Annotated in this window: 383 protein-coding genes, 3 tRNA genes and 2 pseudogenes (2 of these 388 running past the window's edge); 208 read left to right on the top strand and 180 right to left on the bottom strand. The window is 71.5% G+C overall.

Features of this window, described 5'->3' with window-relative positions:
- The 3 genes from GKS42_RS02500 to GKS42_RS02510 form a co-directional block, all read left to right on the top strand.
- Positions 1-67, top strand: the final stretch of a protein-coding gene (locus GKS42_RS02500) for an NAD(P)-dependent oxidoreductase (protein ID WP_154792409.1). The gene continues 983 nt to the left of window position 1, outside the view; 67 of the gene's 1,050 nt are visible here — the last part of the coding sequence; its start codon lies beyond the left edge, outside the window; its stop codon occupies positions 65-67.
- Positions 68-181: 114 nt separating this feature from the next.
- A complete protein-coding gene (locus tag GKS42_RS02505) occupies positions 182-952 on the top strand; it encodes an SDR family oxidoreductase (RefSeq protein ID WP_154792410.1) in 771 nt (256 codons plus the stop codon).
- Positions 953-1,019: 67 nt separating this feature from the next.
- Complete coding sequence (locus tag GKS42_RS02510) at positions 1,020-2,024, top strand: L-idonate 5-dehydrogenase (protein WP_154792411.1); 1,005 nt, start codon at positions 1,020-1,022, stop codon at positions 2,022-2,024.
- A 50-nt stretch (positions 2,025-2,074) separates the two neighbouring features.
- Here the strand turns inward: GKS42_RS02510 and GKS42_RS02515 are convergent, their stop codons facing one another.
- Entirely contained in the window at positions 2,075-2,764 is a 690-nt protein-coding gene (locus GKS42_RS02515) for a FadR/GntR family transcriptional regulator (RefSeq protein WP_154792412.1), read from the bottom strand.
- Positions 2,765-2,957: 193 nt separating this feature from the next.
- On the opposite strand from GKS42_RS02515, the gene GKS42_RS02520 reads away from it, so the two are divergent.
- The 5 genes from GKS42_RS02520 to GKS42_RS02540 all read left to right on the top strand — a co-directional run bounded on the left by GKS42_RS02520 (position 2,958) and on the right by GKS42_RS02540 (position 6,687).
- The gene (locus tag GKS42_RS02520) at positions 2,958-4,289 is read left to right on the top strand and encodes an L-fuconate dehydratase (protein ID WP_154792413.1); all 1,332 of its coding nucleotides are present in this window, start codon (positions 2,958-2,960) and stop codon (positions 4,287-4,289) included.
- Positions 4,286-5,053: a FadR/GntR family transcriptional regulator gene (locus GKS42_RS02525; RefSeq protein ID WP_154792414.1), complete on the top strand. Its 768-nt coding sequence runs from the start codon at positions 4,286-4,288 to the stop codon at positions 5,051-5,053. The genes GKS42_RS02520 and GKS42_RS02525 overlap by 4 nt, the downstream gene beginning before the upstream one ends.
- Before the next feature lie 91 nt (positions 5,054-5,144).
- Positions 5,145-5,387: a type II toxin-antitoxin system VapB family antitoxin gene (locus tag GKS42_RS02530; protein WP_154792415.1), complete on the top strand. Its 243-nt coding sequence runs from the start codon at positions 5,145-5,147 to the stop codon at positions 5,385-5,387.
- Positions 5,384-5,770 carry a type II toxin-antitoxin system VapC family toxin gene (locus GKS42_RS02535; RefSeq protein ID WP_154792416.1) on the top strand — a complete coding sequence of 129 codons (387 nt, stop codon included), beginning with the start codon at positions 5,384-5,386 and terminating at the stop codon, positions 5,768-5,770. The genes GKS42_RS02530 and GKS42_RS02535 overlap by 4 nt, the downstream gene beginning before the upstream one ends.
- Positions 5,771-5,973: 203 nt before the next feature.
- Positions 5,974-6,687 (top strand): MgtC/SapB family protein, encoded by a 714-nt coding sequence (locus GKS42_RS02540; RefSeq protein WP_154792417.1) that lies wholly within the window; start codon positions 5,974-5,976, stop codon positions 6,685-6,687.
- Between the two features lie 6 nt (positions 6,688-6,693).
- On the opposite strand, the gene GKS42_RS02545 is transcribed toward GKS42_RS02540, so the two are convergent.
- The gene (locus tag GKS42_RS02545; RefSeq protein WP_154792418.1) at positions 6,694-7,314 is read right to left on the bottom strand and encodes an NAD(P)-dependent oxidoreductase; all 621 of its coding nucleotides are present in this window, start codon (positions 7,312-7,314) and stop codon (positions 6,694-6,696) included.
- A gap of 63 nt (positions 7,315-7,377) precedes the next feature.
- On the opposite strand from GKS42_RS02545, the gene GKS42_RS02550 reads away from it, so the two are divergent.
- The 3 genes from GKS42_RS02550 to GKS42_RS02560 are packed head-to-tail and all read left to right on the top strand — an operon-like array spanning position 7,378 to position 10,126.
- Positions 7,378-7,998, top strand: a complete 621-nt coding sequence (locus GKS42_RS02550) for a TetR/AcrR family transcriptional regulator (protein ID WP_210769295.1) — start codon at positions 7,378-7,380, stop codon at positions 7,996-7,998.
- Between the two features lie 36 nt (positions 7,999-8,034).
- Complete coding sequence (locus tag GKS42_RS02555) at positions 8,035-9,438, top strand: TrkH family potassium uptake protein (protein WP_154796501.1); 1,404 nt, start codon at positions 8,035-8,037, stop codon at positions 9,436-9,438.
- Positions 9,431-10,126: a potassium channel family protein gene (locus GKS42_RS02560; RefSeq protein WP_232847890.1), complete on the top strand. Its 696-nt coding sequence runs from the start codon at positions 9,431-9,433 to the stop codon at positions 10,124-10,126. Before GKS42_RS02555 ends, GKS42_RS02560 begins: the two co-directional genes overlap by 8 nt.
- Before the next feature lie 183 nt (positions 10,127-10,309).
- Here the strand turns inward: GKS42_RS02560 and GKS42_RS02565 are convergent, their stop codons facing one another.
- The 17 genes from GKS42_RS02565 to GKS42_RS02645 form a co-directional block, all read right to left on the bottom strand.
- On the bottom strand, positions 10,310-14,413 hold the full coding sequence (locus GKS42_RS02565; protein WP_154792420.1) for a helix-hairpin-helix domain-containing protein: 4,104 nt from the start codon (positions 14,411-14,413) through the stop codon (positions 10,310-10,312).
- A gap of 30 nt (positions 14,414-14,443) precedes the next feature.
- Positions 14,444-15,454, bottom strand: a complete 1,011-nt coding sequence (locus GKS42_RS02570; protein ID WP_154792421.1) for a hypothetical protein — start codon at positions 15,452-15,454, stop codon at positions 14,444-14,446.
- Positions 15,455-15,456: 2 nt separating this feature from the next.
- Complete coding sequence (locus tag GKS42_RS02575; protein ID WP_154792422.1) at positions 15,457-19,830, bottom strand: hypothetical protein; 4,374 nt, start codon at positions 19,828-19,830, stop codon at positions 15,457-15,459.
- The gene (locus tag GKS42_RS02580) at positions 19,823-21,427 is read right to left on the bottom strand and encodes a baseplate J/gp47 family protein (protein WP_154792423.1); all 1,605 of its coding nucleotides are present in this window, start codon (positions 21,425-21,427) and stop codon (positions 19,823-19,825) included. Before GKS42_RS02580 ends, GKS42_RS02575 begins: the two co-directional genes overlap by 8 nt.
- Complete coding sequence (locus tag GKS42_RS02585) at positions 21,424-21,924, bottom strand: GPW/gp25 family protein (RefSeq protein ID WP_154792424.1); 501 nt, start codon at positions 21,922-21,924, stop codon at positions 21,424-21,426. Before GKS42_RS02585 ends, GKS42_RS02580 begins: the two co-directional genes overlap by 4 nt.
- 100 nt (positions 21,925-22,024) lie before the next feature.
- Positions 22,025-22,360: a hypothetical protein gene (locus GKS42_RS02590; protein ID WP_154792425.1), complete on the bottom strand. Its 336-nt coding sequence runs from the start codon at positions 22,358-22,360 to the stop codon at positions 22,025-22,027.
- A 22-nt stretch (positions 22,361-22,382) separates the two neighbouring features.
- Positions 22,383-23,189 (bottom strand): type VI secretion system Vgr family protein, encoded by an 807-nt coding sequence (locus GKS42_RS02595; RefSeq protein ID WP_154792426.1) that lies wholly within the window; start codon positions 23,187-23,189, stop codon positions 22,383-22,385.
- The gene (locus GKS42_RS02600) at positions 23,186-24,238 is read right to left on the bottom strand and encodes a hypothetical protein (RefSeq protein WP_154792427.1); all 1,053 of its coding nucleotides are present in this window, start codon (positions 24,236-24,238) and stop codon (positions 23,186-23,188) included. The genes GKS42_RS02595 and GKS42_RS02600 overlap by 4 nt, the downstream gene beginning before the upstream one ends.
- A 3-nt stretch (positions 24,239-24,241) precedes the next feature.
- The gene (locus GKS42_RS02605; RefSeq protein ID WP_154792428.1) at positions 24,242-25,252 is read right to left on the bottom strand and encodes a hypothetical protein; all 1,011 of its coding nucleotides are present in this window, start codon (positions 25,250-25,252) and stop codon (positions 24,242-24,244) included.
- A complete protein-coding gene (locus tag GKS42_RS02610) occupies positions 25,249-29,280 on the bottom strand; it encodes a peptidoglycan-binding protein (protein WP_168217723.1) in 4,032 nt (1,343 codons plus the stop codon). The genes GKS42_RS02605 and GKS42_RS02610 overlap by 4 nt, the downstream gene beginning before the upstream one ends.
- 39 nt (positions 29,281-29,319) lie before the next feature.
- Complete coding sequence (locus tag GKS42_RS02615; protein ID WP_154792429.1) at positions 29,320-29,736, bottom strand: hypothetical protein; 417 nt, start codon at positions 29,734-29,736, stop codon at positions 29,320-29,322.
- Positions 29,737-29,786: 50 nt separating this feature from the next.
- Positions 29,787-30,329 (bottom strand): hypothetical protein, encoded by a 543-nt coding sequence (locus GKS42_RS02620; protein WP_154792430.1) that lies wholly within the window; start codon positions 30,327-30,329, stop codon positions 29,787-29,789.
- Between the two features lies 1 nt (position 30,330).
- On the bottom strand, positions 30,331-31,800 hold the full coding sequence (locus GKS42_RS02625) for a hypothetical protein (protein ID WP_154792431.1): 1,470 nt from the start codon (positions 31,798-31,800) through the stop codon (positions 30,331-30,333).
- The gene (locus GKS42_RS02630) at positions 31,797-32,252 is read right to left on the bottom strand and encodes a hypothetical protein (RefSeq protein WP_154792432.1); all 456 of its coding nucleotides are present in this window, start codon (positions 32,250-32,252) and stop codon (positions 31,797-31,799) included. The genes GKS42_RS02625 and GKS42_RS02630 overlap by 4 nt, the downstream gene beginning before the upstream one ends.
- Positions 32,253-32,265: 13 nt before the next feature.
- On the bottom strand, positions 32,266-32,820 hold the full coding sequence (locus GKS42_RS02635) for a hypothetical protein (protein ID WP_154792433.1): 555 nt from the start codon (positions 32,818-32,820) through the stop codon (positions 32,266-32,268).
- 10 nt (positions 32,821-32,830) lie between these two features.
- Positions 32,831-34,501, bottom strand: a complete 1,671-nt coding sequence (locus GKS42_RS02640; RefSeq protein WP_154792434.1) for a phage tail sheath C-terminal domain-containing protein — start codon at positions 34,499-34,501, stop codon at positions 32,831-32,833.
- A gap of 65 nt (positions 34,502-34,566) precedes the next feature.
- The gene (locus tag GKS42_RS02645; RefSeq protein WP_154792435.1) at positions 34,567-35,790 is read right to left on the bottom strand and encodes a hypothetical protein; all 1,224 of its coding nucleotides are present in this window, start codon (positions 35,788-35,790) and stop codon (positions 34,567-34,569) included.
- A 353-nt stretch (positions 35,791-36,143) separates the two neighbouring features.
- Here GKS42_RS02645 and GKS42_RS02650 point away from each other — a divergent pair, with 353 nt between their 5' ends.
- The gene (locus GKS42_RS02650) at positions 36,144-37,106 is read left to right on the top strand and encodes an AfsR/SARP family transcriptional regulator (RefSeq protein ID WP_154792436.1); all 963 of its coding nucleotides are present in this window, start codon (positions 36,144-36,146) and stop codon (positions 37,104-37,106) included.
- 47 nt (positions 37,107-37,153) lie between these two features.
- Here the strand turns inward: GKS42_RS02650 and GKS42_RS02655 are convergent, their stop codons facing one another.
- Both GKS42_RS02655 and GKS42_RS02660 read right to left on the bottom strand, forming a co-directional pair.
- Complete coding sequence (locus GKS42_RS02655) at positions 37,154-37,957, bottom strand: M23 family metallopeptidase (protein WP_154792437.1); 804 nt, start codon at positions 37,955-37,957, stop codon at positions 37,154-37,156.
- Positions 37,958-38,094: 137 nt separating this feature from the next.
- Positions 38,095-38,955 carry an LLM class flavin-dependent oxidoreductase gene (locus GKS42_RS02660; RefSeq protein WP_154792438.1) on the bottom strand — a complete coding sequence of 287 codons (861 nt, stop codon included), beginning with the start codon at positions 38,953-38,955 and terminating at the stop codon, positions 38,095-38,097.
- Between the two features lie 332 nt (positions 38,956-39,287).
- On the opposite strand from GKS42_RS02660, the gene GKS42_RS02665 reads away from it, so the two are divergent.
- The 4 genes from GKS42_RS02665 to GKS42_RS02680 all read left to right on the top strand — a co-directional run bounded on the left by GKS42_RS02665 (position 39,288) and on the right by GKS42_RS02680 (position 45,035).
- A complete protein-coding gene (locus tag GKS42_RS02665) occupies positions 39,288-40,799 on the top strand; it encodes a xanthine dehydrogenase small subunit (protein ID WP_154792439.1) in 1,512 nt (503 codons plus the stop codon).
- Positions 40,796-43,255: a xanthine dehydrogenase molybdopterin binding subunit gene (gene xdhB / locus GKS42_RS02670; protein WP_154792440.1), complete on the top strand. Its 2,460-nt coding sequence runs from the start codon at positions 40,796-40,798 to the stop codon at positions 43,253-43,255. Before GKS42_RS02665 ends, xdhB begins: the two co-directional genes overlap by 4 nt.
- 3 nt (positions 43,256-43,258) lie before the next feature.
- Positions 43,259-44,110, top strand: coding sequence for a xanthine dehydrogenase accessory protein XdhC (gene xdhC, locus GKS42_RS02675; RefSeq protein ID WP_154792441.1), 852 nt, complete (start codon positions 43,259-43,261; stop codon positions 44,108-44,110).
- 178 nt (positions 44,111-44,288) lie between these two features.
- Positions 44,289-45,035 carry an alpha/beta hydrolase family protein gene (locus tag GKS42_RS02680; RefSeq protein ID WP_154792442.1) on the top strand — a complete coding sequence of 249 codons (747 nt, stop codon included), beginning with the start codon at positions 44,289-44,291 and terminating at the stop codon, positions 45,033-45,035.
- A gap of 27 nt (positions 45,036-45,062) precedes the next feature.
- Here GKS42_RS02680 and GKS42_RS02685 read toward each other — a convergent pair whose 3' ends face one another.
- The 3 genes from GKS42_RS02685 to GKS42_RS02695 form a co-directional block, all read right to left on the bottom strand.
- A complete protein-coding gene (locus GKS42_RS02685) occupies positions 45,063-45,731 on the bottom strand; it encodes a DNA alkylation repair protein (RefSeq protein WP_154792443.1) in 669 nt (222 codons plus the stop codon).
- 388 nt (positions 45,732-46,119) lie between these two features.
- The gene (locus GKS42_RS02690; protein ID WP_154792444.1) at positions 46,120-47,106 is read right to left on the bottom strand and encodes a diaminopimelate dehydrogenase; all 987 of its coding nucleotides are present in this window, start codon (positions 47,104-47,106) and stop codon (positions 46,120-46,122) included.
- Positions 47,107-47,166: 60 nt separating this feature from the next.
- Positions 47,167-48,144 carry a helix-turn-helix transcriptional regulator gene (locus GKS42_RS02695; protein WP_154792445.1) on the bottom strand — a complete coding sequence of 326 codons (978 nt, stop codon included), beginning with the start codon at positions 48,142-48,144 and terminating at the stop codon, positions 47,167-47,169.
- A 110-nt stretch (positions 48,145-48,254) separates the two neighbouring features.
- Here GKS42_RS02695 and GKS42_RS02700 point away from each other — a divergent pair, with 110 nt between their 5' ends.
- Positions 48,255-48,677, top strand: a complete 423-nt coding sequence (locus tag GKS42_RS02700; RefSeq protein ID WP_154792446.1) for a VOC family protein — start codon at positions 48,255-48,257, stop codon at positions 48,675-48,677.
- A 15-nt stretch (positions 48,678-48,692) separates the two neighbouring features.
- Here the strand turns inward: GKS42_RS02700 and GKS42_RS02705 are convergent, their stop codons facing one another.
- The 3 genes from GKS42_RS02705 to hutU all read right to left on the bottom strand — a co-directional run bounded on the left by GKS42_RS02705 (position 48,693) and on the right by hutU (position 52,781).
- On the bottom strand, positions 48,693-49,319 hold the full coding sequence (locus GKS42_RS02705; RefSeq protein WP_154792447.1) for a TetR/AcrR family transcriptional regulator: 627 nt from the start codon (positions 49,317-49,319) through the stop codon (positions 48,693-48,695).
- A gap of 400 nt (positions 49,320-49,719) precedes the next feature.
- Entirely contained in the window at positions 49,720-51,105 is a 1,386-nt protein-coding gene (gene hutI, locus GKS42_RS02710) for an imidazolonepropionase (protein ID WP_232847891.1), read from the bottom strand.
- Positions 51,105-52,781 (bottom strand): urocanate hydratase, encoded by a 1,677-nt coding sequence (gene hutU / locus GKS42_RS02715; protein WP_154792448.1) that lies wholly within the window; start codon positions 52,779-52,781, stop codon positions 51,105-51,107. Before hutU ends, hutI begins: the two co-directional genes overlap by 1 nt.
- Positions 52,782-53,091: 310 nt before the next feature.
- On the opposite strand from hutU, the gene GKS42_RS02720 reads away from it, so the two are divergent.
- A complete protein-coding gene (locus tag GKS42_RS02720) occupies positions 53,092-54,804 on the top strand; it encodes a SulP family inorganic anion transporter (protein WP_232847892.1) in 1,713 nt (570 codons plus the stop codon).
- Between the two features lie 91 nt (positions 54,805-54,895).
- On the opposite strand, the gene hutH is transcribed toward GKS42_RS02720, so the two are convergent.
- Positions 54,896-56,446, bottom strand: coding sequence for a histidine ammonia-lyase (hutH, locus tag GKS42_RS02725; RefSeq protein ID WP_154792449.1), 1,551 nt, complete (start codon positions 56,444-56,446; stop codon positions 54,896-54,898).
- 136 nt (positions 56,447-56,582) lie between these two features.
- Here hutH and GKS42_RS02730 point away from each other — a divergent pair, with 136 nt between their 5' ends.
- From GKS42_RS02730 to GKS42_RS02750, 5 genes are all read left to right on the top strand, one after another.
- Positions 56,583-57,179 (top strand): dihydrofolate reductase family protein, encoded by a 597-nt coding sequence (locus tag GKS42_RS02730; protein WP_154792450.1) that lies wholly within the window; start codon positions 56,583-56,585, stop codon positions 57,177-57,179.
- Between the two features lie 93 nt (positions 57,180-57,272).
- Positions 57,273-58,085 (top strand): IclR family transcriptional regulator, encoded by an 813-nt coding sequence (locus GKS42_RS02735; protein WP_154792451.1) that lies wholly within the window; start codon positions 57,273-57,275, stop codon positions 58,083-58,085.
- Positions 58,086-58,136: 51 nt separating this feature from the next.
- A complete protein-coding gene (locus GKS42_RS02740; RefSeq protein WP_154792452.1) occupies positions 58,137-58,742 on the top strand; it encodes a dihydrofolate reductase family protein in 606 nt (201 codons plus the stop codon).
- A 26-nt stretch (positions 58,743-58,768) separates the two neighbouring features.
- Positions 58,769-59,104, top strand: a complete 336-nt coding sequence (locus GKS42_RS02745; RefSeq protein ID WP_154792453.1) for a YciI family protein — start codon at positions 58,769-58,771, stop codon at positions 59,102-59,104.
- Positions 59,101-60,327 (top strand): RNA polymerase sigma factor, encoded by a 1,227-nt coding sequence (locus tag GKS42_RS02750; protein WP_154792454.1) that lies wholly within the window; start codon positions 59,101-59,103, stop codon positions 60,325-60,327. Before GKS42_RS02745 ends, GKS42_RS02750 begins: the two co-directional genes overlap by 4 nt.
- Positions 60,328-60,348: 21 nt before the next feature.
- On the opposite strand, the gene GKS42_RS02755 is transcribed toward GKS42_RS02750, so the two are convergent.
- Positions 60,349-61,164: a class I SAM-dependent methyltransferase gene (locus tag GKS42_RS02755; protein WP_154792455.1), complete on the bottom strand. Its 816-nt coding sequence runs from the start codon at positions 61,162-61,164 to the stop codon at positions 60,349-60,351.
- Positions 61,165-61,458: 294 nt separating this feature from the next.
- Here GKS42_RS02755 and GKS42_RS02760 point away from each other — a divergent pair, with 294 nt between their 5' ends.
- The 3 genes from GKS42_RS02760 to GKS42_RS02770 are packed head-to-tail and all read left to right on the top strand — an operon-like array spanning position 61,459 to position 63,493.
- On the top strand, positions 61,459-62,184 hold the full coding sequence (locus GKS42_RS02760) for a hypothetical protein (protein ID WP_154792456.1): 726 nt from the start codon (positions 61,459-61,461) through the stop codon (positions 62,182-62,184).
- 44 nt (positions 62,185-62,228) lie between these two features.
- Positions 62,229-63,032, top strand: a complete 804-nt coding sequence (locus tag GKS42_RS02765; protein ID WP_154792457.1) for a polymorphic toxin type 35 domain-containing protein — start codon at positions 62,229-62,231, stop codon at positions 63,030-63,032.
- A gap of 2 nt (positions 63,033-63,034) precedes the next feature.
- The gene (locus GKS42_RS02770) at positions 63,035-63,493 is read left to right on the top strand and encodes a hypothetical protein (protein ID WP_154792458.1); all 459 of its coding nucleotides are present in this window, start codon (positions 63,035-63,037) and stop codon (positions 63,491-63,493) included.
- Positions 63,494-63,513: 20 nt separating this feature from the next.
- Here GKS42_RS02770 and GKS42_RS02775 read toward each other — a convergent pair whose 3' ends face one another.
- Positions 63,514-64,437: an arginase family protein gene (locus GKS42_RS02775; RefSeq protein ID WP_154792459.1), complete on the bottom strand. Its 924-nt coding sequence runs from the start codon at positions 64,435-64,437 to the stop codon at positions 63,514-63,516.
- 159 nt (positions 64,438-64,596) lie between these two features.
- On the opposite strand from GKS42_RS02775, the gene GKS42_RS02780 reads away from it, so the two are divergent.
- Both GKS42_RS02780 and GKS42_RS02785 read left to right on the top strand, forming a co-directional pair.
- Positions 64,597-64,968 carry a VOC family protein gene (locus GKS42_RS02780; protein ID WP_154792460.1) on the top strand — a complete coding sequence of 124 codons (372 nt, stop codon included), beginning with the start codon at positions 64,597-64,599 and terminating at the stop codon, positions 64,966-64,968.
- A gap of 361 nt (positions 64,969-65,329) precedes the next feature.
- A complete protein-coding gene (locus GKS42_RS02785; RefSeq protein WP_154792461.1) occupies positions 65,330-65,698 on the top strand; it encodes a type II toxin-antitoxin system VapC family toxin in 369 nt (122 codons plus the stop codon).
- A 130-nt stretch (positions 65,699-65,828) separates the two neighbouring features.
- Here the strand turns inward: GKS42_RS02785 and GKS42_RS02790 are convergent, their stop codons facing one another.
- Together GKS42_RS02790 and GKS42_RS02795 are read right to left on the bottom strand one after the other, a co-directional pair.
- Positions 65,829-66,308, bottom strand: a complete 480-nt coding sequence (locus tag GKS42_RS02790; RefSeq protein WP_154792462.1) for a P-loop nucleotide/nucleoside kinase family protein — start codon at positions 66,306-66,308, stop codon at positions 65,829-65,831.
- 57 nt (positions 66,309-66,365) lie between these two features.
- Complete coding sequence (locus GKS42_RS02795; RefSeq protein ID WP_154792463.1) at positions 66,366-66,944, bottom strand: dihydrofolate reductase family protein; 579 nt, start codon at positions 66,942-66,944, stop codon at positions 66,366-66,368.
- Positions 66,945-67,070: 126 nt separating this feature from the next.
- Between GKS42_RS02795 and GKS42_RS02800 the strand changes: the two genes are divergently transcribed.
- Positions 67,071-67,475: a VOC family protein gene (locus GKS42_RS02800; RefSeq protein ID WP_154792464.1), complete on the top strand. Its 405-nt coding sequence runs from the start codon at positions 67,071-67,073 to the stop codon at positions 67,473-67,475.
- Positions 67,468-67,944 carry a hypothetical protein gene (locus tag GKS42_RS02805; protein WP_154792465.1) on the top strand — a complete coding sequence of 159 codons (477 nt, stop codon included), beginning with the start codon at positions 67,468-67,470 and terminating at the stop codon, positions 67,942-67,944. Before GKS42_RS02800 ends, GKS42_RS02805 begins: the two co-directional genes overlap by 8 nt.
- 36 nt (positions 67,945-67,980) lie before the next feature.
- On the opposite strand, the gene GKS42_RS02810 is transcribed toward GKS42_RS02805, so the two are convergent.
- Genes GKS42_RS02810 through GKS42_RS02820 form a run of 3 tightly spaced genes read right to left on the bottom strand, consistent with a single transcriptional unit; the run spans position 67,981 to position 69,547 of the window.
- Positions 67,981-68,697 (bottom strand): dihydrofolate reductase family protein, encoded by a 717-nt coding sequence (locus GKS42_RS02810; protein ID WP_154792466.1) that lies wholly within the window; start codon positions 68,695-68,697, stop codon positions 67,981-67,983.
- A 48-nt stretch (positions 68,698-68,745) separates the two neighbouring features.
- Positions 68,746-69,207: an SRPBCC family protein gene (locus GKS42_RS02815; protein ID WP_154792467.1), complete on the bottom strand. Its 462-nt coding sequence runs from the start codon at positions 69,205-69,207 to the stop codon at positions 68,746-68,748.
- Between the two features lies 1 nt (position 69,208).
- Entirely contained in the window at positions 69,209-69,547 is a 339-nt protein-coding gene (locus GKS42_RS02820; protein WP_154792468.1) for an ArsR/SmtB family transcription factor, read from the bottom strand.
- A gap of 187 nt (positions 69,548-69,734) precedes the next feature.
- Here GKS42_RS02820 and GKS42_RS02825 point away from each other — a divergent pair, with 187 nt between their 5' ends.
- The gene (locus GKS42_RS02825; RefSeq protein ID WP_154792469.1) at positions 69,735-71,021 is read left to right on the top strand and encodes an MFS transporter; all 1,287 of its coding nucleotides are present in this window, start codon (positions 69,735-69,737) and stop codon (positions 71,019-71,021) included.
- A gap of 124 nt (positions 71,022-71,145) precedes the next feature.
- Positions 71,146-73,488 (top strand): hypothetical protein, encoded by a 2,343-nt coding sequence (locus tag GKS42_RS02830; RefSeq protein WP_154792470.1) that lies wholly within the window; start codon positions 71,146-71,148, stop codon positions 73,486-73,488.
- Between the two features lie 51 nt (positions 73,489-73,539).
- Here the strand turns inward: GKS42_RS02830 and GKS42_RS02835 are convergent, their stop codons facing one another.
- On the bottom strand, positions 73,540-74,838 hold the full coding sequence (locus tag GKS42_RS02835; protein WP_168217724.1) for a substrate-binding domain-containing protein: 1,299 nt from the start codon (positions 74,836-74,838) through the stop codon (positions 73,540-73,542).
- A gap of 142 nt (positions 74,839-74,980) precedes the next feature.
- Here GKS42_RS02835 and GKS42_RS02840 point away from each other — a divergent pair, with 142 nt between their 5' ends.
- From GKS42_RS02840 to GKS42_RS02855, 4 genes are read left to right on the top strand one after another with little or no spacing between them, the layout of a single operon-like run.
- Positions 74,981-76,270, top strand: a complete 1,290-nt coding sequence (locus GKS42_RS02840) for an ABC transporter substrate-binding protein (RefSeq protein WP_168217725.1) — start codon at positions 74,981-74,983, stop codon at positions 76,268-76,270.
- Complete coding sequence (locus GKS42_RS02845) at positions 76,257-77,258, top strand: carbohydrate ABC transporter permease (protein WP_154792473.1); 1,002 nt, start codon at positions 76,257-76,259, stop codon at positions 77,256-77,258. The genes GKS42_RS02840 and GKS42_RS02845 overlap by 14 nt, the downstream gene beginning before the upstream one ends.
- Positions 77,255-78,157 carry a carbohydrate ABC transporter permease gene (locus GKS42_RS02850; RefSeq protein ID WP_154792474.1) on the top strand — a complete coding sequence of 301 codons (903 nt, stop codon included), beginning with the start codon at positions 77,255-77,257 and terminating at the stop codon, positions 78,155-78,157. Before GKS42_RS02845 ends, GKS42_RS02850 begins: the two co-directional genes overlap by 4 nt.
- 43 nt (positions 78,158-78,200) lie before the next feature.
- Positions 78,201-80,528 (top strand): FAD-dependent oxidoreductase, encoded by a 2,328-nt coding sequence (locus GKS42_RS02855; protein ID WP_154792475.1) that lies wholly within the window; start codon positions 78,201-78,203, stop codon positions 80,526-80,528.
- 28 nt (positions 80,529-80,556) lie between these two features.
- On the opposite strand, the gene GKS42_RS02860 is transcribed toward GKS42_RS02855, so the two are convergent.
- Positions 80,557-81,759, bottom strand: a complete 1,203-nt coding sequence (locus GKS42_RS02860) for an ABC transporter permease (protein WP_154792476.1) — start codon at positions 81,757-81,759, stop codon at positions 80,557-80,559.
- A 74-nt stretch (positions 81,760-81,833) separates the two neighbouring features.
- Here GKS42_RS02860 and GKS42_RS02865 point away from each other — a divergent pair, with 74 nt between their 5' ends.
- From GKS42_RS02865 to GKS42_RS02875, 3 genes are all read left to right on the top strand, one after another.
- A complete protein-coding gene (locus tag GKS42_RS02865; protein ID WP_154792477.1) occupies positions 81,834-82,403 on the top strand; it encodes a TetR-like C-terminal domain-containing protein in 570 nt (189 codons plus the stop codon).
- A 113-nt stretch (positions 82,404-82,516) separates the two neighbouring features.
- Positions 82,517-83,041, top strand: a complete 525-nt coding sequence (locus tag GKS42_RS02870; protein WP_154792478.1) for a hypothetical protein — start codon at positions 82,517-82,519, stop codon at positions 83,039-83,041.
- A 129-nt stretch (positions 83,042-83,170) separates the two neighbouring features.
- A complete protein-coding gene (locus GKS42_RS02875) occupies positions 83,171-84,925 on the top strand; it encodes a bifunctional lysylphosphatidylglycerol flippase/synthetase MprF (RefSeq protein WP_154792479.1) in 1,755 nt (584 codons plus the stop codon).
- Here GKS42_RS02875 and GKS42_RS02880 read toward each other — a convergent pair.
- The gene (locus tag GKS42_RS02880) at positions 84,920-86,152 is read right to left on the bottom strand and encodes an alpha/beta hydrolase (RefSeq protein WP_154792480.1); all 1,233 of its coding nucleotides are present in this window, start codon (positions 86,150-86,152) and stop codon (positions 84,920-84,922) included. The two genes, GKS42_RS02875 and GKS42_RS02880, sit on opposite strands and share 6 nt — an antisense overlap.
- 214 nt (positions 86,153-86,366) lie before the next feature.
- On the opposite strand from GKS42_RS02880, the gene GKS42_RS02885 reads away from it, so the two are divergent.
- Positions 86,367-87,290: a hypothetical protein gene (locus GKS42_RS02885; protein WP_154792481.1), complete on the top strand. Its 924-nt coding sequence runs from the start codon at positions 86,367-86,369 to the stop codon at positions 87,288-87,290.
- On the opposite strand, the gene GKS42_RS02890 is transcribed toward GKS42_RS02885, so the two are convergent.
- Positions 87,287-87,916, bottom strand: a complete 630-nt coding sequence (locus GKS42_RS02890) for a DUF4352 domain-containing protein (RefSeq protein ID WP_232847893.1) — start codon at positions 87,914-87,916, stop codon at positions 87,287-87,289. The two genes, GKS42_RS02885 and GKS42_RS02890, sit on opposite strands and share 4 nt — an antisense overlap.
- 428 nt (positions 87,917-88,344) lie before the next feature.
- Here GKS42_RS02890 and GKS42_RS02895 point away from each other — a divergent pair, with 428 nt between their 5' ends.
- On the top strand, positions 88,345-89,619 hold the full coding sequence (locus tag GKS42_RS02895; RefSeq protein WP_154792483.1) for a sensor histidine kinase: 1,275 nt from the start codon (positions 88,345-88,347) through the stop codon (positions 89,617-89,619).
- 48 nt (positions 89,620-89,667) lie between these two features.
- On the opposite strand, the gene GKS42_RS02900 is transcribed toward GKS42_RS02895, so the two are convergent.
- The 3 genes and pseudogenes from GKS42_RS02900 to GKS42_RS02910 form a co-directional block, all read right to left on the bottom strand.
- Positions 89,668-90,267 carry a hypothetical protein gene (locus GKS42_RS02900; RefSeq protein ID WP_154792484.1) on the bottom strand — a complete coding sequence of 200 codons (600 nt, stop codon included), beginning with the start codon at positions 90,265-90,267 and terminating at the stop codon, positions 89,668-89,670.
- Between the two features lie 147 nt (positions 90,268-90,414).
- Positions 90,415-91,188 carry a DUF3800 domain-containing protein gene (locus GKS42_RS02905; protein ID WP_154792485.1) on the bottom strand — a complete coding sequence of 258 codons (774 nt, stop codon included), beginning with the start codon at positions 91,186-91,188 and terminating at the stop codon, positions 90,415-90,417.
- Positions 91,189-91,516: 328 nt separating this feature from the next.
- A pseudogene (locus tag GKS42_RS02910) lies at positions 91,517-92,478 on the bottom strand (IS481 family transposase).
- A gap of 271 nt (positions 92,479-92,749) precedes the next feature.
- On the opposite strand from GKS42_RS02910, the gene GKS42_RS02915 reads away from it, so the two are divergent.
- The 7 genes from GKS42_RS02915 to GKS42_RS02945 all read left to right on the top strand — a co-directional run bounded on the left by GKS42_RS02915 (position 92,750) and on the right by GKS42_RS02945 (position 101,481).
- Positions 92,750-93,826: a LacI family DNA-binding transcriptional regulator gene (locus GKS42_RS02915; protein WP_154792486.1), complete on the top strand. Its 1,077-nt coding sequence runs from the start codon at positions 92,750-92,752 to the stop codon at positions 93,824-93,826.
- Between the two features lie 383 nt (positions 93,827-94,209).
- Complete coding sequence (locus tag GKS42_RS02920) at positions 94,210-95,496, top strand: ABC transporter substrate-binding protein (RefSeq protein ID WP_154792487.1); 1,287 nt, start codon at positions 94,210-94,212, stop codon at positions 95,494-95,496.
- Positions 95,497-95,570: 74 nt separating this feature from the next.
- A complete protein-coding gene (locus tag GKS42_RS02925; RefSeq protein WP_154792488.1) occupies positions 95,571-96,539 on the top strand; it encodes a carbohydrate ABC transporter permease in 969 nt (322 codons plus the stop codon).
- A gap of 95 nt (positions 96,540-96,634) precedes the next feature.
- Complete coding sequence (locus GKS42_RS02930) at positions 96,635-97,453, top strand: carbohydrate ABC transporter permease (RefSeq protein ID WP_232847896.1); 819 nt, start codon at positions 96,635-96,637, stop codon at positions 97,451-97,453.
- Between the two features lie 79 nt (positions 97,454-97,532).
- Positions 97,533-98,786 carry a family 1 glycosylhydrolase gene (locus tag GKS42_RS02935; protein ID WP_154792490.1) on the top strand — a complete coding sequence of 418 codons (1,254 nt, stop codon included), beginning with the start codon at positions 97,533-97,535 and terminating at the stop codon, positions 98,784-98,786.
- A 62-nt stretch (positions 98,787-98,848) separates the two neighbouring features.
- Positions 98,849-100,303 carry an aldehyde dehydrogenase (NADP(+)) gene (locus GKS42_RS02940; RefSeq protein WP_154792491.1) on the top strand — a complete coding sequence of 485 codons (1,455 nt, stop codon included), beginning with the start codon at positions 98,849-98,851 and terminating at the stop codon, positions 100,301-100,303.
- A complete protein-coding gene (locus GKS42_RS02945) occupies positions 100,300-101,481 on the top strand; it encodes a fumarylacetoacetate hydrolase family protein (protein ID WP_154792492.1) in 1,182 nt (393 codons plus the stop codon). Before GKS42_RS02940 ends, GKS42_RS02945 begins: the two co-directional genes overlap by 4 nt.
- A gap of 305 nt (positions 101,482-101,786) precedes the next feature.
- Here GKS42_RS02945 and GKS42_RS02950 read toward each other — a convergent pair whose 3' ends face one another.
- The 5 genes from GKS42_RS02950 to GKS42_RS02970 all read right to left on the bottom strand — a co-directional run bounded on the left by GKS42_RS02950 (position 101,787) and on the right by GKS42_RS02970 (position 110,268).
- Positions 101,787-102,800: a PD-(D/E)XK motif protein gene (locus GKS42_RS02950; RefSeq protein WP_168217726.1), complete on the bottom strand. Its 1,014-nt coding sequence runs from the start codon at positions 102,798-102,800 to the stop codon at positions 101,787-101,789.
- A gap of 68 nt (positions 102,801-102,868) precedes the next feature.
- Positions 102,869-105,670, bottom strand: coding sequence for a Z1 domain-containing protein (locus GKS42_RS02955; protein ID WP_168217727.1), 2,802 nt, complete (start codon positions 105,668-105,670; stop codon positions 102,869-102,871).
- Positions 105,671-105,672: 2 nt separating this feature from the next.
- Positions 105,673-107,859: a DUF262 domain-containing protein gene (locus GKS42_RS02960; RefSeq protein ID WP_168217728.1), complete on the bottom strand. Its 2,187-nt coding sequence runs from the start codon at positions 107,857-107,859 to the stop codon at positions 105,673-105,675.
- A gap of 91 nt (positions 107,860-107,950) precedes the next feature.
- Entirely contained in the window at positions 107,951-109,294 is a 1,344-nt protein-coding gene (dcm, locus tag GKS42_RS02965; protein ID WP_154792496.1) for a DNA (cytosine-5-)-methyltransferase, read from the bottom strand.
- Between the two features lie 194 nt (positions 109,295-109,488).
- On the bottom strand, positions 109,489-110,268 hold the full coding sequence (locus GKS42_RS02970) for an SDR family NAD(P)-dependent oxidoreductase (RefSeq protein WP_154792497.1): 780 nt from the start codon (positions 110,266-110,268) through the stop codon (positions 109,489-109,491).
- A gap of 53 nt (positions 110,269-110,321) precedes the next feature.
- Between GKS42_RS02970 and GKS42_RS02975 the strand changes: the two genes are divergently transcribed.
- The 6 genes from GKS42_RS02975 to GKS42_RS03000 all read left to right on the top strand — a co-directional run bounded on the left by GKS42_RS02975 (position 110,322) and on the right by GKS42_RS03000 (position 115,976).
- On the top strand, positions 110,322-110,999 hold the full coding sequence (locus GKS42_RS02975; RefSeq protein WP_154792498.1) for a FadR/GntR family transcriptional regulator: 678 nt from the start codon (positions 110,322-110,324) through the stop codon (positions 110,997-110,999).
- A 69-nt stretch (positions 111,000-111,068) separates the two neighbouring features.
- On the top strand, positions 111,069-111,977 hold the full coding sequence (locus tag GKS42_RS02980) for a dihydrodipicolinate synthase family protein (protein ID WP_154792499.1): 909 nt from the start codon (positions 111,069-111,071) through the stop codon (positions 111,975-111,977).
- Between the two features lie 43 nt (positions 111,978-112,020).
- Positions 112,021-113,286 carry an ABC transporter substrate-binding protein gene (locus GKS42_RS02985; protein WP_168217729.1) on the top strand — a complete coding sequence of 422 codons (1,266 nt, stop codon included), beginning with the start codon at positions 112,021-112,023 and terminating at the stop codon, positions 113,284-113,286.
- A gap of 4 nt (positions 113,287-113,290) precedes the next feature.
- Complete coding sequence (locus GKS42_RS02990; RefSeq protein WP_154792501.1) at positions 113,291-114,226, top strand: carbohydrate ABC transporter permease; 936 nt, start codon at positions 113,291-113,293, stop codon at positions 114,224-114,226.
- The gene (locus GKS42_RS02995) at positions 114,223-115,047 is read left to right on the top strand and encodes a carbohydrate ABC transporter permease (protein WP_210769297.1); all 825 of its coding nucleotides are present in this window, start codon (positions 114,223-114,225) and stop codon (positions 115,045-115,047) included. The genes GKS42_RS02990 and GKS42_RS02995 overlap by 4 nt, the downstream gene beginning before the upstream one ends.
- Positions 115,047-115,976, top strand: a complete 930-nt coding sequence (locus GKS42_RS03000) for a dihydrodipicolinate synthase family protein (protein ID WP_210769298.1) — start codon at positions 115,047-115,049, stop codon at positions 115,974-115,976. The genes GKS42_RS02995 and GKS42_RS03000 overlap by 1 nt, the downstream gene beginning before the upstream one ends.
- 6 nt (positions 115,977-115,982) lie before the next feature.
- Here the strand turns inward: GKS42_RS03000 and GKS42_RS03005 are convergent, their stop codons facing one another.
- Entirely contained in the window at positions 115,983-118,307 is a 2,325-nt protein-coding gene (locus GKS42_RS03005; protein WP_168217730.1) for an arylsulfatase, read from the bottom strand.
- A 333-nt stretch (positions 118,308-118,640) separates the two neighbouring features.
- On the opposite strand from GKS42_RS03005, the gene dgoD reads away from it, so the two are divergent.
- The 3 genes from dgoD to GKS42_RS03020 all read left to right on the top strand — a co-directional run bounded on the left by dgoD (position 118,641) and on the right by GKS42_RS03020 (position 124,023).
- Positions 118,641-119,789 carry a galactonate dehydratase gene (dgoD, locus tag GKS42_RS03010; RefSeq protein ID WP_154792503.1) on the top strand — a complete coding sequence of 383 codons (1,149 nt, stop codon included), beginning with the start codon at positions 118,641-118,643 and terminating at the stop codon, positions 119,787-119,789.
- Positions 119,790-119,797: 8 nt separating this feature from the next.
- Entirely contained in the window at positions 119,798-122,956 is a 3,159-nt protein-coding gene (locus tag GKS42_RS03015; protein WP_154792504.1) for a GH92 family glycosyl hydrolase, read from the top strand.
- An 80-nt stretch (positions 122,957-123,036) separates the two neighbouring features.
- Positions 123,037-124,023 carry a LacI family DNA-binding transcriptional regulator gene (locus GKS42_RS03020; RefSeq protein WP_168217731.1) on the top strand — a complete coding sequence of 329 codons (987 nt, stop codon included), beginning with the start codon at positions 123,037-123,039 and terminating at the stop codon, positions 124,021-124,023.
- 101 nt (positions 124,024-124,124) lie between these two features.
- Here the strand turns inward: GKS42_RS03020 and GKS42_RS03025 are convergent, their stop codons facing one another.
- Genes GKS42_RS03025 through GKS42_RS03045 form a run of 5 tightly spaced genes read right to left on the bottom strand, consistent with a single transcriptional unit; the run spans position 124,125 to position 128,712 of the window.
- Positions 124,125-124,805 (bottom strand): response regulator, encoded by a 681-nt coding sequence (locus GKS42_RS03025; protein WP_154792506.1) that lies wholly within the window; start codon positions 124,803-124,805, stop codon positions 124,125-124,127.
- Entirely contained in the window at positions 124,802-126,208 is a 1,407-nt protein-coding gene (locus GKS42_RS03030) for a sensor histidine kinase (RefSeq protein WP_232847897.1), read from the bottom strand. The genes GKS42_RS03025 and GKS42_RS03030 overlap by 4 nt, the downstream gene beginning before the upstream one ends.
- A gap of 58 nt (positions 126,209-126,266) precedes the next feature.
- Positions 126,267-127,064: a hypothetical protein gene (locus tag GKS42_RS03035; protein WP_232847898.1), complete on the bottom strand. Its 798-nt coding sequence runs from the start codon at positions 127,062-127,064 to the stop codon at positions 126,267-126,269.
- Between the two features lie 2 nt (positions 127,065-127,066).
- Entirely contained in the window at positions 127,067-127,945 is an 879-nt protein-coding gene (locus GKS42_RS03040) for an ABC-2 transporter permease (RefSeq protein ID WP_154792508.1), read from the bottom strand.
- Entirely contained in the window at positions 127,942-128,712 is a 771-nt protein-coding gene (locus GKS42_RS03045) for an ABC transporter ATP-binding protein (protein ID WP_154792509.1), read from the bottom strand. Before GKS42_RS03045 ends, GKS42_RS03040 begins: the two co-directional genes overlap by 4 nt.
- 359 nt (positions 128,713-129,071) lie before the next feature.
- On the opposite strand from GKS42_RS03045, the gene GKS42_RS03050 reads away from it, so the two are divergent.
- Positions 129,072-129,881 (top strand): alpha/beta fold hydrolase, encoded by an 810-nt coding sequence (locus GKS42_RS03050; RefSeq protein ID WP_232847899.1) that lies wholly within the window; start codon positions 129,072-129,074, stop codon positions 129,879-129,881.
- Between the two features lie 4 nt (positions 129,882-129,885).
- Complete coding sequence (locus tag GKS42_RS03055; RefSeq protein WP_154792510.1) at positions 129,886-130,659, top strand: MerR family transcriptional regulator; 774 nt, start codon at positions 129,886-129,888, stop codon at positions 130,657-130,659.
- 10 nt (positions 130,660-130,669) lie between these two features.
- Here GKS42_RS03055 and GKS42_RS03060 read toward each other — a convergent pair whose 3' ends face one another.
- A complete protein-coding gene (locus GKS42_RS03060) occupies positions 130,670-131,884 on the bottom strand; it encodes a C40 family peptidase (RefSeq protein WP_154792511.1) in 1,215 nt (404 codons plus the stop codon).
- A 186-nt stretch (positions 131,885-132,070) separates the two neighbouring features.
- On the opposite strand from GKS42_RS03060, the gene GKS42_RS03065 reads away from it, so the two are divergent.
- On the top strand, positions 132,071-133,315 hold the full coding sequence (locus tag GKS42_RS03065; protein WP_154792512.1) for an amidohydrolase: 1,245 nt from the start codon (positions 132,071-132,073) through the stop codon (positions 133,313-133,315).
- Positions 133,316-133,409: 94 nt separating this feature from the next.
- Here GKS42_RS03065 and GKS42_RS03070 read toward each other — a convergent pair whose 3' ends face one another.
- Genes GKS42_RS03070 through GKS42_RS03085 form a run of 4 tightly spaced genes read right to left on the bottom strand, consistent with a single transcriptional unit; the run spans position 133,410 to position 137,484 of the window.
- Entirely contained in the window at positions 133,410-134,198 is a 789-nt protein-coding gene (locus tag GKS42_RS03070; protein WP_232847900.1) for a glycerophosphodiester phosphodiesterase, read from the bottom strand.
- Positions 134,195-135,574, bottom strand: coding sequence for an ABC transporter substrate-binding protein (locus GKS42_RS03075; protein ID WP_154792513.1), 1,380 nt, complete (start codon positions 135,572-135,574; stop codon positions 134,195-134,197). The genes GKS42_RS03070 and GKS42_RS03075 overlap by 4 nt, the downstream gene beginning before the upstream one ends.
- Before the next feature lie 60 nt (positions 135,575-135,634).
- Positions 135,635-136,534: a carbohydrate ABC transporter permease gene (locus tag GKS42_RS03080; RefSeq protein ID WP_154792514.1), complete on the bottom strand. Its 900-nt coding sequence runs from the start codon at positions 136,532-136,534 to the stop codon at positions 135,635-135,637.
- Complete coding sequence (locus GKS42_RS03085) at positions 136,531-137,484, bottom strand: carbohydrate ABC transporter permease (RefSeq protein WP_154792515.1); 954 nt, start codon at positions 137,482-137,484, stop codon at positions 136,531-136,533. Before GKS42_RS03085 ends, GKS42_RS03080 begins: the two co-directional genes overlap by 4 nt.
- A 280-nt stretch (positions 137,485-137,764) precedes the next feature.
- Here GKS42_RS03085 and GKS42_RS03090 point away from each other — a divergent pair, with 280 nt between their 5' ends.
- Both GKS42_RS03090 and GKS42_RS03095 read left to right on the top strand, forming a co-directional pair.
- Complete coding sequence (locus tag GKS42_RS03090) at positions 137,765-138,565, top strand: DeoR/GlpR family DNA-binding transcription regulator (RefSeq protein ID WP_154792516.1); 801 nt, start codon at positions 137,765-137,767, stop codon at positions 138,563-138,565.
- 266 nt (positions 138,566-138,831) lie between these two features.
- A complete protein-coding gene (locus tag GKS42_RS03095) occupies positions 138,832-140,028 on the top strand; it encodes an amidohydrolase family protein (RefSeq protein ID WP_154792517.1) in 1,197 nt (398 codons plus the stop codon).
- 14 nt (positions 140,029-140,042) lie between these two features.
- Here GKS42_RS03095 and GKS42_RS03100 read toward each other — a convergent pair whose 3' ends face one another.
- The 3 genes from GKS42_RS03100 to GKS42_RS03110 all read right to left on the bottom strand — a co-directional run bounded on the left by GKS42_RS03100 (position 140,043) and on the right by GKS42_RS03110 (position 142,403).
- Positions 140,043-140,735: a GDSL-type esterase/lipase family protein gene (locus GKS42_RS03100; protein ID WP_210769299.1), complete on the bottom strand. Its 693-nt coding sequence runs from the start codon at positions 140,733-140,735 to the stop codon at positions 140,043-140,045.
- A gap of 212 nt (positions 140,736-140,947) precedes the next feature.
- Positions 140,948-141,535, bottom strand: coding sequence for a TetR/AcrR family transcriptional regulator (locus GKS42_RS03105; protein WP_154792518.1), 588 nt, complete (start codon positions 141,533-141,535; stop codon positions 140,948-140,950).
- Positions 141,528-142,403 (bottom strand): alpha/beta fold hydrolase, encoded by an 876-nt coding sequence (locus GKS42_RS03110; protein WP_154792519.1) that lies wholly within the window; start codon positions 142,401-142,403, stop codon positions 141,528-141,530. The genes GKS42_RS03105 and GKS42_RS03110 overlap by 8 nt, the downstream gene beginning before the upstream one ends.
- A gap of 176 nt (positions 142,404-142,579) precedes the next feature.
- On the opposite strand from GKS42_RS03110, the gene GKS42_RS03115 reads away from it, so the two are divergent.
- The 3 genes from GKS42_RS03115 to GKS42_RS03125 are packed head-to-tail and all read left to right on the top strand — an operon-like array spanning position 142,580 to position 145,316.
- A complete protein-coding gene (locus tag GKS42_RS03115) occupies positions 142,580-143,491 on the top strand; it encodes a nucleoside hydrolase (protein ID WP_154792520.1) in 912 nt (303 codons plus the stop codon).
- Positions 143,488-144,366, top strand: coding sequence for a transketolase (locus GKS42_RS03120; protein ID WP_210769300.1), 879 nt, complete (start codon positions 143,488-143,490; stop codon positions 144,364-144,366). Before GKS42_RS03115 ends, GKS42_RS03120 begins: the two co-directional genes overlap by 4 nt.
- Positions 144,363-145,316 (top strand): transketolase family protein, encoded by a 954-nt coding sequence (locus GKS42_RS03125; protein ID WP_154792521.1) that lies wholly within the window; start codon positions 144,363-144,365, stop codon positions 145,314-145,316. The genes GKS42_RS03120 and GKS42_RS03125 overlap by 4 nt, the downstream gene beginning before the upstream one ends.
- Positions 145,317-145,358: 42 nt before the next feature.
- Here GKS42_RS03125 and GKS42_RS03130 read toward each other — a convergent pair whose 3' ends face one another.
- The 9 genes and pseudogenes from GKS42_RS03130 to GKS42_RS03170 all read right to left on the bottom strand — a co-directional run bounded on the left by GKS42_RS03130 (position 145,359) and on the right by GKS42_RS03170 (position 156,776).
- Positions 145,359-146,372, bottom strand: a complete 1,014-nt coding sequence (locus GKS42_RS03130) for a hydroxyacid dehydrogenase (RefSeq protein ID WP_154792522.1) — start codon at positions 146,370-146,372, stop codon at positions 145,359-145,361.
- Entirely contained in the window at positions 146,369-147,319 is a 951-nt protein-coding gene (locus GKS42_RS03135; RefSeq protein WP_154792523.1) for a dihydrodipicolinate synthase family protein, read from the bottom strand. Before GKS42_RS03135 ends, GKS42_RS03130 begins: the two co-directional genes overlap by 4 nt.
- Entirely contained in the window at positions 147,316-148,125 is an 810-nt protein-coding gene (locus tag GKS42_RS03140; RefSeq protein ID WP_154792524.1) for an SDR family NAD(P)-dependent oxidoreductase, read from the bottom strand. The genes GKS42_RS03135 and GKS42_RS03140 overlap by 4 nt, the downstream gene beginning before the upstream one ends.
- Complete coding sequence (locus tag GKS42_RS03145; protein WP_154792525.1) at positions 148,122-149,282, bottom strand: mandelate racemase/muconate lactonizing enzyme family protein; 1,161 nt, start codon at positions 149,280-149,282, stop codon at positions 148,122-148,124. The genes GKS42_RS03140 and GKS42_RS03145 overlap by 4 nt, the downstream gene beginning before the upstream one ends.
- A 1,133-nt stretch (positions 149,283-150,415) precedes the next feature.
- Positions 150,416-150,571 (bottom strand): annotated as a pseudogene (locus GKS42_RS27010) (DapH/DapD/GlmU-related protein); the annotation flags it as partial.
- 392 nt (positions 150,572-150,963) lie between these two features.
- A complete protein-coding gene (locus GKS42_RS03155) occupies positions 150,964-153,714 on the bottom strand; it encodes a beta-N-acetylhexosaminidase family protein (protein WP_154792527.1) in 2,751 nt (916 codons plus the stop codon).
- A gap of 17 nt (positions 153,715-153,731) precedes the next feature.
- Complete coding sequence (locus GKS42_RS03160) at positions 153,732-154,598, bottom strand: carbohydrate ABC transporter permease (RefSeq protein ID WP_154792528.1); 867 nt, start codon at positions 154,596-154,598, stop codon at positions 153,732-153,734.
- Positions 154,588-155,532: a carbohydrate ABC transporter permease gene (locus GKS42_RS03165; RefSeq protein WP_232847901.1), complete on the bottom strand. Its 945-nt coding sequence runs from the start codon at positions 155,530-155,532 to the stop codon at positions 154,588-154,590. The genes GKS42_RS03160 and GKS42_RS03165 overlap by 11 nt, the downstream gene beginning before the upstream one ends.
- Positions 155,529-156,776 carry an ABC transporter substrate-binding protein gene (locus GKS42_RS03170; RefSeq protein ID WP_168217732.1) on the bottom strand — a complete coding sequence of 416 codons (1,248 nt, stop codon included), beginning with the start codon at positions 156,774-156,776 and terminating at the stop codon, positions 155,529-155,531. Before GKS42_RS03170 ends, GKS42_RS03165 begins: the two co-directional genes overlap by 4 nt.
- A 188-nt stretch (positions 156,777-156,964) precedes the next feature.
- Here GKS42_RS03170 and GKS42_RS03175 point away from each other — a divergent pair, with 188 nt between their 5' ends.
- The 6 genes from GKS42_RS03175 (at position 156,965) to GKS42_RS03200 (ending at position 165,413) form a co-directional block, all read left to right on the top strand.
- Positions 156,965-158,059 carry a substrate-binding domain-containing protein gene (locus tag GKS42_RS03175; RefSeq protein WP_168217733.1) on the top strand — a complete coding sequence of 365 codons (1,095 nt, stop codon included), beginning with the start codon at positions 156,965-156,967 and terminating at the stop codon, positions 158,057-158,059.
- 132 nt (positions 158,060-158,191) lie between these two features.
- Complete coding sequence (locus GKS42_RS03180) at positions 158,192-159,742, top strand: FGGY family carbohydrate kinase (protein ID WP_210769301.1); 1,551 nt, start codon at positions 158,192-158,194, stop codon at positions 159,740-159,742.
- A gap of 8 nt (positions 159,743-159,750) precedes the next feature.
- Positions 159,751-160,731, top strand: coding sequence for a sugar phosphate isomerase/epimerase family protein (locus GKS42_RS03185; RefSeq protein ID WP_154792531.1), 981 nt, complete (start codon positions 159,751-159,753; stop codon positions 160,729-160,731).
- A 33-nt stretch (positions 160,732-160,764) separates the two neighbouring features.
- Positions 160,765-161,742 (top strand): sugar-binding transcriptional regulator, encoded by a 978-nt coding sequence (locus GKS42_RS03190; protein WP_210769302.1) that lies wholly within the window; start codon positions 160,765-160,767, stop codon positions 161,740-161,742.
- A gap of 167 nt (positions 161,743-161,909) precedes the next feature.
- Entirely contained in the window at positions 161,910-163,256 is a 1,347-nt protein-coding gene (locus GKS42_RS03195) for a glycoside hydrolase family 140 protein (protein WP_154792532.1), read from the top strand.
- A gap of 90 nt (positions 163,257-163,346) precedes the next feature.
- Positions 163,347-165,413, top strand: a complete 2,067-nt coding sequence (locus tag GKS42_RS03200) for a beta-galactosidase (protein WP_154792533.1) — start codon at positions 163,347-163,349, stop codon at positions 165,411-165,413.
- 38 nt (positions 165,414-165,451) lie between these two features.
- On the opposite strand, the gene GKS42_RS03205 is transcribed toward GKS42_RS03200, so the two are convergent.
- Complete coding sequence (locus tag GKS42_RS03205; RefSeq protein WP_154792534.1) at positions 165,452-166,444, bottom strand: glycoside hydrolase family 32 protein; 993 nt, start codon at positions 166,442-166,444, stop codon at positions 165,452-165,454.
- 23 nt (positions 166,445-166,467) lie between these two features.
- Positions 166,468-168,543: a hypothetical protein gene (locus tag GKS42_RS03210; protein ID WP_232847902.1), complete on the bottom strand. Its 2,076-nt coding sequence runs from the start codon at positions 168,541-168,543 to the stop codon at positions 166,468-166,470.
- 79 nt (positions 168,544-168,622) lie between these two features.
- Between GKS42_RS03210 and GKS42_RS03215 the strand changes: the two genes are divergently transcribed.
- The gene (locus GKS42_RS03215; RefSeq protein ID WP_154792535.1) at positions 168,623-169,762 is read left to right on the top strand and encodes a LacI family DNA-binding transcriptional regulator; all 1,140 of its coding nucleotides are present in this window, start codon (positions 168,623-168,625) and stop codon (positions 169,760-169,762) included.
- A 287-nt stretch (positions 169,763-170,049) separates the two neighbouring features.
- Here GKS42_RS03215 and GKS42_RS03220 read toward each other — a convergent pair whose 3' ends face one another.
- From GKS42_RS03220 to GKS42_RS03245, 6 genes are read right to left on the bottom strand one after another with little or no spacing between them, the layout of a single operon-like run.
- Positions 170,050-171,117, bottom strand: a complete 1,068-nt coding sequence (locus GKS42_RS03220) for a Gfo/Idh/MocA family protein (protein ID WP_154792536.1) — start codon at positions 171,115-171,117, stop codon at positions 170,050-170,052.
- Positions 171,111-171,956 carry an amidohydrolase family protein gene (locus GKS42_RS03225; RefSeq protein ID WP_154792537.1) on the bottom strand — a complete coding sequence of 282 codons (846 nt, stop codon included), beginning with the start codon at positions 171,954-171,956 and terminating at the stop codon, positions 171,111-171,113. Before GKS42_RS03225 ends, GKS42_RS03220 begins: the two co-directional genes overlap by 7 nt.
- Positions 171,953-172,411 carry a MaoC family dehydratase gene (locus GKS42_RS03230; protein WP_154792538.1) on the bottom strand — a complete coding sequence of 153 codons (459 nt, stop codon included), beginning with the start codon at positions 172,409-172,411 and terminating at the stop codon, positions 171,953-171,955. Before GKS42_RS03230 ends, GKS42_RS03225 begins: the two co-directional genes overlap by 4 nt.
- Positions 172,398-173,516, bottom strand: a complete 1,119-nt coding sequence (locus GKS42_RS03235) for an extracellular solute-binding protein (protein ID WP_154792539.1) — start codon at positions 173,514-173,516, stop codon at positions 172,398-172,400. The genes GKS42_RS03230 and GKS42_RS03235 overlap by 14 nt, the downstream gene beginning before the upstream one ends.
- A complete protein-coding gene (locus tag GKS42_RS03240) occupies positions 173,513-174,718 on the bottom strand; it encodes a CaiB/BaiF CoA transferase family protein (RefSeq protein WP_154792540.1) in 1,206 nt (401 codons plus the stop codon). Before GKS42_RS03240 ends, GKS42_RS03235 begins: the two co-directional genes overlap by 4 nt.
- Positions 174,715-177,210 carry a glycosyl hydrolase family 95 catalytic domain-containing protein gene (locus GKS42_RS03245; protein ID WP_168217734.1) on the bottom strand — a complete coding sequence of 832 codons (2,496 nt, stop codon included), beginning with the start codon at positions 177,208-177,210 and terminating at the stop codon, positions 174,715-174,717. Before GKS42_RS03245 ends, GKS42_RS03240 begins: the two co-directional genes overlap by 4 nt.
- Positions 177,211-177,565: 355 nt before the next feature.
- On the opposite strand from GKS42_RS03245, the gene GKS42_RS03250 reads away from it, so the two are divergent.
- From GKS42_RS03250 to GKS42_RS03290, 9 genes are all read left to right on the top strand, one after another.
- Positions 177,566-178,462 carry an ABC transporter permease gene (locus GKS42_RS03250; protein ID WP_232847903.1) on the top strand — a complete coding sequence of 299 codons (897 nt, stop codon included), beginning with the start codon at positions 177,566-177,568 and terminating at the stop codon, positions 178,460-178,462.
- On the top strand, positions 178,459-179,376 hold the full coding sequence (locus GKS42_RS03255) for a carbohydrate ABC transporter permease (RefSeq protein ID WP_174791026.1): 918 nt from the start codon (positions 178,459-178,461) through the stop codon (positions 179,374-179,376). Before GKS42_RS03250 ends, GKS42_RS03255 begins: the two co-directional genes overlap by 4 nt.
- A gap of 68 nt (positions 179,377-179,444) precedes the next feature.
- On the top strand, positions 179,445-181,097 hold the full coding sequence (locus tag GKS42_RS03260) for a type 2 periplasmic-binding domain-containing protein (protein WP_154792543.1): 1,653 nt from the start codon (positions 179,445-179,447) through the stop codon (positions 181,095-181,097).
- A 215-nt stretch (positions 181,098-181,312) separates the two neighbouring features.
- Entirely contained in the window at positions 181,313-182,659 is a 1,347-nt protein-coding gene (locus tag GKS42_RS03265; RefSeq protein ID WP_154792544.1) for an extracellular solute-binding protein, read from the top strand.
- A gap of 114 nt (positions 182,660-182,773) precedes the next feature.
- The gene (locus GKS42_RS03270) at positions 182,774-183,670 is read left to right on the top strand and encodes a carbohydrate ABC transporter permease (RefSeq protein ID WP_154792545.1); all 897 of its coding nucleotides are present in this window, start codon (positions 182,774-182,776) and stop codon (positions 183,668-183,670) included.
- The gene (locus tag GKS42_RS03275; protein WP_154792546.1) at positions 183,667-184,572 is read left to right on the top strand and encodes a carbohydrate ABC transporter permease; all 906 of its coding nucleotides are present in this window, start codon (positions 183,667-183,669) and stop codon (positions 184,570-184,572) included. The genes GKS42_RS03270 and GKS42_RS03275 overlap by 4 nt, the downstream gene beginning before the upstream one ends.
- A complete protein-coding gene (locus GKS42_RS03280; protein ID WP_154792547.1) occupies positions 184,556-185,476 on the top strand; it encodes an aldo/keto reductase in 921 nt (306 codons plus the stop codon). The genes GKS42_RS03275 and GKS42_RS03280 overlap by 17 nt, the downstream gene beginning before the upstream one ends.
- Before the next feature lie 3 nt (positions 185,477-185,479).
- Entirely contained in the window at positions 185,480-188,572 is a 3,093-nt protein-coding gene (locus tag GKS42_RS03285; protein WP_154792548.1) for a glycoside hydrolase family 2 TIM barrel-domain containing protein, read from the top strand.
- A gap of 2 nt (positions 188,573-188,574) precedes the next feature.
- Positions 188,575-191,319 carry an alpha-L-rhamnosidase gene (locus GKS42_RS03290; protein ID WP_154792549.1) on the top strand — a complete coding sequence of 915 codons (2,745 nt, stop codon included), beginning with the start codon at positions 188,575-188,577 and terminating at the stop codon, positions 191,317-191,319.
- Between the two features lie 76 nt (positions 191,320-191,395).
- Here the strand turns inward: GKS42_RS03290 and GKS42_RS03295 are convergent, their stop codons facing one another.
- From GKS42_RS03295 to GKS42_RS03315, 5 genes are all read right to left on the bottom strand, one after another.
- A complete protein-coding gene (locus GKS42_RS03295) occupies positions 191,396-192,061 on the bottom strand; it encodes an aspartate/glutamate racemase family protein (protein ID WP_154792550.1) in 666 nt (221 codons plus the stop codon).
- A 44-nt stretch (positions 192,062-192,105) separates the two neighbouring features.
- The gene (locus GKS42_RS03300) at positions 192,106-194,088 is read right to left on the bottom strand and encodes a glycoside hydrolase family 127 protein (protein ID WP_154792551.1); all 1,983 of its coding nucleotides are present in this window, start codon (positions 194,086-194,088) and stop codon (positions 192,106-192,108) included.
- Positions 194,082-195,500 carry a four-carbon acid sugar kinase family protein gene (locus tag GKS42_RS03305; RefSeq protein ID WP_154792552.1) on the bottom strand — a complete coding sequence of 473 codons (1,419 nt, stop codon included), beginning with the start codon at positions 195,498-195,500 and terminating at the stop codon, positions 194,082-194,084. The genes GKS42_RS03300 and GKS42_RS03305 overlap by 7 nt, the downstream gene beginning before the upstream one ends.
- Positions 195,497-196,744, bottom strand: coding sequence for a RuBisCO large subunit C-terminal-like domain-containing protein (locus GKS42_RS03310; protein ID WP_154792553.1), 1,248 nt, complete (start codon positions 196,742-196,744; stop codon positions 195,497-195,499). The genes GKS42_RS03305 and GKS42_RS03310 overlap by 4 nt, the downstream gene beginning before the upstream one ends.
- 84 nt (positions 196,745-196,828) lie before the next feature.
- Positions 196,829-198,172 (bottom strand): pectinesterase family protein, encoded by a 1,344-nt coding sequence (locus tag GKS42_RS03315; protein WP_168217735.1) that lies wholly within the window; start codon positions 198,170-198,172, stop codon positions 196,829-196,831.
- Between the two features lie 221 nt (positions 198,173-198,393).
- Between GKS42_RS03315 and GKS42_RS03320 the strand changes: the two genes are divergently transcribed.
- The gene (locus GKS42_RS03320; protein ID WP_154792555.1) at positions 198,394-199,719 is read left to right on the top strand and encodes a glycoside hydrolase family 28 protein; all 1,326 of its coding nucleotides are present in this window, start codon (positions 198,394-198,396) and stop codon (positions 199,717-199,719) included.
- Here the strand turns inward: GKS42_RS03320 and GKS42_RS03325 are convergent.
- The 9 genes from GKS42_RS03325 to GKS42_RS03365 form a co-directional block, all read right to left on the bottom strand.
- Entirely contained in the window at positions 199,603-201,699 is a 2,097-nt protein-coding gene (locus GKS42_RS03325; protein WP_154792556.1) for a hypothetical protein, read from the bottom strand. The two genes, GKS42_RS03320 and GKS42_RS03325, sit on opposite strands and share 117 nt — an antisense overlap.
- Positions 201,696-202,802, bottom strand: coding sequence for a sialidase family protein (locus GKS42_RS03330; RefSeq protein WP_154792557.1), 1,107 nt, complete (start codon positions 202,800-202,802; stop codon positions 201,696-201,698). The genes GKS42_RS03325 and GKS42_RS03330 overlap by 4 nt, the downstream gene beginning before the upstream one ends.
- 55 nt (positions 202,803-202,857) lie before the next feature.
- Entirely contained in the window at positions 202,858-203,931 is a 1,074-nt protein-coding gene (locus GKS42_RS03335) for an ABC transporter ATP-binding protein (protein ID WP_154792558.1), read from the bottom strand.
- Positions 203,928-205,070: an ABC transporter ATP-binding protein gene (locus GKS42_RS03340; RefSeq protein ID WP_154792559.1), complete on the bottom strand. Its 1,143-nt coding sequence runs from the start codon at positions 205,068-205,070 to the stop codon at positions 203,928-203,930. Before GKS42_RS03340 ends, GKS42_RS03335 begins: the two co-directional genes overlap by 4 nt.
- On the bottom strand, positions 205,048-206,310 hold the full coding sequence (locus GKS42_RS03345; RefSeq protein WP_210769303.1) for an ABC transporter permease: 1,263 nt from the start codon (positions 206,308-206,310) through the stop codon (positions 205,048-205,050). The genes GKS42_RS03340 and GKS42_RS03345 overlap by 23 nt, the downstream gene beginning before the upstream one ends.
- A gap of 3 nt (positions 206,311-206,313) precedes the next feature.
- A complete protein-coding gene (locus GKS42_RS03350) occupies positions 206,314-207,312 on the bottom strand; it encodes an ABC transporter permease (protein ID WP_154792560.1) in 999 nt (332 codons plus the stop codon).
- Between the two features lie 481 nt (positions 207,313-207,793).
- A complete protein-coding gene (locus GKS42_RS03355; protein ID WP_154792561.1) occupies positions 207,794-209,719 on the bottom strand; it encodes a glycoside hydrolase family 127 protein in 1,926 nt (641 codons plus the stop codon).
- 9 nt (positions 209,720-209,728) lie between these two features.
- Positions 209,729-210,820, bottom strand: coding sequence for a hypothetical protein (locus tag GKS42_RS03360; protein WP_154792562.1), 1,092 nt, complete (start codon positions 210,818-210,820; stop codon positions 209,729-209,731).
- Complete coding sequence (locus tag GKS42_RS03365; protein ID WP_168217737.1) at positions 210,817-211,548, bottom strand: GntR family transcriptional regulator; 732 nt, start codon at positions 211,546-211,548, stop codon at positions 210,817-210,819. The genes GKS42_RS03360 and GKS42_RS03365 overlap by 4 nt, the downstream gene beginning before the upstream one ends.
- 189 nt (positions 211,549-211,737) lie before the next feature.
- On the opposite strand from GKS42_RS03365, the gene GKS42_RS03370 reads away from it, so the two are divergent.
- Together GKS42_RS03370 and GKS42_RS03375 are read left to right on the top strand one after the other, a co-directional pair.
- Positions 211,738-212,712: a dihydrodipicolinate synthase family protein gene (locus tag GKS42_RS03370; RefSeq protein WP_168217738.1), complete on the top strand. Its 975-nt coding sequence runs from the start codon at positions 211,738-211,740 to the stop codon at positions 212,710-212,712.
- Positions 212,713-212,761: 49 nt separating this feature from the next.
- Positions 212,762-214,780, top strand: a complete 2,019-nt coding sequence (locus tag GKS42_RS03375; RefSeq protein WP_154792565.1) for an ABC transporter substrate-binding protein — start codon at positions 212,762-212,764, stop codon at positions 214,778-214,780.
- A gap of 127 nt (positions 214,781-214,907) precedes the next feature.
- Here GKS42_RS03375 and pdxA read toward each other — a convergent pair whose 3' ends face one another.
- The 3 genes from pdxA to GKS42_RS03390 are packed head-to-tail and all read right to left on the bottom strand — an operon-like array spanning position 214,908 to position 218,001.
- A complete protein-coding gene (pdxA, locus tag GKS42_RS03380) occupies positions 214,908-215,936 on the bottom strand; it encodes a 4-hydroxythreonine-4-phosphate dehydrogenase PdxA (protein ID WP_154792566.1) in 1,029 nt (342 codons plus the stop codon).
- Positions 215,937-215,971: 35 nt separating this feature from the next.
- Complete coding sequence (locus GKS42_RS03385; protein ID WP_154792567.1) at positions 215,972-217,216, bottom strand: four-carbon acid sugar kinase family protein; 1,245 nt, start codon at positions 217,214-217,216, stop codon at positions 215,972-215,974.
- Positions 217,213-218,001 (bottom strand): DeoR/GlpR family DNA-binding transcription regulator, encoded by a 789-nt coding sequence (locus tag GKS42_RS03390; protein ID WP_154792568.1) that lies wholly within the window; start codon positions 217,999-218,001, stop codon positions 217,213-217,215. Before GKS42_RS03390 ends, GKS42_RS03385 begins: the two co-directional genes overlap by 4 nt.
- Before the next feature lie 222 nt (positions 218,002-218,223).
- On the opposite strand from GKS42_RS03390, the gene GKS42_RS03395 reads away from it, so the two are divergent.
- A complete protein-coding gene (locus tag GKS42_RS03395; protein ID WP_168217739.1) occupies positions 218,224-219,171 on the top strand; it encodes an aldo/keto reductase in 948 nt (315 codons plus the stop codon).
- Positions 219,172-219,277: 106 nt separating this feature from the next.
- Positions 219,278-220,306: a LacI family DNA-binding transcriptional regulator gene (locus GKS42_RS03400; RefSeq protein ID WP_232847904.1), complete on the top strand. Its 1,029-nt coding sequence runs from the start codon at positions 219,278-219,280 to the stop codon at positions 220,304-220,306.
- Between the two features lie 7 nt (positions 220,307-220,313).
- On the opposite strand, the gene GKS42_RS26740 is transcribed toward GKS42_RS03400, so the two are convergent.
- A complete protein-coding gene (locus GKS42_RS26740; RefSeq protein WP_154792570.1) occupies positions 220,314-222,677 on the bottom strand; it encodes a LamG-like jellyroll fold domain-containing protein in 2,364 nt (787 codons plus the stop codon).
- Between the two features lie 288 nt (positions 222,678-222,965).
- On the opposite strand from GKS42_RS26740, the gene GKS42_RS03410 reads away from it, so the two are divergent.
- A complete protein-coding gene (locus tag GKS42_RS03410; RefSeq protein WP_154792571.1) occupies positions 222,966-223,157 on the top strand; it encodes a hypothetical protein in 192 nt (63 codons plus the stop codon).
- Here the strand turns inward: GKS42_RS03410 and GKS42_RS03415 are convergent, their stop codons facing one another.
- The 6 genes from GKS42_RS03415 to GKS42_RS03440 form a co-directional block, all read right to left on the bottom strand.
- Positions 223,158-223,973 carry an ABC transporter ATP-binding protein gene (locus GKS42_RS03415; protein WP_154792572.1) on the bottom strand — a complete coding sequence of 272 codons (816 nt, stop codon included), beginning with the start codon at positions 223,971-223,973 and terminating at the stop codon, positions 223,158-223,160. It lies immediately after the preceding gene.
- Positions 223,970-225,037 (bottom strand): FecCD family ABC transporter permease, encoded by a 1,068-nt coding sequence (locus GKS42_RS03420; protein WP_154792573.1) that lies wholly within the window; start codon positions 225,035-225,037, stop codon positions 223,970-223,972. Before GKS42_RS03420 ends, GKS42_RS03415 begins: the two co-directional genes overlap by 4 nt.
- Positions 225,034-226,083, bottom strand: coding sequence for a FecCD family ABC transporter permease (locus GKS42_RS03425; protein ID WP_232847905.1), 1,050 nt, complete (start codon positions 226,081-226,083; stop codon positions 225,034-225,036). The genes GKS42_RS03420 and GKS42_RS03425 overlap by 4 nt, the downstream gene beginning before the upstream one ends.
- On the bottom strand, positions 226,080-227,123 hold the full coding sequence (locus tag GKS42_RS03430; protein ID WP_154792574.1) for an ABC transporter substrate-binding protein: 1,044 nt from the start codon (positions 227,121-227,123) through the stop codon (positions 226,080-226,082). Before GKS42_RS03430 ends, GKS42_RS03425 begins: the two co-directional genes overlap by 4 nt.
- A 201-nt stretch (positions 227,124-227,324) precedes the next feature.
- On the bottom strand, positions 227,325-228,161 hold the full coding sequence (locus GKS42_RS03435; protein WP_232847906.1) for a siderophore-interacting protein: 837 nt from the start codon (positions 228,159-228,161) through the stop codon (positions 227,325-227,327).
- Positions 228,162-228,201: 40 nt separating this feature from the next.
- The gene (locus GKS42_RS03440; protein WP_154792575.1) at positions 228,202-228,873 is read right to left on the bottom strand and encodes an IMPACT family protein; all 672 of its coding nucleotides are present in this window, start codon (positions 228,871-228,873) and stop codon (positions 228,202-228,204) included.
- A 185-nt stretch (positions 228,874-229,058) separates the two neighbouring features.
- Between GKS42_RS03440 and GKS42_RS03445 the strand changes: the two genes are divergently transcribed.
- From GKS42_RS03445 to GKS42_RS03470, 6 genes are all read left to right on the top strand, one after another.
- Positions 229,059-229,796, top strand: a complete 738-nt coding sequence (locus GKS42_RS03445) for a sulfite exporter TauE/SafE family protein (RefSeq protein ID WP_154792576.1) — start codon at positions 229,059-229,061, stop codon at positions 229,794-229,796.
- A 488-nt stretch (positions 229,797-230,284) separates the two neighbouring features.
- Positions 230,285-231,247: a carbohydrate ABC transporter permease gene (locus GKS42_RS03450; RefSeq protein WP_231955148.1), complete on the top strand. Its 963-nt coding sequence runs from the start codon at positions 230,285-230,287 to the stop codon at positions 231,245-231,247.
- Positions 231,244-232,179, top strand: coding sequence for a carbohydrate ABC transporter permease (locus GKS42_RS03455; protein WP_154792577.1), 936 nt, complete (start codon positions 231,244-231,246; stop codon positions 232,177-232,179). Before GKS42_RS03450 ends, GKS42_RS03455 begins: the two co-directional genes overlap by 4 nt.
- A 56-nt stretch (positions 232,180-232,235) precedes the next feature.
- A complete protein-coding gene (locus GKS42_RS03460; protein ID WP_154792578.1) occupies positions 232,236-233,642 on the top strand; it encodes an extracellular solute-binding protein in 1,407 nt (468 codons plus the stop codon).
- Positions 233,639-234,367 (top strand): glycerophosphodiester phosphodiesterase, encoded by a 729-nt coding sequence (locus GKS42_RS03465; RefSeq protein WP_154792579.1) that lies wholly within the window; start codon positions 233,639-233,641, stop codon positions 234,365-234,367. The genes GKS42_RS03460 and GKS42_RS03465 overlap by 4 nt, the downstream gene beginning before the upstream one ends.
- Positions 234,368-234,586: 219 nt before the next feature.
- The gene (locus GKS42_RS03470; protein ID WP_154792580.1) at positions 234,587-235,894 is read left to right on the top strand and encodes an alkaline phosphatase family protein; all 1,308 of its coding nucleotides are present in this window, start codon (positions 234,587-234,589) and stop codon (positions 235,892-235,894) included.
- Between the two features lie 57 nt (positions 235,895-235,951).
- Here the strand turns inward: GKS42_RS03470 and GKS42_RS03475 are convergent, their stop codons facing one another.
- Entirely contained in the window at positions 235,952-236,437 is a 486-nt protein-coding gene (locus GKS42_RS03475) for a GNAT family N-acetyltransferase (protein WP_154792581.1), read from the bottom strand.
- 226 nt (positions 236,438-236,663) lie between these two features.
- Here GKS42_RS03475 and GKS42_RS03480 point away from each other — a divergent pair, with 226 nt between their 5' ends.
- The 4 genes from GKS42_RS03480 (at position 236,664) to GKS42_RS03495 (ending at position 240,575) form a co-directional block, all read left to right on the top strand.
- On the top strand, positions 236,664-237,911 hold the full coding sequence (locus GKS42_RS03480; protein ID WP_168217740.1) for a sensor histidine kinase: 1,248 nt from the start codon (positions 236,664-236,666) through the stop codon (positions 237,909-237,911).
- Entirely contained in the window at positions 237,908-238,579 is a 672-nt protein-coding gene (locus GKS42_RS03485) for a response regulator transcription factor (protein WP_154792583.1), read from the top strand. The genes GKS42_RS03480 and GKS42_RS03485 overlap by 4 nt, the downstream gene beginning before the upstream one ends.
- A gap of 74 nt (positions 238,580-238,653) precedes the next feature.
- A complete protein-coding gene (locus GKS42_RS03490; protein ID WP_154792584.1) occupies positions 238,654-239,391 on the top strand; it encodes a DUF2306 domain-containing protein in 738 nt (245 codons plus the stop codon).
- A gap of 269 nt (positions 239,392-239,660) precedes the next feature.
- Positions 239,661-240,575, top strand: a complete 915-nt coding sequence (locus GKS42_RS03495) for an endonuclease domain-containing protein (protein ID WP_435529659.1) — start codon at positions 239,661-239,663, stop codon at positions 240,573-240,575.
- A gap of 353 nt (positions 240,576-240,928) precedes the next feature.
- Here GKS42_RS03495 and GKS42_RS03500 read toward each other — a convergent pair whose 3' ends face one another.
- Entirely contained in the window at positions 240,929-242,323 is a 1,395-nt protein-coding gene (locus GKS42_RS03500) for an MFS transporter (protein ID WP_232847907.1), read from the bottom strand.
- Between the two features lie 169 nt (positions 242,324-242,492).
- Here GKS42_RS03500 and GKS42_RS03505 point away from each other — a divergent pair, with 169 nt between their 5' ends.
- Both GKS42_RS03505 and GKS42_RS26100 read left to right on the top strand, forming a co-directional pair.
- Positions 242,493-244,568 (top strand): helicase-associated domain-containing protein, encoded by a 2,076-nt coding sequence (locus GKS42_RS03505; RefSeq protein ID WP_168217741.1) that lies wholly within the window; start codon positions 242,493-242,495, stop codon positions 244,566-244,568.
- Positions 244,569-244,740: 172 nt separating this feature from the next.
- The gene (locus GKS42_RS26100) at positions 244,741-245,361 is read left to right on the top strand and encodes a hypothetical protein (RefSeq protein ID WP_174791028.1); all 621 of its coding nucleotides are present in this window, start codon (positions 244,741-244,743) and stop codon (positions 245,359-245,361) included.
- 79 nt (positions 245,362-245,440) lie between these two features.
- Here the strand turns inward: GKS42_RS26100 and GKS42_RS03515 are convergent, their stop codons facing one another.
- A complete protein-coding gene (locus tag GKS42_RS03515) occupies positions 245,441-246,532 on the bottom strand; it encodes a DNA glycosylase AlkZ-like family protein (protein WP_154792588.1) in 1,092 nt (363 codons plus the stop codon).
- Between the two features lie 143 nt (positions 246,533-246,675).
- On the opposite strand from GKS42_RS03515, the gene GKS42_RS03520 reads away from it, so the two are divergent.
- Complete coding sequence (locus tag GKS42_RS03520) at positions 246,676-248,163, top strand: suppressor of fused domain protein (protein ID WP_154792589.1); 1,488 nt, start codon at positions 246,676-246,678, stop codon at positions 248,161-248,163.
- A gap of 5 nt (positions 248,164-248,168) precedes the next feature.
- Here GKS42_RS03520 and GKS42_RS03525 read toward each other — a convergent pair whose 3' ends face one another.
- Together GKS42_RS03525 and GKS42_RS03530 are read right to left on the bottom strand one after the other, a co-directional pair.
- The gene (locus GKS42_RS03525; RefSeq protein ID WP_154792590.1) at positions 248,169-248,816 is read right to left on the bottom strand and encodes a VOC family protein; all 648 of its coding nucleotides are present in this window, start codon (positions 248,814-248,816) and stop codon (positions 248,169-248,171) included.
- Positions 248,817-248,821: 5 nt separating this feature from the next.
- Positions 248,822-249,397: a dienelactone hydrolase family protein gene (locus GKS42_RS03530; protein ID WP_154792591.1), complete on the bottom strand. Its 576-nt coding sequence runs from the start codon at positions 249,395-249,397 to the stop codon at positions 248,822-248,824.
- A gap of 104 nt (positions 249,398-249,501) precedes the next feature.
- On the opposite strand from GKS42_RS03530, the gene GKS42_RS03535 reads away from it, so the two are divergent.
- The 3 genes from GKS42_RS03535 to GKS42_RS03545 all read left to right on the top strand — a co-directional run bounded on the left by GKS42_RS03535 (position 249,502) and on the right by GKS42_RS03545 (position 251,624).
- A complete protein-coding gene (locus GKS42_RS03535) occupies positions 249,502-250,107 on the top strand; it encodes an ArsR/SmtB family transcription factor (protein ID WP_232847908.1) in 606 nt (201 codons plus the stop codon).
- A 159-nt stretch (positions 250,108-250,266) separates the two neighbouring features.
- Positions 250,267-251,217, top strand: coding sequence for a hypothetical protein (locus GKS42_RS03540; protein ID WP_154792592.1), 951 nt, complete (start codon positions 250,267-250,269; stop codon positions 251,215-251,217).
- The gene (locus GKS42_RS03545) at positions 251,211-251,624 is read left to right on the top strand and encodes a hypothetical protein (protein ID WP_154792593.1); all 414 of its coding nucleotides are present in this window, start codon (positions 251,211-251,213) and stop codon (positions 251,622-251,624) included. The genes GKS42_RS03540 and GKS42_RS03545 overlap by 7 nt, the downstream gene beginning before the upstream one ends.
- Positions 251,625-251,646: 22 nt before the next feature.
- Here the strand turns inward: GKS42_RS03545 and GKS42_RS03550 are convergent, their stop codons facing one another.
- The 4 genes from GKS42_RS03550 to GKS42_RS03565 all read right to left on the bottom strand — a co-directional run bounded on the left by GKS42_RS03550 (position 251,647) and on the right by GKS42_RS03565 (position 256,521).
- Positions 251,647-252,693, bottom strand: a complete 1,047-nt coding sequence (locus GKS42_RS03550) for an NAD(P)-dependent alcohol dehydrogenase (protein ID WP_154792594.1) — start codon at positions 252,691-252,693, stop codon at positions 251,647-251,649.
- Positions 252,694-252,697: 4 nt separating this feature from the next.
- Entirely contained in the window at positions 252,698-255,133 is a 2,436-nt protein-coding gene (locus tag GKS42_RS03555) for a glycoside hydrolase family 65 protein (RefSeq protein ID WP_154792595.1), read from the bottom strand.
- Positions 255,130-255,888 carry an HAD family hydrolase gene (locus GKS42_RS03560; protein ID WP_154792596.1) on the bottom strand — a complete coding sequence of 253 codons (759 nt, stop codon included), beginning with the start codon at positions 255,886-255,888 and terminating at the stop codon, positions 255,130-255,132. The genes GKS42_RS03555 and GKS42_RS03560 overlap by 4 nt, the downstream gene beginning before the upstream one ends.
- A gap of 153 nt (positions 255,889-256,041) precedes the next feature.
- The gene (locus tag GKS42_RS03565; protein WP_435529660.1) at positions 256,042-256,521 is read right to left on the bottom strand and encodes an ATP-dependent zinc protease family protein; all 480 of its coding nucleotides are present in this window, start codon (positions 256,519-256,521) and stop codon (positions 256,042-256,044) included.
- Between the two features lie 25 nt (positions 256,522-256,546).
- Between GKS42_RS03565 and GKS42_RS03570 the strand changes: the two genes are divergently transcribed.
- The 11 genes from GKS42_RS03570 to GKS42_RS03620 all read left to right on the top strand — a co-directional run bounded on the left by GKS42_RS03570 (position 256,547) and on the right by GKS42_RS03620 (position 269,643).
- On the top strand, positions 256,547-257,737 hold the full coding sequence (locus GKS42_RS03570) for a RimK family alpha-L-glutamate ligase (RefSeq protein WP_154792598.1): 1,191 nt from the start codon (positions 256,547-256,549) through the stop codon (positions 257,735-257,737).
- A 172-nt stretch (positions 257,738-257,909) separates the two neighbouring features.
- Positions 257,910-259,568, top strand: a complete 1,659-nt coding sequence (locus GKS42_RS03575; protein WP_154792599.1) for a TIGR04028 family ABC transporter substrate-binding protein — start codon at positions 257,910-257,912, stop codon at positions 259,566-259,568.
- A complete protein-coding gene (locus GKS42_RS03580; protein WP_435529661.1) occupies positions 259,558-260,634 on the top strand; it encodes an ABC transporter permease in 1,077 nt (358 codons plus the stop codon). The genes GKS42_RS03575 and GKS42_RS03580 overlap by 11 nt, the downstream gene beginning before the upstream one ends.
- Positions 260,631-261,551 carry an ABC transporter permease gene (locus GKS42_RS03585; protein WP_154792600.1) on the top strand — a complete coding sequence of 307 codons (921 nt, stop codon included), beginning with the start codon at positions 260,631-260,633 and terminating at the stop codon, positions 261,549-261,551. The genes GKS42_RS03580 and GKS42_RS03585 overlap by 4 nt, the downstream gene beginning before the upstream one ends.
- Complete coding sequence (locus tag GKS42_RS03590) at positions 261,548-263,272, top strand: dipeptide ABC transporter ATP-binding protein (RefSeq protein WP_154792601.1); 1,725 nt, start codon at positions 261,548-261,550, stop codon at positions 263,270-263,272. The genes GKS42_RS03585 and GKS42_RS03590 overlap by 4 nt, the downstream gene beginning before the upstream one ends.
- A 23-nt stretch (positions 263,273-263,295) precedes the next feature.
- Positions 263,296-264,321 (top strand): putative FMN-dependent luciferase-like monooxygenase, encoded by a 1,026-nt coding sequence (locus GKS42_RS03595; RefSeq protein WP_154792602.1) that lies wholly within the window; start codon positions 263,296-263,298, stop codon positions 264,319-264,321.
- A 39-nt stretch (positions 264,322-264,360) separates the two neighbouring features.
- Complete coding sequence (locus GKS42_RS03600) at positions 264,361-264,948, top strand: CMD domain protein (RefSeq protein ID WP_154792603.1); 588 nt, start codon at positions 264,361-264,363, stop codon at positions 264,946-264,948.
- A gap of 3 nt (positions 264,949-264,951) precedes the next feature.
- Positions 264,952-265,608: an alkylhydroperoxidase domain protein gene (locus tag GKS42_RS03605; protein ID WP_154792604.1), complete on the top strand. Its 657-nt coding sequence runs from the start codon at positions 264,952-264,954 to the stop codon at positions 265,606-265,608.
- Positions 265,605-266,249, top strand: coding sequence for a VOC family protein (locus tag GKS42_RS03610; RefSeq protein WP_154792605.1), 645 nt, complete (start codon positions 265,605-265,607; stop codon positions 266,247-266,249). Before GKS42_RS03605 ends, GKS42_RS03610 begins: the two co-directional genes overlap by 4 nt.
- Positions 266,250-266,321: 72 nt before the next feature.
- The gene (locus GKS42_RS03615; RefSeq protein WP_154792606.1) at positions 266,322-267,506 is read left to right on the top strand and encodes a Gfo/Idh/MocA family protein; all 1,185 of its coding nucleotides are present in this window, start codon (positions 266,322-266,324) and stop codon (positions 267,504-267,506) included.
- 91 nt (positions 267,507-267,597) lie between these two features.
- Positions 267,598-269,643, top strand: coding sequence for a sigma-70 family RNA polymerase sigma factor (locus tag GKS42_RS03620; protein WP_168217742.1), 2,046 nt, complete (start codon positions 267,598-267,600; stop codon positions 269,641-269,643).
- A 422-nt stretch (positions 269,644-270,065) separates the two neighbouring features.
- On the opposite strand, the gene proA is transcribed toward GKS42_RS03620, so the two are convergent.
- Positions 270,066-276,089, bottom strand: coding sequence for an anti-phage protein ProA (gene proA, locus GKS42_RS03625; protein ID WP_154792608.1), 6,024 nt, complete (start codon positions 276,087-276,089; stop codon positions 270,066-270,068).
- Positions 276,090-276,343: 254 nt separating this feature from the next.
- Between proA and GKS42_RS03630 the strand changes: the two genes are divergently transcribed.
- Positions 276,344-277,135, top strand: a complete 792-nt coding sequence (locus GKS42_RS03630) for a helix-turn-helix domain-containing protein (protein ID WP_168217743.1) — start codon at positions 276,344-276,346, stop codon at positions 277,133-277,135.
- On the opposite strand, the gene GKS42_RS03635 is transcribed toward GKS42_RS03630, so the two are convergent.
- The 3 genes from GKS42_RS03635 to ald form a co-directional block, all read right to left on the bottom strand.
- Positions 277,111-278,406: a glycosyltransferase gene (locus GKS42_RS03635; RefSeq protein WP_154792610.1), complete on the bottom strand. Its 1,296-nt coding sequence runs from the start codon at positions 278,404-278,406 to the stop codon at positions 277,111-277,113. The genes GKS42_RS03630 and GKS42_RS03635 overlap by 25 nt on opposite strands.
- Positions 278,403-280,706, bottom strand: a complete 2,304-nt coding sequence (locus tag GKS42_RS03640; protein ID WP_154792611.1) for a glycoside hydrolase domain-containing protein — start codon at positions 280,704-280,706, stop codon at positions 278,403-278,405. The genes GKS42_RS03635 and GKS42_RS03640 overlap by 4 nt, the downstream gene beginning before the upstream one ends.
- 100 nt (positions 280,707-280,806) lie before the next feature.
- Positions 280,807-281,919, bottom strand: coding sequence for an alanine dehydrogenase (gene ald / locus GKS42_RS03645; protein ID WP_154792612.1), 1,113 nt, complete (start codon positions 281,917-281,919; stop codon positions 280,807-280,809).
- 148 nt (positions 281,920-282,067) lie between these two features.
- Here ald and GKS42_RS03650 point away from each other — a divergent pair, with 148 nt between their 5' ends.
- Positions 282,068-283,021 (top strand): hypothetical protein, encoded by a 954-nt coding sequence (locus tag GKS42_RS03650; RefSeq protein ID WP_154792613.1) that lies wholly within the window; start codon positions 282,068-282,070, stop codon positions 283,019-283,021.
- Entirely contained in the window at positions 283,018-285,288 is a 2,271-nt protein-coding gene (locus GKS42_RS03655; protein ID WP_154792614.1) for a heavy metal translocating P-type ATPase, read from the top strand. Before GKS42_RS03650 ends, GKS42_RS03655 begins: the two co-directional genes overlap by 4 nt.
- A 6-nt stretch (positions 285,289-285,294) precedes the next feature.
- Here the strand turns inward: GKS42_RS03655 and GKS42_RS03660 are convergent, their stop codons facing one another.
- The 3 genes from GKS42_RS03660 to GKS42_RS03670 are packed head-to-tail and all read right to left on the bottom strand — an operon-like array spanning position 285,295 to position 287,698.
- A complete protein-coding gene (locus GKS42_RS03660; RefSeq protein WP_154792615.1) occupies positions 285,295-286,362 on the bottom strand; it encodes a LacI family DNA-binding transcriptional regulator in 1,068 nt (355 codons plus the stop codon).
- 50 nt (positions 286,363-286,412) lie between these two features.
- A complete protein-coding gene (locus tag GKS42_RS03665; RefSeq protein ID WP_154792616.1) occupies positions 286,413-286,733 on the bottom strand; it encodes a hypothetical protein in 321 nt (106 codons plus the stop codon).
- A gap of 5 nt (positions 286,734-286,738) precedes the next feature.
- On the bottom strand, positions 286,739-287,698 hold the full coding sequence (locus GKS42_RS03670) for a DUF6772 family protein (RefSeq protein WP_210769304.1): 960 nt from the start codon (positions 287,696-287,698) through the stop codon (positions 286,739-286,741).
- A 383-nt stretch (positions 287,699-288,081) separates the two neighbouring features.
- On the opposite strand from GKS42_RS03670, the gene GKS42_RS03675 reads away from it, so the two are divergent.
- Genes GKS42_RS03675 through GKS42_RS03695 form a run of 5 tightly spaced genes read left to right on the top strand, consistent with a single transcriptional unit; the run spans position 288,082 to position 292,741 of the window.
- Positions 288,082-288,864: an IclR family transcriptional regulator gene (locus tag GKS42_RS03675; protein ID WP_168217744.1), complete on the top strand. Its 783-nt coding sequence runs from the start codon at positions 288,082-288,084 to the stop codon at positions 288,862-288,864.
- A complete protein-coding gene (locus GKS42_RS03680; RefSeq protein WP_154792618.1) occupies positions 288,864-289,787 on the top strand; it encodes an ABC transporter permease in 924 nt (307 codons plus the stop codon). The genes GKS42_RS03675 and GKS42_RS03680 overlap by 1 nt, the downstream gene beginning before the upstream one ends.
- Positions 289,788-289,792: 5 nt before the next feature.
- The gene (locus tag GKS42_RS03685) at positions 289,793-290,701 is read left to right on the top strand and encodes an ABC transporter permease (RefSeq protein ID WP_210769305.1); all 909 of its coding nucleotides are present in this window, start codon (positions 289,793-289,795) and stop codon (positions 290,699-290,701) included.
- Between the two features lie 2 nt (positions 290,702-290,703).
- Positions 290,704-291,744, top strand: coding sequence for an ABC transporter ATP-binding protein (locus GKS42_RS03690; RefSeq protein WP_154792619.1), 1,041 nt, complete (start codon positions 290,704-290,706; stop codon positions 291,742-291,744).
- Positions 291,731-292,741 carry an ABC transporter ATP-binding protein gene (locus GKS42_RS03695; RefSeq protein ID WP_154792620.1) on the top strand — a complete coding sequence of 337 codons (1,011 nt, stop codon included), beginning with the start codon at positions 291,731-291,733 and terminating at the stop codon, positions 292,739-292,741. Before GKS42_RS03690 ends, GKS42_RS03695 begins: the two co-directional genes overlap by 14 nt.
- A 61-nt stretch (positions 292,742-292,802) precedes the next feature.
- On the opposite strand, the gene GKS42_RS03700 is transcribed toward GKS42_RS03695, so the two are convergent.
- A complete protein-coding gene (locus GKS42_RS03700) occupies positions 292,803-296,201 on the bottom strand; it encodes a lamin tail domain-containing protein (protein WP_154792621.1) in 3,399 nt (1,132 codons plus the stop codon).
- Between the two features lie 165 nt (positions 296,202-296,366).
- Here GKS42_RS03700 and GKS42_RS03705 point away from each other — a divergent pair, with 165 nt between their 5' ends.
- The 5 genes from GKS42_RS03705 (at position 296,367) to GKS42_RS03725 (ending at position 302,644) form a co-directional block, all read left to right on the top strand.
- Positions 296,367-297,098, top strand: coding sequence for a histidine phosphatase family protein (locus GKS42_RS03705; protein ID WP_168217745.1), 732 nt, complete (start codon positions 296,367-296,369; stop codon positions 297,096-297,098).
- Positions 297,099-297,126: 28 nt separating this feature from the next.
- Positions 297,127-297,882, top strand: a complete 756-nt coding sequence (locus GKS42_RS03710; RefSeq protein WP_154792623.1) for an endonuclease/exonuclease/phosphatase family protein — start codon at positions 297,127-297,129, stop codon at positions 297,880-297,882.
- A 96-nt stretch (positions 297,883-297,978) separates the two neighbouring features.
- Positions 297,979-299,526, top strand: coding sequence for an ABC transporter substrate-binding protein (locus tag GKS42_RS03715; protein WP_154792624.1), 1,548 nt, complete (start codon positions 297,979-297,981; stop codon positions 299,524-299,526).
- 41 nt (positions 299,527-299,567) lie between these two features.
- Complete coding sequence (locus tag GKS42_RS03720) at positions 299,568-300,980, top strand: sn-glycerol-1-phosphate dehydrogenase (RefSeq protein ID WP_232847909.1); 1,413 nt, start codon at positions 299,568-299,570, stop codon at positions 300,978-300,980.
- A 5-nt stretch (positions 300,981-300,985) separates the two neighbouring features.
- On the top strand, positions 300,986-302,644 hold the full coding sequence (locus tag GKS42_RS03725) for a ribulokinase (protein WP_210769306.1): 1,659 nt from the start codon (positions 300,986-300,988) through the stop codon (positions 302,642-302,644).
- Positions 302,645-302,655: 11 nt separating this feature from the next.
- On the opposite strand, the gene GKS42_RS03730 is transcribed toward GKS42_RS03725, so the two are convergent.
- Together GKS42_RS03730 and GKS42_RS03735 are read right to left on the bottom strand one after the other, a co-directional pair.
- Positions 302,656-303,588: an ADP-ribosylglycohydrolase family protein gene (locus GKS42_RS03730; RefSeq protein WP_154792625.1), complete on the bottom strand. Its 933-nt coding sequence runs from the start codon at positions 303,586-303,588 to the stop codon at positions 302,656-302,658.
- A gap of 183 nt (positions 303,589-303,771) precedes the next feature.
- The gene (locus GKS42_RS03735; protein WP_154792626.1) at positions 303,772-304,767 is read right to left on the bottom strand and encodes a diacylglycerol/lipid kinase family protein; all 996 of its coding nucleotides are present in this window, start codon (positions 304,765-304,767) and stop codon (positions 303,772-303,774) included.
- A gap of 59 nt (positions 304,768-304,826) precedes the next feature.
- Between GKS42_RS03735 and arfB the strand changes: the two genes are divergently transcribed.
- The 3 genes from arfB (at position 304,827) to GKS42_RS03750 (ending at position 307,872) form a co-directional block, all read left to right on the top strand.
- Positions 304,827-305,258, top strand: a complete 432-nt coding sequence (gene arfB, locus GKS42_RS03740; protein WP_154792627.1) for an alternative ribosome rescue aminoacyl-tRNA hydrolase ArfB — start codon at positions 304,827-304,829, stop codon at positions 305,256-305,258.
- A gap of 80 nt (positions 305,259-305,338) precedes the next feature.
- A complete protein-coding gene (locus GKS42_RS03745; protein ID WP_154792628.1) occupies positions 305,339-307,012 on the top strand; it encodes an MFS transporter in 1,674 nt (557 codons plus the stop codon).
- Entirely contained in the window at positions 307,009-307,872 is an 864-nt protein-coding gene (locus GKS42_RS03750) for an HAD family hydrolase (RefSeq protein WP_154792629.1), read from the top strand. The genes GKS42_RS03745 and GKS42_RS03750 overlap by 4 nt, the downstream gene beginning before the upstream one ends.
- On the opposite strand, the gene GKS42_RS03755 is transcribed toward GKS42_RS03750, so the two are convergent.
- Positions 307,755-310,775, bottom strand: coding sequence for an AfsR/SARP family transcriptional regulator (locus tag GKS42_RS03755; RefSeq protein WP_168217746.1), 3,021 nt, complete (start codon positions 310,773-310,775; stop codon positions 307,755-307,757). The two genes, GKS42_RS03750 and GKS42_RS03755, sit on opposite strands and share 118 nt — an antisense overlap.
- A 162-nt stretch (positions 310,776-310,937) precedes the next feature.
- Here GKS42_RS03755 and GKS42_RS03760 point away from each other — a divergent pair, with 162 nt between their 5' ends.
- A complete protein-coding gene (locus GKS42_RS03760; RefSeq protein ID WP_154792631.1) occupies positions 310,938-312,638 on the top strand; it encodes an alpha-amylase family protein in 1,701 nt (566 codons plus the stop codon).
- Positions 312,639-312,656: 18 nt separating this feature from the next.
- On the opposite strand, the gene GKS42_RS03765 is transcribed toward GKS42_RS03760, so the two are convergent.
- Entirely contained in the window at positions 312,657-313,682 is a 1,026-nt protein-coding gene (locus GKS42_RS03765) for an intradiol ring-cleavage dioxygenase (RefSeq protein WP_232847910.1), read from the bottom strand.
- Between the two features lie 330 nt (positions 313,683-314,012).
- Here GKS42_RS03765 and GKS42_RS03770 point away from each other — a divergent pair, with 330 nt between their 5' ends.
- Positions 314,013-315,065 (top strand): semialdehyde dehydrogenase, encoded by a 1,053-nt coding sequence (locus tag GKS42_RS03770; RefSeq protein WP_154792632.1) that lies wholly within the window; start codon positions 314,013-314,015, stop codon positions 315,063-315,065.
- A complete protein-coding gene (locus tag GKS42_RS03775; protein ID WP_154792633.1) occupies positions 315,062-316,444 on the top strand; it encodes an NAD(P)/FAD-dependent oxidoreductase in 1,383 nt (460 codons plus the stop codon). The genes GKS42_RS03770 and GKS42_RS03775 overlap by 4 nt, the downstream gene beginning before the upstream one ends.
- On the opposite strand, the gene GKS42_RS03780 is transcribed toward GKS42_RS03775, so the two are convergent.
- A complete protein-coding gene (locus GKS42_RS03780) occupies positions 316,383-317,717 on the bottom strand; it encodes an MFS transporter (RefSeq protein ID WP_154792634.1) in 1,335 nt (444 codons plus the stop codon). The genes GKS42_RS03775 and GKS42_RS03780 overlap by 62 nt on opposite strands.
- A gap of 37 nt (positions 317,718-317,754) precedes the next feature.
- Between GKS42_RS03780 and GKS42_RS03785 the strand changes: the two genes are divergently transcribed.
- A complete protein-coding gene (locus GKS42_RS03785) occupies positions 317,755-318,339 on the top strand; it encodes a sugar O-acetyltransferase (protein ID WP_154792635.1) in 585 nt (194 codons plus the stop codon).
- A gap of 5 nt (positions 318,340-318,344) precedes the next feature.
- Positions 318,345-318,932 carry a TetR/AcrR family transcriptional regulator gene (locus GKS42_RS03790; RefSeq protein ID WP_154792636.1) on the top strand — a complete coding sequence of 196 codons (588 nt, stop codon included), beginning with the start codon at positions 318,345-318,347 and terminating at the stop codon, positions 318,930-318,932.
- A gap of 40 nt (positions 318,933-318,972) precedes the next feature.
- Here GKS42_RS03790 and GKS42_RS03795 read toward each other — a convergent pair whose 3' ends face one another.
- From GKS42_RS03795 to GKS42_RS03805, 3 genes are all read right to left on the bottom strand, one after another.
- A complete protein-coding gene (locus GKS42_RS03795; RefSeq protein WP_154792637.1) occupies positions 318,973-319,944 on the bottom strand; it encodes a calcium/sodium antiporter in 972 nt (323 codons plus the stop codon).
- A gap of 54 nt (positions 319,945-319,998) precedes the next feature.
- On the bottom strand, positions 319,999-321,738 hold the full coding sequence (locus GKS42_RS03800; protein WP_154792638.1) for a pyruvate dehydrogenase: 1,740 nt from the start codon (positions 321,736-321,738) through the stop codon (positions 319,999-320,001).
- A 113-nt stretch (positions 321,739-321,851) separates the two neighbouring features.
- The gene (locus tag GKS42_RS03805; RefSeq protein ID WP_154792639.1) at positions 321,852-322,322 is read right to left on the bottom strand and encodes an AAA family ATPase; all 471 of its coding nucleotides are present in this window, start codon (positions 322,320-322,322) and stop codon (positions 321,852-321,854) included.
- A 130-nt stretch (positions 322,323-322,452) separates the two neighbouring features.
- On the opposite strand from GKS42_RS03805, the gene GKS42_RS03810 reads away from it, so the two are divergent.
- Entirely contained in the window at positions 322,453-323,316 is an 864-nt protein-coding gene (locus GKS42_RS03810) for an amidohydrolase family protein (RefSeq protein WP_154792640.1), read from the top strand.
- Positions 323,317-323,393: 77 nt separating this feature from the next.
- Positions 323,394-324,101, top strand: a complete 708-nt coding sequence (locus tag GKS42_RS03815) for a hypothetical protein (protein WP_154792641.1) — start codon at positions 323,394-323,396, stop codon at positions 324,099-324,101.
- Between the two features lie 25 nt (positions 324,102-324,126).
- On the opposite strand, the gene GKS42_RS03820 is transcribed toward GKS42_RS03815, so the two are convergent.
- Both GKS42_RS03820 and GKS42_RS03825 read right to left on the bottom strand, forming a co-directional pair.
- Positions 324,127-325,722 carry a patatin-like phospholipase family protein gene (locus GKS42_RS03820; protein WP_154792642.1) on the bottom strand — a complete coding sequence of 532 codons (1,596 nt, stop codon included), beginning with the start codon at positions 325,720-325,722 and terminating at the stop codon, positions 324,127-324,129.
- Complete coding sequence (locus GKS42_RS03825; protein ID WP_154792643.1) at positions 325,719-327,539, bottom strand: patatin-like phospholipase family protein; 1,821 nt, start codon at positions 327,537-327,539, stop codon at positions 325,719-325,721. Before GKS42_RS03825 ends, GKS42_RS03820 begins: the two co-directional genes overlap by 4 nt.
- Positions 327,540-327,676: 137 nt before the next feature.
- Between GKS42_RS03825 and GKS42_RS03830 the strand changes: the two genes are divergently transcribed.
- Positions 327,677-328,315 (top strand): HAD-IA family hydrolase, encoded by a 639-nt coding sequence (locus GKS42_RS03830; RefSeq protein WP_154792644.1) that lies wholly within the window; start codon positions 327,677-327,679, stop codon positions 328,313-328,315.
- A gap of 280 nt (positions 328,316-328,595) precedes the next feature.
- Positions 328,596-329,501, top strand: coding sequence for a hypothetical protein (locus tag GKS42_RS03835; protein ID WP_154792645.1), 906 nt, complete (start codon positions 328,596-328,598; stop codon positions 329,499-329,501).
- Between the two features lie 90 nt (positions 329,502-329,591).
- On the opposite strand, the gene GKS42_RS03840 is transcribed toward GKS42_RS03835, so the two are convergent.
- Positions 329,592-331,628, bottom strand: a complete 2,037-nt coding sequence (locus GKS42_RS03840) for an HNH endonuclease signature motif containing protein (protein WP_154792646.1) — start codon at positions 331,626-331,628, stop codon at positions 329,592-329,594.
- A gap of 105 nt (positions 331,629-331,733) precedes the next feature.
- Entirely contained in the window at positions 331,734-332,108 is a 375-nt protein-coding gene (locus GKS42_RS03845; protein ID WP_154792647.1) for an ArsR/SmtB family transcription factor, read from the bottom strand.
- An 82-nt stretch (positions 332,109-332,190) separates the two neighbouring features.
- Between GKS42_RS03845 and GKS42_RS03850 the strand changes: the two genes are divergently transcribed.
- From GKS42_RS03850 to GKS42_RS03870, 5 genes are all read left to right on the top strand, one after another.
- Entirely contained in the window at positions 332,191-333,615 is a 1,425-nt protein-coding gene (locus GKS42_RS03850) for an FAD-dependent oxidoreductase (RefSeq protein WP_154792648.1), read from the top strand.
- Positions 333,616-333,723: 108 nt separating this feature from the next.
- Positions 333,724-334,578, top strand: coding sequence for a hypothetical protein (locus GKS42_RS03855; RefSeq protein WP_154792649.1), 855 nt, complete (start codon positions 333,724-333,726; stop codon positions 334,576-334,578).
- A gap of 103 nt (positions 334,579-334,681) precedes the next feature.
- Positions 334,682-334,960, top strand: a complete 279-nt coding sequence (locus GKS42_RS03860; RefSeq protein ID WP_154792650.1) for a hypothetical protein — start codon at positions 334,682-334,684, stop codon at positions 334,958-334,960.
- 175 nt (positions 334,961-335,135) lie between these two features.
- Positions 335,136-336,323 (top strand): hypothetical protein, encoded by a 1,188-nt coding sequence (locus GKS42_RS03865; protein WP_154792651.1) that lies wholly within the window; start codon positions 335,136-335,138, stop codon positions 336,321-336,323.
- 95 nt (positions 336,324-336,418) lie between these two features.
- Positions 336,419-336,688 carry a hypothetical protein gene (locus tag GKS42_RS03870; protein ID WP_154792652.1) on the top strand — a complete coding sequence of 90 codons (270 nt, stop codon included), beginning with the start codon at positions 336,419-336,421 and terminating at the stop codon, positions 336,686-336,688.
- A gap of 130 nt (positions 336,689-336,818) precedes the next feature.
- Here GKS42_RS03870 and GKS42_RS03875 read toward each other — a convergent pair whose 3' ends face one another.
- Positions 336,819-337,298, bottom strand: coding sequence for an iron chaperone (locus GKS42_RS03875; RefSeq protein ID WP_154792653.1), 480 nt, complete (start codon positions 337,296-337,298; stop codon positions 336,819-336,821).
- A 186-nt stretch (positions 337,299-337,484) separates the two neighbouring features.
- Positions 337,485-337,832 (bottom strand): hypothetical protein, encoded by a 348-nt coding sequence (locus GKS42_RS03880; protein WP_168217747.1) that lies wholly within the window; start codon positions 337,830-337,832, stop codon positions 337,485-337,487.
- Positions 337,833-338,911: 1,079 nt separating this feature from the next.
- Between GKS42_RS03880 and GKS42_RS03890 the strand changes: the two genes are divergently transcribed.
- The 6 genes from GKS42_RS03890 to GKS42_RS03915 are packed head-to-tail and all read left to right on the top strand — an operon-like array spanning position 338,912 to position 352,594.
- Positions 338,912-343,366: a type VII secretion EssC family protein gene (locus GKS42_RS03890; RefSeq protein ID WP_154792656.1), complete on the top strand. Its 4,455-nt coding sequence runs from the start codon at positions 338,912-338,914 to the stop codon at positions 343,364-343,366.
- A complete protein-coding gene (locus tag GKS42_RS03895) occupies positions 343,363-346,704 on the top strand; it encodes a fibronectin type III domain-containing protein (protein ID WP_154792657.1) in 3,342 nt (1,113 codons plus the stop codon). Before GKS42_RS03890 ends, GKS42_RS03895 begins: the two co-directional genes overlap by 4 nt.
- A complete protein-coding gene (locus GKS42_RS03900) occupies positions 346,701-347,684 on the top strand; it encodes an AAA family ATPase (RefSeq protein ID WP_154792658.1) in 984 nt (327 codons plus the stop codon). The genes GKS42_RS03895 and GKS42_RS03900 overlap by 4 nt, the downstream gene beginning before the upstream one ends.
- Positions 347,681-348,838, top strand: coding sequence for a DUF58 domain-containing protein (locus tag GKS42_RS03905; protein ID WP_154792659.1), 1,158 nt, complete (start codon positions 347,681-347,683; stop codon positions 348,836-348,838). Before GKS42_RS03900 ends, GKS42_RS03905 begins: the two co-directional genes overlap by 4 nt.
- Positions 348,835-351,171 carry a transglutaminase-like domain-containing protein gene (locus tag GKS42_RS03910; protein ID WP_154792660.1) on the top strand — a complete coding sequence of 779 codons (2,337 nt, stop codon included), beginning with the start codon at positions 348,835-348,837 and terminating at the stop codon, positions 351,169-351,171. Before GKS42_RS03905 ends, GKS42_RS03910 begins: the two co-directional genes overlap by 4 nt.
- A gap of 55 nt (positions 351,172-351,226) precedes the next feature.
- Positions 351,227-352,594, top strand: coding sequence for a GNAT family N-acetyltransferase (locus GKS42_RS03915; RefSeq protein WP_154792661.1), 1,368 nt, complete (start codon positions 351,227-351,229; stop codon positions 352,592-352,594).
- 118 nt (positions 352,595-352,712) lie between these two features.
- Here GKS42_RS03915 and GKS42_RS03920 read toward each other — a convergent pair whose 3' ends face one another.
- Positions 352,713-354,575 carry a serine/threonine-protein kinase gene (locus GKS42_RS03920; RefSeq protein ID WP_168217748.1) on the bottom strand — a complete coding sequence of 621 codons (1,863 nt, stop codon included), beginning with the start codon at positions 354,573-354,575 and terminating at the stop codon, positions 352,713-352,715.
- A gap of 231 nt (positions 354,576-354,806) precedes the next feature.
- On the opposite strand from GKS42_RS03920, the gene GKS42_RS03925 reads away from it, so the two are divergent.
- Positions 354,807-355,706, top strand: coding sequence for a phosphotransferase family protein (locus GKS42_RS03925; RefSeq protein WP_154792663.1), 900 nt, complete (start codon positions 354,807-354,809; stop codon positions 355,704-355,706).
- 133 nt (positions 355,707-355,839) lie between these two features.
- Positions 355,840-357,849 carry an MDR family MFS transporter gene (locus GKS42_RS03930; RefSeq protein WP_154792664.1) on the top strand — a complete coding sequence of 670 codons (2,010 nt, stop codon included), beginning with the start codon at positions 355,840-355,842 and terminating at the stop codon, positions 357,847-357,849.
- Between the two features lie 16 nt (positions 357,850-357,865).
- On the opposite strand, the gene GKS42_RS03935 is transcribed toward GKS42_RS03930, so the two are convergent.
- From GKS42_RS03935 to GKS42_RS03965, 7 genes are all read right to left on the bottom strand, one after another.
- On the bottom strand, positions 357,866-358,207 hold the full coding sequence (locus GKS42_RS03935; protein WP_154792665.1) for a hypothetical protein: 342 nt from the start codon (positions 358,205-358,207) through the stop codon (positions 357,866-357,868).
- A 262-nt stretch (positions 358,208-358,469) separates the two neighbouring features.
- Positions 358,470-359,372: a carbohydrate ABC transporter permease gene (locus tag GKS42_RS03940; RefSeq protein ID WP_154796529.1), complete on the bottom strand. Its 903-nt coding sequence runs from the start codon at positions 359,370-359,372 to the stop codon at positions 358,470-358,472.
- A 2-nt stretch (positions 359,373-359,374) separates the two neighbouring features.
- A complete protein-coding gene (locus GKS42_RS03945; protein ID WP_154792666.1) occupies positions 359,375-360,286 on the bottom strand; it encodes a carbohydrate ABC transporter permease in 912 nt (303 codons plus the stop codon).
- Between the two features lie 31 nt (positions 360,287-360,317).
- A complete protein-coding gene (locus tag GKS42_RS03950) occupies positions 360,318-361,628 on the bottom strand; it encodes an ABC transporter substrate-binding protein (RefSeq protein ID WP_210769307.1) in 1,311 nt (436 codons plus the stop codon).
- Positions 361,629-361,777: 149 nt separating this feature from the next.
- The gene (locus GKS42_RS03955) at positions 361,778-363,859 is read right to left on the bottom strand and encodes an alpha-amylase family protein (protein WP_154792668.1); all 2,082 of its coding nucleotides are present in this window, start codon (positions 363,857-363,859) and stop codon (positions 361,778-361,780) included.
- Complete coding sequence (locus GKS42_RS03960) at positions 363,856-364,734, bottom strand: 2-hydroxy-3-oxopropionate reductase (RefSeq protein WP_154792669.1); 879 nt, start codon at positions 364,732-364,734, stop codon at positions 363,856-363,858. Before GKS42_RS03960 ends, GKS42_RS03955 begins: the two co-directional genes overlap by 4 nt.
- 61 nt (positions 364,735-364,795) lie before the next feature.
- The gene (locus GKS42_RS03965) at positions 364,796-366,964 is read right to left on the bottom strand and encodes an alpha-amylase family protein (protein WP_154792670.1); all 2,169 of its coding nucleotides are present in this window, start codon (positions 366,962-366,964) and stop codon (positions 364,796-364,798) included.
- A 90-nt stretch (positions 366,965-367,054) separates the two neighbouring features.
- Between GKS42_RS03965 and GKS42_RS03970 the strand changes: the two genes are divergently transcribed.
- From GKS42_RS03970 to GKS42_RS03985, 4 genes are all read left to right on the top strand, one after another.
- Entirely contained in the window at positions 367,055-367,861 is an 807-nt protein-coding gene (locus GKS42_RS03970; RefSeq protein WP_154792671.1) for a TIM barrel protein, read from the top strand.
- A 92-nt stretch (positions 367,862-367,953) separates the two neighbouring features.
- Positions 367,954-368,634, top strand: a complete 681-nt coding sequence (locus GKS42_RS03975; protein ID WP_154792672.1) for a GntR family transcriptional regulator — start codon at positions 367,954-367,956, stop codon at positions 368,632-368,634.
- A 142-nt stretch (positions 368,635-368,776) separates the two neighbouring features.
- Positions 368,777-369,055, top strand: coding sequence for a HesB/IscA family protein (locus GKS42_RS03980; RefSeq protein WP_154792673.1), 279 nt, complete (start codon positions 368,777-368,779; stop codon positions 369,053-369,055).
- A 97-nt stretch (positions 369,056-369,152) separates the two neighbouring features.
- The gene (locus GKS42_RS03985; RefSeq protein ID WP_154792674.1) at positions 369,153-370,817 is read left to right on the top strand and encodes a SulP family inorganic anion transporter; all 1,665 of its coding nucleotides are present in this window, start codon (positions 369,153-369,155) and stop codon (positions 370,815-370,817) included.
- A gap of 9 nt (positions 370,818-370,826) precedes the next feature.
- Here the strand turns inward: GKS42_RS03985 and GKS42_RS03990 are convergent, their stop codons facing one another.
- Entirely contained in the window at positions 370,827-372,326 is a 1,500-nt protein-coding gene (locus GKS42_RS03990) for an arylsulfatase (RefSeq protein ID WP_174791031.1), read from the bottom strand.
- Positions 372,327-372,489: 163 nt separating this feature from the next.
- Between GKS42_RS03990 and GKS42_RS03995 the strand changes: the two genes are divergently transcribed.
- Complete coding sequence (locus tag GKS42_RS03995; protein ID WP_154792676.1) at positions 372,490-373,434, top strand: haloacid dehalogenase-like hydrolase; 945 nt, start codon at positions 372,490-372,492, stop codon at positions 373,432-373,434.
- 56 nt (positions 373,435-373,490) lie between these two features.
- On the opposite strand, the gene GKS42_RS04000 is transcribed toward GKS42_RS03995, so the two are convergent.
- Together GKS42_RS04000 and GKS42_RS04005 are read right to left on the bottom strand one after the other, a co-directional pair.
- Positions 373,491-374,381, bottom strand: coding sequence for a formylglycine-generating enzyme family protein (locus GKS42_RS04000; protein ID WP_154796530.1), 891 nt, complete (start codon positions 374,379-374,381; stop codon positions 373,491-373,493).
- Positions 374,382-374,464: 83 nt separating this feature from the next.
- On the bottom strand, positions 374,465-376,507 hold the full coding sequence (locus GKS42_RS04005; RefSeq protein WP_154792677.1) for a thioredoxin domain-containing protein: 2,043 nt from the start codon (positions 376,505-376,507) through the stop codon (positions 374,465-374,467).
- Between the two features lie 266 nt (positions 376,508-376,773).
- Here GKS42_RS04005 and GKS42_RS04010 point away from each other — a divergent pair, with 266 nt between their 5' ends.
- The 4 genes from GKS42_RS04010 to GKS42_RS04025 are packed head-to-tail and all read left to right on the top strand — an operon-like array spanning position 376,774 to position 381,229.
- Positions 376,774-377,946: an ABC transporter substrate-binding protein gene (locus GKS42_RS04010; RefSeq protein ID WP_154792678.1), complete on the top strand. Its 1,173-nt coding sequence runs from the start codon at positions 376,774-376,776 to the stop codon at positions 377,944-377,946.
- A 15-nt stretch (positions 377,947-377,961) separates the two neighbouring features.
- On the top strand, positions 377,962-378,843 hold the full coding sequence (locus tag GKS42_RS04015; protein ID WP_154792679.1) for a branched-chain amino acid ABC transporter permease: 882 nt from the start codon (positions 377,962-377,964) through the stop codon (positions 378,841-378,843).
- Positions 378,843-380,531 (top strand): branched-chain amino acid ABC transporter ATP-binding protein/permease, encoded by a 1,689-nt coding sequence (locus GKS42_RS04020; protein WP_154792680.1) that lies wholly within the window; start codon positions 378,843-378,845, stop codon positions 380,529-380,531. Before GKS42_RS04015 ends, GKS42_RS04020 begins: the two co-directional genes overlap by 1 nt.
- Positions 380,528-381,229, top strand: a complete 702-nt coding sequence (locus GKS42_RS04025) for an ABC transporter ATP-binding protein (RefSeq protein ID WP_154792681.1) — start codon at positions 380,528-380,530, stop codon at positions 381,227-381,229. The genes GKS42_RS04020 and GKS42_RS04025 overlap by 4 nt, the downstream gene beginning before the upstream one ends.
- A gap of 86 nt (positions 381,230-381,315) precedes the next feature.
- Here GKS42_RS04025 and GKS42_RS04030 read toward each other — a convergent pair whose 3' ends face one another.
- The gene (locus GKS42_RS04030) at positions 381,316-382,542 is read right to left on the bottom strand and encodes an MFS transporter (RefSeq protein WP_154792682.1); all 1,227 of its coding nucleotides are present in this window, start codon (positions 382,540-382,542) and stop codon (positions 381,316-381,318) included.
- A gap of 55 nt (positions 382,543-382,597) precedes the next feature.
- Here GKS42_RS04030 and GKS42_RS04035 point away from each other — a divergent pair, with 55 nt between their 5' ends.
- The gene (locus GKS42_RS04035) at positions 382,598-383,239 is read left to right on the top strand and encodes an MBL fold metallo-hydrolase (RefSeq protein ID WP_154792683.1); all 642 of its coding nucleotides are present in this window, start codon (positions 382,598-382,600) and stop codon (positions 383,237-383,239) included.
- A 120-nt stretch (positions 383,240-383,359) separates the two neighbouring features.
- Here GKS42_RS04035 and pgm read toward each other — a convergent pair whose 3' ends face one another.
- Positions 383,360-385,039 (bottom strand): phosphoglucomutase (alpha-D-glucose-1,6-bisphosphate-dependent), encoded by a 1,680-nt coding sequence (gene pgm / locus GKS42_RS04040; RefSeq protein WP_154792684.1) that lies wholly within the window; start codon positions 385,037-385,039, stop codon positions 383,360-383,362.
- A gap of 116 nt (positions 385,040-385,155) precedes the next feature.
- Here pgm and GKS42_RS04045 point away from each other — a divergent pair, with 116 nt between their 5' ends.
- Together GKS42_RS04045 and GKS42_RS04050 are read left to right on the top strand one after the other, a co-directional pair.
- A complete protein-coding gene (locus GKS42_RS04045) occupies positions 385,156-386,076 on the top strand; it encodes a DUF5926 family protein (protein WP_232847912.1) in 921 nt (306 codons plus the stop codon).
- 87 nt (positions 386,077-386,163) lie between these two features.
- Positions 386,164-387,000, top strand: a complete 837-nt coding sequence (locus GKS42_RS04050) for a glycosyltransferase family 2 protein (protein WP_232848061.1) — start codon at positions 386,164-386,166, stop codon at positions 386,998-387,000.
- Here GKS42_RS04050 and GKS42_RS04055 read toward each other — a convergent pair.
- Positions 386,927-389,410, bottom strand: a complete 2,484-nt coding sequence (locus GKS42_RS04055; RefSeq protein ID WP_154792685.1) for a hypothetical protein — start codon at positions 389,408-389,410, stop codon at positions 386,927-386,929. The genes GKS42_RS04050 and GKS42_RS04055 overlap by 74 nt on opposite strands.
- 307 nt (positions 389,411-389,717) lie before the next feature.
- Between GKS42_RS04055 and GKS42_RS04060 the strand changes: the two genes are divergently transcribed.
- Positions 389,718-389,921, top strand: a complete 204-nt coding sequence (locus GKS42_RS04060; protein WP_154792686.1) for a cold-shock protein — start codon at positions 389,718-389,720, stop codon at positions 389,919-389,921.
- A gap of 208 nt (positions 389,922-390,129) precedes the next feature.
- Here the strand turns inward: GKS42_RS04060 and GKS42_RS04065 are convergent, their stop codons facing one another.
- On the bottom strand, positions 390,130-391,335 hold the full coding sequence (locus GKS42_RS04065; protein ID WP_154792687.1) for a diacylglycerol/lipid kinase family protein: 1,206 nt from the start codon (positions 391,333-391,335) through the stop codon (positions 390,130-390,132).
- Between the two features lie 82 nt (positions 391,336-391,417).
- On the opposite strand from GKS42_RS04065, the gene serS reads away from it, so the two are divergent.
- The 6 genes from serS (at position 391,418) to GKS42_RS04095 (ending at position 398,095) form a co-directional block, all read left to right on the top strand.
- Positions 391,418-392,707, top strand: coding sequence for a serine--tRNA ligase (serS, locus tag GKS42_RS04070; RefSeq protein WP_154792688.1), 1,290 nt, complete (start codon positions 391,418-391,420; stop codon positions 392,705-392,707).
- Entirely contained in the window at positions 392,704-393,555 is an 852-nt protein-coding gene (locus GKS42_RS04075) for an HAD family hydrolase (protein WP_154792689.1), read from the top strand. Before serS ends, GKS42_RS04075 begins: the two co-directional genes overlap by 4 nt.
- 15 nt (positions 393,556-393,570) lie before the next feature.
- Positions 393,571-394,578: a LacI family DNA-binding transcriptional regulator gene (locus GKS42_RS04080; protein WP_154792690.1), complete on the top strand. Its 1,008-nt coding sequence runs from the start codon at positions 393,571-393,573 to the stop codon at positions 394,576-394,578.
- Between the two features lie 135 nt (positions 394,579-394,713).
- Positions 394,714-396,087, top strand: coding sequence for an ABC transporter substrate-binding protein (locus GKS42_RS04085; RefSeq protein WP_210769379.1), 1,374 nt, complete (start codon positions 394,714-394,716; stop codon positions 396,085-396,087).
- A 95-nt stretch (positions 396,088-396,182) separates the two neighbouring features.
- On the top strand, positions 396,183-397,166 hold the full coding sequence (locus GKS42_RS04090) for a carbohydrate ABC transporter permease (protein WP_232847913.1): 984 nt from the start codon (positions 396,183-396,185) through the stop codon (positions 397,164-397,166).
- A complete protein-coding gene (locus GKS42_RS04095; RefSeq protein ID WP_154792692.1) occupies positions 397,163-398,095 on the top strand; it encodes a carbohydrate ABC transporter permease in 933 nt (310 codons plus the stop codon). Before GKS42_RS04090 ends, GKS42_RS04095 begins: the two co-directional genes overlap by 4 nt.
- A gap of 126 nt (positions 398,096-398,221) precedes the next feature.
- Here GKS42_RS04095 and GKS42_RS04100 read toward each other — a convergent pair whose 3' ends face one another.
- A complete protein-coding gene (locus GKS42_RS04100) occupies positions 398,222-398,905 on the bottom strand; it encodes a bacterial proteasome activator family protein (RefSeq protein WP_232847914.1) in 684 nt (227 codons plus the stop codon).
- A gap of 58 nt (positions 398,906-398,963) precedes the next feature.
- Here GKS42_RS04100 and GKS42_RS04105 point away from each other — a divergent pair, with 58 nt between their 5' ends.
- Positions 398,964-400,199, top strand: a complete 1,236-nt coding sequence (locus GKS42_RS04105) for an AGE family epimerase/isomerase (protein ID WP_154792693.1) — start codon at positions 398,964-398,966, stop codon at positions 400,197-400,199.
- 27 nt (positions 400,200-400,226) lie between these two features.
- Here the strand turns inward: GKS42_RS04105 and GKS42_RS04110 are convergent, their stop codons facing one another.
- From GKS42_RS04110 to GKS42_RS04125, 4 genes are all read right to left on the bottom strand, one after another.
- Positions 400,227-401,231, bottom strand: coding sequence for an NAD(P)H-quinone oxidoreductase (locus GKS42_RS04110; RefSeq protein WP_154792694.1), 1,005 nt, complete (start codon positions 401,229-401,231; stop codon positions 400,227-400,229).
- Positions 401,232-401,319: 88 nt separating this feature from the next.
- On the bottom strand, positions 401,320-402,234 hold the full coding sequence (locus tag GKS42_RS04115; RefSeq protein ID WP_154792695.1) for a carbohydrate ABC transporter permease: 915 nt from the start codon (positions 402,232-402,234) through the stop codon (positions 401,320-401,322).
- 1 nt (position 402,235) lies between these two features.
- The gene (locus tag GKS42_RS04120; RefSeq protein WP_154792696.1) at positions 402,236-403,204 is read right to left on the bottom strand and encodes a carbohydrate ABC transporter permease; all 969 of its coding nucleotides are present in this window, start codon (positions 403,202-403,204) and stop codon (positions 402,236-402,238) included.
- Positions 403,205-403,220: 16 nt separating this feature from the next.
- The gene (locus GKS42_RS04125) at positions 403,221-404,513 is read right to left on the bottom strand and encodes an extracellular solute-binding protein (protein ID WP_232847915.1); all 1,293 of its coding nucleotides are present in this window, start codon (positions 404,511-404,513) and stop codon (positions 403,221-403,223) included.
- A 187-nt stretch (positions 404,514-404,700) separates the two neighbouring features.
- On the opposite strand from GKS42_RS04125, the gene GKS42_RS04130 reads away from it, so the two are divergent.
- The 3 genes from GKS42_RS04130 to GKS42_RS04140 all read left to right on the top strand — a co-directional run bounded on the left by GKS42_RS04130 (position 404,701) and on the right by GKS42_RS04140 (position 407,908).
- Positions 404,701-405,783: a LacI family DNA-binding transcriptional regulator gene (locus GKS42_RS04130; protein WP_210769308.1), complete on the top strand. Its 1,083-nt coding sequence runs from the start codon at positions 404,701-404,703 to the stop codon at positions 405,781-405,783.
- Between the two features lie 80 nt (positions 405,784-405,863).
- A complete protein-coding gene (locus tag GKS42_RS04135; protein ID WP_154792699.1) occupies positions 405,864-407,696 on the top strand; it encodes a glycoside hydrolase family 2 protein in 1,833 nt (610 codons plus the stop codon).
- A 123-nt stretch (positions 407,697-407,819) separates the two neighbouring features.
- Positions 407,820-407,908 (top strand) — tRNA-Ser (locus tag GKS42_RS04140).
- 28 nt (positions 407,909-407,936) lie between these two features.
- Here the strand turns inward: GKS42_RS04140 and GKS42_RS04145 are convergent.
- Entirely contained in the window at positions 407,937-408,557 is a 621-nt protein-coding gene (locus GKS42_RS04145) for a DUF4166 domain-containing protein (RefSeq protein WP_154792700.1), read from the bottom strand.
- 83 nt (positions 408,558-408,640) lie between these two features.
- Here GKS42_RS04145 and GKS42_RS04150 point away from each other — a divergent pair.
- A tRNA-Ser gene (locus GKS42_RS04150) sits at positions 408,641-408,729 on the top strand.
- 69 nt (positions 408,730-408,798) lie between these two features.
- Here the strand turns inward: GKS42_RS04150 and GKS42_RS04155 are convergent.
- The 3 genes from GKS42_RS04155 to GKS42_RS04165 are packed head-to-tail and all read right to left on the bottom strand — an operon-like array spanning position 408,799 to position 411,231.
- Complete coding sequence (locus tag GKS42_RS04155) at positions 408,799-409,527, bottom strand: SDR family NAD(P)-dependent oxidoreductase (protein WP_154792701.1); 729 nt, start codon at positions 409,525-409,527, stop codon at positions 408,799-408,801.
- A complete protein-coding gene (locus GKS42_RS04160; protein ID WP_174791033.1) occupies positions 409,524-410,561 on the bottom strand; it encodes a zinc-binding dehydrogenase in 1,038 nt (345 codons plus the stop codon). The genes GKS42_RS04155 and GKS42_RS04160 overlap by 4 nt, the downstream gene beginning before the upstream one ends.
- Positions 410,562-410,598: 37 nt before the next feature.
- Positions 410,599-411,231 (bottom strand): TetR/AcrR family transcriptional regulator, encoded by a 633-nt coding sequence (locus tag GKS42_RS04165; RefSeq protein ID WP_154792702.1) that lies wholly within the window; start codon positions 411,229-411,231, stop codon positions 410,599-410,601.
- Positions 411,232-411,347: 116 nt separating this feature from the next.
- On the opposite strand from GKS42_RS04165, the gene GKS42_RS04170 reads away from it, so the two are divergent.
- Entirely contained in the window at positions 411,348-412,319 is a 972-nt protein-coding gene (locus tag GKS42_RS04170; protein ID WP_154792703.1) for an aldo/keto reductase, read from the top strand.
- Positions 412,320-412,421: 102 nt separating this feature from the next.
- On the opposite strand, the gene GKS42_RS04175 is transcribed toward GKS42_RS04170, so the two are convergent.
- Both GKS42_RS04175 and GKS42_RS04180 read right to left on the bottom strand, forming a co-directional pair.
- Positions 412,422-412,742 carry a J domain-containing protein gene (locus GKS42_RS04175; protein WP_154792704.1) on the bottom strand — a complete coding sequence of 107 codons (321 nt, stop codon included), beginning with the start codon at positions 412,740-412,742 and terminating at the stop codon, positions 412,422-412,424.
- Positions 412,743-413,183: 441 nt separating this feature from the next.
- Positions 413,184-413,612: an Hsp20/alpha crystallin family protein gene (locus GKS42_RS04180; protein WP_154796536.1), complete on the bottom strand. Its 429-nt coding sequence runs from the start codon at positions 413,610-413,612 to the stop codon at positions 413,184-413,186.
- A gap of 316 nt (positions 413,613-413,928) precedes the next feature.
- On the opposite strand from GKS42_RS04180, the gene GKS42_RS04185 reads away from it, so the two are divergent.
- From GKS42_RS04185 to GKS42_RS04195, 3 genes are all read left to right on the top strand, one after another.
- Positions 413,929-414,255 carry a MerR family transcriptional regulator gene (locus tag GKS42_RS04185; RefSeq protein WP_154792705.1) on the top strand — a complete coding sequence of 109 codons (327 nt, stop codon included), beginning with the start codon at positions 413,929-413,931 and terminating at the stop codon, positions 414,253-414,255.
- A complete protein-coding gene (locus GKS42_RS04190) occupies positions 414,252-414,632 on the top strand; it encodes a hypothetical protein (protein ID WP_154792706.1) in 381 nt (126 codons plus the stop codon). Before GKS42_RS04185 ends, GKS42_RS04190 begins: the two co-directional genes overlap by 4 nt.
- Positions 414,633-415,217: 585 nt before the next feature.
- Positions 415,218-415,517 carry a TetR/AcrR family transcriptional regulator C-terminal domain-containing protein gene (locus GKS42_RS04195; protein WP_154792707.1) on the top strand — a complete coding sequence of 100 codons (300 nt, stop codon included), beginning with the start codon at positions 415,218-415,220 and terminating at the stop codon, positions 415,515-415,517.
- Positions 415,518-415,547: 30 nt separating this feature from the next.
- Here the strand turns inward: GKS42_RS04195 and GKS42_RS04200 are convergent, their stop codons facing one another.
- From GKS42_RS04200 to GKS42_RS04210, 3 genes are all read right to left on the bottom strand, one after another.
- Positions 415,548-416,009: a VOC family protein gene (locus GKS42_RS04200; protein WP_154792708.1), complete on the bottom strand. Its 462-nt coding sequence runs from the start codon at positions 416,007-416,009 to the stop codon at positions 415,548-415,550.
- Between the two features lie 68 nt (positions 416,010-416,077).
- Positions 416,078-417,040 (bottom strand): hypothetical protein, encoded by a 963-nt coding sequence (locus tag GKS42_RS04205; protein ID WP_154792709.1) that lies wholly within the window; start codon positions 417,038-417,040, stop codon positions 416,078-416,080.
- A complete protein-coding gene (locus GKS42_RS04210) occupies positions 417,037-417,696 on the bottom strand; it encodes a hypothetical protein (RefSeq protein ID WP_154792710.1) in 660 nt (219 codons plus the stop codon). Before GKS42_RS04210 ends, GKS42_RS04205 begins: the two co-directional genes overlap by 4 nt.
- A 180-nt stretch (positions 417,697-417,876) precedes the next feature.
- Here GKS42_RS04210 and GKS42_RS04215 point away from each other — a divergent pair, with 180 nt between their 5' ends.
- The 3 genes from GKS42_RS04215 to GKS42_RS04225 all read left to right on the top strand — a co-directional run bounded on the left by GKS42_RS04215 (position 417,877) and on the right by GKS42_RS04225 (position 421,153).
- Positions 417,877-419,031, top strand: coding sequence for an FAD-dependent oxidoreductase (locus GKS42_RS04215; protein ID WP_154792711.1), 1,155 nt, complete (start codon positions 417,877-417,879; stop codon positions 419,029-419,031).
- A 43-nt stretch (positions 419,032-419,074) separates the two neighbouring features.
- On the top strand, positions 419,075-420,037 hold the full coding sequence (gene ligD, locus GKS42_RS04220) for a non-homologous end-joining DNA ligase (RefSeq protein ID WP_154792712.1): 963 nt from the start codon (positions 419,075-419,077) through the stop codon (positions 420,035-420,037).
- 129 nt (positions 420,038-420,166) lie between these two features.
- Positions 420,167-421,153, top strand: a complete 987-nt coding sequence (locus tag GKS42_RS04225) for a bile acid:sodium symporter family protein (RefSeq protein WP_154792713.1) — start codon at positions 420,167-420,169, stop codon at positions 421,151-421,153.
- A gap of 3 nt (positions 421,154-421,156) precedes the next feature.
- Here the strand turns inward: GKS42_RS04225 and GKS42_RS04230 are convergent, their stop codons facing one another.
- The 3 genes from GKS42_RS04230 to GKS42_RS04240 all read right to left on the bottom strand — a co-directional run bounded on the left by GKS42_RS04230 (position 421,157) and on the right by GKS42_RS04240 (position 423,914).
- Complete coding sequence (locus GKS42_RS04230; RefSeq protein WP_154792714.1) at positions 421,157-421,519, bottom strand: hypothetical protein; 363 nt, start codon at positions 421,517-421,519, stop codon at positions 421,157-421,159.
- Positions 421,520-421,659: 140 nt separating this feature from the next.
- Positions 421,660-422,985 carry an FtsX-like permease family protein gene (locus GKS42_RS04235; protein ID WP_154792715.1) on the bottom strand — a complete coding sequence of 442 codons (1,326 nt, stop codon included), beginning with the start codon at positions 422,983-422,985 and terminating at the stop codon, positions 421,660-421,662.
- Positions 422,982-423,914: an ABC transporter ATP-binding protein gene (locus tag GKS42_RS04240; protein ID WP_168217750.1), complete on the bottom strand. Its 933-nt coding sequence runs from the start codon at positions 423,912-423,914 to the stop codon at positions 422,982-422,984. Before GKS42_RS04240 ends, GKS42_RS04235 begins: the two co-directional genes overlap by 4 nt.
- Positions 423,915-424,085: 171 nt before the next feature.
- Between GKS42_RS04240 and GKS42_RS04245 the strand changes: the two genes are divergently transcribed.
- From GKS42_RS04245 to GKS42_RS04255, 3 genes are all read left to right on the top strand, one after another.
- Positions 424,086-424,158 (top strand) — tRNA-Arg (locus GKS42_RS04245).
- Between the two features lie 112 nt (positions 424,159-424,270).
- Positions 424,271-425,167, top strand: a complete 897-nt coding sequence (locus GKS42_RS04250) for a GNAT family N-acetyltransferase (protein ID WP_154792717.1) — start codon at positions 424,271-424,273, stop codon at positions 425,165-425,167.
- A 194-nt stretch (positions 425,168-425,361) separates the two neighbouring features.
- Entirely contained in the window at positions 425,362-427,293 is a 1,932-nt protein-coding gene (locus GKS42_RS04255) for a DUF7507 domain-containing protein (RefSeq protein ID WP_154792718.1), read from the top strand.
- Positions 427,294-427,351: 58 nt separating this feature from the next.
- Here GKS42_RS04255 and GKS42_RS04260 read toward each other — a convergent pair whose 3' ends face one another.
- Positions 427,352-427,618: a GlsB/YeaQ/YmgE family stress response membrane protein gene (locus tag GKS42_RS04260; RefSeq protein WP_154792719.1), complete on the bottom strand. Its 267-nt coding sequence runs from the start codon at positions 427,616-427,618 to the stop codon at positions 427,352-427,354.
- Positions 427,619-428,086: 468 nt separating this feature from the next.
- Between GKS42_RS04260 and GKS42_RS04265 the strand changes: the two genes are divergently transcribed.
- Positions 428,087-428,821 carry a sugar phosphate isomerase/epimerase family protein gene (locus GKS42_RS04265; RefSeq protein ID WP_154792720.1) on the top strand — a complete coding sequence of 245 codons (735 nt, stop codon included), beginning with the start codon at positions 428,087-428,089 and terminating at the stop codon, positions 428,819-428,821.
- Positions 428,818-429,933, top strand: coding sequence for a Gfo/Idh/MocA family protein (locus GKS42_RS04270; protein ID WP_154792721.1), 1,116 nt, complete (start codon positions 428,818-428,820; stop codon positions 429,931-429,933). The genes GKS42_RS04265 and GKS42_RS04270 overlap by 4 nt, the downstream gene beginning before the upstream one ends.
- A 118-nt stretch (positions 429,934-430,051) precedes the next feature.
- Here GKS42_RS04270 and GKS42_RS04275 read toward each other — a convergent pair whose 3' ends face one another.
- Complete coding sequence (locus GKS42_RS04275; protein ID WP_168217751.1) at positions 430,052-431,149, bottom strand: MFS transporter; 1,098 nt, start codon at positions 431,147-431,149, stop codon at positions 430,052-430,054.
- A gap of 285 nt (positions 431,150-431,434) precedes the next feature.
- Here GKS42_RS04275 and GKS42_RS04280 point away from each other — a divergent pair, with 285 nt between their 5' ends.
- Positions 431,435-431,980: a hypothetical protein gene (locus tag GKS42_RS04280; RefSeq protein WP_154792723.1), complete on the top strand. Its 546-nt coding sequence runs from the start codon at positions 431,435-431,437 to the stop codon at positions 431,978-431,980.
- 14 nt (positions 431,981-431,994) lie between these two features.
- Here GKS42_RS04280 and GKS42_RS04285 read toward each other — a convergent pair whose 3' ends face one another.
- Complete coding sequence (locus GKS42_RS04285) at positions 431,995-432,738, bottom strand: glycerophosphodiester phosphodiesterase (RefSeq protein WP_232847917.1); 744 nt, start codon at positions 432,736-432,738, stop codon at positions 431,995-431,997.
- Between the two features lie 191 nt (positions 432,739-432,929).
- Here GKS42_RS04285 and GKS42_RS04290 point away from each other — a divergent pair, with 191 nt between their 5' ends.
- From GKS42_RS04290 to GKS42_RS04310, 5 genes are all read left to right on the top strand, one after another.
- Positions 432,930-433,958 carry a hypothetical protein gene (locus tag GKS42_RS04290; RefSeq protein WP_154792725.1) on the top strand — a complete coding sequence of 343 codons (1,029 nt, stop codon included), beginning with the start codon at positions 432,930-432,932 and terminating at the stop codon, positions 433,956-433,958.
- A gap of 87 nt (positions 433,959-434,045) precedes the next feature.
- On the top strand, positions 434,046-435,599 hold the full coding sequence (locus GKS42_RS04295) for a hypothetical protein (protein ID WP_154792726.1): 1,554 nt from the start codon (positions 434,046-434,048) through the stop codon (positions 435,597-435,599).
- Positions 435,600-435,751: 152 nt separating this feature from the next.
- On the top strand, positions 435,752-436,063 hold the full coding sequence (locus tag GKS42_RS04300; RefSeq protein WP_154792727.1) for a hypothetical protein: 312 nt from the start codon (positions 435,752-435,754) through the stop codon (positions 436,061-436,063).
- A gap of 11 nt (positions 436,064-436,074) precedes the next feature.
- Entirely contained in the window at positions 436,075-437,721 is a 1,647-nt protein-coding gene (locus GKS42_RS04305) for an alpha/beta hydrolase (protein ID WP_154792728.1), read from the top strand.
- Between the two features lie 11 nt (positions 437,722-437,732).
- Entirely contained in the window at positions 437,733-438,197 is a 465-nt protein-coding gene (locus GKS42_RS04310) for an LppA family lipoprotein (protein WP_174791036.1), read from the top strand.
- A 44-nt stretch (positions 438,198-438,241) separates the two neighbouring features.
- Here GKS42_RS04310 and GKS42_RS04315 read toward each other — a convergent pair whose 3' ends face one another.
- Together GKS42_RS04315 and GKS42_RS04320 are read right to left on the bottom strand one after the other, a co-directional pair.
- The gene (locus GKS42_RS04315) at positions 438,242-439,423 is read right to left on the bottom strand and encodes an RNA polymerase sigma factor (RefSeq protein ID WP_154792729.1); all 1,182 of its coding nucleotides are present in this window, start codon (positions 439,421-439,423) and stop codon (positions 438,242-438,244) included.
- Positions 439,420-439,833: a YciI family protein gene (locus GKS42_RS04320; protein ID WP_154792730.1), complete on the bottom strand. Its 414-nt coding sequence runs from the start codon at positions 439,831-439,833 to the stop codon at positions 439,420-439,422. Before GKS42_RS04320 ends, GKS42_RS04315 begins: the two co-directional genes overlap by 4 nt.
- Positions 439,834-439,991: 158 nt before the next feature.
- On the opposite strand from GKS42_RS04320, the gene GKS42_RS04325 reads away from it, so the two are divergent.
- The 4 genes from GKS42_RS04325 to GKS42_RS04340 all read left to right on the top strand — a co-directional run bounded on the left by GKS42_RS04325 (position 439,992) and on the right by GKS42_RS04340 (position 443,213).
- The gene (locus GKS42_RS04325; protein WP_168217752.1) at positions 439,992-440,906 is read left to right on the top strand and encodes a phosphotransferase enzyme family protein; all 915 of its coding nucleotides are present in this window, start codon (positions 439,992-439,994) and stop codon (positions 440,904-440,906) included.
- Between the two features lie 164 nt (positions 440,907-441,070).
- Entirely contained in the window at positions 441,071-441,628 is a 558-nt protein-coding gene (locus GKS42_RS04330; RefSeq protein WP_154792732.1) for a DUF6529 family protein, read from the top strand.
- Positions 441,629-441,641: 13 nt separating this feature from the next.
- Positions 441,642-442,097: a Rieske (2Fe-2S) protein gene (locus GKS42_RS04335; protein ID WP_154792733.1), complete on the top strand. Its 456-nt coding sequence runs from the start codon at positions 441,642-441,644 to the stop codon at positions 442,095-442,097.
- Between the two features lie 306 nt (positions 442,098-442,403).
- Entirely contained in the window at positions 442,404-443,213 is an 810-nt protein-coding gene (locus GKS42_RS04340; protein ID WP_154792734.1) for an MBL fold metallo-hydrolase, read from the top strand.
- A 58-nt stretch (positions 443,214-443,271) separates the two neighbouring features.
- Here the strand turns inward: GKS42_RS04340 and GKS42_RS04345 are convergent, their stop codons facing one another.
- Positions 443,272-443,649 carry a VOC family protein gene (locus GKS42_RS04345; protein ID WP_154792735.1) on the bottom strand — a complete coding sequence of 126 codons (378 nt, stop codon included), beginning with the start codon at positions 443,647-443,649 and terminating at the stop codon, positions 443,272-443,274.
- Positions 443,650-443,726: 77 nt separating this feature from the next.
- Positions 443,727-444,482, bottom strand: a complete 756-nt coding sequence (locus GKS42_RS04350) for a hypothetical protein (RefSeq protein WP_154792736.1) — start codon at positions 444,480-444,482, stop codon at positions 443,727-443,729.
- 102 nt (positions 444,483-444,584) lie between these two features.
- Between GKS42_RS04350 and GKS42_RS04355 the strand changes: the two genes are divergently transcribed.
- The 7 genes from GKS42_RS04355 to GKS42_RS04385 all read left to right on the top strand — a co-directional run bounded on the left by GKS42_RS04355 (position 444,585) and on the right by GKS42_RS04385 (position 451,829).
- Entirely contained in the window at positions 444,585-445,178 is a 594-nt protein-coding gene (locus tag GKS42_RS04355; RefSeq protein ID WP_154792737.1) for a PadR family transcriptional regulator, read from the top strand.
- The gene (locus GKS42_RS04360) at positions 445,175-445,918 is read left to right on the top strand and encodes an ABC transporter ATP-binding protein (RefSeq protein ID WP_154792738.1); all 744 of its coding nucleotides are present in this window, start codon (positions 445,175-445,177) and stop codon (positions 445,916-445,918) included. Before GKS42_RS04355 ends, GKS42_RS04360 begins: the two co-directional genes overlap by 4 nt.
- On the top strand, positions 445,918-448,608 hold the full coding sequence (locus tag GKS42_RS04365) for an ABC transporter permease (protein WP_154792739.1): 2,691 nt from the start codon (positions 445,918-445,920) through the stop codon (positions 448,606-448,608). The genes GKS42_RS04360 and GKS42_RS04365 overlap by 1 nt, the downstream gene beginning before the upstream one ends.
- A gap of 55 nt (positions 448,609-448,663) precedes the next feature.
- Positions 448,664-448,846 (top strand): hypothetical protein, encoded by a 183-nt coding sequence (locus GKS42_RS04370; RefSeq protein WP_154792740.1) that lies wholly within the window; start codon positions 448,664-448,666, stop codon positions 448,844-448,846.
- Between the two features lie 116 nt (positions 448,847-448,962).
- Positions 448,963-449,616 carry a vitamin K epoxide reductase family protein gene (locus tag GKS42_RS04375; protein WP_232847918.1) on the top strand — a complete coding sequence of 218 codons (654 nt, stop codon included), beginning with the start codon at positions 448,963-448,965 and terminating at the stop codon, positions 449,614-449,616.
- A gap of 287 nt (positions 449,617-449,903) precedes the next feature.
- A complete protein-coding gene (locus GKS42_RS04380) occupies positions 449,904-451,058 on the top strand; it encodes an MFS transporter (protein ID WP_232847919.1) in 1,155 nt (384 codons plus the stop codon).
- Positions 451,059-451,103: 45 nt separating this feature from the next.
- On the top strand, positions 451,104-451,829 hold the full coding sequence (locus GKS42_RS04385) for a helix-turn-helix domain-containing protein (RefSeq protein WP_210769309.1): 726 nt from the start codon (positions 451,104-451,106) through the stop codon (positions 451,827-451,829).
- Here the strand turns inward: GKS42_RS04385 and GKS42_RS04390 are convergent.
- The 8 genes from GKS42_RS04390 to GKS42_RS04425 form a co-directional block, all read right to left on the bottom strand.
- Positions 451,811-452,386 carry a dihydrofolate reductase family protein gene (locus tag GKS42_RS04390; protein WP_154792742.1) on the bottom strand — a complete coding sequence of 192 codons (576 nt, stop codon included), beginning with the start codon at positions 452,384-452,386 and terminating at the stop codon, positions 451,811-451,813. The two genes, GKS42_RS04385 and GKS42_RS04390, sit on opposite strands and share 19 nt — an antisense overlap.
- A gap of 229 nt (positions 452,387-452,615) precedes the next feature.
- Positions 452,616-453,314 (bottom strand): 4'-phosphopantetheinyl transferase family protein, encoded by a 699-nt coding sequence (locus tag GKS42_RS04395; RefSeq protein ID WP_154792743.1) that lies wholly within the window; start codon positions 453,312-453,314, stop codon positions 452,616-452,618.
- 33 nt (positions 453,315-453,347) lie between these two features.
- Positions 453,348-454,214 carry a hypothetical protein gene (locus GKS42_RS04400; RefSeq protein ID WP_154792744.1) on the bottom strand — a complete coding sequence of 289 codons (867 nt, stop codon included), beginning with the start codon at positions 454,212-454,214 and terminating at the stop codon, positions 453,348-453,350.
- 145 nt (positions 454,215-454,359) lie between these two features.
- On the bottom strand, positions 454,360-455,016 hold the full coding sequence (locus GKS42_RS04405) for a cyclodeaminase/cyclohydrolase family protein (protein ID WP_168217753.1): 657 nt from the start codon (positions 455,014-455,016) through the stop codon (positions 454,360-454,362).
- Positions 455,013-455,816 carry a cysteine hydrolase family protein gene (locus GKS42_RS04410; protein ID WP_154792746.1) on the bottom strand — a complete coding sequence of 268 codons (804 nt, stop codon included), beginning with the start codon at positions 455,814-455,816 and terminating at the stop codon, positions 455,013-455,015. The genes GKS42_RS04405 and GKS42_RS04410 overlap by 4 nt, the downstream gene beginning before the upstream one ends.
- Positions 455,813-457,471, bottom strand: a complete 1,659-nt coding sequence (locus tag GKS42_RS04415; RefSeq protein ID WP_210769310.1) for an AtzH-like domain-containing protein — start codon at positions 457,469-457,471, stop codon at positions 455,813-455,815. Before GKS42_RS04415 ends, GKS42_RS04410 begins: the two co-directional genes overlap by 4 nt.
- 117 nt (positions 457,472-457,588) lie before the next feature.
- Positions 457,589-458,200: a pyridoxine/pyridoxamine 5'-phosphate oxidase gene (locus GKS42_RS04420; protein ID WP_154792747.1), complete on the bottom strand. Its 612-nt coding sequence runs from the start codon at positions 458,198-458,200 to the stop codon at positions 457,589-457,591.
- A complete protein-coding gene (locus GKS42_RS04425; protein ID WP_154792748.1) occupies positions 458,197-458,838 on the bottom strand; it encodes a helix-turn-helix domain-containing protein in 642 nt (213 codons plus the stop codon). The genes GKS42_RS04420 and GKS42_RS04425 overlap by 4 nt, the downstream gene beginning before the upstream one ends.
- Positions 458,839-458,942: 104 nt before the next feature.
- On the opposite strand from GKS42_RS04425, the gene GKS42_RS04430 reads away from it, so the two are divergent.
- The 3 genes in view from GKS42_RS04430 to GKS42_RS04440 are tightly spaced (at most 35 nt apart) and all read left to right on the top strand, a layout consistent with a single transcriptional unit that may run on beyond the window.
- Positions 458,943-459,878, top strand: a complete 936-nt coding sequence (locus GKS42_RS04430; protein WP_154792749.1) for an MBL fold metallo-hydrolase — start codon at positions 458,943-458,945, stop codon at positions 459,876-459,878.
- The gene (locus GKS42_RS04435; protein ID WP_154792750.1) at positions 459,875-461,188 is read left to right on the top strand and encodes an amidohydrolase family protein; all 1,314 of its coding nucleotides are present in this window, start codon (positions 459,875-459,877) and stop codon (positions 461,186-461,188) included. Before GKS42_RS04430 ends, GKS42_RS04435 begins: the two co-directional genes overlap by 4 nt.
- A gap of 35 nt (positions 461,189-461,223) precedes the next feature.
- Positions 461,224-461,373, top strand: the beginning of a protein-coding gene (locus GKS42_RS04440) for an ABC transporter ATP-binding protein (RefSeq protein WP_154792751.1). The gene runs 621 nt beyond the window's last position; only the first 150 of its 771 coding nucleotides appear in the window; it begins with the start codon at positions 461,224-461,226; its stop codon lies beyond the right edge, outside the window.

Genomic DNA, 461,373 nt, shown 5'->3' on the forward strand with positions numbered 1-461,373 from the left:
CCTCGGGGACAACGACACCGCCGTCGTCCAGGCCTGGATCGAGCAGCAGGGCGGGCAGGCCTCCTGACGGGCATTGCCTCCCGGGCGGGTGATTGGTAGTATCTATTCCTGCTCGGGCCCAGCCCGCAACGACGCGCACCGCGATACCTGCGGTACTCGCCCCGTCCTACGAAGGTGACCAATGACGACTTCCCTCTTCGACCTCACCGGTCGACTCGCGTTCGTGACCGGTTCCGCCAGGGGTCTCGGCAATGCCCTGGCGCTCGGTCTGGCACAGGCCGGCGCGGACGTCGTCGTGCACGGTCGTGACCAGACGGTCACCGCCGAGGCGGCGGCCAGTATCGCCGAGGAGACCGGGGTGAAGACCCACACGGTCTGCTTCGACGTCACCGACGCGGACGTGGTCCGCGAGCAGGTCACCGCGCTGATCGAGGAGGTCGGCGTGCCGGACATCCTCGTCAACAACGCGGGCATGCAGCACCGCGCGCCGTTCAACTCCTTCCCCGCCGACAAGTGGGACCAGGTCCTCACCACGAACCTCTCCTCGGTCTTCTACGTCTCCCAGCCGGTCACCACCGCGATGGCCGAGCGTGGCTCCGGGAAGGTCATCAACATCGGCTCGGCGATGTCGGCACTGGCCCGTCAGACGATCGCGCCGTACACCGCCTCCAAGGGCGGCGTCGTGATGCTCACCAAGGGCATGGCCGCGGACCTGGCCCGCTTCGACATCCAGGTGAACGCGATCTCGCCGGGGTACTTCGCCTCCGAGATGAACCGCGACCTGTGGAGCGACCCGGAGTTCGACGGCTGGCTCAAGAACCGCACCCCGGCCCACCGCTGGGGCAAGTTCGAAGAGCTCGTCGGTGCCGCGGTGTTCCTCGCCTCGGCCGCGTCCAGCTTCGTGTCCGGCCAGAACATCCACGTCGACGGCGGCCTGACCTCCGTCGTCTGACCACGACTCCGGACGGGCCGCGCCGCCGCGGCCCGTCCTCCCACCCTCGATCAGCAAAGGAACCAGCGTGCGCGCACTCAGCATCCACGGCAAGGAAGACCTTCGGCCCGTTGAGGTCGACGTGCCCGAGCCGGGCCCGGACCAGGTCCGGATCAAGGTCGCCTACGTGGGGATCTGTGGCTCGGACCTGCACTACTACTTCCACGGTGCGAACGGTGCGTTCGTGGTCCGCGAGCCGCTGGTGCCCGGCCACGAGCTCTCCGGCACGGTCGACGCGGACCCGAGCGGCCGGCTCGCCCCGGGCACCCCAGTGACCGTGCACCCGGCCACGTTCGGCCCGGTCGTTGCCGGCCTGGAGGACGCGCGGCACCTGTGGCCCGGCGGTTCCTACCTCGGTTCGGCCTCCACCTGGCCACACACCCAGGGCGGGATGGCGCAGTACCTGGTGGTCGGCGCGGACATGATCCGGGAGCTGCCCGCGGAACTGCCGCTGACCCGGGCCGCGCTCGCCGAGCCGCTCGCAGTGGCGCTGCACGGCGTCTCCCAGGCCGGTGGCGTCGAGGGCGCGCGCGTCCTGGTCAGCGGTGCCGGCCCGATCGGACTGCTCACCGCGTTCGCCGCGAAGGCGCTCGGCGCCGCCCACGTGACCGTGGCCGACGTGGTGCCCGAACCGCTCGAGCGAGCCACCGCCGTCGGCGCGGACGCCACGATCCTGCTCGGCAGCGCCGAGGTGCCCGTCAATGCCTACGACGTGGTGCTCGAGTGCGCGGGCGTGCCCGCGTCCATCACCACGGCGATCGGCGCGGTGCGCCCCCGCGGTGTCGTCGCCCAGGTGGGCATGCTCCCGAACGCCGAGGTGTCGGTGCTGCTCGCGCCGCTGATCTCCAAGGAGGCGCGCCTGGTGGGCTGCTTCCGGTTCGACGACGAGATCGGTGAGGCCGTGCGGCTGCTGAACGCCCACCCCGAGGCAGAGGCCGTGGTGACGCACGTGATCAGCTCCGCCGACGCCGTCGAGGCGTTCGCGACCGCCAAGGACAGCCGCGCCTCGGGCAAGGTCCTCGTCGCACTCTGAGGCTCGAGCGGTCCAGGGTCCGAAGGAGGGCAGCCGGTGGGGAGTGAGGTTCAGCCGACCTCGTCCCGGACCAGCGAGAGCATGGTGCGGGAGGCCTCCTCGGCAGCCTGCGCGCTGCCCTCGGACACCGCGCGGGCCGCGCTGACGTGGCAGGCCAGGGCGAGCGGGTTCGGGTGCGCCGGGGTCAGGCCGAGGTGGGACCGACCGATCAGGACCTCGGTCACGGCCGGCTCGAGCGCCAGCAGCATCGGGTTGCCGCTGGCCCGCAGCAGCGTCACGTGGAACTCGACGTCCACCCGCAGATACTCGTCGGAGTCGCCGCGGCCGGCGTCCCCGATCGCACTGAGCTGGTTGACCAGGTCGAGCAGGAGGGCACGCTGGGCGGCCGTCGCGTGCTGGGCCGCGAGCCGGGTGGCCGTGGGCTCGATGGCGATGCGCAGGTCCATGAGTGCGAGGAGCTGGGCGTCGCGGCCCTCGCCGAGCAGGTTCCAGCGGATCACCTGTGGGTCCAGCACGTTCCAGTCCGCGGCGGGGGAGACGATCAGGCCCACGCGCCGGCGCGCGGTGATCATCCCGAGCGACTGCAGCGCGCGCATGGCCTCCCTGGCCACGGTCCGCGAGACGCCGAACTCCTGCTCCAGGCCCGCCAGCGACATCACCTCGAGTGGTGCGAGCTCACCGCTGACGATGCGACTGCCGAGCACGTCGACCATGTGCTCGTACATGGAGGCCTTAGCCATCGTTGCCAATCTCCGAACCGGGGGGTCTCGACCGCGCCAGTGACTCGCGACATCTGATCTTTACGGCCGAATCTAGCCGGTTTCTACGCTGATTCCTAGTCAGAGTGGAAATTCATCGGATGACTGCATAGGGTTGTTGGGGTGCGCTTCGGCGTGCCCTTGGCTGCCCGGATCCGACCCAGGAGAACCCCACATGACTCGCATCGTCGGCGTCGACATCGAGGACGTCCGCTTCCCCACCTCCCTCACGGCCGATGGCTCGGACGCGATGAACAAGGACGGTGACTACTCCGCCGCGTACGTCGTGCTGCGCACCGACGGGCAGGGGCCCGACGGCGGCCCGTTGGCCGGTCATGGCCTCACCTTCACGATCGGTCGGGGCAACGACATCGTCGCCGTCGCCGCGCGGGAGCAGGCGGCGCAGCTCGTCGGACGGGAGGTCGCCGAGGTCGTCGCCGACCTCGGCGGGGTCTACCGCGACCTCACTGCGGACTCCCAGATCCGCTGGCTCGGCCCGGAGAAGGGCGTGGTGCACCTGTCCCTGTCCGCGGTGATGAACGCGGTCTGGGATCTCGCGGCACGCGCCGCCGGCAAGCCGCTCTGGCGCCTGCTCGCTGACCTGAGCCCCGAGGAGCTGGTCGACGTCGCGGACCTGCGCTACCTGTCCGACGCCCTCACCCGGGACGAGGCGATTGCGATCCTGCGCGCCCAGGAGGCAGGCAAGGCCGAGCGCATCGCCGAGCTCGAGCGCACCGGCTACCCCTGCTACACCACCTCGGCCGGCTGGCTCGGCTACAGCGACGAGAAGCTGCGGCGGCTGTGCCAGGAGGCCATCGACGACGGCTACAACCACATCAAGCTCAAGGTCGGCGCGAACCTCGAGGACGACATCCGCCGCTGCTCGATCGCCCGCGAGGTGATCGGCCCGGACCGGACCCTGATGATCGACGCGAACCAGGTCTGGGACGTGCCTCAGGCGATCGAGTGGACGAACGCCCTCGCGCAGTTCGACCTGCTCTGGATCGAGGAGCCCACCTCGCCCGACGACATCCTCGGGCACGCCGCCATCAAGAAGGGCGTGGCACCCATCGGGGTCGCGACCGGCGAGCACGGCCACAACCGCGTGATGTTCAAGCAGTTCATGCAGGCGGGGGCGATGGACTTCTGCCAGCTCGACACCGGCCGCCTGGGCAGCCTCAACGAGATCATCGCCGTGCTCCTGCTGGCGGCGAAGTTCGGGGTGCCGGTGTGCCCGCACGCCGGCGGCGTCGGCCTGTGCGAGATGGTCCAGCACGTCTCGATGCTGGACTTCGTGGCCGTCTCCGGCACTCGCGAGGGCCGGGTCACCGAGTTCGTCGACCACCTGCACGAGCACTTCACCGACCCGTGCATCGTCGCCGGTGCCGCCTACCGGGTGCCGACCAAGCCGGGGTACTCGACGCAGATGCACGAGTCCTCCATCGCCGAGTTCCGGTTCCCGGACGGTTCGTACTGGGCCGGACAGCTCGCCGAAGCCTCGGCATGAGCCCCGGTCCGGGGTCCGCACCGGCGCCGGATCCAGGTGGGGATGCGGGCGACGGCCGGCGTGGCTCCCGGACCGATCATGTGGTCACCGGGATCGCCCGGCTGATCATCGACGGCGACCTCGCCGCGGGGGACCGGCTGCCGGTCGAGAAGGACCTGGCGGCCCGGTTCGACGTCTCCCGCGGCTCCCTGCGCGAGGCCGTCCGGGCCCTGGCCGCCCTCGGTGTGGTCGAGTCCCGGCAGGGTGACGGCACCTACGTGACGAGCCTCGACCCGGCCCTGCTCGTCGGGCCGCTCGGCCTCGCCGTCGACCTCCAGGCGGCCGGGCACGGCGCGCACATCCATTCGGTGCGCCGGCTGCTCGAGGTGGAGGCGGCCGGCCTCGCCGCCACCCAGGGGCTCGCGTCGACGCCGGAGCGCAGCGACGCCGTCGACGCCATCGAGGCCGCCGCCGCGATGCTGGCGGAGGTGCCACCGGGCGGTCTCGACCGCGCCGCGTTCCTGGAGCTCGACCTGGCCTTCCACCGCGCCATCGGGGCGGCCTCCGGCAATCCCGTGCTCGCCGCCCTCATCGAGGCGCTCGCCGGCCGGACCGCGAGGCACCGGCTCCTGCGCAGCGCCACCGAGGCCGGGGTGGAGCACCGGACGCAGGCCGAGCACGAGGCGATCCTGAGCGCCGTCACCGCCGGCGACCCGGAGCGGGCGCGGGTCCGGATGGCCGCGCACCTGCTCGCCGTCGAGGATTTCCTGCGCGGGAGCGAGTGACGTCCACGTCCGCGATGCGAGCCCGATGCCACCGAACGGCGGTATCTGGGCATCGAAGGTAGAAGGCACCGTGTGATGGTAGAATCTACCGATGAGCCTCAACATCAAGAATGAGCGCGTCCATGCGTTGGCTCGCGAAGCGGCCGAGCGCACGGGCCGAACACAGACAGGTGCGATCGAGTTCGCGCTCGAGCGGCTCCTGGCGACGTTGCCGGAGCGCGACGAACGCGGCGGAGCGCGCATCGACCGTCTGCTCGACGACCTTCGTGGGCGGCTCGGTGATGACACCCTCACGACGGACGACCTCTACGACGAGACCGGCCTCTACAGGTGATCGTCGACACCTCGGCCGTCGTAGCCCTGATCCTTGACGAACCCGAGGCGGCTGCGATCCGCGCCGCGCTCGTGGCGGGTGCGGTGATGTCGGCGGCCACCTACGTGGAGCTCGGCGTCGTCGTCCACCGCAAGGGGGGTGAGGCCGCGACCAGAAGGCTCGACGCACTGTTGGAGGAGCTCGGGATCGAGATCGTGCCACTCACGCCGCGACAGGGCAGGCTCGCCCGAGCGGCCTACGCGGAGTACGGCCGAGGCAGTGGCCATCCGGCGGCACTGAATCTCGGTGACTGTTTCAGCTATGCACTCGCAGCCGACCGACGTGAGCAACTGCTGTTCGTCGGTCGTGACTTCGTCCATACCGACGCGGTGAGTGTGCTCTGACCCCGGGAGTCAAGGGTCGGGACAGCGGCCCCGGTCCGGCAGGCCGTGCGGGGCAGTCGGTGGTTGCACGGTTGCCGACGGGGTGGCTCGGTCGGTGGGCCCTCCACTAGGGTCGGCTGGCCTACGCCGACGTCGCGCTCAGAGACGTCGCGAAGGTGCGTGACCATCCCCCCACGATCCCCGACGACGGGAGTTGACCGACGGTGCCATTCGCCACTGACACGGTGCTGACCGAGCTGTACCTCCTCTGTATCGCGTTCGTCCTCTGCGCGGCCATCGGCACCGAGCGCCAGGTCCGTCAGAAGGCCGCGGGGTTCCGCACCCACGTCCTGGTCGGCACGGGATCGGCCGGCTTCACGCTCGTGTCCGCGTTCGGTTTCGAGAACGTCCTGGGCGCGGACGTGAACCTGGACCCGTCCCGGATCGCCGCTCAGATCGTGAGCGGGATCGGGTTCCTCGGCGCCGGGGTCATCTTCACCCGCAAGGACGTGGTGCGCGGCCTGACCACGGCGGCCACGATCTGGGTCGCCGCCGCCGTGGGCATGGCCGCCGGGGCGGGGATGGTCGCGCTCGCGGTGCTGCTGACCGTGCTGCACCTGCTCTGCCTGGTGGTGCTCGCGCCGCTGGTCAGGCGGATCCCGACCAAGGACCGCCGCCGGGTCCTGCGGCTGACCTACCTGGACGGCAACGGCGTCCTGCGCCGCATCCTGGCGGCCGCCAACGGAGCCGGCTTCGCAGCCTCGCTGCTGTCCACCCGGCACACCAGGATCGACGGCGAGGACTGCGTCCTCATGGACGTCCGGTTCTCCGGCCGGTACCCGCTGGCCGACCTCATCCCGACCCTGTCCGAGATCGACGGCATCCGCGGCGTCGCGGTGCGTGACATCGATGACGACATCGACGACGAACTCGCCTGAGGTGACCTATCGAGCGACCGCGACGGACCGGCCGATGGTCGTCGGATCCTCCAGCAGATCGACCATGGCGCGGGCGAGGTCGGCGCGAGCGATCAGGATCCCGCCGCGCACGTTGCTGTCGCGGCGCTCCCGGTAGCCGGAGCGCCCCCGGCCCTGGGTGAGCATGGGCGGGCGCACGATCGTCCAGTCGAGGCCGGAGTCGTGGATCACCGCCTCCGTGGCCACCATGTCCGCGAACTGGTCCCGCAGTACCCGCTGCACGATCGGCTTCGCGACGTAGCGGGTGAGCGGTCCGTCGCCGTCGGTGAACGGACCGCTCGCCGTGATCAGCGCCAACCGGTCCACGCCCGCGATCCGCATCGCCCGGACCGTCGCGATCGCACTCCTCTCCATCACGCCGACGTCGGTCCTGTGGACCGGTCCGATGCAGAACGCGACGGCCTCGGCGCCCGTCATCGCCTCGGCGAGGGCGGTGGAGTCGGTTCCCTCGGCGATGGCGGCGTTCCAGTCGGATCGGGCTTTGGCGGGGTTGCGCACGACGGCGATCACGTCGTGGCCTCGGGACGAGGCGTGGTCGACGAGCTCGCGGCCGGTGCGGCCGGAGGCTCCGAGAACGACGAGTCGCATGAGTTGGTCTCCTTCATTCGATGGTGAGTGAGTGTTCACTCACCTGCGCTCAGGATAGGGTGAGTGAACACTCACTTGTCAAGGGAGGGGCAGTTCACCATGACGGCACGGGAGCGGATCCTGGACGCGGCGGCGTCCGTCATGCGCGAACGCGGCATCGCCCGGGCGACCACCAAGGAGATCGCTCGCGTGGCCGGGTGCTCGGAGGCTCTGCTCTACAAGTACTTCGCCGACAAGCAGGAGATCTTCCTTGGCGTGCTCTCCGAGCGGATGCCGCCCATCGCCGGCGCGGCCGAGCTGACCGGCACGGTCCGCGAGAACCTCGAGACGCTCACCCGAGACGTGCTCGTGTTCTACGTCCAGACGTTTCCGATCGCGGCCGCAGTGTTCAGCGAGGCTGACCTCCTCACCGCCTGGCGGGACGGCTTGCGCGCCCGCGACGCCGGCCCGCACGTCGTCCATGCCATCGTCGAGGACTACGTGGCGAGCGAACGGCGGGCCGGCAGGCTGCCGATCTCCATCGATCCCTGGGCCACTGCGGTGCTGCTCTGCGGGGCAGCGCTCCAGCAGGCCTTCCTGGCGACGTTCGCCGGCGAGACCGAGATCCCGGACGCCGGGGAGGTCGCCGCCAGACTCGTCGCGGGCGTCCTAGGCCCCGCCGAACGACACGCCCCGCCTAGGTGAGGACGCGCGGACAGGTCTAGGTTTCGTCGGGTGTCCATGCAAACACGGCCGATCCGGCTCCGCGGCACCCGCGCACCGGTGCTCGGCCGACCGGGACAGGTCCTGGTCGCCAGCTTCGCGGGGGCGGTCGTCGTCGGGACCCTGCTCCTCATGCTCCCGATCGCGGTGGTGTCGGAGCCACCACCTGGACCGTTGCCGTCGGATACCGGTCCATGGGGCGGCGCACCCGTCCTGGCCGCGCTGTTCACGGCGACGTCGGCCGTCTGCGTCACCGGGCTGATCGTGGTGGACACCGCCACCTACTGGAGCCCGTTCGGACAAGTGGTGGTCCTCGCCCTGATCCAGCTCGGCGGGCTCGGCATCATGACCTTCGCCTCGCTCCTGACGATCCTGCTCGCCCGACGTCTGGGACTGCGGTCCCGCCTGATCGCGAGCGCGAGCGTCCGCAGCGTCAGTCTCGGGGACGTCCGCGCCATCGTGATCGGCGTCGCGAAGGTCGGCTTCGGCACGGAGGCCGTCGTCGCCGTCGTCCTCGCGGTGCGCCTGGCGACGGGGTACGGCGCCGGGTTCGGGGAGTCCGTCTGGTTCGGCCTCTTCCACTCGGTCTCGGCGTTCAACAACGCCGGCTTCGCGCTCTACTCCGACAACCTGATGGGGTTCGTGACCGATCCCTGGGTCGGCCTGCCGATCGCCGCAGCCGTGGTCCTCGGCGGCCTGGGCTTCCCGGTGATCTTCGAGCTACGGCGCCATTTCCGGATGCCCCGGAAGTGGTCGATGCACACCAAGCTGGTGCTGTCCGGGACCGTCGTGCTGCTGCTCGGCGGGGTCATCACGATCACCGCGCTGGAGTGGTCCAACCCGCAGACCCTCGGCCCACTGGACCCGGCCGGCAAGGTCCTCGCCGGGGTCTTCGCGTCGGTGGTGGCCCGGACGGCCGGCTTCAACAGCATCGACATCTCGGCGATGCACACCCAGACGTGGTTCGCGCAGGACGTGCTCATGTTCATCGGCGGGGGTCCGGCGGGCACGGCGGGCGGCCTGAAGATCACGACGTTCGCGGTGCTGTTCTTCATCATCGTCACCGAGATCCGTGGCGGCACGGCCGTGAACATCTTCGGCCGCCGCCTCGCCCGATCCGTGCACCGGGAGGCCACGACGGTCGCCCTCCTCGCGGTGGCCGTCGTCATGATCGGGACCTGGTCCCTGCTCATCATGACCACCTTCAGCCTGGACCAGATCGTGTTCGAGGTGGTGTCCGCCTTCGCGACCGTTGGGCTGTCCACCGGGATCACCCACCTGCTTCCGACCGGCGGGCAACTGATCCTCGTCGCACTGATGTTCATCGGACGCCTCGGACCGCTGACCCTGGCGTCCGCGTTAGCGTTGCGTTCTCGCAGCTCCTACGTCGAGCTGCCGAAAGAAAGGCCGATCATTGGCTAGCATCCCGCGGGCCGCGCCCGGCTCGATCGCCCTGAACGACTCCGATTCCGTGGTGGTCGCCGGCCTCGGGCGGTTCGGCAGCGCGTTGGCGATCGAACTGGCGGAGGCCGGTGTCGAGGTTCTCGGCATCGACACCGATGAGGAGATCGTCCAGGGGCTCAGCGACACCCTGACGCACGTGGTCCGGGCGGACACCACCAAGATGGAGGCCCTGGAGCAACTTGGCGTTCCGAACTTCTCGCACGTGGTGGTCGCGATCGGTTCCAACGTCGAAGCCTCCATCCTGACCACCTCCTGGATGCTCCGCTTCGAGATCGAGCACCTCTGGGCCAAGGCGATCAGCGAGCCGCACGGCCAGATCCTCACGCAGCTCGGCGTCCAGCACGTCGTCTCCCCCGAGTCGGACATGGGCCGGCGGGTAGCCCACCTGCTGCGCGGGTCGATCGCCGACTATCAGGACGTCGGCGGCGGGTTCGCGACGGTCACCGCGAAGGCACCGCCCTCGATGGTCGGGAAGTCCCTCGATCAGGTCGGCCTGCGCAAGAAGCACAACCTGAACGTGGTCGCCGTCATGCAGCAGGACGGCACCTGGGCGCACGCGACCGGCGAGACGATCCTCAACTGGGACGACACGGTCATCGTCATGGGACCCTCCGCACTCGCCGAACGGTTCATCGACATGTCGTGAGCGCCGCCACTACCGCCGGTGCGTCACCGCCCGCTCGGCGAGGCCGAGCGGGCGATCCGGGCACGTACGGTCCCGGACGTCGCCGCGCAAGCGATCCCGCCGAGTTAGTACCTGCCAGTCCGACCTCGTACATCACGACGTGCGAGGTCGAGGCGGCCAGTACTAGGTCGCCGTGACGCCGGGTCAGAGGCCGAGCAGGACCCTGCTGCCGCGGGCGCGCACGAGGGCAGCGGCGGCGGCGATGATCCGCGGGGCGAGCGTCGTGGAGACCCCGGGCAGGGTGGCGACCAGGGTGGGGTCGGCGCCGGCGAGCGCGACGACGTCCGGCACCCCGGCGGCCACCAGCGCCGCGGCCCGGGCCGGCCCGATGAACTCGACCTCCTCGAGGGAGGCCTCGACCATGACCTCCGCGACCAGGGCCGGGCCGGTGGCCGGGGTCCGGGCCGGCAGTCGGAACATCGGGAGCGCGACCGCGGTCGGCTGCCCGCCGGCCCGGCCGACGACCCGCCCACCGGTGCGCACCACGCCCGTGCCGCACGAGGTGCAGGTGCCCACCGAGACCGGCCGCCCCGCCGTCGAGATGGCCTGGGGCGCGCGGGGGACCGGCGCCGTCCGCCCGCAACCGCGGCAGTAGCAGGCCGTGCCGTCCTCGCTCGAGCCGGGCGGGGTCGGCGGGCAGAGCCCTTCCGGCGGGACCGGCGCGGGTGCGGTCGGTCCCTCCTCGAGGACCACGCCGACCCCGGTCAGGCTCACCTCGCCCGGGGCTTCGGATGCCAGGTACACCTCGACCTCGGTCGGCGACCCGAGCCGCAGGTGCAGGTCGGTGAGCGTGAGCGCGGCGCCGGGTGGCACCACGATCGCCAGGATCGCCTCCACGGCGCCGGCGGGGACGGTGCCGGTCGCGCCGTGGGCGTCCAGGTCGAGCTCGTCCACCTCGAGCACCACGGACTGCCCGACGGCGGTCGTCGCCTCGTCGGCGAACCGCACCTCGAGCCGTGCTCCCGGGGCGCCGGTCGTGACCGCCCGGAACGTCAGTTCGTAGGTGTCCCCGGCGCTCACGCCGACCACCTGCGCGAGCTCCGACGGCGCCGCGCCGCCGTTCGTGAACGTCGCCCCGCCGTCGGTCGGCGTGCTCGTCAGTGCCCCCGCCGCCACCGATTCCACCGGGCTCCAGGTGGTCCCGGCGACGTCGGCGGAGCCGGCCAGGCTGACGTCGTCGACGAGCAGGTAGGACTCGGCGGCATGGAAGCGCACCTCGGCGCTACGGGCGCCGGCCGGCGCGGTGAGGACGGCCTCGTGGTGGGGGACCCGCTCCAGGACGGACCGGTCGGCGGTGTCGAACACGCTCACCGGCACCCGGTCCACCCGCTCGACGCCGCAGGCGTCCCCGATCCAGCGCACCTGCGCGCTGGCCCCCTCGACCAGCGCGACGCCGTCGAACGCGAACCGGTACCGGGCGCCGCCGACGACCGGGACCACCTGCGCGAGCGCCGACTGGGCCACGGCGCCGGGCTTGGCGGTCTGCCTCAGCCCGGGAGCAGGAGCCGGCGCGGGAACCGGGGCCTGCCGCAGGGCCACCGGCCGGTCCCCGATCAGGGCCATCAGCCGCCCCGTCGGCAGCGCGATCGGGCGCACCTGGCCGGCGGTCAGCTCCCACTCCACCGGGACCGGGTCGCCGATCGTGATCAGCACGGCGGCGTCAGCGAACGGTCGGGTGAGCACGGCGTGGGTGCCGGGCGGGCTGACGGCGACGCCCGGGTCACCGTCGCCGGCCAGGGTGTAGCGGCCGGCGCTGGTGCGCCGGGCCGCGACGTCGAGCACCGTGACCGCGTCGGCGCCCACCACGACGGCGAGGCCACCCGTGGCGTCCAGGGCGAGCGCGCTCGCCGGCGAGTTCGGCCCGCCCACGCCGACCCGGGCGCCGACCTCGAGGTTCCCGGGGTCGAGGTAGCGCACCTGGGCCGCGGTCAGCACCAGGACCTGGCCCGGTGCGCACGCGACGCCGCGGGCGCCCTCGACGACGTCCGGCGTGGCCTCGCGGCGGTCGCCGACTCCGACGGCGGCGCGGTCGTCGTAGACGAACAGGTGGGTGACCTCGTCGGCGCCCGACGACGGCGACGGCGTCCGGGTGAGCACGGCGACGAGCCCGTCGATGCCGGTGGCCAGCGCGACCGGCACGCCGGGCACGTCGTCGGCCGGGATGTCCGCGGGCAACGGGCCCCCGGTGGCGGCCGCCTCGAGCAGGGCCCAGTCCAGGTGCCGGACCACGGTGCGCCGCCCGGACTCGGTGCTCGTCACGCCGGCCAGGTAGACGCCGAGGCCGTCGGCGGCCGGGGCCAGGTGCGTCACCGGGTCCGGCACCACGATCGGCTCACCGAGGGGCCGCCCGGTCGCGGCATCGACGACCACCAGTGCGCCGCGCGTGACGCTGGAGGAGGACAGGCCAACCCCCCGCCGCGCATCGATCGAGACGATCAGGCGCCGCCCGCCCGGGTCGATCGCGACGGCGAGCGGCTCGCCGGCGCCGAGGTCCGTGCGCAGCAGCCGACGGCGGGAGTACGTCTCGTAGGCGGTCAGGACGGCGACCGGCGCGTCGTCGACGAACCGGTGGCCGACGACGAACACCTCCGCGCCGTCCGGGGCGACCACGGCCAGGTCCTGGGCCACCTCGGGTGCCCCGGACAGGCGCCCGGTCTCCACCGGCTGCTGCCCCACCCGGTACCACTGCCCGAAGTCACCGTTCGCGATCTCCTCGCCGGCGTCCGGACCGCCGCCCGCGGACGACAGCGCGGTGTTCAGCGCGTCGGCGACCTCCGGGAAGTCCAGCGAGAAGTCCACGGCGCCGGACGGGGCGAACCGCTGCAGCGAGACCGCCACCTCCTGCCCACCACCGCCCGCGCGCAACTCCAGGGGCATCCGGAACCCGGTGGTCGCGTGCCGCAGCCGGAGCGCGGCGGCCGCACCGATCCCGGCCGCACCGACGGCACCGGCCGCACCGGCCGCACCGGCACCGTCGACCGCCCGCCAGGACAGTCCGCCGTCGCGGGTCTGCTGCAGCGCCGGGCCGGGGAGCCCACCCTCGTCGGCGGGCCCCGGTGCGGCGCTCCACGCGGCGCGTCCGGCGGTCGCCTGCACCACCAGCCAGACGCGGCGGGCCGGCAGTTCCAGCTCCCCGGGCAGCGCCACGTTCAGCCAGGTCGGTGCGCCCGCCGTGTCCCGGTTGATCACCAGTTCCGCGGGTCGCGGGAGCAGGGCGGTGCGGCCGGGTTTGCCGTCGTCGTCGGCGAAGAGCCCGACGGCGAGGCTCGCCTGCGCGGAGACGGAGGTCACCAGCAGGTCGACGGACGTCGCGACGAGCGGCGCGGCCGGCGCCAGCGGCTGCGCCAGCGACCCGCCGGCTTCGAGGGCCACCAGGTCAACCGCCGCGGCCGCGGTCACCGGCCCGTGCACCACCTGGGTCGCGGCGAACGCCCCGAGCACCTGCCCGGTCGTGCCGGCGACCACGGCGCCCGCCGGCACCGCGACGACCAGGCGACCTCCGTCGTCGGACGGGACGCCGTCGAACGCGTACTGCGCGCGCACGGTGCGCACCTGCGCGGGCGCCACGGCGAGTGTGAACTCGACGTCGAGGGTGACGTCCAGGCGGGCGATCGAGTCCGAGTGCAGCACGAGTTCGAGCACGTGAGCGCCGTTGGCCACGGGCAGGCCGGGCAGCAGGGCCGTCACCACCTCGCTGAAGTCCGGGGTGGTGACGGAGGCGGTCAGGTCCCCGAAGTGGGACCAGAACACCGGACCGCCGGCGACGGCGAGGGTGAGGTTGCTCGGTGGGGAAGCGACCCGGAGCACGGACACGTCCACCCCACCGGCGGGCACCCGCAGCCCGGTGACGCTCACCCCCGGCAGCTCGGTCGAGTTCGAGAGCTCGAACGCCGGGCCGTCGGTGAAGCCGCCGTTGGAGTCGAGGCCGAGGAACCCGCCGCCGAGGTCCACCAGCAGCGGCGCGCCGGCGAACCCGCTGCCGGTCAGCGACGCGAGCCGGCGCCGGGCGTGCAGGTCCACCTCGAGGGCGCCGGTGCCGACCACCTTCGACGCCCCCCACGAGCCCGGACCGGTCCCGGCGCCGAACGTCAACGACTCCAGGAACCGGCCATCGGCGTCGGCGCTGACCGGCGTGAGGGTGAGGGTGGCCCGGCCGAGCACGGCGCCAACGGGCAGCCGGCGCAGCACGAGGCGCCGGTCCCGCTCGAACGGCAGCAGCGCACCGGTGTGCCGTGCCTGCACGTGCATGGTGACCTCCACTCGTGAGCCGGCCGGGACTCAGACCTTCAGCAGGACCATCAGCTTCAGCTCGTTCTCGAACCGGCCGATGTTGTCGTTGCCGGGCAGGTCCTGGTCCGGGTCCAGCACCGGCTGGCTCGGGTCGTTGATGTAGGCCCGTGCGCGGGACTCGGGCCCGTCGTCCGCACGGTGCGGGGGCACGAACCAGAGCGCGGTCCGGTTGTTGTCCAGGTGCTGCACCCCCACGTTCGCCGGCCGCGCGAGCAGCCGCACGCCGTCGTTGCCGAACACGTTCAGCCCCGGGAAGTTGACCGTCTTGCGCGGGTGGCTGATGAACAGGATGTCGTCCCAGTCCCCGTTGTCCTTGAGCCGCTTCACGGACTGCTGCTCCTTGCAGCAGCGTTCGAACCAGGGCGAGCGGGCGTACTGGTCGTCGCTGAACCGGTCGTTCGGAGCCGCGAAGAACGCCTGCCAGAACTCGGTCTCGAGGTCGTCGAGGCTCGAGGTGTCGGTGTAGGACACCTGGTACCGGGTGAGCATGTCCTTGAACGGGATGCCGACGTCCGGGCCGTCGGGTGGCTGGATGTCGATGGCGCGCCGGCCACCGGAGTTGTTCGGGACCCGGACCCGGCGCTCCTCCGCCTGGCACAGGTAGAACGTGGCGAACGCGGCGCGGGTCTCGTCGTCCTCGCGGGCCGCCACCTCGAAGTATTCGAGCTGGTAGAGGTCCACGAGCGGCGGGGTGCCGAGCTCGTGCTCGATGACGGTGATGTCCCCGCCCTTGAGCACCTTGAACAGCTGCTGGTACCCGGTGCGCTCACGGACCTCGTCGAGGACCCGGCGGGCCACCTCCTCGGTGAGGGCGGCGATGTCCAGGCCGCCCACGTGGTGGGCGTCGTCGGCCGTCGCGACGTGGGTGATCGCCTCGGCGGCCGCGGCGGCCTGCGTTCGGATGTCCTCGTGGATCCTCACCTGCATGGTGTTCCATGCGTCAGCGGTGACGAGATCGCCGGGCTCCTGGGTCACGTACGGGGGTGCTGTCTCGGTCATGATCATCCTTCCTCTGCGGGTCGGTCCGGCACTGCCGGCACTGTGGGGCCACCGAAGCGAGCCCGGTCCCTGGTGACGACGGCGCGGATCCCGGCCGCCTTGGCGGTGCCGACCCCGATCGGGGTCGGGTCGAGCAGACGTTCGGCGAGGGTGGGTGGCTCGGGTCCGGCGACCACGGCGCGGGCGTTCTCGAAGCGGGCACCGGGCAGGTGCACGGTGACGTCGTAGATCTCCGGGCCGACCACGCGCATCGACACGCTGATGTCGTTGCCGTAGGCGCCCGGATCGGCCGCACGGACCTCGAGGAACCCGGGCGCCAGCCCCGGCCCGGAGACGTACATCCGGGCCGGCTGGGTCGGGGAGCCGAGACTCAGGTGAACCGGCTCCCGGAACGGGAGCGCCACGGGGCGCCAGCCGATCGGGACGGTCGGCGCCGGCGAGCACTCGATCAGGGCGGACTCGGCGTTCACCCGGGTGATGACGTTGTCGTCGTCGCCCAGCGGCTCGGTCACCACCCCGGCGATCAGTTCCGGCTCGGCCGCGCCGAACCTCGCCTCGCCGAAGGCTCGCCCGAACCTGGGGTCGAGGTCCGCGGGCAGGTTCACCTCGAACGACCCGGCGGTGTGCGAGTCCCATGTCACGCTCACGTGCGCGCTCGCGGGGCGGTCCGCCGTCGCCGTGAACCGGGCCGGTACGGCGGTCGGGGAGAACCGGCTCACGTCGAACACCGCGTCCTCCACGCAGGGGCCACCGGCGAAGGAGTCCTCGTCGAAGATCGCCTCGTCGAACCGGGCCGCGTCGCACTCGGTCCAGCTCCACCGGTTCCGGCCTCGGCGCACGGTGAGCGGACCGAGCGGGCCGTGCCCGCCGCCGGTGCTCACGTGGATCAGGGCCGGGTCCACGGGGTGCCACCCGGACGGTCCGCGCACCCGTGCGCCGATTCCGCCCGGCGCCCATTCCAGGACGAGTTCGCCGCGGGCCGGCACGGTGGTGTCCACGTGCACCGACCACCCGGCGGCCGGGTCGGTCAGCCGAGGTCCGTGCACGCCGCCGGGGGAGTCCACCCGCACCCGGCCGGGCACGTCCGCCGAACCGGACGAGGAGAAGACCAGCACCCCGCCGTGCGCGACGGCCGCGGTCACCGTGTCCGTGCTGGGCGGGTACTCGACCACCTCGAGGTGACGGGTCGGCACCACCTCGACGGCGCCGCCCGGCCCGGTCGTCGGGGACGTCAGCACGAGCCGGTCGGTGGGGCCGAGCGCGGCCACCCCGGGGGCCACCGACTCGATCGCGGCGACGATCTCGGCGCCGAGCGTGGCCGACGGCGTCACTCCGGCCAGGTCCGCGTCGACCGGTTCGCCGTGGTCGAGGCGCAGCCGAAGCACCGAGCGTTCGGTCAGGTCGACCGGTGCGAGCAGGTCCACCTCGCCATCGATCGTGGCCGGGGTGGGGTCGGTGCCGGTCACCGATGGGCCCACGGCGCCGAACAGCAGCGGCGCGGCGTCGCCGACCTCCGCGCGGGTCACCTCGAGCCGGCTCGCCGGGCCCGTGGTCGGGGAGGTCAGGGCGAGCGCGAGGCCGCCGGGGATCGGCACGCTCGCCGCGTCGGCGGTGGTGGCCGCACGGATCGCCGCGGTGATCGCCGCGAGGTCGACGATGCCGGCGCCGCCGGGACCGGCGCCGCCGCCCGGAGCACCCGAGGCGGAGGTGAGGTCGATGTCCACCGGTGCTCCGCCGTCGACCCGGAGCCGGAGCAGGCGACGCGTACCCAGGTCCGCGCCACCGGTGAGGTCGACCGTGCCGACCACCCGGGCGGCGGTCGCAGCCAGGCCGGTGTAGGTCCGCGGCGCGGGGATGCCCAGGACCACCGGGGTGGCGTCGGTGCCGGCGGCGGGCGCCTCGATCACCAGCGCGCTGCCGCCGCCGACGGTCGGGGAGGTGAGCAGCACGTGGGCGCCGTCGTGGGCGGCGACCGGGGCGCCGAGGGCGACGTTGATCTGGGCGCAGATCCGGGCCAGGCCGAGGGTGGCCGGGGTGGTGCCGTCGCCGAGCGGGACGTCCACGGGTGCGGCGCCGTCGACTCCGAGCCGCAGCGCCGCGTCGGCGGGCAACGGCGCGCCGTCGCCGAGGTCCACGGTGCCCGTGAACCGGACGCCGGCGGGGCCGGTGCCGGTGACGGACCCGACGGCGGCGGCCCCGAGGACCTGATCGGCGGCGTCCAGCGGATGCGGCGGTTCGAGCGCCACCCGGGACGCCGCGCCCTGGGTCGGGTCGAGGAGCACCACCGTGCGCCCGTCGGTGCTCACCTCCAACCCGGGGACGCCGTCGGCCAGGTGCTGGGCGATCTCGGCGGCGGTGGTGGCGCGCGGGCGAGGCCCGGCGCAGTCCACCTCGACGGCGCCGGAGTCGCCGACCACGACCCGTAGGAACGATCCGCCGGTCAGGTCGATCCCGCCGGACAGGTCGGTGCTCGTGGCCAGCCGCGCGGACGTGCCGGGCAGCCCGTGGGCGGTGCGGGCGGTGAAGCCGAGCACCGTGGTCGCCGCCTCGTCGAGGACCCGGGCCCGGGTCACGAACCGGCGCCGCACGGTGGTGACGATCGGGTCCACCTCGAGCGATCCCGCGGCACCCGCGGTCGGCGAGGTCAGGATCAGGTGGGTGCCGTCGTCCCCGGCGACCGGGTCCTCCTCGGCGCCGAGGGCGGCGTTGACCGCGTCCGCGAGTTCGCCGACGTCGGCGGCGGTCACGTCCGCCACCCCGGCGCGCAGGTCGATCTCGACCGGCTCACCACCGTCCACGGCGAGCCGGAGCAGGTTCCGGGAGGAGAGGTTCAGCCCACCGGCGAGGTCCGCGGTGCCGGTGAGGTTCGCGGTCACCTGCGCGGCGCCGCGACCGGACCGGGGCCGCAGCCCGAGCACGTCGAGCGCGGCGTCGCCCTCGACCTCCTCGATGCGCAGCACCGCGGTCGGGCCCTCGGAGGAGGACGCCAGGCTGAGGCGGGCGCCGTCGTGGGAGGCGCACTCGGTGCCGAGGCCCTCGTTGATCGCGGTGACCAGTTCGTTCGGGGTGGTCGCGGCGGGGTCGAGCCCGGCCACGTCCAGGGTGACGGCGGGGGCGGCGTCCAGGCCGAGCCGCAGCTGCGAGTGCCCGCGCAGGTCCACGCCGGACCCGATGGCGCGGCCCGAGATCACCCGGGCCGGGGTGGCGTCGGTGCCGACCGCGAGCCGCGGCGCCGAACCGAACAGGGTGGTGGTGGCGGATTGGGCGGCCGGCTCGGTCAGCGCGATCGAGCCGGCGTCCCCGAGGGTGGGGGAGGTGAGGGTCAGGAAGGCGCCGTCGTCGGTCGCGACCGGGATGCCGGCGCCGGCGTTGATCGCCGCCGTGATCTCGGCGACGTCCACCGCGGCCGGGTCCGCTGCACCTGCGGCGCAGTCCACCTCGGCGACGTGGTCGGCGTCGGTGACGATGCGCAGGTACCGGGTCGCGCGCAGGTCCACCGGGGCGGACAGGTCCGCCCGGCCGGTGATCGTGGCCCGGCGCGAGCCGGCGCCGGTGTACCGGCGCGGCGCCAGCCCGAGCACGAGTTGGGCGGCGTCATCCAGGCCGTCCTCGATGGCGACGGCGGAGCCCGGCCCGGTCGTGGGGGAGGTGAGGACGAGGTGGCCGGCCTCGACCGTCGCGACGGCGGCGCCGAGTTCCGCGTCGAGGGCGGCGGCGAGCTCGGCGGCCGTCGTGCTCGACGGGTCGGCGACGCCGGTGGTCAGGTCCGCGGGGATCGCGCCGCCGTCGTCGAGGGCCACCCAGAGGGTGCGCGCGCCGGTGAGGTCGATCCCGCCGGCGAGGTCGACGGTGCCGACGAGCCGGCCGGGCGCGGCGTCGCGCCCGCCGACCCGGGCGGCGCCGATGCCGAGCACCGCCGACGCCGCGTCGGCGCCCCGGGGGGCGCTCGTGGTGAGCACGTCCGTGTCACCCGCGGCTCCGTCCTCCTTGCCCCGGTCCCACCAGGCGTCGAGCGAGGCGTCCTCGATGTGCAGGCCGAGGGCTTCCGCGGTGATCCGTAGGATTCCCCGCACCGTGACGGTCCCCTCGAGGTGGGTGCGCACGAACGCGAGCAGGTGCTCACGGAACTCCTCCACGCTCTCGTCCGGTCGCGGCGCCAGCCCGTACAGGGCCGCGAACAGGGCGAGGTCCGTGATCGCGGTCTCGCCGGCGTCGGCGAAGGTCACCCAGTGCGCGCGCATCACCGCGATCAGCGAGTTCTCGGCGGACTGGAGTTCCCCGCCGTGGGCGTCGCTGAAGGCCCGGAGCGCGCTCGGGTCGCCCCGCACCGCGAAGGTGGGTGGCAGGTTCGCCAGGATGCGATCGGCCTTAGGCATCGGCGTCCTCCGTGGCGACGTCGGCAGGCGTCATGTCGAGCGCGATCCACCACTGCTCACCGGAGACCTCGGCGCGGACGGCGAACGTGCCGGCTTCGATCTCGGCGTCCGTCGCCGGTTCGCCGGCGCGGTCGGGTGCCGTGGAGAGGAGCAGGGACCGGTCCGGGATCCGGCCGGTGGTGGGTGCGTTCACCCCGGCCGTGGCCACCGAGGCGGCGAGTGCGGCGCGCAGGGCCGCGTCGTCGGAGCCGTCCGGCAGCAGCTGGACCGCCTGCACCAGGGCGTCGACGAGCCCGGCGTCACCCTCCGGCCCGGCCAGGTCCGCGCGTGCGACCACGACGTCCACGATGGTCGCCTCCTGCACGTCGGGGACGGCGCGGATCGCGGCGAGCAGGGTGGCGCCGTCGGCCGCCTCGCCCCGGGTGAGCCCGTCCACGTACGCCGCGGCGGCGGCGACGATGTCCGCGCGCACCTGCTCCTGCCCGGGGCCGGACAGCCCCGCCGTGATGCTCGCGCGCACCCGGGGGCTGATGAACACGTACCGGGCCACCAGGGTGGCAACCACCCCGGCCGCGCGGGTGGCGTGCACGGCGTCGGTGAGAGAGGGCAGCCGCTCGGGCTCGGCGTCGACCACCACGGTGACCGTGCCCGGCTCGGAGCGGGACCCGAGCGGTGAGTTCGGGTCGAAGAACTCCACCGGCGTGCCGCGGCCCTCCCGGATCACCCGGTCGAGCGCGGCCAGGGTCGCCTTGCCGAGCGAGCGCAGCGCAGCCTTCGCGCGGGTGCGCAGCTCGTCGTCGGTCTCGTCCGCGGCGGCCCGGATGGTCGGGTCGAGGTTGCTGACGTTCTCGATGCCGGCGATCGGCTGGGTCATCTCGGAGATCGCGCCGGCGGCCACGAGGCCGTCGTCCCCCGCGAACGCCACATCCGCGCGGATCGGGGCGTCGATGCGGACCTGCCCGGTCTGCAGGGTGCGCGGCTGGGTGGTGGTGAACACCTTCGCGTCGGCGGTGGCCAGACGGGTGCCGGCCGGGATGTTGATGTTGCCGTCCACGCCCGCGGCGCGGAAGAACGTGGCGAGCCCCTCGGCGAACTCGGCCGTCTTGCGGGTCACCCCGAGGATCGCGACCACGTAGTCCAGCGAGGTCCCGGTCGCGGTGTCCACGAAGGCGGAGAGGTAGGCGAGGTTGATCTGCTGGTAGACGACGGCGATCTCGCGGCCGATGGCCTCCGTGAGGGTGCGGGTCACCGATCCGACGTTGATGTCGGAGAGCGGGGATCGGGTATCCAGGCGGAAGTAGTCGACGTAGAACGTGGACTCGTCGTCCGGGTGGGTGCCGTCCTCGAGCCAGATCACATTGTTCGTGGCGGTCCCGCTGAACGTGAAGTCGATCGCGAGCAGGAACGTGCGCGGCGCCCCGCCGGAGGTGCCGGTGATGCCTCGGATGCCACCGGCCGGCTCGGCGAGCGGGTACGTGCCGATCTTGAGGTCGAAGACGATCGGCTCGTTCACGACCCCGCCGACCACGGAGGTGAGGATGTCCCCGACCAGGTCCCCGTACGGCCGGTTGACGAGGTTGACCACGTCCTCGTTCATGCTGCACCTCCCACGAGTGGCACGCCGACCACGAGGTTCAGCTCGGTCTGGGTGCCGATGATGACGACGGCGGCGCGTACCTCCAGGCGGGTGGCGTCGCGTGGGTCAGTGGTCACCGTGATCGACGCGACCCGCTCCACCCGGGGCTCCTCGGCGAGCGCCTGCAACGCGTAGAGCTTGGCCCGGTTGCGGGTGGTGGGCGTGTTCGGTTCGCCGATGAGCTCGTGGAGCCGGCTGCCGTAGGTCGGGTGGCCGAGGTGGGCGAGCTCGCCGACCTCGGTGAGGAAGCGGAGCAGCAGCGCCTGTTCGAGGTTCTCCCAACCGGTCACCGGGAGCAGGTCGTGGCCCGGGTCCGGCTGACCGGGCTCGAGCAGCTGCGGGCGGGGCCCGGTGCGCAGGTCCTCGCCCCGCTCGCGCTGGGCGGCGGTCAACAGGTCGCCGACCAGGCGCAGGTCGGTCCCGGCGAGCGCCTCGCGTTCGGCGGTGGGGATGCTCATCGCGTCCTCCTCTCTGCTGGGTCGGTGCGGTCCGGGTCTGTGCGGTCCGGGTCCGGGGCGGCTGCGCCGGGGTGGCCGGCGCGGGCCGGCACGCGCGCGATCACGGCGGCCACCCGTCGGTCACGGACGTCGTGGCGGGCGGCCCGATCACGAGCAGGATCCCGGGCGGGGAGGGGATCCGGTCGCCGGTGCGGACCAGCCCGCGCCCGCCCACCCGGACGCCCGTGCTGGTGCCGACCGGGCCGATGACCAGCGGATACGGCACGCCGGTGACGGAGTTGACCATGACGCAGATCGACCCGCTGGTGGCCAGCGGCAGCCCGCTCGCCGAGATGAGCGGGGGCAGCACGGCGATGATCGTGCCGGTGTCGGGTGCGCCGGCCGCGCCGGGCGTCACCATGACGCTCGCGCCGATGCTCACGGGTGCTCCGGGCATGTCCGTACCTCCCCCTGCTCGCTCATGGACCGAAACTGGTCAGGCCGTTGATGGACACGGACACGCCCTGCACGGTCACCCCGGTGCCCCCGCGGACCGTGGCGGACAGGCCGCCGGCCAGCTCCGCCGTCGTGCCGGCCCGGGCGGTCAGGGAGGTGCCGGCGTCCAGGGCGATCGAGCCGCCGGCCTGCAGGGTCAGGTCGCCCGAGGCCTGCAACGTCACCGACGCCGCCGAGGTCAGGGTGGCGTCCCCGTCCTGGTCGAGGGTGACCGTGGTGGCGCCGGACTTCACCTGCACGGTGCCGCCGCTCGCGCCGGACTGGTCGAGCCGCAGTTCGGTCTGCCCGGCGGTCGCCGTCACCGTGCCGTCCACGATCCGCACCGTGATCTTCGGCGGCATCTCGATGATCAGCTCCCGCGCCGGGTCGTCGCTGGGGTGGTTGCGCAGCGCCGCGAGCACGCTCGCGTCGTCGCCGGCGTCCAGGGGCAGCCGGAGCACGATCTCGTCGGTCGTCGAAAGCGGCGGCCGGTCGGCGTCGTCGTAGAACCGGGCGATCACGAGTGGGGCGTTCACATCCCCGTGGTCGAACGCGACGAGCACCAGGTCGCCGACGTTCGGGATGCCGACGGTGCCGACGTGCCCGGTGCCGACCGGGACCCGCTTCAGCAGCAGGCCGGAGTTCTTCAGGGCGACGTCGACGCCGTAGTTGTCGTCGTCGTCGGCACTCGTGTGCGGGTACACGGCCTCGACCACGCCGAGCTCGGTGCTGCGCACCGCCGCCAGCTCGTGCCGCACGATCGCGGCGATGGTGTCGACGATCGTGGTCACGGCGCACCCCCTGTGGCAGTCGTGGCAGCGGCGGCAGCACCGACGAGGCTGCGCAGCCACACGTCGGTGGTGAAGCCGTGCGTCTTCTCCAGGCGGTGCTCGACCGCGCTCACCTGATGGTTGCCGTCCGGAACCCCCGAGTCGGGCCGGTCCGGGAAGTCCTCAAGGCGCACCAGCGCGCCGAGGGCCAGCTGTGGCCGGCCCTGGATCCGGACCCGCCCGGTGACGGCGGTCGCGGCCAGGTGCTCGGCGAGCGCCTGCGCGGCGGTGGCCGCCCCGGCCGCGGTGCGCAGCGACCCGCGTTCGAGCAGCAGGGTGGGCGCGTCGGTGCCGGACGTGCCCGCGAAGGACGTGAAGTCCTTCGTGAGCCATGCCCATGACTCGTCGCCGCGGGAGCCGCCGGGGCTCTCGCCGAATGCCGTCACGGTCGCGGCGACCGGCCGGATCCGGGTCAGGTCCGCCTCGAGGACGTGCTCGCCGTAGCGCAGCACGTGCACGGATCTGGTGCCGCCGAACGCCTCGAAGACGAGTTCGCCGTCGGGCGTGAAGTAGGTGTCCAGCCCCGCCAGGGCGGCGAGGTCGCGCACGTGCCGGCACGCGTCCCGGCGTCCGTCCACCACGTAGGCGTGCAGGCTCGGCCCGGCGTCCGCCCGCGCCACCGTGACGCCGGCGGCGTCCGCGAGGGCCCGGACCACGTCCCCGGCGGTCGTGTCCTCGAACGTGCGGTCCATCCTGGTGCGCAGCAGCGCGTCGGCCCTGGAGTGGGCGATGATCCGGGTGGTGCGCAGGTCCGGCTCGACGGCGACCACGGTGCCGGTGAACACGACGACCAGTGCGGGGTCGGCGTCGGAGTAGCCGAGCTCGACGCGGGCGTCCGCCCCGGGGACGGCGGTCAGGGCGCCGACCTGGCCGGCGACGATGGTCACCTCGTCGGCCGGGGTGCCCAGATCCGAGCGCACCACGATCTCGACGACGGTGGACGCCTTCGGCTCGACGGTGGTGTCGATCACCTGGTCGCCGATGGTGAGCCGGTAGGCCGGTCGCAGCATGGCTCAGCCCTCCCCGCCGGTCAGCCAGTCCCGCAGCGCCGGGCTGGTGGTGGCCGGATCGGCGTCGTCGAGGGCGGCGAGCACGGCGGTGCGAAGGCCGGCGCCATGGAGGGCGGTCACGTCCACGGCGGTCACGTCGCCGTCGGTCGCATCTGCCGCGGTCGTGCCGGGGCCAGCGGCGGTCACGTCGCCGTCGCCTCGTGCGGAATCCTCGGGGACGGCGTCACCGAACACGTCCGCCGGGGAGAGGGGTTCGGGCACCGGTGCCCGAACCAGATTCGGCACGAACACCTGGAGCAGGTGCGAGCGCAGCGCGCCGAGGTGGGGGTCGAGGGCGGCCCGCAGCATCGCCCGGGCCAGGCGGGCCCGGTGGGCGGTGTCGAAGTCGGCGGACTGCGTCATGTCCAGGTAGGCGTTGACCAGGTAGGCCCGCTGCGCGCGGACGTCGGTCCCGGGGTGCTCGGCCACCCGCATGAGCCGGTCGAACCGGTCGATGCTCGTGCGCAACGCCTCCCGGGCGAGCGTCCAGACGTACCGGGCGAACAGTGCGCCGGCGTCACGGCGGTGCCGCTCCGCCTGCTCGAGCAGCGCGTCCGCGGTCGGGTGCTCGCGCTGCAGCGACAGCGCCAGACGCAGGTCGGCGAGCACCGGCCCTGAGGCCTCGAGCCGGAGCAGGTGCTCCTCGGCGAGCACGTCGGCCAGGTCCCCGCCGACCCGGCTGAACCCGAGGAGGCGGGCACCGACGTCGACCGGCACGCGCGACCACAGGCCCACCGAACCCACCGGCCGGCCGGACGCGAGCCGCTCCTGGTGCACCTCGAGCGTGACCACGGATCCAGGCCCTTGCGTCACGGAGCCGCGCAGCACGTCCGCGAGCCGCACGGCCAGGGTGACGCGGCGGACCTGCCGGCCGGGCGCGCCGTCCCGCCAGGGGCCGAGGTCGGCGTCGTCGATGACCACCTGGACGATGGTGCCCGCGTCCAGGATCTCCGAGGTCACGGCGTGCTCGTTCATGCGCGTGCATCCCTCGCCAGATTGTCCAGCACGGCCGGGAACCGCACTTCGATGGTGGTGTCCCCGATCGCCACGGCCGGGGACGTGAGAGTGGTGCCGGTGATGGTGGTGGTCGGCGGCACCGCGACCGCGATCGCGCCGGTGGCCGGGTCGATGGTCCACTCCCCGCGCTGGGTCCACCGCTTCTGGACGAGCGCGGTGTACACCCGGTCGGCCGGGTCCCCGGTGGCGGCGACCACGCCGGTGATGTTCGTCCAGATCCCGAGGGTCGCGACGAAGTCCAGGCCCCAGACGAACCGGCGCAACGTGGCCGCGGCCACGGCCGGGTGCGCGCCGGGCTCGCTGTCCCCGGGGGAGTCGATGTCCTCGACGATCCACCGCTCGCCCACGGCGAGCGCGGTCCGCCTACGGATCCCGCCGACGCCGAACGTGGCCGTCTCGCCGCCGATGCCCACGGCGCCGACGCCGAAACCCGAGTCGAGCGTCGGTGGGGCGATGAGCACGGGCGCGGGATCGCCGGGCAGGAACACCGGCGCTCCGGCGGTCCCACCGGTGGCCGCCGCCCGGTTCGAGGCGACCACGCTGAGGTCGGTGTGGGCCGCGGGCGGGGCCACCGAGTCGTCCTGGAACCGCCCGAGGATCCCCTCCGGCGCGGTCTCGTTGTTGATCCAGCCGGCGAGATAGGCGTTCACCGAGCGCCGCCCGGTCGCGCCACCGGTGACGGCGTCCGCCTGCACCAGGAAGTGGATCGCCGCGGTCGCCGGGATGGCGATGTTGAACGCCGGGTCCCCGGTGGCCACGCTGATGCCGCCACCCGCGACCGGGGTGACGTTGAAGCTGCCGCTCTGGTCGATGCAGCTGTCCAGGAACATCGTGACCCGGCCGAGCAGCACCGTCTTGACGATGCTCGGCTCGCGGTCGATGCCCACGTCGTAGTCGTCGTTGCCGTTGCCGTCCACGAACGCGCGCACCCCGAACGTGCCCACGTTGTCCGCGAGCATCGTGGCCCGCAGCGCGTTGCCCGGGTCCCGGGTCACGGTCGGCCCGTCGGCCGCGGACAGGGCGACGATCGCCGCGGCGTCGTCGCCGCCGTCGGCGGCCGGGATGCCCCGCAGCCGGTGCGCGTCCCAGACCACCGGCACGCCCGCGGGCCGGACCACCACGGTGAACTCGATCGGACGATCGGGGCGCACGCAGTTCTCCAGCAGCGGGATCGGCGGGTTCGTGGTCGGGTTGTCGTCGAAGTCCACCGGGGCCGGCACCGCGCGGCCGGGCACCACGTGCGCCGGCACCGGCGAGTTCCCGAGCCGCGCCGTGTTCGCCTCGGTGGCGGGGATCGTCATGGTGAGGTTGCTGAGCTCGACGACCGTGAGCACGGCCCGGTCGCCGTCGGCCTCCACGCCGTCCACCCCGAGCTGCAGCACGGCGTCGCGCAGGGCACCGCTGACCGCGGCGCCCTCGACCCAGAACGCGGAGCCGGCCGCCGGGATGCCCGCCGCCGGCAGCAGCACCGGTGCGACGACCTCGGCCTGCCCGGCGGCGGCCACCTCGTCGGCGGCCGCGAAGAACCGCGTCCGGGCGTCCAGGCGGCCCAGGCTGAGCGTGCCCGTGAAGTCCGCGGGCAGGGCCTGGCGCACGGTGATCAGCGCCCGGCCGGCGTGGAAGCCGGCGTCCTGCACCTGGACGAACCGTCCCGGGGTGATCTTGTCCGCCTCGGAGAGCGTCACCGGCGCGGCACCGGCCGCGGACCGGGTCCGGTGCAGGTCGAGGAACACCTCGACGGCGGTCATCGGGTGGGTCTGGCTCAGGCCGGGGGTGCCGGAGACCGTCACGGCGAGCGTCAGCACCACGTCCCCCATCGTGGCGCTCGCGGTGCGGCCCTCCGCGAACAGGGTGACGCCGGCGGCAAGTGCCGCGGAGTCGAAGACGTTGTCGACGCCGTCGAACGTGATCTCGGTGCCGCCCGCGGCGGCGTCGAAGAACCGGACCGCGTCGCTGGACGCCTCGAGGCGCCCGGACCCGGTGAACGCGGGGGTGCGCAGCACCACCGGGCGCCGGGCCGGGCTCGTGTGGACCTTGCGCACGAGCACCACGTCCGGGCCGGTGATGGCCGGGACCACGTCCGCGACGGCCCGGTCCACCACGATGATCTCGGCCGGGGTGCCGGAGTACCGGAAGCAGGTGGCGTTGCCGCGCACGTCGGCCAGGGACTGGGTTGCGGTGCGGAGCAGGAACGGCCCGTCAACGGAGATCACGTAGATGCCGGGACCCTTCTCCGGGACGACGCCCCCGGGGAAGGTGAAGTTCCCGTCGGCGTCGGTCCTGCTGCGGATCGGAGTGCCGGCGTGCGCCGCGGCCGAAGTGACGGCGACCTCGCCACCGAGGTATTCGCCGTCGGCGGCCATCAGCACGTACGGGCGGTCCGCGAACGCAGTGCCGTCGGTGAACGTGATCCGGCCGACCACGGGGGAGGTGCCGGGTTCGGCCGGGGTGCGGCACCATTTCGGCTGCGGCGGGCTGGGGCACGGTTGGCCCCACGGGACCACGAAGTCGGCGACGCCGGTGGCGGTGCCGTCGTCAAGGCACCAGCCGCCGCCGCCCGCGCCGTCGGGCACCTGGTCGAGGGTGATCGGTTCCGGCACCTGCGCCGGCATCGCGGATTCCTTGACGAACATCAGCTCGGTGCGCCGGTTCGGGCGCCACGCGGACTGGGTGCTCAGCACCGGGTCCTGCTCGCCGCAGCCGATCCAGCGCAGCGGCCCGGAGTCGCACCCCTCGCTCGCGTTCGGCATCAGCCGGGCGGTCGGCAGGTTCAGCGGGCCGTTGCCGAGGTACTCCCGGATCAGCACCGGCCAGGTCGCGTCGCCGACGATGCCGTCCGGGGTGAGGCCGTGATCGGACTGGAAGGTGCGGACGGCGGTGTCGGTCAGTTCCGGGTCCGCGCCCACGTTGCCGAAGAACCGGCCGAGGTCGGCCAGCATGAACTGGTACTCGCGGGTGCCCCAGGTGTCCTTGACGGTCGTGATGGTCCCGAACGGCCGGGTGCGGCGTAGCTCGTCCCATTCCGCGACGGCGGCCGCTGGGTTCGAACCGAACGTCATCATCGCGTAGGTGGCCCGGGCCCGGCGCTCGGAGAGGGACTGGTTGTAGTCGTCGCCGCCGGTCAGGTCGGTGTGCCCGACGATCAACAGCCGCTCGTCCGGGTGCGCGTCGGAGTACGCGATCACCTGGGCGAGCACGTGCCGCTCGCACGGCTCCACGAAGGACTTGTCGAAGTGGAAGGTGATCACGAAGACGGTGCCGATCTTCGCGCCGCGGCGCAGCACGATGGTGACCGACGCCGTCGCCCCCTCGATCACCCGCACCGTCGCGGACCCGGTGAGCACCTCGTGCTGCCCGGTGGGGTTGCGGGTGTCGTCGACGAGCGCGCTCGCGGTGTACTGGCCGGCCGGGAACGGGTCGGCGAACCAGGTGTCCGGGCGGATCCGGTTCGTGAGCACCCGGTCAAGGGCGGTGCCGTCGTCGGTGGTGCCGGCCACGCTGACCCGGACCCGATCCATGTCGAAGGCCGGGTCGCCCTCGACCACCACGGTGACGGCGAGCTTGCCGTCGGTGACCGTCGGCGGCGGGGGCGGCGGGATGATCACCTCCTCGACGTCGATCGGTTCGGCGTCGGTGAGCTCGCGCAGCGCCAGCGTGTACTCGAACGCGCTCGGCCGGCCGGCGACCTCGCGCACGTCCATCCGCTCGACGATGACCCGGTCCACGGACGTCGCGGCGGAGATGTCCGAGACGAACGGGACCGGGTCGCCGGCGTGGAACCGTTCGCGGACCGCCGCCAGGTGCTCCTTCGTGTCCGGTGCGGTGAGCACCCCGGTGAGCATCAGCCGGGCACCGCGACGGCCGAGGGCCTGCAGGAAGTCCCCCTCGAGGGCAGGCACGCGGTGGCGCACGAGTGCGTGGTCCTCGTCGGAGGAGACCACCTGCACCTGTTCCAGCTCGAGCTCACCGAGCATGGGCCGCACCATCGCTCACCCTCCTTGTCCGCGGTCGCCTGGTGTTCTCGCTCAGGGCTTGAGCGAGTTCAGGTGGGTGGTGATCGCCGTGATCAGGTCCAGCAGCTCGGTCTTGACCTGGTCCACCGACGGCAGCCCGGTGACCACCGACGCGACGTCCGCGATCGACTCGATGGCACCGGTCTCACCGGGCAGGATCTTCTTCGCGGCATCCAGGAACGCCGGGATCTTCCCGGTGAACTCGGCCACCTCGCCCAGGCCCGGGATGGCGCCGACGTCGAGGTTCTGGATCTCGGTCTTGAGCTTGTTCATCAGCTCGACGAGCAGGTCGATGAGCTCGGTGACCTGCGGCACCAGGGACGCGATCGCCTGGATCGCGGGCTTGATGGTGGCCACGTTGTCGTCGAGGAACGACTTGAAGTCGGCGAGCACCGCCTTGAGTTCCTCGAAGAGGTTCGGTTCGGCCATGATCGGCTCCCGTCTGGGTGGGTCCTGCGTCGGTGTCTTCGGAGGTGGGGTCAGCCGCCGGTGGCTTCCCGGAACGCGCGCAGCCGCTCGAGGAGACCGGTCAGCGGCGTCACGAACGCCTCGAGGCCGGTGGCGAACGGCGGCGTGATGTCGAGCCCGTCGAGGAGGTCGCCGAGCAGGTCGTCGGCCTCGCCGAGGATGTCCGCCTCGAGGGCGGCGGTGGACGCCGGCGCGACGGGCTCGGTGAACTCGCGCAGGGTGAGCACGTAGGCGAACGCGCCCGGCCGCCCGGCCAGCTCACGGACCTGCAGGTCGTCCACGAGGACCTCCTCGACGGAGGTGTCCGCAGTGATGTCCGCGACGAACGCGACCGGTTCCCCGGTGCGGACCTGCGCCTTCAGCTCCTCGATGAGGGTGGCGGCGGCGGTGTCCGTGGCGACCCCGCGCACCCGCACCCCGGTAGGGGCCCGGCCGAGGTTCTGCAGCATCGACCCGTCCTTGCCCACGGCCTGGTGCTCGGCGACGGCACGCAGGTCGCTGGTGGTCAGGTCCTGCACCTGCGGCAGTTCGAGGGTGCCGAGCATCGGTCGCATGTCACGCCTCGATCCCGTGCCGGCGGGCCGCATCGGTGAGCATCCGGGCCACCAGCCGTTCGAGCTCGGGCACCGAGGTGGCCGGGACCGACCCGCCGACGCCGGGGGCCGCCGAGCTCTCGGTGGCCGTCGCCGGACCGGCCGGCCAGGTGGCCGGCCACCCGTGCTCGCCACCCTCGGTCTCCTCCGCGTCCCCGGCGAGCCGGACCAGCCGGGCCGGGCGCGTGGGTGCGATCGCGAACTCCGCCTGCGGGTCGAGTCCGTGGGCGGCGGTCCGCGCCTGCGGGGCGGCGTCGGGTCCCTCCTGCGCGGGCCGGCCGCCGAGCGGCGCACCGGGGCTCGTGGCCTGCGTCGGTCCGACGGCGGAGGTGCTCGGGTGGTCGTCGTCGCCGCTCGTGCGGCGTGGGTCGCTGCGCTCACGCGCCGGCCCGACGGCGGGTCCCGGCTCGGCGGATCCGTTGCCGTTGCGGGCGTTGCGCCACTGACCCGCCCCCCGGGTCAGTGACGCAGCCAGCGCGAGGGCATCCGCCGCGGAGGCCCGGTGCAGCGGCCGGCGGGAGGTCGCCACGGGGTCGGCGAGGGCGGCGAGCCCGGCCGCGGCGAGGCCGGCCCGGACCCGCTCGAGCACGTGGTCCAGACCCGCGACGGGCGGCAGGTGGCTCGCGGCGGTCCCGGACCGTGCGGGGTGTTCCCGGGTCGGGTGGGGGCGGCGTGGGTGGGCCGGGCGAGGGCGCAGTCCTGCGGGCCCGGGCGGCTGGGATCGCCGGTCCGCGGCGTCGGGCCCGGCGAGTTCGCGCAGCCGGGTGGCCGGCGGGCACGCGTCCGGCGGCGGCAGCGGGCCGAGGTCACCGGGCGTGCGACCTGCCTCGGCACCGGGGCGACGCGGCCCGGGTGCTCCGGCGCCGGGAGACCGGTCGGTGCTCGGCGCGGCCGGGTCCGGGGCGGCGTGGTTCCCGGCGGCAGGCCCGCGTCCGGGGTCGGCCACCGCGCCGCCCGGGGTCCACCGGTCCGGTCCGTGCGGCCGGCCCGTGGCGCCGCCGCGACCGGGCCCGAACGGGTCCTCGGACGACCCACCCACCACACCCGGCGAGCCCCGCCCCGGGCGAGCTCCGCCGTCGTCAGCAACGCCCGAAGGGCGCCAGCGCTCCCGCCGGCCGCCGGCCCCGGGGTCGCCTCCGCCGTCGTCCGGCCCTGCGACGCACTGCGCGAGGGTGCGGCCCAGCATGGGGCCCTCCGCGAGGCGGGGCGGCGCCGGGGCGGCCGCGCACGCGGCGCCGACCCGCGCGTCGAGGACGTCGACGGACCGGGTCAGCCGGGCGGTGTCCCGGCACCATGCGGCCGGACCGGCGCCACCGGCCAGGTGCCCGAGCGTGCCGCCCACCCGGGGCAGCACGCCGCTCATCCGGGGCAGCCCGCCACCACCGCCGGCAGCGGGTCTCCCGGCGGTGGACGGTGCCCGGCCGGTGCTCATGCGACCTCCGCCGCCCGCCCGGTCATCTCCAGATACATCAGGATCTGCCCGATCGTCATCCCGGCGACGTCCTCCGCCGTCCAGCCGAACTCCTCGGCGAGCACGAAGCACGCCTTCGCCAGCGGGGCCTGGACGAGCTCGGCGAGCCGGTCCCGGGGGGTCTCGATGCCGCTCAACTCGTTGATCGCGTCCACCAGCACCCGGGCCAGCCCGGCCGGCAGCCGGCCGGCCTGCTCGGCCGTGAGGGCGGGCTCCACCAGGGCACGGGCGATCATCAGCCCGGCCGCCAGTTCGCGGTCCCCGGCGGCGGCATGCGCCACCAGCTGGACGTCGCGCACGGTCAGCGGGCGGATCGTCACGGTTCCGGCGGGGCCACCGGGCGGCAGCGTCACCTCGTGGGTGAGCGCGCTGCCGGCCAGCAACTCCTCGGCGGTCAGGGCCGTGCGTGCCATCGCGGTGCTCCGTTCACTCGGTGGCGAACGCGACCTCGGTGGGCGGAGCCTCGCCGCCACCGCCGCCGGCGCCCTCGCGGTCGAGGACGCGGATGGTGAGTGCCCGGAACCGCAGGTTCTCCACCACGAAGTCGTCCTCGGGCAGGGTGTAGCGCCAGTTCTCGAACTTCACCCCGGCGATCTCCAGGGTGAGCGAGTTGCCCGGGTGCGCCGGGTCCGCCAACACCAGGTTGATCGTGAAGGCGGGCTGCACGTACGGCTCGGCCACCGCCGTCGGGGCTGATCCGCGGCCCATCAGCAGCAGGAGCAGCGCCCCGTTGACGTACGCGCGGCCGACCGTGCCCGCGATGTGGATGTCGCCCGGGCTCAGGGACACGGGGTGGCGCCGGCCGACCTCGTAGAACTCCTTGAGCGCGGTGTCCACGCACACCCGCACGTCGGTGAGCCGGCCGACGGTCTGGATCGCGAACGTGTCAACCACGGCGGACGCGTCGGCGCCCTCCGGGGTGTCCTCGGCGGCCAGCGTGAGCGTGCCGTGGTTTCCGGTGAATACCTCTGTCAGTGCCATGTCGGGGTCCTTACTCGAGGAACATCGTGACCTTGATGAAGTCGATGCTGAACGTGGGCCGCAGGAAGATGTCGACCCGGGCGATGCCCCGGATCTCGTCGTCACGGGTGGCGTGCACGTCCAGCCGGTAGCCGTTCTCGGAGGCGAGGAGCTCGTCCAGCACCATCGAGTTCAGGAAGTTGTTGATGGTGGCCCGCAGCGCGCCGCGGACCCGTTCGTTGTTCAGCAGGCCGATGTAGGGGGTGGCGGCGCTGCGGACGCCGAACTTCGCGTAGTCCACGATCCGGCGGGTGGTGATCTGCTGCCACGCCGTGTTCGTGGACGTGGTGATGCCCCGCACCAGCCGCAGGCCCTGCCGCTTCTCGACGGCGAGCACCCGGCTCAGCACCAACTGCTTCAGCTCGGCGCTGGACAGGTCGTGCTCGAGCGCCTCCACTCCGAGGACCTTGTTCGTCAGGGAGATGTGCGGCGCCTGCGCGGACAGCAGGCCCGCGACGGCGGCTGCCGTGTACGCGCCGGGCAGCGTCACCTTCGCCGGTGGGCTGACCGACCGGTCGTCGGCGACGAAGCCGGGGCCGACCAGGACCACCCGGTCGCTGTTCAGGGCGTGCCCGGACGCGTTCTGCACGAACGCGGCCCGGTCGTCTTCGAGTGCGGTGCCGACGATGCCGATGCGTTCCCGCTTGTTGTCGTCGTTCGAGGCGAGCGCGCAGTGCAGGGCGAGGTCGTCGCCGAACGTCGCGTCGGTCTGGCCGGCGCCGACGATGATGTGCGCGTCGACCGCGAGCAGGGCGTCGAGGCCACCGGCGTGCAGGGCGCCGGTGGGATCCCCGGCGCCGTTCGCGCCGCCGCCCATCGGGGTCGCCGCGAGGGTGCTCGGCACCTCCGCGGGGTTCGCCAGTGCCGTGGCCGTGACGAGCGCGGAGTCGGCCAGGTCGGCGACCAGGTCGTCGCCGGAGACCACGTTGTACTCCTCCTTCGCGCTCACCCCGAGCGTGACCGTGACCTTCACGGCGGACGCCTTGTCGACCATGTAGGTGGCCAGCACGGTGTCACCGGCGGCGGGATCGGTGCCGAACGTGAGGGTGCCGTCCGCCGTCGTGACGCCCACCTGGGTGGGGCTCGGAGCGGCGTCGTAGACGATCGGGACCACGGTGTCCGAACCGCCGCCGCCCGGTCGCACCACGATGCGGTTCACCGCGCTGTGCAGCACCTCGGCGTGGGCCAGCACGAACGGGGGACCGGCCACGGTCTCCTCGCGGACCAGGGCGCTCGCGTCGGCCGTGGAGACCGCCACGGTGAGCCCGTTCGCCCAGGTGCCCGGCCAACGCGCGTCGACGCGCACGCACGGACCGGTCGCAGAGTCGAGGTCGAGGCCGGCCGTGGCGACGGCGCCCGGATCGGCCACCCGCACGGCCCACACGCTGGTGGCACCGAACCGGTAGGCCTGCTCGAGGGCGCGGGTCAGGGTGAGTTCGTCGTTGGTGCCGCCGTGCCACGGGTCGTAGGCGCCGAAGGTGGCGAGGGCGTCGCTGTAGCTGCCGAGCAGGCGGGGCGTGCCCACCGGCCCCTTGGCTGCGGTGCCGACCACGCCGAGGTTCCCGACGGTGATCGCCCCCGGGACGATGAGGCCCTCGGGGCGCACTTCGATGAAGACGCCGGGTAGGACTAGTTCGGTCATGACTTCCGCTCCTTTTCGCTCCCTCGCTCCCACCGGAGCGCGTTTGGGGTCCTTCGTTCGTGTTCTCAGCGGGACAGCCGCAGATAGACGACGGCGGTCTGGTCCAGTCCCGGGCTCGCGCCGGGCGGGGTGTAGGTGATCTCGAAGCGCTCGCCGGCGGCGAGCAGGATCGGTGCGGTGAGCCGGCGGGCCGCGCCGGAGTAGGCGTCGACGGTGCCGTCGGTGTCCCAGTCGCCCAGGTCCGGGCCGGGGACGGCGGGCCCGAGGGCGGCGAGCGCGGCCGCGGGCGTGAGCGTCACCGTCGCGTCGCGGTGCGTCGGGACGGCACCCCCGACGGCGGTGAGGAAGCCGTCGAGGTCGGCGAACGCCGTCGGGACGGCTCCCGACCTGCGCGCGAACGTGACCGTGCCGCCGAGGACGGGCCCCGGGACGTATGCGATCGCTGCGATGGTGCCGACCGCCGTCGGGCCGGTGACGTTGAGCGCGGGGGCGGCCTCGTCGTCCCAGCGGCGCAGCTCGTCGACGATCGTCTGGGCCTCGCTGGTGGGCGCGGCCTCGTCGCCGTGGCCGGTCGTCACCGGGATCCGGGCGATCAGGGAGTCCGCGTCGTCGTCGGCGGTGTAGCGGTACTCGTAGAGGACGTCGTAGCTGGAGGCCTTGCGCCACGCGGGCAGGACCGGGATGTGCTCGGCGATCGTGGTCTCGCTGGCGGCGAACCTCAGGAACCCCTTTGCGCGCAGCGCGTCCTGGTCGTCGAGGAGCGTGGACTGCAGGCCGAGGACGGCGGCGTCCACCTCGGGGGAGGAGGTGGCCCACAGCTGAAACCGCACCCGTGCGTCCAGCCGGCCGCCGCGCAGCGTCCGGGTGCCGAGCGCGGGCGCACCCTCGGTGCCGATGTGGTCGCCGAGGCCGACCGGCTTGGCGGTCACCTGCTCGATGGTCACGTTGCCGTCGGGCACGCCGGGCAGGGGCGCCGGCAGCCGGGCCCCGAGGGCGCCCAGCATCGCGGTGACCACGTCGGTGAGGGTCGGGGCGCTCACGTCGGACCCCAGGGTGGGCAGGTCGAGACCATCGGCGCCGGGCCCGACGTCGCTCGTGAGGGCCAGGTCCACGGCGCGCGCGATCTCACCGGAGTGGTGCCAGCCGGTGCGGGTGCCGGTCTGCACGTCGGTGACGATCCCGTGCCAGCGCGGGCCCGCCCCGGGAGCGTCCTCGAGCAGCGCGCGGACCAGGAACGACCGCGCGACGAGATTCGTCTGCGCCCCGCCGACCTGCTCGTGTCCGGACATGCCACGCCAGACTCCCCGCTCGATGTCTTCCGTGCGGGCATCGTGGACGGCGCCGGTCTCGCGCGTGTCTCCGGCGCGTCTCGCTGGTGTCTTTCACCGTGCTCGCCCCGGACTTTCACCCGACTTCGTCCTCCAATCACCCCACCCTGCCCCGGGTCCGGGGCGGACAATGGGGGCGAGGAACACGGCGGGGAGAGGCCAATGTCCGCGAGGAACCGCGGCCTGCCCGCCGGGCTGAGGAATCGGCAGGGGCAGCCCGACGGTGGGTCGCTACGAACGAGTGAGGATCCCGGCGCAGGCGGTTCGGCTGCGCCGGACCCGGCGCGCGCCGGGCGGCCGGGAGGACGTCGGCGATGACCGCGCTGACGGTCCGGCTGCTCGGCCCGTTCCGCGCGCTGCGCGGCGACCGTCCGCTGCCGAGCCCGATGCTGCACAAGGCGCAGGACCTGCTCACGATGCTGTTCCTCGCGCCCGGGCATGCGCTGCTGCGCGAGGCCGCCGCGGAGTCGCTCTGGCCGGACACGGACGCGGAGACCTCCCGCAAGGCGATGCGCCAGACGCTGTGGCAGATCCACCACGCCACCGACGAGCCGATGGCGCAGGACCGGCTGGTGATCTGCGACGGCGACGGGCTGATGATCAACCCGGAGCGGCCGGTGTCGGTGGACCTGCCGGTGTTCGTCGGCGCCGTCCGGGAGGCGCAGGACACCGGGGGCCGGGTCCTCACCGATGACCGCCTGATCCGTCTGTGCACCGCGGCCGACCTCTACCGCGGCCCGCTGCACGCCGGCTGTTACGACGACTGGTGCCTGATCCCACGGGCCCGGCTCGAGGACCGGTGCCTGACCCTGCTCGACCGGATCAGCCGGGAGCGGGAGCGTCGCGGCGACCTCGACGGAGCCATTGCGTGGACCCAGCGGCTCCTGGAGATCGAGCCCGCGCATGAGCGCAGCCACCGCCGGCTGATGCGCCTGTTCAGCCGGGTCGGTGACCGCACCGGTGCCCTCCGTCAGCTGGCCGAGTGCCGGGCCGCGCTCGCCAGGGACCTCGGCGTGCACCCGGAGGCCAGCACCGAGGACCTCGGCGCCGCGATCCTCGCCGACCGGGTGGACCACGGTTCCGGCCGGTCTCCGCTCGCGGGGGCCGAGATCCCGGATGCCGATACCGAGCTCACCCTGCTGCGCCTGGAGGTCGCCGCGCTGCGGCAGAGCATCGAGTGCATCGGTGAGCAGCTGCGGGACGCCCCGGTGCCGGCGTCCCGTGCGGACCTCGGGGTGGCCCCGCCGCTGACCTCGCACCAGCCCGGGCCGAACTGATGATCACCCCGCTCAGCTGCGGCGGCGCCTCGCCGAGCGGGGTGGACTCACGTCACCCGGACCCGTCCGTTGTTGAGCGCCTGCTGGAGTGCCTCGATGGTGACCCGACCACGATCGCCGTCGATCGTGCCCCGGTAGAGCCCCAGCCGCGTGAGCCACGTCTGCTCGGCCTTGACCGAGCGCACGCCGAAGAACTTCTCGTTCCGGTCGGGTGCAGTGTTGTTCGCGACGAGGAACCGCTGGTACCCGCCGATGAACTTCGGGCCGAGCACGGCGTGCTTTCGCTGATCGGCTTCGACGGCTCCGTCGTAGAAGTCGGCACGGGCGAGCGCACGCTGGAGCTCGGTCGCCGTGCGGTGCGCGAAGCTGCCGTCCACCCGCAGTGGCAGGAACGGCCCGGATGCCGCCGCGGGTGCCCCGTTGCCCGGGGTCACGCCGTGCTTACGGAACGCCGCCTCGGGATCCTGCGGTCGGCTGGCCCGGTCCCAGGTCTCGAAGTGCAGGTGCGGGCCGGTCTGGATCCCGGTCGCGTCCGAGAACCCGACCAGCTCACCCTCCTTGACCCGGTCGCCCTTGCGCACGCTCGGCAGCACATGATCGTAGAGCTGCGCCTCGCCGTCGGGATTGCGGATGACGGCACCGTTGCCTGTCCGCAGCGGCGCCCGACCCGACGATGTGTCCCCGGGTACCTGCATCGACACGGACTTCTCCACCGTGCCGGCGAACGCGGCGAAGACCGGGTTGCCGAGCGTGCCGCCACTCCTTGGCCTGATGTCCACGCCCGCATGGACGAGCTGGCCGCCGCTCCTCTTGAACTTCTGGGAGATCGATCCTTCGAACGGGTTCTGCATGACTGCGCCCTTCCTCTCGGGGGGGACGCCTGCTACCCCCGGACGCAGGTGGCGTCTTGTGTCGACGCCGGTGCAATCCCCGCCTGGATCGTGATCACACACCTGACGGACCCGGGTGTCAAGGGAGATTCGGCGGGTCAGCCGCCCAACTGCGGCAACGCCTCGGCGAGCAGGTCCACCTGGGCCGGGTCGGCCGCCGTCGGGAACAGGATCAGCTCGTCCGCGCCGGCAGCGGTGAAGCCCTCCACGTAGGCCCGGACGGTGTCCGCGTCCTTGGCGGCGCCGTTGATGATCATCTCGGCGTAGTCCCCGAGGAAGCCGTAGTAGTGGCCGAGGTCGTTGCGGGCCTGCTGCTGCGCGTTCGGTCCGAGCGCGTAGTAGGACAGGGCCACCACGCGTGGCTTGCCCTCGCGTCCGGCGTCCTGCCAGGCGGTGGTCAGCGCGGGCAGGGCCTGGGCGACGGCGTCCGGCGGGGCGCCACCGATGGTCAGTCCGTCGCCGTACCGGACCGCCCGCTGGATGGCCCGGGCGCCGCCACCGCCGACGAGGACCTGCGGGCGGCTGCCCGAGAGCGGTGCTGGGCCGACGCCGGTCTCGCCCGCCCAGTGCCTGGTGAGCTCCTCCAGCTGGGTGTCGAAGACCCTCCCGCGCTCGCGGAAGTCCAGGCCCGACGCGGTGTAGTCGTCCTCGCGGCCGCCGACCGCCATGCCGAGGACGAGCCGCCCGCCGGAGAGGTGGTCGAGGGTCAGGGTCTGCTTGGCGAGCAGCGCGGTGTTCGCGTGCAGCGGCGCCAGGAGGATGTCGGTGGTGAGCCGGATCCGCTCGGTGACGGCGGCTGCCGCGGCGAGGGAGACGAGCTCCTCGTAGTTGGAGTAGGTCAGTCGCCCGATCGTCCCGAGGGAGGAGAAGCCGGCGTCCTCGGCGCGGCGGGCCCAGTCCACGATCCCCGCACGGCTGACCCCCGGCACCGTATTCGGCAGTCCGATTCCGATTTCCATCAGCCACTCCTCACGTCGTTGTTCCCCGTGCCAGATCCGGCGTGAGGGCCAACCGGCGCACCGACCGAGCGATTCCGGCGGTCGGCGCGCGTTCGCCCTGGGCGAAACGGCCCTCGGGCCCAGCATGGCGCCATCGCTCCGGGGTCGCACGCGCCGGGGTGGGAGGCAGATGGCAGTCCGTACGTGGTATCCGAGACCCGATGGTTATGATGGGAACGGCCCAGCACGTCGTTGGCATGGATAACCGGCGTCTCGGCTGTTGCCCCAACCATGCGCATAATCGGCTGATCCTCCCGTCCGGCGGGTGGCAGGCTCAACGAGGAGCGTGGGAGATGGATCCCATTCAGGTGACCGTCAACGGTGAGGTGCGGGCCGGAGGTGCGGCAGGCCCGCACACGAGTCTGCTGGACTGGCTGCGTGGTGAGGGCTTCACCGGCGCCAAGGAGGGCTGCGCCGAGGGGGAGTGCGGCGCGTGCGCCGTGATCGTGGCCCGGCCGGAGCCCGACGGCACGACCCGATGGGTCTCGGTGAACTCGTGCCTGCCGCCTGCCCTGGCGTTCGACGGCCAGGAGGTCGTCACCTCGGAGGGCCTCGGCCGTGCCCCCGGCGCGTGCGCGATCGCGGACCTGCACCCCGTGCAGAAGGAGATGGCCGAGCGCGGCGGGTCCCAGTGCGGGTACTGCACCCCCGGATTCGTCTGCTCGATGGCGGCCGAGTACTACCGGCCCGACCGCACCCCCGCCCAGGGTGACGGTCCCGAGCAGACCGGACCGGCCGCCGTCGGGCCGGAGCATGCGGCCGACCACGAGCACGGCCCGAACGGCTTCGACCTGCACGCGATGAGCGGCAACCTGTGCCGCTGCACCGGCTACCGGCCGATCAAGGACGCCGCCTACGCGCTCGGCCGGCCCGAGGCGACCGACACGCTCGCGCGCCGTCGCGAGGAGCCGGCCCCCGCGGCCCGACCCACCCGGGTGGTCACCGACGCCGGGGAGTTCGTTCGCCCGGCCAGTCTCGCCGAACTCTTCGACCGGCTCGCCGGCGCGCCGGACGCGGTCCTCGTCGCCGGCGCCACCGACGCCGGCGTGGAGCGCAACATCCGCCACCTGCGCCCGCCGCTGACGCTCGCGATCGACCGCCTCGAGGAACTGCGCGGGCTGCACGTCAGCCCCGACCACATCGAGCTGGGCGCCGCCCTGACCCTCACCGAGATCGAGACCCGGCTCGCCGGGAGCGTCCCGCTGCTCGCGGACCTGTTTCCGCAGTTCGCGTCCCGGCTGATCCGCAACGGCGCCACCCTCGGCGGCAACCTCGGCACCGGCTCCCCGATCGGGGACGCCCCACCGGTGCTGCTCGCCCTCGACGCGACCGTGCTGCTTGCCTCCGCAGCCGGTGCGCGCGAGGTGCCGCTCGCGGACTACTTCACCGGCTACCGGGAGAGCGTGCGCGGCCCGGGCGAGATCATCCGGGCCGTGCGGATCCCGTTGCCGCTGGCGCCGCGGACCGCGTTCTACAAGATCGCCAAGCGGCGCTTCGACGACATCTCGTCCGTCGCCGTCGCGGTCGCCGCCACGCTCGACGGCGGATCCGTCGCCCGGGTGCGCATCGGCCTGGGTGGCGTGGCCGCCACCCCGATCCGTGCCCGCGCCACCGAGGACGCGCTCACCGGACGGCCCTGGACCGCCGACGTCGCCCGCGAGGCGGCCGCCGTCATGGCCGCGGAGGGCACGCCGCTCGACGACCACCGCGCCAGCGCCCGCTACCGCGCTGCCATGCTGGAGCAGACGCTGCTGAAGTTCTACGAGGAGAACCACGACGCTCCCGCCCTGGAGGTGACCCGATGACCACCCTCTCGCAGCGCCCGGCGAACCCCGTCGTCGGCCTCACGGTCTCGCACGAGAGCGCCGAGCTGCACGTCACCGGCGCGGCCCTGTACACCGACGATCTCGTCTCGAGGATGGCCGGGACGCTGCACGCCTGGCCGGTGCAGGCCCCGCACGCGCACGCCCTCGTCACCGGGCTGCGCGCCGACCCCGCGCTCGGTGTGCCCGGGGTGGTCCGGGTGCTCACCGCCGCGGACGTGCCCGGTGTCAACGATGCCGGCGTCAAGCACGACGAGCCGCTGTTCCCCGACGAGGTCCGCTACTACGGCCACGCCGTCTGCTGGGTCCTCGGGGAGAGCCTCGAGGCCGCGCGGCTGGGCGCCGAGGCCGTCGAGGTCGACTACGAGCCGCTGCCCTCGATCCTCACCCTCACCGAGGCGATCGAGGCCGGGTCGTTCCAGGGCGCCCAGCCAACGGTCAGCCGCGGCGACGCCGAAGCCGGCCTGGCCCGCGCCACGCACCGGTTCTCCGGCGAGTTCGAGTTCGGCGGCCAGGAGCACTTCTACCTGGAGACCCACGCCGCGCTCGCGCACGTGGACGAGGGTGGCCAGGTGTTCGCGCAGTCCAGCACCCAGCACCCCTCCGAGACGCAGGAGATCATCGCCCACGTCCTCGGCCTGCACAACCACGAGGTGACGGTGCAGTGCCTGCGGATGGGCGGCGGCTTCGGCGGCAAGGAGATGCAGCCGCACGGCCTCGCCGCGATCGCGTCGCTCGGCGCCGTGCTCACCGGCCGCCCGGTGCGGCTGCGGCTGAACCGCACCCAGGACCTGACCATGACCGGCAAGCGGCACCCGTTCCACGCCGTCTGGGAGGTCGGCTTCGACGACGACGGCATGATCCAGGGCCTGCGCGCCACCCTCACCGCCGACGGCGGCTGGAGCCTCGACCTGTCCGAGCCGGTGCTGGCCCGGGCGCTGTGCCACATCGACAACGCCTACTACGTGCCGGACATCGAGGCGCACGGCCGCATCGCGAAGACGAACAAGACGTCGCAGACGGCGTTCCGCGGCTTCGGCGGCCCGCAGGGCATGCTCGTCCTCGAGGACATCCTCGGCCGGGTCGCGCCCGCGCTCGGCATCGACCCCACCGAACTGCGCCGGCGCAACCTCTACCAGCCCGGCCAGGCCACCCCCTACGGCATGCCGGTCCGCCACGCGGAGCGCCTGACCCAGATCACCGACGAACTGAGCGAGCGCGGCGAACTGCAGCGCCGCCGTCGGGCGGTCGAGGCGTTCAACGCCGAGCACGCCCACACCAAACGCGGCATCGCGATGACGCCGGTGAAGTTCGGCATCTCGTTCAACCTCACCGCGTTCAACCAGGCCGGCGCCCTCGTGCACGTGTACAAGGACGGGTCGGTCCTGATCAACCACGGCGGCACCGAGATGGGGCAGGGCCTGCACACCAAGATGCGCCAGGTCGCCGCGACCGCCCTCGGCGTCCCGCTGAGCCACATCCGGCTGGCGCCGACCCGCACGGACAAGGTCCCGAACACCTCCGCCACCGCCGCCAGCTCCGGCGCGGACCTGAACGGCGGCGCCGTGAAGAACGCCTGCGAGCAGATCCGGGAGCGGCTGGAGCAGGTGGCGGCCCGCACGCTGAACCTGCACCCGAGCGACGTGCGGATCTCCGGCGGCGTGGTCACGGGCCTGGGCACCCAGGACACGATCGCCTGGGCGGACCTGGTCCGCGCCGCCTACTTCCAGCGCATCCAGCTCTTCGCTGCCGGGTACTACCGCACCGAGGGCCTGCACTGGGACGCGAGCCGGATGCAGGGCGAGCCGTTCAAGTACTTCGCCTACGGCGCGGCCATCTCCGAGGTCGAGGTGGACGGGTTCACCGGCGCCTACCGGTTCCTGCGCACGGACATCGTCCACGACGTCGGTGACAGCCTCTCCCCGCTCGTGGACATCGGACAGATCGAGGGTGGCTTCGTGCAGGGCGCCGGGTGGCTGACCCTGGAGGAACTTCGCTGGGACACCTCGGACAAGCCGAGCCGAGGCCGCCTGGCCACCCAGGCCGCGAGCACCTACAAGCTGCCGTCGTTCTCGGAGATGCCCGAGGTGCTGAACGTGCACCTGTTCGAGCGTGCCACCGAGGACGGCGCGGTGTACGGCTCCAAGGCCGTCGGCGAGCCGCCGCTGATGCTCGCGTTCAGCGTCCGGGAGGCGCTGCGCGCCGCGGTCGGCGCGTTCGGGCCGGCCGCTCACATGGTCGAGCTGGGCTGCCCGTCCACCCCGGAGGCGGTCTACTGGGCGGTCGACGCCGCCCGTCTGGCCGGGCGAGAGGCGGGCGACGGCGGAGCACCGGCCCGTAGCGTGGCTCCCGTCGGGAGCGGCAACGGTACGGCCGGAAACGGGTCCCTCGAGCGCGAGCTCGCCGAGCACCTGGCGCCTCGTGGCGTCACGGAGTGAGTGATGGACTGGCTGGGCGCCGTCCAACGGTTGCGGAGCGAGGGGCGACCAGCGGTCCTGGTGACCGTCACGTCCGTGCGCGGCCACGCCCCGCGTGAGGCGGGCGCGAAGATGGTGGTCTCCGCCGACGGCAGCTGGGGCAGCATCGGCGGCGGGAACCTGGAGGAGACCGCCATCGAGCAGGCCCGGGTCCTGATCGCGGCCGGCACTCTCGCACCGTTGACCCTGGCGGCGGCCCTCAATGAGCACGTGACCAACAAGCACGGTCAGCAGTGCTGCGGCGGGGTGGTGGACGTGCTCCTCGAGCCGCTGCCGGCCCGGCCCGTGGTGGCCGTGTTCGGTATCGGGCACGTCGGGCTGGAACTCGGACGGATCCTGTCCCGGCTCCCGCTCGTGGTGCACCTCGCGGACAGCCGGTCGGCGCAGATCGCCGCCGCGACTGCCCTCGGGCTGGACGACGGACCCGCCGACGTCCACCTGACCCACGCCCCGATCCCGGAGACGCTGATGAGCGCACTGCCGGCCGGAGCGCACGTGCTGATCATGTCCCACGACCACGCCGAGGACATGGTGCTCTGCGATGCCGCACTGCGCCGCGGCGACCTCGGCTCGATCGGCCTGATCGGTTCGTCCGCGAAGTGGCAGCGGTTCCGCAAGCGGCTGCGCGAGGCGGGCCACACGGATGCCGCGATCGGGACGGTCACCTGCCCGATCGGGTTGCCGGGCCTGCACGGCAAGGAGCCGGCCGTCATCGCGATCAGCGCCGCCGCCGCGCTGCTCGAGACCTTGCAGCGCGAACCGGGTGCCGGACTTCATGCCGCCGACGTGAGCGCGGCGCTCACGCCCGTGCACTGATCAAAAATGGGCGGCGCGGGCCCGACGGCCGCTGCTACCTTGTCGCGGAAGCCGTGCGAGAGAACGAGGAGGTGGTACCCGTGAACGTAACGACGTGGGTGCTCCTGTTCGGGGTCACGGTCGGGCGATAGGTCGTCCGGGAGCGCCGTTCCAGCGAGCACTCCCGAAAGGCACGACCATGCACTTCACCTCCGAACAGCGCCTCGACGACGGCGTCCTCGAACGCGAGTTCACACTCGACCGTGGCCCTGGCATCCCCGGCTTCCTGTGGACGCCCGCAGCTGCGACAGGATCAGCGCCGGCGCCGCTGATCCTGCTCGGCCATCCCGGCGGACTGCGCGCCATGTACCCCCGGCTGGTGGGGCGGGCCCGGCAGGCCGCGGCGAACGGCTTCGCCACGGCCACCATCGAATCCCCGGGCAGCGGTGACCGGCCCCGATCGGCCGACGCCGAGCAGGCCCGCGCCGAGCTGCGCCGGGCGGTGCTGGCCGGCGAACCGGTCGCCGACGAGATCGTCGACCGGCTGGTCCTCCCGCTCGTCGAGAAGGCGGTCCCGGAATGGCAGAGCGCCCTGGACGCCCTCCTCGCCCTGCCCGGGATCGGAGGCCCGGTCGGGTACTCGGGCGGGGTGATCGCCGTCGGTGTCCGGTTGGCGGTGGTCGAACCGCGCATCGTGGCCGCCGGCCTCTTCGCCGGCAGCTACGTGCCCCGCGCCACGTTCGACGAGGCCCGCCGGGTCACGATCCCGCTGCACGTCCTGCTGCAGTGGGACGACGAAGGCAACGACCGGCAGCAGGCACTCGATCTGTTCGACGCCTTCGGCTCCCAGGAGAAGACGCTGCAGGCCAACCTGGGCGGTCACACCGGCGTCCCGCAGTTCGCGGGGGAGGACGCGGCCCGGTTCTTCGCTCGGCACCTGACGTGAGGCCGGCCGTCGGGCGGGCCGGACGGACTAACCCGCCTCTTGCCGGCGCACGATCTCGGTGATCCAGGTCGGTGCGAACGGTGAGGTGCAGTTCGGCGGGGTCGGATAGTCCTTGAGGACCTCGAGCCGCTCGCCGATGTCAAGGGCGCGGGCGCGCAGCGACGGATGGCGGATCCCGATCTGGGCGAGCGTCTCGTTCATCGCCCACTGCAGGGGGTCCGGGGCGTCCTTCATCTGCGCCTCGATGAGGTCGAGCAGCCCGGTCAGGTCGAGGCCCTCGGGCCGCTTGTTCACCCGCTCGGTGGTCAGCTCCCAGCCGGCGCTGGCCACCGCCGGGTCGGCGTCGGTGAACCAGGCGACCCGCAGGTCCTCGGCGTTCGGGTTCTTCTTCACCACGTAGTTGATCAGCCAGTAGTGCACCTTGGGCTGCGGGGACTCACGCAGCATGGTGTCCAGCTCGTCGTAGCCGAACGCCTTCGGCCGGCAGATCAGCAGAGCCACCAGCCGGGCCGCCGTGTCCCCGGTGTCCCAGAGTTCGACGGCGAGGTCCTGGTTCGTCTTCAGCGGCTTCGCCACGGCCCGCAGTTTGGTGAGGTTGACGCCGTGATCGTCGCCGTGGCGCTCGTTCACCTCGCGGACCCTCGGGTCCTCGAGCGCGGCCAGCTCCGCCAGTACCCGTGCCACCGTGTCAGACATCGTGAGCCTCCCGCGCGTCACCACCGAACCGAGCTCCATGGTGGCACGCCCCTCCGCCGGCCGGAACCGGGTCGACCGGCGCTTCCGCGGAAGCGCGCGCCACCTTCCACGTGTCGCGACAGGGGGAGCCGAGGGCGCTCCGGTTCCCCTGTCGCGAAATGCGAGTTCTGCGCCTACCCACCCACATCTCAGGACAGGGGAGTCAAGGGGGCTCCAGTTCCCCTGGCCCAAAATGCGGGTCCTGCGCCGACCTACCCACACTTCACGACAGGGGAAGCGAGGGCCCACTCGACTGACGTGAAGTGCGGTCGCGCACACCCAGCCACATCTCACGACAGGGGAGTCACTCGGTGCGCGCAAGGGTCGTCGATCGCGCGCAGCCGGAGCGTCAGAGCAGCTCGGCCCGCAGTTGTGCTGGCGTCTTGGGCGAGAGCAGCCCCGGGGGCACGTCCAGCACGGTGACCGCACCGGTCCGGCCCTGCTCGTTCAGGCGGTGCACGGCCCGCGCGTAGGCGACGAGCACGCTCGCGGTGAACCCCGGGTTGCTCTCCAGGGCGAGCCGGTACTCGATCACCTGGGCATGCGCGTCACTGGTGTGGCCGCTCCGGACCACGAACCCGCCGTGCGGCATGGCGTCGTGGTCGCGGCGCAGTTCCTCGTCCGAGATGAACTCCACCGTGGTGTCGTAGTCGGCGAAGTAGTCCGGCATCCCGACGATCGCGGCCCGGACCTCGTCCGCGTCGGCGCCGGGCTCGAGGACCACGAAGCACGCCCGGGTGTGCTTGTCCCGGGCGTTCAGGTCCGGTCGCTCGCCCGAGCGGACCCGGTCGATCGCCTGCTGTGACGGGATCGTGTACTGCACCCCGGCGCCGACCCCCGGCACCCGCCGGATCGCGTCCGAGTGTCCCTGGCTGAGGCCTCGACCCCAGAACGTGTAGGTCGCGCCGTCGGGCAGCAGCGCCTCGCCGTAGGCGCGGTTGATCGAGAACATCCCCGGGTCCCACCCGGCCGAGATCAGCGCGGTCCTGCCACCGGCTCGCGCCGGACCGTCGACGGCGTCGAAGTACTCGGGGATCCGGGCGTGGGTGTCGAAGCTGTCCACCGTGTTGAAACGAGCCGCCAGAGCCGGGCCCTGCTCGGGCAGGTCCGACTTGGAGCCACCGCAGAGGATCAGCACATCGATGTCGGCAGTCCGTTCACCGAGGGCGTCCATCGCGAACACCGGGGCCGCCGGGTCCAATGCCGTCACGCTCTCCGGCGGGCGGCGGGTGAAGATCCCGACCAGGATCAGGTCCGGGTTCTTCGCCAGCGCGGCTTCGACGCCGCGACCCAGGTTGCCGTACCCGGCGATGCCGATCCGGATGGGTGCGCTCATTAGAATTCTGTCCTCGCCGCCTGGGTGCCGCGCGTTCGCGCTCTGGTTGACCCGATCATGTCAGGGGAGCGGCCGTGAGGCGGCCTCGGCGAACCGGCGCGAGAGGAGCTCGAACGCGTCCTCGAGTTCGTGAGGAGCGACGTCGGTGATGGCTGTGTCGAAGCGGCCGATCGACGCGGCCAACGCCACCCACGACCAGGACCCGGCGACCAGTCGGCACCGGTCGCCGTCGAGCGGTTCGACGGTGCCGTCGTGGACGAACGGAGCGACCTCGCGCGCGGGCAGGGCCAGCACCACTTCGCCCGTGCAGGGCCAAGCATTCCCCCGGTCCGAGCCCTTGAACCGCCCGGCGAGGAAGTCGTGGACGTTCCCGCCGGGCACGGTGCGTGGTGTGAACCGGGGGCCTGTCGGTATCCGCGGGGTCAGCCGGTCGAGACGGTAGACCCGCCAGTCCTCGCGGTCGAGGTTCCAGGCGACGAGGTACCAGCGCCCGTTGCGGAACACCACGTGGTGTGGTTCGCCGCGGCACCGTGACGGCGCCGTGTCCGGATCCTGCCCGACCGCCAGGTAGTCGAAGCGCAGGACCTCGCGCGCCCTGACCGCGGCGCTCACGGCGAGCAGGACTGCGGTGTCCACCGTTGCCGCGGGCTCGGCGGGCAGGGCCGTGAACGTGACACCGTCGACCCGGTGCCGCACCCGGGAGGGCAGCACCTGCCGGACCGTCGCCAGCGCACGCAGCGCCGCCTCGCCGTCCGCCGCACCGGAGACCGCGGCGACCTGGAGCGCGAGCGCGAGGGCCACGGCCTGATCGTCGTCGAACAACAGCGGCGGCAGCTCCGATCCCGCGTCGAGCCGGTAGCCGCCGTCCGGGCCCTTGATCGCGGTGATCCGATACCCCAGTTCGCGCAGATGGTCGACGTCGCGCCGCAGTGTGCGGTCGCTGATCTCCAGCCGTTCGGACAGGACCCGGCCGGGCCAGTCGCGCCGGGTCTGCAGCATCGACAGCAGTCTGAGCATCCGTGAGGGTGATCCGGCCATGACATTCAGTGTGCGCCGGGAAGCGGACATCAGATGACCGGTTCTCCGATGAGGCTCTTCTCGACAGCCGGAATCCATGCCGGTTCTCACGAGAGCAAGGAATCGCAGACATGACCGTCAACGTCACGCCGCACCTGAACTTCCGCGGGAACGCCCGCCAGGCGCTGGAGTTCTACCAGTCCGTGTTCGGAGGCGAGCTGACCATCGCCAGCTACGCCGACCTGGGCAACACCGATCCGGCCACCGCCGACCACGTCACGTTCGGCCAGGTCGTCGCCGAGAACGGCTTCCGTGTCATGGCCTACGACGCATACCCGCAGCTGCCGTGGGACCAGGGTCAGGACCCGTTCTTCGTCTCCGTCCGCGGCACCGACCCCGCCGAGCTCCAGGGCTTCTGGGACGCGCTCGTCGACGGAGCCGAGGTGAAGCAGCCGATCGGCCCCTCGCAGTGGGCCCCGCTCTACGGCCAACTCACCGACCGCTTCGGCATTACCTGGGTGCTGGATATCGCCGTGGAGTACCCGACGGCCTGACCGGCCGCACCGGCGCTAGACCAGGTGCGCAAGCGCCCCGATCATCCGGTCCTCGATCCCGTCCGGGCCGATGAAGATGCGCGTGCTGGCCCGCTGGTGCGCGATGCCGTGCAGCCCCAGCCACAGCGCGACGGCGTCGTCGGCCGGCGAGTCGCTGCTGGAGGTGCCGTCCTGGACGCATCGGCCCAGTGCCTCGCGGATGACTGCCATGCTGCCATCCCCCAGCGAGCGCAGCCGATCCTCCGTGATCGTCTCGTCCAGCTCGGGGATCCACTCGCCGCCGAACATCGCCCGGTAGGAGCCGGGGTGCTCGACGGCGAAGGTGAGGTACGCCTGGCAGCCGGCGACGAGCTGCGCGCGCGGTTCGGCTCCCGCGGCATCCACGGCCGCGCGCAGGGACTGCTCGAGCGCGGCGAAGTCCTGCTCGACGACGGCCAGCATCATCGCGGGCTGACCGTCGAAGTGCCGGTAGATGGAGGGCGCCGCGATCCCGACGGACCGCGCCACGGCTCGCAGCGTCACGGCGCGACTGTCCCCGGTCTCGTTCAACAGGCCGGCTGCTGCGGCGAGGATCTCCTCGCGCAGCCGGCCGCCCTCGCCTCGGGGATTGCGTGTCCGTCCGGTGTCACGTTCGTTCGGCATGCTCGTAAGCATACGGGTGTCAGCTCTTGCGCGTAACCCTAAAGCACTCGTAAGGTTACAACCGTTCACCTATCGCGAGAGAAGGCAGTCATGAGCACCCGAACCACGCAGAGCACCCCCACCCCCACCGTCGTCGACCGCTGGTCCCGCGCCATCGAGCGCACCGCCGTCATCAGTGCCTGGATCGGCACGATCCTGGTCCCCGCCGGCTTCGCCAAGATCGCCATCGCACCGATCGCACTGACGCTCATCGCGACCCTCGCCGGCCCCTCGATGCGCCGACTGTGGTGGGCCGCGACGGGTCTCGCCGCCATCTATGCGATCCCCTTCACGCTGTACGCCGTGAACCCGAACCGGGCGCCGAGCCTGTCCAAGGACATGGACCTCATCTGGTGGGTCGTCATCCCGGTCGTCGGCGTCGTCTACCTGGTCGCCTACTACCGCGGCCGCCGACGTGCGCCGTCGGCCACCGGGGGAGCGCCATCGACCGCGCCAGCGGCACCCCGGGCCGGTAGGCGAGATGCTCGTGCGACGGGGCCCCCACCACGGTCAGGTCCGCGCGTGCACCCACGCCGAGGTGCCCGACGTCGTCGCGCCGCAGAGCCAGGGCCCCGCCGGCGGTGGCCGCCCACAACGCCTCGGCGGGAGTCAGGTGCATCTCCCGCACGGCGAGGGCGACGCACAGCGGCATCGAGCTGGTGAACGAGGTGCCCGGGTTGCAGTCCGTGGCCAGCGCGACCCGCACCCCTGCGTCCAGCAGGGCGCGCGCGTCCGGGTAGGGAGACCGGGTCGAGAACTCGACTCCGGGAAGGAGGGTCGCCACGGTGGTTGAGCCGGCCAGGGCGTCGACGTCCTCGCGGGTCAGGTGCGTGCAATGGTCGACGGCGGCCGCACCCAGTTCTACTCCGAGCCGCACCCCGGGCCCTGGGCCGAGTTGGCCCGCGTGCAAGCGCAGACCGAGCCCGGCCCGGCGGCCGGCGACCAGCACCGCTCGGGCCTGGTCGCCGTCGAACGCGTGCGGGGAGCCCGGCTCGCAGAACACATCGATCCAGCGGGCGTGCGGGGCGCACTCGGCGAGCATCGCACCCGTCACCAGGTCGACGTAGTCGTCCGCGCGCCCCGCGTACTCGGGCGGCACCACGTGCGCGCCGAGGAACGTGGTCTCGCCGGTGACCTCACGTGCCAGTCGCAGCAGCCGGACCTCGTCGGCGACGGTCAGCCCGTACCCGCTCTTGATCTCGATCGTGCCGGTGCCCTGGGCGCGGGCTTCGGCCACGAGCGCGGCCAGTCGCGCGCGGAGCGCTTCCGCGGAAGCGCCTCGGGTGGCGGCCACGGTCGAGGCGATCCCGCCGCCGTCGTAGGACTCGCCAGCCATCCGGGCGGCGAACTCCGGCGCCCGGTCCCCGGCGAACGCCAGGTGCGTGTGGGCGTCGACGAACGACGGGACCACCGCGCGCCCGCCGACGTCGATCACCCGGTCGGTCGGCGGCGCCGCGGCGGCGAGGCCCACCCAGGCGACCCGACCGACCGAGGCGGGGCCGCCGTCGGGCATGCCACGGCGAGGTCCCGACGCTTCCGCGGAAGCGCCGGGAGTGCGTGCCGCTTCCGCGGAAGCGCGCGAGCCGGGCACCGCTTCCGCGGAAGCGCGCGAGCCGGGCACCGCTTCCGCGGAAGCGCCCAGCTCGACCACGATCGCGGCATCGCGCACGATCCCGAGCCGGCCCGCTCCGAGCGCTGGGTCGTTCGTGACCAGCTCGGCGATGCCCGTGACCAGGATCGAGCCCATCAGCCCTCCCGCATCGGCACGCGCACGCCCCGCTCGGCGGCGACCGCCTCGGCGTGCGGGTAGCCGGCGTCCACATGCCGGATGACGCCCATCGCCGGGTCGTTGGACAGCACCCGGGACAGCTTCCGCGCGGCGAGTTCGGTGCCGTCGGCGACGCACACCTGCCCGGCGTGGATCGAGCGCCCGATGCCGACCCCGCCGCCGTGGTGGATCGACACCCAGGTCGCGCCCGAGGCCGTGTTCACCAGGGCGTTCAGCAGCGGCCAGTCGGCGATGGCGTCGGAACCGTCGGCCATAGCCTCGGTCTCCCGGTACGGGGAGGCCACCGAGCCCGCGTCCAGGTGGTCCCGCCCGATCACGATCGGCGCGGACACCTCACCGGAGGCGACCAGCTCGTTGAACCGGAGCCCGGCCAGGTGCCGCTCGCCGTACCCGAGCCAACAGATCCGGGCCGGCAGCCCCTGGAACTCGACCCGCTCCTGGGCGGCACGGATCCAACGGTGCAGCTTGGCGTCGTCGGGGAACAGCTCGAGCACGGCGCGGTCGGTCGCCGCGATGTCGGCCGGGTCCCCGGACAGGGCCGCCCACCGGAACGGGCCCTTGCCCTCGCAGAACAGCGGGCGGATGTAGGCGGGCACGAAGCCGGGGAAGTCGAAGGCCCGTTCGCAGCCGCCCTCGCGGGCCTCGTCCCGGATGGAGTTGCCGTAGTCGAACACCTCGGCCCCGGCGTCGGCGAAGGCCACCATGGCGCCGACGTGCTTGGCCATCGATGCCCGTGCCCGCGTGGTGAACTCCTCCGGCTCGGCCTCGGCGTAGTCGTGCCACTCCTGTAGCGAGACCCCCTCGGGCAGGTAGGAGAGCGGGTCGTGCGCGGAAGTCTGGTCGGTGACGATGTCGATCGCCACCCCGAGACGCAGCAGCTCCGGGAACACGGTCGCGGCGTTGCCGACGACGCCCACGCTCAAGGGCCGCCGCTCGGCCTTCGCCGCTTCACAACGCCCGACGGCGTCGGTCAGGTCCTGCGCGATCTCGTCCAGATAGCGGCGGGAGAGTCGGCGACGCAACCGCGCCGGGTCCACGTCGACGATGAGGCAGACCCCGCCGTTCAAGGTCACGGCGAGCGGCTGGGCGCCGCCCATCCCACCGCACCCCGCGGTCAGGGTGAGCGTTCCCGCCAGGTTCGCTCCGCCGTCGGGCACGGCACTCCCGGCGAGCCTCGCGGCGACGGCGGCGAACGTCTCGTACGTGCCCTGCAGGATGCCCTGGGTGCCGATGTAGATCCACGAGCCGGCGGTCATCTGCCCGTACATGGTCAGGCCGAGGTGCTCGAGGCGGCGGAACTCGGGCCAGTTCGCCCAGTCCGGGACCAGGTTGGAGTTCGCGATGAGCACCCGCGGCGCCCACTCGTGCGTGCGCAGCACCCCGACGGGGCGGCCGGACTGGACGAGGAGGGTCTCGTCGTCGGCGAGCGTGGTCAGCGTCCGCACGATCGCGTCGAAGCTGGCCCAGTCCCGCGCGGCGCGGCCGGTGCCGCCGTAGACCACGAGGTCGTCCGGGCGCTCGGCGACGTCCGGGTCGAGGTTGTTCATCAGCATCCGCAGCGGCGCCTCGGTCTGCCAGCTGCGCGCGGTCAGGGTGGTGCCGCGCGGGGCGTGGACCTCGCGTGCTCCGTCCATCCGGGGGCCTCCTCGCCGACGGTGTGCGCCGGTCGAGCCGGCGCCTGGGTCCATCTCACCCCGGCGTGGGGATGGGCCCCAAGGGCTGGCGGAGGCTGGGTGTCTGCGATCCCAGACGCGCGTGTCGGCCCGCGCGAGCGGAAGGTCGACGGCGGTGCCCCACCCGCTGGGCCGTCACCGAGACGCTGTGGATGACCTCTTCGGAGGGTGGCCCGGATTAACGGCAGGTGCCTTCCGGCTATGCGGTAACTTGTGATCGCGTCCGACTGTTGCCGGGCTCAGAGCGACGTTGAGATCGTCGGAGGCAACCGTGAGTAGACAGATGCGGGACGCCCCGGGAGGGCTGCTACCGATCGCCGTTTGGTTGCCCCGGTATGAGCGGCGGTGGCTGCGCCCGGACGTGATCGCGGGAGTCGCCGTCGCCGCGATGATCGTGCCCAAGAACCTGGGCTATGCCGAAATCGCCGGGGTGCCGGTTCAGAACGGACTGTATGCCGCGGCGGCCGGTGCGATCGTTTACGCGCTGTTCTGTACGTCGCGCCACATCTCGACCGGTCCGAGCTCGTCCCTCGCTACCGTCGCGGGAGGCGCGGTGGTCGTGACCGCCGTCGCCGGTGACGACGCAGCCCAGCTCGTGGCCGCGATCACGTTGGTAACCGGCGTGCTGTTCCTGCTGCTGGCCGTTCTTCGGATGGGATGGATCGCCCAGTTCCTCTCGAGGGCTGTGGTCACCGGGTTCCTGGCCGGAGCCGCCGTCGACGTTGTCGTTGGTGAGTTGCCCAAGCTCACGGGCACGTCCGGGGACGGAGACAACGTGTGGCGCGAGTTCGCGTCGTGGGTCGGTGGCCTCGGCGACATCCATCCGCCGACGCTGGTAGTGGGCGTCCTCGCGCTCGCCGTGATTCTCGCGCTCCGGTTCTGGGCGCCGAAGGTTCCGGGTGCGTTGACGCTCGTGGTCGGCGGCCTCCTCGCCTCGTATCTTTTCGATCTTGGCGGACGAGACGTGGCGCTCGTCGGTCCGGTGCCGACCGGGCTGCCGGTCCCGCAACTGCCGAGCCTCGACCTGGCTCTGCAGCATGTTCCCGAGATCGTGATCGCTGCCTTGGCCCTGCTGCTGATCGGGTTCTCGCAGACGGCCGGCGATGCCCGGGCGTTCGCGACCCGGCACCGCTACCGCATCGACGAGAACCAGGAGGCGGTCGCCCAGGGGATGGCGAACGTCGGTGCGGGCCTGGTCCAGGGCATGCCGGTGTCGACCAGCCTGTCGGCGAGCTCGCTCAACGAGTCGGCTGGTGCGCGGACACCAGTGGCGTCGCTCACCACCGGAGCGCTGGTGATCCTGACGCTGCTCCTGCTCGCACCGTTGTTCTCCGAACTGCCCAAAGCCGTGCTGGGGGCGATCATCATCGATGCGGTCGTGTTCGGGATGATCAACCTGAAGGAGTTCGCTCGCCTGCTCCGCGTGTCGAGATTCGACTTCTGGATCGCCGTGGCGGCCGTCGTGGGCGTGCTCTCGGTAGGCGTGCTGTTCGGGATCGTGATCGGGGTCGCGCTGTCGCTCGGCTGGCTCGTCTACGTCTCGACGCGGCCTGCGATGCCGCTCCTGGGCCGCGAGCCCGGTACCCAGGTCTTCCGCGACCTCGACCTGAACGCCGCTGACGAGACGTTCCCGGGCATCGGCGTGATGCGTCTGGACGGCGGCCTGTTCTTCGCCACGGCCGAGGCGTTCGACAAGCGCATCCGGGGGCTCCTCACGGGCGATCAGCCACTCACGGCGCTGGTGCTCGATCTCGAGGGGGCCGGCTTCATCGACTCGCAGGGCGCGGCGAAGGTCACGGAGATCCGCGACCTGGCCGAAGCGGAGGGCGTCACGCTGCGGCTGGCCCGGGTGAAGCCCCAGGTTCTGACCGTACTGAAGGCCCAGGGCATCCTCGACCAGATCGGCGCCGACCGAGTCCACGGCGACGTCCATGGTGCCGTCGAGGCCCAGTTGGCTGACAGCACGGACGACCAGGCGCAGTGACCAGGAACCCGGACGGGTCAGCCCTTGCGGGTGTTGCCAGGTCGGGATCGCGGGCACGCTGAGTGCGGCCACGACCAGCGCCCCGCCACCGCTACCGCAGCGGCCCCGTCACCGACTCGGCCGCGGCCACCACCGCCCCGTCCGCCAGCGCATGCGTGACCGCCGCGATCTGCGGCGCGACCGGCTCGTCCGGCCCCGGCCCCGGGATACCCGCGGCGCGCAGCGCGTCCCGCACGGCCGCCGTCGCCGGCCCCGGCTCGAGCGGGCGGCGCAGGTCCAGCCCGCGGGCCGCGGTGAGCAGTTCGATGGCGACGACCGAGCGCAGTCCGTCGACGGCGCGACGCAGCTTGCGCGCGGCGGCCCAGCCCATCGAGACGTGGTCCTCCTGCATCGCCGAGCTGGGGATGGAGTCGACGCTGGCCGGCACCGCGAGGCGCTTGAGCTCGGAGACGATCCCGGCCGCGGTGTACTGGGCGATCATCAGCCCGGAGTCCACGCCCGGGTCGTCGGCCAGGAACGGCGGCAGCCCGTTGCTGCGGCCGCGGTCGCCGAACCGGTCGGTGCGGCGCTCGCTCATCGACGCCACGTCCGCGACGGCGATCGCGAGGAAGTCGGCGACGTAGCCGATCGGGGCGCCGTGGAAGTTGCCGTTCGACTCCACCCGCCCGTCCGGCGTGACCACGGGATTGTCGACGGCGGAGGCCAGCTCGCGCTCGGCGGTCGCGTTCGCGTGGGCGAGGGTGTCGCGGGCTGCGCCGTGCACCTGTGGTGCGCAGCGCAGCGAGTACGCGTCCTGCACGCGGGTGCACGCGGCCGGGTCGCGGTGGCTGGCCAGGATCGGGCTGCGGGCGAGCAGGGTGCGCAGGTTCGCGGCCGAGTCGGCCTGCCCGGGATGCGGGCGCAGCGCCTGCAGATCGGCCGCGAACGCGGCGTCGGTGCCGAGCAGCGCCTCGACGCTCATCGCGGCTGCGACGTCCGCGGTCCGCAGGATCAGGCCCAGATCGTGCGCGGCGAGGACGAGCATGCCGAGCATGCCGTCGGTGCCGTTGATCAGCGCCAGGCCCTCCTTCTCGGCGAGCACGACCGGGGCGAGCCCCGCCCGGGCGAGCGCCTCGCCCGCGGGCGCCGCCACGCCGTCGGGCGTTGTCACGAAGCCCTCACCGATGAGGGCGAGCGCCACGTGCGCGAGCGGTGCGAGGTCGCCGGAGCAACCGAGCGAGCCGTACTCGTGGACCACCGGGGTCAGGCCCGCCGAGAGCATCGCGGCGTAGGCGAGCGCGGTCTCGCGGCGTACCCCGGTGCGGCCGGTGGCGAGGGTGGACAGGCGCAGCAGCATCAGTGCGCGGACCACCTCACGCTCCACCTCGGGTCCGGCGCCGGCGGCGTGGGAGCGGATCAGGCTGCGCTGCAGCTGGGCGCGGCGCTCGGGCGGGATGTGCGTGGTGGCGAGGGCACCGAAGCCGGTGGAGACGCCGTAGTGCGGCTGGGAGTCGTCGGCGAGGGTCTCGATCACGGCGCGGCTGGCGTCGATCGCGGCCAGCGCGTCGGGGCGCAGTTCCACGTGGGCGTCACGGCGGGTGACGGCGACGACCTGCTCCGGGGTGAGCGGTCCGGGACCGACCTCGACGACTTCGATGTCCATGTCGACATCCCACTGCGCGGGGGCGCACAAACCCAGTCCTGTGCGGCGCATGTCGTCTGGGATGGCAGACGCACCTACGATTGAGGGCTGAACCTCCGGGGAGGGTCCCCCGGGTGATCGATCCCGAAAGGCCGGCATGCGCAGACTCCACTACTTCATCGCCATCACCCTCGACGGCTTCATCGCGGGACCGGACGGCGCCGACCCGACCGGGCCGAACGGGTTCTGGCCCATCGCGCCGGACTACCTGGAGCACTTCGTGGCCGAGTACCCGGAGGCGTTGCCCGTGCAGGCGCGGGAGGCGCTGTCCGTGACTGCGGAGGGCACGCGCTTCGACACCGTGCTCGAGGGGCGGCGCAGCTATGAGATCGGGCTCGCTGCCGGGATCGCGGACGCCTTCCCGCACCTGCGACACCTGGTCTTCTCCCGGACCCTGACCGAGGTCCCCGCCCCGGACGTCGAGCTGGTCGCGGACGACCCGGTGGCCACGGTGCGCGAGCTCAAGCAGCAGCCCGGCAAGGACATCTGGCTGCTGGGTGGCGCCGAGCTGGCCGGATCGCTGTACGCCGAGATCGACGCCCTGACGCTCAAGGTCGCGCCGCTGACCATCGGCACCGGGATCCCGCTGTTCTCGCAGAAGGCGGCGTTCGATCCGCGCACGTGGGCGATGGCCGGGCACACCGTGCTGGAGAGCGGTGCGATGTTCCTCAGTTACGAGCGCACCGGCGACTGAGCGGCCGCCATACCGGGCGACCATCCGGCAAGCGGTTGTGCCACGCTTGGCGCGAGCGCGCACCGGCGTGGGTCCGCGCGAGAGGGAGACGCGATGGCGACGAGCAGCTCCGTGCCGGCGGCCTCCCACGCGCTCGCGATCCTGCGCTACCTGGCCGCGCAGGCCGGCCCTGTGCCTGCCGCCGCGATCGCCCGCGACCTCGGCCTGCCCCGCTCTAGCGTCTATCACCTGCTCGCGGTGCTGGAGCAGGACGGGTTCGCCGTGCACCTGCCGGAGGAGCGCCGGTACGGGCTCGGGGTGTCCGCGTTCGAGCTCGGGTCCGCCTACTCGCGCCAGGCGCCGCTGGCGCGACTGGCCCGGCCGGTGCTCGCCCGGCTCGTGGACACCGTGCACGAGTCCGCCCACCTGGCCGTGTTGCACGGGCGGGAGGTGCTCTACGTGGTGGAGGAGCGCGCCCGCGGCAGACCGCCGCTGGTCAGCGACGTCGGCGTGCGGCTGCCCGCGCAGCTGACCGCGAGCGGGCGCGCCATCCTCGCGGACCTGCCCCGGGCGCAGGTGCGCGCGCTGTTCCCCAACGCCGACGCGTTCGTCGACCGGCACGGCGCCGGTCCGACCACGCCGTCAGCGCTGCGTTCGCTCCTCGTCGACGTCCGCCGCACCGGGTACGCCACCGAGCACGGCGAGGTGACGCCCGGCTTCGCGTCCGTCGCCGTGGCCGTGTCCGACCACACCGGTCACCCGGTCGCGGGCCTCGCCATCACCTTCCCCACCGACGATGACATGCCTGACGGCGCAGCCTGGGCCGCGTACGCGGCCGCGGCCGGGCGGGCCGCGGCCACGCTGCGCGAACGCATCGGCGGACGAACTCCGGAGGCCGGTGTCCGATCGGGTTCGAGCCGTTCGTAGTAGGGGTGAGGGCAGCCCAGGATGGGCGCCACGACGGAAGGGATGGCGATCATGAGACTGGTGACCAACACGCAGGTCTCGGTCGACGGGGTGATGCAGGCGAACGGGGGTCCGAACCCGGTCCTCGACCCCGGGATGGAGCGCGGCGGATGGGCCAGGCCGTTGTTCGACGACGAGTCACTGGCCTACGTCAACGAGGCCTACCAGCGCGCCGACGCGTTCCTGTTCGGCCGACGCACCTACGACCTGTTCGCCGGCTACTGGGGCGCGATGGGTCCGGAGAGCAACCCCATCGCCGACGCGCTGAACTCGCGGCCCAAGTACGTCGCGTCGAACACGCTCACCGACGCGGGCTGGGCGGACACGACGGTCCTCGCCGGTGAGATCGCGCCAGCCATCCGTGAGCTGAAGGACAAGCCCGGCGGGGAACTGCAGGTGCACGGCAGCGGCCAGCTGGTCCGATGGCTGATCGAGCACCAACTCGTCGACGAGATCACCCTGCTCGTCTGCCCGGTGGTGGTAGGCCAGGGCACCCGGCTGTTCCCCGAGAACGGGCCGGACGCGGCGCTCGACCTGGTCGCCTCGCGGGCCTTCCCCAAGGGCATCACGCTGCAGGTCTACCGGCCCGCCGGTCGCCCCCAATACGCCACCGACTGACAACCGCCAAGAGGAGATGAGTTGACATGCAGTACCTGGTTTCCGTGATCGACAGCACCGCCGGCCTTGCCACCGACGAGGAGATGGCCGCGATCAACGAGTTCAACGACCGGCTCCAGGCCGAGGGCCACTGGGTCTTCGCTGGCGGCCTCGGGGCGCCCGCCTCGGCCACGGTCATCGACAACCGCGGCGAGGAGGCGATGTTCTCCGACGGGCCCTTCGTCGAGTCGAAGGAGCACCTCGCCGGGCTCTGGATCTGGGAGGCGCCCGACCTGGACGTGGCGCTCCGGCTCGCCGCTGAGGGATCGAGGGCGTGCAACCGCAAACTCGAGGTACGGCCGTTCCTGACGCCGTTCGAGTGAGCGATCCACACGAGGCGATCACCCGGGCCCACCGTGAGGAGTGGGCACGGGTGGTCGCCTCACTGACCCGGCGGTTCGGGGACCTCGACGTCGCCGAGGAGGCTGCCGCCGAGGCGTTCGCGACCGCCATCGAACGGTGGCCAGCCGACGGCGTGCCCCCGAATCCCGGTGCCTGGCTGACCACGACCGCGAGCCACAAGGCCATCGACCGGATCCGTCGCGAGAGCAAGCGCGAGGACAAGCACAAGGAGGCCCAGGTGCGGTACGACGACCCGGCAGGGCCCGGCGTGCCTCGTGGTGCCATCGACGACGAGCGGCTCCGGCTGATCTTCACCTGCGCTCATCCGGCCCTGGCGATGCAGGCCCGGGTCGCGCTGACCCTGCGCATGGTCGGCGGACTGACCGCGGCCGAGATCGGTCGCGCGTTCCTGGTGCGGGAGGACTCGATGACCCGCCGGATCACCCGCGCCAAGGTCAAGATCAAGGAGGCGCGCATCCCGTACCGAGTGCCCGAGGCCGACGAGCTCCCGGCCCGTGTGTCCGGCGTGCTCGCCGTGCTCTACCTCGTGTTCAACGAGGGCTACCTGTCCACGAGCCCCGACGCCGATCCCGTCCGGGCGGAGCTGACGGCCGAGGCGATCCGGCTCACGCGCCTGATCCGGGAGCTGTTGCCCCAGGACGGTGAGGTGGCCGGGCTGCTGGCCTTGATGCTGCTCATCGAGGCCCGCCGCCCGGCCAGGGTGTCGCCGGGCGGTGAGCTGGTCACGCTCGACGAGCAGGACCGGGGCGCCTGGGACGCGGCGCTCATCGCCGAGGGGCACCGGCTGGTGCGCGAGCGCCTGGCGACGGGAGCGGCTCCCGGCCGCTACCAGGTCCTCGCCGCGATCAATGCGGTGCACACCTCAGCCCGCACCATGGAGGAGACCGACTGGTCGCAGGTCGTCGCTCTCTACGACCAGCTTGTCCGCCTCGATCCATCGCCGATCGTGGCGCTCAACCGGGCCATCGCGATCGCCGAGCTCGACGGACCCGAGGTGGCGCTGGCCGCCGTCGACCGGCTCGTGGAACCGCTGGCCGGCTACCACTCCTTTCACGCGACCCGCGCGGACCTGTTGCGCCGCCTGGGCCGCAATCGGGATGCTCGTGCGGCATATGCCCTGGCCATCGAACTGGCGGGCAACACAGCCGAGGTTGCCGCCCTGGCCAGGCGCCGTGACCTGTAGAAGAGGTCGCCGTCGTCGTGCTCAGGTAGACGGTCGCCCCGCGCCGCCGGGCGCGGTGGGCTCCACCGGTGCCCGCTTGACCAGACGCGCACTGAGGTACCTGGTCTCGCCCGCAGCGAGCCGCGCGTGGGTCCGCGTCCCCCGCAGCCCGGCGAACAGGTTGAAGGCACGATGGAACACGCGAGGGATCCACGCCGCGATCAGGGCACGACGGCGATCGTCGTCCAGGTCGAGTGCGGCCAGGACCCGCGGCGTGATGTCGCGCGTCTCCACGAGGTCCAGCCGACCGGACCGGAGCTGGCGACCAAGGGTGGCCATCCCGTCGGCTGACCGCAGGTCGGCGAACAGGAGATGGCCTCCCGGGCGCAGCACTCGGTGTACCTGCGCGAGGAACCGCTCCATCGAGTCGTAGCAGTGTGACGACTCCACGTTGACGACGACATCGAAGGAGTTGTCGGGGAAGGGCAGATCGAGCGCATCGCCTTGGACGAAGGTCAGGCCGGGGCCGACCCGGTCCCGTCGGCACAGGGCGATGGCCCTGCGGGAGAAGTCCAAACCCGTCGTCGAGCGCGGATCGCGGTAGCGAGCGATGAACGATGCCCCGCCGCCGCGGCCGCAGCCGACCTCCAGCACGTCTGCTCCACTCATCGGAGTCACGCCGAGGACGTGGTCGTAGAGCTGGATGCACATGCGGTCGGGCTCGTCCGCGTCCTGGAGGTCCAGGTGCTGCCCGTCGGGGGGCGCGTAGCCGTAGTTCATGAAGGCCCACTCGGGCCGACGGACCCGCGCGGCGAGCAGCTCGTACAGTCCTCGCCAGGCGAGTTCGCGCGCACTCACGACCGTCAGGCTACGGGTGTCCGGGCCGGTCACTCGGGCGATCCGTGATCATCGGATCCACGAGAGGGCGAATCGTGTCGGCCCGGGGACACCGCCGAGATCGCCACCCGGACTGGTCGCCGCGACAGGCTCGTGTGGTTCCTGGCGCAGGTCTGCCCGCAAGGGCGCATCACGGTGCCCTTCCGGCTGCACCCGCAACGCGAGTGTCGCGAACGCCGCATGACGATGATTGAGCAGACCGCAGCCTCCGCCGCGACGGTAGTTCGGTCGCCCTCCACAGCCATGAGGAGACCCATGGAGCCACGTCACGTCCAGCGTTTCCGGGAGACGTCCCCGGTCCGCCGGGGATCGTCCGCCAGAGACGAACCCGCGGGTCTGAGTGCCGTGATCGCCGCCATGGCGCAGGGTCGCCGAGCGGGCCTCTCCGCAACGAGCACGGCGAGCATCCAGCGGCTGATCGGCAATGGGGCCATGGGCCGGGTGCTGGCCGGTTCGGCTGCCGGCTCCGCCACGCCCGCGGTGCAGCGCTTCCGTGTCGACTCGATGAAGCAGGAGGTGGGCAAGGACCTACGGGAGAAGCACGTCGGCACCGAGGCCATGCCGGACGTGAGCACAGCCGACGCGCGGGATCAGGCCGTCGCGGCTGTGTACTACCAGCGCGCCAGGGAGGACCGGCGCACGAAGAACACTGTCTTCTTCGTGGACCCGGCGACCCTCTTCGCCGACCTGCGAGAGACGAACAAGGACACCGATCTCCGGAGCGGACCGGACTACACCACGACCAACTCCTACCCGGCCATCAGCGTCCTGGTGGTCGGCAAGACCAACAAGGATTCCGAGGGTCGACAGGTGAAGGGCGCCGTCAGTGGCCCATTCGTGAAGTTCGAGATCGAGCACGGCCAGGCAAAGCCGATGGTCAGGATCAACAAGGACGGCGGACTGATGGCCTTCAACCATCTGCAGGAGACCAGCCCCAAGACACTCGGGACCAAGGTCGACGTGCTCAAGGACGAGGGCTGACGCCGAACACGGACCGGCTGGACCGGACCAGGAAGGCGGGCCGAATGGACCTGCGGGACCGACGCCACGAAGAACCCGGGCGCACAGGGTCTGCACCGACCCGCGATGTCCAGCCGGTGCCGCCGCGGCCGGGCACGGCACAGCAGGACGTCCTGGACCTGCAGCGCTCCGCCGGCAACGCGGCGGTGGCGCGCCTGCTCCAAGCCGGCCGGCCGGTGCAGCGGCTCGTGGACCGGGCCAAGGCGCAGGAGCGGGTCACAACGTCGGAGTACAAGGACCTGAAGAACCGCCTGGACGCCGAGGGTGGCGCCGGGATGACCAGTCTGTTCACCGGCCAGTTCATCCGGCTGGCATCGCTGTTCAGGAAGAACCGTCCCTCGCTCGAGATGCTCAGGAGCGCATCGCTCGAGCACCTGGCCGTGGCTGCCTATGAGACGCAGGACGCGTTCGCCTCCACCAGGCTGGCGCAGGCGGTCTCGGGCTTTCCGGTGCTCACGCAGAAATCGCTCATCAGCAACGCGGTCCAGGTGGACGACCTGTCCGCCGCGATCGGAGCTCTCAGCGTGCAGAGCAAGAAGCACATCGCGGTGCCGAAACACAACTGGGTCAAGGCGGTCGCGGCGCCGGCCACATTCCAGCCGTCCGACGAGCGTGCCGACGCAGTGCTGCACGAGCCCAGCTGGAACCAGGTGGCGGCGCTGATGTACGCGGCCATCCAGTACGGCGAGCAGACGACGTACAAGGTCTCGACCTTCCAACGGGTCCATGACTTCGGTGGCGAGCGGATCGCGGTCATCTTCACCGTGATCGGCGGCCAGCCCAGGGTCTCCGACGCGTGGGTGGAGTGAAGATGGATGCCACCAGTGGGGTAGAGGCACTCGTCGGCCATGTTCGATCCGGAGATCTCACGTCGGCCGTCCGCGTCGCCGCCGAGCTGGACCTGACCGAGTTCCGCGAGGCCATGCTCGGCGAGGCCTTCGACCACCAGTCGCTGTCCTGTTACGGCCTGTACGTCGGACTGCTCCAGCGGGGTGAGTCGGCCGAACTCCACGTCGCGGCGTCCGAGGTACTGGGCCTCGCACTCAACATCTACCCGGGTGCCTATCCGGTGGCGTTCGTCCACGCACAGCGAGCCCTGGCTCTCGAGCCTGAGGACGTCTCGATCAAGGAGCACCTGCTGTCCTTCCACAACAACCCGGAGCGCCTGCTGCCGCCTGCGGAGGCGGCACGGGTGGCTGGCGAGGTCCTCGCCGTCGACCCCTCCAACGCAGCCGGACTGGAGGTGCTCCGACGGCTCGACCTCGCGTAGAGGCAGGGGATGACGGTGGCCTAGCGGCGTAGCGCCAGTCCCGCGGCGACCTCGAGCACGCACAGTGCGGCAAGTCGGATCGTGCGCTGGTCGGACGTGTCCGCGGTCGCGTCGATCTCGGTGAGATCGACCGAGGCGACGGCGGGGTGTGCTCCGGCAGCGCGGGCTGCGGCCCGTAGCTCGTGCGCGGCGATCCCGCCTGGTACCGAGGCCGGGCAGGCGGGTGCCACCGACCGGTCGCACACGTCCACGTCGAGGTCGACGTGCACCGGGCCGCCGCCCGCCGAGGCGATCTCCAGGGCCTGCGCCATCACGTCCGCCATCGGGCGCCGGTGCAACTCGTCGCGATGGACGATCGTGATCCCGAGTTCGAGCGCTCGGGCCGCATAGGCCCGCGAGTTCGCGAAGTCTGCGATGCCGACCTGCACCACACGCTGCCCGTCCAGGCCGGCCTCGATCAGGCGCCGGACCGGGGAGCCGTTGCTGACGCCGTCGCGCAGGTCGTGGTGGGCGTCCAGGGTGACAAGGCCCGCCGTCGCGAGGTCCGCGCCCCAGGTGCCGAGGGCTGCGGGCACGGTCGCGGCGTTGTCGCCGCCGAGTGCGACCAGGGCGCGTGAGCGAGCCGATGCCTGCGCGACCGAGCGCATCGCGCGGGCCTCGCCGTCCGGGCCATCCGGCTCGGGGACGTCGCCGACGTCGGCGAAGGCCAGGGCGCCGAGATCCGCGCAAGGTGGGCCTACGCCGTCGGGCACCACGAACTGGCTGTAGCGACGCAGTGCGTCGCGGACCGCGGCGGGCGTGGCGTGCGCGCCGGTGGGGGACAGCGACGTGCGGTGGGTGGGGATGCCGATCAGGGTGAGGTCGACGTGGTCGGCAGGGTCGGCGGGCAGCGGCGGCCAGTCGCCGGCACGGGGCCAGAGCGGGTCGTGCGACAGCGCCGTCATGGTGGAAGGGTAGCCGCGGGGTCGTCGACGGCGAGGCTCAGGGAGCGGCGCGACGGCCCTCGCGAGTCGATCGCGGTAGCGGCCAGGTCCTGACCTGATCTCTCCGTAGGGTGTGGTTCAGGTGATCGGAGAGCGGTCGCCGCGAGGAAGGGATGACCGATGGACTGGAAGATCGAACTGATCCATGTGCCGGTGACCGATGTGGATCGGGCCAAGGAGTTCTACGTCCGGATCGGCTTCAACGCCGACCACGACCAGACGCCGTTCGAGGGACTTCGGTTCGTGCAGATGACCCCGCCCGGCTCGGCGTGCTCGATCGCTTTCGGTACGGGGCTCGGGGGGACCCTGGAACCCGGCCAGCAGAACACGATCCAGGTCGTCGTGCCGAACGCCGAGGAGGCGCTCGCACACCTGCGGTCGGTGGGCGTCGAGGCCAACGGCGTCGATGAGCAGGCGTGGGGAAACTTCGTCACGTTCGACGACCCCGATGGCAACACCTGGACGCTGCAGGAAGTGCCCGTGCGCGGCTGAGGCAGCGGGTCGACGGGCCCAGGTTCCGGACCGGACCTCGGTGGGATCGGCGACGTCCGGGATGACCGCATCACCGACACGTCGGCCCATCGTCGTGGGTGGAGTGGTATCTTCGATGCATGGGTGGTACGTACGTAGTCACGATGGGCGACCGCGGTCGACTCGTGGTTCCCGCGGAACTGCGGGGGCGCGCGGGCTTGAGCATCGGCACGCCCTTGATCCTCGTTGAGAGTGAGACCGGCCTGGTCGTCATGACTCGTGACCAGGCGCGAGCCCACCTGCGTCGACAACTTGAGGGCTCCGACCTGGTCAGTGACCTCCTCGACGAACGACGCCGAGCCGCAATCGCAGAGGACGCTGCGTGAGGTCGGTACTTGACGCCTCCGCACTCCTGGCGTTCCTCCAAGGTGAGGCGGGGGCCGACGTTGTCGAGTCCGTCCTGACCGATCAGGCGCACTGTTCGGCGGTGAACTGGTCGGAAGTGGCTCAGAAGGTCCGATCCGTGGGCGGGGACTGGGCAGTCGCGGCCGCGCTCTTGTCGAGCTATGGAGTACAGGTCGAACCGGCGACGATCGACGACGCCGAGGCTGCTGCGCGGATCTGGCGGCGCGGCTCCGGGCTCTCCCTCGCTGATCGGTTCTGTCTTGCGCTGGGCGACCGGCTCGGTGCGACGGTCTGGACTGCCGACGCCGCATGGAGCTCGGTGGCCGACGTGCGGCAGATCAGGTGACCCCAGCGCCGCGATCGGCGCCGACCTGTCAACCGCAATCCGGGTCGACGGAGAAGTGCTCGGGTGTCTCATCGGCTGGTGGGCTCGGAACCCAGGTCTGAGCGTTGGAAGTCCCGCACGACAGCGCGATTCAGCCTGACCCTGGTGGGGGGTCGAACAACGCGAGCTCGGCAGCATCGGGCGCCTGGAAAAGGGCGGCCCACTCCTCAAGGTGGGCGCGGCTGATGGGCGCGCTGTCCCAAGGTGGCTTCGAGTTCCGAGCCTCGATGCGCCGCCAGAGGTCGTCCATCGGCACCTCGAGCACGTGCAGTTCGACGCCGACGCCAAGTCCACGAGCCACGGAACGCACCTGGTCACGTTCGGCCCGCGCCGCGAACCCGAAGTCGAGGACAACGCTGAGGCCAAGGCGCACGATCTCTTGGGCGAGCTGCCAGAGTTCGTGATTCACCCTCGCCTGGGTCGTCGTGGCCCACGGGGTGGGACCGAGAGCCCAAAGCCAGTCGTCCTTCGTGAGGCGCACGGCGCCCCGGTCCGCGGCTAGCTGCCTCGCGAGCGTGGTCTTGCCCGCCCCGGGCAGTCCGCAGGTGAGAATCAGTCGGGCCTCGCTCACGTGCTCAGTCAAGCAGTTCTGCGAACTGGGTGGACGACCACGCGCACGGACCACAGGTCAGCCGTGCAGGCTCGGCCGGTAGATCAACTCCTGGATGCTGCCATCGAGAGTCCGGGTCTCGAGTAGTTCGAGGTCGAAGTCGGCGGCGCCCTTGAAGATCGGATCCATGCCGTGCTCGCCGGTGATCACGGGGAAGAGCGTGACCTGCACGATGTCGACCAGGCCGGCGTTCAGCAGCGCGTTGTTGACCGCGAGGCTGCCGTGGGAGCGCAACGGCACCTCGGATTCCTCCTTCAGCCGGGCGACGACGTCGACGGCGTCGCCGCCCACGACGGTCGCGTCCGGCCAGTCGAGGGGGCCGTGCAGGGTGTTCGAGACGACCGTGGTGGGCAGGTTCCGCATCCGGGTGACCCAGGGGTCGCGGACGTCGGAGGCCTCGGTGCTCGCGGCGAGCATCTCCACGAACGAGCGGAACGTGTTCGCTCCGAACACCATCCGTTGCTCCTCGTCATAGAGGGCGAGACGACGGTCGAGCAGCTCGGGGCCCTGCTTGCCCCAGTATCCGGTCCAGTTGCCGCCGGCGGCGCCGAAGCCGTCGAGGCTGCTGAAGACGTCGAAGGTGTAGGTGACGGTCATGATCGGCTCCTCGCGTGGTTGGTTGACCCCTGGAGGCAGACCGAGAGCCACGGTGAAACTCATCGCTCCCGTGCGGCAGCGTGTCCGTCCAACCCGGCATCCGGCCCGGACTGACAGGATGACCCGGTGCCCGGATTTCATCACGTCGAGTTGTGGATCGCCGACCTCGAACAGGCCCGGACTGAGTGGGGCTGGCTCCTGACCCGAGTGGGTTTCGCGCTGGACGGTGATTGGTCCGGCGGCCAGACCTGGACCGCCGGCGGCGCCTACCTCACCTTCACGACCTCGCCGAACCTGACGACGCCCGTGCACGATCGCCGCAGTCCCGGACTCAACCACCTCGCGTTCAAGGCGGGCCCGCAGGCAGCGGTCGACGCGATCATGGCCGACGCGCCGGAGCACGGCTGGCGGCCGCTCTACCAGGAGCGCTACCCGCACGCCGGCGGGCCGGACCACTACGCGGGCTGGCTGGAGAACTCCGCCGGCTTCAAGGCCGAGATCGTCGCTGAGGGAGAAGATGACCATGAATGACGACCTTCGCCGATCGATGAGTCGCCTGGTCGGCACGTGGCGCACCGAGGGGCAGATCGTCGATGGCGGCGAACAGGACGGTCAACGGTGGAGCGGGTACGACGTCTACCAGTGGTTCCCGGGCGAGCAGACGATGGTGCATCGCGTGGACGTGACCATGTTCGGCGAGCGTTCCGAGTCGATCGAGTTCTTCACCCCTCGCGACGGGGATGGGCAGTCCTTCGACCAGACCTCCTACGGTGCGGACGGCACCGTCGAGCGAGCCGTCGGGAGTTTCGACACGGACGGTCGGTACCACAACGACCTCCCGGACGTCCGCGCGACGCTGACCTTCACCGGGACCGACACCATGCGAGCGCACTGGGAGAGCCGATCGGACGGGGCTTGGACGGCGTGGATGGACGTCGTCTTCACCCGCATCGGCCCGCCCGACATCGTGATCCGCTCCCGAACCGACCACGAAGTCTGAGTGCTGCGCCGGTCGGCCGGGCTCACGATCGATCCTCTACGCGTCGGCGCCCGCCACCACGACCGGCCCTTCGTCCCGTCCGCGGTTGTCGAGCACGAGCGGCTGCCTGCCCTCGATGCGGTACCGGATGTGGGTGAGCCCGTCGGTGCCGATGACGCGGACGGGCGTCAGCTCGATGCCCTCTTTGTCGCCGAGGCCGAGCTCGGGGCCGAGCAGCCGCAACCCGTCGCCGAGCAGCACCGGGGCGATGTGCAGCTCGAGCTCGTCCACCAGCCCGAGCGCCAGCGCCTGACGCACCAGTGAGCCGCCACCGGCGACCTGGACGTCCTTGTCGCCGGCTTGCGCCTTGGCCTGCGCCACCGCGCTCGCGACGCCGTCGGTGACGTAGGTGAAGCTGGTGCCGCCGCCGCGGTGCAGCACCGGCCGCGGTCGGTGGGTGACCACGAAGACGGGGGCGCGGAAGGGTGGCACCTCACCCCAGGGCACCTCGCCGCCGTCGGCCATCCGCCGGCCCATGACGTAGGCGCCCGCGGCGGCGAAGGTCTCGGCGATGATGTCCGAGTCGGACGTGTCCGCGCCGCCGGCGAAGCCCTGGCGTTCCCGCCACGCTGCGGCGTCGGTGGCCCAGCGGGTCACGCGGTAGAACCCGGCTGCCTCGGCGCTGTCGATCCAGTTCGTGGCGGTGTCGGTGTGTTCGGGGCCGGCGTAGAAGCCGTCGAGCGAGACCGACATCTGTGCGGTGACCTTGGTCATGATCGTTCTCCTGCCTTCGTCGTCAGTGGGGGGTGTGGCCGGACCCGGTCAGAGCGACGCCCCGAGCTTGTCCAGCAGCCCCTTGGTGCCTTCCTCGCGGCCGGCCGGATCGTCGAGCCCGTCGAAGTGGGCGCCCTGCTCGGTGTAGGTGAGCCGGGTGGCGTCGCCGTCGGGCTCGAGCGCGATCGTCACCAGCGAGGTGGACATGTGCCGGTCGTCGACCCACATGTCGTAGGTGAAGACGATCCTGGTGAGGTCGACGATGTCGGTGTAGGTCGAGTGGTAGCGGGACCGCGGGCCGCCGTGCCACTGGCCGTCCTCGGTGCCGTGCCCGCCCACCCGGAAGTCGTGGGACTTCTCGGTCTGGGTGAACTCGGGTTCGCCGGAGAACCACAGGTCCCGGGCGTCGTTGTCGGAGAGTGCGTGCCAGACCCGTGCGGGTGATGCGGGATAGGTCCGTTCGATCACGAACGTCGCGTGCGTCTGGCTGTGTCCGGTCTGTGTGTCCATCTCAGTTCTCCTTCGTGTTGTCAGGGGTGAGGAAGTCGCCCAACCGGTCGAGGCGCCGTTCGGCGGGGAGCCGCTGCCGTCCGATCCAGTCCGCGCCGGGGCTCAGTGCCTCGACGGCGAGCTGGAACGTGCGGACCCGGCCCACCTTCGTCGAGGTGACGAGACCGGCCCGTTCCAGCACGCCGAGGTGCTGCAGCAGGGACGGCAGGGCCATCTCGAACGGGCGGGCCAGTTCGGTGACCGAGGCCGGGCCGCGGACCAGCCGTTCGATCAGGGCGCGTCGCGTCGGATCGGACAGGGCGTGGAACACCCGATCCAGATCCTCACGATAGTTAGGCATGTGCCTAAGTATTGATCGATCGGGCGTCCGCGTCAACCCTGACCTTGCGAAGGGGGGCGCCGAGCGGGCCCACGTGGATGCCGGGCTCGCGCGTTGGCAGGAGGGCGCCCACCCTGGCCCGCGCACGCACGGGCGCCACGGACTCGCGGGAATGGACAACCTGGGGGCGACGCGGTTGACTCCTGCGGTGCAGCGCCCCCGCAACCCGATGATCGCGACCCTCCTCAACCTCCGAGGCAACGGTCGCGCCGCCGTGTACACCGAGCCCCTGTGGGGCCTGTCGATGATGCTGGTGCTGCCCTACGCGTCGGTGTTCATGCTGACCCTGGGCGTGAACGACACCCAGATCGGCCTGTTGGCCACCATCTCGATCCTCTCGCAGGTGGTCTTCGGCCTGCTCAGCGGTGTGATCACAGACAAACTCGGGCGTCGCCGCACCACGGCCCTGTTCGACATCATCGCCTGGGCGGTCCCCTGTCTGATCTGGGCGTTCGCGCAGGACTTCTGGTGGTTCCTGATCGCGTCCGTGATCAACGGCGTCTGGCAGGTCACCCAGAACTCGTGGGACTGCCTGCTCGTGGAGGATGTCGACCGGTCCGAGATCCCCAAGGTCTACTCGCTGGTCAAGGTGGCGGCCGAGTTCTCGGCACTGTTCGCGCCGATAGCCGCCCTGCTCGTCGCGAACCTCGGCCTGGAGCTCGCGGTGCGGATCCTCTACCTCAACGCGTTCGTCATCATCACGGTGAAGGTCTGGCTCCTGTACCGCTACACCACCGAGACGGCGACCGGGCTGGTCCGGATGGAGCAGACGCGCGGGATCAGCATCTGGAGATCGCTCTGGGAGTACCGAACGGTGCTCGGCCTGATCGTCCGCTCGAAGGGCACCATCTTCTCCTTGGTGATCGCGGCGCTCGTGGGCGCCGTCGCCCTCGTGAACGGCATCTTCTGGCAGGTGGTGATCAACCAGCGGCTCGGCGTGCCCGACGCGCTCCTGCCGTTCTTCCCGATGGTCCGCTCGCTGCTGTCCGTGCTGTTCTTCTTCACGATCATTCCGCGGCTCACGCGTGCCAGCGCACTGAAGGTGCCGACCCTGATCGGCTTCTCCGTGTACCTCGCCGGGCAGTTGCTGCTCGTGAGCATCCCCGCCCCTGATGGTGCTGCTGCTCTGTCGACCTACCTGCTCCTGGCCGGCTGCCTGCTGCTCGATGCCTTCGGCGCCGGGATCCTGTTCATGCTGTCGGAGTCCCTGGTGGCACTTCACGTCGATCGCAACGAGCGATCCCGCGTGATGGCCATCCAACGCACCACGGTGATGCTCGCCACCGCCCCCTTCGGATGGATCAGCGGCTGGCTGTCCGGCATGGACCGCAGCTGGCCGTTTCTGCTGACCTCGGTACTGCTGGTGCTCGGTCTCGTGGTCACCGCCCGGTTCTGGACGACCACGCACGAGGAGGCCCACGCCGTCGAGGCCTGACACCGGCGAACGTCGCTGCCCGAACGGACCTCCACGCTGCCCGTTCGGCCGGTCGGCCCGGCAGGGTCGGCGCGCCCCGGAACGCCATAGGCTCACGCCGAGGTTATCCAGGTGAGGACCACGGATGCTGACGACGGCCGGGCAGACCACTGGCGACGGCGCAACGTCGGACCGTTCGCGCCGCTCGCCGTCCGCGGAGCTGCCCGGGCAGACCATGGTCGACGGCGGAGCGTCGGCCGGTCGGTGGGGCTCGCTGTCCGCGTGGCCGGGCGGGCCGGCCGGCGCTGCCGCCGCCGGGTCGGGGCGGCGCACCCCGGTCATGGGCGGGCCGCGCGTGCCGACGGCGCTGCTCGGCGACCTCCTCGGCCTGCAGCGCAGCCTCGGCAACCGCGGCGTGACACGCCTGATCGGGGCCCGCACGGCACCGGCCGCCGACGTCGGGGGCGACGTCCAGCGCACCACGATCGCCCACAAGGACTCCCCGCCGCGGCGGTCGGGAGTGTGGAAGCACGCCACCCAGCAGATGCAGGCCCCGGGCGATCCGCGGAAGGAACGAGCCGGCGAGGTCGAGGCGCTCGTCGACCCGTTGGAGGTGATCAAGCCCATCCCGACCGCCAATGGCTACGACCCGCTCGGCTGGCACTGGGTCAGCCAGTTCGTCGTCGCCGGGGTGGCGGCGAACAACGCCCAGCTCGCGCACCAGGGCTGGGTGCGGTTCCACCTGCTGAACGCGACCCTCGGCGGAGACGGCCACGATCCGGCCCACCTGGTTCCGACGAAGTCCGCGACGAACACCGGCAACCCCTGGGTGAACTTCGAGTACAACGCGAAGGCGCAGCCGTTCCTCGGCAAGTGGCTGCACTATCACGTGGAGGTCGGCTTCCACCCGCCGGGCACCGCGGGGCAGGTCGGCGATCCGCACCTCGCGTTCTTCCCGAGTTCCATCCGCGCCGAGTACAGCACCTGGGATCCCATGTTCGGAGTCTGGGCCCCAGGGATGACCGTCGACATCCCGGCGAACCAGCTGCAGGTGCCGAACGCCGCAGCGAACACGCAGACGCACTACATCGACGGCATCTCGGCCGGTGAGTTCCCGATCCTCGGCGTACCGGACTGGTTGGCCGTGCGCGTCGGGAAGGCCTCGCGCGACCTGGCCCGGGTGACCACGCTGCAGCAGCTCTATGACGACCTCGTCTACTACGCCCATCTCGATCGGGGCAATGTGAGCAACCCGTTGGCGGCCGTGAACGCGGCCTGGCCGGCGCTCGAGGTGCTCCTGCGCGCCAACACGGGGCACCATCTGCGGATCGCGGTGGGCGTGGCCCCGATGGACCGCGTGCTGCGGCGGGCCCGGTTGACGCCGCAACAGTTCCAGCGGTGGGTGCAGGCCGAGCCGGGTCGGATCGCCGCCGCCTGGAAGGTGAGCCAGGACGTGGTGCTCGCCCTCGATGCCGTGCTGACGGCGCCCCAGCCGCTCACCTCCACCAACCTCTACCTGATGCTCGAGCAGCGCCACGGGCTGCCGTACATGGCCGCCCAGATCGACCCGGACTGGCCCGCCATGGTGGCCAGGATGAGCCGCGAGGGCGAGGTCTCGATCCAGCTCGCCCACGACATGCGGTTCGCCTCCGTCTCGAGCCGGCTGCAGGAACTACGCAACGAGAGCCACCGTGGCGGGCAGACGATCGCCACCCTGATCGAGCAGTACGCCCTCCAGCTCGGAGAGGGCGGCGAGGTGTTCCGGGCAGCGGTCCGGGAGGCCCCGGGCCGCCTCGGCCGACTGCTCGCCGGACTGCAGATCGCGCCCTCGCGCAACCTGCTCCTGCCCACGCAGTCGAAGGTCTCGCTCGACGACATCCTGATGGGGATGGACATGTCCCAGCGCTCGGAGTCCCAGTTCACCAGCGCGATCCCTGGGGTGGAGGCGGCCGTCCGAGAGGCCTACGCCCAGGTCCGCGCCGAGTTCCAGAAGGTCCAGGACCGCGCCCGGCAGGCGCAGGAGCAACAGCGACGCGAGCAGGAGGAGCGCCGCGCCCTGGAGGCGCAGGAGCGGCAGCGCCGCGAGCAGGATCGCCAGGCCCGGATGGAGGTCCAGGCGCCCGTCGTCGAGGAGCGACCCCGCGAGCGCCGGTTCGAGGACAACCCGCGCCGGGGGCGGGACTACGAGGAAGACCCACGCCGGGGGTGGGACTACGAGGATGAACGGTACGACCGCCGTCGGGAACGGTCGCCCGGCGGCGGACGCTATCCGCGCGGCCCCGGATACCGGACCGAGCCCTACCGTCTCGGCGGTGGCGCCGACTATCACGACCGGCGCCGCCAGGACGAGCGCCGCGATCACGGCGACCACGACGACCGGCCACGCGGAGACCGTGACCGGTACGGCCGCGACGACCGGCCGCGAGGTGGCTACCAGGGTCCGCACGGACGCCGGTACGACGACCCGCGAGGCCGGCAGAACTACTAGGACGAACCCGCCGGCGGCGATCATGGCCTCGACGGCGTCGCCGGGCGGTACTCAGTCCGCCGTCGGTGTGGCATCCAGGTGCAGGTCGCTGCCGAGTGCCCGCAGGATCCGGCGCAACGACGGCACCGTCGGGCTCACCGCATCCGCCTCGTAGCGCGCGATCATCGCCTGGGAGGTGCCGGCGGCCGTGGCCAGCGCCGCCTGGGTCATGCCGGCCCGCGCGCGGGCCTTGCGAATCAGCATCGCTGGGCTCGGCTCCTCATATCTGATCTGATATGGCACGGCCGGGTTGAACGTGGCTGCCCGGCCGAGCGTGCTCGAGCGCACGACCAGGCGGTGCTTGACCAGGGCTCGACGCGGCGGCGCCTCCGGCTCTGCGATCCGAGCGATGAGCAGGTTCAGCGACTGGGTGGCGAAGTCACCCATGTCCGGGGCGATCGTCGTCAGCGGCGGCCAGGAGTACTCGCCCTCAGGTGCGTTGTCCCAACCGAGCACTGCGACGTCGTCGGGCACGCGCAGCCCGAGGGAGGCGAGGGCGTGCAGCGCGCCCACGGCGAGCAGGTCGGTCGCGCACAGCAGGGCGTCGGGCGTGGGGCCCGCCTCGAACGCCAGGCGCGTCCGGGCGAATCCCTCGGACCGGCTGAACTCGCTGGTCTCGATGAGGGTGAGTTCCGGTCGGTCCTGCTCGGCGGCCAGTGCCTGCTGGATGCCCGCGATGCGCAGCGACGACGCGCGCCGGTGGCTCGGTCCGATCTCGGCGCCGAGGAACGCGAGCCGGCGTCTGCCGAGCGTGAGCATGTGTCGGGTGGCTTCCCGGGCGGAGGCGCCGTTGTCGATGCTGACGTGGTCCAGGCCGCCGGACTCGGGCTGCTCGCCTAGCAGGACGATCGGGGTGTCGCTGCGCAGGGCGCCGATCTCGGTGGCGGTCAGACGCGACGGGCTCAGCATGACGCCGTCGGTGAAGCGCACCGCGTATCCGCGCGCCGCAGCCGTTTCGCGGGCGATGGAGTGCCCGGTCTCGTCGATGAGCACGGTGTAGTCGTCCTCGCGGGCGCGCTGCACGATCGACCGAGCCAGGTCGGCGTAGTAGGGGGTCGCGAGGTCGGGGACGGACACCGTCAGCAGACCGGTGCGACCGTGTCGGAGCTGGCGCCCGGCCAGGTTGGCGCGGTAGCCAAGGTCCTGGATCGCCTGCTCGACGCGTCGCCTGGTCGCGGGCCCCACATTGGGGCGGCCGTGGATGACGTTCGTGACCGTCTTCCACGAGACGCCGGCCGCGGCGGCCACGTCCTTGATGCCGATGGAGCGCTGCCGCGGCTGGCCCGGCTCGGGATATGTCGGATCTGACATACCGCAGACCCTATACGCGTAGCCGAGGCTCTGCGCGCCGTTCGAACCGGTGCAATCGCGCCTTGACAGGCCCATCTGCCTTCGTGCCACACTCGTCTAACGTTGTACTGCTTGTCATCGAAGCCAGGCCATAGGAGAAACCGTGAAATCCACTCGGCGCACGCACCGCCATGCTCCGCTGATCGCCCTCACCACCTGCGCCGCCCTCACGCTCGCCGCGTGCGGCATCGGCGGCGGGCCCGAGGATCCCGGTGGCGGGGCAGCCGACCCGTCGGCCCCGATCCGCGCCGCCTGGTGGGGTGAGGACAACCAGAACCAGGCCCTCGACGCCGCCATCACCGCGTTCACCGAGGCCGGCGGGCCGGCGGTCACCGTCGAGCCGCAGCCCTGGGACGGCTACTGGGACAAACTCGCCACGCAGGTCGCCGGGCGGGACATCCCCGACGTCGTGATGCAGGCCGCGAGTCAGCTCCCCACCTACGCCGGCCGGGACGCCCTGCTCGACCTCTCCGAGGTGGACCTCGACCTGAGCGGCCTCGACGACGGCATCCGCGACTTCGGTGCGATCGGTGACCAGACCTTCGGCGTTGTCGCCGCGACGAACGCGACCGGCTTCGTCACGAACGCCGATCTGCTCGGTGAGCTGGGCGTCGCCGCTCCCGAGGGGGAGTGGACCTGGGCCGACCTCGTCACGTTCGCGAACGAGGTGCACACCGCAAGCGGCGGCGAGGCCTGGGGAGTCCAGGACGGCAGCGGCGACATGATCCTGTTCATCCTCTACGTGCGCGACAGCGGACGAGAGTTCTACAACGACGACGGAGCGATCAACGCCACGCCCGACGACCTTCGCAACTGGTTCCAGCTGTGGGCGGACCTGCGCGAGAGCGGTGCCGTCCCGCCCGCGGAGGCCACCGCCGAGGCCAGCGGCAACCTGCCGGGCAGCCCGCTGGCCACCGGCCGGGCCGCCGCGAGCTTCGCCTGGACCCAGGACTACGTCGCACTCCAGTCGGTCACCGACGCGGCGCTCGACATCGCTCTGCCGCCGTACAACGCCGAGAGCCCCAGCCTCTGGATCAACGCTGCCAGCCTCTGGTCCATCTCGGCGTGGTCGGAGAACCCGCAGGGGTCTGCCGACCTGATCGACCACCTGGTCAACGACCCCGACGCGATCGAGACGCTCGGTGTCTCGCTGGGCATCCCGCCCACGGCGGCCGCCCGCGAGCAGCTGGTGGACGTGGTCAGCGACGAGGAGCGCCCGGCGGTCGAGTACATGGACCTCGTCGCGGAGAACTCGCGTCCACTGAACCGGCTCTGGCCCGACGGCTTCGCGGACTCCCGCACCCTCTTCGGTCAGCTGGGCGAGTCGGTGGCGTTCGGCGACATGACGATCGACGAGGCCTTGGATGCGTTCTTCGCCGATGCTGAAGGCTGAGACGACGGCGGCCGCCAGGTCCGCAGCGCCGGTGCGGCCGGGCGGTGCGGCACTCTCGGGGGGCGCGGTCCGCGGCCGCGCCCCCAAGCCCCGGCGCTCGCCCCGCCGGCGCGGCGAGGCTCGGGCCGGCTACCTCTTCCTGCTGCCGTGGTTCATCGGCCTGGTGGGGCTCGTGCTCGGCCCGATGCTGGTCTCGGCGTACCTGTCCTTCACCGAGTACGACCTGTTCCACGACCCGGTCTGGGTGGGCCTGGACAACTACCGCACCATGTTCACCGACGACCCGCGCTACCTCCAGTCGCTGCGGGTGACGTTCACGTACGTGGTCGCCTCCGTGCCGTTGCGGCTCGCCGTCGCGCTGGGGCTGGCGCTGCTGATGAACCGGACGGTGCGCGGCATGTCGTTCTACCGGGCGGTGCTCTACCTGCCCTCGCTGCTCGGCGGGAGCGTCGCCATCGCCGTACTGTGGCGCCAGCTCTTCGGCGGCGAGGGGGCGGTGAACCAGATCCTCGCGCTCGTCGGCATCGACGGGCCGAGCTGGATCTCCTCGCCGGACACCTCGCTGCTCACGATCATCGTGCTGGCGGTCTGGCAGTTCGGCTCACCGATGGTGATCTTCCTCGCCGGCCTGCGCCAGATCCCGCAGGAGGTACTGGAGGCGGCCACCGTCGACGGCGCCGGCGCGGTGCGGCGCTTCTTCTCCGTGGTCCTGCCGCTGCTCACGCCGCTGGTGTTCTTCAACGTGATCATGCAGACCATCGTCGCGTTCCAGGCGTTCACGCCGTCGTTCATCATCTCCAACGGCACCGGTGGCCCGGTGGACTCGACCTTGTTCTACACGCTCTACCTCTACATCAAGGGATTCGGGGAGTTCGAGATGGGCTACGCCTCGGCCATGGCCTGGGTGCTCGTCGCGATCATCGCGGTGTTCACGGCCGTCAACTTCCTCGGCGCCCGCCGCTGGGTGTACTACGGGGACGAGTCATGACGGCGCCGACCGCCGAGCGTGCCACTGACCGCCGGCGCGGGGTGCCGCCGCAGCCGCGCCCGACCAGGCGAACGCCGTTGCGGACGATCGCCTGGCACGGGCTGATGGTGCTGGTCTGCGTCGTCTCGATCTATCCGCTGCTGTGGATGGCGCGCAGCTCGGTGGTGCCGGAGAGCGAGATCTTCTCGAGCCCCTCGGTGATCCCGAGCGGCATCGACCTCTCGAACTACCCCGCGGGCTGGGTCGCGAACCCACCCGGATTCGGGCAGTTCATGCTGAACTCGTTCGTCATCTGCGTCGGTGCCGTGCTCGGCAACCTGATCGCCTGCACCCTGGCCGCCTACGCGTTCGCCCGGCTGCGGTTCCCCCTGAAGAAGCTGTGGTTCGCGGTCATGCTCGGCACGATGATGCTGCCCGGGCACGTCACCCTGATCCCGCAGTACGCCCTGTTCTCCGCCATCGACTGGGTGGGCACCTATCTGCCGCTGATCGTGCCGAAGTTCCTGGCGACGGACGCCTTCTTCATCTTCCTGCTCATCCAGTTCATGCGGGGCATCCCGCGCGAGCTCGACGAGGCCGCGGAGATCGACGGCGCCGGGCGCTGGCGCACGTTCCGCTCGGTGATGCTCCCGCTCACCGTGCCGGCCCTGGCCACCACGGCGGTGTTCACCTTCATCTGGACCTACGAGGACTTCCTCGGGCCGCTGATCTACCTCAGCGACCTCAACGACTACCCGGTGCCGCTCGGGCTGCGCATGTTCGTCAACGCGATGGGGAACTCCTCCTACGGTCAGCTCTTCGCGATGTCGCTGCTGTCCCTGCTGCCGGTCTTCATCACCTTCCTGCTCTTCCAACGCAAGCTCATCCAGGGCATCGCCACGACCGGGCTCAAGGGATGAACCCGGTCCGCCCGTCCACCACCACATCAGTTGAGGAATCCACGTGAACACCCGTCAGGAAACGTTCCAGGTCGTCGTCTGCGGCGGCGGGCTCGCCGGCGTCAGCGCCGCCGTCGCCGCTGCTCGCCTCGGCCTCTCGACAGTGCTCGTCCAGGACCGTCCGGTCCTCGGCGGCAACAGCTCCTCCGAGGTGCGGGTGGTCCCCCGCGGCTCCGCGAACTACCACGGCTACGCCAGGGAGACCGGGATCATCGGGGACCTGCTCGAGCAGGAACGCCTGCTCAACCACGAGGAGATCTTCGAGAACGGCTTCACCAACAGCGTCTGGGACCTGACCATGTACGACCTGGTCGAGCGGACCCCCGGGCTCGAGCTGCGGCTGAACACCGCCGTGCGTGAGGTGAGCGTCGGCGGTGACGGCCGGATCGACGCCGTCGTCGGCTACACGGCCAGCGCCGAGACGGAGACGACCTTCCGCGGCGAGGTGTTCGTGGACTGCACCGGCGACGGCGTGGTCGCCGCGCTCGCCGGCGCCCCGTGGCGGATGGGGACCGAGGCGCGAGCCGAGTTCGACGAACCGCACGCCCCGCTCGAGGCCTCCGACGACGTGATGGGCAACTCCATCCACATCAAGACGAAGGACGTCGGTCACCCGGTGGACTTCACGCTCCCGGAGTGGGCCGTCAGCTACGACGACGCCGCATTCTTCTACAAGGGCGGCCGCAGGCCGTCGACGCTGAAGGGCGGGTACTGGTGGATCGAGATCGGGGTGCCGTGGCACACCATCTACGACGCGGAGACGATCCGGCACGAGCTGACCCGGCACGCCCTCGGCGTGTGGGACTGGGTCAAGAACAAGGACCCCCAGCTGCGCGACCGGGCGCGCACCTTCGCCCTGGACTGGATCGGCCAGGTGCCGGGGAAGCGGGAGAGCCGGCGGATCATGGGCCAGCACCTTCTCACCGAGGGCGACCTGACCCGGCCCGAGCCGTTCGAGGACGAGATCGCCTTCGGCGGCTGGAACATCGACCTGCACACCCCCGGCGGGCTGCTCGCCGCCACGAGCGAGCCGACGGCCGCGGAAGGGCACGAGACCACCGCACCGGCCGCCGTCGCCGCCTACGTCGGCCCGTTCGGGGTCCCGCTCCGCTCACTGATCGCGCTCGACGTCCCGAACCTGTTGATGGCCGGCCGCAACGTCTCCGCCACGCACGTCGCCCTCGGTTCCGTCCGGGTGCAGGCGACGACGGCGATCATGGGCCAGGCCGCCGGCACCGCGGCCGCCGTCGCCATCCGGGACGGCGTACCCGTGCACGAGGTCGCCACCCGCTCGATCGAGGTGATCCAGCAGCGACTGCTGCGCGACGGGGCGTTCCTGCCGAGTGTGCGCAACACCGATGCCTCGGACCTGGCCCGGCAGGCCACGGTCAGCGCCTCCTCCAGCGCCCTCGCCTACGGGGCGGGACCGGAGTCGGTGGGCGTGGCCGGCGGGCTCGCCGACCACTCCCGGCGCACCGGCGACGTGTTGGCCGACGTGCGCGGCCAGTGGATCGCCGTCGAGGTGGGTGCCGGCGCACCGGGTCTGCGGAAGGTCTCCGTGTGCCTGACGAACACCTCCACCGAGACCCGCACGCTCGCCGCGCGGCTGCGGGCCGTGGACCACATCTGGGACTACCGCATCGACGACGCGCCGGTCCTGGCGAAGACGGACCTGGAGGTGCCGCCGGGGGAGCGCGTCTGGGTGTCCTGGGAGGTGGACCTGTCCGCGCAGGACCTGCCGGAGGGGGTGGCCGGCGACGTGCGCTACGTCCGCCTCGACCTCGACGCCGACCCGGAGATCTCCTGGCACCGGGCCGGCACGGTTGTGCCGGGCTGCCTCTCGGGGGTGCGGATCGGCTCGGGCCGGATGCGCCGGTACCTGGACGCGATCACCCTGTCGCACCGGATCGACCCGCCGCAGTCCACCTACCCGGCGTCCGAGGTGCTCACCGGGGTCACCCGGCCGCACGGCTCGACGAACCTCTGGCGCTCCGACCCGGCGCAGGTCCTGGACCAATGGCTCGAGCTGGCCTGGGACACCCCGCAGCGGATCGGCCGGGTCGAGCTGACCTTCGCGGGCAGCCTGCTGCGCGAGTACGACAGGTACCCGCCCGGATACCGGGACCCGCAGGCCGCCAGGTCCTACTCGATCGAGGTCGCGGACGGCGATGGCGACCTGCGCCGGGTGCTCACCATCGACGAGAACGCGAGCCGCCGGCGCCAGCACGACCTGCCGGAGCCGGAGCTCGTGACCCGGCTGCGGCTCGTGGTGCACGCGACGAACGGCGACCCTTCGGCCGCCGTCGCCGAGGTTCGGTGCTACGCGCCGTAGCAGCCGAGCGAGGGCCCCGTGCCGCGGTTCAGACCGCGGCCGGGGTCCGCTCCAGTTCGCGGTGTTCGCCAGGCCCGACGGCGGTGATCGCCTCGTGCGTGGGCGTGCGGCGGGCGCCGTGGTCGGGTGCGTCGTCGCTGATCGCGACGGCCGAGACGTGCTTGGCCGGGTGGGCGTTGCCGGGACGGTTCGCCAGCGTGTGCCGGAGCATGCCCAGCAGCGCCGCGACCACCCCGATGACGGCCCAGATGCTGAGGGCGACCAGCGGGCCGCCGATCCCGTTCGCGTCGAAGTACTCGATGTCACGGAGCAGTTCGAGGCCCCACGTCTGCGGGACGATGTAGCGCACGACCTGGAAGAAGTCGTTGAGCATGTGCAGGCCGAACGGGCCGCCGGACGCGGAGTTGCCGAGCAGGACGAACAGCGCCGAGACCACGCCGCCGACGATGGTGCCGCCGAGGGAGGCGATGCCGGTGACGGCGCCGCTCACCGCGAGGCAGTAGAACGCCAGGGCCCCGAAGTACGCCCAGCCGTGCTGTCCGGTGATGCCGTCGAAGAGTTGGGTCGCGTAGAAGGACGCCCCAGCGGCAAGGGCGGTGGACAGGACGATGAGGACGCCGGCGCGGGTGAGGAACTCCGCCGCCGTGCGGATCGGGCCGAGGACCCTGCCGATGATGGTCGCGCCGAAGGAGGCGCCGAGAGTGAGGAAGATGACGAGGTAGAACTCCAACGTCCCGTTCGGGTTGTTCTCCGAGGGCGGCGCGAGGTCGACCACGCTGTTCGTGGTGCCCAACTGCTCGGCGACCTGGTCGCCGAGCGCGCCGGCGGCGAGGGCCAGCATCCTGCTGGCGCCGGTGGCGACGTAGGTGGTGACCTCGCCACCCTCGGCACCGGGGATCACGAGGGCCGCCTCGGCGTCCCGGTCGAGGACCTGCTCCTGGGCGGCGGCGGCGTCCGCGACGACCGTGACTTCGAGCGTGTCGTTCTGGAGCAGACCGACGATCGCGTCGGCGTTCCCGGCGACCGCGATGGGCACGTTGTTGACCGTCGGATTCGCGAGCGCCTCGGAGTAGCTGACGACCATCCCCATGATGAAGATCCAGCCGGCGATCAGCACGGCGGCGACGGTGATCGCCTTCTTGCGGCGCCCGACGCCCTCCCGGCTGGGCCGGTCGATGGCCGTCCTCTCTCGGTCGTGCAGCTGTCGGGTCTGCGTTTCGGTCTCGTTCATTGCTCTCCACGTTCGGTACATCCTGGCCTGTAGGTAACAACTGTAACCTACTGCACGTCGGGTAACATGGTGATATGGCTCTCCGAGATCCCCGAGTGGTGCGCACGCGACGAGCGATCATCGACGCCGCCCGTGCTGCGTTGCTGGACGGTGACGTGGAGCGCCTGACGCTCTCCGACATCGCCGGACGGGCCGGATACAGCCGCCGGGCGGCTCACGCGAACTTCATCGATCTGCACGGCATCATCCGGGCCGTGACGCTGGACGCCCTGGAACTGCCGGAGGGCGACGCCGAGCGGATGACCGCTCCCCTGGCCCCCGACGAACTCCGGAGCCGCATCCTGCAGGTGCTCGTCCGGATCGACGCCGAGCGGGACGTGCTGTTGCGGATCGCGCAGCTCCCCTCGCAGCCCGGCCTGACCGACGCGTTGCGCGACGTGGTCGACGAGATCTTCGACCGCAGCAGAATCGGCATGGGCCTTGGCTCGGCCGACGACATCCACGCCGCCTTCCTCGTCGGCGGCTGCATCAACGTGCTGCGGGGCTGGATCGAAGAATCGCTCAGCGGCACACCGGAGCAACTCGCGGACACGGCGACCGCCCTCATCGCCGTCATCGGCGCCAGAACGTCGAACGGCGCCTGAGCGCCGGTACCGGCGGGGACCAGTGCCGCTTCGGTTCAGGACCACACGCCGTGCCAGACTGCTGCCCGGCGCGCGCCACCGAAGAGCCGCACCCCACCACGAGAGGCATGTCGATGGTTCCCGAAGACCTCGCCGTTTGGCGCCGCCTGCAGGATCAGGGCAACTCGAACCCCTGGTCGGAGGGCCTGCGCCTGCTGGCCGACGATGAGCAGCCGCCGGCGCTGGACACCAGTTACCTGACCGCCGAGGACCTCACGAATCCGGACATCGCCGCCAACGTCCGGGCGATCGCGGAGACAGCCGCGCTGATCACCTGGGTCGCCCAGGACGAGGACGAGGGCCAGGCGTTCGGCTACTGGCATGGTCCGAACGACCTTCCGATCGCCGCGGCACCGATCGTCAGCTTCGACACCGAGGGCCAGTTCCACCTCCTCCGGGGCACCAGCCTCAGCGAGGCCCTGACCGACGAGTACGGCCAGTGGGCCGACGGCGGTTATGCCGGCCTGGCTGCGCAGTGTCGGGCCCAGGGCGTGCCGATCAGCGCCGACGATCCCGACGACCTCCCGGAGCCGACGGTGTCGCCGACCCCGGCGGAGCACCAGGTCGCCCGCTACCGTGAGTTGCTCGCGGGCAGCTGACCCGGAACCCAGTCCCGCCCGGGTCTGATCCATGGCGCGTACATTTCTGACTATGAGACTCCGCGCACCGCTGCACGTCCGTACCGGCTGACCTCGACCGACGGCACGCCGGGCACAGGAGCATGAGCCATGGCACCCGAGGCGAGGCGGCCCGGGCAGGTGCGGGTCGACCGGTCGCGGTGGCCGGCTCGCGGGATCGGCGCGTCTCAGTGGCTGCGCCACGACCGCTCCCGGCGGGTGGCCACGTACGCGGTGGTCGTGCTCGCGGTCCTTGGGCTGCTCTCGGCGGCATCGGCTCCGCTGCGTGGGCGGGTGCGCATCCTGCTCGAGGTCGTCCCCCTCGTGGTGCCGGAGACGGCGGCGCTGACGCTCATCTTCGTCTCGTTCGCGTTGCTGCTCACCGCGCGCGGTCTTCGCCGCGGCCACCGGCTCGGCTGGGTCGCTGCCGAGGCGTTGCTGGTCACTTCCGTGGTGCTGCACCTGAGCAAGGGCCTGGACATCGAGGAGGCCGCGCTCGCTGCTGGCGGTGCGGTGTGGCTCGCCCTCAACCACCGGGCGTTCCCCGTGTTGGCGAGCCGTGCGGCGCTCACCCGGGCGGCGTTGGTCGGGATCGGCGGTGTGGCCGTCACGCTGGCGGTCTCGCTCGGGCTGGCGGTCCGGTTCGGAACCATCGACGCGAGCGACCTCGACGAGTCGGCGCGGGCGGTCCTGCTTCGTCTCGGCGGGTGGAGCGACATCCCGCTCCCGTTCATGGGCGCCTTCGCGGGCCCGATCCTCACCGCCGTCGGGCTGGGTCTGCTCGGCAGCGTGCTGTGGCTCCTGCTCTCGCCGGTGGCCTCGGCGCCGCTGGTGGGGGAGGCGCATCGGCAGGAGCGCGAACATGCCCGGGCCGTGGTCTCCCGCTACGGCGGTGGCAGCCTCGACTACTTCGCGTTGCGGGATGACAAGCAGTGGTTCTTCACGGGCCACAGCGTCGTCGCGCACGCGGTCCGGGGTGCGGTGTGCGTCGTCTCCCCGGACCCGATCGGGCCGCCGGAGGAGCGCGCCGAGGTGTGGGCCGAACTCACCGCCCACGCCGAGCGGCACGGCTGGTCCGTCACGGTGCTCGGAGCGGCGCAGGAGTGGCTGAGCATCTACGAGTCCAGCGGGCTGCGCTCGTTCTACCTCGGCGACGAGGCGATCGTGGACTGTGCCACGTTCGACCTGACCGACAGCGCACTGAAGAGCCTGCGCCGCGCCCACCGGCGCGTGGTCGCCGCCGGCTTCACGGTCTCGTTCCTCGACCCGGCCGCGCTCGACGGCGCCGCGCGTGCCGAGCTGGTCGAGGTCGCGGTCCGTAGCCGGCAGGGTGAGGCCGAGCACGGCTTCTCGATGACCCTCTCCAGGCTCTTCGACCCGGCCGACCTCGGCCTGGTGCTCGCCGTCGCCCGAGACGGCGCCGGCCAGGTGCAGGCGTTCATCCAGTGGGTGCCCGCTCCCCGGCTGCCGGGCTGGTCGCTGGACACCATGCGGCGGAGCCCGACCGAGGGCATCCCGAACGGTGTGATGGACTTCCTGGTGATCGAGTCCATCCGCCACCTCGCCGCCCAGGGTGGGGCATCGGTGGCTCTGAACTTCGCGGTGCTGCACAGCGTGGTCGCGGGGGACAGTGACGCACGGACGAGCCGGCTCGCCCGCAGCGTCCTGCGCCGCGCCTCGAGCCGGATGCAGATCGAGTCGCTCTGGCGGTTCAACGCCAAGTACCAACCGCGGTGGGTACCCCGCTACGCCGCCGTCGGGTCCATGGACCTGCTCGCGGCCCAGGGGCTGGCGATCGCCGACGTCGAGGGTCTCACCGGGCTGCCGGTGGTCGGGCGCTTCCTCGGTCACCCGCCACCGTCATGAGCCCGGTGGTGCACCGGGAGTCGGCGGGGTGCCGCGCAGGTGCGCCGACGCGAACGTGAGGGCGTACGGCAGACCGTCCCGCACCTCGGCCCAGTTGTGGCCGTGCCCCCTGGCGATGCGGAAGTACACGGTCTGACCCCGGTCGGCGAGCTGGCGTGCGAGGTCGCGGACGGCGCCGACGTCGGAGGTCCGTTCCCCGACGTCGAGGTAGACCGGCAGCCTGGACGGCAGCGGCAGGTGCGGCAGGTAGCTGCTCGGGGTGTGCGCGGCGATCACCTCGGGGTCGTCACCGAGGGCCGCGGGCCCGGCGCTGCCGGGGTCGCCGTAGCCCTCGAACACCAGCGAGAGTCCCCAGGTGTCCAGGTGGCGCAGGCCCTGGTCGAGGGCGCAGAACCCGCCCATCGACATGCCGCCCAGGCCGCGGGCGGTCCGGTCGGCGATGGTGGGCAGGGTGCGGTCGACGAACGGGATGACGGTCCGGTAGAGCCAGGTCTCGATCTGTGGGCCGTCCCGCCAGTTGAGGCACTCGGTGTCCTTGGAAGGTCCGCCGTTGGCGTCGATGGAGACGAGGATCATCGGCCGGACCAGGTGGGCGTGCAGCAGGACGTCCATCGCCCGGTCCACCAGGGCCGCGGCAAACCAGTCCGCCGAGGTTCCGGGCGTCCCGTGGATGAGGTAGATGGCCGGATAGCGGACCGGGGACGCCGTCTCGACCCCAGGTGGCAGGTACACCCAGGCGGTGCTCGGCGGCACCTCGAGCTCGAGGTCGCCGGGGACGGTGACCGTGTACACCGTGCCCCGCGACGGCGGTCCGTGCAGCAGTGCGACGCGCCGGCCGGTCCGGCTCATCGGGTGCCGTGGCTGGAGCTCGGTGCTCTCGTGCCGCGGTCGGCGGAAGCCATGGGTGCCCAGGCGCAGGCCCGCGGCGGCGGTCGGTACGTAGCCGGCCAGCGCGTTGGCGACCAGCGCTCCCGACGCCACGAGCAGACCGGCGGCGGCGCCGATCGGGAGCACGGCGGAGGACGCCGTCAGGCCGTGTGAACCGCTGCGAAACTCCCGGGCGACCCGCAGGACCAGGGCACCTGCCGCCGTCGTGCAGGCAATGCCGACGGGGAGCACCACCCGCCAGGAACTCAGCCACACCACCTCGTGGAAGCGCCGGATCACGGCGGCCGGGACCTGGACGTCGACGTCGACCGTCGTGGGCGGGTCGTGGGCGCGGTCCATGGGTGGGTCCTCTCCGGGAACCACGATAGAACCGCCGGCACCGCGGCGCCCGGCCTTGCCCGGCACCGTGCCAGACTGCTCCCCGGCGCACGCCGCCGAAGAGCTGCACCGCCACCCCGAGAGGCATGTCGATGGTTCCCGAAGATCTCGCCGTTCGGCGCCGCCAGCAGGATGAGCGAGTTGCTCGCAGGCAGCTGATCCGGGGCGCAGCCGAATGACCGACGAGATCGTCGTGGCCACGCCGGAGCAGGTGATCGCCGTGGTCGAGCAGATGGTCGACCTGCCGTGGCCGGACGGCGACGAGTGGCTCGAATGGGAGCTCGACGGGCTCGAGGGGCAGACCAACTTCCTCATGCGCTTGCTCCCACTGGCGGCCACCTCGGACGCGGCCGCACTTGCGTCCTTCACCTCGGCCCTCGTCGTCGCGGCGAACCGGCGCTGGGGCGCCCGTCGCTACTTCGACGCGACACGTTTCACCGACGACAGACATACGGACCCGGCGTCCTACGACCGGCGCAGTGCGCCCGCGAGCCTGGTGCGATCACTCGGTGCGGACACCGCCGCGTGGTGGCCGCTCGGCAGTGACGCCGTGGTCCTTGCCGACAGCTCCGGGGCCGCGCTCAAGCAGAGCAAGGCGGCGGTATTCGTGCTGCCGGCGCAGTGGCTGGCCGGACCGGGAGCCGAGGAGGACGCGCTGAGGTTCCCGCTCGTCGCGGACTTCCTCTCCGGCGAGAAGGACCGAATTCTGCATGCCTTGTGGGAGGTCGTGCCGACCCGTGACCCCGAGGTCCTGGCGCCGCTGGCGCGCGCCTTGCCCGCCATCGAAAAGGCGACTGCGAACGTGGAACTCGGCGGCATGCTCGCGTCCAACAGCGCCAACCTCGAGCACGCCCTCGACCGGATCGAGTTCTTCGGCAAGGGCGATTGCCTTTGCGCCGCCTACCCCTCGCACCAGTTCTACGACCCTGCCAGGGAGGTACGCCGGGGGCACATCCGGATCGTGGAGACGGTCCCCAGCGATTGGCAAAGGGTGCCAGACCGCATCTGCGAGTGTCGCGACTGCGGCAAGCGGTTCCAGGTCGAGGAGGGGGAGTACCACTACACCTGGTGGAAGTGGACCGAGGCCGGAACCTCCTAGGCAGCGGTGAACCCGAGCCGCCCGTCGCGACCCGGGTCCACCGGTTCAGGGGCCGGACAGCCCGGCGCCACCTCCACGCCACCCGAAAGGAACGAGTCGTGCAACTCGAGCGTGGTCGGGATGGCGTCGGCCGGGATGACGAACACGATCGTGCCGTCCACCGTGTTGCCCGGGTTGATCTCGGTGACGAACGTGTCGTTGCCCTCGATCCAGATCCCGGCCGCGAACTCGCGCCCGGCGGCGTCGAAGAGCTGCTGGTCGCCGTCGGAGAAGTACTGCGGCGTCTCGCCGATGTTCGTGACGGTCAGGTGCACCAGGACGAACTGACCCTGCGCCCGCTCGTTGAAGTACTCGCTGCCGACCTCGCTCACGCCGGTCTCGATGCTGGTCACGACGAACTCGAACTTGCCGTCCCGCACCGCGGCGCCGACGCCGGGCAGCGCCTCCTCAACCGCGGGCTCGACGGCGGCCGGTTCCGTCGCGGCCGGTGCGGCCGGCTCTCCTGCGTCCCCGGCCGGAGCCTCGGGCTCGACAACGGCCGGCGCCTGGGTGGTCGGCGCGTCGCCCGGGGCGGACGGCTGCAACCCGCCGCCGTTCACGGCGTTGATCACGATGCCGAGCAGCACGACGGCGCCGATCCCGGTCAGGATCTTGTGCCGCGCGAACCAGCTGCGCTTCTTCGGCTCGACCGGCGGCGGGACCGGGGCGCCCGGCTCGTAACCGGCCGAGCCCAGGTCCGCCCGGCCCGGCCCGGCCGTACCCGGCCGGCCGTACCCGGCGGCACCGTACCCGCCCGGCTGGGCGCCGCCGTCGGGCGTGGAGTAGGAGACGGCGCCCTGCGGCGCCTAGGGCGGCTGGGGCGTCTGGCCGCCGGGGTCGTTGGTGCTGATCGGAACCTCCAGGTTCGGGGAATGACCACAGCCAACGCCGTCGGGCAGCATCGCCACATCCACCGAACGCCTCGAGCCGGCTGGCCGATCGGGGGAGGGGCGGCCCGTCGATCCTGACCGATCGATGGAGCCCGAATGCCCCCGCCGGGCCCTACGGTGCGGATGTGCAGACAACGCCCGCCCGACGGCGCCGCGCCCCCTGGTGGAGGACGGCCCTGCTGATCGTGACGGCGTTCTGTGCCTCGATCACGAGTGTGGTGTTCTCCGACTGGGGTCACGGGCCGTCCGGCGAATACTTCGGGGTGGCGCTCGGACTGTTCTTCGCCTCGATCGCCGTTCCCGCGCTACTCGCGTGGCGCCACCGGGCGCCGTTCCTGGTCACGCTGGTCGCTGCGGGCGTCGCGGTGGTGCTACCGGTCGGGACGTCGACCGCGTTGTTCGCCCTGGTCTCGCTGGTGGCCTGCCGATCCGGGTCGCGCGTGTGGTGGACGGCGGGCGCGGTGGGCGTCGCAACCATGATGACGGCCATCCGGGACGTGCTTGCCGAGACGATGGCCGAGTCGTTCCCGAAGACGATGCTGGGGCCGACCGGCGTGCCACCGGAGACGCCGGTCGAGCTGAGCTGGTGGTTCGTGCCGCTGGCCGTGGCGTTGCCGCTGGGCCCGGCGATCAGGCTCGGCCTCGTGCTGCGGGCACGCCGGCATTCCCGGGCCGCGGACCGGCGTGCCGAGGAGGCCGTTGGCGACAGTGCTCGCCTCGGCGACGAGTTCGCCCGCCAGGTGGAGCGCGAACGGATCGCCCGCGAGGTCCATGACGCGCTGGGCCACCGGCTGTCCCTGCTGAGCCTGCACGCCGGGGCGCTCGAGGTGAACGCGCAGGACGACGACGAGCTTGCCCGCAGTGCCGCGCTCGTGCGAGCCAGCGTCGGGCAGTCCGTGGCGGACCTGCATTCGCTGCTGTGCGTGCTGCGCCAGGACCCGGGTGTCGACCACGCGCTGCCCAAGCCGTCCCTGGTGGACCCGCCGGCCGTGATCGACGAGACCGTCCGCACCGGTGTGCCGGTGAGCGCCACCGTCGACCTGGACCAGGCCGAAGCTGCGGACCCGGCCCTGGCCCGCGCCGTCGACCGGATCGTGCAGGAACTGCTCACGAACGCCCGCAAGCACGCACCGGGGGCAGCAGATCCGCCTCGCTGTCACCGGCGGTCCGAGCAACGGCGTCAGCATCGACGCGCGCAACCCCTAATCTGCCCACGCCGGCCGGCGGCGCGGCGGGCCGGGGTCTGCAGGGCATCGCCGAGCGCGTCGAACTGCTCGGTGGTCGCCTCCAATACGGGGTGGACGATGGCGGAGCCACCTTCCGCGTCACGGTCACCCTGCCGTGGCGGCAGGTCGGGTAGGCGGAATTACGCCAGCACTGCCAGGGCCCCCTCTTGGTGATCCTTGGCGAAGCACTCGGGAATCTCCCGCGCAGGAGTTTCAGACTCCCTAAGCTGGCGGCACGGGACCGAGTGGGCGACGACGCTCACCTTCTGGCGCGCCTGGCACGTGCTCGGTGTTCTCGGCACGGTACACGCCACCGTTGTTGTACCTGGCCCAGCGACGGCCGTGGACGTCGGTGAACTCAACCCAGCACGGCATGGCGACCGTCTGCCATGTGTACGACCTCGTGGCCTCACCTCCCGGCGCGAGTTCCGCCCAGTCGTCCAGCATCAGAGGGGCGCCGCTCCCGGAGACGCCTTCAGTCCATGCTGAGACATCGTGGACAGGGTCGTCGCTGCGGTTTGCGACGTACACGATCGCCTGATCCTCAGTGCGCGTGCCGCGACTCTGAGTCATGTCTTGGAGCACGACCGGCTCACTCTCGTTCCATACGCCGACTCGGCGCACACTCGCTTCCATCTCGGCACGCTCGCGCTGCTCCGCCTGTTGTGCTTGGGAACGGAGTTGATTGTCTAGCGCCACCTGCGCCCGTTTGCGGTCGACACGCTCCCGGATGCGCTCACGTCGCTCCAGCATGTATAGCCCTGCGGGCACTACCGCCGCCGCGATGGTCCCAATCGCCGTTGCGATGCCCCAGCCGTCCATGGCCAGAGCATAGAGCGGGGACACGCCACCCGTACGGCATCGGCGCAGAGCCAACACGTGTACTGTCCGAGACAAGTGCTGAACCTCGCCCTACTGGCTTGGCTAGGCGCTTCCCGCCCCCCTCTCGCCACCGGCGACAGGGGGGCTTTAGCGTGTGCGGAGGACCACGCCAGGCACTGAGCCGTTCAAGCTCCACATGTTGACCTCTGACTTTGTGGCCGAACCGATGTGGCTCCACATGCTCTGTGGAACGACAGCCGCCACCCCCGCACCGGGGCGCTGGTAACTTCGCCATCCGGCGTAGGCAACGAGGTCGGCCAGTTGGATGAAGTAGGAGTGGTGAGATGTCCGCGGAACGGGGTCTTCGAGAATCCTGTCTGCCTTGAACTGGATGCCCCCACCGCCCTCCATCCGGCCGGCCGTGAGGTATCGCCGTGCCCTGCGAACCAATGCCCTAACTGCGTCGTTCTCGCCGTTGTCGTGCGCGAGCAGCATCGTCCGGCCCTGCTTCGAGCAGCTGCGCTCAAGCCGCTGAAGGACCATCTCCCACGTCCCGTCGAAGCATGACTTGCCGCGCCAGCCGGTTTTGGCCTTGTCGGTGACCACCGCGAACGCCTCGGCAGGCAGCGTAGACAGCAGCTGCATGTGGGTCTGATAGATGTAGTTGCGCTGACTGGGCGCCAGCCCCAGCCCCCGCAGTGGACCGCTGTCCCGGATGAGGTAGTTTGCCTTGAGTTCGGCGCGCAGCGGGATGCCGAACGTCGTGCGCACCTGTCGGCGGAAGGCCACGAGGCTGTCGAACACGGATGGCCAGACATCCAAGTCGATGATCACGCATCCAAGCGCGTAGCAGCTGGAGGCCCCGCGCAGTTGGGGGTTGCCGGTGTCCCCCGTTTCATCGATGTAGGCGATGTACGTCACACGCCGACGATAGGCGCAAGGGGTGACGCCGCACCGGGCTTTCGCCTAGTGGGCACAGCAGAAGACTCCGGCCTGCCGTCAATTCGTTGTGATGGTCGTCCGAGTGGCCTTGGTCAGGAACGTCGTGGGGCAGGGTGCCGGCCAGGCGAGCGAGGACGCCGTGGTGCTCGCGCACCTGGCCGACGGCGACCTGTCCGCCTACACGGCCGCCCAGCTGTAGCGGACCGCCGACGTCGTGCGCCGCTCGATGCAGATCTGCCGTGAACCGCGCTGCGCAACCCTGTCGCCGTGGCCGTGCGGGACTAGGTGTACCCGGCCATCAGGTTGGTCACAGGCGGCTGGTCGGTGGGAGTCCGCCGAGTGCGCTGCGGCGTCGGACAGTGTTGTAGATCTCCAACCATGGTGCAAGGGCGGCTTCGCGGTCGGCGTTGCTGGCGAAGGGGGTGGCGGTAGGCCCACTCGCTGGCGAGGGTTCGGTTGAATCGCTCGACCTTGCCGTTCTGCCATGGGCAGTGGGGCTTGATGTAGATCTGTCGGATGCTCAGATCGGCACAGACTGTGCGCAGTGACCAGGGGTATTCCCAGGCGTTGTCGGTCATCAGCGCTTCGATCCGGGTGATGCCGCGGTCGGCGAAGTAGGCGGCTGCGCGGGCCAGGAAGTTAGCGCAGGTCGGGCCCTTCTCGTCCGGCAGGATCTGGCGAGTAGGCGAGCCGGGAGTGGTCATCGACGAGGCTGTGGACGTAGTCGTAGCCGATCGGGGTCTTGGCGGTGCGTGCCTGATGGTTCACGCGTGTCTGGCCTCGAGCACGCCAGCCGCCGCCGTCAGGGATCTTGCCGAGTTTCTTGACGTCCATGTGGACGAGCTCGCCAGGCTTGTCGCGTTCATAGCGCACCGCGGTGGACTTCGAGGAGCGGATCACCTCACCAGTCATCGGATCGCACTCACGCAGGTACGGGACGTCGTGGCGACGCAGAATCCTTGACGATGTCCGGGCCGGCACCCCGGCCTTGGCACTGAGCACATCGGGTCCCTCACGATGCGCAGCGCGTGCAGCCAGGACCTCCTGCTCGACCTTCTCACTGGTCCTGGTGGGCATCGTGTGTGGCCGCGACGAGCGCGTGAGCAGGCCTTCCTCGCCATCGGTGGCGTAACGGTCGATCCAGGTCCTCACACACTTGCGCGAGACACCCATCGCGGCAGCGATGTGGGCTTGTGGCCAGCCCGCTTGATGGCGTTGAACAACCAGCCGACGACCATGGACAGTGAGTCGAGCACTATCGTGGGACACGAGAACCTCCGGGTTGGAGTGGGCCCTAGACAAGCCACATCCCACCCGGAGGTTCTCCTTCGTTCAACCAGACTCGCCGCTACCAACGTCCTGGCCGGGTACAACTAGGCGCTGTCGCTGGCGACGCGGCTGCGGCCCGATCTGATGCTGCGCTCGATGGACGAGATCCTTCGGTGGCGCCCGCCCACCAGGTGAGGCTCGGTCGGTCGAGTAGCTCGGCGTCGCGCGGCTCACCGGACTCAGACCGATTGCGACGTGCCACGATGTCACCATGCCCGCCACGATGCGCGACGTCGCGAAGCTTGCCGGGGTGTCGGTGAAGACGGTCTCCAACGTCGTCAACGACACCTACCCCTACATTCGCCCTGAGACGCGCGCACGGGTCGAGGCCGCGATGGAGGATCTCGACTACCGCCTCAACGTCACGGCCCGGAAACTGCGTACGAATCGAACCAACCTCATCGGCCTCGCCCTGCCCGAACTGCGCCTGCCGTACTTCGCCGAACTCGCCGACGAGGTGATCCGCAAGGCCGCGGACGTCGGGCTCAAGGTGATCGTCGAGCAGGTCGAGGCCTCCGAGCACGTGGCGGTCGAGAGCCTGGTCGGGTCGCACACCCACCTGGTGGACGGCGCGATCGTGGCACCCGTGGGACACGGCGACGTCCTCTCGAGGTCCGCTCCGCCCGGCTTCCCCGTCGTGGTCCTCGGCGACCACCGCATCAGCGACGAGGTGGACCAGGTGTTCCTCGCCAACGCGCGTGGCGCTGAGCTCGTCGTCGAGCACCTCATCTCGCGGGGTGCTCGCCGGATCGTGGCTCTCGGTGCCGATCCGGGCGTGGCCGTCGGGACCGCGGGCGAACGCACCCGGGGGTATCTGAACACCATGGAGCGCCACGGGATCCTGCCGGACGACCGGCTCATCCGCTCCACCGACGGCTGGAGCAAGGCGGCCGGCGCCGCCGTGATCCGAGACCTTGCCGCCGAGGGGGTCGAGTTCGACGCCGTGTTCGGCTTCAATGACACGCTCGCCCTCGGTGCGCTGGCCGAGCTGCTCCGTGGTGGCACCCGGGTGCCCGAGGACGTGCAGGTGATGGGCTTCGACGACATCGATGACGCGCAGTACAGCGTGCCCGCGCTCAGCACGGTGGCGGTGGACCGTGCCCAGCTGGCCGAGCTGGCCGTCGGCATCCTGGTGCGCAGGTTACGAGCGGAAGCCGACGGCGCACCCCGCCGCGACGCCGCGGCGCCCGCCGGGGAGAAGGTGCGGTCGGGCGACGCCGCGGGAGCAGCCGTACGTGATGCCATCGAGGTGCCCCCACGGCTGGTCCTGCGCGGCTCCACTCGGTGACGGACGCGCCCCGGCTCGCAGCAACGGGGCGCAACCCGGGGCGCGGGCCTGGCCCGGTGCCTCGCGGGTGTCTGACCGCAGATCCGGGATTGACCTGGACCGCAATCTGCGCATACGCTCGTAGTACAACGGTGTACTACGAGCCTGACGAAGGGTGGCGAACGCGATGATGCGTCCAGACGTGGTGGTGATCCTCGCCGACGGCCACCCCGGCTCCGCGGTGGCGCCGGCCGCCGCGAACGACTCTTGGTCGGCTTGCGTCGAAGCGATCCCAAGGGACTGGATCCTGGCTCCCGCTCGCTGATCGGCGACCGGCTCCGAACCTGTAGAGCCACGCAGTAATACACCGATGTACTACCGCACAATTCCCAGAGGAGAGTCAGATGATGCCCACCACCCCACAACTCCGCCGCCCGGGAGTGCTCATCGCCGCGGGCGCCGCCGTCGCACTGACGCTCGCAGCCTGCTCCGGCGGCGCCGATCCCGGCGGTGACGGTGGCACCACCACCGTCACCATCTGGCACGGCTTCACCGAGGCCGATGGTGACGTGGTCGCCCAGCTCGCGGAGGACTTCAACGCAGCACAGGACGACTACGAGGTCACCATCGAGGTCATTCCGTGGAACGTCATCACGGACAAGTTGCTCCCCGCCATCTCTGCCGGGAACGGCCCGGACCTCGTGGTCCAACCGGCTGACGCGGGGGAGGGCTACGTGAACCAGGGCGTCTTCGTCCCGATGGACGATTTCTACGCGGATCCCGAGAACGAGACCGACACCTACTACCCGCACGTGGTCGACTACGCCACCTTCGACGGCACCCACTACGCGGTCCCGATGGCCTACGGCCCGTTCTCCGTCTGGTACAACACCGAGATGTTCGCGGCGGCGGGCATCACCGAGGAGAACTTCCCCACCACGTGGGAGGAGTGGATCGCCCTCGCCGAGCAACTCACGGTGGATTCCAACGGTGACGGCACGCCGGAGATCTACGGCCTGGCCCTGGCGGACGCGGACGGCAGTTTCCTGCCGAGTTTCATCCAGGCCGGTGGCGGCTCGGTCTACACCGACGGCGAGGTCACCCTGGACAGCCCGCAGAACGTCGAGACCCTGCAGTGGTGGCAGGACGCCTATGAGGGCGGCTGGGGCCCGACCAACGTCACCCTGCCCGAGGCCGTCGATCTGTTCAAGGCCGGCAAGGCGGCCATGACCGTGATCGGCCCGTGGATCATCACCGGCGCCGAGAGCGTCGGGCTGGACATCGACGTCTTCGAGATGCCGGCCGGTCCGGACGGCATCGTGACGCAGGCGGCTGCCAACTACTGGTGGCTGACATCCCAGGCCGATGACGGCGCCACCGCTGGGGCAGAGGCCTTCCTGCGGTACTACAACTCCCACGACGCACAGGTGCTCTGGGCGGAGCAGTCCTTCTACCCGCCCAACCGGACCGACATCGCCGCGGACGCGATCGCCGATACACCGTTCGTCGGCACGATGATCGCGCACACCGAGAACGCCTACATCCGGCTGTACGGCATTCCCGGTGGACTCACCGACGTCAATGCCGAACTCTCGGCGCTGAACACCACCGTCAGCCAGGGCGGCGACGTCGCTGTCGCCACCACCGAGACGTCGGCAGCGATCACGGAGATCCTCTCCAGGTTCGAGTAGCCCCGGTCCACCCCTGGTGCCGGGCCGCCGCGTGTGTGGCCGGCCCGGCACTCGGAGCCACCCTTGGAGACCTCATGACCAGCACTGCTGCCGGCCCTACCTACCGAGCGCCCAGACGCCTCGGTGGCGGCGGGCCGCGCCAGGACAACTCGCGCCAGATCGCCACCCGTGAGCGTGGCCGGACGCTGCGCGCGACGGTGTTCCTCGCCCCGGCGCTCGCGGTGATCATCGCGTTCGTCTTCGTCCCGGCGGTCCTCGCTCTTCGACTGTCCTTCACCGATGCCAGCGGGTTCGGTGAGGCGTCGTGGATCGGACTGGAGAACTACGTCACCGTGTTCTCCGATCCGGCCACCGTGCGGGCGATCGTGAACACGATCCTCTACGCGGCGATGTATGGCCCGCTGGTGATCGCCGTGGGGCTTTGCGCCGCCCTGCTGCTGAACCGGAAGGACGTGCCACTGCGAGGCTTCTTCCGCACCATCATCTTCCTGCCGTTCATCATCTCGATGGCGGTCGCATCCCTGGCCTGGGCGTTCCTGCTCGACCCCAACCTCGGCCTGATCCCTTACTGGCTCGGTGGTCTCGGGATCCGGATGGGTGACGTCTTCGCGTCGACGACGTGGGCGTTGCCCGCCGTGACCGCGGTGGCCATCTGGAAGAGTTTCGGGTACTTCATGGTGATCTTCCTGGCCGGTCTGCAGGGGATCCCGCGCTACCTCTACGAGGCGGCGATCCTGGACGGCGCGGGTGCCTGGCGCCAGTTCCGCGCCGTCACGCTGCCGGGCCTGCGGAGCACGATGACGTTCGTGATCGTGTTCGCGATCATCGGTGCCTTCCAGGCGTTCGACCAGATCTACATCATGACCCAGGGCGGGCCGGACCGGGCAACGGAGACGATCGTCTACCGCATCTACACCGACGGGTTCCGAGACTTCCGGATGGGCTTCGCATCGGCGCTCTCCTACGTCCTACTCGCGATCACCCTGCTGCTCGGCCTGATCCAACTGCGGGTCGGCACCAAGCGTGAGAGGGACCTGGAGTGAGCGCCATGACAACCACGACGGCGTCATCGGCTCAGGCGACCACCCTCGCCTCACGGACGCCTCGCCGAGGCGGCAGCGGCGCGCAAGCGACTCGCGTGTTACGCCAGTCCGGGGTGGTCGCCGGACTCCTCGTGTTCGCCGCACTCACGTCCCTGCCGGTGTTGGTGGTGGTGCTCGGAGCGTTCTCCCCGGAGTCGGACGTGCTCTCCTGGCCGCCGAACTTCATCCCCTCGCGCTTCACCCTGGAGAACTTCGAAGGCCTGACCGCCCGGGTCCCCGTCCTCCTGCAGTCCTCGAACTCGCTCGTGTTCGCCGGTGTGGTGACCGCGTCGGCCCTGGTGTTGAACTCCCTGGCCGCCTATGCCCTGGCACGGATCGAGTTCCGCGGCAGGATCGCCATCTTCACGGTGCTCATCGCGATCATGATGGTTCCGTTCCAGGCACTGCTGGTGCCCATCTACCAGATGGTCTCGGCGCTCGGTTGGGTGAACACACTGGCCGGTCTGGTGATCCCGCGGGCGGCCGACGTCGCTGGGATCTTCCTGCTCCGGCAGTTCTTCATCACGCTTCCGCGGGACCTGGACTCCGCCGCCAGGATCGACGGTGCCGGCGAGCTGCGGGTCTTCTGGTCGATCGTCCTGCCGAACGCCAAACCCGCGCTGCTGACGATGGCGTTGTTCCACTTCGTCGGGAACTGGAACGACCTGCTCTGGCCGCTGATCATGACCAGCGACTCCAGCGTGCGCCCGCTCACCGCCGGCCTGGCGCTGCTCACCGGATCTGCCACCGGGGTGGCCCCGTACGGGGTGATGATGGCCGGCTCGCTGGTCGCCATCGCGCCGCTCGTCGTGCTCTATCTCATCGTCCAGCGGCGCTTCATCGAAGGGGTCGCGATGACCGGGATGAAGGGCTGAACCAGCTGCACCCGGGTGGGCTCCGCCGTCCGCCCGGCAACCGTCACCACAACTATCGAAACGACGTGAGGATCCACCGATGACCTGGTTCCAGGACGGCCGGCTGCATTTCGGAGTCGGCGTCGAAGATACCTTCGTGCCGCAGACCCGTGAGGGTGAGCGAGCGCTCGACGAGTACGAACTCACCGAGCACTACGAGAACTGGCACGCCGACCTCGGCCTCGCCGCCGAGGTCGGCGCCGAGTTCATGCGCTGGGGCATCCCCTGGTACCGGATCAACCCCGCGCCCGGCCGATGGGACTGGGCGTGGCTGGACGCAGTGATGGCACGGTTCGCCGAACTGGGGATCCGGCCGATCGTGGATCTGCTGCACTACGGCACCCCCCAGTGGCTGGACGGGGAGTTCGCCAACCCCGACTACCCGCAGCACGTCGCCGAATACGCGGTCGCCGTCGCCGAACGCTACGCCGACACGGTCACCGACTACACCCCCGTGAACGAGCCGATGATCCATGCCCGGTTCAGCGGCGAACTCGGCTACTGGCCCCCGTACCTGAGCGGTCAGGACGGGCTCACCCGGATGATCGCCGCGCTCGCGGACGGGTTCGTGCGAACCCAGCACGGCATCGCCGAGGTGCTCGGCGACCGAGCCACCTTCGTTCACGTCGACGCGACCACCCGGGTCGTCGGCGCCGTGGATGGCGAGCACGCGGACAAGGTGCGCCTGCTCAGGAACCAGGCATTCGCCGTCGAGGACCTCGTCACCGGGAGGGTGCGCGAGGGGCATCCGCTGCTTGAGCACCTGCTCCGGCACGGGCTGCCGGAGAGCCTGCTGGACAGGCTCGCCGCGGCACCGGCCGCCCCGGACGTCATGGGCGTCAACTACTACCCCAGGCACTCGACCACGCTGGTCGAGGACGGGCCGTGGCCCGCGGGTGGCTTCGTGGAACCGCCACCCACCCGGGACGACGGCGTCACGGGCCTCGAGGAGCTGATCCGCACCTACGCGCAGCGGTACGGCGCCCCGGTGGCGCTCACCGAGACCTGCGTCACGGCCTCCGTCGCTGCGCGCGTGGCCTGGCTGGAGGAGTCGGTGGCGCTCGCGCACCGTCTCCGTGCGGACGGCGTCCCACTCGTGGGCTACACCTGGTGGCCCCTGTTCGACATGTACGAGTGGACCTACCGCCACGCCGACACCCCGCGTTCGGAATCGCTGCTCACCATGGGGCTCTGGGATCTGGAGGAGTCACCATCGGGCCTGCTCCGGCGACGCAATGGTGTCGCGGACGCCTTCCAGCGCCTCGCCACCGCCGATCGCGCGCGCGTGCACTGAGTCGTGGATGGGTGGAGTGCGCGCATGGTCCGCGACGGTGCCCCGGACCGTAGGCTGGCGGCATGACGACCAAGGACGAACTGGACGCAGCGGTCCAGCAGGCACAGGTGGCATTCCTCGCGGCACGCGGGGCCGAACCGGACATCCGGGCCGGCTGGTTGGAGGCCATCGCCGACGGCCTGGACGCCGCCGCCGGTGAGCTCGTTCCGCTGGCCCAGTCGGAGACTCATCTGGCCGAAGGTCGGCTGCAGGGGGAGCTGAGGCGGACCACGTTCCAGCTGCGCCTGTTCGCCGAGGAGGTCCGTAGCGGAGATCTGCTCGACGCGACGATCGACCACGCCGACGAGTCCTGGGGCATGGGACCTCGGCCGGACCTGCGCCGGATGAATGTCCCGCTCGGCGTCGTCGGCGTCTTCGGTGCGTCCAACTTCCCGTTCGCGTTCTCCGTCATGGGTGGCGACAGTGCCTCCGCGCTGGCAGCCGGCTGCGCCGTGGTCCACAAGATCCACGAGGCCCACCTGCAGCTCGGGCTCCGCACGGCGCAGGTCGTCGTCGATGCGCTCGCGCAGGCAGGTGCACCCGAGGGCCTGTTCGGCGCCGTCACCGGCCGGGACGCGGGCGAGGCACTCGTCGACCACCCGCTCACCACGGCGGTGGGCTTCACCGGATCCACCCGGGTGGGCCGCATCCTCGCCGACCGCGCCGCCGCCCGCCCCGAACCGATCCCCTTCTACGGCGAACTCGGCAGCATCAACCCCGTGGTCGTCACCCAGCAGGCCTGGGCCGCCCGACGCGACGAGATCCTCACCGCCTACGTCGGCTCCTACACCCTGGGCATGGGCCAGTTCTGCACGAAGCCCGGGCTGCTGTTCGTCCCTCAGCTCGACGAGAACAGCACCCAGGTGCTCCGCGAGACGGTGGCCGGCAGCGACCCGTCGCCCATGCTCACCGCCGGCTTGGCCGAGGGATTCCTCCACGCCCGCTCGGCCATGGCCCAGCGCGGCCTGACCGAGATCGTCCCCGGCGGGCAGGGCGACGCACCCGCACCCGCCCTCTTTGCCACCACCGTCGAGGCTGCCGTGCAGGATCCGGAGATCGTGCGCGAGGAGATGTTCGGCCCGGCCAGCATCGTCGTCTCCTACCGGGACGAGGCCGAGCTCACGCGTGGTGTCGAACTCCTGGAGGGCCAGCTGACCACCACGGTCCATGCCGAGCCCGGCGAGCAGTTGGATGACTTGGTGAACGTCCTGGCCGCACGCTCGGGTCGCGTGATCTGGAACTCCTGGCCCACCGGCGTCACCGTCAGTTACGCCCAGCAGCACGGCGGCCCCTACCCGGCCACCACGGTGCCCGGCACCACCTCGGTGGGCACCGCGGCCGCGCGCCGGTTCATGCGCCCGGTGTCCTACCAGGGCTTCCCCGAGGCTTCGCTGCCCCCGGCTCTGCGCGACGTCAATCCCTTGGCGATCTCCCGTCGCGTCGACGGCGAATGGCAGCTCGGAGGAGGCGCGAAATGAGCACGAACACCCACCCCGGCAGCGCCCACGCGATCCTCCCCACCGACGCCGACGAGGCGGTCCTGGTCGGCCGGGTCTGGGACCCCGAGACCGGTGGACCCCGACCGGTCCGCGTGCTCGGCGAGGACGTCTACGACCTGTTCGATGTCGCCCCGACCGTCTCCGGCCTGCTCGAGCGCGATGACGCCGCGCAGGTCGTCGCCGGCACCACCGGCGACCCGCGCTGGCAACTCACCGACCTCGTCGAGGCCTCACTCGCCCGCACGCAGGACCGCCCGCACCTGCTCGCCCCGCTGGACCTGCAGGTGATCAAGGCCTGCGGCGTGACCTTCGTCGACAGCATGATCGAGCGCGTCATCGAGGAGCGCAGCGCCGGCGACCCGGCCAAGGCGCGCCAGGTCCGCGAGACCCTCGCCGCCTCCCTGCACGCCGAGATCGACACCATCGAGCCCGGCTCGGAGGCTGCAGCCCGTGTGAAGGAGGTCTTCCTCGCCGAGGGCCTGTGGTCGCAGTACCTCGAGGTCGGCCTCGGCCCGGACCCGGAGGTCTTCACGAAGGCCCCGGTGCTCTCCTCGGTCGGCTACGGCGCCCAGGTCGGCATCCCGGCGTTCTCCTCCTGGAACAACCCGGAGCCCGAGCTGGTGCTCGTCGTCGACTCCCGCGGCCGGATGCGCGGCGCCACCCTGGGCAACGACGTGAACCTGCGCGACGTCGAGGGCCGCAGCGCCCTGCTGCTGGGCATGGCCAAGGACAACAACGCCTCGGCCGCGATCGGCCCGTTCATCCGGCTGTTCGACGGCGCCTTCACCGTCGACACCGTCCGCACCGAGCGGATTACCCTGCGGGTCGAGGGCGCCGAGGACGGCTACGTCCTCGAGGACGAGAACAACGTCGCCCGCCTGAGCCGCCCGTTCGAACGACTGGTCGAGGCTACCCACGGCGACCACCACCAGTACCCGGACGGCTTCGCCCTCTACACCGGGACCCTGTTCGCCCCCACCCAGGACCGCGGTGTGCCCGGGCTCGGCTTCACCCACAAGGTTGGCGACCGCGTCACCATCGCCAGCACCCACCTGGGCACCCTGACGAACGAGGTGGCACCGACGGACTCCCTGCCCCGATGGGAGTTCGGGATCCGATCCCTCGTCGAGTACCTGCACCGCTCGGGCGGGTCATAGCGGGCGACGGCGTCGGTCGCGTCATTCGGTCCGCGCACCGCTTGTCGTGCGTGCGCCCATCTTTTGGGGCCATGCCCGCACCGAGTGCTCCTAGTCGACGACGACGCGCTCGTGCGCACCGGGCTGCGCCTGATCTGGACAGAGCGGCCGACGTGGAGGTGGTCGGCAGGGCCGGCGACGGCGACGACGTGGTGCAAGCCGTGCAGGCGCAGGCCCCGGACGTGGTGTTCATGGACCCGCGGATGACCCGGATAGACGACATCGCCGCCACTGCGAGCCGGCGCGGAAGACGAATGCCTCTGGGACTACTTCGGTGCCAGCGACCTGACACGTTCAACCGACGCGGCGAGGCCAATTATTGGATTCATGGTCCCACGGACCTGCCGAGGCAGCGAAATGTCGAACGACACCGAGTCGGGCAGGATGTGGGTGATCTCGGCTAGGTCGCTGCGGCGAGGGAGGCGGAGGCGTTCGTCGTCGAGGTCGTAGAGGCGCTCGGAAACGAGCATGAACGGGCGGACGAGCGACTTCTGTAGACCATGACCCCCATGATCAAGCCGCAACGTGCTCCCGGCGTAGTGCCTAACGTTGTCGAGGAATTGTTCGCGGGCGGATTGCGGCAGCTTGGGGAGTATTTCCTGGACGAGTCCTTCAATGGTGGGAGCACTCGTCGTCTCGATTGGCAGCCAACGCAACACAAGCGAAAACAAGAACAGGGCCGTCTCGGGTGAGCCGCCGACTGAGAGTCCTACCTCCACCTGATGAGTGCCCTGGATGTGGTGGTTGACATGACCTCCGTCGTTGCCTCGGGTAGTTGTCTTGACCTCGACGCCGACTGAGCCAATCTGGAAGTCGCGCGTTGATCGGTGCCAGCCGTGCCAGGTCGCGGTGACTGCTTCCGACGGGCCGCCAGCAGGTACTCCGCGGAGGAGCTCAGTGAGAAAGCAAAGTTCGCCAGCTAGGCCGGTCAGGACCTGGTCTTCCGCGCGGGCTCGTTCGAGCACGGTGGCGATCACAGGTTCTGTTTCGCGAAAGGCCCCTTCGGGATCTGTAGCGTAGCCGTTGTCTAGCAGTTCTACAGCCAAGAGCGCCGCAATGGCATTGACGTGATCACCTGCACCGAGTTGGAGCCGATTCGCCGCGATCGCGAAACCTTCCGCAACCCGCCAATTGTTGAAAACCATCTGCTCGGCGATCGTGGCGAGGTCGGCACGGAGCTCAGGCCCGGCAAGGAAGAGTTCGAGGACTCCCGATGTGTCTCTCGCGGCCCCGAGCGATTGTGTCGAATCGAGCCAGACGACAGTCCTGGAGGTATCCACCTGGGGAACTCGAGCCCTCTCCAGAACTGCCCGGAGTGTCTCGAACGTCTCGCTGTGGCTAGAAGGTCTCATCTCGCGACGCTCATTCGCGTTGACACGGCTTCGATGTGGTCGGGGCCTCCAGATGGGATACTGAGCCCGAGGGCGATCCCTTCCTGAGCGCCGCCTCGTTCGACTAGGTGGAACAACGCGAGCCCGTTCGTACCGGTCGCTCGCGAGCCGTCTGCGTTGAGGCGCACGGTGTGGCCGTCGAGCATCTGGACGTCAAAGAGATCGTCGCTCCGGTAGCCACTTTCGGTGGCGCCGCGCGAGCCCCACGTTGCACTCAGCACGGACTCGGTCGAGGCTCGAGCCATTGCATGGAATGATCTACCGACCTTCTGAGCGAGGTTTGCGAGTGGACCGTACTTCACTGGTGATCCACTCCCGAACCGGAGGCCCACATAGAACAGCGGCTGGCTCCTTTGCTTCTCCTCGAGATCCAGCAGGCTCCAACGCTGTGCAGGGAGGTCATTGGTGTACAGGCCGGGGATGTTTCGCTCGAGCGCGGTGGACCAGAGGCGCAAATAGGCGGCGATGTAGTAAGGGGATAGCGAGCCCAGGTCGACCGATTCGCTGTGGATCGCGGGTGCGCGATAAAGAGGAATGGCCGGGTCTGTATCAAGTATCCCTGCCTGGCGTTCTATGGCGCGCCACCTCGTAGCATCTTCCGGGGACCAACCGTGATCGTCATACCGTAACTGTTCCAGCAGTTGTGCTGTCTGAACGAGTGTGACTGGCCGAGAGACAAGTAGGCCCCGCTCGGAACTCACTAATTCACCTCGCGTGCGGGCGGCATCGAAGAACTCCGAGAGTATCGCGATGTTGGCGTGATCCTTGCCGGGCGAATTGAGGTGCCGGACGAACGGGCGTTTGCCAGGCGACAAGGGCCGCCCCCGAATCGAGACCTTACCCGTGGCCTGGAAGGCCGCTCCCTGCAGGACTGATATCGTGGGCAGCGTCGCCGTATTCGCGTTCATGGCAGCGATGATCTGGGTACGGAGCGCGTCGTCCGCATCGCCGTACTGTGTAAAGAGATCGAGTTGGAGAGGGCTAAGAAAGACTCTGCATAGGTCGAGGTAACTGCCACGGTAGCCGAACCACCGCTGCATCTGCATCTGCGTGTCGGCATACGGGTTCTTGGATGCGCGGGTGAAGACTGTGGTCAGAAGACCCTCGAGGGTCAAGCCACGGGACATTACATTGCCTGATACAAAGACGGTCGAGGAGTTCCTCGGAGCAGCCCACGCTTCACCTGTCCACCAGGGCTCAAAGGCGGGCTTCTCGTCCGCGTCTGGATCGCTGTTGATGACCGCGATCGTCGTCGCTGGCAGCAACTCCTCCACGATGACTTCGCGAAGTTCTGCCCAGCTTGAGACCGGCCGCTCCGACGCACCCGAGAAGCGCTCTTGAACGGTAGCCGCCGAGATTCGGTACGACTCGATCCAAGCGAGCCACATCGATTCGTTCTCGTCGAGGTCGGCGAGAACACCGGCGAAGGGCGATGCGCTGGGCGCCGCTTCTGCAAGTGTACCGGTCCACCATCTACGGAGCGCGTCGGCGACAAGGAAGTGATCGGCCATAGAAGAAGAGGGGTGTACAAGCATGCATGTCGGCGAGGAGAGTTGGGCGACTGCATCGTCGCGCTCCTCGAACAATCGAGCGGCACCAGATGCTGGACGGATGCGACCTGGGCTTCGGCACAACCGGATTGCGGCCGCCGTGAGGTAGGCGCGCAAAGAGTTGACTACGTGATCGAGGTCCGCCCCTTCGAAGTCTTCGGTTCCTCTGGTGGACGGTGTGCTTTCCTCCGTTGCTTCGGCGAGAGCGCCCTCGCCGTCGGCAGGAGTGTCGACCACACAGATTGTGTCGACCAGGCTGCGATAGAAGAGATCCGCACCGGTGTACCACCCTGGCAGGCCTTCCGGAACGGCGTACGTCAAAGAGCGATGGCTCGGGTCACCATTGGGTCCGGGCGTGCGGAGACTTGCGACGAAGTGCCGCGGCGCAAGCGGGTTGGTTTGGTCCTGGAGGAAGTTCGACTGCGGCGTTGCGGTGTAAGCGACATAGGCCGCGAACGTGCGTTCGTCGACTGTCTTCCCAGGTGCTTGCCGTGGCTCCCACAGGTCGAGGATGCGGCGGGGAACCTGCTTGGGGTCTGCCCCGGACGTGTCAACGCCGTCGGCAATCGAGGAGTCATCGGCCTCATCGTCGATGACCAGTACCCGCAGGTCGAGGTTGAGGCGACGTGCGGCGGGGTAGACCGTTCCGTGCAGGAGATGGCCGACTCGCTCCAGGTGGTGTACCTCCTTCATCGCAACGACGATGATGGGGCTGCCGCGGCGTAGGGCTGACGCACACGCACTCTCGGTCAGTGAGTACAGGTCCGCAGGCCCCGGGAAGTGGCCGCCGTCCTCTGCGAGGCGTGGGTTCGGCAGGAAGAGGCGCTTGCTGGCTCTTCCCGGGAGCACGTCAAGTTGTGTCTGTATTCGGTCGAAACTCTGACGCCACAACGCCGTTTGAGTACCAGCGAGGATGACGACGACGTTCGTCCCGTTGTCGAGGGCACGTGCTGTCACGCCCAGCATCGAGGCCGTCTTTCCGGATTGGACGGCACCCATCACCACACCCGTCCGGGTGCGAGAGCTGTCCCATTCCGGCGATGTGACGGGCGGGACTGCCCGGTCGGCGATGTATGCGGCATCGTCCAGAACCACCTCCCGTGCCACCTGGCCGAGTGACGTGCGCCCGAGCGACTGGGCGTAGCCCGAGAGCCATGCTCCCGGCCTGTCGGCGACGAGCGACAGTTCTGACTCGCCGAACGTCGGCACGGTCATCCTTGTCCCGACGAGAGGCTCGCGAGCTCGCTGAGTCCTGACGATCCGAACTGCTCCCGGAGCGCGACATCGGCCGTTAAAGGGTCCGTCCGAAGAGCAGCGAGGATCGACCGAACTGCGTCAGCGATGAACTGCCACTGCTCCTTGGACTGGGTCTTGGTTGGCCGCCTCAGGGACCGCGTTGAATCCTCGAGGGCCTGGAGCACGTCGTCGTCTTCCACCAGGGCACGCGCACCATCCCGGTGCACGACCGCGGCCCCGGCGAATGCGACCAGAGTGGCGACAAGTTGCAACTCCTGCCAGCGGCCACGACCAAGGGAGTTCTTGAACTTCGGCGCCCATACCTCATCAGGGACGGAAGCCTGGAGATCGACGGCTCGGTCCAGGAGTGACATGAGTTCTGCCACTCGCACCTCGGAGTGCAGCGGATCCGCGGCGTGGTCCTGGACGCGCTTGAGGAGACTATTGATGTGAGCTGAAGTCGACCGACCCTCAAGGCCCGGATCCTCCATGAGCAGCGTGGCTGCCACCCAAGAAAGGGCCTTCGTGCGCTTGTAGCCAGCGTCACCGAAACCGTAGGCCGCGAGATTGCGAGACGTGGAGGACAAGTCGTCCCAAATATCCTCGAGGAAGGGTGCTACTGTCCCTACGTTCGGTGAGTCGCCCGCGGTAACCAAGAGTGCACGCATCAGTGCGATTTGATGGTAGGCGGCATTGCGAATCTCCTCGGCGTTTAGGTGCTTGCCCTGCTTGTTGTAGAGGCTGAAGACCTCATGCACTTGACGCGGATTGGTACCGCTATAGATGATGATCGGTACCTTATAGTCGGTAGCCTGTTCGAAGAGTGCTCGGATGGGTCGCTTACTGCCGACCACATCGATGACCACGTGACGTATATCCGTGTAGTAGCGGCCCGCCACGTCGGCGAGGATCCCCGGGACCGCGGCCCCCGCGGAGCGAAGGGGAAAGGGAAAGTACAGTTCGCGTTCGACTTTGAGTGTGAGCGGGGTCATTTCGTGCTTGCGCCAGAGCTTCTTGAATGCTGGGTAGTTCGTTCGGAAGATTGCGGCGGCTTCTTCCGTGCCCCATTCCTTGGCCTTTTGTTCGACAGTCTCGAGTGCCTTTGGGTGGGAGCCCGTGAAGCGGAGGATGGCCGTAAGGCGCTGCTTGCCGTCGACGATCTCGTACTTTTGCCCCTCGTTCGTGTTGTGTTCGAGCACAATCACAGAAGGTAGCGGGATTCCCCGAAGGATTGACTCGATGAGGAGTTGCGCGTCTCCTGTGGGCCATACGTCGGCTCGCTGATAAGACGGGCTGAGTTCGAGCTCGCGGTCCTCGGCGTGCTGTCTGAACTGAAAGATTGGCCATACCTCGGCCTTGGCGTTTATCGGCGTGGCGACTTCTGAAGCCTCTTCGGCTTCTTCGAGCGCGAGCCACTCGCTCTCCCACTGCGCCGAGGCGGTCTCGAGAGTAACGCCTCCTTCCTGCTCTTCGTTGAGGGCGTCGACGAAGTCCCTACGGAAGCCGGTAGCGTGGTCGAGCCGCTCCTGCAGGGCCTGCAACAGTTCAGTTTCGCCGGTCTCGGACGCAGGCTCGAGCGAGGCACGCAGTGAATCGTCGAACGCGGCGGCGCTCGACTCGTCCAGTGTGTCGGGGAAGTGCAACCAGTCTTGCACGGCGGCAAGGGCCGTCCGCCACGACGCGTCTTCGAGTCGTATGGCCGCCCTCGAAATCTCCGTAACCTTGCTGGTGTCCACTCCAGCCGGGGCTGGCCCGGCCTCTGCGAGTTCAGCGATCGAGTCTGCGATGTTGGTCGCGATCTCGCTGAGATCGGTTGTCATATCCATGTCCCATTCGTAGTCATCCCAGGCCGGGGCTGAGTTCAGCGTAACGAGGTCGCGTACCAGGGCTCGCGCGGGAGTGCGTCCCGAGTCGATGTGCCAGCGGACCGCGCCCGCGAGGAGCCTGTTCATACCCTCCAGCGTGATCGTGTCGCCGCGGGAGTAACATGTCTCGTCCCATGAGACCCCGACGACGCTCGCGATGGCCCGACCGCACGCAATCTTTCCTTGCTCGTGTTCGAGACTTAGGCCCACGAATGTGCCGAGCGCGACGAGCGCCGACTTTTTCTCCTTGCTCCCTGGACCAAGTGGTTGAGCTACGCGATTGCCGAGAAAGTACATCCGTGCGGTAGCAATGGCTTTCGAAGGCGCCGGTGTATAGGCGACCATCAGTCCTGACGCCCATTCGCTAGGCGGGAACCATATCGAAGACTCATACGAGCACCGGCTCCCGAGCGCTGTCCACCGAGTATGCGTTGGCAATCGGTGTGATTCCCGGGGCAATCTTCGCCAGGCGTTCGATGTCCCGCAAAATATGCTTGGCGAGGACATATTTTACAACGCCGACATTTACGCCATTGCCTAACTGCTTGTAGGTTGCGGCAATTGGCTGGTCTCCGAAATCGAACGTCGGAGGGAGTCCCTGGAGTTCCGCGGCTTCGCGCGGCGACAACTTGCGTCGAAGTTCGCCAATGATCGGCGTCTGTGAGATCGCAACGAGGGCGGGGAGGTGTGTGGGTCGCTTGACTCGGATTCCCGAAGGGCGCAACTGGATTACGCATTGCCATAATGACCGGTCCTGCTGAGCCTGCCACTCGAACTTCCGACGAGACGGTGGGAACGAGGTGACGTCATGGCGTGCGATCCATGCATCCAATGCTGATCGATGTGCCGTATAGAACGCGGCGTTCTTCCGGAGGAAAGTCTCTTTCCATCGAGGTGTTCCCTGGGGGATGATGAGTTCATCTTCATGGACCCAACTGTCAACCCAGATTGGGAACCCTGGTAGGCGTATTGAGTCCAACTGCTTGGCTGGCACTCGCGACCGTAATCCCGCGATCGCGATTTCACGGAAGTCGTCCCATGCGTCGATCCAGCGAGCCTCATCGAGCGTGAGTTCGCATCCGGGAATATACCGCCGAGAATCGAAGTCCAACTCCTCCAGCAGGTTCCACTCCCTGGTGCGGATCATTGTGTTCGTGACGACGGGTGGCGGATCGAGGCGCGCCTTCTCGGGCCAGTATGTCGCCGTGATGAAGACTCGTTCCCTGATTTGTGGCCGGCCTCCCAGTTCGGTAGGCAGCAGGTGAGGCGAGAAAATGGCTGGAGTCGACGATACGTGGTACCCCTGGTCCCGAAGGCTACGGATGATGACTTCCCACTCGTGGCGGTGCTTCGGCCCGGCAAGATTTCGAACGTTCTCGAGGATGACGACCGCCGGATGGTGCTTCTCGATGACCCGTAGGATGTTCCAAAAGAGTGTTCCGCGAGCTTCGTCCATCCCTCGCTGAGCACCGGACTTCGAGAATGGCTGACATGGGAAGCCGGCGGTGAGGACATCGTGTGCCGCAATATCTACGCGCTCTTCGTTGGCGAACTGGGTGATGTCACCCTTCGGGCGCGTCCCATGGTTTCGCTCGTATACGGCTGCTGCGCGTGGATCGATCTCGACTGAGTCCACGCATCGACCACCTAGATCGCTGAGGGCTGCAGCGAATCCGCCGATACCAGCGAAGAGGTCAACGTACGTGAAGTCGCCGATCGAGTTGTCGGGCATTGAGTTCTCCCCCAGCAGAGTTCCTTATGGGATGGTTCGATTGCGCACGCTTGGGCCAGCGTAGTGGCAGCCGCCGACATTGAAGCGGAGTTCGACCTGTGAGAGACCGATGACCTCGAAACTCGCTGCACTGCGGCCCCATCTGGAACGGGTCGAGGTGGTGGGCGCCTCTCGGTCTACATGGGCAGCGAGCCCTACGAGAAGTGCACCCCACCATTCAGATCCAGCACGGTCCCCGTCACGAACGCCGAGTCCACTCGCGCGAAGTGTTCAGCCGCCGCAGCAACGTCATCCGGGTATCCTGCCCGCCCAACCGGAATCGACGCGATCGTCTTCTCCTGATCCGCCGGCGCCGTGAACGTCTCGTGGAATGGCGTGTCCAGGATCAGTCCCGGGGCGATCGCATTCACGGTGATCCCCTGCGGGGCGACCTCCTTGGCCAGCGCCCGGGTGAGGCCGTCGACCGCTGCCTTCGCCGTGGCGTACGGGGCGGAGCCGTTGCCGCCACCGTTGGAGCCGGCCAGTGAGGAGATGTTGATGATGCGTCCGCCCTGGCCCAGGTGCTTCAGGGCGGCGCGGCTGACGTAGAAGGTCGAGGAGACGTTCACCCGCCACACTGCGTCCCAGTGGACGTCGGAGGTCTCGGCGATCGGGTGCCGGCCGACGAGGCCGCCGGAGTTGTTGACGAGCACGTCCAGGCCGCCGAGGCGCTCGGCGAGGAGGTCGACGGCGGCGGTGACCTGCTCGCTGTCGGTGGCGTCGAACCGGACGCCGAGGACGTCGAGGCCTTCGTCGGCGAGCTGGGCGACGACGTCGTCGGCGGACCGGGTGTGGGTGGTGAGCGCGACGCGGGCTCCGGCGGCGGCGAAGCGCCGGACGATGCCGAGTCCGATGCCGACGCCACCGCCGGTGACGATGACGCGGCGGCCTTCGAGGGTGCGGGGCAGGGGCGGGTTGCTGGTGTCGGCGGTCATGGGTCGAAAGTACCGCTGTGGCAACCTGTCAGATATCTGATAGGTTGCGGAACGTGTCGAAGCCGATGCTGTTCGAGACCGTGCAGGCCCAGCTCCTGGAGTACATCACCGAGCAGGGCCTTGGCCCCGATGACCCGATGCCCTCCGAGGGGGAGCTCGCCGTCCAGCTGGATGTCAGCCGCGGGTCCCTGCGGGAGGCGACCCGCAGTCTGCAGTCCATGGGGGTGCTCTACGCGAAGGCCGGCAAGGGCCTGTTCCTGCAGGACTTCTCCCTCTCCCCGGTGATCCGGCTGCTGCCGTACCGGATGATCGCGAACGGGGCGAAGCTCAACGAGTTGCTGGAACTGCGTGCGGCGCTGGAGCGGGGCTTGATCCCCAAGGTCGCCGAGCGGATCTCCGAGGAGACCCTGGCCCGCCTGGACGCGATCGTCGACGAGATGGTTGAGCTCGAACAGCAGGGCCTGGCCTTCCCGGAGCAGGACCGGCTGTTCCACCGCACCATGTACGAGGCCATCGGCAACGACCTCATCCTCGACGTCCTGGACATGTTCTGGACGCTCATGTCACGCATGCAGGCCGAGCTCCCGCCGCTGCAGTACCACGACCTCGCGGACCGGCACCGCGCCATCGTGGACGCCCTGCGCCAGGGCGGCGATGCCGTCTCCGCGCTCGACCAGCACTTCGTCGACATCGACTACCGGCTCGATCGACTCATGCGCCCCACCGACTGAGGCGACCGCAACACCGCCCGCCGGCCGCGTCGAGGCCGGGCAGAAATCCCAGGAGGGATCGCACCACCCATGACCCAACCACTCGAGCGCGCGCACGGCATCGTGCCCGCGCTGCTCACGCCCTACCTGGACGACGGCGCACCGAACCTTCCCGAACTGGGTCGCCTCACCGCTGCGCTGCTCGAGCGCGGGGTGGCCGGCTTCTACGTCGGCGGCAGCACCGGCGACGGCGTGATGCAGACCCCCGAGGAGCGGCTCGCGTGCATCGAGGTGGTGGTCGCCGAGACCGGCGGGCAGGTGCCGGTGATCGCCCACATCGGCACGAACGCCACCCGGCTCTCCCTGGACCTGGCCGGCCGCGCCGCGGCGGCCGGAGTCGACGCCGTCTCGGCGATCCTGCCGAGCGTCCCGCTCACCCCGGCCGAGCAGCTCGACTACTTCCGCACCCTCGCCCGCGGCTGCGACGTGCCGTTCGTCGCCTACAATTTCCCCGGCCGCACCGGGGTGGACCTGAGCGTGGAGTTCTTCGCCGCGCTCGCCGAGGAGACGAACGTGGCCGGGGTGAAGTTCACGTCCCTGGACATGTTCGGGCTGCAGCAGCTGGCCCGGATCGGCGACGGCCGCCTGGCCATCTGGAACGGGCACGACGAGGTGGCCCTCGCCGGGCTCGTCTCCGGTGCCTGCGGCGCGATCGGGTCCACCTTCAACGCCGCACCGGAACTGTTCGTCCGCCTGCTCGAGCAGTTCCGCCGCGGAGACTACGACGCCGCCCGGGCCACCCAGGTGAGCGTCTCGAACTACGTCCGCGACCTCGTCGCCACCGGGGTGCTGCCCACACTGCGCGAACTGCTGCGCCTCCAGGGGTTCGCCATGGGCCCCTCGCGGCACCCCCTGCACGACCTCGACGCCGACGGTGCGGCACGCGTGCGCACCCTGTTCGCCGCGCACCCCGAACTCTTCACCCCTTCCGGACTCTGACTCACCGGCGCAGTTCGCTGCCGCCACATGCAAAGGAGTTGTTGTGAACATCGTCGATCACCTCAACCTCACCCGCCGGCGCCTGCTGATCGGCGGTCTCGGCGCGGCCGGCCTCGGCGCGATCGCCGCCTGCACCCCCGGCGGCGGCAACGCCGGCGAGGAGGCGGAACAGACCGGGGACGGCAGCAGCCTGACGTTCTGGCACTACTACGGCGGCGGCGCCACTGCGCCGATCGAGGCGCTGCTGGCGAAGTACACGCAGGAGTCCGGCGTCGCGGTCACGCCGCGGCTGATCCCGTTCGGGGACTTCAACCGGACCCTGCTGCAGTCGGCCACGTCCGGGGACCTGCCGGACATCGCGCTCGTGAACGCCTTCGACACCGCCCTGTTCGCCGACTCCGGCATGATCGTCGACCTCAGCGACCGGGTCGAGGAGTGGGGCGAGAGCGACCAGTACTTCTCCGGGCCGATGGCCACCACGACCTTCGACGGCGCCACCTACGCCGTCCCGCACGTCGCCGACACCTACTCACTCTGGGTCAACAACGCCACGCTCGCCGCGGCCGGCCAGCAGGCACCCACCACGTGGACCGAGGTCGAGGCCGTGGCGGCCGCCGTCTCCGAGGGCCAGAACTTCGGGCTCGTGTTCTGCGGCATCGAGGGCGTCGAGGGCTCGACGGCGTGGATCCTGCGGTTCCTGGCCGCCGGCGGCGACATCCGCGACCTCGACTCCGACGCCGGGCTCGCCGCGATGGACTCGTTCCTGCGCCTGAAGGATGCCGGCGCGATCTCCGAGGGCGTGCTCACCTGGAACGAGGACGACGTGACCCTCCAGTTCCAGAACGGCACCGCCGCGATGATGATCAACAGCGCGTCCTACCTGTCCTCGCTCGCCGAGGCCGGCGACCTCGACTTCAGCGTGGTGCCGATGCCCTCGGACACGGACCAGTTCTCGTTCCTGTCCGCGGAGAACCTGACCATCACCAAGGACTCCGCGAACGCCGACGCCGCCTGGGAACTGATCACCTGGATGCAGCAGCCGGACGTGATGAACGAGTATCTGCCCGAGCGCAACAAGCTCCCGGTCCGCTCCGACACCGCCGAGGCCGAGATCTGGGCGGACGAGACCCGGCAGGTGTTCATCTCCCAGCTGGACGTCGCCTGGGCCCCGGACGAGGAGGTCGCCCCGGTCTCCGCGGAGATCTTCACCGGGATCCAGAACGCCCTGCAGGTCAGCCTGTCCGGGTCCGGCACGCCCGCCGACGCGCTCGCGGCCGCGCAGGCCACGGCGGACGAGGCGCTGGCCTGAGGCGATGAGCACCACCGTTCGCGCGGCGAGCGCGCCCGCGAAGGCGACCACCCGCCGTCGACCCCGTAGGCACTGGAGCCGATACGCCTACATCGCGCCCGCCGTCGTCTTCGTGGCCGCGACCACGCTCTACCCGCTCTACTACAACATCTCGCTGAGCCTGTACGACGCCCCGATCCAGAAGTTCCTGGCCGGCACCATCGAGTTCGTCGGGCTCGCGAACTACGCCGAGGAACTGCGCAACCCGCAGCTCTGGACCGGGCTGCGGGTGTCGCTGATCTACACGATCGCCACGATCGCGCTGATGTACGTGATCGGGCTCGCGCTCGCGGTGTTCTTCAACCGGAAGTTCGTCGGCCGCAACGCCGTCCGGGCGGCGATCTTCCTGCCGTACATCCTGCCGTCGGTGGTGGCCGCGAACGTGTGGCGGTGGATCCTGGACGGGTCCTACGGGCTGGTCAACCACGCCCTGATGTCCGTCGGGATCATCGACGCCCCGGTGTTCTGGCTCGGCCAGGGAAACTCGGCGATGGTCGCCGTGGTGCTCGCGACGGCGTGGACGATGGCGCCGTTCGCGATGCTGCTCCTGCTCGCCGGGCTGCAGAACATCCCGAAGGGCCTGTACGAGGCGGCGAGCCTGGACGGTGCCGGCCCGGTCACCCGGTTCCGGCGGATCACGCTGCCGCTGCTGCGCCCGGTGTCCCTGGTGGTCGCGCTGCTCGGGTTCATCTACACGTTCCGCACCTTCGACACGATCTTCATCATGACCAAGGGCGGCCCGGGGGATGCCACCACGGTGCTGCCGATCCTCGCCTACAACGAGGCGTTCGTGAACTTCGAGCTCGGCAGCGGCGCGACCATCAACACCCTGATGCTCGTCATCCCGACCGTGCTCGCCCTGTTCTACTTCCGCGCGACCCGGAAGGAGGACGCGCTGTGAGGACCCGCACCCTCGGCCTGTCCCTGACCGGCCTCGTCGTCGCCGTGGTCTACCTGATCCCGGTCTACTGGATGGTGGCGACGTCGCTGAAGGAGACCGGCGACGTGTTCAACACCCCTCCGGACCTGGTGCCGAAACCACCCACGCTCGCCGCGTATCGCGATGCCGTGTTCGGTGACTCCGCGGTGCTGCAGGGCATCTGGTCCTCCACGATCATCACCATCCCGACGCTGCTGCTCACCCTCGCGCTCGCGGTCCCGGCCGCGTACGGGCTGGCCCGGTTCAGCCTGCGCGTCAACGGCGTCGTGATGCTGCTCATGCTCGCCGCGCAGATGCTGCCGACGATCAGCATCGCGCTGCCGATGTTCGCGATCTTCAGCGACTACGGCCTCGTGGACACCTACGCCGGCCTGATCATCGCGAACACCTCACTGGCGCTGCCGTTCGCCGTGGTGATGCTGCGCCCGTACATGCTCGCGATCCCGCAGGACCTGATGGACGCCGGCCTGCTCGACGGGTGCACCGGCTTCCGGGCGTTCCGCAAGATCGGCCTGCCGCTGGTCCAGCCCGGCCTGATCATGGTCGCCACCCTCACGTTCGTGATGACCTGGGGCGAGTTCGTGTTCGGCCTGACCCTGGCCACCAGCGACGCGATCCAACCGATCACCGTGGTCCTGAACCGGTTCGTGGCGCAGTTCGGCACCCAATGGACCAACCTGATGGCCGTCTCGACCGTCATCGCCATCCCGATCATCGTCATCTTCGTACTGCTGCAGAAGTACGTCGTGGCCGGGATCTCCGAGGGCGGGATCAAGGACTGATGGCGATGCCGATGAGCGCGAGCGAGTTGCGGGGCGTGTGGGGCACCGTGCTGCTGCCGCTGGACCCCGGTGACCGGATCGACCTCGGGCGCCTGCGGGCCGAGGTGGACGTCCTGACCCGCAGCGACCTGCACGGCGTCTACGCGCACGGCACGGCGGGGGAGTTCCACACGTTGACCGACGCGGAGTACGACCAGGTCAACGACCTCCTCGCAACGGCGAGTTCCGCCGTCGGCAAGCCGTTCCAGCTCGGAGCCAGCCACCCCCTGGCGCACGCGTCCCTGGAGAGGGTGCGGCGCGCCCGCGACCTCGAACCGGCCGCGATCCAGGTGATCCTGCCCGACTGGATCCCGCTGAGCGAGGCCGAGGTGCTGCGCTTCCTCGACCGGATGGCGCAGGTGGCGGCGCCCGTCCCGCTGGTGCTCTACAGCCCGCCGCACGCCAAGACCCAGGTGAGCCCGGAGCTGCTCGCCCGGATCGTGACCGAGATGCCCGCCGTCATCGGCATCAAGACCCTCGACCGCGACGACGACTGGTTCGCGCGGATGCGGGAGTTGGAAGACCGGTGCGCGCTCTTCGTGCCCGGGCACCGGCTCGCCTCCGCCCTCGCGCGCGGCGCCCACGGCAGCTACTCCAACGTCGCCGCGCTCTCGCCGCGCGGCGCGGCCGCCTGGTGGCGGCAGATGCAGACAGACCCCGACGGCGCAGCTGACGTCGAGCGTCGCATCGCCGAGTTCTTCGCGGCGCACGTCGCGCCGCTCGCCGCCCGCGGGCTGGGCGATCCGGCGCTCGACAAGTTCCTGGCCGCCGTCGGCGGGTGGGCGGACGTCGGCACCCGGGTCCGGTGGCCGTGGGTCGGAGCGGAGGAGTCGGTGGTGGCGCCGGCCCGGGTGGATGCGCGGGTGTTGCTGCCCGAGCTGGTCAGCTGAACGGCCTCAGTCGCGGGCCATCGCGGCGTGGAAGTCGCGCTCGAGGTCGAGGTAGACGTCGTCGCCGATGTTGATCTCGACGATGCGGATCGTCCCGCCGGTGAAGCCGTTCGGCGCGCCGTACTCCTTCGAGACCGGGTCGGAGCTGTCTCGGCCGACGGTGAGTCCCTCCCCGCAGAGAGCGAAGTGGCCCGGTTGTGTCTTCCACTCGCTCTTGGCCACGGCGAGGTCGTCGACGTAGAGCGTGGCTGTGCCGATCGCCTCCCCGTGTTCGCCGTGGCTCTCCTTCGTGAACTCCACGCCGAGCACGTGGGGCCCGGGGGTGAGGTTGTCCGGCGAGACCACCTGCTGCTCCGGGGGGATGCCCAGGAAGTTGTTGGCGTACCAGAGCTTGTGATCCTTGACGAAGAGCGCGTGGCCACCGAACCGAGCGCCGTTGGCGACGATCACGCCCTCGGCGTCGTCCTCGAGGTTGACCTCGGCGAGGATCTTGAACGACCGGCCGCGGATCTCGGCAGCGGCGAACTCCGGCACGGGCGAGGTGTCGGGGTAGTACCGGTAGACGCCGCCCTCGGGGATGGTCGCGACCGGCATGTCCCTGACCAGGTCAGCGATCGACCGGTTGTCGAGTGGGAGCACGTCGTACTTGCCGGCCTCGACGTACCAGAGGTTGACGAGCTCCTGGACCTTGTCGGGGTGCTCCTCGGCGAGGTCGTGGACCTCGGACCGGTCCTCATCGGAGTGGTAGAGCTCCCAGGTGTCGTTGAGAAGGTCGGCGGCCGTCCCGCCCTGCTGGGGTGCGCGCTGGGCGACCACGTGCCAGCCCTGGTGCCACAGGGCGCGGGTGCCCATCATCTCGTAGTACTGGATGACCTTCTCGGTCGGTCCGTCCGCGTCGAAGCTGTATTTCATCGAGACGCCCGGCAGCGGCGACTGGGCGTAGCCGAGCACCTGCTCCGGCATCTCCAGCCCGATGCACTCCAGGAGCGTCGGCACGATGTCGACGGCGTGGTGGTACTGGTTGCGGACCTCGCCCCTCGCGGCTATCCCCTTCGGCCAGGAGATCACCAGTGGGTCGGCGACACCGCCCTGGTAGGTGTAGCGCTTGAACATCTTGAACGGCGTCGAGAAGGCGGTCGCCCAGCCGGTCGGGTAGTGGTTGTAGGTCTCGGGTGAGCCCAACTGGTCCAGCATCGAGAGGTTCTGCTCGAGGTCCTCGGGGTAGGCGTTGAAGAACTTGTTCTCGTTGACGGTGCCGTCCGGGCTGCCCTCGCCCGAGGCGCCGTTGTCCGCGGCGTAGATGACGATCGTGTTGTCGAGCTGGCCGGTGTCCTCGAGGTAGTCGATGATCCGGCCAACCTGGGCGTCGGTGTACTCGGAGAAGCCGGCGTAGACCTCGGCGAACCGTGCGAAGAGCCGCTTCTCGTCGTCGTTGAGCGTCTCCCAGGGCCGCACGTGGTCCATGGGCTGCGCCGCCTCGCCCGGGAGCGGGTTGATGTCGGTGAGCGTGGTGCCCTGGGGCACGATGCCGCGCTCGACCATCCGTGGCAGCACCCACTCGCGGTAGGCCTCGTAGCCGTCGTCGAACTGGCCGGCGTACTTGGCGATGTACTCCTCCGGCGCGTGGTGCGGTGCATGGTTGGCCCCCGGGCAGAACCAGAGGTACCACGGCTTGTCGGGTGCGGACGTCTTGCTGTCGGCGATGAACGAGATCGCCTTGTCGGCGAGGTCCTTCGACAGGTGGTAGTCGTCCTCGGGCAGTGAGGGCTGGTCCACGTAGTGGTTGTCCTCCGCCAGCGTCGGGTACCAGTTGTTCGTCTCGCCGCCGATGAAGCCGTAGAACCTGTCGAACCCGCGAGCCAGCGGCCAGTTTCGTCTGGTGGCCCCCACTGCCCACTCGTCGATCGGCACGTTGTGGTTCTTGCCCACCCAGTAGGTGTTGTAGCCGTTCTCGCGAAGCACCTCGCCGATGGTCGCGTTCTCCATCGGGATATGGCCGGTGTGGCCAGGGAAACCCTGCGCTCCCTCGGCGATCTGGGCGAACCCGTTCTGGTGGTGGTTGCGTCCCGTCAACAGGCAGGACCGGGTCGGCGAACACAGCGCCGTGGTGTGCCACTGGGTGTAGGTGAGCCCGCTGTCAGCCAGCTTCTGCATCGTGGGCATGTTGATTCCCCCGCCGTACGGCGACCACGCGGCGAGGCCCGTGTCGTCGTAGAGCACGAGAAGCACGTTCGGCGCCCCCTCCGGCGCGGCCGATTCGCGGAACGGCGTCCAGTCGGCCACCGAGTCCCGCACATCGATGTTGACAACACCCTTGAACTGCTTGGCCACGGTGACCCTCCCCGGATCGAAGACTCGTCCGCCTACGGTCTCCCGCGCCGATGGAGCCGGGATCATCCGAAGCGGATGAAGTTGTCCGACCGAGCCAGAGGGCTTGGTGAGGGCCCGGCCCGCCGGAGTCGGCCTACGTGTCGGGGCGGGTGTCGAGCACCCTGCGTTGAGCAGGTCGAGGCGTCGGAGTCCTCCTTGACGACCCCGAGCGGCGCTGGTTGACTGACGGACCAACTCGATTTGCAGACGTCGGTGCCGACGCCCGTCGGGCAGACTTGGCCCGACCCCGAACCAGGAGATGAGAACCGTGATGCAGCGCAGCGAGGCGCGCCCGTGACCGACCCGAGGATCGTTTCGGTCGAGACCTTCGTCCTCTCCACCAGGCTCACCCTCGTGCGGATCGAGACCGACGACGGTCTCGTCGGGTGGGGCGAGCCGGTCCTCGAGGGGCGCGCGCACAGTGTCGCCCGGACCGTGCAGGAACTGACCCCGCAACTCATCGGCGAGCCCGCGCACGTGGAGCGGCTCTGGCAGCGGATGGTCAAGGAGGGCTTCTACCGCGGTGGACCCTCGCTCGGCTCCGCCGTCGCCGGGGTGGACCAGGCGCTCTGGGACCTGCTCGGCAAGCGCACCGGCCTACCGGTGCACGAGCTGCTCGGCGGCCCGGTGCGGGACACCCTCACCATCTACGCGCCCTGCCATGGCGACACACCCGAGCAGCTGCGCGAACGGGCCGCCGAACTGGTCGACGCCGGCTACCGGCTGGTCAAGACCGCCCCGGGAGGGCCGCGCGAACGGTTCGAGAACCCGGCCGGCATCGCCGCCGAGGTGGCTCGGATGGAGGCGCTGCGCGACGTCCTCGGGGACGACCGCAGCTTCGCGATCGACTTCCACGGGCGCCTGAGCGCGCCGTCGGCGAAGCGGCTGCTGGCCGCGCTGGAGCACACCGCGCCCACGTTCGTCGAGGAGCCGGTGGCGCCGCAGTACCAGCACGAACTGGGCCGGCTCACCGGCTCCACCACGATCCCGATCGCGACCGGTGAGCGACTCTACGACCGCTGGCAGGTGGCCCCGGTGGTGGGGCTGGGCATCTCGCTGCTGCAGCCGGACGTGTCCCACTGCTTCGGCATCTCCGAGGCGATGCGGATCGCCGCCGTGGCCTCCGTGCACGACGTCGCGATCGCACCGCACTGTGCGACCGGGCCGCTCGCGCTGGCCTCCTGCGTGCAGGTCGGGTTCGCCAGCCACGACGTGGTCTTCCAGGAGTGCCAGCTGAGCGTGCACGACGCGAGCGTGAACCCGTTCCTGTCGATCGTGGACGCCGATTCGTTCCGGTACGCCGACGGGGCGCTGCTGCGCCCGACCCGGCCCGGGCTCGGTGTGGAGGTCGACGAGGAGCGGGTGCGCGCCTGGGCGGCGAACCCCGACGACGTCCCGCTCGTGCGGTGGCAGCAGCGCGACGGCAACCATGCCGAGTGGTGACACACCCCGTGCTTGATCGCGCCGCCCCGTCCCACGTCGTCGCCGGTCGCCCCGGCGTCGGGCTGACCAGCCCGGTCCCGTGGCGGGCCCGGGTGCCGGCCGGGGACGGCCTGCACCGGCTCCCGCTGGAGCACCCATTGGTGGGGCAGGTGGTCCCCGCCGGCGCCGAGCTCACCTGGGCGGTGCTCCCGCAGGGACTGCCCGACGGCGTCGCTGACGCCGCCGATCTGCCTCACCTCGAGGACCTGTGGGCCGGGACGGCGGTCGCCGTCGACCTCGTCCTCTCCGACGGGCGGCGCATCTCGGAGCTGGGGACCGTGGACCAGTACGGCGCCGGCATCAGCCCTGACGCGCAGGCGGTGGCGCGGCGGACCTGGGTGGACCAGTGGAACCTGCGCCGGGTCGGCCTGGACGCGGCGGCCGGGCGGACCATCGCCGCCGTCGAGCTCGTGGTGCGGGCGAACCCCCGGCGCGAGCTCGTGATCCATCTGGACTCGGTCGACGTCCGGCCCGTTCCCGTGCTGCCGCGGGAGGCCCTCGACCGCGTCCGCACGACTCGCGGCACGAACAGCACCGGCGAGTTCTCCCGGGGCAACACCGCGCCCCTGGTGGGAGTTCCGCACGGGTGCCTCTACGCGCTCCCGATGACCGATGCCGGCTCGCGCCGCTGGGCCTACACCTGGCAGGCCGGCCGCCCCGGCGACCCTCGGCCACGGCTGCAGGCGCTCGCCACCTCGCACCTGCCGAGCCCGTGGATCGGGGACCGGGGCGTCTTCCAGGTGATGCCGACGACCGGTCGCTCCCACGAGCGGGCCGAGCGTGAGCTGGCGTTCGACCATGCCACCGAGACCGACCGGCCGCACGTGTGGGCGGCTCGCCTCGAGGGCGGAATCGGCGTCGAGGTCACCGCGGGACCCTCGGTGATGGCCGTCCGGTCCACGTTCGCGGCCGGCAGCGACGCCGCGATCGTCCTGGACCACCTCGGCACGATGCGGGACGTGGCGATCGCCGCCGAGGCCGAGGCGGTCGTGGTCACCGGACTGCTGGTGGACGACGCCGACCAGATGCGCGCACCGTCCCCGCCACACCACGTGCACGTGCGGGTGCCGGCCACCGCGAGTCACGACCTGACCGTCTCCGGCGGGCACCTGACCGGTCTGGTGCCGGTTGCCCCCGATGCGCCCGTGACGGTGCTGGTGGGGCTCTCCACCCTCGACGCCGAGACGGCGGCGGCGCACGTGGCCCGGGTCACGAGCTTCGACGCCCTCGCCGACGAGGCCGCGCAGGCCTGGCGAGAGGTCCTCGGCACCGTGGAGTTCGAGGGCGCCACGGACGACCAGCAGATCGCGCTCGCCTCCGGGCTGTACCGGCTGGGCCTGTTCCCGACCCGGCAGGACGAGCCGACCGGCGACGGTGGCACCTGTTGGCGCAGCGTGTACGGCGAGCGGATGACACCGTCCCTGCGGGCGGCCGAGCTCGGCGACCGGCCGGAGACGGGCTCCGGCTGGTACAGCGCCACCAACGGTTTCTGGGACACCTACCGCACGGCGTGGCCGTTGCTCGGGCTGCTCACGCCGACGACGGCGGGACTCGCCGCCCAGGGGTTCGTGGCACATCACCTGGACTCGGGTTGGATGCCGCGCTGGAGCGCACCCTCGCCGGCCGACTGCATGACCGGCACCACGAGCGACACGGTGCTCGCCGACATGATCGGCTACGGCGTACCGGGGATCGACCTGCGCCAGGCATGGGCGAGCGCACTGACCAATGCCAGCGTTCCGCCGTCCGACCCGCGGGTCGGACGCAAGGGCCTGCACCCGGGTCTGTTCCGGGGGTTCGTGAGCACCGCCGTCGAGGAGGGGATGTCCTGGACCCTGGACGCGGCGCTGAACGACTGGTCGGCCGCACGGATCGGGCGGGCGCTCGTGGCGAGCCTGGCTCCGGGGCGCGAGCGCGCTCAGGTCGAGGCCGAGTGCGAATGGCTCGAGCGGCGCTCGCTGCTCTACCGCGAGGTGTTCGACCCGGACCGGGGACTGTTCGTGGGCCGCGACGACGACGGTGGCTGGCGGGTTCCGGCGGCCGGGTTCGACCCGGACGAGTGGGGGCACGACTACACCGAGACGAACGCGTGGGGCACGGCCGTGACGGTGCCGCACGACGGCGCCGGCCTCGCCGCGCTGCACGGCGGCGAGGACCGGCTCGGCGCACTCCTGGACGCGATCCTGGCCCGGCCGGAGACCGGCTCGGTCCGCAAGGCCGGCACCTACGGCGGCGTCATCCACGAGATGACCGAGGCGCGGGACTGCCGGATGGGGATGCTCGCGCTGTCGAACCAGCCCGCCCACCACATCCCGTTCATGTACATGCACGCCGGCCGGCACGATGACGCGCACGCCGTCATCGCCGACGCGCTGGACCGGCTGTTCGTCGGCTCCGACCTGGGGCAGGGGTTCCCGGGCGACGAGGACAACGGGGAGATGTCGGCCTGGTGGATCCTCGCCACGATCGGCCTCTACCCCCTGGTCCCGGCGTCCGGGACCTGGGTGCTGACCCCGCCGCGGGTGACCCGGACCGTGCTGCGTCCGACCGGGGGAGCGGAGGTCGAGATCGTGGTGACCAACCCCGACGCGGGCGGCCGGTTCATCCGGTCCGTCACCATCGACGGCGAGGCATGGCACGAGATCTCCGTCCCGCACGCCGTGCTCGCCCGCGGCGCCCGGATCGAGTACGAGCTCGCCGAGGAACCATGCGGCTGGGCCGGGTCCTCGCGCCCGTTCTCCGCCTCCGCCGTGCACGGCTTCGCCGACCCACTGCGCGACGTGACCGACGGCGCACGCAGCACCCACCCCGGCCTGGTCGACGACCTCGCGGCCGGACCGGTCCCACTCGAGGCGAGCACCGCCGTCGAGATCCAGCTCACCGAACCGACCCTCCTGGGTGACCTCATGACCGTCACGCTGGCCGAGACCGGCGACCTCGGCTGGACCCTGAGTGCGCTCGGCCCGGACGGCTGGCACGACCTCGACGTCCGCGCCGAGGAACCCTTCACCCGCACCGCGCAGACCCGCGTGTTCCGCACGGCGGGTGCGGCCGGAGAAGTGACCAGGCTCCGGTTCGTGCCGGATCGGTCGACGTCGCTGCTCCAGCTCGAGGCGTTCGCCCGATGAGGTCGCTCCCCGACGCCGAGCGCCACCCCTCTGGAAAGGTCCACTGACCGGGCAGGAGCGGCGCGATGGCCACCAAGCGGGTGAGTAACCTCGACGTCGCTCGCGCGGCCGGGGTCAGCCCGACCACGGTCTCGCACGTCCTCACCGGCAACCGGCCGGTCTCGGAGCAGGCAGCCGCGCGCGTGCGCGCAGCCATCGACGAACTCGGCTACCGGCCGCATGAGCTGGCGAGAAGTCTGCGCACGCAGCGCTCCCTCACGCTCGGCCTGGTGGTGCCGGACATCACGAACCCGTTCAACATGCACATCGCCAGGGGGCTGCAGCAGGCGGTCCTGGACCAGGGCTACTTCGTCCTCGTCACCGACTCCGCCGCGGACGCCGGCTCCGAGCGAGCGCTGATCGACCGGCTCCTGACCCGGGTCGACGCGATCGCCTTCTCCGGCCACTACGACCCCGCCGACGCGCTCGGGGACGTCCTCGCCCGGGGCATGCCGGTGGTGTGGCTCGGCGGTTGGGAGCGGGCGCACGAGGGGTTCGACACCGCCACCACCGACGACTACGGCATCGGTGTGCACGCCACGGAGCATCTGATCGGGCGGGGCTATCGCCGGATCGCGTTCCTCGCGACCCGTGAGGAGTCGGGGCCCGGCCACCGCCGGGTGCAGGCCTACCGGGACGTGTGCGCCGCGAAGGGGCTGCCCATCGAGCCCAGCCTCGTGCTGCACGACGAGGTCACGAAGGAGGCCGGCGCCGAGGGCGTGCGGACCCTCATGGGCCTGGCCGAGCCGCCGGACGCGATCATCGCCACCAACGACATCGTCGCCCTCGGGGCGCTCTCGGAGCTGCTGCGCGAGGGCATCGACGTGCCGGGTCGGGTCGCCCTGATGGGGGTCGACGACATCGACGCCGCCTCACTCACCACGCCCACCCTGACCTCGATCCCACTCAACGGCCTGGCGCAGGGCCGGGCGATCGGACGCCTGCTGCTCGAGCGCATCGCGGGCACGGCTGCTCCGACCGACATCGTCTTTCCCGCGGCGGACGTCATCCAGCGCGAATCGACCTGAGCGGCCATGGCTTCGCCGAGCCGACTCGAATGGGCCCATCCTCCGCGTGCATGCCCGGCCGGAGGCAGCTCGGCCGACCGTCGTGGCAGGGAGCATCACCGTCACGTCCGGTCCCGGCCCACCAGGCCGAACTGGTAGGCCGCGATCACGGCCTGCACCCGGTCACGAACGCCGAGCTTGGCCAGGATCCGTCCGACGTGTGTCTTCACCGTGGTGGTCGACAGCTCGAACCGCTCGGCGATCTCGGCGTTGGACAGTCCTTCCGCCACGCAGCCCAGCACGTCGAGCTCGCGTGGGGTGAGTTCGCGTAGGCGTGGATCGAGTTCGCCGTCGGCAGGCGTCGCGTCGGCGTCGGCCGGCAGGTGCGCGGCGAACAGGTCGAGCATGCGACGCAGCACCCGCGGGGCGATGACCGAGCTCCCCGCCGCCACGGTGCGGATCCCCTCGACGAGTTCGTCCGGCCGGGCGTTCTTCAGCAGGAAGCCGCTGGCACCCGAGCGCAGCGCCGCGAACGCCAACTCGTCGACGTCGAACGTGGTCAGCACGAGCACCCGCGTCGACGGGTGCTCCGCGGTGAGCCGCCGGGTGGCCTCGATGCCGTCCATGCCGGGCATGCGGATGTCCATGAGTACGACGTCGGGTGCGAGGGCCGCGACCTGCTCAAGGGCAGCCAGGCCGTCCGATGCCTCGCCGACGACCTCGAGGTCGGGCTCGGTCTCGATCACGAGGCGAAAGCCCATCCGCAGCAGGGCCTGGTCGTCGACGAGCAGCACGGTCGTCATCGGGTGACCTCGTCGGCCTGGTTCCACGGCAGGACGACGTGCACACGCCATCCGCCGTCCGGCAGCGGGCCGACGTCGGCCCGACCCTCGAGGAGCGCGACGCGCTCGCGGATGCCGACGATGCCCCGGCCGGTCCCACCGCCGGTGCCCGGCCGGGTGCCGCCGGAGTCGAGCACCTCCACCTCGACCGCGGAGCCGCTGCGCCGGACCGAGACCCGGACCGACGAGGCGCCCGGGGCGTGCCGGAGCACGTTCGTCAGGCTCTCGGTGACGATGCGCACCACCGCCAGCCGCAACGACGTGTCCTCGGGCAGCGGGCTGTCGAGACCGGTCGCGCTCACGGGCAGCCCGGCCACGCGGAAGCGTTCGACGGCGGTGGCCAGGTCGGTCTCGACGGGGGCCGGCCGGTCGGCGCTGCCGTCGGCGCCGGTGCTGTCGGGGTCGAGTGCGCCGAGGACGCGCTGCATGTCCGACAGCGCCGCACGGCCGGTGCTCGAGAGCTCACGCAGGGCCTCACGCGAACTGTCCGGGGCACGGTCCAGGGCGGCGCCGGCACCGTCGGACAACGCGACCATCACCGAGACGCTGTGCGCGACCACGTCGTGCATCTCCCGTGCGATGCGGGCACGCTCGGAGGCGCGGGCGAGCGCGGCGCTGTTGTCCCGGTCCCGGGCCATCGCCTCGTACCGCTCGACCAGGCCCTGGGCGTGCGCGCGACGCGCCCGCGCCGACGAGCCGGTCGCCACCCCCAGCAGCAGGAGCGCGAGCAGGAGGAAGATGGACGCCGACCGACGGCCCGGCGAGTACGGCGGCTCGGTGAGCTGACGGATCGGGTCGCCTGCCGGCATCGCGATCGGATCGCTCCAGAGGAGGATCTCGGCCAGGCCGATGTCCTGCCACCACAGCAGCGCGAGGCCGACCGTGACGAATACGCCCGCGCACGTGAGCCAGGTGGTTCGGGCCGAGTGGGTCAGCGCGACGTTGTGGAGCGCGCACGCCAGGCACACGCCAAGGACTCCCAGGACACCGACCGTGACGAGCGAGACCACGGCCAGGATGGTCAGCGCCACCGTGACGGTCAGCGGCCGCGCTCGCCGGGCGATCAGGAGTGCGGCGCCGAGAAGGGCACCGGCGAACGTGCCCGCCGGGACCAGCCAGGCCGTGGGCGCATCCGGCAGGTACATGCCCAGGCCGGTCGCCCCCTGGATGGTCAGCGCCACCAGCAGCGCGGTGACGATCCCGAGCAGGAGCACGGACCCGACGAGGCAGACATCGGCGATCCGGGGGTGCGCGGCGAACAGGCGCCCGACCGGCCCGCGCCGCTGGACCTGCGTCTCGGTCAGCGGTGCTGAGCCCGCTGCCCGCGCACGCTCGGAGCCTGGGTCGACCCGCGACGTCCTCACAGGGTCACTCTCCCATCGTTTCGACGGCGCCTCCGGTGGCCGGCTCACTCGTCGACGCTCAGGCGAGGTCATGTCGGCGCAGCCGATGGCCCGCGGCGACGAACAGGCAGGCGGCCCAGAGGCCGAGGACGACCCCGCCGCCCCACGAGCCGAGCTGCGGCCCAAGGGTCGATACGTCCAGCGTGGTGAGCGTGGCGTCGTCCATGGTCAGGCGCGCCCCGGCACCCGGCAGCAGGGCCCGGACCGTGTCGGTCACGCGTCCCGGGTTCACCGCGAGCAGATGGTCGAGGACGACGAGCACCAGCACGCCCGTGACGAGCGCCGCGGTCGGCCGGCGCAGCAGCGCCCCGATGCCCAGCCCCACCAGGGCAACACCGACCAGGAAGCCCACGTAGCCCACCAGGACGCGAACGGTCTCACCGTCGGTGAGGTCGACCGCCAACCCACCGGCGGCGCGCTGACCGATCGTCACCAGGAACGAGGCGAGGAGGGCGCCGACCGCGGTCACGAACGCGACGACGGTCGTCATCAGCGCCTGCGCCAGGAGCACGGGTAGGCGCCGGGGCACGGCGGTGAAGGTGACCCGGAAGGTGCCGAAGCCGTACTCACCGGTTCCCACCAGCACGCCCAGGACCAGCGTCCCGAGCTGGGCGAGCAGGTAACCGGAGACGAGGAGCGACGCGCCGGACTGGCCGGAGTCCGGCCGGACGAACATGCCCAGCCCGAAGGCGAGCGAGGCCGCCGCCAGGATCGTGCCGACGATGGTCCACAGGCTCGAACGCACGCTGAGGAGCTTGGTCCACTCCGCGGCCACTACCCGGGAGAACGTGACACCGGGCTGCGTCGGCGCCGCCACCGTCAGGTCACATCCCGGGCGCGCAGCCTGACCGCGGCCCCGGCGAGCGGGACCAGGATCCAGGCGCCGAGGACGGCACCCCCGCCCCACGGACCCAGGTCCGGAGCGCCGTCGATACCGCTGATGTCCGGCGTGGTCAGGAGCGATCCCGCGCCGCTGGGTAGCAGCGTGACGATGGTGTTGACCACGGCTTCGGCAGGTGGGGGGCCCGACTCGGCCGGGGCCATCGGGTCGGTCGAGAGGTCGGAGGCGAGCATCAGCACGATCGGCAGCACCAGGGTCACGGTGACGGCGGTGACGACGGCGCGGGCCGAGCGGCGCAGGAGCGCCCCGACGGCCAGTCCGAACAGCGCCATTCCGACGAGGTAGAGCGTCATCCCGGCGAGGACCGGCACCGGCCCGTCACCCGTCAGGTCCACGGTGAGCCCTCGCGAACCGGCGGCTGGCACGATCCCGAGCACGGCGGCGCCGACGGCGAGGACGGCGACGACGAGTGCGAACGCTGCCGTGACCACGACCTGCGCGGCGAGGACGGGCAGCCGCCGGGGGACCGCCGTGAACGTCGAGCGGAAGGTGCCGGTGCTGAACTCTCCCGTCCCGATGAGGACCCCAAGGATCATGAGCCCGAGCGGGGCGAGCACCAGGCCGGAGGTGAGGGAGCCGAGCGGGTCGAATCCCGGGTCCACCGATGACGCGTTCGCCGACACGTAGGTGAGGGCCCAGGAGACGGCGACCGTGACGGCCGCGAGCAGGAAGGAGGACCTCAGACTGGTCAGTTTGGTCCACTCCGAGGCGACCACACGCGTGAAGGTCACACCGCGGCCGGCCGCGCCCCCGCGAGCCGCCACCGGCGTGGAGGACGATGCGGCGGGCGCGCTCATCGGGTGCTCCCGGTCGCCGGGCGTGCCGCGGAGTCGTCGGCGCTGCGGCCCCGGTACTGCACGGCGCCGGCGGTGAGCTGCAGGTAGGCGTCCTCGAGTGACCCACCGGGGGCGGAACCGTCGATGATCTCCTGGACCGAGGCGTCGGCGAGCAGTCGGCCCTTGCCGATGATCACGACCCGGTCGGCGCACAGGGCGAGCTCGTGCATGAGGTGGGAGGAGAGCAGGACGGTGCGACCCTCGTCCGCGAGCTCGCGCACGAGCCGGCGGACCCAGAGGACGCCGTCGGGGTCGAGCCCGTTCACCGGCTCATCGAGGATCAGCGTCCCCGGGTCACCGAGGAGCGCACCGGCGATCCCGAGCCGCTGCCCCATGCCGAGCGAGAACGTCCCGGCCCGCCGGCCCGCCACGGACTCCAATCCGGTCATGCCGATCACCTCCTCGACGCGCTTGCGGGAGATGCCATGGGTCCGGGCCTGCGCCAGCAGGTGGCGGAAGGCCGTCCGTCCCGGGTGCACGGTGCGGGCATCGAGCATGACCCCGACGGCGTGCAGCGGTGCGGCCAGGTCGGCGTAGCGCCGGCCGTCGACGGTCGTGGTGCCCGAGGTCGGGCGCTCGAGCCCCACGACGACCCGCATGGTCGTCGACTTCCCGGCACCGTTCGGGCCGAGGAAGCCGGTCACGGTCCCCGGACGCGCCGTGAAGGTCAGCCCGTCCACGGCCGTGGTGGTCCCGTAGCGCTTCGTCAGCGACGCCACCTCGATCATCTGCACTCCTGTCGTCGACGGATCGGACCCACTTGGCCCTTCCGTCAACGACGCTACGGACACCACTGAACCTGCCTCGACCTTCCCGCAGCCGATATCGGTGGTGGGAACGCGTCGTCCCTCAGGAGGACGACGTCCACCGGCGGACCCATGCCGGACGACCGCACCGAGCTCGGCGAGAGTGCGGTTCTGCGGCGCCTGCACCGGATCGACCGCACGATGACACCGTCGGCGTCGCGGTGGGCGGGGGCGGCGGACGGCGACGCCGGACGGGACTCTCCATGGCCCGGTTCGTCGCTCCAACTGCTCAGCCGATGCGGTGTTGACCTTGACCTAAGGTCAGGGTGCACGCTGGCGGCATGAACACCTCACACACCTCAGATATCAGCGAATCGGCGCGTTCGACCTGGACCGGCATGGTGCCGGTCGAGGACACGGCACTGGCCGTCACCGACACCGGCGGTCCCGGTACCCCCGTGGTCTACCTGAACGGCGCGTACGCCTCCCAGCGGCACTGGCGCCGCGTCGTCGCCGAACTCGGGCCGGGCATGCGGCACATCACCTTCGACGAGCGTGCCCGCGGGCGATCGAAGAGCTCGGCGGACTACTCGTTCGAGGCGTGCGTCCGTGACATCGATGCCGTCCTCGACGCGCGGGGGGTGGAGCGGGTGCTGCTGGTGGGCTGGTCCTACGGGGCCCTGCTCGGGGTGCACTGGGCGAGCCGGAACCCGGACCGCGCCCTGGGTGTGGTCGGAGTCGACGGCCCGTACCCGGTCGGCTGGACCGACGAGACCGGCCACGACGAGATCCGGAAGGTGTTCCGGAGGATGAAGCCGATGATGCCGTTGGTGCGCCCGCTGGGCCTGGCGGCGCGGTTCTCCGCGGAACTGCATGCTGAGCTGGCCATCGAGTCCCACCACCTCCACGCCGCCCTCGAACCGGTCCTCGACGGCATGACCGTGCCGGTCCGGTACGTCGTCGCCTCCGGAGAGGCGCTGGGCAGCCGCGACGACCTGCAGGAACAGATGCGCAAGTCCATCGACCCGGTGCTGGGCCGCAACCCGCATCTGAAGGTGAGCTCGAAGGTGACCAGCAACCACGGGAGCATCCTGCGCAAGGATTCCCCGGCCGTGCGGGAGGTCGCCGCCCTCGACCGGCGCGATCATTGAGGACATGACCAGTGGACTCACGATCGGACAGGCGGCAGCGTTCGCCGGCGTCACGGTGAAGACCGTGCGGCACTACCACCGGCACGGGCTCGTCGACGAACCAGAACGCGACAGCTCCGGGTACCGGCGGTACGGCTCGGCCGAGCTGCTGCGGCTGGTCCAGGTGCGGACCATGGCCGCCGCGGGCGTCCCGTTGGCCGAGATCGGCTCGCTGCTCGACGCAGACGCGGAGCCGTTCGCCGCAGCCCTGGCCGATGTGGAACGCCGGCTGACCGATCGGATCGCGGACCTGGTGGCGCGCCGCGACACCCTGTACCGGCTGGCCGACGGTGACCGGGCGCTGCTGCCGGACCGTGCCTGCGCGGTCCTGGACCGGATGCGCGATCTCGGCTTCGGTCCTGACTACGTGGCCGCCCAGCGGGAGGCCCTGGTGCTGGCCCGGGCGTTGATGCCGGACGTGTTCGAGGCGTTCCTGACACCGTTCGAGACGTTGCTCGATGACCCCGAATACGTCGACCTGACCAAGCGCGGCCTGGAGGCCGAGGCCTGGGAGCCGGACGACCCCCGTATCGACGAACTCGCCTCCGCCATGGCGGACCGCTACCTCGCCAACCCCGCGCTGCTGGAGATTCCCGCCGGTCCGCAACCCTGGGCGGACTCCACCAGGTACGGCCTCGTCAACCACCATGGGGAGGACCAGGCACCGATCTCGGCCCGGCTGACCGCGCTCACCGAGGCCAAGCTGCGCTCCGCAGGCATTCCCGTCCCCCACCAGTGACGGACGATGCTCAGCCGGCGCGGCCGCCGAACGGCAGCATGTTCACGGGGTACACCGGGACCTCCTCGACCCGACGGCCCGGGGATGGCGCCTGGACGCGCATGTTCGAACCGGAGTAGATCGCCATGTGGTAGATCCCGGACGGTTGGCCGTTGCTCGACCAGAAGAGCAGGTCACCGACCTGGAGGTCCTCGAGCGCCACCCGTCTGGTGGCATCCCACTGGGCCCTGGTGGTCCGCGGCAGCCGTACGCCGGCCTGCTCGAACGCCCGCATGGTCAGGCCCGAGCAGTCGTATCCGCCGTCGGCCGGGCCGGCGCCACCCCAGACGTAGGGGACACCCAGCTGGGTGCGCGCCCACTGCAGGGCCCGGGGGCCGGCGGCGCTCGGCGCCGGGGTGACGTAGGACGCGGCGATCCGGTGCATCTCGCCGGTGTATTCGATGAACCGGCGCACGCCGAGGGAGTCGACACCATCGCCGTTCCAGTCTCCGACCAGCGTGGTGTCGCTGACCCGGCCGTAGGCGAGGGAGCGGTCGGCGGGACCCGAGCGGATGGTGTTGGCGATGAAGTACAGGTTCGAGCGGCGTACGGCGAAGGTGTCGGTGCGGTTGCCGTCCCAGTCGCCCACGTACACGTCGTCGTCGGCGCGGCCGTAATAGGCGATCGAGTCGGCATTGCCACCGGCGATCGTGTTCTTGACGTGGTAGGCGTTGCCCCGGCGTACGGCGAGGGTGTCGACGCCGTCGCCGTTCCAGTCGCCGACGAGCACGACGTCACCGGGTCTGCCGTAGAAGATCACGGCGTCGGCGGCGCCGCCGGTGAGGCTGTTCTTGATGTGGTACTCATGTCCGCGGCGCACGGCCAGGGTGTCGATGCCGTCGCCGTTCCAGTCGCCGACCAGGACCACGTCGCCGGGGCGTCCGTAGGTGAACGTGACCTGTGCGCCACCGGTGGTGTTCGCGTTCCGGACGGAGAAGGTGTTGCCGGTCCGGTAGGCCAGGGTGTCGATGCCGTCGCCGTTCCAGTCGCCCACGAACACCTCGTCCAGGGCGCTGCCGTAGGAGAACTGGCGGTTCGCCGTCGCGGAGAAGCTGTCGGAGAGGTAGTAGTCACTGCCCGCGCCGCCGATCGCACCGCCCTTGGCCTGTGCCGCCGGCATCCCGACCACCGTCAGTGCCACCACCATCAGTGCCACCGCGAGCGCCGAGGACCTGTTCTTCGTCATCACAGGACGAAGTATGGGTTGGGAGCCGGCCGGCGTCCAAAGCGGCTTCGGAACCAGGCGCATCCATGCCCCGTCAGGACGACAGGGTGGTGACCACCGCCGACGGTGCGACCGTTGCCGCGACGGGCCCCGCCGGGCGTGACCCGGTCCATGCGCGTACGGTGGAAGCGCGATCGGGGAGGGCCCATGCGCGCACACGAGAACGTGACCATCAGCGCAACGCTCGCGGACGTGTACAAGGACCTGCATCGCCATCCGGAGCTCGGTTTCCAGGAGCATCGCACGGCCGGGATCGTCAAGGAGGAGCTCGAGGGACTCGGCTTCGAGGTCTCGTCCGGGATCGGCGGGACCGGAGTCGTGGCCGTGCTTCGGAACGGGCCGGGGCCGACTGCGCTGCTGCGGGCCGACATGGATGCGCTTCCCGTCAAGGAACAGACCGGTCTGGACTACGCCAGCACCGCTACCACGACGGGCGACGGCGGCAAGGTGGTGCCGCTTGCTCATGCGTGTGGGCATGACCTGCACACCACGTGCCTGCTCGGTGCGGCCGAGGTCCTCTCCCGCGAGACCACCACGTGGTCCGGGGCGTTGCTCCTGGTGTTCCAGCCCGCCGAGGAACTCGGCGCCGGGGCACAGGCGATGGTCGACGACGGGTTGTTCGACAGGTTCCCGCGGCCCGATGTGGTGCTGGGCCAGCATGTGGCGCCGTTGCCGGCCGGCCGGATCGCCGGCCACGCCGGCCCGGCGTACGCCGGATCGGACTCGCTCCGGGTGCGTCTGATCGGGAAGGGTGCACACGGGTCGATGCCCGAGGCCTCGGTCGATCCGGTCGTGCTGGCAGCCGCGACGGTGCTACGGCTGCAGACGATCATCTCGCGCGAGATTCCGAGCACGGCGACGGCGGTGCTCACCGTCGGTTCCATCCATGGTGGCGACGCGGCGAACGTCATTCCCGGCGAGGTCGAGCTGCAGCTCAACATCCGCAGTTACGACGAGAAGGTTCGCGGACGGATCCTCGCTGCGGTCGATCGGATCGCCAAGGGTGAAGCCGAGACGGCAGGCGCCCCGCAGGAGCCGACGATCACCGAGATCGAACGGTTCCCGGTCGTGGTGAACGACGCGGGCGCGCTGCAGAAGACGTTCGACGCGTTCGGTGCCTGGCTCGGGGCGGACAAGCTCCTCGACCCCGGCGCAGGTGCCGGCAGCGAGGACGTCGGCGTGTTGGCGACGAGTTCGGGTGCGCCCCTGTCCTACTGGCTGCTCGGCGGGACGGACCCTTCGTTGTTCACGACGGGGGACCTCTCGGACCCGGCGCTGCTGACGGTGCCCTCGAACCACTCTCCCCGGTACGCGCCGGTCATCGAGCCGACGCTTCAGCTCGGTGTCACCGCGCTCGTGACGGCGGCGCGCACCTGGTTGCCGGCCGCGTAGGCACCCACCACGGCACCGGGCAGGCCGGCTGATGCCGACCTGCCCGGTTCGTTCGTTCCCCGCAGGCTGCGGTTTCCCGGCGCCCACCGGCGGGTCACACCACGGCTGGGGCCTCGCGCACCGGTCGGCTCGCGCTGAGCCAGCCCAGCAGCCGGTCCGGGCGGTCGGTGATGATGCCGTCCACGCCCCACTCCAGGGCCTGCGCCCACGAGTCGACGTCGTTCAACGTCCACACGAACACGCTCATCCCGGCGTCGTGGATCCGACCGACCAGGCCGGGGTCGGCGAGCAGCACCTCGTGGCTCGGGTTGCACCCGCGCACGCCCAGCTCCGCGCAGAACGGCAGGAGGTCGGGGTTGGATGCCGCCTCCTTCGAGATGAGCAGGTCCCGGCGCAGGTCCGGGGCCACCTCGGCGAGCGAGCGCAGCGTCTGCGGCCAGAATGTCTGCGCGATCGTGCGATCGGCGACCCCGGCGTCGGTGAGCACGCCGACGATCCCGGTGGCCTGCGCCGGGGTGTAGTCGCCCTTGAGCTCCATGAGCAGGTCGGTGCCGGGATGGGCCGCCACGAACGCGGCCACGTCGGCGAGCAACGGAACCCGATGGGAGGCGAACGTCGGCGAGAACCACGCTCCGCCGTCGAGGGCAGTGGCCTGCTCGGCGAGCAGACCGGCCACCGGGCCGCTGGCGTTCGTGGTGGCGTCCACGGTCTCGTCGTGGATCACCACGCCGACTTCGTCACGGCTGAGCCGTACGTCGATCTCGACGAGGTCGGCCCCGGCCCGCCAGGCACCCTCCACCGCGGGCAGCGTGTTCGGCGGCGCCATCGCGGTGTTGCCACGGTGGGCGATCACGAGCGGTCCGGGACCGCCGAGGTGACTCACAGGTAGGGCTCCACGTTGTCCTCGAAGGCCACGTCCAGCTTGGCGGAGACGTCCGGGAACACGTCCTCGGGGCTGGCGCCGGCCAGGACCAGCTCCTCGATGCCGTCGGTGATGATCTGGTCGCCGCCCGGGGTGAACACCCGGACCCAGTCCTGGACCCGCGTCTTCTGCTGCAGCTGGTCCACGGACGTGCGGAACTGCGGCGTCTCCTCGTACACGGCGGCCATGATGTCGCCCTCGACCGCCGAGGTGCGGACCGGCATGTACCCCGTTGACTGCGAGAACAGGGCGGTGTTGTCGGTCTCGGTGAGGAACTTCAGGAACATCGCCGCGGCGAGCTGCTGCTCGGGGGTCCGCGAGGACGGGATGGCCAGCCCGGTGCCGCCGGTGGGCACGTTCGGTGCGTCCACCGGGCCGTTCGGCAGGAACGAGGTGCCGAGCTCGAACGGGGCCGCGTCCAGGTGGCCCTTCAGCGAGCCGGTGGATCCGATCAGGCAGGCGAAGATGCCGGCCTGGAAGTCCGCGTTCGTGTCAGAGCCGAGCCCGGCGAACGCGGTCTCACCGTTGTACATGTCCCGCACGAACGCGCCGGCGGTCATGGCCTCCTCGGTGTCGAGGGTCACCGTCCAGTCGTCGCTCATGTTGCCGCCGAGGCCCCAGATCACGTTGGAGAACCACCAGCCGGCCCAGGACGGGCCGATGCCGAGACCGAGGGCCTGGCCGTCGGCCGGGACCTGCGCCTGCAGCGCGGGTGCCCACTCCTGAAGCTCGGCCCAGGTCTCGGGGCCGCGGTCCGGCAGGCCCGCGGCCGCCCAGACGTCCTTGTTGTAGTAGAAGAGCGGGGTGGAGCGGGCGTACGGGGCCGCGTAGTGCTTGCCCTCGTACTCGTAGTCGCTGTAGAGCGTCTCGACGTAGTCGTCGGTGTCCACCTCGAGGTGGGCGAAGACATCGTCGATGGCCATGATCTGACCGTTGATGAAGTACCGGAACCACCACACGTCCGAGGCGATGACCAGGTCCGGCAGGTCGTCGGTGCCGGAGGCGGCCTGGAACCGCTGCGCGATCTCGTCGTAGTTCGCGCCGGCGGTGACGTGGTTGATCTTGATGTCCGGGTACTCGACGTTGAAGGCCGCGATGTAGGACTCCTCGAGCTCCTTCGTGTTCCCCGGGTGGTTGGACCACCAGGTGATCTCCGTGGCCGGCTCGATCGAGGCCCAGTCGGTCGCTTCGCCCTCCTCCTCCTCGCCGCCACCGCCGCCGACGGACGGGCCGCTGCAGGCGGCGAGCAGCCCGCCGGCGGCACCGAGGCCGCTGAGCTGGAGCAGGCTACGGCGGGAGGGGGTCCACAGCGGTGTGGTGCGACGTGACGTCGTCATGGTGCGCTTCCTTCTTCTATGTGGGGGATGAACAGACGTGGTTCTTGGGATGCGGGTGGATCAGCCGGTGACGGCGCCCGCGGTGAGACCGGAGACGAGGCGACGCTGCAGGACCAGGAAGATGAGCAGCATCGGGGTGGTCACCACCACCGTGGCGGCCATCAGGACGCCCCAGTTCTGCAGGCCGTCGAGGCTCTGCAGCAGCGTCAGCCCGACCGGCAGGGTCATCGTGTCCGTGTTGTCCGTGACGAGCATCGGCCACAGGTAGTCGTTCCACTCCGCGACCAGGGAGATGAGGCCCACGGCGGCGATCGTCGGCATCGACATCGGCACCACGAACCGCCAGAGCCGGCGCCAGTGCCCGGCGCCGTCCATCTGCGCCGCCTCGAGCACCGAGATCGGCAGCGACCGGAAGTGCTGACGGAACAGGAACGTGCCGAACGCGCTCGCCAACCCCGGCACCAGGATGCCCTGGTAGGTGTTCAGCCAACCGAGCGATGCGATCAGGGTGTAGTTCGGGATGATCGTGATCTGGGACGGGATCAGCAGTGCGAAGATCACCACCACGAACGCGACCCTCTTGAACGGGACGTCGATGAACACGAGCGCGTACGCGCAGGTAAGGCCTAGGAAGACCTTCAGCCCGGCACCGGCGATGGTCAGTCCGACACTGTTCAGGGCCATCCGCCCGATCGGGATGGACGTGGCGACCTGCTCGTAGTTGGTCCACTCGAAAGCCTCCGGCAGCCACTGCAGCGGCACCGAGTAGATCTCGCCGGACTCCTTGAAACTGGCTAGGAACATCCAGATCAGCGGCACGGACATGACCAGGATCGCGGCGATCAGGGTCAGGTACAGGCCGGCGTCCAGGTGCGCACGGAATGGTCGACGGCGGCCCTTGGGCTGGTCCGTCCCGGCCGGCGTGGGTGCGTCGACGCGTTCGTCCACTGTGGTGCTCATGCGTAGTGGACCTTTCGTTCCATGAACTTCAGCTGGATGGCCGTGATCACCAGCAGGATCACGAACAGGATGGTTGCGGCGGCGGAGGCGAAGCCGGCGCGGCCGGTCTGGAAGCCCTCGACGTAGATCTGGTACATGAGCGTCGTCGTCGAGCCGAGCGGTCCGCCGTCGGTCATCGCCTTGATCAGGTCGAAGGACTGCAGCGAGCTCAGGATCGTGGTGATCAGCAGGAAGAACGTCACCGGGCCGAGCAGCGGCAACACGATCGACCAGAACGTGCGCGTCTTGCCCGCACCGTCGAGCGCCGCGGCGTCATGCAGGTCCTGCGGCACGCCCTGCAGCCCGGCCAGGTAGATCAGCGCGACGTACCCGACGTGCTTCCACAGGTAGACGATGATGATCATGATCAGTGCCCACGGCGAGGTGGTGTACCACTGCGGGGAGCTGAGCCCGATCGCCTTCAGCAGCGTGGAGAGCAGGCCGTAGCGCGGGTCGAAGATGTACAGCCAGAGCATGCCGACCGCGATCCCGGAGAGCACGTACGGCGCGAACGCCACGGTGCGGGCGATGCCACGTCCGAAGATCTTCTTGTTCAGCAGCAGCGCCAGGCCCAGGCCGAGCACCAACGAGCCGCCCACGGTGGTCACGGCGAAGATCGCGGTGGTGCCCATCACCTGCGGGGTGTCCGGGTCGGTGAACCAGCGGATGTAGTTCTCGAAGCCGATGAACCGCGCCACGCTCGAGCCCATGTTCCACTGCAGCATCGAGTAGTAGAAGCTCAGCAGCAGCGGCCGGTACACGAAGATCAGCAGCAGGGCGATGTTCGGCCCGGCCAGCAGGGCGAAGAAGCCCAGGTTGCGCAGCCGCTTGCGGCGCTGGGCCGCACGGCGCTGCGTCGAATGGGGCTGGCTCGGCGCCGTCGCGATCGGGGTGGCGGTCTGCGCCGTCATCGAGGGGACACCGTGTAGTCGTAGCGTCGGGGCGCCACGGGGTCGGTCATGCTCATAGTCGCTCCTTTGGGACATGCAAGGAGACCGCCCCTGGCGGTCCGGCAAAGCCTTTGCACGATAGCGCCGCGAGCAGGTCGTGTCGAATGAATCTGCGCGACTTGCACCTAAAACGTCACAATCGATCATTCGTCGCGCGTTCAACCATTGTTCACCTACGGGCCTGCTCCGGTCCCTACCCTGGAGATCAGCAGGGTGCACTGGGGTGCCCGAAGGGAATGACGTGAGACAGCAGCAGCGCCTCGACCAGATCCTCGCGACCATCAGCACGCAGGATCGGATCAGCGTCGAGGAGATCGCGGACCTGTTCGGGACCTCGCTGGCGACCGCTCGCCGCGATCTCTCGGTGCTCACCGACCAGGGCCTGGTGACCCGCACGCACGGCGGTGCCATCGCCGTCGCCAGTGCCTACGAGCTCCCGATGGCGTACCGGATCGCGAGGAACGCCCACGCCAAGCGGGCGATCGGCGCGACGGCCGCGGCACTCGTGAGCCCCGGGGACGTGGTGGGGCTGACCGGTGGCACCACCACGTCCGAGCTGGGCCGGGCCCTGGCGGCGCGTGGCGACCTGGTACCGAAGGTCGGCACCGGCGTCACGGTCATGACGAACGCCCTGAACATCGCCTACGAGCTGGCCATCCGGCCCCACGTGAAGCTGGTGCTGACCGGGGGAGTGGCCCGGTCCCAGACGTTCGAACTGGTCGGCCCGATAGCGGCCGCCACCCTGTCCGACGTCGTCATCGACGTTGCGTTCCTGGGCGTGGACGGGCTCGACGCCGAGCGCGGCGCCACCACCGCCGACGACGCGGAGGCACACGTGAACCACCGCATGCTGAGCAGCGCGCGGCGCGTGGTGGTGGTGGCGGACTCCACCAAGTTCGACCACGCGGCCTTCGCCCGGACCTGCTCCCTTGAGGAGATCGACACGCTCGTCTGCGACGCCGAGCCCGGCCGGGCGCTGGCCGAGGCGCTGGCGCGCGCGGACGTCGAGGTGATCGTCAGCCCGCCGCGGAGCCGGGGCTGACCGGCGAGGGTGCGGATCCGCGGCTGATCTCGGCGAGGGTGCGGATCCGCGGCGCATGCGCCGGGTGAGCCGCACATTGGCACGATCGCCGGCCCGAGTCCGGTCCGAGTCCGGTCCGAGTCCGGTCCGAGTCCGGTCCGAGAGTGTGGTTCTGCGGCGGACGCGCCGGGTGCGCCGCACGATGACACCGTCGGCATCCGGAGCCCAGACGATGCGGCGATACTGGTTCGCGGACCGGTGCCATCGCCGGCCCAGGGGAGGCATTCGTGACCATCATCCGCAACGTCCGCCCGTGGGGCGGACCGCCCAGCGACATCCACGTCACCGACACCCAGATCACGGCGATCACCCCGCACGAGCCGGCCACCGCCGTCGGGCAGGATGCCGGTACCGCCGCCGACGGTGACGTGATCGACGGCGGCGGCCGGCTCGCGCTGCCGAGCATCGTGAACACGCACGCCCACGTGGACAAGTCGTGGCAGGGGCTGCCGTGGCAGTCCTACGGCGGTGAGGGCGGCACGGACGGCCGGATCAGGCACGAGCGGGCCCGCCGCGACGAGCTCGGCATCCCCGGTGTGGAGATCACCACCGCCGTGCTGCGCGAGTTCGTGCGGTACGGCACCACCGTGCTGCGCACGCACGTGGACGTGGACCTCGGCGTCGCGCAGCGGGGGATCGACGTCGTCCGGGAGGCCGTGGCCTCCTTCGACGGCGCCGTCGAGGCGCAGATCGTCGCGTTCCCGCAGGACGGCGTGCTCCGGCGCGAGGGCGTGCTCGACCTGCTCGCCGAGTCCGCGCGGGCGGGCGCCGAGTACATCGGTGGCCTCGACCCGGCCACCATCGACCGGGACCCGGTCGGCCAGCTGGACGGCATCTTCGCGATCGCCGCCGAGCACGGCTGCGGCATCGACATCCATCTGCACGATCCGGCCGAGCTCGGCGCGTTCCAGTTCGAGCTGATCCTGGAGCGGACCGCGCGGTACGGGCTGGCCGGCCGGGTGAACGTGGCGCACGGGTTCGCCATCGCGCAGCTGCCGGCGAGCCGGCGCGCGGACCTGCTCGCCGCGATGGCGGAGCTCGACGTCACCATGACCACGGTCGCGCCGATGCGGGTGCCGCAGCTGCCGCTGCACGAGTTCGACGACGCGGGGGTCGCGTTCGGCTTCGGCACCGACGGCATCCGGGACCTGTGGTCCCCCTACGGGACCGGGGACACCCTCGGCATCGCGTGGCAGTACGGCCGCACCGCCGGGATCGTGCGCGACGAGGACCTGCTCCGGGTGGTGCGGATCGCGACGTCCGACGCCGCCCGGTTCGTGGGACGCGACGTCCACGACCTGGTCCCGGGTTCGCGCGCGGACCTGATCCTGTTGGACGCGGAGAACCCGATGGACGCGCTCGTGCGCACGCCGCCGCGGGACCTGGTCATCGGCGGCGGGCGGGTGCTGCACAGCACTCTCTGAGCGGCGGGCTGCGATCAGCGGGCGGGGACGAGCCGGGCCAGGGCGAGGGCGATCGCGGTCATGCCCGCGTCGTTGGGGTGGAAGGACGCGCCGGTCAGGGTCAGGTCCGTGTGGAACGGCTGCACCCACGGGTCGGCCGAGTCCCACGCGTGGCCGGTGCTGAGCGTGGAGGCGCGGACCAGGTCGGCGCCGGTGCGGTCCGCGGCCTCCGTGAACGCAAGGGCGAGCGCCGCCTGGACGACGAGGAAGTCGCGTACCTCGTCCTCGGAGAACACGGCGGAGCGGCTCGACGCCGGGTCCAGCACGGTGAGGTAGTCGACCAGGATGACGCGTGCCCGGGAGGCCTTGCTGCGCGCGGCATCGACCACCCGCACCAGGCCCGCGGTCGCCCGATCGACGTCCTCATCGCTCGGGAGCGGGACGCCGTCGGGGAAGGCGCCGTCCATGAGTTGCCGGGGGTCCGTGTGGGCCCAGGCGGTGTGCAGCAGCGCCGCCGAGAACTGGAGGTCGTTACCGCCGGCGGTGACCGTCACGATGTCCGTCTCCGCCGGCACCCGGTCGAGCTGGGGTCGCAGCATCCGTCCCGGACCGGCCTCCTGAGGGGTGTCGAGGAGGTTCGCGGTGGTCGCCCCGGACGTCGTGAGGTCCACGAGGTGGGCGCCGATGAGTTCCGCGAGCTGATGGGCGTAGTTCCGGCCGGACCGCATGGCGACCGGGTCGATGAGGGTCGATGCCCGGCCCGGACGCGAACGAGCTGCCGACGGCCGCGATCGACAGGGGGCGCCGGGCTCGCACGCCACGGGTGGGTTGGTCCGCCGACATGCCCGGGCTCCTCATCGGTGTGGTCTCTCGAGTGGCCGCTCGATGCCGCCGGCCGGTACCCGAGCACGTGACGCCATTGTTCCCCACGCCGGCCGGGTCAGTCCCGGGCGAGTCCCTCGAGGCCCCGCACCAGCATGACGACGAGCGCGTCGAAACTGGTGTCCAGGTCACGGGAGAGCCCGAAGCCGCCCTCCAGCTCGAGCAGCACGAACCCGTGGATCGCGGAGCGGAACACGCGGACGGCGTCGATCGCCCGCTCCGGGGTGAAGTCGTAGCCGCGCAGAGCGCTCGTGGTGACCTCGAGGGCCTCCGTGCTCGCCCCGATGATCGCGGCATCGGCGGGCTCGTCCGGATCGCCGGCGTGCTGGGCGGCGAGGTACCGCGCGGGCTTCTCCTCTGCGAAGGCGCGCAGTCCTTCGGCGAGGGAGACGACGGCGTCCGCTCCCGCGCGCCCGACGGTGGCCCGGCTGAGGGCCCGGGTGAAGTCGCGCACCGACTCCAGGGCGACGTCGCGCCGCAGGTCCGCCAGCGACCCGACGTGCTTGTACAGGCTCGGCGTCGACACGCCGTGCCTGGCGGCGACCGCGGCCAGGGTGAGGTTGTCGAATGCCCGGGGCCCGCCCTCGTCGATGATGGCGAGGGCGGTCTCGGTCAGGGTCTGCCTGCTCAGACCCGCCCTAGGCAAGCGAGCCGCCAGCCGGCTGCGGGGCCGGGTTCTGGGCCGTCGGACGGACCTTCGACAGGAAGGACAGCGTCGCGGGAGCCACGAGGTCGGGGCGCTGCGCCTGGGGGTAGTGGCCCGCGTCCGCGATCAGCGTGCCCTCGGCGTCGATCGCGGCGGTGGCCCAGGCGAGCTCCTCGGCGGGGGAACCGAAGTCCGGATCGCGGTCGCCGATGAGGATGAGCGCGGGCGCCGCGACCTCGGGTAGCCGCACCTCCACCTCCGAGTGGTCGAGCTGCACGGCCAGCTCGCGGAACGAGCGGAGCCGGCCCGGCTCGCCGAGGCTGCTCCGGATGGCGCGCACGTGCTCGTCGAGCCACGGTGCCTTCGTCACCTTGTTGAGGCCGGCGTAGTAGGAGCCCCAGAACGCGGCACCCCAGGGGCGCGCGAACAGGATCCGGTAGAGGACGCGGGTCGCCGCCCGGGCGAGCCGGTTGCTCACCGGCTCCCGCAGGAACGGGCTGAGCAGGACCATGCCGGCAACGGCGTCCGGGCGCTCGGCGGCGGCCCAGGCGGCCGCGGAGGCGCTCATCGAGTTGCCGATCACGATGGCGCTCTCGCCGAGCTCGTCGGCGAGGGCCAGGATGTCGGCACCGGTCACGGCATCGCCGTGCGTGGTGAACGTGGTGTCGCTGTCGCCGTGACCGCGCAGGTCCATCACGGCGAGGCGGTAGCCGGCCCCCGTGATCGGCCCTTCGAGGTCGCGGTAGACCGAGCGCAGATCGCCCATCCCGGGGACGGCGATGACGAGCGGACCGGTACCGGTGACGGTGTACGCGAGGCGGCCCTCGGGCCGGGCGAGATAGCGGATCTCGGCTTGGCTAATATCCATACCCTTTAAGTTAATGCCAGTAGCCAAGATGCGCAAGTGGGTGGTCGGCCTCGTCTCCGGCGGTCGGCCGCGTTGACAGCCGCGCCCTCGCCCAATACTGTCCGTGACAGAGGAACATTCAGTACTGAATTGATATGCGCGCGGCTCGCACGGCCGCCGTCCAGCCGAGGAGTGCCATGACGTCCGAGCCGCAGCGTCGACGCGCGATCATCAACACCGACGCCAAGAACGAGGCCGACGACCAGTACGCGATCGTGCACGCACTGCTCTCGCCGACCATCGACATCCGCGGCCTGGTCGCCGCCCACTTCGGGACCGTGCGATCGCAGCGCAGCATGGAGGACTCCCGGGACGAGATCGACCTCATCCTCGAGTTGCTCGCGCTCGACCATCGGGTCCCGGTGGCGAACGGCGCCGCCCACGCGATCCCGGATCCGGCCACGCCGGTGGACTCCCCGGGAGCCCGGCTGATCATCGACGAGGCCCACCGGTCCGGCGAGGGCACCCTGCACGTCGCGTTCCTCGGGCCGTTGACGGATATGGCGAGCGCACTCCTGCTGGACCCGAGCATCCAGGACACCGACATGGTGGTGATCTGGATCGGCGGACACCACTACTACGACCCGATCTACCCGTTGCAGCCGAAGGTCGAGTTCAACCTCTCCAACGACATCGCGGCGGCGAACGTCGTGATGGCGTCGCGCCTGCCGGTGTGGCAGGTCCCGAGCTCGGTCTACCGGCAGGTGGCCGTCGGCTACGCGGAGCTGGACGCGCGGGTCGCGCCGCACGGACGACTCGGCCGCTACCTGGTGGATCAGCTGCACGAGTGGAACGCGACCCACCACGCCGGCCCGATCGAGCACCGGTCCCTGGGTGACTCGCCCGCGATCGGCTTGATCCTGAACCCGGGCAGCGCGCACTTCTCGTCCCGGCCGGCGCCGGTCTTCGCCCCCGACGGGTCCACGGCGGTGAGCCACGAGGGCACCCGGAACGTCCTGGTCGCGGAGTCCTTTGACACCCGCTGGCTCCTCGAGGACATGTTCCACAAGATCGCCCGCCACGCTCCCGCAGACGGGGCCCCGCGATGATGACCGCACACGCGCCCCAGGTGCGTGCCTGGCGGCAGACGCGCACCGCCGTCGAAGCGGCATCACCCACCGAGCAGGCCGCGCTCCTCGCCGAGCAGTCCCGGCTGATCCGCCGCTCGGTGCTCGCCATGATCGGACGGGCGAAGGCCGGCCACATCGGTGGCGACTTCTCGGTCACCGACATCCTCACCACCCTCTACTTCGGCGTGCTCCGGATCGACCCGGCCCACCCGGACGCGCCGGTCCGGGACCGGTTCATCATGTCCAAGGGGCACTGTGCCGCCTCCCTCTACTCCGTGCTCGCCTTCTCGGGCTACTTCGACCCGGCCGAGCTCGACACGTTCATGGGTCCCTACTCGGCTCTGAACGGGCACCCGAACCGGACCAAGGTGCCCGGCGTCGAGACGAACACCGGCCCGCTCGGGCACGGCCTGCCGGTCGCGGTCGGGGAGGCCCTCGGCACCCGCATGCTCCGTCACGACAGCCGGGTGTTCGTAGTCTGCGGTGACGGGGAGCTGCAGGAGGGCAGCAACTGGGAGGCGCTCATGTCCGCCGCCCATTACCGGCTGTCGAACCTGACCCTGGTGATCGACCGGAACCGGCTCCAGCAGGGCGCCCGGACCGAGGAGACCAATGCCCTGGACCCGCTCGAGGACAAGCTCGCCGCGTTCGGCTGGGAGGTGCGTGAGGCGGACGGGCACGACCACGCCGCCCTGCTCGAGGCGTTCGCGCCCGCGGCCGGCACCCGACCGGTGGCGGTGATTGCGAACACCATCAAGGGCAAGGGCGTCACGTTCATCGAGGACCGCGTCGAGTGGCACCACAAGGTACCCACGCCCGAACAGATCGACCTCGCCCTGAAGGAGCTGGCATGAGCCTCGCCGACACTGCCGCCCTGACCTACGACAACCGGACCGCGTTCGCCGAGGAGCTCCTCGAGATCGCCCGCGCGGACGAGCGCGTCGTCGCCGTCTGCAACGACTCCGTGGGCTCCTCGAACCTGGTGGGCTTCCGCCAGGCGTTCCCGGACCGGCTCATCAACGTCGGCATCGCCGAGCAGAACATGGTCGGCGTGGGCGCCGGGCTCGCGGCAGCCGGACTCATCCCGTTCGTCTGCGCGGCCGGCCCGTTCCTCACCGGCCGCTCCCTCGAACAGGTCAAGGCCGACGTCGCCTACAGCGCCCACAACGTGATCCTCTGTGGCATGAGCCCCGGCATGGCCTACGGCGAGCTCGGCCCCACCCACCACTCGGTCGAGGACCTCTCCTGGCTGCGTGCGCTGCCGGGCCTGGACATCGTGGTCCCCGCGGACCGGCACCAGACCCGCCAGGCCGTGCGCCAGGCCGCCGCCGAACCGCGACCCACCTACCTCCGCGTCGGCCGGCACAAGGTCCCGGACGTCACCGCGCCCACCGACCCGCTCGAGCGCGGCCGCTTCCTGCTCGCCCGCGACGGCGGCGACGTCACCCTGATCGGCACCGGCACCCTGGTCTCCCGGACCCTCGCCGCGGCCGACCTGCTCGCGGCGGACGGCATCGACGCGCGCGTCCTCAACGCGGCCTACATCGCCCCGCTGGACGTCGACGCCATCCGCGCCGCCGCCGCCCAGACCCGCGCCATCGTCACCGCCGAGGAGGCGAACATCTCCGGCGGACTCGGCGCGGCCGTCGCGCTCACGGTCGCCTCACTCGGCCGCGGCCCGGTGGTGAGAGCCCTGGGACTGTCCGAGTTCGCGCCGACGGGCAGCAACGACCTGCTGCTGGAGCACTTCGGTCTCACCGGGCCCGCGATCGCCGCTGCCGCGCGGGAGGCGCTCGCCGGGTGACCCGGGCGCGGGGCGTGCCCACTCGGGCCCCGATCTCTCCGATCAGGCCCGCAGGAGCGCCTGCTCCTGCGTGACCCGGTGCTGCAGTGGCTCCCCGGCGAGCCAGCGTTGCAGCTCGTCGACGACGAGCCGGCCGAGGCGGCGGCGCTCCAAGCCGACACTGCCGGCGATGTGCCCCGTGAGGGTGACGTTCTCGAGCCCGTAGAGCGGCGAGTCGGCGCCCGGCGGGTCGGGGCAGGTGACGTCGAGCACCGCATGCAGATCCGGCCGGGAGCCGAGCACCCGCACCAGGGCGACCTCATCCACCAGGGCGCCACGGGCCGTGTTGATCAGGGTCGCCCCGGTGGGGAGCCGCCGCAGTTCGTCGTGGCCGATCATGTGGTCGTTGCGGCCCGGCAGCCAGGGGGCGTGGATGCTCAGCACCTGGCTGGTCTCGAACAGTTCGGCGAGGGAATCGCGGCGGTGCACACCGTGCCCTTCTGCGTCGCCGTTCTCGAGGTAGGGGTCCCAGACGTCGATCCGGTGACCGAAGCGGTGCAGTCCGGTGGCCACCTTGCGGGCGATCGAACCGAAGCCGACGAGCCCGATCCTGCGCTCGTAGATGCCGAGGTCGTCCTGGGCGGGCAGGAAGGCGTGTGCGGCCCGCAGGTGGGCCGCGCTGCGGTGCGTGCCCTTGAGGGCGAGCACGGCGGTGGCGACGACGAACTCGGCCACCGGCTCGTTGTTGGCCTCGGCCGCGGAGACCACGGTGATGCCGCGCTCCCAGAAGTCGCCGGGAGTGAGGTGCCGGATCGACCCGGCGCTGTGGAGGACGAGGCGCAGCGACGGCATGGCCGTGAGCAGTTCGGCGTCCAGGCTCGGGGTGCCCCACCCGGTGAGCAGCACCTCGACGTCCGCGAGGTGGTCGGTGCCGTGCAACTCCGCGGCCCTGCTGTGCACGCCTGCGACGTTCACCAGCGCGTGCAGGCGGGCGAGGTCCTCGGGGTCCAGGACGGCGGCGAGCGCTTGCGCGTTGAGCAGCGCGGCCGCGGCCGGCTTCGCCGTGGGGGTCGTCATCGGCGGTCTCTACTCTCGTGGGGAGTCGGGGGACTGGGGTTCGTGGCTCGGCCGTCCGCGGGCGGAGCACCCGCTCCGACGGCGGCGGCGAGTCGGCTCAGCGCGGCCTGGCTGAGCTCGGAGTGCGGTGCCCGGACGCCGCCGGGGTCGATCCCCTGCCAGCGCAGCAGCGCCTTGATGGTTGCGACGTTGTACCGGCCGCCGTGCTCGGCGCGCAGCGCCTCGACGGGACCGACGAAGTCGCGGACCAAGGCACGCAGGGCGGTGAGGTCACCACCGGTGACGGCCCGGTGCACCGCCAGGGCGATGTCCGGGCGGGCGTTGGCGATGCCGGACGTGAACGACGTGACGCCGAGCGCGCCGAAGGAGGCGACGGCGGACTCCGCCAGCCCGTTGATCCAGGTGCACTGTGTGCCTGCCGCCCCGTCGAGCAGCCGCGCGAGGGTGTGCAGGTCGGTGCGGGCGTACTTCACGCCCACCACGGCGGGCAGCGCTGCGAGGTCGGCGAGGTGGGCGTGCGAGAGCCGCGCCGAGCGAACGTAGAGGACGAGGGGGAGAGCACTGTCTCGAGCGACCTGCCGGTAGAAGTCGGCGAGCCCGTCGCCGTCGCCGAACGGGTCCGCGGGTTCGTGCACCATGGCGGCGTGATAGCCCAACTGCCCGGCGGCCTCGATCTCGCGCAGGAGGGTGCCGAGGGCGCCGCTGACCCCGGCGACCAGGGTGGTGGCCGGCGTCCTGACGGTCGCCACGGCCCGCAGGACGGCGTGGCGCTCGGCCGGTTCGAGCTGTTGCACCTCGGCGGTGTTGCCAAGGGCGGTCAGCACCGGGATCCCGGCCGTGGCGACGCGGGTCGCGATCTGCGCGACCGTCGCCTCGTCGATGCCGGCCGTGCCGGACCGGTAGCCGGCGACGAGGACCGCGGTGACGCCGTCGAGCGGGATCCTCACGTGGCACCGTCCACGCCAGGGTCGATCTCGATCTCGACGGAGGCCTGCCGGGCCTGGGCGCCGAGGCCGCCGTCGACCGTGATCACCTGACCGGTGAGGTAGGCCGCGTCGGACGAGGCGAGGAACGCGGCGACGCCGGCGACGTCGGCGCCGCTGCCCGCGTGCCCGAGCGGGATCGGGGCCACCTCGCGGGCCTGGACGGTCGGATCAAGGGCCTCGAACCGCGTGTTCGAGATGGCGCCGGGGGCGATCGCGTTCACGCGGATGCCGTGCGGCGCCAGGTCGAGCGCCACGGCTCGGGTGAACGCCTCGATGGCGCCCTTGCTGGCGTCGTAGGCGGCGGCCGACCGGTGTGCCTTGGTGGCACCGATCGAGGAGAGGTTGATCACCGAGGCGCCGGGGCGCATCCGCCGGGCTGCCGCGTGCGTGCACAGGTAGGTGCCGCGGGCGGCCACGTCGAACTGGCGGTCCCAGTGCTCGAGGGTGAGCTCGAGGAACGGGACCCGGCCGAGCAGCGGCACGGCGGCGTTGTTCACGAGCACGTCGATGCCGCCCAGCTCGGCGGCGACCCGGGCGAGCATCCGCTCGACCTGGTCGGGGTCGGACACGTCCGCCGGGACCGCGATCGCTGTGTGTCCGGCCTCGACGAGCCTGGTCGCCAGGTCCTCGGCCTCGCCCGGGACCACGCCGTTGACGGCGACGTGCGCGCCCTCGGCGGCGAACCGCTCCACGATCGCGCTTCCGATGTTGCGCGACCCGCCCGTGACGAGCACGCGGGTGCCGCGGAAACGTTGGGGATGGTTCATGACGTGCTCCCGACCCGGTCGATGGTGGCGGTGGTGGGGCCCCGGTCCCAGCGCAGCGGCCCGGCCAGCTCGCGCAGCCGGTCGGGGTCGAGCTCGACACCGAGACCGGGCCCGGGCGGAGCCTGCAGGGCCCCGTCCGTGTAGGTCACCGGGTCGACCACGACGTCGGAGCGGTACAGCAGCGGTCCGACCGGGTCGCTGGCGACCGTGACGGATCCGGTGGCGACGCCGAAGTGGGCCGCCGCGGCGGTACCGATCGAGAGTTCCTGGGTGGTGCCGACGAGGCAGGCCAGGCCCGCGGCCTCGGCGATCGCGACGACCCGCAGCGCCGGCGTGATGCCGCCGAGCGCGAACAGGCCGACGTTGAGGACGTCGACGGCGCCCTCGGACGCCAGCCGGAGCGCGCTCGCCGCGTCGTACACGTGCTCGCTGACCGGAACGTGGGCCCGACGGCGGACCTCGGCGAGTCCGGTGACGTCACCTTGCCGGGCAGGCGCTTCGACGAGGTCGTACCCGACGTCGCGGGTGCGGTCGATGAACCGGAGCGCGGTGGTGGCCGGAAGCAGGTTGGAGAAGTCGAGCGACTTGAGCTCGATCTGATCGCCGAACCGGGTTCGGAGCGCGCGCAGGAACAGTTCGTCCAGCTCGAGGTCGCCGCCGACGTAGACACGGAACCTGGTGAAACCTTGCGCCAGCCGGCCCGCGACCAGCTCGAGGTTCGCCTCGACGTCCCGCCGGTGACGCTGCCGGAACACCGGGTAGGCAACCGGGAGGGCCGGGTGGACGGCGCCGCCGAGCAAGCTGCTGACGCTGCGCCCGCTCAGCCTGCCGCGCAGGTCCCACAGGGCCGTGTCGATGCCGCACCTGATCACGGCGCCCTTGTCGTACAGGGACCCGGCCGAGGGGAAGGCCTCCTCGAGGAGCCGGGAGATCCGGTTCGTGGCCAGGGGGTCGGCCCCGGCGAGCATCGACTCCAGCGTGCCGGTCAGGTCGTCGATGTCGGGGTGGAACCTCGGCAGGTGTTGGAAGTCCGACATCTCCCCGAGGCCGACGTGCCCGGCGTCCGTCTCCAACTCGACGATGACGTGACCGCAGATCAGGCCGGTGGTGCGGGCGACGTTCACCGGGGTGAGCCGTACCGCGGTGATCGCGGTCACCGGCCGAGTCCCGCGATCGACGTGGCGGCCTCGGGCCGGTGCACCCCGCGCGGCCGGTAACCGAGGGCTCCGGACAGGCCGAGCAGGTCGGCGAGGAGCCAGATGATGCTCAGCCACATCTCGGTTCCCTGTAGGCCGGGCTCCGCGTCGGAGCGTGCCCCGGCGGTCTCGCCGGCGGAGAAGCCGAAGCCCGCGTCGTCGCGCCAGCGGCCCAGGCAGTCGCGCAGGAGGCGCTCGGCGAGCCGGGTCTGCTCGGCGGTCCGGTAGTCATGGGCCCGGACGAGCCAGAGCGGGTGGGCGACGTCCAGGACGTTGCAGGCGTTCTGCCGTTCGGGGGTGAAGTAGCGCGCGTCGCGCGAGTGCCGCAGCACGGTGTCCACCACCCGCTCCGCGTGCGGCACTGCGATCCCGAACTGCGCGAGGGTGCCGCGGGAGGCCCGGTAGAACCCGTTCACCGGCTGCAGCAGGCCGCCCTTGCCGCCGTGTCCCCACATTCCGGTCTGCGGGTCCGCACGGCAGACGAGCCATCCGATCAGCGCCTCGAGCTGACCGGGCGGGGCTGCGGCGTCCTGACGGCCGTTCCAGAGCAGGGCGGTCCCGAGCGCGTCGACCCAGTGGCCGGCCCGCCAAGCCTGCTCCGGCCACGGCAGGTCGTCGAGGAAGGTCACGATGTCGTCGGCGGACAGCTCCGCCACAGCGTGGACCGGCGTCGGGAACGAACTGCCGAGGATGTCGAGCGCGTAGCCGACGCTCAGCACGTGGTAAGCGGCGTCGGGGTCGGTCAGGTCCAGAGGCGTCCCGGTGTCGGGGCGCCCGAGCTCTCCGACCAGCCCGGTGCGGGGATCCTGCCAGCCGCGGAGCATGGCGACCGTCTCCTCGCGCGAGCGCTGCGGTGGCGGGTCGCCGGTGAGCATGTCGGCGATCTCGACCGCGTCGCACTGGGCCCGCACGGTGGCCGGGCCGCCCGGCTTGTCGGCGAACAGCCCGGTCTCGGCGTTCCAAGCCCGGGCCAGCACCTGCGTGGCCCGGTCGCGGGCGAGGTCCCCGAAGGTGCGCAGTGACTGCTCCAGGTCGGGCCCGGTCCCGGCGGAGCCGGGCGCTGCCGTGGCGTCGCTCGGCGCCAGGGCGGGGACCCGCCAGCGCAGCACCCGGGCGGGGTTGCCGCCGACCACGGCGCCGGCGGGCACGTCCTTGGTGACGACCGCACCGGCGGCGATCACCGCCCGGTCGCCGATCCGGACGCCGTCGAGGATCACGCAGTGCGAACCGATCCACACGTCGTCGCCGATCTCGATCCCACGTTCGCTGATCGGCTGGCGGAACACCTCGATGTCCGGGTCGGTCATCGTGTGGTTGAAGCCGATGATCGAGCTGTGCGCACCCACCCGGACCGCGCGGCCGAACCGCACCGGACCCCGGACGATCGAGTAGGCATTGATCGTGCTGTGACTGCCCATCTCGATGGTGCCTGTGACCAGTGCACCGGCGGCGATGTAACTGCTGCGGCCCATCACGAGCAGGTCGCACTGGATGGAGGCGAGCTCGGATATGAAGCACTTCTCCGCGAACCGGTGCTCGGGGCGGCTCTCGGACATCGCGCGCTGCACGTCGAGCTGGTCGGCCTGCTCCTGACCGTCGGCCTCGGCCCAGAAGCGCCACGGGGCGAACTCGAGGTCGCGGTTCATGCCGTGACCTCCTCGGCCGACCGCGCAGCCAGCAGGTGCTGGAGCAGATCGGGTGGACCGGCGGCCGCGTCCGCGGCGTCGCGGCGGGTGAACTCCTGATCGGCGACGACCGCACCGAGCACCAGGTACGCACCCGGCCCGGGGGTGAACGTGTGCCGGCCCGCGGTGAAGGCGAACGCGTGCACGTCGATCGGCAGCCGCTGGGCCTCGTCGGACCGCGCGGCCGGGATGGACACCTCGATCGCGGACCGCAGCACGGGGTCGAGCCCGCCCTGGTCGTCCGCGTGGGTGTTGACCTCGAGGTCGGGGACCTGCAGCCACTGCGGGTCCGGGCTCTTGACGTAGCCCACGAGCAGATGGGCGTCGGCGGGCAGGTCCAGCTCCAGGTCGGCCGGCCCGTTCGCCGACCGCTCGGCCGGCATCCGGAACGCCCGGAAGCCGGCGAGTTCCGGCGCGACCCGTTCGATCAGCACGTTCCGGTCGCTGAACACGGACTGTCCCACGTCGAGGTCGAAGGCGGTGCCCGGCCGGAGCTGGACCGGTACGGCGCGGAACGGGACCACATCCACCCCGGGACCCGAGCCCGGCAGCGGCCAGCCCCCCTCGGCGACCGAGCGGACGGCTGCGGTGAGGGCGGCGCTCTCCTCCTCGAACTCCGGCAGGCACTCGCGCCAGTGGCCGTAGGCCCTGCCGTCGCGGAACGGCACCCGTCGCTGTGGGGTGCGCATGCTGTTGGCGTAGAGATACGTGGCGTCGGTGCGGTCGGCCAGGTCGCGGTAGTGGGCCACGCTGGCCGCGACCAGTTCGGCGGCACGCTCGAGCTCGGCGACGTCGACCCGCTCGCCACGGAACGCCAGGGAGCGCGCTCGCAGGATCAGGGCCCCTGCCTCGATCCGCAGCGCGTAGAACTCGGCGAGCAGTGCGAGGGCGTGCGCGTCCTGGCGCAGCCGGGCGAACTCCTCGGCGGCGAGCCGCACGTGCGGGCGGCCCGAGTCCGCGGCCCGGGTGGCGAGCGCGGCGAAGTGGCGGACGTCGGCGGCCACGTCGAGCGGGGTCTCGCCGAGATGCGCCTCACCCCGCAGTTCGCGCTCGACGTACTCCTGCAGCCGCTCACCGCCCGGTGCGTGGGACTGCCACAGGTCGGGCCAGGTCCGGTGGGCCTCCGGCTCGAGGAGCTGGCTGAGGGTCATCCCCAGGCTCAGGGTCTGCCGGTTGCCCTCGGTGATGCCGACCCGGCGGACCAGCAGCGGTGCGATCTGACCCATCGCCTCGTACGTGGCGAGCGCGGCGGCGCCGGCCTCCGCGCTGCCGTACTGCTCGGCCAGAACGGCCGTCCAGTAGGCCTGTTCGGCGCCGGGATCACGGTCCGCCCGCCAGGCGTAGCGGAGCCAGGCGTGGAACCAGATGGCGTCCCGCTCGATCTGCCGCAGCCGCGGTTCGGCACGGTCGGGCGACCACGGCCAGTCCCAGTAGAACAGCGGGTACAGGTGCAGCCCCTGCGCGTTCAGGCGGTGCTTCATCGCCTGCGCGCTGCGTTGGATGAAGCCGACGGCACCGAATCGGAACGGTTCGAGGTTCGCCAGGATGTGAACGTTCGCGATGTGCGTGCTGCCGAGCGAGGCGAGGAACCGGTGTTGCTCCTGCCACTCGCCGCGGGGGTTCCAGGTGGTCAGCGACTCCCCGTTGTACTTGGCCTCGGTGTACAGGCGCGGGTAGACCTCTCGGGCGGCGGTCACCACCGGGTGCGGGTCGATGGCATGCCCGCGCAGGATCAACGGCGGCAGTTCGGCGAGGCCCGCGGCGTCGACCCCGTCGAGCACGCCGGGGATGATCGTCTCGAGCAGCCACTCCTTGCCGTAGAGATCGCCCTGCAGGACCTCACCCAGGCAGGTGTACAGGCCGACGTTGGGGTACTGGGCGACGAAGGCACCGATCGCCGCCCGCGTGTACCGGCTCGTGAGCGGCGTCGGCCGGGGCTGCCGCAACGGGATGCCGTGGTGCTCGGCGAACGGCAGCGGGATGTGGATGTTGTAGAACTTGACGACGATCCAGATGCCCCGGCGGTCGGCCTCCTCGGTCAGCCAGCTCAGGGTCGCGGCGTTCAGGGCGAGTTCGTCGTCGGTGACCTCCTGGGCCTCCGGGAAGTCGGGTAGGGCGACGAACGAGGAGAACGGGTGGCCGCTCCACAGGTAGATCACGTTCGCGCGGTGCTCGAACAGGTCGTCGAGGACGGTCAGCCAGTGTTCGCGATCGTAGAACCACTCGAACCGGTCCGGGGTGACCGGGTACTCGTAGACCTGGCGGGGCGCCTCGACCTCGGTCTTCTGCAGCCCGATCGCCGGCCCGCGCAGGGTCATGTCCGGGGTCTCACCGCGGTCGAGGTCGCGGGGCACGCCACCGGTACGGGCGATGATCCGGGCGAGCTCCTGGCAGCCGTACAGGACGCCGGCATCGTCCGCGCCGGTCACGACCACCAGCGCGCCGGGCAGGTGCGCGAGGTAGAACCCGCCCTCGCCGGGGGCCCCGGTGTTGTAGAGCAGGACGTCCTGCTCCTCGAGGCTGCCGATCGGTGAGTCAGCGCTGCGCACGCCCACCAGGATCCGCAGGGTGTCGCTCGAACGGGGCGCCAGCTCGGGGTCGCGGCGCACCGTGGTCCCGGTGGCCGTGAGCGCGCGCGTCACCAGGTCGAGCCCGTGGGCGATCCGGGCGCTCTCGTCCGACGCGAGCGTGATTGCTACGAGGTCCATCCTCAACTCCTGATCGATCATTTGATTCCGGTGGTGGCGATTCCGTCCACCAAGTACTTCTGGCCCGCGATGAAGAAGCCGACGACCGGGGCCAGGGACAACGTCGACATCGCGAAGATCTGGCCCCACGAACTCAGGCCCTCCGCGTTCATGAACTGGCGCAGCGCGAGCGGCACCGTGTAGAGTTCGGGGTCGGTGAGGTAGAGCAGCGGTGAGAAGAACTCGTTCCACGTCCAGATGAACGTGAAGATCGCCGTCGTGGCGAACGCGGGGACGCACAGCGGTGAGACCACGTACAGGAAGGTGCGGTAGCTCCCGCAACCGTCGATCCTCGCCGCGTCGTCGAGTTCCTTGGGCAGGGCGCGCATGAACTGCACCATCAGGAAGATGAAGAAGGCGTTGCTGGCCAGGAAGGCGGGCACCACCAGGGGTAGGTAGGTGTTGAGCCAGCCCAGGTTGGAGAAGATGACGTACTGGGGCACCAGCAGCACGTGCGCGGGCAGCATCAGGGTGCCGAGCATCACGGCGAAGAGGGCTCGCCGTCCGGGGAACCGGAGCCGGGAGAACGCGAACGCCGCCATGCCGCACGAGAGGACGTTCCCGATGATGCTCAGCACCACGATGATGAGCGAGTTCATCATGTAGAGGCCGAACGGGAAGTCCAGTGCCACCCAGCCGTCGACGTAGTGGCTGAAGTCGAACTCGCTCGGCCACAGGCCGGTGTCGGAGAAGATCAGTCGGTCGGGCTTGACCGAACTGGAGAGCATCCACAGCAGCGGGTAGAGCAGCACGATGCCGAGGACGCACGCGACGACGTGTCGCAGGAACACGCGCCTGGAGGATGAGCCCTTCCGCGCCGGTGCCGAGCGTTCGTCAGTTCTCATAGTGCACCCAGTACTTCTGCGCGAGGAAGTTGACGGCGGTGAACGCGGCGATGATCACCAGGAGCAGCCAGGCCATCGCGGAGGCGTAGCCCATGTCGAAGTTCCCGAACCCCTGCTGGTACAGGTAGAGGTTGTAGAACAGGGTGGAGTCCGACGGCCCGCCGGTGCCGTTGCTGACCACGTAGCCCTGGGTGAACGTCTGCATCGACCCGATGATCGCGAGCACCAGGTTGAAGAAGATCACCGGGCTGATCAGCGGCATCGTCACGGAGCGGAACTGGCGCCATCGGGAGGCTCCGTCCAGGGCAGCCGCCTCGTAGTAGGCGGCGGGCACCTGTCGCAGCGCGGCCAGGAAGATGACCATTGGAGCCCCGAACGTCCACACGTTCAGGGAGATGAGGACCCCGAGCGCGGTGTCGGGGCTGCCGATCCACGACTGGGTCTGGACGCCGAAGCGTTCCAGCACGTCGTTGACGATGCCGTTGGCGCCGAAGATCGCTCGCCACAGCATCACGACCGCCACCGAACTGCCGATCAGCGAGGGCAGGTAGAACACGGACCGGTAGATCCGCAGCCCGCCCATGCCCTTGTTGAGCAGGACCGCGACGGCCAGCGCCGCCGCCAGGGAGAGCGGCACCGAGACGAACGTGTAGGTGAAGGTCACCACGAGCGAGTGGTGCAGGGTGCTGTCCGCGATCATCCGTTCGATGTTGTCCAGCCCGGAGAACTCCGGCGGGTTCAGCAGGTTGTAGTCGGTGAACGCCAGGTACAGCGACCACAGGAACGGGACGACGGTGAACAGCATCCCGCCGAACCAGGGCAGCAGGAAGACATAGCCGGACCAGTCCTGGCGGGTGCGGCGCCGCTGGCCGGCCGGCGGTCCCTGCGGGTCCTGCGGCCGCCGGCTCGTCCGCTCGAGCGTGGACGTCGTCACGCGTCGCCCCACGACTCCTGCGCCGCGGCGACCACGGCACTCGCTGCCTCGGCGGGCGTCATCCGGGCGAACCGCACCTCGTCGGCGATCGTGGTGAGCTGGTCGGAGAAGTCCTGGGCGCCGACCGGGGCCGGGATCGGGTCGACCAGGTCCAGCTCGCCCAGGCTCAGGATGTGCTCGTACGCGATCTGCTCGTCGGCGCTGAGGTCCTGGGCCAGTTCGGTCACCACGTCCTGGCTCGGCGGGATCCCGTTGGTACCGGCCATGGCCTCGTTGGCGGCGACGTCATTGGTCAGGAAGTCGATCAGGGCCACGGCGTCCTCGGGGACAGCGCTGGCGGCGCTGATCGACCAGAACAGGGCCGGGATCAGTTGCATGCCACGGGCAGTGCCGGTGCTCTCGCCGGGGAAGTAGCCCATCTCCAGGTCGCCGCCGGAGGCCGTGTTGAAGGAGGCGAACGAGTTCGACGGGATCATCGCGGACGCGGTGAGTCCCTGCGCGATGGCGGACTGGTCGGCTGCCGCACCGAGGGTGTCGATCGCACCACCGGCCGGGATCGCCCCCATCGCCTCGAACTCGACCCAGAGCTCGTACCACGGCAGCACGTCCTGCTCGGTGAAACCGACCGCGCCGTCCTCGGTCCACAGGTCCAGGCCCTGCTGACGCAGCCAGGTCCCGAACGTCTGGAGCGCGCCGATCGGCAGGTCGCCGCCGTACACGGCGCCGCCGCTGGCCTCGGTCAGCTGCGCGCAGACCCGGCCGTAGTCCTCCCAGTTCCAGCCGGTCAGGTCCGGCGGCTCGACGCCGAACTCGGTGAACGCCGCCCGGTCGATCACGATGGACGTCGACGTGACACCGCCGGCCACCCCGTAGAGCTTGCCGCCGACCAGGCCCGAGTTCAGCAGGGACTCCGGAAGCGCGTCGGTGTTCAGCAGGTCGGAGTGCTCGCTGACGTCGAGCAGCACGCCGCGGTCGGCGTACTCGCGCAGCGACTCCCGTTCCATGCGCATAACGTCCGGTGGGCTGCTCGAGGCGAACCGGACCGCGAGCTTCTGCAGGTACTCCGAGCCCGACTGGTACTCGGTGGAGATGTCCAGGTCCGGGTGCTGTTCGGCGAACAGCGCCACCGCGGCTCGCATCTGCTCGGCGCGGGTGGCGTCCCCCTTCCAGACGAAGTTGAGTGCTCCGCCGGCCGAGCTCGCCCCACCGGGGCTGCTCCCGCCGAAGCGGCTGCAGCCGGCCATCCCCACGCCACCGACGGAAACTACGCCCAACCCGAGCAGGGCACGTCGACTCAGGTGCGTTGTCATCATTGACTCCGTTCGTTATGTGTTCGAGTAGGGTTGACCAAACCGCACAGCCGCCCGTATTGCAATCAACTCGAACACACTCAAACATCGAACCGGGCCGTGATCCTGGGAAAGGGGTGCCCATGTCGGTCGACGGTCACGGTCAGCTCGCCCGCGAGCGTCAGGAGCGATTCCTGCGCCTCCTCCGCGCCAAGGGGTCGGTCGCCGTCGGCGCCCTCGCGGCGGAGTTCGACGTCTCCGAGATGACCGTGCGCCGAGACCTCAATGCCCTGGCGGCGCGTGGCCTGGCGGTCCGGGTGCACGGCGGGGCGACGGTGCCGGATGCCCCGGGCCCGGACGCGGCGGCGAGCCCATCCGATCCACGTGACGCCCACTACCTGACGATCGGGCTCGTGCTTCCCGGTGCCGAGTACTACTGGTCGCCGGTGATCGCCGGAGCCCGGGCGGCCGCGGCGCGGGCCAACGTACGCCTGATCCTGCGGATCACCTCCTACGAGGCGCGCGAGGACCGTCACCAGGTGCAGGCGTTGCTCGCCTCCGCACGGGTCGACGGTCTGATCATCGCCCCGAACCTCGACCGCGAGGGCGGTGGCGACCTGGTCACCTGGCTGGATGCGCTGCCGATCCCGGTGGTGCTCGTCGAGCGCCGCCCACCGGGCGTGCCGGTGCGCCGCCTGGAGTGGGTGGCGACCGACCATGCCGCCGGTGGGGTGCTGGCCGTTCAGCACCTGCTCGCTCACGGGCACCGCCGGATCGCCGTGTGCACCGGGCCGACCGCCACCACCGAGGATCTGATCCAGGGCTGGCAGAGCGAGCTTCGCACGCGAGGCCTCGACGCCGCGGAGCAGTTCGCGATGCGCGTCGACCTCACCGAGCGCGGTCGGCAGGAGGCGGCCGCCGAACTCCTGGACCGCTGCGCCGAGACGGGGACGACGGCCGTGATCGTGCACCCGGACGTCCTCACCATCACCGTGGTGCAGCGGTGCCTCGACCTCGGCATCTCGATCCCGGAGGACCTGGCGATCGTGAGCTACGACGACGAGGTCGCCGCGCTGATCGATCCGCCGGTGAGCTCGGTGATGCCACTCAAGCAGGACGTCGGTCGGATGGCGGTGGAACTGATCCACGCCCGGTTGCTCGAGGGCGATCGCCGCCCACCGCACCGGCTCACGGTGATGCCGGTCCTGAACGTGCGCGGGTCGAGCTCGCGACGGTGAGGGGGGCCTGAACGCCGGTCGAGCCGCCGTGCTCGTTGACAGCGCGAAGTCGGTGCGGCAAGGTTGGCGCAAGCACAGGCAATTATGAATTTTTATGCGCGACCGGCGCCGCGTGAAGGAAGGGAGTGGCCGATGCCCGACGGCGTAGTCGGCCAGGGCATGATCGTCGCCATCGATCAGGGCACGTCCGCGACGAAGGCGGTGGCGCTCGACGGCGGGGGCCGGGTGGTCGCGTCGGTCACCTCCGCGTTGGGCCAGTCGCACCCGCGGCCGGGCTGGGTGGAGCAGGACGCCGCCGCGATCCTGACCGGGGTTCGCTCGGCCGTCGCCGAGGTGATGGCCCACGTCGACGCGCCCGTGCTCGGCCTCGGACTGAGCAGCCAACGCGAGTCGGCGCTGCTCTGGGACACCCGAACCGGCGAGCCGCTCGGCCCGATGCTCGGGTGGCAGGACCGGCGCACCGCGGCTGCGGCTGCCGCCCTCACCGGGCCTGCCGAGGAGGAGGTTCGCGAACGAAGCGGGCTACCGATCGACCCGATGTTCTCCGCGCTCAAGCTCGCCTGGCTGCTCGACGAGGTGGACCCGGACCGGTCCCGTAGCGCCCGCGGTGAGATCGCCGCCGGCACCGTGGACTCCTGGCTCGTCCATGCCCTCACCGGCGAACACCGGATCGAGATCGGCAACGCCAGCCGCACCCAGCTGCTGAACCTGGCCACCGGTGCCTGGGACGAGCGACTGCTGGAGATCTTCGGCGTGCCCGCCGCCGTGCTACCGCGCGTGGCCGCCTCCACCGAGCCGACCCGGCCGATCGTCGAGTTCGGCGGTGCCCGGATCCACGCCGTGCTCGGCGACTCCCACTCCGCCCTCTACGCCCACGGCGTCCGCGAGCCCGGAGCCGTGAAGGTCACCTACGGCACCGGGTCCTCGGTGATGGGCCTGCTGGCCGACGGCGCTCTCGTGGGCGACGCAGGCGTGACCACCGGCTCGGGCACCGCCGTGGGCGCGGTCTCGACCGCCGGCAACGTGAGCATCCCGGCCGGGCTCGTCGGCACGATCGCCTGGCAGCTGGGCGACGCCCCGCACCGGCTCGCGTTCGAGGGCAACGTCCTGGCCGCCGGGGCGACCATGGCCTGGCTCTCGCGCCTGCTCGGGCGGTCGGTCGCGGACCTGGCGGCACTGGCTCGCACCGCCCCGACGGACCACGGGGTGCACCTGGTGCCCGCGTTCGCCGGCCTCGGCGCGCCGTACTGGGATCCGGGGGCCGGCGCGATCCTCACCGGGTTCGATCTCGGCACCGACGCCGCCATCCTCGCCCGCGCGGGTGCCGAGTCGATCGCGCAGCAGGTGGAGGACGTGCTCGCCGCGGCGGACGCGGCCGGCCCGGTCACCGACGTGCTTGCGGACGGCGGACCCTCCGCGGACGACTGGCTCATGCAGCTCCAGGCCGACGTCAGCGGGCGGCGGGTGCACCGCGGCGCCCGTGAGTCGCTCTCGGCCTGCGGAGTCGGTCTGCTCGCGGCCGAGGCCCTCGGCCTGACCATCCCGCCGGACGCCCGCGCCACCACCTTCGTCCCGACCCTCCCGGCCGAACAGGCCGGCCGACGCCGCGAGGCGTGGGAGCGAGCCGTCCGCCTGGCCCGCGCTGCGCCGTCGGGCATCACCGCAGACCCCACCACCACCTGAGGAGACCCATGAGCAACCAACGCTACGGCGCGGGCATCTGGCACTTCGCCACCTACGTGGACCGCTACGCCACCGACGGCTACGGCGAGCCGCGCACCATCCTGGACGCGATCGAGCTGGCCGGGCGGGTGCGGGACCTGTCCGTGGTGGACCTGAACTACCCGTTCTTCGGCGGCGACTTCAGCAACGAGCAGGTGGGCGCGGCACTGACGACGGCCGGGCTGGACGTCATCGGCATCACGCCGGAGATCTATACCCGGGCGTTCGCGAAGGGATCGTTCACGAACCCGGACCCGGGCGTACGCAGGCTGACCCACGAGCTCGTCACCGAGGCCGCGGGCGTGGTGCGCCACTTCGGTGCCGACTACGTCAAGCTCTGGCCGGGGCAGGACGGTTGGGACTACCCGTTCCAGGTGGACCACGGGTCGCTGTGGAAGGCCTCGCTCGACGGCGTCGGCGCGCTCGCGAGCGAGAACCCGGACCTGAGGTTCGTGATCGAGTACAAGCCGCGGGAGCCGCGCGTGCACATGAGCTTCGACTCGGTCTCGCGCACCCTGCTGGGCATCGAGCGGATCGGCCTGCCGAACGTGGGCATCCTGCTCGACTTCGGCCACGCGCTGTTCGGCGGCGAGTCCCCGGCGGACTCGGCGCAGCTCGCGATCGACTACGGGCGCCTGTTCGGGATGGACGTCAACGACAACCTGCGTGGCTGGGACGACGACATGATCGCCGGCACCGTGCACCCGATCGAGCTGTTCGAGTTCTTCTACACGCTGCGCCGCAACAACTGGGAGGGCGTGTGGCAGCTCGATCAGTTCCCGTTCCGGGAGGACTCGGTGGCCGCGGCCGATCTGGCCATCGACTTCCTCAAGGCCACCGAGCGTGCGCTGGACAAGCTGGACGTGGCCGGCGTGGTCGAGGCGCAGTCACGGCACGACTCGGTGACGGCGCTGCGACTCGTGCAGCAGGCCCTCTTCACGTCGTACTGAGCGCGCGTGACCATGGGCAGTAGTGTTCACGTCATGTCTTCCGGACCGGGCGGCGCGGGGCGCGTCTCGAGCGATCGGATGTCGCTGCTCGTCAAGATCGCTCGGATGTACCACGAGCAGGGGCTGCGTCAGCCGGAGATCGCCGACCGGCTGCACATCTCCCAGTCGCGGGTGTCCCGGTTCCTGAAGGAGGCCGTCTCGATCGGCATCGTCCGCACCGTGGTGGTGCCGCCGCCGGGGGTGTTCTCCGAGCTGGAGGAGGCCGTCCGCGATCAGTACGGGCTGACCGACGTGGTCGTGGCCGGGCCGTCCACCGAGGATGACTCCGCGGTGCTCGCGGCGATCGGCGGTGCCGGTGCCGCGTATCTGGAGACCACCCTGATCGGTGCGGAGCGGGTGGGCATCTCGTCCTGGTCCGCGTCCCTGCTGGCCGTGGTCGAGGCGATGTCCCCGCGCGCGGCCCGGTCCGCAGAGGTGGTCGTGCAGGTGCTCGGCGGTGTCGGCAACCCGCGCGTGCAGGTGCAGGCGACCCGGCTCACCGACCGGCTCGCGCAGGTCACCGGTGGGACCGGGCTGTACTTCCCGGCACCGGGGGTGGTGTCCTCCGCGACGGTGCGGGACGCTCTGCTCGCCGACCCCTACATCTCCGACGTCGCCGCCGCGTGGTCCTCGCTGAGCGTGGTCCTGGTGGGCATCGGATCGGTGCAGCCGTCGCCGCTGCTGGTCTCCTCGGGAAACGCCCTGCCGGAGGCGGACCTGGAGCTGCTGCGCGGGGCCGGCGCAGTGGGGGACGTCTGCCTGCGGTTCTTCGACGCCGACGGCGTCCTCGTGGAGACCGACCTGCACGAGCGGATCCTCGGCATCAGCGCCGAAGCCCTGCGCGCCACGCCCCGCAAGATCGGTGTGGCGGGCGGGCCGCGCAAGTTCGAGGCGATCCGGGCCGCCGCCCGCGGCGGCTGGATCGACGTGCTGATCACGGACAGTTTCACCGCCCGGCGGCTGGTGGCCTGACGGTCCACGCGCGGGGTCTGCTCCGGCGAGGAGCCCCCGCACACCGCTCGTTCGCGCGCGATCACCACCCCGGCAGTCCCGGGCGTCCAAAGTGACGTGCAGTTCACCGGTCCCGACGGACCTGGCGCGCAAACCTACCCGGCAATTCACTCTCGAAGGAGTCGCACATGAAGGTCGAGCAGCCGTGGCAACACGGGCGGATCGAGCCATCCGCGGACGGTCACTACTTCCAGCACGAGGACGGCGCGCCGTTCTTCTGGCAGGCCGACACGGTCTGGTTGCTCCTGACCAGGCTCTCGCTGGACGAGGCCGAGGAGTACTTCGCGGACAGGCATGCGAAGGGGTACAACGTCGCGCAGGTGATGGTGATCCACAGTCCGGCCAGCGCCACGCTGGAGGGCCGCCTGCCCTTCATCGACGAGGACGTCACCCGGCCTGACACCCGCCCGGCGGATCCGCGGGCGGGGTTGCCGGGGCCGTCGTTCTGGGACCATCTCGACGACGTGCTCAAGCTGGCCGCCCGGTGGGGGATCTACCTGGCCCTCGTTCCGATCTGGGGCAGCAACGTCGAGCACGGTGACCACTCCGACGAGTCCGTGGCCACCTACGGCACGTGGCTCGCGCGCCGGTACCGCCACCATCCGAACATCGTCTGGCTCAACGGCGGGGACCTGCGCGGGACCACCCGGATGCCCGCCTGGCGGAGCCTCGGCGAGGCCCTGCGCAAGAACGACCCGACCAGCCCGATCACGTTCCATCCGTTCGGCCGGTGCCAGTCCTCGACGTGGTTCCACACCGAGAACTGGCTGGACTTCAACATGTTCCAGTCCGGCCATCGCGACTACGAACAGGTCTGGAACGACGACGCGGCGACCTGGAAGGGTCCGGACAACTGGCGCTACGTGGAACAGGACTACCAGCGCTACCCGGCCAGGCCAACGGTGGACGGCGAACCCTGCTACGAGGAGATCCCGCGCGGGCTGCACGACCCCGTCCACGGCTACTGGGGGCATGACGACTCGCGGCGGTTCGCGTACTGGGCCGTGTTCGCGGGGGCGGCCGGTCACACCTACGGCCACAACGCCGTCATCCAGGTCCACAAGCCGGAGTACCCGCCGGCGTACGGCGTCACGATGGACTGGCGGGACGGGCTGGCGGCCCCGGGCTCGCGGGACCTGCAGCACCTGAGGGACCTGGTCCTGTCCTATCCCTACTTCGAGCGGATTCCCGACCAGACCGTCATCGTGGGTGATCCCGGCACGCGGGAGGATCGACTCGTCGTGACCCGCGGCGCCCGGTTCCTGCTCGCGTACCGGTTCACCGGCCGGCCGTTCGAGCTTCGCGGTGAGGTCCTACCCGGTGCCGAGGTGCGGATGCGGTGGATGGATCCGATCACCGGTGCGTTCGTGGGCGAGACGGTGCTTGCGAACGAGGGCAACCTCCGCTTCACGCCGCCCGTCGGTGCGAACGGGAACACGGACATGGTGCTCGTCCTGGATGTTCCCGGGTCCTGACCTGCTTGCGTTGTCCGAGTTCTCCTGACTACGGTCGGAGAAACGTTTTACCGTCACGAGACGGCACCTACGGAAGGGGATGGTCGGTCGATGAGGGCACCGATCGGGTTCGGGGCGGCCTACTACCCGGAGTACCAGCCCACGCCACGCCTGGCCGAGGACCTGCGGCTGATGCGGGAGGCGGGCTTCAGCGTCATCCGGGTCGGTGAGTCGACCTGGAGCACCTGGGAGCCGGAGGACGGGCGGATCGAGACCGCGTGGATGCGGGAGGTCCTCGATGCCGCGAGCGAGCACGGCATCGACGTCATCCTCGGCACCCCGACGTACGCGGTGCCGCCGTGGCTCGCCCGCGCCCATCCGGACATCGCCGCAGAGGCCGCCCGTGGAGTCCGTCTCGGCTGGGGCGCGCGTCAGGAGATCGATGTCACCAACCCGACCTTCCGGCACTACGCGGAACGGGTGATCCGGCGGATCGTGACCGACCTCGGCGAGCATCCCGCCGTCGTCGGCTACCAGCTCGACAACGAGCCCGGGCTGCTGCTGCTGCACAACGACGGCGTCTTCTCCGCGTTCCGCGACTGGTTGGCCGAACGGTTCGACGGCGTCGAGGACCTCAACGACCGGTGGGGCCTGGCGTACTGGTCGCACCGGCTCTCGTCCTGGGCGGACCTGTGGCGTCCCGACGGCAACGCCCAGCCGCAGTACGCCCTGGCCTGGCGGCTGTTCCAGGCGGACGTCGTCGGGGAGTTCATCGGCTGGCAGGCCGGCATCGTGCGCGAACTCGCCCGCCCGGACCAGTGGCTGACGACCTGCATCGCCTACGACCGCCCGGCCGCCGACGACCTGCGGATCGCGGCCGAGCTCGACATCGCGTCCGGGAACGCCTACTACCGGATGCAGGACGGCCTGCGGCATCCGGCGCCGGTCCGCCCGCAGGGGTGGATGACCGACGGCACCTGGAGCGTGTTCCTGTCCGCCGACCGCATGTTCGGCTCGCGGCGGGCGCCGTTCCTGGTCACCGAGACCAATGCCGGTGCGATCAACACCTCGAGCATCAGCGAGCCCGGCTGGGACGGGCAGTGGCGACAGGCGGCGTGGGCGATGATCAGCCGCGGCGCCAGGCTGATCGAGTACTGGCACTGGCACACCACGCACTTCGGGACCGAGACCCACTGGGTGGGGGTGCTCCCGCACGACCAGCGGCCGGGTCGGGTCTACCGCAACATCGCCGAGCTCGGTCAGGAGATCGGGCGCCTCGGCGACCGGGTCGCGGCCACCACCCCGGACGCCGACGTCGCGATCGTGTTCTCGACGCCGTCGAAGTACGCACTGTCCTTCGAGTCCGCCTTCCCGGACGAGCGGGCGGCGCCGGGCTCCCGCAGCTACCACCGGATCGTGGAGGCGTTCTACCGGGGCGCCTTCGACGCCGGGCTGCAGAGCCACATCCTGCATGACCGGGCGCTGCCCGGCGGCGCCGAGCTCGCGCAGTCCTACCGGCTCCTGCTCGTCCCGGGCTTGTACGCAGCCGGCGACGACGTGCTCGCGACGCTGCGCGACTACGTCGCCGCCGGCGGTCATCTCGTCCTCGGTCCGCGCTCGGGCTACGCCGACGAGTGGGCGGTGGTCCGCCGAGCCCCTCAACCGGGCGGCCTGACCGACCTCACCGGCGCCGGTTACCAGGAGTTCACGACCCTGCTCGAGCCGGTGCCCGTCGTCGACGCGTCCGGTGAGCCGATCGGTGCCGCCGAGGGCTGGGCGGAACTGCTCGAGCTCGACGAGACCGGCGACGCCGAGGTCCTCGCCCGCTACGACCATCCCGAGCTGGGGGCCTTCGCCGCCGCGGCCACCCTCGCGCGCGGCACCGGACGCGTGACCACGGTGAGCTTCGTGCCGGACCAACGGGCCGCCGTCGACCTCGTCGGGCGCGCCGCGCAGCGAAGCGGCCTGCGGCCGTTCGTGAGTCCGGCGGAGTCCGTCACGCACACCTCCGCCACCGGTCCCGGCGAGCGCGTGCACTTCTACTTCAACTGGTCCGGTGAGGCGGTCACGATCGGCTGGCCGGAGGGCCAGAGCGAGGCCGACGGCGGCCGCCGGGCCATGCTGGACCTGCGCGGCTGGGACGTCCGGCTGCTCTGGGAGCCATTGAGCGAGCACTGAGCGAGCGCTGAACGTCCGGCCGGCGGGCCGGACCGCCGTCAGGAGCGGGCGACGGCGATGCCGCGCCGCTCCCGCTGCAGGTGGTCGCCGATCCGGACGGGCTCGGCCAGCGGCGCGACGGCGCAGTAGTAGTGCTCGAGGCGGCCGGCGCGGGTGATCACGGCCGGCTTGTGGGCGTAGGTGGTGTCGACCGTTCCGGGTGGGCCGGCGTCGATGAGCACCTGCTCGGACCGGTTCCAGGTGAGCAGATCGTCGGACCAGGCGAACGTCTCCCGGGCCCGGCCGTCGCTGCAGAGGCCGAAGTAGAACATCACCCAGGTGTCCCCGTCGCGGAGCACGCACGGGTCGGAGGCGAACCGGTCGTCGATCGCGCCGGGCGGGCCGTTGCGCAGGAGCGGCTCGGTGCCGACCCGCTCCCAGCCGAGCAGGTCGACCGACCGGGCCGCGCCGGTCTGCTCCTGCCAGCCGCGCGGCGAGGCGTCCTTGGCGTTGTAGAACAGCCAGAACTCACCGCCGGAGTGCATCAGCCAGGACTTGTAGAGGCCGCCGCGTTCCCACGGCGAACCGTCCTCGGGTCGCAGCAACGCCCCGTACTCCTCCCAGGTGCGCAGGTCGCGGCTGCGGACGATGCCGACCACGCCAGGACCCGCCTCGTAGCCCGCTGCCGGGTAGGCGTGGAAGGTCCCGTAGTACCAGCCGTCCACGGCGAGCAGCTCGCCGTCGCCGCGCAGGTCCTCGTCCCGCAGGATCGACGTGAGGGCGGTGTTGTACCGGCGGTGCGGCGAGGACGGGTCACGGGCGAGGATGAGCTCCGGCGCCGACCACGAGGCGCCGTCGAACCAGGACAGGCCGGTCTGGTAGCCGATGCCGTCCCAACCCACGACCGTCATGCCGAGGGCGCCCTCGTGGCTGAACACGAACGGGCAGTCCACACCGTGGGAGTAGAAGTCGCCCTCCCTCAGGCTCGGCGCGAGGACCAGGTCGGGCTCCTTGTGCGGGGTCGCGAGACGGGCGGTCAGGTCCGCGGTCATGGGGTTCTCCTCGGGTCGGGTGCTCACGGGCGCGCCGGGAAGCCTTCGGTCTCGGCCGACCACCCGGCCGGCAGGTCGACGCGACGGTGCGTGCCGCCGTCGTCCACCCACCCGGCGAACAGGAGTGCGGCGGCCATCAGCAGCCCGCCGTTGCCGGGCAGGTACAGCGGCATCCGGTGTGGGACCTGCCGGTTGTGCCCGTTCGCCAGGAACGTGTTCTTGCCCTCGTCCCGCAGCAGTGCGTCGAGCGCGATGTCGGCACGGCCGAGCCGGGTCGCGCACATCGCGATCATCGGGAAGTCCCAGCCCCACGCGCTGCGCCAGTCCCAGCGCTCGCAGGCCCGCTCCAGGGTGCGCAGCATCGCGTCGTGGTCCAGGGCGCCGGTGTCGGGGACCACGCCGAGCGCGCCGAGCATCGAGGGGTGGTCGGTGAAGACCGTCCGCGGCGGGTTCTGGACCGCGTCGTAGTGCCCGTCCGCGCTCAGGGTCGGGCGCAGCCCGTCCGCGACCCGCACCCACTCCTCCGGTTCCGCGCGCCCGTCCGCTCGCCGCCAGCGCAGCGCGACCCGCAGCGCCCAGCGGACGTAGGCGAGCTCCAGCAGGGGGTCCCAGGTGTCCCGCGCGCCGTACACCTCCTGGGCCGGCATCAGCGGTGGAGGCAGGTGGTAGGCGCCGTCGGCGCCGGCGAGCGCGAACGAGGCCAGGAACTCGGCGGTGGCGTCGACCAGGTCGCGGTACGCCGCGCGCACCGCCGCGGCGTCGTCGGACGCCATCAGGAGCAGCTGCGCGTAGTGGATCACGTGCGGCTGCTGCCATAACAGCAGCGGGCCGATCACGTTCGGGCTCTCGACGCCCTCCGGGCCGACGTGCTTGGGCCAGCGCGCGCCCCGGAAACCCTGTGCGGCGGCGATGTCCTCGGCGACCGGCAGGATCGCGGCGTACCAGGCCAGGCTCCGCTCGAGCAGCTCGGGCCGCCCCCACGCCGGGAAGTGCGCGGCGTGCCACCAGTGCATCTCCAGGTGGAACGTGCCGCCCCAGCTGTTGCAGACGAGCCCGGTCTCCTGCGGCGGGGTGCTGCCCGAGCAGTGCACCTTGGTCTGGTACTGGGACAGCACGATCCGGCGCTCCAGCTCGTGGGCCGGCTCGGCCGTGCTGCCGGCGAGGTCGATGGCGGCCCCGCCGCGCCAGAAGGCTCCCCAGCCGGCGGCCGACCGTGCGAACACGGCGCCGGCATGCCCGAGCACGTCCTCGCGCAGGGTTGCCGCGAACTCGACCACGCCGCTCAGCCGCGGCCCGGTGGGCCGCAGCGTCCAGTGGTGCCCGTCCCCGGCAACCGCCACCTCGCCCGCCGCGCGGACCTGGTAGCGGGCGTCGTCGAGCCGGCGGTCCCAGACGGCGGCGGCCCCGTCGCGACGCAGCGTGGTCGTATGGTCCTGGGGCCGGTCCCAGACCGGCGGCGCCTCGAACGTCTCCGCCACGGAGCCGAACGCGATCTCGACGGCGAGCCGGCCCTGGTCGAGCAGCGCCGAGTCGATCTCGAACGCGACCGCGTCGCGGTCCGGGTCGACGGCGGTACGCACCCGGACGTCGACGCCCGCCAGTGCGAAGGTACTGGTCACGACGCCGGTCCAGAGGTCCAGTTCCTGGGTTCCGGCCCGTACCTGGTCCCAGGCCGGTGTCCGGCCGTCGAGCAGCAGCCCGATCCGGGCCAGGTGCAACCGCTGCGGGTTCGTCCAGTAGTAGTACCCGGCGGCGCGCCCGGACGCCGCGGACGCCTCCCGGTCCTCGCGGTAGTCGTAGGCGGTGGGGTAGGCCACCGGTCCGCGCGGGCCGTCGTAGCTCTCCAGAGTGTCCTCGAGCTGCCAGCCGTGCGGGTTGGGTGCCCAGTGGTAGCCCCACTGGGCCTGGGTCCCGAGTGGCATCGCGGCCTCACCGCGCTCGCGGGCGGCGTCCCGTTCGTAGCGGTCGGCGAACGTCTGCAGCCCGGTGTGGTCGACGGTGAACGCGAACTCGCCATTGCCCACGGACAACGGCTCCTCGGGCCTCGGCTCGTGGTATCGGATCGTGTGGCGGCGGACGACGGCTTCTCTGTCGATCACTTCGGGACTCCGGGTTCGGGTGCGGACCTACTGGTGAAACGTTTGTGCAGATGCTTGCCAACGCCGTTACCATCCGAGGATGGTGACGCTGCGGGATGTGGCCGGACACGCCGGGGTTTCGGTGTCGGTGGTCTCACGCGTGCTCAACTCCGATCCGTCGATCAGGATCCGGCCGCAGACGCGGCAGCGGGTCCTCGAGTCGGCCCGGCTGCTGAGGTACGCACCGAACTCCGCCGGTCGGTCGCTGCGCCGCTCCCGCACGCACCTGCTCGCCCTCGTGGTCCCGGACGTCACGAACGCGACGTTCACGGACCTCGTGAACGGGGTGGAGTCGCGCGCGCTGGACCACAACTACTCGGTGGTACTTGCCTCGAGCCCGCGGATGCAGCCCGGCAGCGACGGGTTCACCCGGCTGCTGAGCGAGCGGCTGGTGGACGGCGTGCTGCTGCAGAAGGGGGACGACGCCCCTACCGAGCTGGTCGCCCGGGCGCTGTCCCATCCCGAGCGCACGGTCCTGATCAACTCCGGCCCGGTATCCGGCGTCGCCACGATCGCGATCGACGACGTCGCCGCGGGTGCGCTCGCGACCCGTCACCTGCTCGACCTCGGACACACCAGCATCGGCTACGTCGGTGGCGTCCCGACGTCCGACACCAGCGACCGGCGGCGGGCCGGGGTCGAGCAGACGCTCGCCGCGGCCGGGCTGACGCTGGCCCGCGAGCACACCACCGCGCTCGGCTACACCTACCGGTCGGCCAGGGACGCGGCCCGGCTGCTGCTCAGCCGCCAACCGGCCCCGACGGCGGTCGTGGTCGGGAACGTGAACGCCGGGATCGGGGTGCTCACCGAGGCGGCCCAGATGGGCATCGGGGTCCCAGAGGAGCTCTCCGTCGTGGCGATCCACGACATCTGGCCGGCCATCACGTGCGCGCCGGCGCTGACCACGATCCGGCTGCCGATGGAGGCCCTCGGGGCCACCGCCGTGGACGTGCTGCTCGCCGGTCTCGACACCTCGGACCCCGGCGCGAAGGCCACCGACGGGAGCGGCACCGACGGCAACGGCACCGACGGGAAGGCCGCCGACGGGAACGGCACCGACGGCAACGGCACCGACGGCATCGGCACCGACACGACCAGCCGCGTCATCGACGACCCGGCGCCCGAGCTCGTCCTGCGGGCGTCGACCGGACCGCCACCCGGGGCCCGACCCGGGCCGTGACCCGGGGCCCGACCCGGGCCGTGACCCGGGTCCCGATCCGGGCCGTGACCCCGGGCCCGACCGGGGCCGTGACCCGCCGCGCCGGGCCCGCTCCGCTGGTCTCGCAGCTGCCGGGTCGCGCCGCGCCCACCCCGCCGAGCTAGCACGTGCCGCGCTGAGATCGCACACGAACAGGTGCGATCTCTGGGGCCTGCGTGCTAGGTCGGCGGTGGAGCGCGGCTGCGGGGCGGCGGAGGGCGGGTGCGGGGCGGCGGACGCCTGTGCCAGCGCGACGGCGGTGGGTCGGCTCACGGGAGCGGGTGGCCGCCGGCCCGACTCGCCTCGTGCGCCGCCTCCAGCACGGCCATGGTGCGCAGCACGTCGCTCGCCGCGGTCGGCAGCGTGGTGGCGGCCCCGGTGACGTACCGCTGCAGTGCGCCCATCGTGCCGATGAAGGCGTCCGGGAACCAGGAGCCCTCGACGTCGACGGTCTGCCAGCCGGTGCCGGTGCTGACCTCGAGCAGGTCCGGCCCACCACGCGGATAGTCCAGCAGCAGCCCGAGCTGGGTCCGGATCGCGCCGTCGGTGCCGTGCCACAGGACGGCGGCCTCCTGGTGCTCTGAACCGAACGTGTGGTCGTGGTTCGTGCTGATCGTCACCCGCAGCGGCCGGCCCGCGTAGTGCAGCAGGTACGCGGTCCGGGTGCTGGCCAGCCGCTTGTGCGGGTGCGGCACCGTGACGGCGCTGACTCCGCTCGGGTCACCCACGAACGAGCGCACCAGGTCGACGTAGTGCACCGAGTGCATCGGCATCTCCATGCGCTCCAGCCCGAACACGCTGGGGAACAGCTCCCAGCGGGTCTCGACCCGCACCAGCACCTCGAGGTCGATGAGCTCGCCGATGACGCCGTCGGCGATCAGCCGGCGCGCGGCGGCCACGTGCGGCGCGAACCGCAGCTGGGTGTTCACCGCGGCGGTGAGGCGCTTGCGCTCGACGATGTCGACCAGGGCGCGCGCCTGCCCGTAGGTGTAGCCGAGCGGCTTCTGGAGCTGCACCGCCGCGCCGTCGGGCAGTGCCTCGAGGATCGACGCGAACGCGTCGGGCATCACGGCGACGTCGTAGACGACGCCGCTGCCGTGGGCCGCGACCGCGGCCTCGATACCGGAGTGGGTGATCGCGATGTCGAACGCGTCGGCGAGCTCGGCGGCGCGTTCGGTGTCGACGTCGACGACGGCCGCCACCGGCAGGCCCGCCCTGCGATAGGCGGGCAGGTGCGCGTCCCGGGCGATGCCGCCGGCGCCGACCACGACGATCGGCAGCGGGTCGCTCGGCGGTCCGGCCAGGTAGGCCGGATCCGGTTCGCGTTCGGTCAGCATCGGGGCGCCAGCCCGTACACCCGGGTGGCGGTGTCGTGGCGCAGGGCCCGCGCCTGTTGCTGCGGGAGTGCGTCGACGGTGGACGTCAGCACGCTCATCGTGGCGTCGGCGCCGCCGGAGACGGTGCTCACCGGCCAGTCGCTGCCGAGCATCAGCCGGTCCGGTCCGAACGCCGCGAGTGCGGTGGCCAGGACCGCCGTCAGTTGTTCGGTCGTCACTGCCTCGCCGGTGTCGGTGCGGTAGATCCCCGAGACCTTGGCGACCACGTTCGGTCGGGCCGCTACCTCGGCGAGCTGGTCGGCCCAGCGGAGGTAGTCGCCGTCGAGCCCGACCGGCGGCTTGCCCAGGTGGTCGAGCACGATGGTCAACCCGGGGTGCTCGCCGGCGAGCGTGACCAGGTTCTCCAGGTGCCGGGGGAGCACGGCCACGTAGTCGAGGGGCACACCGGCCGCTTCGAGGAGGGCGAGGCTGCGGCGCTGGTCGGCGCCGAGGATCCAGTCCGGGTCGGGGCGGTCGTGGGTGAGGTTGCGGACCCCCACGAAGCCGGGGGTCGCCCGCAGCGCCGGCAACTGCTGCGCCACCGTCGCCGGGTCCTCCAGCGGGAGGTAGCACACGGCCCCGGCCAGGCGCGGCTCGGCAGCGACCAGCTCCAGCAGGTAGGCGGTCTCGTCCAGGGTCTCGTCGGCCTGCACCAGCACCGCCTGCCGCACGCCGTACGGCTCCTGCGCCGCCAGGCCCGTGGCCAGGTCATGGTCGGCACGCAGCGGCTCCGGGGCTGCGTCGAGCCAGCGGTAGGAGGACCGGGCACGGTCCCAGACGTGCAGGTGGGCGTCGATCACGGCCGTTCGCCTCGCTTGTTGACGACATAGAGGTGCACCAGGGACAGCACCGTATCGCCGTCGTGGTTGGTGACCGTCACCCGCTCGTCGACCCGGCCGAGCTCGGGGCGCCGGGGGTGGTCGGCGACCTCGACGATCTCGGCCTCGACGGTGATCGTGTCCCCCAGGAACACCGGCTTGATGAACCGGATCCGGTCGTAGCCGTAGCTCATCGCCTGCGGGTTCACGTCGCCCGCGGTCATCCCGACGGCGACCGAGAGGATCAGCGTGCCGTGTGCGATCCGGCCGGCCAGCCCGGCCTCCTGCACGCACCAGCGCTCGTCCATGTGGTGGGGGAAGAAGTCGCCGGTCTGCCCGGCGTGCAGGACCACGTCGGCCTCGGTGATGGTGCGTCCGAGCGTGCGCCGCACCTCCCCGACCGCGTACTCCTCCAGGTATCGGTCAACGACCTGCATGCTGCACTCCCAACGACGCGAACATCCGGTCCAGGTCCGCCAGCACTTCGGTGGCACGCTCACGAGCCACCAGGCCACGGTGCACCCGCTCGCAGGCGGCGTCCTGCACGGACATGTACCCGGGGTGCTGCGGTCGCAGGCTGGCCCGGTCAAGGGTGCGGCGGGTGCCGGCGAAGAAACCTCCGGTCAGCGCATCGAGGTCGGCGTCGGCCCAGGCGGCCACGTGACCCGGCTGCCCGCCGGCGCGCGCATAGACACCGCGCTGGACCTCGCCGGTGGCGACCCAGGTCGCGAACGCGATCGCCTCCGCCGGGTGCTCGGTGCGGGCGGACACGGCCAGGCCGGCGCCACCGAGCATCGATCCGCGTGGCTGTCCGTCGATCTCGGGGATATCGGTCCAGCGCAGGACGTGGTCGCGGAAGCCGGTCCGCGCGTAGTTGCTGTAGCCGTACAGCAGCGGGGCGTAGGCCCACCGGTCCGAGCCGGACAGCCGGTCGGCGACCTGGATCGGGTTCTCGGCCAGGCACTCGACCGGGACCAGATCACGCAGCCGGCCGAGCAGGTCCCACGCCTGCGCGAAGGCGGCCGGGTCGGCGAAGGTGGCCCGGCCGGCGTCGGCGCCCTGCATCCCGGACGAGAGCGTGAACGTCGAGGCGAACGCGTCGATCGGCTTCGCCGGCCAGAGCACGGCGCCCGTGCGGGCCAGGTCGAGCACCTCGGGCCAGGTGCGCGGCGGCTCCGCGAGCAGGTCCGGCCGGTACGCCGCGACCTGCGCGGCAGCGTCGATCGCGAGGCCGTACCGGGCGCCCTGCCAGCGGTAGCTCTCCTCGGAGCGACCGACGAACGCGGCCGGCCCCTCGCCGTCGGGCAGTGCCGCGAGCAGGCCCGCCGCGGCGGCCTGCGGGATGTGCGGGTGGTCGATGACGAGCAGGTCGTGGGAGCGGGTCAGCGACTCCAGGCCCTGGTCGGCGAAGGCCTGCAGGGACCGGGCCTCCCACTCGACCTCGACGTCGTGCCCGGCGTCGGCGTACGCACGGGAGGCGGCCTCGATGCTGTTCCGGCCGCGCTCGTGGTCCCAGGTGATGCCGCGCAGGCGCACGGTCACGGGACGCTCCCGGCCACGGGCTCGCGGTCCGGTGCCAGCTCGGCCCGGACCTGGTCGGTGTCCGCGCCGAGCAGTGGTGCCGCGTCGCTGCCCCAGAGCCGCTGCCCGTCCAGGCGCATCGGGAGCCGGGTCGTGGTGACCTCGGTGCGGGTGCCGTCCTGCTCGTCGCGCTCGAGCGTCTGAACCATGTCGATGGCGCGGAAGCCCTCGTGCTCGACGAGTTCGTCCACGGTGTGCAGCGGTGCGCACCACACGTCGGCGGCGTCGAGCACGGTGAGCCAGTCCGCCGTGTTGCGGGTCCTGAGCCGGTCGGCGATCAGGGTCTCGATGCGACCGCGCTGCTCCCACCAGGTCTCGGGCTCGGTCAGCTCGACGAGCTCGGGGATCTGCAGCAGGGCGCCGAGCTGCGGCACCGGGTTCATCGCGATCGAGAGGTAGCCGTCCGCGGTGGGGTAGACGCCGTACGGGGCGGGCAGGTAGGTGTGCGCGCTGTGCGGACCACGCGGCCGGGCACCCACGGCGCCCGGCTCGGTCAGCCGCACCGACAGCATCTCGAACTGCAGGTCGAGCATCGCCTCGAGCAGCGAGGTCTGCACCTGCCCGCCGATGCCGGTGCGCAGCCGCCGCAGCAGCAGCGCCGTGATGCCGTGGGCGAGGTGGCAGGAGGCGAGGTGATCGGCGATCGCGATACCCACCGGGCTCGGCTCAGGGTCGGCCTGCAGCCACGGCAGGCCGGCGATCGACTGGGCGAGCAGGTCCTGGCCGGGCCGGTCCCGCCACGGCCCGTCGTCGCCGTACCCGGTGATCGACCCGTAGACCACGCCCGGGTTCTGCGCGCGGACGGTGTCGTAGTCCAGTCCGAGCCGCTTCATCACGCCCGGGCGGAAGTTCTCGACGACGACGTCGGCCTGCTCGACCAGCCGGCGCACGAACGCGAGCTGGTCCGGGTCCTTCAGGTCCGCGGCGACACTCTGCTTGCCGCGGTTCATCGCGTGGAAGGAGACCGTGTCCGCGCCCGCGTGCGCACCGGCGAACGCGAGCCCCCGGCCGATGTCCCCGACGCCGGGGCGCTCGATCTTGATGACCCGTGCGCCGAGGTCGGCCAGCCGCAGCGCGGCCACCGGGCCGGCGAGGAACTGGCTGAAGTCGAGGACCAGGAAGCCGTCCAACGGGCGGGGCGGTCCTGGCTGGGAGGCTGTCATGACGCTCGCTCCTGGGAGATGTCTGTGGTGGTCAGGCGCACGGTCCGGCCGGGCGGAAGGTCGAGGACGCGCTCATGTGATCCGAGGACCACACGCACGGTCCGGGGGCTGTCCGAGCCGGACGTGATCCGGGCCTCGGTGAGCTCACCGGCGCGCCACTGCAGATCCACGACCAGGCCGCCGCGGGCGCGCAGACCGCGCACCTCGCCGTCGGGCAGGTCCGGGGGCAGCGCCGGGAGCAGGTCGAGGTAGCCGGCGTGCGACTGCACCAGGCACTCGGCGAGCGCGGCGACGATGCCGAGGTTGCCGTCGATCTGGAACGGCGGGTGCGCGGAGAACAGGTTGCGGTAGAGGCCACCGCGCCACCGCCCGCCGCCCGGTCCGGGCTCGATCTCGACATTGCGGCGCACGTACAGGTCCAGCAGCCGGCCGACCGCCTCCGGCTCGTGCAGGCGGGCCCGCATCGCCGTCTTCCAGGCGAGGGACCAGCCGGTGCCCTCGTCGCCGCGGGCGTCCAGGCTGCGGCTCGCGGCCGCGGCGAGCCTGGCCGACGGCGGCACATCCGTCGGGTGGATGCCGACCAGGTGGGCGATGTGGCGGTGGTGCGGGTCGGCCATCCGGTCGAGGTCGGCCCACTCGCGCAGCAGCCCGTCGTCGTCGACGCCGGGCTCGGCGATCCGGGGCAGCGCGGCCTCGGCCGCAAGGCACAGGTCCGCGGCGTCGGCGCGCAGGCCGTACTCGTCGGCCAGCCGCAGCAACGAGCGGAGCAGGTGCCGGGACAGCTCGAGGTCCATCGTGGAGTCGGCGGCCACCGAGGAGACGCGGTCGGTGCCGGGCACCACGAACCGGTTCTCCGGTGAGGTGGACGGAGACGTCCCGAGCGTGCCGTCGGGGCGCGGCTCGAGCCAGTCCAGGACGAACCGGGCCGCGCCGCACAGGACGGGGAAGAAGCGGTGGGCCGCGTCGTCGTCGCGTTCGAAGGTGACCCGGTCGATCAGGTGGGTGGTCAGCCAGACGCCGGCGAACGGCCAGAACGCCCAGGCCGGGTCGTGGGTGCCGTCACCCATCGGCTCGACGAACGCCCAGATGTCGCTGGCGTGGTGGGCCACCCAGCCGGACGACCCGTAGATCCGCTCCGCCGGCTCCCGGCCCCGTTCGGCGAACGCGTCGACGAGGTCGAACAGCGGCTCGGCGCACTCGCGCAGGCCGGTCGTCTCGGCGAGCCAGTAGTTCATCTCGAGGTTGATGTTCATCGTGAAGTCCGAGCTCCACGGCGGCTGCAGCTGCTGGTTCCAGATGCCCTGCAGGTTCGCGGGGGTGCCACCCGGCCGCGAGCTCGAGATCAGCAGGTAGCGGCCGTACTGGAACAGCAGGGCGAGGAGCTCGGGCGCCGCACCGGCACGGGCGCCGGCGCCGTCGGCGACCGCGTCGAGCAGCGCGTCGGTGTCCGCCGGGGTGCCGGCCGCCGGCTCCGAACCCGTGCCGAGCCGCAGTTCCACCCGGTCGTAGAGCTCGGAGTGGGCGGTGACGTGGTCCTCCCGCAGCCGGTCCACCCCAGCGGTGACGGCGTCCCGGCACAGCTGCCGGGCCCGCGCCAGTGCGGGGCCGACATCCTGTTCGGGGTCGTGTCCGAGCCGGGTGAAGGTGGTCCGCACGGCCAGGATCAGGGTGGCGTCTCCGGAGACCTCGATCACGACGCCGTCCGGCGTGGCGCGGCTGCGGACCGTGCCGCCGATCGCACGCATGGCGACGGCGGCCTGTACGCCGCGCGGGTCGCTCGCCCACCGCACGGGGTCGGCTTCGCGCTGGTAGGCGGGCACGACGTCATCGGGCGCCCGCAGCACCGCCCAGGCCTCGGCGCCGTCGGCCTCGGCGTGCTCCAGGCGTAGCGGGGAGTCGAGCACGAAGGACACCGGTCGGTCCGCCGCGGACACCTCGAGCACCAGCACCTGGTGCGGAGCGCTCACGAAGGCCTGCTGGTGCACGCCGGCGGCGCGGGTCCAAGCGAGCGCGGTGCGCAGGTCCAGGCCGCGCGCGTGGCCTGCCGAGCTTTCCGGGCCGTCGACCCGGTCCTGCTCGGGGAGGACCTCGGCCTGCGACGCCGGCTCGGGCGCCGGGGCGCCCACGGTCCGGCGCAGCCTCGCCAGCGGTTGGAACGACTGTGGGTAGGAGTGCTGCAGCGCGTGCAGCGCCTCCTCGGCGGCCACATGGTCTCCCGCCGCGATCGCCGCCCGCGAGGCCGCGATGGCGGCCCCGGCCACGTCCGCGGTGACCGGGTGCGGCTCGGGGCGGCGGCCCGGGCCGGACCAGACCGATCCCTCGCTGAGCCAGATCAGTTCCTGCTCGGCGCGGCCGTAGACCATGGCGCCGAGGCGGCCGTTGCCGAGCGGCGCCGCCTCGACCCATTCGGCGGCCGGGCTCGCGAACTCGAGCCGGTGGACCGGGTGTGCCGATGGCGTCGCCGGGCTCGGCGACACCTCGGACGAGAACACTGACGACACTGTCACCTCGGAGAATCGATTTTACTGGGTGAGAGACACCATAGACGGTCCGATGGGCCATCTGGCAACACCTGATTCCATAGAGTCTATGCCGGATCTGCCGATGGGGTTGCGCCGCCGCCGATCTGGTGGCTAGCATCCAGACAAACGATTCACCGGACGACGAGGTCAGAGTGCACCCCAGGCCCGCCCCAAGGCGGCAGCGGCAGGCGCGACGGGCCGAGGTCATCGAGAGGAGCACTCAGCGGTGGTACAGACGGGCGTGGGAACACCCATGGCGCCGACACCACTGGCGGCGGCAGCGGTGTCCACGCCGCCGGCCAACCGTCGGGGTCGGCCGGGCCGGATGCGTAGATCGATCCGGCGGCACTGGCAGCTCTACCTGCTCGTGCTGCCTCCGCTGGTGTACTTCGCCCTGTTCAAGTACGTGCCGATGGCGAACGCCGTCATCGCGTTCAAGGCCTACAACGTCATCGCCGGCATCTGGGCGAGTCCGTGGGTTGGCCTGGAGCACTTCGAACGGTTCTTCTCCAACCCGGTCTTCGGCACCATCGTCAGCAACACGTTCCTGCTGAGCCTGTACGCCCTGATCGCGAGCTTCCCGATCCCGATCATCCTGGCTCTCGCCCTCAACGAGGTCCGGTCCCGGTTCTTCAAGCGCACGGTCCAGATGGTCACCTACGCGCCGTACTTCATCTCCACGGTCATCGTCGTCTCGATGGCGATCCTGATCCTCTCGCCCCGGATCGGGCTCCTCAGCGGGATCACCGGCTTCTTCGGACTGCCCGCCACCGACTACCTGGCCCAGCCGGACTTCTTCCGGCACGTGTACGTGTGGAGCGAGGTGTGGCAGACCGCGGGCTACTCGGCGGTCATCTACCTGGCCGCGCTCGCCGGCGTGGACCCCGGCCTCTACGAGGCGGCCAAGGTCGACGGCGCGAACCGGCTCCAGAAGATCTGGCACGTCGACCTGCCGAGCATCATGCCAACGGTGGTCGTGGTCCTGATCCTCTCGGTCGGCAGCATCATGGCCGTCGGGTTCGAGAAGGCGTTCCTGCTGCAGAACCCGCTGAACCTGTCGCAGTCGGAGATCATCGCCACCTACACCTACAAGATCGGCATCCAGAACGCCGACTTCAGCCTCGCCACAGCCGTCGGGCTGTTCAACTCGGCGATCAACCTCGTGCTGCTGCTCGGTGTGAACGCCGTGTCGAAGCGCGTGACGGGGAGTGGACTCTGGTGAGCATCGCAACGAGGATCCGCGGGGCCGGCCGGCCCACCAAGGTGCGCGAGTCGCGGGTGGACCGGTTCTTCCTGGTCGGCGTCTACATCCTGCTCACCACGTTCCTGCTCGTGGTGCTGCTGCCGCTCTGGTACATCGTGGTCAGTTCGTTCAGCAGCCCCGCTGCGGTGTCCGCCGGCCGGGTGTTCCTGTGGCCGGTCGAGTTCACCCTGCGCGGCTACCAGGTCGCGCTGAGCAGCCCGCAGATCCTCAGCGGGTTCGCGAACTCGCTGTTCTACACCATCGTGGGCACGGCGATCAGCGTCACGCTCACCGTGATGCTCGCCTACCCGCTCTCGCGTGCGGACTTCGTCGGGCGGAAGGTGCTCACCGGCGCCGTCGTCTTCACGATGCTGTTCGCTGGCGGCCTGATCCCCACCTACCTCGTGGTCCAGGCGATGGGGATGCTCGACACCCGCTGGGCGCTGCTCATCCCGAACGCGGTGGCCGTGTGGCCGGCGATCCTGGCGATCACCTACTTCCGGACCGCGATCCCGGACGAACTGCGCGAGGCCGGTGAGATCGACGGCGCGAGCGACCTGCGCATCCTGTGGAAGGTGGTGCTGCCACTCTCCGCGCCGATGCTCGCCGTGATCGCCCTCATGTACGCGATCGTGCAGTGGAACTCCTACTTCGACGCGTTGATCTACCTCCGCGACGACGCCCTGTACCCGCTGCAGCTGGTGCTCCGGAACATCCTCATCCTCAACAACGACGCCGGTGGCGACGCCACCTCGTCGCTGGAGCGGCAACAACTCGCGAACCTGCTCAAGTACTCGCTCATCGTGGTCTCCACGGTCCCGATGATGCTCATCTACCCGTTCGTGGCTCGCTACTTCACCAAGGGTCTGCTCCTGGGAGCCGTGAAGGGCTGACCCCGACCCAACACCCCCCGAGCCGTCGACCCCCGGCGGCACCACCTCACGACGAAGAGAGGCACCACATGACACGCCGCAACCGGACCGCGACGGCGATAGTCGCCGTCGGCGGACTGGCCTTCACCATGGGCGCGTGCGCGCCGCAGGCGGAGCAGCCCGTCGACGACGGAGTCATCACGATCTTCAGCCAGCAGGGCGCGGAGACGGACCTCAACACCAACGAGTTCACGCTCTTCCTCGAGGAGGAGTTCGACGTCGACCTGCAGTTCGAGACCACCACCTGGGATGCCGGGGCGGCGTCCGAGGCGCGTCAGATCGCGCTGGCGAGCGGTGACTACCCGGACGCGTTCCTGATGATCCCCTGGGTCGACCAGTTCACCCAGGCCGAGCTGCTCAAGTTCGGCGAGCAGGGCGTGGTCCGGCCGCTCGGTGACCTGCTCGAGGAGAACGCACCGAACCTGCTCCAGGCCTGGGAGGAGACCCCCGAGTGGGAGCAACTCGCGACCTCGCCGGACGGCAACGTCTGGGGGCTGCCGCAATGGAACGACTGCTTCCACTGCAGCTATCCCTCGAAGCTCTGGCTGAACTCCGCCTGGCTGGACGCGGTCGGCATGGAGCAGCCGACGACGCCCGACGAGCTCCGCGCGGTGCTGTCGGCCTTCCGGGACCAGGACCCGAACGGCAACGGTCAGGCCGACGAGGTCCCGCTCTCCGGCTCGCCCGGCGCGAACTCGGTGATGCCGTTCCTGATGAACCCGTTCGTCTACGTGCCCTCCTCCACGACCGACGGCTCGATCCCGGCCTCGCTCGCGCTGGACGGTGACACGGTCACCCTGCAGGCGACCCTGGACGGCTGGCGGGAGGGGCTGCAGTACGTGAACTCCCTCTACGAGGAGGGGCTGGTCGACGAGGCGGCGTTCACCCAGAACCAGGACGCGCTCCTCGCGCTGGGGGACGTCGCCGGCGACCCGATCCTCGGGGCCGCGACGGTCGGCCACCCCGGCGTGTTCGTCACCATCGGCCAGGAGGATGGCCGCGACGCGCAGTACGACCCGGTCGCTCCGCTGACCGGGCCGAACGGCTCGCCCGCCTCCGAGCTGCTCTCGTCCGTGCCGGGTGCGACGCTCGTCATCACGAACAACGCCAGTGACTCCGACGCCGCCAGCCTGGTGCAGATCGTCGACTGGATGATCGACTACGACAACCACCTCCGGGCCGAATGGGGCGAGGAGGGCGTCGCCTGGGACCGCCCCGCCGAGGGTGACGTCGCGCTCGACGAAGCGCTCGAGCCGCTGTACGTGCGGCACCGGCTCAGCGGTGCCGAGGCCAGCCAGAACGCCAACGTGGCCTGGGGCCCGCTCGCGCAGTACTACGGCAGCACCGAGTTCCGCGGCGCCCAGGTGGTGTCGGAGGACGTGTACGACCTCGCCGGGTACGAGCGTCGTCTGTTCGAGGCGACCGAGCCGTATGCCGCGAACAGTCCGACCGAGGCGTTCCCGTACTGGAACCTCTGGATCCCCGACGCGGACTCCTCCGAGTTGTCCACGGTGCAGACCAACGTGGAGTCGCTCGTGCTGCAGGCCAGTGCCGAGTTCGTCACCGGCGTGCGCGACATCGACAACGACGCCGACTGGCAGGCGTTCCAGGAGGCTCTCATCGCGAGCGGCAGCGACCGCTATCTCGAGATCTACCAGGCCGCCTGGGACGCGTCGAACTAGCGACACTCCCTCGACGGCGGCCCGGTTGCGTGATGCGCCCGGGCCGTCGTCGCGTGGGGTGGGGGACCGGCTCGGCGGGGTGTGGCAGCGGCCAGACCGCGCGGCGCATATCTATTCAATAGCGCACAGACTTGACAGTCGGTGATTTGCCGACCTACGCTCGCCGTTGAATCGCTTCACTCGCACCCCCGCAGCACCCGTTTCAAGGAGGAAACATGTCCGCAAGAATCCGTAGCCGGCGGGCGCGCCTGGTCCCGTCCATGGCCGGGCTCGCCGCGCTCTCGCTGCTCGCCGTCGCCTGCGCGCCGGCCGGCGGGGACTCGGGTGGAGGCTCTGACGGGGGCGGTGACGATCAGGGTGGTGCCACCGAGTTCACCTTCCTGACCACCGTGGAGAACCCGCAGATCCGCGACGAGCTCACCCGGCTCAGTGAGAACCAGTGCGCCGCCGAGAACGAGGCCCTCCCGCTGGTGGTCGACACCATCCCGCAGGCCGACGTCAACCAGCGGGTCTCGGTCCTCGCGAGCCAGGACGCGCTGCCCGTCATGTTCGTCTCGCCCACGAGCGAGTCGAAGGTCGGCGGCGACATGTACGAGTCCGGCGCCCTGCTCGAGCTCGAGGAGACCCTGACCGACCTGGGCGTCTGGGAGGACGTGCTGCCCGCCGCCGCCTCCACGGTCAACGCCATCTACGGGGACATGGTCTCGCTGCCGTTCCAGTACAACATCGAGGGCTTCTGGTACAACAAGCAGATCTTCGCCGACAACGGCCTCGAGGTGCCCACCACCTGGGCGGAGTTCACCGAGGCCGCCGCTGCCCTGGACGCGGCCGGCGTGCAGCCGCTGACCGCGTCCGGTGCGCAGGGCTGGACGATCACCCGGTACATCAGCACCTACCTCGCCCGGGCGAACGGCGTGGACGCGCTCGCCCAGGTGACCGACGGCTCGGCGAGCTTCACCGACCCCGACTACCTCATCGCCGCGCAGGAGCTCGCCACGCTGGGCGAGGCCGGCTACTTCGGGCAGGGCATCGTCTCCCGGGACATGGACACGGTCACGGCCGAGTTCTTCGGCGGCACCGCAGCCATGATGTACAACGGTTCGTGGGTGCTGTCCAACGTCTACGACGAGGAGCAGAACACCATCGGCGTGGACAACATCGGCTTCTTCCCGTTCCCCGAGGTGGAGGGCGGCGCGGGCAGCATCGACGACTACCCGGCCAACACCGGCACCGTCACCGCCGTGTCCGCCTCCCTGTACAACGACAAGGTCGGCGCCTGGCTCGCGTGCATCGCCGAGAACTACGGGTCCAGCCTCTTGGAGAACCAGGGCGCGATCTCCGGGTTCGTGCAGAACACCGAGGTCGACGGCGTTGAGCCGCTCGTCGCCGAGATCACCGAGCGCATGGTGGACGCCCAGGACGCGGTGATCTGGCTCGAGGGTCCGTTCGACCAGCGCTTCGGTGACGCCGCCGGACTCAGCGCCGGCAGCCTCGTCGACGGCGGCATCTCGCCCGAGGACTACATGGCCCAGATCCAGGACGCGGTCGACGCCGCCCAGTGACGGCAGCCACGGCGGTGGGTGCGCGCCACCACGAGGCGCACCCACCGCCGTCGGGCACTGCCCGAAGCAACAGACCGCAGCGGCCCAGCGCCGCCTGACCCGGAAGGCGCACACATGAGGGACGTCCTCGGGGACCGGAAGGCGATCGTCATCCTGCTCGCCCCCGCGCTGGCCTTCTACACGCTGATCAAGCTCGTGCCGATCCTGTGGTCGCTCGGGCTCACGTTCTTCGACGGGAACGTGCTGCGCGGCTACGAGCCGGTCGGCTTCGACAACTTCACCCGGCTCGTGAACGACTCGGTGTTCTGGGAGGCGACGGCGTTCACGCTGAAGTACGCCCTGGTCGCGACCGTGCTCCAGGTGGCGGCCGGCTACCTGCTCGCGATCCTGTACGTCTTCGTGCTCCGCAAGGGCTCCGCGCTGCTGCGCACCATCGTGTTCTTCCCGGTGATCCTGCCGACCGTGGCCGTGGGGGTGCTGTTCAAGCGGCTGTTCGGGATCCACCCCACGCCGGGCCCGGTGAACTCCATCATCGAGGCGTTCGGCGGCCAATCGCTGGACTGGTTCGCGAGCGGGGACACCTCGTTCCTGGTGCTCATCCTGATGGACGTGTGGCGCTCGATGGGGTTCTTCGCGGTGCTCCTGTACGCCGGCCTGGTGGACATCCCGGAGGAGGTCATCGAGTCCGCACGCATGGACGGGGCCAAGGGTGCCCGGCTGATCCGGCACATCGTGCTCCCGCTCTCCCTGCCGGTGCTGCTCTCGGCGGTGGTGTTCGCGGTCAACTCCACGCTCAAGGTGTTCGACTCGATCCTCGCGATCACGAATGGCGGCCCCGGCACCGAGACCCAGCCGCTCACGCTGTACATGTACCGCACCGTGTTCACCTACAACGAGTACGGCTACGGCTCCACCCTCGCGCTCGCGCTGACCGTGATCGCGTTCCTGGTCACGATCGTCATCTTCCGCTCCGCCCGCAAGGACATCACCGCAGACAAGGCCGCCCGATGACCACACTCACCCAGGCCCGCCCGATGGCCGGCCCGGCCGGTCCCAGCCGGCCACGCCGCCGCCCCGGCGGCGCCCGCCGGTTCTTCGCCCGGCTCCCGGTCCGGCTGCTCGTGATCGTCATCGTGGCCGTCGAGATCCTGCCGATGATCTGGATGCTGCTCAGTTCGTTCAAGACCCAGAACGAGTTCGTCACCGGGTCCGTGTGGGCACTGCCCGCCACCTGGGACTTCGGCAACTACATCGAGGCCTGGGTGACCGGGGACTTCGCCTCGAACGTGCGCAACTCGATCCTCGCCACCGTGCCGGCACTGTTCTTCCTGCTGTTGTTCGGGGTGGCGGCCGGGTTCGCACTCGAGGTGATGGTCTGGAAGGGGCGCTCGACGATCCTGCTGATGTTCGTGGCGGGCATCATGATCCCCGGGCAGATGCTGCTCGTGCCGCTGTTCATCACGTACTTCAACCTGGGCCTGACCCAGACGATCTGGCCGTTGATCCTCACCTACATCGCGATGGGGCTACCGCTGACCGTGTTCATGATGGCCGCGTACTTCCGGGCGATTCCGCGCGAGGTGTTCGAGGCCGCCACGATCGACGGCGCCGGCATGATCCGCTCGTTCTGGATGATCGGACTGCCGATGATCTCGAACGCGATCCTGACCATCGGCCTGGTGCAGTTCTTCTCGATCTGGAACGACCTGCTCGTGGCGCTGACCTTCGTCACGAACCGGGATCTGGCCACGATCCAGGTCGGCCTGCTGAACTTCAGCGGCGAGTACGGCGCCATGCAGTACGGGCCGCTGTTCGCCGCGATCTGCCTGAACGTGTTCGGCACGCTGGCAGTGTTCCTCTTCCTCAGCAAGAAGATCATGGCAGGGATGGCATCCGGTGCACTCAAAGGCTGACCCGCTCAAGACTCCGTCCCCGGTGACGCCCGGCACGTCGGGCCTGGGGCACGGCTCCGACAGCGCCTCCGACGCCGCGGACCTCGCCGCGGCCAGGGCGCTGCTCACCGGGGCGCACACCCTGATCGACACCGCGAACATGTACGGCGGCGGCCGCTCCGAGGTGATCCTGGGGCGCGCGATCGCCGAGCTCGGCGCCGTCCCGGCCGGCGTGCAGGTGATCTCCAAGGCGGACCGGGACCTGTCCACCGGGGCCTTCGACCGGGACCGGGTGCTGCGCTCGTTCGAGGAATCGACCGCCCGGCTCGGCCTGGACACCCTGCCGCTGTACCAATTGCACGACCAGTACACGATCACGTTCGCCGAGGCGATGGGGCCGGGCGGGGCCGTGCAGGCTCTGATCGAGCTGCGTGAGCAGGGCGCCGTCGGCGCCATCGGGGTGGCCGCGGGCCCGACGGCGATGCTCACCGAGTACGTCCGCACCGGTGTGTTCGAGGTGCTGCTCACCCACAACCGGTACACCCTCGTGGATCGGTCCGCGGCCGAACTCATCGCCGAGGCCGCCGGGCAGGGGATGACCGTGTTCAACGCTGCCCCGTTCGGAGGCGGGCTGCTCGCAGCGGGCGCCCGCGCCGGTGCGACCTACGCCTACCGGGCCGCGCCGGAGGCGCTCCTGGCCTGGGTGGCCCGGCTCGAGCAGGTCTGCGCGGCGCACGGCGTGCCGGTGGCCGCGGCCGCGCTGCACTTCTCGATGCGCAACCCGCACGTCGCCTCCACCGTGGTGGGGGTGCGTTCGCCGGAGCGGCTCGCGCAGACCGACGCCCTGCTCGCCACCGAGGTGCCCGAGGACCTCTGGACCGAGATCGACCGACTCGGCACACCGCCTTCGACCCTGGACGACTGAACCATGCAGACCACCCCCGGCGCCCCGCTCGCCGACCTCCCCACGCTGCCCGGGACCGACTCGCTGCCGGTCCCGCTCGCCTACCACGACGACCCGGTGCCCGGCGCGGGCCGGCGACGCCCCCGTGCACAGTTCGGCTCCGACGCGGCCCGGCTGAGCCTGAACGGCGACTGGGCGTTCACGCTGGCCCCCACCGCGGCCGGCACCGGCCCGACCTTCACCGACCCCGACCTCGACGACGGCGGCTGGGGCCGCATCGACGTGCCCTCGCACTGGGTGCTGCGTGGCCACGGGGACCCCCTGTACACGAACACCGCGTTCCCGTTCCCGATCGCCCCGCCGCACACCCCGACGGCGAACCCCACCGGGGACTACCGGCGCACCTTCACGCTGCCCGCCGGGTGGCGCCGGGACGGCAGCGTGCTGCGGTTCCAGGGCGTCGACTCCTGCGCGGCGGTCTGGCTGAACGGGGTGGAACTCGGTCATTCCAAGGGCAGCAGACTGCCGTTCGAGTTCGACATCGGGCCGGCCCTGCGAGAGGGATCGAACGTGCTCTGCGTCCGGGTGCACCGATGGTCCTCCGGCAGCTACCTCGAGGACCAGGACATGTGGTGGCTGCCCGGGATCTTCCGCGACGTGGAACTGCTCGAGCGCCCCGCGGCCGTCGACGACGTGCACGTGCACGCCGACTACGACCACCGCAGCGGCGCCGGGACCCTGCGGGTGGAGGCCACCGATGCCGACGGCGCACCCGTGTTCGCCCTGATCGACGTCCCGGAGCTCGGCGTGAGCGCCCTGCCCGCCGGGACCGCCGTCCGGATCGACGGCGTGCAGCCGTGGAGCGCCGAGGTGCCGCGTCTGTACCGCGGCACGGTGCGCGCCGACGGGGAGCGGATCGAGGTCGCGATCGGGTTCCGGACGATCAGCGTGGCCGACGGCGTCCTGCGCGTGAACGGCGTCCGGGTGCACCTGCGCGGGGTGAACCGGCATGAGCACGACCCGGATCACGGACGGGCCCTGAGCCTCGAGACGATGCGCCGCGACATCCTCATGATGAAGGCGCACAACATCAACGCCGTGCGCACCTCGCACTACCCGCCGCACCCGGAGTTCCTGCGCCTGTGCGACGAGCTCGGACTGTGGGTGGTGGACGAGTCCGACATCGAGACGCACGGGTTCATCTACGCCGGCTGGGAGGGCAACCCGCCCGACGAGCCGGCGTGGACCCCGGCCCTGCTGGACCGGACCGCACGGATGGTCGAACGGGACAAGAACCACCCGTCGGTGATCATCTGGTCGCTCGGTAACGAGAGCGAGGGCGGCGCCGGGTTCGTCGCGATCGAGGCGTGGCTGCGGGACCGGGACCCGAGCCGGCCGCTGCACTACGAGCGCGACCGCACGTACGCCCAGTCCGACTTCTACTCGCTGATGTACCCCTCGCTGGAGGATCTCGCCGCGATCGCGGAGCGGACCGAGGAGACCCCCGAGGCACTGGCCGAGAACGCGGAACTGGAGCACCGCCGTCGGGCACTGCCGTTCCTGCTGTGCGAGTACGCGCACGCGATGGGCAACGGACCCGGCTCCCTCGCGGACTACCAGGAGATCCTGGAGTCCTCGGACCGGATGGCCGGCGCGTTCGTGTGGGAGTGGATCGACCACGGGTTCCGCGGCCGCACGCCCGACGGCGTCGAGTACCTGCGCCACGGCGGCGACATCGACTACCGGCCCAACGGCGGCTCCTACTGCATCGACGGGCTCGTCCGCCCGGACCGGGTACCCTCGCCCGGGCTGCTCGAGCTGGCGAAGGTCCTCGAGCCGGTCCGGTTCGACGTGGACGCCGACGCCATCACGGTGCGCAACCACTATGACGTGCTCGACACCGGCCACCTCGCCTTCACGTGGGAGCTCGCCCGCGACGGCGTCGCGCTCGCCGCCGGGGACCTGACCGTGCCGGTCCTCGCACCCGGGGAGCAGGCACGGGTCGACCTGCCCGCGGTGGTGGGACGTGAGTCCACCACGACCGCCCCGGGCGAGGTGTGGCTGACGGTCTCCGCGCGCCTGGCGCACGCGACGCCCTGGGCCGACGCGGGCCACGAGATCGGCTGGGGTCAGGGCCAACTGGCGCAGGAATCCCGTCCGCGCACGCTGAGCCAGAAGGTCGCGCCCGAGGCAGACGGTTCTGCGGTTCTGTCTCAGGCGGCCTCCTCTGCCTCAGCGGATCCGGGCATGCTGGTCGTGGGGGCGGCCGTGCTGGACGCCCGCACCGGGGACCTGCTCAGCCTCGGCGGGCTCGACACCGGCGGACTCCGCCTGGACATCTGGCGCGCGCCGACCGAGAACGACCGCGGCCAGGGAGAGCTGAACAACCTCGCGAAGGTGTGGCGCGCCGTCGGGCTGGACCGGATGCTGCACTCGGTGACCGACGTCGGGGCGGTCGACGGCGGGGCGTGCGTCCGCGCCCGGCTCGCCCCGGCCACGCAACCGTTCGGGCTCGACCTCGCCTACACCTGGACCGCCGGGCACGGCGCACCGTCGGCCGGGGACCCGGGGGACGTCACCCTCACCGTGGACGTGACCCCGTACGGACCCTGGCACGACGTCCCGTACGGGCACCACGAGGTGACCCTGCCGCGGCTCGGGGTACGCCTCGGCCTGCCCGCCGCCCTGGCTCGGGCCACCTGGTTCGGCCTCGGACCGGGGGAGTCGTACGTCGACTCCCACACCGCGGCGAAGGTGGGCCGGTACTCCACGTCGATCGACGACCTCGGGTTCGAGTACCTGGTGCCCCAGGAGACCGGCAACCGGCACCGCGCCCGCTGGTTGGAGCTCACCGGCGCCGGCACCACCGGCCTGCGCGTGGCAGGCGCGCCGACGTTCGACTTCACGGCCCGGCGCTGGTCCACCGAGGCCCTCGACGCCGCGAGGCACCCGCACGAGCTGCGGCCGGAGGACCGGCTGTACCTGCACCTGGACCTGGCCCAGCACGGGCTCGGCAGCTCGTCGTGCGGTCCGGCCACCCCCGACCGGTACCGGGTGCACCCCGAACCGACCCGGTTCTCCCTGACCTTCAGCACCCCGTCCCAGAAGGAGCAGTGACGATGACCTCCGCCGGCCCCGCCGCGACCACCTCGGTCCTTGAGCCCTACGCGCTGCGCGTGGAGCACCTCGAGAACCCGATCGGCCTCGACGAGCCACGGCCCCGGTTCGCCTGGCGGCTGCGGACCAGCGGCGCCGGAACGCGGCAGGCCGGCTACCGGGTCGTCGTGTCCGGCGGGCGCGGGGAGACGGCCTGGGACAGCGGCCGGGTCGCCTCGGACGACCAGTTCGAGATCGGCTACGCGGGCGTCCCGTTGCGGCCGTTCACCGGCTACACCTGGACCGTGCAGGTCTGGGACGCCGACGGCGTCGCGGGCGCGGGCGCGGAAGGAACCTTCGAGACCGGGCGCCTCGAGCGGCCGTGGGTGGCCCGCTGGATCGGTCGCGACCGTCGGGACCGGCCCGCGTTCCTCGCCCCCGCCGACGACGACCTCACCTGGAACACGCGCGGCCTGCCCGCGCCGTCGCTGCTGCGCACGACGTTCGACACGGCGCGCGCCGTCACCTTCGCACGCCTGCACATCACCGCCCGTGGCCTGTACGAGGCACGCATCAACGGCCGACTCGTGCATGACACCGCCCTCAACCCGGGCTGGACGGACTACCAGCGCCGGATCTTCTACCAGACCTACGACGTCACGTCCGTGGTCCGGACCGGGTCCAACGCCATCGGGGTGGTGCTCGCCGACGGCTGGTGGAGCGGCTTCGTGGGCTACGACGCCCGCAACGCCGGCCGGCTGTACGGGACCGCACCCGCGCTGCTCGCCGAACTGCACCTCACCCTCGCCGACGGCTCCACCCAGGTGATCCGCACGGACGAGACCTGGCGCGAGTCCGCCGGCGAGTGGCTGCACGCGGACCTGCTCATGGGGGAGGGTGTCGACGCCCGCCGCCGGCCCGAGGGCTGGGACGCCCCCGGCTTCGACGACGCGCGCTGGCGCCGGGCGCTGCCCTTCGGCGACGACACCGCGACCGTCACCGGAGCCACCACCCCGCCGATCCGCACCGTGGCCGAGGTGGCCCCGGTGAGCGTGCGGAACGACGCCGACGGCGCAGCCGTGATCGACTTCGGCCAGAACCTCGTGGGGCACCTTCGCCTGCGGATCCGGGGCGCCGCCGTCGGGCAGTTCATCGAACTGACCCACGCGGAGATCCTCGACGACGACGGCCGGCTGTACCTGGAGAACCTGCGCCGCGCCGAGGCACGCGACATCTACTACGCCCGCGGCGACGCCGAGGAGACGTTCGAACCCCGGTTCACGTTCCACGGGTTCCGGTACGCGCGGATCGCGGGACTCGGTGCCGAGCTGGACCCGGCGGACGTGCGCGCCGTGGTGATCTCCAGCGACCTCGAGGAGGTCGGCGCGTTCGACTGCGACAGCCCCGACGTGCTGCAGATCGTGTCCAACACCCGATGGAGCCAGCGCGGCAACTTCCTGTCCGTCCCGACCGACTGCCCGCAGCGGGACGAGCGGCTCGGCTGGCTCGCCGACGCCCAGGTGTTCGCGCCGACCGCTGCCCGGGCGAGCGACGTGTCCGCGTTCTTCGCCACCTGGATGGTGGACGTGGTGGCGGGGCAGAGCCCGGACGGCGCCTTCGGCGACATCGCCCCGGCCGGCCCGTGGATGGGGGAGGGGGCGCCCGCGTGGGGAGACGCCGGCACGATCATCCCGATGATGTTGTTCGACACGTACGGGGACCGGCGCCAGCTCGCGCAGTCCTACCCGGCGATGGTGCGCTGGGTCGAGCACATCCGCCGCGCGAACCCGGACCTGCTCTGGCGCGAACGGGTCGGGTCGAACTACGGCGACTGGCTGCACGCCGGTCCCGAGACCGCGCGGGACGTGCTCGCCACCGCGTACTTCGCGAACTCCGCCTCCCTGGTGGCGCGGGCCGCCGCCATCCTCGGCCACGCCGAGGACGAGCTTCGGTACACCTCGCTCGCCCAGGAGATCCGGGACGCGTTCGTGGCCGAGTTCGTGCGTGAGGGGATCATCACCTCGGACACCCAGACCTGCTACCTGCTCGCCCTCGACTACGACCTGCTGCCGGCGGACCAGGTGCCGGGCGCCGCGGACCGGCTCGTGCAGCTGGTCCGCGCGGCGGGGAACCGGCTCACCACCGGCTTCGTGGGGGTGTCGAAGATCTGCCGGGTGCTGAGCGCCCATGGCCACGACGACGTCGCCCACGCGCTCCTGGCCCAGGAGGAGTACCCGAGCTGGCTGTTCCCGATCCGGCACGGCGCCACCACGATCTGGGAGCGCTGGGACGGCTGGACGCCCGAGGGAGGATTCCAGTCCGCGAACATGAACTCCTTCAACCACTACAGCCTCGGCGCCGTGGTCGACTGGATCTATGCCACGCTCGGCGGCATCGACCGGGTACCCGGTTCGGTCGGCCACCGGGAGGTGCTCGTGCGGCCCCGCCCCGGCGCCGGCGTGAGCCGCGCCGCGGCCGGCCAGGAGACCCCGCTCGGCCGGGTCGCGACGTCCTGGGAACTCGTCGACGGCCGGTTCAGCCTGGACGTGGAGCTCCCGCCGGGCGCTCGTGGCGTGCTCTCCCTCCCGACGGCGGACCTCGCGTCCGTCTCCGACGGTGCCGGTGGGAGCGTGGCCGGGGAGGTCGCGGTCGGGCCGCACGGGGAGGTCGAGATCCGGGTCGGTGGCGGCCGGCACCGCGTGGTCGTGGACGGGGTGGCCCCGGGCGTGCCTGCCCCGGCCGGCACACCCCTTCGCGCCGCCCGGTGACCCGATCCTCGACCTAGTACGTCGCGGTCCGAGATCGGCCCTCGGCAGGGCCGATCTCGACCGTGCGGGCACTAGGTCACGCGGCCGGAGGCTCCGGCTCGGCGAGCAGCTCGGCCACCCGGCGCAGACCCAGCTCGGGGCTGGTCAGCACCGGCACCGCCACGTCCACGGTTGCGGCGGCCCCGGCCATCGAGGCCTGGGCGAGCACCACCACGTCCACGCGTGTGGCCCACTCGACGATCGCGGCGCCGACGAGCGCGTCGTGGCGCGCCCGGTCCCCGCCGGAGACGGCCTCGAACGCGCCCGCCACGATCACCTCGTGCAGCTCCGGGCCGGCCCCCGCCAGCGCGGCGCGCTCGCGCAGCAGGGCCGCCGTCGGGGCGAGCGTGGTGGGCAGCGTCGCGACCACGGCGATCCGAGAGCCCGAGGCGATGGCCTCGTCCGCCATCGCCTCGTCGATGCGCAGCACCGGGATGCCGAGCTCGGCCGCCAGACCGGCCGCGTACCCCGAGATCGACGAGCACGAGAAGACGACCGCGTCCGACCCGGCGGTGCGCGCGGCCCGGCCCAGGTCGAGCAGGCGCTCGCGGACCCCGGTGCCCTCGGCGTCGCGGCCGAGGTCGGCGACGATCTTGTCGTCGAGCAGGTGGTGGACCTCGGTGCCGGGCAGGTGCGTGGCGGCGAGCTCGGTGAACGTGCCGATCACGACGGCCCCGGTGTGGATGAACGAGATTCGGGTCATGGCTGTGCCTTCCTTGCCTTCTGGGCCGTGTTCGGAGGTGCTGGTCACCGCAGCCGCGGCAGCCAGACGGACATCTCGCCGGGGCCGCGGTTGGCCCACCGGGCGTACGGGACAAGCGTCAGCGGCAGCGGCACGGGCGACTCCTCACGCAGTTCGCCGTACAGCGAGCCGGCCGCGACCGGGCTCGGGATCCGGACGGCTTCGGTGTGCAGGGTGACGTAGTCGGTGAGGATGCCCGCGCCGTCGGCCTCGCTCCAGTGCGCCCCCGCCGGCACGTGGACGGACTCCACGCCCACGCCGTCGGGCAGGTCCGCGCTCTCCACGCAGTACACGAGGGGCCCGCGCATGATGGCCACCTGGTTCGTCGCCTCCTCCACGAAGTGGTGGGCGACCATCGTGCGCACCCGCAGCGGGATCTCGACGAGGATCTCCTCGTCGGACCAGGTGCGCTCGATCACCGCGTAACCGCCCTCGACGGCGGAGGTCGCCTCGCCGGCCACGCTCACCGTGGTCTCGGGTGCCCAACCGGGCACGCGCACGCGCACCGTGGCTCGCACCGGAGCCTGCGCCCGGACCCGGATCCGCACGGTGCCCTCGCTCGGGTACCGGGTGGTCTGCGTGACCTCGACGGGCACGCCGCCGATCGTGAGATTCGCGGTGCCGGGCAGGAACTGGTGCACCCAGAGCGCGTCGGTGCCCTGGGAGTAGGCGTAGTACGGCAGTTCCGCGATGACCCGCGCGATGTTCGGCGGGCAGCAGAAGCAGTTGGTCATGTACTCCTGGCGCAGCCGGTGGTCCGAGGCCGGGGGCGTGGTCCGCTCCGGGTCGCCCGCCCGCCGCATCTGGTACGGGAGGTCGCGCACCGCGCGCATCGGGTTCGTGTAGAAGTAGCTGGAGCCCTCCGCGCCGATCATCGCCGGCAGCGAGTTGAACAGGACCCGCTCGATCTCGTCGGCGTACTTGGCCTCGCCGGTCAGGGCGAGCATCCGCCAGGACCAGAGGACGAAGCCGAGCGTCGCGCAGGACTCGTTGTACGCCGTCGTCTGCGGCAGCTGGAACGGCCGACCGTAGGCCTGGTGCGTCTTCGTGATCGTGGAGTAGTCCTGCCCGGCGTCCGGCGAGGCACCGTCGTACACGGCGCCGCACCCGCCGGTCAGGTACAGCTTCGCGGAGACGACGTCCTGCCAGAGCGCCTCGACGGCCTCGCGGAAGGCCGGGTCGCCGGTCTCGAGGGCGTAGTCGGTCATGCCCGCGAACAGGTAGTTCGCGCGCACCGCATGCCCGGTCGCGACGTGCTGGGACTGAACCGGGTGGACGTCCTGGTTGTCGTCGCCGCCGGCCGAACCCTTGCCGCCGTGCAGCTCGAGCAGCCTGCGGGCGAGGTCGAGGTAGCGGGCGTCGCCGGTGCTGCGGTAGACCTCGATGGTGCCCATGTAGTGGGAGGGGCAGATGTTGCAGTCCGCGAGGGCGTCGGGCCGTTCCTGTGCGGCTCGGACGAGGAAGTCGGCGGCGCCGAGCGCGGCGGCGTAGTAGGTGTCGGAGCCGGTGAGCCGCTTGTGCAGGCAGCCGAGGGTCATCAGGTGGCCGAGGTTGTAGGTCTCGAACTGGAGCCGGTCGGTCAGCGGTGCGACATCCTCGCCCCGGTTCGCGGCGATGGTCGTCCTCGTGTGGACGTACCCGTCCGGTCGTTGCGCGGCGACGATGGCGTCCGCGGCGTCGGCGACCCGGCCGGCCAGGCCAGGCGCGTCCGGCTCGGCCACGACGGCGGCCTCGATCCACTTGTAGAGGTCGCCGTCCATGAACGGCGCGGCGTGGTGCTCGCCCTGCGCGCGGCCGGCCGCGATGCGGAAGTTCTCCACGGCGTGCGCGATCGCGGGGTCGAACATCAGGTCGCCCATCGAGGGGATGGTCACCTCGAGGGCGTTCGCGCGCAGCCGACCGAGCGGCCCGTGGGCGTCCATGGTCACCGACGACGGCGGGACCGAGGTCATCACGGCGTGCGGGCTGGCGGTGGTGTCGGTCAGCATCGGGCTGGCTCCTCCATCGGGTCGCTGGTGGTCGAAGCCCGGCCGAGCCGGACGTCCTCGAACAGGTCCTGGTGGCCCATCTGGCCGCCCTTGAGCACCATCGCGGCGCCGTCGTACGGATGCCCGGAGGCGTGGGCGCGGCACAGCACCACGTTGCCCCACGGGCGCGCGGAGATGGTCAGCGCGTCCACGTCGAGACCGCGGAGCAGGTGGCCGCTGGTGTCGCCCCCGCAGACCAGGAGCCGGGTGCGTGGCGCGGCGCGCAGCCGGGCCCGGCCGACCTCGGCGAGGTCGGCGACGACCCGGTCGGAGGGGACGGGCTCGCCGCCGGGAGTGGTCGAGTGGAACACCGTGTTCGCGCCACCGGCATGGGCTGCGACCGCCCGCTCGACGGCGCCCGGCTCGCGCAGGTCCACGGCCGTCCAGCCAGCCCTGGTCGCGGCCAGGATCTGCTCCCAGGTCCGGGCCGACCGGCTGCCGGAGAGCGCCAGAACGGCGCCTTCGGCCGGGACGACGGCGGAGCCCAGCCGGTCCTGCGCGGTCCGGTTCGTGTCGGGCCGGGCCCTCGCGAGGACGCGGCCAACGCCGAGGCTCAGGCCGCCGGCGCCGAGCACGAACCGGGGCCGGTCGCCCGGCAGGAGCAGGATCGCCGCGCCGGCCAGGTCGAGGTGGTCGGCGGTGAAGGCGTCCAGGACCACCGCGGCCGCGCCGGTGGCGGTGATCGCGAGGGCGACGGCGTCGGCCCGGCCGACCCGCGGCGCTTCCGCGGAAGCGTTGTCGGCGGTGAGCGCTTGCGCGGAAGCGGCTCCGGCGCGGTGCGAGCCGACCCGGGGGGCGACGCTCGCGCCCGACGCGGGCTCCGCCGTCGGACCGTAGTTGCGCCAGTCCAGCGCGGCGATCGGCAGGTCGGTCTGGGCGCCGAGATGGCGCACCAGGTCGGACTCGGTGCTCGGGGTGACCGGATGCGCCCTCATCGTGGGTTGCCGGTCGAGCCGGAACACCCGCTCGCCGTCGCTGGCGAAGTGGTGCCCGAAGAACGTGTAGCGGCCGAAGTCCGGCTGGGCGAACAGCACCGGGACCGGTCGCTGGCCGAACACCTCGCGCCCCAGTTCGAGGACGCGACCGAGGCTGCCGACAACCGGGGAGGAGTCCGCCGTCGAGCAGGCCTTGTACTGAACGATCGGGGCGCCGCGGCCGGCGAACCAGCGCAGCGCGGGGACCACCTCGGCGGCGAGCTCCTCGGTGGGCAGGGAGCGGGCGACGCCGGCGATGCCTACCACGTCGTGATCGTCGCCGAGGCGTTCGGCAGCGGCCACGGACGTGGCGAGCACGCCGGTGAGTCCGGCGGCGCGCAGCTGCAGCAGGGCATCCACCGAGCCGGTGAAGTCGTCCCCGTAGAAGCCGAGCCTCATCGGGGCGGCCCGAACGCGGTCAGGGCCGCCGCGAGCTCCGGCACGGACGCCGCGCGCGCCTCAAGGGTCTCGCCCGCGAGCGCCGCCGACCACGCCTCGCGCATGGCCCGGACCCCGGCCGCCGAGCCACCCGGGTGCCCGTGGATGCCGCCCCCGGCCAGGACCAGGAGCCGATCGGTGCCGACCCGTTCGTAGGTGCGCGTGGCCAGCGCGGCGGTCTGCCCGGAGGAGAGCACCGGGACCGCCTCGTACCCGCCGAGCAGCGGGGCGCGCACCGCCGCGATCGAGGCCAGGACCTGCTCGTCGCTCTCGTAGAACTTGTTGCTCAGCCCGTTCGTGTGCACGTGGTCGGAGCCGGCCAGGCGGGAGAGCTTCTGGAACACCATGAAGTCGATGCCGACCTGGGGCGAGCGCGAGTACGCGCCGAACATCGTGCGGTGGCCGTGGATCGGGAGCTCGGCGTGTGCGCGCAGGTACTGCAGCCCGGCCAGGCCGACGGTGTTCACGCAGATCATGACGCAGGTGCCGCCGGCGGCCTTCACGAGGTCGTGGTTGGCGGCCAGCCGATCGATGTCGTCGGTGATGTTGAACGCGTACATCGGCATCCGGCCGTTGCGGTCCGCGGCGCGATGCAGCGCGTCCGTCACCACGCGGACCCGCTCGGCCAGCGGCAGGTTCGGGGCGTTGCCCTGGAGCTCGTCGTCCTTGATGAAGTCGATGCCCGCGTCCGCGAGCTCGGTGACCAGCTCGCCCAGCTGCTCGGCGCTCAGCCCGATGCTCGGCTTGACGATCGTGCCCAGCAGCGGGCCCTGCGCGCGCCCGGTCAGTGCGAGGGTGCCGTCCCAGCCGAACGCCGGCCCGGGGTACCGCTCGGCGAACGCCGCCGGCAGGTCCAGGTCCACCAGGCGCAGCGCGCCCGCCTCCCGGATCTCGAACAGGTTCCCGGCCACGGCGGCGAGCAGGTTCGGGATCGACGGCCCGAAGTTGTGCAGGGGGAACTCGATGCTCACCCGCGCCCGGCGGGCCTCGCGCCAGTCCCCGGACGCACCGGGCAGCGGGGGCCGCCCGCTCAGCGGCAGCTCCTCGATCCCGACGACCCGCGCCGCGTACCGCCGTTTGAGCTCCTCGGTCTCGCGGGCCACCGCGACGAACGTGCCGCTCGACTGCTCGCTCGCCATCACCGCCGCGGTGCGCTCCAGGGGCATGGCGGTCTCGATCTCGTAGACCGCGGTGACAACGCTCATTCAGGCTCCTTCGCGCGGCCGGCCCGGCGCCCGGACCGACTCCGGTCAAGGTTATGCATGAATGACTGGACGTGCAAACACCGGTCAGCGCGGATCCCATCCGCCCAGGATGCGCGCAGGGTCGCGCAGCCGTTCGGCCTCGTCCGCTCCGAGCCGGCGGGCCACGGCAGATCGCATGCCCAGGTCGATCGGGTGCCCGTCGAGCGTGCTGCTGCCGCACTCGCGCAGGCGCAGCCGGCTCGTGTCCCAGCGTCCGGTGACGTCAGTGGTGACCCATCCGTCGGCGGCGATGTGGGCGTCCATGGCAGCATCGACGAACACCACCTCGCTCCCCGCGAACCGCGACAGTTCGACTCGGCTCAGGTAGCTGCTTCCGTCCGGCACGGTCGGCGCCCTGGTCAGCCTGACGTTGACGAACACGGCTCCCGGGCCGTCGTCGACATTGCGGATCTGGGTGTAGTAGCCGGGACCGAGTGCCTTGAGCTCGGTGTCCTCGATCAGGATGCCGCCGGTGCCCCAGACGAAGTCCACGTCGCCCTCGATGTAACTGTCGACGACGTAGCCGCTGCCCTGCAGGCGCAGCGTGTCCTGATGGCTGAGCAGTGAGACCCGCCGCAGCCTGATCCTCTTCCCGTTGCCACGGAACGCCTCCGCCTGTCCGCCGCCGACGGGGGTGCTGTTGCGGATCGTCAGATCCTCGACCGTCACGTCGTCGGCGTCGACTCCGACGACGGCGCGCCAGCAGTTGAACCGGTCGGACCGGTCCAGCACTCGCTTCGGGCAGCAGCTGGTATCGATAGGCTGCCCGCGCATCGCCGCGTCGCCGTTCAGCGGGTCGTTGTTCGGATAGTCGATCACCGTCCCGTGCCGGTCGGCGCCGCGGAGCGTGAGGTGCGGCCTGGTCGGTGGCACGTAGACGATCTCCCGGTAGGTTCCGGGGGAGATCGTGATCAGGACCTCGCGGCCGTTGCCCTCCGGTACCGAGTCGACGGCGCCCTGCACCGTGCAGAAGTCGCCGTGCCCGGCTGCATCCACCGTCAGTTCGGTCGCGCCGGGCAGGGCAGGTGTGCGGGTGTGGAAGTGCCAGCCGTCCTCGATGGTGATGCCGTCGTGCCCGTGCACGAAGCCCGGGTCCATCGTCACCACGAAGTCCTCGTCCGGATCGAGGGTGCGGTGCAGCGTGAGGAGGACCTCTTCGCCCTCGACGAGCACGGGATGGTAGTTCCACCAGTGGAGCTCGCCGTGATCGGACCGGGCGGAGCCGATCTGCCGGCGCCCGACCCCAGGGTCGGCCAGGTCGATCGTGTCCACCACCGTGCCGTCGCCGCGATGCACCCGCAGCCGGCCGCGCCGGCCGATCTCCACCGGGTGCTCGAACCGGAGGCGTAGCGGCGCGTCCACGCAGACGCCGTCGCCGGTCGGTGACACCCGCGCACCGCCACCGGTCGGCGGGGCGGTGGCCGCTTGCGGCCCCATCGTCACAGCGACCCGCGAGGGGGCCGGGAAGTGGCAGGCATAGGCGCACTATACGCATTTCGCGCTAGTCTGGATGCGCAGATCGCGCAGTTCGGCTGGAGGACGGTCCCGGACCGGACCGTTCCCCAACGGCGCTGCTGTCGATCCGCCCCCCTGCCCTCGAGAGGACGACGATGAGCGACGGCGGCACTGCCCGCACCGGGACCGTGGACCAACGCGCGGCCGAGATCCTGCGTCGGGTATCGCCTCCGGTGTTCGCCGACCGCGTCCTGGAGGTCACCGCGTTCGGGGCCGTCGGGGACGGGGCGAGCGACTGCACGGCCGCGATCGCGGCGGCGATATCGGCCTGTTCGAGGGCCGGCGGTGGGCGCGTGCTGGTGCCGGCCGGGAGGTTCCGGACCGGCCCCGTGCACCTGCTCGACGACGTCGAACTGCACCTGGCCGCCGGTGCGGTGCTGGCGTTCAGCCAGGAGTCCGCCGACTACCTGCCGGCGGTCCGCACCCGGTATGAGGGCGTGGACTGCTTCAACTATTCTCCGTTCCTCTACGCGATCGGTCGACGGAACATCGCCGTGACCGGAAGCGGGGTGGTGGACGGCGGTGCCGACGAGCAGCACTGGTGGAACTGGGTCAAGGCGCCGGCACCGCACGAGGGCCCTGCGAAGCAACGTCTCCTGGCCGCGGCGGCCGCCGGGGTGCCGATGGCGGAGCGGGTGTTCGGGGTGGGGGACCACCTGCGCCCGAACCTGCTCCAGTTCGTCGATTGCCAGAACGTACTCGTCTCGGGTGTCACGTTCCGCCGTTCGCCGATGTGGACCATCCATCCGCTCCGGTGCACGAACGTCACGATCCGCGGCGTCGTGGTGGACAGCCACGGACCGAACAACGACGGGTGCAACCCGGAGTCCTCGCGCGACGTGCTGATCGAGGACTGCACGTTCGATACCGGTGACGACTGCATCGCGATCAAGGCCGGCAAGGGGCCCGACGGGTGGCAGGCGGGGGAGTCCACGGCCGGCGTGGTGATCCGGGACTGTCGGATGCGGGCCGGTCACGGCGGCGTCACCGTGGGTAGCGAGACCAGTGGGGGCATCTCGGACGTGGTGGCCTACCGCTGCCGGATGTCCAGCCCGGACCTGGGCCGTGCCCTTCGGATCAAGTCCAATCCCGAGCGCGGCGGCCACATCCGGGACATCCTGTTCGCGGACATCGAGGTCGGTGAGGTCCGCCAGGCCGTGCTCGAGGTGGCCCTGGACTACGGCCGGGTGACGGCGGGTGGGCACCCTCCGTACGTCTGCGACATCGAGGTGCTCAGGGTCACCGCCGAGGCCGCCGGATGCGCCGTTCGGCTGATCGGGCTGCCGGACGCACCGATCCGTCGGCTACGTCTGCGGGACTGCTCGTTCGAGCGGCTCGCCGGCCCGGACGTCGTCCGCCACGTGGTCGACGCCGACCTCGGCCCCGGCCGCGGTGAACCGGAGCAACTGCCACAGCGGTAGCGCGATCACCCAGGACGGGTTCCAGGTGTTGCTGTGCCCGCGGTCCTGCCAGTTGGTGACGAAGAACGCCTCCCCCTGCTCGCCGACCACGTCGAAGCCCCACTCCCCGGGAGCGGTGCACACCCCCTGGCCCATCGTTGCCATGATCGTCCGGGCCCATCGCTGCAGCCCGACGTCACCGGTGAGCCGACCCAACCGCCACAGGTCGAAACTGGGGAAGAACACGTCCAGATGGTGGTTCTGCACGCTCACGCCGGGCCAGCCGATCGCACTGAAACCGGCATCGCGCAGCGGCGCCCCACGGTCGTGCTGCGGATTCCAGTGATAGACCCAGCTGAGCAGCCAGTCGGCCACCACCCGGGCGCGCCCGAGGTACCGGTCGTCGCCGGTCAGGTCGTACAACGTCATCAGGAGTTCGAAGTAGCCCATCCCGCCCTCCTTGTCCTCGCACGCGGCGTCGAGGGTGGAGTGCGCGAACGGCCGGTCGAAGGTGCGGGCATGGAGCACGTGGTAGGCATCGGCAAGGTCGACCGCACGTGTCAGCAGGTCCGGACGTGCGCAGGCCTCGGCGGCCAGGGCAGCAGCCCGGACCGCGGGGATGCCGGCCGACCAGGGCGCGTCCGGGAGCGGTCGGCCGTCGGCGGTCCAGCCGATCGGCACCAGCCCCGAGGGGGTGGTCGTCGCGGTGACGAACTCGGCGGCCTCCGTCAGGGCCGTCGTCCAGCCGGGCGGCACCGGTGCCCCGTGGTGGCGTAGCAGCGAGATCAGTTCGGCGAGGTCCGCCATGGTCTCGCCGTGCGCGCGGGCGGAGACGATCTCGCGGCCCCGGCAGCGCAGCCCCTGCCAGCGCCGGTCGTCGTGGACATAGGAGTTGTACCGCAGTCCCGGTACGCCGGTGTCGGATCCGCTCAGATAGAACTCGACGGCGGCACGTGCGCGCTCGAGCCGGTGCGGCTCGCCCCGCTCCAGACCGACGCGGGCGTCGCACCACGCCAGGCGTAGGCACTGCCCGGTCCAGCCGTAGAGGAAGTCCGTGACCGCGCGGCCCGGCCTCGACCGCGGTTCGCCCCAGGCCGGGAACTTGAGGTAGCCGGCCACCGGGCCGTCCGCGAACGCCCGCGCATCCAGTGCGGCGACCCGCAGGTCGAGATGACGGCGATCGTCCAGGGGGCCGCCGAGGGTGCGCTCGCCACCGCCGAACAGGTCCCGGCCGATCCGGACCAGCTCGCGGAACCCGTGTCCCGGTGCGGTCCGTCCGCGGACGACGACGAACCGTTGGTGCAGCGAGTCCCCGGGCGCCAGGTCCCGGTACCCGGCCGTGGTGGCGGCGGTGCGAGCCTTGTGCACGTAGGTGACGTCCGGCTCGCCGTCGAACAGGGTGACGCCGCTCAGGCCGAGCGCGTGGGTGTCGTCGCCGCTCACCACGCCCAGCGAGCCGTACCGCACCCGACCCTGCGTGTCCTCGTCCGGGTCGGGGAGCGAGACCAGGGTCAGGGACTCGCCGTGTTCGTCCTGCAGGCAGACGGCCGGGATCGGTAGCCGGTGCACCTCGGTGACGAACCCGCCCCTGCTCACGTGCGGCACCACGCGGTCGGGGTCCGCCGAGGGGTTGTCGTGGTGGATCACCTGCGGGATCGTGACCCGGGCCCGGGCAGGTCCGCTCAGCCGCAGCCCGACCACCAGGTCGACGATGGGGGACCCGGTGTCGTTGCGCCAGTGCAGGTCGAGCTCGAGTCCGCGCTCACCCGGCCGGGCGAACACCTGGACCCGGAGCGGTCCCACGGATCCCTCCACGAGTACGGCGCCGCCGCTGGGGCGCACCTCGGCACCGGTCAGCCCCGGGACGCACGTCCGCCACGGTCGCCCCGTGGACACCACGAGCATCCGGTCCAGCAGGTCGGTCCAGTCCGGTAGCTCGTCGTGCTCCGCTCCGCCGGTGACGTACCTGACCAGGTCGGGTCCGCTCGGGCCCTCGCTCACGTCGCGTCCCCCGTGGTGTCCAGGGCCAGGCCCCCCTCCTGCTCCCCAGCGATCCAGTCGGGCTCGAGTCGGACGTGCTTGATGGTCTTGCGGAGGTAGGAGTAGGCGACCTGGAGGGCGCCGTCCGACGTCTGGATCATCGCTGGGTAGGAGTAGCCCACCGGGGCGTCCTTGTACTCGATGTCCGCCACCTGGAGGTTGCGCTGGAGCGGCCAGGTCCGACCGCCGTCCTCGGAGACCGCGAGCGTGAGCGGTGTGCGGACCGCCTTCTTCCGCCAGCCGTCCCCGGACGGCACGAACCGGAACTGGTCGCGTTCCATCGTGGCGTCGTTGAAGACGGCAGCGAGCCGGCCGTCGGCCAGGGCGATGTGGTGCAGCGCCGAGTTGTTGTTCGCAAGGGCCGTGCGCACCGGGGGCGTCCACGTGCGGCCAAGGTCGGTGGACTCGGAGGAGTAGGCCCGGTCGGCGGCGCGTGAGCGGAACAGACCGAGCAGGCCGCCGTCGGGCCTGGGCGCGATGCTCATCTGCACCCGGTGCCGGCTGCCCGGGACCTCGACCACCTGCCAACTGTGTCCGTCGTCGGTGCTGCGGGCGACGACGCTGTACTCGCCTCCGGCGTCCACCTGGTAGGCCGGTAGCAGCCAGGTGCCGTCGGGCAGGAAGAGCGGTGGGTTGCGGAGGAAGAAGCCTGGCCCGGCGAACAGCGTCCGTGGGTCGGACCACGTGAGCCCGTCCTCCGAGGTGCGTACCAGGACGTGTGCGTCCGTGCGGTCGTGTGGTGTGTTCGAGGTGTGCAGCAGCCAGATCCGGCCGTCGGGCGCCCGGAACAGCACCGGGTTCTGCTCGGACCGGTCCGGGTCGGCGGCGATCAGGACCGGCCGGGACCACTCGTCCGTGCCCGCCGCCAGGCGCGCGAGCACGACGTTCGTCTCGCGGTCACCCTCCTGGGGTCCGTTGAACCAGGCGCAGAGCAGGTCGCCCCCGCTCGTCTCGGCCAGGGTCGCGGCGTGGCTGTCCACATCGTGCAGTACCGGCAGGAGAGCCTCCCGCAGTCGCGGGTCGGTCGCTGACGGCGTGAGTCGTCCGGTCAGTCGCGGGTCCATCGCAGTCCTTCGGTGATCGTCGTGTCATCGGTCGGGACAACTCTCAGGAGGCACCTCATGCGGCACCGAGGTCCTCGATCCCGCGCAGCCCGAGCTCCTCGCTGAAGTGGCAGGCCACGCGGCGCTCCGGCGCGACCTCCCGCAGCGACGGCACCTCGGTCTCACACCTGTCCTGCGCGTACGCGCACCGGGTGCGGAACGGGCAGCCGGACGGGACGTCAGAGGGATCGGCCACCTCGCCCCTGAGCACGATCCGCTCCCTGCGCTTGGCCGCGTTCGGGTCGGGGTTGGGGACGGCCGAGAGCAGGGCCTCGGTGTAGGGGTGGTGCGGCCGGCGGTACAGCTCAGCCGTGGGCCCGGTCTCCACGACGTGACCGACGTACATCACCACGACCTCGTCGGCCATGTACTCGACCATGCCGAGATCGTGGGAGATGAACAGGTAGGTCAGGTTCTCGTCGGTCTGGAGGTCCCTCATCAGGTTCAGGATCTGGGCGCGCACCGAGACGTCGAGAGCGCTCACCGCCTCGTCGGCGACCACCAGCCGTGGGTCGAGGGCGAGCGCCCGCGCCAGGCCCACCCGCTGCCGCTCGCCCCCGCTGAAGGCGTTCGGGTAGCGGCGCAGGTACTCGGGGCGCAGGCCCACCCGGGTCAGCAGCGCGGCCACCCGGTCCTCGACCTCCGACTCCTTGACGACCTTGTTGACGCGCAGTGGCTCGCCGACGATCTCCGCGAGGGTCATCCGCGGGTTCAGGGAGGAGAACGGGTCCTGGAACACCATCCTGATGTCCGGGCGGTAGGGCTTCAACTGACGTTCGGTGAGCGGTGCGAGGTCGACCACCCTGCCGTCGGCGCGCCGGTAGAGGATCTCACCGGAGGTTGGTTCGTGCGCGCGCAGGATGCACCGGCCCAGCGTGCTCTTCCCGCACCCGGACTCACCGACCAGCCCCACGGTCTGTCCCTGCTTGATCTGCAGGTCCACCCGGTCCACGGCCTTGACGTGGCCGGAGGTTCGGCCCCACATGCCCTTCGTGATCGGGAAGTACTTGCTCAGCTGCCGGGTCTCGAGGAGCACGTCTGACGTGTCCGGCCCGGCGGTCTCGCTGACAACGTCGGTGTCCTGGCTCATTTGTCCTCCTCGTACAGCACGCAGCGAACCTCGTGGCCCTGCTCGTCGCGGATCAACGGTGGTGGGGCGGTGTCGCACCGGCCGGGCTGGAAGGAGTCGCACCGGTCGTTGAACGGGCAGCCGCTGGGGCGGGCGAAGGGATGGGGCACCATGCCGCGCACCGGCGCCAGCCGGATGTCGCGCCCCTGCCCGAGCTTCGGTATCGAGCGCAGCAGCGCCCGGGTGTAGGGGTGGCGGGGCGCCCGGAAGATGTCCGCCAGGTCCCCTCGCTCGACCACGTTCCCGAGGTACATCACCGCCACGGAGTCGGCGAGCTGGGCGGCCACGCCGAGGTCGTGCGTGATCAACATGATCGCCATGTCGTGCTCGTCGCGCAGGGATGCCAGCAGCTCCAGGATCTGGGCCTGGGTGGTCACGTCCAGCGCGGTGGTCGGTTCATCGGCGATCAGCAGCTCGGGGTCGCAGGACAGTGCCATCGCGATCATCACGCGTTGACGCATGCCGCCACTCAGCTCGAAGGGGTAGGCGTCCACCCGCTTCTCGGGTGCGGCGATCCCGACCCGGCGCAACAGGTCGATCGCGCGTTCGCGGGCCGCCTGCTTCGGCATCGGTTCGTGCAGCTGGATCGCCTCGATGATCTGGTCGCCCACCCGGTGCACGGCCGACAAGGACGTCATCGGCTCCTGGAACACCATGGCGATGCGCTTGCCGCGGACCGCCCGGATGAGTTCCGGCGCGGCGCCGATCAGGCCGACCATGCCGTCCGGGCCGTCGGTCGTCGCGGCCTCGAGCGCTGCCTCGCGACGCCGCCGGCGGCGGGACCGTCCGGAACGGCCGGTCATGCGCTCCAGGTCGGTGGTGGGCGGGCGGGGTACCCACACCTGACCACCGACGATTCGCCCTGGGCGATCCACCAACTGCAGGATCGAGCGGGCCATCACACTCTTGCCGCATCCGGACTCACCGACCACGGCCAGGGTCTCGCCACGACGGATCGTCAGGTCCACTCCGTCGACGGCGGTGACGACGCCGTCCTCGAGCTGGAACTCGGTGCGCAGACCGGTCAGCTCGAGCACCGGCGGAGCGTTCGGGTCCAGCCGGCGGACGGTGGTCTGGTCACTTGTAGGGGTCTGCAGCATCACGCAATCCATCTCCGACGAAGTTCATGGCCAGGACAGTGACGAAGATCGCGAGCCCGGGCAACAGGAGCCACGGTGCCGTCTCGATCGTTCGGATGTTCTGCGCGTCCTGGAGGAGCACACCCCAGCTGACGGCGGGCGCTTGGAGACCGAGCCCGAGGAAGCTCAGCGAGGTCTCGGCAAGGATCATTCCTGGTACGGCCATGGTGAGCGAGGCGATCACGTGGCTCGAGAACGACGGCACCATGTGGCGGAAGATGATCCGCGGTCTACTGCAGCCATCCAGCGATGCGGCCGTGATGAAGTCCTCCTCCCGCAGGGAGAGGAATTTCCCTCTGACCTGTCTGGCCATACCGGTCCAGCCGATCACCGACAGGATCGCGGTGATCGCGAAATAGCGAGCTGTTGGGCCCCAGGACGCCGGGATCGCAGCCGAGAGTGCGAGCCACAGGGGCAGGGTCGGGATCGCCATCAGGAACTCGATGATCCGCTGGATCAGCGTGTCCGGCTTACCTCCGTAGTAGCCCGAGATGCCGCCGAGCGCGATGCCGAGGATCAGGCTGATGGCCACGCCGACCAGCCCGATCGACAACGACACCCGGGAGCCGTACAGGATGCGGCTCAGTGAGTCACGCCCGGCCCGGTCCGCGCCCCACAGGTAGAAGGGCTGGTCCGGGTCCTCGGGCCCGATGAGGTGCACATCCATCGGGAAGACGCCCCACAGCTCATAGGGCTCGCCCCGGACGAAGAACCCGACCGGGATGTGGCTGTCCTCGTCGATCTCGAACTCGTTCGCGAACGTGTCCGGGTTCTGCGTCACCGTGAAGCCGTTGACATGGAGGCCGAAGCCCTCCGTCGGGTGGGAGATGTGCAGCGCCTGTGGCGGAGCGTACGCGAACTGGGCGTCCTGGGCCGTGGCGGTCGAGGGGGCCAGGAACTCGGCGAACGCCATCACGAGGTAGATGGCCAGGACGATCCAGATCGAGACGTACGCGACCTTGTGCCGGCGGAAGCGCCGCCAGACCAGACGCCACTGCGAGGCCGTTCCGCCCCTGGCCAGCGCAGCTCGGGCAAGCTCGGCTTCGGGGCCGGTGGGGTGGTCGGCGCCGGAGTCAGGGAGCGGGATCTCCATCCCCTCCTGGCTCATGATGGCACCCACGTCGGCCGGGTTCGGCTCGTCCCACACGTCCGTTGCCGTGCTGGACGTCCCGGTGACCGGACTATCTGTCCTCTCCGTCATGGTTCAGCTCTCCTGGTAGCGGTGTCGGATTCGGGGGTCCCACCAAGCGAGCGCCAAGTCGCTCAGCAGGGTCCCCACCACGGTCAGCGCGCTGAGGATGAGGATGAAGCTGCCCACGAGGTACATGTCCTGGCTGAGCACACCACCGAACAGCAACGGTCCTGTGGTGGGGAGGCTGAGCACGATCGAGATGATCGTCTCGCCGCTGATCAGGCCCGGAAGAAGCCAGCCCACGGTGCTGAAGAACGGGCTCAGGGACATCCGCACCGGGTACTTGAGAAGCAGCTTCCACTCCGGCAGGCCCTTGGCGCGTGCCGTGATGACGTACGGCCGGTAGAGCTCGTCCAGGAGGTTCGCCCTGGTGACGCGGATCAGGCCCGCGGTTCCGGAGATACCGATGATCAGGATCGGCAGCCACAGGTGCGATGCGAGGTCGAGTACCTTGCCGAGGTTCCAGGCCGCATCGACGTACTCGGGCGAGAACAGGCCGCCCGCACTCTGGTCGAAGTATCTGACGCCCAGCCAGAGGAAGACGAGCGCCAGCAGGAACTCCGGGATCGCCATGCCGACGAAGCCGAAGAAGGTCGCGATGTAGTCACCCGGGGAGTACTGCTTGACGGCGGAGTAGATGCCGACCGGGAAGGCCACCGCCCAGACGAACAGCAGGGTGCTGATCGAGAGGAAGAACGAGAGCGCCACTCGGTCCCAGATCAGGGTCGAGACCGGGCGGTTGTACGCGAACGACTGACCGAAGTCGCCGTGGAAGACGATGTTGGTGATCCAGTTCCAGTACTGAACGAGGAACGGGTCGTCCAAGCCGTAACGGGTGCGCAGGGCCTCCATCTGTTCCGGGGTGATCATCTCCCCGCGGGACTCCGCCTGCGCGACCAGGGTGGACACGTAGTCCCCGGGCGGCAGTTGAATGATCCAGAAGGTCACGAACGAGATCGCGACCAGGGTGAGCAGCATCAGGCCGATGCGCCTGAGCGTGTACTTGCCCATACCAAGCTCCCTTCAGTGGCGTCGGTGCGCAGCGGGCGCAGGCTCGTCCGACCAGGACGGCGGATTTCGCACTGCTGGTGCCGTGCGGCGGACGCGTCGTCCTCGGTCGTGCGGAGCCTTGCCCGCGTCGTCGAGCGTTTCCGCTCGACCCGGGGCGCCCCCGGCGGCTGGTCTGGCACGACCAGACATCGCGGGACTCGGTTGTGGGGAAATCCACCAGATGCAGCGCTTCATTGGGCTCCTTGCATATCTACCCACATGCTCGTGAACATGCGGCTTCGTGATGCTAACCCGTGATCGGGGTCACTGGCAACGGCTAGAGCCCGGTTTCCTCGTTATGCGGCATTTTGGTGGCATCCCGGATGATGGCACAACTTTGTGCCGCAATCCATGCTTCGCCGAGGTTCATCTCGGACGATGGCATGCCACTGGCACGAAGGTGCCCAGCCGCTCTTGCGAAGGTCCTGCGCCGACGTGCAGGTCAGCCGTGCACGGGCATCCAGATCCGCATCGCTCGCCGGTCCCGGTTGGCCCACTGGAAGTAGGGGACGGCCACGGCACGGACTCCTCGGGTGGACCAGGAACGCGTCCCGGGGAAGTACGGGAGTCCGTCTGCCGATGCGTCGACGAGCTGAGCTCCAGGGATGCTGAGCGAGACGGTGCGGCCGATGCCCGGCAGGTCCTCGTGGCGGCTGGTCGTGATCGCCTCGCGGTCGGGAACGATCTGGACCTGTTCGACATCCACCGTGGCGTCCTGGTCGACCTGCTCGAAGCAGTACACCAGCGGACCGCGCTCCAGTGCGAGGCAGCCACGCAGTGCGTCGATGCGCGGGTGTGGGCTGGTCAGGCGGGGCGCGGTGTCGAAGCAGAACCGGAGCTCGTCCTGCGGTCGCCAGACCCGGCGGACCCGCAGGTAGCCGGACTCACTCGTCGCCTGGACCGGTGCCCCGTTGAGGTACACCGCCGGGGCGGGACTCCATGACGGGACGCGCAATGACAGAGTCCACTCGGAGTCCGGCGTCGACCGGATCCGCACCGCGGTGTCGCCCTGCCACGGCAGGCTGGTGCCGACCTCCAACTCCACCTCGCCGACGGGCAGGCTGCCACCGAGGACGGCGTCGGCGTACTGGTGCACGGTGATGCCGTCGACGTCGCTGGTCGCGAGATAGTGCTGCAGCGAGGCCATCAGCCGGGTCACGTTCGGAGGGCAGCAGGCGGACCAGAACCATCCGTCTCGCCAGCGTGGGTCACCGATCGCGAGGGCGTGGTCCGAGCGTCGCTGCAGCGGGTTGCCCTTGAAGAACTCCAGGCCGTCGAGCGAGACCGAGGCGGCGAAGACGTTGTAGACGGTGCGTTCGATCAGGTCGGCGAACCGGGACTCGCCGGTGGCCAACAGCAGCCGCCAGCTCCAGTGCACGCTGGCGACGGCGGCGCACGTCTCGTTGTAGGACTGGTCCGGCGGGAGCTCGTAGGCCTCCCCGAAGGCCTCCTTCAGCTGCCGCGACCCGTGCCCGCCGGTCAGTGCGGTCCTCGTGGCGACCAGGTCCTCCCAGCGGGCGACCGAAGCGGCCAGGAGCGATCGGTCACCGGTCTCCAGGTAGACGTCGACGATGCCGGCCTCCAGGTACATGGCGCGGACGGCGTGGCCGGTCAGGACCGGTGCCTCCCGCACCCCGAACGCGTCCTGCTGGTAGAGCGGGCCGACCGCGTGCCGGCCGACCATGCCCTTGCCCCGGTCGTCGAGGAGACGCTGCGCCAGTTCCAGGTACTCGGGTGTGCCCAGGTGGCGGTAGAGCTCCACGAGCGCGGTCTCCACACCGGGGTGGCCGTCCAGCTTCTCGAGGCGCTCGGTGAGGAAGACCTCGACGAGGTGGTCGGCCAGTCGCCGGGCCACCGGGACGAGGCGGTCGTCACCGGTCCTCGCCAGCGCGGTCACGGCCTGGAACAGGTGTCCCGCGGTGTAGAGCTCGTGGCTGTTGTTCAGGTCCTGATAGCGCGCCTGAGGTCCGCGGACCTGGTAGGTCGAGTTCAGGTAGCCGTCCGCGGCCTGAGCGGCGGAGATCAACTCGGATGCCTTCGTGACGAACTCCTGGAGCTCGTCGTCGTCACCGCGCTCCAGCTCGTACGCGACGGTCTCGAGCACCTTGTAGATGTCCGAGTCCATGTAGACCGGGCCCTGGTGTTCGGCATCCAGGTGTTCGCCGGCGGCCAGCCGAAGGTTCGTGAGGTTGCCGGCCTCGTCCAGCTTGGCGATGCCGAGCGGGATGCTCGCCGAGCGGTTGATCTGCTGCCAGTGTCGCCACAGGCCGCCCGTGAGCGCCGCGGTCCGAACCGGGCCCTGCACCGCGACGCTTCGGGGCGTCGGGACGAGAGGGCCGCGGCCGGAGGTCGTCGTGCTGATGGTCATGATCGCTCCTCAGGTGGATCGGGGCTGTCGGTCCAGTTCGTACGCGAGCATCGCGACGGCGTGGTCGGAGATCTGGTGCTTGCCGTGGGTGGCGTCGTCGATGACCTCCCAATCGCCACCCAGGAGGGCGGCGCGGTCGCGCACCGGCTGGGCGTAGCTGCGGTGGCCGACTCCCGGGAAGCAGGACGGGTCGAACCGGTTCAGGATCTGCAGCTGGCGCCGACCGCCGCCGGTCGCACCGAGGACGTAGAGGTCGAGATAGCCGGCGATGTCGTACAGGCCCGGCAGGCTCTCCCGCCGCTGTTCCCAGTCGCCGAAGTTCGGGTGTGCCGCCGGATGCGGGCGCAGGTAGAAGGGCCACGTCCCGGCCACCTGGATGCTCAGCGTCACTCTCGGATCGACCGCGGCGTGCAGCACGGTGGTCCACGCGCCGCCGGAGAAACCGAACGTCACGACGTCGGTCAGAGGGGCCGCCTCGGCGGCGTGATTGAGCATGGTGACGACGGGGTCAAGGAAGTAGGTCGCGGCCGTGAAGTCCGGTGTCTCGTAGTCGGCGAACCGTTCGTGGCTGGCCACGTCCGGGGGCGGAGCGGCACCCGCCGTGGGCGGATCCATGTGCGTCGGGTTCCAGCCCTGCAGCGGCATGTCGATGGCCGCGACCCGGTAGCCGCGATCGAGGAAGGTCTGCATCGCCGCGAGCTGCGGTCGGTGATACACGGGCTTGCGCGCATTGCCGTGCCCGGCCAGGAAGATGCCCAACCGTCCCGGCATCGGCCGTCGCGGATGGACCAGGTAACTGGTCGATGTCAGGCCGTGTGCCATCGACAGGGTGGCCCGGTCGACGCGACGGTGGGCGAGCGGGTCGAGCTCGGGCACGGTGACCCCGGCGTCGATCGACGGGGTGCCAGCGGGGATGCCGGCGCGTTTCCACAGGTGCTCGGCCAGGCGGCGGCGGCGATCGGCGACGTCCTGGAGGGAGTTGATCGTGATCAGGCGATCGACGTCGACGCCGACGGACTCCGCGGGCATCGTCCGCCACTCGGGCCCGCGGCTCGCCTCGATCGCGGCGTCGACCACCGGGCGAGGGCGTGTGGCGGTCACCGCGCGAAGCCACCGCCAACAGTGGGCTGCGGGCGGGACAGGAACACGATCGTCTGATCACGGACCCGGAGGATGTGCGACTCGAGTGCGGCGCGCGCCGCCGCACCGTCACCGGCATCGAGGGCCTCGACGATCTCGCGGTGCTCGGCGACGGCGGCGTCCAGCCGTTCCCGATTCATCGGCGCCTCCATCCCGGCGCGGGTGACGTGGATGCTCAGGTGTAGATCGTCATGCAGGGCGATCAGCCGAGGGAAGCCGGACATCTCCACGAGCGTGCGATGGAACCTGCTGTCGTTCTCGCGGAACGCGATGTACTGCGCAGGCTCCTGCAGTGCGGCCTCGGCGAGCTCACCCGCCTCGGCCACCAGGTCGTGCAGGATCCTCGGCGCGGGCGGCGCCTCCTGCTCGGTGTACCGGCGCAGGCTGTGCGACTCGATCATCACGCGAAGCTCGAACAGTTCGTACAACGAGGAGAGGGAGGGGACGGCGACGGTGAAGCCCGCGGTGGAGTCGTAGGAGAGCAGACCGCGCTCGTGCAGGCGCCCCACCGCGCTCCGGACGGGGGTCCTGCTCATGCCGAGCTTGCGCGCGAACTCTCGGATCGGCACCGTCTGGCCCGGCTGCGGGTGCTCCTCGGTCAGCCAGCTCACCAGTGCGTCGTGGGCACGGTTCTCCAGCGTCGCCTGGCTCACCTGCTCCGAGGCCAGTGTCCCTGTCGTTGATGCCATGGACGTAGTCACGCAGTCCTCCCATCCGCATCGGTCGTCGATGCGCTCGAGCCCGCTCGCTGTGGTCTGCCCATGGTATGCCATCCGCGCGTCGAAGGTGGGACTCTTCGGTTCCTCATCGGCGCCACTTGCGTCATGGACCGTCGCTCGGTCTTGACAACGTCCCGGTTGTGCCCGAAGGATGCCTACATGCCACTGGCATTCACACCTACGAACCAAGCGTCCATCAATCAACTGCACGGCGTGCTCCCGCCGGTTGTGCTCCCGATGACCCCCGACGGCGAGATCGACTCGGCGTCGCTGGAGTCGCACGTCGGCCACCTCGTGGCCGCCGGGGTGCACGGACTGTGGGCCAACGGCACCACCGGCGAGTTCTACGCGCTGGACGGCGAGGGACGGGCCGAGGTGGTACGCCTGTGCGCCAAGGCCGCAGCGGGACGTGTCCCCGTCGTGGCGCACGTGGGGGACACCTCCACCAGCCTCGCCGTGCGGCACGCCCGGGAGGCGCTCGCCGCCGGTGCCGCGATGGTCTCGGTCCTCCCGCCGTACTTCGTCGGGTTCGACCAGGACGAGTTGAAGCGGCACTTTCGCGCGCTCGCCCACGCCGTCGACGGCCCGGTCGTCGCCTACCACCTGCCCCAGTTCATCCCCGCCACGCTCTCGATCGACTCGATCGTCGAGCTCGCCACCGACGGTGTCCTCTGTGGTGCGAAGGACAGCAGCTCGAACATGGTCTGGTTCCGCCGGCTGCAGCGTCGCCTGCGTGATGCCGGGACCTCGCTGCCCTGCCTGACCGGAGGGTCCAGTGTGGCCGACCTCGGCTACCTGCTCGGCGCCGTCGGATCGGTCTCCTCGACCGGGAACCTGACCCCACGTCATCTGGTTCGCCAGTACGAGGCCGCACGGGATGGCGACTGGGACCTCGTTCTGGCACTGCAGGAGCAGAGCGAGGAACTCATCGAGCTGTTGGCCCCACCGGGAAGGATCGCGGCCCCCGGCCTGACCAACACCGTCTACAAACACCTGCTCGCCGCACTGGGGCGCATCGACTCCGGTCACAGCGCCGCGCCGCAGACCCAGCTGCCGGCCGAGGACCGCCGGTACCTGGACGAGCACGTGCTGCCGGTCATCGGTCGTCTGGAGAGTGCTGGCGACCACAGCTGAACCGGCTCCTGCCAGCTGGCGTATCACCCCAAGGATGAGGAGAACAACGATGTTTCCAAGAACCACTCCGGAGTTGACCGCCCGTGATCGACTCTGGTCGAGCGTGGTCAGTCGCCGCTCACTGCTGCTGACCGGCGGCGGTCTGGCCGCCGTCACCGCGCTGGCCGGCTGTTCCTTCTTCGAGACCGACCCTGCCCAGGGCGTCGACGACGGCGCCGGTGCCGGCCCGAAGGGCAAGGAGGCGCCGTCGCTGGCGGCACAGGTGGAGGCCGGGGAGCTACCACCGGTCGAGGAGCGGCTCCCGAGCACTCCGCTGGTGGTCGAGCCGTTGAACCAGGTCGGCCGGTACGGCGGGACCTGGCGGTCGGCGATGATCACGGAGGAGGATCGCACCTGGCTGGAACAGTCGATCGGATATGAACCCTTGGTGCGGTGGATCCCAGGATGGACGGGCCAGCCCGGGACCAGCGAGATCATCGCGAACGTGTGCGAGGTCTACGAGGAGCTCGACGGCGGCCGGGTCTTCCAGTTCACGCTGCGCGAGGGGATGAAGTGGTCGGACGGCGAGCCGCTCACGGACGAGGACTTCCGGTTCGCCTTCGAGGACGTGAACATCTACCCGGCCCTGCACCCCGGCGGGATCTACTCGCTCTGGACGAACGTGAACGACCCGGCCAAGCCGGGCACCTTCGAGAGTGACGGCGCGGTCATCCGGTATGTCTTCGACGAACCCAAGCCGGGATTCCTCGAGGAGCTGGCCTCCGGCACCATGATGGTCCTGCCCAGGCACTACTTCGAGCAGTTCCACGAGAAGTACAACACCGAGATCGCCGACCTGGTCGCGCAGGCGAACCTCGACGACTGGGTGCAGCTGTGGGAGTCCAAGCTCGAGCCGTTCTCCAACGTGGACGCGCCGAGCCTGCATGCGTGGCGGCTGACCGCCGCCCTCGGCGACGGCAGTTACGTCACCGCGGAACGGAACCCGTACTACTGGAAGGTCGATCCCGACGGGAGCCAGCTGCCCTACCTCGACGAGATCCGCTGCGAGATCCTGCAGGACATCGAGGTCGAACTGTTGAAGATCACCAACGGTGAACTCGACCTGCAGATGCGCAACTTCGACACGATCCGCAACCTCCCGGTGGTCACGGACAACCAGGAGAGCGGCGACTACCGGATGTTCAGCCTCTCGCCGCAGGGCCCGAACGCCATGGTGCTCGGCTTCAACCAGACCCTTGAGGACGAGCGCAAGCGGGCGATCTACTCCAACAAGGACTTCCGGGTGGGCCTGTCCCACGCGATCAACAGGCAGCGCATCATCGACACGATCTACGCCGGGCAGACCACTCCCTGGCAATGCGCGCCGGTCGAGGGGCATCCCGCGTACGACGAGGAGTTCGGCACCCAGTTCACCGAGTACTCGGTCGAGCTCGCGAACGAGGCCCTCGACCGGGCCGGCTACACGGAGACGGACGCGAACGGCATCCGGCTCAGCGAGGGGGCGCCGATCAGCATCACCGTGCTGGTGCCCTCGTCGATGCCCGATCATCTCGACGCGTTCGAACTGATCAAGCAGGACTGGGCGGCGGTCGGTGTGGAGGCCAACGTCACGCCCCTGGCCGAGACCCTCTACTGGGAGCGGGTGGAGGCGAACCAGGCCGAGGTGTCCACCTGGACCGCTGGCGGGTTCGAGATCCGCGCCACCCAGGGATCGAACCACTACTTCGTGCCGTCCAACCCGCGCGGTTCCTCCCGCTACGGTCACACGTGGGCGCTGTGGTACCGGGGCGAGACCGATGAGGCGCCGCCCGCGATCATCCAGGAGCAGCTCGCGCTGTTCGACGAGATGCGCACCACCTATGACGCGGACGAGGCGATCGAACTGGCGCGTCAGGTCCTGGAGATCGCGAAGGACCAGTTCTTCTACATCGGCATCTGCACGCAGCCCAACGGCTACGGCATCGTGAGGAACGACATGGAGACGAACGTGCCGGACGCGATGCCGGGAGACGTCGGATACCAGCCACCCGGCCCGTCCAACCCGGAGCAGTACTTCTTCACCGCCTAGTCCCGGCGGCCCAGGCAGCCGGTCCCGGGCTCTCGATGCCCGACGGCGTCGCGCACCTGATCGTGCGCGGCGCCGTCGGCGTTCGTGCGGGTGGGCCGTGCCGCGTGCTCCGCACGCGGGGCGCGCGTCAGACCGTGCGGCTCGGCGGGTGCCCCGCCAGCGCGGCTGCCTGCCGCAGCGCCTCGGCCATGCTGGCGGTGGTGACCTGGCCGGTACCGGCGATGTCGAACGCGGTGCCGTGGTCGACGGACGTCCGGATCACCGGCAGGCCGACGGTGATGTTCACGCCGTCGTCGATGCCGAGCACCTTCACCGGGCCGTGTCCCTGGTCGTGGTACATGGCCACGATGAGGTCGAAGTCACCGCGGCTGGCCAGGAAGAACGCCGTGTCGGCCGGTAGTGGCCCGTGCACGTCGTGGCCGAGGGCGAGGAGTTCGTCGATCGCCGGCTGGATCTTCTCGGCCTCCTCGCCGTAGCCGAACAGCCCGTCCTCACCGGCGTGCGGATTGATGGCGCACACGCCCACCCGAGGGCGGGCCACGCCGGCGCGCTGGAGCGCCTCGATCCCGCGGGCGACCGTGCGGTGCACCAGCGGCGGGTCGATGCGTGCGATCGCGTCGATCAGGCCGATGTGGGTCGTCACGTGGATGACCCGTAGCCGTGGGGTGCTCAGCATCATCGAGACCTCGGGTACCCCGGTCAGGTGCGCGAGCAGCTCCGTGTGGCCGGGGAAACGATGGCCGGCGGCGTGCAACGCCGCCTTGTTCAGGGGTGCGGTCGCGATGGCCGCCACGTCATGGGTCACGGCGTAGCCGGCGGCCCGCTCGATGTAGGTGTACGCGGCGTGTCCGGCGATCGGGCTGACCGCCCCGAACGGCAGATCCTCCGGGAGTGCACCCACCTGGATCACGTCGACGCGGGTCGCTCCCGGATCCGCCTCCGCCGGATGGTGTACCTCGCGAATGGTCGCCGGCACGCCCATGAGCATCGCCGCCCGGGCCATCCGTGGCACGTCGCCGATCAGGACGGGCCGGCACACGGCCAGGACCTCCGGGTCGGTCAGTGCCGCGGCACAGATCTCCGGGCCGACGCCTGCGGGGTCTCCCATCGTCACGCCGATGACGGGACGGGAGGGCGTTCGATCGGTGGGCTCCATGATGGGCTCCCTCTCAGGGATCGCGGTCGGAGTGGTCAGGGCAGGGGCAGGAGGCGGGTGGGCTCGAGGAGGTCGAGGAGGTCGCTCGGCCCGCCGTAGCTGCCCGGCTTGGTCCAGATGGTGCGGCCGTCCGGTGCGTACAGCTGGGCGACTGTCTCGACGGCGGAGGGTGTCGTTCGGAGGTCACGTAGCCCTAGCTGCTCCAGGACCAGGCGTGCGGTGTGGCCACCGCTGAGGAACAGTCCGACCTCGGGTGGGGCACCGGCCAGTGTCGCCGCGCACGCGGCGGCCAACGAGGCCATGCCGGCGCGGTCGCGCCGTGCGGCGGCGCCCGCTGCGGTGCTGGGGAGAGTGAGGACGACATGCTCGCCACGCGCGAGCCCGGCACGAGCGCGGTGGACGGCCGCCGCAACCGCGTCCCGGTCGGTGCCCTCGGTAGGCAGGACGATCTGCGTGACGGGGTCGCGCGAGCTGAGGGCCTCGACCTGGACGCGGCTGATCGGCTCGCCGGTGCCGAGCACGGCAAGCAGTGATCGCACGGTGACCGGCCCGGTCGCGCCGAGGCCGGGCGCGGCCGTTCCTGGAGCCTTCGGCGGGTGACCGGCAGGTGCCGTCGAGGTTGCGACCGGCGTCCCGGCATCGGCCTCCGGCTCGCTCGGTGTTCGCGCGAGGGCTCCCAGGAACGCGGCTGATCCGGCGAAGACCGCCCGCGGGTGCCCGACGCAGGCGGCAGCGAGTCGATCGAGGTCCGCCGTGGTCGAGACGTCCGCCGTCAGCAGGATCGGGTCGGGGCCGGACAGGAGCCCCGGGAGCTCGTCGTACTCGGCGCGACCGAGGTGGCGGTGGGCCAGGCCGGACCCGAGCTCGGTGAGGGTGACCGGCTCGGTTGCGGCGTCGTCGGCGTCGCCGTGCCGGCCGGCGACCGTCAACCGACCGAGGGCCGGGTTGGCGGGGCAGAGCACCACCGGCCGTCCGGACGTCAGCAAGGCGGCGAGATAGGCCCGCACCGGGCCGCGCAGTCGCGAGTCGAGCTTCAGGAACGGGGTTGCGACCGGGGTCGGCCCGGCCAGCAGTGCGGTCACGGCGTCACGTGCGGCGGTGTCGTCGTGGTGTCGTACGTCGAGGTCCCAGACGGTGTCGGCGTCCATGCCCTCGGGCGGCGGCGACGCCCCGGGTCGACCGAGGCGGACGTGCACGTCCCGACCCGTGCTGGCCTGCCAGAGCCGGGCGAACTCGGCCGCGCCGGTGAGGTCGTCTGCCCAGACGTGTGCGGGCCTCACCCCTGGACCCGCTCCGCGGCGGCCGCGATGACGACGTCCCGGCCGGTGGCCCGGAAGACCTCCAGGAAGTCCGGGTCAGCGCCGTCGTCGGTGACGAGCGTCCACGGCCCGTCGATCCGGGCCCAGCTGTTGAACGGTGCCTGACCGAGCTTCGCCGAGTGCGCGAGCACGTAGATCCGACGGGACCGGCGGGCCATCAGCTCCTTGAGGCGAGTCTGGTCGAGTTCGGCCTCGCAGATGGACCCGTCGGCGGCGACCCCGTCGGTGCCGAGGAACAGGCGGTCGAAGGTGAGCCGTTCGAGGGCCAGCTCCGTGAGCGGCCCGACGAAGGCTGCCGAGAGTTCGCGAAGCCGGCCGCCGAGGCAGGTCAGCGCGAGTTCGGGTCGGGACCGCAGCAGGTTGATCACGGGCACACTGGCGGTGGTCACGCTGACGCCCTCGAGCGCGGGCAGTCGCCGGGCGAGGAGGGCGACCGTGGACCCGGCGTCGAGGAGGATCGACTCGCCCGGCTGAACCTGCTCGGCGGCCCACCGTGCGATCGCCGACTTGGCGTCGAAGCTCTCGTGCTCGCGCTGGAGCAGGGACGTCTCCGTGTGCTCGCCGGGCGGGATGGCCCCACCGTAGGTTCGGGCCAGTTGGCCGGACCGGCTCAACTGGGCGAGGTCGCGCCGGATCGTCGAGGCGGTGACCCGGAAGCGGGCCGCGAGGTCCTCCACGCTGGCGAGGCCCATCTCGGAGGCGCGCTCGAGGATCTCCTCGCGGCGCCGCTCCGCCTTGCTGACCATCGCTGTCTCCCTCGTCGTCGCAGCCCGGAGCCGTCACGGTGTGCGGCACATCCTATCCCGCCTCTGCGCGTTTCGTGCTATTTTGACTGCGCGTTCTGCGCGCAATGATCTCCGATGGAGGACTCATGGATGAACTGTCGTACGACTCGAGACTGCGACGCGGGAGTTCTTCCGCTGGGTGGAGCCGGGGGTTCGGGGCCTCGACCCACCCTGTTGCCGGCGATGTCTGAACCCGTGACGGTGCGGCTGGTCCTTGGCACGATGTCCTTCGGGGACACCGTCGCGGAAGCCACGGCCGCCCGGATCATCGAGACCGCGGTCGAGGCCGGGGTCGTCGAGCTGGACACGGCGAACACCTACGCAGGCGGCGTGAGTGAGCTCATCATCGGTCGCACCCTCGGGCGCCTGCCCGAACGGATCGCGGTGTCCTCGAAGGTCGGCATGCAACCCGGTCGGGGCGCCGGGCCGCTGGCGCATGAGGCGGTCGTCGCTGCGGCTCGCAACAGCGTCGAGCGACTGGGCCGACCGCTGGACACGCTGTACCTGCACCAGCCGGACCGCAGCACCCCGCTGACGGAGACCATCGGTGGCGTGTCCGAGGTGCTCGAACGCGGGTTGGCGGGGCGCTTCGGCCTCTCGAACCACTCCGCGTGGGAGACGGTCGAGATCAACGAGCTCTGCCGTCGGCAGCAGGTGGTGGTGCCACAGCGTGCCCAGCAGCTCTACAACGCGTTGGCGCGGCGACTCGAGGTCGAGTTCCTCCCGTTCGCTGCGGCTCGTGGCGTGGAGACGGTGGTCTACAACCCGCTCGCGGGCGGGCTGCTCACCGGGCGGCACACGATCACCGAGGAGCCGGCGGACGGACGATTCGGCTCGTCCGCCCTGGCCACGATGTACCGCCGGCGGTACTGGAGCCGGGAACGGTTCCAGGTGATCGACGCGCTGCGCACGATCGCCGACGGTGCCGGGGTCACGTTGACCGAGCTGGCCCTGCGGTGGCTGCTCGGAGCTCCCGGGGTTGCGGCGATCCTCATCGGCGGGTCCACGCCGGAACAGATCCGCGCAAACGTCGCCGCGCTCGGGCGGGGACCGCTCGACGAGGACCTGCAGGAACGCATGAACGTCGCCACGGCGCCGCTCCTGACGGACGCGCCGCACTACGCACGATGACGCAGCCGACGATGCACGCGGGCACACCCGGGGCGGTTTCCGGGGTGGTACCGGGATGGGTTGTCTAGGCTCGGGGTCGTCATCCACCCGAACGGAGGTCCGCGCCGTGGCCGCCACCATGAGCGACGTCGCGAAACTGGCGGGCGTCTCGGTGAAGACTGTCTCGAACGTGGTCAATGACTACCCCTACATCCGGGAGGGCACCCGGGCCCGCGTGCTGGACTCGATCCAGAAGCTCGGCTACCAGATCAACACCACCGCACGCGGGCTGCGGACCGGGCGCACCGGCCTGATCAGCCTGGCCGTCCCCGAGCTCAAGCTGCCCTATTTCGCCGAGCTCGCGGACTCGGTGATCGCCGAGGCCGAGCAGGTGGGGCTGACGGTGCTGATCGAGCAGACGAACAGCGACCGGGATCGTGAGATCGCCGTGCTGCGGGACCCGCGCCGCCAGCTCGTGGACGGTCTGATCTTCTCCCCGCTGGCCCTCGGCCAGGACGACCGGCATCTTCTCGATGTCGACTTCCCGCTGGTGGTGCTCGGGGAGCGGATCTTCGCGGCACCGGCCGATCACGTCACGATGCAGAACGTGGGCGCCGCGCGGGCCGCCACCGAGCACCTGCTCGGCCTGGGCCGGCGTCGCATCGCGATGGTCGGTGGGCACCGGGGGGAGCGGGTCGGTTCCGCGGCGTTGCGGGAGGCGGGCTACCGAGAGGCCCTCGAGGCGGCCGGGATCACCGTGGACCCGGCCCTGATCGGGGAGTCCGGGCTGTGGCACCGGGAGACCGGGGCGCGCACGATCGCGACCATGCTCGATGCCGGCACCGACCCCGACGCCGTCTTCGCCCTGAACGACGCGCTCGCCATCGGGGTGCTGCGCGAGCTCCACACCCGGGGGATCCGGGTGCCGCAGGACGTCGCCGTGATCGGCTTCGACGACGTCGAGGACGCCAGGTTCACCTACCCGAGCCTCAGCTCGGTCTCACCCGGCCGGGCGCAGATCGCACGCTCCGCCGTCGCGCTGCTGCACCGCCGGATCGTCGAGCAGGTCGCGCTGGCCGAGCACGAGACCATCACGGCCGAGTTCGAGGTGGTCCCGCGGGAGTCGACCCTCGGCGTGCCGGAGCGGCGAACCTGAGACGCCCTCAGCCGGCGCCCGACCCGGCCAACGCTGCCACCTCGGCCGCCGTCAGCGCCGTCGTGTGCAGTTCCAGTTCGTCAACCGCGCCCGCGAACGGGGTGTCCCACCAGTTCACCCCGAGGGCGAACGCGCCGGAGGTGGTGGTGAACACGTCCGGGAACCCGGTGCCGGCGAACGCCTCGACGCCATCCACGTAGACGGTCAGGGCGCCGTCGTCCACGGTCAGGGCCAGGTGGGTCCACTCGCCGGTCGGGATCTGCTGACCGGCGGACGCGTCGTACCAGGCGTTGCCGGACCAGACCATGGTGTCCCCGCCGACGCCGTCGTGGCCCTGCGGCAGCAGGCTCACCCAGTTGTTCGGGTCCCGGGCGCCGAAGAACGTCGTGGTGTAGGGCGTGAGGGCGTCCGGCCGCAGCCACAGGCTCACCGAGTACGTCGGTCCGACGATCAGCCCGTCCGGCAGCCGAACGCCGGCGGTCCCGTCGAGCTGCAGCGCCTGTCCGCTGACACCCTCGGTGTAGCCGACGGCGCCACCGGTGGTGTCGATGCGGGTGCCGGTGGGCTCGCCGTCGGCGACGCGGCCCTGCGCCTCGGCGAGGTCGCCATCGAAGTCGTAGCGCGCCACCAGGCCACCCACGAGCTTCTCGGAGACGACGACGGCGAACGTCGCCGTCGCGGTCAGCTCGCCCTGGGTGAGGGTCGCCGTGAGCGTGACGTGGGCATCCCCGGCACCGGGCTCGGGGCGCACCACCTCGCCGGTGGCCGAGACGACGGCCGGGTCGGAGCTGGCCCACTCGATGCCGACGCCGCGGGTGCCCTCGGTGGGCAGGTCCAGGTCGGCGATGACGGCGGAGGTGTCGCCGAGGTCCAGATCGGCGAGCACGGCGTCGAGCGCCTGCTGGTCGGTGAGCGGGGCGAGCCTGCTTCCCCAAAGTGACACTCCGCCGTCGGACTGGACGGTGAAGGTGAGTACCCACGAAGCCGACTGTGGCTCCCACTGACGCGCGAACACCCCCGTGTACTCCTCGCCGTCGATGGTCAGGCGGGCCTGGTCGCGCCCCTGCAGGAGGTGCCAGCGGCCCTCGACGGCGCCGGTGATCTCGCCGTTGCGGTGCAGTTCGATGGTGCTCGCCTCGTGGAGGTCGGCGGAGATCTCCTTGCCGTGGTCGATGAACGCGTACTCGCCGACCACGTCGGGGCGGCGCGCGATGTCGTGAGTGCCCGGTGCGTAGCGGTACGGCGCCACCACGGGCCAGCCGCGCTCGTTCATGAACATCTGGTGGGTGCGGATCTGGTGGAACTCGCCCTGACCCGGGAAGCGGGTGTGGAAGATGAGGAACTGCTCGCCGGTCTGCGGGTCGTAGTACGTGGTGTTGTGCCCGGGCGAGACGTACCCGACGCCGGGCTCCTCGCCCGGGTCGCCCACCTCATGGCCGAACAGGTGGCTGCCCATCAGCTTCACGCCGAACGGCTCGATCGAGGCGTCGTCGAACAGCGGAAGGGACGGGTCCGAGCGCACCTCGGACATCGGGTTGCCCTCGGCGTCGACGTAGGGGCCGTCCGGGTTCGCCGAACGGGCCACCCGCATGTTGTAGCCGCCGTCCGCACCGAGCCCGCCGAAGGAGGAGAACAGGTAGTAGTACTCGGTCTCGGGGTTGTACATGATCGTGGGCCCCTCGATGCGGCTGTGGTTGCCGCCCATCAGGTGCTCGCCGTAGCCCTGGCCGGGGACGGGCAGCCCGGTCGCGCGGTCCATCTCGAGGATGAAGATGCCGCCGGAGTAGGAGCCGTAGACCATCCAGAGGTTGCCCTCGGCGTCGAAGAACGTGTCCGGGTCCACCACGTTCGGGTGCACACGTGCGTCGTAGATCGTGCCGTCCTCGCTCGGCTCGTCCCACATGCCGGAGCGCAGGATGATGCCGAGGTCCTCGTAGGGCCCGTCGACCGAGTCCGCGACGGCGACGCCCATGGCCGAACGTGGCGAGTCGCCCTTGCAGGCGTTGTAGTACATGTAGAAGCGGCCGTCCTCGAGCTGGATCACGTCCGCCGCCCAGAGCGTGTCCGTCTGGGCCCACTCGAACGTCTCGGCGAGCTCGGCGCGCACGTCCTCGAACAGCGGGTTGTTCGCGTTCGCGCCGTCGGCGACGAGTTCCCAGTTCATCAGGTCGTCGGAGCGGGCGGCGGCCAGGTGCGAGCCGAACACCCAGAACTCACCGTCGGCGACCACCAGCGAGGGATCGTGCACCGACGCGTCGCTGAACACCGGTGGTTCGGCGGGTGCGGGCACCGGTGGACGGGCCGCGGCAGCCGCCGGGACGAGCGCCACGAGGGCGGCACCGATGAGGGCGAGGAGAGGACGGACGGACATGGCACTCCTGGTGTTCAACGCTGGACTCAGGGTTCGGTGGGTGGGTCCGGGGGGTCGCAGGTCCGACCGGCCCGCCGATGCCGGCCACGACACCGGTGAAGCCCACGCTAGCCGGGGTTCTACATCGATGTAAAGAGAGCCTCGGTCGTGAGGCGGGGCGCTCCGGCCGACCGGGTCAGGACCCCCGGTGCCACCGTGGCGGTCTGTCAGGATGTGGCGAGGGTCGAGACGGGTGAACGCGAGGAGCAACATCGCCCCGCACGCCGCCGCCGCTGTTGGCCGGTACGGGTGCTGGCGGGGGGCGGCGACGTCGACCTGCTCCTGTTCGACGCGGCCACGACGGACGAGGCGATCGGGCACGAGTACCAGCTCGACCTGAACACCCCCGAGGCGCGCACCGCGATGGAGCACATGGTCGCACTGCTGCGGGACGTGACGCAGACACCGCAACCACTCGAGAGTGTCAGCGACACCTGGTGATCACGGGAAGGCCGGCGAGCCCGCGTGGTGTCGCCCGATCGGCAGCATCAGCGGCTTGCCGGAGACCGGGTCCGGGATCACCCGGGACTCCAGCCCGAAAACCGTCCGCACGGTCTCGTCCGTGAGCACCTCACCCGGCTCGCCGACGGCGTGCACCCGCCCGTCCGCCATGGCGATCAGGTGGTCGGAGTACCGGGCGGCCAGGTTGAGGTCGTGCAGGACCATGACGATCGTGGTGCCGCGGTCGGCGTTCAGGTCGGTGAGCAGGTCGAGGACCTCGATCTGGTGGCTCACGTCGAGGAACGTGGTCGGCTCGTCCAGGAGCAGCAGGTCGGTCTGCTGTGCCAGAGCCATCGCGATCCAGACCCGCTGGCGCTGACCACCGGAGAGCTCGTCCACGGCGCGCTCGGCGAGGTCCGCCGTCGCCGTGGCGTCCAGGGCGGCCGCGACCGCGGCGTCGTCCGCGGCGGACCATCGCGAGAGCAGCCCCTGATGCGGGTGCCGGCCGCGGCCGACCAGGTCCGCCACCGTGATGCCCTCCGGCGCGATCGGCGACTGCGGCAGCAGGCCGAGGGTGCGCGCGAGTTCCTTGGCCGGCATCTTGTGCACCTGGCGACCGTCGAGGAGCACCTGGCCGCCGCGCGGGGCGAGCAGCCGGGACATCGCGCGCAGCAGCGTGGACTTGCCGCACGCGTTCGCGCCGACGATCGCGGTGATCGCGCCCGGCGGGACGAGCAGGTCGAGAGAGCTCAGCACGGTGCGGTCGCCGTAGCCGGCCGTCAGAGACTCGACGGTCAGCGAGTGGTCTTCTGTCACAGGGAGCCCCCCACGCGGTTGGTGCGGATGATCAGGTAGATCAGGTACGGGGCTCCGAGCACGCCGGTGATGACGCCCACCGGGAACCGGGTGCCGAACGCGAACTGGCCGGCCAGGTCGGCCACGAGCACGAGCAGGGCGCCGACGCACGCCGACGGCACCAGCAGCGAACCGCCCGGGCCGACCAGGCGGGCCGCGATCGGACCCGAGAGGAAGGCGACGAACGCGATCGGCCCGGCGGCCGCCGTCGCGAAGGAGATGAGCAGCACCGCGGCGACGATCAGCACCAGCCGGGTCCGCTCGGGGCGGGCCCCGAGCGCCGCGGCGGTGTCCTCGCCCAGCTGCAGCGCGGAGAGGTTGCGCGCCTGTCCGAGCAACACCGGCACGAGCACGGCGGCGGCGATCAGCACGGTGACCGTCTCCGGCCACTTCGTGCCGTTCAGGCTGCCGGTGAGCCAGCGCGTCGCCTCCTGCAGGTCCCACTGCGCGGCCTGGGAGAGCACGTAGGCGGTGACGCTGTCCAGCATCGCGGAGATCCCGATGCCGATCAGGATCAGCCGGGTCCCGGCCACCCCGCCGGAGAACGCGAGCACGTACACGATCAGGGCGACGGCCAGGCCGGCGACGATCGCGAACACGGACACCCCGGTGCTGCCGAGGGAGAGCATCACGATCGCGAACGCCGCGGCGGCGCTCGCGCCGGAGGAGATCCCGATGATGTCCGGGCTGGCCAGCGGGTTGCGCAGCATCGTCTGGAACGTGACGCCGGAGAGGCCGAAGCAGGCGCCCGCGGCGACGGCGAGCACCGCCCGCGGCAGCCGCAGCGTGCCGACGGTGAACGAGGCGCCGGGCACGTCCTGCCCGAGGATCACCGCGATCACGTCCGCGGGCGGGTAGAACGTCCGCCCGACCATGAGGGTCACCGCGAAGACCACGGCCACCGCCACCGCGAGCACCACGATGATCCTCCGGCGGCGGGACGTGCGTCGCGTACGGCCGCTGCGGACAGCGTCCAGCGTGTCGAGCGTCGACGGCGGTCGGTGCGTCTGCGTCCGAGTCGTCACAGTTCGCGCACCTTCTGGCGGCGAACGATCGCGATGAAGAACGGCGCGCCGATCAGCGCCGTCACGATCCCGACGGCGACCTCGCTCGGCCGGGCCGCGATCCGGCCGACGATGTCCGCGGCGGTCAGCAGCGCGGCGCCGGTGACGGCGGAGAACGGCAGCAGCCACCGGTGGTCCACGCCGACGAGCAGGCGGCACGCGTGCGGCACGACCAACCCGACGAACCCGATCGGCCCGGTCACCGCCGTCGCCGCCCCACAGAGCACCACGGCACCGAGCGAGGACACCCCGCGCGCGATGGCGACCCGTTCGCCGAGGCCGGCGGCGAGGTCGTCACCGAGCGCGAGGGAGTTCAGGCCGCGGGCGCACAGCAGGCAGATCGCGAACCCGCCGATCAGGAACGGCGCGACCTGCCCGATGGAGGCGAACGTGGCCCCACCGACGCCGCCGATCTGCCAGGACAGGGCGCTGTCGGAGATGTCGCCGCGGATGAGCCGGATCCCGCTGATGAACGAGGCGAGCGCTGCCGCCGTCGCGGCGCCGGCGAGCGCGAGCTTGAGCGGCGTGGCGCCGCCGCGGCCGAGCGAGCCGATCACGTAGACGGCGACGGCGGTGATCGCCGCCCCGGTGATCGCCACCCAGATGTAGCTGGTCGCCGCGGTGAGGCCGAAGTAGCCGATGCCGATCACCACGGCGAGCGAGGCGCCCATGTTGATGCCGAGGATGCCCGGGTCCGCGAGCGGGTTGCGCGTGACCCCCTGCATCACCGCACCGGAGACGCCGAGGGCGGCGCCGGTGATGACGGCCAGCAGGGTGCGCGGGATCCGCTTGGCCACCGAGCCTTGACCGAACCCGTCGGTGCCGCCGCCGAGGGCGGCGATCACGTCTGCGAGGTCGACGTCGCGGGAGCCGATCAGGATCGAGGCCACCATCAGGGCCGCGAGCACGGCGACGACCGCGAGCAGCCACAGGCCGCGGGCGCGCCGCGGGCGCCGCCGCCGGACTTCGGCGTCGGCGCCCGGGGCGTCGGTGGTGGTCGTGCTCACTGAGAGGCGTCGGCCGCCTCACCCAACAGGGCCAGGTAGTCGTCGAGGATCCAGGAGATGGACAGCGGGGTCGGGTTCGCGGCGGTGCCGAGCGGGCTGTCGCCCGGCAGGTTCACGATCGCCCCGTTCTCGACGGCGGGCATCTGGGACAGCAGCGGGTCCGCCTCGAGGGCGGTGACGAGCTCGTCGCCGCCGTAGGTGACGATGATGTCGACGTCGTTGAACGCGTCGGCCTGCTCGGCGCTCTGGGTGAGGGCGAACTGGTCGGTCTCCGCGGACGCGGTCGCGATCGACTCCGGCGTGCTCAGGCCGAGGTCCTCGAAGAACAGGGCGCGGGTGTCGTGGGTGGTGTAGAAGCTGACCTCGCTGAGGTCGGTGGTGTCCACGTGGGTGAGGAACATCGCCGAGCGGCCCTCGAGCTGCGGGTAGGCCGCCGCGGCCTCGGTGATCTCGGCCTCGAGGGAGGCGACGAGCTCCTCGCCCTCCGCGGCCATGCCCATCGCGGTCGCGTTCATCTCGATGATCTCGCGCCACGGGGTCGCCCACGGGGCCTCGGGGTAGGGCACCACCGGGGCGATCTCGCTGAGGGTGTCGTAGTCCTCCTGGGTCAGGCCGGAGTAGGCGGCCAGGATGACGTCCGGGGCGGTGTCCCCGACGGCCTCGAAGTCGATGCCGTCGGTCTCGTCGAACAGCACCGGGGCCTCGCCGCCGAGCTCCTCCAGCTTCTCCTCGACCCACGGCAGCAGGCCGTCGCCGTCGTCGTCGCCGAAGTTCGCGGCGGCCATGCCGACCGGGACCACGCCGAGGGCCAGCGGCACCTCGTGGTTGGCCCAGTTCACCGTGGCGACCCGCTCCGGCTGGGACTCGATCACGGTGGTGCCGAGCGCGTGCTCGATCGTGATCGGGTACTCGGCCCCCGAGTCGGCAGTGGTGGCGGCCTCGTCGGCATCGTCGGCGCCGTCAGCGGTGGAGCCGCACGCGGCGAGGGTCAGGGCGGCCGCCGCGGCGACGGCCACAGCCAGGGGTCGGTAGGAACGCACGGGAAACGGACTCCACTCTCGGTGTGGGGATGAGGAAGGGGGACGGGGCCGCACGCGGCGGTCCCCTGGGGCGGCCGGAGGAGCACCCGGAACGCTTAGGTATGGCGACCCTAACACTCGCGCCGGTGCGCCGACAACGCCGGGACGTGGATCCGGTCTGCGTCGTGACGTATCGCCCCCGGGCGCCCGGGGCTCCGCGGTTCAGTGCCGCTTGGACGCCTTCCAGTACCCGGAGAACGTGACGTCGTCCTTCCCGACGCCACCCCGGACCAGGTGCCGGCGCAGCGCGACGGGCAGCGTCTGCTCGCCCGCCACCCACGCGTAGGTGTCCGCGGACGGCAACGGCAGCGCCTGCGCCGCGGCGAGCGCCGCGCGGCCCGGCGTGCCATGGGCGTCGGCCCGGACCACCCAGGTGACCTCGACGCCGTCGGGCCCCTCGAGCACTTGCTGGTCTCCTGCGGCGGGGATCTCGATCAGAGCCCGGCCGGTAGTCGTGCGGGGGAGGGAGGCGAGGATCCCGGCGATGGCGGGCAGCGCCGTCTCGTCCCCGACGAGCAGCACCCGCCCCGGCTCCGGTTCGGTGCGGAACGCGATGCCCTCGTCGAGGATGGCGACCACGTCGCCCGGCGCGCAGGTCTGCGCCCACGATGCGGCCGGCCCGGCCGTACCCTCCGCGGCGCTGCCGTGCAGCACGAAGTCGATGTCGAGCTCCGGACCGAGCGGGCCGTCCGGGCGGTAGGCGCGCACCGTGTAGTTGCGCAGCACCGGCCGCTCGGTCTTGGCGTGGGTCAGGTACTTCAGGTAGCTGAGCGTGTCCAGCTTGCCGGGCACCCAGCCCAGCGACTCGGGGTCCGTGATCGGGATGAACAGGCGGAACCACTGGTCGTAGCCCATCGGGACGAAATGCTCGATGTCACGCCCGCCGAGGCTCACGCGGGCGAAACTCGGCGAGATCCGCTCGCTGCGCAGCACCTCGAGGGTGACGAGCGTCGTCGTCACCGGCTTCGACCGCACCGCCGTCATGTTCGTGCGAACCACCGTGGACTCCTGACCGATTGGAACTGAGGCGAGCCTTACCTTACCCCTTGTTCGAATCCGCCGTCTCGACGTCCACCCACTCGTGACCGAGCGGCACCAGCTCGCCGGCGCCGGCGGTGGCAGCCGCAACCAGCGCCCGCAGCTCACCGCCGTCCCCGGCCAGCCGCAGCACGGCACTCTCGGCATAAGCCGTGTCCAGGACCACCACGCCGGCCTGACGGCGCAGTTCGGCCTCCACCCGGCCGGCGTCGGCGTGCGGCAACGCCACCGAGAACAGGTCCCGGCGTTCGCGGGCCACCAGCAGACCGTTCGCCGCAGCGGCGTCGACGGCGGCCAGGACGGCATCGGAGTAGGCCCGCACCAGCCCGCCCGCTCCCAGCAGCACGCCTCCGAAGTACCGGGTCACCACGGCCGCGCAGTCGATCAGGGCGCGCCCGGTCAGCGCCTCGAGCATCGGGGCACCGGCCGTGCCGGACGGCTCGCCGTCGTCATTGGACCGGCGCACCTGCCCCGGCTCGCCCGATCCGCCGAGCACGAACGCCGAGCAGTGGTGCCGGGCACCGTGGTGCTCCCTGCGGGCCTGCTCGACGGCGGCCCTCGCCGTCTCCTCGTCGCTCACCCTGACGAGTCGGCACAGGAAGCGCGAGCGCTTCACCTCGATCTCGGCGTCCACGCGCGCGCCGGGGCCGCCGCGCAGGGTCAGATCGGTCATCGCCCCATTCTCCCGCAGCCGCCACGTGCAGCCGCCTCCCGCAGCCGCCGCGTGCGGCCGCCTCGTGCGGCGGGCTGGCCACGTCGGGCGCTGCCCGCCGGAGGGATAGGGTCGCCGGACGTGAGCGCGGCAACGGAGGTCAACACCATTCCCAGCACACCCGAGGAGTCCGAGGGGTCCCGCCCGTGATCGTCGCGCTGGCGCTGCTCGCCGTGGTCGCCGGGGCGGCCCTGCAGCGCATCACCGGCCTGGGCTTCGCCCTGGTCTCGGCGCCGTTCCTGGTCCTGCTGCTCGGCCCGTTCGACGGCGTCGTGGTCGCCAACGCGGGTGGCACGCTGTCGTCGCTGCTCCTGCTGGTGCGGTTGCGCGACCTGATCGACTGGCAGCGGTTCCGCTATCTGACGGCCGGCGCGCTCGTGGGCACGATCCCCGGGGCGTGGGTGGCGCTGAACGTCGCCGACCGGGTCCTGGACATCGGCATCGGGCTCGCCGTGCTGCTCGGGATGTCGGCGTCGTTCCTGGCCGCCCGGCTCGGCACCATGTCCGGCCGGGCGCCGATGCTGGCGTTCGGTGGGGCGTCGGGTTTCATGAACGTCACCGCCGGGGTCGGCGGCCCGGCGCTGAGCGTTTACGGCGTGGCTTCGCGCTGGTCGCAGCTGTCCTTCGCCGCCACCCTGCAACCGGTGTTCCTCGTGATGGGCCTGGTCTCCCTCGCGGTCAAGGGCGTCGGCGCACCGGAGGCGTTCGCGGCGCTCGGCTGGACGGTCTGGCTGGGAGTGGCGCTCGCGGTGCTCCTCGGTCTGGTGGTCGGGGCGGTGCTCGCCCGGCGGGTCAGCCCGCAGGCTGCCCGGGTGGTCGTGATCGTGATGGCGTACGCCGGCGGTGCGGCGACCCTGCTCCGGGGCCTGCTCGCCGGGACCTGAGCCTGGATCTGGGCCGCCGAGCGGGGCCCCCGCCGTGAGTCAGTCCCTCGCGACCGAGTCAGAACCGCACGACCCACTGTCTCAGGCACGCGGTCCTGCCTGACGGCGCGAGGTACTTCCTTGCGAGCGAGCCTTCCTGACCGCGCGAGGTACTTCCTGACCGCGCGAGGTACTTCCTCACCAGCGGGCCTTCTTGACCGCGCGAGGTACTTCCTGACGGCGCGAGGTACTTCCTCAAAGTCCGCGTCAGGACCTCCCGTTGCGGCATCTGCAACGGTGCCCGTTGTGCGCCACGTCACATAGCCGCCCGGCCGGGTCGCCTGACCTGCGGGTTCGTCGGCCCGTTCACCGGTGTTCACCGGGGAGTCGGCTACGGACGCTCTCGTATTCACCCTCGGCTCGTACGTTTCCCAACGGCCCGCGGAACACGTTCCGGGCCCTCAGGAGGTACCGGTGCTCCATTCAACCCAGTGTCTCGGCAGGCGTCCGTGAGCGCGCTGACCAAGGCGCCGATCGCCGTCGGGAAGTCGAAGGCGGCGAAGCCGCCACAGCGACCCGTGACGCCCGAGCGTCGCCGCTCGAATCGGCGTGAGGCCATTCTCTTCCTGGTCCTGATCCTGCCGAACATCGCGGCGATCGTGGTCTTCTCGTACTACCCGACTGCCTACAACTTCATCCTCAGCTTCATGGACTGGGACCTCGTGGCCCCGTTCCCGGAGTGGGTCGGTCTGGAGAACTACCAGCGGATGTTCGCCAGCCCCCGGTTCGCCGAGGTGCTCGCCAACACGCTGCTGTTCACCCTGGTGGCGGTCGGCGGGACGCTGGTGCTCGGGCTCGGCGTCGGGCAGCTACTCGCGCAGCGGCTGAAGTTCTCCGGGTTCGCCCGCACCATGGCGTTCGCCCCGCACATGCTGCCCGGTGCGGCCGTGGGGGTGCTGTGGCTGTTCATGTTCGACCCCACCTACGGCCTGAGCCGGTGGCTGTTCAACATGGTCGGCCTGGACTCGCCGAACTGGACCACCACCTCCGACTGGTCCCTGTGGGCGGTCATCATCGCGTACTCGTGGCAGCGCCTCGGCTTCGTCACGATCATCTACTACACGGCCATCCAGGACCTGCCGCAGGACGTCTACGAGGCGGCCGAGCTCGACGGCGCGCGGGGCCGCAAGCTGTTCTGGTACATCACCCGGCCGCTGCTCTCGCCGGTCACGTTCTTCCTGTCCGTCACCGGGATCATCAGCGCCGCGCAGGCGTTCGACATCATCGCCACCCTCACCGACGGTGGGCCGGGCTCCTCCTCGACGACCCTGAACTGGATGGTCTACGAGGAGGCGTTCAAGAAGTTCGACGTCGGGACCTCGGCCGCGGCGGCCACGGTGCTGTTCCTGATCCTGCTCGTCGTCACCCTCATCCAGGCCCGTGCGCAGGGCAGGCAGGTGCACTACTCATGAGTCTCGACATCAAGCCCCCCGTCACCGCGCCGGCGCCCACGGCGCACCCCGCGGAGCCGACGGACCCGGCCGAGACCGACGCCCCGCGCGCACCGAACCGCAAGGTGGTCCACAACCCGGCGCTCCGGGTGTTGCAGTACCTGGCCCTCGCGCTCGTGATCGCAGTCTTCGTGCTGCCGCTGTACTGGCTGTTCAGCTCCGCCCTGAAGGCCGAGAACGAGATCTACTCCTACCCGCTGCAGTGGATCCCGACGATCCTCGAGCCGGAGAACTTCGCGGAGGCGTGGCGCTCGGCCCCGTTCGACCGGTTCTTCATCAACTCGATCATCACGACGTTCTTCGGCACCACCCTGGAGATCGGGCTCGCGATCCTGTCCGCCTACGCGTTCGCGTTCGTGCGGTTCCGGTTCAAGACCCCGCTGTTCCTGGTGATGATCGGCTCGCTGATGCTGCCCGGGCACGTCACGTTGCTCGTCAACTACATCACGGTCGGCCACCTCGGCTGGCTGAACAGCTACGCCGGCCTGATCCTGCCCGGGATCGGCAGTGCGTTCGCGATGTTCCTCATCTACCAGCAGATGCGGGTGGTGCCGACGGAGATCGTCGACGCCGCGAAGATCGACGGCGCCGCGCACCTGCGACGGATGTGGTCGGTGGTGCTGCCCATGTGCCGCCCGATGATCCTCACCGGAACCCTGATCGTGATGTTCGGCAAGTGGAACGACTTCGTCTGGCCGCTGATCGTGACGTCGACGGCGGACATGCGCACCCTGCCGATCGGGCTGATGTTCCTGCGCAGCCAGGAGGGCTACTCCAACTGGGGCTCGATCATGGCCGGCACCGTGATGGTCGCCCTGCCGATGCTCCTCGTCTTCTTCTTCGCCCAGAAGCGCATCATCGGCGGCATCGCCGCCGGCGCGCTCAAGGGCTGAGTTACTCACCCGCACCACCAGACCGCAGTACCCCAAGCAACCCACAGGAGATCCGCATGTCCTCGTCCCGTCTGGACACATCGCTGATGCTGAACCGTCGAACCCTGCTGACGGCGTTCGGCGCCTCCGCGGCGGGCCTCGGCCTGGCCGCCTGCGGCGCCCCGGGTGGCGGCGCCGCGGCGGACGACGGTGAGGCCGGTTCCAACCTGCGTCCCGAGTTCTCGCAGGCACCGGTCACGGAGATCCCGTCGCAGTACGCCGACCGGACCAACATCCTGTTCTGGGCGCCGTTCACCGGCGTGAACTTCGAAGCCCTGCAGGAGTTGTTCACCACGTTCAACGACTCCCAGGAGGACATCTACGCGGCGCTGGAGTCGCAGGGCAGCTATGCGGACCTGAACACCAAGTTCACCGCGGCCCTGCAGGCCCGTCAGGTGCCGGACATCGTCTGCTTCCCCGAGATGCAGTGGATCCAGTTCTACTTCTCGGACGCCCTCGCCCCGCTCGACGACTACTTCGACGACGAGTGGTCCCTGGACGTGTACCTCCAGAACTACGTCAACGAGGGCGTCGCGGCCGGCAGGACCTACGTGGTGCCGTTCGCCCGCTCGACGCCGCTGTTCTACTACAACAAGACCCAGTACCAGGCGGTCGGCCTGCCCGAGGAGGGCCCCACCCGCTGGGCCGACCTCGCCGAGTTCGCGCCGGCCCTGAAGAGCGTGAGCGTCGCAGGTCAGCCGCTGATGCCGTTCGCGTTCGGCGCCGGTGACAACTGGTACGGCCAGGCGCACACCTGGGCCTGGGGCGGTCAGCTCTCCGACGAGCTCACGGTGACCGTGACCGACGGCCCGATGCAGGAGTGGCTGGAGTGGAAGGCGAAGTTCATCCACGACGACGGCTTCGGGTACATGGCCCAGTCCTCGATGACCGACTTCACCACCGGCCTCTCGGCCGGCACCCACGGCTCCACCGCCTCCCTGCGTGGGGCCACCGAGTCCGCCGAGTTCGAGATCGGCACCGCCTTCATGCTCGGCGGCATCGAGGACGAGACGAAGGTGCCCACGGGCGGCTCCGGTCTGTCCATCGTGAAGGCGGAGTCCCAGGAGCGTCAGGACGCCTGCGCCGTGCTGTTCCGCTTCCTCGCCGAGCCGGAGAACGCCGCGTTCTGGCACGCCGGTACGGGCTACCTGCCGATCGTCACCGAGTCCCTCGAGACTGACACGGTCACCGACCTGGTCGCCGAGAACCCGAACTTCGGCGTGGCCCTGGCGCAGCTGCCGAACGCCCAGACGGCGGACGAGCCCACCTGGTACCAGGCCGGCGCCACCGAGTTCGCCACGGCCATGGCGCAGGTCTACGGTGACAACGCGGATGTCGCCGGCGTCCTCGACGGCCTGCAGGCCGCCTTCGAGGAGGTCATCGAGGACAACCGCGAAGACCTTGAGGAGGTCAAGAGTTCATGATCGCCGGTCCGATCCCACAGATCGTCGGACACCGGGGCGCGAGCGCCCTGGCGCCGGAGAACACGCTCACCTCGTTCGCCCGCGGCGTCGCCGACGGCGCGGACCAGATCGAGCTGGACGTGCACCTGACCGCGGACGGGCACGTGGTGGTCCACCACGACCCGACCGTCGACCGCACGGCCGTGGGATCGGGCCGCACCACGGGTGCCATCGCCGAGCTCACCTGGGCCCAGCTCCAGGAGGTCGAGCTCGCCGGCGGTGAGCGGATCCCGACCATCCAGGCCGCCCTCGACGCCATCGACGTGCCTGTCCTGATCGAGATCAAGGCGCTCGAGGCCGCCGGACCCGTCGCCCGCCTGGTGGCAAGTGGCGGGTACGCGGAGAAGTCGATCTTCATCAGCTTCAAGCCGGAGGCGCTCGCCGAGGTGCTCCGGGTCGACCCGGGGTACCGCACCGGCCTCATCGCGAGCGAGACCACCGACGTCCAGCGGGCCGCACTGGCGGAGCTGGGCTGCGGGAACTACTCGCTGCGCTACTCCGGGCTGACCCCGGACGAGGTGGCGCACTGGCAGGCGCAGGGCCTCACGGTGACCGGCTGGCCCACGCTGGCCGACGCCGACGTGGCTGCCGGCCTGGCCGCCGGGGTCGACTTCATGACGGCGGACGACCCGGCCTGGGCACGCCGCACCGCCGAGGCGGCGCTCTCGGCGCAACCGACGCTCTGACCGGGAGGCCGCGCGGGGCGAACCGACCCGCGCGGCCCGACGTGCCCACGGTCGGGCCGGGCGCGTCGCGCACGCCCGGCCGAGACCGCGCGTTCCGGCCCGGCCGGCCCTCGCCGTCGTCGGGCTCTCCTGCCCACGCACTCGCCCGAACCGCACGTTTCCCACCCGACAGCACCCCCGCCGTCGCCGGCTCGACGACCCTTCCTGGAAGGCACCCCCATGGCACGCAACCGACTGCTCGTCATCTCCGTCGACGCGATGGTGGGGGAGGACCTCGAGTACACGCGCACCCTGCCCACGTTCGCCCGGCTGATCGAGCGGTCCGCGATCGCGGAGATCGAGTCCGTGTTCCCGACCGTCACCTACCCGAACCACACGGCACAGACCACCGGGTGCTCACCGGCGACGTCGGGGATCTACAACAACGTGACCTTCGACCCGCACGCCCCGGACCCGGTCTGGTTCTGGGACTCCCGGCACATCCGGGTGCCCACCCTGTTCGCCGCGGCGAGGGCGGCCGGGCTGCGCACCGCGGCCGTGCAGTGGCCGGTGACCGCGCACGATCCGAACATCGACGTGCTCGTGCCCGAGGTGTGGCAGATCGAGCAGTGGGGCGGCATCGAGGAGCTCTACCGCGGCACCGCGTCGCGCGGTGCGTGGGAGACCTACGTGGCCCCGCACGTGCACAAGGTCGTCTGGGCCCCGAAGCGGGACTTCAACGACTTCGCGTCCGGCGTGACCCAGGACATCCTGCGCGAGGAGCGCCCGGACGTGATGTTCGTGCACCTGGTCGCCGTCGACGCCGCCCGGCACGCCACCGGGCCGCACAGCCCGCAGGTGGACGCGGCGCTGCGCCGTATCGACGCGATCCTCGGCGAGATCGTCGCCACCCTGGAGGAGGCCGGCACGTTCGAGTCGACGAACATCGTCCTGGTCAGTGACCACGGGCACCTCGCCACCACCCAGCACACGAACCTCAACGCCCTGTTCGCCGAGCGGGGGCTGCTGCGCGTGGATGACGCCGGGACGCTCGTCGACTACGACGTGTACTGCCACGGCGCCGGTCTGTCCGCACAGCTGTTCCTCGCGGAGGGCCTGGACGAGGCCCGGCGCGCGCAGGTCGAGGCGTTGCTCGCCGAGATCGTCGAGGACCCGGCCTACCGGATCGAGGAGATCATCACCGCGGCCGCCGCGCGGGACCGCTTCGGGCTGGACGGCCCGTTCGAGTACGTGGTGATCTCCGAGCCGGGCGTGCTGGTGGCGCCGCACCTGGACCGCGCGGTCATCGCGGTGCCGGGCGACGCGGACTTCATCGGCTACGTCGGCAACCACGGACACCACCCCGAGCACGGCGGGCAACCCGTGTTCATCGCGTCCGGCCCGGACTTCGCGCCGGGCGTGCACGCGGGGCGGCGCTCCATCCTCGACGAGGCACCGACGTTCGCGGCCGTGCTCGGTCTCGACCTGCCCAGCGCCGAGGGCACCGTCATCGCCGAGGTGCTCGCCGAGGTGCTCGCCGAGCGGTAGCGCGCCAGCGCGTGGGGCGGTCCAGCGGGGGGTAGCGGGGTGGCTCAGCGGTGCGGCTCAGCGGGGGAGGTGGCGTGCCATGAGCACGTCGTCCACCTCGGCGCCGTCGAGCAGGAACTCCCCGCGCAGCACCCCCTCCTCCACGAACGAGCAGCGGGCGTAAAGCCGGCGCGCCGTCGGGTTCGTGGAGAGCACCCGCAGGCTCACCTTCCGTGCGCCCCGCCGTCCGAGTTCGGCAACGGCCGCCTCCACCAGGGCGGTGCCGATGCCGCGCCCGGCCAGGGCGGGGTCCACGGCGAGTCCGTTGATCTCGAGCACATGGGCGTGGGAGTCGATGCCGAACACGTTGTGCCACTGGATGTAGCCGGCCACCCGGTCCTCGGCCGTGACCGCCACGAGCACGTCCGACGTGGGCAGGTTCGCGAACGCCGAACGCGCCCCCTCGGGCGCAGGCGCGGGAGAGTTGCTCGGAGACCAGGTCGCGTCGTCGATGGCGACGATCGCGGCGTCGTCGGCCGCGGACGCGGTGCGGATCGAGATCATGGCTCCCATCGTGCCGTACGGCCCGTTCGGGTCCCGACGAGGTCGACGCGCCGGGCCGGCCGGTCGCACCCTTTCGGACGCTGCTCACCTAGTACCCGCCGAGCTGAGTTCGGACCCCGCGACGTGCGAGGTCAGCGCAGCGGGTACGAGGTCAGCACGGTGGGACGCCGGGCCCGACAGGGGGCGCCCGGACCGGTGGTCGGACGGCGGCGGTACCGTCGTGGGCATGTCCTCGATCGAGCGGGCCCGGCCCGGGGCGCAGCCGCCGCCGGGCCGCGAGGTGGGACCCGCGCGCCGGTTGGTGCCGGCACTCGCCGTGGCGTTCGCGCTGCTCGCCGTGCTCGCGAACGCGGGTGACTGGCGCAACGGGCTCTTCCTGCTGGTCCCGGTCGCCGCCTTCGCGGCCTGGTACCGCTGGGACCTGCCGGTCCCGGTGCTGGCCGCCCCGGTCATCGTCGGCACGGCGGGCGCGCTGTGGGGTGGGGACTTCGAGCCGGCCCTGTTCCTGCTCGCCCTGTTCGCGCTGGTGAGCGTGGCCTGGTGCGAGCACCGCCCGACGGCGTGGGCGCTGGTCGCGCTGTCGGTCGTCGCCGTTCTGGGACTGGCACTCGGGCGGCCGGAGGCGGAGGTGGCGTGGGCACCGTGGGTCGTCGGCATCTCGTTCCCGGCGGTCCTCGGCTGGGTGGTCCGGCGCCAGGAGCAGACCACCGCCCAGTTGACCCGGGCCCGACGTGAGCTCGCTGAACGGGCCGTGCAGGACGAGCGACGCCGGATCGCCCGGGATCTGCACGACCTCGTCGGCCACGGGCTGGCGGCCGTGTTGCTGCAGGTCACCAGCGCCCGGCACGTGCTGCGCCGCGACGTCGATTCCGCCGACGAGGCCTTGGCGACCGCCGAGCGGGTGGGCCGGGCGAGCATGCAGGATCTGCGGGCCACCATGGACCTGCTCCGCGCCGACGGCGAACCGTCCGGGAACGCACCGCTGCCGGGTCTGGCGCAGCTGCCCGGGCTCGTGGCCGGCTACGCGGAGCGCGGGCTGGACGTGGCGCTGGAGGGCGGCCCCGGCGGGCCGGGTGCGCCCGGCGGACGCGGCGGGTCAACCGCCGGCGGCGGGTCGGATGGGACCGGCGCGCCCGGCGGTGCCGGTGCGACAACCGCCACAGTCGCGCCCGAGCCGGGCTCCGCCGTCGGGCTCACGCTCTACCGGATCGCGCAGGAGGCGCTCGCGAACGCGGCCATCCACGCACCCGACGCGCGCACCCGGGTGCGCACCGCCGTCGGGCCGGACTCGGTGGTGATGGAGGTCGTGACCGAGGGCCCGCTCCGACCCGTCCAGCCGCGACCTGCGCACGGCCACTACGGCCTGCTCGGGATGCATGAACGGGCCGAGGTCATCGGTGCGGACCTGCGGGCCGGGCCGACGCCGGCCGGGTGGACGGTGCGCTGTGAGGTTCCGATCGGTGGTGCGCCGTGATCCGGGTCGTCCTCGCCGACGACCAGGCGATCGTGCGCGCCGGGATCGCGCGCATCCTCGCGCCGGCGGACGGGTTCGAGGTGGTCGCCGAATGCGCCGACGGCACCGAGGTCGCGGCCGCCGTCGCCCGGTCCGGGCCCGACGTGGTGGTGATGGACGTGCGGATGCCGCGCCGGGACGGGCTCGCCGCGACGCGGGAGGTGCGCTCGCTCCCGCAGCCGCCGCCGGTGCTGATCCTGACCACGTTCGACGAGGACGAGGTGCTCTGGAGCGCCCTCGAGGCGGGCGCCGCCGGGTTCCTGCTCAAGGACGCCGGCGCGACCGACCTGATCCACGCCGTGCGGGCCGTGGCCGGCGGCGCGGCCTGGTTCGACCCCGCCGTCAGCCCCCGGCTGCTGGCCGCGTACCGGCGCTCCGTGGTGCCGGACCAGCGGCAGCGCCGGCGCCTCGAGGCGCTGACCGAGCGCGAGGCGGAGGTGCTGCGGTGGATGGCGCGTGGCGCCACGAACGCCGAGATCGCCGCGGGCCTGCACGTCAGCGACGGCACGGTGAAGTCCCACGTCGGGGCCGTCTTCGGCAAGCTCGGCGTGCGGGACCGGGCCGCCGCGATCGTGTACGCGTTCGACCACGGCGTCGTCACTCCGGGGCAGGGACCGCCCGCGAACTAGGACCACGGTGGCAGGGCGGGTTGTGGACCGCGGGCCGATGTGGCGGGCATGCCCCGCGGCGCAGGATCGCGGGTATGACGGACCAGCTCACCAGGCCAAGCAAGCCCGACCGGCGGGACGCGATCGTGGCGGCCATGTCCAAGCCGCCCGCCACGGGCAGGAACCGGTTCCGGGTGGTGGCGGTGGCGTTCCTGTCCCTCGGCGTGGTGGCCTACGCGGCCGTCGTCTACGGGGGCTTCGACGTGTCCGCCTCCCAGGTCGAGACCCGGGACGAGCTGCCCTGGCACTACCCGCTGCTGTGGGCGCACATCGCCACCGGGGCCATCGCGCTCACGCTCGGGCCGCTGCAGTTCGTGCGGCGGATCCGCCGGGTGCCGCGGGTGCACCGCTACATCGGGCGGGTGTACCTGTTCGCGGGCGTGGTCCCGTCGTCGATCGTCGGGATCGTGGTGGCGCTGCTGACCACGTCCGGTCCGGTGGCCGCGGCCGGCCTCGTGGTGGGTGACGTGCTCTGGATCACGACGGCGGCCCTCGCCTATGCCCATGCCCGCGCCGGACGCTACCGGCAGCACGGCCAGTGGATGATCCGCAACTTCGCGGTGACGTTCGCCGCGGTCACGTTCCGGGCCTGGCTCGGCCTGACGATCGTGGGCCAGCTGCCGATCCTGGAGTCGGTGTACGGCGGGGACTTCGACGCCCTGTTCGCCGTCGCCTACGCCGCGACCTGCTGGCTCGCCTTCATCCCGAACCTGCTGTTCGTCAACCTCTACCTGCGGCGGCGCCCCCGACGCGTCCAGGGCGCGCTCCCCTGACGTGAATCGTGAGTGTGCCCTGCCGGCACCCGCACCTCGGGACAGGGGAGTCGGGGGTCGCCATCCACAGGGCACCCGAACGGCGGGATCGTCCACAGGACCGACGGGCGAGGCACCAAGGGGGCATGGGTGGGGTGCACCGTGACCCGATGAGGCGTGGTGAACTTCCCGAGGCTCTTGGACGGACGTTCTCGGTGACCCAGGCTCGGGGGCGCGGCGTCACCCCGTCGCGACTTCGGGCACGCGATCTCGCCCGACCCTTCCGGGGTGTGCGGGCGCGCACGGTCGAGCGTGGCGACGCGCTGCACGCTGGTGCCTCCAACAGCGACGCGCGACATGCGGCGGCCCAGCGCGACGCGCGCCGTGCGGCGGCCAAGCCCGGACGAGTCACGCGCAAGGAGGCCGAACTGCGGGAACACGCGCTCGCGTACGCACTCGTCATGCCGGCCAACCAGTTCTTCACCCACCTCACGGCGGCGCTGCTCTGGGGCGTGCCGTTGCCACCTCGGCTGATCCTCGCTGCGCCGCTCGAGCCGGACGTCGGCGTGCTGAGCCCGGCCCGCGTGCCGCGAAACCACGGGGTTCACGGTCACGCGGTGCACGCGGATCGGGCGAGCGTGGTCACGCATCCCAGGTACCGCGTCCAACTCGCCTCGCCGGCGACCACCTGGGCGATGCTCGGCGCGGTGCTCACGGACCTGCGCGACCTCGTCGCCCTCGGCGATGCACTGGTACGCGAGCAGATGTTCAGTTCCACACCGCCACCGCTTGCGACGATCGCGAACCTTGCGGCCGTGGTCGGGAGCGGCCGGCGCGTGGGCATCGCATCGCTGCGGGACGCGTTGCCGATGATCCGGACGCGGTCGGCGTCACGACCCGAGACCTGGCTGCGCCTGCTGCTGGTCGGAGCGGGGCTGCCGGAGCCCGACCTGAACTGGGAGCTCCGGGTCGACGGTGCGGTGGTCGCGGTCATCGACCTCCCCTATCCGGAGCTCAAGGTCGCCATCGAGTACGAGGGTGAGCATCACCTGACCGACGGCGAGCAATGGGACTCCGACATCGCCCGCTACGAGGATCTCGCCGCCCAGGGCTGGATCGTGGTCTGGGTGACCAGGGAGCAACTGTTCCGCTGGCCCGAGAACGTGCTCAAGCGCGTCCGGCGTGCGCGCGCCGACCGGCTCTGACGCCCCGCCCGACCGCTCGGGCCCGCTTCCACTGACGCGAATCGTGGGTCGGTCCGCCTGTCATGCGCATCTCGAGTCAGTGGAACGGGCGCCCTCGTGGTTCCGCTGACGTGAAAGGTGGGTCGGTGGGTGTGTGACCCGCACTTGGGGTCAGTGGAACGGGCACGGCCGCCGGATCCGACGGCGGCGCGTCGGCGCCTCAGCTCCGCTGACGTGAAATGTCGGTTGTGCGGGTCATGACCCGCATCTCGAGTCAGTCGAACGGGGACCCTCGCGGTTCCGCTGACGTGAGTTGCGGGTCGGTGGGTGCGTGACCCGCACTTGGGGTCAGTGGAGCGAGGTCGGGGCGGGGCTCAACCTCTACCTGCGGCGGCGCGGCGCTGCGCACCCACGGCGATGAGCGCGATCACGAGCCCGCCGACCGCCAGCACGGACCCGGCCCACGCGGGCGCCAGGTAGCCGAAGCCGGCGGCGAGCACCAGGCCACCGACCCACGCGCCCACGGCGTTGCCGATGTTCAGCGCGGAGTGGTGCAGCGCGGCGGCCAGCGACGGTGCGTCAGGGGAGGAGTCCAGGAGCCGGGTCTGCAGCGACGGCCCGAGGAACTGCGAGATCGTGGCGATCGCGAAGAGCCCAATGATCCCGACGACGGCCCAGTGTGCGGTCAGCGCGAAGCCGGCGAGCAGTACGGCCATCCCGACCAGGCCGGCGATCGCGGTGCCCATCACCGAGCGGTCGGCCAGACGCCCGGCGATCACGGTGCCCACGGTCATCCCGGTGCCGAACACGGCGAGGATCAGGGGCACCGCGCCGATGGACAGGCCCAGCACCTCCGGCACGATCTCGCCGATATAGCTGTACACGGCGAACATGCCGCCGAACCCGACGGCCGCGATGCCGAGCGTGAACCAGACCTGCGCGTGCCGGAACGCCCGTAGCTCCCCGCGGGCGCTGGCACGCTGGCCGGACGGGCGGGGCAGCTCCGGAACGAACCGCCAGATCGCGACCACGGCCGCGAGCGAGACGAGGACGACCACCGCGTAGGCCGAGCGCCATCCCGCCCACTGGCCGAGCGCCGTCGACAGTGGCACGCCGATCATGGTCGCGATGGTGAGCCCGAGCATCACCTGCGACACCGCACGCGCCCGTCGTCCGGCCGGGGCGAGCGTCGCCGCGATCAGCGAGGCCACACCGAAGTACGCCCCGTGGGGCAGGCCGGCCACGAACCGGGACACCGCCATCGAGCCGAACTCCGGCGCGACCGCGGAGAACGCGTTGCCGAGGGCGATCGCCACGGCGAGCAGCACCAGGAGCTGCTTGCGCTCGAGCCGAGCCGCGACCACGACGATCAGCGGCGCGCCGATCACGACGCCGAGCGCGTAGGCGGAGATGAGCCGGCCCGCGGTCGGCACCGAGACGCCGAGGCTCGTCGCCATCTGCGGCAGCAGGCCCATGGTGGCGAACTCGGTGGTGCCGATCGCGAAGCCGCCGATCGCCATCGCGATGATCGCGGCCCGCAGCCCGCGGGGCGGCAGCGGCGACGGCGTGGGCGGGGCGGGCGGGTGCGCGTCGCCGCCGGTCAGGTACGGCGAGGGGGACGACGGCGTGGGCCCGGGTCGCGCGGGCCCGCCATCTTCCGTACCGGTCGGGTATGGCGAGCCGGCCGACGGCGTGGCCGCAGGTCGTGCGGGCGGGTTCGGCCCGGCATGGGATACGGCGGTCACGACGGCGTCGGTCCGGCTGGTCATCGGGCGCTCCTGGGGCTGGTGGGGAGGTGCTGCCGACGCTGGGAGCCGTGGGGTCGAAACGATTCTAGTGGGCCGGTCGGCGCTGTGGGGCCGGTGTGCGCAGACTCACGCGCGGCGATGTCCACAGGCCGATCGCGACCTGGCGCAGCGGGCGTGCAGACTGGGTGCCATGGAACCTGGCGACGCGCTCCTGGAGTGGCTCGGGAGTCTCGGGCGGGAGGAGGTCGACGACCTGGTCGCACGGCGCCCGGATGTGACCCTCACCTCCACGCCGCGGAGTCTGGGAGACCTCGCCCGGCGGTTGATGCACCCGTACGGCGTGATCGGGGCGTTCGCGCGGATGCCCCAGCCCGGCCGCGACCTGATCGAGGCGGCGATGGGGCTCGGGTCCGGGCTCGGTCTGGATCCGTTGGCAGAGTTCCTCGACCGAGGCGGCAACGACGCTGTGACCCATCGCCGGGTGGTGCAGTCGTGGTGGGACCATGCACGCTCGGCGGCCCTGTGCTGGGATGCCGGACCGCGCCTGTACCTGAACCCCGGCCTGTACGGGGCGATCGGCTCGCCGCTGTGGCTCGGACGTCCGGCGTCGATGCTCGCGGAGGCCGTGACGGTGCCGGTACTGCAACGAGCGATGCGCGGTTGGGCCGACCGCGCCGTGCAGGTCCCGAGCCGCCGGCCCGAGGTCATCGCCGCGCTCTGTGCCTATCTCGCCGAGCCGGACCATGTGCGCCGGATCGTCGCCAGGGCACCGGAGCCGGTCCTCGCCTGGATCACCGGGCACGCCGACTCCGTGGCGCACCTGATCCGCACCGTGCCGGCGATCAGTTTCCACCAGGCACCTGAGGAGGAGGAGTTCCATCAACACCACTTCGACCGGGACGCCTACCTCGCCGAGCGCCGTGCCCTGGACTGGCTCACCGACAACGGGCTGATCCTCGCGGAGTCGTCCTACTCCAGGTCGGTGGCCCAGATCCCGGCCGAGGTGACGCGTGCGATGTTGCCGCCGACCCTGCGGGCCCCGTTCCGGGTGCACCCGCCGATTCCCGTCACCACCCCGGTGGATCCGGGCCAGGCCGAGTCGGCCGCGGCGGCCGCCGTCTCGGACTTCCTCGCCGCGGTGATGGCGACGCTCGAGTCGGTGGCGCGGACCCCGCTCACCCAGCTCAAGGCCGGCGGCGTCGGAGCGCGCGAACTGGCTCGCCTCGCCAAGGCCGCCGCCGTCGAGCCGACCGAGGCCCGAATGGCCGTGGAGCTCGGCTGCCGGGCCGGGCTGTTCGACGTGACCCCCGACGGCTCGATCGGCGCCGCACCCCGGTTCGAGCAGTGGCGCCGCCTCGAGCCCGCCGAACGCGCCGCCGAACTCCTGCACCAGTGGTTCCACGTGGCCGTGGCCACCAGCGTCGGCTCCGAGCTGGGGCGCCCGCTTCCGGCGCTCACCCGGCGTGGGCCGGGGTGGCTGCCCAACCCGGCGCTCCTGCTGGACACCCTCGCGAGCCTCGGTCAGGACGTTGCCGTGGTCTCGGCGGAGGAGGTGTTCGCACTCGCGGCGTGGGAGAGCGGGGAGTACGAACGTCCCCGCGGCGACGCCGAGGTGACCTGGGCCGAGGCGCACCGCCTCGGGGCACTCTCGCACGGACGGCTCAGCCGCGTCGGCCGGGCGCTCAGCGAGCACCGGTCCGAGGACATCCCGGACCTGCTGGCCGCACTCACCGACATGCTGCCCGCGGTGGAGGCGAACATCCTGTTCGGCTCGGACCTGACCGTGGTGGTGCCCGGGAGCCCCGCCGCCGGGGTCGTGGACCTGCTCGACTCGATGGCCACGCGGGAGGCCCGCGGGGCAGCGAGTACGTGGCGGATCTCAGCCGACACCATCCGCGCCGCGCTCGACACCGGTCACGACGTCGACATCCTCCTTGAGGACCTCGCCGCGCTCTCCGACAAGCCGCTGCCCCAGGCCGTCACCTACCTGCTGCACGACGTCGGCCGCAGGTACGGGCACCTGGCGGTGCAGCCGGCCGGCACGGTGCTGGTCAGCGCGGACGAGGCACTGCTCGCCGAGGTCGCGGCAACCCGGTCCCTGCGCGCGCTCGGCCTGCGGCAGGTCGCCCCGACCGTGCTCACGGCAGCAGCATCGCGGCACGAGGTGCTGGCGAAGCTGCGGTCGGCGGGCTTCCTGCCGCGCGAGCTCGACGAACACGGACAGCCGGCGGTGCGGCTGATCCGGCCCGCTGCCGCGGACGACTGACCCGGGCCGCTGATCCGGCCCGCTGAACCGGCCCGCTGCCGCGGACGGCTGACGCTGCCGACCGTTCGACCTGAAGCGACGCACGCCCGCCGGTAGCATCGTCGATTGCGGACTGGGGCGCATCGGTCGCCGAAGGGCACCGCCCACCGCCGGGCAAGCGGAGGAGACGGACATGTCATACCAGGGATCGGGTACTCCGGACGGGCACGGTGGCCACGGAGCCTCCTCCGGCGGCTACGACCCGTACGCGGGCGGAACCTCGGACCCACCCGGTGGGTATGGTTCCTCCTCCGGCGGGTACGACCCGTATGCCGCCGGGAACCCGAGCGCACCCGGTGGCTACGGCGTTCCGCAGAACCCGAGCCCCTACGGCGCGCCCGGTGGGTACGGTGCTCCCGAGGCGCCGAGTCCCTACGGCGCACCGGCGGCCGGTGGCTACGGCGTGCCGGCGGGGGGCTACGCCGCGGCCGGGGCGTACGGGGCGCCGGGTGCCTACGGCGGTTACCTGCCGCCGAAGAAGTCGAACACCGGCCTCATCGTCGGCCTCGTGGCCGGCGGTGTCGTCCTCCTCATCGTCATCGTCGTGGTGCTCGCCAACGTTCTCGGCAGTCGCGGTAGCTACGGCTCCGATCCCGAACTCGACCGCCTCTACGACCAGTGCGCAGCCGGTGACAACCAAGCCTGCGACGACCTCTACAACGAGGCCCCGGCCAACTCCGAGTACGAGGAGTTCGGCGACACCTGCGGCGGGCGCACCGTCGGCGGCACGTGGTGTGTGAACGAGGACTTCTGACCCCGTGTGCAGCTGAGTACCTCCTGCGGCCCACCGGGTGCCGGGGTCCGCTGCGGCGTGGGCTCCGCCCAGTTCGGTCTCAGCGGGCGAGGTCGAGGCCGAGCCAGTCGGCCAGGTCGGCGATCTCGGCGTCGACCGCGGTCGCCATCGCGACGCTGAACGGGACGTCCTGGTGCACCGCATGCACCCTGAACACGCCGGCCTTGCGATCCGCGGTCGCGTCCAGCTTCCCGACCAGCCGGTCCCGGTACAGGACCGGCAGGGCGAAGTAGCCCCAGCGGCGCTTGCCGGCCGGCTTGTACATCTCGAGCAGGTACTCGAACTCGAACAGCTCGACGGCGCGGGTGCGGTCGTGCACGAGCCGGTCGAACGGGGAGAGCAGGGCCGACCGGCCCGTGAACGGCTGCCCGAGCAGGGCCGGATCCACCCGCCAGGTGCCCTTCACGCCGTCGACCACGGCCTCCTCCCCGGCCTCGCCGACGTCCCACGCCTCGACCGGGGACTGCGTCGTCCTGGCTCGCGCGATCCCGAGCGAGCGCAGCCTGCGCTCGTCGCGGATCCGCCGGGCCCGCTCGGCCGGCACCACCGGGACGTCGGGGTAGACCCGGTCCGCCAGGTCCCACAGGCGCTGCCGCCCGGCCCGGCCGGCGACGGCGACCTCACCGCGCGCCGTCATGCAGTCCAGCATCATCGTGACGTTGCGGTTGTTGGTCCACCCGGTCGAGCCCCACGGCACGGCGCAGGTGTCCGGCAGGTCCCGGGAGGGCAGCGGGCCGTCGGCCTCGAGCCGGCGCAGGATGTCCCGCCGGCACGCGTCGTTCGCCGTGATCCACGCCCGGGCCGGCCCTGGGCGATCGGCCCACGAGTCCATGTCCGCGCGGTACAGCGCGATGTCCTCGGCCGGCCGGATCAGCGCGAGCAGCTCGATGAGGGTGTGCTCGGCGAGCGCGCGCTCCAGGTCCGCGCGCTCGTACGCCGAACCCAGCCGGCTCCACAGCACCAGATCGGCGTTCGGGGCGACGGCCGCCGTCGGGTCCACCTGCAGCATGGCGAGGTGCCGGACCACCTCGCCGGCGTCCGTGAGCCGACGGCGGTCCAACAGCTGGGCGCGGACGGCGATCCGTCGGGCGTCGGCACGGGAGAGGTGGTGGGTCGTGTTGGACGTGGCCATCGATCCCATCATGGCGCAGGTGGGCAGTTCAGCCCGCGACACCCGGCGCGGGCCCCGATAGGTTGCCCGCGGAGGGGGCGAGGTGTCCTGCCCCCGCCCGTGCCTCGACCGCGAGGGCGCCGCCATGAGACGCCAGGAGCACGATGACGACCGACCCGACACGCGACCAGCCGCGCCCGGCGCCCACCACCCGAGGTGGCGACCCGGTCTTCGAGCACGCCCCGGCGGGCATCACGCCCTCGGCGCCCGCGCCCCGCGACGAAGTTCGTCGCACCGCCGCCCTGGCGCACCTGACGGAGTTCCTCGGCGACGACCACACGGTGCTCACCGAGAAGGTCTCCGCGGGTATCCACCTCGATGTTCTGGTGTTCCGGCCGAGCGAGGAGGTGCCGTACGTCACCCTGGTCACCGCGGGCATGTCGGACGTGCCGATGAACACGCCGGCGACCCCCGGGGGCGACCGCATGGAACTCATGATCGGGCTCCACCCGGGGTGGCCCGGCATCGACCCCCTCGACGCCGGCCTCCTGGCCGATCCCGCGAACTTCTGGCCCATCAAGTTGCTGAAGGATGTCGCCAGGATCCCGAGTACCTACGACTCCTACGTCGCCTGGGGTCACACCATCGCCGACGACCACGGGGACCTGTTCGCCCCGGGTGGCCCCTACACCGGCGCCATCGTCGGCCCACCCGTCGGGTATCTCGCGCAGATCATGCGTGCCCCGACCCCCGCCGGCGAGATCGACTACCTGGCCGTGTTCCCGCTCAGGCCGGAGGAGATGGCATACAAGATCGCCGTGCCCGGCGGCGGGGATGCCCTGCTGGATCGGTTGATGGACGCCCGGGTGCTGGCGGTCGCCGAACGGGATCGGCCCGGCGTCGTGGCAGGACCGCCGCCATGGTCGGTGCATCTGCTGCTGAGCTCCCGGCCGGACCATCTGGGCGAGGTGCTCGATCAGGCCGTGCCCAACCGGGCGGCCCAGTTCGCGAAGGAGCGACGCCAGGAGGGCGTGGTCCCGGTCGGTGATGCGGAGTCGGTGCGCCTGCGCCTGTTCCGTGGGCGCCTCACGGCCACCGCACTGAGCGAGGACGGCGGCGCCGGCCCGCTGCGGGAGTCCGTCCTGCCCGCGGTCGCCGAGCACGCCGGTGTGGTGACCCTGACGCCCGAGCGTGACGGCGACGGTGACCCGTTGATGGCCGTGATGGCGATGGCCACCATGCTGACCGAGCGCAACGACGTCATCGCGGTCTGGCTGCCCCACCAGCAACATGTCACCACGGCCGAGCAGTTCCGCAAGGACGCCGGCGGCGGGGCCGTGGTGACCTACCGCGTCCACCCCAGCGAGGTCCCCGAGGGCCGGGCCGTCATCACCCGCGGGTTCGCCGCCCTCGGCGGTCGTGAGGTGCTCTTCCGTGACCCGAACCGGACCCATAAGCGGCTGACCACGCGTCTGCAGGGCGCCCTCGCCAGCACCGGCGACGCGGGTGACCGGGCGCCCCGGGCCGGCCAACAGCTGAAGTACGTCGGCTCCCGCTACGAGCTGGTCGAGGCCGCCCACCCGCTCACGCAGGAACCGGTGCTGGAGCTGGTCAGGTCCGCGAAGCGTCGAGGGTTCTTCGGCCGCGGCTGACGGACTCACTCGCGGCCGGCCATGGTCGCCACGTCGACCTCGTTGCCCTCGGCGTCGGCAAGGGTCCACCACCTCGGAGCGTGCGCGGAGACGAGCCGGCCGCCGGCCGCAAGGGCGGCGGCCACCCGCGCCTCGCCCTGGTCCGGCGGCACGCAGACGTCCACGTGGATCCGGTTGCGGCCGGTCCGGGGCGGGTCCATCTGCTGGAACCAGATCGACGGGCCCCGGCCGAGTGGATCGTCAAGGTCCTCCTCGCCGCGGGGGGAGTAGCCGAGGACGGCCCGCCAGAACGGCATCACGTCCGCGTGCACGTGGGCGTCGATGGTGAACTGCACGGTCTGGACCGATTCCGGGCGGGCCTCGACGCCGAGCTCGGCCGCGGCGAGTGAGATCCGCCGCGCCAGCTCCGCGTCCCGGCGGCTGATGGTGCCGACGTCGTGGGAGATGAGCCGGACCGTGACGGTGCCGTAGCGCAGGTCGACGTCGGGATGGTGGTCCGCCGCGTCGGCCAGGTCACCGATCCTGGCGATCAGGGCCACCCCGGTCGCGAACGAACCGGTCTCGAAGCTGGCGGTGGCCCCGCCGAACAGCACCCGCCAGTCGGCCACGCCCTCGCTGGCGTCGAAGGCCGACGGCGTGATCGCGTCGGACATGATCGTCACCTGTCCGCGAGGAACGCGTGCACCCGTTCGGTCAGCAGCGCCGCGGGCTCGGGTCGGTAGGACGGCAGGCTCGAGTCCGCGAAGTAGTGCTGGTCACCCGGGTAGAGGAACAGTTCGGCGTCATCGGTCGCCGCGACCAGTTCGCGTGCGGCGTCCACGTCACCCTCGTCCATGAAGTACGGGTCCTCCTGCGCGCCGTGGATCTGCACCGGAACCCCCACCGGCCACGCCTGCCCGAACTCGGTGTACGGCACGCACGAGTACATCAGCAGGGCGCCGCGTGCTCCCGGGCGGGTCTGGGCGAGCTGCTGCGCGGGCACCACCCCGAGGGAGAAGCCGGCATAGACCAGTTCGGCGGGCAGGTCCTCGGCGGCCTTCACACCGCGGGCCAGCACCTCCTCGAACCCGAGTTCGCGGACGTGGGCCATGCCGTCCGGAATGGAGTCGAAGGTGCGCCCGGCGAACAGGTCCGGGGTGTGCACGGTGTGCCCGACGGTCCGCAGGTCGTCGGCGAACGCGTGGAAACCCGGGGTCTGGCCCTGGGCATGGTGGAACAGCAGAACCTCAGCCATGACGTTTCCTTCCGTGGAGATCACTCGGCGGGTCTGGGTGACGCCGAATGATCCATGAGTCTAGAATGATCCAACAGTTTGGATCAATAGCGAACGGAGGATCGGTGGACGCTGACGTGTCAGGCTCGCCGCGCTCACCCGACTACGACCTCCTCGAGACGGTCGGCGTCACCGATCCCGCGAAGTTGCGGGCGATCTTCGACCCCCTGCGGGGGCAGCTGATGGACCTGGTCCTCGAGCGGGCCGCGACCGTCACCGAACTCGCCGCCGCCGTCGGACGACCGAAGAGCACGATCGCCCATCACGTGAAGGTGCTCGTCGAGAACGACGTCTTCAAGGTGGTCCGGACCCGGAAGGTCCGTGCCATCGAGGAGCGGTTCTACGGGCGGGTGGCCCGCACCTTCTACGTCGGCGCGGTCCCGCTGGAGGACGTCACGCCGCTGCCGTGGACGAACTACCTCGCCGACGCAGCCGCGGAGTCGATGCCCGCCTATCACGCGGACACCATGTGGGCGCAGCACATGCACGCCCGGATCCCGCGGCAACGGGCGAACGAGTTCTGGAAGCGGGTGGACGAGGTGATCGGGGAGTTCGCCCGGCTGCCCCGCGAGGGGGACACCGTCTACGGGTTCGCGGTGGGCCTGTACCCCACCGAGCACCCGACGCTGCCCCACCGACCGGTCGACGACGGGATCGGCGACCCCGCCTGACCCTGCCCCGGCAGTCCACGCCCGGCCGGGCGATCGCCCGGCGGACTGCCCGAAAGGGCGGGTCGCGCTGCACGTGCGCTCCTATGGTCGCGGGGCCGGGTGGGCGTAGCGTTGATCTGCGCATAGCTGCAGCGTGCGCACCGGCGTCCGGAGGTGGACATGGCAGTCACGGCGGGCTCTCGCACGGGGCCCTTCTGGCGTGCTCGTACCCACCCGGAGGCCCACTCACCGGCCGACGAGGTCACCGGTCGGGGCGCAGCCCACGAGCTCGCGTTCCGCGCCCTGCAGCGCGAGGCCGGCAACGCCGCCGTGCAGCGTCTGGTCGCCGGGCCGCATGAGCGGCCGAAGGTGGAGGGCGACGAGGACAAGGAACGGGCCAAGGACGCCGAGGCCCAGCGGGCACCGGTCGACGCCGTGATCCAGCGGGCGCCGATGACTCGGATGAACCCCGCCCTCGCCCTGGCGGTGCAACGCGCGGCCGCCTTCTCGACGACCCTCACCAAGCCGGCGCCGACCCGCTCGAACACCGCCTCGAGCACCACCCACGCCGACAATCCCACATTCACGGGACACGCGGTCGAGAACACCAAACGCAAGTGCTGGACGTACGCCCTGGACACCGTGGAGGCGAGCGGCAAGATCCAGATCGTCTACTTCACCCCCGACCGGTACCCCGCTCCGACCCCGGAGGACGACTCCGGGGCGCTCACGAACGTGACGAGCGCCAACGTGGCGGCCATCCTCAAGGACTTCAAGGACAACCGTCGGGGCATCCCGGACCACTGGTCCGCCTACCTCGCCGAGGACCTGCACGAGCAGTTCCACTGGGAGCGCGAGTGGCTGCGCCTGGCACGCCCGGCCGCGAAGAAGGCCGAGTCGAAGATCGGCAAGCTGAAGGTGGACAAGGCCACGGCGCCGACGCAGACGGATGCCGAGAAGGAGCTCGAGCCCAAGGCCAAGGCACTGTTCGACGCGGAGTTGCGGGCCGCCCGCACCAAGTGGAACGCCATGGGAGACAGCGCGGGTGATCCGCCCTATCGCGCGCAAGCGCCCGCCGTCGACGCCCTGGCTGCCCGCGTCAAGAAGTTGAAGAAGGAGAAGAAGTGGTAGCGGACCGCGAACTCCTGGTCCACGTCCTCACCGCGAGGCCGCTGCGCCTGCATGTCGCGCTGCTCAATCCCGACGGCGCCGCCGGGCCGGTCTGGGTACCCCGGCTCCTGCGACCCCTTGGTGCGTTCGTGCGCCTGGCGGTCCTCGACGGCGCGGGCGAGACCCGCTTCGAGACCACGGAGCCGAAGTTCAAGCCGAAGTTGCGGCCCGAGGACGACGAGAGCTACCTGTCGCTCGAGCCCGGGTACAGCCACGGTGCGATCTTCGAGGCAGAAGTCGGCGAGGTCGCGGCCGGTGCTTACACGTTGCGCGTCACGTACCGCACGCTCGACTATCGCGGGAGTCCGGACCGGCCGGTGGGCGAGGTCACCCTCACCGAGGAGAGTGAGCTGGTGATCGGGGACTGAGCCGCGCCCGGGTCGCGTCCGGTCAGCGCGGGTCGATCAGGAACTTCATCACGTCGGCGTCCCCGTTCCGGGCGATGGCCTGCGCCAGGTCGTCGAGGCCGAACGTGCCGGAGACGAGCGCGTCCAGGTCGATCGCCCCGGACGCGGCGAGCTTGATCGCCGTCGGCCAGGTGTCGACGTAGCGGAACAGGCCCTCGATCTTCAGCTCCCGGCTCTGCAGCAGGAACAGGTCCACGTCGATCCGCTCCACGCCCATGCCCACCAGCACGGCCCGCCCGTCCGGGGCCAGCGCGCGCAGGCCCGCGTCGATCGCGCGGGCGTTGCCGGAGGCGTCGACGAACGAGGTGACCACACCGTCGAGCGGCGCATCGGAGACCGGGTCCAGGACCGCCGTCGCCCCGTGCGCCAGGGCGATGTCGCGGCGGGTCGGCAGCGGGTCGGAGACGATCACCTCGGTCGCGCCGAAGGCGCGCGCCGCCACCGCGGCGAGGATCCCGATCGGCCCGGCCCCGGCGATCAGCACGCTGGAACCCGGCACCACACCGGCCTTGCGGACCGCCGCGATCCCCACCGAGAGCGGCTCGACGAGCGCCGCGGCGGCGTCGGAGACCTCGTCGGGGACCGGATGTGCGAAGTCCGCCGGGGCGACCAGGTACTGCGCGAACGCGCCGTCGACCGGGGGAGCGGATCCGAACTCCATGTCCGGGCAGAGGTTGTACCTGCCGGTGCGGCAGTAGTGGCAGCGCCGGCACGGGCGCTGCGGCTCCACGGCGACCCGCTCGCCGATCCGCGCCGGGGACACGGCGGCGCCGACGGCGGCGATCACTCCGGTGGCCTCGTGGCCGAGGATCAGCGGCTTGGTGACGACGAGGTCGCCGACCCGGCCGTGGTCGTGGAAGTGCACGTCCGAGCCGCACAACCCGACGGCGGTGAGCGCCACGAGCACGTCGAAGTCGCCCGGGGTGGGCACGGGGGTCTCGCGGACCACGATCGTGCGTGGGCCGTCGAGGAAGGCCGCCCGCATCGTGGTGGGCAACTCGTTCGGCACTGCGGGCAGCGCGTCGGCCATCGGGTCAGCGTCCGTTCGAGTGTCGTCGCTTCGGGGCCCGCCGGGCGGGTTGCTGGACCGGTTCGACATCCGGTGCCGCGGGTACGGGCAGGGTCACGGGATGGTCGGGGTGCACGTCGACCGGTTCCCCGTGGTGCCAGGTCCGCAGACCCGGGCCGGCCTCGACCTCGTAGGTGGCCTCCTCGGCGCCCGTGTCGGCATCGCGGCGGATGCTCACCCGGAGCACGTTGCCGCCGTAGGTGAGTTGGAACGCGATCCGCTGCAGCGCCCGCGGCAGCCGGGGCGCGAACGTCACCCGGCCGCCGTGGTCGCGCATCCCGCCGAAGCCGGCGACGGCGACCATCCAGGAGCCGCCCATGGCGGCGATGTGCAGGCCGTCGTCGACGTTGCCGTGCAGGTCGCCGAGGTCCACGAACGCGACCTCGGCCCAGTAGTCGTAGGCGAGTTCGAGGTGCCCGGTCTCGGCGGCCAGGACCGCCTGCGTGGCCGCGGAAAGGGACGAGTCCCGGACGGTGCGGGCCTCGTAGTAGGCGAAGTTGCGTTCCTTCTGCTCGGGCGTGAACAGGTCCCCGCGCAGGTGCATCGCGAGCGTCAGGTCCGCCTGCTTGATCACCTGGCGCCGGTACAGCTGGAAGTACGGGTAGTGCAGCAGCAGCGGGTAGAACTTCTTCTTCGTGGCGGCGAAGTCCCACTCGGCGTGCCGGGTGAAGCCGAGCGACTGCTCGTGCACGCCGAGGTTGTCGTTGTAGGGCATCGACACGCCGGCCGCGGCCCGCCGCCAGAGGGCGATCTCGTCGGCGTTCACGCCGAGCGTGGCGGCGACCTCCGGGCGGCGCTCGCAGGCATCTGCCGCGTCGGTGAGGTTCTGTGCCGCCATCACGTTCGTGTAGAGGTTGTCGTCGACGATCGCCGTGTACTCGTCGGGGCCGGTGACCCCGTCGATGTGGAACTCGGTGTCGTTGAAGTGCCCGATCGAGGCCCACAGCCGGGCGGTCTCGGTGAGGAGTTCCACCCCGGCGCCGATCTCGAAGTCCTCGTCACCTGTCACCGCGAGGTACCGGGCGGTGGCGGCCGCCACCGCGGAGTTCACGTGGAAGGCTGCGGTCCCGGCCGGCCAGTACCCGGAGTTCTCCTTGCCGGAGATCGTCCGCCACGGGAAGGCCGCCCCGCGCAGCCCGAGCTCCTTGGCCCGGGCGCGCGCCTCGCCGAGGGTGGCGTGGCGCCAGACCAGGTGGTCGCGTGCGGCGGCGGGCATCGTGTACGTGAGCATGGGCAGCGCGAAGACCTCGGCGTCCCAGAACGTGTGCCCGTCGTAGCCGACGCCGGACAGCCCCTTCGCACTGATCGCCTGCCCCTCGGCGCGGGCCGCGGACTGCAGGATGTGGAACATCGAGACACGCACCGCCTGCTGCAGGGCCGGGTCGCCGTCGATCTCGACATCGGCCCGGCTCCAGAACTCGTCCAGGAAGTTGCGCTGCTGTTCGACCAGCCCGTCCCAGCCGGTCAGCCGCGCGACGGACAGGGCCGCCTCCACCTGGTCACGCAGTGCCGGCGCGGAGCGCCGGTGCGACCAGCCGTAGGCGACCAGCTTGATCAGCCGCAGCCGGGAACCGCGCGGGACCTTCGCTGTCACCGTGTAACGGGCCAGGTCCCCGGCGGCCTCGATCGTGGTCTCGACCTCGTCCGGGACCTCGAGCAGGTGCGTCATGCCGGCGGCGACCCGGAGTTTGCTGCGGCGGGTCCGGTGCACCAGCACGGCCCGGCTGTCCCGGGCGGCGGCGAACTCCGCGCGCAGCGGCCGGTCCAGGTGGGCGGCGTCGCGCGGGTCGCTGGAGGGCGTGGAGCCGGACTCGTTCGCGAGCAGGTCCGACTGCAGCGCGACGTAGGCGTCGCCGTCCAGGGGCTCCACGTCGTAACAGATCGCCGCGAGCGAGCGCTGCGCGAAGGACACCAGCCGGCGGGAGGTGACCCGCACCGGGGTGCCACTGGGGGAGGTCCACTCCGTGTGCCGGTCCAGCGTGCCGGCCCGCAGGTCGAGGGCCCGCTCGTGGTGCTCGATCGCGCCGTAGCGCATGTCGAACGGGGAGTCACCCACGAACAACCGGATGATCTTGCCGTCGGTGACGTTGACGGCGGTCTCCCCGGACTCCGGGAAGCCGTAGCCGGACTCGGCGTGCGGGAGCGGGCGCTCCTCGAAGAACCCGTTCACGTAGGTGCCCGGCACCGCGCGCGGCTCACCCTCCTCGAGGGAGCCGCGCAGCCCGATGTGGCCGTTCGCGAGGGAGTACAGCGACTCGCTCGCGGCGAGCGTGTGCAGGTCCAGGCCGGTGCGGCTCAGCGTCCACGGGTCCACCCGGTAGGCGCTGTCCCGCTCGTACTCGGTCGCGTCCGCGTCCTTGCTGCCCCGGTCCGCGGGGTTCACGCCGGTGAAGTCGGTCATGACGCCGCCCCCTCGAGGAGTTCGGCCAGGTCGGAGACGACGACGTCGGCCCCGTTCGCGGCCAGCTCGGCGGCCTGGTCGAGGCGATCGACCCCGACGACGTAGCCGAAGCTGCCGGCCCGGCCCGCCTGCACGCCGGCGATCGCGTCCTCGATCACCGCGGCCTGCGCCGGCGCCACCCCGAGGGCGCGGGCGCCGGCCAGGAACGTGTCCGGCGCGGGCTTGCCCGGGAGGTTGTCCCGGGCCGCGATCACGCCGTCGACACGGGCCTCGAGCAGGTCGCTCAGGCCGGCCGCGGCGAGCACGTCGGCGCCGTTCGCGGACGCGGTCACCACCGCGGTGCGCAGCCCCGCGGCCCGCACGGCGTGCAGGTAGGCGACCGACCCCGGGTAGGTCGCGACGCCGTCGGCCGCCAACCGGCGACCGACCTCGGAGTTCTTGCGGTTGCCGATCCCGCAGACCGTCTCGGCCTCCGGCCCGTCCGCGGGCGTGCCCTCCGGGGGGTGGATCCCGCGGGAGGCGAGGAAGGCGCGCACGCCGTCGTACCGGCGGCGCCCGTCCACGTGGGCGGCGTACTCCGCCTCGGTGAACTCGCTCTGACCGTGCGCGGCCAGGATCGGATCGAAGGTCTGCTTCCACGCGGTGCGGTGCAGCACCGAGGTCTGGGTCAGGACGCCGTCGAGATCGAACAGGACGGCGAGGATGGTGGGCGGGAGACCGAGCCTGCCGAGGCCGGTCGACGATGCGTGGGGCATGACAACGACGCTAGCCCTCGCCGCGCAGATATGGCCAAACGCGCCCGGCAGGTCGCGAGATGGCGAAATCGGCATGTTCCTGCGCGTTGCGTCACTGACCCGCCACCCGGGTCAGTGACGCATCACACGGACAAGGGGGCCGCGAGAGGGCCGCTACCCGGTCGCGCGGTGGCGCCGCCGGATCGCCTTCGGGGGGCGCGGGCCGAGATACGAGCGGCCGGGGTCGACCAGGAAGCCCTGGCGCAGCGCCTCACGCCCGATCAGCATTCGGAAGCCCATCCGGTCCCGGTTGCTCAGGGTCACCTCGGCGGTGATCGGGCGGGCGGCGACCACCAGGTCAAGGAGCACCACGATCCGGCGCTGGGTGTGGCCCGAGGAACTGCGCACGACGCGGCGGTCGTGCACCGGGAGGGTGACCTCCACCTCGTCCCGGGCCGAGTTCTGCAGAGGGTGCACGATGAACGAGACCCAGGGTCCGCCGTCGTGCTCGAACTCGGTCACGCCGAAGGCGTGAAGGGCGCTCGAACGGGCACCCGTGTCGATCTTCGCCTTGACCCACGGCACCCCGATCCCGGGCATCGCGACCCACTCGCGCCACCCCGTCGGGGTGCTTAGATGGGTCGGCCCGGTCACCTCCTCATCCTCGCAGGCGAACAGCATGAAACTGGCGATCCTCTCGCGCGCGCCCCGTGCGTACTCCACCCAACGGCTGCGGACGGCTGCGGCCGACCGTGGGCACCAGGTCAAGGTCCTGGACACGCTGCGGTTCGCCATCGACCTGTCCGGGCCCGAGCCGGACCTGCAGTTCCGGGGCAAGCCGATCTCGGACTACGACGCGATCCTGCCAAGGATCGGCAACTCGATCACCTACTTCGGCACCGCCGTCGTCCGGCAGTTCGAGCAGATGGACGTGTACACGCCGAACACGGCGAACGGGATCTCGAACGCGCGGGACAAGCTCCGGGCGAGCCAGATCCTCGCGCGGCACCAGATCGGCATGCCGGCGACGGCGTTCGTGCGCAACCGCGCGGACGTGCGGCCCGCGATCGAGCGGGTCGGTGGGGCGCCCGTGGTGATCAAGTTGCTCGAGGGCACCCAGGGCATCGGCGTGATCCTCGCGCCCGGGGTCAAGGTCGCCGAGGCGATCATCGAGACCCTGCACAGCACCAAGCAGAACGTGCTCATCCAGAGCTTCGTGGTGGAGAGCAAGGGGCGGGACGTGCGCGCCCTCGTGGTCGGCGACCGCGTGGTCGCCGCGATGCGCCGGATCGCGCACGGTGACGAGTTCCGTTCGAACGTGCATCGTGGCGGTTCGGTCGAACCCGTCACGCTGGACAAGGAGTTCGAGGAGCTCGCGGTCCGCTCGGCCCAGATCATGGGGCTTCGGGTCGCGGGCGTGGACATGCTCGAGGGCTCCGACGGGCCGCTCGTGATGGAGGTCAACTCCTCCCCGGGCCTCGAGGGCATCGAGACCGCCACGAACCTGGACGTGGCCGGCGCGATCATCGACCACATCGCCGACCAGGTCGCGTTCCCGGAGATCGACGTGCGGCAGCGGCTGACCGTCTCCACCGGGTACGGCGTCGCGGAGCTGCTCGTGCACACCGGCGCCGACCTGGTCGGACGCACCCTCGGCGAATCGGGTCTCGAGGAGCGCGACATCACCGTGCTGACGCTGCACCGCGGCACCTCGGTGATTCCGAACCCGCGGCGCAGCACCCAGCTCGAGGCCGAGGACCGGCTGCTGTGCTTCGGCCGGTTGGAGGAGATGCGTTCGATGATCCCCGCCCGGCGGAGCCGACGGCGCAAGGTCCGCAGGCTGCCGCCCGGGCCGCTCGTCGAGGGCTGAGCCCGCGTGGCCGGCGGCCGACCCGTCCGGTCCACCATCTGAGACTCCTGGAGTCCACGTTGAGGATCGGCGCGCCTGGACCGACTCTGGGGTGACCCCCAGACCGTTGTCGGCACGTCGTTGACTCGGATGCGCCGACCCCTGCCCAGGCAGGCCACGAGAGGAACCCACGATGATCAGAGCCCACCGCGGATGGCAGGGCGCAGCGGCGCTCGGCGCCACACTCGCCCTGGTCCTCACGGCGTGTGGATCCGACGGCGGGTCCGGTGGGAACGGTGAGCCCAGCGGTGACCCGGTCACCGGCGGCACGTTGGTCTACCTCGAGCACCAGCCGCACAACACGCTCTACCCGCCGGCGGCCGGCTTCTACCCGAACGGTGGCCTGGTCAACAACATCACGGACCGGCTGGTCTACCAGGACCCGCAGACCCTGGAGTTCGAGCCGTGGATCGCCACCGACTGGGAGGTGAACGCCGACGCCACGCAATACACGTTCAACCTTCGCGGCGACGTCACGTTCTCCGACGGCTCGCCGTTGGACGCGACGGTGGTCGCCGCGAACTTCGACCTCTACGGCCTCGGTGACCCGGACCGTGCCCTGACCGTCTCCGAGGCCGTGAACAACTACGCCTCGAGCGAGGTGGTCGATGCCGACACCGTGGTCTTCAACTTCTCGGCGCCGGCCCCGGGCTTCCTGCAGGCCGCCTCCACGATCAACTCCGGCCTGGTGTCCGCGGGCACCCTGGAGGGCGCGTTCGAGGACTACGGCCCCGGCAATGGTGAGAACGTCATCGGTTCCGGCCCGTTCGTGATCACGGCCGAGGAGATCGGCACCAGTGTCACCCTGACGGCCCGCGAGGACTACGCCTGGGCGCCGGAGTCGCTTCAGAACCAGGGCCGGCCCTACGTCGACGAGGTGCAGGTCACCGTCACCCCGGAGGACAGCGTCCGGGTCGGCGCCCTGACCTCGGGCCAGGCGGACGTGATCCGCTACGTCGAAGCCCAGGACGAGGCCCAGGTGGCCGGCGCCGGGCTGGACATCTACGCCCCGCAGACCCGTGGCGTGAACAACTCCCTGAGCCTGCGGTTCACGAACCCGATCCTGTCCGACATCCGGGTGCGGCAGGCGCTCATCGCCGGCATCGACCGCCAGCAGGTGGTGGACACCATCTACACCGAGAACTACCCCCTGGCCACCTCCTCGCTGAGCAGCACCGCGCTCGGCTACACCGACCTCGAGGAGTACTACGCGTTCGACCCCGAGCGAGCCGCCGACCTGCTCGACGAGGCAGGCTGGACCCTCGGCGCCGACGGGATCCGGGAGCGGGACGGCCAGAGCCTGACCCTCGTGGTGAACGAGGCTGCCCCGCAGCCCCGCTCGTTCGAGGCGCTCACGCTGATCAGCCAGCAGCTCGCCGAGATCGGTGTGGACCTGCAGATCCTGCGGGCCGACGCCGGCACCTACACCGAGGCCATCCAGGACGCGGACCAGGTGCAGATCTACCACTCGATGGTGGGCCGCGCCGACCTGGACGTCATCAAGAGCCAGTACTACTCCACGAACCGCAACACCCTGCTGAACCGGGACCCGGCCACGGACGCGATCGCCGACCCGGAACTGGAGGCCCTCCTGGCCGCCGTCGCCTCCGAGGCCGACGGCGACACCCGGATCGCGAACTCGCAGGCGGTGCAGACCTACCTGGCCGAGAACGCGTACGTGATCCCGCTGTTCGAGGAGCCGCAGGTGTTCGGCTCGCAGACCGACGTGGAGGGCCTCTCCTTCGAGTCGGTCGGTCGCCCGAGCTTCTACGAGGTGTGGCTTGACCGCTGAGGCGTCCCTCGAGGCCGGGGTGCCCGACGGCGCACCCACCCCGGGTGCGCCGCGCACCCGGGGCGGTGGCGCCGTCGGGCGTGCCACGCCGGCCGGTCGCGGCGGCCGCGTGCTCGCGCTGCTGACCGGCTACGTGCCGCGCCGGCTCGGGCAGGCCCTGATCGTCCTGTGGATCGCGTTCACCGCGGCCTTCGTGCTGCTCCAGGCGATGCCCGGCGACGCGATCATGATCCGGTTCGAGAACCCTGAGCTCGGGCTCTCCCCGGAACAGATCGCCGACATCCGGGCCTCCTACGGAGTCGACGACCCGGTGCTCATCCAGTACCTGCACACCTTCGCCGGTTTCATCCGTGGCGACTTCGGGTACTCGGTGCAGTCCGGTACGCCGGTGCGGCAGCTGATCGCGGAGGCCTTCCCGCAGACCCTGGTGCTGGCGGCGGCCGGGTTCGTCCTGGCGGTGCTGCTCGCGTTCGCCATCGCGTTCCTGAGTGCCTCGGCCCGCTTCGCGTGGATCCGCACGGCACTGCGCTCGGTGCCGTCGCTGTTCGTCTCGGTGCCGGTGTTCTGGCTCGGCATCGTGCTGATCCAGTTCTTCTCGTTCCGGCTCGGCTGGGTCGCCGTGATCAACCCCGGTCCCGTCGAGGGCCTGATCCTGCCGGTGCTGACCCTCGCGGTGCCGATCGCGGCTCCGATCGCGCAGATCCTCACCCGCAGCATCGACGAGGTGTACACCCAGCCGTTCGTCCGCGTGGTGCAGGCGAAGGGGGCCTCGCCATCGTGGGTCCTGTGGCGGAACGTGCTCAAGAACGCGACCCTGCCCACCCTGACCATGGCCGGCATCCTGTTCGGCGAACTGATCGGCGGGGCCGTGGTCACCGAGACCGTGTTCGGGCGCTCGGGCATCGGCCGGATCACCGAGCAGGCCGTGGCCAACCAGGACACCCCGGTGCTGCAGGCCGTGGTGCTGCTCGCCGCGACCGTGTTCGTCCTGATCAATCTCACCGTGGACCTGATCTACCCGAAGCTGGACCCGCGGCTGGCGCGCCGGATCGGAGGATCCCGATGACCGAGTCCCGACTCCTCGAGGCGACCCCGCTGTTGCCGCAGGTGGCCGAGCCCGAGCCGGGCACGCCAGCCCCGCCGGGATCGGCACCGGCGGACGGGCGGTCCCGCCGGCGTCGTCGCGGCCGGATCCGGGTCACCGAGGTGATCCCGTGGCTGGTCATCGCGATCGTGGTGGCCTGGGCCGCGCTGCCGGGCCTGTTCACCTCCTACGGCCCGATCGCCGGCGACGCCGCGGCCGCGCTGCAGGGCCCCAGCGCCGAGCACCTGTTCGGCACGGACGCCACCGGTCGGGACATGTTCACCCGGGTGGTCTACGGCGCCGTGCACTCCCTGACCGGGGCCCTGGTCGCCGTGACGGTCGGCCTGGTGCTCGGCACCGGGATCGGCGTGATCGCCGGCTCGGTCGGCGGATTCGTCGACGACGTCCTGATGCGCGTGGTCGACGTGCTCCTCGCCGTGCCGACCCTGCTGCTGTCGCTGAGCGTGATCATCCTGCTCGGGTTCGGCACCGTGCAGGCGGCAGTCGCGGTCGGGATCGCCTCGGTCGCCGCGTTCGCCCGGCTGTCCCGCTCCGAGGTGGTCCGGGTCCGGCGTACCGACTACGTGGAGGCCGCGTTCGCCTCCGGTGGCACCTTCTTCAACGTGGTCCGAAGGCATGTGCTGCCGAACTCCCTGACCGCCGTGATCGCCCTCGCCGCCCTGCAGTTCGGGACCGCGATCCTGGCCATCTCCACCCTCGGCTTCCTCGGCTACGGCGCACCGCCGCCCACTCCCGAGTGGGGGCTGATGATCGCCGAGGGTCGCAACTACGTGGCGACCGCGTGGTGGCTGACCACCCTGCCCGGCCTCGTGGTCGTGGCCGTGGTGCTCTCCGCCAACCGGATCTCCGCCGACATCGCCCGGCGGGGCCGGGCATGAGCGGCGCGAGCGGGCCGGTGCGTGCGCGAACCGGGGCGAGTGCCGCCGTCGGGTCGGACCGGCCCGACGGCGCAGCGCCGGTCCTGGAGGTCCGTGACCTCTCGGTGGCCTACTCCAGCGGCCACGAGTGGACCACCGTGGTGCACGACGTGTCGCTGCGGGTCCACCCCGGCGAGGTCGTCGCCGTGGTGGGTGAGTCCGGCTCCGGCAAGACCACCACCGCGCAAGCCGTGATCGGGCTGCTGGCGGAGAACGGGTCGGTCACCGCGGGGCAGATCCTGCTCAACGGGACCGACATCACCGCCTGGTCCCCGAAGCAGCTGCAGGCCGTCCGGGGCACCCGAGTCGGGCTGGTGCCGCAGGACCCGAACAACTCCCTGAACCCGGTCAAGCGCATCGGGGACAGCCTCGGCGAGGTGCTCCGGATCCACCGGTGGGGTGACAAGCGGGCGATCCGGGCCCGGGTCGTCGAGCTGCTCGAGAAGGTCGGCATCCCCGACCCGGAACTGCGTGCGCGCCAGTACCCGCACGAGCTGTCCGGGGGCATGAAGCAGCGGGTGCTGATCGCGTCCGCGATCGCCCTCGACCCGGAACTGATCATCGCCGACGAGGCCACCTCCGCCCTGGACGTGACCGTGCAGCGCAACATCCTGGACCTGCTGGACGAGTTGCGCGTCGAACTCGGCACGGCGATCCTGCTCGTCACCCACGACTTGGCGGTGGCCGCGGACCGGGCCACGTCCGTGGTGGTCCTCAAGGACGGCCGCGTCCAGGAACAGGGCACCAAGGATCAGGTGCTCACCGCGCCGGCGTCGGCCTACACCAGGCAGCTCCTCGACGATGCCCCGGCGCTGGCCACGTCGGGCCGGCGCACCCTGGCGCAGGTCGAACGGATCCTGGCCGACGGCGCGGCAGCCGAGCCCGCCCTCGCGGTCAGCGACCTCGTGCAGGAGTTCTCCCTCGGCCGCGGTCGGGTGCCGTTGCGTGCGGTCGACGGGGTCTCGTTCACGGTGCAGCCGGGCACCACCCACGCCATCGTCGGCGAATCCGGCTCCGGCAAGACCACGATCGCACGGGCCGTGCTCGGGTTCCACACGCCGACGTCGGGGTCGATCACCGTCGCCGGCCAGGAGATCACCGGGCTCCGGGGGGAGCGCCTGCGCCAGTTCCGGCGGGTGCTGCAGATGGTCTATCAGAACCCGTTCAGCTCGCTCGACCCGCGCCAGGACGTGGCGGGCATCATCGCCGAGCCCTTGACCAACTTCGGTCTCGGTGACCGGGCCGCCCGGGCCGCGAAGGTCACCGCCCTGCTCGATCAGGTGTCGCTGCCGGCCTCGGTGGCCGCGCGGCGGCCGGCGGAGCTCTCCGGCGGGCAGCGGCAACGGGTCGCGATCGCCCGTGCCCTGGTGCTCGAGCCGCAGGTGCTGGTCCTGGACGAGGCGGTCTCCGCGCTGGACGTGAGCGTGCAGGCGCAGATCCTGCGGCTGCTCGAACGACTGCAGGACGACCTCGGCCTGACCTACCTGTTCATCTCCCACGACCTGGCGGTGGTGCGGCACATCTCGCACACCGTGACGGTCCTGCACCAGGGCCGTGTGGTCGAGAGCGGGCTCACCGAGTCGGTGTTCACCGAGCCGGCCGAGCCCTACACCCGCGCCCTTCTGGCGGCCATCCCGGGGCGGCTCGCCCCGGCGGCGCCAGCGGGGGAGCCATCCGCATGAGTACCCGAGACACGAGGTTGGACATGACACGCAAGCAGCTCGGGTTCTTCACCCGGGTCCTCGACCAGGTTCCGGCGGCCGAGCGCTACGAGCTCGCCCTCGAACAGATCACCACTGCCGAGGCGGAGGGCTTCGACGCGGTCGCGGTGGCTCAGCACCACTTCGACGGTGACGAGGGTGGCCTGCCCTCACCGTTGGTGCTGCTGGCCAAGGCGGCTGCTCTGACCAGCCGGGTGCGACTGACCACCGGCGTGATCACCCTCGCCCTGGAGTCCCCGGTCCGGGTGGCCGAGGACGCCGTCGTGCTCGACGCGCTCAGCGGCGGGCGGCTCGAGCTGGGGTTCGCCTCCGGGGGGTCGCCCACGGCGTTCGCCACCTTCGGCCTGGACTTCGCCGAGCGCCGGGAGATCTTCGCCGCGAACCTCGCGACGGTCGAGGCCGCCCTCGCCGGCGAGGAGGTGGGCGAGGGGGCCGTCCTCTACCCCGGCGCGCAGGCCCTGTCCCAGCGGGTCTGGATCGCCACGTTCTCGGCACCCTGGGCGATCGAGGCAGGCAGGCGCGGGCACGGCCTGATGCTCTCGCGCACCCAGCCGCGTGAGGACGGACGCTCCCTGGCGGACGTGCAGAACGACCTGATCGACGCCTACCTCGAGCACCTGCCCAGCGGCGTGGCGCCGCGGATCAGTGTGGCCCGCTCGCTGTTCGTGGCCGACGACCACGACCAGGCCCTGGCGTTCGCGGAGGCCGGCCTGCGCGGCGCCGGCTTCGTCCGGACGATCACCGGCAAGGACCCGGCCACGCTCACGGTCGACGAACTGATCGCCGCCACCGACGCCCACGTCGGCGACCCGGCCGCCGTCATCGCCACGCTCGGCGCGGACTCCGCGCTCGCCCGGGCCACGCACCTGTCGTTCCAGGTGCACTCCATCGACCCGCCGCACGCCTACATCCTGCGGTCCATCGAACTGACCGCCCGGGAGGTGGCACCGGCGCTCGGCTGGGCACCAGCCCCCGGCCACGGACGCGACCACGCTGCCGCCGCCCGGTGAGGGCGCACCACACCATCAGCTCGACCACGAAGGAGAACGATGCCTGACGTCATCAACACGGTGCTGGACGTGGCACCGGGGGATCGCCTGGACCGGATCCGGGATTCCCGCCCCGCGGCGAAGGAGAACAGCCAGCGCACCTACGACGCGTTGTTCACGCCGGTGGACGCGGCCGACGTCACCCGCGTCGAGCGCCTGGCGGTCGCGGCGTTCGTGAGCCGTCTGCACCGGCAGGAGGAGCTCGCGGACCACTACGCGGTCGCCCTGGGCGCCGTCGATGCCAACCTGCTCGCCCTGGTCGTGGCGCAGGCCGACGCGGGATCGGCGACCGGGCCCTACGGCGTCTACGCCGAGACCGGCCTTGCCGCGGAGTCGAGCGACGGACCCCGGTTCACCGTCTCCGAGGAGGGCGCCGTGGAGCTCGGCAGCCGCCTGAGCGCGGCGCTCGAACACGCCCACCTGCTCGTCTTCCGACCGAGGGAGGCCAGCCCCGGGGCGCTGCAGGCCCTGCTGGACGCCGGCTGGTCCACCACCGGCGTGGTCACCCTGTCCCAGCTGGTCGCGTTCCTGTCCTACCAGATCCGCGAAGTCCATGGCCTGCGCGTGCTGGCCACCACGGAGGCCTGAGCCATGACCGAGACGACCGAGACCGCCGACGCTATCGAGCGAGCCGCGGAGCGCGTCACCCTCCACCACGACGTGGCACACCCGGAGGCCTTCACCCGCGAAGGGCTGGGCTGGCTGCCGTGGCTCACCCCGCTGCGTGAGGACGAGCTCACCGAGCGGCACTACGAGGGGCTCGTGGAACCCGCCCGCGCGAAGAACGACTACTTCGCGCTGCTCGCCCGCGACCCCGAGGTGCTCGGCGCCCGCACCCGCACGGACCTGGACATCTTCTACAACACCGACGGCGGGCTGCCGAGGGCGGAGCGCGAACTCGCCGCGGCAGCGACCTCACGGGTGAACGGCTGCGTGTTCTGCGCGTCCGTGCACGCTCGGCTCGCGGTCAAGGAGTCCGACCGGGCCGAGGACGTCGATCGCCTCCTCGCCGAGGGTGTGACCGCGGAGCTCGACCCCCGCTGGAACGCCGTCGTGGCGGCCGCCGCCGCGCTCACCGCGACGCCGCCGACGTTCGACGGCTCGCACGTGCGGGCACTGCGCGCCGCCGGCCTCGCGGACGAGGAGATCGTCGACGTCATCAACGGTTCCGCGTTCTTCAACTGGGCGAACCGGCTGATGCTCTCCCTCGGAGAGCCCAAGCTGCCCCGACGGCGGGCGAGCGCGTGAGCGTTCCGGCGATCCTCGACCACCTGGTCCTGGCCGGCCCGTCCCTGTCCGAGCTGACGTCGTGGTTCACCGAGGCCACCGGCGTGGCTCCCGTGCCCGGTGGGACGCACCCCACCGGCACGGCGAACGCGCTGGTCGCGTTCACGGTCGCAGGGAGGCGGGGGCCGCACTACCTGGAACTGATCGGCCCCGACCCGGACCGCAGCACCACCGGGCCCGTCACCACGTTCGGCATCGACGAACGTGACGCGCCGGGTCTGGCCACGTTCGCCGTCCACCCCGAGGACATCGAGGAGACGGTGGCGCGAGCGGCCCGCGGCGGGCACGACACCGGAGCCATCCGGCCGCTGTCGCGCACGAAGCCCGACGGCGAGGTGCTCTCCTGGCGGTTGACCCGGGTGCTCGAGGGCCGGCCCGACCCGGTGCTGCCGTTCCTCATCGACTGGGGCACCACCCCCAACCCCGGACTCGGGGACCTGCCCACGGTGGAGCTGGTGGCGGTGCGCGGCCGGCACCCCGATCCTGCCCGGGCGCGGGACGTGCTCGACCTGCTCGGCGTGGACCTCGCCGTCGACGCCGGGGAGCGACCCGCCCTGACCGCCGTCATACGTGGCGCCCACGGGGACGTGGAACTGAGCTGACCGTCGCTGCGGCCCGCCTATGCTCGGGGCGGACCCGGCGCGGCGCCGGGCACGGAGCGAACGGGAGTGGTTGTGAGGGACCTGCGGATCGGTGTGGTCGGATTCGGGGCTCGCGGCCCCCTCGCACGGGAGGCGCACCGCCCGGACGCGGGTGCTCGGGTGGTCGTCGTGTGCGACCCGAGCGAACGGGCCCGGTCGGACGCCCGGACGGCGTTCCCGGACGCGCTGGTCACCGGTGACCTGACCGAGTTGCTCGGCCAGGACCTGGACGCCGTCATGGTGCTGACCCCGGACGACCGGCACGCCGAGCCCGCCCTCGCCGCCCTCGAGGCCGGTGTGGCCGTGTTCTGCGAGAAGCCGCTCGCGGTCCGCATCGAGGACACCGACCGGATCCTGGCCACCGCCCGCCGCACCGGCGCCCGCCTGTACGTGGGCCACAACATGCGGCACATGCCCGTGATCACGGTGATGAAGGGGCTGATCGACGACGGCCGGATCGGCGAGGTCAAGGCCATCTGGTGCCGGCACTTCGTGGGCCACGGCGGCGACTACTACTTCAAGGACTGGCACGCCGACTCCAGCCGCAGCACGAGCCTGCTGCTGCAGAAGGGCGCGCACGACATCGACGTCATCCACTGGCTGGCCGGCGGGTACTCGCGGCGGGTCGCCGCCGTCGGGGCGTTGAGCGTCTACGGCGACGTCACCGACCGCGCGGACCGGTCCGACGAGCGCATGTCCGAGTGGTTCAGCCTCGACAACTGGCCGCCGAGCGCCCAGCGCGGCCTGCACCCGATCATCGATGTCGAGGACCTCTCGATGATGAACATGGTGCTCGACGGCGGGGTGCTGGCCTCGTACCAGCAGTGTCACTTCACGCCGGACTACTGGCGCAACTACACCGTGATCGGGACGCGGGGACGGATCGAGAACACCGGGGACGCCGCGGGCGCACGGGTGCACCTGTGGAACCGCCGGCACGACGGTACCGCCGAGCCGGACGAGAGCTTCGAGGTCCCCGCCGGCATCGGCGGACACGGCGGCGCGGACTCGATGCTCATCAGCGAGTTCCTGCGGTTCGTGCGCGACGGCGGTCGAACCGAGACGTCCCCGGTCGCGGCGCGTGAGGCGGTCGCCGCCGGAATCGTGGCCACGGCGTCCCTGCGCGGCGACGGCTCCGCGCTGCCGGTGCCGCCGTTGGCGAAGGACCTCGTCGCCTACTTCGACGCCGGGCAGCCCGGCTCCGGGCCGGCTCACTGACCGGGCGGACCCCTCGAATCACATACCCTTGGAGGCCTAACCCCACCAAAGGGCATGCATGGCACAGATGGCGTTGGGCTTCCCTCGCCAGGTGGCCGAAGCCAGGGACTGGCGCGAGGAGACCGACGAAAGCATCCTCGCGGAGGTCCGGGCCGGGCACGTGGCGGTCTTTGCCGTGCTCTATGACCGGTATCGCGACCAGGCGATACGGTCGGCCAAGCGCAACGGCGCCGGCGAGCACGCCGAGGACGTCGTGCAGGACGCTTTCGTCGGGGTGCTCCGCGCGATCCGGTCCGGGGGCGGTCCGACGCAGGGTTTCGCCCCGTACCTCTTCGGCGCCCTGCGCAACGTTGCGATCGACCGGTCCAGGCGGGTCGGTGAGATCCCGGTCGACGATCTGGACGACGTCGCCGGGGTCGTGGAACCGATGGTCGTCGCCGACGCCAGTGACGATGTCCTGGACCGGGGCATCGTCACCGACGCGTTCAAGTCACTGCCGGCCCGCTGGCAGCAGGTCCTCTGGCTGACCGAGGTCGAGGGCTACGGTCCCGCGGCGCTGTCCGAGGAGATGGGGATCAAGCCGACGGCTGTGGCCGTGCTGGCCTCCCGGGCGCGGAGCGGGTTCCGGTCGGCGTGGTTGCAGGCACACGTCGGTGCCGGACGCCGCACCGACCTGCCCGCGGAGTGCGCCAAGGTCGTCCCGCAACTGGGTGACTACGAGACCGGACGCCTCACTGCGCGGCGCCGGCTCGCCGTGCAGAACCACCTCCAGGGGTGCGTGGACTGCAGCGCGGTCGCGCTCGAGCTGACGGCGGTGTCGGAGAAGCTCGGCGCCGTGCTCGTGCCGGTCGTCGTCACCCTGCCGCTGTTCTTCCTGACGTCGACCGTCGTCAAGGCCGGCATCCTGCTCGGTGGCGCCGCCGGTGCGGGCGCCGCGACGAAGGCGGCGGGGACGGCCGGGACCACGGTGGCGAAGGCAGGCGTCGCGTCCGGTGGGGTCGCCGCGGCGCGCTCCGTCGGACGCGTGGTGAAGGCGAACCCGATCGTCGCGGGTGCGTCCGTGGCGATGGTCGCGCTCGTCGTGGTTGCGGCGGTGGCCTGGTCGAACCAGCCGCCGCCCGGCGTGGGTGGCGATCCGGGCGCGGCCGTCACCACCGCCGCCGATCCCGGCGCCGGTGGCGCCGACCCGGACCCGAGCGCGACGCCGACGGGCGCCCCGACCACCACCTCGCCGACGCCGACTCCGACGCCGACGTCGCCGACGAGCCCGCCGGGGACGACGGCGCCCGTCCCGGTGCCGCCCGCCGTCCCCGCGAACCCCACGTCGCCGCCGGCCACGGATCCGCCGCCCACGGACCCGGCGCCCGCGCCGGTCGATCCCAGCCCCGTCGACCCGACGCCCGTCGATCCCGCACCGGTCGACCCCGACCCAACGGACGAGCCCACCGACCCGGGCCCGGTCGAGCCCGACCCACCCGTCGCCGTGACGCTCGTCGGCACGGCCACCGGTCCCGTGCTCGTCTCGCCGACGTTGTCCGGCGCGGGGGAGCCGGGCGCGACCATCACGATCCTCGACGACGCCGGCGTCACGGTGGCGACGACGGTCGTGACCGACGACGAGTCGTGGTCGGCGATCCCGGAGCCGGCCACGGACGAGGAGGAGACTTGGTACCGCGCGACCCAGACGCTGCCTGACGCAGGCGCCGACGCGGGCCCGGCCGCCGCCGCGAGCCGGACTCTGAATGAGGCCAGTGACGCCTCGACCCCCACGGAGCCGGTGGGACCCTACCTCTTCCAGGCCCCCGTCCTCGGTCTGGAGGACGGCGACGACATCCGGTACCAGCCGCTGCTGCAGTGCGGCGACGTGCTCGGCGGCATCAACCTCACGGTCGAAGGGGAGTATCTCCAGCACGTGCGGTTCATCCTCGACTCCGAAGTCCGCGAGTCCGAGCACCCCATCGAGGACGATCTCGGTGAAGGCTGGGGCCAGGTGACGCGGTGCTGGCCGGAGCAGGGAGCCCCAGAGCTCCACGCCGGTACGCACACCGTCGGAGTGCAGTACATCGACCCCGACACCGGGGCCGCCGGCCGGGTCGATCAGGTCACCTTCAACCTCGTCCGCGCGACCGACTCCTGAGCCGAGGAAACTCCTCTCGATTCTCGCGTTATATCCGTCCGTCCCCTGCGTCTTCCTAGGTACGGGCACCTTTTGGCCGCCCGTGCAGGACGTACATCCGGACGGGAGCGAGAACGATCATGACCGGGCTTGGGCTGACCACAGTGCCGCAGGGGGGCACTGGGTGGCGCACGCCTGATCCGGATCACTCGCTCTCGGGCCGGGGTACTCGCCATACAGGGCGGAACTCACATCGACACCGTCTCCCGCGTTCGAGGCGTTCCCGGCTCGGGGGCCGTGGTTCGAAAAAGGACGGTTGCGGCGTGAGCGTGGAGGGCTGACCTTCCGCACCTTCGGGGGTGTCTGCGGTGGCGGGGTTCCTGACGGATCCCGCCACCGCCGGTCAAGGTCGGTGGTGGCGCGACGTCTGGTCCGATCGAGGCTCAGTCCGCGCCGGCGACGAGGTACTGGCCGCGTTCGGTGAGGGTCCCGAGTGCGATCGCCGAACCGAGGACGTGTTCGAGGCGGGTCCGGATACCGTCCGTCAGACGCGAACCACCGAACACGGCATTCGTCGCCCGGAGCAGTTCCTCGTTGGTGCTGCCGGCGGACGCCCGTGCCAGGTCTGCCATCGCGTTCGCGATCTCCTGGCTCGGAACCTGATCCAACGGCCGCACCGACGAGCTCGTCTGGGTCCGGTAGCCGCGCCATCCGTCGGGATCCAGCTCCCTTGGCCAGACGAACCGGTCCTGGACCCGCAGGTCCGTGGGGACCTGTCCGAGGATCGCCTGGGCGCGGGTCTCGGCGACCTTGGTCAGTCCGAAACTGTTCGCGACCAGACGGGTGAGTCTGGCGGTGTGGACGGGACCCTCCTGGGCAACGATCGACTCGATCGCCTGCTGGACCTGGTGCGCGGCTCGCGTTGCGGGCAGCGCGTCCAGCACGGACCGTACGCCGAGGGGCTGCGGATCCCAGGGCTGGAACGGGACGGCGAGCCCGGCCGGGATCGCGACTGGATCGGGAACGTCGGCGCTCATGGCCAACCCGGTCAGCGTCGGCTGCGCCGGGACGTCCGCCACTAGCGCTGTTCGTTCCGCCTCCCGCTCGACCGCGTCTCGCTCGGCCGCGTCTCGCTCGGCCGCGTCTCGCTCGGCCGCCTCCCGCTCGGACGCCACGCGCTCGGCGGCGTGCGTCGCCTCGAGAAGCCGCCGCGCCTCGCCGTCGGGATCCTTCAACCAAGCGGGCAGCCACAGCCGCTCCACGGCCGGCCACCGCATCATCGCCGAGAGCACCTCGACCGGCAGCCCGTCGCGGTCGCCGACGGTACCCCGGCCCGCCCAGCCCGGCCCGTCGAGCAGCACGGCCACCACGGGGTGGTCGGGGCGCTCGGGCAGTGCGAGCGAGAGGTCCACCTTGAAGTCGGAGAGGCCGACATCGGTGTGCGCCACCAGGCCCAGGTCCCGCAGGGACGCGGCAACCTGTTCACGGTGCCGGTCGGCGATGACCGTGCGCCGCGGCGCCGACGCGATGGTGGCGAGCACCTCGGGTCCGTGCGCGGCCATGTCCAGGTAGTTGCGCAGGTGCTTGATGCCAACGGATGACGTCTGCTCCGAGCGGAGTTGGTCAGGGTCGAACGAGGAGAACACCACCACCTGGCGCCGGGCCCGGGTCACCGCGACGTTCAGGCGACGCTCGCCGCCCGCACGGTTCAGCGGGCCGAAGTTCAGCGGCAGGATCCCGCGGTCGTTCACGCCGAACGCGGTGGAGAACAGGATCACGTCCCGCTCGTCGCCCTGGACGTTCTCCAGGTTCTTCACGAACAGGCCCTCACCGCTGTCATCGAGGGCGGCACGGAGCCGGTCGTCTCCGGTGTCCCGCAGCAGCGACTCGATGTGGTCGCGCTGCTGGACGTTGAACGTGACCACTCCGATCGACGGCGTCCCGTACGGGTGGGCGTCGAAGCGGCGCGCGATCTCCTCGACGATCGCGTCGGCCTCCACCGGGTTGGTCCGGAGTAGCCTGCCCTTCCCGGTGCGCTGGAACTGCCCGTCCACGCGTACCAGCGAGACGCCGACGCCGTCGATGTCGCGGGAGGCCGCCCCGTTGTTCGGCGCCGGGAACGAGGAGAGCCGGTTCTCGTAGTAGTGGGTGTTGCTGAACGCGATGAGCGACTCGTCCTTGCTGCGGTAGTGCCAGGACAGCCAGCGCTGCGGCACCCGCGACTGGATGCACTCGGTGAGGATGGACTCCTCGTCGTCGATGACGCCCTCGGCCTCGGCGGCGAACTCGTCGTCGCCACCCTCGAAGAGCGGCTCGCCGAACGACGTCGGCGGCATCTGTTTGCTGTCCCCGACCACGATCACCCCGGTGGCGCGGCCCATGGCCCCGACCGCGTCGGCGACCCGGATCTGGGACGCCTCGTCGAAGACGACCAGATCGAACTGGCCGGCCCGCGCCGGGAAGAACCGGGCGAGTGAGTCCGGGCTCACCAGGACGCACGGCATGACCTGCGTGATCAGGTCCCCGTAGGTCCGCAGCAGGGCGCGGACCGCCAGCCCGCCACGCTGTCGGCCGAGCTCACGGCGCAGCGCGCCGACCCTGCCACCCGCCTCCGGGTCGAACCGTCGGGACGCGAGCACCTCCCGCGGCACGATCGTGGTGAGGTGATCGCGGACCTCACGCGCCGACGTCGTGAAGCGGCTGATCGTGCGGCCGTGCCCGAGCGGGTCGAAACCGGCCAGGCCGGTGCTGCTGGCCCGCTCACGGACCGAGGCCGCGGCGACGCCGAGGTCCAGGGCACGGACGGCGTCGTCGGCATGGACGACACCCTCGCGCAGCTGGTCACGGGCCCGCGCCAGCCCGGCGGAACGGAGCGGCTCGAGCCCGCCGAGGAAGGCGGCCCAACGCCGGGCCGGGAGCAGTTGCGGGTCGTCGAGGTCGCGACCGGTCGTGGTCCTGGTCCAGGTTCGCAGCAGACCATCCCGGGCGGCCCAGAGTGCGAACGGGTCCTCCGGAGCATCCGGCGCGGCCGCGCCGACGAGCGCGTCCAGTTCCGTGAACGCGGCCAGAAGTTCTCCGGAGACCCCGGCGGCGGTCGGGTCGACCTCGCCGACCCGACCGGTGGCTCGCGCGTCCAGGTAGTTCCGCAGCGCCGCGACGGCGGTCGCGGGACTCTCCTCGGGCCCGGGATCCTGCAGGCGCGTGCTCGAGGAGATCGGGTCCGGGGTCAGGGCGCCGGCCGCCCACCGCGACCAGGCGAGCTGGCCGTCGAGGCGCTCGCGGTGCTCGGGAACGAGCGGGTTCCAGACCGGCGGAAGGTGCACCCCGGGCGTCCTGCCGGCGAGCTCACGGACCTGCGTGGCAGCATCCGCGGCGCCGGCCAGCACGGTCGTGATCTCGACGAGCTGCTTGTGGCTGACGTCGGCGTCGGGCCGCAGGCCCGGTCGGAGGGTCTCCAGGACCGCCTTCAGCCGGCGCTTGCGGCCGAAGAAGCCGGAGGCGGCGGCGGACTGCGCGGCGGCGTGGATGTCCGGCATCGGCAGGTCCAGCACGTTCGGGAGGGCAACCCGGGCGACGGCGTCGCCGTGGTCGCGTACGAACGTCGCCAGGGCGGTGCTCAGGTCGGTCCGTGTTCGTTGACCCGCAGCGGATCGCACCGCGTCGAGGTCCGCGAGGACCGCGGTCGACGTGGCGATGGTGACCACCGCGTGCATCTCCGGGACGGACCGTGCCGCGAACACGGCCCCAGCGAAGGGGCCCGCGAGGGCCTGAGTGGCGGCATCGACCGCCGCGTCCACGCGTTGGACGGCACCGAGCAGCGCATCCGCGGGCACGGCATGAGGGTCCAGGAGTCCGACGAAACCCCATGGGTGGTCAGGTCGGGGCTGAGCCGGGTCGGCGACGTCGGGCAACACCTCCAGGGCCCGTCGCACACCGGCCAGCACCGCGGGATCGGTGTCCGCGACCAGCCCGGTCGGCACGGGCAGGGCGTGCGGCTCGTCGCGCAGCGTGAGCCGCTGGGTGTGCGCCGAGTACAGAGACAGCCCGGCGCCGTTCGGCTCGTGCAACTCGGCCGCGTAGCGGGCCAGGCGTCGACGGGTCGAGCGGAGGGTCTCGGTGGCCGCTGCGAAGCCCTGGGAGTCGGTGTCGATGGCGAGTTCCAGCGCCCGCGAGATCTGCGCGCGCACCGCGTTCGGTCGGCTCGCCCGATCGTGCAGGTCGATCGAGAACGGCCCCATCCCGACGTCCTCGAGCCTGCGGCGGACCACGTCGAGCGCGGCCCGCTTCTCCGCCACGAACAGGACCCGCTTGCCCGCGGCGACGGAGCGCGTCAGCAAGTTCGTGATGGTCTGGGACTTCCCGGTGCCCGGTGGGCCCTCGAGGACGAACGTCCGGCCGGCCACCGCCTCGGCGATCGCGGCGAGCTGGGAGGAGTCCGCGGGCACCGGGCAGCCGCTCGCGAGCTCGTCGAGGTCCACCTCGGCGGGCGGGGGAGCGGGGTCGGAGAACGCGTCCGTCGGCGTGTGGATCAGGTGGTGCACCAGCGGGTTGTGGTCGAACTGCTCCCAGTTCTCGTCGAGATCCTTCCAGAGGCGGAACTTGGCGAACTGCAGGATGGCCAGATCCGCGGTGGCCTCGACGCGGAAGTTCAGACCGGCCTGGACGAGGGCCACACGGGTCGCCGCGAGGGCGGCTTCGAGGTCCACCCCGGCGTGGTCATCGGTCGGTTCGGCCAGTCCGGGGATCTCGAGGTCGAAGAGCTGCCTCAGCTTCTCGAGCAGGCAGAAGTTCGGGGTGGACGAACCCGACTCGTCCAGGGTGAAGGTGTACGCGCCGGCCTTGGACCGGGTCCGCAGTGTGACCGGGACCAGCACCAGGGGTGACCGAAGCTGCTCGGTGCCGATCGACCAGATCAGTGACCCGAGCGCCAGGTAGAGATTGTTGGCGCCGGTGTCCTCCACGATCGTGCGGGCCCGGTGCGCGAGACCACGCAGTCGCCCCTGGTAGGCCGCGTCGGGGACGTCGGAGTAGACCGCGCGTCGTTCGTGCAGCAGGGAGGTCCGCAGCTCCTCGTCGAGGTCGGCTCCGACGCTGATCCCGCGCTGGGTGTGGACGGCGTCGACCGAGTCCGCCGGCAGCAGGCTGATCGACGCGCCGGCGTTGATCGTGTCCTCGAAGCGAGCAAGCTCACGCGGCGGTACGGCCAGGTGGATCGCGTTGCGTTCGGAGAACTTGATCAGTTTGTTGCCCAGGCTCAGGTCGAGCAGGGAATTCTTCCACTGCTGGACCCGCGGCGGGGCCTTGGCACGGCTCGGCCCCTCGCCGCCCGAGCCCTCCCGTGACCCGTCGCCCGACGGTGCCGCACCGGGTGGAGTGTAGGTCGGTGGCCGGTACTCGACGACGACGACCGTGCCGTCATCGGTGCGGACCCGGGCCGGCAGTGGCAGGATCCGGTTGCGGCGGGCCTCGTGGACGTCCAGCACTCCGTACACGTCCCGCAGATCGCCGGTGAGGAACCGGGCATACGGCTGCCTCGCCACGCTCTCCCGGTCCGGCAGTTCCGTCGCGGTGACGAGCGTGGTCTCCATCAGGCCGATGACCCCGACGTCGATCAGGTTGACCACCCGTGAGGTGTCGATGTCGTAGACCACGCCGAGTGACGTCGGCTGGCGCCAGTACCCGAGGAACGCGTGCCCGGCGACAATCCACACCAGTGGCCGGACCCCGGCCTGCTCGAGGGCCGCCGCGAGCACGACGACGGTGTCGAGGCAGGTTCCGATCCGGCCGTCCAGGACCTCCCCCGGCGTGCGCACCTTCTGGCCTTGGGCCGACCAGCTGGACGGGGCCTCGGCGTACCGGATGCCACGGGCGTGAGCCGCGGTGAAGATGGCGCGGGCGAGTTCGTCGACCCGATCCGGTCCGGACTGGTAACCCTCGAGCGAGGCACTGCCTGTCTCCGTGCGGAGGATCTCGCCGGCCTCGCCGAGCAACTGTGAGATCGCGGGGTGGTTCGGCATCACGAACGAGGCGAGCACCTCGGTCGTCACGGGGTGCTCGGAGCGGAGCCAGTGCTGTGCCGCGAGGAGCCGGACCGGGACGGCGATCCGCGCGAGCGGCTCGGCGACCACGGCGGTCTCGTCAGGTTCGTCGCCGTCCACGGGCGGGAGCAGGTCCACGACGATCTCGGCGGGCCGGTCCTCCTCGACCTGCGCCATCGCCGACGGGTCGAGCACCAGCGGCACATCCCGCACGATTGTCTCCCGGCCGCCGGCGAGGTCCACGACCACCACGCACGGGCGGGCGAGGTCGCCCTGGACGTCGAGCACCCGCACGCGCAGCCGTGCCCCGAGCAGGTCGACGCCGTGGCTCGCGATCCGCACCTGCCCCACCACGGCGAGGCCGTTGTGCGCCATCGCGTAACTGAGCACGTCGAGGGCATCGACATCGAGCGAGATCGGAGTCGTCATCTGCGTGAACCTGCGGCCTTCCTGAGCGGCGGGACTACTGCGTTAGCAGAGTGCCATGGATCACCCACATGGGCCGCGTCGCTCAGCCGCGCGCCGGTGTGTGTCCATGCGTTGCGTCACTGACCCATCCCACGGGTCAGTGGCGCAACGTTCGGGAACGGCACCGTTCGGGCGGGCTGCTGGGCCCGATGTCGGTGGTGGATGTCACGGTCGGTGCAGTGGATGTTCGGAGGGTTCGAACCGGGGAGGCGACGATGTTGTCGGTGCAGGAGCAGATCGCGTGGGTGGCTGAAGGGGTCGAGGTCTGGCTGGCGCGGTCGCGCCTGGCCGCGATCGACTGGGAGGTGGTCGAGTCGGGCTGGGCCGGGCCAACTGGGTGGGGGGAGCGGCTCGAGACGGTCGACGGCGGGGCGGAGCGCGTCGAGCCCGACGGCGTGACCGGGCGCAGGGCTGAGTTCGACGTGGCGGGGCACGTGCTCCGGGCGCGGCGTCGCGGGGACCTGAGTCAACGCGAGCTCGCCGCGCTGCTCGGGGTCTCGCAGTCGACGGTGAACCGGTACGAGCAAGCGGGCGCCGAGATCGGGGTGCGGCACCTCGCGCAGGTGCTGGCTGAGGCCGGGCTCCGGTTGGCTGTCGTCGACGAGTCGGGGCGGGAGGTGGAGCCGGTACACGACGACGAGGTCAGGGACAACGCGGGCCGGCGGTTCCCCGCCCACCTGGATGTGCTGCCGCCCGACCAGGTGCCTGAGCAGCGCATGTCCCGGCCGCGGTACGACCGCAGGCCCGCTACGGGCTGGTACCACCACCGGGTGATGCGTGACTGCTATCGGGCGGTCCGAGCGGTCGGAGCGGTAGAGCTTGACCATCCCACGGTGGCCGAGCTGGCGCGGCGCCGCTGGGTGCTCTTGACTCGCCCGCGGGAGGCCCGCTCGATCCGGATGGCGGAGCACAGGCTGCGGGCCGCGGCCGCCAGGGTGCACGCGGCGGGCCGCTGGGCGTGGATGCCGTCCCCGCCTGTGGTTCAGGAGGCCATGGCGCTCCCGTAGCGGGCGGCGTCGACCCGTGCGAACAGCCGGTCGAAGACCGCACCGCGGTCGAACTGCAGCGCATGGGTACGGGCCCGGTGCTCCCAGCGGTGGCGTTCGTCGGGGTCCATGGTGACGGCCCGGTCGATCGCGGCGGCGATCCCGACCGGATCCTCGACGTCGACGATCATCGCGTGTTCGCCGACCGCCTCCCCGATCCCGCCGGTGATGGTGGTGATCACCGGGCCGCCGCCGGCGAGCATCTTCTCCACCAGCGCGATCCCGAACGTCTCGACGAACTCCGGTCGGGGCTTGCTCGGCAGCGCATAGGCGGCCGCACCTGCCATCAGGTACGGCTTCTCCGCGTCGTCGACGTCGTCGAGGAAATCGACCCGGTCGCCGATCCCGGATGCCGCCGCGAACGCGTGCAGCTCATCCGCCTCGGGGCCGCGACCTGCGATCACCAACCGCGTGGAGTCCCTGGCCCGGCTCATGGCGAAGCCGGTGATGAGGTCGTCCACGCCCTTGGCGCGGGCGAGCCGGGACAGGAACAGCACGTAGCCGTCCTTCGTCAACCGTCGGGCCGCCAGGGTCTCGGTGAGCTTCGCCTGCTCGAGATCGAGGTAGGCGTGCGAGTCGATGGCGGGGTAGGAGACCTCGACGAGGGCCCGGCAGCGGGCGGCGTACCTCGTGCCGTGTTGGGCATCGATCTCCTCCGCGGCCGCGATGATCAGGGCCTTCGTGTACTCCGAGACGGCCACGCACACATCGCTGCTGAGGTAGGCCTCCAGGACGTGCGCTGCCGCCCCGAGTCGCCCCTGCGCCACACACGCACGCACGACGTTCGTCACGTCCGAGCCGACGGCCTCGGCGATCGTGACCACGTCGACGTCGAGCCCGGTGCCCTCCGCGACCCGGAGGGCGTCGGCGACCGCGATCGTGTGCGGGCTCAGGTACAACGACATGCACACGGTCGGTACCCCGTCGGTGAACAGCTCGACGAGACGCCCGGTGATGCCGGCGAGGTAACGGCCGTCGGGGACCCGGTAGTCACCCACGGGCTCCGGTCGCTCGACCACGATTCCCGGACCGTACTCGAGCACGCCGTCGAGCGGTTTCAGAGGCAGACCCGCCTCGACGAGCCGATCGATCGGCCAGGTGATGATCCGGACCTCGTCGAAGCCACGCTCCATGGCGGTCTCGGCGAGGTTGCGTGCCTCACCGGAGTGTCCGCAGATCACCGGATCGGCGCGGACGACGAGGACCAACCGGTTCGTCGGGGTGCTGTTCATGGGAGACCTCTTCTCGTCGCGATCGGATGGGTGGGTGACTGGTACGGCGAGACGGACGGCGGGCGCTCGGTGGTGCCCCAGTCGCTCGGGCGAGGACCGAGGCTGATCTCGAGCCGGCCGCCGGCGTGCACCTCGCCGCCTCCGAGCCACGCCCGCTGGAGCGGCTCACCGTCGAGGGTGACGGACTGCACGTACTGGACCGGGACGTCCGGTCCGGGTTCGAGGAACCCGACCGTCGTGATCTCGAAGGAACCCCCGGCCACCGAGATCCGGGACCGGCGGAAGTGCGGTGCGTTGACCAGGAACAGGTTCTGCCCGGCGACGGGGAACAGGCCGAGGCTCGCCCACACGTACCAGGAGCTGAGCCCGCCGGAGTCGTCGTTGCCGGGCAGGCCACCGCGGCCGGTCCCGAACATCTGGTGCACGGCGGCATGGACCACCTCGGTGGTGCGGTCCGGCCGGCCGGCGTAGGTGTAGGCCCACGGGGCCTCCATGTCCGGCTCGTTGTTCAGGCCCTCGAACCGGTTCAGGGCGTAGCCCGCGGCCATCTCCGTGGCGTCCGGCGACCGGCCGGGCTGGCGTACCGGGTCGGCTCCGAAGCCGAAGAACCGGTCGAGCAGGTCCACGAAGGCCGCGTCCCCACCGGCGAGCCGGATCCGCTGACCCATGTCCGGCAGCAGTCGGAACGAATAGTTCCACAGGCCCCCCTCGTAGAAGGTGGAGTCCCGCAGCAGCCCGGTGTCGACGTCGAACGCGTTCACCCACCACCCCGCGAACCGGTCGAAGTCGCGTACCAGGGCATCGTCCCGGCAGACACGGGCCGCCTTCGCGGTGCACCAGTAGCCGAACGCGAGGTCGAGCGTGTGGCTGATCGGCTCCACCCGCCCGTCCCGCAGGAAGTCCTCGCCGTAGGTCCGGCGGAGGTCATTGTGCATGTGCACGAGGGCCCAGTCCCAGTCGATCCCGGGCAGGCCGAGCTGGCACAGGTCGGCCAGGAACGTGTGCGCGAGTGCGCTCGCCTGACGCGAGAACCGATCCGCGCCGCGCGCCATCCGATAGCCGATCGGGAAGTTCCCCTCCTCCTCGCAGATGTGCAGCAGGGCGTTCGCGAGCTCGACGGCCCGGTCCGGCAGGAGCATGGTCAGCAGGGGGAGCTGGGTGCGGTAGATGTCCCACATCGTGCAGATGTCGAACGCGAACGGACCCTGGGCCGGCCAGAACGGGCTCTCGTTCGGCGCCAGGCTCGGCTTGATCAGCGAGTGGTAGAGCGCCGTCGCGAACACCGTGCGGCGCTGTGCGGACGGTGTGTCCACCTCGATCAGGTCGAGGTGTTCCGACCAGGCCCGCGAGGTCGCGGCCCGGCGGGTCGCGAACGCCGAACGCTCCGTCCCGCAGTCCCGCAGGAGGTTCTCCCGAGCCTGGTCCACGCCCCGCAGGGAGAACCCGAACCGCAGTTCGACCACCTGTCCCGCCACCGTGGGGCCGGCCCACATCAGCCCGAACGGACGCAGCGTCGTCGGGCGGATCGAGTCCAGGTCGAGCCGGGTGCCACCCGGCATCAGGCGCCGGTCGTACCAGAGCATCTGGCGCCACGAGTCCGCGTCGCACTCCACGTGCACCGAGAGCGGCGCCCCCTCGACCACGATCTGCCCCTGGGCGACCCCCGGGCTGATGGAGGCCAGATGGGACCGCAGCGGGATGGTGGATCCGTGCGGGATCGTCAGCCCGCCGAGCGAGAGGTCGATCACCACGCGCGCGTCATGATGATCACCGAACGTGTACCGGTGGACCGCGCTCCTGGGGCCGACGGTGATCTCGCACCGGATCCCGGAGGCGAGCGTGGCCGCGTAGTAGCCCGGCTCGGCCACCTCGTCGGTGAGCTCCCAGAGTGTGTCGAGGGCGTCAAGCGGCGCCAGCATCGGGGTGACCCGGAAGTAGTTGTAGTACTTGCGGATCGCGCCCGTGCCGGTCTGCTGGAAGTGGGTGAACCCGGACGCGAGCAGACCGTCGTAGATCGGTACCGGCAGCCCTTCGGTGCCGAGGTCGTACTGCCCGTACCCGGCTGGGTAGGCGCCCGAGTACGCACACGCGGAGACCATGCCGAGGGGGTAGGTCGCGCCGGGATGGGTGTTGCCGACCTGTGGCTTCGGCCACCACCACGTGGCGGCGATGCCGGTGCGCGTCGGAAGGTCGGTGGCACCGGTGCCGAGGAACGGATCGACGTGGTCCGAACTGCCACGGCTCGGCGCGACCGGTGGAGACGGCGTCGACGCCGTCGCGACCGCTGATCGGGTCTCCATGTGCCGACGGTACGAATCGAACGTGTCCGGGGCGTTTCCGCAGCGTTGCCGGGAGCGGGACGTTTCGTCAGGTGTGTGTCGCGCGAGGCGACGCGGGGATTCAGTCGGGCGGCGGCAGTGGGTCGAACCGCAACCCGTGGGCCTGGGCGACCGGTTCGCTGGTCAGGCGCCCGCCGGTGGTGCTGACACCGGGCCGCAACTCGGGGTGGCGGCCGAGCGCGACCTCCCAGCCGTGCGTGGCGATCGTGGCGACGTAGGGCAGGGTCACGTTCGTCAGGGCGATCGTCGACGTGATCGGGACCGCGCCGGGCATGTTCGCCACGCAGTAGAACGTGGAGTCGTGCACACGGAACGTCGGGTCGGCGTAGGTCGTCGGCCGGGTCCCCTCGAAGCAGCCGCCCTGGTCCACGGCGATGTCCACCAGCACCGTGCCCGGGTTCATCTGCGCGATCATCTCGTCTGTGACCAGCTTCGGTGCCCGCGCGCCGGGCACGAGGACCGCGCCGATCACCAGGTCCGCGGTGGACGTCTCCTCGGCCACCGTGTACGGGTTCGAGCGAAGCGTGTGCACCCGCGGCCCGAACCGGGCCTCGAGGGCGCGCAGCCGTGGCACGGACACGTCGAGCACGGTCACGTCGGCCAGCATTCCGACCGCGACCTCCGCCGCATGCTCGCCGGCCACGCCGCCGCCGATGATGACCACCTTCGCACGCGGGGTGCCGGGCACGCCGCCGAGCAACACCCCGCGGCCGCCCTCGTCCTTCATCAGCTGGTACGCGCCGACCTGGACGGACAACCGGCCGGCGACCTCGCTCATCGGGGCCAACAGGGGCAGCGAACGGTCCGGCAGCTGCACCGTCTCGTAGGCGATCGCCGTGGTGCCGGCAGCGATCAGGGCACGGGTGAGGTTCTCGTCGGCAGCCAGGTGCAGGTAGGTGAAGAGCACCAGGTCGGCGCGCAGGTGGGGGTACTCCTGCTGCACGGGCTCCTTGACCTTGAGCAGGAGCTCGGACGATGCCCACACCTCGCCCGCGTCGGCGACGATCCGAGCGCCGACGGCGGCGTACGCGTCGTCGGCGAAGCTCGAGCCCACTCCGGCACCCTGCTGCACCGCGACGTCGTGACCGGCGAGGATCAGCTCATGTGCACCCGCCGGGGTGAGCGCGACCCGGAACTCCGAGTTCTTGACCTCGGTCACCACGCCGATCCGCATCTTTGCTCCTCGCCTCGTCCGGGCACCAGCCCGTGTCCGGGCACCAGCGTCCCCTGTTCTGCACGGCCGCGCGACCGATTCGGTGCGACGTGGTTGGCACTGATACCCCCTAGGGGTATAGTCGGGCTATGTCGTGGAAGGGAACATCATGCAGGCGCCCGTGAAGTTGACGATCTTCGCCGCCGGACTGGCGGTGCTGTTCGGGGGTGCGTTCGTCGTCGGATCGGCCTCGGGGATCCGGGTCGAGACGCAGTCGCCGGCCCATGCCGAGGAGGAGGACTCCGGTGAGGGCGGTTCCGGCCACGGCGGGACGGGCGAGGACGCAACCGAGGAGGGCTCCGGTCACGATGGGGCGGAGGACTCCGGGCACGACGCGGCCGGCTCGACCGAGGACCTCCCCGTCGGTGTGCTCTCCGCGGCCGGCGGCTACCGGCTCGACGCGCTGACCGTGCCGGACGCCGTCGGCGTGGCGGGCACGCTCAGCTTCCGGGTGCTCGACACCCACGGCGACCCGGTCACCGAGTACACGACGCAGCACGAACGAGACCTGCACCTGATCGTCGCCTCGCAGGACACCAGTGAGTTCCGGCACGTGCACCCGACCCTCGGCGCGGACGGCACCTGGAGCATCGACTGGACCTGGCCCACCGCAGGCAGTCACCGCGTCTATGCCGACTTCCTGCCGGCTGCGTCGGAGGACGGGCTGACCCTCGCCCAGGACGTCACGGTGCCGGGCACCGTGACCACGGTGCCGCTGCCCGCGGTGAGCAGCACCGCCGTCGTCGACGGTTACACGGTCACCCTCTCCGGTGACCTGACCACAGACGGCGGCCCGCTCGCCTTCGAGATCAGCCGCGACGGGGACCCGGTCACGGACCTGGACCCCTACCTCGGCGCGTACGGACACCTCGTCGCGCTCCGGGTCGGCGACCTCGCCTATCTGCACACGCACCCCGAGGGCGAGGCGGGGGTGAGCGAGCCCGGACCGCTGGTCGAGTTCGTGAGCACCGCGCCGAGCCCGGGGACGTACCGGCTCTTCCTCGACTTCTCCCACCAGGGTGTGGTGCACACCGCCGACTTCACCGTGGAGGTGACCCGATGACCGACGTGAGCGCGGCGCGGACCGCGACCGCCGACCTGCAGCGGATCGAGCTCGGGATCGGCGGCATGACGTGCGCGTCGTGCGCGACCCGCGTCGAGAAGCGCCTGAACAAGCTCGACGGCGCCACCGCCACCGTGAACTACGCGACCGAGAAGGCGCGCGTCTTCGTGCCGCCGACGATCAGCACCGCCGAGCTCATCGAGGCCGTCGAGAAGGCCGGCTACACGGCGCACGAGCTGAACCTGCCCACGCCCTCGAGCGCCGCCGTCGACCCCGCTGACGCCGAGCGGGAGCGGGACCTGCGGGCCCTGCGCAACCGGGTCATCATCTCCGCGCTGCTGAGCCTGCCGGTGATCGTCCTCGCCATGGTTCCGGCCTGGCAGTTCACGTACTGGCAGTGGGCCAGCCTCGTGCTCGCCACCCCTGTCGTGGCCTGGGGCGCCTGGCCGTTCCACCGGGCCGCCTGGGTGAACCTGCGTCACGGCGCCGCCACGATGGACACGCTGATCTCGCTCGGCACGCTCGCGGCGTTCGGCTGGTCGGTGTACGCGCTGTTCCTCGGCACGGCCGGGATGCCCGGCATGACCCACGAGTTCGAGTTCACGATCGCGCGTGGCGACGGCGCGGCGAACATCTACCTCGAGGTAGCCGCCGGCGTCACCACGTTCGTGCTCGCCGGCCGCTACTTCGAGCTGCGCGCGCGCCGCCGGGCCGGGGACGCCCTGCGTGCGCTGCTCGACCTCGGCGCCAAGGAGGTCACCCTGCTCCAGGGCGGGGTGGAGCTGCGGGTCCCGGCCGGCGACCTTCGGGTCGGTGACGAGTTCGTGGTCCGCCCGGGCGAGAAGATCGCGACGGACGGCGTCGTGACCGGCGGACGCTCCGCCGTCGACAACTCCATGCTGACCGGGGAGTCGGTGCCCGTCGAGGTGGCCGAGGGCGACGAGGTCGCCGGCGCGACGATCAACTCCGGAGGGCGGCTCGTCGTGCGGGCCACCCGGGTCGGCTCGGACACCCAGCTCGCACAGATGGCCGCGCTCGTCGAGGACGCCCAGAACGGCAAGGCGCAGGTGCAGCGGCTCGCCGATCAGATCTCCGGGGTGTTCGTGCCGGTGGTGCTCGGGATCGCCGTGGTCACCCTCGGCTTCTGGCTCGGCACCGGCAGCGCGCCGCAGGTCGCGTTCACGGCCGCGGTGGCCGTCCTGATCATCGCCTGCCCGTGTGCGCTCGGGCTCGCGACCCCCACCGCCCTGCTCGTCGGGACCGGGCGCGGCGCCCAGCTCGGCATCCTGATCAAGGGACCGGAGGTACTGGAGTCGACCCGCCGGATCGACACGGTGGTCCTCGACAAGACCGGCACCGTGACGACCGGCCGGATGGCCCTGCTGGAGATGGTCCCGGCTGCCGGTGAGAGTGCCGACGACGTGCTCCGCCTGGCGGGCGCGGTGGAGCACGCCTCCGAGCACCCGATCGCGCGTGCCGTGGCGCGCTCCGCGGCGGAGGCCGGTGCGCTGCCCCAGGCGCACGACTTCGAGAACCTCGAGGGCCGGGGTGTGCGGGCCACCGTCGACGACACGCTCGTCGCGGTGGGACGGCCCGGCTGGGTCACCGACGAGGTCGGCACGCTGCCGGCCGAACTGACCGAAGCCATCGATGCCGCCCACGACGCGGGCCGGACCGCCGTCGTGGCCGCCTGGGCCGGGCGCGCTCGCGGTGTCCTCGTGATCGGCGACACGGTCAAGGACACCTCCGCGGAGGCGATCGGGCTGTTCAAGCGGCTGGGTCTGGCGCCGGTGCTGCTCACCGGGGACAACCAGCGCGCCGCGGAGCAGATCGCGGCGCAGGTGGGCATCGACCGGGTCATCGCCGAGGTGCTGCCCGCCGACAAGGTCGACGTGGTCACCTCCCTTCGCGCCGAGGGCAAGGTCGTGGCGATGGTGGGCGACGGTGTGAACGACGCCGCCGCGCTCGCGGCCGCCGACCTCGGCATGGCGATGGGCACCGGCACCGACGTGGCCATCGAGGCCAGCGAGATCACGCTCGTGCGCGGCGACCTACGGGCCGCAGCTGACGCCGTCGCCCTGTCCCGCCGCACCCTGCGCACGATCAAGGGCAACCTGTTCTGGGCCTTCGGCTACAACGTGGCCGCCATCCCGCTGGCCGCCGCCGGGCTGCTGAACCCGATGCTGGCCGGCGCCGCGATGGCGTTCTCGTCGGTGTTCGTCGTCGGGAACAGCCTGCGGCTGCGACGGTTCCGTTCGCTCCGGTGACGGGCCTCAGGCCGTGGCCGTGGCGTCCGGGGTCGTCTCGCCGCGCGCCGTGGAGTCCCGGGCGACGAACGTCGGGGCGATCCGCCTCTTGACGGGCTGGTCGGTCGGCTCCTCCCCGCGCGCGAGCAGGAGGTCGACCGCCGCCGCCCCGATCTGCGACCCGGGCAGCCGGACCGAGCTCAGCGACGGGCTGACGAACCCGGCGTAGGGGTGGTCGCCGTAACCGGTGACCAGTACGTCGTCCGGCACGCGGTGGCCGAGTTCGGTGAGGGCGCGCATCAGTCCGAGGGCGAAGTAGTCGTTCCCGGTGATCACGGCATCCGGCGCCCCGCGCTCGGCGATCAGTTCGCGGCACAGCGTGTACGCGCCCTCCGCCTGCCACGGTAGGGCGCTGGACTCGTAGCGGCGGGTCGGGACCGCGACCACGTCACGCGCGGCGCTCGGCAGCCCGCCCTCGTCGAGGGCCTTGTGGAAGCCGTCGATGCGCTCCGCGATGGTGGTGATCGGCAGGTCCTCCTCGAGCGCCCAGACGGTGCGGGCGCCCCGGGCGATCACATGCCTGGTGGCGTCGTACGCGCCGCGCCGGTTGTCCACGCCGACGAAGTCGGTGTCGAGTTCGGGGATGTCGCGGTTGACCAGCACGAGCGGGATCCCGGCGCGGTTCACCCGGCGCCAGTGCTCGTGCTCGCTCTGCACCGGCACCGCGATCGCGCCGTCGACGGCGGAGCGCAGCAGGGCCTCGACGGCGGCCCGTTCGTTCTCCGTCGACTCCTCGGTGACGAGCAGCAGCAGTGAGTAGCCGTGCTGCCGGGCCCGCACCTCGACACCGGAGATGAGCTCCGCGTACAACGGGTTGGACGGGTTCGTGATCACCAGGGCGAGGGTCTGGTTCGAACCGAGGACGAGCGAACGGGCCAGTGTGTTCGGGACGTAGCCGAGGCGGTCCGCCTCGTCCTGGATCCGCTGCCGGGTCACGGGGCTGACCTCGGACTTGCCGGCGAGCGCGCGGGAGACGGTGTTCACGGACAGGCCGAGGGAGTCGGCGACGTCTTTGAGGCGGACCCGCGCAGTCATGGTGGCCCCCCTCCTGTACGTCCCTCTCGGCCCGGCCGTGAACTCCACGGCTATCCCTTGCAGACCAGGTAGATCCGCAGCCGTGCGAGTCCCGAAACGGTTCCGCTCACCCGCAGCCAGCCTCCGAACTCACGGACCGGCCAGGTCACCATTGTGCCGTCAAGGCGCACAGCCGGTGTGTTTTCGGCATCGACCCACGTGATTCCGTCCGGGGAGATCTGCGTGCGCAGCTCCACGTCACCGGCGGTGTCCTCGAGGCGTTGCACGAAGAACCTGGCCTCACCGGCCCACGCCACCTCGTACGGTTCCGTCGCGAAGTCGGAGCTGAAGTCCTCGCCGCGCTCGAGCACGGCGGTCTGAGTGTGTCGCATCGTCGTCACCAATCCACCGAGATGAGGACCGAGTCCAGGAACAGGAAGTTGCGCACGTTCGAGTGGGTGCGCACGCTGAAGTAGAAGTTCAGGAGCGTCTCGAGCGACTCGTACTTCTCCTCGTAGACCGGCACCGGGACGTCGCGCATGTCGATGACGCGGTCGTTGATCTGCAGTTCCACGTTCTTGCGGGCATCGGTGTCGATCAGCCAGCGCAGATAGTGCCAGTTCACTTTCGTGGGGACCTCGTTGTAGCAGAGCTCCATCGGGTCGCTGAACGGCTTCCAGTCATCCGGGTCGGGCGCGGTGAAGTCCGCCAGGTACGCCAGGCTCGCCTTGCCCTGGACGTGTTCGCGCGGAGTCGGCTCCGGAACTGCCGGGTAGACCCAGCGGCGGTCGAGAGCGTTGTCCAGGGTGGTGTTCCGGTACCGGGCGACCGTGTGATACCTGGTCCCGCCGTCCCCGCAGACGTCGGTGGCAACCGTCAGGGCGCCGAACTGCGCCTCGCTGGGGTGCAGGTTCCCGTCCCACTCGACGCCACCGAAGCTGTTGTTGGCGGGGTCCTGTCCCAGGGTGGCCTCCGACTTGTACGTGAAGTACGTCTCGAGCTGGACGAGCCCCTTGCCTGCCATGGTCAGCCGGCGAATCCCGACGGCGGTGTGGCCCGCGATCGGACGCGTCGCCAGCTTCAGGGCGTACGTGCCGCTCAGGGCGCCGTGGGTGCCGGTGTCGAAGAAGGTGCAGCTGCTCAACTGAGGCGGCCGGAAGTCCCGCATGTGGTCGTCGACCGTGCGCAGGTTGCCGTTGCCGTCGAAGTTGCCGATCAGTTCGGTCCAGCCGTGCGTGCCCGTCTGGAAGTCGTCGTGGGCGAGGATCCGGGGCAGCGGGTTGAAACGCGACAGCCTGGGGTCGGCGTCGAGGAGCGCGCGGCGCAGGTCGGTGGCGGATGTCTGTGAGGTGCTCACGTGGCGCTCCACGTCGTGAACATCGGTTGTCCTTCCATCAGGATTCAAGGTATTCGCATCTTCTTCGGATCCGACCGACGCAGGGCGCTGTCGGCCGAATGTCGCCGACGCTATTGAACGGGCCGGAAAGACGTCAATCAGGCCGTTGCAGGATGAGCAACGTCCCGGGTGCACCCCAGGATGGCCCGTCAACGGCGGAATCCAGCCGGTTCTGGTCGAGCCTTGACAGGCTCGCACGGACGGTCGTAGGGTCGCCATGAACGTTACCGGGAACGCTAATGGGACATCGAGGCCGACGTCCTGAGGCGGCCCTGCGCGGCGCTTTGCCATGATCATTGTGGCGCGCATTCATCATTGTTTCTCCGCGACCATTGGAGCCCAGATTGCAATCGCTTTCTCGAGCCCTGGGACTGCTTGACAGTCTGGCTCGCCAGGGGCAGCCGTCCACCCTCGCGGAACTCGCGGAGCGGACCGGCCTGCACAAGAGCACGGTGCACCGGATGCTCGCCGCGTTCCTCGAGCACGACCTGGTGCGCCATGACGACGCGCACCGCTACACGATCGGCGTCGGGGCGTTCGAACTTGCCCGGGCGGCGAACTGCGACGTCGACCCGGATCCCGCCATCACCCGAGCCCTCGAGGCCGTCAGCGCCCGCTCCGGCGCCGTGGTCACGTACTTCCGGGGCCGGCCGGAGCACCTGGAGCCGGTGGTGGCCGTCCGCGCCCGCGACGTCGTGGCCGTCCGCGAGGGCCCGGTGCACTGGCACGCCAGCGCGATCGGCAAGGCGTTCCTCTCGATGCGACCCAAGGCCGAGCTGGACCGGCTCCTGGTGCACGCGAGCCTGCCGGCGCTGACCGCCCGCACCCTCACCGATCCGTTCCGGGTCCGGCAGGCCGTCACCCGGGCGCGGATGCGCGGCTACGCCGTCGAGGACCGTGAGGTCACGGCGGACCGGCGGGCGATCGCGGCACCCGTGGTGGCGCAGGGCGGCATGGCCGTCGGTGTGATCGAGGCCGTGCTCCCCGCCGGACAGCTTGGCCCGGACCGGCTCCGGACCCTGGCGGTCGCCCTGATCGGGTGCGCCGAGGAACTCGCATCGACGTTCGTGGACCGCCGGAACACGGCACCCCTGGTGGCACTGTCCGCACCGGGTGTCGGCGCCTGATGGTCGCCTACATCGTCCGTCGGCTCTTCTTCGCGGCCTTCGTCATGTGGGGTGCCGTGACCATCGTCTTCATCGTGCTGCGCATGGTGCCGGGCGACCCGGCCCTGGTCATGCTGGGCCCGGACGCGAACCCGGACGAGATCGCCGCGCTCCGGGAGTCCCTCGGCCTGACGGAGCCGATCCCGCAGCAGTACCTGCACTACCTCGCCTCCTCGGTACGGCTCGACTTCGGCGACTCCATCCGGCTGGGCGGGGACGCCATGGACCATGTGCTCGAACGGATGCCGATGACGATCCAGCTCTCCGTCGCGGCCCTGATGTTCGCGGTGGTGTTCGGGATCGGCTTCGGCATCGTGGCCGCGTTGCGGGTCAACACCTGGGCGGATCGGGTCGTCACCGTGACGTCGCTGGTGACCCACTCACTGCCCTCGTTCTGGGTGGGTCTGGTGCTGATCCTGATGCTCGCCCGCGGCCTGCAGCTGCTGCCCAGCGGCGGCGCCGGCTCCTTCGCCCACCTGCTCCTGCCGGCGTTCGCGCTGGCGCTGCCGTTCACGGCGATGGTCATGCGGCTGACCCGCTCCGGGCTGCTCGAGGTCATCAACGAGGGCTACATCGCCACGGCCCGCTCGAAGGGCCTGTCCGAGCGGGTCGTGATCTTCCCGCACGCGATCCGCAACGCCCTGATCCCGATCGTGACGGTCGTGGGCCTGTACTTCGGCGCAATCCTCGGCGGCACCGTCGTGATCGAGACCGTGTTCGCGTGGCCGGGGGTCGGTCGCCTGATCGTCGACTCGATCGGGTTCCGCGACTACGGCGTCGTGCAGGCGGGGATCCTCGTGATCGCCGCCATCTTCGTGATGATCAACCTGATCGTGGACATCCTCTACGGATACCTCGATCCCCGAGTCCGGCTGGCGAGGTGACGTCGATGACCGGCGGTACGGAACTGATCGAGACGGTGGCGGCGCCGATGGCGGACGCCGTACCGGAGCGCGCGCGCCGCGGACGCGGCTGGGGGCCGCGGATCTGGATCCCCCTCGTGGTGGTGGCGTTCTACGTGCTCGCCGCGGTCTTCGGGCCGATGATCGTGACCTTCGACCCGGTCGCCACGGACACCGCGAACCGGCTGCTGCCGCCGCTGTCCCACCGCGACGACGGGTCCCTCGTGCTGTTCGGCACCGACCAGGTGGGCCAGGACCTGCTGGCCCAGACCATGCAGGGGGCCAGGGTCTCGATGCTGGTCGGGGTCGCGACCCTGCTCCTGGCGGGTTTCATCGGGGTCGTCGTGGGCGTGGTCTCCGGGTACTTCGGGCGCTGGGCGGACGCCGTGCTGATGCGGGTCGCGGACATCCAGCTCACGTTTCCCGGGATCCTGCTGGCGATCCTGATCGCGGCGGTGATCGGGCAGAGCGTGCTGAACGTGGTCCTGATCCTTGCGATCAGCGGCTGGGTGACGTTCGCGCGGGTCACCCGCGGCCAGGTCCTGGCCACGAAGAACCGCGAGTACGTGGACGCCACCCGCACCCTCGGTGCGAGCAACTGGCACATCATCCGGACCTGCATCCTGCCGGCCTGCACGGCGCCGATCCTGGTGATCGCGACCCTGGACATCGGCAGCGTCATCCTCGCCGAGGCGGCGCTGTCCTTCCTCGGCCTCGGGACCCCGGCGTCCACGCCCAGCTGGGGCGTGACCATCGCGAACGGACGCAACCTGCTCAGCAGCGCCTGGTGGGTCTCCACGATCCCCGGCATCTGCCTTGCCATCCTCGTGGTCTCCTTCGGCATCCTCGGTGACGCCCTGCGGGACCGCTTCGACCCGAAGATGAAGGGCATCTGACGATGAGAGTCGACGAGCGACCCACGGGCGCCCCCGCCCCCGGCACCCGGACCGGACCGTTGCTGCGCGTGCAGGACCTGAGCGTCTCGTTCGCGACCGGCTCGGGGCGGCTCCGGGCCGTGGACGGGGTCTCCTTCGACGTCGGCGCGGGCGAGACCGTGGCCGTGCTCGGGGAGTCCGGGTCCGGCAAGAGCGTCACGGCCCAGACCGTCATGGGCCTGCTGCCGCGGCCGGCCGGACGGATCGACGGGGGCCGGATCTGCTTCGACGGCGTCGACCTGCTGGACCGGCCCGACTCCTACACCCGGGCCCTGTGCGGCACGGAGATCGCGATGATCTTCCAGGACCCGCTCTCGTCGCTGAACCCGGTGTTCCGAGTGGGCACCCAGATCGGGGAGACGCTCCGGCGGCGCCGCGGGGTCTCCCGCCGCAAGGCTCGCGAGCACGCCGTCGAGATGATGCACCGGGTCGGGATCCCGGCGCCGCACAAGCGGGTCGACGACTACCCGCACCAGTTCTCCGGCGGCATGCGCCAGCGCGTCATGATCGCCATGGCGCTGTCGATGAACCCCCGCCTGGTCATCGCGGACGAGCCCACCACCGCCCTCGACGTCACCGTCCAGGCGCAGATCATGAGCCTGCTCGCGGACCTGCAGCGCGAGGAGGGGATGGCGTTGGTGCTGATCACGCACGACCTCGGCGTGGTCGCGGACGTGGCCGACCGTGCGGTCCTCATGTACGCCGGCCGGGTCGTCGAGACGGGACCGATCCGTGAGGTCTACGACCACGGTGCCCACCCCTACTCGGTCGGCCTGATGGGCTCCCTGCCCACCGGCGACCAGGATCGGCTCATCCCGATCACCGGGGCGCCGCCGGACCTGCGGCAACTGCCGACGGGCTGCTCGTTCCACCCGCGATGTGCCTTCGCGACGGACCTGTGCCGCACCGAGGAGCCGGCGCTGCGAGCGGCCCCGGACTGGCCGCAGGCGCACCGGACCGCATGCCACCACGCCGAGGAGGTGCTCGTCGATGGCCTCCGCTGAGCCGCTGCTGAGCGTGGTGGACCTGCACACCACGTTCCCGATCCGGTCGGCGCTGCTGCGACGGCGGGTCGGGGGCATCCAGGCGGTCGCCGGGGTGAGTTTCGACCTGCGGGCGGGGCAGACCCTCGGCCTGGTCGGGGAGTCCGGTTCCGGCAAGTCCACCGTGGCCCGGACGATCATCGGCCTCGAGCAGGCGGCCTCCGGCCAGGTGCTCTTCCAGGGCCAGGACTTCGCCGCCGCCGGCCGGGCACGGACCCGTCGGCTGCGCCGCGACGTCCAGATGATCTTCCAGGACCCCTACTCCTCGCTGAACCCGAGGCGCACGGTCGCCGAACTCGTGTCGGAGGGGTGGCAGGTGCAGCCCGGCTTCGGTCCCCGCGGCACCTGGCGCGCGAGTGTGCAGGAGCTGCTCGAACGCGTCGGCCTGAACCCCGACCACCTCGACCGGTATCCGCACCAGTTCTCCGGCGGCCAGCGCCAGCGGATCGGGATCGCCCGGGCCCTGGCGATGTCCCCCAAGCTGATCATCTGCGACGAGGCGGTCTCCGCGCTGGACGTGTCCATCCAGGCCCAGGTGATCAACCTGCTCCAGGACCTGCAGCGCGACCTCGGCCTGACCTACCTGTTCATCGCCCACGACCTGTCCGTGGTCCGGCACATCTCCGACCGGATCGCGGTCATGTACCTCGGCCGGATCGTCGAGGAGGGCACCCGGGACGAGGTGTTCAACCGGCCCACGCACCCGTACACCCAGGCGCTGCTGTCGGCGATCCCGGTGTCGCACCCGTGGCGGATGCCCAGCCGGGAACGGATCGTGCTGGTCGGTGACGTGCCCTCCCCGGCCGACCCGCCGAGCGGCTGCCGGTTCCGGACCCGGTGCCCCAAGGCAGAGGATCTCTGCGCGGTGGAGGTACCGGCACTGCGGGTGCGCCTGGGCGAGCACGCGAGCGCGTGCCACTTCGCCGCCGTCGAACCCGCCGTGGCGCCGACCGCCTGACCCGACCAGGGTCCACCCGCCGACGGGGCGGGCGGCCGCGCCGCCCGCCCCATCGCCGCGCTCAGTCCCGCGTGCGCAGCACGGCCGGCTCGGACAGGACGGTCTCGGTCCCGGCGGCGTCCGTGCTCGCCACCCACCACACGTACGCTGCACCCGGGGTGAGGCCGGACCAGGTGGCCGCGACGCCGTCGGCCCCGGTCGCCGTCCCGATGACCGAGGTGTCCCGGGCCAGGGCCAGCCCGGTGGACGTCACCTGCCGGTCCATCCCGGTGATGGTGATCGGGGCGAGGAACTCGTCGTGCTCCGGGGTCCACGTCGGCGAGGACGCGTACCGCCACGAGTTGTGCTCGTCCAGGGACGGCGAGTAGGTGTTCACCGAGATCGTCCCGGAGTCGATGTCGACCTGCAGCAGGCGCAGGAAGTCGGCCCGCTTCTCGCCGTCGACGATCTCGTAGCCCTGGTAGTTCGAGAGCATCTGCGGCACGATCCGGCCGGGCACCCCACCGACGTCCCGGGCCACCGTGAAGGCCTGCCCGTTGACGTGCCCGCCCATCACGAAGGCGACGTTGCGGTAGGGGACCACCAGGTCCTCCCAGATCCGGTACCCGACGGCGTTCCACCGGTCCGTGGCATCGCCCGGTTCGCCGTCCCGCTGCAGGTAGTCGTGGGTGAAGATGAGCACGTTGTGGTCCGGGTGGTCCTCGATCACCTGCGCCGCCCAGGCGAGCGTGGCGTCGTGGTTGAACCAGCCCGGGTAGCCGATGTTCAACGCGAGGAACTGCGCGCCCTGGACCTCGAAGAGGTCGTAGTGGCTGGACGCGTCGTCGGCCCCGATGGCGCCGCCGAACCAGGGGGTGCCCCCGATCTGCGCGGGCCCGAAATAGGAGTTGTAGAGGGCGTTGTCCCGGCCCCACTTGTTGTCGTGGTTGCCGGGGATCGTCCCGTTCGGGATGCCCGCGTCGGTGAGGTAGTCGCCGAACGCCTGGGCGGTCTCGAACTGCTCCCGCGCCTGGTTCTCCAGGTGGGTGCCCCACATCCACCACTCGGTCACGTCGCCGATCGTCGACACGTACGCCATCTTGCGCGCGTCGGCGTTGGAGACGAGCCAGGCGATCTCGTTCGCGTAGCCCCACCGGTATCCGTAGGTGAGCTCCTGGGGGTCCGGGATGTACCCGATCGAGAAGTCGTAGTCGCCCGGGTCCTCGAACGTCTCGTCGGCGCCGACGTCGAACGCGGGCGTGGTCGCCGGGCCGTCCTGGACGAGGATCTCGACGCGGGCGCCGAGCCGGTGCACGGCCTCCTCGATCCGGCCGACCATGGTGAAGGCGCCCCCGTCACGACCCGAGCCCACGGCGAGCAGATCCCACGCGGAGGTGGTGAAGTTCCAGGCGTACATCTGCAGCTCGTGGCCGCCGAGGCTCGAGCCGGTCCACGCCAGGTCCGCCGCATCCTCGGCGCGGCCGGGCAGCACCAGCTCGAACCGCTGGTACGGGTAGCCGCCGGAGTCGGTGACGGTGATCGGGTCGGCGAGGTCGGCCAGCCGGTGCCGGGTCTCGCCGGTACCCACCCGGTCGGTCGGCGGCGCCTGCGGGCTGGTGCCGGAGAACACCCGGCTCGCCGCGCTGTTCACCTGGACCTGGGTCCCGCCGGTGAACGTCGCGGTCACCTCCGCGTCACGCGTATGCCCGACGGCGGCGCTCAGGTCCGCCGTTGTGGTCGCCTCCGTCGCGGTCAGGTCGGTGGCCGCGAGCGGCCGCGAGTCCGGCGCCACGGTCACGGGCGCCAGCCGCGAGGCCTCGATGTCCGTCGCCGCCCGCAGGTCCCTCGCCCACACCCCCGGGGTGCGTTCGGCGTGCACGAAGTCGCGGCGGTTGTCGCCGGTGTCGGCGAACCGCTGGTAGCTCAGGTCGAGGGAGTAGGCGATGATCTCGTCCAGGGTGACCCCGTCGATGCACGGGCTGTACCGGTCCCGGAGCATGCCGAACCGGTCCACCACGGCGCCGTCCGCGGCCCGCACCAGCAGGCCGTAGCCCGCGGCGGTGAGCGGCGCGTCGAACACCGCCGCGGCGTCGCTCGCCCACGGGCTGCCGACCTGCGCCAGGACGACGGCCGCGCCCGGCTCGAGGGTGCCGGACAGTGGCGCCACCCACGGGTCGGACTCCAGGCGCCCGTCCACGCCACAGCGCTGGACGGACCAGCCGTCGATCGAGACGGCCGCCGTCGTCGTGTTCGTCAGCTCGACGAAGCCCACCGGTTCGGAGTTGCCGTCGAGGGTGTGGGCCACCTCGGTGACCCGCACCCCGAGGCCGGGCTCGAAGCGCAGCCCGCTGGTCAGGGGTGCGGCCTCGAGGGTGCCCGGTGCGGCGTCGCCGACGGTGAAGTCGGCCGCGTTGTCCCCGGTGCTCGCCACCCGCTGGTAGGACTGCCCGGAGGCGAGGTCGAGGCGGTTCGGCAGGGCCGTGCCGCGCACGCAGGCGCTGTCCACCGCGGGTGCGTACACGGCGTCCTGCTCGTAGATACCGACGCCGTCCCGGACGGCCCGGGCGCCGTCCCGCAGGATGACGCCGCCGCCCTCGGTCGGGAGCCGTGGCCCGGCATAGGGCAGGTCGCCGCCGGCCGGGGCGAGCACGAGCGTGGCCCCGGCGGCCAGGACGGTGCCGGCGGGCAGCGTCACCGGCTCGGGGACGGTGGTCGAGCCGTCCGCCGCGCAGAAGGACAGGACCCACCCGGTGACGTCCACGGGCGCGGCGGAGACGTTTCCGAGCTCGACGAGCTCACCGGCCGGCCCGGTCCGCCCGCCGTTGGCCAGTTCGGTCACGAGCACGGGGGAGTCGACCGGACCGGGCGCCGGCTCGACGGCGTTCGTCGCCCCGGGCGTGGCGGTCGCGGCGACGAAGTCGGCCGCTGGGTCGCCGGTGGCACGCACCCGCTGGTAGGTCTCGTCCGCGGCCGCGTCGAGGGTCGCGGGCAGGCCAGGGCCGCACGCGGAGTCGCGGGACACGGGGGAGATGGACAACCGGTCCTGCACCACGGACCCGGTGCTCTCGACCCAGGCGCCGGTCGCGACCTGGGCACCGCCGCTGACGAAGGTGGCACCGGCATCGGCGGCGCGCGGCGAGCCGGTGCTGGCGAGCAGGAACACCTCGCCCGGGGCGAGCGTCACGTCCGGCAGCGTCGCCCACAGGCTGCCCCGGCTCCCCGAGGCGCCGCACGGATAGACCCGCCACCCTCCGACCGGGACCGGATCCGCACTGTGGTTCGCGAGCTCGAGGATGCTGTCGTTCGGGCCGGCCGGCCCGCCGAGGGAGAACTCCTCGATCAGGACGCCGCTCGGTTCGCCGGAGCCGGGGCCGGGGGTGAACCCGGCGGGATCGGCGGCCGCTCCGAGCGGCACCGCCAACGTCATGGTCAGGGCCGCGGCCAGCACGGCGCGGCGGATCGGACGGATCGGTGAACGCATGATGGGCCCCTTCTCGGCGACGATCGCGGAAGCGACGCTGCCCCGGTCCGCCGGCGCGGGGCAACGGTGTTGCAGCCCGCGAAACGTCCTTGCACGGGGACCCGGCGGTGCCGGACCGTGAACGTTGAGGGAGGCCCGACCGGGCACTCACGGGAAGGGACACGCGTGGTCACGGGCTGGGCGATCGACGAACCACTCCTGGAGCAGGAGGCGCTCCGGCTGCGGGTGGTGCTGGTCCGGCACGGCGAGTCGGACTGGAACGGTGAGGGCCGGATCCAGGGGCACCTCGGCGGCGGACTGACCGGCCGTGGCCACGACCAGGCCGCGACCACCGCCGACTTCCTGACGCGGGCCTACCGGGTGCCGGACGCCGTGCTCGCCAGCGACCTGCCGCGGGTGCTCCAGACCGCCGCGCCGTACGCGGACCGGCTCCCGGGCGCCATCGCGCTACGCCCGGACCCGCGGTTGCGGGAGGTGGACAACGGCACCTGGAGCGGCCGGCTCATCGCCGACGTGGCGGGCGCCGAGGCCGACACGATCGAGCGGATCCGCGGCGGGCAGGACCTGCCGAGGGGTGGCGGCGAGCGGATGGCGGAGCTGTCCGCGCGCGTGCAGTCGGCGATCGCGGACCTTGCCGCCGAGACGGCGCAGGAACACCGGGCGGGGGAGCGGCTCGTCGTCGCCTTCAGCCACGGTGGCCCGATCCGGATGGCGACGGTCGCCGCCGTCGGGCTCCCGTCGTCGGGGTACCGGGCCGTCCGTGGCGCCGGGAACTGCTCGGTCACCGAGCTCGAGTACTGGGTCGGCACCGACGGCGCGGTGCTCGCGAGCAGGCTCGTCAGCGCCAACTCCGCCCACCACCTCGGCGCCGGCGCCGGCGCCGCACCCACGGACTGAGGCATCCATGCGACACACGTTCACCGCCATGACCCACAACCTGTGGGGCGACTGGGATCTGCCCCGCCGCGCCCCCGCCCTGTCCGGGCTCCTGGCCGGCCGGAGCCCGGACCTGCTCGGCGTGCAGGAGCTGAGCCCGGGCGCCGTCGAGCTCATCGACGCCGCGCTGCCGGGGCACGCGCGGGTGGTCGACGACGCACCTGGTTGGCGCGAGCACGCGAACCTGTGGTGGGACCGCGAGTTGTTCGCCGAGGTCGAGCACGGCCTCGCGGACATCGGGATGCCAACCCCCGACCGGGGCCTGTCCTGGGTGCGGTTGCGCCACGTCGAGGCGTCCGACCTGGCGCCACTGGTCCTCGCGTCGGCGCACCTGACCTTCCCGGGCAACGCCGAGGAGGTGCGCACGGAGCGCAGCCCGCGCACCGAGCAAGCCCGGTCCGCGGCGCGGGAGCTGAACCGGCTCGCGGGGGGCGACCCGGTGATCCTGTGCATCGACATCAACGACTACGCCCGACCGCTCTGGGCGTTCTACGACGACGGCTTCCGGGAGCCGTTCGGCACGCTGGGCCGGACCTGCCCGATCACGCATCCGGTCACCCCACGCCTGGACAAGCCGATGCGCTGGGAGGGCGTCCAGGTGGTCGAGAAGGCACTCGACTGGCTGTTCTTCAACGGGGCCCTGCGGCCCCGCACCGCCGAGGTCGTCGACTACTTCCTCGACGGCGTCGCCCCGAGCGACCACAAACCCGTCACGGCGACCTTCACCCAAGGTGCCGTGGCCTGACGAGGGACACACGGCGGACGACGGCACGGTCGCGTCGCCGGAGTCCATTCCACGTCCCCATCAAGTCCTCATCGAGCCCGCAGAAAGGGGCCCATCATGTTCCACCGCACGCGGTTCCACCGCTTGCTCGCCGGCGCTGCCGCCGTCGCCACCGGTCTGAGTCTCGCCGCCTGCTCCGCCGGTGGTGGTGCCGACGGCGGCGATGGCAGCGGGGGCGGTGCACCGGCGGCCGAGCAGGCCCTCACGGTAGCTCCCGGCACGTTCCCGGTCGCGCTCGACCCGCACCAGTGGTCCGCGGAGGCCGCCGTCATCGGTCCGATCCAGCACGTGATGGAGACGCTGGTCGCCCGGGACGGCGACGGTTTCGCACCGCTGCTCGCGAGCTCCTGGGAGAACCCGGACGAGACCACCTGGGTCTTCCACATGAACCCGGACGCCACGTTCTCGGACGGCACCCCGGTCACGGCCGAGGATGCCCGCGCCTCGGTCCAGCGGCTCGTCGACATCGGCGGCTCGATGGCACCCCTGTTCGCGCTCGTGGAGACCATCGAGGCGACCGACGAGGCCACCCTCACCCTCACCACGAGCCAGCCCCTCGGCACGATGCTGAACACGATGTCGCTGGTGTTCGTGGGCCAGGCCTCGGCGATGGACTCCGAGGACTACTGGCGGGCCCCGGTGGGCAGCGGCCGGTTCACGGTCTCGGAGTACCTGCCGGATGAGCGGCTCACCCTCACCCGAAACGACGACTACTGGGGCGCCACCCTGCCAGCGCTGGACACGCTGACGTTCACGAACATCCCGGAGGAGGCGGCCCGGATCTCGGCGCTGTCCACCGGTGAGATCGACCTGATGACCGGGATCGGGGCGGACTCCGTGCCCGAGCTCCAGGGCATGGACGGCATCGTCTACGACGAGGTGCCGAGCTACACGTACCAGCTGCTCTGGTTCAACGCCTCCCGGGAGCCCTTCACCGACCCCCGGGTCCGGCAGGCGATGTGGCACGCCGTCGACATCGAACAGATCGTCTCCGACCTCTTCGGCACGCAGGCCACCGTTGCCCAGGCGCCGATCCCGCAGCCCGTGTTCGGGGCCCCGCAGCTCGAGCCCTACAGCTACGACCCGGACCTGGCCCGGGAACTGCTCGCCGAGGCGGGCTACCCGGACGGGTTCTCCACCTCCCTGCAGTGGTCCGACGCCGGCGGTGAGGGCAGCCGGAGCCTGGCCCAGGCGTTCATCTCGGCGTGGGCGGAGATCGGCGTCACCGTCGAGCCGCTGGCGAAGGAGCGGGCGGTCTGGCTCGAGGACCTCAACAACCTCAACTGGGACATGAACCTCCAGGGCAACACGGTCGCGACCGGGGACGCCGACTACACGCTCGGGCGGCTGTACCTGTGCGAGGCGAATCGGATGGGCTACTGCAACCCGGAGTTGGACGCCCTCCTCAACGAGGCGAAGGCGAGCCTCGACCAGGACGTCCGGGCCGACCTGTACGCGCAGGCGGCGCAGATCATCTGGGACGACGCCGTCGGGATCTTCCCGATGGACATGACCAGCACGTCGGCCTACTCCGAGCGCGTCGAAGGTGTCACGATCGACCCGGGCGGGCGGACCAGCTACGCCGACGTCGTCATCACCGAGTGAGGCCCCGGGCGGGAACGCCGGTAGGGCCGGATAGGACCATCGTGCCCGAGCGCGCCACCGCGCCAGCAAGTACACCCGCGACCAGTGCACCCGCGACCGCCCGGCTGGCGGCCGCGCTGCGGGACGCGACCGACACCCGGGACCTGCGCTTCGGACCCGGTGCCGTGAGCCGGACCGGTGCCATGTTCGCCGGGCTGTTCCCGGGCCGGGCCGCGGTGGTCGTGGCCGACGAGCACACCTGGGCGGTGGCCGGCGCGGCGGTCACCGCCGCGCTCGCCGGTGCGGGCGTCGAGGTGCTCGCCCCGGTGCTCCTGGCCGGCCGGCCGGTGGTGCACGCCGACTACGACACGGTGACCAGGCTCCGGGTCGCGCTCGAGCCGCTCGACGCCGTCGCCGTGGCGGTCGGCTCGGGGACCCTGAACGACGTGACCAAGCGGGCCTGCGCCGAGCTCGACCGGCCCTACGCCTGCGTGGGCACCGCGGCGTCGATGGACGGCTACACCGCGTTCGGGTCCGCGATCACCAAAGACGGGTTCAAGCAGACCCTGGCGGGCCCCGCGCCGCGCGGCGTGGTCGCGGACCTGACGGTGATGGCGGGCGCGCCGGCCCGGATGTCCGGGTACGGGTTCGGGGACCTGATCGAGAAGATCCCCGCCGGCGCCGACTGGATCCTCGCGGACGAGCTCGGCATCGAGCCGATCGACGAGCACGTCTGGACGCTCGTGCAGGGGCCGTTGCGGGAGGCGCTGGGACCGGCCGCGCGGATCCGGGCCGGGGACGAGGCGGCGCTCACCGGACTGGTCGAAGGTCTGCTGATGTCCGGCCTCGCGATGCAGGTCCACAAGTCGTCCCGGCCGGCGTCCGGCGCCGGCCATCACTTCTCGCACCTGTGGGAGATGGAGGGCCTCGGCGCCGATGACGACCCGCCGCTGTCCCACGGGTTCAAGGTGGGCCTCGGTGCCGTCTCGATCGCGGCGCTCTACGAGCGCGTGCTAGAGGAGGACCTCACGACGCTCGACGTCGACGAGTGCGTGGACCGCTGGCCCTCCCGCGAGGCCATGGCCGAGAGGGTCCGGGCCGACTTCGCCGAACCCCTGCTCAGCCCGGCACTGGCGGCCGTCCTGAGGAAGTACGTCACGGCCGCGGAGCTGCGGGAGCGGCTCACCCGGCTGCGGGACCGGTGGCCCGTGATCGTCGAGCGGTGCCGGGCCCAGCTCCTGCCGGCGGCCGACCTGGCCCGGCTGCTGGACGAGGTCGGCGCCGTGTCCCGTCCGGCACAGATCGGGCTCAGCCCTCAGGCGTTCCGGGCCACGTACCGCCGGGCCCAGATGATCCGCGACCGGTACACGGTCCTGGACCTGCTCACCGAGACCGGGCGTCTCGGGCCGGTGGTGGACCGGCTGTTCGAACCCGACGGCCACTGGGGCCGCGACCGCACCACGACGGGAGAGTGAGACCCATGATGGCTGACCAGTCCTACGTGATCGGGATCGACTTCGGGACCCTGTCCGGGCGGGCCAGCGTGATCCGCACCGCCGACGGCGCCGAGGTCGGCGCGCACGTCGTCGACTACCCGCACGGCGTGCTCGAGGCGGACCTGGACGGCGTCCGGCTCCCGCCCGACACCGCCCTCCAGGTGCCGGCCGACTACCTGCGGGTGCTCGCCGAGGCCGTGCCCCGCGCACTCGCCGACGCGGGCGTCGAGCCCGGGTCCGTGGTGGGGCTCGGGCTCGACGTGACCTCCGCGACCGTGATCCCGACCACCCCCGACGGCACCCCGCTGTGCGAGCTCGGGGACCTGGCCGGGCGGCCGCACGCGTACGCCAAGCTCTGGAAGCACCACGGCGCCCACGCCCAGACCCGCCGGCTCGTCGACGCCGCCCGGCAGCGCGGCGAGCCGTGGCTGGCCCGGTACGGCGGCACCCTGTCCGTGGAGCTGGCCGTGCCGAAGCTCCTCGAGCTCGCCGAGGCCGATCCCCGGGTGTACGCGCAAACGGCGCACTTCGTGGAGGCGTTGGACTGGATCGTGTGGCAGCTCACCGGCGAGCAGGTGCGCTCGGCAGCGGCCGCCGGTTACAAGAGCCTCCACCAGGACGGCACCCACCCGAGCGCGGCGTACCTGGAGGACGCGGGCTTCCCCAGCGGGCCGGAGGCGCTGGCGAAGCTGACCGCGCCAACGATGGCGCCGCTCGGGGCACGGGCCGGGGCGCTGAGTGCGCGCGGCGCCGAGCTCACCGGACTGCCGGCGGGCATCGCCGTCGCGGTCGGAAACATCGACGCCCACGTCACCGCGCCGGCCGCGGACGCCGTGGAGCCGGGCCAGCTGACCATGATCCTTGGCACGTCGACCTGCTTCATCGTCTCCGCCGAGGAGTTCCACGAGGTGCCCGGCATGTTCGGCGCGGTGGACGGCGGCATCGTGGCCGGCCTCTGGGGGTACGAGGCCGGACAGTCCGGGGTCGGCGACATCTTCGCGTGGTTCGTCGACACCTGCGTCCCGCCGGAGTACCACGAACGAGCCCGGGCCGAGGGGGTCGGCCTGCACGACCTGCTCAGTGGTCTGGCGGCCGACCAGCCGGTCGGTGCGCACGGGCTGATCGCGCTCGACTGGCACAACGGGAACCGCTCGATCCTCGTCGACCCGCGCCTGTCCGGGCTGGTCCTCGGCCAGACCCTGGCGACCCGGCCCGAGGACACCTACCGCGCCCTGGTCGAGGCCACCGCGTTCGGCGCCCGCACCATCGTGGAGTCGTTCGAGCGCGCCGGCGTCGCCGTCACCGAGATCGTCGCCGCCGGCGGGCTGATCCGGAACAGCTTCCTGATGCAGGTCTACGCCGACGTGCTCGGCCGCCCGCTCGCCGTGGTGGGCAGCAGCCAGGCCGGCGCCCTCGGCTCGGGGATCCACGCCGCCGTGGCGGCCGGGGTGTACCCGGACGTCCGCGCGGCCGCCGCCGTGATGGGACGGCGTGCGGACGAGGTGTTCACCCCGGACCCGGCCGCGGTGGGCGCGTACCAGGAGCTGTTCGCGCTCTACACCCGGCTGCACGACGCCTTCGGCCGTGACCGGACGATCATGCACGAGCTGAAGGAGTTGCGCGACGCCGCGCTGAAGGGCTGACCGGCCGAACCTCAGTGGCGCAGTGCCGCCAGCTCCCGGGCGAGCTCGCACGGCCCGATCCCGTTCACGGTGCGCACGGTCGCCACGGGGTCGGGCGGGAGCACCGAGAGCCCGTTGATCGCGCCGGCCATCGCCGTCGCCAGGGCACCGATCGCGGTGCACGCGCCGCCGAGGTTCGCGGCGAGCGTGGCCACCCGGAACGGGACGCCCTCGCCGCGCACGAGCAGCCCGACGGCGGCCGGGACCACCTCGGTCGCCGCCGGCGTGGTACCGATGACGTCGTAGAGGTGCTGCAGGAAGCTCGCGTCGCTCTCGGCGTTCATGGCGATCTCCCGCGCCAGCAGGGACCGTTGGATCACCGACGGCGCCGCAACCGGTGACCCGTGTCCGAGGCCGATCTCGGCGGCCCGGAACCCGATCTCCAGGTGGGCGGGCAGGAACACCGCCCCGGTGGCGCCGATCGGGGCATCCAGGGCGGACGTGACCACGCCGGCGACCAGCGCGGCAGCCGCCACCGTCGCGTTCGAGAGGTGGTGCGGGGCGGCACAGATCACGATGTCGCCGATCAGGGCATCGAGGTCGAGGCTGGTGTGCACGATCCCCAGCGGCGCGAACCGGGCGACGTGCACCGGCCGCCGGGGCCGGTCGCCCAGCGCATCCATCCGATCGGTGATCCGTTCCTCCGAGGCCCGGCCACCGCCGTCGCGCAGTGCCTCGGCGACCGCGATCGCCTCCAGGGTCCCGGCGCTGACGTGCCCGGCCCGGCGGGTTCGGTCCCCGGTGCGAGCGGGCAGCAGCTGGTCGATCCAGCCGTAGGTGGACCGCAGTCGGGCGTGTGGCCAGCGGTCGCCGGGCAGGCCCATCGCGTCCCCCACGGCGAGGCCGGTGAGGGCGCCCTGGGCGCGGTCCATGAGGAGGTCACGCGCCTGTAGCGTCGACGTCACAGCAGTCCTTCCGGCAGGCGGCAGGGGGCGCACCTGGCCGTGGGCAGCGTCGGGGGAGCGAGTTTCCGCGGCCGGCCGGTGAGGTGTCTGTCGGACATCGTAGGCGCCATCGCGCCACGCTGTGAATCGATTCGTGGACGACCTCGTAGCGAACTTTTCCGAGCAGGGGCTGACGCCGCTCGGTCAGGGCTGTGGCACCGGGTGGTGCTCGGCGTGCACCGTCGGCACCCTGACCCGGAGCGCGCCCGGCTGCACGACCGCCCGCAGCGCGACCACCTTGCCGAGGTACTCGCCGTCGATCTGGAAGTCCTCCCCGTGGCGCACGCTCAGGCGCACCTCGCGCGTGCGCGCCATCAGCACCGACTCCCCCTGGGGGACGTCGCTGCGGTGCCCGTTCGTGCGCCGGACCCGCTGGACGAGGCCGTTCTCGGTGAAGAACCACCGTGCCAGGTCGCGCCACCCGCGGGCACCCTCCGGTCGCAGCAGCAGCACGTCGAGCTCGCCGTCGTCGATCACCGCGTCCGGGAGCAGGGTCAGTCCGGCCGGGAGCGACCCGCCGTTGCCGATCGCGAACGTGTGGGCGCGCACGGACCGCGGCTCGGCCCGGTCCAGGCTGTAGGTGAGATCGAACCGGTCCGCGCGGGTGACCCCGCGCCGTACTCCGTCCACGTAGGCGAGCCACCCGAACTGCCGCTTCGCCGCCGTCGAGGTGTGCACCACCATCTGGGCGTCGACACCGAACCCGGCGAGCACCACGAACACCTTCTGCAGGCGCCGCCCGTCGGCGAGGTCCGCCGTCAGCCTCCCGACGTCGACGACGCGCTCGAGGTCGCCGAACGCCGCTCGCAGTGCCGCCCCGGGATCCAGCATGCTCAGGCCGAGGTTCCGGGCGGCGAGGTTCGTGGTGCCGACCGGCCACAGCCCGAGCGGTATCGACTGATCGACGAGCGCCTCCACCGTGGCGCGCACCGTGCCGTCCCCACCGACCGCGATCACCACGTCCGCCGGCTCGGCGAGGATCTGCGCCCGGAGCGACTCGACGCTCTCGTCCTCCTCGGTAGCGACCAGCCGGCTCGGCGCCCAGCCGGCGCGTGACTCCTCCCGCGCGAGGGCACGGTCCAGCCGGGCGCGGCTCATCTTCACCGGATTGTGCACGACGACGGCACGCGGCTCGGTCATGTCGCTCACCTTCTCGTCGGGCGGACTGAGGTGCCCAGATTACGGGCACACTGGTGTGCATGGTGAGCGCGGCAGGTGTTCGGGTCGGTCCGACGCTGACCATCCCCGAGGGAGAGCTGTCCTGGCGGTTCTCCCGGTCCTCCGGCCCCGGCGGGCAGGGCGTGAACACCGCCGACTCCCGGGTGGAGCTCAGCTGGGACGTCGGCGCCTCCGCGGTCCTGACCGGCCATCAGCGGGACCGGATCCTGACCCGCCTCGCGCCGCGGATCACCGACGGGGTGCTGACCATCGCCGCGTCCGAGTACCGCGCCCAGCTGCGCAACCGGGACGCCGCCCGGACCCGGCTCGCGGCACTGCTCATGGACGCCCTCGCCCCGCCGCCGCGGGCCCGCCGCGCCACCAAACCGACCCGCGGTTCGAAGGAACGCCGGCTTGCCGCGAAGAAGCAGCACGGGCAGACGAAGGCGCTGCGCCGCCGCCCGGCGGACTAGACGCCCGCCCTCCCTCGGATCGGTCCGAGCCGGGGCCCGATGTAAGCGGCGTGTAAGCGCGCGCCGTCACGGTGGTCGGCATGTCAGATCGAACGAGCGTGGCCACGACACCCCTGAGCGCATTCCGCACCGGGGTGATCTGCCTGGCGTTGCTGTTGGAAGGGATGAGCTCGTCGAGCATCAACGTGCAGATCCACGCCATGGCGACGGACCTGGGGCTGCGGGGAGCCTCGGTGCCGATCGTGGTGGGGGCGTTCCTCCTGGCATATGCCGGATGCCTCCCGGTGGCCGGACGCATCACGGACGTCTGGAGCCGCCGGGAGGTGTTCCGGCTCGGGGTCGTCCTGTTCGGTGTGGGCTGCATCCTCTGCGCCCTCGCCCCGGGGGCGGTCCTGCTGGTGGCCGGCCGGCTCGTCCAGGGTGCGGGGGCCGCGCTGAGCGCCCCGGCCGCGCTCGCGCTGATCACCGCGGGCCTCGGCGAGGGGACCGCTCGCAACCGCGCGGTGGCGATCTACGGCGCGATGGGCGCGGCCGGGTTCTCGCTCGGGCTGGTGCTGCCCGGATTCGTGGTGGCGCAGGTCGGATGGCGGTGGAGCTTCGTGCTGCTCGTACCGATCGTGGTCGCGGTGCTGGCCGTGACGGCCCGCCTGGCCACGAACGCGCCGGCGGGCGGCCGGGTGGACGTGCCCGGCGCGGTCGGGCTGACCGCGATCCTCATGCTCACCATGCACGCGCTCGGCGGCATCGGGAGCACGGACGGCGCGGTCCTCGCGATCGAGTTCGGCCTGGCCGCGGTGGTCCTCGCGTGGCTGATCCGACGCGGCGGGGTGGGTGACTACCCGACGGCGGTGCTCGCCTCGCGCAGGATCCGCGCCGCCTGCCTTGGGCTGGCCGGGGTGTATGCGGCGGTGTTGTCCTCGATGCTCGCGCTGAGCCTCGGGCTGCAGGGCCAGGGCAGCGATCTGGACGCGTTCGCGCTCGGCCTGCTGATCCTGCCGCAGCCCGTCGCGTTCACCCTGACCGCGGGTCTCGGGTCCCGGCTCGTGTCCCGGTTCGGACCGGCGCGGGTGCTGGGCGCCGGCGCAGCGGCGCTCGCCGCGAGCCTGGGGTACCTGGCGGTGGTCGGTGTGCAGCCGCCGTGGGTGGCGACCATGCTGCCCGCGATGGCCGGCATCGGGGTGGCGCTCGGGCTGGCGTTCCCGGCCGCGTCCATCGCGGTGGTCGACGCCGCGGCGGAGACGGACCGGGGCACCGCCTCGAGCCTGCTCACCACGGCGCAGAACGTGGGCGGTGCGCTCGGGGTCGCGGCGCTGACCGCGCTGGCGCTGCTGCCGAGTACGGACGGTGCGGGCGATGGTGACGCGGTGGTGGTGCGGGGTGGACCGGACGTCGGAGCTGCCCTGGTCGCCGGGATCGCGATGCTGGGGGTGGCGGTCGCCCTGGCCGCGGCGACCCTCGGCCGGTCCCGGTGGGCGGCGCGGGTGCGCCGGCGGGGTGCGCACGTGTCGGGCCGTCGTCGGGCCGCGGCGCCGCGGCCAGCGAGCGTGGAGGTGATCGGCACGCGGGTCGCACGGGTGGACGCGGCGGGCGAGTGGGTCGCCGCCACGGAGGAGACCAGCACGGGGGCGCCGAGCGCAGCGGTCACGGACGAGCTGCTCGCCCGTGATCGGGCCGAGCGTGAGCGCGCGGCCCGGCGCCTGTTCGCGAGCCAACATGCCTCGAGGCCGAGCGTGCGGGCCGGCGGCCGACGATGAGGACGATCGTCACGGACCTGGACGGCACCATCGCGTTCGGCGGGTGCCGCCCGGTCCGGGCGATTCGCTCCGCGCTGTTCGCTCTCGCGGCCGCGCCGGACACCCGGGTGGTGCTGGCCACCTCCCGCACCCCGCGGTGCATCGGAGACTGGTTCGGCCCCCGGGCGCACCGGTTCGACCTCGTCTGCTGCAACGGTGCGCTCGTCGTGGCCCGGTCCGGCGCGGCGGTGACCCGGACCGCGATCCCGGCCACCGCCGTCGGGCACATCGTGGCGGCGCTGGGCGCCGCCGGCGCCGCCTACTGCCTGGAGTACGGGCACGAGTTCGTCGCCACCGACCACGACTCGCTGCCCTGGTGGGGCACCCGGCACCGCCGGGTGCTGGCCCCCGGGCGGGTGCCGGACCTGGCCGGCGTGGTCAAGGTGACAGTGGCCCGCACGCAGGGCTGGGCGCGGACGTTCGGCGCGCTCGAGGGCGTGGACGTCTTTCCCCACGAGACCGGGGACCTGGACGTCGTGGCCGGCGGTGTGGACAAGGCGGCCGCGCTCGCCGGCCTGCTCGGCGGCACCAGCACGGCCGTGCTGGCATTCGGCAACGATCGCAACGACCTGGCCCTGCTGCGGGCCGCGGACCGGGCCGTCGTGGTCGGTGCCGGACTCGTTGAGCTGGACGGGCTGCCCGCCGTGCGCCGCGTGGCCGCGAGCCCGGACGCGGTGCTCGCCGCACTGCGAGCCGGGGCCCGTCAGATCGTCGACGTCGTCCCGGCCGGCCCGGCGACGACGTCCGCCGTCACGGCACCGCCGGTTGCCCCCATCGCCGCGGTCAGCGCCGCGAGCCGCGCGGCGGCCAGGTCCGGGTAGCGCCCCACCCGCTCGTAGGCCGCGTACTGCTGCACCGCACGGGCGTAGTGACGGGCCGCCGCACGCAGGTCGCCGAGCGCCTCGTAGGTGCGGCCGAGGTGCCGGTGCCCATCGGCGTGCTCCGGGAGCGCACGGGCCCGGGCGGCCAGCGCGAGGGCCTCCTGGTGACGCGCGAGGGCGGTGCCGTGATCACCGCGGCGGGCATCCACCATGCCGCGGACGTTGATCATCCGCGGCACCAGCCCCGTCTCCCGGATCTGGTGGGCGAGCCGGAGCCCCTCGTCGACGAGCGCCTCGGCGCGGTCGAGGTCGTTGTCCTCACCGGCGAGGAGCCCCTGCCAGCACAACGCCGCCGGCTCGCTGCGCCGCAGCTGGCGTTCGCGGACCAGGGTGGACAACTCGTCGGCGTAGCGGCGGGCGGCGGTCAGGTCAAGCCATTCGACGGCGTACGAGGCGAGCCGGTCGAGGATCATGGCCCGCTCGTCGTCGTCGCGTTCGGCCCGGGCGATCACGAGCGCCTCCTGCATGAGGCGCTGCCCCTCGGCGATCCGGCCGAGCCCGATGATCGTGGCGCCGAGCTCGCAGAGGGCGCGCGAACGGTTCAGGGTGTGCCCGGACTCGACGAAGAGCGCCAGCGCCTCGCGGAAGAGCTCCTCGGCCCGGGTGCGGTGCCCGAGCTCGTACTGGTAGCAGCCGAGGTTGAACACCGCGACGGACTCCCGCTCCCGGTTCCCGGCTGCGCGCAGCGACTCACGCGCCTTCTCGGTCCGCCGGATGGCACCGTCGCGCTCGCCCAGATTGCTCAGGACGGCGGCGAGCGACACCTCCATGGCGGGCACGTCCTCGGCGTCCTCGGCCTCGGACTCAACGGACTGGGTGAGCAGGTCCGCGCACTCGTCGAGGTAGCCCTGGGCGTACAGCAGCGGGATCGTGGCCTGGGCGAGCGGGATCAGCCCTCCGACCCCGGCGGCCCGGGCCGCGAACGCCACCTGGACCAGGTCCGTGCGCCGCTGCTCTGGCCAGTTCGCGGCCAGGCTCGCGGACTCGAACGGCGAGCGGACGCCGTCGGTGTATTCGGCCCGGTGTGGCGCCCGGGGCGGATCCCAGGTGTCGTGGGCGAGGAAGGCCGTGGTGGTGAGGTGCCGCACCAGGCGGGCCAGGGCGTCCTGTCGCTGCACCGTGCCGAGGCCGTGCTCGGCCAGTTCGCGGGTGTAGGCCGCGAGCACGTCGTGCTGGGTGAAGGCGCCGGTCTCGGTCGGCTCCACGAGGTGCATCCGGACCAGGGTGTCCATGCCGCGCCGGGCGGCGGCGAGGTCGATGTCCGCCAGCGCGGCCAGGTCGGCGGTCTCCAGGCTCGTGCCCGGGAACACGCCCAGGTACTGCAGCAGCGACCGGTCCGGCTCGGTCAGGTTCTCGTAGGACCAGCTCAGCACCGAGCGGATCCCGGCGTCGGGATCTCCGGCGGCGTCGAGGAGGTCAAGGCGGGTGCGGTGGTCGTCGAGCTCCGCGAGCAGGTCCGCCGTCGGCTGGGTTCCGGTGCCGATCCGCTCGACGAGCAGGCGCAGCGTCAGCGGCAGGTAGCCGCACCGCTTCGCCAGCGCGGGCAGGAACTCCTGGTCCTGCGTGTGCGCGGCGAGCAGTGCGACGGCGTCGGCCTCGGTGAGCCCGCCGAGGTCGACCCGTGGCACGCCGTCGCGCCCGACCAGACCGGGCAGCGCATGGCGGCTGGTTACGAGCAGGACCGACGTGCCACCGCCGGGCAGCAACGGGCGCACCTGATCGGGTTCGCCGGCGTTGTCCGCGACCAGCAGCAGCCGGCGCTCGGCGGTCAGCGAGCGCAGCACGGCGGACCTGCCGTCGAGATCGCTCGGGATCAGGTCGCTGTTCACGCCGAGGGCGAGCAACCAGGACGCGATCACCCCGCTCGCCGTGAGCGGCGGTCTGGCGCTGAACCCGCTCAGGTCGGCGTACAGCCGGCCGTCCGGGTACTCCTCGAGGTGCTCGTGCGCCCACTGCAGCGCGAGGGAGGTCTTGCCGGCGCCCGCCGGTCCCGCGATCAGCGCGGCCCCCGCGCCGGAGCGGACGGCGCGCTCGAGCACCGCCAGGTCGGCCCGCCGGCCGACGAATCCGGCGACGGCGGGGAGGAGCTGGTTCGGACGCTGCCGGACCGTTGTCGGTGCGGCGGCCTCGCCGGAGAGCACGAGGGCGTGCACCCCGCGCAGCTCCGGCCCGGGTTCCACGCCAAGTTCGTCGGCGAGTGCACGATGGGTGCGGCGGTAGTGCTCGAGCGCGTCGGCCTGTCGGCCGGCGCGGTACAGGCCGGTCATGAGCAGCCCCTGGAGTCGTTCGCGGAGCGGGTGCCGGGCCGCCAGCGCGGCGAGGTCGCTGAGAACCGCGGCGTGGTTGTGGTGGCCGAGTTCCACCGTGTACCTGACCTCGAGGAGCTCCAGGTCGAGCTCGGTCAGCCGCCACGCCTCGGCATGCACCGCGTCGCCGTCGAGGCCCTCGTACGCCGCGCCTCGCCAGAGTTCCTGTGCCGCGGCCGCGAGCGGGAGCATCTGGGTGTGATCGAGCCCGGGTGCGAGGGCGCGGCTGCGGAGCGACTCGAACCGGGTCGCGTCGAACTCGTCGGCGTCGGCGCGCAGGACGTACCCGTCGGGGCCGTGGCTGAGCCGGTCGGGGTCGTCGAGCACCTTGCGCAGGCGGTGCAGGTGGACCTGGAGGCGGCCGGGGCCGCCCTCGGGCTCGCCCGGCCAGGCTGCCTCGGCGAGCACGCCGGGGGTGACGGGCCGGTTGACGTGGGCGAGCAGGTGCGCGAGCAGGGTGCGCTGAAGCCGACCCGACGGTGTCACGTCCGTGTCGCCGTCGAGGACCTGCAGCGGGCCCAATACCCCAAAACGCATGCCGCGCGATTCACCCCCGGTTGGTGCGCCCCAGCGCGTGTCCGCTCGATCATGCTCCTGCGCGGCCGGGAAAGGAAGGGCGATTACGCTGCAGCGAGCGTGCTCGAACCGCGCTGCTCCGTCACCGCCGACCCGCCGCCCGACCCACCAGGAGTCATCCGCATGACCGTCGATCCGCGTCCGTCCGCCGCACACCGTGCCGTTGCCCTCCCGCATCCGGCCGAGCCGGTCGCCGTGTTCGTCCAGGACCTGCCCGGCGGCGCACTGACGGCCGCCCGCCCGGCCGGACCGGGACGCTGGGCCGCCGGCGGGATCGAGGTCGCGGTCACGGCCGACGGCGGCGCCGCCCGGGTGAGCATCGACTCGGCCACCACCGTGTCCCGGGTTGCGGTGCGCTGGAGGCACACCCTCGCCGAGGATGCGCTGATCCTCGGGGACGCCTGGGAGCGCGGCTACGGCGACCTGCAGTGGCGGCACCACCAGAGCGAGCGACTGCTGCCCTGGTACTGGCTCGCGCACACCCCGGGCGACGGCGTCACCACCGGCTTCGGCGTGGACGTCGCCGCCGGCGCGTTCTGCTCCTGGTCGATGGACGAGGCCGGGTTCACGCTCTGGCTGGACGCCCGCAGCGGCGGCGGGCCGACGACCCTCGCCGGCCGCACCCTCGAGGCGGCGACGGTACGCAGGTTCGGTGGGCCGGACGCCGTCGGCACCGGCGACGCCAGCAAGGACACCAGCACGGCCACCACCGGCTCGCCGTGGCGGGCCGCCCACCTCGCCGTGGCCACGATGGCGAGCCCACTGACCCGGGCGACCTCCGCCGTCGGGCCGGTTGTCGGTGCGAACAACTGGTACTACGCCTACGGCACCGACTTCGACGAGGCGGCCGTGCTGACCGACGCCCGCACCGTCGTCGAGCTCGCGGACGGGCACCCGGTCCGGCCGTTCAGCGTCATCGACGCCGGCTGGAGCCCGGGTGGGGTGGCGCCGGGCGGCCCGTGGCACGCCGGGTTGCCGGGCGTCTTCGACGACATGGCGGCGACGGCAGCCAGGATCACGGAGATCGGCGCGCGCCCGGGTCTGTGGACCCGGCCGCTGCTCGAGCGCGGAACCGAGCCGGTGCACACCGTGCTCGGGCCAGGTGGCCCGGGGGAGTGGGCCCTCGACCCGTCGGCGCCGGACGTGCTGGCCGGCATCGAGGAGGACTTCGCGCGGTACCGCGAGTGGGGCTACGAGCTCGTCAAGCACGACTTCTCGACCTATGACACGTTCGGCCGGTTCGGACCGGCCATGGGCGCGAGCCTGACCGACCCGGGCCGCCGCCTCGCCGACCCGACACGCACCACGGCGGAGGTGCTGGTGGCCTTCTACCGCCGGATCCGCGAGGCGGCCGGTGACATGGTGGTGATCGGCTGCAACACCGTCGGGCACCTGGCGGCCGGGCTGGAGGACGTGCACCGCACCGGGGACGACACGTCCGGTCACGACTGGGAGCGGACCCGGCGGATGGGCGTGAACACCCTGGCGTTCCGGATGCCGCAGCACGGGCGGTTCTTCACGGCCGACGCGGACTGCGTACCGTCCACGGCGCGCACGCCGTGGGAGCACAACCGGGTGTTCCTGGACCTGATCGCCCGGTCCGGAACCGCACTGTTCTGCTCCATCGACCCGGCGACGCGGACCGACGCGGTGGACGCCGACCTGCGCGCGGCACTACGCCTCGCCCTCGACGGCGGCGAGAGCGGCGGCATCGAGCCGCTGGACTGGCTGAGCACCACGACCCCGCGGCGCTGGCGCACCGCCGACGGGGACCTCGAGGTGGACTGGACCTCGCCCTGGGGGGTGGAGCCCGGCGCCTGCTGACCCGCTCGGGCTGCTGCGTCAGATCCCGATCGTGAGCGTCGAGACGTAGCCACCCGAGGCGTCCCCGCTGACCGTGGCCAGCTGGGTGATCCCGCCGTCCTCGCCGAACACGTTGTCGCTGGTGAGGCTGGTCCCGGAGAGGTTGCGGATGCTGCCGGGGTAGTCGGCCTGGCTGTACACGGCCTCGCAGACCTCCTGCGGAAGGGCGATCTGGGAGGTCTTCAGGATCCGGCCGTTGCTGGTCGCGTTCGCCAGGGACTCGTAGACCTCGAAGTGGATGTGTGGCCACCGGCCGGAGTAGCAGCCGGGAAAGATCGAGGTGAACGTGACGGTGCCGTCCGCCGCCGTCTCCTGGACGCCGCGCAGGTAGTTCTCGTTCTCGACACCGCTGGAGTACAGGGAGTAGTTCCCCTCGGCGTCGCAGTGCCACGCGTAGATGGCCAGGCCCGGCATGACCAGCCCGGTCGCGGCATCCCGGACGGTCAGTGAGAACGTCAGCGGAACCCCCTGCGCCGTGGTCGTGGAGGCGCCGAAGCTTGACCGGATGTCCGAACGCACGATGCCGGAGTCGTCCAGCACGTTCACCCCGTTCGAGCCGTCCGCCGGATAGGGGCCCTGCGTCTCGTCGGGAACCTCCGTGACCGATACCGCGTCCGCGGTGCTCGGGTCGGTGGTCGGGTCCGACGAGCCCGACGGCGTGGCCGACGTGGGCGCCGACGTCGGGCCGGTCCCGGTCGCGCCGCTCGTGCAGGCCGCGAGCAGTCCGACCCCCGCCGCGCCGAACAACCCGAGTGCGGTGCGCCGGTCGAACAGGGTCCCGAGGTCGTAGACGAGGCCGCGGTCCTCCTCGTCGAGGACGTTGCCGTCCGCGTCGAGCCACTCCTCCTGCTCGGTGGTGCTCGCCTCGTCCGCCCCCGGTCGCGTTCCCGGATCCGCCGCCGGCTGACCCTCCACCCGGATCGCCGTCGGGCCCGAGCCCGGTCGTCTCGAGCGGGTGGTCCGCCGCAGGGGACCAAGGATCGTGCTTCGCCGCCTGTTGAACATGTTCGCTCGCCTTCTCGTGATCGGTGCGCCGGCGCGCCCTACGGTGAGTGTGGGGACGCCGGCTGGCCCGGTCCTGGGCGGATCTTGAGAGGTCGCTGAGGGCGGCGTGAGCGAGCCGACGAGGTTTCGGGCCCGGCGATCGCGGCGGCGCCGGCCTGGTTCCGCTGGCGCAAGATGCGGGTGGCGTGGGGTTCGATCGATATTTCGGGTCAGTGGAGTCGTAGGGGTGCCGGCCCGAGCGATCGCGTATCAACCGGGCCCGGCCGCGCCTCTTCCTGCTACCCGGCCCCCACCACCGGATCCCCCGACTCCCCGAGAGGACCGACGTCGATGAGTGACGCCTCCTTCGCCTTCCTCGTCCACCCGCGCACCCGCCTGGCCCCGGACCTTGGCCTGATCTGGGCGCCGCTGGCCCGCGTGCCGGAGCGCTACTACGACCTGGCACTGCGCCGGCTGCCGCTTCGGCCGTTCACGATGGCCGGGGTCCAGATCGACGACCGGCGGGTCGGCCGCATCGTGATGGTGCCCTACGGCGCGCGGCATCTGCTCGAGGCGCCCGTGGAGGGACGCGCCCGGGTGCACCGGGCCGTCGACGTGGCCGCCCGCACCGGGGCCGAGATGGTGGGTCTCGGGGCGCTCACCGCGACCGTGACCCGCGGCGGCTCGAGCCTGTCCGGGTGCACCGACGTCGGCGTCACCAACGGCAACGCCTTCACGGCCGCCATCGTGGACACCCAGGCCCGCCAACTCCTGGACGGCCGAGCCGGTGCACCCGGCCGGCGCGTGGCCGTCGTCGGGGCGAGCGGCAGCGTCGGCGGCGCGGTCAGCGAGCTCCTCGCCGCGGACGCCGCGGTCGACCACCTCAGCCTCATCGCCCGGTCCCGTCCCCGGCTGGAGGCGCTCGCGGACCGGATCGGCCCCCGGGTGCCGACCACGATCGGCACGGACCTGACCGGCCTGGCCGACGCGGACCTGATCATCCTGCTCACGGCCTCCGCCGATGCCCTGGTGCGGCCGGAGCACCTGGCCCCGGGCGCCGTCGTCCTGGATGCGACGCAACCACGCAACACCGCACCCGACCTGCTCGTCGCCCGCCCGGACGTGACCATCGTCGACGGCGGGATCGTGAGCATCCCGAGCCTGCGCCTGACCGGCGGGGACATCGGGCTGCCGAACGGCCGGGCCTACGCCTGCTTCGCCGAGACCGCGCTGCTGTCCCTGACCGGCCACACCGGGCACTTCTGCCTCGGCGTGCCGACGCTCGAGCAGGTCGCCCACACCCGGGCCCTCGCCGCGGACCTGGCCCACCTCGGCTTCACCCCCGCCGCACCCACCTCCTTCGGCAGACCCCTGGCCGAGACCACGACGTTGGTGGCGGCATGAACGCCCGGGTGGTGCTGCTCGGCGGCGGCTACGTGACCCTGTTCGCCTACCGCGCACTGATGCGCCGCCTCGGTCGCCAGATCCGCAGCGGCCGGGTCGAGATCGTCGTGATCAGCCCCGACGACGCACACAGCTTCCACGGCTTCACCGGCGAGGTGATCGCGGGGATCCTGCCGTACGAGCGCACCCGGACGCCGTTGGCGGAGGTCATGCCGCACGCCCGGATCCTGCCCGCGCGAGCCGTGCGCATCGACCGTCGGCAGCGCCTCGTCGAGATCGAACGCGTCGACGACGGCGTCCGTTCCGATCTCTCCTACACGGCGCTCGTGGTGGGTACCGGTGGGCGCGAGCCCGTTGGCCGGGTTCCGGGGATGGCCCACCACGGGCGCACGCTGCGCGGCCCGGGGGACATCCTGGCCCTCTCCGACCGGGTCGCGACGGCCGTCGACGCAACGGCCGGCAGCGTGGATCGTCGGATCCTCGTGGTCGGCGGCGGCCTGGCCGGCGTGGAGCTCGCCGCGGCCGCGGCCGACCGTGGCGCCGGCGACCTGCAGGTCACCCTGGTCCACTCCGGGCCACGCCTGCTGCCCGAGCTCGACGACCAGCCCCGGCTGCGCGCCCGCGCCCGCGCCGAGCTGATCCGGCTCGGGGTCGCGGTGCGCACCGGGGTGCGGGTGGCCGCCGTGGACGACGGCGGGGCACGCCTGGCCGACGGGACCTACCTGCGCGCGGGGACCGTCATCGCCACGGTCGGGCAGTCGCCGGTCGCGATCGGGGGCCTCGAGGAGTTCGGCGACGAGCGCGGGCGACTCGCCACCGGGCCGGACCTGTCCGTGACCACCGGGATCTGGGCGGCGGGGGATGCCGCACGGGTGGTCCGTCCGGGCACCCGCGAGCCGGTCCCGGCGAACGCACTCTGGGCGATCAAGGCGGGTGCGCACGCGGGCGCGAACGTGGCCGCGAGCCTGCACACCGACCTCGGGCTGCCCGGGTACGCGGGCCGGGTCCGGCGGCCGTTCACCTATCGCGGGCTCGGCCGCGCCGCGTCCTTCGGGCTCGGCCGCTCGATCAGCGAGCTCTACGGGATCCCGTTCACCGGTGCCCTGGCGTGGGTGCTGCGGATGGTGTTCTTCATGCGCTTCATGCCGTCCCGACGGCGGGCGCTCGCCGTCGTGGGCGACCTCGTCTCCGTCCGTGGCCGGGTGCGCGGCGGGCGCGGCGTGCAGCAGGTCGTGCCGACGGCCGGGGGCGGGTCCTCGGTCAGTCGGTCCGGGGTGCCGCAGGTCGTGCCGGCGGCGGCCGGGGCCGGGGCCTCGGTCAGTCGGTCCGGCTCGCGGCCGGAGCCGGCGCCCTCTCGCCTGCCGGTGCGGCAGGCGTAGCGCGTCCACTGAGCACCCTCGCCAGGCCCACCACCACGAGCCCCGCGACCGGGACCACGAGCAGGCCGACGCGCAGGCTGGTCGCATCGGCCACCAGGCCGACCAGGGGCGGCGAGAGGAGGAACCCGAGTCGCATCAGCCAGGACACGACGGTCAGCCCCGTGCCGTGGCGCAGACCGGGAAGTTCATCCGCCTCGTGCATGGCCGCCGGGACGAGCGTCGCGACGCCGAATCCGGCGGCGGCGAACCCGGCGATCGTGCCGGGCACGGTGGGGAATGCCAGCGCGGCACCCATCCCGAGCGCGGCGATCAGGCCACCCGTCCGGGCAACGGCTCGCTGCCCGAACCGGTCCACGAAGGAGTCCCCGAGCAGCCGTCCCACGAATTGCGCGCCGACGAGCGCGATGTAGCCGGTCGCGGCCAGCGCGGCGGGTGCGCCGAGGTCATCGGACAGGTAGAGCGTGGCCCACGAGTTGCCGGCATCCTCTACGACCGCACCGGCGGTCGCCACCAGCACCAGGGCGACCAGCACCCACACGGTGTGCGGGCTCACCCGCGTCGGTCGCGGCGCCGGGGGCGACACCCCACCCGAGGCGCCCGCCGCACCGTCGGCGTCGACGGCCGGCGCGACCAGCTGCGTGGTGCCGGGCTGCGTGGTGCCGTCGGCCGCCACGGTGGCGTGCTCGTCGTCGCGTCCCGGGAGACAGAACCGCAGCGCCACCAGGGACACCGTCCCGAACAGCACCGCCGAGACACTCAGGTGCACCCCCAGCGGCAGCCCCAGGGCGATCGCGGCAGCGGCCATCGAACCCCCGAGGACCGCGCCGATCGACCACACCGCATGGAAGGAGTTGATGATCGAGCGCCCGTAGCGGCGCTGCACCCGCAGCCCGTGGGCGTTCTGCGCGACGTCCGTGATCGCGTCCATCGCTCCACCGAGGAACAGCGCGAGGGCGAACAGCCCCACCGACGGTGAGAGACCGGCGGTGAGCACGCCGATGGCGGTGAGGATCGTGCCGGCCACCGCGACGCGTCCCGAGCCGAACCGGCGGATCAGGGTCGCGGCCGCCAGACCGGCGGCGACGGCCCCGGCCGGGAAGGCCGCGATCACCAGGCCGTAGGTGGCGTTCTCGAGCCCGAGCGCGGCCTTGATCTCCGGGTAGCGCGGCAGCAGGTTCGCGAACAGCGCACCGTTGGTCAGGAACAGGGCGGCAACCGCGCCGCGGGCACGGCGGTCGACCGGCGCGGGGAGGGTTCGGACAGAGGCACTCATATGTACGATCGTACATATCGCGGGATAGGATCGTGACATGAGCTCGGACGGCCACTTCGCGGGCGACCCCCGCACGAACCGGGAGCGGATGCTCGCCGGTGACCTCTACATCGCTGACGACCCGGAGAACGCACGGCTGGCGCAGCGCGCGGTCCGGCTCCAGGAGGCGTATCGCCGGGCCTGCGCCGAGGATGAGGAGTCCGCGCGGGCGATCCTCACCGAACTGCTCGGGACGCTCGGAGAGGCGGCGTTCGTCAAGGCGCCGCTGTTCGTCGACTACGGCGAGAACCTGCACATCGGCGCCCGCACGTTCGTCAACTACAACCTGGTTGCGCTCGACGTGGCGACCATCACGATCGGCGCCGACTGCCAGATCGGCCCGAACGTCCAGCTGCTCACGCCGACCCACCCGGTGGAGCCCGGTCCACGGCGGGACAAGCTCGAGGCGGCGCGACCGATCACGATCGGGGACAACGTCTGGCTCGGCGGCGGCGTCATCGTGTGCCCGGGCGTGAGCATCGGGGACGACTCGGTGATCGGCGCCGGCGCGGTGGTGACGAGGGACATCGGCGCGGGTGTGGTCGCAGTCGGCAACCCCGCCCGCGTGGTCCGGAGCGTGTGAGACCCATGTCCGGTGCGCTGGGGAGCTCGAGCAGGCCGGCGCCTCGGCGGGTCCGCAGGTTCGACCCGGACCGGCGGGAGCGAATCGTCGGGGCCTGCCTCGATGTCATCGCCGAGCATGGCGTGGCGGGCACGAGTCACCGGCGGGTGGCGGCGGCGGCGGACGTCCCGCTCGGCTCGATGACCTACCACTTCACCGGCATGGACGGCCTACTGCACGAGGCCTTCGGCGCCTTCACCGCCGAGGTGATCGCCACGTTCGAGCGGCGGATGGCGCAGGCCGGCGACGCAGAGGCGGCGCGAGCAGCCCTCGTCACCCTGATCAGCGACGACCTGCTCAGCACCCACCGGGACCTGGTCCTGACGCACGAGCTGTACACGCTCGCCGCTCGTGAGGAGTCCTATCGCGCGCTCACGAACGCCTGGATGAACGCCAGCCGAGCCGCGCTGGAACGCCACTTCGACCCGACCACCGCACGGATCGTGGACGCCCTCATCGAGGGGCTGACCATCCACCGTGCCCTCGACACGCAGCCGCAGGACCGGGCGGTCGTCGCCTCGGCCATCGCGCGGGTCTGCGCCGGGTCCGCGTAGACGGTCAGCGCTGCGACAGATCGATCCGGTGGCCGTCGGCTCAGGTGCGGGCGACGATCAGGTAGGTCAGGTAGGCCACGTACGCGGCGACGAAGATCGCGCCCTCGATCCGGTTGATCTTGCGCCCGGACACGAACACCGGGATGCACGCGATGGCCACGCCGAACATCAGGACCAGATCGACCCGGAGCACCTCGGCGGGTACCGCGATCGCGGCCGGGGAGGCGATCATGGTCGCACCGAGGATGAACACGATGTTGTACACGCTCGAGCCGAGCAGGTTGCCGAGCGCGATGTCCCGGTCACCCTTGATCGTGGAGACGATCGTGGTGACCAGTTCCGGGGCCGAGGTGCCGATCGCGATGATGGTCAGGCCGATGACCGCCTCGGACACACCGAGGTCGGTGGCGATCTCGACGGCGCCGCCGACGAGCAGGTCCGAGCCGAACACGATGATCGCGATACCGCCAACGAGCAGGAGCAGGTCGATGAGGCCACGCCGGCCGGTGCGTGCGCGTTCGGGGACCTCGTACTCCTCCTCGTAGGTGTGCTTGATCGCCGGGGTCTCGCGCTTCGCGGTGCGCACGATGAGCAGCGTGTAGGCAAGCCCCGCGCCGAGCAGGAGGACGCCCTCCCAGAGCGACAGGACGCCGTCGAGCGCCAGCAGCACGAGCAGGACGGACGCGACCAGCATGGCCGGCAGGTCCATCCGGATCGTCCGGGTCTCCAACGGGATCGGCCGGATCAGCGCGCTCAGCCCGAGGATCAGCAGCAGGTTGACGATGTTCGTGCCGACGATGTTGCCGATGGCGAGCCCGGCGCTGCCGGAGGTGGCCGCCTGGAGGCCGATCGCCAGCTCGGGCATCGAGGTGCCGAGCGAGACGACCGTGAGGCCGACGACGATCGGAGAGATGCCCAGGCGGGCGGCGAGGTTCGACCCGCCGCGGACGAGGAGCTCGGCGCCGCCGATCAGCGCAAGGAGTCCGAGGAGGATGGCTATCGGGGCGGGCATCGCCAGTCACAGTACCGAGCCCGAGGCAGTGGCGGGCTCGCATTCACGCGATCGTCAGGGGCGTGGGATGTTCCGCAGGTTCGACCGGGCCATGGACATCACCTCGGCGCCGCCACCGCCGAGGACGGCCTTGGTCATCGCCGTCGCGAAGCCCTTGATCTGCTTGCCGGTGATGCTCGGCGGGATGGACAGCGCGTTCGGGTCCGTGACGATGTCGATCAGCGCCGGGCCGGATCGCTCGAATCCGCCGGTCAGGGCCTTGCGCAGGTCCTTGGGGTGCTCGACCCGGACGGCCGGGATCCCGATCGCCGTCGCGATGGCCGCGTAGTCCACGGTGGGGGAGTCGGTGAACGCGGACGGGAGTCCCTCGACGAGCATCTCCAGCTTCACCATGCCGAGGCTCGCGTTGTTGAACACGACGACCTTCACCGGCAGGTCGTAGTGCCGGATGGTGATCAGGTCCCCGAGCAGCATGGACAGGCCGCCGTCGCCGCACATCGCGACCACCTCGCGGCCGGGCTCGGCGAACGCCGCCCCGATCGCGTGGGGCATCGCGTTGGCCATCGAGCCGTGCAGGAACGAACCGATCACCCGGCGGCGGCCGTTCGGGGTCAGGTAGCGCGCCGCCCACACGTTGCACATGCCGGTGTCGACGGTGAACACGGTGTCCTCGCCGGCGGTCTCGTCCAGCTGCACGGCGGCGTACTCGGGGTGGATCGGGGTGGTCCGTTCCACCTTCTTCGTGTACGCGCTCACCACCTTGTCCATGAGGGTCTCCTGCTTCTTGAGCATGGAGTTCAGGAACCGGCGGTTCGACTTGCGTCGCACCAGCGGGGCGAGCGCGAGCATCGTCTCGCGGACGTCGCCGACCACGCTCAGGTCGAGCCGGGTCCGACGGCCCAGGTGCGTCGGGTCGATGTCGATCTGGGCGGTGCGCACGTCGTCGGGCAGGAACTGGTCGTAGGGGAAGTCGGTGCCGACGAGGACCAGCAGGTCGGCGGAGTTCATCGCCTCGAAGCAGGCGCCGTAGCCGAGCAGGCCGGACATGCCGACGTCGAACGGGTTGTCGTACTGGATGACCTCCTTGCCGCGCAGCGAGTGCCCGATCGGGGCCGCGGCCGCATCCGCCAGCGCGATCACCTCGTCGTGGGCGTCCCGGGCGCCCGCGCCGACGAAGAACGTCACCTTCTTCGCGGTGTTGATGGCGTCGGCAAGCTCGGCGACGTCCTCATCGCGCGGTACGACCCGTGGGCGGTTGCTCGTCACGCACACCGTCGGAGCCGTGTCGGAGACCTCCTCGTCCGCGACGTCGCCGGGCAGGGTCAGAACGGCGACGCCGGGCGCGCCGAGTGCGTGCGCGATCGCGGTGTTCGCGACCCGGGGCATCTGCGAGGCGCTGGAGATCATCTCGGAGTACACCGAGCACTCGGTGAAGAGCCGGTCCGGGTGGGTCTCCTGGAAGAACTGCGTACCGATCTGGTTGGTCGGGATGTGCGAGGCGATGGCGATGACCGGCACCCGGGACCTGTTCGCGTCGTAGAGGCCGTTGATCAGGTGCAGGTTGCCAGGGCCGCAGGAGCCCGCGCACGCCGTGAGCTCCCCGGTCACGGTCGCTTCCGCGGCTGCGGCGAACGCGGCCACCTCCTCGTGTCGCACGGAGACCCAGTCGATCCCGGCGGTGCGCCGGACTGCGTCGACCACCGGGTTCAGGCTGTCCCCGACGATCCCGTAGATCCGTTTCACCCCAGCCGACACGAGTTGGTTCACGAGCTGTTCGGCGACGGTCACGGCCATGGGATGTTTCCCTCCGAGCGGTGGGGGTGGACCTCGTCCATTCTCCCGGGATCCGCCGCCGGCGCCACCCGCGGAAGGGGACGTCGCTCGGCCCGGAGGTTGGTCCCGGAACGCTACCTGGGTGCTCCGGCGTCGCTCTCGCCGCGGCCGGCCAGCTCCTCGAGCGCGTCCGCGAGCTCGGCCACCGGGCGCCGACCGTCCAGCTCCACGCTCGCGCCGGCGCGCAGCAGCGGTTCCACGGTCTCCGTGTAGTGGGCGATCTCGGCCCGTTGCTCCGGGGTGGCGCCGTAGGGGTTCTCGGTCCGGCGCTGGACCCGCTCGAGCATCACCTCGAGCGGGGCGCTGAGCAGGACCACGTGGTCGAACCGGTCGTAGAAGCGGCCCTGGTTCTCGACCGTGCCGGACAGGAACAGGTCCTGATGCTCGTCCAGCAGCGCCGTGACGCGCGGCTCGTCCCAGGTGGCGTCCGGGAGCACCCAACCGCCCTCGTCGGTCTCGACCGTGAGGTGCCCGCGACGGCGCAACTCGGCCAGGACGGTCGTCTTGCCGGTTCCGGACATGCCCGTGAGGAGGATGCGAGCCATGGGTGCATTGTGGCGTGCTCCACGTCCGGGACGAACCCCGTCCCGCTCGGGATGCACGTCGCGCGCCGGCTGCGCCCGGACGGCGAGCCGGGTTGCCCGAGGTGTGGACCCGGGGTCCAAGATGTGACCCATGAGGATCGACGCCCATCACCACGTGTGGGATCTGGCCGTGCACCCGCAGGACTGGATCGGGCCGGAGCTGGCACCGGTCATCGGCCGCGACTTCGACGTGGACCAGTGGTTGGCCGCCGCCGAACCCACCGGGGTGACCCACGCCGTCATCGTGCAGACCGTGCCGCAGGACGCCGAGACGCCGTACCTGCTCGACCTCGCCGCGCGGCACGAGCACGTGCTCGGCGTGGTCGGCTGGGTGCCGTTCGGCGCCCCGGACCTCACGGAGCGACTCGACGCGCTGGCCGACCATCCGGCATCGGACCTGCTCGTCGGGCTGCGGGACCTGAGCGAGCAGCGCGTGGACCCGGCCTGGCTGGCCGGACCGGAGGCGGCGCGGACCTTCGCGGCCGCCGGCGAGCGTGACCTGACCATCGATCTGCTCGTGCGTGGCGAGCACCTGGCTGCTGCGGCCGAGGCGGTCCGGGCGCATCCGGACACCTCGTTCGTGGTCGACCACCTCGCCAAGCCGGACCTGGACCGGACCACGCCGGGGGAGTGGGCAGCCGTGATCGCACCCCTGGCCTCGGCGCCGAACGTCGCGCTGAAGTTCTCCGGCTACGCCACCCAGACGGGCGATCTGGGTGCAGCCGACCTGACCCTGGCCGGCTATCTCAACGCGGCCCTCGAGGCGTTCGGTCCGCGTCGGATCATGTTCGGCAGCGACTGGCCGGTCTGCCTGATCGGCGGCTCCTACGCCCAGGTGGTCGCTGCGGCCGAGGCTGCGCTGGAGGTTGTCGATGCCGACGACGCCCTGCTGGGGGAGTTCTTCACCGGCGCGGCGACCCGATGGTACGGACTGGACCCGTTGGAGGCCGCCTGAGCGCAGGGTCGGGGAACCCACGCGGCGCGCCACGCGTTGAGCAGGGGGAGACATCTCCCAGCCCGGAAGGATTCATCATGGGCCTGCTCGACCGGATCCTCGGCCGCGAGCCGAACGACTACGACCCCTATCGCGCCAACTCCCAGCCCGGACGCCAGGCCTACGGGCAGCACCCGCAGGCCGCGTACGGCCAGCCTGCCCCGGCCGGCCAGAACCACGCCCGACGGAGCCCCGATCAGGTGGCGATCGACCGGTACCGGTACCTCGTGAGCACCGCGCCGCCCGACGCCGTGGAACAGGCCCACGCCGAGGCGTTCTCCCGGCTCACGCCGGAGCAGCGACGGCAGGTGCTCGATGACCTTGGTGCCGTCGTCCCGCCCGCGGAACGGGCGCCGTCGGACTCTCCGCAGGATCTCGCGCGGATGGCGACCCGCGCCGAGGTGCGCGAGCCGGGCACCCTTGAACGCACCTTCGGCGGCCAGCGCGGCGGCCCCGGTTTCGGCGCCATGATGGGCTCCAGCCTGCTCGGCACGATCGCCGGTGTGGTGATCGGCTCGGCCGTCGCGAACGCCCTGTTCGGCCCGGCATTCGCCGACCCGACCCAGGAAGTGCCGCAGGACGCGGCCGCCGATGGCGGTGCCGACGCGGGTGCCGACGGCGGCGCTGACGCGGGTGCTGACGGTGGCGGCAGTGATGCTGCGGCCGACGCGGGCGGTAGTGACGCGGGTGGTCTGGGTGACTTCGGTGGTGGCTTCGAGGACTTCGGCGGTTTCGGCGACTTCTGACTTCGGCGACTTCTGAGCCGGTACGTCAGCCCCAGTTCGGCTCCTCGCCGATCGGGTAGCCGTGCCGTTCCCAGGTGCGCCACCACGAGGCGGCTCCCGGTGGGAGCGTGGCCGGGTGCTCCTCGAGGAGTTCGCGCAGCCGGAGCTTGAGCTCGACCAGTTCGGACATCGGCGGCCGGGTCAGGGCCGGATCGCGGGCCGGGTTGAACATCTCGTCCTCGGTGGTCCAGATGAGGCGGCGCAGATTGATCACGTTACGGGTGTGCTCGTGCGCCTCGGCGGAGGCGTCCGAGTAGATGTCGCGGGCGCGCAGATACCCGTAGTCCATCGCGATCGAGACCAGGCCGGGCTCCACGGTGAGCAGGTCATGGATGTCCAGCTCGGGCTGGATGACCATGGCCCCGGCGGACTGCGCGCGTCGGATCTCGTCGAGCTGGATCTCGTCGGTCATGATGCCGAAGCCGCTGCGCATCACGATCTCCAGCATGTCCTTGTCCGCGTAACCACCGTCCCACGGCAGCCCCGCGGGTGAGGCGACCACCGCGAAACAGCGGGTCACGCCCAACGCGGACACCGCGATCTCGACGGGCAAGGACTCCCGGGCTCCGCCGTCGACGTAGTGCTGGTCGTTCAGCCGGACCGGCGCGAAGACGGCCGGGATCGCACAGGAGGCCCGGATCGCCTCGATGAGGTCGACCGGGTCCTCCTCGGGCAGCAGCGCGTCGGTGCGGTCCCGTAGCCGTCCGAACTCGTCGACGTAGCGCAGCTCGCCCGACTCCAGCGCCACCACCGCGGCTCGGAACCGAATCCCGGAGGCGGCCAGCTGGGTGGCGTCGAACAGCCGTGGGTCGGAGACCCGGTCGACCAGGGGACCCGGGCGGAAGGCGGCGCGCTCGGTCTGCGCCCCGGTCAGGATCGTCTGCACGTCGGTGCTGGTCCGGCCGGCCTCCCAGATCGTCGCGAGCGTGTCCAGGACGTTGCCCGAGGACCACAGCGGCGTGTGCTCGGGTGGTGTCTGGTCATGGTCGGCCGTCACCAGCGCGGCTTCGGCCGGTGCGTGCCTCGTCGCCTCCTCGTGGTGTTCGGACTGCCGTGCGGTCAGTCGCTCGACGGCCTTGATCGGGCCCTGCAGCACGGACGCGAGGTTGGTGGTCAGGGCGGTCCGGTTGCTCGGCCGGTGCCGCAGGGCCATCACCTTGCGCCATGTCGGCATGTGCTCGCGGAGCTTGGTGAACCAGGGCAGCTCCTCGAACAGGTCCGAGCTGCTGCGCATCCCGAGCCAGAGCCGGCGCAGATCCGCGACCGCCTCCCGCTGCCCGGCCTGGTCGGGGTACTGCGCGATCACGGCCGTGAGGATGGACCCGGCCGACGTGCCGGTCATGACCTGCGGGGCGAACCCGTCCTGCTCGTAGAGGTAGGTCAGGGCGCCGATCTGGAAGCTCGAGCGCGCGCCGCCGCCGGAGACGACGAGACCGATGACGTCCTCGGGCTGCGGCGCCGGTTCGGCGGGCTCGGCTTCGGGACCGGGGGCGGCGGTCCGCCCGTCCGGCACGGGTTCGCCCCCGAGCAGACGAATGAGCCGATGCCGCAGACTCGTGGTCAGGTCCGGTGCACCGGTCATGACTCAAGGGTAGGAGAGGATGCCGGGTCCGTGTCGAGCCAGTCGGGCGTGGCGGTGATCGGGGTGGCGTGCTTCTCCCACGTGCGCCACCAGTCGAGGGCGCCGGGTGGCAGCCGCTCCGGTGGGAACTCCGCGACCAGTTCGTGGAGGCGGCGCTTCAGTTCGCCGAGCGCCGGTTCGATCCGTCCGGGCTCGGCGGAACGCGGGTCGACGGCGGCGCCGACGTTCAAAGTCGGCGCACCTGGGGCGGTGGCCGGTCCGAGCGTTGCGAACATGTCGTCCTCGACGCTCCAGATGAGGCGGCGGAGGTTGATGAGGTCCCGGGTGCGGGCGTGCTCGGCCTCGGTGGCGTCAGCGCAGACGTCAGCTGCCCGCAGGTAGCCGTAGTCCATCGCGATCGCGATCAGGCCCGGCTCGATGGTGATGATGTCGTGGATGTCCAGCTCGGGGTCGATCACCGTGGCGCCGAGGGCGCGGGCTCGCTCGACCTCGTTGGCCTGGATCTCGTCAGGCATGATCTCCGCGGCTGCGCGCATCACGATCTCGAGCAGTGCCTGTCCGCTGAAGTCATCGGCCACGGGGAGCCCGACGGGGTTCGCGGTCACGACGTAGCACCGCTCCACGCCGAGGCTGGAGTAGGCGATGTCGACCGGCACGTTCTCGCGAACACCGCCATCCACGTAGGTGCCGTCGTTCAGCCGGACCGGGGGCAGCCCGGCGGGGATCGCGCAGGAGGCGAGGATCGCCTGATCGAGCGCGACCGGGCTCTCGTCGAGGAGCCGGTCGGCGGCATCGCGAAGGCGTCCGGCGCCGTCGACGTAGCGCAGCTCGCCGGACTCCAGGTGCACGGTGGCGAGCCGCAGCTCGACGCCGGAGGTCGCCGGAAGCGCCGTGTCGAACACGGCTGGGTCCAGCAGCTGGTCGATGATCGGGCCCACCACGAACGCCGACCGCTCCCGCGCCGCGCCCCGGAGGACGACGTTCACGTCCGGCCCGGTCCGGCCGACATCCCAGAGCGCGGAGAGGAGCTCGAGCGGGCTGGACCCGGCGGACGAAGGGTCGTGCTCCGGCGGAACCTGATCGCGTGCCGTCGGCGTCGGGGAGGGCACGGGATTGCCGTCGAGGGCACGGTCCGCATCTGCAGGCAGGCGCTGCCCAGTAGGAACTGGGCTCTGCCCCGCCGCCGTCCCGCCCTCCGCGCCCGATGCCCGGCCCACGCCTGCGCGGTTCTCTCCCGCCGCCGCTCGCGCGCGCTCGGTGAGCCGGTCCACCGCGCGACGTGGGCCGGCGAGAACCGTGCCGAGGCTCTCGACGAGCGAGACCCGGTTGGCCGCCCGGACCTGAATCGCGGCGAGTCTGCGCCAGGTGGGCATGTCCTCGCGAAGCGCTGTGAACCATGGCAGTTCCGCGAACATGTCCGAGCTGGTGGTCATGCCGAGCCAGATCCGACGCAGTTCGGCGACCGTGCGCCGCTGCCCGGCCAGGTCGCCGTGCTGGGACAGGATCCCCGCCAGGACCGACCCGGCGGACGTGCCCGTGATGACCGAGGGCGTGATCCCTTCCACCTCGTAGAGGTAGGACAGCGCCCCGATCTCGAACGACGACCGGGCGCCACCGCCACCGAGGACGAGGCCGACCACCGGTTCGACCTCGGCCGCCGCGGTGCCCGGCCCGGGTCCCGGGGCGGTGGCGGCGTCCGATGGGCCGGTCGCGCTCTCGGGTCCGGTGCCTGCGGCGCTCGAGGGCCGTGGGACGCCTCCGAGCAGCTTGATCACTGCGTGGCGTGCCGATCGCAGCACGTTGGCTGGGGTCCCCATACCCGCACTGTAGGGGTACCGCCGGAGGAAGGCGCTGTGGTTGCCGTACCTCAGACCCGCCTGCGTGCTGCCGCGGTCGGCCAGCGGGCGGTCGCGCCGATGCGTGCCACGCGTCGTCCGGATGCCAGGCTGGGCGCATGACGGTCGCGCCCGCAGTGCTCTTCGACGTCGACGGCACCCTCGTCGACGCGCTCGCCGGCCAACGGCGGATCTGGGCGCAATGGGCAGGCGAGTTCGGGCTCGATCCGGACACCGTCTACGCCGTGGCACAGCGGACCCGCCCGATCGAGACCGCCGCCGAGCTGCTGCCGGGGTCGGATGCACGGTCTGCTGCGGCGAGGTTCGACGAACTGGAGGATGAGGACGCCGCGCACGGCGACGTGCGGCAGATCGAGGGCGCCGCCGCGCTGCTCGAGGCGCTCGCGGGTCGGACCTGGGCGCTCGTGACGTCGAATGCGGAGCGTCGTGTCGTGCGCCGGTTCGAGCGGCTCGGGTTGCCCGTGCCGGCCGTCATCGTGGACAACGCCGCGACCCGCCGGGGCAAGCCTGCACCGGACCCGTACCTCTTCGCTGCGGAACGCCTCGGGGTCGAACCCCGCGACTGCCTCGTGGTCGAGGACTCGCCCTCGGGTGCTGCCGCAGGGATCGCCGCCGCCATGACGGTGTGGTGCGTGAACTGCAGCGAGGCCGTTCCCGGTGCCGCGAGGCACTATCCCTCGCTCGCGGCGGCAGCACGGGACATCGTCGCGTTCGCCTCACGCCCGCCGAGCGTCTGAGGCGCCCGGCTGCTCCAGGCCGATCGCGATGTGTCGCGCCGGACCCGCGGTCCACGGGCGTGATCTCAAGCGGCGCTCGGCGAGCGCACCGAGCGTGCCGCCTGCGGCCCGGAGCCGAACGGGTTGTTGGTCGTACCGCTCGAGGAAAGCACCGGAACGTTCCACCCCGGCCGCGCTGGCCGCGGAGTCTCCGACGCGACCACGATGGGGATCCGGTCGACGCGGCTGCTCCCCAGCTGGCGTCGCGCTGCGACACCCCGAACAGTTCTGCGAGGACCCGATGAGCACTGTCACCCACGGCGGCGACGTCGATGCCCTGATCGCGACCGCGAAGGCCTACGCCGCCGGCGCGGAGCAGCTCCGCACGGTCTGCGTGCGCATCACGGTCGGCCTGTGCCACACGATGATCTGGAACGGCCCGGACGCCCTCGCCGCGCGAACCGCATGGGAACTGGAGTGGTCGCCGGCACTCATGCGGGCGTCGAGCGCGCTGATCGACGCAGGTCTGGAGTTGGTCGAGCACGCCGAGGACCAGCTTCGGACGAGCGGGGCGGGCGTGGCCGGATCGGGTCAGGCAGGAGTGGGCGCGGGTGCCGCGGTAGGGACCGCGGCCGGCGCGGCCGCCGGCGGCGCGGGCGGGCAGGGCCCGAGCCCTTTCGGTGACCTACGAACGAACCTCGAACGATTGCGCTCGTTCGCGATGAGCCTGCCGGAACTGGCCCTGCAGGCGCGAACGTTGCGCGTCTTCGAGGACGTGGCGAACAACCTTGCCACGGCCGAGGTCGCCCGGGAGTTCATCGAGGCCGGTGTCACCAACGCGGAGCGCGTGGGGCTGGCCGGACTGTCCGGCCTCGGCACCGTTCTCGACGCCCACGGACTGGTGACCGGCATCGAGGAAGGCGACGCGACCGCGATCGTCCAGAACGGCACCTCACTCGGTATCACCGCGGCGGCGCCCTGGATCGGCTCGGCGGTGTCCGGTGGGGTCGGGGCGGCATGGGGCGTCGGGAGCGTGGCCGGTGGCCTGATCTATGACGGGATCCAGGGCACCCGCTACAACGAGATCCTCACGGACATGACGGACGAGGCGTTCAAGGAGAACGGCGTCCTCGGCATTGCGCAGGTGCCAGGACTGCTCGCGTTCGCGGCCTGGGAGGCGCTGACCGAGGACGACCCTGGTGAGTAGCCACCGACCGGGGCCAACGTTGGTGAGCAGCCACCGACCGAGACTCCCGCCGACCTGTGACTTGCACCGTCGGGCGATCCTGCCGACCTGCTAGAAGGGTGGAGGTTCATCAGGGTCGACGGGTCTGGGGTCGGGGGTGCGGTAGCGCGCCTTCCCGTTGCTGCCGGGGTGGTGGATGTCGCGGCTGAGTTTGGTGATGGTGCCGTTGGGGTCGCGCTGGTAGGTGTGGCCGGTGGGGGTGTGCCAGGTGATCGTGCCGTCCGGGGCGCGCTCGTAGGAGAACTCGCCGTGGGTGACCAGGACGTGGTCGCGGCGGCACATCGGGTCGAGATTGTCGTCGCTGGTGGGTCCGATGGGGTAGGGGACGCGGTGGTTGAGCTCGGTCTGCCGCGCGGACGCGCTGCAGCCGGGGGCGATGCAGTCGGGCTCGTTCGCCTTGACCCGGTCGATCATGTTCTGGGGTGGCTCGTAGCGGGTGGTGCCGTAGTCGACGATCTTGTTGGTGAGGGGGTCGGTGACCAGGCGGGTCCAGGTGCCGCCGGCGGCGATCGCTGCTGCGACGTCGGCCGGGATCGGGCCCAGGCCCTCGACGTTGCCGGGTTCGTCGCCGCCGAGCAGGGTCGACAGCGGCACGTGGACGACGATCTGGGCGCGGTGGCCGCCGAGGATCCCGATCGGCCAGGTCCGCGGTGCGCCCCGGCCTGCGGGCGTGGCCAGGTTCGGATCACCCACCCCGGACGCGGAGCTACTTCCGGACAAGGGGCTACTACCAGTGCCGGGGCCGGCCGCGGTACCGATGCCGAACGCGGCGCCGGGCGCGGCCGGTGGCGCGGCACCGCCGGTGACGGCGGCGACCGGTGCCTTCGCGCCGGCCGTGACGGCATTCGCCCCGCTGGCCTGCTCGGCTGCGGTGTCTGTGGCGGTGGGCTGCTCGGCTGCCGGGATGGTGCCTGTCCCGGTGGCCTGTTCGGCAGCTGTGGCGGTGGGCTGTACGGCAGCTGTCCCGGTGGGCTGTTCGGCGACTGTGTCGGCAGCTGTCCCGGTGGGCTGTTCGGCGACCGTGGTCGGGGCCGTCGTATCGCTCGCGCCAGTCACGGCGATGGTGGTGGCGGGGTCGGTGGTCGGTCCGGCCGCGGGTTGGGGGTGGGGGCCGATCTGTCCGGTGGCGAGGTGGTGGGCGATGAGGTCGGCGAGGATGTCCGGGCGCAGTTGTTCCAGGGTGCGGGGGTCGCCTGCGGCTCTAGCCGTCGCGGCCGCGGCGTCCAGGGTGAGATCGAAGGTGAGGGCGTCGACGGCCGGCCAGTACAGGGTCTGGGTGGCCATGCCGTCGGCGACCATCCGGGCCCGGGAGACGTACCGCTTCTCGGAAGCGACCCGGGCGCGTTGGGTGAAGTTGGCCGGGTCTGCCTGCGCGACGGCGGTGGCGATCTCACGCTCGAGGCGGTACCGGGTCCACCCTGGTGCCTTGGGCAGGATCTCGGCCTGGACCGCCAGGGCGGGTTCGGCGTCGAGCACCGAGACGGCGGTCGCGATCAGGTCCGCTTTGGCGGCGTCGATGAGCCCGGCGGCGAGGGCGTCACCGGTCGGCGCGGCGATCGTGTCCTGCAGTTTGCCGACGCTGATGAGCCGGTTCGCCTCGCGCTTGGAGCACCCGAGCCGGGGCGCGATCTCCTCGGCGGCGATGCTGGAGCGGAAGTTCGTCCTGCGGTCCAGCACGGCGGGCTTGTCCATGCTCATCGGGACCCGACCGGCGAGCTCGGCGGACGTGGCCCGGACCCCGGCCGCGCACGCGGACTCCAGTTGCCGCCACAGCGCGATGAGTTCGACGAGGTCGTACTCATCGATCCCGGACAGGTCCCGATCGGAACCCAGCGCGCGTTCGAGCTCGGCCAGGGTGAAGGAGTCCACCCGCGGCCGCTCGGCCAGGGCCTCGAAGTCGACCGGGGGAATCTCATCGCAGGTGCCACCGGACCCTGAGCGGCCGGGATCGTCGAAGGGGAACTCCTCGACCCGGTCGAACAGGGCGTAGGACGCTTCCAACCAGGCCGGGTCCGTGGCCAGCACGGCCACGTCCCAGGGCGGGGTCCCGATCCGGTCCCCGAACTCGCCACCACTCGCATCGTACATGTGTTCTATCGTAGGTCCATGCTCGAGAATCCGCAAGATATCAACGAAAATGTGGATACCGGGGCATCGGCACTCGCCCTGTGGACGGGGGTTCTCATCGGTGGATCAGGCGGAGGGTGCGGTCGCCGTCGTCGAGTCGATCAGACCGGTCGCCAACTCGGTCAGCGGGTTCGGCCGCAGGGAGTAGTACGCCCAGCGGCCACGTTGCTCGCGTGCCAGCAGTCCGGCGCTGACCAGGATCTTCAAATGGTGACTCACGGTCGGCTGGGACAGGCCCACCGGCTCGGTGAGGTCGCACACGCAGGCCTCGCCATCGGACTGTGCGGCGATGATCGCAAGGAGCTGGACGCGGGCCGGGTCGGCAAGCGCCTTGAATCCCTGCGCGATGTCCCGAGCGGTCGCCGGGTCGAGGGTGGCGTCACCGGCGGGAGGTGCGCAGCAATCGGCGCCAGTGAGCGCTGTCCCGGCTGTGGTCGACATGGGCCCATTCTGGCACGGATTGACAATCTTCGATATGTCACCCAATCTTGCCATATTGACGTTTCTCGATGGGAGCTTGGTCATGGGCAGCACAGTTGACGTTCGGCGGGACGAGTTGCCGATCGTGGTGATCGGAGCCGGGCCGGTGGGTCTCGCCGCTGCGGCGCACCTGCTGGAACGCGGTCTGGAACCGCTCATCCTCGAGTCCGGCGACGGTCCCGGGTCCGCCGTCGCCTCCTGGGGCCAGGTGCGGCTGTTCTCGCCCTGGCGGTACGACGTCGACGGCGCGGCGCGGCGGCTCCTGGAACCCACGGGCTGGCTGATGCCGGACGCCGAGGGGCTGCCCACCGGCGCCGACCTGGTCACGCGCTATCTGACCCCGCTGGCCGACACCGATGCGATCGCATCCCGGCTGCGGACCCGAACCCGAGTGGTCGCAGTCAGCAGGGACGGCGCCGACAAGACCCAGAGTCTCGGGCGGGACCGCCGGGGCTACCGGGTGCGGGCCGTCGTCGGTGAGCGTCGCGAGAGTGTGGACATCCTCGCCCGCGCCATCATCGACGCCTCGGGCACGTTCGGTCGGCCCAACCCGCTGGGCCGGGGTGGTCTGCCCGCCATGGGCGAGGATCGGGCCGGCGAGTATCTGACCGGGCCGCTCCCGGACGTCCTCGGCGCGCAGCGGCTCCGGTTCGCGGGCCGCCACACTCTCGTCGTCGGCATGGGGCACTCCGCCGCGAACAGCCTGTTGAGCCTGGTCGAACTGGCCGAGTCCGAGCCGGGCACCACGATCACGTGGGCGATCCGGGGCGGCTCGGCCCGTCGCCTGTTCGGCGGCGGGACGGACGACGAGCTGCCTGCGCGCGGCCTCCTCGGGACCAAGCTCCGCGACGCCGTCGACGCCGGAAGGCTGCAGTTGCTCACCAGGGTGCGCATCGAGGAGCTCCGTCCGAGCGGTGACACGGTCAAGGTCCTCGGCCTGACCAAGGACGACCGCCTCGACCTCGACACGCATGCGATCGTCAACGCGACCGGCTTCCGCCCCGACCTGGACATGCTGCGCGAGGTTCGCCTCGACCTCGATCCCGTCGTGGAGGCGCCGACGGCATTGGCGCCCCTGATCGACCCGAACCAGCACTCCTGTGGCACCGTTCCTCCGCACGGGGAGCGCGTCCTGGCGCATCCCGACGACGGGTTCTACCTGGCCGGTATGAAGTCCTACGGCCGCGCGCCCACCTTCCTGTTGGCGACCGGGTACGAGCAGGTCCGCTCGATCGCCGCCGCACTGTCGGGGAACCGGGTCGACGCGGACACGCTCCAGCTGAGCCTGCCCGCGACCGGGGTCTGCTCCACGGACCTGCCGGGAGACTCCGACGGCGGGTCCGGCTCGTGCTGCGGTGCGTCGCCCGACGAGCCCCAACTCGTCACGCTGGGAGTAGGCGCGGCTGCGGGTGTCGGGTTCGCCACCGGCGTGGTGCACGGTCGCTCGGGCGATACGCCGAGGGACTGAAACCGGGTCGGTCGGGGACCGCGTCCCGGCCCAGCACCCACCCGGCGTACTCGAGCGCCCGGCGAGCGCCATCCCTTAGGCTGACGGCGAGACGGGGGTGGGGCGCGAATGCTACGGGTGACGCTGCGCGGGTCGGGCGTGCCGACCGTGGTGCTCGGGACCGGCGACACCCTGCTCGTGGGCCGGTCGCCGGACAGTGCGCTGCCCGAGGTCGACGCGGACACCCAGCTGCATCTCACTGCCCTCGCCCTACCCCGCGTCGCACCGCACGTGTCCCGCGTGGTCGGTGAGGTCCAGGTCGGCGAGGAGGTCGTCCGGCTCCGCTGGCGCGGCAGCACCGGCGCCCAGCTCTCCTCCCTGTTCGACGCCCCCGGCGGTGCGCGCCGGGTCGCGCTCTCGGAGGGCATGGCCGCGCTGCTCGACGAGGGCGAGAACCACCTGCTCGTCCTGCGCGGCCGGCAGACGGCCACGGGGACCTTCACCGACCTCGTCCTCGTCGTGGACGTCGAGGAGGTCCGAGACGAGCCGGCGCCGGTCGCGCTGGTCGCCGAGGGCGACCCCGACGGCGCCGCCACCGCCGACGCGCCGCACCTGGAGCGCTGGTCGCGCGAGTGGTACGTGGCACTCGCCCTCGCCGAGCCCTGGTTGACCGGCGCGGACGACTACCCACGGCCGCCGTCGAACCGGGAGATCTACGAGCGCATCCTGCACTGGCGCGGCCACGCCTGGAACCTCGAACGCGCGCAGCGCGTGGACGACGCGATCCGCTCCGTGGCCCGCCTCGCGTTCGGCCCGGACGACGACCCGTTCACCGTGACGGAAGGCCGCGTGCAGAACGTGAGGTTCGCCGTCGGGCGTCGTGCCGCGGAGGTACGACTGGTGACGACGGCGGACCTCGAGGCCGTCCACGAGGCCCGTTCGCGCGGTGCCGGCCTCAATCCTGGGGCTCCGACCGCGCCGTAGCGGCGGAACCTTCCACCCCCTGTTCGCTGGCTTCTCCGGCGACGGCGCTCCTAGCGTCGAAGGCAGGTCGACAAGGCGTCGACGAAGCCCTCAGGAGGACACCATGACGTACGACCGCTCGCAGTTCTACGGCATCGACACCGAGTACTCCCGGGACGCCTCCCGGAACATGGACACCGGCGCCCAGGACCTCAAGTCCATGGTTGGCAACGTCTCCGCCATGCTCGAGTCCGTGCTCTGGATCGGGCCTGCCGCCAGCAAGTTCAAGCAGGACTGGGACGGCTCCCTGCGCCCCGAGCTCGAGGCCGCCACGGACTCCCTCAGCGAGAACGCGGCCGAGTTGCGCCGCCGCGCCGACCTCCAGGACGAGGTCTCCAGCTGAGGTCGCCGGCCGCCGCCGGGGCGGAAGTTTCCACCCCCACGGCGCTGGCCCCGGCAGCGATCGACTGCCTAGCGTCATCGACCAGCGGCACCGGCCACCAGCACCACCGGGCCGGGCACTACCCCGCAGTTCCGACAGACCGGACCGACTTCCAGAAGCAGAAAGGAGACTGGCGATGACCGGGTTCCAAGGCGCCGACGTCAGCGCGCTCGACGAGATGGCCCAGAAGGCCCAGGAGGGTGCCGACTACGCGAAGATGATCGCGAAGGCGCTGAAGCTCGTGGTCAAGGCGCTCCGGGCGATGAGCTGGACCGGCTGGGCCGCCGCGTTCGCCAACTACCTCGAGTTCACCGTGATCCCGTGGATCGAGACCACCGGTGAGGCGCTCGAGCGGTTCGCCAACATCCTCAAGGCCGCCTCGGCCCTGCAGAAGGCCGTCAGCGGCGACTCGCCGTCGGTCTCCATTCCGGCGAGCGCCTACACCAGCCCGAACATGCCGGCCACGACGGCGGTCAACCCGCCGATGCTGTCCGCGCCGCTGCCGGCCATCTCGAACGGGCAGATGCCCACGGGTGCCGTCGGTGACGGGGCCGTGGTGATCACGCCGACCGGAGTCGGCTCCCGGTCCAGCTCGCTCGGCAACACCGGCTCGAGCGGCGGTGGCGCCACGATCATCACCCCGGACGGGCTGACCATCCGCTGGGACGGCACGGGCACCCTCGGCCTGTCCACGGGCGGCTCGGCGGCCAGCTCCACGAGCCTGCCCGCCGTGATCTCCGGCCAGGGCGCGGCCTCGGCCGCCGTCGGCGGGGGAGCCGCGGCGCTCGCCCCGATGGCCGCCGCGGCACTCGCCTCGGGCGGCTCAGGATCCGGCCCGACGGCGTCCGGCGGCTCCGGTTCGTCGGGCTCGCTCGGCGCGGGGTCGCTCGGGTCGGCGTCACTGGGGTCCACGGGTGCGTCCGGCGGCTCCGGTGGTGGGTCTGGCTCGGGCACCGGCGGCGGTGGCGGTGGGCTCGGCTCGGGCGGCCTCGGATCGGCCGGCTCCGATGGGTTGGGCCCCGGCTCCGGTGGCGCCGGTCTCGGCGCCGGGTCCCTCGGACGCGGCGGCCCTGGCATCGCGCCGGGAGACCCGGCCACGACATCGGCTCCGGTCACCTTCGGTGCCGCCGGCGGGGCCAGCATCGGCACCGCCACCGGCGGCTCGCCACCGCTGCTCGGCGCGGACACCGTCACCGGCGGCTCCTCGACCAACCCTGCTCTCCTCGCGGCACCCCTCGGGCTCGCCGGACTGGGCACCGCGGCACTGGGTGCTCTGCGCCGGAAGGACGGTGATCAGCCCGATGGCCTCGACGACGAGGACTGATCCCACGACCTGACCGCACGACCAGCAGTCACCAGTTCCGACCAGCACGAACCACCCAACCGCTGAGCGACTCAGCACCTACGAAGGGACACACCATGAGCACCACCGTCTACGGGATGGACATCACCGCCGCACGCGACCTCGTCCGGGTGATGAACTCCGACGCCGACGTGATCAACCAGCTGACGGCGCAGCTGACCCAGCAGCTTGAGGCGACCCCCTGGTACGGCCCGGACGCGCAGCGGTTCACCAGTGACTGGCAGGGCCAGTACGTGCCGGCCCTGCAGAACGTGGTCCAGGCACTCCAAGAGAACGCGACGATCCTGAGCCAGCAGGCCGACGACCAGGAGCGCGCCTCCTCCTGACCCGACCCCCGCCGTCGACCGCGGCGGGCCCAGGCCGACGGCCGGCTCCCTTCCCCCGGGAGCCGGCCGTCGTGGGCGGTGCGCCACTAGCGCTGGACCGTGACAGGTGTCGGATGGTGAGTGGTGCGTTTCAGCCGGCGGCCTTCTCGACGAGAGCGGCGAGTTCCTGCCACGCAGCCTCGGTGGGTTCGGCCAGCGCGAACGACGTGGGCCAGAACCCGCTGGCATCGTCGAGCTCCGCCTGCACGCTGAAGCCGAAGGTCGAATACCGCTCCTTGTCCTGCTGACCGCTGCGGAAGAAGCACAGCACCTTGCCCTTCTTCGCGTAGCCGGGCTGCCCGTAGTACAACTTCGGTGCCAGGCCTGGGGCGACCTCGGTCACGATCGCGTGCACGCGTTCGGCGAGCACTCGGTCGGACTCGGGCATCTGGGCGATCTTCGCCAGCACGTCCGCCTCATCGGCGGCCGCCTTGTCCGTGCCGCTGCCGCGCTTGGCCTGGGTCTTCAACTCCGCGGCCCGCTCCTTGACCGCGGCCCGTTCCTGCTCGGACAGGCCCGCCGCGGCGCTGCCGCTCCGACCCCGTGCGCCACTGTTCGACTTCGCTGCCATCGCTGCTCCTCTGCTCGGTGATGGTCGCTCGACCTGACTCCACGTTAGAGAGGGTGGCGGCGTGGGGCTTCTCGATTCCTGCTCGATGTGGGGTCGGGGTCGAGCGCGGCTCGGGCGTGCGGCTCGGTGAACCCGCACCGGGCCACCACGGCAGCGGGTGGAGGCGGCAGAGGTGCAGGCGCGCACTCAGAGGCGATCCCGAAGCCACTCGACCAGTTCGTCGACGTCGTCCGCGTTGGCAAGCGGGTCCCGCACCTCGGGCTCATCCGCCTGGGGCTGCTCCTCCCGGATGGGCTGATCGAGAGAACCCCGATCGGATGCGACCCAGAGCCCGTAGGAGCTCACCGCGCGGTAGCGCCCTGCCTCCTCGCCGCCCTTGTCGACGAGGAACACCACCACGGTGCCGGCCGGCACCGTGGTGTCGGCGTCCGGCGAACGATCCCCGCTGCCCAGGAACCCCACCGGGACGGACGGTCCCAGGTCGATACCTGCGAGCTTCTCGTCGATCTCGAGCGTCAGGCAGTTGTACTGCACCGGCAACGACAGCGTCTGAAAGCAGAGCGAGTTCCTCGACTGTGCCAGGGGGGACCACCTCAGACGCGCCGTAGATGCGTGCGGTAGGCCAGAATGACTGGCTGTCGGGTCCCCCCAGATGTTTGACACGCCGTAGCGAGCGCCAGAGTGGCTCCAAGTGCGAGGCTCAAGGCGAGTGCCCGTCGAACTAGTGGTGATGCATTCATTTCAGTCGACCCCCAGAGGCTTGTCCGCAACATCCGTTCCGTGTGGACTCGAAGGTTAGTATGTTGCGTTGATATGAGCGATGTCGTGTGCACTGAGTGTGCTCAGAGTGGTGTCACCCATGTACGTCGTGATGCATGTGTTTGTGGCAGTGGTATGTCGCAATCCGACCGTGTGAGCCAGTTCATGGCACGCGAGTCGTTGTGCCGACGGCGGCGTGTAGTTCAGGTTGAGCCGTACCCACTGCACACTGCAGCGCTGACTCGGGTGGCTGCCAGTTACTGACCCGGCGCACGCGTTCCAACCGTACAGCCCGTTGTTGCCGTATGTGTGGTCGAAGACGCATACCGTGGCTAACGCGCAACTGGAGTCGTTGCTTGCATGCGTGGACGCGACTAGGTCCGTGGGGTTGTAGACGACCGAAACGCGGTTATTGACAGATGCCGAGTTCGTAGTGGTGAGAGCAACGCGCTTGACCGACATTGTCGCGTTGGGATGTAGCCAAACACCATTCGTGGTGCCAGACGTACCTGGAGATCCCGTGGATCCGAAATTGCTCGCTCAACTCGGAAGAGCAAGAATCGCAACCAGGATGAGCGTGACAAACGACACGGACCAGACTCTTCGGCGCTTCATTGCGCCCCCCTCGTTGTGTGGAGGCTGGCAGGGCGCACGCTGGTGGGCAATGGAGCGACGCGCCCGAGATCGAGCCCAGCGATTGGGGTGCTCGTCCTGACGCCGCGCGACGAGCGCTCGGTACCGTCGATGCGTACACACGCGGCGGAAGTTTCCACCCCACCGTGCCTGGACCGACGTCGCGGACGCTCATAGCGTCATCGGCAGGACAGAGACCGGCCAGTGATGAGGAGCCCGCCGTGTGGCGAGTGAGTGTGCGACCGAGTGCGGAGAGCAAGCTCGCCCCCGTCGACGTGGTGGTCACCGCGGACGCCGGCGGCAAGGTCGGGGACCTCGCCGCGAGCCTCGGCACACACCTCGGCGGCGGCGGGGGTCGGTTGCTGCTGGCCCCGACCACGGGCGGACGGCCCTGGTCCGCCGACACCCCGCTGTCCCAGGCGCCGCTGCGCGACGGCGACGTCCTCGAGGTCACCTCGGTCCCGGCCGAGTGGCTGACCAGGCCCGGCCGCGCCGGCACCGCCCGCGCCGTCGTGCACGTGGTCGCCGGCCCCGACGCCGGCACCCAGATCCCGGTCGTCGGCGAGGTCGTCACGATCGGTCGCTCCGCCGACGCAGGAATCCACCTCAACGACCCGCTGGTCAGCCGCAGCCACGCCCAGATCCTGCTCACCGACACCCCCGTCGTCGTCGACCAGGGCTCCGCGCACGGCACCCGGGTGGCCGGGCGGGCCGTGAACCGGCCGCAGGCGCTCGCCTGGGGTGAGCAGATCACGGTCGGATCCTCGGTGCTCGTGATCCGGCCGGGTCGATCGAGCCGCGCCGGCCTGTCCGGCTCAGCCGAGGGGCCCGACGGCGGCGCCGACCGCGGCGTGCTGCGCTCGCCCCGGTTCGGGGTCCGGGTCGAGGCGCTTGAGCACGAGGTGCCGGCGGCCCCGGCCCCGGTCCGCAAGGTACAGGTCCCCTGGCCGATGATGCTCCTGCCGATGCTCATGGGCGGCGCGATGTTCGCGCTGATGCGCAACCCGTTCTCCCTGATCTTCATGCTCGGGTTCCCCACGATGATGGGTGTCAACTACCTCATGCAGGTGCGCACGGCCCGACGTGAGCACGCCGAGCAGGCCGCGATCTGGCGCGAGGAGGTCGACGGGATCCTCACCCTGGTGGACACCTCGGCGCGCGCCCAGGCCGAGCAGGCCGCCGACGACGAGCCCGAGCTCGACGTGGTCCTGGCGCGGGCCACCTCCCACGACCACCGGCTCTGGACCCGCCAGCGCGACGACGCCGACTTCCTCACGGTCCGCGCCGGCCGCGGGCCGCGCCCGGCCCTGGTCACCGCGAAGCTGCCCGGCACGCAGGGCGACCGGGTGCTGCGTGCCGAGGCGGCGGCGGCCATCAGCGGACGCGCCACCCTGCCCGACCAGCCGGTGCCGGTCCCGCTCGCGCAGGCGGCACTGACCGCTGTCGTCGGCCCGACGGCGGACGTCGACGCCTGGGTGCGCGCCGCCGTCGTCCGCCTTGCGGTGACCCACTCCCCGAACGAGGTGCGCGTGGCCGCCGTGCTCGGCGCGGACCGCTCGCACGTGGAGTCGTGGCTGCGGTGGCTGCCGCACGCCGCGCCGCTCGCCGGCGGCACCGCGTGCGTGAGCGTCGGCGCGGGCGACGGGCAGCGTCTGCTCGAGGAACTCGCCGTCGCCGAGCCGGCGGGCCTGCACACCGTTCTCCTGGTCGACGGCGGAGCGCAGGTCTCCCGTCGTCTCGTCGAGGCGGTGGCCGGGGTCGCCGAGGACTCGGACCGCCGGCTGCACCTGATCTGGATGGGGGAGAGCCTCACCGAGGTGCCGGCCGCGACCGACCTGGCCGTCGACCTGACCAGCTCGACGCTGCAGCGCGCCGCCCGCGGTGGCGTCGAGGAGCTCACCCGCCGCGACGCGCTCGACCTGACCACGGCCTGGCGGGCCGCGCGGGCGCTGTCCGGGTACAAGGACGAGGCCGCCGTGGTGGCCGCCGAGTCGATGCTGCCGCAGCAGGTCCGGCTGCCCGGGCTCACCGGCGATCTCGCGGACCCCGACGACGTGGAGCGTCTCATCGAGCGCTGGGCGGCGAGCACCGGGCTGCGCGCCCAGCTCGGCACCGGCGCCGACGGCGTCATCTCCATCGACCTGCGCGAGGACGGCCCGCACGGGCTGGTCGCGGGCACCACCGGCGCCGGCAAGAGCGAGCTGCTGCAGTCCCTGATCGCCTCGCTCGCGATCAACAACCCGCCGTCGCGGATCACGTTCCTGCTCGTGGACTACAAGGGTGGTGCCGCGTTCCGCGAGTGCGCGCAGCTGCCGCACTCGGTCGGCTACATCACCGACCTCACCCCGGCCCTGGTGCAGCGGGCCCTGACCTCCCTGCACGCCGAGCTCACCGCCCGCGAGCACCTGCTCGCCACCTACGGCGCGAAGGACCTGATCGCCCTCGAGCGCAGCCACCCCGAGGCGGTGCCGCCGAGCATGCTGATCTGCGTCGACGAGTTCGCAGCCCTGCTCGCCGAGGTGCCCGAGTTCGTGGACGGCATGGTCTCGATCGCCCAGCGCGGCCGGTCCCTCGGCATGCACATGCTGCTGGCCACGCAGCGCCCCGCCGGCGTGGTCACCCCGCAGATCAAGGCGAACACCGACCTCCGGATCGCGCTGCGGGTCGCCTCCCCGGACGACTCCACCGACGTCATCGACGCCCCGGACGCCGCGCACCTGTCCCGGCGCACCCCCGGTCGGGCCTGGCTGCGGCGCACCGGGCACGGCACCCGCGAGCTCGTCCAGGTGGCGTTCGTGGGCGCCCACGAGGAGCTGCACGAGGTCGGCGACGCCGTTCGGGTGGCCCCGTTCACCGCCCGCGACCTGCCCGGCCCGGCCCGCTCCGGCGGCACCCGGCTGCACCCGAGCACCGACCTGGAACGGATCGTGGCGACCGCCACCACCGCGTTCCTGCGCACCGGCCGCCAGGCACCGAAGAAGCCGTGGATCCCGCCGATCGCCCCCGAACTACCGATGGTGTGCACCGCGCCCGGCGAGCTCGCTCTGGGCGCCGGCGCCCGCGACGAGGCCCTCGTGGCCGGCGGCGCCGCGGACGTGGTCCGCGCCGTGCAGGCCCCCGGCCAGGTGATCCTCGGCATGGTGGACCGCCCCGCACAGCAGTCCCAGGTCCCGTTCGTGGTGGACTACGCCCGCTCCGGGCACCTGCTCGTGTTCGGGTCCTCCGGCGCCGGTAAGACCGAGCTGCTGCGGACCCTGGCGGCCTCCGTCACCGTCGGCAGCCACGGCACTGCGGCCGTCGCCGACTGCGTCTACGGCATCGACGCCGGCGGTGGCGGGCTCACCGTCCTGGAGCGGCTCGGTTCGGTCGGCTCGGTGGTCGTGGAGCAGCAGCTCGAGCGGATGCTCCGGCTGATCCGGATGCTGCACCGCACCGTCACCGAGCGCAACGCCGCGCTGGCCTCCCGCGGCGTCGCGGACCTGGCCGCGCTCGCCGCGACCGGGGTGGACCTGCAGCGCATCCACCTGCTCGTCGACAACCTGCCGGCCGTGATGGACGCCCTCGAAGGCGGCGGTGCGGTCCGGCGCCAGCATGGCGAGCAGCTGCTCACGATCCTCCAGGAGGGCCGCCGCGCCGGCGTGCACATCACCGCGACCGCCCCGCAGCGCACCGGCCTGCCGAGCCAGCTGCAGGCAGCGTTCGGCCAGCGCCTCGTGATGCGGATGACCGTGACCGACGACTACGCCATGCTCGGCGTCCCGGCAGGAGTGCTCGACGGCGAGTCCCCGGCCGGGCGGGCGCTGTCCGGTAAGGACGAGGTTCAGATCGCGACCCTCGGCGGCGCCGGGACCCCGCTGCAGGCCGAGCGCCTGGACGAACTGATGGCCGTCGTGGCCGACCGGTACGCCGGCGAGCCACCGGCCGCCGTGCCGGTGCTGCCGACCCGGCTGCCGCAGCACCTCCTGCCCGCGCCCACCGCCGACGAGCTCTGCCTCGGCGCCGAGGAGAGCTTCGTGGCCCCGGTCAACCTGGCCCTGCGGGCGGCGCCGCTGCTCATCACCGGCCGGTCCCGGTCCGGTCGCACCAGCGCCCTGCTCGGCATCGCCCAGCTCGCCCGCCGCTCGAGCGCCCCGCCGGCGCGGATCGTGTTCGCCGGGCCGCGCGCGCAGGCCGCCGTGGCCGTGCCTGGCGGCACGCTGTCCGCCGCGGAGGTGTCCGACGACGTCCTGGCCACTCCCGAGGACCTGCTCGCCTGGGTGGAGGGTGGCGCCGGGCGCGCAGACGGCGCCGCGGACGATGACTGGACCCTCCTGCTGCTGGACGACCTGCACGAGTGGGAGCGCGCCTGGGAGGCCAACGGCCCCGAACGGCGCGCGCTCGAGGCGCTCGCCGCGCACCTGACGTCGACGCCTGGGCCGAGCACCGCCGTCGTCGGCGTCGCCGACCCGGACGACGCCCGCTCCCGCCAGCACATCCCCGGCCTGATCGCCCTGCTGCGGCGCTCGCGCCGTGCGGTGCTGCTGTCCCCGGAGATGGGCGACGGGTCGCTGGTGGCGGCGCAGATCCCGATGAACAGCCACGAGCCGCTGACCGGCGCCGGTCGAGGCCTCCTCGTGAACGGCGGATCGTCGCACGTTCTCCAATTAGTATCGGCCTCGGTGGAGGGGGTCCGATGATGGCACGGGGCAAGCGCAGTCCGATGAGCTGGTGGCGTTCGCGCACCTCCGGTCGCGGCCGTGAGCGTGGCTTCGTGGAGGCCGGCGTGGCGGCGGCCGGTGGGCTGCTCGTGGTCGGCGCCGTCGTCGGCAACGGGGTCGCCGCCGCGCTGATCGACATGTCCGACGGGCAGACCTGGTTGGCCGACGACGACGGCCGTGTGGTGCAGATCAACCCCGCCACCGGCCAGCCGGAGCGGCGCCTGATCATCGGCGAGCCCGGCAGCGAACTGGAGGTCTCCCAACGGGACGGGCAGCTCATCGTCACCGACCTGACGACCGGGATGATCACCGCCGTCGACCTGGCCAGCCTCGTCGCCAGCGGCGCTCGCGGCGTGGACCCCGAGACCGAGGTGCTCGTGGGAGGCGGTCAGGTGGTCCTGGTCGACCTCGAGCCCGGCACGGTCCGGGCCGTGGACCCGCTCACCCTGCGCGACCTCGGCCGCCCGTTCCGCACCGGTGACCTGGCCGACGCCGTCATCGACGATGAGGGGTCGGTCTGGATCATCGCTGCCGATGGCACTCTGACCGAGCTCGACTACTCCCCGGACGCTGCCGAGTTCGTCACGTCGACGTCCCGGCCGGTCGCTGGGGCGGGCCCGCAGTCCCGGCTGGTGCCGCACGCGGCTGGGGTGACCGTGTTCGCTCCCGACCAGGGCTCCGTGGTGCAGGTCGGCGCCGGGCGGGATCTCGCCGTCAGCGTCGCGGCTCTCGAGGGCACCGTCGCCGAGGCGGACTATGCCCCGGCGGACCTGGTGCCTGCCTCGGCGGAGGAGGCCGGCCGGGTGTTCCTGCTCACCGACGGGCGGATCCTGAACGTGGACGTCGGCGATCTCGGCTGTGAGCGGCCCGGCAGCCCGGCCGTGTTCGCCGGCAAGGTGTACGTGCCGTGCCTGGGCAACGGCCGGGTCATCGTCCTGGACTCCAGCGGTGCTCGAGCCGGCGCTGACATCGTGGTTCCCGGTGGTGGCGACCCGACCCTGGTGGTCGACGACGGCCGGCTCTACGTGAGCACCCCGCAGGACGGCCGGATCGTGGTGGTCCAGCCGGACGGGTCCACCCAGATGGTCGACGTCGCCGCGGCCGAGGTCCCGGTCCAGGCCGCGGACCGGCCCCCACCCGCAAGACCCACCGTGCCGGTGACGAACCCGCCGGTGCACAACCCGCCCGTGAACAACCCCCCGGTGAACGTGCCGCCGCCGGCCACGCCCGACCCCGACCCGACCAGTGATCCGACCGACGGCGGGAACGGCAGCAACGGGAACGACGCCGACCTGGCGCCCTCCGGCCTCGCCGCACAATTGCGGGCCGACGGCACGGTGACGCTCACCTGGACCCCGCCGGTGACGACGCCCGGGTCGGTCCGGGTGACGAGCTCGGACGGCGTCGCCGACCGGGCGGTCGCACCCGACGCCACGACCCTCGATGTGCCCGGCCTGTCCTGTGGCTCGATGATCACGCTCACCGTGACCGCCACCCACGCCGGCGGCAGCACCGGGGTCGGCTCCACCGGGATCCGCACCGCCGACTGCGTGACCGGCGTGAACCCGGCCGACCTGGCACCCACCAACGTGCAGGCGGCCCAGCGCGCCGACGAGAGCGTGCGGGTCACCTGGACGGCCCCGGCGGAGCCCGCGAACGAGATCCGGGTGACGAGCTCGGACGGGACCGCGAACCAGACGCTCGCCGCCGACGCCACCACGGTCGACCTGACCGGGCTGACCTGCGGACGCACCCTCACCTTCACCGTCACCGCCTACCACGACGGCGGCATCACCGGCGCAGCGAGCGGCACCGCGACGACCGCGGCGTGCGCGGTGGACCCGGCCGACCTTGCCCCGACCGGGGCGAGCGCGGCCCTGCGCGCCGACGACAGCGTCCAGGTCAGTTGGACCGCGCCCGAGGTCGCCCCGAACGACTACCGCGTCACGAGCTCCGACGGCGCGGCCAGCCAGATGGTCGCCGCGGGCGCCTCGTCCGTGGACCTGACCGGCCTCACCTGCGGCCGCACGCTGACGTTCACGATCACCGCGAACCACGACGGTGGGCAGACCGGGGCGGCGACCGCCAGTGCCCGCACCGCCGACTGCCCGACGACGCCGCCGCCCACGGTGGAGGCAACCGCCCCGACGAACGTGACCGCCACCCTGAACGGCGACAACACCGTGACGGTGTCCTGGACGGCGGCAAGCTCCGGCGCCGACGAGTACCGGGTCTCGCCGAACGGTGGCGCCGCGACGTCCGTGACCGGGACGTCCGCGACCCTGACCCTGGCTCCGGGGGCGTACACGTTCACCGTCACCACCCAGCTGGACGACACGAGCGCCACGTCCGCGGCGAGCAACGCCGTGACCGTGGCGGGGGCACCCGGAGCCCCGGGCACACCGGCGATCGGCGGCGTGACGAACAACGGCTCCCAGGTGCAGGCCAACGTGTCCTGGTCCGCCGCCCCCGCGAACGGCGCCGCGGTGACCTACACCGTCACCTACACCGGTGGCTCGCTCACCACGACGGGCACCTCGACGGCGCTCACGATCAACTGCGCCGGTGCGTCACCGTGCGCCGCCGGCGGCACGCTGAACGTGAGCGTCACCCCGTCGAACGCGATCGGCACCGGGGCAGCGTCATCGGCAGCGGCGAGCGTGCCCGCGCCGCCGCCCCCACCGCCCGCGAACGGGGATTCGGTGGTCAGCAACATCCAGTGGTCGGCGCCCGGCCTGTACGACGAGATGATCCCGTTCAGCGTCGACGTGTCCCCGCCCGCCGGCTGGTCCGCGCACACCGGTACCTGCACGCTGTACGTCTCGGGCGGCGGGATCAACGACTCCCGGGTGATCGCCTGCAACTCGAGCGGGGCCGTGTACGGGAACGCCGCGCTCGGACGTGCCACGATCAGCGCCTACGTGGTGGCCACCGGCGCCGCGGTCAACGCGACCTCGGCCACGATCAGCGAGCAGCTGCCAGGCCGAGGTGACTGGGCGCATTGCACCATCAGCCCGCGCATCTGCACCCAGCCCAACGCCTTCGACCCCGGGAACCCCGACGTCGAGATCGTCCCCGCACCCTGGGCGCCGCCCGAGGTGCCGAGCCCGCCCGTCCTCGCCGCCGGCTTCGGGCTGCTCGGCGCCGCCGGCCTGCTGCGCACCCAGCGCCGCCTCGCCGAGGTCCCGGTCACCAGTGCGGCCGTCACCAGCACGACCGGCACCCACCCCGCCCCGGCCAGAGCGAGCACAACCACCGTGCCAGCGACCGCCGTCGACCCTGATCGACCCGACCCGACCGGAGACCAGTCCCGATGACCGAGAACCCCCTGGCCCCCACCGAGGCCGACGTCGCCCGGTTCCGCCTGCTGCACGATGCGGTGGTCGACGCCGTGTCCGTCGCCCTGCAGGGCAAGCGGCCGGTCATCGAGCTGGCCACCGTGTCCCTGTTCGCTGGCGGGCACGTGCTCCTCGAGGACGTCCCCGGCACCGGTAAGACCACCCTGGCCCGCGCCATCGCCGCGGCGCTCGGCGGCTCCTCCCGCCGGATCCAGTTCACCCCGGACCTGCTCCCGGCCGACGTCACCGGCACCTCCGTGTTCGAGCCCGGCACCGGCCAGATCAGCTTCCGCCCCGGCCCGGTGTTCACGAACGTGCTGCTCGCCGACGAGATCAACCGGGCCGCCGCGAAGACCCAGTCCGCCCTGCTCGAGGTGATGGCCGAGCGCACCGTCACCGTCGACGGGATCGGCCACACGGTGCCGGACCCGTTCGTGGTGATCGCCACCCAGAACCCGATCGACCTGGACGGGACCTACCGGCTCCCGGAGGCCCAGCTCGACCGGTTCCTGGTGCGGATCACGCTCGGCTACCCCGACGTCGAGCACGAACTGGCCGTGCTGCGACCCGGCTCGCGCGCCGGTGTGGTCGAGGAGGTCCCGGAGGTCACCAACCCCGAGACCGTCGCGGCCGCCTCCCGGCAGTTGCGGCACCTGCACGTGGCCGAACCGATCCTCACCTACATCCGCGCCATCGGGGCGGCCACCCGCGCCGACTCCCGGCTCCGGCTCGGGGCGAGCACCCGGGCCCTGCGTGGCCTCGTGGCCGCCACCCAGGTCTACGCCGCCGCGCAGGGCCGCCACTTCGTGGTCCCGAGCGACGTGCAGCGCCTCGCCGGTCCCGTGCTCGCCCACCGCCTCGTGCCGACCCGGGACGCCCTCCTCGCCGGGGACACCACCGAGGCCGTGGTGACCGACGCCGTCGGCAGCGTGGAGGCACCCCGCCCGGTGCCCGCATGAGGCTGACCGGTCGCGGTTGGGCCGTTCTCGGCTCGACGGCGGCGCTGCTCGGGTTCGGGCTGTGGGCCCGGTATCCGGGTCTCGTGGGGCTCGGTGCGGTCCTCGCCGTCGCGCTGGTGTGTGCGCTCGTGACCGTGCTGGTGCCCGCGCCGTTGCGGATCCGGCGCCGGGTGCGCCCGCCGCGGGTGGCCCGCCTCGAGGAGTGCTCGGCGACGGTCGAGGTCACGAACGCGTCCACGTGGCTGGCCCAGTCCGTCACGGGGCACGACCTGGTCGGCGGGCGACGCACCCCGTTCGTCCTTCCCCGGATGCCGCCCGGCGCGACGGTGAGCACGGACGTGCCGATCCCGACCGCCCACCGCGGCGTGATCGACTTCGGTCCGCTGACCCTGCACCGGTTCTCGTTCCTTGACCTGATCGAGGTCGGTCAGGAGCACGGGGACAGCGCCGCGGTGCTCGTGGAGCCGCGGATCCTGGACGCGCTGGGGCTCCCGGCCGGCGCCCGCCGCGGCCACATCGGCGCGGACGAGCGGATCGCCCACGGTGGCACGGACCTCGTGGGGCTGCGCGAGTACGTGGCCGGTGACGACCTGCGCCGGCTGCACTGGGCGACCAGTGCCCGCCTGGCCACCCTCATGGTCCGCGAGGACGCCGACCCGTCGGCTCCGCACCTGACCGTGCTCCTCGACGACCGGGCCGGTTCGTATGCCGGCTCCCACGACGGCGAGGATTTCGAGGAGGCCGTCGACGTCGCCGCGAGCCTGCTCGCCGCGGCCGCCGGGGTCGAGAGCCCGGCCCGCATCGTCACGATCGGCGCCGGCCTCGACGAGCAGCTCCCGGCACCGGCGCCCGCGACAGGTCCGGCCGGCCTCGACCCGCACGTGCTCGGCGCCCTCGCCCGGCTCGAAGCGAGCGACGGCGAGCAGGGCTCCGGTCTGTTCGCCGGCTCCCCGGACGTGCTCGCCGTGATCACCGGCCCGAACAGCGACCTGGGCGACCTTCTCCTCACGGCGTCCGGGGCGCCGTCGGGCGTGGTGCTCGTCGTGGACCCGCAGCCCGAGGCGCTCGTCTCCGCCCAGCAGGGCGTGCTGGTGCTGCGCGGCCCGCGCGCCGAGGAACTCGTGCATGGCTGGCGGACGGCGGTGGCCCGATGAGCAGGTTCGCGGCCGCGGCCTGGTCGGCGCTCGTGGTGGCGCTGTCCACCCTCCCGCTCGCCGCCGGGTACTCCTCGCCGGTCGCGATCGGCGTGCTGATCGGCTGTGCGATCGTCCCGTTCGGCGTCGCGGCCCTTGGCCGGGTCGCCAAGATCGGCCGCGGCTGGGTGGCCGTCGCCGGCACCGTGCTCGCGGTGAGCGCCGCCCTGATCCTGCTCGACGGCGTCGACACCGAGTCCCAGCCGGTTCCCGGCTGGCGCGCCAGCCCGGCGCTGAGCGTGCTCGGCCCACTGATCGACTCGGTCCCGCGGCTGCTCACCGCGCCACGACCGGCACCGGCGGACGTCGGCTACCTGGTGCCGACCGCGCTGCTCGTCTGGATCGTCGCGCTCGGCGTGGCCGTGGTGGCCGTCGGGCGTGCCCGTGCCACCGCGGCCCCGCTCGTCGGTGCCGTGGCCCTGCAGGTGGCGGGTGCCCTGCTCACCGCCGGGCGCGGGGACCCCAGCGGCGCGGTCGCCCTGGCCACCGCGGTCGTGCTGCTGCTCGGCTGGGTGCTGCTACCCTCGCAGGCGCGGGCCTCGGCCCGGGTCGGCGGCGAGATTCCCACGGAAACAGAGTCGACCTCGTCGCCGACGGTGGCGAGCGGGCTCGAGAAACCTGCGGCACCCGCGCGCCGTGGCCTGCTGGTGCCCGCGGTCGCCGCCCTGATCCTCGCGTCGTTCGCGCTCACCGCGGCGGCGGTACCCACCGTGCGGTCCTTCGAGCCGCGCGCGCTGGTGCCGCCGCCGGAACTCCCGCTGGCCGCGACGAACCCGATCCCCGCCCTGTCCCTGTGGAACTCCCGGCCGAACACCCCGCTGCTGAGCGTGAGCCCGGACGGCGCGAACCTCCCGGAGCGGCTCACGATCGCCGCGCTGCCCGATTTCGACGGCGCAGCCTGGACGATCGACGCCCGCCTGCGTGCCGTAGGGGTCGTCGACGAGCCCGACCTGGACCCCGGCACCCGGCAGCGGGAGGTCGCCTACGTGCTCACCGACTCCGCGCTCGGTGGCGTGTGGGTGCCGTCCGCCGGGATGGCGCAGTCAGTGGCCGGCGCCGACGTGCTGATGGACACCGATACCGGCGTGCTCGTGGCACCCGAGGGCCTCGGCGCCGACCCGGTGACGATCCGCGGACTCCTCGACGCACCAACGGACACCGAGATCGGCCGGGCCGGGACGCCGATGGCAGAGGTCGCCACCCGGTACCTCGAGCTGCCCCGGATCCCCGCGTCGCTGCGTGAGGAGTCGGCCGCGCTGATCCAGGGCACGACCTCCCGCTGGGAGCAGGCGGTCGCGATCGCCGAGGGTGTTCGGGGGGAACGGACCCTGGACGTGGGGGCACCGTCGGGATCGTCCTACGGGCGCATCCAGGAGTTCCTCTTCCTGCCGGCGGCCGACGGCGGCCAGGTCGGCACCTCCGAGCAGTTCGCCGCGTCCTTCGCAGTGCTCGCCCGGGCCGCGGGCCTGCCCACCCGCCTGATGATCGGGTTCGACCTCACGGACGCGGTGGCCGGCGCCGACGGTTCCGTGACGGTGACCGGCGACGATGCGCGCATGTGGGCCGAGGTCTACTTCGCGCGCGCCGGCTGGGTGGCCCTCGACCCGAGCCCGGCCACCAGCACCGACACCGGCGACCTCCCGGAACCGCCGGCCGGCGACGACCAGCCCGATCAGCCTGAGGACGTGGGCGCCGAGGACGACCAGGACGCCGACGTGAACGTGGCCGAGCCCGGTGACGACGCCGACGGCCAGACCGGAATGAACGTCGTCACCGGCCTGACCCTGCTCGCCGGGCTGGCCCTGCTCGGGGTGTTCGCCGTGGCGGGGCTGGCCATCGCCCGGGCGGTGCGCCGGCGCCGGTGGCGGGCCGCCGGAGCCGTGGGTGCCTGGGCGCAGGTGCTCGACGCCGCCGTGCTCGCCGGCCGGCCGGTGCCATCCTCGAGCGCAGCGCCCGACGCGGCTCGCGCGCTGGCCGACGCGACCGGGACCGGACGCTCCGCGCCGGACCGGACCCCGGGACGTCCGGCCTCGGCGGCCCCGGAGGGCCGGGGCACGACCGCGCTGATGCTGGCCGAGCGCGCCGAGCGAGCCGCGTTCGGACCGGAGCCGCGCGCGGGGGCGAGCACCGCCGTCGGGCAGTCGGCCCCAGCCGGAGCACCATCGGTGGCGACGTCCGACTGGGAGCTGGCCATCGCCGTCGAGCGTGACCTGCGCGCGCGCGCCGGCGCGTGGCGGCGCGCGGTGTGGTGGGTCTCGCCGGCGGTACTGAGAGGCCGCAGGGCCGAGCGGTGAGCGTGGCCGGGTCGGCGAGCGTGCCGGCCGATCAGGCGGGTTCTAGGCTGTCCGGGTGACCCGACTCAGCGCACCCAGCGTCCCGGCCGACCCGACCTCGAAGGAGCGCCTCGCCGCCCGAGGTCTCGACTACCGCACCGTCGACACAGCCGACCGCGACGCGTTCCTGAACGCGATGCAGGCCGTCACGCGCGGGTTCCTCGGACCGGAGATCACCGGCGCGGCCGTCGCCGAGGAGTCCGAGCCGACCGAGGGCCGGCGCTACCTCGGCATCTTCGATGAGGCCATCGCGCAGCCGCAGGTGCCGGTCGCGACGATCGACTCCTGGGTCACCCCGCTGAGCGTGCCCGGCGGCGAGCTCGACATGTGGGCGATCAGCGGTGTCACCGTCGCCGGCACCCACCGGGGCCGCGGGATCGCACGGGCCATGCTTGAGGGCGAGCTCCGCGCCGCCGCCGACGCCGGGCTCGCCATCGCCGGCCTCACGGTGACCGAGACGACGCTGTACGGGCGGTACGGCTTCGGCGCGGCCGTGCCGATGAGCACGTGGACGATCGATACCCGCCGCGCCGGGTGGGCCGGGCCGGACGTCGCGGGCCGGGTCGAGTTCGTCTCCCGGGAGCAGCTCGCGAGCGACCTCGGACAGGTGCACGAACGGGTGCGCACCCGGCGGGGCGGGGAGATCGCGGCGTGGCCCCGGCGGTGGCAGCAGGCCGCGGGCCTGTCGACTTCGGTGAAGGACGGCGACCACGTCCGCGGCGTTCGCTACGTCGACGCCGACGGTGAGGTCCGCGGCGCCCTCGCCTACCGGGTGATCGAGAACGAGCGCGAGTTCACCCAGTCCCGCCTCAACATCGGCGTCCTCGTCACCGAGACCCCGGACGCGGCCGCCGCACTGTGGGGATACGCGCTGCAGCACGCGCTCGTCGCGGAGGTCACGGCGTCCTTGCGGCCGACCGACGACCCGGTGCGCTGGCTGGTGCGGGACGAGCGCGGCGCGGTCCAGACCATCCGCGACCACGGCTGGCTGCGGATCCTGGACCTTCCGCAGGCGCTCCGGGCGCGGACGTACTCGGCCGCCGCGGACGTGACCGTGGAGGTCACCGACCCGCTCGGGCTGACGAGCGGGACGTGGCGGGTGCGGACCGCACTCGATGGCGGGGCCGACGTGTCGAGAGTGAGCCCGGGGGAGTCGGCCGCTCCGGCCGAGTCAGGTGCGACGGGTGCGTTGGCGCAGTCGCGTGCCACCGGCGTTGCGGACGTGCGCCTCGGCATCGCGGAGCTGTCCGCTGCCTACCTCGGTGGCACGCCCCTGACCGGGCTGCTCGCGGCCGGCCGGATCGCGGGGGATACGGCCGCGGTCGCCGCCCTCGATGCGGCGCTGCGCCCCGCCCAGCCACCGACGCTCAGCATCTGGTACTGAGCAGCGCACGCTCTGCGGCGCCGGTCTCCGCCGCTGACCCAGCACCTATCGCGCTCACATCGCACCGTCGGACGGTGCGATCTGACCGTGGTGGGTGCGATCTCAGCGTGGTGGGTGCTCAGCGGCAGAGGGTGTCGGTGGAGCCGGCCTCCAGGCCGGTCTCGGTGATGGCGTAGCCGACGATCGCGTAGCAGTCGCCGGTGGCGTCCGGGTCGAGTCCCTCGACGACGTACTCGCCGGGGTCCGACGTGAGCTGCTGGAGCACGCTGGCCGGGGAGCCGTCCGCGGGGACGTCGACGATGAGGAGGTAGTCGACCTCGGACGGGGCAGGTGCCCAGGTCAGCAGCACCGAGGTGCCCTGTGACGTGAGCACCGGGTTGACCGGAGCCAGGTCCGGATTGCCGACGGTGGGCTGCGGCGGGGCGTCCCCGGTCCGGACGTCGGTCGGAGCCTCCGGTACGTTCACGCCGGTCTGCGACGGAGTCGGGTCCGGTTCCTCCTCGCCACGGAGCAGCGCGGACCCGATCCCGAATGCCGCGCCGACCAGCAGTGCGCCGCCGACGAATGCGACGATCCGCCGCCAGGTCGTCCCGGAACCCTCGCCGGACGTGACCGGGGCGCCGGCCGGAGGCTCGGGCGCAGGTTCCGGGCCGAGGCCGGTGGCGTCGTCGTCGATCGGGGCGGGCCGGCCCTGGTGCCCGACGTGCGCGAGCACCGAGGGGGCCAGCGGCGAGGGCTGGGGTGCTGGTTCCGGTGCGGCCGGCGGTTGCCCGGGTGCTGACGTCCGCACGGAAGCCGCCGACGGCGGTGCCTCGGTACCCGTGGCGCCCGGCGCCCACGAGGGCGGTGCGTCGCCTGCCGCGGGCGCCGCGGTCGCGGCAGCGGGACGGGAGGGTGCGGCGGACCCGGTCGGTGTGCTGGGTGCGGCCGGGGCGGCGGAGGGCGCGGCGACGGTCGCCGCCGTCGCGGCGGTCCCGGCCGCTCCCGCGGCGGGGGCCACGGCTCCGCTCGCCGGGTCCCAGGACCGGCCCTCGGTCCGGATCGAGCGCAGCCGGTCAAGCGCCTGCGCGGCCGTGGGGCGCCGCTCGGGCTCCGCGTGCAGGCCGGCCTCGATCAGGTCGCGCAGTCCGGCGGGCAGCTCGTCGGTCTCCAGAGGTCGGCGCGCCCCGGTGCGGACCCGGCGCAGGTAGGACAGCGCCGTGTCGTCGTGCGGGTCGAGCGCGGCGAACGGGGCCCGCCCGTCGAGCAGCGTGAACAGGGTGGACGCGAGGGACCAGACGTCGTCGGCCTCGGTCGGGGGGAGGCCGTCGAGCACCTGGGGGGAGGCGTGCCGGTAGCTGAACCGCTCCACGGAGGCGGTGTGCCCGGCGTCGGCCATCCGGGCGATGCCGAAGTCGCTGAGCACGTAGGACGTCGGCAGCAGCAGGACGTTCTGCGGCTTCACGTCCCGGTGCAGCACCCCGCGCGCGTGCGCGAACGCGAGCGCGTCGGCCACGGCGGTGCCGGCGGCAACGACCTCGGAGACCGGCAGCGCACCGTGTGCACGGACCCGGTCGTGCAGCGATCCGAGATCGTGGAAGTCCATGACCAGGCAGGGGTCACCGTCGGCGGTCGTGGTGGTGTCCAGCACGTTGACGATGTGCGGGTGCTGGCGACCGAGGGCCACGGTGATCGCGAGCTCGCGCTCGAACCGGGCGGCCGCCGACGGGTCCGCCGTGATCACCTTGATCGCGACGTCCCGGTCGAGGCTGTCCTGACGCGCCCGGTACACGACGCTGTCACCGCCTTCTCCGACCTCGACCAGGTGGGAGTAGCCCGCGACCGACACCGCCGACGGTGTCGCCGGGGCACGCTCGACCGGGTCGCCGGCAGAGCGGCTGGGATCGTTCGGACCGGCAGGACCGGGCCGTCGGCCGGACGTGGCGCCGACCGCTTCCGCCAACGGGCGTGGGGCCGCGGGCGCCCAGTCGTCGTCGGACACGCGAACCCCCTCCCCGGACGGGCGCCGTCGACCCGGCGCACATGAGTCCGAGGATAGGCGGTGCCCGGCGCGATCGCGGCGTGGCCGGTGGTGGAAGGTTCCGCACAGGCGGCTCCGCGCTCGCGGCACCTGGCGTCGTCGGTCACTCCTCCTCGCGCGGCACGCCGAACCAGGTCCTTGCTACGGTGACCGGATGGCGCGTCGTCCCCGAACCGACCGTCGAGCCGAGTCGTGACGAGTCCCGACGACGAACGAGTCCTGAGCTGGATCCGTGACGTGCTCGGCCGCGACGTTCGGATCGCCGCAACCGTCCCGTTGCCCGGAGGCCTGTCCGAGGCGATGTTCCGCGTCGAGCTCACCGGCGCAGACGTGGCCGCCGTGGTCCTGCGGCGCTGGCCGAACGACGGTGACTGGCAGCGCGACTCGGTGCGCCGGGAGGCCACCGCGCTCAGCCTGCTCGGCGGCCGCGGGGTCGGAACCCCCGAGCTGATCGCCACCGACCCGGCGGGGGAGTGGACCGGTCGACCCGCCAACCTGATGACCCACCTCCCCGGTGCTGGTCAGCTACGTCCCGCCGACATCGCCCAGTGGACCGGCGAGGTCGCCGCCCGCTTGGCGCTGATCCATGATCAGCCACGTGATCCGCGCCAGCAGGCGAGCCCGAAGTGGGTCGACCTGGACGACCCGGATCGGCGCGCCTGGCTGGCCGACCTGCCGTACGGCGACGAGGCACTCTCCCTCGCGCGCGCCGCCGCCGCTCCCGTCCGGGAGGTGTTCGGCCACGGCGACTACCAGCACTTCAACCTGCTCTGGAGCCGGGGACGGCTCACCGGCGTCGTCGACTGGACGATGAGTGGGGTGGCCGAAGCTGGTCGGGACGTCGGCCACTGCGCCCTCAACCTTGCCGTCCTGTACGGGCCGGACCGGGCCGGGCGATTCGTGGCGCACTACGAGGCGATCACCGGGACGCGCGTCGATCCGGGGTGGCTGATGTCCGAACTGCTCGACTTCTCGCCGGCGTGGCCGGAGTTCATCCCGCGCCAGGTCGGCGGTCGCGTGCCGGTCGACCAGGCCGGCATGCGCGGACGGGTCGAGGAACTCATCGTCGAGGTACTGCGCTCCGCCGGCTGATTCCAGCGGTCGCCGCCCGGCTCCGCACGGGCACCATCGGCTCACAGCGCCGAGCGCGGGCGATGGTGCCAGACTCGTCCAGGGGCAGCGGGGCGAGCGAGCGACCTCGCAGGCAGCGACGGGGAGGCACCCGATGGCGTCGACGACGAGTTCAGCCGAGGCCCTGCCGGTCGGGAAGGTCCGAACGATCTTCGCCGGCCTCATGCTCGCGATGCTGCTCGCCGCGCTCGACCAGACGATCGTCGCGACGGCGCTGCCGACGATCGTCTCCGACCTCGGCGGGGCGGAGCACCTCTCCTGGGTGGTGACCGCGTACATGCTCGCGAGCACCGCGACGACGGTGCTCTGGGGCAAACTCGGCGATCTCTACGGTCGCAAGGCGCTGTTCATCGCCTGCATCCTCATCTTCCTGGCCGGCTCCGTCCTGGCCGGCACGTCGCAGACCATGGGCCAGCTGATCGCGTGGCGCGCCGTGCAGGGGGTGGGCGGCGGCGGTCTCATGGTCCTCTCGCAGGCCATCATCGGCGACGTCGTCCCGCCTCGGGAACGCGGCCGCTACCAGGGCCTCTTCGGTGCCGTCTTCGGCGTCTCCTCGGTGGCCGGGCCACTGCTCGGCGGGTTCTTCGTGGACAACTTCGACTGGCGCTGGGTCTTCTACATCAACGTCCCGGTCGGGATCCTTGCCCTGATCGTGGTGGCGGCGGTCCTGCCGCACATCGAGGCAGGTCGCAAGCCCCGCGTCGACTACGCCGGCATCATCCTGCTCGGCGGAGTCTCGACGGCGATCGTGCTCGTGACGAGCCTCGGCGGCACCACCTGGGCGTGGAACTCCGCCCCCGTGTACCTGATGGTGGCCGCCGCCGTCGCGGGCATCATCGCGTTCATCGCCGTCGAACGACGCAGCCCCGAGCCGGTGCTTCCGTTGCACCTGTTCAGCAGTCGCGTGTTCACGGTCGCCGCCATGATCGGCTTCGCGGTCGGCTTCGCGATGTTCGGCGCGATCACCTACCTGCCGCTGTACCTGCAGACGGTGAAGGGGTCGACCCCCACGGAGTCGGGGCTCGAGATGACGCCGATGATGCTCGGGCTGCTCATCACCTCGATCGGGTCCGGACAGCTGATCACGCGGACCGGACGCTACAAGATCTACCCGATCCTCGGCACCGCGATCACGTCCTGCGGGCTCTACCTGCTCTCCCTCATGGGTCGGGACACGTCCACGCTGCAGGCGGGACTGAGCATGTTCGTGCTCGGCGCCGGGCTCGGGATGGTCACCCAGGTCCTCGTCATCGCCGTCCAGAACGCCGTGAGCTACCGGGACCTGGGTACCGCGACGTCGGGTACGACGTACTTCCGGACGATCGGCTCATCCATCGGGGTCGCCGTGTTCGGAACGATCTTCGCGAACCGGCTGACTGCGAACCTTGCTACCGCAGTGCCGTCACAGGCGCAGGGCGCGTGCGGCCCCGAGACGCTCGTCGCCTCGACGCAGGCGCTGGACCAGTGCCCCGCGAACGTCCAGGACTGGTTCCTGGATGCCTATGCGGACTCCCTGCACACGGTCTTCCTGTGGGCGGTCCCGGTCGCGGTGATCGCGTTCGCTCTCACCTGGTTCCTGCCGGAGGTCGAGCTGCGCACCTCGACCCGCGGCGGCGATGCCGTGACGGCGGGGCAGGCGGCGGGTTCGTCGTTCGCGCTGCCGAGCTCGCGCACCTCGCTCGAGGAGCTGCGGATGATCCTGTGGCGGCGCGTCGGGGTTCGTGATCCGCTGCAGGTCTACCGGGTCATCGACAGCGACTACGACCTCACCCCGGAGCAGTGCTGGATGGTCACCAGGGTCTCCCTGAAGGGCACGCGGTCGGTCGAGCCGATGGCCGAACGCAGCGGCGCGTCCGCCGACCGGGTCCGTGAGATCGCCGAAGAGCTGGCGGCCCGAGGACTCGTCCGGCTCGACGGGGACACGGTCGTGTCCACCCCGGCCGGCGATGCCGTGGCCGAGGAGCTCCGCGAGCGGGAGCGCGAGCGGCTGCGCCGTTACGTCGCCGAGTGGCCGGGGGGCGACGAGCCCGAGGTCGACCAGCTGGTGGAGCAGCTTACCGCGCAGCTGCTGGCCGACCCGAGCGACGTCCTCACCGGGCGCTGAGCCCGCGCACTGTCCCTCAGACCGGGCGTCGGGCCGGCTCGGTCGCCGAGAGGAGGTAACGAGCGGCGGCCTCGGCGGCGTCCGCCGTCGGGGTCTGGGTCGAGCGCACCGCGAGGTGGACGGACTGGTCAGCGCCGATGAGGTCGTCATCGGTGCGGATCTCGAGTCCCCACGAGCGCAGCCGCTGCCCGCGGACCGAGTCGGTCACGAGGAACAGCCGACGACCGTCGTCGAGGAAGGCGACGGGGACGGGTCGCCTCGGCAGGCCGGTCGCCTCGGCGAGGGCCCCGACGGCGTCCCTGACGGCGGCGATGGTGGGGTCGGTGGTGTGGGTGGTCGTTTCGAGCATGGTGGTCATGGGTGTCTCCTGAGGTTCGGTGTCGGCGGCGGCACCCGACCGGCGACGGCGCTCGGCCGCATCCGATATGTCTCGAGCGGCGCTCGGCTCCGGGGTTTCTCGCGCGTGGAATGTCGCGCGTGCTGCCCGGGCGTGTCCGCCGCGTTCAAGGGGTGCCGACGGCGCATCCATCGATGGTGCGCGTCTCGCCGGTCAGTGGTGTAACCATACCGAGCGTCCGGACATTCCCCTTCCCGCCACCCGAACCCGCACTCGGCGAGGACTACCCCTTCAGTCCCGTGGTCGTGATGCCACGGATCAGGTACTTCTGCGCGAACGCGAAGAACAGCATGATCGGGATCAGCGAGAGCACGGACATCGCGAGCAGCATCCCGATCCCGCTGTTCGACTCGGCGTCGACCATCGAGCTGAGGGCCACCGGCACCGTGAACACGGACTGGTCGGTCAGATAGATCAGCGGCGTGAAGAAGTCGTTCCAGGTCCAGATGAACGTGAAGATCGTCGTGGTCACCAGGGCCGGTCGCATCAACGGGAAGATCACGTACCAGAACGTGCGGAACGGCCCGGCGCCGTCGATCGCGGCGGCCTGGTCGAGCTCGCGGGGGATGCCCCGGATGAACTGGACCATCAGGAAGATGAAGAACGCGTCGGTGGCAAGGAACTTCGGCAGCACCAGCGGCACGAACGTGTTCACCAGGTCGAACTGCGAGAAGATGATGTACTGCGGGATCACCAGGACGTGCATCGGCAGCATCACCGAGACCAGCACGATCCCGAAGTACAGGTTCCGGGCCTTGAAGGTGAGCCGGGCCAGCGCGTACGCGGTCAGCGAGCAGGAGAACAGGTTGCCCACGATGGAGCTGATCGTGACCACGAACGAGTTGCCGTAGAACACCCAGAACGGGCGGGTCAGCGAGTTCCACCCGTTGACGAAGTTCTCGAGCGTGAACTGCTCCGGGATGAGCGGGCCGGTGAGGATCTCGCTCTCCGGCGTGAACGCGCTCGTGACCATCCAGACCAGCGGGTAGAGCATGAACGCGACGAACACCGCGAGGCCCGCGTGCCTGGCGACGGACCGCCCGCACCGGCGGGGCCGGCGCCGGGTGGGCCCACCGGCCGGCGTGCCGGTGGTGGTGGCATTGGGCGTGAGGGTTTGTGTGGTCATCATCAGTCTCCGTAGAACACCCAGTACTTGGACAGCAGGAAGTGCCCCGCGGTCATGACGCCGATGAAGACCAGCAGCACCCAGGCCAGCGCGGAGGCGTAGCCCATGTCGAAGGCCGTGAAGCCCTGCTGGTAGATGTACAGCGTGTAGAAGAGGGTCGAGTCCACCGGGCCTCCGGAGCCGCCGCTGACCACATGCGCCTGGGTGAACGCCTGGAACGCCCCGATCGTCTGCAGGATCAGGTTGAAGAAGATGATGGGCGTCAGCAGCGGCACCGTGATGGAGCCGAACTGGCGCAGCACCGAGGCGCCGTCCACCCGCGCCGACTCATAGAGCTCCTCGGGTATCTGGCGCAGGCCGGCCAGGAAGATCACCATCGGCGACCCGAACGTCCACACGTTCAGGATCACGAGGGTGCCCAGCGCCGTCTGCGGGTTCTGCAGCCAGCTCGAACCCTCGATCCCCACCAGCGCGAGCGCGGAGTTGACGAGACCCGCGTGGCCGAACAGCTCACGCCAGAGCACCGCCACCGCGACACTCGACCCCAGCAGCGAGGGCAGGTAGAACGCGCTCCGGTAGAAGGTCAGCCCGCGCATGCCACGGTCCAGGATCAGCGCGAGCAGCAGCGCGAACGCGAGCTGGAGCGGGACCGAGACCAGCACGTACGTGAGCGTGACCCGGACCGATTGCCAGAACCGGTCGTCGGTGAGCATCCGCTCGAAGTTCGCGGTCCCGATGAACTCCGGGCTGGACAGGACGTTGTAGTCGGTGAACGCGAGGTAGAGGGAGGCGAGGGTCGGCAGGGCGGTGATGCCGACCAGTCCCACCAACCAGGGCAGCATGAAGACGTGCGCCGCCCGCCCCTGGCGGTTCAGTCGGCTCTTGCGCCGGGTCGGCGCCGTTGCGGTGGCCATCAGTGATCGCTCCGGTCCGGGTGCTGTCGCGTCAGGACGCGCGGTCGATGGCGGCCTGGAGCTCGGCGATCATGGCCGTCGCGGCATCGATGGTGGTCGACTGCTCCAGGGCCACCTGCTCGCTGACGCGGGTCAGGATCGTGCGCCAGGTGCTCGAGCCGGCCGGCGCCTCGTACCGCGGGTTGCGCTCCAGCGCCCGGTCGTGGGCGACGGCGTCGAGCATCTGCTGCTCGTCCGGCGAGGCGAACTCGGCGACCTCCTCCGCGACCCGCGGGTTCACCGGTGCGCCCATGGTCAGGCCGGTGATCCGGAGCGTGTCGGTGTTGTTCACGCTGAAGTTCAGCAGGGTGCCCGCGGCTTCGAGGTTGGCCTCGTCGATGCCGCCGAAGATCGCGAGCCGCGGGGTGTACAGGTAGGGGTGACCGGGGGTGGCGTCCGCGGCCACGGGCATGGTGCGGAGCTTGAACGTGGCCTCGGGGAAGAACTGGGCGTCGTCGATGATGTGGTTCGAGTTGCCCAAGTAACTCAGCACCCGCTCGCCGATCAGCGCCCAGTCCGCGCCGACGCCGTCCTGCTCCGAGAGGGACGGTGCGGCACCGTTCTTGCGCAGGTTCTCCCAGAAGTCCAGCCAGCTCGCGATCCCGTCGGCGGTGAACCCGATCTGGCCGTCCCCGGTCCACAGCTCCTCGCCGCGCTGGCGCAGCCACGCCTCGAGGGTGAGGTCGTGGTCGGGGCCGTAGTTCACGGCCCAGTTGCCGTTCGGGTTGTTCGCGGCGTAGTCGATGGCGAACTCGGTGAAGCCGTCCCAGGTCCAGCCGGCACCCTCGGGCAGGGTGACACCGTCGGCCTGCGCCATCGTCTCGTTGTAACGGACCACCGGCACGAAGATCCCGAGCGCCATCGTGTTGTGCACGCCGTCGAGGCGCAGGCCGTCGATGTCGTCGGCGCCGTAGTCGCTCAGGTCGAGGGTCTCGAGCCCGTCCAGGTCGTGGAACATGTCGTTCGCGTAGTAGGTCATCACCTGCGCGGAGGGCACCCAGAACAGGTCCGGCACGTTGCGCGCGGCCATCTGGGTGGTCATCCGCTCCTGGAACGCGGTGTACTCGGCGAACTCCGTCTCGACCGTGATCTCGGAGTGGTCCGCCATGAACTGGTTCAGGGCGTTCGTGTAGTTCTCCTGGCGCACGTTGTTGCCCCACCAGGCGTAGCGCAGCGTGGCAGAGCCGCCGGCGTCCATCCCGCCGCCCCCGCCACCACTGCCGCCACCCACGCCCGAGCAGGCGGCGGCTGTGCCCGCCAGCCCCGCGACGGCGGCGAACTTCAGCACGTTCCTACGGCTCATCTCACGCATCGTTGCGTCTCCCTCATCGGTGAAGTACGGCGGTCCCGTCGTCGGGACCGTCCGGTTGAACTGATGCTAGTTTCGGAACACTTGACGGTCAATGAATCATGCAAACTTGTTTGACAATCTGCCACCAGCGTTCCGGATCCCTACTCGAGGACGAGCACCTCGAACCTGCCGACGGTCGGGGTCGTGACCCGGATCCCGCCCTCCGTCGGGGACACCGGCACCTCCACGCCCGCCACGAGCGCCCGGGCCCGTGGCGGTGGTCCGGACCACGGCAGACTCACCTCGACCGGCGCGATCGGCACCGGGTCGAGGAAGCGCTGGACGGCGTCACCGCTGCGGTTCAGCAGGTGCACCACCGTGCCCGCGTCCGACCGGCCGCGGACCACCTGGAGCTGCTCGGGGATCCCGGTGCCGCTCGGGCGGGCGCCCAGGGCACGGATCCTCGTCGCGACCTCGTCGCGCACGGCGCGCAGACCCTGCTCGCGGTAGACCCGCCCGACGGTCCATGGCAGGTGGGCCACGGTGCCGCCGTCGAGGGTCCGTTCGGCGTAGCCGGGGTGATCGGCCTCGGTGTGGCCGTAGCACTTCTCCGGTGGGCCGTACGGCGCCCGGCCAAGGGTCGGCAGGGCGACCGAGGCGTCCGGATGCGGCTCGATGACGTGCAGGGCGCCGATGACCGGAGCGGGCCGGCCCCACGGGTGCCCGGACGGCGTGGTGCCGTCGAGACGCACGTAGGCGGCCCGGGTCGCCTCCACCGAGGTCAGACCGGCGAGGTGGCGACGCACCGGGGACGCGGCCAGCTGACCGGCGCCCGCGGCGAGCGCGGACGAGCCGGTGGCGAGCACGGACCCGCCGGCGGCCACGAACGCGTCCAGGGCGGCCACCGCCTCCGGGGCGAGTTCGCCCACGTCCGCCAGGACCACGACGCGGTACCCGGTGAGCGAGCCGACGCCGTCGCCCGGGCGCCTCAGATCGGCAAGGTCGGCGATCCGACTGCTGCTGAGCACGTCGAACGGCAGGTGGGTCTCCGCGAGGGTGAGGTACAGGCCCTCGAACTCCGAGCGGACGCCCTCGGCGCGGTCAGGCCCGACGCGGTCACCCCGGACCAGCAGCACGTCCGAGTCGGGTCGCAGCCCGGCGTAGACGTTGGCGTGGTCGCGGTGGAACCGGGTGATCTCGCCGGCCACGGTGATGTTCTCGTACGGGCTGTCGCTCGGGCGGCCCATCACGTAGGTGGACGGCACCGCGCCGTGCGCGATCGCCTGGATCAGGAACTGGGCGAAGTGGTTCGGCTCCTCGCCGGCGAGCCGGTACGGCATGTCGACGAACCCGACGGCGTTGACCAGCACCGGCACGTGCGGCCGGTACGCCTTCGCCGCCGAGACGTGCTCGGCGGTGAGGTGGTGCCAGAGCGGACGGCCGACACCGTTGTTCGCCTCGTGGAAGACGATGTCCGCGCGGTCGCCGAGGATCAGGGCTGCGCCCGGGGCTAGGGAGCGGATGTGGGCCCGGAGCCGGGCGGTGAGGTCGTCCAGGGTGAGGCGGGCGTAGTCCTGCCAGGTCCGGTAGCCGGGGGAGGAGGGCTCCTCCGGCAGCGGGGTACCGGGCGCGAACGCGGCGAAGCCCTCCCGGCAGGCCAGGCAGTGGCACACGCCCCAGTAGGTGCGCGAGTAGTCCACCTCATTGAAGGACATCCAGTTCAGGAAGAAGCCGGCGATGTCATAGCGGGTGAGCACCTCGGTGATCACCTCGAACACCTGCTCCTGGTAGTACGGCCCGCTCGGGCACACGCTGACCAGGCCGTTGTAGACCTGGTTCTCGCCGCGGGCGTTCACGAACAGCCACTCCGGGTGTGCCTCGGCGCGGCGCCGGTCCACCTTCGAGAAGTCCATCCGGCCGAGCACCCGGACGCCACGCTCGGCCGCGGCCGCGACCGCGTCGCCGACCAGGTCGCCCGAGGTGCGCCCGGCCAGGGCCGGGTTCGGGGTCTGGCTCGCGAGCGCCGTCGGGTAGTTCGAGACGATCCCACCCACGGACAGCAGCCAGACGTTCGCGCCGAAGTCCTCGAGGAAGTCCAGCACGCCGGGGACGTCCAGGTCCGCGTCGATCTCGCGCAGGTTCGTCTGGAACGTGCGGAACGGCGCGCGCCACCACTCGGTCGCCGGGCTCGCCTTGGCGGGCTGGTCGCCGGACTGGGCGGCCCGGGTGTTGAGAGCGGTCACGTCGTGGCCCGTCCGGCCGCGTTGCCGAGCACCCGGTGCAGCGCGGAGTGGTCGGCGTCGCCGAGCCCCTGGGCGATCGCGGCACTCATGAGCTCGTGCGCGGAGGCGGTGTGCGGCAGCGGCAGGTCCATCGCCCGCGCGGAGCCGAGGGCGAGGCCGAGGTCCTTGCGGTGCAGCCGGATCCGGAAACCGGGGTCGTACGTGTGATCGACCATCCGCTGCCCGTGCACCTCGAGGATGCGCGAGGAGGCGAAGCCGCCCATCAGGGCCTCCCGCACCACCGCCGGGTCGACCCCCGCGGCCTCCGCGAACGTCAGCCCCTCGGCCACGGCCTGGATGGTCAGGGCGACGATGATCTGGTTGGCGACCTTCGCCGTCTGGCCGGCACCGACGTCCCCGACGTGGGTGATGGTGGCGCCGAGGACCTCGAGCAACGGTGTGGCCCGCTCGAACGCGGCCGCGGTCCCGCCGGCCAGGATGGTCAGGGTCCCGGCTCGGGCGCCGACGTCCCCGCCGGAGACCGGGGCGTCGAGGTACTCGCCGCCGGCGTCGGTGATCCGCGCCGCGAAGGACCGGGTGGCGACCGGCGAGATGGAACTCATGTCGATGACCAGGGTGCCGGGACGCAACGCCGCGGCGACGCCGTCGGTCCCGAACAGGACGTCCTCGACGTCCGAGGTGTCCGGGAGCATGAGGATCACGACGTCGGCCTCCGTGGCCGCGTCCGCGGCGGAGGTCGCGCGGCGCCCGCCCGCCTCGACGAGGTGCTCGGTGGACTCCTTCACGCGGTGGAGGTGGACGGTGTGGCCGGCGGCGATCAGGTTGGCCGCCATCGGGGCGCCCATGACGCCGAGTCCGATGAATCCGATCTGCACGTGTATCTCCTTCGATGAGGGTGGCCCCGCTCGACGCAGGGCAGGGCAGGGCAGGGTGCGGTCAGGTCCAGGTCAGGTGCGCGACCTCGAGGACGTCGACGGCGGGCACGCTCACGTGGACCCGGCCGTCGGCGACGTGCGCCGGCGCCCGGGTGTCGGCGAGGTGCAGCCGCGCGGTCGCACCGGTGGCGCCCGGTGGGAGGGCCACCGAGATCTCCTGCGGCGGCAGTGGGATGGTCTCGCGGTTCTGCCCGCGCATGGCCATCGGGTTGTTCAGGTTCACCAGGGCCACCGCCATCGACGTCTGGTCCGTGCGGACGGCGACGTCCACGAGCCCCTGGCCCTCGACGCGCACCCGGGGTTCGCCGCCGAGCGCCCAGGCGACGGCGTTCTGGATGAGCCGGGCATGGTCGTGCTGCATCGCGGCCCAGAGGATCTCGCCCACGTTGAACGCCAGGTACACACTGCGCCCACCACCCGGCTGCTCGCGGCAGACCACCGCGGCCGAGCCCTCCCCGCCGCGGGGATAGACCTCCTCCATCGGCAGGTCCGGGTAGTCCGGCACGAACCGGAACGGGACCGAGGTGAGGCGATCACCCGGCGCACCGGCCGCCGTCGGGGTCTCGATCGGCTCGACCCCGACGAGGTGCGTGCCGCCGACCACCCGGGTGGCCCCGTCGAAGCCGGCGGCGACCGGGTGCTGCGGGTCGAGCGTGATGTAGTTGTTCTTGACCGGCCCGCGCGGGGCCCCGGTGAGGCGGACGCCGAGCACGTCGCCGAGGGCGAGGTCCGCGCCGCCGGCGTCGTCGGTCACGAGGGACGACTCGTGGGCGGCCACCAGGCTGCCGCCGCCGGCCACCCATTCGCGGATCACCGCGCAGTGCGCGTCGGACAGGGCCCGGCAGTTCGGCAGGATCAGGACCCGGTACGGGGCGAGCCGTTCGAGGGTGAGTTCTTGATCCGCGATGTAGTCGAACGGCACCCGAGCCTCGACGAGGGCCTGGTAGAAGCCGTCCTCGTCCGCGCTGCCGGCGGTGTGGCTCGCCCACGGGTTCGTCGGGTCGAGGCGGACGTTGTCCAGGACCGCGACCTCGCTCGTGATCTGCATGCCCGCGAACACGCCGGCGACGCGCTCGTGCAGCGTGAAAGCCTCCACGATCGGCGACACCCAGCGGGTGTCGAACACGTTCGCGTTGAACTTCGTGTACCAGGGCAGCGCGCCGTGCACGAAGCCGTCGGCCATCCAGGTCACGATCTCGTGCGGGTCGGCGACCGAGTCCTTCCACCGGTACTCGCCGTGCTCGGGACCGACCGAGGTGATCAGCGCGACCGGGCGGTCCGGGAACATGCCCCGGCTGCGCTTGCCGATCCGCCCCGACCACCACAGCGCCTCGTTCTCGGACCGGCCCTGCTTGTCGATGAAGAACATCGGGTACCGGTCGTCGACGAGGTCGCGGACCAGGTCCCGGGTCAGCATCGCGCCACGGTTGGGGATGAACCGGGCGTGCGGGCGCACCTCGCGCACCGCGTCGTCCCAGAGCACCACGAGCTCGGACAGCTGCCGGCTGCGCCAGGTGGTGTAGGCGCGCCACGCCGGGTCCGTGCGGTCCTGCGTGCGCGGCAGGTGCAGGCCGGTGTCGTCGAAGAACTGGCGCTCGGCACCCTCGGAGTAGGAGATCGCGGACGGCCCCTCCCAGCGGTTCGCGAACACCGCGTCCACGTCGTAGTCGCGCACGATCTCGCGGGCGACCTCGGTGATGAACTCGCGGTGGTAGCTGCTGAACGGGTCGGTCAGCCAGATGTCCGGGAACGCCCAGTGCGGGATCGGGTTGCCGTCGGCGTCGCGGGCGAGCCACTCCGGGTGGGCGTGCGCGGCGTCGGCGTGGATCGCGTGCGGGTCCACCCGGGCCATCACGTGCATGCCCAGCTCACGGGCGCCGGTGACCAGCTCGCCGAACGGGTCGGTGTCCCCGAGGTACCTGCTGCGGTAGTGGAACGGGATCTGGGTGGGATAGAACGCCATGTAGCCGCCCGCGCTCAGGCACAGCGCGTCGGAGCGGGACTCGCGCATCACCGAGATCCAGAAGTCCGGGTCGAAGTGCAGCGGATCGTCCTCCACGAAGGTCAGCTGCGTCCACCGGGTGGCGGTGCGGAACCAGTCCAGCGAGCGCTCGGCGGCGGGGTTCTGCGGGAGGGGGTCGAGCCCGGGCTCGTGATCCGTAGTCAGCATCGTTGCGACCTCTCGTTCGGCGTCCTCGTAGTATTGTCTGACAAGATAGCAAGTACAACATGTACTGCCCAGAGTCTTGGAGTGTGAGACGTGCAGCACCTCGGCTACGACCTCAGTGCCAACGTGTCCCTGCTGTGGACCGAGCATGACTACCTCGATCGGTTCGCGGCCGCGGCGGACGCCGGCTTCGGGGCGGTGGAGACCTGGTGGCCGTTCCCGGCCGCCGAGCCGAGCGCCGCGCAGGAGTCGGAGCTGCTGCGGGCGATCGAGGCCGCCGGGGTGCGCCTGCGCGGGCTGAACTTCTTCGCCGGGGACATGCCCGCGGGCGAGCGGGGGATCGCCATGGACGCGGCCCGGCGGACAGAGCTGATCGCCAACGTCGCCGCGGTGCGGCGGATCGCCGAGGCCACCGGCTGTGACCGGTTCAACCTGCTCTACGGCCAGTTGGCGGACGACGAGGACCCGACGGCGCAGCACGCCACCGCGCAGGAGGCGGTCACCATCGCGGCCGCTGCCCTGGCCGACCAGGGCGGGGTGGTGCTGATCGAGCCGCTCGCCGCCGGGCTGAACGGGGCCTACCCGCTGCGCACGCACGAGGACGTGATCGCCCTGCTGGACGGCCCGTTCGCGGGCGTGGGAAACGTCGGCCTGCTGTTCGACACGTTCCACCTGGCCATGAACGGCGTGGACGTGGTCGCGGCCGCGGTGCGGTCCGCGGCGCATATCGCGCACGTGCAGATCGCCGACGCCCCCGGTCGGGGCGAGCCCGGATCGGGTGACCTGGCCTGGGACGAGGTGTTCACCGCGCTGCGGGTGGCCGGCTTCGCGGGGCCGGTCGCCGCCGAGTACCGGCCCACCGGGTCCACGGCGGACTCCCTGGCGTGGGTTCGCCCGTGAGCGGCGGTGGCATCCCCTACAGTGGCTCCGGACGGCGGGGTGGCCGATCCCTAGACTCGTCTCATCGTCAGACAATCTCCCGAGGTGATCGCATGAGCGCAGGGCAGTTCCAGCTTGGTCCGTCCTCGCTCACCGATGCCCTCTACGAGTCGGTCCGGAGCCGGATCATCAGCGGGGACATCGCCCCCGGTGAGAAGCTCACCGAGCAGCGGATCGCCGACGACTACCGGGTCGCGCGTCCGACCGCGAAGGCCTGCCTCGAACGGCTCACCGCGCTCGGGCTGCTGCGCCGGTCCGCCCACAAGACGGCCGTGGTGCCCGAGCTCGACGAGGTCGACATCACCGACCTGTTCTTCACCCGCGAGATGTTCGAGTGCACCGCCGCGGACCGGCTGGCGCAGGCACGCACCGTGCCGGAGGCGGCCCGCAAGGCCCAGACGGCGATCGAGTCCGCGGTCCGCGCGAAGGCGTTCGACGACCAGGTGGTCGCGGACATCGAGTTCCACTGGGCGCTCATCAACGCTGTCGACAGCCCTCGGTTGTCCCGGGTCTACGAGATGGTCAGCGGCGAGGTGCACCTGACGATGGGGCAGTTCAAGGCGCACCGGCGCACCACCCCGTCGACCGTGGCGGCCGAGCACGCGCTGATCCTGAAGGCGATCGAGGACGGCGACCGCGCCGCAGCTCGCGAGCAGATGGCACACCACCTGCAGCAGGCGCGGGACCGGGTCCTCGCCCAGGTGGTCGCCTCGCGCGAGGAAGCCCCGGCCTGACCCTCCTCGGCGGTCGAGGCCGTTCGGCTTCCCGAGTTGCAGGGCCGTCCGGCCTGGGTCACGGTGGAAGAGCCCAGGGCGCACGCGCGTGGTTCTACGCTGCCGTCAAGCGTCCCCATCGAAGTCACGAGAGGGAGCACCCATGCTCACCCTGACCGAGAACGCCCGGACCGCCATCAAGACCATCGCCACCGAGTCGGGCCTGCCCGAGGAGGGCGGCGTACGCATCTCCATGGCCGAGAACGGCAGCGAGCTCCAGATGGCACTGGCGCCGGAGCCCGCGGCCGGCGACGACGTCATCGAGAACGCCGGGGCCCGGGTCTTCGTGCCCACCGAGACCGCGGCGCTGCTCGCCGAGCAGGAGCTCGACGCCGCGACCACCGATCAGGGCACCGGTTTCACCCTACGCGAGCAGGGCTAGGGACCCGTGCCGGTCGGCCGAGGGGCCGGCCGGCGACGGACAGTACCCCGAACGGGATGAGGCAGGGCCCGGCAGCCCCCGCGTAGTGTCCGCGGCTATGACCTCCGCGAGCGGGACCGCGACCGCAACCGGCCGACCGGCCTGGCTGCTGCCGACCCTCGTCGGATATCGACGGCGGTGGCTCGGCAAGGACGTCACCGCGGGTCTGTCCGCGGGGGCGGTCGTGGTGCCGCAGGCCATGGCCTACGCCACCGTCGCGAACCTGCCGGTCGAGATCGGGCTGTACACGTGCATCGTCCCGATGGTCGTGTACGCCCTGCTCGGCGGCAGCCGGGCCATGAGCGTGTCGACGACGTCGACGATCGCCACCCTGACCGCGACCACGCTGGTCTCCGCGGGCGTCGCCGCCGGCTCCGACGACGCGGGGGACGTCCTCGGCTCGCTCGCGGCCCTGACGCTGCTGGTCGGCGTCGTGCTGATGGCCGCACGGCTGCTCCGGCTCGGCTCGCTCGTCGAGAACATCAGCAACGCCACGGTGCTCGGCCTGAAGATCGGGGTCGGCGCCACGGTCGCCGTCGGGCAGCTGCCGAAGCTCCTCGGCGAGACCGTGAACGTCAGCGGCGAGGGATTCTTCCGCGGGCTGGGCGCGGTCGTGCAGGCGTGGGACAGCATCAGCGGCGTGACCGTGGCGCTGTCCATCGGATCGATCCTCGCCATCGTGCTGCTCAAGGCGTTCGCGCCACGGGTCCCGGGGGCGCTGCTCGTCGTCGTGGCCGGGATCCTGATCGTCGCCCTCACGTCGGCACGCGAGGCGGGCCTTGAACTGATCGACCCGGTGCCCTCCGGGCTGCCGGTACCGCGACTGCCGGACCTCACCCACCTCGGCGCGCTCGCGCCGGGCGCACTCGCGATCGCGGTCATGGTGTTCATGGAGACCGCAGCCGTGGCGAAGGGCATCCGCAAGCCGACCGAGCCGATGATCGACAGCGACGCCGAGCTCCTCGCCGCGAGCGCCGCGAACCTCGCCGGTGGCCTGTTCGGTGCGATGCCAGCCGCCGGCGGGTTCTCCCAGAGCGCCGTGAACGAGGGCGCGGGGGCTCGCTCGCAGCTCTCCGCCCTGGTGACCGTCGCGCTCGCCGTGGCCGTCGCACTGTTCCTCGGCCCGGTGCTGAGCCTGCTCCCGCAGGCGACGCTCGCGGCCGTGGTGTTCGTCGCCGTCGCGGGCCTGATCCAGATCCCCACCTTGGTGCAGTGGGCCCGGATCAGCCCGCGGGACTTCTGGATCGCGAGCGCGGTGGCCGCCGTGGGTCTCACGGCAGGCCTGCTGGCTGCGGTCGGCCTGGGCGTGGTGCTGACCCTCGTCCTCGTGCTGCGCGAGCTGAACATCCCGAGGCTCGACGGCGTGGTTCGCCGGGGCGGCGCCCTCGCGGTCCACCTCGGGCGTGGGCTCTACACCGCGAACGCGCTCGAGAACGAGCGCGCCATCGTTGCCCTTGCCACGACGCAGGAGGAGCCCATCGACACCCTGGTCCTGGACGTCGAGCGCCTCGACGTGGTCACGATGACCGTGCTGGGCGCCCTCGAGGAACTCGACCGGGACCTGGCCGGCCACGGCGTCGAGCTGCACCTGGCCAGGCTGCCGGACTCCGCCGTCGAGGTCGCCGGGAAGGTGACCTGGTACCAAGGGATGGCGGCGGCCGGTCGCGTCCATGACAGCGTCGAGGACGCACTGGCCGCCGCAACGGGCCGAGAACCCACCTGACGGCAGGCGTCAGGAGTTCCCGGCCGAGCTCCTGAGCTTCTCCATCACCTTATTGATGGTGAACGAGGCCGGTTCCTGGCGCGGCGGGAACTCCACGAACGTCTGCAGCATCGAGGCCACGTACGCCTGGGCCGGCACGAGCAGGAAGATGCGCGACATCATCCAGTCGTAGTAGGTGTTGGACGTGCGGTCGGCCCGTTCGAACGGGTCGGTCCTCAGGTTGAAGATCTTCGGCGCCCGCAGCTCGACCCACGGGTCCAGCCACACGGCGAGCGTGCCCTCGGTGCGCTGCTCGAGGAACACGATCTTCCAGTTGTCGAAGCGCAGCGCGGTGAGGTCGCCCTCGTCCGAGACGTAGAAGAAGTGGTTGCGTGGACTCTCGTCCGTGGCGCCCGTGATGTAGTCGAGCTGGTTGTGGCCGTCGAGCTGCACCCGGTACTCGACGCCGTTCAGTTCGGTCCCCGCCGCCAGCCGGTCGGCGATGTCGGTGTCACCGGCGGCGGCGAGCAGCGTGACGAACCAGTCGTTGTGGCTGACGATGCCGTTCAGCGTCGTCCCGGCCGGGATGTGCCCGGGCCAGCGCACCATCGCGGGCACCCGGTAGGCGCCCTCCCAGTTCGAGTTCTTCTCGTTCCGGAACGGGGTCATCGCGCCGTCGGGCCAACTGTTCATGTGCGGACCGTTGTCCGTGGAGTACATGACGATCGTGTCCTCGGCGAGGCCGAGCTCGTCGATCAGGTCGAGCAGGCTGCCGACGACGTCGTCGTGGTAGAGCATCGCGTCGTGGTATTCCGACTGCCAGCGGCCGGCCCGGCCCTTGTCCTGCTCGCGCACGTGCGTCCGGAAGTGCATGTGGGTCGCGTTGAACCAGACGAAGAACGGTGTCTCGTCGTCGGCCTTGGCGCGGATGAAGTCCGCGGCGGCGTCACGGAACTCCTCGTCGCAGGTCTCCATGCGCTTCTTCGTGAGCGGGCCGGTGTCCTCGATCCGCTGGGTGCCGTCCCCGTTCGCCCAGGAGTGGATGACCCCACGCGGGCCGAACCGGTCGTGGAAGTTGGGGAACTCCTCGGGTGAGGGGTAGTCGGGGTGCTCGGGCTCCTCCTCGGCGTTGAGGTGGTAGAGGTTGCCGAAGAACTCGTCGAAGCCGTGCATCGTGGGCAGGAACTCGTCCCGGTCGCCCAGGTGGTTCTTCCCGAACTGACCGGTCGCGTAGCCCTGCGCCTTGAGCGCCGTGGCGATCGTCGGATCCTCTGCGCGCAGGCCGACATCGGCCCCCGGCATGCCGACCTTGGTCAGCCCGGTGCGGTACGGGTTCTGCCCGGTGATGAAGGCGGCCCGGCCCGCGGTGCAGCTCTGCTCGCCGTAGTAGTCGGTGAACTTCACCCCCTCGCTGGCGACGCGGTCGATGTTGGGTGTTCGGTAGCCCATCACGCCGTCGGAGTACGTACTGAGGTTGGTGAGGCCGATGTCGTCGCCCCAGATGATCAGGATGTTCGGCTTGTCTGCCACGATGAGCTCCCTCGGTTCGGCGGCGGGAAAGTCCCCGCGATGATCGAATCACCGTGGCCGGCCGCACAGATCATCCGTCCCGGGTGAGCCCGCGGTCCGCTGCCATCCGTAGCGTTCGGCGAACGTGGGCGGCGTGAGGTCCGTCCGGATAGGGGAACCGACAATGACCGAAACCCTGCCGTCCTGGCGTGAGGGCCCCACCCGGGCGGCGATCACCGAGTTCGTCGCCGCCGTCACCACCGAGGGCAGCCCTGACTTCGTCCCACCCGAGGGCCGGGTCGCGGTCTTCGACAACGACGGCACGCTCTGGACCGAGAAGCCGATGGTGGTCCAGCTGCACTACGTGCTGCAGCAGTGGAAGGCCGCGGCGGAGGCGGACCCGAGCCTGGCCGAGAAGCAGCCGTACCTGGCCGCGGTCTCCGGGGACCTGGCCTGGCTCGGGGCGGCGGTGGACAAGCACTACGCCGGGGACGACGCGGACCTGGGACTGATCATCGCGGCGGTGTCAGCCGCCAGCGCCGGCTCGAGCGTCGAGGAGTACGAAGCGTCGGTGGCGGCGTTCTTCCGGGATGCGCGGCACCTGACGCTGGACCGGTCCTACGCCCACACGGTGTACCAGCCGATGGTCGAGCTCATCCGGCTGCTGGACGCCCACGACTTCCGGACCTACATCGTCTCTGGGGGCGAACGCGACTTCATGCGCTTGATCGCCCAGGACTACTACGGGATCCCGACCCAGCGTGTGGTCGGCACCGGGCTCGGCCTGGAGTACGACGCCGAGCACAACGTGGTGCGCTACAAGAGCGCCCTGGCGTTCTTCGACGACGGCCCCGAGAAGCCGGTCCGGATCTGGATGCGCACCGGGCGGCGGCCGATCCTCGCCGCCGGCAACTCCAACGGGGACATCCCGATGCTCCGGTTCGCCCAGGGCAACCCGCGCAGTCTCGCACTGCTGGTCAACCACGACGACGACACCGACCGCGGTGACACCCCGTACACCAAGGGCGCCGAGAAGGCGATCGACGCGGCGCCGGCGCACGGGTTCACCGTGGTCAGCGTCCGCGACGACTGGTCGCAGGTCTTCCCGGCCGGCGACCACCAGGACTGAGGCGGTCCGACCGCACGAGCCGGGCTGCGCCGTCGGGCATGCGCGGGAAGCGCCGCTCAGGCGTCCTTCGCGCAGCGGAACCCGATGTGGGACATGCCGGTGTCCTCGGCCTGCGGCGAGCGCGCCGCGGGCCGGAACCGCAGGCAGTACTCCGGCGAGCACAGCTGCGACCCGCCCTTGAGCACCCGGCGGGGGATCGCGAACCCCTCCTGCGCGCTGGCGGTCGCGAGCAGGTTCGTGCGCTTGCCCGGGTCCACCGGGTTGTCGGACAGGCGCAGGTGGCGCGGCGTGTAGTAGTCCGACGTCCACTCCCAGACGTTACCGATCAGGTCGAACAGGCCGTAGCCGTTCGCCGGGTAGGACCCGACCGGTGCGGCGTCGCCGACGCCCTGGTTGTCGTAGGGGAAACGCCCGAGCCAGGTGTTCGCCTGGGCGACGCCGCCGGGATAGGGCTCGTCGCCCCACGCGAACCGCTCGCCGTCCACGCCACCGCGCGCCGCGTACTCGTGCTCGGCCTCGGTCGGCAGCCGCAGGCCCGCCCAGGTCGCGTACGCCGTCGCGTCCTCGAAGGCCACGTGGATGACCGGGTGCTGCAGGCGGTCGGCGACGGAGGAGTTCGGGCCGAACGGCCGGCGCCAGTACGCGCCCGGCTGCCAGCGCCACCAGTTGCGCCAGTTCCGCAGGTCGACCGGGCCGTCGGTCGGTGTGAACACCATGGCACCGGGGACGAGGTCGGCCGGGTCGGCACCCGGGAAGTCCTTCGGGTCCAGCTCGCGCTCGGCCACCGTGACGTAGCCGGTCGCGTCCACGAAGCGGCCGAACGCGGCGTTCGTGACCTCGTGCCGGTCGATCCAGAACGGAGCGACCTCGCGCTCGTGCACCGGCCGCTCGTCGGGGTAGAAGTCCTCCGACCCCATCAGGAACGTGCCGCCGTCGAGGCGGACCATGTCGTGGTGCGTGCTCGTCATGACCATGGGACTCCTTCGTTGGGCGGCGAACGCGATTCTAGGCGTGGTGCCGGCAGGGCCGCTCAATGCCCGACGGCGGTGCTCGCGTCGAGCGCGCCGCGCAGGTCCGCGCTGGTTGCGACGGGCAGGTCGCAGACGAATCCACGGCACACGTAGGCCGCGGACCCGCCGCGCAGCAGCGGCCGGTCGGCGAGCAGGGGGTGGGGCCGCGGGGCGGACCCGCCGGCAGGGGCTGCCTCGCCGCCGGCCGGTTGCGCGTCGACCTCCGGCGGCCCGTACGCGAGCACCAGGCCGGGTGAGGTGCTGGACCGTGCGAGCCGGACCATCTCCTCGGCCACCTCATCGGTGCCGACCACGGCGACCTGGACCGGGCCGGCCGCCGCGGCCTCGGCGACCGCGAGCGTCCACCCGGCGAACCGGGCGTCCCGCCGGGCCACCTCGCCGCCGGCCGCGATCGCCGCGTCGGCCTCGGCCCGCCACCGGCCGGTGAGCGCGGAGAACGTCAGCAGCGCCCCGGCCAGGGCCGACGTGCCGGACGGCTCGGCGTTGTCGCCAAGGCCACGGGGGCGGATGACCAGCGTCTCGGCGTCGTCGGCGGTGTCGAAGAAGCCGCCGGCGCCGTCGGCGAAGTGGGCCAGCGCCGTGGCGAGGATCGCCTCGGCGGCGTCCAGCCAGCGTCGCTCACCGGTGGCCTGGTGCAGGGCGAGCAGACCCTCGGCGAGGTTGCCGTAGTCGTCCGCCACCCCGGCGGCCGGACCCGCGACGCCGTCGCGGGAGGTCCGCAGCAGCCGGGAGCCCGAGGTCTGCCGCACCACGTGCGCCGCCAACAGGAACTCCGCGCACCGCGTCGCGGCGGCCACCCACTCGGGCCGCTCCAGCAGCGCCCCGGCGTCGGCCAGTGCCGCGATCGCCAGGCCGTTCCAGCTCGTGACCACCTTGTCGTCGCGGGCCGGCTGCGGTCGCGCGGACCGGGCCGCCAGCAGGGCCGCCCGCCAGGCGGGCCACTGCTCCGGCGGCTCGCCGAGCAACCGTAGCGTCGAGCGGCCCGCCTCGAACGTGCCCTCGGCGGTGACGCCCAACAGCTCGGCCGCGGCGACGCCGTCGGGCCCGAGGACCTCGGCCACCTCGGCGGGCGACCATACGTACGTCAGGCCCTCCTCGCCGTCGGTGTCCGCGTCCAGCGCGGAGGCGAAGCCGCCCTCGGCGGTGCCGAGGTCGCGCAGCAGGAACCCGGCGGTCTCGGTGACCACGCGCCGGGCCAGCTCGGAGCCGGTGGCCCGGAACAGGTGCAGATACACGCGCAGCAGCTGGGCGTTGTCGTAGAGCATCTTCTCGAAGTGCGGCACCACCCAGGCCGCGTCGACCGAGTAGCGCGCGAAGCCGCCGGCGAGCTGGTCGTAGATGCCGCCGCGAGCCATCGCGGTGCAGGTCGCCTCGGCCATCGCGAGTGCCCGCTCGGACCCGGTCCGCGCGGCGTGCCGGAGCAGGAACTCGAGGACCATCGACGGCGGGAACTTCGGCGCCGAGCCGAACCCGGCCCGGCGAGGGTCGAAGTCGAGCCTCAGCTGCCCGACGGCGTCCGCGAGCCTGGCCTCGTCGATCGGCATCGGAGCGCCGACGTCGGCCAGCGCGCGCAGGTCGTCGGCGATCTTCGCGCCGCCGTCCACGACCGCGGACCGGTTGTCCCGCCACACCTCGGTCACGGCCTGCAGGAGCTGGAGGAACTGGGGCTTCGGGTAGTAGGTGCCGCAGTGGAACGGCTCGCCGCCGGGGGTCAGGAAGCAGGTCATCGGCCAGCCGCCGGCGCCGGTCATCGCCTGGGTGGCGCGCATGTACACGGCGTCGATGTCCGGGCGTTCCTCGCGGTCCACCTTGATGGCGACGAACTGCTCGTTGATCGCGTCGGCCACGGCGTCGTCCTCGAACGACTCGTGCGCCATCACGTGGCACCAGTGACAGGCGGCGTAGCCGACGCTGAGCAGGATCGGCACGTCCCGCTCGCGGGCCTCGGCGAGGGCCTCGGGGCCCCACTCCTGCCAGTGCACCGGGTTGTCCGCGTGCTGGCGGAGGTAGGGCGAGGTACTTGCGGCCAGTCGGTTCGCCATACGCCACGGTCTCACCTCGCCGGGGTGTGGCGCACCCGAGGCGCACGCCGGCGGGATCAGCCGATGTCCGGGAATTCCTTTCGGCCGCGGCACGGGGCGGGCTATCGTCGCCTCCCATGGCCTTCTCACGGGGGAGACCACGGTCCGTCGGCACCGACGTCGACGGATCGGGTAAGGGACTGAGGGCGGCCTGGGCCATGCCGGCAACAACCCCCGCGAACACAGGACCGGGTACGGACCCGGTTGCGCAGACACGGGGAGGAATCATGCGCACAAGGATCATCGGGACGACCGCCGCGATCACGCTCACGCTCACCGTTGCCGCCTGCGGCTCGGGTGACGACGGCGCAGGATCGGGTGACGGGGCCCTGGTCGGCGAGGGCAGCGGGGCGGACTGCCAGATCGACACGGCGGTCCCGGTCGGGGCGGCACTGTCGCTGACCGGAGGGGCCGCCAGCTACGGCGAGTCGCAGCGCAACGGCCTGGAGCTGGCCGTGGCGGACCTGAACGAGCAGGGCGGCGTCACCTACGAGCTGGCCGTCGAGGACGACCAGACCGACCCGCGCCAGGGCATCACCGTCTTCGAGAGCTTCGTCGGCGACAACACCAGCATCATCATCGGCCCCACGCTGTCCAACGGCGCCTTCCAGGCGCAGCCGATCGCCCAGGAGGCCGGCGTGCCGGTGCTGGCCATCTCCAACACCGCGTCGGGGATCACCGAGCAGGGTGACTACATCTTCCGGGACTCCCTGACCGAGGCACAGGTCATCCCGCAGACGATCGCGCTGGCCGCCGAGACCTACGACCTCGAGCAGGTGGTGGTCATGTACAGCAACGACGACGCCTTCACCGAGTCCGGGTACGAGGTCTTCGCCTCCTCCCTGGAGGAGGAGGGGGTCGAGGTCAGCGACACCCTGACCTTCTCGGTCTCGGACACGGACTTCCGGCCGCTGCTCACCGAGGCCCTCGCGGCCGAGCCCGACGCACTCGTGGTGTCCGGTCTCATCGAGGCCGCCATCCCGCTCGTCACCCAGGCCCGCGACCTCGGCATCGACGTGCCGATCATCGGCGGGAACGGCTTCAACAACCCGCAGCTGATGACCGACGCCGGCGCGGCAGCCGAGGGCGTGGTGGTCGGCGCCGCCTGGAACTCCACCTCCGACATCCCCGAGAACGTCGAGTTCCTCGCGGCGTACGAGGAGGAGTTCGGTAGGGCACCGGACCAGTTCGCGGCCCAGGCCTACGCCGCGATGACGATCATCGACGTGGCCGTGCGGCACAACTGCTCGGGCGAGCGTGACGACATCCAGGACGGGCTGAACAACATCGTCGACCTGCCGACGGTGCTCGGTTCGCTGACCATCAACGACGACCGTGACGCCGAGCACGAGGCGGTCGTCCAGGTGGTCCAGGACGGCGCATTCGCCGTCCTCGGCTGAGGCGCGCGTCCGGCGATGGACGTCCAACAGCTCCTCAACGGGCTGTTCATCGGCTCGATCTATGCCCTGTTCGCGATCGGCTTCACCCTCGTCTTCGGCGTCCTGGACCGATTGAACCTGGCACATCCGGCGGTCTTCACCGTGGCGGCGTTCGTGGGGATCGAGCTGGTGGAGGTCGGTGGGCTCTCGATCTGGGCGGCGCTGCCGGTCGTGTTCGTGGTGGGCGGCCTGCTCGGTCTGGTGATCGAGCGGGTCGCGTTCCGGCCGCTGAAGGGCCGGCCGGATGCCCACTTCGCGGGCCTGATCTCCTCCATCGCGCTCGCGGGCATGTTCATCGCGCTGCTGCAGTGGCGCTACGGACCCGACACCAAGCGCTTCCCCGCGGAGTCCTTCCCGGACACCACGTACACGATCCTCGGCGCCCAGGTCACCGGGGTGCAGGTCGCGATCCTGCTGATCACGATCGTGCTCGCCGTCGGGTTGCACCTGCTTGTCGGCCGGACCCGCCTCGGCCGCGGGATGCGGGCGACCGCCGAGAACCCGACGGCGGCACGGGTGGTCGGTATCGACGTGGACCGGGTCAGCGCGACGACGCTGGCCATCTCCTCCGCGCTCGGCGCCGTCGCCGGCGCGCTGTTCGCCATGAACGTCAACAGCGCCCAGCTGGGCATGGGCAGCGCCATCGAGCTCAAGGGGCTTGCCGTGATCGTGGTGGGCGGGATGGGGTCACTGCCCGGCGCGCTGGTGGGAGGCCTGCTGCTCGGTCTCGCGGAGGTCTTCACGGTGCAGTACATCGGCTCGAGCTGGCGCGACCTGGTGGCCTTCGGGCTGCTGTTCCTGATCCTCGTGGCGCGGCCCCAGGGCCTGTTCGGCACCCGGAAGGTCCGGGAGGTCTGATGCTCGGCGACGCCACCTTCGTGTTCATCGCCATCGGCGGGATCTTCGCGTTCTCCTTCTACGCGGTGCTGGTCGCCGGGCAGCTCAGCCTCGGCCAGGCCGGCTTCGCCGCCATCGCCGCGTTCGGCTCGGCCAGCCTCGCGCCCGCGCCGGCGGACGTGGGGGAGATCCCGGCCCTGCTGATCGCCGTCGCCATCGGGATGTCCGTGGGGGCGCTCGCCTCGATCGTGCTCGGCCTGCCCACCATGCATCTGCGCGGGGTGTTCCTGGCCATCGCGACGCTCGGCTTCGCGGAGGCCGTCCGCATCCTCATCATCAACACGGCCTCGCTCGGCGGCGCCCAGGGGATGTCGGTGCCGAAGGTGGTCACGCCGGCGATCGCCTGGGTGTTCCTGGCGCTGGTGGCCTACTGGTTCTGGCGGCAGGGCCCGTCCCGGTACGGCCGGGCCCTCGCCGCGATCCGTGAGGACGAGCTGGCCGCCCGGGCGATGGGCATCGATGTGGGGCGACACCGCCTGCAGGCGTTCGTCACCTCCGGCGCCGTGGCGGGGCTCTACGGCGTGCTCTGGGCGTACTTCGTGCGCCTGATCGCCCCGGAGGACTTCTCCTTCACGACGGCGATCGACGGCCTGGTCACGGCCGTGGTCGGTGGGTCGACGCTCTTCGTGGGCCCGATCCTCGGCAGCGTCTTCCTCACCCTCGTGCCGGACCTGCAACGCGTCATCGGGATCGACGCCGGATGGATCCGTCCGTTCCTGGCCAGCCTGTTGCTGCTCCTGGTGATCCTGTTCCTGCCCGGCGGTCTCGCCGGCCTTATCCCACGGCGGGTGCGGATGCCGGCCATCACGGGCACCGACCTCGGCAGCGACGTCGTGGGGCTGGACCCGCGGCGGCACCCCGCCGGTGGCGAGCCGGTGGTCCGGTTGCAGCGGCTGAGCAAGGACTACGGCGGTGTGCACGCCGTACGCGACGTGGACCTCGAGGTCACCGGTGGTGAGATCGTCGGACTGATCGGCCCCAACGGGGCGGGCAAGACCACCCTGGTCAACATGATCAGCGGACTGGTCCGCGGCACCTCGGGCAGCGTCGAGGTCCTGGGGGTGCGGCCGGGACGCACCGCCGTGCACCGGATCGCGGCGGCCGGCGTGAGCCGCACCTTCCAGCACTCCCGGCTGTTCCCGCGGCTGACGGCGTTGGAGAACACCCTGGTGGGCAGCCACGTGGTGGCCCGGCCCACCTTCCTGCGCCGGCTGATCTGGCTGCCGTCCGCCCGGCGCGAGGAGCGGCAGGTGCTGCAGCACGCGGCCCGGTGCCTCGAGCGGGTGGGGCTGGCGGACAAGGGTGCGGTGGTCGCCTCGGCGTTGTCCTACGGTGACCAGCGACGGCTGGAGATCGCCCGGGCGCTCGCCGCGGACCCGTCCCTGCTGATCCTGGACGAACCTGCCGCGGGCATGAACCGGGTCGAGGCCGAACAGCTCTCCGACCTGATCGGCGCGTTGGGACGGGACGGGCTGACGATCCTGCTGATCGAGCACAACGTCGGGATGGTGATGCGCACCTGCAGCCGGATCGTGGTGCTGAACTTCGGGGAGGTCCTCGCGACCGGCACCCCGGCGGAGATCGCGGGCAACCCCGAGGTGGTCACGGCCTACCTGGGCAGTGCCGAGACCGAGGAGGGGTCACGGTGACCGAACCGATCCTGGTGGTCGACGACCTGCGTGTCCGGTACGGCCGGGTGGAGGCGGTGCGCGGGGTGACCTTCGAGGCTGCCCCAGGATCACTGGTGACCCTGGTGGGCTCCAACGGGGCCGGCAAGAGCTCGATCATCAACGCCGTCTCCGGGATGGTGCGCCCGCGGGGCGGCCGGATCACGTTCGAGGGCAGGGACATCACCCGGACGCCCGCGCACCGGCTGGTCCGGTCCGGGCTCGTCCAGGTGCCCGAGGGCCGGCAGATCCTGGGGACGCTCACCGTCGAGGAGAACCTCCAGCTCGGTTCACCCGGCCGTGGCGGCATCGCCGAGGTCTACCAGCGGTTCCCCGTCCTGGCCGAGCGGCGGCGACTGCAGGCCGGGTCGCTCTCCGGCGGCGAACAGCAGATGCTCGCCATCGGGCGCGCCCTGGTGACCCGGCCCCGGTTGATCCTGCTCGACGAACCGTCGATGGGGCTGGCCCCGCAGATCGTGGACGAGGTGTTCCGGGTGATCGGCGAGATCCGTGCCTCCGGCACCACCGTGGTCCTGGTGGAGCAGAACGCCCGCCGGGCGCTGCGGGCCGCCGATCACGGTTACATCCTGGCCAGCGGGGAGATCGTGCACAGCGGGCCGGCCGCCGAACTGCTGGACGACGACCGGGTTGTGCAGGCCTACCTCGGGGTGGAGACCTGAGCCTCTGTGCGGACTCCGCTCAGCGCCAGTGGTGCGGCTCCGACGTACCGGGTACGTCGCAACCACACCGCAAGGGCCCCTCGCGTTCAGAGCCGGTCGTCCTCCGGGGCCGGCAGCGGCCGGGACTGCTCAGCGGCCCGCATCGTCGCGCTGGCGGCCAGCGCGACCAGGGCGGCCGTGATCCCCGCACCCATCACCACGAAGTAGCCGCCGCGCGGGCCGAAGGAATCGATGGCCTGCCCGGACAGCGAGGTACCGAAGGCGAAGCCGAGCCCGATCGCGGTGCCCACCCAGGTCAGTCCCTCGGTCAGGCGGGACCGTGGCACCAGGGCCTGCACGAGCGCGTTGCCGGTGATGATCGTCGGCGCGATCGCGAACCCGGTCACGAACATCACCGGCGCCAGCACGAACAGCGAGTCCACCCAGACGAACAGCGAGACCCCGAACGCGAGCAGGATCACGCCACCGACGAACCGCTTCCACAGCGGCGAGACCCACTCCCGGGCGCCGTACAGCAGGCCGGAGAGCAGCGACCCGGCCGCCATCACGGCCAGCATCACACCGGCCCAGGCCTTCGCACCGTGGGCCTCGGAGAACGCGACCGTGGCCACGTCCGAGGCACCGAAGATGATCCCCATCGCCACGAACACCAGCGCGATCACGACCATCGGCCCCGAGCGCATCACCGAGCGGTGCTCGCCGTGCGGCGGGCGGCCGGCCGGTGGCGGTTCGGTGGCCCGCTGGGACAGGAACCAGAACCCGCCCGCGCCGGCGGCGACGATCGCGGTGACCAGTCCCGCCGTCGGGCTGATCGAGGTGGCCAGGAACGTGGCGAGCACCGGCCCGATCACGAACACCAGCTCGTCCAGCGCCGACTCCAGCGAGTAGGCGGTGTGCAGGTCCCGCGGGCTCTCGACGACGCGGTTCCACCGGGCCCGCACCATCGCGCCCATCGAGCCCACCGTCGCGCCGCTGAGCACGGCCGCCAGGTACAGCCACAGCTCGTCCGCGCGGACGCTGCCGACGATCGTGATCGCGGTCAGGCCGACCATCGCGACCGCCAGCGACTTGCGCATCACCTTCGCTTGCCCGAACCGGTCCACGAGCTTGGCGATCTGTGGCGCGCAGATCGCCTGGGCCAGCGCGTATGCGGCGGCCACCCGCCCGGCCAGCCCGTAGGTGTCGTAGACGGTGGAGATCATCAGCACGATCGAGATCGTCACCATCGACATGGGGAGCCGGGCGAGGACGCCGGCGGTGGAGAAGGCGAGGGCGCCGGGCCTGCTGAGCACGCGGCGGTAGGGGGCGAGCACGCCTGATTCTCGCACCGACTCCCAACTGGATCTGCTGCCGGGGTACCGTGCGGTGATGAGGATCACCAAGCGTGAGCATGCCTGCCTGATCGTGCAGTCCGACGGCGCCACCCTGATCATCGACCCCGGGTCGTTCTCGACCCTGCCGGACCTGGGTGAGCTCGGCCCGGTCGTGGCCGTCGTCCTCACCCACGCGCACGCCGATCACGCGCACCCCGAGCACCTGGCCGCGCTCCACGGGGCCCACCCCGACGCCGTGTTCCTCGGTCCGCCCGCGGTCGCGGCCGCCATCGCGGACACGCCGGTCCAGGTGGTGCAGGCCGGGCAGTCGCTGCGCGTCGGTCCCTTCGACCTGACCTTCCACGGCGGCGTGCACGCCCGGATCCATGCCTCCATCCCGGCCGCGGACAACGTCGGCGTGAGCGTGAACGACGTCCTCTACCACCCGGGTGACTCGGTGGAGCCCGCCGTCACCGGGGTGCCGGTGCTCGCCGCCCCGATCAGCGGGCCGTGGCTCAAGACCGGTGAGGTGATGGACCTCGTCGCCGCGGTCGCAGCCGCGCACGTGGTGCCGATCCACGAGTCCCACGCCTCCGCCGTCGGGCAGCAGTTGGCGGGCCGGCTCGTCGGCGGCGCCGCCGAGGCGGCCGGCGGTCGGTACGACGCGCTCGCGGTCGGGGAGTTCCTCGAGGTCTAGCACCCCGCCCGACGGCGGTGGCCGGCTCCGCCCGCTGCTCACCGTCGCCTGAGCGCGAGGTTGTTGGCCTCCTCGCGTGGGCAGGAGCCAACAAGTCCGCGTTCGGCGGGCTCGGTGCCGTCAGTCGGCGAGCGCCTGCCCCACCACGTCCTTGGCGGCCTCCTGCACCTGGGCCAGGTGTTCGGCGGAGACGAACGACTCCGCGTAGATCTTGTAGACGTCCTCGGTACCGGACGGCCGGGCCGCGAACCACGCGTCCGCCGTCGTCACCTTCAGCCCGCCGATCGCGGCGCCGTTGCCGGGCGCGGCCACGAGCCGGTCCGTGATCGGCTGCCCGGCGAGCTCGGTCGCGGACACCGCCTCGGGGGAGAGGGCGCCCAGCTTGGCCTTCTCGTCCCGGGTGGCCGCCGCGTCGACCCTGGCGTACCAGCTCTCCCCGAACTCGGCGACCTGCTCGTCGTGCAGCTGGCTCGGGGAGCGGCCGGTCACGGCCTGGATCTCGGAGGCGAGCAGAGCGAGCAGGATGCCGTCCTTGTCCGTGGTCCACACGGAGCCGTCCCGGCGCAGGAACGAGGCGCCCGCGGACTCCTCGCCACCGAACCCGACGGACCCGTCCAGCAGGCCCGGCACGAACCACTTGAACCCGACCGGCACCTCCATGAGCGTGCGGCCGAGCCCGCCGACGACCCGGTCGATCAGCGCAGACGAGACCAGCGTCTTCCCGACCCCTGTGCTCGGGCCCCAACCGTCCCGGTGTGCGTACAGGTACGCGATCGCCACGGCCAGGTAGTGGTTCGGGTTCATCAGGCCCGCGTCCGGGGTGACGATGCCGTGCCGGTCCGCGTCCGCGTCGTTGCCGGTCGCGATGTCATACGGGGCGGCCGCGCCATCGGCGCGCATCGTGAGCACCAGGGAGGCCATCGCCGACGGCGAGGAGCAGTCCATCCGGATCTTGCCGTCCCAGTCGAGCGTCATGAACGCCCAGCGCGGGTCCACCACCGGGTTCACCACGGTCAGGTCAAGACTGTGCCGGTCCGCGATCGCGGCCCAGTAGTCGACGGAGGCGCCGCCGAGCGGGTCCGCGCCGATCCGGATGCCGGCCAAGCGGATCGCGTCCAGGTCCAGGACCGAGTCGAGGTCGTCGACGTAGGTGAGCAGGAAGTCGTGCTTGTGCACCGTCTCGGAGGAGACGGCGCGCTCGTAGGGCACCCGAGCGATCGCACCGACGCCGGAGCGCAGCAGCTCGTTCGCGCGGCGGGCGATCGCGCCGGTCGCGTCGGAGTCGGCGGGGCCGCCGTGCGGCGGGTTGTACTTGAAGCCACCGTCACGCGGGGGGTTGTGCGACGGCGTCACCACGATGCCGTCAGCGAGACCCGGCCCGTGGGTGCGGACGCCCTCGGCGGAGCCGGCGCCGTTGTGCCGCAGGATCGAGTGGGACACGGCGGGCGTCGGGGTGTAGGAGTCGCGCGCGTCGATGCGCACGTCCACCCCGGCGGCGGCGAGGACCTCGAGCGCGGTCCGGGTGGCGGGCTCGGAGAGGGCGTGCGTGTCCCGGCCAAGGTAGAGCGGGCCGTCGGTGCCCTGCGCGGTGCGGTACTCAAGGATCGCCTGCGTGATCGCGACGATGTGCGCCTCGTTGAACGCGGTGTCCAGGCTGGACCCCCTGTGACCGGAGGTCCCGAAGACCACCTGCTGGCTCACCTCGTCCGGGTCCGGGGTCCGGTCGTAGTAGGCGGAGACGACGGCGTCGACGTCGATGAGGTCCTCGGGTAGGGCGACCTGCCCAGCGCGCTCATGCATGCCCTTGATCCTGCCACCGCAGGGGCAGGCTGGCGACCGACCGGGTGCAATGCCGGACCGGGTCCGGTCCGGTCGGCGTTCGATCGCCTGCCCCGTCGCTCGGTAGGGTGGCCGCCATGGCCAAACGCAAGAAGTCCGACGGCGTCAATGAGAAGGTCGCGGCTCGTCGCGCCGCGCGCAAGGCGGCTCAGGCGGCGAACGCCGCGGGCGGCGCGAGCGGCACCGACGACGGTGGCCGGCGCGCGTTCGCCGATCTGCCCGGCGAGGCCGACTGGGTCGCGATGCGCGAGGTGGTGCCGGCCGCGACGGCGACTGCGCGCACGAACGCCGAGTACGGCTCGAAGGACATCGTGGTCGCCTCACTGATCCCGGGCATGCTCCCGGCGCTGCACCGCACCGACGGCGTGATCATGGTGGCGCTGCAGACTCCGTCCACCAGCGGCGACCCGAGCAGGGACGTCGCCGCCGCGCTCATCGAGATCCTCGACACCGAGCCCGGCACCAGCCTCGACCACTTCGAGCTGCCCGGCCCGGGGCCCCGCCTGCAGGACGTGCTGGACACCGAGCACCCGTTCGAGGTCACCGTGCACGAGGGCTTCGACTTCGTGGTGCCGGACGGTGTCGATCCGGAGCCGGAGCTGAAGGCCGCGCTGGAGGAGTTCGCCCAACTGACCGTGCCCACGGTCAAGGTGCCCGGCGTGGAGGCCGCGTACTGGTGCCGGATGGGCGCCCGGGAGTTCCTGCGCTGGTCGCGGACCGAGGACGAGGAGCAGCTGCTCGACGCTCTCGCCCGGCTGCACGCGAAGCGCGAGTCAGGCCTGGACGCCGACGCCCGGTTCATCGGGGCGTTCCGCTCCAGTGGGCTCGTGGTGCCGGTCTGGGAACTGGCCCGGGGCACCGAGGCGGAGGAGATCGAGGACCTCCTCGGTCCCTATCAGGAACGGCTCGTCGCGGCGCTCGCGGTCGATGAACCGCTGACCGCGGACGAGCGCCGGGCGCGGGCCGGGATCGTGTCCCGGCAGGTGACGCTCCGGTAGTGGGAGAGTCAATGGGTCTGAACGCTCCAATCGCGTTAGGGTAAAGAAGTGAGCAGCGAGTCGGCCGGGGGCAGTGGTTCCCTACGCGTGATCCGCCGCCGCGCCCCCGAGGGTGCGCGCCATCCTGTTCCGTCCGCCGCGGACGATCAGCGGGTGGCCGTGGTGATCCCCGCCAAGGACGAGGCCGAGCGGATCGCTGCGACCGTGCGCGCGGTCCGGGCGATTCCGCACGTGGACCTGGTGCTCGTGGTCGATGACGGCTCCGAGGACGACACCCAGCACCTGGCCCGGGGTGCCGGCGCCGTGGTTGTCCGGCACTCCCACAACCGTGGCAAGGCCTCCGCGATGGAGACCGGCGCCGCCGTGGTGGCCATGCGCGATGCCGAGACCGGCCCGGCGCGGCTGCTGCTGTTCGTCGACGCCGACCTCGGTGCCACCGCCGTCAACGCGGCCCCGCTGGTACCGCCGGTGCTGCACGGCAAGGCGGACATGTCGATCGCGACCCTGCCGAAGCAGGCCGGTGCCGCCGGACGGGGCATCGTCACCGGCCTGGCGCGTCGCTCCATCCACGCGGCGACCGGGTGGGCGCCGGCCCAGCCGCTCTCCGGGCAGCGCTGCCTGACCCGGGCCGCCTTCGACGCGGCCACCCCGCTCGCCCGCGGCTGGGGTGTGGAGACCGGGATGACGATCGACGTGCTGCTGCAGGGCTTCGCCGTGGTGGAGGTGCCCTGCGACCTGCGGCACCGGGCCTCCGGCAGCGACCTGAAGGGCCAGCTGCACCGGGCTGCGCAGTACCGGGACGTGGCGATGGCCGTGGCCGCACGCCGCTTCCGTCACTACAAGCAGAAGGTCAGTCGGGACGACCCCGGCGAGGCACCCGGACCCTCCGGACAGGCTGGGCAGGCGGAGCCGCCGCAGTCCTGACCGGCTCGCCCGGCTCCTGGTTGGCCCGGATCAGGTCGGCCGGCTCGAGGGCGAGCATCCAGGTGGCACACGCGGCGAGCAGCAGTGGCACCGTGACGGACACCCCGATGGCCGGGATGGCGATCCCGGAGTCGTTGACCACCAGGCCGAGGCCGAGGGCAACACCGATCGCGATGATGCCCGGCGGCAGCATCGGGGCGTCCCGGCCCATCCGGGAGATCGGGGTGCCGGCGGAGAGCCAGTCGTACCCGCCACCACCGGGTGAGGTGATCGCGCCACGGATCGGCCGGGCCAGCACGAACACGACGGTCAGCACGCCGCAGATGGCCAGGATCGTCAGCGGCCGGTTTCCGAACAGGATCGTGATGTTCTGGTCCAGCTTGCGGGCGATCACCGGCCACAGGCCGCCGTCGAGCACCGTCTGGAAGAACCGGCCCAGGTGGGTCCGGTCATCGGCCGGCCGCAGCCAGTCGATGAACGCGAGGCTGATCGTCGCGGCCGCCGCCACGGCGAGGACGCCGAGGACCCGCTTCCAGGTGAGCCTGATGCCCGCCGCCATGAGCGCCAGCAGCCCGTACGCGGGCAGCAGCGCGGGCGGCCCGCCGAAGTCCGCGCCGATCCCCGGGGCGCCGTCGATGACCGCCGCACACACCCCGATCGCGAGCACGATCACCCCGGCGAGCTTGCGCCGTCCCGCCCGCACCAGCGGGTTCGCGACGGCGACCGTGACCAACAGGGTGGAGACGGTGAACAGCGCGAACGAGGTGTTGTTCATGCCGTAGAACCGGCCGGCCACGAGGGTCGGCACCCCCATGACGGCGGAGATCTGCAGGGTGGCGCCGGTGACCACGTCGACCGTGAGCACCGCCGCCGTGACCGCGGCGACCCAGGTGGCCGGGCCGAGGACGCGCCGGCGCCACGGACCCACGAGTGCGATCGCGACGATCAGGGCCACCCAGCCGAGCGTGATCACAGCCAGGCCGAGTGCCGGTGGCGTGCTGCGCCACCACGGCAGCAGGTTCGCCAGGAACGAGGAGACCGGCAGTGCGCCGATGGACAGCGCAACCACCCGGAGCAGCCGGAGCACCCCGGACCGGGCGACCACGAGGTTCTCGTCCGGCCGGCCACGCCGGCGGGGGAAGCGCCGGGCCAGGAACGCGCGGATCCGGGTCGCGGCCGGCCGCTTGAGGCCGAGCGCGACGGCGGCGAACAGGGCCAGGTTGAGGATCACGAGGATCAGGTAGTAGCTGGCCACGAGCGGGCGGACGGCCTGCGCGTGCAGTTCGTCGTCGAGCAGGACGTCGATGCGTTCCGCGGCGGTGCTCGAGTCGGGCAGCGCCCGCGCCGGTGCGCCGATGGTGACGCCGCTGGGGATCGCGGCCGTGATGCCCAGCAGCCCGGTGATCGTGGCCTGCTGGTCGGTGGCGAGCACGTAGCCGTCCTGCCGGGTGGAGGAGGACGTGAGCAGCGCCTGCTCCTGGTTCGCGCCGCTGACCGCCAGCACCCGCAGCCCCGGGCCGGACCCGGAGTCGGAGATCCCGGACAGGACGATCACCGGGTCGGTCCCGGAGTCCCGGATCCCTTGGATGATCGCGGCCACGTGCTCGTCCGCGACCTGGACCTGGTTGTCGTGGTACTGCTGGATGGTGACCGGGCCGGGTGCGTCCTGGACCTCGCCGGCGTCGATGACCACGAGCCGGGACCGTTCGAGGGCGATGGTGGTCTGGACGGTCCACTCCTGCGCGCCGGTGGGCCGGCGCATGTGATCGGCGGTCTGGCCGGCCGCGTCGGCGAGGGCGATCGCCGCACCCGGGCCGATGCTCGTCGCAGCGGTCTGCGTGGTCACCGCCGCGTCGCCGAGCAGCCCGAGCCGGGCGTCGAAGTTCTCCTCGGCGGCTGCGGCCTGGTAGTCGGCCCAGCCCGGCACCGACCCGTCCGGGTCGGGCTCGAGGAGGTCCCGGCACGGTCCCGACGCGTCTGCGGCGCGGGTGCCGGCGGAGATGGCGAGCCAGCCGTCCGCCGGGCAGGAGCTGGTCCGCACGCTACGGACCACGAGCGAGCCGACCGAGTCCTGGGACAGCGACCAGAGGGCGGGCGTCATCGGGGTCACGTCCGCCCAGGCCAGGCCGGCCACCCCGATCACCACGACGGGCCGGTCGGAGTCGACGTCCCGCGGCTGCCCGCCCGCCGGCGACGGCTCGACCGCCCCGGTGACCCCTGCGGAGGCGGCCGCGACCCGCGAAGCCGACGCTGCGCCGTCGGGCGTTGCGCCCGCGCCCGACGGTGGGGTGAACAGGAGCAGCACCACGGCACACAGCGCCACCACCAGGGCGCGCCACAGGCGCGCCACGGTGCGGGCGCTCGGTGCCCGCGTCGTCGCGGCGGCCGGGTTCGGAGTGCTCGAGGTCATCGAGGTTCAGCGTAGAGGCGCGATGCGGAGGAATCGTGCTCGGGTGCGGGGGATTGGTGCCGCCGGGCCCATCGGGAGGGTCCGTTCGGCACGGGTGTGATTGCGCTCTCGGCGATCCGTGGACATCGGCTCTAGCGCGCGTGGGAGCGGTCCGGTACTGTTGCGGCTTGAGGTTGCAGTGCATCGCACGTCTTGACGTCGACCTTCGCAGGTCGGCGTCGTTCTTCTTACCGGAGAGTGACGAACGACACCGTGGCCGCGAGCTCGACAAGCGGGCCCGCGACAACACTCCCGAAGGAGAACAATTATGACTACCGGAATCGTGAAGTGGTTCAACGCCGAGAAGGGCTTCGGCTTCATCGCCCCCGAGGATGGCAGCGCCGACGTGTTCGCGCACTACTCCGCCATCGCCACGAGCGGCTACCGCACGCTCGAGGAGAACCAGCGTGTCGAGTTCGAGGTGACGCAGGGCCCCAAGGGTCCCCAGGCCTCGGACATCCGTCCCGTCTGAGTCTGACTCGCGGGGCCGTCTGAGCCCCCCGTTCGAACTCTGCGAAGCGCACCATCCCCTCGGGGGTGGTGCGCTTCGCGCATTCCGGGCCCGTGGACCGCGCCGGATCCGCAGCCCAGGGGCGCCACGACCGGACGGTGAGGCCTCCAGCTAGTGGGTCCGTGCTCGAGCTAGTCGGACGCACGAGGCGATCTCGACGGTGAACCGACTAAGGATGCCGGGCGGTTTCCGGAACTGACGCCATCCCCTGGCTTGCGTCCCCGATGGTGTTCGTCCGCACGTACAGTCCGGCCGGCTCCACCCGCACCCGCAGCCCGACGGCCTCACCGATGAGATCGCCGTCGACCTGGACGTGCGCGGGCTCCTCGATGAGAACCCGGACCTGCTTGCCGCGCCAGAACTCGATGGTGCTCGGACTGTTCGGCAGCTGCCGGCGGATCCCGAGGCCCTGCCCGACGACCTGCCCGAACAACGATGCCCAGCCGAACAGCCCGCCCCGGGTGTCCAGGGCCGCGATGTCGAGCCAGCCGTCGTTGATCTGGGCGTCCGGCAGCAGCACGATCCCGCCGGGCAGGCGGCCGCAGTTCGCGAACAGCAGGCTGCGTAGCCGCAGGTGCTGGCCCGGTGCCTCGTCAACGGTCATCCGGAGCCGGACCTTGCGCCCGTGCAGGTGTCTGGCACCGGCCAGGAAGTACGCGAACCAGCCCACCCGGGCCTTGAGCTGGTCGCCCGCCCCGGCCACCATCGCCGCGTCGAACCCGACGCCCGCCATCACCAGGAACAGGTGCTCGTCCTCCTCGGGGTCCACCGCCGGGTCGGTCGCAGCGTCCGGGCCGGACCCGGGACCGGGTTCGTCGTCCTCGCGGGCCGGGCGCAGCCGATCCGGCCGGACCCAGCCGATGTCGATCGCGTGGTCGGTGCCGGTCAGCGCGGTGCGGATCAGGCTGCGGGTGCCGTCGACGGGCAGGTCCAGGTTGCGGGCGAGCAGGTTCCCGGTGCCCAGTGGCAGCAGCCCCATCGGGGTGCTGGTGCCGACCAGCGCCATCGCCACTGCGCGCACGGTGCCGTCGCCCCCGGCGGCCACCACCACCGATGCTCCGGCGGCGAGCGCACGCCGCGCCTGACCGAGACCCGGGTCGGCGACGGTCGTCTCGTACCAGAGGGGTTCGGGCAGGCCGGCCTCGGCGCAGACCTGTTCGACGGCGGTGCGCAGCTTGCGAGGATCGGTCACCTTGATCGGGTTCACCACGAAGGCGGGCGGCCCGGTGGGCCGGCTGGGCTCGATGGTTCCCGCGCCGAGGGAGGGCACGCGCTGGCTTCGCTCGGAGATGCGGCGCAGCAGGACCAGGCCGACCACCACCGCCGCGACCGCCAGGACGAGCGCGACGACGCTCACCACCTGTTCCCACGTCATGGCTGCACGGTATCCCCGACCGCGCCGGCCGGCCCGATCCGCTCCGCGCACTCAGGTGCTCGGGACCGATACGCTCGTGCGTGTGATTGATCTGAAGAGCCTGCGCGAGGATCCGGACGTTGCACGAGCGAGCCAGCGGGCTCGCGGGGAGTCCCCCGCACTGGTCGACAAGGTCCTCGATGCGGACGCCAGGCGGCGGTCCCTGCTCACCGAGTTCGAGCGGCTGCGCGCGGACCAGAAGGAGGTCTCCCGCTCGGTCGGGAAGGCCACGCCGGAGGAGCGTCCGGGGATCCTGACCAAGGCGAAGGAGCTCTCCGACCACGTCAAGGCGGCCGAGGCGGACGCCGACCGGGCTCGTGACGATCTGGACCGGCTGCTCGCCGGCTTCCCGAACATCGTTCTCGACGGCGTGCCGGCCGGCGGCGAGGACGACTATGTGGTGCTGCGCACCGAGGGCACCCCGCGCGACTTCGCCGCGGAGGGGTTCACCCCGCGCGACCACCTGGAGATCGGCGAGCTGCTCGCCGCGATCGACACCGAGCGGGGCGCCAAGGTGTCCGGGGCCCGGTTCTACTACCTCACCGGTATCGGCGCACGTCTCGAACTCGCCCTGCTGAACGCCGCGATCGACAAGGCCGTGGCTGCGGGGTTCACCCCGATGATCACGCCCACCCTGGTCAAGCCGGAGATCATGGCCGGCACCGGGTTCCTCGGCGCGCACGCGGACGAGATCTACCGACTCGAGGCGGACGACCTGTACCTGGTCGGCACCTCGGAGGTGGCTCTGGCCGGGTACCACTCCGGCGAGATCCTCGACCTGAGCGCCGGTCCGAAGCGGTACGCCGGCTGGTCCGCGTGCTACCGCCGCGAGGCCGGCTCCTACGGCAAGGACACCCGCGGCATCATCCGGGTGCACCAGTTCCACAAGGTCGAGATGTTCTCCTACGTGCCGGTCGAGGAGGCCGAGGCCGAGCACGCCCGACTGCTCGCCTGGGAGGAGGAGATGCTGGCCGCCGCGGGCCTGCCCTATCGGGTCATCGACACCGCCGCGGGGGACCTCGGCACCAGCGCCGCCCGCAAGTTCGACTGCGAGGCCTGGCTGCCCACCCAGGGCCGCTACCTGGAGCTGACGTCCACCTCCAACTGCACCACCTTCCAGGCTCGCCGCCTCGGCGTGCGCGAGCGGACGCCGTCGGGCCAGACGCGCCCGGTCGCGACGCTCAACGGGACCCTCGCGACCACCCGCTGGATCGTCGCGATCCTCGAGAACCACCAGCTGCCGGACGGTTCGGTGCGGGTGCCGGAGGGCTTGCGCGGCTACCTCGGCGGGCTCGAGGTGCTCGAGCCGGCCGGCGGATCGGGCACCGCATGAGCGTCGCGTTCACGCCGGAGGCGATCGCGGACCTGAGGCCCGGGCCACAGCTGCTGGTCGCCCTGGACATCGACGGCACCATCCTCGGTCACGACGGCACGATGTCCGACGGCGTCGTCGACGCGGTCGGTGACCTCGCCGCGAGCGGCACGCACGTCGTGCTCGCGACCGGCCGGTCGCTGCAGGCCGTCACCCCGGTGCTCGCGCACCTGGGCCTGGGTACGGGGTGGGCGGTCTGCTCCAACGGCGCCGTCACCATCCGGCTGGACCCGGAGCTGGAGGGCGGCTACGAGATCAACGACGTCGCCACCTTCGATCCCGAGCCGACTCTGCGGCTGTTGCGCGAGCACGCACCGGACGTGCTGTTCGCCGTCGAGGACCTCGGCCGCGGGTTCAAGGTGACCGCGCCGTTCCCGATGGGCGAGCTCACCGGGGAGGTGCTCGTCGTCGACTTCGAGGAGCTGTGCGCGGCGCCGGCCTCCCGGCTCACGTTGCGTGCGCCCGACCTGAACGCGGACGACTTCCACGATCTCGTCGAGCGCAGCGGCCTGCACGGGGTGAGTTACGCCGTTGGCTGGACGGCGTGGCTGGACATCGCACCGGAGGGAATCTCCAAGGCGAGTGCGCTCGAGGTGGTGCGTCAGCGTCTCGAGGTGCCGGCAGGATCCACCCTGGCCGCGGGGGACGGGCGCAACGACATCGAGATGCTCGGCTGGGCCGGCGTCGGGGTCGCCATGGGCGGCGCCGACGCGGACACGCTGGCCGCGGCGGACGTGCATACCGGACCGGTCGAGGAGGACGGGCTGGTGCCGATCCTGCGGGCCGTTCTGCGCGGCGCCGGCGTTTAGGGCACACTCCGATCCGTGGCCCCAGACATCGATGACGTGGCGAGGGCGGCGGGAGTCTCGACGGCGACCGTCTCGCGGGCGCTGCGCGGGCTGCCCAATGTGCGTGAGTCCACGCGTGCTCGGGTGCGTCAGGTCGCGATCGAGCTGGGGTACGCCCCTTCCGCCTCGGCGGCGTCGCTCGCTTCCGGACGCACGCGCACGGTGGGCCTGCTCACCCCGTGGTTCCGGCGCTGGTTCCATGCTGCGGTCACCGAGGGTGCCGAGCGGGCGCTGCGGGCCGACGGCTTCGACGCCCTGCTGTACTCCTTCGAGCTGGACGAGGAGTTCCGACGCTCACGGGTGGACCCGTTCGTGCTGCGCCGGCGGGTGGACGGGGTGCTCGTCGTCGGCATGACGTTGGACGCAGACGAGATCGCCACCCTCGCCGGGTTGGAGGTGCCCCTGGTGTTCGTCGGGGCCGGTCCGCCGGACCGGGTCACGGTCGGCATCGACGACGAGGCCGCAGCCCGCGTGGCCACCCGCCACCTGCTCGAGCTGGGGCACACCCGGATCGGTTATCTGGGTGGCGCCCCCGCCGAACGTGCGACGTGGTCCCCGCCGGTGCTCCGGCTGGAGGGCTATCGGGCCGAGCTCGCGCGGGCGGGCATCGGGTTCCGGCCGGAGTGGCTGGTCCATGGCCACTTCGGGATGACCGGCGGGCGCACCGCGTGTGGTGGACTGCTGGATGCACACCCGGACATCACGGCCGTGTTCGCGGCCTCGGACGAGATGGCGTTCGGCGCGATGCACGCGATCCGCGACCGCGGCCTGCGCGTTCCGGATGACGTCTCCGTGATCGGGATCGACGGCCACGACCTCGGTGACCTGGTGGGTCTGACCACCGTGGCGCAGGATGCCGTCGAGCAGGGGGCCGCGGCGGCCGCGCTCATCCTGGAGATGCTCACGGGCACGCCGGTCGGCAACCGGCTCACCTACCCGACGACTCTGGTAGAGCGCTCTTCCACTGCAATACCGCCGATCTGACCTGTGATGCGATTGTTATGCGCTCCGGGCCGGAAACGGTTGCAGCCGTCCGCCGTAAGCGCTTGCATGGGGTAGGCGACAGCGCGGGTCCCGCGCCGTCGTGTTCCCGACGTGTAGCAGGAGGACAACTCGATGATGAGGACGACGGCTCGGCGTACCGGCGCCGCAGTGGCGGGAGGCCTGGCGTTCGCGCTGGCCCTGACCGCGTGTTCCGGTAGTGACCTCGGCGGCGGGGGCGGCGACGGTGATGAAGGCGGCGGCGACGCGGCCTGTGAGGACTACGCCGACTACGGCACGTTCGAGGGCGACGAGGTCACCATCCTCTCCTCGATCCGTGAGCAGGAGGCCGACCAGATGGAGGACACCTTCGTCGACTTCGAGGAGTGCACCGGCATCGACGTCGTCCACAACGGCATCGGTGAGTTCGAGACCCAGGTCGTGGTGCAGGCCGAGGGTGGCAACGCGCCCAACCTCGCGATCATCCCGCAGCCCGGCCTGCTCGCCCGCCTCGTGAACGACGGCTACATCGTGGAGCCGAGTGAGCAGACCGTCACCAACGCCCAGGAGGGCTGGACCGAGGAGTGGCTCAACTACGGCACCGTTGACGGCACCTTCTACGCGGCGCCGCTGATGGCGTCGGTGAAGTCGTTCGTCTGGTACTCCCCGACCGCGTTCGCGGAGAACGGCTACGAGGTACCCACCACCTGGGACGAGCTGATCGCGCTGTCCGACCAGATCGTTGCCGATCACGGCGCCGACGGCGTCGTGAAGCCCTGGTGTGCGGGCATCGAGTCCGGTGGGGCGACCGGCTGGCCGGCCACCGACTTCATCGAGGACATGGTCCTGCGTGAGGCCGGCCCCGAGGTCTACGACCAGTGGGTCACCCACGAGATCCCGTTCAACGACCCGCAGATCTACGCGGCCACGGAGCGGGCCGGCTCCATCCTTCGCAACGAGGACTACGTCAACGGTGGCATCGGGGACTCCCGGTCGATCGCGACGACCTCGTTCAACGACGGTGGGCTGCCGATCCTCGACGGCAACTGCTTCATGTACCGGATGGCCTCCTTCTACGAGGCGCAGTGGCCCGAGGGCACGGACGTCAGCCCCGAAGGCGACGCGTTCGCGTTCTACCTGCCGGGTGACGACGCGGACTCCAAGCCGCTGCTCACCGCCGGTGAGTTCGTCGGCGCGTTCGACGACAACGAGGCGACCCAGGCCGTGCAGGCGTTCATGTCCTCCGGTGAGTGGGCCAACCTCCGCGTCACGATCGGCGGCGTCACCAGCGCGAACAACGCGGTGGATCCGGCGAACGCCTCCTCGGACGTGCTGCGGCTGGCCATCGAGCTGCTGCAGGACCCCGACGCGGTGACCCGCTTCGACGGTTCCGACCTGATGCCCTCGGCCGTCGGTGCCGGTTCGTTCTGGACCGGGATGACCGAGTGGATCGACGGCGCGGACACCCAGACCGTGCTCGACCAGATCGAGGCGTCCTGGCCGGCGAGCTGATCCGATGAGTTGACGGGCGTGGGGGCGGAACCTGCTGGGTTCCGCCCCCACGTGCGACGTGTCGGTCCGCTCAGTTGACGAGAGGAGAACCAACGGTGGACTTCTTCCTGAATGACAAGTTCGGCCAGATGCTGCTCGTGATCATCGCGTTCGCTGCGCTGATCGCGGTGCTGCTTGCGATCGCCTGGGCCGCCGACAAGTGGGTCGGCAAGGGACGGCGGTGGGCCGCGCTCGCGGTGTTCGGGGGACCGGCTCTGCTCCTGCTCGTGGTCGGTTTGATCTACCCGGCGATCCGCACCTTCTACATGTCCTTCTACGACGCGGGCACCAACAACGCCGTCGGGCTGCAGAACTACATCTTCACCGTCACGAACACCGGCGCCGTGATCGCGTTCCGGAACACGTTCATCTGGGTGTTCCTGGTGCCGATCGCGTCCACCCTGATCGGGTTGATCTACGCCATCCTGATCGACAGGTCGCGGCTGGAGAAGCTCGCGAAGTCGCTGCTGTTCCTGCCGGTCGCGATCTCGTTCGTGGGCGCGGGCATCATCTGGAAGTTCGTCTACGAGTACCGAGGCGCAGCGCAGGAGCAGATCGGACTGCTGAACGCGTTCATCACGTGGCTCGGCTTCGAACCCGTGCGGTTCCTGCAGGACGCGCCGTGGAACACGCTGTTCCTGATCGCGGTGATGATCTGGATCCAAGCGGGATTCGCGATGGTGATCCTGTCCGCCGCGATCAAGGCGGTGCCGACGGACATCATCGAGGCGGCCCGGCTGGACGGCGTGAACTCGTGGGAGATGTTCCGGAACATCACGGTGCCGAGCATCCGGCCGTCGCTGGTGGTGGTGCTGACCACGATCTCGATCGCGACCCTGAAGATCTTCGACATCACCCGCACCATGACCGGTGCCCGGTTCGACACCCAGGTGCTCGCGAACCAGATGTACGACTACTCGTTCGTGTTCGGTGACAACGGCGTCGGTTCGGCGATGGCGGTGGTCATCTTCATCTTGGTCATCCCGTTGGTCGCGTTCAATATCAGACAGATGGCCAAGAACAGGTCGGTGCGAGGATGAGCGTCGAGGCAGGCGTCCCGGAGGTCGCCGAGGTCGCCACGCAGCGGCCGAACCGGCGGTCGACGGCCACGAAGTTCCGCTCCCTGGTGGGCAACCGGATCGGCAGCGCGGTCGCGGTGGTCATCGCGGTGCTGTGGACCATCCCCACGTTCGGGCTGTTCATCTCCTCGTTCCGCCCGGAGGAGGACATCAAGTCGAGCGGCTGGTGGACGTTCCTGTCCAACCCGGCGTTCACCCTGGACAACTACCAGGAGGTCCTCTTCGGGCGTGCCTCCTCCGGGTCGCTGTCCGACTACTTCATCAACTCGTTGGTGATCACCGTGCCGGCCACGGTGATCCCGTTGGTGCTCGCCACGATGGCCGCGTACGCGTTCTCCGTGCTGGACTGGCGGGGCCGGGACTGGGTGTTCGTGTGCGTGTTCGCCCTGCAGATCGTGCCGTTGCAGATGGCGCTGATCCCGCTGCTGCGGATCTTCTCCTCGAGCGGCCTGCTGGACACGTTCCCGTACCTGTCCGTGTGGGTGGCGCACTCGATCTTCGCGTTGCCGCTCGCAGTCTTCCTGCTGCACAACTTCATGTCCGACATCCCGAAGGAACTCGTGGAGGCCGCCCGGGTGGACGGCGCCGGGCACGTGTCGGTGTTCCTGCGGATCATGCTGCCGCTCATGGCGCCGGCGATCGCGTCCGTCGCGATCTTCCAGTTCATCTGGGTGTGGAACGACCTGCTCGTCGGTCTCACGTTCACCGGCGCCAACAACGCGATCCAGCCGCTCACCGCTCGTCTGGCGGAGATGGCCGGTTCGCGCGGCCAGGACTGGCAGCTGCTCACCGCGGGCGCGTTCGTGTCCATGGTCCTGCCGCTGATCGTGTTCCTGTCCCTGCAGCGCTACTTCGTCCGTGGCCTGCTGGCAGGCTCGGTCAAGGGCTGATCTGCCGGGCCTGGGCCCGCGCCGGGGGTTCGCTGAGATCGCACCTGCGTCTCTGACTTCGCACCGCCAGGTAGTGCGAGGTCGAGGCCGCGGGTGCGATCTCAGCGCGGAGTCGGCGGCCGTCGACTATAGGTACTGGCCGGTGCCGTGGTTGCTGCGGTCGTCGGCCTGGCCGGGTGTCCCCATGGGCGGATGCGAGGCACCGGGCGGGAGGGCTCGCATCCCGACGAGCTGGTTCTGGGCGGCCATCTGTTGCGCCACCAGGGCGGTCTGGATGCCGTGGAACAGCCCCTCGAGCCAGCCCACGAGCTGTGCCTGCGCGATCCGGAGCTCGGCGTCGGAGGGCGCCCGGTCGTCGGTGAACGGCAGCGTGATCCGGTGCAGCTCTGCGACCAGGTCCGCGCTCAGCCCGGCCTCGAGCTCGTGCAGCGAGCGCTCGTGGATCTCGGCGAGGCGTTCCCGGGCAGCCTCGTCCAGGGGTGCGCTGCGGACCTCCTCGAGCAACTGCTTGATCATCGTGCCGATCCGCATCACCTTCGCGGGCTCCTCGACGAGCGATGCGGGGTCCGCGCCCTCCTCGGTCGCGACGCCGAGACCGGAGGCGGACGCCACCACGACCCGCGGCCGCTCGGGCTTGCTCCCGGACCGTTCGTCGGCGACGGTGCCTGCCCCATCGTCTGGCTGGTCGGCATCGTCGGAGCGCTCGCCGATGAGGGTCTCGTGCACCGCTTCGTCAGGGCTCGCGGTCGCCTTGGTGGCAGCCGTGGTCACGTCATCGGTCCGGTCATTGCTGGGCTCGTCGATGCTCATGCGTCCATCATGCCTGCCCGGCCCCCGCGGGCGCAGGTCGTGACGATAGCCTGCAGGCATGAACTGGTTGACCAACGCCGCGCACACCCGCTGGCTCGAGGCCGAGGCCGATTCCCTGCTCGCGTTCGCCTCCGGCGCACTCACCGACGAGGGCTTCGGCTACCTCGACGCCGAGGGCCGGCCGGTGCCCGCCGAGGGCTCGCACCTGTGGATCACCTGCCGGATGATCCACTCCTTCGCCCTCGGTGCGCTGCTCGGCCGGCCGGGCTCGGCGACCATGGTCGACCACGGGGTGCGCGCCCTCGCCGAGCACTTCCACGACACCGAGCACGGCGGCTGGTACGCCCAGGTCGGGCCCGACGGGCCGATCGACGGCACGAAGGCTGCGTACGCGCACGCGTTCGTGATCCTCGCCGCCTCCAGCGCCGCGGCGGCCGGCCGGCCCGGCGGCAAGGAACTCCTCGCCGAAGCGCTCACGGTCTCGCTCGAGCGGTTCTGGCGGGACGAGGACGGCATGGTCGTCGAGTCCTACGACGCCGGCTTCACCCGGCTCGAGGACTACCGTGGCGTCAACGCGAACATGCACACCGTGGAGGCCTACCTCGCGGCCGCGGACGTCACCGGTGATGACGCCTGGCTCGAGCGGGCCACCCGGATCACCAAGCGCGTGGTCGACGACTTCGCCCGCAACAACGACTGGCGCATCCCCGAGCACTTCGATGCCGACTGGAAGCCGTTGCCCGACTACAACATGGACCACCCGGCGGACCCGTTCCGCCCGGCCGGCGCCACCATCGGGCACTGGTTCGAGTGGAGCCGGCTCACGCTGCACGTGCGCGCTGCCTGGCAGCTGCGGGGCGTCTCGCCGGAGGACTGGATGCTCGACGGCGCCCAGGCCCTGTTCGACCTCGGCGTCACCGAGGGCTGGGACGTCGACGGCGCGGACGGCTTCGTCTACACGGTCGACTTCACCGGCAAGCCGCTGGTCACCGAGCGGATGCACTGGGTGGTCACCGAGGCCCTCGGCGCCGCCGCCGCGCTGTACCGGGTGACCGAGGACCCGAACCTGCCGGCCTGGTACCAGCTCTGGTGGGAGTACGCCGCCGTGCACCTGATCGACGAGGAGGGCGGCTCCTGGATCCACGAGCTCGACTCCGACAACGAGCCGAGCGCCACCGTCTGGAACGGCAAGCCGGACATCTACCACGCCATCCAGGCCACCCTCATCCCGCGCCTGCCGCTGACTCCGCCGATCGCACCGGCGCTGGCGCAGGGCCTGCTCGACAAGGTCTGAGCCGCCGCCGGGGCGGGCGAGACGCAGTCAGGCCACGAGCAGCACCTTGCCGAACACGGCGCCGTCCGCCATCAGCCGGTGGGCGTCCGCGGCCCGGTCGAGTGGCAGCCGTTCGTGCACCACCGGGTACACCTGTCCGGAGGTCACGAGTGGCCAGACCTGCTCGCGCACGGCGGCGACGATCTCGACCTTCTCGGTGCGCGGTCGCTTGCGCAGCAGGCTGCCGTGCAGGGTGAGCCATCCGCCCATCAGGGTCCGGATGTCGAGCGTGGCACTGGTGCCGCGCATGGACGCGATGATGACGAGGTGCCCGTTCCGGGCCAGCGCGGCGACGTTCCGCTCGAGGTACTCGCCGCCGACGACGTCCAGGATCACATCCACGCCCACCCCGTCGGTCGACCCACGGACCACCTGGGCGAAGTCCTGGCTCCGGTGGTCGATGCCGACGTCCGCGCCGAGCGCCACGCACCGGGCCACCCGCTCCGGGCCGCCGGCGGTGGTCAGCACGGTGGCACCGAGGGCCTTCAGCAACAGGATCGCCGTGGTCCCGACACCCCCGGACCCGCCGTGCACGAGCACCGACGGCCCGGTCGAACCGCCACCGCCGGAGCCGGCGGTGCCGATGCCGCCCACGCCGCCGAGGTTCGACCACACGGTGCAGACCGCCTCGGGCAGCGCCGCGGCGTCCACCAGGTCCAGCCCAGCGGGTACGGGCAGCAGGAACGCGGCAGGTGCGAGCGCCTTCGAGGCGTAACCACCGCCGTCGAGCAGCGCGCAGACCCGGTCGCCGACCGACCAGCCGGTCACACCCGGACCGAGCGCCGCGACGATGCCGGACACCTCGAGCCCCGGCCAGTCCGGCGCGCCCGGCGGCGGCGGGTGGTGGCCCTTCAGCTGGAGCAGGTCGGCCCGGTTCACGCCGGCCGCGGCGACGTCGATGAGGACCTCGCCGTCGCCCGGCACGGGGTCGGGCACGTCGGCGGGGGAGAGCACCTCGGGGCCACCGATGCCGGTGGCGAGCACTGCGCGCATGGTCCCAACGTAGAGCCAGAACACGCCCGACGGCGGAGGTGACGGCGCGTACACGGCGTCACCTCCGCCGTCGGGCGGGTTGTGCGCGCTACTGCCCGCCGAGGCCGGTGGTGGCCACGCCGCGCACGATCTGACGCTGGAACAGCATGAACACGACCAGCAGCGGCAGCGCCGCGAGCAGCGCCGACGCCATCGTGCGGGCGTACTGCAACCCGTAGGTCTCCGTGACCGTGGCGATACCCACCGGGATCGTCATCAGCGAGGAGTCCGAGACCACGATGAACGGCCACAGGAAGTTGTTCCAGGCGCTGATAAACGTGAAGATCGCGACCGCCACCAGGATCGACTTGGACAGCGGGACCACGATCGTGGAGAACGTGCGCCACGGTCCGGCGCCGTCCACCCGGGCAGCGTCCAGGAGTTCCTGGGGGATGGCGTCGAAGAACTTCTTCAGGATGAACACCATCACCGGCGCCACCACCTGCGGAAGGATGATGCCGGCGTAGGTGTCGACCATCCGGAACGTCAGCATCTGCTGGAACAGCGGCACGATCAGGATCTGCCCGGGCACCATGATCGAGGCCACCGTGATCGCGAACGCGATCCGCCGGCCGCGGAACATGGTCCGGGAGAACGCGTACCCGGCCATGGCGGAGACGACGAGGGTGATCACCGTCACGAGCACCGCCGTGATCACCGAGTTCAGCATCCAGACCGGCAGGTCACCCTTGGTCAGGACATTGATGTAGGCCTGTAGCGACCAACCGCTCGCCGGCCACAGGGTCGCCGCGCTGGCCGCGTCGGTCTCGGTCTTGAACGACGTGATGATCGCCCACACGAACGGGAGCAGCCAGACCACCGTCATCAGGACCAGGGCGAGCATGGCGAGCGTGCGGGCCGTGGTGCTCGAGCCGAGCAGGAGCCGGGTGGAGCGCTGGTTGTCCGCCCGGCGGATCGCCCGCCGGGTGGCCACCTCGGGCAGGACCAGGGATTCGGTTGCCATGTCAGGCCTCCTTCCGGCCGCCGAAGAACCGGGTCAGGGACAGGATGACGATCAGCGCGAAGAAGATGTACGAGATCGCCGATGCGTACCCGAGCCGGTAGTTCACGAAGCCCGTGTCGTAGATGTAGAGCAGGATCGAGCGGGTGGATCCGTTGGGCCCGCCAGCGGTGAGCAGGTAGATCTGGTCGAACACCTTCAGCGAGGCGAGCAGTTGCAGGGCCAGGACGAGCCAGGTGGTGCGCCCGAGCTGCGGGATCGTGATGGAGAACAGGCGCCGCCAGGCGCCCGCGCCGTCGATCGCCGCGGCCTCGTAGAGGTGCTCCGGGATGGCCTGCAGCGCGGCCAGGTAGAGCAGGAAGTTGAACCCGACGGTCCACCACACGGTGGCCGCGATGATCGCGATCATCGCCCAGTTCGGGTCGGTCAACCAGCCGACCGGGTCGATGCCGAGGGCGCCGAGCCAGGTGTTGAACAGCCCGAGGTCCGGCTGGTACATCCAGGCCCAGATCTGGGTCACGACGGCGACGGGCAGCAGGAACGAGGCGAAGAACGCGAACCGCCAGAGCCACTGGCCGGGCAGCCCGGTGAACACCAGCAGTGCCATCACCATGGCCACCAGGATCAGCGGGATGGTGCTGCCGAGCGTGAACAGGACGGTCTGCCACAGGGTCTGCCAGACCTGGGCGTCGCCGAAGGCCTCGATGAAGTTCGCGAGTCCGACGAAGCCCGGACTGGTGCCGATCAGGGTGCGGTCGGTCAGGCTCATCCAGATGCCGTAGATGATCGGCCAGACCAGGAACACGAGGAACACGACGGCGAACGGAAGGATGAACCAGTAGCCGCTGCGGCCGCTGTGGAGCTGTTCGGCGCGGCGCTCGGCATCGCGTAGTGAGCGGCGCAGGTCCTTGCGTCCTGCGCTCGGGGCGGACGACGGCGTCGCTGCCGTCGCGTCGGAGGTGGTGGCACTCATGGGTTGCTCTCCCGCCCTACGCCGGTGCCGGCGTCTCGAGGAACGTGTTCATCTCGCCGATCATCGTGTCGACGGCGTCCTGCGCGGTGCCCAGGCCCTGCAGTGCGGTCTGCATCGCCTGGCACATGCGGTTCTGGAAGTCGCTGCCGGAGCCCGCGAACCACACCGGTGGGTCGAGGAAGATCCACTCGGCGGCCTGCGCGTAGTTCCGCTGCGGCACCAGATCCTGGTACTCGGAGGACTCCACCACCGGGATCAGCGAGGGGATGTGCCCCGCGTCCGCCCAGCGCAGCCCCCGCTTGAGGATGGCGCCGAGCACCTCGTAGGTGGCCTCACGCCGTTCCTGGTTGGCGACCAACTGCCGGGGCAGCACGTAGGAGTGCGAGTCCCCGAACGCCGCCGGGGTGCCGAAGATGATCGGCACCGTGGCACCGCCCAGGTCCGGGATGGAGCCCTGCAGCGAGGTCTTCTCCCATACCCCGGAGAAGATCAGCCCGGTCTGCTCGGTGCTGAAGTTCGCGATCGCGCCGCCGTAGTCGCTGTTGTTCGCCGCGACCGTGCCGTCCAGCATCGACTGCATGAACTCGAGCACCTCGACGGCGGCGCCGTCGTCGAAGTCGACCGGACGACCCGGGGTGAAGTCGTAGCCGGCGCCGGTCTGCCCGTACAGGCCCCAGAACATCCGCCAGCCCTGCGCGGCGTCGGAGAGGTAGCCGTAGGAGAAGCCCTGCGCGCCGGTCACCTCCGCCATCGCGCGGCCGGCGTCCAGCAGGGCGTCCGGGTTGTCGATCTCGACCAGGGTGCCGTCCGGGTTCAGCAGACCGGCCGGTTCGGCGATGGCCGGGTTGTAGAAGGTGATGAACGGGTGGGTATCGAGCGGCAGCGCGTACAGCTCGTCCTGGAAGAGGGCGCGCTCCCACAGTGCGGCGGGGAAGTCGGACTCGGTGATGCCGACCTGCTCGAGCAGGTCAAGGTCGAACGGTTCCAGGAGCCCGCCGGGTGCGTACCCGATCAGGCGGGACAGGTGCATGACGGCCGCCTCGGGGGCGCGGCCACCGGTGGAGGCCATGGCGAGCTTCGTGTAGTACGGCGCACCCCAGGCCAGCGTGGTCCGGTCGATCGTGACGTGCGGCAGCTCCTCACGGACGCCGTCGACGATCTCGCCCATGATCTGGCCGTCCGACCCGCCGAGCAGGTCCCAGATCCGCACGAGCGTGCCGGACGAGGTGGCGCTCGCCACGCTGCCGGCGCAACTGCTCAGAGCCCCTGCGGAGAGCAGGGTGCCGGCGCCGAGAGCGCCCTGAAGCACCGATCTCCGGCTCGGTCCACGGGCCCCCGACCCGGGAGAACGTAACGCAGAATTCACGGTCATCTTTGACCTCCAAGTAGGTGATGCGCACGTTAACAGCCGCACGGGATCGTCTTCGTGTCCCGTGCAACTTCTAACGTTGAATACAGTGATGTACCGCACATCGGCTGTCAAGGGGAGGTGGACCGTGTCGGAAGACCGGAGCGGTGCAGGAGACGACGCGCCCGCGCGGCCGGCGCGCCGGCCGAACGTGAAGGACGTGGCCGCGCTCGCCGGCGTGTCCTGGAAGACGGTCTCGAACGTGGTCAACGGCACCGCTCCGGTGCGGGACAGCACCCGCGAGCGCGTGCAGCAGGCCATCGACCAGCTCGGGTACCGGCCCAACGCGGCGGGCCGCAATCTGCGCCAGGGCCGCAGCCGGCTGCTCGCCCTGGCCATCCCGGAGATCCGCCTCGCGTACTTCGCGGACCTGGCCCACGCCGTCATCCTCGCGGCGAAGGCCCGTGGCTACACGGTCCTCATCGACGAGACGTTCGCCGAGCCCGGCCACGAGCAGGTCGTCGCCGAAGGGTTCCGGGTGGACCTCCTGGACGGCGTCATCTTCTCCCCGCAGGCGCTCGCCGATTCCGACCTCGTGGCCGCCGGCGGACGACTGCCGATGGTCATGCTCGGCGAGGCGACGCTGCCCGTGGACGGCGGCGCGGCGGCGGCCGACCACGTCGTGATCGACAACGTCGCCTCCGCCCGCGAGGCCACCGAGCACCTCATCGCGTCCGGGCGGCGCCGGATCGGATTCCTGGGGGTCCGGGCCACCGAGACCAACGGCACCGGGGTGCTCCGGCACGCGGGCTACGTGGCCGCCCTCGAGGCGCACGGGCTCCCCACCGAGGCCTTCCCGGCTCCGACGTACTCCCGCCCCGGCGGCGCCGAGGTGGTCGGCGGGCTCCTCGACAGGTTCACCGGTCCCGATCCCCTCGACGCGCTCGTCTGCGCGAACGACCTCCTCGCGATCGGGGCCATGCACGTGCTGCGCGCGGCCGGGCTCCGGGTGCCGGACGACGTGGCCGTGCTCGGCTGGGACGGCACCGAGGACGGCATCTACTCGAACCCGACCCTGACCACCGTGGCGCCCGACCTGTCCGCGCTCGCGGAGCTGGCGGTGGATCTGGTGCTCGCCCGGGTGGACGGATCGACCGCGACACCGCAGGTGCACACCGTGGGGCATCGGCTGATCGTCCGGGAGAGCACGAACGGACACCTCGGGAACTGATCGGGCTTGACCAGTGCCGCGGGCGATGGCCTAGGCTTGCCGGTGGCCCGCCTACAACGTTGTATCTCGAGGAGAGATTGATGTCCGACACACCCCGCCCGGAGTACCCCCGCCCGCAGATGGTCCGGCCCGACTGGCTGAACCTGAACGGCACCTGGCAGTTCGAGATCGACGGCGGTGACTCCGGCCTCGAGCGTGGTCTGGTCACGTCCGAGCTCAGCGGGAGCATCACCGTCCCGTTCGCCCCGGAGTCCGAGCTCTCCGGCGTCGAGCACGTCGACTTCATGGACGCCGTCTGGTACCGCCGCACGGTGACGGTCCCGGCCGACTGGTCCGGCCGCCGGGCGCTGCTGCACTTCGGCGCCGTGGACCATGACACGACCGTGTGGGTCAACGGCACCGAGGTGGTGCGCCACCGCGGCGGCTTCTCCCCGTTCACCGCGGACCTGCACGGTGTGGCCGCGCCCGGTGAGGAGGCCACCATCGTGGTCCGCGCCCGCGACCCCCGCCACGCGAACCAGGCCCGCGGCAAGCAGGCCACCAAGTTCAAGAACTCCGAGTGCAACTACACCCGGACCACCGGCATCTGGCAGACCGTGTGGCTCGAGCCGGTGCCGCACACCCACCTGCGCCGCCCGCGGATCACCCCGGACCTCGCCTCGACCAGCTTCACCGTGGTGGCCGCGCTGTCCGGCAACGTGCCCGGCCACAAGGTTCGCGCCGTGCTCTCCGACGACGCCGGCGAGATCGCCACCGCGACCTCCCGCGCCGACCTCGACCTCGCCCCGAGCCTGCACCTGGCGGTCCCCGAGGACCGGGTCCGGCTCTGGTCCGTGGGTCAGGGCAACCTCTACGGCGTGCGCGTCGAACTGCTGGACGCCGACGGGGCCGTGGTCGACGCCGTGGACTCCTACGCGGGCCTGCGCTCGGTCGCGATCGACGGCACCCGGATCCTCATCAACGGCGAGCCGGTGTTCCAGCGGCTCGTGCTCGACCAGGGCTACTACCCGGACGGGCTGATGACGGCGCCTTCCGACGCGGCCCTCGTCGCGGACATCGAGCTCTCGTTGAACGCCGGCTTCAACGGGGCCCGGCTGCACCAGAAGGTCTTCGAGGAGCGCTTCCTCTACCACGCGGACCGGCTCGGATACCTGGTCTGGGGCGAGTTCGGCGACTGGGGCATCGGCGGCGGCGGACCGATCACGGACCACCAGCGGGTCACCGCCTCGTTCATCACGCAGTGGCTCGAGGTCCTCGACCGGGACGTCTCACACCCCTCCATCGTCGGGTGGTGCCCGCTGAACGAGACCTGGCAGGTGCTGCACGACCGGATGACCGACCTCGACGACGTCACCCGCGGCATGTGGCTCGCGACGAAGGCGGCCGACCCCTCGCGTCCGGTGCTGGACACCTCCGGGTACTCCCACCGGGTCCTCGAGACCGACGTCTACGACTCCCACAACTACACCCAGGACCCGGCCGCCTTCGCCGAGGAGATGGGCGACGTCGGCGCAGGCACGCCGTGGATCAACACCCACGACGGGCGCACCATCTCCCAGGACTACAACGGCCAGCCCTACTTCGTCAGCGAGTACGGCGGCATCTGGTGGAACCCGGACGCGCTCGCGGCCGCGGGTGACGACCGTGAGGAGTCCTGGGGCTACGGCCAGCGGGTCGCGGACGAGGAGGAGTTCCAGGTCCGGTTCGCCGGCCTGACCGACGTCCTGCTCGACGACGTCAACATGTTCGGCTACTGCTACACCCAGCTCACCGACGTGTTCCAGGAGGAGAACGGCATCTACCGTTTCGACCGCAGCGTCAAGCTCGACGTGGACCGTGTCCGCGCCGTGCAGCAGCGGCCGGCCGCGATCGAGGCGACCGCGCGGGTGGACGCGCCGGGCAGCGCCGGCTGAGCCGGACTTCGCCGAACCTGCCCGACGGCGCAGGTGGGCTCGCGTACGCGGCCCACCTTCCGCCGCCGGGCAGTCGCGTTTGGCTTCGCGGTGGCCCGATGGGCCACAATGGACCGCGCGCCGGGAGGGTTGACAGAGCGGCCGAATGTGACGGTCTTGAAAACCGTTGTGCCTCAACAGCACCAAGGGTTCGAATCCCTTACCCTCCGCCAGATCCACCGAGCCGGCCCTGCGGGTCCGTCAGGGCCGGTCAGCCTCGATGCGGTAGGTGAAGTGCCCGCCGTAGCCGTACACGCGACCCAGCAGGGGCAGGTCCACCGTCAGGTCGACGCACTGCCGTCCTCGGCCGGCGTCCCAGCTCTCGCGCAGCCGGATGATCGGGGCGACCGGGCGTGGGAGGCGGACCTGGAGGCGGCCGAACCGGAACCCGACCGTGCGGCTGGTCAGGACCAGGGCGCCGGCGGCGGTCGTGACGTCGAAGGTGGCCGCGACGGTCGCGGGATCGCCGAGGCGATCGACAACGCCGCCGCCGGGGGAGCGGGCGACATCGTCGGTCATGGTGAAGGTCCGGCCCGGCAGCTCGAACTCCCGGGTTGCCACGGCCCGGCCGTCGACGGTCCGGTTGCGGATCCGGAACGGCACGTCCCGGGCGCAGCCGGCGAACACGGCGTGGCGGCCCTCCACCAGCCGGATCAGCGGCCAGAGCCAGCGGCGCGGCGTCCCGGCGTGGGTGAAGACGCCCGTTCCGGTGCCGACGTGACCGGGCGGGATGGTCGCGAAGTACTGCTGGAGCCGAGGATGCAGTTCCTTGATCCGGGCGCCGAGCACGGCCTCATAGGGGGAGAGCTGCGGGCCGGCCACCCGGCGATCCTACGGTCGGACCGGACCGTCTCGCCGTTTTGGCCGAGGCCGCGCCGGGCGGGTACGCTGTCCCGTGTTGTCTAGGAGACGTCGCATAGTCTGGTCTAGTGCGCATCCCTGCTAAGGATGTGACGGGGCAACCCGTCCGTGGGTTCAAATCCCACCGTCTCCGCCGCGAAGCCCCGGTTCCCGCAGGGAACTGGGGTTGCGCAGAAGAGGGATCGCCGGAGGGCGGTATCGGCTAGCCGGGTAGGGCCGAACCGGTGTGCTGCTCGAGGGCGGTCAGCAGTGCCTGCTGCAGGTGCGAGTCATGGGTCGCCGGATGCGGAGCCTCGGTTCGACGGTCGCGCCAGTAGCGCCCGCTCATGGTCGCTTCAGGGCTGTCGCTGACGGCGAGCCACGTCTGGGTGGCTGCTCCCTGCTCAATGGAGACAGGCGCCGAGGCTCCTCCCATGCGGGACCGCACCCAGCCAGGGTCGACGGCGGATACGATCACGTCGTCCCATCGGCGGGCGATCGCTGCCGCGAGGGTGGTGACGAGCAGCTTGGTGTCGGAGTAGCTCGTTCCCGTGCTGGTGCTCCAGTCGAGCCCGTCGACCGTGGTCCTGCCGCCACGATGCATGCTGCTGCTCAGTGCGATCCATCTGCTCGGTGTCGGCAGGTCGGTGGTGAGCAGGTAGGGCGCGACGACGTTGACGGCCAGCAGCGACGGCCCATCGATGACTCCGGCGTTGTGGATCACGACGTCGACCGGCGCGAGTTGTCGTAGCTGGTTCGCGATGTCACGGACCTGGTCGGCATCGGCGAGATCGCCGACCACGACGTCGCTGCCCAGGCCATCGAGTCCGACGGCCGATGCACGGCCACGGGTCCGAGCGTGCAGCACGACGTCGTGGGACTGGTCGAGCAGCGTCTGCGCGGTCTGGCGGCCGATGCCGTCGGCGGAGCCGGTGATGAGGATGCGGGTCATGGCCGGATGAGGACCTTGAGGGCTTCGCGCGAATCCATGAGGCGGTAGGCCTCGGCGATCTCGTCGAGCGGGAGCGCTCGGTCGAAGACGCGACCGGGGTCGATGGTGCCGTCGAGCACCTGCGGGATCGCTGCCTCGAGGTAGGCGCGCACGGTCGCGGGGCCACCGGTGAGCGTGACGTTCTTGCCGAACAGTGAGGCGAATCCCACTGCGGCGTTGTCATACTGCGGCACGCCGACGCGCGAGATGGTTCCGCCCGGGCGGACGATGCCGTACGACTGTTCGTAGGCGGGCATGTGGCCGACCGCCTCCAGCACGACGCGCACACCTTCGCCATCCGTCAGCCCGAGCACCCTCGCGATGCCCTCCTCGCCACGCTCGGCAACGACGTCGGTGGCGCCGAACGCACGACCGAGATCGGTGCGCGACTCGTGTCGTCCCATGAGGATGATGGTCTCGGCGCCGAGCTGCTTCGCGGCCAGCACGGCCGAGAGCCCGACGGCACCGTCACCGACAACCGCGACGCTCGTGCCGGCCCCGACGCCTCCGCGGACTGCTGCGTGGTAGCCGGTGAGGTAGACGTCGGAGAGCGTGAGCAGCGAAGGCATGAGCGACCCATCCGTGCCTTCGGGGATGACGACGGCGGTGCCGTCGGCCTGCGGGACGCGCAGTCGCTCGGCCTGGGTCGCTCCGGTCTCGAGCCCATCGAAGAATCCGCCATGCTTGCACGAAGTGGTGATGCCCTCGCGGCAGAACGAGCAGGTGTTGTCGGAGAACGCGAACGGCACGATCACCGTCTGTCCGACGGCGAGTCGATTGATCTCGCTGCCGATCTCCTCGATCACGCCGATGGCCTCGTGACCCATGGGGCGACCATCCGGGGTGTCCTCGAGATCGTGGTACGGGTGCAGGTCCGAGCCGCAGACGCACGCGTAGGTGACGCGGATGATCGCGTCGGTGGGCTCCTGGATGGTTGGGTCGGGGACGTTGGCGACGCGGACGTCGCCGGCGCCATACATCAGAGCTGCTCGCATGAGCACTTCCTCTCGTCGTGGGTGGAGTGAGTCAAGTTCAGGCCGTCGGTCGGGCGACCCGCCGCCAGGACGCGATCGCTCGCTCGAGGTAGGTCCTGGTGGCGAGCGCCATGTCCACGTTCGGATCGAGCAACCATTGCAACCCGATGCCGTCAAGCGCCGCCGTCAGCAACCGCGCCTCGAGCGCGACCTGCGCCGGTGACAGCGCGCCGACGTCGCCGGCATCCACTGCTGTCTGCAGGTGACGGGCGAACGTTCGAAGGCTCGTCTCGTAGCGCTGCACGACGTAGGCGTGCGCGCGGTGCTCGGGATTCGATGCCTCGGCGGTGATCGTGGTGAAGAGCTCGAGCAGACCACGGTTGCGGCGGTGCCCTGCCATGATGTCGGGCAAACGGCGCAGGTAGGCGAGTCCACTGAGGTCGGCCAGGTCATGCTCGGCCGACTGCCGCTCCCACTCCTGGAGCACCGCGATCAGCAGCCCCTCCTTCGTGCCGAAATGGCGAATGAGTGTCGCGTGCGAGACGTCGGCGCGCTCGGCGAGCGTGCGCAGCGAGCTGCCTGCGAAACCGCGCTGCCCGAACACCTCGATCGCGATCGCGACGAGCTGTGCCCGGCGTTCGATCCCGGTGCGATACGGCCCGCGAGTCGCTGGGCGAGGGGTCTCGATCATCAGTGCCTCCTTCTCATTGCCCAACTGTAACCGATCGGTTAGCATTCCCGACGACGATCAAGCGGACCGGCGACAGCCTTGACGAGGCCGGCCCAAGGCGGAGCGAGGAGGCGACGATGGAACGGTCGGTGCTGGGGACGTCGGGCATCCGGGTGTCGAGGATCTGCCTGGGCAGCGCGACCTTCGGGGTCGCTCCCGACGCAACCTCTGCCGGTGCGATGGTCGGTGCTGCCTTGGACCTGGGCATCGACTTCTTTGACACGGCCGACGTCTATGGCTCGACGCCGACGTTCGACCGACCGGGGGTGCCACCGGCGGGGGAGCGGGCATCGGCCGAAGAGATCCTGGGGCGTGCGCTCGTCGGTCATCGCGATGAAGTGGTGCTCGCCAGCAAGTCCGGTGAGCGGCGCTTCGACGCAACCGCTGGATTGTCACGTCGATACATCGCCCAGCAGGTCGAGCAGAGCCTGCGTCGTCTGCAGACCGATCGCATCGACCTCTATTACGCGCACTTCCCGGACCCGAGTACGCCGCTGGAGGAGACGCTGGCCGCCTACGACACGCTGATCCAGCAAGGCAAGATCCGCTCGGTCGCGCTGTCGAACCACGCGGCGTGGCAGGTCACGCAGGCGCTCTGGATCGCCGACGACCGTCGGCTCGCCTCCGCTCCCGTTGCCGCGCAGGTGCAGTACAGCCTGCTGCACCGCAAAGCCGAGTGCGAGTTGACGAGCGCCTGCCAGAAGTTCGGGCTATCCATCGTCCCCTTCGCGCCGCTCCACGGCGGTCTCCTCGCCAGTCTGGCCGTGCTCGAGCGGCCCGTGGCGGGTGACGAACGCTACGGCGGGTCGCGGTTCGACGACCGAGAGGTCGCCGTCGCTCGCGCGCTCGCCGTCCTCGCCGACGACTGGGGCATGCAGATGCAGCACCTCTCGCTCGCCTGGCTGCTGGCGCAAACGACGGTGGCCTCGGTGATCGTCGGCGCCGAGACACCTGAGGAGCTGCAGGCAAACGCGTCAGCGACCGATATCAATCTCACAGCCGAGCAGGTCGCGCACCTCTCAGCCATGACCGCCGATCTCGCAGACTGAGACCGGAGGAGCGTGATGAAGCCCGCACCGGCCACCTGTTAGGTCTCAGGCTTCGGTGACGGTGGTGCCTCAGGACCATCGCCACCACCATCTGGTGCGCGGCTATGGCGACCAGTGGACGGGCCCCGCAACTATCGGCGGCTGGGCGGGCCAGGCGATCCTGCTGACGGCTGGCAGCGCGCGCCGCGAGAGCAACTTGGCCTCACGGTCGTAGTCGGTGCGACGTGCAGGATCGCCGAGAACCGCGTAGGCGCGGAACACCTCTTGCAACGCCGCATCGGAACGCTCCCCCTGGGAGGCGCCACCATCGGAGCGAGTGTCGGGGTGATGCAGCCGAAGCAGCGCACGATAGGCGCGGCCGATCTCAGCCTGGGTCGCTTGCGGGGGAAGGCCCAGGACGGCGTAGTGGTTGGGTTCGTTCATAGGTCGTGGGGTCGCAAACGGGGATTTCGGATCCGTACCGAGAGTCGTGGTCCCGGCCGTTGGCCGGGACCACGTGTATGAGGATGGCTGCCGGCGGCCCGCGATTTCGCCTCCTTCACTGTGTTCCATGCGGTCGAGGTTCCATGTGGTCGAGCGGGTGTGGTGCCCGGGGGCGAGCGTTGCCGAGCCGAGCCGCCAACGCCGGGCTGCCCAAAGGGCGGCAGCCCAGCCCGGGTGAGATCGGACCAGGACCTGTCGGGCCACCGGTCCGCGACGGCGGCGGTCACAAAGTTCGAGGGCGGACCGGCCCACGAGGCTTCGATGATCGCCTCGAACTCCGCACGCACCAGTTGCTCGTCGCAGAGCACCAGAGCCAGAAACTGCTCATCGGTGCCCGGCGCGGGTTGGCCACCTCTTCTTCGCACGACGGACTCCGCCGACTCAGGAGGTGATGACCTGCCGGTCCTGATCCTTGCTCGCGATCTCGATCTTGCGGGGCTTGGCTTGCTCGGCCACCGGGATCCGCAGGGTCAGCACACCGGCGTCATAGGCAGCATCGATGCTCTCGGTGTCGAGGTTGTCCCCCAGCACCAACTGACGGCTGAACGTGCCCCGGGCCCGTTCGGCAGCGATCATGTCCTCGGTGTTCTCCCGCACCGGCCGTTGAGCGCTGACTGTGACCACGTTGCGTTCGACATCCAGCTCGATCGCGTCAGCGCTCAGTCCTGGAAGGTCGAACTCAACCACGAAGGTGTCGCCCTCGCGCCAGGCATCCATCGGCATCGCCGTGGGAGCCAGGGTGCCGTCGCCGCGGAACAGGTGCTGTGTCAGCCGGTCCAGGTCCCGGAACGGATCGGTGCGCATCAACAGTTGAGCCATTTCCAATCACTCCTTCTTGTGGATCGGTTCGCCACAGACCTCCTGTGGCAGTGGTAGATTTTGTATAGCACCGGCGGCATACTAGTGCAAGAGGTCAATCGAAGAAGGTTGCTCGTTCCTGACGGCTCGGTCCACGTCGCCCGCACGCGGCCATGGCTCAGCGTCAGTCAGTGCCAACCCGACGAGAGGAGGTCGGCCCCGTGATCGTGACAAGGTTCTCGGCCGGCTGCGGCATCCGACAGGTTCACGAGTGCGATGCGCGTGGCAGCCGCCACTACGTCCGCGGGGTCTGCAGTCGGGGCCGGCGATGAGGCCGTTGGACCCCGCGAGGGGCGTCTACGGGATATCCGTGGCCGCCGACCTAGTGGGTATGAGTGTCCAGCGGCTGCGCTGGTACGAGTCACAGGAACTGCTCGACCCCGAGCGAACCGCGGGTGGCACACGCCGCTACAGCGAGGACGACCTGTACCGGTTGCGGCGAATCGACCAGTTGCTCGAGGCCGGACTGAACCTCGCCGGAATCGCCATGGTGCTGCACCTGCAGGACGAGAACCAGGACCTTCACCATCAACTGCGCCAACAGGAACGCGAGGACCGGGAGTCCACCGATGAGAACGGGAGGAAGCGGGGATGACCACACCATGGACGGACGTGCCTTCAGCAGACTCGTTCGACGAGGCCCCGGAGGCCGACGTGGGCGGAGGGGCCCGCCCCGCGGTCACTGTTGACATCCAGGACGGCTCCGCCAAGTCGATCGGGTCCACCACCCAGGCCGACCCGCTGGTCGTCCGGGGCCAGGTGGCTCTGCCCATATTGAGCGTGCGGGAGTTGATCGCGCAGCTCGCCCGGACGGAGGACCAGATCCGCCTGACCGGTCGGTTCGACGCCGGCAGCGCCTCCAGCCCTGACGACCTGCGCCAGTTGCTGCGCCAACAGGACCAGCTCATCGCTGAGTTGCGCCGCCGACGGGCGCCCTGCCCCCGCGAGGACTCGCCGGTCGAGGACACCTGAGCCCGGGGTATCGATCGTCGGCGGTGGCGTCCAGAAGGCTCAGCTGCTGCGACGTCCCCAGTGCCCCGAGCCAGTGCGGTTGCTACGCGTCGCGGCGACGCAGCGGCGGCGACGAGCGGGACGACGGCGTAACCCGCGACCACGAGTACGCCCTGCCACGGCTCGAGCGTGTGGTTGCTGCCGAGCGCCCCGCTGGTCGCGAGGAACGAGGTCGCCGCCGGCATCGGGAGGGGATCGATCAGACTCTGGACCCAGTCAATCGGATCAACTGCAGGTGGTCCGGCAGGAGCAGCAACACGGCCAGGGACACCGTCACGGCGCCTGCGGTCGAGCGCAGCAGCGTACCCACGCCGAGGGGCGAACAGAGCGGCCGCGATGAGGCAGAACGTGGTCCCTCCGAACACCCGCCAGGTCTGGGCGCCGTAGTTCATCACGAGTACGGGACAGCCGATGTCATGAGGCTCGATCAGGTGCCCCGCTCATCGCTGGCACCGGCGTCGCCGTGCTCTGGTCGCGTGTACTGCGCTGGGTGGTGCTCATGGCGTACCTCTCGTGACGTAGTGACGCGAAGCCGCCTTCTCGGTCGTGGTGACAGCCCACGCCTTCGCGCTGCTGGACAGCTACATCAACGGGTTCGCACTCTCGGAGACCTCGCTGCCCATCACCGGGCCGGAAGCCGTCACCGAGGTCGCGGACTCGATGATGCACCTGTTCGAGCCGGCGGCCCATCCGCACCTGCTCGAGTTCACGACCGAACACGTCCTGGCGCCCGGATACGCCTACGGCGCGGAGTTCGAGTACGGGCTCGACCTGCTCCTCGACGGCCTCCAGCGGGCGATCGGTGACCACGGCACCGGAGCGGGCGGCTCAGGACCCCGCCGTTGAGACCCGCCCCGGACGGGGCCGCAGCCGGCCTCAGTCCAGGCAGAACTCGTTGCCCTCGGGGTCGGCCATCACGATGAACCCGATGCTGGTCGGCGGTTCGGGCTCGAACCGCTTCAGGCGGGTGCCGCCGAGGCCGACGAGACGCGAACACTCGACCTCGAGCGCGGCCATGCGCTCGTCGCCGCGCAGGTCGGAAGCGGTCCGGACGTCGAGGTGGACTCGGTTCTTGGCGACCTTGTCCTCGGGCACCCGCTGGAAGAACAGGCGCGGACCGACGCCCTCCGGATCCTCGAGGGCGGAGGCCGAGTTGCGCTCATCCTCGGGCACACCGGCCTTCTCCAGGAAGTCGTCCCAGGCGGCGAGCGGGTCCGCGCCCGGCGCCAGGTCCACTCCTGGCGGGCCGGGGTGGACGTAGCCGAGCACGTCACGCCAGAACGTCGAGAGGGCGTCGGGGTCGTGGGCGTCGAATGTGATCTGGATCGTGCGGCTCATGAGGTCTCCGTTCGGTTCGGGACGTTCAGGGTCCCACCCTGTCGGGAGTCGCGGACAGATCCGGTCCGCTATCGGCCGAGGACCTCCGGTAGCTCCGGATCGACCCGGAGTGCATCGAGGAGGGCCTCGACCGTGCGCCGGCGGTAGTCGACGCCGTCGGCGTCCTTGTGGTGCCTGTCGAAGTAGTCCCGGCTGCCCATGTGGCGCATCGGCCCGATACAACGCACCGTGATCCGCCCGTCGCGCTCCGCGCGAGCCCACGGCGAGATCCGGGCCGTCGGCCACCGCCCCGGGAACACCACCTGCCCGAGTGACTGGATCCGGTCCTTGGAGCCGTACACGTGCCACAGGTGCTCGACCCGGTCCAGGGCCGGGTCCGCGGCGAGGACCCCGCCGATGGAGAACACCGAGACCGGCACGTCGAGCGCGGCCAGGAACCAGCTCGCGCCGAGTGCGATCTGGCCGCCACCGCTGTACCCGACCACGGTCACCGGCGGCCGGACGTCCCAGTCGTAGCCGTGCCGCGTCAGCGACTCCGCGATCTCCTGTGCTACCGCGAGACTGAACGTCGGACCGTAGCGTGGGTCGGCGGAGACCAGCACCCGTAGCGCGTTGCGCAGGTTGATCAGCTTGGAGGCCGTGTTCGCGACCGGAACCCGCTGGAGGCGTTGCAACCGCCTCCAGAACCAGTTCGTCCACCGCTGCGTCAGGCCCCGGTTCTCGACGGCGTAGGGAAACACGTCCGCAGTGACGACGGCGTCCGGCAGCTCCTGCGACAGCGTCGCCAGCACCGCCTGCTCGCGTCGGGAGTCGGTGGTGCCGTCCACAGCCCCGATCCCGGACAGGTACACCACGAAGAGGCAAGCATCCCGCCGGACCGCAGGAACGCCGTCGCCAGTCTCCGGTCGGGCGAGCCCGTCGAGAACCGGTGCCTCCTTGCGCCGTGACCACCACCGCAGCGATTCCAGCGGGGCGAGCAGCGCGAAGGTCAGCGCAAGTGCCACGAGCCCCAGGAACAGCACCTCGATCATGCGTGGTGCTCCCGATGCTCGAGAGGCACGAACGGGGCGCCGGAGAGGATGTCGGACGAGGTCAGGATCGTCTCGTGGCCGGTCACGAGCGTCCAGCCGCGGGAGGTCACGCGCGCGAGCGGTCCGGCGAGGACGACCGAGACCAGGTGGGCGCCGGCCCACGCGACACCGGAGATGGCGAGCGCCGGGAGCAGGCCGACGCCGAGCACCGGTGCCAGCAGGACCGCGAGTGCGACCGCCGACCACACCTCCAGGACCCGGCCGAACAGCAGGCCGAGGTAGGGGATGAACACCAGGAACGCCAGCACGTGCGGCGCGATGGCGAACAGGTAGGCGGCGGTGATCATCTCGCCGTCGACGTTGCCGCGCGTGACGAGCCACGCGACCAGGGCGATCGCGACGCCGGTGAGGCCACGCAGGAGCACGGTGTAGACGGCTCCGAGCGCGATCGCGGCCACCATGCGCAGGCGCCGGACCCGGTTGATCACGAACACGACGGCATGCCCGAGCATGGTCGACAGGCCGGCCAGCACGGCGATGCCGATGCCGAGGGACAGTGCGTGACCGGGCGAGTCGAGCAGCACCGGCGGCACCCGGAAGGACAGCACGTCGCCCACGGCGGCGAACACCTGGGCGAACCACTCCACGACAGACATCGGGACACCATCATCCACGGTCCGAGCGCGGGCAGGGGTCCGCGGGTCGTATCGGCCCCGACGGTCGACGCCCGGGTGTGACCGCCGACACGGTGATCCAGCGCACGATCTAGAGACTTTGCCGGCGGTTCGGAGTAGACCAGAGGAAGAGGCAGGCCCTCCGAGCGGAACGAGGAGACGATGGCACACCCACGAGTGGTCGTGGTCGGCGGCGGGTACGGCGGGGTCGCCGTGGCACAGCAGCTCGATGCGGTCGCGGACGTGATCCTGGTGGAGTCCAAGGACGCGTTCGTGCACGCGGTCGGCACCCTCCGAGCTGTCGCCGACCCGGCCTTCGAGGACCGTGTGTTCCTGCCCTACGACCGGCTGCTCACCCGGGGCCGGGTGATCCATGACACGGCCCGCGCCGTCACGCCCACCCGGGTCAGCTTCAGTCGGACCGAGTTCGTCGACGCCGACTACCTCGTCCTCGCCACCGGCACCGGGTACCCGTTCCCCGCGAAGTTCCTGGAGTCCGAGGAACGGGTGGTGCGCTCGCGGATGGCGCGGCTGCGCGACGCGCTCGGGCGGGCGCGCCGGGTGCTGCTCGTCGGTGCCGGTCCCGTCGGAGTGGAGCTCGCCGGCGAACTCACCAGCGCCTTCCCGGACCTGGGCGTCACCCTCGTGGACCAGGCCGATGACATCCTGACCACCATCGACGTCATCGGTCAGGTGCGCGACTCGATCCGGGCGCAGCTGGTCCAGCGGGGCGTCGACCTCGTCCTCGGTGCACCGCTCGGCTTCCTGCCTCCGATGGACGTCGGCCGCCTGCACGACTTCACCGTCCGCACCGACGCCGGTGTGGAGATCAACGCCCAGGTCTGGTTCCGCTGCTACGGCAACCGGGCCGTGACCGACTACCTGGCCGGTGGCCTGCTCGACGCGCGCCGCCCCGACGGGACGCTCCGGGTCACCGAGCACCTGAACGTCGCCGGGCACGAGCACGTGTTCGCCGTCGGGGACATCGCGGACCTGCCCGAGACGAAGCGCGCCGACGCCGCTCGCGCCCACGGCCGGGTGGTCGCCACGAACATCGCGGACCTGATCGCCGGCCGCGCGCCGTCGACCGTGTACGAGCCGCCGCCCGAGCGCATCGTGCTCCCGCTGGGGCCCGACGGCGGTGCCTCCCAACTGCTCGACGGGTCCGGTGTGCCGCGCTTCCACGGGCCCGAGGAGACCAGCCGGATGAAGGGTGTGGACCTGTTCGCCGACCTCATGGCCGAGCAGTTCCACCGCTTCGACGACGTCACCGAGCATTCCCGCAGCGAGGACACCTCGCTGGAGTACACCGGCTGACGCACCTGGGCGCCCGCGCGGGGTGAGCACTACGCTCGGCGACATGGCAGCCAAGGCCGACGACACCGCCGTCGAACTCGACGTCGGCGGACGCACCGTGCGGATCAGCCACCCCGAGCGGGTCATGTTCGCCGCACGCGGGGAGACGAAACTCGACCTCGCGAACTACTACCTCGCCGTCGGCGACGGCATCGTGCGCGCCCTGCGCGAGCGACCGTGCATGCTGCACCGGTTCCCCGACGGCGTCGCAGGTGCGAAGGTGCACCAGAAGCGGCTGCCGCGGGGCGCACCGGACTGGGTCGAGACCGTCGAGCTGCACTTCCCCCGGTACAACCGGACCGCCGACGAGCTCTGCGTGACCGAGCTCGCGAGCGTGATCTGGGCCGTGCAGATGTCCACCGTCGAGTTCCACCCCTGGAACTCCCGGCGCGCGGACACCGAGAAGCCCGACGAGTGGCGCATCGACCTCGACCCGATGCCGGACTGCCCGTTCGACCGGGTCCGGCAGGTGGCGCACGTCGCCCACGAGGTCCTCGATGACCTCGGCATCACCGGCTACCCGAAGACCTCCGGCGGATCCGGCCTGCACATCTACGTCCGGATCGAGCCGGACTGGGGCTTCGACGACGTGCGCCGGGCCGCGCTCGCGTTCGCGCGGGAGGTCGAGCGCCGCGCGCCGAAGGACGTCACCACCACCTGGTGGCGCAAGGACCGGGACCCGGCCGCGGTGTTCGTCGACTACAACCAGAACGCCCGCGACCACACCATCGCCAGCGCCTACTCGGTGCGCGGCAAGGACGAGGGCACGGTGTCCACGCCGATCCGGTGGGACGAGATCGACGGCGTGGACCCGACCGGGTTCACGATCGCGACCGTCCCGGCCCGGTTCGCCAAGCTCGGGGACCTGCACGCCGACATCGACTCGAAGGCGCATCGTCTGGACGAGCTGCTCGAGTGGGCGGACTCCGACGAGCGCGACGAGCCGGATCCGGGCGGCGACGACTGAACTGCCGCGCCCGCGCTCTCAGGCGGGGCGGGGGCACGCGAAACCAGGTCGAAACGGTCCCGGGCTACCCTTGCCTCTCGTGTCACCGAACTCCACCTGCCCCGTCCGACCCACGCTCGAGCAACTCGTATGAGGGTCCTGCGCCAGTGGGTGGACCCGTTCGTCGTCGGGATCCTGATCGCCCTGGTCCTCGGGCTGGTGCTGCCGGTACCGGACGCGCTGCGCGGGGCGATCGAGGGTGTCGGGGACGTCGCCGTCTTCCTGCTGTTCCTCGTCTACGGGGCGCGGCTGTCCACCCGCGAGGTCCTCGGCGGACTGAAGAACGTGCGCCTGCAGGGCAGCATCCTCGGATCGACCTACCTGCTGTTCCCGTTGCTCGGGCTGGGCGTGTCCTGGGTGGCTGCGCCGATCATCGGCGACGCGCTCGCGGCCGGGGTGCTGTTCCTGTCCCTGCTGCCGTCCACGGTGCAGTCATCGGTCGCATTCGTGTCGGTGGCGCGGGGGAACGTGGCAGGGGCGATCTGCGCCGCGACGATCTCGAACCTGCTCGGCATGGTGCTGACCCCGCTGCTCGTGCTCGCTCTGATGGGGGCGTCGGGCGCCGGCGGGCTCGGCGGACTGCGATCGGTGCTGCTGCAGCTGCTGCTGCCGTTCGTCGTCGGTCAGCTCCTGCAGCCCTTGGTCGGGACCTGGCTTCGCGCGCACAAGTGGCTGACCACCCTGCTCGACCGGAGCACGATCATCCTGATCGTGTTCGGGGCGGTCGCCTCCGCCACCGCCGACGGGGTCTGGTCCTCGGTCTCCTGGGTGATGATCGTGGCACTGCTGGTGATCAGCGCCGTGGTGCTCGCGATCATGCTCGCCGCGACCTGGTGGGGTGGACGCGGCATCCGGCTCAACCGGGCCGACCGGATCGCGCTGCTGATGTGCGGGTCCAAGAAGTCCCTGGCGACCGGCCTGCCGATGGCCGTGGTGCTGTTCCCGGCGGCTACCGCGGCGACGATCGCCGTGCCGCTGATCATCTTCCACCAGCTGCAACTGGTCGTGTGCGCGGCCCTGGCCCGACGGCTCGCCCGCGACTCGGAGGACCCCGGCGTCGTGGCGGCCCAGGGGTAGCGCCTACACCTGCAGCGTGACCCGGTGGGCCGCGAAGGCGAGCGCGGCCAGCAGCACCACACCGCCGATCAGGGCACCGAACCCTCGGTGGCGAGCCTTGACCGCCAGGATGGTCACCGTCGCGTACGTCGCGATCAGGATGGCGGACCACAGCGCGGCCACCGGCACCCGGGCCGGACTGCAGCCGGCCGGCGCCGGGTGGACCGCCGGGCAGACCGCCTGGGCCGCGGCGGGGATCGCCAGGAGCCACGTCGCCACCACTGACCAGAGCAGGATGAGCGACGCCGCAACGATCACCCAGGCCGCCGCGGCCCGGCTGGGTCGGACGGGCAGGTCAACACCCACGGTCGGTTGGTCGGGTTCCATCGCGGCCACGCTATCGGCCGCCGGTGCTCCCGGCTGACCACCGACCCTCGCCCCGGCATCTCGCACCTGCGCCGTCGAGATCGCCCCTTCGCGATGGGCGATCTCGAGGTGTCGGGTCCGATCTCAGCGAGCGGCGGCCCTCAGGCGAGCACCGTCCGCACCACCCGGCGTGAGGCCAACGTGCCGAGCAGCACCAGTGCGCACGCGGCGGCCACGCTGAGCACGAACTGCATCAGCACCGGCGTCGCGGTCAGGAACGCATACCCGAGGGCCGGCACCATGAACAGCAGTGCCCCGGCGGTGGCCACGCCGACGGCAACGGCCAGCGGTATCGACGTCTCCCGCAGCCGGGCGGCATCCATGACCCGCAGGTCGGTTCCGGCCAGGTGCAGGGCGCGGTACTCGCCGCCCTGATCGATGACCCGCCCGGCCTGCATCACGCCGGTGGAGACCGCGGCCAGGACGCCCGCGATCGCGAGCGTGAGGAAGCCACCCGTCGCCATGTCCCGGTACAGGTCGGCCTCGGCGCCGCTGCTGGCCGAGGCGGGGTCGTACATGGCGACGGCGGCCGCCAGGCCCGCGATGAACGTCGCCAGCGCGATACCGCCGACGCTGCGCCACGCGGTCTTCGGGGAGTCCACCAGGCGGCGTGCGGCGATCAGGGTGGCCACGTCCTTGGTGCGGCGCACCACGATCCGTCCGACCACCGACATCACCCAGGGCCCGAGCAGATTCAGCATCGCGAACCCGCCGGCGACCACCACGACGATCACGAGGATGCCGGCGAGGCCGGTGTTCCAGAGCACGACGAACACGGCCGCGAACAACAGGATCGGGACCAGCCGGGACCAGTGCAACGGGTTCGGGGTGGTCCGCGCGGCCACACCGAGCGGGGTGATCGCGACCTTGCGCAGGCTCGCCCCGGCCGACAGCAGCGCCACCAGCGTCACGGCGAGCACCGCCGTCGGGTAGACCCACCACGGCGCGACGAGCTCGGCGTAGGTGAAGGACCGGCCCTGGAACTGCAGCGGCAGCACGGTCAGGATCAGCAGGAACGAGCCGGCCACGCCGATCAGCGCGCCGGCCAGGGCCTGCGCGGCCGCGTCGAGCATGGTCATCAGGGAGACCTGGCCGGTGGTGGCACCGGCGAGCCGTAGCGCCGCCAGCCGCTCGTCCCGGCGGGCGACGGCCAGGCGGGCGGCCGCTCCGCCGAGCGTGACGAGCGGCACCATGAGCAGGATCGTGGCGGTTCCGGCCAGCGTCACGTAGAAGCCGGCGTCGCCGTACGGATCGGGGTCCCCGGCGGCGCGCTCGGCGAAGGCGGCGAAGCCGCCGACCACGAGCAGGACGACGGCGGTCGTCACCGCGAACGCAAGAACGGCGAGCACGCTCGTCAGCCGTTGCGGGTCGGACCGGCCCGCGCTGCGGCCACGCAGCAGCAGCCACAGGTCCAGGGCGGCCTTCATCGCGGCACCACCGTGACGCCGTCGGGCAGGCTCGAGCCGCCGACGGCGGGGGTGCCGTTCGGTCCGTACGGTGCGGTGGGTGCGGGCGCGGCTGCCGGCCACGGCCCGGGCGCCACGGGGGCGCCGGGCTGGGCGGTGGGTGCGGCCTGCGGCGCGGGTGCGGCCGGCTGTGCCAGAGGGGCGCCGGGCTGCGCCACGGGGGCGCCGGGCGCGACCGGCTGCGCGACGGGCGCGGCGGGAGTCCGGTCCTCGGACACGATCCGTCCGTCCCGCATGTGCACGGTGCGCGAGCACCACCGGGCGACCCCCGGGTCGTGGGTGACGATGACGAGCGCGGCGCCGGTGGCGCGGGTGGCCTCGGTGAGCACACCGAGCACCTCGTGGCCGGTCTGCTGGTCAAGGGCACCGGTCGGCTCGTCGGCGAACACCACGCCGGGGGAGCCGACCAGCGCGCGGGCGATCGCGACGCGCTGAGCCTGACCACCGGAGAGTTCACCGGGCCGGCGCGACTCCATGCCGCCGAGGCCGAGATAGGCGAGCCACCGTCGGGCGGTGTCGGTCGCCTGCGCCCGCGGCGTGCCCGCGAGCATCAGCGGCAGCGCGGCGTTCTCGTCGGCCGGCAGCTCGGGGAGCAGTTGCCCGGACTGGAACACGAAGCCGAAGTCCGTGCGGCGCAGGCCGGTGCGGGCCCCTTCGGACATCGAGGAGAGGTCCTGGCCGGCCCAGACGACCTGCCCGGACGTCGCCGGGAGCACCCCGGCGAGGCAGTGCAGCAGGGTGGTCTTGCCGGATCCGGAGGGGCCCATGATGGCCACCGACTCGCCCGGAGCGATGCTCAGGTCGACGCCGGCGAGCGCGGTGGTTCCGGTGCCGGCGGTGCCGTAGGTCTTCACCAGGGTGTGCGCGGTGAGAGGGGTTCGTGAGGTCATGGAACCAGCCTCACGCCTGCGCCCGTGCCACGGCATCGGTCCCCGGGGGAGTCCTGGGTGCACCCGGGTCCACCGGTGGTCGTCAGGGTGAGTCCGCCCACAGTCTGATGCCCCGATTGGAAACCAGCGGGGAAGAGCGGGTAGAGTGACCGTCGGTCCTCGTGACCGTGAGCGCCCGTAGCTTAATGGATAGAGCACCTGACTACGGATCAGGAGGTTGGGGGTTCGAGTCCCTCCGGGCGCGCAGCAGACCCGCTGGATTCCACGGAATCCAGCGGGTCTTTTGCATTCCACGCACCGGCCGGGCCGGATCAATCGCCTTGACGGGGCTGCTCGGCGCCCCGAGGGTGGCTCGGATGACCCGCATCGAGACGGCCACGCCGGAGCGCTTCAGCGCTCTCGCCCCAGACCCGACCGCCGACCTGGACCGGCTGCGGCGCAACCTCGCCGGCGGCTCGGTCCGCCCCGAGCACCTGCTCGTCGTCACGGACCCCAGCGTCGGCACCGACGTCGCCCGGGTCGGCATCTTCACCCACGAGGACGGCGCGAGCCTGACCTACGCGTTCCAGATCGTTCCCGGCCGCTCCGACGCGGAGCGGATCTACGGTGTGCTGTTCGACGGCGTCGCCGGGGCCGCGCGGTCCAGTGGGCTCGGGCGGGTGCTCGCCACGGTCGTCGACGCCGACGAGGGCGAACCGCGCGCGAAGCGTGCCGCCCTGGCGGCCGCCGGATGGGAGGTCGACGAGGACCGCCTGGAGCTGGAGGCGACGCCGTCGGCCTCGCTCCGCGGCGACGGGATCGTCGAGATCGACCCGTCGGACCCCGAGGTGGTCGCGGTCATGGCCGCCGCCATGGCGCAGAGCCTGGACGGCTACGACCAGGATCAGGTTGCCGCGCTCGGCCCGACGGCGGCAGCCGCGGCGTACCGGGACATGATGGCGCGACCCGATGGTCCACCATGGCTGGCCCACCGCGGGCCGGACGGGCTGGACGGTGTGGTCGCCATCATGGCCTTTCCCGAGCACTGGTGCCTCGGCTACCTCGGGGTGGTGCCGGGCGCCCGGCGCCGGGGAGTGGGCACCGCCCTCACGAACGCGATGCTCACCGCCACCGCCGCGGCCGGCGTACCGAGCGCCACCGCGAGTGTGGCCGTCGGCAACGCGCCGATCCGGGCGACCCTGACCGGCGCGGGCTTCGCCGTCCGCTCCCCACGGACCGACTTCGTCCTGAGGACCTCCGGCCAGGGGAGCTGAACTGGGGTCAGGTGGAGCCGTGAACGTGCCAAGGGTTGCCCGATCGGGCAGTCAGTTGGAGCCCGTTGTGGAAACCACAGACACGTCGGTGCGAGTGCCGTTACTGTCTCGGAGTCACATCCGACCTCTGAGGGGCCACTGTGCAAGCACTTTCCGTTCCTCGCGCCACCCTGCCCGCCCGAGTCTTGCGGGCCGTGCTCCTCGTCACGGCCGCCGCGCTGGCTCTCCTGCTCATGCGGCCGACGTACGCGAACGCGGACGTCACCGACCTGACGCCGCCGCCGGACGGCTGCCTCGCGTACGACGTCGGCGCGGTGGCGATGGAGGAGACCTCCGACGTGCAGACGATGACTCTAGATGTCGCCGGGCCGGTGGTCCAGGTCATCATCGAGTGGTCCGGGATCTGGATGCCCGCACCGACCGATCCCACGATCGGGGTCGAGGTGTCCGGGCCGGGCGGCACGGACTCGGGTGCGTTCGCCGGCACCGAGTCGACCGACGTGACCGGCCTGCCGACCACCCCGGAGAGCATCGTGTACGGCTACGTCGCTGACATCACGGATCTCTTCGGAGCAGGCGCGGCCGGGGCCTACACGGTGAACATCACCCCGCCGGTGGACGGGATCGACCTGCCGGAGGCCCGCTGGGGCGGCGCCACGGTGACCGCCGTCTACGACAGTTCGCCCTGCGACGACGTCGCCACGGTGATCTGGAAGACCGGGGCAGATTACTACTTCGGCGGCAACTCCACCTCCTCGCCCACGACCGACCTGATCGTCTACGACTGGGGCTACCCGCTCGCCGAGGACTACACCGCCTCGTTCGCCACCTCCCAGGCCGGGTCCGACCACGTCTCCACCGACTGCCGGGTCTCGTCGATCTGGGTCGCCACCGGTGCCGGGACGGCCCCCTCGACCACCGATGATCTCGTCGACGACGACGGGGTCCCGAACCCGACGCTCGGTGGCATCGAGGGGGTCGTCTCCCCGTTCACCCCACCGAACCAGACCTGCCCGGCGCCGGCGCTGACTGCTCCCGTGGTGGCGTTCTCCGGCGGGAACGTCGGACCCGAGCAGGCCCTCGTCCAGTTCGACGTGCTGATCCCCGCCGGTGCCACGTGGGCCGCGTTCCAGATCGAGTCCCCGGCCGACAACGGCGGCAACCCGGGGTTGCCGGAGTCGGGCGCCTGGACCGGGGCCGGCCTGCTGATCCTGCCGGCCTTCGTACCCGCGGTCCCGGACATCGCGCTCGAGAAGACCGTGCTCGACGGCGCCGGCGCGGCCTGCCCCGGCGTGGAGGGCACCGACGAGCTCGTCTCGGGCGAGCCGAACACCCCGGTGACCTACTGCTTCCGCGTCATCAACACCGGGGAGGTCGCCCTCTTCCCGGTGGAGCTGGACGACCCCGACCTGTCCATCACGGACGCCAACATGACCCTCGTCTCCGGCGACGACACCGTGCCGCTGGAGCCGGGTGCGGAGCTGGTGTACTCCTACGACTCCACCATGACCGCGGACCTGCTGAACACCGCGACCGTGACCGGCTACCCGGAGGATGGCGGTGAGCCCGTCACGGACACGAACGACGCAGCGGTCCAGATGTACGTGATCACGGGCACCGTCACCCCGTTCTGTGAGGCGGACGCCCCGTACCTCGGGTACGACATCCAGACGAACGCTCCGGGGACGACGGCGACCATCACCTTCACCGGTGACGGCGGCTCCGAGTCGGTCACAGTGCCGGTCGGCACGGGCGAGGTGCTCTGGCCCGGTGCCGTGGTCGGCCCCGACGGGGTCGGGATCGACTGGCCCGGCTGGGACCAGGACGCGTCCGGCGACTGGTTCGAGAACCCCGCCAACCCCTACACCTGGGCACGCCCGGACGTGCAGATCACGGTACAGGTGAACCCGACCACGGAACCGGTCACTGTCGCCTACCCGCCGGGGACTCCGACCTGTCTGACGGCGCCGCCGCCGAACGAGCCGCCGCCGTCGGCCGGACCGCCCCCGCCGCCGCTCGCCGACACGGGAGCCGGTGACCCGACCGGCCCAGCCGGCCTCGCCGCAGCGATGGCCCTGCTCGGCGCCGCGCTCATGGTGTTCTCCCGCCGCCTGGCACGTCGCTGAACAAGCGAGAAGCCGCCTCCCCGACGTGGGTGAGGCGGCTTCTCGCATGGTGCCAGCGTCAGCGGCTGCTGCCCCGACCCGCGACCGCGCCGTAGATCACCAGGACGAGCAGGGAGCCCAGGATCGCGACGATCCAGGTCTGGATGCTCCAGAACTCCTCAAGGCCGACGTTGAAGATCGCGCTACCGATCCAGCCGCCGAGCGCGGCGCCGATGACGCCGACGATCAGCGTGGCGAGCAGACCGCCTGGGGCGCGGTCCTTGAAGATCGCCTTCGCGATGGCGCCGGCGATCAGGCCGAGGACAATCCATCCGATGAAACCCATGTGGTCGTTCCTTTCGTTGGGGGGTGGGACAAGGGGAGGTGCGGGCGCGCCGGCGTTCAGGAGGTGCGGCGAGCCGCCGCGAGGCGGACGCGACCGGTCAGGTCCGGGCGACCGAGGCCGCCGATTCCGCCGCGCACTCCTGCACTACGGTGATGACATCCCGCAGGTCCGCCTGCGGGTCGATGGTCACGGTGCCTGTCAGCACCAGCGTGCCCGCCTCTGACTGGAGCCGCAACCGGGAGGGGTGGACGCGGTTGCGCCCCGCCAGCGTGGCAACCGCCGGAGGGCGGGCTGCGAGCGAGCCGGCGGAGCCGCTCCGGCCGGCGGATGACGCGAGTCCGACCAGGACCGCCCGCCCTGCGCCACAGCTGTCTCAACCTGGATCGAATCGTTTCGCTTTCGCCGTCGCGTGTGTAGGGTTGTCCGCGCGGTCAATCCATCAGGACACTCATCGAGGAGCCCCTTCACATGCCCGGAGCCATCTCCGTTCAGCTGTATTCCATCCGCGACGCCATGGCGGAAGACATGCCCGCCGCGCTGCAGCGCATTGCCGACCTCGGGTTCGAGAACGTCGAACTCTTCGGGTACGTCGACCGCGTCGACGCGCACCGGGACGCGCTCGCCGCGGCCGGCCTGCGCGCACCGTCCGGGCACGCCCGCCTCGTCGTCTCCGACGACCTCCCGGGTGTGCTGGACGCGTCCGCGGCGCTCGGCATGACCACCGTGATCGATCCGTCCATCCCCGAGGAGCAGTGGGCCACCCGCGAGCTCATCGAGGCAAGCGCCGCCCGGCTGAACGAGATCGCCAAGCAGGCGGCCGATCGCGGTCTCGAGGTCGGCTACCACAACCACTGGTGGGAGGTCGCCTCCGTCGACGGCACCCCGGGTCTTGAGATCTTCGCCGCTGCGCTCGACGACGGCGTGACCCTCGAGGTGGACACGTACTGGGCCGAGGTCGGCGGGGTCGCCGCGCCCGACCTGCTCCGCCGCCTCGGTGACAAGGTCACCCACATCCACGTCAAGGACGGCCCGGCCACCCGCGACACCAAGGCCCAGCTGCCCGCCGGGCAGGGCGTGGTGCCGGTCGCCGAGATCCTCGCCGCGGCCCCGGAAGCGCTGCGCGTCATCGAGTTCGACGACTTCGACGGCGACGTGTTCGACGGCCTCGCGCAGAGCCTGACGTGGCTGAAGGCGCAGGCATGAGCGAGTCCCTCGGGCGCACCGGGCGGGTCGGCGTCGGCATCATCGGTGCCGGTGTGATCAGCACCCAGTACCTGACCAACGTCACGAAGTTCGCGGACCTCGAGGTCCTGTTCGTCGCGGACCTGGACGTGGAACGGGCCCGGGCGAAGGCCGACGAGTTCGGCGTGCCCGGCAGCGGGACCGTGGCCGAGCTGCTCGCCGTCGACGCGATCGAGATCGTGATCAACCTGACCATCCCGGCCGTGCACGTCGCGGTGGGCGAGCAGATCATCGCCGCAGGCAAGCACCAGTGGAGCGAGAAGCCGCTGGCACTCGACCGCGAGTCCGGCCGCCGCCTGCTCGACTCCGCCGCGGCGGCGGGGCTGCGCGTCTCCTGCGCGCCGGACACGATCCTCGGCGCTGGGCTCCAGACGGCGCAGCGGACTCTGCTCGAGGGCCGGATCGGCACGCCGCTGAACGGTCTGGTGCTGCTCCAGAGCCCCGGCCCGGAGTCCTGGCACCCGAGCCCGGAGTTCCTCTTCGACGTGGGCGCCGGTCCGCTGTTCGACATCGGCCCGTATTACCTGACGGCGCTGGTGCAGCTGCTCGGGCCGATCGCCCGGGTGAGCGCCACGTCGTCGACGGCGCGGACCACCCGGGTGATCGGTTCCGGTCCCAAGGCCGGTACCGAGTTCCCCGTGAACGTCCCCACGCATCACGGCGCGCTGATCGAGTTCGTCGGTGGCGCGGCCGCGCAGACGACGTTCAGCTTCGAGTCGGTCCGCAAGCGCACCCTGATCGAGGTCTCCGGCACCACCGGCACGCTGGAGGTGCCGAACCCGAACACCTTCGACGACTCCGGTCACCTCTGGCTGCCCGGCGCCGACGAGGCGGTCGAGGTCCCGCCGGTAGGCTCGACCTACGGCCGAGGGAGCGGGGCGCTGGAGCTGGCCCGGGCGATCCGGGCCGGGGTGCCCGAGCGGGCGTCCGGCGAGTTGGCCTACCACGTGCTGGACGCGATGATCTCGATCGCCGAGTCGGCACTGTGGCACAAGCCGGTGGAACTCGAGAGCTCCGCTGCGGCCCCGGCGCCGCTGCCGGAGGGCTGGGACCCGGCGGCCCCGACGCTCTGAACCACCCGATCGACCAACGCACGAAGTGCCCGGTTCGCGTCTGACGCGGCCGGGCACTTCGGCGTTCGGGAACCTGTCGGGGCACCCGTTCTGCGCTGCCCGCGGTGCTCGGGCCGGGTCAGCCCAGGGGCTTGCGCGAGCCAGCGATCGTGCCGGTCACCACGATCATGACGCTCATCCCCAGGAGCAGTCCGAGGGCCGCGGTCCAGGTCCCGGTCGCGGCGTACAGCGCCCCGACGGCGACCGGCGCTAGGGCGCCGATGGAGTAGCCGACCGTCTGGGTCATCGCCGATACCCCGCGGACCTGGGCGACACTCGCCGAACGCATCGTCACGAGCGTCATCCCGAGGGCGAACGTGGCCCCTTGCGCGTACCCGGCCACCACGCACCAGACCCAGAACGCGCCCGGCATCAGCAACAGACCGCCGATGGCGATCAGCCAGGTACTTCCCACGACGGCGGTCATGGTGCGGCGGGCGCGGACCCTGGACGCCATGAGCGGCGCGGTCAGGGTGCCGAGGATCCCGGTCAGCTGATAGGCAGACGTCGCCGCGCCCGCGGTGGTGAGGTCCGTCCCGGCGACCTCCGGCAACAGGCTTGGCAGCCACGCCGTGAGCCCGTAGAACAGCCCCGACTGCATCCCGAAGTACGCCGCCAGCACCCACACCGCCGGCGTCGACCAGGGCCGCCGCACGGGCTGCCCCACGGGCGCCGGCGGCTCCGCGGGACGCGGCAGGCGGGCCCAGACCACGGCAGCGGCCACTGCCAGCACGGCCCAGGCGGCGAGCGCCGCGCGCCAGCCGAGCCAGAGCGCCAGCGGCACGGTCAGGGCGGCCGCGATCGCCGCGCCGCCGGTGAGCGAGGACGTCGAGATCGCGATCATCGGGCCCTGGCGCTTGGGGAAGTCGCGGCGCACCACCACCGGCAGCAGCACGTTCCCGGACGTGATGGCCAGCCCGACGATGGCCGTACCCGCGAGGAGTACCCACGCCGGGCCCCATGGCCGGATCGCCGTCAGCACGGCGATCACGAGCAGTCCGGTGATGATCGTGCGGTCAACCCCGAACCGGCGCACCGCGACGGCGACGATCGGTGCGCCGACCGCATAGCAGGCGACCGGGAGGCTGGTGAGCAGGCCGGCGGCCGTCGGGCCCAGACCCAGATCGGCCCGGATCTCCGGCAGGACCGCAGCCAACGACGTGATCGGGGTGCGCATGTTGACGCCCACGAGGGCTACCCCCGCGGCCAACAACCAACCGGGACGGCCGCGCAGGACTTGCACCGGGCCGCGTCGTCCGGGCCGCGGCTTCGGACGATCGGAGGACATGACGGTGACCGTAGACGGTTCTCTGCCACCTTGTGGATCTGGTCCATCTCGCGATCCGGTCGGTCGGAACGAAGGGCCGGGTCCGGGCGTTGGAGGGTGTGTAGAGCGATGGAGGCGCGGGCGACCGCGTCGACGCGAGCGATAGCGGGAACCGAACGACATGAGGAGTGCAACGTGGATGCCCTGGCACAGGTCCGGTCCGACGTTCGAGGGATGGTCCCGGCGAGCTCGCTGACCGGGATACTCGGTCTCACCGATGTGCTCGGCCGGATCGGGCAGGCCGGGATGGCACTCACCCACCGGATCGAGTCCGTCACCGGGGTCCGTGCCGGAGAACTCCAGGTTCTCGTCGCGGTCGAGGACGGTGCCGAGCACCCGCGGGCGATCGCCGCGGTCACGGGGCAGCTCCCGGAGGCCGCCGAGGTGACCGTGAAGGCACTCGTGGCGCGCGGTCTGCTCAACCGGCACGCGCACCCGGCGGACACCTCCGGCGAGCCGGCGCTCGTGCACGTCACCCCGATCGGCACGGCGGCGCTGGAGCAGGCCGAGGCGGTACAGATCAGGATCGTCGACGCGCTCGCCCGCACGCTCGGGGTCGAGCAGACGCAGGACCTGAACCGGACCCTCAAGGTGGTCGCCGACGTCCTCGAGCACGGGAACGCGATCACGGACTTCGACGCGGTCGCACGGCCCACCCACCTTCGGACCATCGAGGCCTGAGCCCCCGCGGTACGTCAGCGGGCGCTCAACCAACCCACGAGGCGGTCCGGGCGGTCGGTGATGATGCCGTCGACGCCCGCCTCGACCAGCGGTGCCCACAACTCGGCGGTGTTGGGCGTCCACACGTGGGCCTCGAGGCCGGCGTCGTGGATCGCGGTCAGCGCCTCCGGCCGCTCGAGGACCAGCGTCGCCGGCGGGTTCAGGGCAACGACCCCGAGATCCGCCCCGAGGGTCAGGGTGCTCTCGTCGAACTCGCTGATGAGCAGGCCGCGACGCAGGCCGGGGGCGGCCTCCTGCAAGGTGCGCAGCATCGCGACGGAGAACCCCTGCGCCAGGACGCGGTCGGCGATCCCGGCCTCGTCGATCTCCGCGAGCAGCCGGTTCGTCGGTTCCAGCGGCCAGTCGCCCTTGAGCTCGAGCAGGAGCCTGGTGTCCGGATGGCGCAGCAGGAGGTCCACCACGTCCGCGAACACCGGCAGCGGGGTGCCCGCGTAGGCCGGCGCGAACCATGAGCCGGCGTCGAGGTGGCGCACCTCGGTGCTCGGCAGCGCCGCCACCGGGCCGGCGCCGTCGGTGGTGCGGTCCACGGTGGCGTCGTGGATGACGATGCCGATGCCGTCCTCGCAGACCTGTACGTCGATCTCGATCATGTCCGCACCGCCGAGCACGGCCGACTCGAACGCGGGCAGCGTGTTCTCGGGCGCTACGGAGGAGTTTCCGCGGTGGGCGATGATCAGTGGGCGCGTCGTTGTTGGCACGGGGCACAGCCTAATCGCGCACCACGGCGGGGGCGCCAAACGACGGGAACGCTCAGCGATGGTTGGGGAAACGTTCACCGGGGATTCGTAGTCAGCATTGAAGAGTCCATCTGACCGCCACCAGTGGTGGGAATGACGCGGATGTGCCAGAGTCGGTGACAACGCATTCTGAGCCATTGGGGATTCCAGTTATGCACGCACGTCCGGTGTCCGGTGCCACACCCGGCATCGTGGTGCGCTGGGTGCGGCGCGGACTCCTGACCCTCGGCACCGCCGCCGCGGGTGTTGTGATCGGGGCAGGTGTAGCCGTCGCGGCGACTGGGGAGGCGCCGGAATCGGACGGGTCGGACGGCCCGCTCGCCTCGACCCTCGGCCTCGTGCAGGACATCGCGGCCCCGGTGACCGAGCCGCTCGTGTCCGAAGTGGTCGCGCCGCTCACTGCGCCGATCCTGGACGCTGCCGCGCCGGTCACTGATCCGGTGGTCGACCACGTCGTCGCGCCGGTCACCGCCCCCGTGGTCGAGGCCGTCGCGCCCGTGATCACCGAGGTGACCGAGCCGCTCCGCCCCGTCCTCGATCCGGTCCGGCAGGAGGTCCTGGACCCGGTGCTCGACGTGGTCGAGCCGGCCACCGGTGGAGTCGTCGGGGACGTGGTGGACCTCGTGAGTCCGGCGGTGGACGCCGTGATCCCGCCTCAGCCCGTTGAGTCCGTGCCATCAGACCCGACTGTGTCACCTGGACCCGGTTCGAGTCTTCCGGGCCTCGTCGCCGAATCGGTCGATGGCGTTGACCTGCCCAGTGACCTCCTGCCGCCGGGTGCGGACCCCGGACTTGTCGAGCCGGTCCCCGGTGCCCTCACGGACACCGGGTCGTCGCAGCAGGCGAGCAACTTGGCGGGTCCGCCGGCGCCCGGTCACGGGCTCACGATGACCTCCCAGCTCGCTGGAGCAGTCCGGGCGGCTGGTGCCCCGACGGCTCTCGATGCCGACCGGGCGGGAAGCGACGACGTCCCGTCCCACGCGCCACCGCGCCCGTACGGCACCGACCCCGGGCTACAGAAGGTGCCCGTCCCGACGACCGGGCAGCCCCGCCCGGTGGACGCCACGCCCGTTCTCGGAACCGATGTCCGGCCGCCTGCCGCGCGGGGTGCCGTGCACCCCGCGGATCTGGCTCCGCGGGTCACCGCGGACCCGTTCGACATTCCAGTCTCGCCTGGATGATCTGAGCCTTCCGTGAGCTGTTACTCACGGCCGCGCTAAACCCGGTTTCAATTCGGGCATTTCAGATCATTGGACAGGAGTGGAATCATGCATGCCATTTTCAGAACTGCATTACGCACATTAGTGGTGACCGGCGGCCTCGTGGTCGCAGGCGCCGGGGCCGCACAGGCGGCGGAGGGCGACCTCCTGGACCTCGGCCTCGTGGAGGACCTGACGACCACTGTCTCCGAGACAGTCGGCGGCGATCTCCTCACGGACGTCGTGGCGGACAACACGGTGACCGCGCCGATCTCGATCCCGGTGACGATCGGGGACGTCGCCCTCGGTGTTGGAGGTGACGCGGCCGCGAGTTCCACCGAGTCGGCGCCACCACCAGCGCAGCCACGGGAGGTCGTTGCGGTCTCGTCGGCCAGCGGCGATTCGTTGGTGGAGGATGTCGCGGCCGACAGCACGGTAACGGCGCCGATCTCGATCCCGGTCACGGTCGGTGACATTGCGGTCGGGGTTGCTGGTGACTCCGCGGTGTCCTCGACCAGCTCGGGTGAGACCGGTGCGTCGGACCCGGTCTCCGTCGAGGCAGCGTCCCCCGCGAACGGCGACGCGTCAGTCGAGGATGTGGTGGCTGATAACACGGTGACGGCGCCGGTCGGTGTTCCGGTGTCGGTGGGTGGTATTGCGTTGGGGGTGCTGGGTGACGCTGGTGTCTCTTCCTCGCAGGGGCAGGAGGAGGCGGCTTCTTCTCCGGTGGACGTCTCGACCGGTGGCGGTGAGGCAGCTACCGGCGGTCTCGCTTCCGATGTGGTGGCTGATAACACGGTGACGGCGCCGGTCGGTGTTCCGGTGTCGGTGGGTGGTATTGCGTTGGGGGTGCTGGGTGACGCTGGTGTCTCTTCCTCGCAGGGGCAGGAGGAGGCGGCTTCTTCTCCGGTGGACGTCTCGACCGGTGGCGGTGAGGCAGCTACCGGCGGTCTCGCTTCCGATGTGGTCGCCGACAACGCCGTGACGGCGCCTGTCACGATCCCGGTGAACGTCAACTGCATCAACGCCGGAGTGCTCGGCGACGCCTCCGCGGAGTGCTCGACGGCGGCCGCACCGGCCGCTGGTCCGGTCACCGTGGACACCGGCTCCGGTGAGGACGCACCGCCCACTGCGGGCTTGGCGTCTCTCGTGCCCGACGTGATCACTGGAACCACTTTGACGGCGCCGATCGGCGTGCCGGTGGAGGTCGGATGCATCTCGGCCGGGGTGCTCGGTGACGCGGCCGCGACCTGCGCGACCGGTGCCACGGCTCCGACCGATCCGACGGCGCCGACCGATCCGACCGATCCGACGGCTCCGACGGCTCCGACGGCTCCGACCGATCCGACCGATCCGACGGCTCCGACGGCTCCGACGGATCCGACCGCACGGACGACCCCGTCGACGCCCGGCCAGCCCGGCGCGCGGTCCCCACAGGGGCCGGTGCCGAACGCCCCGACGGGCGTGGCGCCGTCGAACGCGGGCGGCATGGCGCCGGCCGAGGCGGGCGGCGCGCTCGCGGAGACCGGTCCGGGCGACACGGCACCCGCGGCCGCGTTCGCCCTGGCGCTGGTCACGCTGGGTGGCCTGCTCGTGGGGTTGCGGAGGTTCGGTGACCGCTGACCCGTTGACCGGTCGCGGCCGTGGCGTACGCCAACGGCCGCGGCTCGGTCATGGGCACCTCTGGCCATCGCGCCGGCCACCCGAGGCCGTTACGGTGCCATCAGTGCTCCGCGTCGAGGGGGCCGGGGGTCAAACACGTAGGGGAGTCCTTGGTGGCGAGTGTCGAGGTAGTGCCTGCCGACGTCGCTGCCGCTGCCGCGCGGCTCGAGGAGGCGCGCGACGGCGTCGCCTCGGTTCGCACGGCCGACGACCTCGCGACCGTGACGTCCGCGCTCGCCGGCGCCGAGAGCACGCGTGCGGCCGAGGAGCTGGCCACGGCCTGGAAGCAACGGTTCCGCGCGTGGGACAGCGCCGCGCAGAACCAGACCGAGGCCATGGGTGTCAGCGCGCAGGCCTACGAGGAGCAGGACGGCGAGGGCGCCACCGCCTTCAACGCCATCGGTCCGGCGCTGGGGGCACGCTGACCATGGTGACGATGTCCCAGGTGCGGTCCTGGCGGCCGGCCACGCTCGGCCTCGTCGCCGACGCGATGGTCCAGCGCCGTCGCACGCTCGTCGCACTCCAGGACGAGATGGACGACGCAGCCCCGCCGTCGACCTGGGTCTCCGAGTCGCGGGACGCGGCCGTCGCCTCGCACACGACGTTGCGTGTGTCCCTGGCGGACCTCGTCGCCGAGGTGGCGCAGGTGGCCGCAGCCCTGGATATCGCCGTCGACGCGGTCACCCGCGCACAGGGCGAACTCGACGAGGCGCTTGGTGTCGCCTCCGGCAACGGGTTCAGCGTCTCCACGACCGGGCGGGTCACGGACAACCGGGACACCCTCACCGACGTCCAGGAGGTCGCCGACCGGCGGGCGATCCGCGACGAGATCGTCGACAAGATCGAACAGGCGCTGCGCAACGCGGGGCACGCGGACACCTCGCTCGCGGCCGCGCTGCGCAGCGCAGCGGGAGGGGTCGACGGCGGAACCGTCTCGCTCGCACAGGCTGCGGCCACCGGGACCGCGGGTGGGCAACGCGGTGTGCTCGCGCCGCCGACCGGCGGCAGCGATCACGACCTGAACTCGTGGTGGGAGGGCCTCACCGAGGACGAACAGGCCTCCGTGATCAGCGAGCACCCCGAGTGGATCGGGAACACCGACGGCATCCCGGCCTGGGCACGCGACGACGCGAACCGGGAGCTCATCGACGACTACCGGGCGGACCTGACCGGCCAGCTCGCAGCCGCGCAGGAGGCAGGAGACAACGGCCTCGCCGAGACGCTCACCGAGAAGCTCGACGGGCTCGATGCGGTCGAGGACACCCTCGAGCTCGGCAACCGGCAGTTGCTGATGCTCGACATCACCGGCGAGGACCAGCTGATGGCCGCGATCGCCTACGGGGACGTCGACACCGCCGACCACGTCGCCGTCTTCACGCCCGGCTTCACCACCACCGTCGCGGGGGACATGGCCGGCTACGACAGCCAGATGGCGAACCTCGTCGAGGGGGCCGCCGCGCAGTCGGACAAGTACGGCGACGGAGGCACGGTCGCCGCCGTGAGCTGGCTCGGCTACGAGGCACCACAGTGGGACAACGTGCTCGACCCGGGCTCGTCCGTAGCCTCGCGTGCTCCGGCCGAGGCCGGCGCCGGCAACCTGGCCTCCTTCTACAACGGCATCGACGCCTCCCGGGACGCAGATCCGCACCTGACCGCGCTCGGGCACTCCTACGGCTCGCTCACCACGGGCCTGGCCCTGCAGGAGCAGACCGGGGTCGATGACGCGATCCTGTTCGGCTCACCCGGCATCGGCACCTCGCACGTGGAGGACCTCGACGTCTCCGACGGGCACGTCTACCGGCTCGAGGCCCGCCGCGACGCCGTCGCCGACGTCGGTGGCCTCGGACAGTTCGGCATCGACCCCTCCTACATCGACGGGATGACCGGCCTGAGCACCGAAGGGGGTTCCATCGGTGGCGTGGATTACGGGGAGTCCGTCGGTCACAGCGACTACCTGACCCGGGGGTCGATGAGCCAGCACAACATGGCCGCCATCGTCGCCGGGGTGCCCGAACAGACCGTCGAAGGGGATACGCGCGGCTTCGGCGACATCCTCTCCTGGCCGCTGCCCTGGACCTACTGATGGACGAACCGATGACCCCGACCCCACCCGCGTCCCCGGGATCCGCCCCGACCATGGAGCAGGTGCTGACCGACTACACCGCGATGCGCGAGGAGATGGTCGCCGCGCTCGCCAGGGCGCTGGGGGAGCGGGCCTGGCGGGAGTCGCCGAACTCGCCCGGCCTGCGCCGGTCGCGGGTCGGTGGCGCGGACGCCGCGGCCGAGCAGGTGGGCCTGGTGACCTGGTCCTTCGAGGGCACCTACGCCGTCGACGACTGGCACGGGGCCGCCCGGCTCGTCGCCGAGGTGGGCCGCCGGCACCACTTCGCCGACGGTGGCATCACCGTGGACCGCCCGGGGGACCTGGAGATCTTCGGCGTCGACGCCCACGGCGGCCGCTACACGTTCGGGATGGCCACGAACACCATCCTGACCCTGCGAACCGGGCCGCACCGGTGGGAGCACCCACCGGAACCGGCCGACCAGCAGCGGACCTGACCTTCCGCGGGAGCGGCTCGGGGGTTCGCTCCCGCGGAAGCCGCTCACGCGTCGCGAAGGCGCGCCGCCTGCCGGGTGAGGTGATCGCGCTCGGCGGCACTCGCCGCAAGCCGCGCCGCCTCCAGGTACTCCTCGCGCGCCGTGTGCGCCTCGCCCGCCCGCTCGTGCAGGTGCGCCGCCACGGCCGTGCGCCGGGGTACGTCCACCGGCACCGCCGCGAGCGCGCGCAACCCGGCGAGCGGGCCGTCGGCCTCGCCGAGTGCGACCACCCGGTTCAGCGCCACCACGGGGCTGTCGGTGAGCGCGAGCAACTCGTCGTACCAACCGAGGATCTGCGTCCAGTCCGTCTCCTCGGCCCGCCGCGCGTCGGCATGCAGCGCCGCGATCGCGGCCTGCGCCTGGAACTCGCCGACCCGATCCTGGGCGAGCGCCTGCTGCAGGATCCCGATGCCCTCCGCGATCCGGACGGTGTCCCAGCGGGACCGGTCCTGCTCCGCCAGAGGCACCAGCGCGCCGTCGGGGGTGAACCGGGACGCCCGCCGGGCGTGGTGCAGCAGCATCAGCGCGAGCAATCCGGCAACCTCCGGGTCCTGCGTTCCCGCGGCGAGCTGGCGAGTGAGCCGGATCGCCTCGGCGGCCAGGTCGACGTCCCCGCCGTACCCCTCGTTGAAGATCAGGTACAGCACCCGCAGCACCCGGCCGAGGTCGCCCGGACCCTGCACCCCCTGCGCGGCGACCGTCCGCTTGGCGCGGCTGATCCGTTGCGCCATGGTCGCCTCGGGAACGAGGTAGGCCTCGGCGATCTGCCGGGTGGTCAGGCCGCCGACCGCGCGGAGCGTCAGGGCCACGGCGGACGACGGCGTCAGGTCGCGATGGCAGCACAGGAACAGCAGGAGCAGGGTGTCGTCGCCGGTCTCGGCCGGTCCGGCCGGTGGCTCGGCGTGGTCGATCAGCTCCCGACGGCGGCGGGCCGCCTCCGAGCGCAGCACGTCGAGGTGTTTGCGCCACGCCACGGTGACGAGCCACCCCTTCGGGTCGTCGGGCCGGCCTTCGGGCCAACGCTGGACCGCCTCGAAGAGGGCCTCCTGCACGGCGTCCTCGGCCGCAGCGAACTCGACGCCGCGACGGACGAGGACGGCCAGCACCTGCGGGCCGAGTGTCCTGAGCAGGTCGTCCGGGTCGCCCGGCGCCCCGGACGCGTCGCTCGCCGTCCCCGACGCGGTCACTCGGTGACGGTCGGCGGGTTGCCGAGGAACGGCCGGACCTCGATCCACTCCTGGAGCGGCAGGCCGCCGGGCCCCGGCGCCGAGGACAGGTACGCGGCCTTCTCCTGCGCCTGCTCGAGCGTGTCCACGTCGATCATCATCCACCCGGCGATCAGGTCCTTCGTCTCCGCGAACGGCCCGTCGGTCACCGGCGGCCGACCCTCGCCGTCGTACCGGACGAACGCGCCCTCCGGCGAGAGTGCGGCGCCGGCGACCCACTCGCCACGCTCGCGCAGGTCGTCCTCCATCCGGTCCATGAACGCGATGTGGTCGGTGACCTCCTGCGGCGTCCACTCGTCCATCGGCCTCTCGGCGTTGGGCATCTGCTTCGGTCCGCCGCGGTAGTGCTTGAGCAACAGGTACTTGGCCATGGGAGTCCTCCTGGTTTGTGGCGGCCATTGTGGCTGCCCTCACCCCTGGGACGGAACCCCTTGCCGGCTCTCGACATGGTCCGGGCACCGAATTCTGCTGGACGGTTCGGTTAGCCTCCCAACGACCACCGGAAGCGACCGGGAAGGCGGTGTGGATCGTGACGGACCTCGACGTCGCCGCCATCCTGGCCGAGTACGGCCTGCGCGCCACCGGCCCCGCGGTCCCGCTCACGGGCGGCGAGGACAACCGCAACCTCCGTGTCGCGACCGACGGTCCCGAGGTGGTCCTGCGCGCCTACCGGTTCTCCGGCCCCGAGAAGATCCGGGCCGAGCTGCGGTTGGTCGCCTTCCTCGCGGAACACGGGTACCCGACGCCGGCGCCGCTGCGAACCCGGGGCGGCGAGGTCCTCGCGATGGCCGGGTCCCCGGTCGCGCTGTTCCCCCTCGTGCCGGGCGCGATCCCCGAAACGGTCACCGTGCCGTTGGCCGAGCAGGTCGGTGAGCTGCTGGCGGGCCAGCACCTGCTGACCGCCGGCTGGGCCGACGCGCGAATCCCCACGATCGACCGCCGCGGCGTCATCGACCGAGCCCTGGCCTCACGGCCCGACCTCGACGGCGTCGCCGAGTGGCACACGCAGCTGCGACGCTTCCTCCACGACCACGGAGCCGATCTGGCCCGCCTGGACGAGCTGCCGACCGGCCCGCTCCACCACGACCTGCACCGCCACAACCTGCTGGTCACCGACGGCACGGTGACCGCGGTCCTCGACTTCGATGAACTCAACGAGGGACCGCTCGTCCTCGACCTCGCCCGGGCCCTGCAGTACCTGGCCCTCGACCGCGATGACGGGCGCCTGCCGCGCGACCTGGCCGACGCCGTCGTGGCGGGATACGACCGCAACCGGGCGCTCACCGCGGCCGAGCGTCGCCTGCTGCCGGTCGCGCTGGACCTGGTGGGCATCGTCGACGCCGCGGGCGTCCTCATGTGGGCCGCGCCCGAGCTGGGTCTGCGGCGGGTCGACGAGTGCAGGAGCTGGGTGGCCTACCTTCGCAATGCGGGGACCCGACTCTGATCGTGCCGGCCAACCCCAACCGGGACGGGGTCGATGTCGTTAGCATGGAGCTGCGCCCGGCGGACAGGCAGCGCCAGCGTCGGCGCGATGATGCGTCCCCGGCTCCGGTCGGTGCTTCGGGGCATTCCCACTCGGTCCGCGACGGTCGACGGGAGGTGACGGCGATGGCGACGGTTGAGAGCCCGCGGCGATCCGTCTCGTGGGCGGCCGCACTGCTTCTGGGCGCAGCGGTCGCCGTCGGGCTCGGTGTCTACGGCAGGCTCCACGAACCCGGTTCGGTGGCGCTGTACACCCTGGGCTTCTCCGGCCAACTGCCGATGAAGGCGTGGCTGAGCACGGTGGTGCTGATCTTCGCGGTCCTCCAGGTGGTCAGCGCGCTCTGGATGTGGGGTCGCCTTCCGGGGGTCGGCACGGCCCCGGCCTGGGTCGGTCCGGTGCACCGGTGGAGCGGCACGATCGCGTTCGTGGTGAGCCTGCCGGTGGCCTTCGCGTGCCTGTGGACGCTGGGATTCCGTTCCGGCGATGTTCGGGTTCTGGTGCACTCGATCGCCGGGTGCCTGTTCTATGGCGCGTTCGCGGCGAAGATGATCGGACTGCGGCTGAGGGCAGCGCCCCGGTGGGCACTCCCGGTGCTTGGCGGGACGGCGTTCACGCTGATCGTGCTGCTGTGGCTGACCTCGGCGTTGTGGCTGTTCACGACGCCTGGCTTGGCGAAGGTCTGAGCGGGTGGTGGCGATGTCGAATCACGTGTCCCGTCGCCTGATGCTCGGCGCCGGCGTGGTGCTGGCCGCTGCTTCGGCGGGGTACGTGGTGGCTCGCAACGTGTCTCTCGCCGAGAGGCTCGCTGACACGCGGTACCCGCTGCCCGGGGAGCCCTCCAGCGAGGTGGGGGACTCCACGGATCCAGGGGCGGTACTGCTTGCGGTCGATGAGATTCCGGACGGCGGCGGCGTGGTCCTGGCCGAGCAGCAATTGGTGCTGACTCGATCTGGTGACACGGTCCACGGCTTCTCGGCGGTGTGTACCCATCAGGGTTGCCTGGTCGACGCGGTGCGGGACGGCAGCATCGTCTGCCCCTGCCACGGCAGCCACTTCGATGCCGAGACCGGTGCGGTGCTCACCGGCCCGGCCAGTCAGCCGCTGCCGGACGTGGCGGTCACCGTGACGGACGGGGAGGTGAGGCTCGGATGACCGCCGGCCGGTCTGCCCCAGGAGGGGACCGGACAGCATCGACGAGACCCCACGCAACCTCCGGGTTCTGGCGGTTCCTACCCACGTTGATCTGGCTCGCCGCCCTCGGATTCGCCCTCGGAGCCCTCATCGGGTTGCCCTGAGGGCCGACGCTGACCATGATCGGTGCCTCCGGCCGTCACCGCGATCGACGGACCGGGAAATGTGGCGCCGCCCGCAGCCGAACGCGGCCTTGCTAGCCTCGCCGAGGGCCCCGCGCGGCCCGGCCGGGGTCACCCTCGGACCTCACCATGGAGCGGAGCGGGCATGGCGGCGCAGACCACGCGGATCACGGACCGGGTCGAGCTCCTCAGGTGTGACAACCCGGGCCCGATGACGCTGGAGGGCACGAACACCTACCTGCTGCGCGAGCCCGGTAGCGCGGAGGTCCTGGTGGTCGATCCCGGGCCCCTGGATCCCGCCGACCCGCGGTATCCCGAGCACCTCGCACACCTCGACCGGGTCCGCGCCCGCGCCGAGGCCGACGGTGGCCGGGTCGCCGCGATCTGGCTCACCCACCATCACCTCGATCACACCGGCGCGGCGGACCGGCTCGCCGACCTCACGGGCGCGCCCGTCCGGGGAGCCGGCCGCGGCACGGCGTTCACCGACGGAGAGCGGGTCGCGTTCGGAGGGCTCGAGGTGGTGGTGCACCTCGCGCCCGGACACACGGCGGACTCCGTGCTCGTGCGCGCGCCCGCCGAGACGCTGCTGCTGTCCGGGGACACCCTGCTCGGCCGCGGCACCACGGTGATCATGTGGCCGGACGGTGATCTCGGCGCCTACCTGGAGACGCTCGCCGCGATCGCCGCGGACATCGACGCCGGACTCGTCACCCGGATCGCCCCCGGGCACGGCCCGCTGATCACCGAGCCCGCCGCATTCGTGGCCGGAGTACACCGGCACCGGCTGGACCGGCTCGACCAGGTGCGCGCCGCCGTCGGGCAGGGCGCCGAAGGCGTCACCGGCGTGGTCCGCGCCGTCTACGGCGACCAGGACCCGAAGCTCGCGGCGGCCTGCGCGCGGATCGTGCAGGCGCAGTTCGCCTACCTCGGCCTGGACCCGGAGACGGACTGAACCCAACCGGGTCAAGACCTCGACGGCCCGGCCGCCGGCCCCGACCGAGGCGAACGGTTCAGGCCTTCGGCGGGTGCTCGGCGATACAGAAGAGGTTGCCCTCGGGGTCGGCGAGGGTGGACCACTGCACCCAAGGCACCTCGTCCAGGACGTCCCAGCGATGCGTCGCGCCGAGGGCAACGGCCCGCGCGACCTGGGCGGTGCGGGTACCCCAGACGACGGTCAGGTCCAGGTGGGTGCCCTGGCGGTCCGGGCGCGGGCCGTTGGCAGGCGCGAAGAACATCCCGAACCCCCCGGGGGCCGGTTCGAGGTAGACATTGCCGCCTGCCTCGTTCGACGTGCTGCCGAGGAACTCGGCCCAGAACGCGGCGAGAGCGGGCGGGTCCTCGGCTTCCATGTTGACGGCCCCGAGGGTGATCGCTGCAGTGGTGGTCATCGGGAAAGCGTACGAGGACGGTGCGACAAGCAGACGTCACCTACCTCGACGACCTCGCTGACATCTAGGGACGCGGATCAGGCGTCCGGCTTGAACTTCCGGCGGGTCCGCTCCGAGAGTGCCCCGAGGGTCAGGCCCGCAACACCGGTCCGACCGGCGCGCAGGTGGAGCACCTGACCGGCCCGCGGGCCGCCGGGCACGTCCCTGGGCAGCGAGGCTGACGCGATCAGCCAGGTCGGCAGCGTGAGCAGCCGCAGCACCGAGCGCAACCGGTCCGACTCGCTCTCGCTCTCGGTCAGCTCCTCGTCCAGGAGTTCCTCGACGTCCTCGGCCGGGTCGGACTCCTCATCGTCGGGCGCTCCCGGGCTCACGCAGACCCGGACCAGCTCGGCGGCACTCTGCGCGCCGGAGCCGCCGAGAGCGAGCATCGCCTCCGGCAGCGGGTCGCCGAACTCATCCAGCGGGATCTGGCCGACTGCGAGGTCCTCGTCATCCTCGGGTGCGCTGTCGAAGCGACCGATCCGCTCGTCCGCCTCGTAGGCCCACAGCCGCAACCGTTGGTCCCGGTCCACCTCGAGGGCGACCGCGACGGCGCCGAGGCTGCCCGCCAGGTCGCGGGCCAGGGCGTCGATGGTCCGCTTGCCGGCAGCGACCGCCCCGCGTGCGTTCGTCGCGACCGCGAGCACCCAGCGGCCCTCCTGCGGCCCGACGAACCCGGTGAAGGCGGCCCCGGCCAGCTCTGCGGCGACGGCGTCCCGCGTGGCCGCGACGTACACACCGGCGTAGCTCTCGCCCACCACCTTGTCCGGATCGGAGGAGCCCATGGGAATCATCGGGCCAGTCTGACACCGGCGGGCCAGGGCTAGGCATGGTTACCGAGTAACGCTATGGTTACCGGGTAATCGTCGCCACGGTGGCGGCACGGGAGGGGTGTCATGTCCGTCAAACAGAGCCTGCTCGCCCTGCTCACCGAGGAGCCGATGGGCGTGTACGCCCTCCGCAAGGAGTTCGAGGCGCGCACCGGTGGCACCTGGCCGCTGAACATCGGGCAGGTCTACACGACGATCCAGCGCCTGGAGCGGGACGGGCTGGTCGAGCGCACCGACGACGCCGATGGGGACGGGGACGTCGAGCGGTTCGCGCTGACCGACCCGGGGAGGGCCGCCGCCCAGGGTTGGTGGCTCTCCCCGGTGCGGCGCGGTGCGCCCGAACGGGACGAGCTCGTCATCAAGCTCGCGCTCGCCGTCGGCGCCCCAGGCGTGGACATCCGCGCCGTCGTGCAGACGCAGCGCAGCGAGACGATGCGCGCCCTGCGCGACTTCACGCGGCTCAAGGCCGCTGAGCCCGACGGCGGAACTCGCCCGGGCGGTGACCTCGCCTGGTCGCTCGTGCTCGATCACCACGTGTTCGCAGCCGAGGCGGAGATGCGCTGGCTCGATCACGTCGAGGCCCGGGCGAGCCGGGCCGCGGCCGCGGCCACCCGCTCGGCCGCGACCGCGGCCGACGCGCCGGCCCGGAGCCGGCGATGAGCGCCGCACCGGTCATCCTCGAACTCATCGGCGCCACCCGGGTGCACGGCGAGGGCGTGCGAGCCGTCCGGGCGCTCGACGACGTCACCCTGAGCGTCCGGATGGGCGAACTCGTCGCCGTGATGGGCCCGTCCGGATCCGGCAAGTCCACCCTGCTGAACCTCGCGGGCGGACTGGACACCCCGACGTCGGGCGCCGTGCGCCTCGCCGGGGAAGCCCTCTCGGATCTGGACGCGAAGGGCCGGGCCGCGCTACGCCGTCGGCGGATCGGCTATGTCTTCCAGGACCTGAACCTGATCCCCGCCCTCACCGCCGCGGAGAACGTCTCGCTGCCCCGCGAGCTCGACGGCGCGCGGCCCCGCAAGGCGAAGCACGAGGCCCTGGTCGCTCTGGAACAGGTCGGCGTCGGGCACCTCGCCGGCCGATTCCCGGACGAGCTGTCCGGCGGGCAGCAGCAACGCGTCGCGATCGCGCGGGCACTCGTCGGTCCGCGCCGCCTGGTCCTTGCCGACGAGCCGACCGGTGCGCTGGACTCGGTGACCGGCGAGGCCGTGATGCGGGTCCTGCGGGCCCGGGTGGACGCCGGCGCGGCCGGCCTGCTCGTGACCCACGAGCCGCGGTTCGCCGCGTGGGCGGACCGGACCGTGTTCCTGCGTGACGGCGTGCTCGTGGACAGCACCAGCGACGAGCAACCCGAGGCGCTCCTGGCGGCATCCGGCCCGCGCCACCGGGACGATTGATGCAGCGCTGGCTGACCCGCTGGCGGGCGGCGCTGCGGATCGCGCGCCGGGACGCGTTGCGCCATCGTGGCCGCACCCTGCTCGTGGTCGCGATGATCGCGCTGCCGGTGTTCGGGGCCACGTTCCTGGCCACCGTGATCCGTTCGTCCAGCCCGACCGTGGCCACCACGCTGCAGCAGACGCTGGGGGACGACGCCCAGGCGCTGGTCACGGTGGACTCGTGCGGCTTCGTGATCCTGCAGGTCCCGACCGGCGGGCGGACCTGCCTGACTAACCAGCCGGTCGAGGAGGTCGGTGAGGCCGATATCGCGGCACTGGTGCCGACCGGAGCCGAACTCGTCCCGCGGCGCGAGTTCGCCGTCGACCTCTACACCGACGACGTGCGGATCAGCGATGAGGTCCTCGCAGCCACGGACGCCGAGCGGGTACCTGGGCTACTGCCGCTGACCGCAGGCGGGATGCCGACCGCGCCGGGTGAGGTGGTGCTCGCTCAGCGGCTCGTCGACCGGCTGCGGATCGAGGTGGGGGACACATTCACGATCGTCACGGGCGAGACCGAGGTGCCCACCACGCTCGTCGGGATCATCCGGAGCGGGGACCAGTCCGGGCTGGCGGCGGAGGGCACCCTGCCCGAGGAGGGCGCGCTCTCCCGGTCCTGGTACGTACTCGGCACCGACGCCGTCACCTGGCCGGACGTGCTGGCCCTGAATGAGATCGGGGTGGGCGCCCTCAGCAGGGCCGTCCTCCTGGATCCGCCGCCGCGTTCCGACGTCCCGTATCACGCGTCATTCGGCGCGGACCCCCGCCTTGCCGGCAGCACCATCGGGCTGATCGCTGCAGTCGCCGGGATCGGCCTGCTCGAGGTCGTGCTGCTCGTGGGTCCGGCGTTCGCTGTCGGGGCCAAGAGCAGCACCCGGCAGCTCGCTCTCGTCGCGGCATCCGGCGGCCGGCCCGCAGATCTGCGCCGGATCGTGCTCTCGGCAGGGCTGGTGGCCGGGCTCGGTGCCGCCGCGATCGGGGTCGCGCTCGGGCTGCTCGGCGGCGCCATCTTCTACCTGATCCAGAGTCGTGGCGACTACCCGCCGCCGAACCTCGTACTGCCCACCTGGGAACTCGCAGCGATCGCCGCCGTCGCGGTCGTGCTCGGGCTCGCGGCGGCCTGGCTGCCCGCCCGCGCCGCCTCGCGGGCCGACGTGGTCGCGGCCCTCGCCGGACGGCGCTCCGAGGCCGGAGCCCGACGGCGAGTACCCTGGATCGGGGTGGGGCTCACCGTGGTCGGTCTCGGGCTCGCGATCGTCGGCGCGAGCCAGGCTGCGATGGCGATGCTCGTGGCCGGCGTCCTCGTCATGGAGGTCGGCCTGATCCTCGCCGCCGGCGGGATCATCGCGCTCCTCGGTCGCGTGGCGCCGCGGCTGGGGGCCTCCGCGCGGATCGCTGTGCGGGACGCCGACCGCCAGCGCGGCCGGACCGCGCCGGCCGTCGCTGCCGTGCTCGCCGCCGTCGCGGCCGCCACCGCAGGGATGGTCTACACCACCAGCGAGGCACGGGCGCAGGACGCGTCCTGGGCGCCTCTGGCCGCCGACGGCACGGGCTACCTGACCACCTACGGGTTCACCGTGCCCGGCGAGGACGCCCAGGGCTTGTTCGACGACGCCCTGGCGGTGGTCTCGGCCGAGCGACCGGACCTGGCGTCCACGCCCGTGCTTGGCCTGATCCCCGATGACCCGGCCGGCTACGTGGAGCTCTGGGCCGACCCCGATCCCGCGACGGTGTGCCCGGACGAACTCACGGAGGATGAGCGTGTCGACGATGCACGGTGTTCGTCATGGAGCATTCAGAGTGGCTACGGGTGGGGTGCGCAATTCTTGGTCGACGACGGCACCATGGTCACCGCCGCGGGTCTGCCAGGTGCGGCCGAGGCGGCCGCCGCGCTCGCGGCCGGGCAGGTCCTGGTCAATGATCCGGACCTCATCTGGCCTGACGGGCTGGTGCACCTCACCCTCGCCGCTCCGCGGGACGAGGCCGGCAACGAGACCGCCGACCCGCTTGAGCTGACCGCGCCCGCACACGTGGTGGACTGGCGGCACTGGACCTACGGACTCCTGTTCTCCCCTGAGGTCGCCGAACAGCTCGACCCGACGAACCTGGCCGCCCGAGTTGCGCCGGTCGGCGCCCTCCTCACGACTCAGGGCGGGCTCACGCAAGCCGACGTGGACGAGGTGAGCCGCGGCTTGGCTGACGCGGGCTCCTCGGTTGACCTTTCGGTCGAAGGCCTGCAGAAGAGCCAGGACACCGTCGGCATCAGCCTGCTCGTTGCCGGCGCCGCACTCGCGATCGCTCTCGCCGCTACCGGCCTCAGCGTCGGCCTCGCGGCGGCCGAGTCCCGCCCGGACCTCGCCACCCTGGCTGCCATCGGTGCCAGCCCCGGCCTGCGCCGGAAGGTGGCGGGCGCGCAGGCGGGCGTGATCGCCGTCATCGGCGCGGTTGTCGGGGTCGGGACCGGGCTGCTCCTCGGCTATGTGCTCACCCTCTGGCAGCAGACTGCGGGGCAGTGGGGCACCCTCTGGGAGATGTCCGTGCCGTGGCCGGCCGTGGCGCTGCTCGCCGTCGGGCTCCCGGCGCTGGCGATCGGCGGCGCGATGTTGCTCACCCGGGCGCGGCTGCCGATGGTGCGCCGGGTCGCGCAGTAGGAGGTGGGGTCATTCGCCTCGGCGCTAGGGTGACCGTGACGAAGGGGTCGACATCATGAATCTGGAAGAAGTGCTGATTCTGCTGATCATGGCAGGCATCGTCGTGGGTGCAGTCCTGTTGCTCCGGAAGTCGCGGCGGTCGTTCCACGAAGGAGTTCGGGAGGCGGTGCGAGACGGCGTCTCAGAGGCCCAGCAGGCCGGCGTCCAGAGCACGAGGACTCCGAGAGACTCCGAGTGACGTGCTCCTCGGGCGCGTGCTGACGCCGACCAGATCGCCGTCGGAGCAACGCTGACGGATGCCGCTGGGGACGTACGTCCCACGCCCCGCTCCCGACGGTCGCCCACCATGGGACGGTGAGCAGCACCGTCGATCCGAGCGCAGACCCGGACGTGGACGAGGGACCGGCACTGGCCGGCCGGCGGCATAGCCCGCGGCTGCTGTTCGCGACCATGATGGTCTCGTCGATCGTCTGCCTGATCGCCTCCGCGGTGCTGGCGATCGACGCCGTCATCCTCGCCGCCGAGCCGGCCGCCTCCCTCAGCTGCGACATCAATGCCGTCGTCAGCTGCGCCACGGTGGCGCAGTCCTGGCAGGCGAACGTCTTCGGGTTCCCGAATGCGTTCATCGGCGTGGCGACCGAGCCGGTGATCCTGACGATCGCCGTCGCCGGCCTCGGCGGGACCCGGTTCCCGCGCTGGTTCCTGTTCGCCGCCCAGATCGGCTACGCACTCGGCCTGATCTTCGCGTACTGGCTGTTCGTCCAGTCACTCACCGCGATCGGCGCCCTGTGCCCGTGGTGCCTGACCATCACGGTATTCACCACGATCACGTTCTTCACATTGCTGCACCTGAACGTGGTGCAGGGCAACCTCTACCTGCGCCCGCACGCGCAGGACTGGGCCGCCTCGATGATCCGGTCCGGCGCCGACTACCTGATCCCGGTGCTCCTGGTGGCGATGATCGTCCTCGCGATCCTGCTCACACACGGTGCGGGACTCTTCGTGTGAGGTGCGCGGTCTCCGGTTCGGCGTCACGTTCTCCGCAGCATCTCCGAGTCGGAACACGCTTGGTCCAGCGGCAGTTCGTTGGCGACAAGGTACTGCCGCGCCGCGCCGTCGCTCCTCGGCGGAGGGACGAAAGCCCGCTGATCTGTGCCCCGGCTAGACTGACCGGACAAGTCAGGGAATCAGCGCTACCGGGGTGGGAGGAGCGCACCCCGTCGAGCCCGGGAGACGCCCTGTCTGTTCTCTCCTCCTACCGCAGCCTGTTCGCCCTGACCGGACGGGCCTACGTCGTGGTCGCGTTCATCGCCCGGTTGCCACTCGCGATGTCCCAGATGGGCACCCTGCTGCTCGTCGCTGGTGTGTCCGGCAGCTACGGCGCCGGAGGCGTCGCCGCTGGCGCGATCGCGATCACGAACGCGATCGGCTCGCCCCTGGGTGGGGCGATCAGCGACCGGATCGGCCAGCGGCCGGTCCTGCTCTTCCAGTCGGTGGCCGGGTCCGCCCTGCTGGCGCTGCTCGTGGTGCTCTCGACCATCGGCGCCCCGTGGCAGGCGCTCGCCGCCGTGGCCGGCGCGGCCGGTCTGTTCCTACCGCAGGTCGGTACCATGGCCCGGGTGCGCTGGCGGGAGATCGCCGCTGACAAGGGGAGCGACCGGTTCCGGCTCACGTCGGCGGCCTTCTCCTACGAGGGCGCCGCGGACGAGGCGTCGTTCGTGCTCGGTCCGGCCATCGTTGGCCTCGGGGCCGCGTTCGTGTCCCCGTCCGGCTCGCTGATCCTGGCCGCGGTGCTGCTCGCCGTGTTCGGGCTCTGGTTCGCGCTGCACCCGACCGCCGCCGTAGCCGCCGGGCATCCCGCCGGTCCTCGGTCCGGCCCGCTGCTGACCCCGTTGCTGGTCGGGCTGACCCTTGGCACGCTCTGTGTCGGCGCGGTCTTCGGTTCCGTACAGACCGGTACGACGGCGTTGGCCACCGAGGCCGGTCAGGCCGGGTACGCGGGGCTGCTGCACGCCCTGCTCGGCGTCGGCAGCGTGGTGGCCGGCCTCACGGTCGCGGCCATCCCGGCCCGGTTCGCGTTCGCTGACCGGTTGCCCGTGTTCGGGGTCGCGCTCGCGGTGTTCGCGCTGCCGCTGCTGGCCGTGCATACCGTCGGAGCCCTCGCCGCCGTCCTGTTGATCCTCGGCCTGGCGGTCGCGCCGTACCTGATCACCGTGTACTCGGCCTGCGAGGCGACCGTCGATCCCCGGCGGCTCGGCGCAGCCATGATGGCCCTTGCTGCGTCCACGAGCCTCGGGTACGCACTTGGCTCGAGCCTGGCCGGGCAGATCGCCGACCGCAGCGGGTACCCCGGGGCCTATCTGGTGACGGTCAGTGCCTGCGTGGCTGCCCTGATGCTTGCGCTGGTGATCCGACCGGCCCTGCGTCGCACCGAACGCTTCAGCGGGTGACGGCCGCCGCCGGGTCACCCCTCCGGTGACGCGTCAGGCCCTAGAATGCCGACGGTGGGCCTGCAGTTCGAGACGCGTTCATCGGACTCGCCAGGGATCGACTCCGTCTGGACCTGCCGGAGCGAGCAGGTCGCGCAGATGACGTCGGTGGCGACCGAGACATGGGGTCTGGTGTTCTGGTCGCAGGGTGGGACGGCTCACGCGGCGGTCACCGGTCCGGAGAGCCGTACCGGCACCGCTCCCGTGCCCGAGGATGCGACATTCGTCGGCATCCAGTTCGCCGTCGGCACGGCACTGCGGATGGCGACCACCGCGTCCCTGGTCGACGGCGGGATCGTCCTGCCCGACGCCACCCGGCGGACGTTCTGGTTGGACGGGCATCGCTGGCAGCGACCGCACTCCGAAGACGCCGAGGCGCTCGTCCAGTGGCTCGTCCGGGGCGATGTGGTGCGCCGAGACCCGCTGGTCACGCAGGTCGTGCGGGGTCAAGGAGACCTTCGCGCCGTCTCCGACCGGACGCTCGAGCGGCGGTTCCGTGCGGTCACGGGGTTGAGCCGGGGAACCGTCCGTCAGATCGAGCGCGTCCGCGCCGCCGCCGACCTCCTCACCGCCGGCGAGGTCGTCAGCGACGTGGTCGACACGCTCGGGTACTACGACGAGCCCCACCTCGCTCGCGCGCTGCGACGATACGTGGGGCGCACGGCGGCCCAGCTCCGCGAAGTCCTGGGCGGCACGATCGCGCTCGACACCGGTCAGCGCACGACGTCGTAGAGAAGTTTGGCCACCCCGTTGGAGTAGGCCGCGGACTCCCGCAGGCGCAACTTCTGGATGTCTCGGTCCGCCGTGCTGAACAGGCTCTTTCCCGCACCCAGTAACACGGGGAAGACGAGGAGGTTGTACCGGTCGATCAGGTCGGCGTCCGAGAGCCGCCGGGCGAGTTCGGCACTGCCATGGATGAAGATGGCGCCACCCTCTCCCCGCTTGAGTTCGGCGACGTCGTCGGTAGACCGGAGGATCGTGATCTCGCCCCACTCCCGGACGAGGGCGTCGTCAGCAAGGCTGCTCGAGACGACGTACTTGGGAAGGTCCTTGTAGGCGGCATGATCCGATGAGCCCGGCCAGAACGGTGCGAACGCCTCGTAACTGCGGCGCCCGAACATCAGCGCCGACGTCTCCTCGATCTCTTCCGCCTTGAGCGAGTACGCCTCGGGTACGAACTCGGTGTCGAAGACCCATCCACCGCTGCGGTGGCCCTCGAGCGTGCCGCCCGGCGAGTCGACGACGCCGTCGAGCGTCATGAAGCCCGTGTAGACCAGTTCCCGTGCCAAGAGACCTCCTGAGATCGGCCGGCGAGGATCGCCGGGTAGATGCGGCCGGGGTCAGGTCGACCCACGGCTCGACGCCAGCGAGCATAGGCGGCGGTCAGGGGTGTGGTCTTGGACGAAAACGACGCCACGCGCCAGTGCGGCCGGACCGGGCTGATCGATGCGGCAGGACCTCGCCGCGGATACCTTGCAGGGGGGCGATCACCGGCGCGACCCGAGCCCGCCAGGCCGTCTACTCCCTGAGGTTGCTCGAGCCGCTCTGAACGTCCGGCGGGAGGATCGCGCGGGCATCGAGACCCACGACGTCCACCGGTGGCGAGTCGACGACGACGACCGCGGCGCGATGGTTCACGTCCACGACGACGTCGTGCACCTGGAGCCGTGGGGAGCCCTCCGGCAGGGCCGGTGACGTCGCCTTGACGGCCGCCTCCCTGCGGACCCACATCCCGGTGAACTCCCAGGCCCGCTGGGCGTCGCCGAGCCCCAGCAGGGCATTCGCATCGCGATCCCCCAGGGCGACCCGGGCCAGCCCCACGTGGTCCAGCGCCGGGTCGACCGCCTCGACATCGACGCCCACGGGCCCATCGCGACCCGCCGCGACCACCACCCAGGTGCCCGAGTGCGAGACCGACACCTCGAGGGTCTCGCCGGGTTGGCGGAGGTGGTCGGCGAGTCGGACCTTGCCATGGGGACGACCGCAGTTCGGACAGGTCCGGTCGAGCGGCACACGGTGCGGGGCCATGGCCAGGTCGTCCGCGAAGATCCGGCGTACGGCGACCGCGCCGACCAGGAACCGGGCCCGGTCGGCGCTCTGACGGTAGGCGGCGTAGCGGCGAGTCTCCACCGGGTCCAGCAGTTCGAGCCAGGTCGGGTCCGCCGCGGCGAAGGGCGCCCACCACAGCGTCACTGTCCCGTGCCGCAACCGCACCACCCCGCGACTGTACAGCGGGTAGGAGCGACGCCCTCAGGCCAGCGGCAACCCAGGCCCGGCCAGGGTGGCGCGGTCGTGGGCGTCGAGGATCAGGCCCTCGTCCGCGGTCGGGGTGGGGCCGAGGCGCTCGACCAGGTGGCAGGTGGCGTAGCCGCGGCAGTGCTGCCGGTAGTCCTGGATCCAGGTCTCGGTCCGCGCCTGGGTAGCAGCGTCGGGATACGGCCACGCGATGGTGACGCGCGGCGCCCCGCAGCGCCACGGCTTGGGGGTGAGCCGGGCCCGATAGGTCTTGTGGGTCGCGCACAGCGTCACGTAGACCGGGTCCGAGGCGAGCTCGTGCAGGATCCGCTCGGCCTCCGGGGAGTCCGGGGCTGCGGCGGTGCCCGTCACGATCACCCGCAGCCCGGCGGCGGTCCGGTACACGTGCGCGCCGAGCGCGGCGTTCGCCGCGGTGAACGCACGGACCCGTTCCAGGGCCACCTCCCCGGGCGTACCTTCCGGCTCCGGCGTGGGCGCTCCGCCGAACAACCGGCGCAGGAGTCCGCCGGCGCGTGCGAGGGGCGCGGGGGCGGGCAGGTCCACGTCCGCGATCAGCAGCCGGTCGGTGTTCAGTACCTCGGCGCCGTAGCGGTTCCGGGTGGTCGCGGCGATGAGCGTGCCGTCGGCGCCGTGGAACTCCTGCAGGGTCTGCTCCCGCAGCGGCATGCGCGGGTAGTACCGGCCCGGCCTGGCTCCCGCCGCCAGGCGCGCCACGGTCTCGGCCAGGCGCCGGCCCGCGACCTCACGGGCGTGGCCGAAGGAGGTGGTGGACCAACCCCAGATCGTGAGCCGCAGCGGCGTCCCGTCGGCGGAGGTCGCCGGGCCGACCACCTTCTCCCAGAATCTCGGGATCGGCTGCATGAGGAGATCCTATGGTGGGTCGCACCTGCTGCACGCGCTGGGCTCGGCGCCGAGTCGCGCTGACTTCGTACTTGAGGTGCTGAGCTCGTGCCTGCAGATGTGCGATCTCAGGGTGCCGGGTACGAGGTCGGGGCGGCCACGCTCGTCAGGCGCGCGCCAGCGCGACGCTCGTCATACTCTCGGGTTCGGCCCGCACCCGCACGCGGATCCGGTCGGACATCGCCTCGGCGCGCGTCGCGGCCGCGTCGAGCGTCGTGATCGCGGCGCGCAGCGGCAGCCCGGCCCCGTTGCTGTCCCCGGCCCGGGCGGCGCACGCCAGGTCCACCTCGATCATCAGGACCGACGCCCGCAGCGCTGCCGCGAGGCTCGAGGCGGCGACCCCGAGGTCGGAGATCACGACCGGGTTGCCGTGGGTGGCCAGGGCCGCGAGGTCGGGCATCAGGTCGAGCCCGGCCCGGCCAAGTTCGACGGCCGTCAGCGCCGCCGCGATCGAGGCGGCCACGATCGCAGCGTCCCGGTCACGCCGCTGCGCCGGGCTGGTCTCGGGCAGGCGGAAGGCGGCGGCGAAGCGGGCGGAGGCGGCGCCGTCGGCCTCGACCAGGTCCGCCGCCCGCGCCCGGATCACCTCGGTGCGCCGACGCAGGGCGGCGATCGGGGTGGGCCCGTTCGGCCAGTCGGTGCTGTACCCGGCCACCATCGAGGCGAGCGCGGCCGCCACGCCGAGCAGCGCGCCGGCGGCGGCGCCACCACCGGGGTCGGGCTGCGGTGCGGCCAGGCGGTCGAGCCAGGTGGGGGTGCTCACGGTCGCGGCTCCAGGTCGGTGGGTGATTCGCGGCCCGGTGAGCCGAGCGCGGTGAGCAGGTCGGCTCCGGTCGCCGTGAAGCCGAAGCACTGCCGGACGTTGTACACGGTGGCATCCATGCAGAACTCGGGGCTGGTGGTGGCGACCGCGTCCTGGAGCATCACCACGTCGTAGCCGAGGTTCGCGGCGTCGATCAGCGTCGCGAACACGCACTGGTCCGCGTTCACGCCGGTCAGCAGCAGGGTGTCGACCCGGAGGTTGCGCAGGATCGAGTCCAGCGGGGTGTCGGTGAACCCGCTCATCCGGTACTTGTCCACACGCAGGTCGCCCGGCTCCGCGGTGAGCCCGTCCACGACGGCCGCCGCCCACGAGTCCTTCTGGAGCACCGCGGACCCGGTCGGGGAGTCGGTGGAGCCGATCCCGCCGCCGGTGCCGTCGGCGTCGTACACGTGCAGCACCCCGGGCGGCAGGTTCGCCCGATCCGGCCGGTTGCCCCAGTTCACCCACACGACCGGCACACCCGCCATGCGCAGCGCCGGCAGCAGTCCGGACAGGACCCCGGTCGGCGCGGCCGCACCGCTGACGTCCACGCCGATCCCGCCGAGCCAGCCGTCCGGGTGGCAGAAGTCGTTCTGCATGTCGATCACGAGCACGGCGGTGCGGGCCAGATCGAGGGTGAGTCGCTGCGGTTGCGCGGGAATCGTCACCGGGGCCTCGGGCCGGGACGGTCGCCGCAGGTCGACGGCGGACGCAGACAGTCCCCAGCTGTTGCGTGGCCGGTCGGTCGCCGTGAGCGTCATCGGGCCTCCTGGGTGAGCAGCGCGAGCAGGGAGCGGTCCGCGCCGGGCCCACCGACGAGGCCGAGCCCGACTGGCAGGGTGCCGACCCGTGCCGCCGGGATGCTGACCTGCGGCAGCCCGGCGAGCGAGGCGAGGCAGGTCAGCCGCAGGGTCGCCGCCCGGGTGGACTCGACCACGGCCGCCTTCGCGCCGACCGGCGGGGCCGTCGAGGAGGTGGACGGCAGGGCGAGCAGGACGCCGTCGGGCAGTGCCCCGACGAGGGCATCGCGGGCCGCCGCCAACACCTCGGTCGCGCTCTCGCGCAGTTCGTCGTCGACCTCGGCGCCGGCGCGGAACCGGGCGGCCACGGCCGCGTCGAGGCGGTCACCGTGGCCCTGCACGAAGGACCGGTGGGTCGCCCAGGCCTGAGCCTGCTGGACGGTGCGGAACGCGGCGAACCAGGAGGCGAGCAGTTCGGGGTCGAGGTCCGCCGCCTCCACCCGGGCGCCGGCGCGCAACGCGAGCGCTCGCAGTGCGGCCTCCGTGGCCAGGCGGGCGTCGGGCTCTGCCAGCCCCATGAGTTCGTCGACGACGACGATGGTCTCGGTCGGGACCACCGCGGCCGGCGGCAGCAGCGCGCCCGCCGCGCGGCTCAGCGTCGCGGCGTCCCGGGTGAGCACGCCGACGGTGTCGAACGACGGCGCCAACCCGACGAGCCCGTCCCGGCTGACGGCGTCGTGGGTGGTGCGCAGACCGTACAGTCCGCAGTACGAAGCCGGCACCCGGATCGAGCCGGCGGTGTCGGTGCCAAGCCCGATGTCCGCGACGCCCGCAGCGACGGCAGCGGCCGGCCCGCTCGTGGACCCGCCGGTGATCCGCCCGGGTGCGGCCGGGTTCGGTGGGGCGCCGTAGTGGACGTTCTCCCCGGCCAGGGCGAACGCGAGCTCGTCGGTGTGGGCGATCCCGGCGACGTCCGCGCCGGCCTCGAGCAGGGCACGCACGGCGTCGGCGTCGGTGGCCTCGATCGGTGCGGCGTCGACCCACGTCGGGTTGCCCGCCCCGATCCGTTCGCCGGCGACCGCGAACAGGTCCTTCACGGCCACCCGGGCGCCCGTGAGAGGGCCGCCGGGGGACCCCGCCCGCAATGGGGCCGGCCCGGGCGGCACCCGCCAGATCGTCGGGTCGACGTCCGCGCCGGGCACCGGTGCGAAGGCGGGCGCGGGCACCGTCGAGACGTGCGCCGTGCTCACCCGCCAGGAGCCGCCGTCGCCACGTTCCCAGACCTGGGTCTGCACGCCGGTGCCGCCGTCGGCGCGGACGCTCTCGGCGACGAGCACGGCGACGCCGTCGGCGAGCGCGCGCAGGTGCACCCGGGTGAGCTGACGGTGCGGCACCCCGCCGCGGCCGGCCCGGAACGCCGCGATGTGGTCGTGGCCGACAAGGACGGCGCCGGCATCCGCGCGAAGGGTGCGCCCACCGGGTGCGAACAGCCCGTCCAGCTCGGGCACGTCGTTGCCGATCAGGGCACGCTCGTAGCGCCAGAACGCCTCGAGCAGGGCCGGGTCGCCGAGCGGAGCCGGATCGGGCCCCGGACCGGTCGCACCGGGCGGTCCGGCACCCGGTTCGGGCACGGCCGGCGCGGGGACGGAATGCAGCGAGCGGGTGTGGGGGGTCACGGTCCGACCGTACCGACGAGTGTTGATGGGACGAACATCCGTCACAAAGGTCTTACCTGCGCGAAACACAGGGCGGCGCGGCGCCTCCCCGGCACCGTGGGCGGTGGGCCTGGCGGCTCAGGGCAGCACGGGAAAGCTGCGCCACCCGGCGCCGTCGGAGCGGAACCGGGTCTTCGCGGCCGGGGTCGTCTCGGTGCCGACCTGCCAGAAGTCCACGCCGCAGGGCCGCAGCTCGATCGTGGTCCAGCTCGCGGGGGCGGGCAGGGTCTGCGGGTCCCGCGCGGCCGCTGCCGCGAAGGCCTTCTCGACGGCGCCCGCCGGGACCTCGTAGTCGGGTCCCCTCAGCGCGGGGGTCAGGTCCTCGTACGCCCACGCGACCAGCTGCAGCGTCCGGGGCCGGGTCGGGTAGGCGGCCGTGGTGACCGCGCGGTCGAGCTCGGTCGCCGCACCGGTCAGGATGGCCTGCCGGCCGAGCGCCGGCCAGTGGAACACCGCGCTCACCCGAGGGTTGTCGGCCAGGTCCCGGGTCTTGGCCGTGGGGGAGGAGGAGTGGAACCGGAGCGAGTGATCGTCGATCGTCGTCACCAGCACCGTGCGGGCATGCGGGTTCCCGTCGGCGTCGGCGGTGGCCAGGGTCATCGTGGACGGCATCGGGACACCGGCCGCCTCGGCCTCGGCGACCCATCGGGCCAGGACGTCCAGCGGGTTGCCGGTGAGGGTCTCGATCATGCGGTGGGTTCCTCCTGGAGATCGGTGGTGGACGCGTCGCCGGGTTCGGCGGCGTGGATGACGAGGACGACGCTGGGGGTCTGGCCGACCTGACGGAACCGGTGCTCGGTGCGGCCCGGGTAGCCGACCGAGTCCCGCGGGCCGAGCGTCTCCAGGCGAGGGCCGCCGTCGCCGACGATCTCGACCTCGATGGCCCCGGCGACCACGTACAGGAACTCATGGGAGTCGTGCTGGAAGAAGTCCGCGAACTCCGTCGGTGAGTTCACGAACTCCGTGACGTCGATGTGGCGGTCGTGCACGAGCAGCCGGGCGCCACCGGTCAGCACGTCCACGAGGTCGGCGTCGCTGCCGCGCACCACGGCGTCCGCCGAGGACGCCGCCGCGGCGGACAACAACGCCTGCTGGGTGGTGCCGAGGGCCTGCGCGATCTGGAACAGCGACCGCATCGAGGGGCGGGCCCGGCCACGCTCCAACTGGGACAGGAACGGGTGCGACAGCCCGCTCGCGGCAGCCACCTGGACCAGCGTCAGCGAGCGCTCCTTGCGGAGCCCGCGGATCGCCTGGCCGAGCCGCACATCCGCCTCCCGTTCGGCGCCGGCCGGGCGTCTCGGACGGCGTTTCGCCTGCTCTGCGGTCATGTTCACACACCCGGTTCGGTTCGGTTACGTCTCGGAAACAGTCGCTGCCTACGTTTCTCGATGTTACTCACATCAACATTCCTCGACGAGCCAGGGAGGTGGCCATGACCGCCGTACACGAAGCCGAGATCACCGCGGGCCGGGTCGGCGCCGAGCCGTCCGCGGCCGACTGGTTCCACACCCGTGACCTGGGCGCCGGCGTGGTGCTGATCGCCGAACCGGGGCACGTGAACTCGTTCCTCGTGATCGGGGCCGAGCGGGCCCTGCTGTTCGACACCGGCATGGGCATCGCGTCGATCGGCGAAGCGGTCGCCGCCCTCACCGACCTCCCGGTGCTCGCCGTCAACTCCCACGACCACCTCGACCACCGGGGTGGCAACGCCGACCTCGTCGAGAACGCGGCACTGGTCGACCTCGAGGACCTGTGCGCCCACCCGGCCGGCCGCCACGACGCCGTCGACCCGGCGTACCTGGCCGCGTACGCGACCGCCATGGGCGCCGTCCACGCCGACCACGAGACCTACCGACGCCTCGACGCGAGCGCCTTCTTCGCCGTCGGGGATCTGCCCAGGATGCACGCGCTCCCGGACCTCGGCGGGTGGCAGGTCGGTGCCGTGCCGCCCACCCGGCGCCTGGCCGACGGCGAACGGATCGACCTCGGCGGCCGCACGCTGCGGGTGCTGCACACCCCCGGGCACAGCCCCGACGGGCTCGCCCTCTGGGACGAGGCCACCGGCACCCTGCTCGCCGGGGACACGGTCCTCGCGGCCGCGCACTGGCTGCACGGCGAGGGCGCGGACGTCGCCGCCTTCGACGGCACCCTGCAACGCCTCGCGGCGCTGCGGCCGGCCCGGGTCCTGGTCGCCCACAACCTGCGCCACGAACTGCCCGGTGACGCGGTCGAGCGGGTCGCCGCCGCCGTGCGGGCGGTGCGCTCGGGCAGCTCCGTCGGGCGGCCCGGCCACGACCTGCTCGGCGGGCCCGCCTGCCGTCACGACGTCGATGGCGTCGTCCTGCTCACGCCCTCGGAGGCTTCATGACCACGGACACCTCAACCAGCCCGGCGCGGCTCGCGCCGACCGTCGCGGTCGGCGCCCCGGGCGGCCCCGCGCACCTGGCCGGCACCGCCGTGGCCGCGATCCTCGGGGTGCGTCTGCCGGACGGCGCGCTCGCCGACCTCACCCTCACCGATGGCTGGATCACCGACGTCCGGCCCGTGGGCGCCGCCGGTCCGGCGCCGAGGCCCGACGGCGCAGCCGTCCTCGACGCGTCCGGCTGGCGGTTCGTGCCTGCCGCGAGTGAGCCCCACGCCCACCTCGACAAGGCGCTCACCGCGCCGCGGATGGACCCGGGCGCGGGAAACGACCTGGTCTCGGCCGTCGCCTCGTGGCGCGAGCTCCTGCCCACGGTCACGTCGGCGGACGTGCACGAGCGGGCGCTCGCGGCCGTGCACCGGTACGCGGCGAACGGCATCACCACGATCCGTTCCCACGTGGACATGCCCGCCGAGGGGGACCCGATGCGCGGCGTCGACGCCCTGCTGGCCCTGCGCGAGGAGCTCTCGGGCCGGATCGCCCTGCAGGTGTGCATCCTGGCCGGCTCCGAGACCCCGGACTGGGCGGTTGCGGAGGCCGTCGCACGCGGGGTCGACGTGATCGGCGGCTGCCCGCACCTCTCGCCCGACCCGCACTTCGAGACCTCCCGCATGCTCGACGTCGCCGAACGGCACGGGCTCCCGGTCGACCTGCACACGGACGAGCAGACCGACGCACCGGAACTCGACATCGTCGACCTCGCCGAGCAGGTCCAGGCCCGCGGCCTCACGCAGCGGGTCACCGCCAGTCACTGCGTCCGTCTCGGATCCCTGCCGCCGGAGCGGCTCGCCCCGGTCCTCGAGGTCGTCGCCCGCGCCGGCCTCGGCGTGGTGACCCTGCCGATCACGAACCTCTACCTGCAGGGCTGGGACGCCACCCACCTCGCCCCCCGTGGGCTCACCGCCATGCGGGCACTCCTGGACGCGGGCATCCCGCTCGCCGCGGGCGCCGACAACCTGCGCGACCCGTTCAACCCGGCCGGGCGGGCGGACCCGTTCGAGACCACCGCCCTGCTCATGACCGCCGGCCACCTACGCGCCGAGGAGGCGCTCGCCGCCGTGACCACCGGCGCGCGAACGGTACTCGGACTGCCCCAGGTGGGCGCCGCCGTCGGGCATGCCGCGGACCTGATGCTCGTCCCCGACGGCGACCTCGGCGACCTGCTCGCCGGCACCCCCGACGCCCGGGTGGTGCTGCACGGCGGACGAGTCGTCGCCGACACCCGGATGAACCGCTCCCTCGACCTGTTCCACTGACCGACCCGCCCGACCGATCCGAAAGGTGACACCGAATGGCCGCACCTGCTTCCACGATCGCACCACCCGCCTCGATGACCCGGACCCTCGTGATGGAGGGGGTCTCGAAGAGGTTCGACACCGGCACCGTCGCGCTGACCGACGTCGACCTGCACCTGGCCGCCGGGGACTTCGTCTCCGTCGTC

The sequence above is a fragment of the Occultella kanbiaonis genome, assembly GCF_009708215.1.
GTDB lineage: Bacteria > Actinomycetota > Actinomycetes > Actinomycetales > Beutenbergiaceae > Occultella > Occultella kanbiaonis.

Excerpts from the sequence above, each read along its gene's own strand:
- GKS42_RS02505 (WP_154792410.1), top strand. The coding sequence starts at position 182 with ATGACGACTTCCCTCTTCGACCTCACCGGTCGACTCGCGTTCGTGACC.
- GKS42_RS02515 (WP_154792412.1), bottom strand. The coding sequence starts at position 2,764 with ATGGCTAAGGCCTCCATGTACGAGCACATGGTCGACGTGCTCGGCAGT.
- GKS42_RS02520 (WP_154792413.1), top strand. The coding sequence starts at position 2,958 with ATGACTCGCATCGTCGGCGTCGACATCGAGGACGTCCGCTTCCCCACC.
- GKS42_RS02525 (WP_154792414.1), top strand. The coding sequence starts at position 4,286 with ATGAGCCCCGGTCCGGGGTCCGCACCGGCGCCGGATCCAGGTGGGGAT.
- GKS42_RS02530 (WP_154792415.1), top strand. The coding sequence starts at position 5,145 with ATGAGCCTCAACATCAAGAATGAGCGCGTCCATGCGTTGGCTCGCGAA.
- GKS42_RS02545 (WP_154792418.1), bottom strand. The coding sequence starts at position 7,314 with ATGCGACTCGTCGTTCTCGGAGCCTCCGGCCGCACCGGCCGCGAGCTC.
- GKS42_RS02555 (WP_154796501.1), top strand. The coding sequence starts at position 8,035 with ATGCAAACACGGCCGATCCGGCTCCGCGGCACCCGCGCACCGGTGCTC.
- GKS42_RS02565 (WP_154792420.1), bottom strand. The coding sequence starts at position 14,413 with ATGCACGTGCAGGCACGGCACACCGGTGCGCTGCTGCCGTTCGAGCGG.
- GKS42_RS02570 (WP_154792421.1), bottom strand. The coding sequence starts at position 15,454 with ATGACCGAGACAGCACCCCCGTACGTGACCCAGGAGCCCGGCGATCTC.
- GKS42_RS02575 (WP_154792422.1), bottom strand. The coding sequence starts at position 19,830 with ATGCCTAAGGCCGATCGCATCCTGGCGAACCTGCCACCCACCTTCGCG.
- GKS42_RS02580 (WP_154792423.1), bottom strand. The coding sequence starts at position 21,427 with ATGAACGAGGACGTGGTCAACCTCGTCAACCGGCCGTACGGGGACCTG.
- GKS42_RS02585 (WP_154792424.1), bottom strand. The coding sequence starts at position 21,924 with ATGAGCATCCCCACCGCCGAACGCGAGGCGCTCGCCGGGACCGACCTG.
- GKS42_RS02590 (WP_154792425.1), bottom strand. The coding sequence starts at position 22,360 with ATGCCCGGAGCACCCGTGAGCATCGGCGCGAGCGTCATGGTGACGCCC.
- GKS42_RS02600 (WP_154792427.1), bottom strand. The coding sequence starts at position 24,238 with ATGCTGCGACCGGCCTACCGGCTCACCATCGGCGACCAGGTGATCGAC.
- GKS42_RS02605 (WP_154792428.1), bottom strand. The coding sequence starts at position 25,252 with ATGAACGAGCACGCCGTGACCTCGGAGATCCTGGACGCGGGCACCATC.
- GKS42_RS02610 (WP_168217723.1), bottom strand. The coding sequence starts at position 29,280 with ATGGTGCGGCCCATGCTCGGTGAGCTCGAGCTGGAACAGGTGCAGGTG.
- GKS42_RS02615 (WP_154792429.1), bottom strand. The coding sequence starts at position 29,736 with ATGGCCGAACCGAACCTCTTCGAGGAACTCAAGGCGGTGCTCGCCGAC.
- GKS42_RS02620 (WP_154792430.1), bottom strand. The coding sequence starts at position 30,329 with ATGCGACCGATGCTCGGCACCCTCGAACTGCCGCAGGTGCAGGACCTG.
- GKS42_RS02625 (WP_154792431.1), bottom strand. The coding sequence starts at position 31,800 with ATGAGCACCGGCCGGGCACCGTCCACCGCCGGGAGACCCGCTGCCGGC.
- GKS42_RS02630 (WP_154792432.1), bottom strand. The coding sequence starts at position 32,252 with ATGGCACGCACGGCCCTGACCGCCGAGGAGTTGCTGGCCGGCAGCGCG.
- GKS42_RS02635 (WP_154792433.1), bottom strand. The coding sequence starts at position 32,820 with ATGGCACTGACAGAGGTATTCACCGGAAACCACGGCACGCTCACGCTG.
- GKS42_RS02640 (WP_154792434.1), bottom strand. The coding sequence starts at position 34,501 with ATGACCGAACTAGTCCTACCCGGCGTCTTCATCGAAGTGCGCCCCGAG.
- GKS42_RS02645 (WP_154792435.1), bottom strand. The coding sequence starts at position 35,790 with ATGTCCGGACACGAGCAGGTCGGCGGGGCGCAGACGAATCTCGTCGCG.
- GKS42_RS02650 (WP_154792436.1), top strand. The coding sequence starts at position 36,144 with ATGACCGCGCTGACGGTCCGGCTGCTCGGCCCGTTCCGCGCGCTGCGC.
- GKS42_RS02655 (WP_154792437.1), bottom strand. The coding sequence starts at position 37,957 with ATGCAGAACCCGTTCGAAGGATCGATCTCCCAGAAGTTCAAGAGGAGC.
- GKS42_RS02660 (WP_154792438.1), bottom strand. The coding sequence starts at position 38,955 with ATGGAAATCGGAATCGGACTGCCGAATACGGTGCCGGGGGTCAGCCGT.
- GKS42_RS02665 (WP_154792439.1), top strand. The coding sequence starts at position 39,288 with ATGGATCCCATTCAGGTGACCGTCAACGGTGAGGTGCGGGCCGGAGGT.
- xdhB (WP_154792440.1), top strand. The coding sequence starts at position 40,796 with ATGACCACCCTCTCGCAGCGCCCGGCGAACCCCGTCGTCGGCCTCACG.
- xdhC (WP_154792441.1), top strand. The coding sequence starts at position 43,259 with ATGGACTGGCTGGGCGCCGTCCAACGGTTGCGGAGCGAGGGGCGACCA.
- GKS42_RS02680 (WP_154792442.1), top strand. The coding sequence starts at position 44,289 with ATGCACTTCACCTCCGAACAGCGCCTCGACGACGGCGTCCTCGAACGC.
- GKS42_RS02685 (WP_154792443.1), bottom strand. The coding sequence starts at position 45,731 with ATGTCTGACACGGTGGCACGGGTACTGGCGGAGCTGGCCGCGCTCGAG.
- GKS42_RS02690 (WP_154792444.1), bottom strand. The coding sequence starts at position 47,106 with ATGAGCGCACCCATCCGGATCGGCATCGCCGGGTACGGCAACCTGGGT.
- GKS42_RS02695 (WP_154792445.1), bottom strand. The coding sequence starts at position 48,144 with ATGGCCGGATCACCCTCACGGATGCTCAGACTGCTGTCGATGCTGCAG.
- GKS42_RS02700 (WP_154792446.1), top strand. The coding sequence starts at position 48,255 with ATGACCGTCAACGTCACGCCGCACCTGAACTTCCGCGGGAACGCCCGC.
- GKS42_RS02705 (WP_154792447.1), bottom strand. The coding sequence starts at position 49,319 with ATGCCGAACGAACGTGACACCGGACGGACACGCAATCCCCGAGGCGAG.
- hutI (WP_232847891.1), bottom strand. The coding sequence starts at position 51,105 with ATGGGCTCGATCCTGGTCACGGGCATCGCCGAGCTGGTCACGAACGAC.
- hutU (WP_154792448.1), bottom strand. The coding sequence starts at position 52,781 with ATGGACGGAGCACGCGAGGTCCACGCCCCGCGCGGCACCACCCTGACC.
- hutH (WP_154792449.1), bottom strand. The coding sequence starts at position 56,446 with ATGGACATCGAAGTCGTCGAGGTCGGTCCCGGACCGCTCACCCCGGAG.
- GKS42_RS02730 (WP_154792450.1), top strand. The coding sequence starts at position 56,583 with ATGCGCAGACTCCACTACTTCATCGCCATCACCCTCGACGGCTTCATC.
- GKS42_RS02735 (WP_154792451.1), top strand. The coding sequence starts at position 57,273 with ATGGCGACGAGCAGCTCCGTGCCGGCGGCCTCCCACGCGCTCGCGATC.
- GKS42_RS02740 (WP_154792452.1), top strand. The coding sequence starts at position 58,137 with ATGAGACTGGTGACCAACACGCAGGTCTCGGTCGACGGGGTGATGCAG.
- GKS42_RS02745 (WP_154792453.1), top strand. The coding sequence starts at position 58,769 with ATGCAGTACCTGGTTTCCGTGATCGACAGCACCGCCGGCCTTGCCACC.
- GKS42_RS02760 (WP_154792456.1), top strand. The coding sequence starts at position 61,459 with ATGGAGCCACGTCACGTCCAGCGTTTCCGGGAGACGTCCCCGGTCCGC.
- GKS42_RS02765 (WP_154792457.1), top strand. The coding sequence starts at position 62,229 with ATGGACCTGCGGGACCGACGCCACGAAGAACCCGGGCGCACAGGGTCT.
- GKS42_RS02770 (WP_154792458.1), top strand. The coding sequence starts at position 63,035 with ATGGATGCCACCAGTGGGGTAGAGGCACTCGTCGGCCATGTTCGATCC.
- GKS42_RS02775 (WP_154792459.1), bottom strand. The coding sequence starts at position 64,437 with ATGACGGCGCTGTCGCACGACCCGCTCTGGCCCCGTGCCGGCGACTGG.
- GKS42_RS02780 (WP_154792460.1), top strand. The coding sequence starts at position 64,597 with ATGGACTGGAAGATCGAACTGATCCATGTGCCGGTGACCGATGTGGAT.
- GKS42_RS02795 (WP_154792463.1), bottom strand. The coding sequence starts at position 66,944 with ATGACCGTCACCTACACCTTCGACGTCTTCAGCAGCCTCGACGGCTTC.
- GKS42_RS02805 (WP_154792465.1), top strand. The coding sequence starts at position 67,468 with ATGAATGACGACCTTCGCCGATCGATGAGTCGCCTGGTCGGCACGTGG.
- GKS42_RS02810 (WP_154792466.1), bottom strand. The coding sequence starts at position 68,697 with ATGACCAAGGTCACCGCACAGATGTCGGTCTCGCTCGACGGCTTCTAC.
- GKS42_RS02815 (WP_154792467.1), bottom strand. The coding sequence starts at position 69,207 with ATGGACACACAGACCGGACACAGCCAGACGCACGCGACGTTCGTGATC.
- GKS42_RS02820 (WP_154792468.1), bottom strand. The coding sequence starts at position 69,547 with ATGCCTAACTATCGTGAGGATCTGGATCGGGTGTTCCACGCCCTGTCC.
- GKS42_RS02830 (WP_154792470.1), top strand. The coding sequence starts at position 71,146 with ATGCTGACGACGGCCGGGCAGACCACTGGCGACGGCGCAACGTCGGAC.
- GKS42_RS02835 (WP_168217724.1), bottom strand. The coding sequence starts at position 74,838 with ATGTCAGATCCGACATATCCCGAGCCGGGCCAGCCGCGGCAGCGCTCC.
- GKS42_RS02845 (WP_154792473.1), top strand. The coding sequence starts at position 76,257 with ATGCTGAAGGCTGAGACGACGGCGGCCGCCAGGTCCGCAGCGCCGGTG.
- GKS42_RS02850 (WP_154792474.1), top strand. The coding sequence starts at position 77,255 with ATGACGGCGCCGACCGCCGAGCGTGCCACTGACCGCCGGCGCGGGGTG.
- GKS42_RS02860 (WP_154792476.1), bottom strand. The coding sequence starts at position 81,759 with ATGAACGAGACCGAAACGCAGACCCGACAGCTGCACGACCGAGAGAGG.
- GKS42_RS02865 (WP_154792477.1), top strand. The coding sequence starts at position 81,834 with ATGGCTCTCCGAGATCCCCGAGTGGTGCGCACGCGACGAGCGATCATC.
- GKS42_RS02870 (WP_154792478.1), top strand. The coding sequence starts at position 82,517 with ATGGTTCCCGAAGACCTCGCCGTTTGGCGCCGCCTGCAGGATCAGGGC.
- GKS42_RS02875 (WP_154792479.1), top strand. The coding sequence starts at position 83,171 with ATGGCACCCGAGGCGAGGCGGCCCGGGCAGGTGCGGGTCGACCGGTCG.
- GKS42_RS02880 (WP_154792480.1), bottom strand. The coding sequence starts at position 86,152 with ATGGACCGCGCCCACGACCCGCCCACGACGGTCGACGTCGACGTCCAG.
- GKS42_RS02885 (WP_154792481.1), top strand. The coding sequence starts at position 86,367 with ATGACCGACGAGATCGTCGTGGCCACGCCGGAGCAGGTGATCGCCGTG.
- GKS42_RS02900 (WP_154792484.1), bottom strand. The coding sequence starts at position 90,267 with ATGGACGGCTGGGGCATCGCAACGGCGATTGGGACCATCGCGGCGGCG.
- GKS42_RS02915 (WP_154792486.1), top strand. The coding sequence starts at position 92,750 with ATGCCCGCCACGATGCGCGACGTCGCGAAGCTTGCCGGGGTGTCGGTG.
- GKS42_RS02920 (WP_154792487.1), top strand. The coding sequence starts at position 94,210 with ATGATGCCCACCACCCCACAACTCCGCCGCCCGGGAGTGCTCATCGCC.
- GKS42_RS02925 (WP_154792488.1), top strand. The coding sequence starts at position 95,571 with ATGACCAGCACTGCTGCCGGCCCTACCTACCGAGCGCCCAGACGCCTC.
- GKS42_RS02935 (WP_154792490.1), top strand. The coding sequence starts at position 97,533 with ATGACCTGGTTCCAGGACGGCCGGCTGCATTTCGGAGTCGGCGTCGAA.
- GKS42_RS02940 (WP_154792491.1), top strand. The coding sequence starts at position 98,849 with ATGACGACCAAGGACGAACTGGACGCAGCGGTCCAGCAGGCACAGGTG.
- GKS42_RS02945 (WP_154792492.1), top strand. The coding sequence starts at position 100,300 with ATGAGCACGAACACCCACCCCGGCAGCGCCCACGCGATCCTCCCCACC.
- GKS42_RS02960 (WP_168217728.1), bottom strand. The coding sequence starts at position 107,859 with ATGTACTTTCTCGGCAATCGCGTAGCTCAACCACTTGGTCCAGGGAGC.
- dcm (WP_154792496.1), bottom strand. The coding sequence starts at position 109,294 with ATGCCCGACAACTCGATCGGCGACTTCACGTACGTTGACCTCTTCGCT.
- GKS42_RS02970 (WP_154792497.1), bottom strand. The coding sequence starts at position 110,268 with ATGACCGCCGACACCAGCAACCCGCCCCTGCCCCGCACCCTCGAAGGC.
- GKS42_RS02980 (WP_154792499.1), top strand. The coding sequence starts at position 111,069 with ATGACCCAACCACTCGAGCGCGCGCACGGCATCGTGCCCGCGCTGCTC.
- GKS42_RS02990 (WP_154792501.1), top strand. The coding sequence starts at position 113,291 with ATGAGCACCACCGTTCGCGCGGCGAGCGCGCCCGCGAAGGCGACCACC.
- GKS42_RS03000 (WP_210769298.1), top strand. The coding sequence starts at position 115,047 with ATGGCGATGCCGATGAGCGCGAGCGAGTTGCGGGGCGTGTGGGGCACC.
- GKS42_RS03025 (WP_154792506.1), bottom strand. The coding sequence starts at position 124,805 with ATGACGACCGTGCTGCTCGTCGACGACCAGGCCCTGCTGCGGATGGGC.
- GKS42_RS03040 (WP_154792508.1), bottom strand. The coding sequence starts at position 127,945 with ATGAGCGCGCCCGCCGCATCGTCCTCCACGCCGGTGGCGGCTCGCGGG.
- GKS42_RS03045 (WP_154792509.1), bottom strand. The coding sequence starts at position 128,712 with ATGATCGAGGTGGCGTCGCTGACGAAGCGCTACGGGACCACCACGGCC.
- GKS42_RS03050 (WP_232847899.1), top strand. The coding sequence starts at position 129,072 with ATGAACACCTCACACACCTCAGATATCAGCGAATCGGCGCGTTCGACC.
- GKS42_RS03055 (WP_154792510.1), top strand. The coding sequence starts at position 129,886 with ATGACCAGTGGACTCACGATCGGACAGGCGGCAGCGTTCGCCGGCGTC.
- GKS42_RS03060 (WP_154792511.1), bottom strand. The coding sequence starts at position 131,884 with ATGACGAAGAACAGGTCCTCGGCGCTCGCGGTGGCACTGATGGTGGTG.
- GKS42_RS03065 (WP_154792512.1), top strand. The coding sequence starts at position 132,071 with ATGCGCGCACACGAGAACGTGACCATCAGCGCAACGCTCGCGGACGTG.
- GKS42_RS03075 (WP_154792513.1), bottom strand. The coding sequence starts at position 135,574 with ATGACGACGTCACGTCGCACCACACCGCTGTGGACCCCCTCCCGCCGT.
- GKS42_RS03080 (WP_154792514.1), bottom strand. The coding sequence starts at position 136,534 with ATGAGCACCACAGTGGACGAACGCGTCGACGCACCCACGCCGGCCGGG.
- GKS42_RS03085 (WP_154792515.1), bottom strand. The coding sequence starts at position 137,484 with ATGACGGCGCAGACCGCCACCCCGATCGCGACGGCGCCGAGCCAGCCC.
- GKS42_RS03100 (WP_210769299.1), bottom strand. The coding sequence starts at position 140,735 with ATGCGGTCCGGCCGGAACTACGCCCATCAGCTCGCGGAACTCATCGGC.
- GKS42_RS03110 (WP_154792519.1), bottom strand. The coding sequence starts at position 142,403 with ATGGATATTAGCCAAGCCGAGATCCGCTATCTCGCCCGGCCCGAGGGC.
- GKS42_RS03115 (WP_154792520.1), top strand. The coding sequence starts at position 142,580 with ATGACGTCCGAGCCGCAGCGTCGACGCGCGATCATCAACACCGACGCC.
- GKS42_RS03120 (WP_210769300.1), top strand. The coding sequence starts at position 143,488 with ATGATGACCGCACACGCGCCCCAGGTGCGTGCCTGGCGGCAGACGCGC.
- GKS42_RS03125 (WP_154792521.1), top strand. The coding sequence starts at position 144,363 with ATGAGCCTCGCCGACACTGCCGCCCTGACCTACGACAACCGGACCGCG.
- GKS42_RS03130 (WP_154792522.1), bottom strand. The coding sequence starts at position 146,372 with ATGACGACCCCCACGGCGAAGCCGGCCGCGGCCGCGCTGCTCAACGCG.
- GKS42_RS03140 (WP_154792524.1), bottom strand. The coding sequence starts at position 148,125 with ATGAACCATCCCCAACGTTTCCGCGGCACCCGCGTGCTCGTCACGGGC.
- GKS42_RS03155 (WP_154792527.1), bottom strand. The coding sequence starts at position 153,714 with ATGGACCTCGTAGCAATCACGCTCGCGTCGGACGAGAGCGCCCGGATC.
- GKS42_RS03160 (WP_154792528.1), bottom strand. The coding sequence starts at position 154,598 with ATGAGAACTGACGAACGCTCGGCACCGGCGCGGAAGGGCTCATCCTCC.
- GKS42_RS03170 (WP_168217732.1), bottom strand. The coding sequence starts at position 156,776 with ATGGCCGGCTGCAGCCGCTTCGGCGGGAGCAGCCCCGGTGGGGCGAGC.
- GKS42_RS03175 (WP_168217733.1), top strand. The coding sequence starts at position 156,965 with ATGTCGGTCGACGGTCACGGTCAGCTCGCCCGCGAGCGTCAGGAGCGA.
- GKS42_RS03180 (WP_210769301.1), top strand. The coding sequence starts at position 158,192 with ATGCCCGACGGCGTAGTCGGCCAGGGCATGATCGTCGCCATCGATCAG.
- GKS42_RS03185 (WP_154792531.1), top strand. The coding sequence starts at position 159,751 with ATGAGCAACCAACGCTACGGCGCGGGCATCTGGCACTTCGCCACCTAC.
- GKS42_RS03190 (WP_210769302.1), top strand. The coding sequence starts at position 160,765 with ATGTCTTCCGGACCGGGCGGCGCGGGGCGCGTCTCGAGCGATCGGATG.
- GKS42_RS03195 (WP_154792532.1), top strand. The coding sequence starts at position 161,910 with ATGAAGGTCGAGCAGCCGTGGCAACACGGGCGGATCGAGCCATCCGCG.
- GKS42_RS03200 (WP_154792533.1), top strand. The coding sequence starts at position 163,347 with ATGAGGGCACCGATCGGGTTCGGGGCGGCCTACTACCCGGAGTACCAG.
- GKS42_RS03205 (WP_154792534.1), bottom strand. The coding sequence starts at position 166,444 with ATGACCGCGGACCTGACCGCCCGTCTCGCGACCCCGCACAAGGAGCCC.
- GKS42_RS03215 (WP_154792535.1), top strand. The coding sequence starts at position 168,623 with ATGGTGACGCTGCGGGATGTGGCCGGACACGCCGGGGTTTCGGTGTCG.
- GKS42_RS03220 (WP_154792536.1), bottom strand. The coding sequence starts at position 171,117 with ATGCTGACCGAACGCGAACCGGATCCGGCCTACCTGGCCGGACCGCCG.
- GKS42_RS03230 (WP_154792538.1), bottom strand. The coding sequence starts at position 172,411 with ATGCAGGTCGTTGACCGATACCTGGAGGAGTACGCGGTCGGGGAGGTG.
- GKS42_RS03240 (WP_154792540.1), bottom strand. The coding sequence starts at position 174,718 with ATGACAGCCTCCCAGCCAGGACCGCCCCGCCCGTTGGACGGCTTCCTG.
- GKS42_RS03250 (WP_232847903.1), top strand. The coding sequence starts at position 177,566 with ATGCGTAGATCGATCCGGCGGCACTGGCAGCTCTACCTGCTCGTGCTG.
- GKS42_RS03260 (WP_154792543.1), top strand. The coding sequence starts at position 179,445 with ATGACACGCCGCAACCGGACCGCGACGGCGATAGTCGCCGTCGGCGGA.
- GKS42_RS03265 (WP_154792544.1), top strand. The coding sequence starts at position 181,313 with ATGTCCGCAAGAATCCGTAGCCGGCGGGCGCGCCTGGTCCCGTCCATG.
- GKS42_RS03270 (WP_154792545.1), top strand. The coding sequence starts at position 182,774 with ATGAGGGACGTCCTCGGGGACCGGAAGGCGATCGTCATCCTGCTCGCC.
- GKS42_RS03275 (WP_154792546.1), top strand. The coding sequence starts at position 183,667 with ATGACCACACTCACCCAGGCCCGCCCGATGGCCGGCCCGGCCGGTCCC.
- GKS42_RS03285 (WP_154792548.1), top strand. The coding sequence starts at position 185,480 with ATGCAGACCACCCCCGGCGCCCCGCTCGCCGACCTCCCCACGCTGCCC.
- GKS42_RS03290 (WP_154792549.1), top strand. The coding sequence starts at position 188,575 with ATGACCTCCGCCGGCCCCGCCGCGACCACCTCGGTCCTTGAGCCCTAC.
- GKS42_RS03295 (WP_154792550.1), bottom strand. The coding sequence starts at position 192,061 with ATGACCCGAATCTCGTTCATCCACACCGGGGCCGTCGTGATCGGCACG.
- GKS42_RS03300 (WP_154792551.1), bottom strand. The coding sequence starts at position 194,088 with ATGCTGACCGACACCACCGCCAGCCCGCACGCCGTGATGACCTCGGTC.
- GKS42_RS03305 (WP_154792552.1), bottom strand. The coding sequence starts at position 195,500 with ATGAGGCTCGGCTTCTACGGGGACGACTTCACCGGCTCGGTGGATGCC.
- GKS42_RS03310 (WP_154792553.1), bottom strand. The coding sequence starts at position 196,744 with ATGAGCGTTGTCACCGCGGTCTACGAGATCGAGACCGCCATGCCCCTG.
- GKS42_RS03320 (WP_154792555.1), top strand. The coding sequence starts at position 198,394 with ATGAGCGACGGCGGCACTGCCCGCACCGGGACCGTGGACCAACGCGCG.
- GKS42_RS03330 (WP_154792557.1), bottom strand. The coding sequence starts at position 202,802 with ATGGACCCGCGACTGACCGGACGACTCACGCCGTCAGCGACCGACCCG.
- GKS42_RS03335 (WP_154792558.1), bottom strand. The coding sequence starts at position 203,931 with ATGAGCCAGGACACCGACGTTGTCAGCGAGACCGCCGGGCCGGACACG.
- GKS42_RS03340 (WP_154792559.1), bottom strand. The coding sequence starts at position 205,070 with ATGCTGCAGACCCCTACAAGTGACCAGACCACCGTCCGCCGGCTGGAC.
- GKS42_RS03345 (WP_210769303.1), bottom strand. The coding sequence starts at position 206,310 with ATGACGGAGAGGACAGATAGTCCGGTCACCGGGACGTCCAGCACGGCA.
- GKS42_RS03350 (WP_154792560.1), bottom strand. The coding sequence starts at position 207,312 with ATGGGCAAGTACACGCTCAGGCGCATCGGCCTGATGCTGCTCACCCTG.
- GKS42_RS03355 (WP_154792561.1), bottom strand. The coding sequence starts at position 209,719 with ATGACCATCAGCACGACGACCTCCGGCCGCGGCCCTCTCGTCCCGACG.
- GKS42_RS03365 (WP_168217737.1), bottom strand. The coding sequence starts at position 211,548 with ATGGCATCAACGACAGGGACACTGGCCTCGGAGCAGGTGAGCCAGGCG.
- GKS42_RS03370 (WP_168217738.1), top strand. The coding sequence starts at position 211,738 with ATGCCACTGGCATTCACACCTACGAACCAAGCGTCCATCAATCAACTG.
- GKS42_RS03375 (WP_154792565.1), top strand. The coding sequence starts at position 212,762 with ATGTTTCCAAGAACCACTCCGGAGTTGACCGCCCGTGATCGACTCTGG.
- pdxA (WP_154792566.1), bottom strand. The coding sequence starts at position 215,936 with ATGGAGCCCACCGATCGAACGCCCTCCCGTCCCGTCATCGGCGTGACG.
- GKS42_RS03390 (WP_154792568.1), bottom strand. The coding sequence starts at position 218,001 with ATGGTCAGCAAGGCGGAGCGGCGCCGCGAGGAGATCCTCGAGCGCGCC.
- GKS42_RS03395 (WP_168217739.1), top strand. The coding sequence starts at position 218,224 with ATGTCTGAACCCGTGACGGTGCGGCTGGTCCTTGGCACGATGTCCTTC.
- GKS42_RS26740 (WP_154792570.1), bottom strand. The coding sequence starts at position 222,677 with ATGTCCGTCCGTCCTCTCCTCGCCCTCATCGGTGCCGCCCTCGTGGCG.
- GKS42_RS03440 (WP_154792575.1), bottom strand. The coding sequence starts at position 228,873 with ATGACCGATCTGACCCTGCGCGGCGGCCCCGGCGCGCGCGTGGACGCC.
- GKS42_RS03455 (WP_154792577.1), top strand. The coding sequence starts at position 231,244 with ATGAGTCTCGACATCAAGCCCCCCGTCACCGCGCCGGCGCCCACGGCG.
- GKS42_RS03460 (WP_154792578.1), top strand. The coding sequence starts at position 232,236 with ATGTCCTCGTCCCGTCTGGACACATCGCTGATGCTGAACCGTCGAACC.
- GKS42_RS03465 (WP_154792579.1), top strand. The coding sequence starts at position 233,639 with ATGATCGCCGGTCCGATCCCACAGATCGTCGGACACCGGGGCGCGAGC.
- GKS42_RS03470 (WP_154792580.1), top strand. The coding sequence starts at position 234,587 with ATGGCACGCAACCGACTGCTCGTCATCTCCGTCGACGCGATGGTGGGG.
- GKS42_RS03475 (WP_154792581.1), bottom strand. The coding sequence starts at position 236,437 with ATGATCTCGATCCGCACCGCGTCCGCGGCCGACGACGCCGCGATCGTC.
- GKS42_RS03480 (WP_168217740.1), top strand. The coding sequence starts at position 236,664 with ATGTCCTCGATCGAGCGGGCCCGGCCCGGGGCGCAGCCGCCGCCGGGC.
- GKS42_RS03490 (WP_154792584.1), top strand. The coding sequence starts at position 238,654 with ATGACGGACCAGCTCACCAGGCCAAGCAAGCCCGACCGGCGGGACGCG.
- GKS42_RS03500 (WP_232847907.1), bottom strand. The coding sequence starts at position 242,323 with ATGACCAGCCGGACCGACGCCGTCGTGACCGCCGTATCCCATGCCGGG.
- GKS42_RS03505 (WP_168217741.1), top strand. The coding sequence starts at position 242,493 with ATGGAACCTGGCGACGCGCTCCTGGAGTGGCTCGGGAGTCTCGGGCGG.
- GKS42_RS26100 (WP_174791028.1), top strand. The coding sequence starts at position 244,741 with ATGTCATACCAGGGATCGGGTACTCCGGACGGGCACGGTGGCCACGGA.
- GKS42_RS03515 (WP_154792588.1), bottom strand. The coding sequence starts at position 246,532 with ATGGCCACGTCCAACACGACCCACCACCTCTCCCGTGCCGACGCCCGA.
- GKS42_RS03520 (WP_154792589.1), top strand. The coding sequence starts at position 246,676 with ATGACGACCGACCCGACACGCGACCAGCCGCGCCCGGCGCCCACCACC.
- GKS42_RS03525 (WP_154792590.1), bottom strand. The coding sequence starts at position 248,816 with ATGTCCGACGCGATCACGCCGTCGGCCTTCGACGCCAGCGAGGGCGTG.
- GKS42_RS03530 (WP_154792591.1), bottom strand. The coding sequence starts at position 249,397 with ATGGCTGAGGTTCTGCTGTTCCACCATGCCCAGGGCCAGACCCCGGGT.
- GKS42_RS03540 (WP_154792592.1), top strand. The coding sequence starts at position 250,267 with ATGGCAGTCACGGCGGGCTCTCGCACGGGGCCCTTCTGGCGTGCTCGT.
- GKS42_RS03550 (WP_154792594.1), bottom strand. The coding sequence starts at position 252,693 with ATGGCCGACGCGCTGCCCGCAGTGCCGAACGAGTTGCCCACCACGATG.
- GKS42_RS03555 (WP_154792595.1), bottom strand. The coding sequence starts at position 255,133 with ATGACCGACTTCACCGGCGTGAACCCCGCGGACCGGGGCAGCAAGGAC.
- GKS42_RS03560 (WP_154792596.1), bottom strand. The coding sequence starts at position 255,888 with ATGCCCCACGCATCGTCGACCGGCCTCGGCAGGCTCGGTCTCCCGCCC.
- GKS42_RS03570 (WP_154792598.1), top strand. The coding sequence starts at position 256,547 with ATGAAACTGGCGATCCTCTCGCGCGCGCCCCGTGCGTACTCCACCCAA.
- GKS42_RS03575 (WP_154792599.1), top strand. The coding sequence starts at position 257,910 with ATGATCAGAGCCCACCGCGGATGGCAGGGCGCAGCGGCGCTCGGCGCC.
- GKS42_RS03585 (WP_154792600.1), top strand. The coding sequence starts at position 260,631 with ATGACCGAGTCCCGACTCCTCGAGGCGACCCCGCTGTTGCCGCAGGTG.
- GKS42_RS03590 (WP_154792601.1), top strand. The coding sequence starts at position 261,548 with ATGAGCGGCGCGAGCGGGCCGGTGCGTGCGCGAACCGGGGCGAGTGCC.
- GKS42_RS03595 (WP_154792602.1), top strand. The coding sequence starts at position 263,296 with ATGACACGCAAGCAGCTCGGGTTCTTCACCCGGGTCCTCGACCAGGTT.
- GKS42_RS03600 (WP_154792603.1), top strand. The coding sequence starts at position 264,361 with ATGCCTGACGTCATCAACACGGTGCTGGACGTGGCACCGGGGGATCGC.
- GKS42_RS03605 (WP_154792604.1), top strand. The coding sequence starts at position 264,952 with ATGACCGAGACGACCGAGACCGCCGACGCTATCGAGCGAGCCGCGGAG.
- proA (WP_154792608.1), bottom strand. The coding sequence starts at position 276,089 with ATGACGACTCCGATCTCGCTCGATGTCGATGCCCTCGACGTGCTCAGT.
- GKS42_RS03630 (WP_168217743.1), top strand. The coding sequence starts at position 276,344 with ATGTTGTCGGTGCAGGAGCAGATCGCGTGGGTGGCTGAAGGGGTCGAG.
- GKS42_RS03635 (WP_154792610.1), bottom strand. The coding sequence starts at position 278,406 with ATGAACAGCACCCCGACGAACCGGTTGGTCCTCGTCGTCCGCGCCGAT.
- GKS42_RS03640 (WP_154792611.1), bottom strand. The coding sequence starts at position 280,706 with ATGGAGACCCGATCAGCGGTCGCGACGGCGTCGACGCCGTCTCCACCG.
- ald (WP_154792612.1), bottom strand. The coding sequence starts at position 281,919 with ATGCGGATCGGCGTGGTGACCGAGGTCAAGAACTCGGAGTTCCGGGTC.
- GKS42_RS03650 (WP_154792613.1), top strand. The coding sequence starts at position 282,068 with ATGCAGGCGCCCGTGAAGTTGACGATCTTCGCCGCCGGACTGGCGGTG.
- GKS42_RS03655 (WP_154792614.1), top strand. The coding sequence starts at position 283,018 with ATGACCGACGTGAGCGCGGCGCGGACCGCGACCGCCGACCTGCAGCGG.
- GKS42_RS03660 (WP_154792615.1), bottom strand. The coding sequence starts at position 286,362 with ATGACTGCGCGGGTCCGCCTCAAAGACGTCGCCGACTCCCTCGGCCTG.
- GKS42_RS03665 (WP_154792616.1), bottom strand. The coding sequence starts at position 286,733 with ATGCGACACACTCAGACCGCCGTGCTCGAGCGCGGCGAGGACTTCAGC.
- GKS42_RS03680 (WP_154792618.1), top strand. The coding sequence starts at position 288,864 with ATGGTCGCCTACATCGTCCGTCGGCTCTTCTTCGCGGCCTTCGTCATG.
- GKS42_RS03685 (WP_210769305.1), top strand. The coding sequence starts at position 289,793 with ATGACCGGCGGTACGGAACTGATCGAGACGGTGGCGGCGCCGATGGCG.
- GKS42_RS03690 (WP_154792619.1), top strand. The coding sequence starts at position 290,704 with ATGAGAGTCGACGAGCGACCCACGGGCGCCCCCGCCCCCGGCACCCGG.
- GKS42_RS03695 (WP_154792620.1), top strand. The coding sequence starts at position 291,731 with ATGGCCTCCGCTGAGCCGCTGCTGAGCGTGGTGGACCTGCACACCACG.
- GKS42_RS03700 (WP_154792621.1), bottom strand. The coding sequence starts at position 296,201 with ATGCGTTCACCGATCCGTCCGATCCGCCGCGCCGTGCTGGCCGCGGCC.
- GKS42_RS03710 (WP_154792623.1), top strand. The coding sequence starts at position 297,127 with ATGACCCACAACCTGTGGGGCGACTGGGATCTGCCCCGCCGCGCCCCC.
- GKS42_RS03715 (WP_154792624.1), top strand. The coding sequence starts at position 297,979 with ATGTTCCACCGCACGCGGTTCCACCGCTTGCTCGCCGGCGCTGCCGCC.
- GKS42_RS03725 (WP_210769306.1), top strand. The coding sequence starts at position 300,986 with ATGATGGCTGACCAGTCCTACGTGATCGGGATCGACTTCGGGACCCTG.
- GKS42_RS03735 (WP_154792626.1), bottom strand. The coding sequence starts at position 304,767 with ATGACCGAGCCGCGTGCCGTCGTCGTGCACAATCCGGTGAAGATGAGC.
- arfB (WP_154792627.1), top strand. The coding sequence starts at position 304,827 with ATGGTGAGCGCGGCAGGTGTTCGGGTCGGTCCGACGCTGACCATCCCC.
- GKS42_RS03745 (WP_154792628.1), top strand. The coding sequence starts at position 305,339 with ATGTCAGATCGAACGAGCGTGGCCACGACACCCCTGAGCGCATTCCGC.
- GKS42_RS03750 (WP_154792629.1), top strand. The coding sequence starts at position 307,009 with ATGAGGACGATCGTCACGGACCTGGACGGCACCATCGCGTTCGGCGGG.
- GKS42_RS03755 (WP_168217746.1), bottom strand. The coding sequence starts at position 310,775 with ATGCGTTTTGGGGTATTGGGCCCGCTGCAGGTCCTCGACGGCGACACG.
- GKS42_RS03760 (WP_154792631.1), top strand. The coding sequence starts at position 310,938 with ATGACCGTCGATCCGCGTCCGTCCGCCGCACACCGTGCCGTTGCCCTC.
- GKS42_RS03765 (WP_232847910.1), bottom strand. The coding sequence starts at position 313,682 with ATGTTCAACAGGCGGCGAAGCACGATCCTTGGTCCCCTGCGGCGGACC.
- GKS42_RS03770 (WP_154792632.1), top strand. The coding sequence starts at position 314,013 with ATGAGTGACGCCTCCTTCGCCTTCCTCGTCCACCCGCGCACCCGCCTG.
- GKS42_RS03775 (WP_154792633.1), top strand. The coding sequence starts at position 315,062 with ATGAACGCCCGGGTGGTGCTGCTCGGCGGCGGCTACGTGACCCTGTTC.
- GKS42_RS03780 (WP_154792634.1), bottom strand. The coding sequence starts at position 317,717 with ATGAGTGCCTCTGTCCGAACCCTCCCCGCGCCGGTCGACCGCCGTGCC.
- GKS42_RS03785 (WP_154792635.1), top strand. The coding sequence starts at position 317,755 with ATGAGCTCGGACGGCCACTTCGCGGGCGACCCCCGCACGAACCGGGAG.
- GKS42_RS03790 (WP_154792636.1), top strand. The coding sequence starts at position 318,345 with ATGTCCGGTGCGCTGGGGAGCTCGAGCAGGCCGGCGCCTCGGCGGGTC.
- GKS42_RS03795 (WP_154792637.1), bottom strand. The coding sequence starts at position 319,944 with ATGCCCGCCCCGATAGCCATCCTCCTCGGACTCCTTGCGCTGATCGGC.
- GKS42_RS03800 (WP_154792638.1), bottom strand. The coding sequence starts at position 321,738 with ATGGCCGTGACCGTCGCCGAACAGCTCGTGAACCAACTCGTGTCGGCT.
- GKS42_RS03805 (WP_154792639.1), bottom strand. The coding sequence starts at position 322,322 with ATGGCTCGCATCCTCCTCACGGGCATGTCCGGAACCGGCAAGACGACC.
- GKS42_RS03810 (WP_154792640.1), top strand. The coding sequence starts at position 322,453 with ATGAGGATCGACGCCCATCACCACGTGTGGGATCTGGCCGTGCACCCG.
- GKS42_RS03815 (WP_154792641.1), top strand. The coding sequence starts at position 323,394 with ATGGGCCTGCTCGACCGGATCCTCGGCCGCGAGCCGAACGACTACGAC.
- GKS42_RS03820 (WP_154792642.1), bottom strand. The coding sequence starts at position 325,722 with ATGACCGGTGCACCGGACCTGACCACGAGTCTGCGGCATCGGCTCATT.
- GKS42_RS03825 (WP_154792643.1), bottom strand. The coding sequence starts at position 327,539 with ATGGGGACCCCAGCCAACGTGCTGCGATCGGCACGCCACGCAGTGATC.
- GKS42_RS03830 (WP_154792644.1), top strand. The coding sequence starts at position 327,677 with ATGACGGTCGCGCCCGCAGTGCTCTTCGACGTCGACGGCACCCTCGTC.
- GKS42_RS03835 (WP_154792645.1), top strand. The coding sequence starts at position 328,596 with ATGAGCACTGTCACCCACGGCGGCGACGTCGATGCCCTGATCGCGACC.
- GKS42_RS03840 (WP_154792646.1), bottom strand. The coding sequence starts at position 331,628 with ATGTACGATGCGAGTGGTGGCGAGTTCGGGGACCGGATCGGGACCCCG.
- GKS42_RS03845 (WP_154792647.1), bottom strand. The coding sequence starts at position 332,108 with ATGTCGACCACAGCCGGGACAGCGCTCACTGGCGCCGATTGCTGCGCA.
- GKS42_RS03850 (WP_154792648.1), top strand. The coding sequence starts at position 332,191 with ATGGGCAGCACAGTTGACGTTCGGCGGGACGAGTTGCCGATCGTGGTG.
- GKS42_RS03855 (WP_154792649.1), top strand. The coding sequence starts at position 333,724 with ATGCTACGGGTGACGCTGCGCGGGTCGGGCGTGCCGACCGTGGTGCTC.
- GKS42_RS03860 (WP_154792650.1), top strand. The coding sequence starts at position 334,682 with ATGACGTACGACCGCTCGCAGTTCTACGGCATCGACACCGAGTACTCC.
- GKS42_RS03865 (WP_154792651.1), top strand. The coding sequence starts at position 335,136 with ATGACCGGGTTCCAAGGCGCCGACGTCAGCGCGCTCGACGAGATGGCC.
- GKS42_RS03870 (WP_154792652.1), top strand. The coding sequence starts at position 336,419 with ATGAGCACCACCGTCTACGGGATGGACATCACCGCCGCACGCGACCTC.
- GKS42_RS03875 (WP_154792653.1), bottom strand. The coding sequence starts at position 337,298 with ATGGCAGCGAAGTCGAACAGTGGCGCACGGGGTCGGAGCGGCAGCGCC.
- GKS42_RS03895 (WP_154792657.1), top strand. The coding sequence starts at position 343,363 with ATGATGGCACGGGGCAAGCGCAGTCCGATGAGCTGGTGGCGTTCGCGC.
- GKS42_RS03900 (WP_154792658.1), top strand. The coding sequence starts at position 346,701 with ATGACCGAGAACCCCCTGGCCCCCACCGAGGCCGACGTCGCCCGGTTC.
- GKS42_RS03905 (WP_154792659.1), top strand. The coding sequence starts at position 347,681 with ATGAGGCTGACCGGTCGCGGTTGGGCCGTTCTCGGCTCGACGGCGGCG.
- GKS42_RS03910 (WP_154792660.1), top strand. The coding sequence starts at position 348,835 with ATGAGCAGGTTCGCGGCCGCGGCCTGGTCGGCGCTCGTGGTGGCGCTG.
- GKS42_RS03930 (WP_154792664.1), top strand. The coding sequence starts at position 355,840 with ATGGCGTCGACGACGAGTTCAGCCGAGGCCCTGCCGGTCGGGAAGGTC.
- GKS42_RS03935 (WP_154792665.1), bottom strand. The coding sequence starts at position 358,207 with ATGACCACCATGCTCGAAACGACCACCCACACCACCGACCCCACCATC.
- GKS42_RS03940 (WP_154796529.1), bottom strand. The coding sequence starts at position 359,372 with ATGACCACACAAACCCTCACGCCCAATGCCACCACCACCGGCACGCCG.
- GKS42_RS03945 (WP_154792666.1), bottom strand. The coding sequence starts at position 360,286 with ATGGCCACCGCAACGGCGCCGACCCGGCGCAAGAGCCGACTGAACCGC.
- GKS42_RS03950 (WP_210769307.1), bottom strand. The coding sequence starts at position 361,628 with ATGAGCCGTAGGAACGTGCTGAAGTTCGCCGCCGTCGCGGGGCTGGCG.
- GKS42_RS03965 (WP_154792670.1), bottom strand. The coding sequence starts at position 366,964 with ATGCTGACTACGGATCACGAGCCCGGGCTCGACCCCCTCCCGCAGAAC.
- GKS42_RS03975 (WP_154792672.1), top strand. The coding sequence starts at position 367,954 with ATGAGCGCAGGGCAGTTCCAGCTTGGTCCGTCCTCGCTCACCGATGCC.
- GKS42_RS03980 (WP_154792673.1), top strand. The coding sequence starts at position 368,777 with ATGCTCACCCTGACCGAGAACGCCCGGACCGCCATCAAGACCATCGCC.
- GKS42_RS03985 (WP_154792674.1), top strand. The coding sequence starts at position 369,153 with ATGACCTCCGCGAGCGGGACCGCGACCGCAACCGGCCGACCGGCCTGG.
- GKS42_RS03995 (WP_154792676.1), top strand. The coding sequence starts at position 372,490 with ATGACCGAAACCCTGCCGTCCTGGCGTGAGGGCCCCACCCGGGCGGCG.
- GKS42_RS04000 (WP_154796530.1), bottom strand. The coding sequence starts at position 374,381 with ATGGTCCGCCTCGACGGCGGCACGTTCCTGATGGGGTCGGAGGACTTC.
- GKS42_RS04005 (WP_154792677.1), bottom strand. The coding sequence starts at position 376,507 with ATGGCGAACCGACTGGCCGCAAGTACCTCGCCCTACCTCCGCCAGCAC.
- GKS42_RS04010 (WP_154792678.1), top strand. The coding sequence starts at position 376,774 with ATGCGCACAAGGATCATCGGGACGACCGCCGCGATCACGCTCACGCTC.
- GKS42_RS04015 (WP_154792679.1), top strand. The coding sequence starts at position 377,962 with ATGGACGTCCAACAGCTCCTCAACGGGCTGTTCATCGGCTCGATCTAT.
- GKS42_RS04020 (WP_154792680.1), top strand. The coding sequence starts at position 378,843 with ATGCTCGGCGACGCCACCTTCGTGTTCATCGCCATCGGCGGGATCTTC.
- GKS42_RS04035 (WP_154792683.1), top strand. The coding sequence starts at position 382,598 with ATGAGGATCACCAAGCGTGAGCATGCCTGCCTGATCGTGCAGTCCGAC.
- pgm (WP_154792684.1), bottom strand. The coding sequence starts at position 385,039 with ATGCATGAGCGCGCTGGGCAGGTCGCCCTACCCGAGGACCTCATCGAC.
- GKS42_RS04045 (WP_232847912.1), top strand. The coding sequence starts at position 385,156 with ATGGCCAAACGCAAGAAGTCCGACGGCGTCAATGAGAAGGTCGCGGCT.
- GKS42_RS04055 (WP_154792685.1), bottom strand. The coding sequence starts at position 389,410 with ATGACCTCGAGCACTCCGAACCCGGCCGCCGCGACGACGCGGGCACCG.
- GKS42_RS04060 (WP_154792686.1), top strand. The coding sequence starts at position 389,718 with ATGACTACCGGAATCGTGAAGTGGTTCAACGCCGAGAAGGGCTTCGGC.
- GKS42_RS04065 (WP_154792687.1), bottom strand. The coding sequence starts at position 391,335 with ATGACGTGGGAACAGGTGGTGAGCGTCGTCGCGCTCGTCCTGGCGGTC.
- GKS42_RS04075 (WP_154792689.1), top strand. The coding sequence starts at position 392,704 with ATGAGCGTCGCGTTCACGCCGGAGGCGATCGCGGACCTGAGGCCCGGG.
- GKS42_RS04085 (WP_210769379.1), top strand. The coding sequence starts at position 394,714 with ATGAGGACGACGGCTCGGCGTACCGGCGCCGCAGTGGCGGGAGGCCTG.
- GKS42_RS04095 (WP_154792692.1), top strand. The coding sequence starts at position 397,163 with ATGAGCGTCGAGGCAGGCGTCCCGGAGGTCGCCGAGGTCGCCACGCAG.
- GKS42_RS04100 (WP_232847914.1), bottom strand. The coding sequence starts at position 398,905 with ATGAGCATCGACGAGCCCAGCAATGACCGGACCGATGACGTGACCACG.
- GKS42_RS04105 (WP_154792693.1), top strand. The coding sequence starts at position 398,964 with ATGAACTGGTTGACCAACGCCGCGCACACCCGCTGGCTCGAGGCCGAG.
- GKS42_RS04110 (WP_154792694.1), bottom strand. The coding sequence starts at position 401,231 with ATGCGCGCAGTGCTCGCCACCGGCATCGGTGGCCCCGAGGTGCTCTCC.
- GKS42_RS04115 (WP_154792695.1), bottom strand. The coding sequence starts at position 402,234 with ATGGCAACCGAATCCCTGGTCCTGCCCGAGGTGGCCACCCGGCGGGCG.
- GKS42_RS04120 (WP_154792696.1), bottom strand. The coding sequence starts at position 403,204 with ATGAGTGCCACCACCTCCGACGCGACGGCAGCGACGCCGTCGTCCGCC.
- GKS42_RS04135 (WP_154792699.1), top strand. The coding sequence starts at position 405,864 with ATGTCCGACACACCCCGCCCGGAGTACCCCCGCCCGCAGATGGTCCGG.
- GKS42_RS04155 (WP_154792701.1), bottom strand. The coding sequence starts at position 409,527 with ATGACCCGCATCCTCATCACCGGCTCCGCCGACGGCATCGGCCGCCAG.
- GKS42_RS04160 (WP_174791033.1), bottom strand. The coding sequence starts at position 410,561 with ATGCGAGCAGCTCTGATGTATGGCGCCGGCGACGTCCGCGTCGCCAAC.
- GKS42_RS04165 (WP_154792702.1), bottom strand. The coding sequence starts at position 411,231 with ATGATCGAGACCCCTCGCCCAGCGACTCGCGGGCCGTATCGCACCGGG.
- GKS42_RS04170 (WP_154792703.1), top strand. The coding sequence starts at position 411,348 with ATGGAACGGTCGGTGCTGGGGACGTCGGGCATCCGGGTGTCGAGGATC.
- GKS42_RS04175 (WP_154792704.1), bottom strand. The coding sequence starts at position 412,742 with ATGAACGAACCCAACCACTACGCCGTCCTGGGCCTTCCCCCGCAAGCG.
- GKS42_RS04185 (WP_154792705.1), top strand. The coding sequence starts at position 413,929 with ATGAGGCCGTTGGACCCCGCGAGGGGCGTCTACGGGATATCCGTGGCC.
- GKS42_RS04190 (WP_154792706.1), top strand. The coding sequence starts at position 414,252 with ATGACCACACCATGGACGGACGTGCCTTCAGCAGACTCGTTCGACGAG.
- GKS42_RS04200 (WP_154792708.1), bottom strand. The coding sequence starts at position 416,009 with ATGAGCCGCACGATCCAGATCACATTCGACGCCCACGACCCCGACGCC.
- GKS42_RS04205 (WP_154792709.1), bottom strand. The coding sequence starts at position 417,040 with ATGATCGAGGTGCTGTTCCTGGGGCTCGTGGCACTTGCGCTGACCTTC.
- GKS42_RS04210 (WP_154792710.1), bottom strand. The coding sequence starts at position 417,696 with ATGTCTGTCGTGGAGTGGTTCGCCCAGGTGTTCGCCGCCGTGGGCGAC.
- GKS42_RS04215 (WP_154792711.1), top strand. The coding sequence starts at position 417,877 with ATGGCACACCCACGAGTGGTCGTGGTCGGCGGCGGGTACGGCGGGGTC.
- ligD (WP_154792712.1), top strand. The coding sequence starts at position 419,075 with ATGGCAGCCAAGGCCGACGACACCGCCGTCGAACTCGACGTCGGCGGA.
- GKS42_RS04225 (WP_154792713.1), top strand. The coding sequence starts at position 420,167 with ATGAGGGTCCTGCGCCAGTGGGTGGACCCGTTCGTCGTCGGGATCCTG.
- GKS42_RS04230 (WP_154792714.1), bottom strand. The coding sequence starts at position 421,519 with ATGGAACCCGACCAACCGACCGTGGGTGTTGACCTGCCCGTCCGACCC.
- GKS42_RS04235 (WP_154792715.1), bottom strand. The coding sequence starts at position 422,985 with ATGAAGGCCGCCCTGGACCTGTGGCTGCTGCTGCGTGGCCGCAGCGCG.
- GKS42_RS04240 (WP_168217750.1), bottom strand. The coding sequence starts at position 423,914 with ATGACCTCACGAACCCCTCTCACCGCGCACACCCTGGTGAAGACCTAC.
- GKS42_RS04250 (WP_154792717.1), top strand. The coding sequence starts at position 424,271 with ATGACCCGCATCGAGACGGCCACGCCGGAGCGCTTCAGCGCTCTCGCC.
- GKS42_RS04260 (WP_154792719.1), bottom strand. The coding sequence starts at position 427,618 with ATGGGTTTCATCGGATGGATTGTCCTCGGCCTGATCGCCGGCGCCATC.
- GKS42_RS04265 (WP_154792720.1), top strand. The coding sequence starts at position 428,087 with ATGCCCGGAGCCATCTCCGTTCAGCTGTATTCCATCCGCGACGCCATG.
- GKS42_RS04270 (WP_154792721.1), top strand. The coding sequence starts at position 428,818 with ATGAGCGAGTCCCTCGGGCGCACCGGGCGGGTCGGCGTCGGCATCATC.
- GKS42_RS04275 (WP_168217751.1), bottom strand. The coding sequence starts at position 431,149 with ATGCGCACCCCGATCACGTCGTTGGCTGCGGTCCTGCCGGAGATCCGG.
- GKS42_RS04290 (WP_154792725.1), top strand. The coding sequence starts at position 432,930 with ATGCACGCACGTCCGGTGTCCGGTGCCACACCCGGCATCGTGGTGCGC.
- GKS42_RS04295 (WP_154792726.1), top strand. The coding sequence starts at position 434,046 with ATGCATGCCATTTTCAGAACTGCATTACGCACATTAGTGGTGACCGGC.
- GKS42_RS04305 (WP_154792728.1), top strand. The coding sequence starts at position 436,075 with ATGTCCCAGGTGCGGTCCTGGCGGCCGGCCACGCTCGGCCTCGTCGCC.
- GKS42_RS04310 (WP_174791036.1), top strand. The coding sequence starts at position 437,733 with ATGACCCCGACCCCACCCGCGTCCCCGGGATCCGCCCCGACCATGGAG.
- GKS42_RS04320 (WP_154792730.1), bottom strand. The coding sequence starts at position 439,833 with ATGGCCAAGTACCTGTTGCTCAAGCACTACCGCGGCGGACCGAAGCAG.
- GKS42_RS04330 (WP_154792732.1), top strand. The coding sequence starts at position 441,071 with ATGGCGACGGTTGAGAGCCCGCGGCGATCCGTCTCGTGGGCGGCCGCA.
- GKS42_RS04335 (WP_154792733.1), top strand. The coding sequence starts at position 441,642 with ATGTCGAATCACGTGTCCCGTCGCCTGATGCTCGGCGCCGGCGTGGTG.
- GKS42_RS04340 (WP_154792734.1), top strand. The coding sequence starts at position 442,404 with ATGGCGGCGCAGACCACGCGGATCACGGACCGGGTCGAGCTCCTCAGG.
- GKS42_RS04345 (WP_154792735.1), bottom strand. The coding sequence starts at position 443,649 with ATGACCACCACTGCAGCGATCACCCTCGGGGCCGTCAACATGGAAGCC.
- GKS42_RS04350 (WP_154792736.1), bottom strand. The coding sequence starts at position 444,482 with ATGATTCCCATGGGCTCCTCCGATCCGGACAAGGTGGTGGGCGAGAGC.
- GKS42_RS04355 (WP_154792737.1), top strand. The coding sequence starts at position 444,585 with ATGTCCGTCAAACAGAGCCTGCTCGCCCTGCTCACCGAGGAGCCGATG.
- GKS42_RS04360 (WP_154792738.1), top strand. The coding sequence starts at position 445,175 with ATGAGCGCCGCACCGGTCATCCTCGAACTCATCGGCGCCACCCGGGTG.
- GKS42_RS04365 (WP_154792739.1), top strand. The coding sequence starts at position 445,918 with ATGCAGCGCTGGCTGACCCGCTGGCGGGCGGCGCTGCGGATCGCGCGC.
- GKS42_RS04370 (WP_154792740.1), top strand. The coding sequence starts at position 448,664 with ATGAATCTGGAAGAAGTGCTGATTCTGCTGATCATGGCAGGCATCGTC.
- GKS42_RS04385 (WP_210769309.1), top strand. The coding sequence starts at position 451,104 with ATGCCGACGGTGGGCCTGCAGTTCGAGACGCGTTCATCGGACTCGCCA.
- GKS42_RS04400 (WP_154792744.1), bottom strand. The coding sequence starts at position 454,214 with ATGCAGCCGATCCCGAGATTCTGGGAGAAGGTGGTCGGCCCGGCGACC.
- GKS42_RS04410 (WP_154792746.1), bottom strand. The coding sequence starts at position 455,816 with ATGACGCTCACGGCGACCGACCGGCCACGCAACAGCTGGGGACTGTCT.
- GKS42_RS04420 (WP_154792747.1), bottom strand. The coding sequence starts at position 458,200 with ATGATCGAGACCCTCACCGGCAACCCGCTGGACGTCCTGGCCCGATGG.
- GKS42_RS04425 (WP_154792748.1), bottom strand. The coding sequence starts at position 458,838 with ATGACCGCAGAGCAGGCGAAACGCCGTCCGAGACGCCCGGCCGGCGCC.
- GKS42_RS04430 (WP_154792749.1), top strand. The coding sequence starts at position 458,943 with ATGACCGCCGTACACGAAGCCGAGATCACCGCGGGCCGGGTCGGCGCC.
- GKS42_RS04435 (WP_154792750.1), top strand. The coding sequence starts at position 459,875 with ATGACCACGGACACCTCAACCAGCCCGGCGCGGCTCGCGCCGACCGTC.